The sequence below is a fragment of the Bacillus sp. FSL K6-1218 genome, from assembly GCF_038006445.1.
Lineage (GTDB): Bacteria > Bacillota > Bacilli > Bacillales > Bacillaceae_G > Bacillus_A > Bacillus_A thuringiensis_S.
Genome location: NZ_JBBOVE010000001.1, coordinates 902,801 through 1,364,173, shown reverse-complemented (window position 1 = coordinate 1,364,173; position 461,373 = coordinate 902,801). Strand labels below are relative to the sequence as shown.

Here is a 461,373-nt window from a genome sequence, read left to right as displayed (position 1 = left end):
GCGAAAACAGGAATATGCAATGCGAATTCCGTTAGAAAAAGAACTATGCACAATTCTCACTCAATCACTACAAGAAATCGAAGTTCCACAATATCACCTAATTTATAAAAATGAATCTGAGGAGGTTCCTCTTTGTAGTTACTATACTCTCATTCATGGTGAACCATTAAAAACAGAAACAGTTGCCAATCTGGAGGATACAGAGCTAAAAGCAATTATTACACAATTAGCTACTTTCCTTACGGTACTACATAGTATTCCTTTAAACCAAGTTACACCGCTATGTTTCCCTATTGAAAAAACATGTACCTACTGGAAAGAGCTACAAACAAAATTAAATCAATATCTCACTACTAACCTTACTTCATTACAGAAACTAGCCTTAAATCGCTTATTTGAAAATTTCTTTGCATGTTTAGCTACATCCACTTTTCAAAACACAATCATTCACGCTGATTTTACACATCATCACATTTTATTTAACAAGCAGAACAAAAGCATTTCAGGTGTTATCGATTTTGGTGATGCGCAAATTGGCGATCCTGCTTTTGATTTTGCAGGACTATATTATGATTTCGGACATGAGTTTACTACTTCTGTATATGAACAGTACAGTACACTTATTTCTCATCATGATCCATTACTCATTCACCGCATTACTACCTTTTATCAATACAGTCCTTTATTACATAATATTATTTATAACTTTGAGTCAGAGAATGAACTCGAATTCATTACAGGTACAGAACAGCTAAAAATGATATTACAGGGATGAGATTACATTCTCTCCCTATATACTCTCTCCTCATACATCATTAACTTTTTATCCATTTCAACAATAACTTTATACAATTGAAATGCCTGTAAGATTTGCAGTTGAATTTCAAAAGGAGCATTTTGTTCTTTTAACCATTGAAATACTTTCGTTTCATCTTTCATTAATTATTCCTCCCTTTATCCCGCTATTTGCGGGCAGTAAGACCCCCACCTCATAATTCAGCGGAAGCAAAGAAGTTAGGTGGGGGGCGGGCTGCCCGTTAAAGCCCGATTGGTTAAGGCTAATAATCAGTGGGGGATGAACAACCCCCCACTGATTAAAGTTTCACTTTATTAAAATCTGCTACAAATATACCGTAAATGATGAAAAGCTTTTCATGTCAATAACAAAAAAGGATGCAAAATTGCATCCTTTAATGTACGATATTTTTCTTCTGCTTCGCTTCTTTCTTTACTTCTTCCCTTTGGCATTCGCTACGAAACGCGCAACTCATACACTCAGAACGAAAATGACGCTCTGTATAATGCTCAGGTTGCTGTAACATTTCTTTCATTCTAGATAAATCAGCCATTCCGGTTATAATATCTTCCTGTTTCGGAATGTACTCATACTTAGTTCCTTCTATTAAATTAATAACTTCAATTTTTCCTGGAAGAACGCCGAAAGCTTTATAACTGAATACTGTTATTAGCTTCTGACAAAGAGCAAGCATTTCCTCATCTGCATCGACAACATACTTTTTAATTACAAACGACTCAGCACTCCACTCACCAACTTCAAATGTCAATGACATGTGGACACCTAACTCTTCCATATATGTTTGAAACTTCTCGTATAAAAACAATGGTGGTGTCTGACTATCATCCCTTTCAACAAACTGTAATAAGTGATCCGTTAGCTTCGCTAATACAATATAGTACTCTGTCTTCGAAGCAAACATATTAATCCTTACTTTTTTCCAACACTTTTCTATTAATATTAAAAGTACAATTTTCGTTTGTTGACCCGCAGGTAGCGTGTAATACTCGTTAATAATTTGATTCACAATCATTTGTGCTATTTGTTGCCATTCAAATGAAGAAGGTTCTCTTCTTTTTATATGACGAAAATAAAATTTATGCGGACACCGCATAAAATCATACAAATGATAATCTGTCATCGTTTTAATTGAGATTTTCTCATGCACTTGCTCTTCATCTCCCTTCTGCCATTAAGAAAGGTGTTTTACAAATTCAGCTCCAAACTGTAAACATTTCTCTACATCTTCATCTTCTGGCGTTAATTCTACTTTTAGTCCTTCTAACACAACTGCTGCACCGCGCTCTTGTAGCTTTTCTATTAAAATGTCAACCGCCACTCCGTATTTCGGATAAGCCGAATCACATGATCCGAATACTGCCGCTTTTTTCCCAGTTAAATCAATAGAATCCATTGCATCATAAAAATCTAAGAAATCATCAGGAAGATCACCATCTCCCCAAGTGTATGCACCTAAAATAATTCCATCATACTGTTCTAATATAGAAGCTTCTGGTGAATCCATAATATCAATAACTTCAATTTCATTTTCTGTTTCACGAATTACGCCGGCAATATGGTCAGCCATTTCCTCTGTATTTCCACTCATACTTGCAAAAATCATTACTAACTTACTCAACTGAACCTCTCCCTTTACTTTGTATCTCTTTTTCTGTTTGAATACTCTTCTTCTCATCTACATATTCAGACCGAATTATATTTCGTTGCCATTCCATATGCTGATCAACATCTTTATTTTTATCTTTTAATCCCCTCCGTAGAAGGTGAAATTTTTTTCTCATTAACATGTCGCATCCATCCTATTGATAATAATTATCAATTTCAACTACATTTAGATTAATTGACATTGATTATCAATGTCAACAACTATTTTTAAAAAAATGATTAAAATGTACAAGCTTGTCCGTTAGCTATTCATATACTATGAATGAGCATAGTTCTTTCTCAGCCCTCTCTGACGGAAAGAAATAAAAGCAACTGCAATAGAGCGCAGTTGCCTTTTTTTGTTTTTCTATGATTTTATTAACCTTATAGTCGTCTCTAAAAATAGCTCCACTCCACAAATTAATGCTGATTCATCCACATCAAATTTCGGATGATGGTGTGGATAACAAGTATCTATATTTTCATTACCTGTTCCTAATTTAATGAAACAACCCGGCGCTTTTCTTAAATATGCTGAAAAATCTTCTCCTCCCATAGAAGGTTCAAGCTTCACAACACGCTCATTCCCAAACAAATGTAGTGCACTTTCTTCTACTACTTTCGTAATATATTCATCATTAATAACAGGATCATATCCGTAACGATACGTATATGTATAATCTCCTCCATGTGCTTTTGTAATTCCTTTCACGATTTTCTCAATTTTTTCTTCCGCTTCTATTCTTAATGTTTGATTAAAAGAACGTACAGTTCCCATTAAAGTTGCTGTACTTGGAATAATATTATCAGCCATTCCCCCATGAAACTGCGTAACTGAAACGACTCTTTGCATGAAAGCACTTGTATTTCTTGATACGATATGTTGTAAATTTGTAATAATCTGTGCTCCGATAACAATAGGATCAATCGTTTCTTCTGGACGTGCTGCATGTCCTCCTTTGCCTTGAATCTCAACTGTAAATACGTCTGGAGCTGCCATCATTGGCCCATACGCAATGCCTATCTTTCCGCTCTCCAATCCAGACATAACATGTAAACCTATTACATAATCAACACCGTCCATAACGCCCGCCTCGACCATTTCTTGTCCACCACCAGGGTATACTTCTTCTGCATGCTGAAAGAATAGACGAATTTCCCCTACAAACTCTTCCTTCATATTTGATAACACCTCTGCTGTACTTAATAAAATAGCTGCATGAGCATCGTGCCCACATGCATGCATCACTCCTTTATTTACAGACGTATAAGATTTCCTTGTCTCCTCTTGGATTGGTAAAGCATCTATATCAGCTCGAATCGCAATCACTTTCCCTTGCTTCACGCCTCTTTTAATTGCTAGTACACTATACTTCGTCGGTCTCGTTACTTCAAAAGAAGAAAACGAGCATAATGTATCATATATAAATTTCGAAGTTTCTTTTTCATGAAATGATAATTCCGGATACTTGTGGAAATGTCGTCTCCATTTTATAATGTTTTCTTCTGAAATAAGATCCTTCCAAACCCTCTTCATTAGAGATTCCTCCTTTTAAGAAACTTTAGGAATTCATACATTAACTATGAAAAAATGCAAACAAATATTGCATTTCTATACATTCTCTCAGGGCAATTTTATACATTCACACAATCCACTTCCTATTTACATATCAAACCCATTACAAATTCATGCTGAATGTAATATAATTGCTAAGTTAGGGATTTTCTTTTTTAGTATTTAGTGCTAATATCAGAAAAGAGCCTTTTGACTTATTTTTACCTAAAATGTGGGATTTTGTTTTTTTCACAATAATGTAGGACATGATACCTACAAAGAGCTATTATTTCATTAAGAGAGGGAAAGACATGGAAAGATTAAAAGAGATATGGTCTCGACCACTCACACAATGGATTGCAAAGACGGTTTATTACCTTGCAATTTTATTTGCATTACTTTGGTTGTATGGATTCCATGATACAAACACAAGTACATTTATTTACAATGAATTCTAGGGTGGGAACGTTATGAAGTTATTAGAACTAATTGAAAAGTGGGCTATTGAAACGCCTGATCAAACTGCTTTTGTTTGGCGAGATGCGAAAATTACGTACAAACAATTAAAGGAAGATTCTGATGCGTTAGCACATTGGATTTCTTCTGCGTATCCAGATGATCGTTCACCAATTATGGTGTATGGCCATATGCAACCTGAAATGATTATTAACTTTTTAGGATGTGTAAAAGCTGGACATGCTTATATTCCTGTAGATTTATCTATCCCAGCTGATCGTGTACAACGTATCGCTGAAAATTCTGGTGCGAAATTACTTTTATCGGCAGCAGCAGTAACTGTAACTGATTTACCAGTTCGCATCGTAAGTGAAGACAACTTAAAAGATATTTTCTTTACTCATAAAGGGAACACTCCAAATCCTGAACATGCGGTAAAAGGTGATGAGAACTTCTACATTATTTACACATCAGGAAGCACAGGTAATCCGAAAGGGGTTCAGATTACTTATAACTGCCTTGTTAGCTTTACAAAATGGGCTGTAGAAGATTTCAACTTACAAACAGGGCAAGTATTCTTAAACCAAGCACCTTTCTCATTCGATTTATCTGTCATGGATATTTACCCATCATTAGTAACAGGTGGTACACTTTGGGCAATCGATAAAGATATGATTGCGCGTCCAAAAGACTTGTTTGCTTCTTTAGAGCAATCGGATATACAAGTATGGACTTCCACACCTTCTTTCGCTGAAATGTGTTTAATGGAAGCATCCTTCTCTGAGAGTATGCTACCGAACATGAAAACATTCTTATTCTGCGGTGAAGTATTACCAAATGAAGTAGCTAGAAAATTAATTGAGCGTTTCCCAAATGCAACAATTATGAATACGTACGGTCCAACAGAAGCTACTGTCGCTGTAACAGGTATTCACGTTACAGAAGAAGTACTTGATCAATACAAATCACTTCCAGTTGGCTATTGTAAATCAGACTGTCGCCTTCTTATTATGAAAGAAGATGGCACGATTGCACCTGATGGTGAAAAAGGTGAAATCGTAATTGTCGGTCCAAGCGTAAGCGTTGGATATTTAGGAAGCCCTGAATTAACAGAAAAAGCATTTACTATGATTGACGGTGAGCGCGCCTATAAAACAGGCGATGCTGGCTATGTAGAAAATGGTCTTCTATTCTATAATGGTCGTCTTGATTTCCAAATTAAGCTGCATGGTTATCGAATGGAATTAGAAGAAATTGAGCATCACCTTCGTGCGTGTTCTTACGTAGAGGGAGCAGTTATCGTTCCAATTAAAAAAGGTGAGAAATACGATTATTTATTAGCGGTTGTTGTTCCTGGAGAGCATTCGTTTGAAAAAGAATTCAAATTAACATCTGCAATCAAAAAAGAACTCAATGAGCGATTACCAAACTACATGATTCCACGTAAATTCATGTATCAATCTTCTATTCCAATGACACCAAATGGAAAGGTAGATCGCAAAAAATTATTGAGTGAGGTTACAGCATGACCGCATATGGATCATTTTATTTTTTCGCTATAGTGGGCATTTTATTAATACCTACTATCATAGCTGGATTAAAAGGTAAAATGTTGCGTAAATATAATGCCGTTTTAACATTAGTCATGCTTGCTATTATCTTCTCAGATAAACCAAAGCAAGCAATGATGTTAGCTGCATTTATTATTTGGCAATATGCCCTTATTAAAGGCTATTTAATTTTAAGAAAGCAAAATAATAGTACATTCACATTTTGCATAGCTGTTATTTTATCGATTTTGCCTCTTATTTTGGCAAAAATCGCACCCTTTGCATCGTTATTACCTGAGTTAAAACTTGTTGTTTTTCTAGGTATATCTTACGTAACATTCAGAGCAGTTCAAATGGTATTTGAAGTTCGTGATGGTTTAATTAAAGAGCTTTCTTTCTTTAACTTCTGGGAATTCGTTTTATTCTTCCCTGCAATTTCAACAGGACCTATCGATCGTTACAGAAGATTCCAAAAAGATATTCAAAAGCCACCTAGCGCTGAAGAATATCAAAATTTACTATATACAGGACTAAATCGTATTTTCCAAGGTTTCTTGTATAAATTTATTATTGCTTACTTAATAAAGCAATATTGTATGGATCCAGCATTCGCTCAACACGATACAATCTTTTCAAATATGATTTACATGTATAGCTATAGCTTATATCTATTCTTTGATTTTGCTGGTTATAGCTCTTTTGTAATTGGTGTAAGTTATATGATGGGAATTAAAACGCCAGAAAACTTTAATAAGCCATTCCTTAGTCGTAATATTAAAGACTTCTGGAACCGCTGGCACATGAGTTTATCATTCTGGTTCCGTGATTTTATTTACATGCGTTTCGTCTTTTTTGCAACGAAGAAAAAGTTAATTAAGAACCGTTACACAATTTCATATATCGGTGCATTTTTAAACTTTTTCATTATGGGAATTTGGCATATCCAAGGAAGCGCTGTTGCGCAGTATATTATTTATGGTCTATATCATGCCGCACTGTTTATTTTATTCGATATTTTCGAACGAAAAAACAAAAAGCATAAGTTTTGGCCAAACAATAAATTCACACGCATCCTTGCGATTGTAATTACGTTCCACGTTGTATGTTTCGGTTTCCTAATCTTCTCTGGACACCTTAACAGATACTTTTAATGCACCCTTCTTATTCCATTAAGAAGTTGCACATATAATAATTTCGGATATAAAGGAGATTTTAAAAATGGCAGAATTCAAAGAGCAAGTATTAGATATTTTAGAAGAAGTATGTGAAAACGATATTGTGAAAGAAAACTTAGATGTTCAATTATTTGAAGAAGGTATCCTTGATTCTTTCGCTGTAGTATCTTTATTAGTTGAATTCCAAGAGCGTTTAGATATTGAAGTTTCTATTTCTGATTTTGACCGTGACGAGTGGGCTACACCAAACATGGTTATTAAGAAGTTGGAAGAAATCCGATGAACAAAGCAAAATTTGGTCCGATGCTTTTAGCATTGGCCCTTTTTGCTGTATTCTTACTTATTCCAACGCGCTTCCTACTTCCACTTTTAAGTGATGAAAAAGTAGAACAAGCTGCTACTTCTTTAAAAGAAGAAAAAATTCAAAGTATGATTTTACAGCAAAAGATGTTAGCAAATCCAAAATATCTTCCGATGTACGGTTCATCGGAATTCGCACGTATGGATGCTTTCCATCCATCTAATTATTTTAAAGTAAAGCCTGAAGGATTTACGCCATTCCTTCTTGGACGCGGCGGAACACAAGACCTTGTACATGTGTTAAACTTCGCATCTACAATGGATCAATTGAAAGATAAGAAAATGGTATTCGTTCTTTCTCCGCAATGGTTTGTACCACAAGGTATTGATGAAACGCACTTTGCACCTAACTTTTCAAAACAACAAGGTTACCACTTCATTTTCAACAATGATTTACAACCTGAAATGAAAAAACAAATTGCAAAGCGTTTATTAAACTTTGAGATTGTAAAAAAAGAAACTTTATTAAAAATTTCGCTTGAAGGTATCGCTTATGATGATACGAAGTATAAAGTAAAAGCACTTGCAGCTAAACCTTTCGCTTATATTTACCGTAACATTTTAGATCGTAAAGATTTATTTACAGCCATGTTTAATATTAAACCCCACAAAGAGAAGCTCGATCCTTCATTAAAACAAATGAACTGGGAAGAAGCTCGTAAACATGCGGATCAAACAGGTGCAACAGAATCTGGATCTAATGAATATGGTATCGAAGATGGTTACTTCAATAGCAAAATTAAGAAAAAATTAAAGCAACGTGAAGGTTACTTAAAAAATGATGCTTACGACCAATCGCCAGAATATGAAGATTTACAAATTGTACTTGATTTATTAAAACAATCTGGTGCAAAACCACTCTTCATTTCTGTTCCTGTAAAAGGTCCTTGGTACGACTACGCTGGCTTCCCGAAAGAACGCCGCGAAGCATACTATAAGAAAGTTCATGAGCAAATTGAAAAAGCTGGTTATCCAATTGCCGACTTCTCAAATCATGAATACGATAAATACTTCTTAAAAGATCATATGCACTTAGGTTGGAAGGGCTGGGTTTACATCGACGAAGCCATCCAACAATTTTATAAAGCAAATTAATGAAAAGACCGCTTGAATTACTCAAGTGGTCTTTTTGTATATATTTTGTAATTGTTCGATTGCATTCTCCGCTTCTTTCATAACTCGCTCCACTACATGCTGAGCTGATTCGATTCGTGCCAACGATGCTGCCTGTCCTGCCCAAAGTGACATATATTCTTCCTTATTTTGCTTCGCTGCCTCTTGGCGTATTTTAGAAGTTAATACGTTTTGCACTGGATACATCGGAAGCCCTTCTTCTTTTCCTTCATGTCTCTCTATAAATTCATTACGGATACCCCGTGCATATTTCCCGGAAAACGCACGAGTTACAGTTGTGCTCGTATCTGTACTATGTAAAATCGCTTCTTTATACACATCGTGCGTAATACTCTCTTCACTTATTAAAAAGGCGGATCCCATTTGAACACCTTCTGCTCCTAGTGCCAATGCCGCAACAAGCCCTTGCCCGTTCATTACACCACCTGCTGCAACAATCGGGATATCCGGAACTGCTCCTACTAACTGAGGTATTAACGCAAAGGTACCGATCATAGCATCTCGTTCTTTCCCAATAAACGTTCCTCTATGCCCTCCGGCTTCGCTACCTTGCCCGACAATAATATCTACTCCTAGCTCGGCAAGTACTTTCGCTTCCTTCACATGGGTAGCTGTTCCGATAACTTTTATTCCACTTCTTTTCAAATCATTTATTTCTTCTTTTTCTAACGTTTGAAATGCAAAACTAACGACCGGTACTTTTTCATCTAATAGCACTTGTAATTGTTCCTTATAGCTTTTTGGAAGCTTTAACGTCCCTTCTACTTCTATACCTAATTCTCTATTCACTCCACTTAGTAATACTTTCGCCTCATTTACCTTCTCTTCTTCTATTTGTATCTCTTTCGTTACAAGTAAATTAACACCGAAAGGCTTATCTGTTAGTTCTCTTATTCTATAAATTGCTTCACGAATTTGTTCTGGGCTCATATAGCCCGCTCCAAGCATCCCTAACCCTCCGCTATTACTTACTGCTGCAACAAGTTCTGGCGACGTAATCGCGCCTGCCATACCGGCTTGAACGACGGGATACTCAATTTTTAATATGTCTGTTACTCGACTTGTAAACATCATTTTCCCTCCTATTTCCCTTATATCTTCTTTATTTGATAAGCTTTCCCCTGCTTTTGCAAGGGTTGAACTTCATATGAAGCGAATATATTGAAAGAGAAGGAGGCTGAGCTTAATGATTTATCCAAATGCATTAAAACAAGGTGATACAGTAATGATTATTGCACCATCTGGTCCACCTACAATCGAAAATGTATTAAAAGGTGTGAATATATTACAAAAGATGGGGTTATCTGTAATAATCGGGAAGAGTGTTTACGAGAAATATGGATTTTTAGCCGGAAGTGATCAGGTTCGGCTTGACGATATACATGAAGCATTTACAAATAATGAAGTAAAGGCAATTTTTTGTGCACGAGGTGGTTATGGAAGTGCTCGTCTTCTTCCTCACATTCAATATGAAGTTATTAGGCAGAATCCAAAAATCTTTTGGGGATATAGCGATATTACAGCTTTGCATACTGCTGTTTCACGTTATGCAAAGCTTATAACATTTCATGGTCCGATGATTGAAGAACTAGGAAAAGGTATTGATTCCCTATCTTTCTCCTCTTTCAATCAGCTATTCCATCCGTATTCAACCATTTTATCTGCATCAGAATGTATCGTGCCTAGCTCTCACAGTAAAGTTACAGGTACGTTAGTTGGAGGAAATTTAGCTGTGTTAACGAGTATAATTGGCTCGCCCTACGAGATAAATACGGACAATACACTTTTATTACTTGAAGACATTGGTGAAGAACCGTACCGCATTGACCGTATGTTAAATCAGCTACTTTTATCTGGAAAGTTTAATGAATGCATGGGCGTTATTTTCACAAGTTGTCACGACTGCACCCCTTCAAAGCCATCTCAATCATTGCAAACAATATTATATGAATATTTCACGCCATATCATATACCTGTCCTATTCGGTTTACCAATTGGACATATAAGTCCAAACATCGGTATTCCACTTGGAGCTACAGCAACCATAAACACAAATAATAAAACAGTCTCTATTTCTTCCGGTATAGCCACTCCATGTTCAAATTAAAAAGGAAAAGCGATTACGCTTTTCCTTTTACTTATAATAATTAAAAATTCGTCCAGATGCGATATCTGCAATTTCTTCTGGAACAAATGTTTTACTTATATCAGTGCCAACATTTAATACAGCTGTAGCATCTTTCTCAATGCTACCAAATAACTCTTTCCCACGTATCGTAATAAGGGGCGTTCCTTCTGGCAACACATCTTTTACAAATTTCATTTGTGTAAAGAACGGAACGATCCATCTACCCTCTCCTTGGAAATGACGCAAACGAAGTATTCCTTCTGCTGCCCCGTCCTCTGCTTCTAGTGAACCAGCAACATAAAACTCAGTAGATAAGAGCAGTTCATAAAATTCCTTTTGCTTCTGTTTATCATCCCCTGCTACAACAAGTACTTCTTCTATTCTCTTTACCGGAATTTGCTCCATATGATGCCACCCCTATTTCAAAATGATTGTACTTAGATTATACGAAATATTCTTATTTTTTTCTATATAATTCGCAATTATTTTTTTAAAATAATTTTAATGCTTCTTTTGTCGTCACAATCGTAGCAAACTCTTCATGTAAATTTACAAACGTCATATTGTGAATATCTTCTGCACTATACTCTTTACCATCTAAACCTTTACGGTTAAAAGTAGCCGTTGCATCACTCACTAAATACGTTGTAAATCCTAAATTCCCTGCCATTCGTGTCGTAGTTTCCACGCAATGATTTGTCGTTAATCCCACAACTACTACTGCATTACATTTCTTCTCTCTTAATTGCTCTTCTAAATTTGTCCCAATGAACGCGCTATTAACGAACTTCTGAATAACCACTTCACCAGGTAGTGGTTGCACTTCTTCTTTAAAGTTTACCGTTTCCGCTCTCTCATAAAACATTGACTGAGCATTTTCTTTATTTACATGTTGAATATGAAAAACTGATTGTTTCCTTTTTCTCCATTCTTCTAACAAAATTCTCATATTTTCTTCAGCAAAAATATTATTTCTCTCGCCCCAATCTGGTAATTGAAATGCCTTTTGTACATCGATTATGATAAGTGCTATTTGATTTGTCATCATTTCCCCCTTAATTTGGCTGTAATTGAAATAGAAAACCAAGTTGTTGTGACGCAGTAATAAAGCAAACATAGGCGCAAAGCTCTACAATTTCTTTTTCTGTCCAATATTGTTTTAATACGTGAAACATAGTATCATCTATCGCTTTTCGGTCATGAACAAATGTATGCGCAAAAGTAACGGCTACACCTATCTCCTCTGCCTTTTGCACACCTTCAGGTCTTCCCTTTGCCATACAGTATGGACATTCATTCCCATACGCTAATGTTCTTCTCACTTGCTCCTTCAACTCTGCTGAAAGAGTTCCTTTATTGTACAGTGTATCCTCTAACGTACTCCACGAATGTAATATATCCGAATTATGCCCTAATAACTTTTGAAACTTTGTATCTCCTACATTTGATAATGAAATTCTCTCCATCATTTCCCCTCCTATTTCCTTCTGTTTTATTGTAAAATAAATAACGTTCACTTTACATTTCATATGAATCTTAATTTATATTTTCCCTTTACAAAAATCATTATTTTACTGGAGGTATATTTACAAATGCAACTAGACCGTGTTGATCGAAAAATTTTAAATGAATTATATAATGATAGTCGCCTTTCTATGCGTGAATTGGCGAAACGAGTAAACTTATCTGCTCCGTCTACTGCAGAACGTGTTCGTAAACTTGAAAGTGAAGGCGTTATTCAAAAATATACAATCGATATCGACTATAAAAAAGCAGGGCTAGTTTTAGATTGTATTTTAGAAATCACTTTAAAAAATGGTGATACAACACGTATGCAACAGTTTATTCAGTCTTATCCATCTGCAAGTTTTTGTTACCGAGTAACAGGAAGCTTATGCTACATTGTAAAAATTTCTGTTCCTTCACTCGTTGAACTTGAAGAATTTATCAATGATGTTTCTTCATATGCAACGACAGTTTCTCATATCGTATTATCAGAAGTATCTCTTACTCCTGATATTGAACATATCTTCCCAGAAAATTAATTTATTTTTATTCATAAAATATAAAAAAACCCCTTACATTAAGAATAAAAATAATATATCATGTATTAAAATACATAAAGTTCGAGAAAGGGGCCTTACATTGAAAATCTGGTTTTATGAAAAAACGGCACAATTAGATGACTTACTTGGTATTTGGGACAATGTTCCAACCATCCCGCGAATTGGTGAAAAAGTGGAGATTTTAAAGACGGTCCGCACTGTTACAGATATTAAATATGTAAAGAACGGTAATAATTTTCGTGTGGAAATTATTACAAATTAAAAAGCAGCTCCTAAGGAGCTACTTTTTAATTATCTATTATGTGCTTTCTTTATAATGATTTTATCTTCTTCCACAGATACTGTTACATAATCATTTTCTTCTAACCGAAGCTTATTTACAACCTCATCTGGTAACTCTATAGCCATCAATCTATCGGTTATGATCACTTGACTATACACTTCATTTTCTTGTGATGCACTCACTACTTTTAGCTCATTTATAAACCGTACTGGTGGCACGCCAACTTCTTTTACTGTACGCCATTGTTTCCAAATGTAAGGAATTAACCAAAGTAATCCGACAATCGTAAGACCGATACCAATCCATAAATTACTTTGCGCTTGTAATTCAGTAATTGAGATTGTACCACTTTCTTCTCCACCGAAAAATTGCATACTTGTTGCAATCAAATTATTTAGAGCGTGCACAGCTATATTCGTCCATATATTTTTTGTGTTTATGTATAAAAGACACATAACGACACCAAACATGAACGCACCAATAACATCAAAATGTCCTAGGCCAAAAATAATTGAAGATATAATTACAGCTTTTTTAATTCCCCATTTATAAGCCATTCGCTGTAAGAAAAATCCCCTAAAAATAACCTCTTCCATAATAGGCGCTAACACACATGCTGAAATGAAAGTAAATATCGTCATATATATGTTACTCGTATTAATAACATTTCCGTCTTCTAACATAGTAACTAAGAAATTCGGTAACGTATGTGCTAATATGTAAAATTGAATCTGAGATATGCCAACCGAAAAAATCATTCCCATTATCGTTGCTAATACAATTAATCCCCAAGGTAAACGTCCTGGCTTATCAAAAAAACTGTTAAATACAACATTATTTTTATTTGTTTTTACGTATAGCCAAAGTAACGGAAATACAAAAAATACAGTTATTTGTGAAATAACCTCCATCGTATTCTCAGAAACATTTGCTAGACCTAATGGAATCATTGTAAGGAACACCCCTATAATCATCCATCCAAAAAAACTACGTAGTCTTATACGTGAAAATGCATAGTGCACATGAAACACCCCCAAAGATAGTAAAAAATAAAGTAAAACTTGAATCAATATTTTATAGGCGTCCTTTCCTTATAAATAATTGGATAACTAAATTACAATATGAATCTAGTTGAAATTCTTCCTATTTTTCTCAAATCATTTCAAACAGCATATCTCTTAAAATACCATATCTCTGTTCTTCAAGTTGCAATCTAAGAGAAATTTATGTAATAAAAATCCCCGTTTTTACAAGCGGGGATTTCTTTTATTATAATACGTCACGTTTTTGGAATAATGCACTTGAAGCTACAAGTAATACAACAAAGTATGCAACTACAAGTAATAATGAAGTTGTAAACGTAAATTCTGTAAATGTAGGTTCTACTCCACCACTAATTAATTTATTACTGTCGTAAGCTCTTAAATCCAAATGGAAGAATACTACAAACTTCGCTACACCTTTTGCAAACATCATTAGTGCCATATTAATTGCTCCTTGTAAGAATAATAGGAACATCGTAATAATTAATGGTAATACAGACTTTCTAAATACGTTTGCTAAGAAAAATGCAAGTGTTGCAAAGAAAAATGGCGATAGCAACTGATATAATATTGTTTTCAAAACAATTCCTAACGTTAATTCAGTTTTACTACCGTCCATTACAATTAATCCAATAATCATGGCAATTAACATACTAGCAAATACAATAAATAACATCGTTAATAACACTGTAATATATTTAGAAAATAAAACTGTCATTCGTTTTCTTGGACGAATTAATAATTGTTTAATCGTTCCTTTTTGGAATTCATCTGTAATTGTACGAGAAGCTGTTGTAATTCCAAAAATCGTTGTGAATATCATAATTAAGCCGATATCTGAACTTACAAAATCTAAGTAAGATCCACTTAAACTACCAGCTTCACCCCATTTCGCCAGTACTACAGCTCCTAAAATCTCCAATAAAGCAATGACACTAATTAAAATATACATACCTTTTTTCGCATGTAATTTTAAAAATTCATTTTGAATTAATTTAAACATTACGCTTTCACTCCCCCAGTAATCGCTAAGAACTCATCCTCTAACGTTTTATTTTGAACAGTAACTCCGTATACAAGCACCTCAGCATGAACAAGTTTTTTGACAAGTTGCGGAATGTTTTCTTTTGTTACAGATGCTACAATCACATTCCCTTTTGCTTTACCTTTAATAATTTCATTCGCTTTCTGAACTTCATCTACTTCAAACGCTACAACGACTGCCTCATCATGTTTCACTTTTTCATGTAAGTTGTACTCTTGTACAAACTCACCTTGTTTAATAATAACAACGCGATCACACATTAATTCAATTTCACTCAATAAGTGACTTGATACGATTACAGCAATATTCTCTTCTTTCGCTAAACGTTGTAAATAATCACGAATTTGGCGAATACCAGCTGGATCTAATCCATTTGTCGGCTCATCTAAAATTAAGATTTTTGGCTGATGAAGTAATGCCTGTGCAATTCCTAAACGTTGTTTCATACCAAGTGAATATGTTTTCACCTTTTTATGAATTGCATGCTCTAATTCAACAAGCTTTACAATCTCAGCAATACGCTCTTTACTAATCGGTGTAATGGCCATGTTCGCAAAATGCTTTAAGTTTTGCATTCCTGTCATATAATCATATAGTTCAGGATTTTCTACAATCGCTCCAATTTGCTCTAGTGCCTTTTCACGCTCCGAGCGAATACTATGTCCACAAATTGTAATATCGCCTTCTGTCATTGAAATAAGACCTGTCATCATACGGATCGTCGTCGTCTTACCGCTACCGTTCGGTCCAAGGAATCCGTATACTTCTCCTTCACGAACCTCAAATGATAAACCACGAATAATTTCCGTTCCACCAATCTTTTTTCGAACATTCTCTAATTTTACTACTACGTTTCCCAATGCTGATTCCTCCTTTAGACTTCTAGTTTTTTATCGATAATATAAGCAATTACATATATTATTAGAGCACTAACCATTACCATGAAACTTATATTAAAAATATTAAATCCATTTTCTTGAAACATATTAATAAACAGACTCTTGCTTTCACTATGATATTCTACTCTTCGCAATACTTGGAAAGCTGGAGCTAATTTTCCTAGCAAAGTTGTCGCTAAAGTAATTGCGATATTTATTACTAGAAAAATAATAACGATTAGTATATTTTGCGCTTTTTTCTTTTTAACAAGTAACTTAACTAAAGTAATCACTAATATAATTTGTAACACACTAAACAAAAATTCAAATAAATCGCTTATTGTATATATTAAATTGTTCATTATGCCCATTTGCATAATCTCTTTTGCCTCTATATATACAGAAGTCGTAGGAAAAGCTAATACATAACTTACGTAGAAAAGAATTCCACATATCCCATACCATATAGCCATTGCGATAAATGAGAAAATAAGCATAGAAATTACATATTGTTTCCCAGATATTGCTGTAAGTCGTAACATTGGATTAGTTAGTAAGCGTGAATATGATTTCATTGTTTGTATAAACATATAAACAACATAAAAGAAAAATATAATCATAATGATTCCAAATATGCCCTCTTGTCTACTGATAGCCGCATCACTTTTTCTTACAATCATTTGTGAAAATAACACAGCTTCAATTAGCACAAAGAGTAAAAAAGTAACAATATATCTTTTCTTATTTACATTCCATAAATAGGAAAGTACTGACTTCACTTACTAAACACCTCCTTAAACAATTCATGAACCGCTTTTCCTCTCTGAAAACGAATTTCTTCTACATTTTCATATAGAACCATTTCTCCATCTTTTAAAAAGATCACTTCATCAAAAATATTTTCAATTTCATTTATTAAGTGAGTGGAAATTAATATCGTACAATCTTCTCTATAGAACTGTAGAATTAGATTCAATACATGTTCTCTAGAAAGAGGATCTATCCCGCCCAATGGCTCATCCAGTACGTATAGTTTCGCTTTTCGAGAAAACGTTAAAATAATCTGCAGCTTCTCAACCATACCTTTTGACAATGCTGTAATTTTTTCTTCTAACGGTATTTTAAATTCTGCAATCGTATCTACCGCTTTTTGAATATCGAAGTCTTTATAAAAATCTCGGTAGAAAAATAAAGCGTCTTTTATAGTCATCCAATCATCAAAGACTGGCTTATCGGACATAAATGAAACGATTTCTTTCGTCTGTAATCCTACCTTTTTACCGTCTATTGTAATACTACCTTCAGAAGGGTGTTGCAAACCTGCAATTATTTTCAATAACGTCGTTTTCCCGCTCCCGTTATCTCCAACAAGCCCAACGATTTTCCCTTCCGTAATCTCTATGTTTAATTCACGGATCACTGCTTTTAATCCGTATCTCTTCCATAAGTTTTCTATTTTTAATAGCTCTGTCATTGGCTCTCCTCCCTCTTATCATGTAATGAAGAACGAAGAATTGTAAGAATTTCTTCTTCTGAAAAACCTAAATTGTCCATTCCATCTATAAAAGAATGAAGTAATTCTTTCGCCATCTCTTTTCGCAGCTCCATAATTTTCTCCCCTTCATTCGTTACATACCGGCCCATTCCTCTACGTGTTACAACAACTCCATCCCGTTCTAGCTCTTGAAATGTACGCTGAATCGTATTTGGATTCACTTGTAATTCACTGGCTAATTCACGGACAGAGGGAATTTTATCGCCAGGCAATAAATGTCCTGTTACGATCTCTTTTTTTATGTATTCCATTACCTGAATGTAAATTGGTGTATTTGGAGAAAACTCTATTTTCATTTCTTCCCTCCTTTTGTATCGGTGTACTAGTTAAATAATACACCGATACAAAAAGTTTGTAAATACCCATTTAATTACAAAAAAGTTCTATCCGTTAACTGAATAGAACTTCCAAAATATTAATCACTATACAAAAATAATAGTGTTATGTAAACAAAATTATAAAGAAAAGCTGTCTTATCAATCAATAAGACAGCTTTTCTTTATAATCCTATATTAAAAGTTAAACACGAAGTCATCGTCAGCTAACTTTTCAACGTTCGTTGCTTTTACGTAACCATTTCCTTTTACAGAGAAGAAATCATGGTTTTTCGTATCTGTACGTAAACCATTTAAAACGATTGGGTTAATTTCTTCTTCTTCAAACTTCGGCTCAAGTCCTAAGTTCATAAGCCCTTTATTCGCATTGTAACGAACGAAACGATTTACATCTTCTACAAGACCGATAGAAGTGTAAATTTCTTCTGTATAGGCCATTTCAATTTCATATAGTTCCATTAATAACTCTTGTGTTTCCTTCTGCACTTCTTGTTGCTCTTCTGCAGAAAGTTCTGCGAAGATTTGTTGTGCTAAAATACCGACGAATACGCCGTGAATTGACTCATCACGAATTATCAAGTTGATAATCTCACCACTTGCTGTTAGTTTTCCTTGACCAGCTAAGTAAAGCGGATAGAAGAATCCACTATAGAATAAGTAACTTTCTAAGAACACACTTGCTACCATTGCCATATATAGCTCTTTTTTCGTCACTTCAGGCTTTAACAAACGACGATAATAACCAGTAATAATACCGGCCTTTTTCTCAAGTAATGGATGATTGTCTACCCAGTCAAAAATATCATCAATTTCTTCTTCTGTAGCTAATGTTGTGAAAATGTGACTATAACTTTTCGCATGTACTTCTTCCATAGCTCCCATGAAAGCTAATACACTTTTCGCTTGTAAATTTTCAAGATGAACAAGTACAAGAGGCATACCTTCGCCGCCTTGTTTCGTATCTAAAAGTGTTAAACCACCTAATACACGCTTATAAGCAATCTGCTCTTCTTTTGATAATTGTGCCCAAGTATTTTTGTCAGAAGATACCGCGATTTCTTCTTCTGTCCAAAACTGAGCGATATTTTGCTTCCAAAACATTAAACTAAAATCATCTTCTTTTTTGTTCCAGTTTACCGCACGCATTAAATCGCCCCTTCTCTAAATATGATAACTAAGCATGAGCAGGGTTCAGAAAACCCTGCTCATCATGTCTCACTTTTTATATTAAACGGTACAAGCCACACACTCTTCCACACTTAATTTACGTGTTCTCGTATAATACAGACTCTTTAAGCCTTTTTTATGTGCATAGATGTAGTAACGTGCTAATTCACGTGTTGAAATATCACTATTAACGTAAAGAATTGTACTAATTCCTTGGTCAATATGTTCTTGAATTTCTGCGATTAAATCAATTAATTTAAACTGATTCATATCGTAAGAAGATTTATAGTACCAGAACGTATCTTTTGATAAATACGGCATTGGATAATATGTTGTCGCATTCGCATATGTTCTTGATTCGATTTGACTTACGATCGGCATTACGCTTGAAGTTGCATTTTGAACGTAACTGATTGATTGTGTTGGAGCAATGGCAAGACGATATGAGTTATATAAACCATTCTTCTGCACTTGCTCTTTTAAACTTGTCCAATCTTCTTTTGTTGGAATATGAATTCCTTCAAATAGTTGCTGAACTTTTTCAGTTACTGGGCTGTAATCTGTCGTTTCATACTTTTCAAAGTATGTGCCATTCGCATAATCAGATTTATCGAAGTCTTTAAATGTCTCGCCTTTTTCTGTAGCGATTTCCATACTTTTCTCAATAGAGTAGTAATTTAACATCATAAAGAATGTACGAGCAAACTCTTTCGCTTCTGCACTTTCATAAGCGATTTTATTTTTTGCTAAATATCCGTGTAAGTTCATTGCTCCAAGTCCAACTGAATGAAGCTCATCATTTGCTTTTTTCACAGTTGGTGCATTCGGAATGATCGTCATATCAGAAACAGCTGTTAAAGCTTCCATTCCTGCATGAACCGCTTCACGAATTTCTTTATTTTCCATTACGTTTACAATATTTAACGATCCTAAGTTACAGTTAATATCACGACGGATAATGTCATCTGTACCGTAATCATTTATTTCTGAAGTTTCTTGAAGCTGGAAGATTTCTGTACATAAGTTCGACATCTTCACAGTTCCAATATCCTTCAATGGATGTTGATTATTTGCATTTGATTTAAACATTAAGTATGGGTAACCAGACTCAAGCTGAATCATAGCGATTTTAATAAGCATATCACGTGCACTAATATCTAGTGGCTTCTTCTTCACTTTCGGATTGCTCATTAATTCATCGTACATTTCATCAATGTCAATATCATCTAAATGCTTGCCATATTCTTTATAAACCGTATAAGGCGCGAAAACATGGAAAGGTTCGTTTTTCTCAGCAAGCTCAAAGAACTTACTTGGAACGATAATTCCGATTGATAGAGACTGAATACGGCTCTTCTCATCGGCATTTATTTTTTTTGTATCAAGGAATTCAATAATATCCCAATGGAAAATGTTTAAATATACTGCGCCGGCACCTTTTCGTTGGCCAAGCTGATTCGCATATGAAAACGAATCTTCAAGCAATTTCATAACAGGCACTACACCACTTGCAGCGTTATCAATACCTTTAATTTGCTCACCACGTGCGCGTAGTTTAGATAAGTTTAAAGCTACTCCCCCGCCGATTTTCGATAATTGCATCGCAGTATTAATGTTAAAGCCGATTGAATTTAAGCTATCGTCCATCTCTAACAAGAAACAAGACACCATTTCTCCTCTTCTGCTTCTTCCCGCATTTAAAAAGGTTGGTGTCGCTGGTTGGTAGTTTTGTTTTACAATCATGCTTGCGAATTGTCTTGCCTTCGAAACATCACCGCGTCCTAAGTATAATGAAACAATTGCTACACGATCTTCATAGCTTTCTAAGTATTGTTTTTGATCATTCGTTTTTAACGCATAATCTTTGTAGAACTTAGATGCTGCCATATAAGATTGGAACTCGAAGTTTTCACCATAAGCGATGTTATATACTTCCTCTACTTCCTCCAAGCTATACTCGTCCAGAACGTTGTAATAGTAATCATGTTCTTTCATATACTCCATTCGCTCTGCCACGCTATTAAAAGGAACGGTATTCTCTCTAGCTTCTTCCATAAAGACTTCTAATGCCTCTTTATCTTTATGAAGCTGATAAAAACCGTCCTGCATTTGCGTGATTTCATTATTCAGTTCAATGTGTCGCAATCTCCCGCACCCTTTCCTTAAAATATTCTACATCGTTATTTGTTCCAGATAACTCAAATTTTGATACAATAGGCACTTCATATTTAGTAGAAATCTTGTCAGCACTTGCACCGAACATGTCTCCCCAGTTACGATTTCCGCTTGCAGATACGCCTTTTAATTTTTCATTATTGCGCTCTAAAAAGTCTAAAACACGTTCTGGTACATTGCCAAAACCTGTTGTATACGTAATAAGAATAAAGTCTTCATCTATTACTAGATCTTCATCAATTTGAACGGCCGGCATATTTAATTTGTGAATGAAACGCTTCACGTTTCCTGTCATAGAATCATATGCAACTAACATTTCCGACCCTCCCTCTCAAATCTATATTCTCTATATGTTGTTCTTGATTTCTCTATATATTGTATTACGTTTCAAAATAAGACACAAGATATATGTATAAATTCTTTCTTTTTTTAACTTTTACTTTTCGACATGATAGCCGTTTTTTTTCAATACAATGACTATGAAACAACATTCTAAAACTCATGTCAATAAAGTGCTTTTCAAAAAAGTTGTCAACGAATTTAACCTTATTTTTTAAAAAGTTAACAATATATTTTGTCATAAAACGTTAGATACTGAAGAAATATATTTCTCCAGCATCACGCAAAAAAGAACAGATATGAAACTATAATCTGCTCTAAAAAACGATTACATTTATCAAATTTACCTTATTAAATATATTATACATATACTTTCGTTTTTCGTTACATACTAAAAGATAACTATTATAGAAAAAGATTATTATTATGGAACTTCAATTTATTTATGAAAAGTTTATTCAGAGTGCTCAATACGCAAAATATCTTTTACAAATATGTGATGTGGATTTTCATCTTTATCAAGCATTGTACATACAGGAGCCTCTTCATCAAAGTATACAATCATTCCTTCTACGTACTGATATGTATGTTGAACTTGTACAGTTACTTTAATTTCTATCGCTTCTTCATATGCTCTTTTTATTTTCTGAAGCATTTTTGCTGAACATTTTCGTTTCTCTGGATACATAACCATTCCCATAAATCTATTGCCGGCTCTATCTTTCCACATATAATCCCAATGTGGTAAAATGCCTTGTTTAAAATCGCCCATAATTCCCCTCTCCTTTATCTTTTATTTATCCCGCATTAAACGTTCGATTGGTGTTGGCTACTAATCAGTGAGGGATGCCCTGCTGATCAAAATTCCCCTTTATGAACGTGGCGTTTCTGAATATGTATAAATCACTTGCCCGCCTCGCTGTGCGTTACCAATGAAATGCTTAAAGTCTTCTCTATTTACAACAACTTCTCTGAACGTATAAAATACATCTTTCGTAACAACATACTCCGTTATTTCACCATTTTTCAGCTGATCTAAAATTGTATTTGCTAATTCTTTATCCATGTATTTCACCTCTCTGCAATATTTTATTTTATCGTATATTCTATAGGTCAACAACTGTAAAATTATCCCGCTATTTGCAGGCGGTCCGATTGGTGTTGGCTACTAATCAGTCGTGGAATGAACAAAAAGTCTTACTGATTAACGTTTCATTTTATCTCGTTGTTATGCCATGATTTTATTTTCGTTATTTCGCAAACAATATCGTTTTACTATATGTCCACTAAATATCATATACTAACATAGCTACTTCTCTATATCAAACATTTCGGCATTCAATTATGCAAAGTTCAATACCACTATGCTACAATATACAAATAGAACTAGGAGGGATACTATGATTCGGAAAGCAAAAAAGACAGATGCAATGGCAATAGCTCCTTTATTGTATAATGCTCTGCATGAAATTGCTGAAAAAATCACAGGTAGCACAGTTAAAGCAGAAGTATTACTAGGACTTGAGACATGGTTCTCAAAAGAAAATAACCGTCTGAGCTACGAAAACTGTTTTGTCTATGAACAAGACGAGAGTGCAGTTGGAATTATTGTCGCTTATCACGGTAGTGAAGCAACACAGCTTGACGCACCAATCGTACATCACTTAAGAGAATTACATAAAGATGAATCAATTACGTTAGAAAAAGAAGCTGAGCTTGATGAGTATTACATTGATACATTATCAGTTTCAAGTGCACACGGCGGAAAAGGTATCGGTTCTAAATTAATTGAAGCTGCCGAAATCTATGCAACTGAAAAAGGGTATGAAAAAATCGCTTTACTTGTTAATTTAGAAAACACACGCGCCTATTCACTATACGAAAAGTTAGGTTATAAAAAAGATGAAATTGTTATGCTAGTAGGCGAACCTTATGCTCATCTCGTAAAAACATTAAACGTCAAAATTTCTATATCTTAAAAAGAAAGCACACGATTTATATAAATCGTGTGCTTTTATGTTAAATTCGTATTTAATATATTTCCATCCATCGCCTCGTGAAACGTATATGTTGTACATCCCCATGGCTTTCTATGCAAAACAGGAGAACCAGACCATCCCATTGCCCTCAGCTCCGTTCCAATCATCGAATTAAAATACTTATGACCTACAAGAGCAATACTTCCATGTACGAGAGCATAACGATGTAACAGGTAAGCCGCTTGCCTTGCCCTCTCTCTTATTTCCTTATAAGACTCAACATCTTTATGGTAGCCAAGTATCCATAATGTTCGTCCAATGAACATCCATACCTTAATTGTGCATTTCAACCACTTCGGAGCAAAAAAGCATGAAGGAACTTCAGCTTCTCTAAAAAGAGAATTTTGCATAAAAGATAAAGAATCCGTCAATTCAGCTGCTGATTGTACAGCACGCCTTTGATCACTTGTTAAGACAAATTTCGCTGCTTCAATTGCCTCTATTGTTTCTATCGGCATTTTAGCTTTTTGTATCATTGACTCGGAATCATACTGTTTCATCCATTCGTGAAATGAATTAATTGTCATCGGTTCTCTTATACGACCTAAACAACCATGACGAATAAAAGAAATCTTCATTCTTTTCACTCTCCATTCATCACTTACGAACTCTATTATGCACTAGTTCTAAATATCATACCACGCAAGAAAAGAAAGTTATATACCTTTACATCTCCCCACCACTATCATGTGTTATCGAAGCATGGATACCATCCATCCCATCAAAATATGTACTCGTATCATATTGACGAATCTTTTTTAAATGCATATAAGAAAATAAAAATAAAATTAAAGCTATAACACTCCCCACAAATTCAAACATCATTTTACCGCCTCTAATTTCTCCCACTTCAGCAGGTTATTCTACTTTTTCATTATACCTCGATATAAAGATTCCCGCATTTTTGCTATTTTTTTCAAATAACATGGATTTTCTACATATTTTCTTACAAAAAGTGAATATTTTTCGAATTTTTACTTTGGAAACATTTACAAAGTAGGAAATATGGTTCAAAATAGGAGGAAATAAAAAAACCCAAATTTATTCTTTTTTTGGGAAAACTGTAACAAGGAGAGTTGCTTATGCAGATCGCAGAAACTGGAGATATCATCGAATTTAAAGGTGGAATGCAAGGCCGTGTTCAAAAAGTAAATCAAAACTCTGTTATTGTTGATATAACAATTATGAAGAATTTTAGAGAACTAGATATGGAACCTCTTACAGTTGTAAGTCATAAAAACTATACTGTCATTAATCAAAATGCATAATATAATAAAAAGAAAGGGCCTGTATAGTATACAGGCCCTTTCTTTTTATTAACGATTATCAATTGTTTCCGGATATAGATCGTGGTTCATCATGCGGTAGTCAGCCATTTGTTCATACTTCGTCCCCGGGCGACCGTAGTTGCAGTATGGATCAATTGAAATGCCACCACGTGGTGTAAATTTCCCCCATACCTCAATGTAACGTGGATCCATTAATTTAATTAAATCGTTCATAATAACGTTCATGCAATCTTCGTGGAAATCACCATGATTGCGGAAACTAAATAAATACAACTTTAAAGATTTACTCTCTACCATTTTTTGCTCTGGAATATAGCTAATATAAATTGTTGCAAAATCTGGTTGTCCTGTTTTCGGACATAAACTTGTAAATTCAGGACAATTGAATTTTACAAAATAATCACGGTTTGGATGATTATTATCAAATACCTCTAATATTTCTGGGCTATATTCAAATAAATATTTTGTATTTTGATTTCCTAGTAATGTTACATCTTTTAAATCTTCATCTAATCTTCCTGTCATTTTAAACATCCCTTCTCGTTATACGCCGCGTTTATTTCCCCATACTAACGCATGAAGCTGGGGCAATACTTTTGCATCATTCATCTCTTTACAATTTACAGCTTTATCAATCAGCCACTCATACTTATCTAATAATTTTTTAATAAGCATCGCATCATCCACTGTTTTTGTATCATCGTTTCCTACTTGTAAGAAAAATGGTACATCTGGATAACGTTCGTGCATCTTAACTGCATATTCAAAATCATGATCATCGAATACTACTACTTTTAAACTAATATCTTTTCCTGCTAGTTTCTGAATAATAGCATCTAACTTCTGAAAATCTGTTTTCATCGTCGAACTTGGTGGTTTTGGAGAAATTGTTACTTCATCAATTTGAAGTAACCAATTTTGCCATTTACTCCCTTGTGTTTCAATTGCCGTCCGCATTCCATTTTCTTTTAATATAGAAAGAAGAAACTCAATATTTTTCAGCAATGCCGGATTTCCGCCTGAAATCGTAACATGAGAAAAATTTTCTCCTCCAATTGTAACAAGCTCATCCCAAATATCTTCTGCTGTCATCTGTCTAATTTGATTTTTAGCTGATCCATCCCATGTAAAAGCAGAATCACACCAAGCGCAGCTATAATCACAACCAGCCGTACGGATAAACATTGTCTTTTGCCCTACAACCATTCCTTCACCTTGAATAGTCGGACCAAATATTTCTAAGACAGGGATTTTACTCATCGAGCATCCACTCCCGTCTTACTTCCGCATAACTAGTCGGCGTCTCAAATAGACGAACAAATTCTACGCGAGCTCCTTTATATTCGTTCACTCGATTCTCTTTAGTTAGTGCCTCTGCCATCTTTTCATAAATCCAAACGACCATATTTTCAGCAGTCGTATTCATTGCAGGTAACGTTTCGTTTAAATAACGATGATCTAAATAAATTTCGATTTCATTCTTCCAAATCTCTTTTATATCACCAAAGTCAATTGCAAGTCCTATTTCATTTACATATCCACTAATTCCAAATACAACTTTATATGTGTGACCATGTAAGTTTTTACATTTCCCTTCATAACAGTGTAAATGGTGTGCTGCATCAAATGTAAATTCCTTGCTGACCATTACTCTTTTATTATGGTATTTGAGCTGTTTACGCTGAATATCCTTGTCCATTTTTTGCAAATTTTCTACGATGCGAAATCCAAAGAAATTATCCATTAGTTGTTCGCTCCTTCGCGTTCTTGTAGGTACGTATCTAATCCTGCTTTACGAAGTTGGCACGCTGGACATTCACCGCAACCATCACCAATGATTCCGTTATAACATGTTAATGTTTTTTCTCGAACAAACTCAAATGCTCCAAGTTCATCTGATAATTTCCATGTTTCAGCTTTATCAATCCACATAAGTGGCGTGTGAATGACAAACGGGTAATCCATGGATAAATTTAAAGTAACGTTTAACGATTTCACAAACACGTCACGGCAATCTGGATAACCACTGAAATCAGTTTCACATACACCCGTTACAATATGACGTGCTCCAACTTGTTTTGCTAATACAGCAGCAAATGATAAGAAGAGTAAATTTCGTCCATCTACAAATGTCGATGGCAATTCACCTTCTTCATGTGTAATCTCCATATCCGTTCTCGTTAACGCATTTGGAGCAAGTTGATTTAATAGACTCATATCTAGTACCGTATGCTTTATTCCTAGCTCTTTTGCAATTTTCGCTGCACAATCAATTTCTAGCTTATGACGTTGATTGTAATTAAACGTTACAGCTTCTACCTCTGCAAACTGCTCTATTGCCCAAAATAAACATGTTGTACTATCTTGTCCTCCACTAAAAACAACAACTGCTTTTTCTTTTTTCATTTCACTCATTCTCCTTCTCTACTATAAATAAGAAGAAAGAACGTTCTTGAACTGTCACAATAAAAAAACAAAACAATACCTAAGGATATTGTTGTTTCCATAGTTTTTTATAGAGGGAGTTCGCGAACCTCTCCCGCGCGGTGCACGGAATTTCTTCTTTCATTGACACAGCTTATTGTAACATATTGTATACTAGCGTAAAAATTTCTGATTTTTCCGCTATTTATTATTTCATTTCTTTCATTTTATAGTATGATTAATTTAATATAAGAAGAGAGGAGGCATCCCACTGAAATCCTTTATTATTTATCTCTTTTTAAATATATTATTCATCCTTATTACAATGCTCGTATATCATTTATTTTGGAATCAAAAAGGGAAACGCTCTCCTAAATTAAATTCAGCTATATTTATTGTATTGTGTTGCCTCGCTACCGTACTCTGTATTACATTTGCAGCAAAAACAAATAATGGTTTTCAATTTGATATGCGCCATATTGTATTAATTGTCGGTACATTAACGGGAGGGCCTATTGCTGGTGGTTCTATCTTAGTTGTATTAAACATATATCGCTTATTATTAGGTGGGGTAGGTGTTTTGCCATCTCTTATCGGTTCTGTTCTTCTATTTATTGTTCTACTATTAACATATAAATTTTTCAATCGAACTTCTAATCGTATAAAAATAACACTTGCTATTATCTACAGTCTCACATACGGATTTAGTTGGATACCTTTCTTCCTTTCAAAGGTTACAAATAAGACTGATTATATACCGCATATTATTGTATATGAGTTATGTTCAATGCTTGGTACGATCCTAATTTTATATTTACTACACATATTACAAACTCAAGTTCGTCTCCAAAACGAACTTATAAATGCTGAAAAGTTTCATTTAATTGGTGAAATGGCAGCGTCTATCTCTCATGAAATTCGCAATCCATTAACTTCAACGAAAGGGTTTTTACAACTGTTACAATCAGATACATGCACTGCGCAGGAACGAAAATTATATATCGACATTGCCATTAACGGCATCGAACAAGCAAATCATGTTCTTACAGATTATTTAACTTTTGCCAAACCAAGCATTGAAAAAGAACAAACATTACAGTTAGAAGAAGAATTACTACATGCATTGTCGTTAATTACACCGCTTGCTAATTTAACAAATGTACGTACTCATTATATAAAGCAAAGCACTTCTTTTTTTATCGCTGGAGAAAAACAAAAACTAAATCAATGTTTATTAAATATTTTAAAAAATTGCATTGAGGCTATGCCAAAAGGCGGTGATCTTTATTTCACATTAGTTCCTGATCATAAGCATATTCAGTTATATATAAAAGATACAGGAATCGGTATGGAGTCAGAACAAGTAAAACGGCTTGGTTCGCCTTTCTATTCAACGAAAGAAAAAGGCACTGGACTTGGAATGATGGTCGTATTCAGTGTTGTTCAAGCTATGAACGGAAAAATTGATATTATAAGTGAAAAAGGAATCGGTACAACCTTTTTATTAACTTTTCCACTCATACAAAAAACGTGATGAAATAATCATCACGTTTTTTCTATTCCTTCAACTAATTCAGCAAAAGCTTTCACTTTTCCGTGCGGTTGTTGATTTTCTTTACGCGCTTTCCAGGCGCGCTCCTCTTCTCGCTTCTTCTTAGACATATTTTTTCAACTCCTTCTTTTCTTTCTCCATGTAGTATTCCAAAATAAGAAAGAAAACTATGCACATATCAAAAAAGAAGTGGTTTCCCACTTCTTCCACTTTAGCGTTGCAAAATTGCATGTTTCGCCTCTTTTAACTGCGTAAGATGTCTTTGTTCATGCAAATCAAGAAATTGAACCCATTGATACAAATTCAGATCATTAAAAACAGGATGCTTTAATCCATTTTCAAATAGATCTTTTTCATCTATAACACTATGAAGCGCGTGTAATAGTTCTTGTCGTGAATGTTCTAGTAATTGAATTCCTTGCTGTTTTTTCATTAAAGTTTCTGTTGGTTGCATTTGCTGAGGAGCTTCTCGTTTATGTGTGCGATCAAGCGTAAGTTGGAGGTCTTTAAATGGAGTCATGTTTCTTTCGTTTTTTTGTAAAGCATATACAAGGGCAGACGTGACAGATTGTTCAACTAAATGCAAGTGGTGTAAAATTTGAGTAATACTCCATTTATCACGGCGTGGCTTTACATTCACTTCTGTATCATTTAACATTTCAATTTCTGATAATAGCGTGCTTCGGGTAGACTGTAATGAGTTTACTAAACTTTCTAAACTCACATCCATATTAGATTGAAGCATACTTGTTCCCCCCTTTTGTTGGTGAAAAGAGGTGCTCCTTATTAGAAACACCCTTCAGTATTCTGAATTTTCTTTTATTATCTCATCATTTCCCCATTATGTCGATGTTAAACATGTGAAAAAAAGCGCATGTTTTTTACAATTTTGTGTCGTCAATCGCATGTAACCATGCTTCAATTTCTGTAATAACACTTTTCACACAGCCTTCAACAAATGGTGATGTTAAATTTGCAACTTCTACTAATTCTAAGAACGATTTACTTCCACCTTGTTGGCACAGATTCACATAATCTTCCCATGCCTCTTGTCTATTATCTCTTGCACGTTTCCAAAATTGTAGCGCACAAATTTGAGCAAGCGTGTAATCAATATAATAGAAAGGTGAGCTATAAATATGCCCTTGACGTTGCCAAAAACCACCGCGCTCTAAATAATCATTATCCTCATAATCACGATGCGGTAAGTATTTCTTCTCTATGTTACGCCATGCTGTCTTACGCTCTTCAGGTGATGCTTCTGGATTTTCATATACATAATGTTGATATTCATCAACTGATACGCCATAAGGTAAAAACAGAAGTGCTGAACTTAAGTGAGAGAAGTAATATTTATCTGCATCTTCTTCAAAGAATAGCTTCATCCATGGCCATGTAAAAAATTCCATACTCATAGAGTGGATTTCACACGCTTCATATGTTGGCCAATTATATTCTGGAATTTCAAATTTACGACTTTCATATACTTGGAAAGCATGACCTGCTTCATGTGTTAATACATCAATGTCACCAGATGTTCCATTGAAGTTTGAGAAAATAAATGGCGCTTTATAATTCTCAATATATGTACAATATCCGCCACCAGCTTTTCCTTTTTTCGCAACTAAATCTAATAAATCATTATCTAGCATGAAATTGAAAAATTCATCTGTTTCAGCCGATAACTCTTTATACATCGTCTTTCCATGATCAACAATCCAATCCGCATCTCCTTTTGGAGTTGGGTTCCCTGTAGCAAACTCAAAGTTTTCGTCGTAATAAGCTAACTTCTCTACACCGATACGTGCTTGTTGTCGCTTTCTTAATTCCGTTGTAACGGGAACGATATAATCCAGCACTTGCTGACGGTAATTAGCCACCATCTCCGCATTATAATCTGTACGGTACATTCTTGCATATCCAAGTTCAACAAAGTTTTTGAAACCTAAAGATTTTGCGATTTTCGTTCTCACTTTAACAAGTTCATCATAAATACGATCTAGTTCTTCCTCATTTCCAGCTAAAAATCCGTAGTATGCTTCACTTGCTGCTTTACGTTCGCTTCTTTCTTTTCCTTGCATAAACGGAATCAGTTGCGATAACGTTCTTTCTTCTCCAGCAAAGTCAATTTTTGCCGATGCTAATAACTGTGTATATTGCGACGATAATTTATTTTCTAATTGTAAATCTTTCACGACTTCATCTGAATATGTTTTTAAATCACATTCTGCTAGAGCAAATAATTGTTTTCCATAATACGCCTCTAATTCTTCACGAAATGGAGAATTAATGAGTGCCTTATAATATTTTGTACCATATCCTTGTACAACTGGAGAGAATTCATCAAAGAAATCCTGCTCCTCCTTATAAAAAGTATCCGTCGTATCAACAGAATGGCGAATGTAACAAAGGTTTCCCATTGTACCAAAATCGTTGCGAATTTCATTAATTGAATTAATGACTTGTTTTTGTTCTTCTACAGTTTTTGCTTTATCAAACTTCTCTAAAGCAACAGTAAATTTCTCTTTTAACTCTTCAATATTTGGGCGTTTATATTCATAGTCTTTAAATGACATGAACGAGCCTCCTCTCCATTACATACCTTTACTATAATTCAATACGTATTCCCGAATTCCCTCTTAATTTTCAACAAAATTCGGCAGTTACTACCCTGAGTTCATTGCAAATAAAAAAGCCTTGGATTTATTTATCCAAAGCTCCTTTGGAACATATTATTATTTTTCATACTTCCCAATTTTTTTTAATAGATCAAGTAATTCATCTTTTTCATCTTTCGTTAACATTTCAAAAGACTGATGTATAACTTTCTCATGCCCCGGAAAAATAGAAGCAATAAAGTTCTCGCCAGACTCAGTTAATTGCGCGTAAATAACACGTCTGTCATTCGGACATGGGATTCTCTTTACTAATCCCTTTTTCTCCAGCTTATCTACAACATATGTAATGCTGCCACTGGCTATTAAAATGCGCTCACCAATTTGCTGGAGTGGTTGACCGCCTTTATGATATAGCAGTTCTAATACAGCAAATTCAGTTGGATTTAACCCGTTACTTTGTATAGATCTATTTGTAGTATCCATAACAGAACGATGTACACGAGATAATGCAATAAATACTTTTAAAGATTGAGAAATATCTTCTCGTTCATTATTTGATGTCATACAACTTTCAACCCTTCACTTAAATTCTCAGCAATAAAAAGAAAATGCCACTTCATACTTCATGTGAATTCCGAATGAGCATTCACTCATCCATTTCCTCTCCCCTAATATATTAAGAATCATTCTTGAATAAAAACATGACAATTTTAACATAGTTTATATATAATGATAATAAAAAAAGAAGGAGTACCACATTTGAAAGTCAAATTCCAAAGCATAATTATATATATATTGCTTGTTATCCTACCGACGATAGGGATTGGTGCTACATTTTATTCGTATCATACATATAAAATGAAACAGGAAAACAAATTATCCGCTCATACAGTTCTCTTTTTATATAGAGACTATTTAGATCATCATCTTGGTGAAGCAATTTCTGCTTTAGACATGCTTGCAAAAGTTGTAGGCACCGAGACTGGTAATATAAATGGCATTAAACAAATTGTACATGATACAGATGGAAACGATGCACGCTTTTCTGGTCTATATTACGCTACACCAAAAGGGGTCATTACAATCGCATCTGAAGATGAATCAAAGCCTATAGATGTTTCAGACCGTAAATATATTCAAGACGTGCTACAAACTAAAAAAACCACTGTATCATCAGTCATTACTGATCGCGTTCTTGGACATAAAGCTATTATGATTGCTGCCCCCATATTCAATAAACAGAAGGAGCTCTCAGGATTATTATTAGCTAGTTTACGCTTTGATTACATTTCATCTTCTTTAAATGCCATTAAACCACAATACCATTTTGAGGTAACTGATAAACATGATGTAGTTTTTCTAACCGATGATAATAATGACACAAGTGATACGCATTCTAATATGCTTACTACCCCACTCCAAAGATTAAATTGGAAGGTCTCTGTTTCACCATTACCTATTCATCAAAAAACCTTATACCAGTGGGTTGCAATAGAGTGTATCGCTACTTTATTTTTAATGTCTATTTTATTTTTACTTGCTCAATATATGTTGTTAAAACGTCAAACAAAGCTTGAAAGACAACAAAATGAACTACAGAAAATTGAATTAGTTGGAACTTTTGCAGCAAGTACAGCACACGAAATCCGTAATCCTCTTACTGGAATTAAAGGACTCGTCGCTCTATTAAAAGAGAAATATAAAGATGAACAAGATCAGTTCTACTTTTCCGTAATTGAACAAGAAATAGAGCGAATCAATGAAATTGTAAGTGAATTTCTTATTCTCGGCAAGCCAACCGCCATCATCGAACAAACATATGACGTAAGAACAATTCTAAATGAGGTAGCATTAATTATTCAATCTGAGGCGAATTTACATAACATTGTATTCCATTTACATTTGCCAGACCATCCTGTTCATATCCGTTGTTCGAAAGACCATATGAAACAAGTGGTTTTAAACATTACAAAAAATGCAATTGAGGCCATGACTTCTAGTGATACACTAACCATTGTAGTAAAAAACAATGAAACACACGCACAATTGCAGATTATAGATACTGGAAAAGGGATTCCACAACATATTCAAAAACACCTCTTTCATCCGTTCTTTACTAATAAAGATACTGGAACAGGTCTTGGACTTGTCATATGTAAACGAATTGTAGAGATGTATAATGGGCATATTTTTATTGACAGTACAGAAAACAAAGGAACGACAGTTCATATCGAAATTCCGTTACACATAGTATAATTATCCTTATCCTATAAGGGTAATTATACTTATTTCATAAAACCAGCGACAAGCATTCGCCAAAAATTATTCGATTTTCCTTCATACCCGATTTGGAAAATTGGTATTTTTATAATTGAAAACCATTTCGGTGTTTGTTTTTCTTTATAACACTGATATTGTAAAATAAGCTTGTCCAATTCTTGACTAACTTGAATTGTCTCCCTACTATTTAGCCCACTTGTTAATCCTAGTTGAATCATTTCTTCACGTTTCATATGAATATCACGTGAAAGCTTTTCTAATGTGTACTTCCTTTTTACAGTAAACATCCATATCCCCCTTATTATACTTCCATGCTCTCAACTTCACTTCTCCATTGACTTTTTTAACTACTTAATCATATGCAAATTTGAAGAATCAGAAATTTTAACATTTTCTCCCTGTAATTTACAAATCTTTACCCTCACTTTGAGAATTATTACAAATTATTCTATCTTTGTAAATACATTCGCAATAATAGACATTTTTTTCATCTTCTTTTTTTACAAATTCTACGTAAACCGGGGATTCTTAATTTTCCACCTACTTTTCTTCGACATTTTTTGTTTAATTTATATAAAAAAGCAAAACATAATGATGATTGATAAAGTGAAACTTTAATCAGTGTTTTTTGTTCAGCCCCACTGATTATTAGCATTCACCAATCGGGCGTTTATCGGCAGTGACTCTCCCACCTATCCAGCCCAATGTTGAGGTGGGAGTCTTACTACCCACAAATAGCGAGATAACAATAGAAAGGAAATATTTATATGCGAAAATATACGATTGCATTGTTCATCATTGTTTTGTTTTTACCGTCCTTCTTATTTCCTATTCAAGCAAATGCTCATACGAATAAAGTTGCTATTGTCATTGATGATTTCGGCAATAATATGAAGGGGACTAATCAAATGTTATCACTTCCCATTCCACTCACTGTTGCTGTTATGCCTTTTCTTCCTTCCACAAAAGAAGATGCAATAGCTGCCCATAAGAAAGGCCATGAAGTTATTATACATATGCCAATGGAACCTATTAAAGGTAAAAAAGAATGGCTTGGACCGAAAGCAATTACAACCGATTTAAGCGATGAAGAAATAAACAACCGACTTGAACAAGCGATTCAAGAAGTTCCGCATGCAATAGGAATGAACAATCATATGGGGTCAAAAGTAACAGCGGATGAAAGAATTGTTCGCCTTATACTTGCTGCTTGTAAAAAACACGGTTTATTTTACTTAGATAGTAAAACTAATCCTAATAGTGTCGTCCCAAAAATCGGAAAAGAATTAGGAGTTCCTATTATTGAAAACCAACTATTTTTTGATGATGTGTATACAGCAGGACATATTTCAAAACAAGCCCAATTACTCATCAAAAAAATTCAAGAAAAACCTATTATGGTAGCTATCGGGCATGTGGGCCCCCCAGGTGAAATTACATCACGCGTTATTGAAACTTCTATCCCTAAAATTCGTGAGCATGCAGACTTTATTTTTTTATCTGATCTAGCATTATCCCCGCCTCCTGTTTCAAAATAAAGTTTATTACTCACATAGAAAAGTACCTATCTATATAACAGATAGGTACTTTTCTTTTTAACTTAAATATAATCTACATGACTCACTCTGAATCCTTTTTTCTCTATTTTTCCGATTAATTGCTTTAATCTTGTTTCATCTAACTCATCTGATATATTTACAATAACGCGGCGGATATATTGATCACCGTTATCGAGTGTAAACAACCCACCGATATTATATGCTTTTAACAATGTCCCAAGCTCTTTAATCGTTCCCTTACAATCTTGTGTTGCAATTGTTAATATATAACCACCTGTTCGCATACCAAATGAATCTTCAATAACATCAAATATATTCGAATGCGTTAACATACCGACAAATTCATTATAATCATTTAGCACGGCTAAAAACGGAAGCCGACGAATTACATAAAAGGCTCTGAAGAAGGAATCCTTTTCAAAAATAAATGCATTGGAATTGTCAAGCATATCTCCTGCACTTACATGCTCTAATCCGCTATTGCATTTTTTTTCTAATAAATCTACTTTATAAATAATCCCCGTGAATTTCTTCTCATCTTCTGCTAATACCGGGATGGCTCGAAATCCCGTTTTGTTCATCGTTTGCAGTGCCTCTTCACCAGAATCATTTATTTTGCAAAATGTTACTTGCTGCTTTGGCAGAAAATGATATTTAACTCGCAAAATATGTTCCTCCTTACATGTCAACATGTAATCTATATATAATAAGGAGACCTATATTTTATGAGTGAAATTATTTTTAAAACGCTTTCATTTATTTATTAACTTGTAGCCATATCACATTCATTTTTATATAACAGAGCTTCTTGCGCCCTTAATCATTAATAACTTTACATGATAGTTCATTAAATATTCTATACCCTCTAGCCATTTTTTCGCTTCTTCTGGCGTTTTTCCCCACACAATCATGCCGTAATTATGAACAAGAACTACTCCTCCACCTTCAATGAAATTCGGAACATTTCTTTCTAATAAATCAGCGAATTTTTTTTCATCTTCTACAATTGGAATTGTCATTTCTGTTATACCTTCTTTTCCGAAAACACGTTCCACACTGCGTTTATCGAACGTTACTTCTCCTTCTTCTCCATATAACTCAGATATTAAATGACTATCTACAGTCTGCACTTGTAAAATACATCCTGCACTACTTTTTTTATAAATATCCGCATGCATAAATGACTCTGCAGCTGGTTTTTCTTCATTTTCAAATACTGACTCGCACATGCAATTTACGACAATAAAATCTTCTTCCGAAAATAGCCCTTTATCTCTTCCCTCAACATTTACTAAAAATGTTAACGGCTCTTTTGACGTACATAGCGACAAACTAATTTTGGTACCATAAAACCAATCACGAAGTGCCAATTCAGATTTCACATCTTTTAATTCATTCCATTTCTTCAGAAAAAATAACATTTCGTCACCCCCGGCATAATATTCATATAAGGTTCGAATCCTTTCTATGTAAAAGAAATATTTTTTGATTATTCTAAAAATTTAATTGAATTATCACATGAGAATGCTTTTTTGTCAATATAGTTTCGCGGTTCTTCTTTAAAATAGGCTATTCATATGTCTATACTCCTATCTATTGTTTGCACATAAAAAAATGCACTATTCTTTAATTAAAGAATAGTGCATTTTCCTCACTTTTTATCCCGCTATTTGCTGGGCAGTAAGACCCCCACCTCAAAATTCAGCGAAAGCAAAGAAGTTAGGTGGGAGGGCGGGCTGCCCGTAAAAGCCCGATTGGTGAGGGCTAATAGTCTGTGGGGGATAAACAAAACCCCCACAGATTAAAGTTTCACTTCATTTCTTTATTGCATTATATAAAAACTGTGCATATTGTTCACGTGTTACGAAATTATCTCCTAAAAAATTCCCTTCCCCGTCACCTTTTGATATTTTATTATCTACTAGAGCTTTCACATATCCTTTCGCCCAATGGCCATTTGGTATATCTTTGAAATTCTCTGCACTATTTTCATTTTCTTTTAACTGAAATACTCTTTGTAGTACTACTGACATTTCATATCGAGTTAATACTCCATCTGGACGGAATATATCATTTCCATACCCTGTCATAATACCAGCTTGAACCACTGCATCAATAGCCGTTTCATACATATTTCCTTTCGTATCTGTAAATGCCGTTTTTGGTTCTAGATTATTTTCTAATTTTAAATACCTTTGTATTAGAAGAGCTACTTGTCCACGAGTAATGTTATCACCAAATCCAAATTCACCATTTCCATAGCCTATAAATAACTTTTCTTTCGCTAAGTAATTAATTGCTTCTTCTGACCAATGTCCCTTTGGTACATCTTTAAATTCTACCACTTCTGTTTTCTCATCTTCTTTAGATGTATTACCGTCTTTACTTTCTACTACATTTTGAATAACAGACCCTGTAAAGAAGATTCCTGTATCCGCAAATGGATCTTTCACACCAAATTCATATACTTTCTCACCTGGTGTACTCCATTTCACTACACCATTACTATACGTACCGTTATCGCTCTTCAGACGGATTTTCGTAGAAACCTCACCATCTTTTTCATATATAGGTACTTTTACTTCTTTATTTACTTCTGTTTCCTCTAAAAATACTTTTTGGTTTTGGACATTGATATAAGCCGTCTTACTTAGTTCTATAACTGGTCGGACATCACGGATTTCATTTGCAACAAAACTTAGAAATACTAATTTTTGCAAATTGCTCACTGGTGATAAGTCTGAAATATAATTCGCTTCTAAATCAAGCTTTTGTAAGTTTACTAGACTTGATAATGGAGTAATATCTTTTAATTCATTATTAGGTAAATCTAATTCTGTAAGCTGAGTCATTTTAGCAAGTGGTATCACATCTTTAATTTGATTTTTCCCGACAAATAATTTATTTAATTGATTCATTTGATCAATACCCGATAAATCTTTAACATTATTACGCGTTAATACTAAGTCTTTTAAAGGTAATGAATATAACGGTTTAATATCTTCAATTTGATTACCTGCTAAAGTTAAGTATGTTACATTTTTTAAAGCACTTAATGGAGCAACGTTCTTAATTTTATTATTTGCTAAATTCAAGTAATCTAGTTGTTCCATTTTCGCTAATGCTGTTACATCTTCTATTTGGTTGCCTGATAGATATAAAGTTTTTACATTTTTCATTTCAGTTAGTGGTGCAACATTTGTAATTTTATTATTACTTAAATCAAGAGACTCTAAATTATTCATCTTAACAAGTGGCGTTACATCTGAAAATTCATTACCACGCAAAGCTAAATGATTTAATTGCTTTAGGTTCGCAAAGAACGACGGATCTTTTATCTTTGCATTCGCAACTGTTAAAGATTTTAAATTTGGCATATATTTTAATGCACTATAATCAAGTATCTCGTTTGTATTTAAAAACAAATCCTTTACTTGTAATAACTCTTCTTTCGTAATTGGTGTATTTAAATCTTTTCTATTAAATACTTTTTTATTAACAAGTTCTCTTAATTTGTTATCTGTTATCATGTTTTGATTATCAACTGGATTATCCGTTTCCGTATTGCCTGAATTAGAGTTATCATCTGGTTTCTCTGTTTCTTTGTTACCTACAGTTGGATCTTTAATTTCAAATTGAACTTGATATTTGTGATCATATCCAATAGCTGGAATAAGTATATGCATTTGCATATTGTGCTTCTTCTCAAACTCGCCAATTTCAAATTGAACTACTTTCGTTCCATTCTTCCTCTTATCTTCTGACAAAACTTTCACATCATGAAATACACCAGGCTGGTTTCTATCTTCTATTCTAAGATATTGAAAATAATCGCTATCTTGCATTGTTACAGTGACAATTTTTTTGCCAGCTGCAATTGTTACTTTAGGATCTTTTATATATTGAGAAACCATAGATGGCTCGTCTTTTTGATCCTTATATATTTTAATCTCAGTATCATACGTGCGATCACTCGCTGCTGCTACCGATTGATTTGCTTCAACTTTTAGTGCTGCTAATGCTGGAGTAGAGTACGTAGCAAATGGAATTGCTAATGTTGTCGCTACTACTAGCGCCTTCATATAATTTTTTTTCAAAATAATATCCCCTATCATATATAATTTTTATAATTGATAATACTTATCAATTATCCACAAATAAATGATAATGAATCTCATTATCAATGTCAATGAGAACATTACATTAAGTTTATATTTTTAAAGATAAATAATAAAAAGCCCTTTATTCAAAGGGCTTTTTTACCTATCGTATGAAGAATTTCACTTTTTTCCTTCTCATTAATGACACCGATTTTTTGCAAAATATTCGCGTACAATACAAGTTTATTATATATTCGTTCTGACATGTTCGCCCTTCTTTCCTTCGACCAACTTTTTTTGTATTGGTAAATTATATGAAAGAGATGAGAAAATGTGTCCACTTTTTGCATAAATGCAAATCTTTTATTTTACGATTTACAGACAATAAAACTCCCTCCTAAAAATTAGGCGGGAGTTTAGGTACTTTCACTGTATTTAACAAACTGTCCACTGAATATTATGCTTCATAAGTTCTTCTTCAAAACTATATGGCATTTTTTTATCACAAATTACATGTTGAATACGTGAAAATGCTGCTATACGATAATTCCCTTTCACGCCTACCTTCGTATGATCACATAAAATATATGTTTTCTCAGCTAATTTCATCATCGCCTCTGACAATTTCGCTTTCTCTAATTCAAAGCTGGAAACTCCAAAACTAGGTAATAGCCCATCAATCGAAACGAACGCTTTATGAAAATGGAATTGCTGTATTACTTGCTGAGAAATAGACCCTGATACACGCGAATGCTTTGGAGATACTTTTCCACCTATAAATAAAACTTCACCGTGAAACATCTTTTTATTAATAGAAGAAATTAATTGTGTTGCGACTGGAAATGAACTTGTTACAATCGTTAAGTTTTTACGATGAACAAGGTATGGAACCATTTGAAGCGGTGTACTTCCATCATCAATTGCAATAACATCACCATCTTCTACAAATGTCGCTGCTTTATAACCAATTCTTTTCTTCTCTTCTATATGTAGCATTTCTCTTTCTAACATTGGTGCCTCTACCCCAGCGCCTGGAAGTTGAACAGCTCCACCATACACTTTCTTCAGCTTCTTTTCACGATCTAATTCTTCTAAATATCGACGAATCGTTTCTGTTGATACAGCAAATTCTCTCGCTAATTCTGAAACCTTTACTTTCCCTTTAAACTCTACCTTTTCAAGAATGGTTCGCTTTCTTTCTTCTCCTACTACAGACATAGCTTCACCTCATTTATATCTCCCTCATAAACTTCCTTATTTATACAAGGTTGTAATTTTCTTTATAAGCAGAAACTTCTTCATGAATATGAATACCGCGCTTTGCTAGCTCATCAAAAATCAATTGTAGATTTTCAAAAGCTTCTTCAGGCGTAACAACACCCACCCTATTTACATTTCCATTTGCAATTAACTCTGCAGCAATCCCAAATGGAATACCGACGTTTCTCGTATACGCTCTTAATTTTTCCCATCCTACAACAGAACCATCAGATAACGGATGTGTATGATATAACACATGTCTTTGCTTCTCATTATTTTTCATACCTATTACTTCTACATGAAGTGCATAACCATAAACCTCTGTTTCTTGTCCTTCTTTCGATTGTAATAAATACTGCGAAATACAATCCATAATACCAATTTCTTTCCCATTTATTTCAATCTGATCATTACGCAATATGCCGTAATCATATAAAGCACGTACAAGTTGCATATTTTGCTTTGGCCAAGTTCCTCTCGTCTCTATCAGTTTGATACCTTTATTTTCTAGTGCCTTTGCTAACGTAATTGTTTCAGAATGCGGGATTATATACTGCGTTGTCTTACCATAAGGCGCTGGCAATTCTATTTCTCTCGGACGCGCAAACGGAAGTACTTGCTTAAATTCACCATCTTCATACACTGTACGCGATGGTAAATGTGGATCATATTCATATGTCGTTGTCTCTGTAATTGATGCAGAAAAAGCAATCGGACGATACGAACCGTGACTTACGCGGATCGACTCTACAGTATCCAGTTGATTTGCTGCATGCATTGCCATCATTTGTGTTACACCTGGCGTCATGCCAAATCCAGGTAAACATGTTTTTTCGTTTTGAACAAATATAGCATGCGATTCATTTTCTTCACCAAATCCATTTAAGTTCACACCGTGACAGCCTGCTTCTGCAATACAGCGGGTCGACAATCCGTTTAGCTTTATCGTCGTACCGTCCATTACAATGTCATAACCAATCATTTTTGCAACCGTATCCTCGTGATTCGTTACATCTACTTTTACAAAATCAACACGAGGATCGTTGAGCCATTCTACTACTTTACGGCCCTCTTCCTCGTTAAAATCAGCTACTGTAATCGTCTCAAAAGATGAAAATTGAACTAAATCCAAAATAGCTTCACGACAAATTTTACCTGCTCCACCTAAGCAAAATACTTTCATCCAATAACAGCTCCTTTAGCAATACTATCAACTAAGCGATTAATATCTTCTTCATGTACATCACCGATATTTCCAATGCGAAACGTATCTACTTTCGAAATTTTTCCAGGGTAAATAACAAATCCATAACGCTTTAATTCGTTATATAACTGTTGAAACTCGAACCCCTCTTTTGGATAAATGAAAGATGTAATAATAGGAGATTGATATTTCTCATCTACTAGTGGCTTAAATCCGATTTCTCCCATTCTATTCACTAGTAGTTTTTGATTGTTGTAATATCGATTGTAACGCGCTCTCACTCCACCCTCTTTTTCTAGTTCAAGTAGTGCTTGATAAAAAGCATGTACAACATGTGTAGGTGAAGTAAAACGCCATTTCCCATTTTGTTTTTCCATCGTTTCCCATTGATCATATAAATCAAGAGATAAAGAACGTCCTTTTCCTTTACACTTCAATAATTCATCACGTTTTGCGATTACAAATCCGAATCCAGGAACCCCTTGAATACACTTATTTGCACTACTAATTAAAAAATCAATTTGTAAATCAGCAATGTCTATTTCAATCCCGCCGAAACTACTCATCGCATCAACAATTGTAACCTTCCCATACTGCTTCCCTAATTTACATACATCTACAATTGGATTTATAATACCTGTCGTTGTTTCACAATGAACAACTGCAATATGCGTAATCTCTTTATCTTCTTGCAATAACTTTTCTACTTCTACAATATTAGTAGGTTCCCACTCTTCTGTTTGACTGACCACTACATCAATCTGTAACATCTCTGCCATTTGCACAATGCGCTTACCGTACGCACCATTTGTACAAACGAGAAGCTTCCCATTTGCCGGAATAACAGAACCAATTACTGCTTCAACTGAAAACGTACCGCTTCCTTGCATTAACACTGTTGTATATTTCTCTTCTTCCTTCGTCGCTAACGATACAAGTTTAGCTCTTACTTCTTGCACCATCGTATTATATTCAACATCCCACGTACACCAATCGTATAGCATAACTTCTTTTACTGATTTTGTTGTCGTTAATGGTCCTGGTGTTAATAATAAATAGTGATTTTCATTCATGATCCAGTGCCCCTTTTATGAAATAATTAGTTCTTGTTTCTCGATATGTTCTATTACGTTTTCGAGCTCCTGCATCGTTTCAATCGTAAAATGAGCCCCATTTTCAACAAACCGATTACGAACTACTTCTATTTTTTCACGAAGCTCTACCGAATCCATACTCTCCACTTCCTCTTCCGTTAAACCGAGCTCACTACTTCCAAGAATTACACCAACTGTCCACATTCCAGCATTTCTACCTTCTTTCATATCTGATACTGTATCCCCTACTTTTATCATATGGTTCATCGGATACACATCAAGTTCCATTGCATTTTTATAGCACATCCATGGATATGGACGGCCTGCTGGAACATCATCTGGCGTAACAAGAAAATCAGGTTTATATCCTTGTAACGCCGCTTCCTTTGCTACAATATCCATCATTTCTCTCGTATAACCAGTTGTTGAACCGATTTTAATGCCTCTCTCACGTAAAGAAGCGATTACTTCTTTTACCCCATCAATCGGCGTAGCATAACTTGGCAAAATAGAAAAGAGAATTTCTTCAAACTCTTCATACATCTCATGAATGTCTGCTTCTGTTGGTAATTGACCGAAGACACGCTTCCACTCATCCGCAATACGGGGCATTTCTGTTAGTGCCCTTACATGATCTATTTTTAATAATCCCATTGGCTTACGTGCTTCTTCTGCTGTAATTTCAACGCCGCGTTTATGAAAAATCTTCATGAATACTTCTAGTGGTGCAAAACATCCGTAATCAACTGTCGTACCTGCCCAATCAAAAATAACTGCTTCAATTTTCATTCTGTCCATCACCCTTCTTACTTATCTTTTTTGCCATTGTGAAGTTCGGTTACGAAGTGCTTTCGTTCCCCATTCATATACAACTCTCACTACAATATTTGTAACAACAATAAGTACACTCATTGCAGCTGCTGGCGCTACATTTCCTGCATCATCCATATTTACGATTGATACGGCAGCTAGTTTAAAATCAGCTGCATATAAGAATACAACTGCTGACACAGTTACCATCGAATTTACGAAGTAGTACATTACCATTTCTAAAATTGCTGGTAAACACATTGGTACTGTTACTCGGAAGAATGTTTTATAAAACGGAATACCCATCGACTGCGAAACAAGCTCAAACTCTCGGTCTAATTTCTTTAAGGCAGTCGTTGCCGTGACAAATGTTACAGAATAAAAATGAATGATATTTACTAGTACTAACACAGCGATTGTTCCGTATAAAGAATGAAACGGATTCGTTACTGATAGTCCCAGAATTTGAATCGTTGGTTGACTAAAGAAAAAGACATATCCTAATCCGAGTACTAAACCTGGTATCGCTAACGGCACTATAGAGAAAAAGTAACCTGTTTTTCTAAAAAATTGTAGCTGGTCTATTTTCTCAATTGCATATGCGAATACAAATGTTAAAATCGCCCCAATAACTGCTGTAACTGCTGAAACAATTACGCTATTTTTAAATGCTTCAAGTCCATCTCCTGTTAAACTCGAAAAATTAAAATGCTCAAATGTAAAACTCATATTATATGGCCATACTTTCACACTTGCAGCAATACCAACTGCAACAAATAATAGAATGATCATAAGTGTAATTACACTACAATATATGAATGAGATTACATCTCTTTTCTTATTAGCTATTATTCTGTATGGTACTGCTTTTGAAGATAAGAAATTCGCCTGCTTTCTTTGCGTAATACGATCAACTACAAATGCGAATATAGCTGGGATTAATAAAATCATTCCGACAGTTGCACCCATCGGCATATTTTGCTGCCCAATTACTTGTTTGTATACGTCAGTAGCAAGCACATTATATTGCCCACCAACAATTTTTGGTGCCCCAAAATCAGTAAAACTAAGTGTAAACACAACAAACATTGCACTAATTAATCCGTACTTTACACTAGGTAAAGTAACAGTGAAAAATTGCTTTGTTTTACTCGCCCCTAACATATTAGAAGCTTCATATAAACGATAATCAGATCCTTGAAAGGCAATTAGCAATATAAGAAATGCTTGCGGAAATGTATAAATAACTTCAGCTATTACAATTCCTACTGGTCCATATAAAGGGATTTGTATACCTTCAAATAACCCAAACATTCCTTTCGTTACTAGCCCTTGATTACCAAATAAATATGTAAGTGCTATACCGTGCATCATCGTTGGTGCGAACAATGGTAATAACGCTACATACTGAAATACACGCTTTCCAAAAACATTCGTACGGGCAATTGCATATGCGTAAACGAATGCGATTGCAACTGAAATAATTGTTGTTGCGCCCGAAATCCATACTGTATTTTGTAAAGACTGAACTAAAGTTGGTGTTGTGAAATATTTACTGAAATTCGCTAAACCAATGAAAACTCCATCTTTATTATAAAAAGCTTGTGTAAATAGTTGTAATAGCGGCAATACAAGTATGATAAGGAAGGAAAGAATCATACCGATAATTACGAGCCTTTGGATCCATTCCTCTTTCCCAATACTTCTCTTAATCTTTTTTTTCGTACTTTCTACCTTATAGTTTTCTAACATCTCCATCTATACAATGACCTTCTTTCCATATGACAACATATGATTTTCTGAGAAAGAGATTTGAATCGGCTTTCCTTTTCTAATAGCGGTTGCTTCTACTTCTGATGCTAATATATCCACTACAATTTTTTCATTATAAAGGTGTGTGTTTTCTTCTACGACTCGCACTTCCGTCCGATATACGGATCCGCGAAATTCCATACTTTCCACAACTGTTTTAATACCTTCCTTTTGTACAATTGTTACATGTTCGGGACGAATTGCATGTTCTTCGTTATTTTTCGAAAAGAAATTAATAGAACCAATAAAATCTGCCACAAACGGATTGGCTGGTCTTTGATAAATCTCCTCTGGTGTTCCAATCTGCATAATTTCCGCATGATTCATTACAACAATTTTATCAGCCATCGTTAATGCCTCTTCTTGATCATGCGTTACCATAATCGTCGTTACTCCTATTTCCTCTTGCAAATCACGCATTTCTCTACGTAATTTTTCACGCACTTTTGCATCTAAAGCTGATAACGGCTCATCGAGTAACAAAATATCTGGAGACAGAGCGAGCGCACGTGCAAGTGCTACTCGCTGCTGTTGTCCACCAGACATTTGAGCAGGATATTTATCTTTTACATTCAGCAAATCTACAAGTTTTAACGCATCTAGCGCTTTCTCTTTCACTTCTGCTTTCCCATATTTTTTTGTCCTTAAGCCGTATTCAATATTTTCAAGTGCTGTTAAATTCGGAAATAAAGCATACGATTGGAAAACCATTCCGAAGGTTCTCTTTCCAGGAGGCAATGCTGTAATATCTTTGCCATTCACAGCTATACTGCCAGTCGTTGGTTCCTCTAGTCCCGCTAAAATGCGAAGCAACGTCGTTTTCCCACAGCCACTTGGGCCTAATAAACAAACAAACTCATTTTTGTTCACAGTAAAAGAAATATCTTTTAACGCTGTAAATGCATCAAACTGTTTTTGAATGTGTTGAATTGATAAATATTCGCTCATTTTTCTCTCTCCCACTCACTTACTTTTTCGGTTCTGCTTTTTGGCCAAACTCTTTTTCCCATTTTTCTAAAATTTTGTCACGATTTTCTGCTGCCCATTTAAAGTCATTCTTTTTATATAATTTTTCAGTAACATCTTTCGGGAATCCCTCTGGAAGTTTATAGTCATTTTTAATTGTCGCAAATCCATTTTTCTCAAAGTATAACTTCATTACATCATCAGTAATTGCCCAATCTAAAAATGCTTGCGCTAATTTATCATTTTTCGCATTATCTTTCTTAATAAGTGCGTTCGCTTCTACTTCCCATCCTAATCCTTCTTTCGGCAGTACAACTTCAACTGGGGCACCTTTTTGTTTCTCTTTTAAAGCACTATAAACCATTGATACACCGACTGGATATTCACCTGCTCCTGCTAATTTTGCTGGTTTTGATCCTGAATGCGTATAACTTGCCATATTATCATGAAGTTTCTTCATGTAATCCCAGCCTTTATCTTCACCCATGATTTGTAGCCATGCAGAAACTGTTAAAAATCCTGTTCCAGATGATGCTGGATGTGGCATAACAAGTGTTCCTTTATACTCTGGTTTCGTTAAATCTTCATATGATTCTGGCATCGGTAAATTTTTCTTCTTTAACTCTTCTTTATTTACAGCAATCCCCGTCATAAATGCAGTATTTCCTACCCATTTTTCAGGTTGCTTATCATCTTTAAATTGCGGAAGAACACGATCTGCTCCTTTTGGAGAGTATCCTTTTAACATATCTTTTTTATCTAAAGCTAATAGACTTGATGCCGCAGTTCCCCATACAACATCTGCTTGTGTATTTTTCCCTTCAGCTAGCAATTTCGCAGTAATAACTCCTGTTGAATCACGTACAATGTTTAATTTCACATCAGGATATTTCTTTTTAAAGGAATCAAGATAAATTGGTACAAGCTCTTCTTCAATTGCTGTGTAAACAGTTAATGATCCAGATAATTTGTCATCTTTCACTTTCGCTCCAGCACTTTCTTCCTTCTTTGCACCACACCCCATTAATAACGAAAATACCATTCCAGTCGCTACAGCTTTAAAGATTGTTTTTTTCACTGTTTCTCTCTCCTTTTACAAATCTTATGTACAACTCAAATATAAACAACTAGTGTAAAAGCAGTATTAAACCAACATTAATCTTTTATTTGTTGTTTGTTTTTGTGTAATACGTTGCTACTTCTATGTTTTTTCGCATTTTTCTGCTAATAAAAAACACTAAATTTACAAATAATTAAAAAAACCTTTATAATCCCACAAAAAAATGAGGCGTTTGTAAAAAACGCCTCATTTTTGTTTCCCTTTTTTTGAATTACGATTAGCATACTTTGCGCTATTTTCTCCTTCATACTCTAATGCAAATTCTGCATCTGGTAAGCTTTCTTTCGGAGTTTTATTATTATTGATTGCCGCATTTTGTTTCACTTTTCTTTTTACCAATACATTCACCTGCTCTCAAGAAATCACTTTCTACTCTAGTTTGAAACAATTTAAAATAATTATTACTGGCAAGTGTTAACAAGTACATAAGAGGCATTCGATGGAAATACTACGTATGAAGAAATCATTATAAAAAGGAGCGATGATTTTGAAGAAAAAAGAAAAGATTCAATCACCAACTTTAGACGAAACGCTCCCGCATCAAATGCATTTTCCATCTTTTAAAGGAACAGGAAAAACGATGCAACAACCTTTTGTGAATCAATATGATGTTGTAATTGGAGACAGTAAATATAATTCCGAGAACAGTCCACTTAACAATTGGAGTGATGAAGTAGATCCTGCCATTATGGCTGGTGATGAGTGGATCCATCCTACAAATGATATTGGGTGGATTTCAGAAGAAAATCAAGAGTTGCTAAAAAACGAATCAGATAATAAAAATGAAACTTTTATGCATCCACAATTTGGCATTAACGACTAAAAAACCATTCTACCTAACGTAGGTAGAATGGTTTTTTACTATCCAATAATAATCCGTTCTTTCGGGTATTTATAGCGAGGTGGTTGTTCCCTTCCACCACTAGCTAAAATAAATGTTAAAATACCAACGCGTCCGATAAACATAAGCACAATGAGTACAAGTTTCCCAACAGTTGTTAAATCAGGCGTAACACCTGTTGATAGTCCCGTCGTTCCGAAAGCAGAACAAACTTCAACAATTAAGCTCATAAGCGGTACATTTTCCGTAATAGATAAAATGAATAGCGCAGTAGCACATAACAAAATCCCCATCGTCATAACGACAGATGCTTTCAGTACATCCTCTTCATGTAACTGACGTTTGAAGACTCTAACTGTTCTACCGCCCCTTGCAAAGGTGTATAGTGACAATATACTAACAGCAAATGTTGTTGTACGTATTCCGCCCCCAACCGAACTTGGAGATGCCCCTATAAACATTAATATACTCATAAATAAAAGCGTCGGTTGTGACAATTCACGTATATCCATCGTAGCAAGTCCACCACTTCGCGTCGTCACAGATTGGAATAATGTATAAAATACAGTTTCATGCCATGACTTTCCTACTAAAAAATGATTTCTCTCCAGTAAAAAAATCATAATTGTACCAACAACAACGAGTGCAAAAAATGTTGTTGTCGTCAATTTTGTAAATAATGAAAAACGAAATAATTGTTGTCCCCTTTTACTAAAGAATTGTTTCACTTCCATTAGCACTGGGAAACCAATCGCTCCTAAAATAATTAGTAACATATGAATCATTTGAACAATATAATCTTTTTTATACGGAATTAATGATTGTCCTGTTAAATCAAATCCGCCGTTCGTAGTCGCACTAACCGCTGCAAAGAAACCGTGAAAATAAGCTTCTTGCCAAGTCGGAAAATAAAGTAAAAATCTTGTACCTAATAGGATTGCTCCAATAAGTTCTATCGAAATAATTACAATTAAAATAGAACGCATCAATTCTACAAGCCCCGATAAATTTCCTTGATTATGGTCTGCCATAATTAATCTTCTTCTTTGCAAACCAATCTTTTTCCCCGTAATGATCCAAACAAATGTACCAAGCGCCATAATTCCTAAGCCGCCTAATTGTAAAATAAGGGCTAAAACAATAATTCCTGCTGTAGTAAACGTATCTGAAATCGTAATAACAGACAGTCCCGTAACACTTACCGCACTAACCGATGTAAAAAGGGCATCTATAAATGTCCATTTCACACTAGGCTTCGTAACAAACGGTAAACTAAGCAATATTACCGATACAACTACCGCTAATAAATAAAACAAAACAATGAGTTGTACAGGACGTAATTTTTGTAAAAACTTTTTTATATCTCTCATTCCATCACTTCGCTACCTTTTTTCTATCGATTAAATAAAGAAAAATCTTTACTTTCTTTATTTGTAAATAACTGCTCAAATAATTTGGCAAAGACCATTCCATATACAGTTCCATTACCTCCATACGGCAATGCGTAAAACAAATTATGTATCTTTTCGTCTTCTTTTAAAATGGGGAGACCATCATGAGTACCACCAAATGCGGCTGCCCAATAGTAGTCTGCCTGTATATTTTTATACTGCGGGAACAGTTCTTTTACAATATTAATAAGGATATCACGCTTATGCAATAATTTCGTATCACCGATTGTTTGAATTTGCATCGCTTCATCTAATCCGCCTACAATAATGCGGTTTCGATACGTTCGAAAATATAAGTAGGGCCGTGCCGTTTCCCAAATTAACGATCGCTCATGCCAGCCTTCAAACTGATCTATTTCATTTGTTACAATTGCATAAGAAGTTTCTACTGTTGTATTCTTTTCTTTCTTTCCAAAAAGCGCTTCATAACCTGTCGCCATAATAATATTCTTTGCTACAATTTGATTTCCTGTTTTCGTGTAACAAATTAAATCATTTTGGTGTTTTTTTATATGTATTGCCTCTGTATGTTCATATATATTGGCTCCCATTTGATTTGCTTTATGCAAAAAACTATGCGCTAGTAAATACGGATTCACCTCAGCATCACCTTGCGTATATAACGCTGCTTGTTTTGCAAAAGAATAACGTTTCTTAATATCAGCTTCTGTAAAATATTCAACTGGAAATCCATAATTCTGTAACGTATTATATTCCTCTTGTAAAAATGAGACATCCTCACTTTTACTTGCATAATATAAACTATTTCGCAGAATAAAATGGGGATCAATATCAAGAGTCGGTATAACCTCTTCCATTGTTCTTAGCGCTTCATAACAAAGCTTATATGCTCGTAGCCCTTTTTCTTTACCAAATGTATGAATAAGAGAGGTTAACGATTTATCATGAAGAAATTGTAGTAAACCTGTATTAGCAGCTGTGCTACCACACGCAATTGCTCTTTTTTCAATAAGTGTAACACTCATGCCAATTTTCGCTAACGAATGCGCTATATGAGCACCTGCTTCGCCACTTCCGACTACAAGTACATCACATATCATATCACATTCTAACGGTGGATAACAAGGTACAGAAACTCCTGTATTCCAAAACAACTTACCGGTCATAAGTTTCATAATCATACTCCTAAAATATAAATTTCTCCTTTCTATGTTTTGTTATTTTCCATAAAAAAATCCAACTAACATAGGCTAGTTGGATTTTTTATTTTTAATTAGAACGCTCTTCAAGCCAATTTCCAATCGTCGGATATGTTTGTTTTACAGCTGTTCCACCGTAAACAATAGACATATGCCCTGTCGGTAAACATACATATTGTTTATCTGTGCTAGAAATATGGTCTAGTAATGCTTCTACTTGACATGGCAAAGCGATATGATCACGTTTCCCGGAAATATTTAAGACATTCGCCTTAATATTTGCAAGGTCTACCTTTTGTCCGCGAATAACAAGTTCACCCTTAACCAGTTTATTATTTTGATAAAAATCACGAATCCACTGTCTGTATGATTCACCTGGGAACGGAATACCATCACCAACCCACTTTTGAACCAATCTCCAGCTTTCGACGAAGCGCTCATTCTCTGAACGATCTACTAAAGCAACATATGGACCAACAAAGTTCGTAATTGGTTTTAACATTTTGTTTCCGAAATCAATCATTTCTGGCGGGATATTTCCAAATGTATCAACCGCTTTATCTAAATTGAAGTATTTCTCATCTAATAAAGGACCATACAATCCTGTTTCAGAGAAATCAAAAGGACTTGTCATGAAAATTAAATTACGAATTGGCATGTGCGGATGAAGTGCTGCATAAATGGAAGTTAGCGTTCCACCCATGCAATAACCAAGTAAAGAAATCTCGTCCGCTTTTGCAGTTCGCATTACTTTTTTTACTGCTCTTGCAATATAATCAAACACGAAATCATCAAATTTCAAATGACTATCTTCTAAACCAAATGTGCCCCAATCAAGCATATACACATCAAAACCACGATCCACTAGATATTCCACTAAACTATTTCCAGGAGTTAAATCCATAATATATGGTTTATTAATAAGAGCATATATTAACAGAATTGGCACTCTTTGTGTTTTTTCTTGTTTTGGAATGTAGCGATAAAGCTTCGTCTTATTCTTCGTCCAAATAACCTCTTTCGGCGTTAATCCTACTTGCGGCTCTGGTTCACGTAATAAAATTTCACTCGCCCTTTTCACTCGGCGGTATGCTTTTCGGTACTCTTCTGGGTATAGCTCTAATTGCTTTTCCCATTCTGTTGCGAATGTAGTCATTTTCCTATCTCCTTTTTGGTCGATTTCCTTCTAAAAAAAAGAAGTGCATTCCTGCTATGGATATGCACTTTTTTCTTACTTCATTACATATATAATCCGCCGTTAATGTTTAATTGCTGACCTGTGATATACGCACCGTCACGGCATAGGTATACTACACCTTTTGCAATTTCATCAGCTTGACCAAAACGTTTTTTCGGGATTTTTGCAACGATTTTTTGACGTACTTCTTCTGGTACTTCTGCTACCATTTCAGTATCAATAAATCCAGGACAAATTGCATTTACAGTGACATTTGTTTTTGCAAGTTCTAATGCTAATGATTTTGTAAATCCTAACATACCCGCTTTTGCTGCTGAGTAGTTTGTTTGGCCAAATCCACCTGCTTGGCCAATAATAGAAGAAATGCTAATAATTCTTCCTTCTTCCGCTTCCGTTATGTATGGAAGAACCGCGCTTGTCGTATTAAATACGCTACTTAAATTCACGTCAATTACGCGCTCCCAATCTTCACGATTTAACTTTTTGAATGTACGATCTCTTGTAATACCAGCATTATTAACAAGAATATCAACTTTACCAAAATGATTCACAGCTTCTTCTACAAGTCGGTTTGCATCTTCTACTTTAGAAACATCCGCTTGCACTGCATAAACGTCATGTCCGTCTTTTCCTAGTTCATTTACTAAATTTTCAGCTGCTTCTTTACTGCTATTATAGTTAATAACTACTTTCGCTCCCTCTTGTGCTAATGCTACTGTAATTGCTTTTCCAATCCCTTTTGCTCCACCTGTTACGATTGCTACTTTGCCATTTAATTGAACCATTTCTTTTCCCCCTTAAATGAATTTGTGAACGATTGTTATGAATCATTTTGGTACTCATACTGTAGAGTCCCTATATAATTATGTTTCGCTGTTTACACGTGAAAGAGATTCTCCCTCTCTCTTTTACCTGTTATAAACAAGCGCTTTTATCATTTTTTATTTTCCGGCTTATTCGCAGGCTTTATCTCTTCTTTTACAGGTACTTGTAGTTTAGCTAGTACTGCATTTTGCTTTTCTAGCAATTCTAAAATTTGATCTACTTTTGTTTCAAGCGTACGAATATCTTGTTTCACTTTCGTCACATCACGCTTTAATGTAGGAGCTTGTCCTAAAGAATCTACTTTCTCCTCTAGAAACTCCTCAATGTTATCTACTTTATTTTCTAAGTTAATAACAAGCGTAGCCACTCTTGCGATATCCTCTTTCGTCGGCACATTTACTTGTTCTAAATAGTTTTTTGTCGTATCATTTAATGCTTTTTGATAAAACAAATTCAAATCTAGAACGCTGCCCATCCAAGCAGAATATTCTTCTGTTTTAATTGTTTCATTGAGCGCTTTTCCCCAAAATGTTTCGGTTTGTTCATAAGCATTTTTCCATGCTTGTAGTGGATCGAATTTTTGATCAATCACTTTACCTACACTCCCTTTTTCGTTTTTGAAACAATTCAACCTATTCACTATTTTCTAATATTCTGAATAAAACTTCAAGTCTATATTTTATTTTTTCTATTTTCTAACAAATGTGTTGACTTTAAAAACAGATAGGTGTAAATTGCACTTATAAGCAAAAAATTCCATCTAACTGATTCATGAGGTGATGCACAATCATGCTACAAAATGAACCAGAACAACGCGAAAGTTTGGAGAACAACCAAGCGAAACAACCAAACTCCATGCCAAAAAACTTCTTAGTTCCCTTCTTACTTCTCTGTCTAAAAGACTGGAGTCTTCATGGTTACAAACTTATTCAAATGCTAATGGATATCGGCTTTTCTTCTGTTGACCAAGGTAATGTTTATAGAACACTACGCAAATTAGAAAAAGAAAACCTTATTTCTTCTACTTGGGATACAAGCGATGGAGGGCCGGCAAAAAGAATTTATTCTTTAACTGAATATGGAGAGCAATATTTAACAACATGTGCGACTTCTTTTGAACATTATCAAAATATGTTGCGAACGTTTTTCACGTTATACACCAATGCATTCTTTCCATTTTCTACTTCTCCAGAAAAGGATGAAAAGGATTCTTCATCTTCACCTGGTGGTACAGCAGAGTAATCTGCGTTCACAATATGCAAAAAAACATTTGGGGGTCAAACAATGGAAACTAAACCATACGAATTAGTCGATGCATTTTGGAAAAACTGGTCTCAATCACTTTCCCTTTTCTCTTCAGCTGGGAAACAATTAGAGCAACTTACTTTAGAAACATTAAAACAACAACAAGACGCTTTGCATAAATTAACATCAGGAGTAGATGAACTAGAAAAAGAACTACAACAACTCACTGCTCAGTTCAATAACCAATATACAGATTACGTGAAACAATTAACTGGAAACTCCTTAAATGATCAAATTAACGAGTGGCAAGACAAGTGGAAGGAACTTTCTGCTCATATGCAGCAACTTACTGTTTCTCCTACAAAAACATCTTTGTCAATCCTTACACAAACAAGCGGTCAATTTGAAGAAACAACAAAACAATTTATTGAGCAACAACAATTACAACGTGAAGAGGCTCAAAAACAGTTAGAGGGTTTTTTGGAAGAGTTCAAGTCAAAACAGTTGGAACTCGCAAAAAAGTTCGAGGAAAATTCAAAAAATCTATTTACTTCCATCAAGTAAGAAAAATGTGGGAGCTAACTGCAGCACAAACAAAACTCTTTCTTCCTCCTACTACATCAAGATGGCTAGCATTTTTCGATATGGAAAAGAAGGAGGACAAAATGAATCCATTTCAAGAAGCACAAACTGTTCCAGAGCTTCGTTATGATGAGATTCAAGTCGGTGATCAAGCATCCCTTACAAAAACAATTACGGATGAAGATGTTATCAATTTTGCAAAATTGACTGGAGATGTGAATCCTATTCATATTTTAGATTCTTTTGCAAAAACAACAATGTTTAAAGAACGTATTGCTCACGGTATGCTCGTTTCGAGTTTTATTTCTACCATCCTTGGAACGAAACTCCCGGGCAAAAATACGATTTATTTATCCCAAAATGTTTCATTCCGTGCCCCTGTCAAAATCGGTGATACACTTCGTGTTGTGGCAGAGGTTATTAAGAAGCGTGACGATAAAAAAATCATTACGTTGCAAACAAACATATATAATCAATCAGATGATATTGTCGTGGAAGGAACGGCGACAATACTAAAAAAAGAGTAGCAAATTTGCTACTCTTTTTTCTATCCAAGAACTTCTAATCGCACCGATTACTTCCGCGTATGACTACGTCATTTCCACATAAAATAACGTTACCAGTTTAGATAAGAACTTAGCTGAACTGGACTACTCATAAGGATGTGTATCAACATGGTAAAAACAAACAAATTATTAGTTCCAGGTGCAGAGCAAGCGCTTGAACAATTTAAATATGAGATTGCACAAGAATTTGGTGTAAGCTTAGGATCTAATACAGCATCTCGTTCTAACGGTTCAGTTGGCGGCGAAGTAACAAAACGTCTTGTTGCTTTAGCTCAACAACAATTACGTGGATAATAATATAACATATGGCTTAGAGGCAGATATTCTCTGCCTCTTTCTATTTTCAACATACATAATAGTGCTTTTTCACATACTAATCAAAGCAAAATGAAAGGAGCGATATGTGAAATGAAACGGATTAATATTAGCATGAGCCCTCCCCGCGTTCTTACTTTATCTTTTCTTCTATTATCAGTTGGCGGCACATGCTTATTAAAACTGCCCATTGCTACGACAACGTCCATTTCATGGCTCGATGCCTTATTTACAACCGTTTCCGCTTGTACTGTTACTGGGCTTGGTGTTGTAGATACCGGAAAAATGTTTACTTTATTTGGACAATGTGTCATTTTAACGCTTATACAAGTTGGCGGGCTTGGCATTATGAGCTTTGCTGTCTTAATTGCGATTATGCTCGGAAGAAAAATCGGTCTTCAAAACCGTATTTTATTACAACAAGCATTAAATCAAACGAATATCGGCGGCGTCATCCGTCTTGCCAAATCGTTATTTTTATTCTCTTTTACAGTCGAATGTATCGCTACCTTAATTCTTTCTTTTGAGTGGGTACCAAAATATGGGGTTACCAAAGGGATCTATTATAGTTTTTTCCATTCAATCTCAGCCTTTAACAATGCTGGTTTTTCTGTGTGGAGCGATAATTTAATGTCCCATTCTCATAGCATTCTTGTCAATTTCGTCATTTCCTCTCTCATCATTTTAGGTGGAATTGGTTTTACAGTAATCGTAGACATAAAAAGAAAGAAAAACTTTAAAAACCTTACACTACATTCAAAACTTATGCTTTCTTCTACTCTAATCGTCAACATTATTGCTACCCTTTTTATTTTTATATTCGAGTTCCATAACTCCCTTTCTATGAGAGGTTTTACCCCATTTGAAGAAGGAATGGCCTCTTATTTTCAAGTAATTTCAACGCGAACTGCCGGATTTAATACAGTTGATATTTCTACATTGTCAAAACCTTCCCTCCTATTAATGATGCTCCTTATGTTTATTGGTGCTGGTAGCGCTTCAACGGGTGGTGGGATTAAGTTAACAACATTTTTAATCATATTTTTTGGCGTATTTAAATTTTTACAAGAACAAGAGGATATTGTCGTATTTAAAAAATCCATTAAAGATACTCTCATTGTCAAATCATTAACCATTACTATTATTTCCATTTCATTTATCTTTTTTGCTATTTTAATTTTGAGTATTACTGAGCGAGTTCCTCTATTGATGAGTGCTTTCGAAGTATTTTCAGCATTTGGGACTGTTGGCCTCAGTATGAACTTAACACCCCACTTAACTATAATCGGAAAAGCTATTATTATCTTTATGATGTTTTTTGGGAAAATGGGTCCTTTAACATTGGCTTTTTCATTTGCTCGTAAAAAGAACCGGAAAATAAAATATCCGAATGAAGATATTTTAACAGGTTGACAACCGTAGAAATTATCCATATAATGAGAATACAATAGCATATCTCCAAAGGGGAGTAGCGTCCAAGAAAATTTCTTGGAAACAAAGTCGTCATTACGTAGAACTTAGTTCTTCCGGCTTTGTTGGCATTTTCATTACATATGTCTAGCAAGACCTTTGCCTATTAACGGCAGAGGTCTTTTTTGTATTCATTTCCAGATTCTCCCAAAGTTAATAGGCAGGAGTATGGGGAAACTAAATAGTGGGGAAATTCTTCACTTATTTAGAACTTATAGAAATGAGAGGAGAATGTACATGGATGTATCATTATTATTGGAGTATGGTTGGGTATTACTCATCCTAATTGCACTTGAAGGGATTTTAGCGGCTGATAACGCTCTTGTTCTTGCAATTATGGTAAAACATTTACCAGAAGAAAAACGAAAGAAAGCACTATTTTATGGATTAGCAGGGGCATTTGTTTTCCGATTCGGATCGTTATTTATGATTTCGTTCTTAGTCGATGTATGGCAAGTGCAAGCAATTGGTGCCATCTACCTTATGTTTATCGCTGGTAATCACTTATTTAAAACGTATGTTAAAAAGAATACGGATGAAGAAACAGAAGAAAAAGAAGCAAAGAAAAAACAAGAGAACTTTTGGTGGACTGTATTTAAAGTTGAGGTTGCTGATATCGCCTTCGCAGTTGATTCAATTTTAGCTGCTGTTGCACTAGCAATGACTTTACCAAAAACAGGATTAGGTACAATTGGTAGTCTTGATACTGGGCAATTCGTTGTTATCTTTGTGGGTGGACTTATCGGATTAATCATTATGCGATTTGCAGCAACTGCTTTCGTACAAATCTTAAAACGTAAACCAGGACTTGAAACTGCAGCATTCTTAATTGTAGGTTGGGTTGGTGTAAAGCTAGCAGTTTATACATTAGCACACCCTGCATTAAATGTAATTCCACATTCATTCCCAGAATCCACTCCGTGGAAGCTTACATTCTGGATTGTATTAGTCGGAATCGCAGTTGGTGGTTGGTTCTTCTCAAAAGAAGTAGAAGTAAAAGTAGAAAAGAATTTAGACGAAAAAGCGCTGTAATTACAGTGCTTTTTCTTTTTGCTTTCTTCCTCTCAATATCCAGAAAAATTCCATTATACTATTTTTTGTAAACGTTTTCTTAATATATGTATGTCCTTTTTGTGAAACATTGCACAAACTTATTGAAAGTGAGAACAATTCCATGTACTTTATTCATATAAGGAGTATTTATAGAAGATTTACTAAAGGAGCGTATTACTCATGCTAGAACAAGGACTAGATTATGTTGTCAAACTGGCTAAAAGCAAAAAGAAAATGCTAGATACAAACCCAATGCAATATTTCATTCGTGCTGCACTTGCGGGTATTTATATCGGTTTTATTATTGTACTATGTTTTAAATTAGGTAACTTTTTTCACATTGCAGATTCACCAGCAACTTACTTAGCTGCTTCTATGTTTTTCGGGATTGCTCTCGTACTTATTATATATGGCGGTGCTGAATTGTTTACTGGAAACACAATGTACTTTACTGTAGCAACTTTAAGAAAGGAAACAACGATTTCTGATACACTTCGTAACTGGGTTGCTTGTTACGCAGGTAACTTAGGTGGCGCGTTATTCTTTGCCTTACTATTTTACGCAACTGGAATTTTTGAAGCAATTGATCACGGTCACTTAATGAGTAAAGTCGTTGAAGGAAAGATGAACACACCTACAATGCAGTTATTCTTTAAAGCCATTTTATGTAACTGGCTCGTATGTCTTGCTTGCTTCTTACCTTCTCAGGTTAAAGGTGACACAGCAAAAATAATGGTCATGATGCTACTTGTTTTCACATTCTTCTTATCTGGTTACGAACATAGCATTGCAAACTTATCACTCTTTGCTTTATCTTTAGTTTCACCGCATCCTGAGACAATTTCTTTTTCAGGTGCTATTCATAACTTAATTCCTGTTACAATCGGTAACATTATTGGTGGATCAGTATTTGTCGGTATGGTATACCACTACTTAACTAAGAAAACACCTGACGTTCAACAGGAAGAAACTGAAATCGCAGCAGCTCAGCAAGAAGAGATTATTCCTTTACAAGCACATATGAAACATTAAAAACTCCAAAGTTTTACTTTGGAGTTTTTAGCTTCCCACATATTTAACAACAAGGTGAGGATTAATTTCTCCTTCTTCCTTTCCCTTATCCATTCTTTGTTTCATCTTATGCATACCGCATGATATCATTCGTATGAAGGTGAATTTCATTTACATATAACCCCTCTGTACGAAAGGCTTCTACAAAATCTAGTCCACTTTTTTCTCCCCATCCCATATTAAAATCAAGGGAAAGAATATTCACACCATAATCCCGAACCATTTGTAAGGCACATTCTACTGTAGTTGCCGGCACATACCCGAACGGACAACTTCTTTGATCATCCATATATACGTTCATTTTCTATTCCCTCTCTACTTTGAATATGCGACCAATACATAACATATTGCCCCAAGGCTAATAAAAGGACCAAATGGAATGGGCTTTCGTACTTCTATACGTTTTAATACGATCCCAATCCCGAAAAAACAAAGACTAAAACAAGAGGCTAAAAATAAAATGATAAAAACTCCCTTCACTCCTACTATAAACCCAAGCAACGAAAGTAGTTTTATATCTCCACCGCCAAGCCCTTCTGGATATATCTTTTGCATGCAATATAACAAAATGAATATAACACCACTACCAACTATACTATCTGTCCAAGTAACTAATTGTACAAAAACACTTTCGAGAATGAGTAAAACGGCAAACGAAATTAAAATACAATCAGGAATTAACATATATAAGTAATCTGTAAGTGAAATAATAAGAAGTAGCGAAAAAAGGGATAAAATGATAATAAGCTCTCGTTCTATTCCAATCATATACACGGTAAGAAGAAATATACTTCCTGTTATACATTCAAATGCTACATACATAATCGGAATTTTCCTCTTACAATTCGTACAACAGCCTCTTTGTATATAAAATGAAATGATGGGGATTAGTTCTTTTGGCCTTAGCACATATTTACAATAATGACAATGTGAACGCGGGTTAATGATAGACTCCCCTAATGGAACCCTCATCGCAACTAACATAAAAAAAGAACCAAACACCATCCCTGCTAACAGTGCATATAAATAAGTGAACATCCCTTCCTCTCCTTTCCAAAAGAACATAGCAAAAAAAGGAGAGAACTTCTACTTCATATTATCCTTTATTCTACTAAAAAAGCAGGCCATTTTCTGGCCTGCTTTCCCCTCTTTTATACGATGAAATATACTGCTTTTAATGGTCCGTGTACTCCGACAACAAGATTCATTTCAATGTCAGCCGAATTACTTGGTCCTGTAATAAAGTTAATACAAGATGCCGCTGTCTCTCCATTTTCTACACGTGAGTTCATATCTTTAACTGCTTGTGTAATACGAGGCACAAGTGTTTCACGTGGAATAATAGCAAAATATACAGTCGGTAAAAAGTGTAAAGAACGTCCTTGTCCTTTATGACTTTGTACGACAATTGTTCCGGATTCAGCTAATGTATAATCACTAAATGCAATACCAATATTCGCTTTTTCAGCTAAACGCATATTTTCATCTTTTCTCTCTGGATCCCATACGTTTACTTCAACGTCTCGCTTTGGAAGTTCTTCTTTAAATAAAGATGTTAAACCATATGCATCAAAACGCTCATCTGCTGATAATAAAATAGGTCCCCCGCCGTTTTCCATGATTACTTTTTGAAGGTCTTCACCTAAACGGTCATTTGTCGTTTCTACTACAGTTGTATGAATGTTTGTACATTGATTTTTAAACACTTCTAGTAATTCTTCTTGTGAATAATCTTTTAACGTTTCTACATTCACATTACTTTTCCATACTGGGCGTTCTACACCTTCCGTTTTACGCGCACGCCCAAGTTCTTTTGCAATATTATCTAGAAAGGCATCACGGTTTTGAATTAATCCTGCCATTATTTATCCCCGCCTTTCTTATGATCTTTATACCAATCACGGAATCGTTCTTTACTTGGAGCTGGGAATTCACGAATATCCGTCCAGTTTTTAAGTGGTCCAACACCTTTTGATACACGATTACCAGATGTAAATGGACTCATTGCTGCTGGTGCCATTTTTGAACCCATTTTATATAAAGCAGCTGAAGAAGCACCCATACTAAACATTTTCATCGCTAGTTTTTCTGCAAGTGGTGCACGCCCTTCTTGCTCAACGATGACTTGACGATGTTTTAATAATAAATCATGCAATGGAATTTTTACTGGACAAGCTTCTGTACATGCTCCGCATAAACTAGATGCATAAGGAAGCTCTTTGTAATCATCATATCCACCTAGAAGCGGTGTTAATACCGCGCCGATTGGTCCTGAATAAATCGATCCATATGAATGTCCACCAACGTGACGATATACAGGACATACATTTACACAAGCAGCGCAACGAATACATTGTAATACTGAACGGAATTCAGATCCAAGAATTTGAGAGCGACCATTATCAACAACAACTAAATGGAATTCTTCAGGTCCATCAACTTCCTCTTCTTGAATTGGTCCTGCTACTGTTACATAACTTGTTAATTTTTGACCTACTGCACTACGACATAATAAACCAACTAAAACATCTAATTCTTCCATTGTCGGAACCATACGTTCCATACCCATTACTGCAATTTGTGTTTTCGGAATTGACATAACAAGATCTGCATTACCTTCATTCGTTACTAAACAAAGAGAGCCCGTATTTGCAACAGCAAAGTTACAACCAGTTACACCAATTTCTGCATCCATAAATTTCTCACGAAGTTGTTTACGAACAAACTTTGTCATTTCATACGGGTCATCAGAATTTTCATAGCCTAGCTTTTCTTTAAATACATCGCGAATTTGCGTTCTATTTTTATGAAGTGCAGGTGCAATAATATGTGAAGGTGGATCGTTATCTACTTGCAAGATATACTCTCCTAAATCACTCTCTAACACTTCACAGCCAATCTCTTCAAGCGCATGGTTCATACTGATTTCTTCTGTTACCATCGACTTTGATTTTACTACTTTTTTCGCTTGTTTCTTTTTGGCGACGTCTTGAATATACTTTGCTGCTTCCTCTTTCGTCTTCGCAAAGTACACGTGTCCGCCTCTTTTTGATACATTTTCACTTAACTGCATTAAATAATAATCAAGATTTTCTAACGTATGTTGACGGATTTGTTCACCTAGTTCACGCCACTCTTCCCAGTTTCCTAATTCATCTGCGGCTTTTAAGCGATTCGTATATAAACGCGTTTGTGCAGAAGATACTGCTCCGCGCATAAACGAATCTTGAATTCCATCACCAACGCGATCATTAAATTTTTTCTCACTGATTTTCATAGACATAGCTTATGTTCCCCCTTCATGAGCGACTATTCAGTACCTCAGCAATATGCATTACTTTTACTTCTTTTCCTAAACGCTCAATACGTCCGCCAATGTTTAACAAACACCCACAATCTGCACCGATTAAATAATCTGCACCTGTTTCCATTACACTATCTACTTTTTCATCTACCATTTGCTCAGAGATTGGAGTCATCTTAACTGAAAACGTTCCCCCAAACCCACAACAATTTTGCACGTTTGGCAAATCTCTCACAGTTAATCCTTTTACATTTGATAATAAAATCCCTGGTGCTTCTTTTACTCCAAGCAGGCGTGTCATATGACATGATTTATGAATAGTAGCTATCCCTGATAAACTTGCACCAACATCTGTAACTTTTAAAACATCTACAATAAACTGTGTAAATTCATAAGTTTTATCAGCAACTTTTTGTGCACGTTTAGCCCACTTTGGATCATCTTTGAAAACATGCGGATACTCATGAAACATTGTCGCACACGAGCCAGATGGTGTAACAATATATTCTGCATCTTCAAAAGTTTCAATCATATGTTTCATCGCTTCTTTTGCTGCTTCTACATGGCCGCTATTATAAGCAGGCTGACCACAACAAACTTGTGCTTCTGGAAATTCAATTTCACAACCTAAACGCTCCAACACTTCAACTGTTGCTTTGCCGACATTTGTTTCAAACATATCGACTAAACAAGTAACAAATAAAGTAACTTTCATAACTATTACTCCCCCTTTTTACAACTTCACCAACAAACATATGGTCATCAGATGACTGAGTAGAGAAGAAATAGGCTCAACCATAGCCTATCCTCTCCCTCCTCTAAAGAAAACGCTTACTTAATCTTTCTCTATTTTATCAGAAAATTAAATTTTTAAAAGATTAAATTACGAATTTATATCGTTTTTACCTGTGACAATATGTTCTACATTTGTTAAATGATCTAGCATTGCTTGCTGCGCTAATTCTACATCTTGTTTTAACACCGCATCATATATAACTTGATGCTCTTCTATAAGTCGTTCTGATGTCGTTTGTTCACCATATAAAATAATGCGTCTTGATTCACCAATCGTTTCAGCAATCATCTCTGAAACATGATTCATGAGTTCAAGCAAAATGTTATTATGCGAAGACTCTGCAATTCCCATATGAAATTGAAAATCGGCTTTTTCGCCAGCCTTTTCATCTCCAATGCTCTTTGCCATTTCATCTAACCAATGTTTCATATTTTGTAAATTATCTTCCGTACGTTTTGCCGCCGCTACTCGAACTGCCCCCACTTCAAGCACCTTTCGTACTTCTAATAAATTCAAAATATCCTCTTTCTTCATTAATAATCTATTGTTTAATGATTTTGTTAATGAAGAAGAATCGAAGTTCTTCACATATGTACCTTCTCCTTGTTTCATCTCAATTAAGCCCATCGCTCTTAGCGCACTTAGCGCTTCACGAACAGCAGATCTGCCAACTTGAAACTGCTCAGCTAATTGATGCACAGGGAGTAGTTTGTCACCAGGTTTTAACGTACCATTTTTAATCATTGTTAAAATAGCTTCAGATACTTCTTCGTAAATTTTTTTCGGTTTAATAGATTTGTACTCCAGTTAAATCACCTCAGTATCTTCCAAACAACAATTGAAACGATTTATAAGAACTTTGCATCATAACTATTTTAGACCGAATTGATAAGAAGTACAAATGTTTTGTTCATAAAATAGTCAAATTTTCGATATTTATTACATATTAATTTATATTTTTACGTATAAAGTGAAACTTTAATCAGTAGGGGTTTTGTTCATTCCCCACTGATTATTAGCCCTCACCAATCGGGTGTTTACGGGCAGCAGGGCCCCCACCTAACTTCTTTGCTTCCGCTGAATTTTGAGGTGGGGGCCCTGCTGCCCGGCAAATAGCGGGATAAATATTTTCTTCAATATAAAGAACATGTCCTAAAAATTAGAACATGCCCACATCATCCTGTACATTCAGTTTAATAATAACCGTTGTTCCCGTATCTTTTTCACTTTCAATTTGCCACTGTCCACCATGTATATGGACAATTTGTCTCACAATAGCAAGGCCTAAACCTGTTCCACCATGTTGACGACTTCTCGCTTTATCAACTCGGTAAAAGCGCTCGCCAAGATTTTCTAAATGCTCTATATCAATGCCAATTCCTGTATCTTTTATTTTTAATTCACAGTAATCATCGATTTGCTCTAAAGTTATAACGATATTTCCGTTTTGATTTGTATACCGTATCGCATTATCTAACACATTATGAAGCACCTGTTGCATACGATCCTCATCAATCATGACAATGACCTCTGGATTTAAATTGGTTGAAATATGAATTTCCTTTTCTATAAACTTAATCTCATACGTATCTAATACGTCTTCAATCAGCTGTGAAAAAACGATAGGTTGCTTCTTTAACGGAAAGTGCTCACCTTCTAATTGTGCTAAGTCTAACAAGTCATGAACGAGACGCTGCATACGACCTGCTTCTTTATGAATTAGCTGCGTTACTTTTTCCTGCTGTGGTCCCTTTGCAACGCCATCTAAAATAGCCTCGCTATACCCTTTTATATAACTAAGTGGTGTTCTAAGTTCATGCGAAACATTTGCTAAAAATTCCTTACGCTTTACATCTTCTGTTTCCAATGAATTTGCCATTTTATTAAATGCTTTTCCTAGTCGTCCAATTTCATCCTCTGAAGAAACGGTAATCCGCTCCGAGAAATCTCCCGTAGCCAAATGGTTTGCAACCCGCTCCATTTGCGAAAGCGGCTTCGTTATTGCAATTATAATTTTTCTTCCAACCCATATCGTAATTAAAATCATCGCAATTGCTAGTGGTGCTAAAATAAGACCCATATCATATATTAAGTCTTTTATACTTTTTAAAGGAATATAAGAATATACAATTCCGACTAATTTTTTATTTTCCAATACAGGGATGACAACCCCCATAATATTACGTTCAAAATGTTCTTCATATCCTATCTTTGTCACAGTTTTCCCATCTAATAGCGTTTGCCTATCTCCTTCGCTTATAAGAGAATGATGATGCACATCAAAAGGTAAACATGCACTTAAATCACGCGGATTAGACACGAAAAGAACGTCTGAACTAGATATTTGATCAAATGATCTTACTTTCTCTTCAAAAATTGATATTCCTTCGCGCTTATCATACTGAGCAGCAAGATTTTTCCCTTCCATTACTAATGAACCTTTTAAATTATCAACGTATAGTTTTTCATATGAGTATAAAGATACGAAATAAAGAAAGGACACTGTTACACATACTGCACATACTACTGTAAGCCAAAGTTTTTGTACCATCGTAAACATACGTTACACCTCGAATTTATAGCCTACACCCCAAACAGTTTGAATGTAGTTTCCACTTTCTCCAAGCTTCAAGCGCATCGTTTTCACGTGCGTATCTACTGTTCTTGTACTTCCCGCATAATCATATCCCCATACCTTTTCAAGTAATTGCTCCCGGCTAAATACTTGTCCTGTATGCTGACAAAGAAAATATAGTAAATCAAACTCTTTTACAGTAAGAGAAATCGGCTCACCATCCGCCTCTATTCGTCTACTTTTTTCATTGATAAGAATTGGTCCAAATTGAATCTCTTCTTGCTGTTCTTGCTTTGTATATCTTCTTAACACAGCTTCCATACGGGCAACCAATTCACCAGGACTAAACGGTTTTACAATATAATCATCCGCTCCCATACGTAAGCCGTTCACCCTATTCCACTCTTCACCTTTTGCGGTTAAAAATATAATCGGCACATCTGACGTTTTTCTAATTTCTTTACAAACTGAAAGTCCATCCATTTCTGGCATCATAATATCTAATACAACGAAATCATAATGATCTGTTTCTAGTTTTTTAAGAGCCTCTTTTCCATCTTCAGCTTCTCCCCACTCATATCCGAAGTTGTCCAAATACATTCCAACAAGCTGCCTCATATCACTTTCATCATCTACAACTAGCACTCTATATTTATTCATTGTCCTTCCCTTCCCTCTCTATGAGTTGAAACGGTCCTTTTCCGACTTTAATTGTTTGTTTTATTTTCAAATTCCTCATATCCATAACGCACACTTCATCACTATCATAACTTGCTACATATCCTTCTGCTCCGCTCTCCAAAAATGCAAATGGATTCGATCCTACTTCTACAGAAGCTATTTCTTTATATGTGCTAATATCAAACTTTCTAAGTGTGTTCGAACCATGACTTAGTGCATATACGTACTTACTATCCTTCGTTATATTCACAGGCATAAATGGAGCGTGTAAAGAGCGCACCATTTCTCCCCCCTGTAAAGAATACACTAACACTTTCTCATTTACTTGATTTCCATCACCATGTCCGCCAATCCATATTTCTTTCCCATCAGGACTAATCGTTGCTCCGGTTGATGCTGGCGGAATCATAAAGGATTGAACAACTTCTTTTTTCTTCGTATCAATTGTCGTTAGTTTCGTATCATAAAAGTTTAGTACAGATAACCGATTATGATACTCTACCATCGTTATAGGACCTTTTCCTGTTGAAACATTTCCGGTCTCTTTCCCATTTATCGTAAAGAACCTTACCTTTTGAACATTTTGATCGGCAGCAAATAATTGTTTTTTATCTTCTGATACGACCACATTTACAATGCCCTTTCCAGTTTTATATTTTTCCACTTGCCTTCCTTCCGCCAGTGAATATACATACATATATTCTAATTGCTTACCGTATACAAGGATTTCCTCACCGTTTGGAAGCAGTGTGATTCCGGCCATTGGCTCATTTAGTTCCCATGTCGTGATTAACTTTTTATTTTTTTTATCAATAAAACTAATGCTGCCTTCTTTTATATTCGTTGTTATAATAACATTTTTATCTTTAGCAATTGGTGTATATGAACTTCCTTGACACCCTACTAATAGAAATAAAAAACAGAGAAGAAAAACATACTTTCTCAAAAGATTCCCTCCATCTTCGGATGATTTCGTTATAATTGTAAAATAACAAATAAATGTGTGGAAAGTGTGAAATTTTCCTTTCTTACTCAATTTACATATATAATGTACAACAAATAGAATTTGAGGTGTGTCAATTATGCTATTTCCTGATTTAGCGAATAAAATTGTACGAGAAGTACGCAGACTAATTACAGAAAATATTATTATTATTAATATACAAGGCGTTATTATTGCAAGTACAGATACAGAAAGAATTGGTCAATTTCATGAAGGTGCACTCCGCTGCGCCAACCAAAAGAAAACTGTCATCATTACAACAGAAGATGAAAGGCAGTTGCAAGGTGTAAAGGCTGGGATGAATCTTCCTTTATTATTTCATGACGAAGTAATTGGTGTTATTGGAATTACAGGAGAACCTGAAAATATTTCACGCTATGGAGAAATATTGCGTAAGATGACCGAGTTATTAATTCATGAAAACTACTTTTTAGAGCAACTAGAACTTGAGCATCGTTCTTATGAAGCTTTCGTCTTTGATTGGCTTCAAAATACAGAATGGTCTCCAAGTTTTCTCGATCGCGCCAAAACACTTGGCATTGATTTATATAAGAAGAAACAACTTATTTTGTTTTCTATTGGCCAAAATGACACGATGCTCCAGCGTAAAATATGGCAACATATACGTAATATATTAACAAAAGAGCATCTATTTGTTCGGTGGGGAAATGATCGTTTTATTTTATTTACAGCGATGAGCTCCAACGAGCAAACATACCAATTTTTAAAACGATTAAAACAAGACTGCGAAGCTTTATTTTCTATTCCTTTATATATCGGGATTGGACAAACAGTTACCCCAAACAATATGAACATATCTTACGAACAAGCATTACGTGCTCTTTCTGTATCATTGGAAACGAAACAAATTGTATTTAATGAAGATTTACGTTTAGAAATGTGTTTACAAGATATTTCTGCCGAAACGCGTGAACAATTTCTAGAGCGTACCATCGAAAACTTACTATCATCTTCTGAGCTTATGCACACCTTACGCTTATTTATCGATTATAACCAATCTTATAAACAGACAGCTAAACAATTACATATACACATTAACACATTACATTACAGGCTAAAAAAGATTGAAGAACATACAGGACTTGATCCAAAACAATTCAAAGACTTAAACGTTTTATACTTCGCACTCCTCCTATTAGATAATCATACAAAAAAGAACGATAAAACAGATTAATCTTTAGATGATTATACATAGAAAGAATCCCTCGACTTTTTTATCATTATAACGAAAGCACTGTTACCACGTTGTTTATTATAACTAAACACGTTAACAGTTTGAGGGGGATTTCCAATGTTAGAAAAACAAATTATTCATTCATTCGTATCTATTGTTGGCGAAGATAATGTAGATACATCCAATATGGGGCGTTTAACTTATAGTTATGATGCCACTCCAAACTTCCAAGCAATGCCTGATGCAGTCATTGCTCCTCGTAATACAAATGAAGTAGCTGAAGTGTTAAAAGTATGTAACACTCACAAAATTCCTGTGTATGTGCGCGGGTCTGGAACAAACCTTTGCGCAGGAACATGTCCACTTGAAAGCGGTATCGTCCTTATTTTCCGCCATATGAACAATATTTTAGAAATTGATGAAGAAAACTTAACAATTACTGTACAAGCTGGTGTCATTACACTTGATATTATTAAAGCGGTAGAAGAAAAAGGTTTATTTTATCCACCAGATCCAAGCTCGATGAAAATTTCTACAATCGGCGGTAATATTAATGAAAACTCAGGTGGATTACGCGGTTTGAAATATGGCGTAACACGTGATTATGTAATGGGGCTTGAACTTGTCTTACCAAATGGTGATATTATTCGTACTGGCGGCAAATTAGCAAAAGATGTAGCTGGTTACGATTTAACTCGTTTATTTATCGGCTCTGAAGGAACACTTGGCGTGGTAACAGAAGCCATATTAAAACTTGTTCCTATGCCTGAAACAAAGAAAACAATGCTTGCATTATATGAAGATATTAATGAAGCTGCACGTGCTGTTTCTTCTATTATTGCAAATAAAATCATTCCAGCAACACTGGAGTTTTTAGACCAACCGACAATTGAAGTAGTAGAAGAGTTTGCACAAATCGGTTTACCTACAGATGTAAAAGCAATTTTATTAATCGAACAAGACGGCCCGCCCGAAGTAGTCAATCGAGATATTGAAAACATGGCTAACGTTTGCCGCTCTATGAATGCAGTTGATGTTCGCATTGCAAAAGATGAAACAGAAGCAGATGCGCTTCGTACTGCTCGCCGTAGTGCTCTATCAGCGCTCGCACGATTAAAACCTACTACAATATTAGAAGATGCGACTGTACCACGTTCACAAATCGCTCCGATGGTTGAAGCTATTAATGCCATTGCAAAAAAATATAATATTCCTATTTGTACGTTTGGACACGCTGGTGATGGTAACTTACATCCAACTTGTATGACAGATGCTCGTAATGCAGAAGAGATGCACCGAGCTGAACAAGCTTTTGCTGAAATATTTGCGAAAGCAATTGAACTTGGTGGCACAATTACTGGTGAACACGGTGTTGGTGCGATGAAAGCTCCATATTTAGAAATGAAATTAGGTAAAGAAGGTATTACAGCTATGCAAGGAATAAAGCAAGCTTTCGATCCAAATAACATTATGAATCCTGGAAAAATGTTCGCGAAAGACACTCGAAAAAGAGTGGTGGTTGAGCGATGACCACATTAAATAAAGAAAATATTCAAAAAGAATTTAAAGAACGATTAAGTGAAGATGAATTACTAAACTGTATGCGATGCGGTTTTTGTTTACCTACTTGTCCTACCTACATTCAATCCGGATATAAAGAGTCACATTCACCGCGCGGACGTATCGCATTAATGAAAGCAGTCGTTGATGGTTTAATCGAACCAGATGAAGATGTTGAAAATACATTAAACGTTTGTCTTGGTTGCCGTGCTTGTGAGCCTGTTTGTCCATCTGGTGTAAATTATGGACATTTATTAGAAGAAGCTCGAGATATTATTAATCAAAATAAAAAATTCTCAATGCCAGTGAAAGCTGTTCGAAAAGTCGTTTTTGAAGGATTATTCCCCCATCAAAATCGAATGCGAACATTAACCGGACTAATCGGATTTTATCAACGTTCTGGTTTACAAACGCTAACACATAAAACAGGTATTATGAAGTTATTCCCTGAAACACTTGCAACAATGGATCTCGTTTTACCAAAAGTCCCTAAAATGAAAGCAATGAAAGATCGTCCTTCATTTTTACCTGCAGAAAGTACAAAGAAAAAACAAGTTGCATTCTTCACAGGCTGCTTAATGGATACGATGTTTTTAGAAACAAATAACGCAACGATGAAACTTCTCCAATTAGCTGGTTGTGATATTGTTATTCCGAAAACACAAAGTTGCTGCGGTGCATTGCATGGACATGCTGGTGAAAAGAGTGGAGCAAAAGAATTAGCAAAGCGAAATATAAAGGCATTCGAAGATTTAAACATCGACTATATTATTACGAATGCAGGTGGTTGCGGAGCTTACCTCGTAGACTATGATTATCTTTTAAAGGATGATTCGGAGTGGGCTGAACGTGCTAAGCAGTTTGTTTCTAAGATTAAAGATATTACTGCTATACTAGTAGAACTAGACTTCCATAAGCGAACTGATTTACGACTCACGCAGCAAATTATTACATATCAAGACTCTTGTCATTTACGCAATGTTATGCGCACAGCTTCTGAACCTCGTATGTTACTAGAGGCTATCCAAGGTGCAACATATCGTGAAATGAAAGATGCGGACCGCTGCTGTGGCTCTGCTGGTATTTACAATATTGTTCATTCAGAGTTATCAATGGAATTTCTAGATTACAAAATGGACCGTGTGCATGAAACAGAAGCAGCAACCATTGTTACTGCAAATCCAGGTTGTTTATTACAAATGAAATTAGGAATTGAGCGAGAAGGGCTTTCTCATAAAATGAGAGGAATTCACATTGTAGATTTATTATTAGAAGCAATTGAAACTAACTCGTAATAACTCGTAACATACGTAATAATAGGAAAACGGCTATCTCCTTCGTCTATGTAAAGAGCTAGCCGCTTTTTTGTCTGCTACAACATTAAAAATATGTTACTTTATTATAAAAAAGAACAACAGAAACATTACAGTTTTGTAAAAATCAATCCATTATATTCCTCAAAAAATCGCTCAAACCATTGATACAATAGGATTCTTCATTTTCTATTTAGGTAAATTCATCCAAAAACCCCCTCTTAAAATCAAGTATAAAAACACTATAAATTCCTTTTATACTCTATATTTCTCTTATTTTTGCTCACTTCTTCTCTTAGGATAAATTAGGTAATTTTAAAGTCTATGAATTTTTTTCCATCTTTTTTCTCGCAAATTGTATGCTACGATAAATTTGTCAGTCAGACAGGCTGTCAAAAACAAATCGTGTGAAAACAAATTAAAACTTTATATAGGGGGACACACATCATGAAAAAGCGTGTTTTATTATCTGTAGCTGCTGCAACAGCTCTTACTTTAGGAGTATCTTCTCTAGATGCACAAGCTGCAACAGTACAACCATCTAACATTAAGGTTCAAAATATTCAGCATTCAAAAGTAATGATGAAACAAATGAACCAACAAGAATTACAAGCATTCTTACAATCTATGGGCGTTGAGTCATTAGCGCAATGGCAACAAGGAAACTTCCAACCAAATTGCATTATTCCTGGTCAACAACCTACTGAAAATGTTGTAACTGAGCAACCAACAGCTAAGCCAGAAACTCAAAAACCAGTTGAGCAAAAACCAGTTGAGCAAAAGCCTGCTGAAGAAGTTCAAAAACCAGAAGCTCAAAAGCCTGCTGAAAACAACAATACTCAAAAACCTGCTGAACAAAAACCTGCTGAGCAAAAGCCTGCTGAAGAAGCAAAATCTTTAAGCGAGTTCGAACAACGTGTTGTTGAATTAACAAACGCTGAGCGTGCAAAACAAGGCTTACCAGCACTAAAAATCGATACTGAATTAAGCAAAGTAGCACGTATTAAGTCTGAAGACATGCAAAAAAACAACTACTTTGATCATAACAGCCCTACATACGGGTCTCCGTTTGACATGATGAAGAAATTTGGTATTTCTTATACATCTGCAGGTGAAAACATCGCTCAAGGCCAACGTACACCTGAAGAAGTAGTACAAGCTTGGATGAACAGCGCTGGACACCGTGCAAACATCTTAAATAACGGCTTCACTCACATCGGTGTTGGTTATGTAGAAAGCGGCAACTACTGGACACAACAATTTATTACAAAGTAAATAGATTAAAAGAGTCTTCTCATAATGAGAAGACTCTTTTTCAAGTTTCATAGCTTTCTATTATGTATGAATAGAAAATATAGAACATAAACAACATAGATCCACAGCTTATTACACTAAGCAATATATAAAATCCCCACTCTAAGTTCAAAAACAATGAAAACAATATGCCACATGCCATCACTTGAAAAATCCGTCTACTTACTAAACGAATTTTTTGTAATTTAATTGGATCTTTTTCTTTGCCTTTTATTTTCTTAAATTCTTTACTCAGCATAAAAAGAAACATGCTAATCCCAATCGTTAATCCTGTTTGAAAGAATATAAAATCTCCAAAATTAATCAAGAGAATAAGCATATGAATAAACAACATAAATAATGTAATTTTCTTTATAAATCCGCCTATAATACAATGCTCTCTTTCATTAAACTTAAATATATTATGTGAAATAATATACAAAAATCCATATGAAAAAATAATAAAACAAGGAATAAATGCTACAACAACTTGTTTACTCATAAACTCGTTTGGCTCACCATTTACATTCCAATGTACTGCCATACGATTTGGTAAATAGGGGTAAAGACATAGAGTAACTAAAAGACAAGCGAAAAATATTCCAAGTACATACTTATATTTGATCAAGTAATTCTCACCTCTCTTTTCTCTTAACGGCTTCGCTTCTTTTAGAGAAATCCCTGCAAAAATCTACTTTTTTCAAATTAAAACTTATACTTTACGCATTTTCTTTTTGAAATTCTTTTATTTTATTATTTAATTTTGTAGGAAACGGCACATCAACTTCAATTGCTTCTTTCGTAATTGGATGCAAGAAATTTATCTTCATCGCATGTAATGCTTGACTGGACATATATTTTGTTTGTCCACCATATAATACATCCCCAACTAGTGGATTACCATTATGGCTCATATGAACACGAATTTGATGCGTTCTACCCGTTTCTAATTGTAACGTTACGAAAGTCGTGTTTTGCTTCTTAAAATACTTTTCTACTTTATAATATGTGATAGCTTGGTCACCTTTTGGAGAAATACGACGCCTTGTAGCATGATGGCGATCCCTTCCGATAGCAGCATCAATCGTTCCTTGTTTCTTATTTACTTTCCCTTCAACGAGCGCTGCGTACGTTCTTTTAATTTTTCGTTCCATTAATAAACGATCCATAATTGCACCAGCAATTCTATGCTTAGCAAACACGACACCACCTGTCGTATCTTTATCTAAACGATGAATATGACGAACCTTCGTCTCTAAACCTTGCATTTGAAAATGAAAAGCAACAAGATTTGCAAGTGTCCCGTTTCCACCTTTTTCAGCAGGATGTGTGTCCATTTGCTCTGGTTTATTTACGATGAGTACGTGATCATCTTCGTATACTACATGTAATTCACCATATTCTGGATTTACACCGTACTCTTCCTCCGCAAACATATGAACTTGTAACTTATCGTTCTCTTTTAAAAGCTCATTCCATCTTCTTTGTTCCCCGTTAACCGTAACACCTTTTTCCATACGAAGCTGATGTAATAGCTTTTTCGGTATTTCCCATTCTACTTTTAATACTGATTCAATACTTATACCATTCCATTTAGCTGGAACGGTAATTTCACACCATTCGCCCTTTTTCTTTGTTTCCATACTGTTTATCACCTTATTTCTATTGATTCTCTCATTGTAACGGAAAACACACTTTGATGCACCGTCAAAAATAGAGGACAGTCTTATAATAGACTGCCCCTCAAGCTCTAAGCCTTTTCATTTCTAACAATACTTCTTCAGCTTTTTGTTCATACGATAAATCTTTAAAGAAATCTGCCAACCTTTTATAATCATTGTAAGCATCTAATAAATCGTCCATCCTTTCTATTTTCATCACTTGTTGTTTTTGTTTCATTTTTACTGGATAACGATAACCTGATACTTCTTGTATTTTGTAATACTCATCCTCTACTTGAACGACCTTTACAAGTTCTTCCTCCTCTGCATCCATCGTATACCCGTCAAATTCTCTAAGTAGTTCATAAATGATATGAGTCCATTCATCTTTTGGATAAAATCCCTTTTCTAACCGATAACCGACAATGCGATACATATGCCCATCGTTTTCTGCAAACTGTACTGTATCATTTAACTTAAACTTAAAATAACGAAACATTGCCTTCACCTACTTGTATGTAATGTTCTTATCACATACTATTTGCAAAATGTAGGTCTTGCTATTCATAAAAAAATGCTCATCAATATGATGAGCATTTTTTTATGATGATTTTTCTCGTTTTTTTCGAAATGGCAACCACCAGTTCCAGTCTCCAAATAACTTCATTAAGCTTGGTACGAGCATAAGACGAATAATTGTTGCATCAAGAAATATTGCTAATGCAACGCCAAGCCCCATCTGCTTTACTGGTAAAATATCAGTAAATGCGAATGCACCAGTTACAACAATCATTATTAAAGCAGCTGATGTAATGATTCTACTTGTTGAAACGAGCCCTTCTAACGTTGCTTGATCGTTATCTCCTGTTTCTTCATAGAGCTCATGAATGCGTGAAATAAGAAATACTTCATAATCCATACTAAGCCCAAATACGAGGCCAAAAATGAAGATTGGTAAGACAAACAGAACCGGACTCGCTTCTAAACCGAAATGACCACCTTCAAATAACCAAACAACAATTCCAATGGTTGCACTTAAACTAAGTATATTCATAATAATTGCCTTAATTGGAATGAGTATAGATCGGAATGCAAATAATAATATAACAAAGGTCGATCCAAATATAACAGACATACCAATTACAACTTTATCTTTAATTTCATCTTCTAATTCTTGTTGAAACGTCGTCATTCCGCCTAGATAATACGTAACATCCGTTTCTTTATAGTTCTTTTTAAAGTCACGCACCCACTGTTTTGCAGTCTCTGTACGTGGTTTTGTTTTCAAAAAGACTTCTATCGTCGTCTTATTCCCTTTCGTGTATGCTTCAAATACAGGAGTTAGTTTCGCTGACTCTGGCGACTGCAATATTCCAACAACTTGATTTGCTTTCATTCCAGTTAACCCGTCGTATAAACTTCTTACTTCATGTACTTTCTTATCATCTTTTAACTTTTGAACGACTTCTTCTATCTTTTGTAGACTTTCTTTTTCTTTCATATCTTCTTTCGTCTCTACCACTAACGTAACATCAGTGTGTGTTTTGACAGTTTCATTAAATGCTTCTTCATACTTTTCATATGCAATCCTTGTATCACTCTTTTCAGGTAAAGCTTCAACACCAGGGAACTGCAAATTAGCTGTACGTAACGGCAATAAGCAAATAACAATAAATGTTGTAACAACAATAATCATTGCGATTGGATGTTTCATTACAAATTGTGCAAATTTACGCCATGCTTTTGCCGGCGTATGTGCTACTTGATTCTTTTTTAATATTCTTTTACCTATTAACGATAATAGCGCTGGAAGAAGTGTGAGTGAGAATAAAATACTCATAATCACAACAATCATTCCGCTAATCGCGACAGATTGAATATAATCTATCTTAAAGAAAAACAAACCTGACAACCCAACAAATACGCATAATCCTGAAAATACAATTGCACGTCCTGCCGTCTGGTATGTAATTGCTATCGCTTCTTTTACCGTTCGTTTAGCAACTTCCTCTCGAAAACGGTTCACAAATAATAGCGCAAAATCAATAGATAGTGCAAGTCCAATCATCGGTGCAACGTTTAACACGAAAATAGAAAGTTCTTTATCCACACCGATAAAATACAATATACCCATCGTGCTAATAACACTAAGCGCCCCATTCAAAATCGGTAAAATTGATGCCAAAAGGCTACCAAACGAAAATAATAATACAAGAAACGCAATTGGTAATCCAATCATTTCTGCTACTTTTAAATCATTTTGCGTTCTTTCATTAATCTCTTGATTAATTTTCGGAAATCCTGTAGGTGTTACTTTTAATGCTACATTACTTTCTTTCTCAATCTCATCAGCAAATTGTAATGTCTTTTCCATTCTTTCTTTATTTGTTTTCCCAGAAAATAAAATTGTCGCATAACCGATATCACCTTGTAGCATTTCTTTATTTTGGATTGGGTGATGGAAAGATTCATAGTTCTCTTTCTCTTGAACATTCTTTACAATTTCATCTATTCGTTTTTTAAATTCCTCATGCGAAGCATCTTTATTTTTCTCAAAAACGAGCAGAAGCGTATCTTGAGACCTCTTAAAATCTTTATCTAAAATTTCTTTTGTTTTTTGATAGTCGCCTTCCGTTTGGAAACCGTCACCACCTAATACTCCCGGTAGCTTTGGAGCAAAAATCCCAAGTGCGATTGCCAGCAACAGTAACGCTACAATTACTGTATAACGAAATTGATACAAAAAAGCTCCTAACTTCCCCCACTTATCAACTTTATGAACATTTGTCTTCACACATTTTCACCTACTTTAAATAATTCAATTGTCACTTATACTGTATCATATCTTTATACAAACAAAAAACGCCTAGGAACACTATAATGATAGTTTTTCCAGGCGTTTTTTCTATCTCTCTTTATTAAGCCCCAATCTCTCAGTAAGTAAACGATGATAGTAAATCGCGATAATTAACAAAATACCACCTACGCAGTAACCAGCTAAAATATCAGTTGGGTAATGTACATTTAAAATGACTCTACTTAATCCAATCGATAGAATTACTATCCCCATCAAAATCGTTGTGACACATTTCCCAGCTACGCTTTTCAAATTAGCAGCAATGATATAAGCAAGAAATCCAAATGTCATAATTGATAGCATCGCATGTCCACTAGGAAAACTATATCCAAGTGCATCTAGCGCTTCATTTAATGACGGACGTTCTCTCTTTACAATCTCTTTTATCCCTTTATTCACAAGATGTGTTATTAAAATTCCCATTGGATATACAATCATCGTAGCATAATAACGCTTCTTCCAAAAAACAAGCAAACTTATAACGAGCGTAGCGACTATCCCAATTGCTGATCCCAATTTTGTAAAGTACGAGAAAAATGTAAGGGAACTCTCCGTTTGTAGCCCTTTTACTAATCCACGGACATATGTATCCATCACGGTAACGCCACCTGCATGTACGCGCCAAGCAACAATACCAAATACAGCAAATAATAAAGCAATACACATTACCTCATATTGATGTAACTTCTTCAAACGATTTCCTCCTACTATGAAAAAATGCGATTTCTACTTTAGAAACCGCATTTCCTTACTTATTTACCTTTTGTTTTTAGCTCTGTCCAGTAACGATCATAGTCTTTTAACTTATCATCTACATCAACAAGCCATTCTGTACGATCTAACTCTTCTTTCGTTAAGAAAATCATGTGATTATCACGGTATTCTTTACTATGAAGAGGATGAGCTTTTTCATTTGGATTACTGTAACCAATTGACTCGTAGTTTTTCACACTTACTTTTTCATCTAGTAAGTAGTTCATAAATTTCTCAGCAAGCTCTTTATGTTTTGCACCTTTTGGAATTGCTAACGTATCAGCCCAAATCGTGCCGCCTTCTTTTGGTACAACGTATTCTACATCTTTATTATCTTTTGCGATAAATGCTGCATCTCCAGACCAAACTGTTCCGATCCAAGCATCTTCTGTAATGAATTTTTGTTTAATGTTGTCTGTATCAAATGCTAATAAGTTTGGAAGCAGCTTCTTTAAATCATCTGCTGCTGTCTTTAACTCTGCATCTTCTTTCGTACTGTTTGAGAAACCGTGCTTCTTAAGACCCATTCCTAATACTTCACGAGAATCGTTTAGTAACGTTACATGTCCTTTATATTTCTCATTCCATAAGTCAGCCCAGCTTGTAGGTGCTTCTTTCACATACTTTTTATTGTATGCAATCCCTGTTACACCCCAAGTGTAAACTAAAGAATATTTATTCTCTGGATCAAACGCCGGTGTTTTGAAATTGGAAACCATGTTTTCGATATTTGGGATATTCTTTTTATCTAACGGCGCTAATAAATCCATTTTTGCCATTGTTTTAACCATGTAATCAGATGGCTGAATTAAATCATACTTTGCGCCACCAGCTTGTAATTTCGCAAGCATTTCTTCGTTACTTGCGTACTTATCATAGTTAATTTTCACATTATATTTCTTTTCAAAATCTCTTAGCACTTGCTCATCAAAATTGTCAGCCCAGCTATAAATATTTAATTCTTCTTTCTTTTCACCACAACCAGCAAGTACACCAACAACAAGGCTAAAGCTAATTGCTGCGCCAGCTATTCTTTTCATTAATTTCATCGGTTTATTACCCCCTCGTACTTTCTATATCGTTCGTATTATAAAGGAAGGTGTCCTCCAGAGTTTTCTTCACCATCTGCACCTTTGTTACGGAAGATTTCAGATAGAACCATTAATCCTACGATAGCAACAATTAAAATTGTAGAAAGAGCATTAATTTCTGGTGATACTCCGCGCTTAACCATACTGTAAATGTATAATGGCAATGTTGTTGATCCTGGTCCTGATACGAAGAAACTAATTACAAAATCATCAATTGATAATGTGAATGTTAATAATGCTGCCGAAATAACTCCCGGTGCAATTGCTGGGAACGTTACATAACGAAACGTTTGCCAAGGCGTTGCTCCTAAATCATTTGCAGCTTCTTCTAAGTCACGTCCCATACTTGAAAGACGCGCAGCTAAAATAACAACAACAAACGAAATACTAAATGTAATATGTGCAATAATAATCGTTGTTTGTCCAAGTTCCATTCCTAACTGACTGAAAAGAATTAGTAAAGATAATCCCATTAAAATATCAGGAATTAAAATTGGTAAATATACAAGGCCATTAATAGCCCCTTCGAAACGATATTTATAACGATGTAAAGCAATCGCAAAGAATACACCAAGTATCGTTGTCACAATCGTTGTTATAACTGCAATCGTAATACTATTTACAAATGCATCAATAACATCTTGTTTTTGAAATAAATCTGTATACCAATGGAATGTAAAACCTTCCCACTCCGCATTAATGCGAGAGTCGTTGAAAGAATAGACCATTAAAACCATCATTGGAAAATACAAGAATAACAAAATTAACCAAGAATAAGAAACTAAAAACTTCTTCATCTTTGCCTATTCCCCTCCGTTCTCATTATATTTATATACTTTCGTTGCACGATAATATAAGTAAATTAACAGAACAGAGAATAGAACAACGATAATCGATAACGCAGATCCAAACGGCCAGTCACGTGCACCTAAGAATTGGTTTTGAATAACGTTTCCGATTAATGCTACTTTCGATCCGCCCATCACGTCTGATACAACAAACATTCCGATAGAAGAAACGAATACTAAAATAGAACCAGTCGCAATTCCTGACATTGTCATCGGCACTGTTATATTCCAAAATGCCTTTATTGGTGTTGCTCCTAAATCATAAGCCGCTTCTAGCTTACGCTTATCTAGCTGCTCGATTGCTGCATACACTGGTAAGATCATAAAAGGTAATAAAGAATAGACCATTCCGAGTATTACAGAAGGAGTATTATATAATAAATTTAACGGTTCACTAATAATACCAAGCTTTAATAACAACGTATTCACAAGGCCTTGTGAACGTAAAATAACAATCCATGCGTATGAACGAACAAGAAAGTTAATCCAAAACGGGATCGTTGCCAATAATAAAAGAATAGAACGATATTTGCGGTCAACAATTGTAATTGTATACGCAAATGGATAACCAATTAATAAACATATTACTGTAGTAATAACTGCGATTTTAACAGTTTCCCATAACGTCCCTAAGTACAATGGATCAAACACACGGGATATATTCTCTAACGTAAATTGCATTTCTACTGTCCCGTAAGCTCCGCGCTGCATGAAGGCGAATCCTAATACGAATACGAGCGGGATTAGGAAGAAAATTAATAGCCACGCGACTGTAGGTAGTGCGAGTAATTTCCCTTTTTTCAATTTAAGGTCACCTCGTCCTCTTGCTCCCAGCCTACATATACATTATCTCCAATGCTCCACTGCGCTGCCTCTTCAGCAGTTTGATATGCCATTAGTAATTCTGATGTTTTCTCATCACGTACATAAAGCTTCTCCATATTTCCGACAAACTCTATATCTTCAATATGTCCAAGATGGTATTCTTTTAAAATTGGTTCTTCAACCGAACGTACTTTTACATTTTCAGGGCGAATTGCTACATAGCCTTCCCCGTTTTTCACAATATTATTTTCACCGATGAATGTCGCAACGAACAATGTTTTCGGCTTATTATAAATTTCTTTCGGCGTTCCGATTTGTTCGATATGTCCTTTATTCATAACCACGATACGATCGCTCATGCTCATTGCTTCTTCTTGATCATGCGTTACGTATATGAACGTAATTCCTAAATTACGTTGTAAGTTTTTCAATTCACGTTGCAAGTCTTTTCGTAACTTAAAGTCAAGCGCTCCAAGTGGCTCATCTAATAGTAATACACGCGGATTATTTACAATTGCTCTTGCAATTGCAACACGCTGCTGTTGTCCACCAGAAAGCTTCGCAGGTTTACGATTACGGAACTCAAGTAACTGCGTTAAACGCATTGCCTCTTCAGCACGCTCTTTCTGCTCTGCTGCTGATACTTTCTGCATTTTCATACCAAAACAAATATTCTTCTCCACTGTCATATGTGGGAATAGTGCGTAATGTTGGAACACTAGGTTCATATGACGCTTATATGGCGGCAAATCGTTAATTCTTTCATCATCTAATAAAAGATTCCCTTTAGTTGGAGTTTCAAATCCTGCGATCATACGAAGTAAAGTCGTTTTCCCGCAGCCACTCGGCCCTAAAATTGTTAAAAACTCTCCCTCTTTAATATCTAAAGAAAGAGGTGGGATAATCACTTGATTTCCAAAATGTTTTTCAACTGCTTCAACTTTAATAATCTTTTTCATTTTCCCGTCCTATCTACCTTAAATTTTAAATTTTAAATTTTTATATTCATGAATAAATATTTATGTTCTATAGACTATTTTTTGTTTCGATCCAAACAAAAATGGTTATTTAGCAAGCGTTCGTTTCTATTCTTTATGTAGTATGTTTGATTCATTTTCGCATGATACATAACGTCGAACAGAAAAACCCCTTCCATTGCGAAGGGGCTATTATCATACGGCTGCGCCTACTGATAAACACCATCATCATTTTAACAACTTTCGTATGAATTTTAAAGCACTTTTTGTAGAAGAGTAACGAATTTTCATGTCGAATGCTGTAGATTGGGCTAAAATGCTTTTATAATGTGAAAAAGTCCGAAAACTTTCTTTCCCATGATAACCCCCTAATCCACTACTTCCAACACCCCCAAAAGGTAAATATGGCGTGGCAAGATGATAGACAACATCATTAATACAGCCTCCACCATATGAAATATTACTCGTCACTTTCTTTTGTACTTCTTTATCTTCAGAAAATACATATAACGCTAACGGCTTCGGATGTTGCTGAATTGTGCCAATTACATCTTCTATGTTGTCGTACTCTATGATTGGTAAAATCGGACCGAAAATTTCATCTTCCATAACAGCATCTTGCCATGTAATATCCGCTAGTACTGTCGGTTCAATATGTAATGTATCTTTCTTATAGTTTCCACCAATTACGACTTGACCATCTTGTAAAAATCGACATAATCGTTCAAAATGACGTTCACTTACAATACGCACGTAATTTTCATTTTGCAAAGGTTCTTTACTATACTGCTCTGTAATTTCATGTCGCATTGCCTCAATTAGCTTTTCTTTCACAGAAGAATGCACGTACATATAATCAGGCGCTACACACGTCTGCCCTGCATTTAAAAACTTACCCCAAACAATTCGTCTGGCTGTCATCTCTATCTTTGCATCTTTATGTACAATACAAGGACTTTTCCCGCCAAGTTCTAACGTAAGCGGCGTCAACTGTTTCGCTGCTGCTTCCATTACAACTTTTCCAACGCCAACACTACCAGTAAAGAAAATATAATCAATTGGTTCCCTCAACAAAGATGTACTCTCTTCAACGCCACCTTCTACTACCGCTACAAGCTCTTCTGGGAATAACTCACCTAACATTCTCTTAAGCACTTTTGAAACGCTTGGCGTTAACTCTGACGGCTTTAAAACGATTGTATTTCCAGCTGCCAGTGCTCCTACAAGTGGTGCAATTGCTAATTGGAACGGATAGTTCCACGGTGCAATAATAAGCGTAACACCATACGGTTCTGGCACTACTCTTCCTTTTGATCCAAAATGAGTCAGTGCTGTTCGAACTCGCTTCGGTTTACTCCAAGATGACATATGTTTCAATTGAAAAGAAATTTCTTTTAATACATACCCAACTTCAGTTGTAAACGACTCGTGAACTGACTTATTTAAATCTAATTTCAATGCCTGAAATATTTCTTCTTCAAAACGCTGAATGCCTTCATAAAGTTTCTTCAAATTATTCTTTCTCATTTTCATGCTTCTCGTATGCCCTTTTAAAAAATATTCCTTTTGCCTACTTACAATAGAGGAAATACTCATTCACTCACCTTCTCCCACTATTTTTATCCAATTCTTTCATTATTTATATAGACTTCATATATAATAAATTTCTATTCTTAAAGTTACATTATATATGACTTTTTTAGCTATATAAAATTCATTGCTCAAAAAAAACTACCGAAAGAAAATCTCTCGGTAGTTTTACTGTATTAACGATATAAACGAACAGCACCTGCAGAATTATCATCAGCTTGTCCTACTACTTCAAACTTCAGACCAAGCTTCGGTAAAATACGTCCTGCATCTGGAATCTGTTGATTAATATACGTTTTAGAATCATCAAACTTTGGTACACCTGCTAAGCCATCATACGTAAATGTTCCACGCGTTGGAGATACAACTTTCCAAGCTGGCGTTTTGTCGAATGAGAACGCTGCATCAGCGATTTGGAATCGTGTACTACTCTTAACTGTTGGTTTACCATTTAAAGTACCAACAATTGCTTCTGGGTGAGAATCAACTACACCAAGGAAACCGTGTCCTGGATGTACACCAACCCAGTTATCTGTGTAAGCTGAATCTGCATACCATACAACCATACCAGTGTTATATTCAGGACCGCGAGCAAATTTCAACGCGTTATCTGAACCAGCATAGTTTCTCCACTCAACATAATAGTTATGTTTTTTCTTCTCTGTTCCGTTAGATACAACGAAACCGTCTAATTTTAATTGTGGTGTACCTTCTGCGTCATCAGAGAATACTACTTTCCCATCTACTGTTAATGAAGCATTATCAAGAGCGAATCCATTTAATGCTAAACCGCCATCAGTAATGTAATCAAATGTTAATTTTACTTTCTTACCTTTGAATTGGCTTAAATCATATGATTTGTCAATCCATTTTCCATTTGTCGAAGCTGCATTTCCGCTATTCGCTTTCTCACCAAGTCTTTCAATTAACGTTTGTTGACCGTCTTCTGTTACAGCATGTACCTCAAGGAAATCGTACTCTGCTTCAATTTCATATAATGATTTGAAATCAAATTTCGCAGTCGTTGCATTCGTTAAATCGAACAGCGGTGTTTCCATCTTCGTATGAAGATCATCACCTTTTGTACTGTAGTAATACTGTTTTCCAAATGCCGGCTCAATTGTTTTTATATCTTTGTCTGGTAAGTTAACACGAATCATACCTGGACGGTTAGATTTCGTAACACTTTGGTCTAAATATGTTGCTAGACCGATACCTTTATTTAATTTCTCGTAATCTACTTCTACGATATTTGCCCAATTACCACCGATTGTTTTTTGGAAATACTCTTTATTTTGTGGTGATAAACTCGTTGGTGTTGTTCCAGCAATTTTACCAGCCCAGCTTCCGCCACTCATAATAGACCAAGCTTCAATCGGCTCACCTTGACCGCTATATTGTGTATCATACTCATCTGGTAAACCTAAATCATGACCATATTCATGTGCGAATACACCAACTGCGCCATCTTCTGGTTCAATTGTGTAGTCGAATGCTGCCATCTTTCCGCCCCAATATGGAACTTTCGCTTGTGTACCTTCAATTGCGAATGGTTTTGGTCCAACTGTCCAGCGGTGTGACCAAATTGCATCATCACCTAATTTACCACCGCCAGCTTCTTGTCCAACACCCGCATGAATAATCATTAAGTGGTCAATTAAACCGTCTGGTTGATTTTTATTTCCATCACCGTTTACATCATATTGATCGAATTGATCAAACTGTGATAAATCAAGACCGCTATCTACAGCTGCTTTTAATGCGTCTTTTACTAGATCACGTGGCCCTTTTGGTCCTTTATTATCATGACCGCCGCTAGCAGCATCTGCACCGTAATCAGCAGCCTTACCAGGAACTGTCAACCATTTTGTAACTGTTCCATCTACAGTGTAACTACCACCAGATTGCTCTTCGTAATATTGTTTAAACGTTTCAATTTTACTTCCATCATCTAACGTGAATGGCTCGTCACCGAATAACATTTTTTCATAGTGTTCTTTATTAAAGTCTTCCGAATACATATAACCAGGTTCTTTATCAATATTGTTATGTTTGAAATCAGCGTACTCTACAAGTAAAACGAGTACTTTATCTTTACGAACTTCGCCGTTATACTCTTTTTGCTTTGCCGGAGAAGTTGGCACTTTACCGTTTAGACCACCTTTAACTGGGCCTGTCGCTGCGGGTGTCCCTGTTGCTGGTTGATTTAATTTTTCTTTCGTTTCTGCTTTCGCATCTTTCACTTTCTTTAAAAAGTCGGATGCATCTTTCGTAAGTTGGTCCCCATTCGCTGCTTCTTTCCCAGGATTTTCACCCTTTTTGTTCTCTACATACTTTTCGACTGCTTTCTTTGTTTCTGTCTCTGAAGCCTTCGAATCAATTACCCCACGTTTTTTTAATGCATCTGCTAAACGTTCTTCCGGAATTAAATGATCATCAACTGGGCTCGTAGCTGTTTTATTCACAGGCGTTTCAGCATATGCAGATTGAGTGCCAGCTCCGAATGAAAGGCCTAATACAGCTGTCAATGCGATTGATGACAAAACTTTGAACGGTTTCTTGTTCATCCCTTATTTCCTCCCCTAATAAATAATATGTATTACAAATTGAATTTTATTAAAAATTCAATATTTTTTCAATATTTAGTCATATTATGTAATGTTTTTAATATATTTGTAAAAATTTCATAGTTAGCATACGAATATATCACAATTCAACAATGTTTTCTGAAAATATTGAAAGTTTTTATCGAACAATTTATAATTTCCATAGAGGGAGTTTAATGGGGATTTTATCTTTGTTTCATCTACACAATATTTGATAATTCACTATATAAAACACAAAATCGGATTTCATTATCATGTATTCTGTAGCAGCAATTATGACCGATAATTAGGGAGGAATTACATTTGTACAAAGATAAGACAGACGCACTGGATCAAGAATGGATTGATTTAATACTTGAAGCTCTAGATGCTGGTATCGCCATGCAAGACATCGAGCAATTTTTCCAACGTATGAAGCCATCCAGTCAGGCTCAATAGGTTTGTTCTTTTTAACGAAGTTTATGTTATAATAATGACATCATAAGACAACTACATATTGATAGAAAGGTGCGCAAATATGATTGGAGAACGTATAAAACGCCTTCGTTTACAAAAAGGGATTTCATTAACTGAACTTGCCGAAAAAGCTGGCGTTGCTAAATCTTACATTAGTTCTATAGAACGAAATTTACAAAAAAACCCTTCCATTCAGTTTCTTGAAAAGATCGCAGCAGTTCTACAAATTCCAGTTGATACTTTACTTCATGATGAAACAACAAAGGAAACTAACCTAGACTCCGAATGGACACAACTCGTTAAAGATGCAATGAACTCTGGTGTCTCCAAAGAACAATTTCGTGAATTTCTTGAATTTACAAAGTGGAAGCAAAATCAAAAATAATAATAGAAAGAAGTGCTTACAACCAGCACTTCTTTTTCTTTATAAAAAAAAGCGGGAATACCCGCTTTTTTTATTATTTTTCTTCCCCAGCTTCTTGGTTAGCATTGAATGTCCATTCTAAATTCAATGTATCACCTTGGAAGATATTTTGGTCTTTTCCATCATCTACAAATTCAAATTGTACCCATAGATAATCCTCTGTACCAGCTGCTAATCCACCCTTTTCTCCCCACTCAGGAGCAAAGATATCTTTAGCTAAAAGATCTGGATCAACTTTTTGTAAGTCTGCTAAAGTTGTTTCGTATACAGGCTCACTTTGTTTATCCCAGTTCCAAAGGAATTTTACTTTAACGTGCTTACCAAAGTCTTCACCAGCATTATCACCTTTTGCATCTTTAACAGTATACTTTGTTGCTAATTTAACGTCTTTAATAGTTAACGAACCGCTGTTTTGTAATAAGAACTCTTTCTTAACAGAATCCCCTGGTTTTAAATCTTTAATATCTACAAGCGTCTTAGGGTTTAATGTAAGGTCTAACGTCCCAGCTGCAAATGTATTATTTGATACTTCTTTATCGCTAAAGAATGCAAATGTTCCTCCACCAATTAAAGCTAACCCCAATGCTGCTGATGCAACTCCCATACCTAATTTCTTTTTCAGACTCACAATCAATTCCCCCTAGCTTTTTTTTATATTTTTATCACTTATTTTTCAATAAGAGATGTAAAGAAAACTATATTAGCTTAGCTAATATGCGTTCTTTTTTAAAAACCTTATGTTCATTATAACGAACAACCCTATATAAACACAACACATATTTATTAATATTTTCAGTTATTTTTATTTCTCAATATTATTTAGACTTTTCAGAAAAAATAATGATAATTTATAACTTTTTTCACACTCAAATCATTTAATACTATAAGAAAAAAGAAAAACAAAGAGGTGAGGGCTAACGTTCCCTCACACTCGTATAAATATTACTAGCTTTGCTTATTCGTTCATAATCTCTTGCACCACATTCTTGTTTTCCAGCTGTTTCACTAAAGCAGTTACTCCGCTTTCTTCTGTTCTTCTATTTTCTTCTGTTCCTCTGCTTTCTTCTGTTCTTCTATTTTCTTCTGTTCCTCTGCTTTCTTCTGTTCTTCTATTTTCTTCTGTTCTTCTACTTTCTTCTGTTCTTCTACTTTCTTTTGTTCTTCTACTTTCTTTTGTTCTTCTACTTTCTTTTGTTCTTCTACTTTCTTTTGTTCTTCCGCTTTCTTTTGTTCTTCCGCTTTCTTTTGTTCTTCCGCTTTCTTTTGTTCTTCCGCTTTCTTTTGTCCTTCCGCTTCAATTGCAACGTTTAATTGTTGCTGAAGAGCCTGAATTTGCTCATCAATAGCTTTCAAGCTAATTTCTTTCTCAATATAGTCACGCTTCTCTTTGATACTGCGGAAGCCTTCATTTACATATATGGACACTTGCTGCATCGACTCATCTTTATTTACCTTTAATTCTTCTTGTATTTGATTGTAAGGAGCTTCTATTTCAGTATATACATTTTGCAGGGCTTCCTTCTCAGCAACAATTTTCTCACGCCCATGTTGCCATACAGAAATCGCCTGTTTTATTTCTTCAATAGAAGTTGCTTTCGATTTCCCCTTCATCGTTCCATACTCACGCTCAATAAACTGTTTATGTTTCTCAGATTGCTCTTTTAACGTATTAACTGTTTTCGGAAATATAATTGCTGTAGAAAGCGTCGCTTCTACTTTCATTTCATGAATGAACGCCGCTTCTGTATGTGTCATAATTTGAGATCCTAAATAAAACGTAATAGAACACATACACGGCAATATAAGCATCTTTTTAAAATTACGCGGTCTTTTCAGCATCTTAATCTCTCCCATCGAACATTACGTTCTTTATACAGAACATTATCTATATTATAGTAAAGAACTATTAAAATTGATAGACAAATACTAGAAAAATAGAAAAAGGGCTATCCATGTGATAGCCCTTTTTCTTATTATCTTTCTTCACCTGCTGTTTGTTGTGCATCAAACGTCCAATTTAATTGTAACTTATCGCCTTGGAATTGATTTTGATCTTTTCCATTATCAACGAACTCAAATTTCACTTTGAATTTATCAGATTTACCTGCTGAAATACCTTTTTCATCCCAGAACCAAGCCGATAAATCATTATCTACAGCTGTAAGTGTGTCACCTTTTAATTTATCTAAAGTAGTTTGTTTCACAATTGTCTCATGCTTATCTACATTTTTTAAGAATGTTACTTTAATATGTTTACCAAAATCATCTTTATTATCTTTCTTTACATCTTCTACATTATAATCTGTTTTCAGTAGAACCTTTTTAATATCTAAAGAGCCTTTATTTTCTAGTTTAAATTCTTTTTCAATTGTATCCCCAGGTTTTAAATTCGATACGTTAACAACTGTTGATGGATTTAATGCTAAATCCAGTGTTCCAGCCGCAAATGTATTGTTTGACACTTCTTTATCACTGAAAAATGCAAATGTTCCTCCACCAACTAACGCTGCTCCTAGTACTGCTGATGTAATACCCATTCCTAATTTTTTCTTTAAAGTCATGTCCATATCCCCTTAATATATATTTGTTAACTTCCTAAATGGAAAGTATAACCAAACAAACTAGACGGATTGTTCTACTTTTTTATCTTTCTTTTCTCCGTCAATGCTACGAATAGCACCAAAAATAGAAATCGCGGAATAACCAAGTAAAAAGACTCCTGGAATAATAAGAAGTAATGCTGCTCCCGCTTTTGAATTCGCATAATTCAGTAAATAACCAACATACGGAACTGTAATATCTGCATACTTTCCAACTACATTTTCTGCAAGTACTGGCTCTAAATCTGGTCCGTTGTTGTTATCCCCTTTTGTTTCATACATTACTTTTCCATTTGTATCTTTCACACCGATAATACGGTGAGTGATAATTTTTTGATCTTTCTCTTTAAAGGTAATAACATCACCTTTTTGATATTTAGAACCATCTTTGTTTGGTTCTATTGCAATGATTGATCCTGTTAAAAACGTCGGCTCCATTGATCCTGAAAGAACGCTCTTAAATTGATATCCCATAACTGTCGGATCACCACCACTCGCTTTTGAAGAAATAACTACAAAAGCTAAAAAAACCATCAATGCAAATAAAACAAATGAGATTGCGTTGCTAATTACCTTCCAAATTAATTTCATCGTCTCTCTCCCTCTCCGTTGTTTTATATTATTTGAAGTATGCAATATCCATTTTGTTCTTTAACAAGAACACAAGTAAATGATATAACGAACTTCAGGTTATTGCAATAAGAAAATTTACAATTATTAGTTAAATGTATTTTTAGCATAGAAAAAGACTGTGATAAAATCTCCACAGCCCTTTTTACTAATACGTTATTTTTCTTCTGTTTTCATTCCTTTTGTATTTCGGCGTAGCACTACATATAAAATGGCTCCAAATAATACAATCGCACCTATCCCAACACTTATCACTTTCACATTTGAACCTTTTACTTCAGGCGCAGTTGTATCTTTTTTAGGCATCACAAAAGTGACATCTTCTGTTGAAAGAACATTTACCGTCGCAATTGTTTGATTATTTTTCGTAATATCAACTGCACCAACTACCTCACCACGATGGATTCCTTTATGATACAAAGATTCTTTATCTAATGAAGCTGCCCGGAAAATAGTTTTCACATTTTTCCCTTCATCTTTCTTAAGCATAAGTTCTGCACTTTTTTCAAGTTCACTATTAATATCTTTATTTAAATATGTTGTTTTTTGATGCCAACTATGTTTATCTAGTACAGTTTGCTTCACAAATTGACCAAAAGAATAGTCCGCCATCTGCTTCAAATCTTCATAAATTTCAGGTCTTTGAGAAGCCATTACTACATTTATAATACGATTTCCATCTTTCTCATTTAATAAAACAAGTGTATTACGCGCTTCATTCGTAAACCCTGTCTTACCGCCAATGCTATATGGATTTTCAAAAAAATTAGATTTATTAAAAATAGACACCGTCTGCCTAGACGTCGTAACTGTCGTTCTTTTCGTATTCATCGCTTGTAAAATTTCAGGATACTTTTGCACACCTTTCGTAATCATAGCCATATCATATGGCGTCGTATAATGATTCGGATCATGCAATCCATTCGGTGTTACAAAGTGACTATCTCTCGCCCCTAATTGCTTGGCTTTCTCATTCATCATATTGGCGAAATTTTCAACACTCCCGCCAATCCGCTCCGCAATCGCATACGATACATCATTCGCACTCAGCACCATTAAAATCATAAGCGCAGTATTTCTATTAATTGTCTCCCCAGGTTGGAACTCAATTTGATAATTACTCTTCTCTTGATCTAATGCTAATTGTGAAAATGCAAATTGATCCTCTGGCTTCGTATGCTCCATGAGTAAAATCGCTGTTAATACTTTCGTCATACTAGCAGGAAATGCGCGGTGATGTGCGTTTTTGTCATATAAAACATCTCCTGTTTTCGCATCAATCGTCGTTGCAAACTGACTAAAAACATTCGGCCCTTCCGCAGGTGGTGGTGCAACTTGTTCTGGATTTACTCCAATATTCGTCTCAGCACGCAATGTTATAGGCGTCAAAAAAAACAAACAAATAACTGTAATAAAAACCAAAATTTTCTTAAAATTTACCATATGACTCTCCCTTTTCCATTTACTCCTTAACAAAATAATAAATCTACCAATCACATGTAATTTGTATTAAACTGGAAGAATTTTCACTATTTTTTACTATATCATATTTTTACGATAAAGAACATAAATATACAATAAAAATAAGAAGGAATTACTCTTTCTTATCCTTCTCATCAATCAACGAATCTATTAACTTTTGACTAGCTTCCTCGGGCGTAATCTCATCTGTTATCCCCATAAACGACCAACCTTTAGAATCGACCCACTCAACAAACTCTTGTAAAAATTCATCATGTGTAACATCCACATCAAGAATCGATCCATTAATCGAAATCGTTCTATTTCTAGACACGCGCATCTTGAACGTTTTTCTTACCATTACAACTTTTCTCCCTCTACTTCTGAATATTTATAAAGTGAAACTTTAATCAGCCCTCACCAATCAGGCTTTTACGAGCAGCCCGCCCCCCAACCTAACTTCTTTGCTTTTGCTGAATTTTGAGGTAAGGGATCTTACTGCCCGCAAATAGCGGAATAAAATAATCTTGTATCTCTGTTATACATGATTTTCAGTAAATTGTAAAAAGGATATATTGGCCAATTGGCATATTGAAACTGAAAATCTATCATTCTGCAAAAATATTAAATGATATGTAATTGATCATAAATGACTAAATAGATTCACATAAAAATAAAACAACTTACATTTCACCACACCAAATACAACTGACTTTCGTACAATGCAATGGAGTATACTAGAAGAAAACTTAAAATGAGGAGGAACCTCATGGCGCGTTGTACGTATTGTAAAACGAAGTGGACAATAAAAGATGTATGGTCAATACTCGTGACATTTGAAAAAGATTGTCCGTATTGTTTTGTGAGACAATATCTATCAAAGAAAACAGTGAACGCTATGCCAGAACTTATAAGCTTACCTTTACATTTCTTACTCCCTTTTCTTGTTGATTTGAGTGCTGAAGGTCCTTTGGATTGGTATCGTAAATAATATAACCTCTACATCCAAAGACTACTTTCTACTGAATTCGCTTCTCATCATTATTCCTTCATACATTACTAGCATAATCGCTTATACTTTCCCTTTTGAAGATCCTGTATCTCAGCAGAAAGGGTGTCCCCTGGACAAGGTTTATCAATTATGACTTTAATAAACGATGATATATGTATACTGTTAAACATAAAAAATTAGCATTAGATTCCACTCAAATATTAATTGAAACCCAACACTGCTTGTATTCTGTAATTCAGAATACAAGCAGTGGTTTTTATTATGCATTTTTGCATACAGTATGATTTTCTCTTGTAAATAGATAATAATGGTATATAATAAAATCAACGTTTTACCAATAAAAGGTAATAAAAAGCAGTGTGATAAGTAAATAACCAAAACGTATTAACAGATTTGCTCTATGTAAATCATGATACATATATGGAATCAAAACTATGAAATTATATGTAGAGGTTAGATTACTACAAGATGAAAGATTCATAGCGAATACACTCGAGGAAAAAAGCGTTCGATTAGATTAATGTTATAAAAATACTTAATGTGATATCTATGGAACGAATTGAGAATATACTTAGGGGGAATTTCAAGTGAAAACATTTGGTAAAGTATTATTAACAGGAGCTTTAGCTTTAGGTGGTTTAACAGCTATGAACATTGATACACCGAAGGCACATGCTGACGGAGCAAGCGAGTTCTGTCGTTATATTTGTGGTCCTAGCGAAACGTTGAATGGTGTTACAGTTCAAGTACACGCTACAGAATATAGCTTTGGTCAAAACGTAATTGCAAGAATTACAAATGAACGAGCTGAAGATATTCATTACAATGTCAGCATCGAGAAAAAATATGGCGATAACTGGGGAGAATATGATACTTTCTTCCATTGGCAAAATCAATGGGTTCCAGCTGGAAGTAATGATGAAATTTCTACTTTCACAGGATATGGCGAAAACATTTCAGACAATGGAACATATCGCTATAAAGTTGAAGTTGTAAGTGCTGACGGTTCTGTAGATACAATTTACACAGCAGGAATGACAGTTACAGGACGATAGCTCATGAACGAGCTCCATTATTTATGATTGTATTTTTGAAAATATCATTGATAATCGCGGTGATATTATTATTAAAATAAGCTCTTCGGGGCTTATTTTTTATATAAAAATTGGAATGATAATATCCACAAAATTAAATCTTTACACCATTAAAGTTTATTGCTATTATAGGAATACATCAAATGTTACAATATTCAACAAATTATACAAATCCTCCGATTACACGAATGAAATGAAAGCACATTGCTGGTGGTAATATTTATAGTTGGGATCCCGTAGCTCAGCAGGGAGAGCGCCACCTTGACAGGGTGGAGGTCGTGAGTTCGAGCCTCTCCGGGGTCATAAAAAAAGAGACACCATATCAACCTTCTACGTGATATGGCGTCTCTTTTTTATCTAATTCAATTACTTCCCACCAAACATCTTCTCCAAAGACTTCGCATTTGCAAACAATACTTCTTTCAAGTTATCGTCAGCAACGATTTTATAGTCGCCATCTTTGTCTTTTTTTAAGTTCAATGTAACTTCGCGAGTTGCCATTGTTGCATCTTTATCCGTTAAGTTTTTGATGATAGTTGAGGTCATTGTTTTTTCGATCGCTTTTTCAGATTGTTCTTTGTCTTCGCTAAATGCGCTAGCGAAGGCCATTGGCATAACTTCTCCCACTGCTTTTGTTACAGCAACGGATAGATCAGCAGATGTAATTTTCACTTTCACTTCTGCTTTGTCATCCTTTTTTGATACTTCTTCTAGCTTTTCAAATTTAAAGTTTTTTGTAATTGCACTTAGCATTGCTTTTGCCTCAGCATCATCTGTTTTTTCATTTAGTTTATTAAATTCCTTGTCACTCTCAACAAATGTACGAGCCTTTTCTACATCACCTTTTTGTATCGCTGTTAAAAATTCTTCTGTAGTATCTTTCGGATTTGTACACCCTGCTAAAACACCTGCTGTTAATCCTACTACCATCATTAATAGCAATAATCTCTTTATCTTTTGCACGCTCATTCTCCTCTTATCTTTTCTAGTAAGTCAGCATCATACAATATTATGAAACTGACATTACAAACATTTTTTAGTATAGCATTTATATGATTCGTTTTCTATTAATTCCCAAAAAATAAAGGGCCTTGCAGCATTCCTACAAGGCTCTTTATCTATCAATCCGTATCCGTAGCACAAATGAACCACATTTTACGCTCCCTACTATCTAACACCACCCAAGTAACATCCCATGCAACATCGTAAAACCAATCTGTCCAAGGGCAATAGCTTTCGAACACTTTAATATCTTCATAGCGATCTTGGAACATATATTGACATACATTCACTGCTAATTGTTTTGCGATAACTGGTCGTTCCTTAAATCCTTCATATGCTCCGCCCGACAAAATTTGAGCGGCAATGCTACCATCAAGCATGACTGCCCATTGCTCTTTAAAATGCAACTTATATTTTTCTGACGTATGTATTTTTAACTCTTCTAAGCTATTGATTATATCTAAAGAGTTAAAGATTCTTCTAAAGAAGTGCTCGTGTCCATCTTTCCAATATGGTATTTCTTTGAAAAAATTTTCGTTATGTACTTTAAAACAGCTTATAACCGCTCCGCCATTTACGTTTTGTTCCTTAAATGTATGTATGAGTTTCTCAATAGATGAGTCATTCGTTTCTATTTTTTCAAACGTTCCTGCTTTCCATCTCATAACGCCCACTACTCTCTATTCAAAATTTGTTTCTTCATTATAAATATCAAAATAAAACCCAGCAACTTTAAGATTGCTGGATTATCTCTTATTTATATTTGAAAAAACAATAACAATTGCTCCAATTATATAATGCCCTGCTACAATCCACATACTCCGATCAAAAATCATAAGCAACAACCAAAGTAATATATTAATAGCAGCAAATAATACATATAAAATGAAGTCTCTCTTTTGTAGTGCCCCTCTATTCATTACAATGTAAATTGCACCGATAGGAGGCAAAATAAAGCAAAGGAAAAAGTTTTTCTTAACAACCATGGGTACGCAGTTGCTTTCTGCATATGAATCTCCTTTTCATCATAATACTTGCTTCAACATCGGCCTCACTACCCTATATTCATCACTATAAGTGTCCTTTATGATTAAAGGCGGGTATTCACTTTTTTCTTCCTCAATCATTGTGAATACTTCTGTTTTCTCTTGTAATGTATTAGATTCTCTATTTTTAGTAGGTTTTTTACTTGTTTTAATTTTCTTCGTTACTTCGCCAAGTTTTTGCCCAACTTCTTCAGCTTTGGCAGGTTCATTCGTAACATAGTATTCTTGTTCGTCCCATACTAATATAGGTGGCACTTGTTCTCGTTTGTTACATATTATATAAGTAGTACTAGCTACAAGTAGTAGACAAGTTAATAAATAGAAGATAGTTTTTTTATTCATATACTACACTCCTTATCTATCATTTCATTGGATTATATAATACAAATCATTTACAGTAAATGGATTTAGCCGTAATTTTCAGGTTAAAACATAAGAAAAAACCTTACCAAAGTAAGGTTCCGTTTTACCTTCTATAGTGACTGACTTATTAAAACAATCATTACAATAATCGCTATAAGCATAACAACTAAACAGCCGATTAATTTATAAAATCCTCGCTTCGTTAATGTCCCACCTTGAACATCTTTACGAATAAATAAGAATACGGCTAAAAATAATACAAGCCCAATGCCAAAAGCATACATCATTTGCATATGTTAATCTTCCTTTCTCTCTTCCATCTTAATATCTTTTTGCCAAAACAACAAATGAGATAAAGACGGTACTCATCGTAAGTGCCATAAGTATATTCAATAATTCAGTAGCAGATAGTGTAAGTATTTTTAAGTTTAAGCCGATAGAGAAAAGAAGATAATATGCTGTTAATGCAAAAAAGGTTACAAACATTCCTTTATAACGAATGAGTTTCATTCGCTCATCTTTTTCTTTAAATTGTGGGTGTAAGTAGCTTAGGCAGAAACTCATAATCATCATCCCAAGCAATGGATACGTTATAGCCGGCGGTGCAGAATGCGTCATTATACCTGTTAATATCATAAATCCACTCATAAATAGAAAGATAATTCCCATGATTACAAAGTACTTTTGTGAATAGTTCATTCTTACTCCTCCCCTTCTTTTCCTTCATAAATAAATACATGTTCTATCGTTGTCTGAAATGTTTTTGCTATTTCAAATGCTAGCGGAAGTGATGGATCGTATTTCCCTTTTTCAATTGAGATAATGGTTTGTCTGGAAACCCCGAGTTTCTCGGCCAGTTTTTCTTGAGATAGTCCAAATTTCTTTCGGTATTCGACCATTTTATTTTCCAAGGAAATTTCTCCCTCCTCCCATATATCGAGTATATATGTAAAGTAAACTTTACGTCAAGGTTCCTTTACATTTATTTCAATCAGTTTTCGTTCTATTTATATAGAAGAAACTTGTTCGATTTCAGCACGTCTATTTTTTAATAAAACATGGAACACTGTATGTAATCGTTACTATATTTCCTCCTCACCTTTTTTAAAATTTAATATCTCCATATTTGTTTTATCCTTTTAAAATATTTCATTTATTTCTTTATTTCACAAAATGCGTTATTTGTTTTACGGTGTTTTTCGTCATATTTATAGAAACTAACTGTTTATGGAGCATTTTTTATGTTTAGCAACTTTTTTTGTAGAAATCCTTCATTTTCCTTTCGATATTTAACACTATCGAAATAAAGTTTATGGTAAATTCATAATTTTTTATTTTTTATACTATATTCCGTTATATTGTTGTATAATATCTATGAAAGCGCTTATTATTTCAATATACATAATTCGAATCAACTTTTATCAAAACATTCCAATGATTATACTTATATTTACATGTAACAATTCTAGTTTTCAATGTAGGTATACCAAATATATCCACCCCATTTTTCTGTAAAATTACTTTATAAAGTGAAAGATTAACTTGGGTGATAAGTTATTGTGAATGTTTTTTTACAAAACAGATAAGTAATAGTGTTTGGTATTATGTAAATTATTGTAATAACATAAGAGTAAAGAAAACATTTACATTGATTATTGATTCATTACTTATTGAAAAAGAGCAAAATGCACCTTTGTATGGAAAAGGATTATATGCATTGGGAGGTTTAAACAAATGACGAGGAAGAATACAACGACAAACCCTTGGGCCAAGTTCCACGGTCCGAACCTTGGTTATGTGATTGAACAGTATGATCTTTACGTAACTGGAGCAGGTTCTGTTGATCCGGAATTACAAGAGCTTTTTGAAATTTTTGGAGCTCCTTCGTTTCAAGATGATGTCGTAACAGGGGACAACACAGCAACACATTTTTCTCCTCAAAACACAGGTAACATTGAAAAAATTCTTAAAGTCGTTCAACTTGTTGAGCAGATTCGTTCTTTCGGGCACACGTTGGCTCACATCAACCCGATGGAAGATGCTGCAAATGGACAATCTCTTCTTGAGAAAGCAATGAACGAACTGAGCGATGCTGACTTGAAAGCGATTCCAGCGAAAACAGTATGGCAAGATGCACCAGAAGGTATTCACACTGCACTTGATGTAATTCATAGATTAAAAGACGTTTATACAAAATCTTTAGCTTATGAATTTTCTCATATACAAGATAGTGAAGAACGCACGTGGTTGCATCAAATGGTGGAATCAAATTCATTGCGTCAACCACTATCAAATAAAAAACGAACTGCTCTTTTAAAACGTTTAACAGCTGTTGAAGGTTTCGAGCAATTCTTGCATAAAACATTCGTTGGGCAAAAACGTTTCTCTATCGAGGGCGTTGATATGCTTGTGCCTGTTTTAGATGAAATTGTTCTAGAAGGTGCTAAGAACGGCGTAGAGGATGTCATGATTGGTATGGCTCACCGCGGTCGTCTAAGCGTACTTGCTCACGTATTAGAAAAACCATATAGTCACATGTTTGCTGAGTTCAAACATGCAAAAATAGAAGGCGCAGTAGCCAATTCTGGCTGGACTGGCGACGTAAAATACCACCTAGGTAGAGAACAAGTCGTTAGTAACGAAGAAGTTAGCACTCGCGTGACATTAGCAAATAACCCGAGTCATCTTGAGTTCGTGAATCCTGTAGTAGAAGGTTTCGCACGTGCTGCTCAAGAGAATCGTAAAAAATCTGGTCTTCCAGATCAAGATATTTCAAAATCATTCGTAATTTTAGTTCATGGTGATGCTGCATTCCCTGGTCAAGGTATTGTATCTGAAACGCTCAACTTAAGCAGATTGAACGCGTATCAAACAGGCGGAACGATTCATGTTATCGCAAACAATGCAGTTGGTTTTACAACTGATAGCTATGATTCTCGTTCTACGAAATATTCAAGTGACCTTGCAAAAGGTTTCGATATTCCGATTGTTCACGTGAACGCTGATGATCCAGAAGCTTGTCTTGCAGCTGCTAACCTTGCGATTCAATATCGCATGCTGTTCAAAAAAGACTTCTTAATCGATTTAATCGGTTACCGCCGCTACGGTCATAACGAAATGGATGACCCAGCGGTTACGCAACCACAAGTGTACAAAAAAATTAAAAATCACCCAACTGTAAGAGCAATTTATGCAGATCAATTACAAGCTGCTGGTGTTCTAAATGCAGATGAGATTGAAACAATTACTCAGTTTACGCAAGAACAATTAAAATCCGATTATGCACAAGTACCGCCAGCTGATACGAGCGATGCAACAATTCACGTTAAAGTGCCAGATGTTGTTGCAAAAGGCATTCAACCAATTGATACTGGTGTTGAGATTGATTCACTTCGTGCAATTAATGAAGGTCTACTATCTTGGCCAGAAGGCTTTAACGTATATCCGAAAGTGAAGAAAATTCTTGAGCGCCGTAAAGATGCTTTAGAAGAGAACGGTAAAATTGAATGGGCACTTGCTGAGTCATTAGCATTCGCTTCTATTTTACAAGAAGGTACGCCAATTCGTTTAACTGGTCAAGATTCACAGCGTGGTACATTTGCGCACCGTCATATCGTATTACACGATACTGATACAAATGAAACATATTCACCATTACATCGCTTACCAAACATTAATGCATCATTCTCTGTTCATAACAGTCCGTTATCAGAGGCTGCTGTTGTTGGTTACGAATATGGTTATAACGTATTCGCTCCAGAAACTCTTGTTATGTGGGAAGCGCAATATGGTGACTTCTCAAATACTGCGCAAGCATTATTTGATCAATATGTTTCAGCTGGAAGAGCAAAATGGGGTCAAAAATCTGGTTTAGTTCTTCTATTACCACACGGTTATGAAGGTCAAGGACCAGAGCACTCTAGTGCACGTCCAGAGCGTTTCTTACAGTTAGCTGCTGAAAATAACTGGACAGTTGCAAACTTAACGAGCGCGGCACAGTACTTCCATATCCTGCGTCGTCAAGCATCTATCTTAGGAACAGAAGCTGTTCGACCATTAGTACTTATGACGCCGAAGAGTTTATTACGTCACCCACTTACGCTTTCAACTGCTAGTCAGTTAAGCGAAGGACGTTTCCAACCTGCTTTAGAACAAGAAAACCTTGGCATGAAACCAAATAAAGTAAAACGTCTTGTTTTAAGCACAGGTAAAATGGCGATTGACTTAGCAGCAGAAATCGAGTCTGGTAAACATGAGTACAACTTAGACGAAGTTCATGTCGTTCGTATCGAGCAATTGTACCCATTCCCTGCTGAGAAAGTTCAATCTATTATTAAACGCTTTAAAAACTTAGAAGAAATCATTTGGGTTCAAGAAGAACCTCGTAATATGGGCGCATGGCATTACATGGCTCCAATTCTGTTCGAACTTGCTGGAGATAAAGTAAAAACAGGTTACATTGGACGTCCTGATCGCTCTAGTCCATCTGGCGGCGATCCATTCGCTCACAAAGCTGAGCAAGAACTAATTGTTGCACACGCTTTAGATGTGAAGTATAACTTCCGTCAAGATAAACAAGAAATTGAAGTTTTCAGCAACTAAAAAGTAATAATGAAGGTTTCTAGCTTGTTCCCTGGGCAGATATTCTGCCCAAGGCCAGGCTAACAAATGGAGATTACCGAAGACAAAAGAAGAAAAAACACACCGTTAGGCAAATAAGGGGAGGACATTTAAAATGATCGAAATTAAAGTACCTGAGCTTGCAGAATCTATTACCGAAGGAACTATTTCACAATGGCTTATCAACGTAGGCGACAAAGTTGAGAAAGGCGGCAGCGTTGTTGAGCTTGAAACTGATAAAGTCAATGTAGAAATCATTGCAGAAGATTCAGGTATTGTATCGAAGTTACTAGGCGAACCTGGGGATACAGTTGAAGTTGGCGCAACTATCGCAATTTTAGATGCTAATGGAGCACCGGTTGCAGTAAGTACACCTGCACCACCTGCTGAGCAAGCAAAACAAGAAACAGCTGAAGCACCGAAAGCTGCGGCTCCAAATGCTGAACAAACTACGGGTCTACAAGGCTTACCAAATACGAACCGTCCTATCGCATCACCAGCTGCTAGAAAAATGGCTCGTGAATTAGGAATCGACTTAAACGACGTACGTAGTACAGATCCACTTGGACGCGTGAGACCACATGATGTACAAGCTCATGCTGCCGCACCAAAAGAAGCACCAGCTGCTCCAAAAAGTCCAGCTCCTGCTCCAGTTGCAAAAACAGAATTCGAAAAACCAGTTGAGCGCGTGAAAATGTCCCGCCGCCGTCAAACAATTGCAAAACGTCTTGTAGAAGTTCAACAAACATCTGCAATGTTAACAACATTTAACGAAGTTGATATGAGTGCGATCATGGAATTACGTAAAGAGCGTAAAGACGCTTTCGAGAAAAAACATGATGTACGTCTTGGCTTCATGTCATTCTTCACAAAAGCAGTTGTTGCAGCATTAAAACAATTCCCATTATTAAATGCTGAAATTCAAGGTGACGAGCTTATCATCAAAAAATTCTATGATATCGGTATTGCAGTAGCAGCTCCAGATGGATTAGTTGTTCCAGTTGTACGCGATGCTAACCAATTAAACTTCGCTGAAATCGAAAGTGAAATTCGTAATTTAGGTATGAAAGCACGCGATAACAAACTTTCATTAAAAGAACTACAAGGTGGTACATTTACAATTACAAACGGTGGTGTATTCGGTTCTCTAATGTCAACACCAATCCTAAATAGCCCTCAAGTTGGTATTTTAGGAATGCATAAAATCCAAGTACGCCCAGTTGCAATTGATAACGAGCGTATGGAAAACCGCCCAATGATGTACATTGCTTTATCTTACGATCACCGTATTGTTGATGGTAAAGAAGCAGTTAGCTTCCTTGTTGCTGTTAAAGATATGCTTGAAGATCCAAAATCATTATTATTAGAAGGTTGATAGATTAATAATCTAATATATAAAGGCTGTAGAATACATCATTCTACAGCCTTTTTTTGCGTTCATACGGGACAAATTTCATGACATAAGATAATAATGTATGCCTAAACGTAAGGAGGATTAAAATGAATAACCTTCCAATTCATGCAAAACTTAAAGTAAATAAGGATACTTTCTTCCTGCCCGATTCAAACGGGGGTGTCTATTTTCGAAATAACGCCAGTTCATTTCGCATGGACGGTGATGGAATTTATGACTGGATTGAAAAATTAATGCCAATGTTTAACGGTAATTATTCTTTAGCAGAAATAACTGATGGTCTCCCTCTCCCCTATCAAAATCGTGTATTTGAAATTGGAGAGGTTTTATATGAAAATGGTTTCGTTCGCGATGCAAATCAAGATGCACCTCATGAATTAAACAGTACATTACTCGACAGATATGCTTCACAAATTGAATTTTTAGAAGCTGATTCTCATTCAGGTGCTTTAAAATTTGAAACGTACCGCGGAGCAAATGTCCTTGTACTTGGCTCCGGAGATATGCTTACTTCTTTAGTTTCTTCTTTATTAGAATCTGGTTTACCTACATTTCATTACCTCGTTACAGATCGAGATGAAACAAACTATGACAGAATACATGAGCTAATAGAACGTGCATATGAAGTTGATAACGGTGTACTCATTCAAGAAATCGATACTACAATTGACCGTCCCTTGCATGAAGTATTCGAACCTTTTGATTGGATTTTATATGTTTCTCAAAATGGAGACATTGACGGTTTAAAAACAGTTCACACTATTTGTAGAGAAACGAAAAAGAATTTTATACCAGCTATTTGTTTATCAACACTCGGTATAGCTGGACCTGTCGTAACGGAAAATCGTGATGAATGCTGGGAATCCGCATGGCATCGGCTACATGAAACGACTTTGCAAAATGAAAATTCATCAGATTCCTTCTCACCAATTACATCTGCAATGTTAGCAAATGTAATCGTTTTTGAATTGTTTAAACATGTCGCGGATGATTTATATCGTGAAAAAGAATTACAATTCTTTTTATTAAACTATGAAACACTTGAAGGAACGTGGCATCCTTTTATAAAACACCCTCTTGCAACTGATGAAAGTTTTACAATTGATACGATAGAAAATCTTTCTGAAAAACTTGAGCATCGGTCCAACCAACATACTTCAACTGATGTATTCCGCTTTTTCGACTCATTAACTTCTAAAGAAGCCGGTATATTCCATGTATGGGATGAACAAGATTCATATCAATTACCGTTATCACAATGCTATATTCAAGTAGCCAATCCATTATCAGATGGCCCAGCTCCCCTTCTGCCTCTTATGACTCGCAGTGGATTGACTCATAATGAAGCGCGCCGAGAAGCTGGTTTAACAGGAATTGAAACATATGTAGCAGAAATCATTCACCGCCTTATTCCTGAACATAACGATATCGGTATTGGCGCTGGAGAAACGATGACAGAAGGATTTTACCGGGCACTACAACAACATTTAAATAATAAATTGTATGAACGGCAGTCACATATGCTAGAAGAACTTACAACGATTGATTTAACTGATATTCACGATAAACATTGTAGATTTTATTACGATGCCCTTGCTACAATTCATGAAACACCTAAAATCGCAATGAGTGAAGAGATTCTCAGTTTTCCAGTCGTTTGGGTTGGTATAAATGATAAATGGTACGGTGCATCTAATATTAATATGACGTTAGCGTTACGGAGCGCACTACAACTATCACTGCTCCACATTCAAAGTGAAGAGACTCCTTACAGAGCTAATATCTTGCCTGAATCATCTATTATTTTATATGACACGGATTCTTTTAGGGTGGAAATACAAGCGGAAGAAGAAATTCCAAGTGTGCAATCTTTACAGCTTGCCTTACAGCATTTAGAAGAACATAATTTTTATCCCTTCGTGTTTGATTTAGCAATCGAACCATTTTTGAAAGAAAACTTAGACGGTGTGTATGGGGTATTAATTGCAAAGGAGGACGGTCTATGACTCAAAATATATTGCTTATAGGGGATGGCCTTCTTGCAGACTATGTACATGATCAATTATGCAAACAATATTCCATCATTCGTCAGCATACCCTTACAGAAGAACTTCCTGAAAATATTTATCTCGCTCTCGTATTACATGATGGATCTCCTTCTACTATTCATCATGATGCTGAGCTAATTTTTCGCTCAAATCATATTCCGTGGCTTCGTGGTTTCACTTCATTTGGCGAAGGTATTATCGGTCCTTACATTCATCCTCTTACGCCCGGATGTTCCCATTGTTCTGATGGACGCCGTTTTATCGCTGGCTTTGATCAAAAAGAAATGTGGGAACTACAGCGGAAATATGCCTTTAAAGCCGAAAATGGAACGAGGCGTGATGTACGTGCCACCCAAAATGGCATGTTACAAATGTGCCATCTTATTTGCGCAGAAACAGAAAAAATATTAACTCATAACCATTCTTCTTTAGAAAATGAACTTATTTTACTAAACTTACAAACATTACAATGTACGCGGCATTCTTTTCTTCCAGATCCTCTCTGTCCTGTATGTAGTAGTTTACCTGATGATACTGCGGATGCGGCGGAAGTTTCTTTACAACCGAGTTTAAAAGTAAGCACCGAAACGTATCGCTGCCGTTCCATTCATGAATTAAACACATTTTTAACGAAAGACTATTTAGATTATCGGATCGGTATGTTGAACGGCAAAATGCAGCATTCTTTATTGCCATTCGCTGACGTTATTATAAACATGCCATTAATGTTTGGAAATGAAGGTGTTGCAGGCCGAACTCATTCATTTGCAGTGAGTGAAGCAACTGCTATTTTAGAAGGTTTAGAACGATATTGCGGTATGTCGCCTCGCGGGAAAAAGACAAATGTGCATGGTAGTTTTCATGATTTAGAGGAACATGCACTAAATCCCCTTACACTCGGTGTGCATACAAATGAACATTACAATCGTGATAATTTTCCATTTAAGCCGTTTGATCCTGATTATGAGCAAAACTGGGTATGGGGATATTCTTTATCACAAAACAGACCGCTTTTAGTTCCTGAATCAATTGCTTATTATAGCCTCGGTCATCGAGATGCTTTCGTGTATGAAACATCAAATGGATGTGCAATTGGCGGTAGTTTAGAAGAAGCGATTTTTCACGGCATTTTAGAAATTGTAGAGCGTGATGCCTTCTTACTCACTTGGTATGCCGAATTACCTCTTCCCCGCCTTGATCTTAGTTCAGCAAATGATACAGAATTACAATTAATGATCCAGCGGTTACGTACGATTACCGGATATGAATTACACGCTTTTAATGCGACAATGGAACACGGCATCCCGAGCTTATGGGTAATTGCAAAGAATACACGTGAAAATGGAATGAACGTTGTTTGTGCGGGAGGCGCTCATTTAGATCCTATTCGAGCTTTAAAAAGTGCCATTCAAGAAATAGCAGGCATGTTACTTATAACGGACGATGAGCTCGAGCACAAAAGAGAATACTACGAAAAATGCTTACAAGATCCTTATTTCGTTAATAAAATGGAAGACCATAGTATGCTGTACGGATTGAAAGAAACGGAAGAACGTCTTCACTTCCTTTTACGAGAAGATGCACCGGTGCAAACGCTCCAAGAAATGAATGTATCACAATCATTTGATATGGATTTAACATCTGATCTCCACCAACTTTTAAATCGTTTGCATCAATCTGATCTTGAAATAATCGTTGTAGATCAAACCGTTCCCCTTATAGAAAAGAACGGACTACACTGTGTAAAAGTCATTATTCCAGGCATGTTACCAATGACTTTCGGACACCATCTTACTCGGGTTACAGGACTGGACCGGGTATATACCGTACCGATGACACTTGGATATACAGACGAACCTTTAACAAATGAAAGATTAAATCCACATCCACATCCGTTTCCATAGTAAAGGAGGGATTTCATGCAGCTAGATACTTTTTTACATCATCTCCATTTCTCTATCGATGAAATTATGCCGAATCATGAGGTGGATTGGAAAGACGCACCGCTTCCTTATAAATTATATCGAAATGTACCTACCATCCCGCTCTCCTTAGAAATCCCATTATCTTTACCGAACTCTTCTACCACACCTACTTTAGATGAGATTGGTCACTACCTTTGGTATTCATTTGGTGTAACACAATTATGTCAGCTAAATAGCGAGAGAAATGTATTACGTAGATCTATTCCTTCAGGCGGCGCTTTATATCCGAATGAATTGTATATCTATTTAAAGATTGACGATTATCCAGACGGCATTTACCATTATGACGCCGCGCATCACCGACTTATTTTACTTCGCGAAGGAAATTTCGATTCTTATTTAGCAGACGCACTTGGTAATCGCTGTAATATACATGATTGTTTCGGTGCTGCATTCGTATCCACTATGTTTTGGAAAAACTTCTTTAAATACAATAACTTTTCATATCGACTTCAAGGATTAGATAGCGGGGTTCTCATTGGACAATTACTAGAATGTGCAAAACAGTTTGGCTACACAAATGGAGTATATTTTCAATTTCTAGACCGGGCAATAAATCACTTACTCGGATTGTCAGAAGGTGAAGAAAGTGTGTATGCTGTTGTTCCTTTAAGTACAGAACCGCAAACGAAATGGTTTCACAATGATTACCGTGAAAATAAAACAGTTACTTCTCATGAGTTGTTACAGCAAATTCCGCCGTTAGCACATGAACATTTCGTTCGCTCAAAATATGTAAATGAATATCCAATGATAGCAAAAATAAATGAAGCTTCTATGATTGAATCGACAGCACACTTCAAAACGCTACATGATGAAGAGCACTATCAACATAATACGTACGCTGTACAACTGCCGAAAGTAGAGCGTTTATCTTATGATTTCTTGCAACTTTGCAGAAAACGGTATTCCCCTGATGCTGACTTTACTTTAACGAAATGGGATGCAGCCGAGCTCGCTACTTTACTACAAGAAGCGAGCCTCTCCTTCCCCTATTACAACGACCTTGACGGTAAGTATACAAATAAAAATACACGCGTCTCCTTATATGGATGTTTTTATAACGTGAAAAATATTGAAAACGGAGCTTACGCTTATAACAGTAAAACACATTCCATACAACCAATTCGATATGGAGACCTTCGCTACCCACTTCAGTCTAGTATGACGATGGATAACGTAAACCTTTTTCAAGTACCACTTTGCTTACATGTAGTCGGAAAGAAAGATTACTATACACGTGCATTAGGCTATAGAGGATATCGTATTCACCAAATGGAAGCTGGTATCCTCGTTCATAAACTCGTTTTTGCAGCGACCGCGATGGGGATGGGCGGGCATCCTTTACTTAGTTTTGATACAAATTCATGTGATCAATTGTACGGAATAGATGCTGGAAATGAAACATCTCTTATTCAAGTTCCAGTTGGGGCATATCGGGCGCGGAATTGGTTAAAAGGGGCTTTGCATTGTTAGAAGCACGCCGTCTATCGGCGTGCTTTTTTTAAAGGATTTAATTTATAAAAAGCGAAATGAGTATATATTCTTACATAAAAGGAGAATTTAACTTGAGCATTTTACAACGGTTAATTCAGCAAGCAAAAAATCCTAGCGGAACAATTGGTTCCTCCATGCTTTGTATTATGAACGCTGCACATACGAGATTAATAAATTGGGCATTGCAGAAAGTACATATAAAGACAGATGCAATCGTATTAGACATCGGCTGTGGTGGAGGTAAAACCATACACATTCTTTCAAAACGAACTTCACTTGGGGAAATATATGGGATTGATTACTCCGATCAAGCTGTGAAAAATTCTATACAGACGAATGCAAAAGATGTTCAAAAACAAAAAGTAATTGTTCAACAAGCAAGCGTTTCTTCTATTCCACATCATACGAACTTCTTCGATCTCATTACCGCCTTTCAAACTCATTATTTTTGGCCTGATGTTGAACAAGATATAAAAGAAGTATTTCGCGTCTTAAAACCGGACGGCTCCTTTTTATTAGTGGCTGAAACTTTCAAAATTCAATATCATATGAAGAAGTTTAACACGACCGAAGAACTAATAAATCTCTTTTATAAAACAGGATTTACAAGTGTACAATGTTACGAAGAAAGAGATTGTCTTTGTGTAATAGGAATTAAATAAAAAGCAGACCTCAAAGGGTCTACTTTTTTACTAGATTAATTTAAAGATACTCTTAATTTGTCTAGCAAATAACCAATTTTTCGTACCGTAGTTATCATTTAAACTATCTAAATTAATAGATTGTCCGTTAGCAAACTTTAATTCTAACGTAGTATTTTTGTCATTTGTTTTTAAGTTACTATTTGTAATGTCATCATACTTTAATTTTTCAATCTCAACATATTCGTCTTTTTCTTGTCCAATCACGACATGGTCTTGGAAGAAGAAAAATACTTCTACTTTTTTACCGAAACAAAATACATTTTTCGTATAAATTAATGTCGCGTTATCAAGTCCGACACATACTTCTTTCATTTCTTCCACAACGTGTCCAAAGTCTTCTTCATGTCTTGCATTTGATTCAGCAATCCATTCTTCGATTGTTTTCATGTTAATTGCCATACTGCGCCCCCTGGTTCGTTCATTGCTTCGTTTAAAAAATAAATACTATATGAAAATATAAGCGATAAATACTATGTTTTCAAGGGTGAACGGTATATTCGAAATAAAGTTAAATTTCAAAGTAATATACTAGGAGCATCGATTTCATTATATTTTAAACGTTTGAACGAGACATTCTTCATCATCAATTAACTGTGTTTTCTCATCAAATTCGATGTTTAGCTCCCTATATACTTTCTTCCAAAAAGAAACTGCTGGTATATTTTTCACAAGTTCGATAACGAAATACTGCCCTCGTTTCTCTTTTAGTACATTCGCAATAACTTGTTTACCGATTCCTTTCCCTTTGTACTGATTCAATATGAAAATGTCATTTATACCAAAGTCGTTTTCCTTCTTCAAAAAAGGACGTTCCAGTAGTAATAAAAATCCTACAATATCATTATCACTTTTAATAAAATACGGAGTGATTCCGTCATTTTCCCAAAACATGTGCAAATCTTCGTATTCGAAAAATCCATTTGCCTCAATCGTTATATTAGGAGTAAATGTAGAGAGGTCATGAAGATATAGTGCATACAAATTACGCAATATTTCTTTTTCTGATTCTTGAACTATTTGAAGTGTTAAAAACATTTTTAAAGATCCCCTTCCCTATATGTAACTGTTTCTCCCTCTTTATTATTCGCTAAAAAAGTTTACCTACCTTTGCAAAAAAAATAGCACTTAAAAAGTGCTATTCTGCTCTCCTTGCCGCTTGTTGAATTGGGTCCCACACGCTGTTATATGGTGGTGCATAACTTAAGTCGACATCTTCTAAATCGTGAACACTCATTTTATTGAAAAGCGCCATTGCGATCACATCAATTCGTTTATCTACGCCTTCTTCTCCAATTACTTGCCCGCCCAGTAATTGTTTCGTATCGGATCGATATAGTAATTTCAAGTAAAGTGGTTTTGCATTTGGATAATAGCCCGCCATATTTGTAGAATCTACTTTGACTGTTTTATACGGGATGTTTAGTCCTTTCGCGTCTTTTTCATTTAATCCTGTTCTTGCGAGTGTCAAATCCATAAATTTAATAATGCCTGTACCTAACGTACCTTTAAATGCTCTTCGTTTATCAAGCATATTCAGTCCTGCAAGTCGGCCTTGTTTATTAGCAGTCGTTCCGAGCGGGATATGATCATGAATTTCCTTTATAACGTGGTAATGTGTTGCGCAATCACCAGCTGCATATACGTCCTGCACATTCGTTTGCATGTATGCATTTACTTCAATTGCCCCTTTATGATTTGTACGTATATTTGTTCCTTCAAGAAAATCAGTATTTGGCTTTACTCCAACCGACACTAAAACAAGATCTGCTTTATACGTCCCTTTATCCGTTTCAATTTGTTCCACTCTTTCGTTCCCTTTAAATGCTTTTACATTTTCATTCGTTAAAATTTCAATATGATGTTTATCTGCTTCTTTATGTATATATTCAGCCATATCTGCATCATAAATCGTACCGATATGATCGTTTCTCTCAATCATTCTTACTTTCTTACCAAGTTCGACGAATGTTTCTGCCATCTCCAGTCCAATCGCACCGCCGCCGATAATAGTTACATCCTCAACTTTATTCGTTTCTAACGTTTTTAATATGCGCTCAGCATCAGGAATTGTTTTTAAAAGATGAACGCCTTGTAATTCCCGTCCTTCCCATTCTGGCATAACAGGACGCACTCCAGTCGCAATTAATAATCGATCATATGGAAATTCAAAGACATCTTTCGTCTTCGTATGCTCTGCATACACCATTTTCTTTTCCGTATCTACTTTCGTTACTTCATGACGCACTTTCGCATCAATTCCATATTTCTCACGAAACGTCTTCACGTTGCGCGCGATTAACTTTTCAGTTGAAGCGATAGCACCACTAATGACATACGGTAATCCACACTGAGCGTATGAATAAATTTCACCTTTTTCTAAAGTTACAACATTTGCATTTTCATCGTTTCTAACAATTTGCATAGCTGCACTCATACCAGCTGCATCTCCGCCAATAATGACATAGTTCACTTTACCACTCCTTCTTTTTTACATACTCTTTACGTTTTCCATATTTTATAGAAATAACACCTACTTCCATTGTAAAGAAAGAGAATTTCATCTTCAAATTTGGTGCACAAACTTATGTATGAATAGGTAACTGTCGTGTCTTATAAACAACATGTTTAATATGCTATAACAGTAACCAATTGAAAGTAGGTGAAACATACATGTGCGCCGGCCTTCTCGCTCAAACTCCAGAGGAACCGAAAGAACCAAAACCCGCCTTGTCGCTCGATCAAGAATTTTCTATTAACGCAACCATTTATAGTGCTCGTGCTTGGTTATCTAATGATGAAACTTTCCCACAAACAATTTGGAAAGGCTCTCGCTTCGCTTCAGCATCACACGCTGGCAAGTCCATCTTACCAATCGGTACTGTAAAAATTTTGAACTTATCTGATGATACAATAACAGTTACTGCATCATCAGAATCAGATGATACTCTCAAAATAGTCGTACCCCCTCATTCTGAAGGTGTTTTAACATCTAACGCATTATCTGATGTGCAAGCAAGTACATCAGGAGGAGCAAGTAAAGTCACATTTCTCTTTCATATCTTTTTCTCAAGGGATCCTGGTTCAGATAAAAAACCATAAAAAAGGTACAGTTATGCACTGTACCTTTTTTCATGTGCTCTATTCTCTTGATTTAATTAGTTCAACATTATAAGATTCAATATCCGTTAGCTTTCCTGTAAAATATGGATTTTCTCTATACCAAGACTGTTTCGCAAAATATGCTTGCATATCTTTCGTTTGAAAAATATGTCCATGCCTTGCATATATTTCATTTCTAGCAATTTTCAACTGTTCTTTCGATAAATATGTTAAATCTGTGCTCGTTAATTTTCGAATATCACTATCAGGAAAGATGAAACCATTATATACATACCCAGTCGTAGGTGGCGGGGTAACATTATAAACAACTGTTTTTTCTGTACTTTTCGTTTGGAATGGAAGATTATAAGACGAAAGTGCCGTTACCTTCTCTACTTTTGTCGTTTCCCGTCCGCTTTCTCCATTTCGTTCTAAATAAATCGTCGCACTTCCATCAGTCGCTACAGGCCCCCATGTAATTTCTTCTCCTGCGAGCGCTGTAACTGGTTTTTGATTTACGTACAATGTTGCACCAGGCGCGTTCGTTTGAACTGTAATATATTGACCTTGCAACGTTAAATCTATCGTTACGTTATTTTGGCTTTGTTTCATAAGTACAACCTTTTCCTCACGAGATAGTTTTACATAGTCATTTTTATATTCTGATTGAAACACTTGATTTCCCGGAAGAAATGGCCCATATTGCTTCTCAAACTTTTTGTCATCTGTCTTATCAATTTCTTTTCCGTTCATTTTTAACGATACGCCTTTTTCATTTGTAAGCAAAGTTGTATAGTACGTCTTCGCTTTCAATTTATATCGATCAAATATAAAGAAATACTTTCCGTCTTTCGTTAATGAAAAATCGGCTCTTTCTATTCCGTCCCGTTGTTTTTCACCTTGTCTCAAATATTCTTTTAATTCATTTACGTAAGATGGATTTTCTTTTATATATGAAAATAGCGGCTTTACACTCTCTCTCGTTATCGTAACCGATGGATCATCTGTCGTAACGACCTGAGCTAATTTCTCTCCGTCCCTCTCTTGTAAAATCGTAATCATCCGGTCTACTTGTGCCACCTGCGTATAATACGATGATCCGTACAAATACATTGCAACAATCGCTATAACAAATAGTGCTAACAGTGTAATGCCAACCTTTGCACCACCGCTCATGTTCTTCTTTACTACAGGACTTCCCCTCTTCGTCCCGCAGTTTTGACAAAATTGCACACCATCTTCAAACTGAATTCCGCACTTTGTACATACATTCATCCAGTCAACCACCTTTTCATTAGAAGCCAGTTATTCCCTGTGTTAAGGCTTGAATTATCGTGCTAATGTAAGACCAAAGTACAATAAATGTTGCAATTCCAATTAAAACATTTGCAATAATAAGTGTGTACACGAGATCTAATCCGCCATTGTCTAGCTTTAATATGGCTACAGTTATACTAATCCCTAAATAAGTTGCAGCTACCGATAATAATATCGGTAAGAAAAAGATTAATAAGAAACTAAAAAGAAAAGAAAGGACTAATATAGCAATAGCCGGCGTCGCTAGCGTTCCCCATATACCGAATACTTCAAGAAACGAAAAAGATGATTTCATCATCTTACCACTTACAAAAATAATAAATCCGACAAATAAAGTTAAAATTAATAAAAAGAAAAAGACCGTTATAGATTCTACAAAAAATGTGGGAGTAGATATATCTGGTGCAAATGTTCTCGTAACTGCTGATGCTGCACTCATCATTCTATAAAAAATACATGCTCCTAAAAAACAAATAAGAACAAGACTTACAATTCCATTTCTTACTTCAATCGTGCCGCTTTTCATAATCGCTGTCGGTGCTTGTAATGCATGTTTAAAAAATTGAAAATAGCCGCTCGCAAACCGCTTCGCTTGCTCTACCGTTTCATTTGGCCGAGTTTCCTTTACTTGTGCCGCGCGTGCTTGTTCCGGCCCTTCTTCTTGACCACTACTTGCCACTACTTCTTCCGTTAACGAATGTCCACAATTCCCGCAAAACTTTGCCTCTGCTGCATTTTCTGTATGACATGACGGACATTTCATTCTCTCATCCCTCCTTAAGCATATACCATATAGGGTGTTACAAATTCAATATATGACTTTGTACATAAAACATGACTACAAGAAAAAGATTCTGAAATCCTTCTTTCGAAAGAAATATATGTGCTAGCAATCTTGAAAAAAAATGCTATTATGAAACAGAATAAATAATATTTTTAACAGATTGGATGAAAGACAATGGAATTGGTAAACTCAATTTTTCAAATACTCCTTACAAGCGTAATCCAATTATTATCTTTAATTGGCGTTATCATTGTAATTGGATTTCTATTAGGCTATTTAGAATCTCTCACACGGATGTATTGGTCGAGAGCTTTCGGAAGAAAAGGATTCCTTTTAACTGCGTGGATTGGTGTTCCTATTCATGAACTTGGACATGCCATTATGTGCGTACTATTTCGTCATAAAATTGTTGCAACGCAGTTCTTCCCAACAGACATAAGTCAAGGTGCTTTAGGCTACGTACAACATCAATACAATCAAAAAAGTGTATATCAACGAATTGGGAATTTCTTCATCGGTATCGGGCCTATTATTTCTGGTATTACTGCACTAATCCTTTTAATGCGCTATTTCGTACCAGAATCATATTTTTTATTTAATACAACTCTCGAAAAAACGATCGCTTCTACTTCTATTAATATAGAAATGATCCAAAACATGCTCTTGTCGACGTTTGTATTATTGAAAAGCTTATTTACAATCGGCAATTTATTGAACCCTTCCTTTTGGTTATTTTTATTTATCGCCATTTGCATTTCTGCACATATCGCTTTAAGTAAACCAGACATTAAAGGATCAATAGACGGAGTTATCGTCATGTTTATCGTTTTATTTTTATTCAACATCATAGCGGGACTGTTTCAATACGACAGTAACCAGCTAATTGGACAGGTTATGAAATATAATATGTATCTCATTTCGTTTTCTAGTGTAGCACTGCTTTTCTCTTGTATTTCTACACTTGTTAGTTTTGGGTTTTATAAAATAAGAGGAGGGCGTTCGTTTTGAACGCCCTCTTCTCATTAATTATTCCCTTTATAATCACAATGCTCAACCGGCACACGAGCATGTCCTTCTTCATCCGTACACCATGACTGCGACTGGAAGGCAAGGAAGATACCCATCCATTCTTCTTCCTTTTCGAAGTGAATGAGTATACCTCCGTCTTGCCATATACCATTATCACCTTTCCATTTCTCTACATTCCCTTGATTCATATGAATATCGTGTATCCCGTTTCCTGGTTCAAAATGAAAGTAAGAATCTGGTGTATTTTCTTCTGGTCCCCATCTTTCACCGAACGCGTAAATAATTGCTTTTTCTTCTATCGCTCGTTTTATATAACGTTCTATTTTTTCATTTAAGTCATTATCAACTCCTGCTTTTTCAGCAGGTAAAGGAATCATTTGTTTCGAATCAAATAACTTACCTCTTACGTAGTCTAAAGCTACTTTTGGCTCGTTATTTTTTACTTCTGTAAAACCGAATGGTAATGTTGGTAAAATATGAATTGCTTCTGACCGAATATCGTTACTCGCAAAATATAAAACTTCTGACGGATAACTTTGCGATTTCACGTTAATTGCAATACGGTAATCTACTCCTGCTTCATCTTGTAAATGAACTTGATAATGAGGTGATTTCCCTTTTCCAATCTTAGATTGTATAACTGTACCTTTTAACACGCCGTAGTTTTTTAGGGGCATACATTTCATCTCCTATTCATTTAGTAGAAGCTATTCATATTTAAATCATTATCCACTCATAAAAAAAATCCTCCTATGTTAGGAGGATTTTTAATTTCTCAACATATACCAAACAATAACTTCTACCATTACAAGCAAAACCGCACCAAAGATTATTAACGTCGTCTTCTTTAACAGTTCATTTTCACGGTAAGGGATATTACATAAGTAAGCACCTAGTGTAATCCGTGACGGACAAGCGATTGTCGCTACTGATGATGCGGTGTTTTGCAGTGTTGTGACGTATTGCCACGGGAGTGCTACGTTTTGTGCGGTTTGCATTTGTAGTTTTATAAACATTGCATTTGATCCTGCGTTACTACCTGTTAAAAATCCACCAATAGCGCCAATAAACGGAGCAACAAAAACGAAAAAGGTTCCAAATGTTTCACCAGCTGTCTTTGCGAGTAATAAATGCATGCCTGATGCACCCATTAGTTCTGAAATGGCGATAAACATTGTCGTAGTAATAGCAAAAGGAATCCATTGTTTGATCGTTTGCGAGAGTGATTGTTTAATAATATTAGACGGGATGCGGAAGAAAATAATAGTAAATAAGCAAGTCATACCGAGCCAAAATCCTGGTGAATATAGTAACTCTAGTTTGTAAGAGTATGATTTCAAATCAAGAACCGCATATGATCTGAACAAATCATGTAATGCTGGAACGAGGCGAGAAAGTAAAATACAAACTGTTAGAAATATATAAGGGCTAATAATTTTTATAATGGATACTTCTCTCTCCGTTGCAGCCGCATGTTCTGTTATAAGATTCTGCCCACTTTTTCCTTTTAATTTAATGATAAGAAAGCCAAATGTAATCGTAACGATAGAACTTAATATCCCGGCTAGTTCAACACTTACGTACGCATTAGAAAGATAGATTCCGAGAGAAAATAATAGAAAGAATCCTACTCCTTCTTTCCACTTTTCTATAACCGCTTGCCAGCCGCCAACAACGTGTAAAGAAAGAATAACAAAGTAAGCAAACATCGGAATACTTAATAGCGCTGTATTTGTACCAAGTGTTGTAAGAGGCATATTTATTAGCTGCGAACCGATAATCGTACCAGTTGCCATTGCGCCCCATGAACTAGCTAGTAAGCCGATAAATGAGAGCAGTACAGCTTGAAATGGTTTATATCCTAGTGAAAGAAAAATAGGTGCTGCAACCATGAAGCCAATACCGAATCCACTTACTGATTCAATAAGCGGGCAAATGCCAAAACACATAAGCAGCATTTGTAATAAACGATCCTGAGTAACTGCTTCTAGAAAACGCGCTACTTGATCGATGTAACCCATTTTGTTCATGAGGTGAAATAAAAAAATACCGAAAAATAAAACGTACCCGACAATAAAACAAATTAACCATCCTTTAATCGTTGCGTGCACAGTTTCACTTATCCCTAATCGAAACGTTGGTGAGAGTAAAACGATTCCGACAGACACTGCATAAGAAATTAACGAGGACCTTAATGACGTTTGTTTAAATAAAAATAAACAAATGAAAATCATCATAATTGGGATAAGTGCCAACAATATGGCCATGTTATCATCTCATTTCGTTTAAAATACAATTTTTAACTATTATATAACAGATGACATAATTTTCAATTGTTTTTACAACAGATTCGAAAAAAGAGCCAAACGGCTCCTTTTCATTCACTCCCATTTTCTATTATCCTGAAAAATTGTCTGCTGTCCGACTATTTTATCTAACACAACAAACACAATATAAGCACATATTACTTGCAATACAATATTTCCAAATTTCATTAATTCAAATGAATGAATCCACCTGAATAATTCGTTTAATAATACAATCGAAACAATACTAAATAATTCTACACTAATCGAAAATATACATATTTCTAAAATAGACTGTTCTTGAATGCGATTTAAGTTTGAAAAGATGAATACATATCCTAAAAATAGAGCCATCAACTCTATTTTCGTCATGCTAATGAGCCAAGCGTATAGTGGTACAGTTAAAAGAAGATATAGTAATTTCCATCTTAGCATGCCTTCTCACCCTCTAAATTATATGTATTTTCTGTATATTTTAACATTTATTGAGCAAAACAAAAAGAAGGGACTTACGCCTCTTCTTTTTGTTTTGTCGCCTGTATTAATTCACATATCCCTTCTCTTTCTCCATTTTCTAACAGCTCAATAACTTTACTTCCAACAACAACGCCGTCACATATTGTAATCATTTCTTCTACATGTTCCTTTGTTGAAATACCGAATCCTGCGACGACTGGTAAGTTGACGTGTGATTTTACTTTTTCTAAGTAACTATGAATCTCTTCTTTAAAGTTTTGACGTACTCCCGTTACGCCCGCTACTGTAACAGCATAAACGAACCCTTCTGATTCACTCGTAATTTTTTCAATTCTTTCAATAGGACTCGTTACGGTAACGAGTGGAATGAGCGCAATGTTTGCCTCTCGAAGTAACGGCGCAATAATATTTTGTTCTTCACACGGTAAGTCTGGGACGATAATACCGTCTACACCTGCTTCTATACAGTTTTCGATGAATCGTTCTTTTCCGAATGCGAGTACTGGATTTAAATATGTCATGAGTACAAACGGAATTTGTACTTCTTTCCTTACCTCTATTAATGCTTGAAAAATGCCTTTTAATGTTACGCCGCTATCTAGCGCTCGCTTTCCTGCTCTTTGAATCGTTGGGCCGTCCGCGACTGGATCTGAAAACGGAATACCAATTTCAACGATGCTTGCTCCAGCCTCATCTAGAAAACGAATTCTTTCTTTTAATTTTTCAAGGCCACCATCTCCGCCCATTACGTACGGAATAAATGCTTTCTTACCATTTTCAAACGCTGCTTTAATTTTTTCTACTCCCATTTTTTACACCTCTTCCATATAACGTTTTATACTCTCTACATCTTTATCACCGCGGCCTGATAAGCAAATAACAAGTCCTTCATCTTCCTTCATTTTCGGAGCTAATTTTAATGCGTATGCGACAGCATGTGAACTTTCTAGCGCCGGGATAATGCCTTCTTTTTTCGTTAATAATTGAAATGCTTCTAACGCTTCTTCATCTGTTATCGAATGATAAGAAACGCGGACAATATCTTTTAGCAAGCTATGTTCTGGACCAACACCTGGATAATCGAGTCCTGCTGAAATAGAGTGTGCTTCTTGAATTTGCCCTTCTTCGTTTTGCAGAAGATACATCATTGATCCGTGTAAAACACCGACGCTTCCTTTCGTTAAAGTTGCTGCATGCTTTTCTGTATGAACGCCTTTTCCAGCTGCTTCTACGCCGTAAAGAGCAACTTCTTCATCGTGTACAAACGGATAAAACATTCCCATTGCGTTACTACCACCACCAATACAAGCAACGACTGCTTCTGGTAATTTTCCTTCTAACTCTTCATATTGTTTCTTCGTTTCATTCCCAATTACACTTTGGAAATCACGGACAATTTGTGGGAACGGATGTGGTCCGAGAACTGATCCCATAATGTAGTGTGTATCATGCACGTGTGAAACCCAGTAGCGAAGCGCCTCGTTCACCGCATCTTTTAATGTGCCGCTACCTGCCGCTACACTTTCTACTTTCGCTCCGAGTAATTCCATTCGGAACACATTTAATTTTTGACGTCTCACATCTTCTTCTCCCATAAAAATGACGCATTCTAACCCGAGAAGAGCACATACAGTAGCTGTTGCAACTCCGTGTTGTCCAGCTCCTGTTTCAGCGACAACTTTTTTCTTGCCCATTCGCACTGCAAGTAGTGCCTGACCGATTGTATTGTTAATTTTATGAGCTCCTGTATGGTTCAAATCTTCACGTTTTAAATAAATCTTTGCACCACCGCAATACTTCGTCATATTTTCAGCATAATATAGCGGTGTTTCTCTTCCGACGTACGTTTTTAAATAATGATTTAATTCCTTTTGAAATGCTTCATCTTGCATCGCTTCTTTATATGCTTCTTCTAGTTCTAGTACAGATTGCATTAACGTTTCTGGAACGTATCGTCCTCCGTATATACCGTAATGTCCTTTTTCATCTGGATATGCGTAGTTCATTTGGAACACTCCTTCGCTTTTATAATAAATTGTTTTATTTTCTCTACATCTTTCTTTCCTTCTGTCTCTACTCCGCTGCTCACATCGACCATATATGGCCGAACAGTTCGAATTGCTTCTTCTATATTAAGAGCGTTTAATCCACCAGCTAATATCGTTTTCTTTCGCAATTCTTTTGGCATATGCCCAAGTAGTTCCCATGAAAATGTCTTTCCATTTCCTCCATGAAACTTTTCTTTCGGGCTATCAAACAATATATAATCCGTTTCATATGCTTGAGCGCTTTTCATATCACTCTCTGAAGTTACTCCTAGTGATTTTATAGATGGAATATTCAATCTTCTGATTCGATGATTCTCTTCATCCCCATGTAGTTGCACATGCGTTAACCCGCACTCATCTGCAATCTTCTGAATCACTTCAACTGATTCATTTACGAAAACCCCGATTTTTAACACGTGTGCTGGAAGCTCCCCAATAATTTCTTTCGCTAGCCCCGGAGTAATTTCCCGCTTACTTTCTGCAAAAACAAATCCGATTGCATCTGCTCCGTATTCGCAAGCACATTTTGCTGTTTCAACATCAGTAATACCGCAAATTTTCACTTTCATATATTCACCTTACAATCTTCAAAAAAGCTACTAATAGAAGATGATGTCATAAGTGCCTCTCCAACTAATACCCCTTTTGCCCCAGCTCTTTTAACGCGGGTAATATCTTCTTTTGAATGAATGCCACTTTCACTAATCCAAAGTAATTTCTCCTCATTCAATCGTTTTCCTAACTTTTCAGTTTGGCTTAAATCTACTTCGAACGTTTTTAAATTACGATTATTAATGCCAATAACATGTGGATTTAGTTGGATCGCAGTTTCTAATTCCTGTTCATCATGAACTTCAACAATCGCTTCCAATCCTTTTTCTAACACGTAGCCATACAACTCTTTTAATTTCTCTTTCGTTAACGCTGCTACGATTAGTAAAATAATATCTGCTCCCGCTTCATACGCTCTATCGATTTGAATCTTATCGATTATGAAATCTTTACATAAAAGCGGAATGTTACTTTCTTCTCTTGCCGTTTGCAAATCGTGAAACGATCCTTTAAAAAATTGACCATCTGTTAAAACAGATACTGCTCCTGCACCACATTTCTCATATGTTCCCACTTGTTTTCGTACGTCAACGTGTAAATTGATATCTCCTTTTGATGGTGATGCTCGCTTTACTTCTGCAATGACAGTAAACTGCTGTAACGCTTCTACAAGTGAATGTGCCTTTCTTTTTGTTTTTACTGGTGTATACGTTTCATATAACTCCGCAACTTCCTTTTTCTTCTGTTCTACAATTTTATCTAAAATCGTCCCCACTTTAGTTCACCCTTTCTAATTTTTCGTTGCTTGCTGCAATTAATAAGTTTAATTTGGTTAATGCTTTTCCAGAGTCAATGCTATGTGTTGCTAGTTTAATTCCTTCTTCAATCGTTTCTGTTTTTCCATTTGCAAAAAGGGCTAGACCTGCATTTAATAACACAGTATCGCGGTAAACACTCTTTTCTCCACTCAATACGCCGACTGTAATCTTTGCATTTTCTTTTGAATTCCCTCCTCTAATTTCTTCATTTTTCACTCTTGAAAAACCATACTTTTCTGGATCAATATTCATTTCTACTATTTCATTATCTTTTAAAAGGACTACGTGATTTTCCCCTTGTAATGACGCTTCATCTAAAAAACCACTTCCATTTACGACAAGCGCTTGTTTCCGGCCTAACTTTTGTAATACTTGTGCAACTGGTAATAACATATCTCGTTTATAAATACCGACAAATTGTGTTTCTAAATTCACTGGATTTGTTAAAGGACCAATTAAATTAAAGATTGTCGGCACATTTAATTCTTTTCTTATTTTCATAATACGTCTTAATGCTGGATGCATCGCTGGTGCGAATAAAAATGCGATGCCGACATGCTCTAATAAATAATCAATTTCGTTTGGTGTACTGCTAATATTTACACCGAGTTCTTCTAATAAATCTGCACTTCCTGTTTTACTAGATACAGCACGGTTACCATGTTTTGCAACCTTTACGCCAGCTCCTGCGAGTACAAATGCCGATGTTGTACTAATATTAAACGTTTGGGCACCGTCACCACCCGTTCCGCAATTGTCCATTGCTCCTTGTATATGGTTCAAAAACGGTAATGCCTTTTCGCGAAGAGCTCGAACAAGGCCGTATATTTCTTCTGCTGTTTCACCTTTCGCTTTCAGTAAGACTAAGAAAGCTGCAATTTCACTTTCCAATATGTTTTCATTTAATAAAAGAAGCCCTGCTCTATACATTTCCTCTTCTGTTAAATGTTGTCCCTCCACTAATTTACGAAGATAGTTATTCATACTCTTTCCTCCTCCTTCACTTCTGTTAAAAAGGCACGTATTAACTTTCCGCCTTCTTCTGTCGCGATTGATTCTGGATGAAACTGTAATCCGAATAGCGGATAATAATTGTGACGAACTGCCATAATTTCTCCGTCGTCCATCGCTGTCGCTAATATGTCAAAACACTCTGGCAAACTCGTTTGCGCTGCAACAAGGGAATGGTAGCGCATCGCTGTTAGCGGCTGTGTCACGTATGAAAAGATTGATGTTCCGTTATGTTTTACGCGTGATGTTTTTCCGTGTTTAATGCGCTCCGCTCTAACAATTTCTCCTCCAAATGCTGATATAATCGCCTGGTGTCCGAGGCAAATACCTAATATGGGAACGTTCTTATAAAAGTGACGAATCACTTCGATACAAATGCCAGCATCCTCTGGTTTTCCTGGTCCTGGCGAAAGCACAATTCCTGTTGGATTCATCCCTTCTAGCTGTTCTATCGTTATTTGGTCATTTCTTACGACTACAATATCTTCTTCGTATTCACCTAACAGTTGATACAAGTTATAAGTGAATGAATCATAATTATCAATCAGTACAATCATTTCATTACCTCCAAGAGCGCTCTCGCTTTATTTAACGTTTCTTCATATTCAGCTACTGGGTCTGAATCATAAACAATTCCCGCTCCTGCCTGAACGTATGCTTTTTCATCCTTTATGACCATCGTTCGAATGGCGAGCGCCATATCAAGATTCCCTGAAAAACTAACGTATCCAACTGCACCTGCGTATACATTTCTTTTTTCATTCTCTAGCTCATTTATAATTTCCATCGCTCTAATTTTCGGAGCGCCTGACACTGTTCCTGCTGGTAGGCAATACGCTAATGCATCAAATCCACTCATTCGTTTTCGTAATGTTCCGTAAACTTCAGATACAATGTGCATAACGTGAGAGTATTTTTCTACTTTCATATATTTATCTATCGTCACGGATCCAATTTCACTTACTCTGCCAATATCATTCCGACCAAGATCTACAAGCATCATGTGCTCCGCTCGTTCTTTCTCATCTTCTAACAGTTCTTTTTCAATTTCCGCATCTTGCTCCTTCGTTTTCCCTCTCGGCCTCGTACCCGCAATTGGATTCGTCATCACCTTATCTTCTCTAACTGATAACAAGCTTTCCGGCGAAGAACCGAGTACAACATAATCTTGAAAATCGATATAGAACATATATGGTGATGGATTGGTAATTCGAAGCTTTCGGTATAACGCGAAAGGATCACCAATACATTCACTTTGCAAACGCTGAGATAATACGACTTGGAATATGTCCCCGGCCCGAATGTATTCTTTCGCCGTTTCTACCATCTCACAAAACTTTTTTTCCGTTATAGAAGAAGTGAATGATAATGTGGATTGTATTGCATTTACTTCAGTTTCTTCTCCTTGTAGCACTTCCTCTTTGTATACTCGTAGCCTTTCGTATACTTCCTCATAATCTGCTGAATCATCTTCCCTGCATACATATACAAACGACAACTTTTGGCGTAAATGATCGTAAACGATAAACTCACGATATAGTAAAAGGTGTACTTCCGGAACATTTAATGGGTCGTGTAAATCCGCTCCAATGTTTTCATACTGCCGAATGACATCATATCCAATATAACCAACTGCTCCTCCGCAAAATGGAAATGGGCTATCTACTTGTGAGGATGCGATTACTTCTTCTAACACTTGTAGTACGTTACCTTGTAACTTTTCTGTTTGCCCATATATCATTCGTTCTACTTCCGTACCAACGCTTTTCACCTCTCCATAAGGATTACATCCTAAGTAAGAATAACGCCCTTTATCTTGATGAAGCTGTGAACTTTCTAATAAAAATTTCTTCTTCCCTTTCATACGTCTATATAAAGAAATTGGCGTAATGCTATCTCCTTCTTCTTCAGTGATTACTAAAAATGTCTTTCTCTCTCTTTTTTGTTTTATAAATTCTTCTTTCGTCATCATGTCCTTCACCTCACTCTGAAAAATAAAAAAGTCCCCTACATATCGAAAATATGTAGAGGACGATAAATATACCGCGGTACCACCTCGTGTTGGATGCAAAAGCATCCCGCTTTGTTCAGGTACAAAATTTATACCTTATCCTTGTAACGGCGGAACCCGGGTTGCCTACTGAAAATAATTGTTCAGCATACCTCTCGTAAGCCCATTCCGTATATGGCACCGTACCGGGCTCCCACCTATTCCCAGCTCTCTGTAACGTCTCCAATATACGTACTCTTCTTACTTAAACGATTTCATTTATTTAATTTTTTATACACAAAAAGGGAGTACTCATCCTATAGAAAGGACGGGTACTCCCGTGGTGCCACCTTAATTCGTTACAAATGTAACGCACTTTACCGTATCAAAAACAATACGTGTCTCTTGTATCGATGAGATCATGTCGCCAAAGCCTACTTCTTTCGTTTCGGTTTGGAAGCTCCGAAGCCCATTCCACATCAATTCCATACTGATTCGCACCAACCATCAGCTCTCTGACATGTTCATCATGTGTACTCTTCTTCATCAACGCTTGCATTTTTTTAAGTTGCACTCATTATAGACCTGACTTTTTTCACAAGTCAATACTTTTCAAAAAAAAATATTTTTCTTTCCTTTCAATATTATATTGACAAAACAACCTCTTTTTATGTAAATATAATAAATACTCTATTAAAAATAAGGTTTTTTGTATGAATATTATATATTAAAAAAATAAAATGATGTCAAAAAACGCTTACATTTCTGAAAATTCGTATTTCTATATGGATTTTTCAGAATAATCATGATAGATTATAAAGTGAAACTTTAATCAGTGGGGGTTTTGTTCATCACCCCACTGATTATTAGTTGAACCAATCGGGCATTTACGGGCAGTTGATCTCCCACCTAACTTCCTTGCCCAGCCAATTTTAAGGTGGGAGTTTTACTACCCGTTAATGCGGGATAAATATGCATAACGCATCAAAAGACATGACAAAAGGAAGGGGAACTACATGAGTACGCAGATGTTAACTTTAACTTCTATCTCTATTTACATGCTCGGGATGTTAGTAATTGGCTATTTCGCCTATAAACGAACGTCCAACTTAACAGATTATATGCTTGGCGGGCGTACACTAGGCCCCGCAGTAACAGCATTAAGTGCTGGAGCAGCTGATATGAGTGGTTGGCTTTTAATGGGCTTACCCGGTGCAATGTTTAGCGTTGGATTAAGTAGTAGTTGGATTGCGATCGGCCTAACATTAGGCGCATACGCAAACTGGATCTATGTCGCTCCTCGCTTACGTACCTACTCTGAAATTGCAAACAACTCTATTACTATCCCAGAATTTTTGGAACACCGTTTCCACGACAAATCCCATATGCTACGCCTAGTATCTGGACTTGTTATTATGATATTTTTCACGTTTTATGTAGCTTCAGGATTTGTCTCTGGCGCTGTATTATTTGAAAATTCATTTGGACTCAATTACCATGTTGGTCTTCTTATCGTTGGTGGAGTTGTCGTAGCTTACACATTATTTGGTGGATTTTTAGCTGTAAGTTGGACAGACTTCGTGCAAGGAATCATTATGGTAGTCGCTCTTATTCTTGTTCCAGTCGTAACAATTATGCACGTAAATGGACTTGGTCCAGCATTTGAAACAATTAAATCTATCGATCCGGCATTATTAGATATTTTTAAAGGTACTTCTGTATTAGGAATTATTTCATTATTCGCATGGGGCCTTGGTTATGTTGGACAACCACATATTATCGTACGCTTTATGGCAATTTCTTCTGTAAAAGAAATTAAAAGCGCACGACGTATTGGTATGAGCTGGATGATTTTTTCTGTTGTCGGAGCTATGTTTACTGGCCTTATCGGTATTGCGTACTATTCAAAAGCAGGTTTAAAACTTTCTGATCCAGAAACGATTTTCGTTGAACTTGGCACTATTTTATTCCATCCACTTATTACTGGATTTTTATTAGCAGCTATTTTAGCAGCTGTTATGAGTACAATTTCATCTCAGTTACTCGTTACTTCGAGTGCTGTAACTGAAGATTTATATCGTACATTCTTTAAACGTTCTGCTTCTGATAAAGAACTTGTATTTGTCGGTCGTATGGCTGTTCTTGTTATCGCTTTAATTGGATGTGCATTAGCACTTAAACAAGATGATACGATTTTAGCTCTTGTTGGATACGCTTGGGCTGGATTTGGTTCTTCATTCGGACCTGCTATTTTATTAAGCTTATATTGGAAACGTATGACGAAGTGGGGCGCACTTGCTGGTATGATTTCTGGTGCCGCTACAGTAATTATTTGGACTCAATTCAAATTCTTAAAAGAATTCTTATATGAAATGATTCCTGGTTTCACTATTAGTTTACTAGTAATCGTAATTGTTAGTTTACTAACACAACCTTCAAAAGAAGTTGAAGAGCAATTTGAGGATTTCGAAAAACAACATAGTCATAATCTATAAAAAGAAATCTCTGCTGTTATCGTAACAGCAGAGATTTTTTACAGTTCGACAATCTTCTTATCAAATTTAACAAATTCTTTATGTTTCGTTAAATTTAACATAACACTACTCCTTTATAGTATGAGTATCAGCACTTATACAGAAAGGGGACTCCAACATGTTAGCAGCTTTCCAGCAACAACAAACACGAAAATTTTCACCTATCACAAATACTTCTGCGTCTTGTTTAAACATGCAACCTAACCCGCCTAAAATTTCAATTGCTCCTTCTGTTATTTCAGTCATCGGTGTTCATATGGAAAAACATAAATTAAAAATAAAAACGGGACAAAACATTGTGTTATCAGCTTCCATTTTGCCAATACAAGCAACGAATAAAGAGCTTATTTGGTCAAATATGAATTCTGATATCATCACCATATATCCAAAAGGTGACACCGTGACGATTACTGGAAAAAGTGCAGGTAAAGCAGTCGTAATCGTCACAACTGCTGAAGGCAAATTTCGTGACCTATGTGTCATTCATGTACAACCTTATATGACAAATCCAAAGTAAAAGAGTGGCTTCGTAGCCACTCTTTTACTCGATTTCAATATTTGAGTTTTTACTTTTTACAAGATTAATAAAAAAGATTGGATATAACCATACATCTTTTTTGATGGAAATTCCACTAAACTTTCCCCATCTTGATTTAAGTCAATGATTCTCTTCCTTTTCCCTATTACAATGAAAACAATATTAGAAAAGGAGGACGTATTATGACTGAACGAAAGTACGCCTTATTCGCTAGCACATCTCTTCTTGTTATGGCATTCATTGCCTTTTTTTCTTACGGTTTTGTTCATGGAAATCTCGTTGTACAAGGAGATGCGAGTACAACATTCCATAATATCCAAACTTCAAATTCACTTTTCAAAGCAGAAATTTCCGGGTGGATTATCATTTTTATTACTGATATTGTCGCCGCGTGAGCTCTTTATTTCTTTCTAAAACCAATTCATACTAGCCTCTCATTACTAGCTTCCTGGCTTCGTCTTATGTATACAGCTATACTTGGGATTGCTATATTCAATTACTTCTTTAATATCTCTTCCATTTCCCTCCCCCTTCTACGCCCGTATTTCTATAAAACAAAAAGAGAAGTATCACAACTTCTCTTTTCTCCCCTAACACTATAATTCCTGTGTATACACCGGCTCATTTACGACATTTTTTGTTGTTCGTTTTTGTTGCTGTAGTAAGAAAACAGATACACCAAACAATACGAGCATGCTACCGATAATTTGCATTGCATTTAATTTTTCTCCAAGTAAGAAGAACGCAAGTATAGATGCTCCAACAGGTTCTCCTAAAATACTCATTGAAATTGTCGTTGCATTTACATAATTTAATAGCCAGTTATTAATTACATGTGACACTGTCGGCACAACCGCAAGTAAAAGAAAAACGGTCCAATCCCACTTCGTATAACCTGTAAAGGGTACTTGTAATATGACATTATAAACCCCCATAAAAAGACCTGCGAACGCAAAAACTGTAAAGCTATAAATCCAGTGTGATACTTTCTTTACTGTCGTTTGCCCGATAAATAAATAACCGACAACTGCTATTACACTTAGAAAGGATAATATGTCTCCATAAATTGCTTGCTTACTTAAACCTAAATCTCCCCAACCAATGCACATTACCCCTAGAATAGCGATTCCCATCGTTGCAATGGCTGAATATGTTGTTCTTTCTTTAAACAGAAAAAAACCTCCAACTAAAGATACGATCGGTTGAAGTGCCAAAATAATTGTTGAACTAGCAACTGTTGTATGCTTTAAAGATTCAAACCATAAAAGAAAATGTAGCGCTAAAAAGAATCCAGATCCAATTAAAAATCCCCAATCTTTTATTTGAATCTTACTAAACTCTTCCCGTTTTTTCCAAACGATAGGCAGCATAATAAGCACGATAATCCATAATCGATACATACTTAATATTGAAGATGGTGCTGAGGACATCTTTACAAAAACTGCTGCGAATGAAATGGCTATAATAGAAATTGCTAATGGTAGTGCGATTGATCTTTCTTGTTTCAAATTCCGTCTCCCCTCTCACCTGTCAAAAATCCCACTTCATTATATCTGTTTTCTTTCGTAACTTAAATACTAATTTTTTAGATTCTTCGTACCATTATGGTAAAATAGAAATTAAGGCACCAATTAGTGAATATTTATTTCCTTTTTCACTATAAGCGTCGCTCTTACAATCGTTACAGTAAATTTTTATTTAGGGGGATCTACATGAGTCAAACAATAGGGAGAATTGAAGAAATTTCATTTTATAGCGCATCACTTCAAGAAGACGTTACACTTCTCGTTTATTTACCAGTAAATTACACACCACTGCACAAACATACAGTTGTAATTGCACAAGATGGTAGAGATTATTTTCAGCTTGGTAAAGCGCATCGTGTAATTGAGCGCCTTCGTGAAACTGAAGAAATTGACCGTACAATTATTGTCGGTATTCCATATAAAAATGTACATGATCGTAAAGAAAAATATTTCCCAAATGAAGTAAAAAATGCTGCATATATTCGTTTCCTTGCTCATGAACTTGCACCATATATTGATGAAAATTATCCAACGTACCAAATGGGAAAAGGTCGTGTTTTAATTGGTGATTCTCTTGGCGGAACAGTTTCCTTTATGACTGCACTTATGTATCCGCATACATTCGGTAAAGTCGTTATGCAATCACCATTTGTGGATGAGACAGTAATGAACTTAGCAAAAGACTTCAAAGATCCACAAGCATTAGAACTGTATCACGTCATCGGTACAGAAGAAACGGCTGTAAAGCGTACTGATGGACAAGTATCTGATTTCGTAGAACCGAACCGTGAGTTAAATACACTTCTTACAGATAGAAATTTCATTACGCATTACGAGGAGTTTGAAGGTAACCATACTTGGAAATATTGGCAAACTGATTTACCAAAAGCCTTCTCTCATATTCTATCAATGAAATAATAGAGAGCAGTATTCAGAATAATTTGATATAATAGATAAAGAGATTTATTTATCTCAAAATCTAACTAGACTTACAAAGGGAGGAATTGGAACATGAAATTAGGCATTGTAATTTTTCCATCTAAAATGATTCAAGATAAAGCGAACGGATTGCGTAAACGTTATGACCCGCACTACGCATTAGTTCCGCCACATATTACATTGAAAACACCCTTTGAGACGCAAGATGAACAATTAGAATCGATTGTAAACGAGCTACATACAATCGCAGGTAAAACGAACCCTTTCACCCTTCATGTTGGGAAAGTCGGTTCATTCGCACCTGTTAATAACGTCCTTTATTTTAAAGTAGAAAAAACACCTGAACTTACTTTTTTAAATGAAGAAATGCATGGCGGGTTATTCACGCAAGAACGCGAATATGCTTTCGTACCTCACTTAACAATCGGACAAGGCTTATCAGATGCAGAGCATGCTGATGTATTGGGTCGATTACGTATGAAAGATTTCTATTATGAACAACCAATCGATCGTTTCCATCTTCTATATCAATTAGAAAATGGAACATGGACTGTACACGAAACATTTCACCTTGGAAAGGGGAACAACTAATTTGCACGCACAGATTGTACAAACGGACGAACAACTAAGAGATGCATTCTCTGTACGTAAACAAGTGTTTGTAAATGAACAACGTGTCTCTGCTGAAGAAGAGTACGATGAGTTTGAAGAAACTTCAACACACGTTGTTATATATGACAATGATGTTCCAGTTGGTGCTGGACGTTTTCGCATCCTTGATGGTATAGGAAAAATGGAACGCATTTGCGTGCTAGGTTCCCATCGTAAAAAAGGCATCGGAAAAATTGTTATGGATGCGCTTGAAGCGTATGCAAAAGAAAATTCGCTACCAAAATTGAAACTTCATGCTCAAACACATGCTGAAGATTTCTATAAAAAACTTGGATATGTAACGAGTTCTGATGTATTTATGGAAGCAAATATCCCGCACGTCGTAATGATAAAAGAATTGTAATTTGAAAGCAGGAGGTGCCCCCTCCTGTTTTTTACATTGCTATTTTCTTTTTCTTCCGCTAAAGTTAAATGTTGATGCTATAGTTTTGAAGGTGAACATATGACACAAGAAAAATTTTCACAAAAATCGTTAACACACGCTGATATTCCGCGTGCGACATATCATATTCCGAAAACATCTACCCATTTAATTATGGAAGAAGATGTAGATGCGGCTTATTTCCGCGCTCTCGAACAACAAAATGTTTTTTTAAACGAAAAACAATTAGAAGCCGTGCGCACAACAGAAGGTCCGGTTCTTACACTAGCTGGTGCTGGAAGCGGGAAAACATCTGTTTTAACAACTCGCGTTGGTTATTTAGTAAATGTAAAACAAGTTCATCCACGAAATATTTTATTACTTACATTTACACAAAAAGCAGCTGAAGAAATCCGAAGTCGTGTTGCGAAGTTACCAGGTATGAATCATGCAGCAAGTAGCTACGTTGTTGCTGGTACATTCCACTCTGTTTTCTTAAAATTGCTTCGTAGTCAAGGGTATAATCAGCAAATTTTAGCAAATGAAAAACATAAACAAATTATGATAAAGAAAATCTTAAAAGAATTGCGTTTAAAAGACGATTATGATGCGGAAACGATCCTCGCGATGATTTCACTTGAGAAAAACAAATTAAATCGTCCGAAAGATGTAAAGGCGAAAACGCCAGTCGAACAAGAATTTAAAGAAGTATATGAACGTTTTGAAGAGGTAAAACAACGATACAATTATATTGATTTCGATGACATCTTATTGGAAACATATTATATGTTAGAAAATAATGCTCCTTTACTAACTCAATTACAACAACGTTTTCACTACATTGAAGTAGATGAGTTTCAAGATACATCCTATGCACAATATGAAATTGTAAAATTGTTAGCCACGCCAAGAAATAATTTGTTCATCGCAGGTGATGATGATCAAGCAATTTATGGCTGGCGAGGAGCAAGTCACCAAATTATTTTATCTTTTCCAAAAGAATTTGATAACACAACAATCATTGCACTAAATACGAATTATCGATCCAATCCATTTATCGTCGGGCTTGGAAATGAAGTTATAAAATTAAATCAAGAACGCTTTGATAAAGAGCTATACTCCGTTCGTGAGGAAGGTGTACAACCTTTTTATGCAAGACCTGCTACGACTCTTGATGAAGCAAATCAAATTTTACAGCTCATTCAAGAAAAAGTAGATAGCGGTGAACGAAACTATAAAGATTTTTGTTTACTGTATCGCACACATTCTGTAAGTCGTTCGTTACTTGATCAGCTTACCATTCATAAAATCCCGTTTATTAAACACGGGGCAAGCCAATCATTTTATGAGCATTCTTTAATTAAGCCTGTATTAGATCATTTAAGACTCGTGATTGAGCCGTTTCGACTAGAATCACTTTCAAACATATTGCCGACGATGTATATCGGACGTGATGATTGTATTTCATTTATTGAACGTGAACAATGGAAATATGGTGAGGGGCGCTTCCCTTCTCTTCTTCATTTCTTACTATTAAATCCAAGCTTAAAACCTTTTCAAGTAAAAAAGGTAAATAAGCGTATTGATTTTATTAAATTTATAAAAGAATTAGAACCCAAAAAAGCATTAAAAGAAATCATTCATGGTAAAGGAAAATATTTAGAGTACTTACAAAGTAACGATCGTTCTTCCTTTACGATGCATAAAGACATACAAGAAGAAATGTTAGAAGAATTAATGGAGTCTGCAACTCGTTTCACCGATATTCCGGCTTATTTACAATTTATTGACGCGGCGATTCAAGGTCAAAAAGAAATGGAAGCATTAAAAACAATGCCGCAAAAAGATGCCGTTTCACTTATGTCAATTCATAACGCAAAAGGCCTTGAATTTCCATGTGTCTTTTTACTTGGAGCGAGCGATGGGATCCTGCCCCATACTTCCTCTTTAAAAGATGCAAATGATCGCGTTACGGAAACTTCTGAAGCATTAGAAGAAGAACGCCGATTACTTTATGTCGCCATTACACGTGCGAAAGAAGAACTTTACATTTCTTCTCCGCAATTTTTCAGAGGAAAGAAATTAGATATATCTCGCTTTCTATATACTGTCCGAAAAGATTTACCTGAAAAGACATCCACTAAATAAGGATGTCTTTTTTTATAATGCATTATGTACATCCCTCCTATATAAATTCCTTGTTCTTATCATAAGAATTAACGTAATATCAACCATATCCCACTCATATTGTAATAGTGTATGTCAGAACTCACGAGAAGGAGTGAACATAATGAGCTGCAATTGTAATGAAGATCATCAACATGAGTGTGATTTCAACTGTGTATCGAATGTTGTTCGTTTTATACATGAACTACAAGAATGTGCAACGACAACATGTGGATCTGGTTGCGAAGTTCCATTTTTAGGTGCACATAACAATGCATCAGTAGCTAATACACGTCCTTTTATTTTATACACAAAAACTGGAGAACCTTTTGAAGCATTCGCACCATCTTCAAGCCTTACTAGCTGCCGATCTCCAATTTTCCGCGTAGAAAGTATAGATGATGATGACTGTGCTGTATTGCGTGTATTAACTGTAGTTTTAGGTGATGGTACCGCTGTACCACCTGGTGACGACCCAATCTGTACGTTTTTAGCTGTACCAAATGCAAGACTAATATCAACCTCGACTTGTATTACTGTTGATTTAAGTTGCTTCTGCGCTATTCAATGCTTACGCGATGTTTCTATATAAAACTAAATACTGATTTAAGCATGGATTGGGTGGCAGAATTATCTGCCACCCAATCCATGCTTAAAGAGTATTATTATGTAAATTTCTTAAAATTGGGAACTTGTCTAGAACATAGAACCTGTCCTTTTCATTAACTGAAAGTAGAAACAGATAAAGGAGTGAAAAACATGTTCTCTTCTGATTGCGAATTTACTAAAATCGATTGCGAGGCAAAGCCAGCTAGTACACTACCTGCCTTTGGTTTTGCTTTCAATGCTTCTGCACCTCAGTTCGCTTCACTATTTACACCACTACTATTACCTAGCGTAAGTCCAAATCCAAATATTACTGTTCCTGTAATCAACGATACAGTAAGTGTCGGAGATGGTATTCGAATTTTACGAGCTGGTATTTATCAAATTAGTTATACATTAACAATTAGTCTTGATAACGTACCTACTGCACCAGAAGCTGGTCGTTTCTTCTTATCATTAAACACGCCAGCTAACATTATTCCTGGATCAGGTACAGCAGTTCGTTCTAACGTTATTGGTACTGGTGAAGTAGACGTATCTAGCGGTGTTATTCTTATTAACTTAAATCCTGGTGACTTAATTCAAATTGTACCAGTTGAGTTGATTGGAACTGTAGACATCCGTGCAGCAGCATTAACAGTTGCTCAAATTAGCTAGTAAAAAGCGGTATTTCTAATACAGAAATACCGCTTTTTATATGTATAATAAAAAACACTCACAGTAGCATGAGTGTTTCATTCTTCATAGTGTTTTATTTTGTTCTTCTTTTTCCCACAATTACATCCCTTTTTCTTCACAAATCCTTGTTGTTGTAATTGTTCTTGATATGCCTGTTGTTGTGCATGGTGCTGTTGCTGTATTTGATACCACTGCTGCAGGTCATATGAATTTTGCCTTAGATTACTGCTCACAGCAAACATCTCCTCTACTGTCAATTCTGTCTATTTACTATATGACCAACTCTTTATTTCCGTTCCCTCATTCTTTTAAACTCCGCTTTTTCTCTTATTATGAAAATATATTATTCTCCCATAAAATATCCTGTAATCGTTTCAATGATTGCTGCTGCACCTGCAATAGCTAATAATGCAAGTAACGGCTCCGCAACGATAGGAATACAATTATATAAAACTAATAAAAAAGCACTAACCCATACACCTGTACACCAATAACAGCTTAATAATTCGCCAATCCACTTTCTTAATCCTTTACCTTTTACTTTTGTAAACGTTGATACACTTCCATCCGGCTCGGTAATCTCTAATTCATCAATAAATGGTCTTCGCAAAAAGGCTGTAATTTTATCATAAACAATTAAACGAGTGAGCCTAAAAGCAGCTAACGCAAAAATAAAAAATAAAAGCCAGCTTGTAAACAGCATAATTCCACCTTCCCTTATCCTCTTTCGCCTATTTAAAAAAAAAGGTCTTGAGATTGTGACCAAATCTCCTCGACTCCAATATCTTATTAATGTAAATACAAACAAGAAGATAAGGAGTGACATTAATGAGTTGTAACGAAAATAAACACCATGGCTCTTCTCATTGTGTAGTTGACGTTGTAAAATTCATCAATGAATTACAAGATTGTTCTACAACAACGTGTGGATCTGGTTGTGAAATCCCATTCTTAGGTGCACACAATACTGCATCAGTAGCAAATACACGCCCTTTTATTTTATACACAAAAACTGGAGAACCTTTTGAAGCATTCGCACCATCTTCAAGCCTTACTAGCTGCCGATCTCCAATTTTCCGTGTGGAAAGTGTAGATGATGATAGCTGTGCTGTACTACGTGTATTAACTGTAGTTTTAGGTGACGGTTCTCCGGTACCACCTGGTGACGATCCAATTTGTACGTTTTTAGCTGTACCAAATGCAAGATTAATATCGACAACTACTTGCATTACTGTTGATTTAAGTTGTTTCTGTGCGATTCAATGCTTACGCGACGTTTCTATCGTTAAGTAAACTAAAAAACTATTGGGGTGGTAGAAGCTTTCTACCACCTTTACATATTTAAAAGCCGGCCATACTAATCGATTGGATATCATCTATAGACAACCTAATATCTCTCATACTATTTTGCGGCATAATAGATACAATGCCATTACGATACGATATGATCGATCCCACATAAGAAACTGTAGCTGTTTTTATTCTGCACCTTACTTTTGGAATGTAATGAGGGCGGTTTAATAAAAAATGAATTTTTTCTTCATTATTCATATCCTTAAATGATTTATTATACGGGACAGTTCTTACTGGCTCTTGCTGTTCTTTCTCTTCTTGTTCTGCGTGTTCTTCTTGTTCTGCGTGTTCTTCTTGTTCTGCGTGTTCTTCTTTTTCCTCTTCTTCTATTTTTTCTTCCACTTGCTGCTCTTCTTGTTGTTCTTGTTCTATTACCTCTTCCACAGCACTGCTTACAATATTTTCTTGTCTATTACTTTGCTCTTTTTGATCTTCATTTTCAAAGTTTGTCAGGATAATCCTTTTTATTTTCGGTGCAGCAAGTTCTAAACTTACTTGAGCAATATATAACAACGGTTTTCCAACTGTTGAACTTTTATTTTTATTCTTCACACTCGTCCCTCCCACTTCCATACGTAGCTGAATAAATTGTGTACTATTATAGTTATATTCATCATGTGGTAAGAACTTTCGTTAAAAATCGTGCTTTCTAAGAACAAATAAAAAGGACAATCTCAGCATTTAGAGATTGTCCTTTAAAAATTAATATTATATTTATCCTAGGATATGATACCCTGAATCAACGTGAATGTTTTCTCCTGTTACACCACGTGCTAAATCACTGAATAGGAATACTGCTGTATCGCCAACTTCTTCTGGAGTTGTTGTACGACGAAGTGGTGCGCGCTCCTCAATTTCTCTTAAGATTGAGTTGAAATCGCCTACACCTTTTGCAGATAACGTACGAATTGGTCCTGCAGAAATAGCGTTGACGCGAATACCATGTTGACCTAAATCGTTCGCTAAATATTTCACGCTCGCTTCTAATGAAGCTTTCGCAACACCCATAACGTTATAATTTTTCACAACGCGCTCGCCGCCAAGGTATGTTAACGTTAAAATATTTCCGCCTTCTGTCATTACTTTCTTCGCTTCTCTTGCTACAGCTGTTAAAGAGAATGCACTAATATTTTGTGCAAGTAAAAATCCATCGCGAGAAGTATCTACAAATTCACCTTTTAAGTCATCGCGATTTGCAAAAGCAATACAATGTGCTACACCGTGAATAGTACCTACTTCTTGTTTAATTGTTTCAAAGCAAGCTGTAAGTTCCTCATCATTTGTTACATCACAAGGTAATACAAGTGATTCTTGTCCTTCTAATGTATCCGCTAATTCACGAACGTTTCTTTCTAAACGTTCTCCTGCATATGTGAAGATTAATTTTGCACCTGCATTATGCAAAGAGCGAGCAATTCCCCACGCAATACTTCTTTGGTTCGCAACGCCCATAACAACAAATGTTTTCCCTTGTAATAGTTCCATGATATATCCTCCCAGAAATACTTATACTTGTTATTAGTACCTGATACTATAATTATAGTACCATAAAACCGCTTAAAGGCAAACAAAAAAGTCATTAACAGAAATTTGTTAATGACTTTTGGTTTCTATAAAAAAGCGCTCTAACCCTTCTTCCCAAGACGGCATTTGTAAAAAACCATTTAATCGTAGCATGTTATGTTGAAAGATAGAATATTTGGGCCTCGCAGCCGCAGCCCCGAATTCTTCCGTTGAAACAGGTAATACATTCACTTTCATATTTGTATACGAAAATATCTTTTGTGCAAATTCAAACCAAGAGCATGAGCCTCTGTTTGATACGTGGTATGTACCGTATAAAGAAGTATGAATGAGCTTATTAATAACTATATTTAAATCCGCCACATACGTAGGAGAGCCAACTTGATCCGCTACAACAGATATTTCATCTCTTTCTTTTCCTAATCGCATCATCGTTTTCACAAAATTATTTCCATATTTACCATATAGCCACGATGTGCGAACGATAAAATATTTATTATGTAACTCTTTGACGAACTGCTCCCCCGCATACTTAGAGGCTCCATATATATTTATCGGCGCTGGACTATGAAATTCATCGTATCCCTCTGGTCTGGCGCCTTGAAATACATAATCAGTACTAATATAAACTAGTTTCGCTCCTACTAATTGTGAAGCGACCGCTACATTTCGAGCTCCGATTGCATTTATTCTATATGCAAGATCCTGTTCTTTCTCCGCATGATCTACTTTCGTATAGGCAGCACAATGAATAATTATATGTGGTTTTATTTCTTGTACCACTTGTTGTATTCGGGATATATTTGTCACATCTAATAGCTTTTTATCAAATGGATATATATCATATTCTTCAGAGTTTAACTCTTCAAATAGTTGCTTTCCTAATTGGCCGTTTGCTCCTGTTATGATAACCCTCTCTTTCATTTAACATGCCCCTTACTGGTCTTTTAGTAGTTTCCACCATTCCTTATTCTTTTCATACCATTTCACCGTCTCTTGTAATCCTTGTTCAAACGTATATTTCGGTTCCCAATCAAATTCATTCTTCATTTTCTCCGCATCAATCGCATAACGACGATCGTGCCCTAAACGATCTGTAACATATTCGATGTCTTTTTTTGTTTTTCCTAAAAGAGTAATAATTTGTTCCACAACTTCTACATTTGTTTTTTCATTATTTCCACCTATATTATATACTTCTCCTACACGTCCCTTATGCAGAACAACGTCAATCGCACTACAATGATCCGTTACATGTAACCAATCTCTTACATTTAAACCATCACCATATAACGGTAGTTTTTTTCCTTCCAGTGCATTCGTAACCATTAACGGAATTAATTTCTCGGGATACTGGTACGGCCCATAATTGTTAGAACAACGCGTTACTATAACCGGTAATTGATATGTTTTATAGTAAGATAGAGCTATCAGGTCCGCGCTCGCCTTACTTGAAGAATATGGACTATTTGGAGCTAACGGCGTTTTCTCTGTGAATTTCCCTGTTTTCCCTAAAGAGCCATACACTTCATCCGTTGATACTTGCACAAGTTTTATATGCGAATATTTTTTAACTAGTTCTAATAAAGTGACCGTCCCAATTACATTTGTATCATAAAAAGGAATCGGATTTTCAATACTACGGTCCACATGTGATTCAGCTGCAAAATTTACAATCACTTGTACGTCTCGCTCTTTTATAACGTGTTCTAATAGCTCTCCATTTTGAATTTCCCCTTTTACAAAAGAGTAATTCGGGTGATTCTGAAGAGATTTTACGTTATTTAAATTCCCGCTATATGTTAATGCATCGTAATTAATAATTTTATATGTTTCATAACTTTGTAGCATGTAATGAACGAAATTACTTCCAATAAATCCAGCCCCACCTGTTACTAATATATTCATAAACAACGCTCCTACTTAAAAACTATCTTCATATTCCTCTAGTAATGGTAATATCTGATCCTTATCGGACAATATAGGATCGGTTACTGGCCAAGGAATTGCTAAATCTTTATCTTCCCAAAGTAATCCTGAGTCATGCTCTGCGCTATAATATTCATCTACTTTATACATAACGATAGTATGCGGAACAAGCGTGCAAAATCCATGCGCAAACCCTTTTGGCACTAGTAATTGCCGATGGTTATCTGCACTTAAAATATATCCTTTCCATTGTTTAAATGTTGGTGATTTTTTTCGTAAATCAACGATAACATCATAAATTGCCCCTTGCATAACTTGAATGAGTTTCGTTTGTGCTTTCGGTTTTTTTTGAAAGTGTAGTCCCCGAATCGTTCCTGCCTTAGCCGAATAAGATACGTTATCCTGTACAAATGTATACGTTATCCCTAATGTTTCTAGCACCTGCTTATTATAGCTCTCTGAAAAAAAGCCACGCTCGTCTCCAAACAACCTCGGTTCTAACAATTTTGCATCGGTAAAATTTGTTTCTACAACTTTCATATTCTCACCTATTCTCCGTTAAACTGTTTCCCAAAATTAATATCCCGTGCTAACGTATTCGCCTTTTGAAGCGAAGCGTGAGTTCCCGCATCAGTCCACCAGCCGCTCATTTCATTATAAGTAAGTACCCCTCGTTTTAAATACCAATTATTTATATCTGTAATTTCAAGTTCTCCCCGTGCAGAAGGTTTTAATTCTTTAATATAAGAAAAGACTTTCGAATCATACAAATAAATTCCCGTAACAGCATAAGAGCTTTTCGGCTCTTTCGGCTTTTCTTCAATTTCAACTATTTTTCGGTTTTGAATATGTGCTACGCCAAATCTTTCGGGATCTTCTACAGATTGCAATAGTACTTTCGCACCTTCTTTTTGATTTGTAAACTCTTCAACATACGGAAGAATATCATCTGAAAAAATATTATCCCCTAATATAACTACCATACGATCATTCCCGACGAAATCTTCACAAAGCCCTAACGCCTGTGCGATCCCGCCCGCTTTATCTTGTACTCGATACGTAAAAGACACGCCAAATTCATGACCACTCCCTAAAAAGCTAACAACATTCCCCATATGCTCTTTACCTGTAATAATCATAATATCTGTAATATCGCATTGTTTTAGCTTATATACCGCATGATAAATCATCGGATACCGACCAACAGGAAGTAAATGTTTATTCGTTACTTTCGTTATTGGATATAATCTCGATCCAGTACCACCTGCTAAAATAATTCCTTTCACCCTGCATCTCTCCTTTATGATGGAGATAATATATCTTTGTAATGTTCTATAAACACTTTCCGGTACTTCTCATATGTATCCGCATCAAACTCATCCCCGTTGTAATGAATACACCATAAATTTGCTTGATTTGGGATACCGATTAAATAACCAGCCCTTTGAAACTCTAAAGACTGTGACACATCATAAAAGTGAAACCCTTGAAACAAATCTTCTCGCCACGGAATATCATACTGCGTTGCCATGAATAAACCATCAATTGCCTGAACTGACAAAAATGGTTGATTACCATAAAAAACCTGATCTAAATTTAATAATTGATAATTCTGTCTTCTGTATTCAATCACTTTCCCTACTAAATTTTTTCCTTCCCACCATATCCCGTTATTCGGTAAAAACTGAGCCCCAGCGACTCCTATTAAACCAAGCTTTTCATTTTCTTTAAAAAGAGATATAAGTGTAGAAAACATGTCTCGATTAATAAGATATGTATCTTGATGTATATACACTTTGTATTTCGCTGGATATGAAAGGGCTCGGTTGTATGCACTTGCCATACTTTGTGCATCTCGTATCGGAAAAATTTGTACGACATAGCCAGGGGGAACAAAAATGTTTCTTATTTGACTCTCACATTGTTTGAAAAGCTCTTCATTATTTACACAAACAACAACTAATATTGTATGATCTTTCATTTTTGTCCCCCCTTTTATTCTTCCTTATTTACCTCTGACATATAGTGTTCCACAAATATTTCCCGATACTTTTCATAGTTCGTCATATTCACATCAAAATGATAATGGATACACCAAGCATCGCGCTGTACAGGTACACCGACTGTATATCCTGCTTTTTTAAATTCAAATGATTGAGATACATCATAAAAGTCAAATCCGTCAAATAAGTCTTCTCGCCACGGAACATCATATTGTGTCGCCATTAATAAACCGTCAATACATTCTACAGGAATAAATGTTTTTGATTCATGATACGGTTGTTCTAAACTTGCCATATAAAACAAATCATTCATATAACCAATGACCTTTCCTACAATTCCACGCCCTTCGTTCCATACACCAGTCGGAGGAACATATTGCGCTCCAACCATCCCAATCATCCCAAGGTGTTCATGTTCCTCAAATAATTGAAGTAATCCGTATAAAAAAGCCCTATTTATAATAAAAACATCTTGATGTAAATAAACTTTATACTTCGCTGGATGCGAAATGGCTTGATTGTATCCACTCGTCATACTTTTCGCATTTCGAATCGGCATAAATTGGACAATATACCCTGGCGGTACTAACAATTGCAATATATGTCGCACGCAGTTTGCATACAATTTCCGATCATTTATACATGTAACAAATAATATTGTTTTGTCTGCAGCACTCATAATTGTGATTTTTCAGCTTCAATAATATACTGAAATACAACTGTCTCAGCCATGAAGCCACTTCCAAGACGATATTTTTTACAAATTCCATATAACTCCTCAATAAGTGGCTCATACATTTTATGATCAACATATACACGATCTACTTTACTAATAACATATCCTGCTTTTAAAAACATTCTTAGCATTTCATTAAATGTAAAGAAACGAATATGTGTTTTATCTAATAAACCATATTCTGTATACGTCCAATTTCCGGCAAGTAAGGGAGCTAATACTGAAATATGAGCAACGTTTGGTATACTTGCTAAAATCACACCATTTTGCTTTATATATGGCTTAACCTTTTCAATCACAGCCCACGGATCAAATAAATGCTCTAATACATCTCCAAATAGGATGCAATCAAATTGCCCCTCCTCATAAGGAAGATCTATTTTTTCTATATCCCCTAAAATAACATGATCTAGTCTTTCTTTCGCTTTTTCTGCAGCCTCTGGAAATGCCTCGATTCCTGATACACGTGTACCATTTTCTTTAATAGCTGCTCCCAATGCACCGCTCGAGCAACCAATATCAAGAACTTCTTTCCATTCCTTTTTTATATGCTTTAATAAATTCGGATTCGCTGCATTATAATAATGCTCGGATTTTTCTTCATATAAAGAACTTTTTTCGCGATTCATTTCACACACTCCTTATGCAAATTGAATTAGAAATATAAATCTCATATGAATTCTATAAAGTGCAGATTTTGTTCATCCCCCACTGATTATTAGCCCGCAAATAGCTTTATAAAATTTTTTATCTATATTGGTTACGTTACTGATACTCTAATATATAACCAATCTATTAGAGTTAGAATAACGATAAATCATTTCTAAAAAACGAAACCTATTACGCTTTATATGGTTTATCAAAAACTCCCCGAAAATATTTACGGTTATATTCAATTGCAGCATTATTCGGAACATAAGAAGCTGCTAATTCATTGTAATAATACGCTTTATCCTGCTCCCCTAACCTGCTATAACAAATACACATTTGTAAATAGGGTAGCCATGTGTAGCTAGCTGGACTATGAAAAGGACTTTCCGTTGCCATTGGTACTTCCGTTGCAAGTTTAAACCAAAATATCGCTTCATTATATTTTTCTTGTTCCATATATATATATCCTATTCTTGTACAATTCTCTCCTCTAGGGACGTCATACCGAAACGACTTCACACAAGATTCGATTGCCTTCTCCCACATTCCGAGCTTCGCATAGCAATCTCCTAACTTACCACATGCATAAATTTTCTCTTCATACCATCCTTCGTCTTGATTAAGAAATGTTTCATAAAGAAGAACTGCATCATCATATTTTTGGTTATCCATAGATTCATTTGCGTAATAAAACAAATCCCTCGAACTCAATTCTTCCCCTGCAGCTACAGTATTTTGAAAAATTTTCAAATTACGATTTGTTACTTTTTTTTCTTTTTTATGTGTAATAGCAACTTTACTACTAAAAGTCTCACCGGCAATAGCTAAATACTCATGAACCTTTCCAAACCATTGAAATTGTTTTTCACGCTTTACAAGTCGATTTCTTTTTGTACAATATAAAGGTTTCCCATTAGAATCCATCGCAAGATGATAAGGCATCGAAACAGCATCAAATTTAGGATCTAATTCTATTTTTAAGAGTTTCAATGCTTCTTGAGCATCTTCTAATAATACGTCATCTGCATCTAGCCACAATATATACTCTTGCGTCGCTTTTGAAAAAGAAAAATTTCTTGCTGCCGCAAAATCATCAATCCACTGGAAATCATATATGTTAGAAGTGTATTTCTCTACGATTTCTTTCGTTCGATCGACGGAACCTGTATCAACTACTATAATTTCATCCACAATTTTCTCAACTGTCTCTAAACAACGGGCTATTGTCTCCTCCTCATCTCGAACAATCATACATAAACTAATTGTAATTCCTTGCTTGTTCAACATAATCACCCTCTTCCAAATCAATCATATGTTATACATATACTAAACTTTCCATTTTTTTAAATTGTTCAAGTAGTTTAAGATTTCTTTTCAATAATTCAAATGTCCGTGTCATTTTCTTTCGGTTTTGCATCTACTATATAATGAACGCTTTATGGAGGTGAATTTATGTCAAATAATAATTATTCAAATGGATTAAATCCCGATGAATCTTTATCAGCTAGTGCATTTGACCCTAATCTTGTAGGACCAACATTACCACCGATACCACCGTTTACCCTTCCGACTGGACCGACCGGGCCTACGGGGCCGACCGGACCGACTGGGCCTACTGTACCTACGGGGCCTACTGGACCTACTGGACCGACCGGGCCTACTGGACCTACTGGACCTACTGGACCGACTGGCGGAGGAACTGGAATAACTGGGCCTACTGGGCCGACTGGTGACACGGGGGCTACTGGACCGACTGGGCCTACTGGTAACACGGGGGCTACTGGACTTACGGGGCCTACTGGTGACACTGGGGCTACTGGGGCTACTGGGGCTACTGGACCGACTGGGCCTACTGGTGACACTGGAGCTACTGGACCGACTGGGCCTACTGGGCCGACTGGTGACACGGGGGCTACTGGACCGACTGGGCCTACTGGGCCGACTGGTGACACGGGGGCTACCGGACCGACTGGAGCTACTGGACCTACGGGGGCTACTGGACCGACTGGACCATCCGGATTAGGACTTCCAGCAGGATTATATGCATTTAACTCTGGCGGGATTTCTTTAGATCTAGGAATTAATGATCCAGTACCATTTAATACTGTTGGATCTCAGTTTGGTACAGCAATTTCTCAATTAGATGCTGATACTTTCGTAATTAGTGAAACTGGATTCTATAAAATTACTGTTATCGTATACACTGCAGCAGTAAGTCTATTAGGTGGCCTTACAATTCAAGTGAACGGAGTACCTGTACCAGGTACTGGAACGAGTTTAATTTCAATTGGAGCACCTATCGTTATTCAAGCAATTACGCAAATTACGACAACTCCATCATTGGTTGAAGTAATTGTTACAGGGCTTGGGCTATCATTAGCTCTTGGTACGAGTGCATCCATTATTATTGAAAAAGTTGCTTAATTTTTTACTTAGCAGTAAAACTGATATCAGTTTTACTGCTTTTTCAATTTTAAATTCAATCATGAAACATTCGCTATCTACATAATCATATTGTTGTATGACATTTTGCAGGAGGCACAAATATGGAAAGTAAATCTGCTGTTCAGCTTTATCTCGAATTGCTAAAGAAAACAATTTTATTTGAAATATGGTTGGAATATGAGGCATACTTACCCGCATCTCTACATATTTCGAAAGAACTAGAATTCGAACCCGTTACAGTCCCCCTCCCTTTATTCATTAAGCAATATGCCGAAAACCATAACTTAAAAATTGTAAAACCAAATGTTTCAAAAAGTGAACGTCATGATGGAATGGATTGGCCAAGAGCAGCACATAGCATGATTGGTCGAGAACGTATGAACCAATTACAAGAGGCAATGGAAACCGTTGTTCGTGAAAATATAGAGGGAGATTTTATTGAAACAGGTGTATGGCGCGGAGGATCATGCATTTTTATGAATGGTTTTTTACAAGCGAACAACATTACGAATCGTAATGTGTGGGTCGCAGATTCATTTGAAGGTTTGCCAGCACCGAATCTAGAACAATATCCAAAAGATTACGGTGATTATTTACACACATTCGATTACTTACGCGTCTCTTTAGAACAAGTACAAGAGAATTTTAAAAAATATGATTTACTAAATGATCAAGTAAAATTTTTAAAAGGTTGGTTTAAAGATACTTTACCAACAGCACCAATTGAAAAAATAGCAATTGCACGGCTTGATGGTGATATGTACGAATCCACCATGGATGGTCTCATAAACTTATATGATAAAGTTTCTAAAGGTGGCTATATAATTATCGATGACTACGGGCTACCGCCATGCGCTGAGGCTGTGACAGACTTTAGAAAGCAACGAAATTTAAAAGCCCCTATTACTAAAATTGATGTATTTGGCGTTTATTGGAGAAAAGAATAAACAAGATTTAATCTATAGGAGATTCCATTTTCACTCATCCTTCTCTCACTTCTAATCCAATTAAGTATTTCTTTTGTGGAATCTCCTTACATATAACAATTGTTTTCCTTTGTTCTCTCACTACAAATTGAAAATTTTATTAATAGAGTTACTGCATATTCTCACACAAGAAAGGGGTATACTCATGAGCGAACTTAACAAAGAAATGACTTTACTCCCCCCTCCTGAACTCGTCCAATATGTAGGTGGCGACTTCAAAAAGGTTGGAAAAGAGTTCCTAAAGCATTTTATTCAAATTGGCGCTTTAAAATCAAATGAAAAAGTATTAGATGTAGGCTGCGGCGTCGGCCGAATGGCTGTACCATTAATGAATTACTTAAATGATGATGGAGCGTATTATGGATTTGATTTGTTTAAAGATGGAATTACTTGGTGTCAAAATAACATTTCAACTATGCGTAATAATTTTCACTTTGAACATGTTGACATATACAATCAATTCTATAATCCAGAAGGAAAAGAAGATGCCTCTCAATATCGTTTTCCCTATGAAGACGGGACATTCGATTTTATCTTTTTAACTTCTGTATTTACACACCTTCTCCCAAAAGAATTAGAACATTACGTATCTGAAATTGTACGTGTATTAAAAAAAGACGGGAGATGTTTCATTACATTCTTTCTAATAAATCCTGAATCGTCCTATTATTTAAATGCAGGACAAAGTACATTAGGTTTTTATCATCGAATTGAAAATTGCTACGTTGTAAATAAAGATATTCCCAATTTTGCAGTTGCTTATCCTGAGACAGATATTTGCAATCTATTGAATAAGTATGGTCTAGAAATAATCAATAAGCCACATTATGGTTTATGGTGCGGCAGACCAGAATATACAAGTTACCAAGATATTGTTCTTACAAAAAAAAGCTTCTGAAAGGAAGTTATGTATGGCGAGTGAAAAGAATCTACCTCTCGTTTCTATCCTTATTCCCACTTATAATCGACCCCATTATTTCAAAATCGCTCTAGAAAGTGCATTGGCACAAACTTATTCAAATATTGAAATCATCATTGGAGATGATAGTACAAATGATGAAACAGCAACTCTAATACATGAACAATACTTACCAAATTATAAAAATATAACATACATTCGAAATATCTCTACTCTAGGACAATTTCAGAATGACCTTATGCTCATAGAAAAATCAAATGGTGAGTATATAAATTTTTTAATGGACGATGACGTGTTTTATAAGCATAAAATACAAAAAATGATGGCCTATTTTGAGCAAGATTCCAATAAAGATCTTGCTCTTGTTACTTCTTATCGAGTACGTATTGATGATTATGGAAATCTAATCGGCGATGCCCATCCAACACAAAAGTTATATAGCGAAGATACCCCATTAAACGGAATATTTTTAGGCGACTGGATGCTAAAGGCCGGCCACAACATTATCGGCGAACCTACAACTACTTTGTTTCGAAAGAACTTGCTCACTGAACCTTTTGGCACCCTTAAAGAGCGACAATATTCTTGTAGTGTTGATATGGCCTCATGGATTTCTTTACTTTCTAAAGGAAATGCAATATACATTTCTGAGCCTTTAAGTCAATTTCGCTACCATGCTGGACAACAAATACACAATAAACTACTTCAAGGTTGCGAAGATTTCACACACCTCGTTATAACAGCAAAAGAATATGGATTTTTACAAAATACTACAGACTATAGAACAGCTCTACTTAGTGCTTACAAATGGTGTAAAAGTTCCTTAAAATACTACCTTCATCAACTAGATATTTTTCCTGACGCACATGTACGTCTTGCCCATTGTTTGGATATAATTATTAAAGAGTTAAACAATTAAACTACTCTGCAAAATCAAAAGTGTATGGACTATATGTGAATCATTCGTATAGTTCATACATTCTTTCTCATACTATAAAGTGAAACTTTAATCAGTGGGGGTTTTCTTCATCCCCCACTGATTATTAGTTGAACCAATCGGGCTTTTACGGGCAGTTGATCCCCCTCCTAACTTCTTCGCTTTCGCTGAATTTTGAGGTGGAGGTCTTACTGCCCATTAATGCGGGATAAAATCCATTACTATAAAGAGCAGTAGAAAGGAATACCTACATTGAAAGATTCAAATTCTCAATATCAAATAGACTACGTATTACTATTTATTTTATTTGCCATTGGGATTGTTAGTTGTTGTGCTATTGCAAGTGCGCAAGCCTCCTTACCGCCATTTTTACAAAACGTCAATTTTGTACTCAAGCAAATCCAATGGTACTTCATTGGATTTATAGCCATTGGTGTTATTATGATTATCGATTTCGATCGTTATCAAAAAATTGCTTGGTATTTGTATAGCTTTGCAATGGTACTACTTATTGGACTAGAACTTCAAGTACCAGGTGCCGTTACAATTAAAGGCGCTACCGCTTGGTACAGGCTCCCAGGCATCGGAAATTTTCAGCCTTCTGAAATTATGAAATTGTTTTTAATTATCGTCATTGGACGAATTATAGCAAATCATAATGAGAAATATTTTTCCCGAACAATGCGTGACGATTTTTTATTACTTGGAAAAATATTTGCGACAAGCTTGCCACCACTACTACTTATTGCAAAAGAACCAGATTTAGGAAACACAATGGTCATTTCAGCGATGCTTGCAGCAATGATACTAGTTTCTGGCATACGATGGCGTTTTATTTTCGGATTAGTTTCAGGTACTTTCGTGGCTGGATCTACATTAATATATATTTTTTTTACTCACACAGATTTCTTTAAAGCACACATTTTAAAAGAATATCAATTAAATCGCTTCTACGGATGGTTGGCACCTTACAAATATGATGCGCAAGGCTATCAATTAAGACAAGCATTCTTAGCGACTGGATCCGGAGAAATGCAAGGAAAGGGGTGGGAAAATGGACAAGTATATTTTCCAGAACCACATACAGATTTTATTTTCACTAATGTCGCTGAACAATTTGGATTTCTAGGCGCAAGTGTCATTATTTCACTTTTTTTCTTACTCATTTTTCGAATGATTCATATCGCTTTAGAAAGTAATGACCCTTTCGGTAGTTACATTTGCGCTGGTACAATCGGAATGTTTACTTTCCAAGTATTCCAAAATATCGGGATGACAATCGGATTACTTCCCATTACAGGGATAACATTACCTCTTATGAGCTACGGAGGAAGTTCACTGCTTACATACATGATTGCGATTGGATTCATTTTAAATATTCGCTCAAGAACGAAAAGCTTTATGTTTAAATGAACAACACAAAAACGCTATATTTTTATCTCTATCCTTTTTTAGATATACTAATGAAAAATACGATGGAGGTTTAAATATGAAATATGACATTATAGGAGATATTCATGGATGCTTCCAAGAGTTTCAAAATTTAACAGAGAAGCTAGGATATAACTGGAGTAGCGGTCTACCGATCCACCCTGAACAACGTAAACTTGCATTCGTTGGTGATATTACAGACCGTGGTCCTCATTCATTACGTATGATCGAAATTGTATGGGAACTTGTCATACATAAAAAAGAAGCTTATTACGCTCCTGGAAATCACTGTAATAAACTATATCGATTTTTCCTTGGACGTAATGTAACAATCGCTCACGGACTTGAAACAACTGTCGCTGAATATGAGGCACTTCCCTCTCATAAGCAAAACATTATAAAAGAAAAGTTTATCACTCTTTATGAACAATCACCACTCTACCACATACTAGATGAAAAAAAAGTAATCGTATGTCACGCTGGGATTCGGCAAGATTACATAGGAAGACGAGATAAAAAAGTACAAACCTTTGTATTATATGGCGATATTACAGGAGAAAAGCATGCCGATGGCTCACCTGTCCGTCGCGATTGGGCACAAGAATACAAGGGGCAAGCTTGGATTGTATATGGACATACACCAGTAAAAGAACCTCGATTCGTCAATCAGACAGTCAATATTGATACTGGTGCTGTATTTGGTGGCAAATTAACCGGATTACGTTATCCTGAAATGGAGACTATCTCTGTCCCGTCTTCTTTACCTTTTGTCGCTGAAAAGTTCCGTCCAATTTCATAACTACCTTACTTAGCGAGAGATTACCGTATTATTTAGGCAGATCTCATATAAAACTAGGTAAAGTAATTAAAAAAAGATGCAATAAAGTGCATCTTTTTTTAATTACTTTACATATAATGTCGCAGGAGGTGACAGAATGAAGAAAAAATCTTCTAAACAAAAAAGAAAAATTCCCCCTTTATATCTGCCCATGTACGGAATTAACAACTGGTGTAGTATTCGGGCTGCAGCCATAGAAGAACTAGAAGAACAAGAGTCATCAAAAAAAAGCAAAGTAAAACCAACATATGTCTCTTTAGAAAATGCTGTGATGAACCACATAATCGATCGCAGAAAAATAAAGATGCAACAAAAAAATAAACAGCTCTCAAATCAAGATGAACAGGTACTACGTTCTAACCAAACAGAAGAAAAGGCGGAAGAAAATAATTCTGTAGCAATAAATAAAAAAGTGGAACCAGAAATTCCAGCTGCTATTATAAACAAAGTAAAAAAAATAAAAGAAGCATTAGCTTCATCGAATGATATACAAACTGAAAAACCGCTCATAATTGAGACACCTACACCTGAAAATACAAAAGTTAAAAGGGGCGGCCGATATGCATATGCGGAGGGGCTTCACTCTCATGCGGAGGGCATGGCAGCACATGCGGAAGGCTTATTAACACACGCAAAAGGTTCTTTCTCTCATGCAGAAGGATCCAACTCAAAAGCAACTGGACATAGTTCGCATAGTGAGGGAAGTGAAACGACAGCAGGCGGTGCTTATTCTCATGCGGAGGGTAAACAGACGACTGCTTTAGGCGAAGCAGCACACGCAGAAGGAACCGCAACTATCGCTAACGGCTCCTCTTCTCATGCGGAAGGTCATCATACATCAACAGCTCATTTTGCAGGTAGCCATATTATGGGGCGCTTCGGCACTGCAGAAGAAGCTTATTCCTGGTTTATTGCAAATGGTGCAAACGACACCGACCATAATATCGGTGCTAAATGGCTTGCCCATAATGGAGAAATGTATATTGAGGGCGCGTCTTACAATGCAAGCGGAACGGATTTTGCACAAATGTTTGAAACAGAAGGTCATAAACCTATTGATGTCGGTTATTTCGTTACATTTAGTAGCGAAGAAAAAATTCGGATAGCTACTTCACACGATTCGTTCATTTTAGGAATATCTAGTGCAACCCCTGCACTTATAGGAAATAGCGGGGCTTTAAGTTGGCAAAAACGCTATAAAACAGACAACTTTGGAAAACGCCAATATGTATGGACGGAATCAGAAGAAATACAACCTCTTTTAAATACAGAATGGGATCCAGCTTGCAAATATGTAGCAAGAAAAGATCGCGCCGAGTGGCTTCCTGTCGGATTAATTGGGCAAATGTTAGTACGTGATGACGGCACTTGCGAAACGCATGGATATTGTCGTCCAAATGACAATGGCATTGCTACAAAAGCCGAAAATGGATTTTTCGTTATAAAGCGTACGGGTGAAAACCAAATTTTAATATTATTCCGCTAAGAAAAAAGGGAACAAAATTCTTTATAATATAAGAATTTTGTTCCCTTTTTAAGCATTCCTAAGTAACTCTTGCATATCGCTTGGAATCTTTATAGTGAAAGACATTTCTTTCTCTAAAATAGGATGATAAAACGTCAAAGATTTACTATGAAGTGCTTGCCGTTTCATTTCATCCCTTCTTCCTCCATATAAGTTATCACCAAGTAATGGATGTCCTATATGAGCCATATGCACACGAATTTGATGCGTTCTTCCTGTCTCAAGCTCCAGCGCTACATGTGTCTTATGATATGTACTACCAATTACTTTAAAATGAGTAACTGCCCTTTGTCCATCCTCACAAACTGTTCGCTCAATAATGCTATCAGATTTCCGACCAATTGGTGCATCAATCATTCCTTCTCGTTCTACCATCTCACCGTGAACAATTGCTTCATACGTTCGTTTCACAGCTTTTTGTTGATGCTGCTTCGATAAAAGATGATGCACGAAACGATTTTTTGCAATAAGCATAAGCCCTGAAGTATCACGATCTAACCGTGTTACAATGTGCACTGTACTTGCAAGATACTGCTTATCATAATGAGATAAAAGCGCATTGGCAACACTCCCTGTCGGATGTTCTCTAGACGGAATCGTTGACATGTTCGCCTCTTTATCAATGATAAGAACCGCATCATCTTCATATACAATACATAAAGGGATATCTTCTGCAATCATCCCTTCACTTCTTTCCTCCACTGGAAAAAAAATACGTAATTCTTCACTAGCGCGCAACCGATGACGAACACTCTCATGTTGACCATTTACTTCAATTGCCCCGCCGTGAAACTTTATATCCGTTAAAGCGGCTTTAGAAATACCTTTCGTTTTCAAGAATTCCCTAACTAAAATCCCCTCTTCAGCCAGCCCTATATCCCATTTCAATGTAAATCTGTTCAAATATATAACCCTTTCTATTTATCTGCAACAAACGAGTCACGAACTCGTTTCCAGAACGGGAACGGGCGGAAACGAACAAATCGTACTTTCTCGTTTGCGACACGATACTGGATTGATTTCACATCTTGATGGACCATCGTTAAATGATCCACTGTAATTTGTAAGTTCATTCCTGCAGCTGGCTTTAACACACATGTATGGTGCTTCGGCAATACGAGTGGCGATCCCACAGTACGAAACACACGATTGTTAATGGACGCCATTTCTGCAATTTGAATCGCTTCAATAGAAGGGTGAATAATTGCTCCGCCAAGCGCTTTATTATACGCAGTACTTCCTGAAGGAGTAGAAATACAAAGACCGTCCCCTCGGAATGTTTCAAAATATTCTCCGCGTATTTCTACTTCTGTTACTAATGTACCTTCTGCACTTTTTACAGTCGCCTCATTCATCGCCAAATACTGTGACTCTTTACTTCCATTCACATAGCGAATAATCACTTCTAAAAGCGGATATTCCACCACTTGGAATGGTGTTTTCGCAATCGCAATTACTAATTTCTCTACTTCTGTCGGTAACCAATCTGCATAGAAACCTAAATGTCCTGTATGTACACCAACAAATGCTGTTTCATCCAATCGATTATAATAACGATGAAACGCATATAAAAGCGTTCCATCTCCCCCAACAGAAATTACAATATCGGGTTCCTTTTCATCCATTGTAAATCCAAAATCTAACAAGTACTCTTTCATCGTGCTTGCCAGTGTATCTGATGATTGATCTCCCTTTGACATAATCGTAAATTTCATCGCCCAACACCCTTTAGTTTATGATTCGGAATCTTTCGTTTCTTGCTTTCTTGAAAAAGCCTTCTGCGCTTCTTGAATCTCAAGACGAATAGAAGACATCTCTTCATCTAATAAAAACGCCGCTTCCGCTGCACGTTGCAAGCGTATTTTAATATCTTCAGGAAAACGTCCACTATATTTATAATTTAAAGAATGCTCAATTGTTGCCCAAAAGTTCATTGCTAGCGTGCGTATTTGGATTTCTACCAATACTTTTTTTTCCCCCTGAATCGTTTGAACAGGGTAACTAATGACAACGTGATAAGAGCGGTAGCCGCTATCTTTCTTTTGCGTGACATAATCACGTTCTTCCACGATTTCAAAGTCATTTCGTTTTCGAAGATACTCTACAACAGGCTTAATCTCATCAACAAATTGACACATCATTCGAAGGCCCGCAATGTCTTGCATATCTTCTCTAAGCCGGTCTAGCGGTACATTTCTCTTCTCCGCTTTATCAATAATACTCGCAACTGATTTCACTCGTCCAGTTACAAACTCAATTGGGGAATGCTCCGTCAACATTGCAAACTGCGTACGCATTCCTTTTAATTTCACTTTCAGCTCTGCCACCGCTTGGTGGTAAGGTGCTAAAAATTCTTCCCAATTTCGATTCATTTCAACCACCACCAAAATCAATCCATTTGCTTATAGAAATACTTTTTCTACAGCAGTTACTAGTTCTTCTCCGTAATTTGCATTACCTTCAATATTTTCAACTAAATATTCTACTTCTTCTTTTAATCCTTCTAATTCCATTTCAATGTCATTCACGCGAATGAACATTACCATATCTTTATTCATCGCTTCATGCATTGCTTCCCAGCATGTGTGCGGAATACTTACATAAATGAAAGATGATTCGTTTTCTAAAATATATAAAAATGATAAATTGTCTGAGTCTACAAGTACGTGATTACGCGCACTTAGCTCCTTTACCTCTATTTCACTATTTTCCGCACAAAAAATAAGCGCATTCTCTCTCGTTTCTACGCTCTTAACTTGAATTTTATTTTGCATGCTCGAACTCCTCCATCTCAACTTCCTGTCTTACTTAACAGTATTATTGTATCATAACATGGACGCAAACAAATAAAACATTGAACCAAATTTATGAAAAAGCGATAATGTGTAAAGAATTATTTTTCAAAAGGAGATTATACAATGACACAAGAAATTGAAATTGAATTCAAAAATATCGTTACAAAAGAAGAATTCGATATATTATGTAAATCGTTTTCCATTGAAGCATTTACGAAACAAGTGAATCACTACTTTGAAACACCTGACTTCTCGTTAAAAGAAACTGGCTCTGCACTTCGTATTCGTCATAAAGGAGAAACTTATACGTTAACGCTGAAACAACCTGCAGAAATCGGCTTATTAGAAACGCATCAAGTCGTAACAGAAGACGAAGCAAAAATGATGATGGAAACAAACACAATCATTCAAGGAGCAGTAGTAAATCAACTACACAAATTACAAATTCCTGTTTCCGCTTTAACATATATGGGTAGTTTAACAACAGAAAGAGCCGAAGCATTATTTAAAGGCGGAACGCTTGTCTTTGATCATAGTTTCTATTACAATCACGATGATTATGAAATTGAATTTGAAGTGCAAGATGAAGAAACAGGAAAAGCTGCATTTATTCATTTATTAACGCAACATAACATACCTGTTCGTCATACAAATAACAAAGTAAAACGCTTTTTCCTTGCCAAACAAAACAAAGCACGCTAAAGTGAAAATTCCACTAGTGAATATGTTTCACTAGTGGATACATCTTACTAAAAAAGTTTACACCCGTAGAATAAGCAAAGAATGTTTGAGAAGGCTGTTTATTTGCCCTCTCGAACATTCCATTGCTACAATAGATATACATTTCATGGAAAAAGGAGTTTATAAAGGATGAGCAAGCAACCGATGACACCATTTGAAGCAATTGGCGGTGAACAATGCATTGCAATATTAGTAGATACATTTTATTCCTATGTCAGTAAACACCCTGACTTATCTCCCATCTTCCCGGAAGATTTAACAGAAACTGCTAGGAAGCAGAAGCAATTTTTAACACAATATTTAGGTGGTCCTAATTTGTACACTGAAGAACATGGTCATCCTATGTTAAGAGCACGCCATCTTCCGTTTGAGATTACTCCAAAACGAGCAGAGGCTTGGCTATCATGTATGGAGCAAGCAATGGATGATACTGGAGTGCATGGTCATATAAGAGAGTTTGTTTTTGAACGTTTAGCATTAACCGCTCAGCATATGGTTAATACTCCAAACGAAACAGGTGAAGTGTAATGGATAAGCAGGAAGCAAAGCATATAAATATGCCATCTCCTTCCGCATGCGAGCATAAGTCTGTAGAAGCATATTTATTTATTGATCCACTTTGTAAAGATTGCTGGGAAATTGAGCCTTTTATTATTAAACTATGGCTTGAATACGGGAAATACTTCTCTATTCGTCATATCGTAACAGGAAAAGTGGATGGAACGAACGCTTCCTCACACAAATGGAATAAACCTGCTAATATTCGATTTGTGTGGGAAAAGACAACAAGTTTACAAGGTTTTTCATGTGATGGAAAGGTACATATGCAAGAAGCATCGTCAACACCATATTTAGTTTCGATGGCAATTAAGGCGGCGGAGTTGCAAGGCCGAAAAGCAGGTTCGAAGTTTTTGCGAAAACTCCAAGAATACATTTTCCTTGAAAATGTATCAAACCCTGACTGCGAACTATTACTTGCATGTGCGAAAGACAGCAATATTGATGTAGAAGAATTTAAAAAAGATCTACATTCTGCTAGTGCAAAAAAAGCTTTCCAATGTGACTTGAAATTCACGAATGAGATGCATATTACAGAAATACCCTCCCTCGTCTTTTTTCATGCGAACTCAGATGAAGAAGGTATTAAAATCTCTGGAAATTATTCCTACGATGTATACGTACAATTATTGAAAGAACTTGTAAAATGTGAAATTGAGCCGGAACCATTACCACCTTTAGAAGCATTACTAGAAGCAACACAATTTATATCTTCAAAAGAAGTAGCATTTATTTATGACTGTCCGCAGCAAGAAATTGAGCGCGAACTTAAAAAATTACAACTGAAACGAAAAGTACAAATGATTGAAGTAAAATGCGAACGTTATTGGAAATGGATAGTAAAAGAAAAAGACCTGGTGTAAACACCAGGTCTTTTTCTTTACGGCTTATAAAAATATTAAAGGGGATGGGAGAAATTTTCACGTTCAAACAAAGGGGTATATGTTTGTATGTGAATTCGTTCACGCTTATTATATTACAAGATTCGACGCCAGATGACAACCCCTTTTGTCGAAATTCACACTTTTGTCACATTCTAAACGTTTTCATTTTTGAATAAGCTATAAAAAAGGGCATTTAGGGGGGTTATTTATGAAAAAATCTTATATTGCTCTTCTCTTTCTAGCTGTCATCGTTTCTTTTTTCTTGTACATACTCTCTCTACTACAAGCTTTTCCTAAAATTATTGCCTTACCTCTTTTATTCGGAATCATCGTTATCACTCTCTCTTATTTCAATCATAAAAAAAGATTCAAAGGGTTTTAATTTCAAAAATCAGCTGTAAAACTATCCTTTCAGTTAGAAAAAACAAAGAAATTCACCTTATTTTTTCGACAAATATCGACATTGAATTTATTCAACAAAAAAGACGAGGATACAATCCCTCGTCTTTTTTCATTACTTTTCTTCAAATAATAATGCTTCTAATTCATTTAATTTCTCTTCAAATACTTGTAGTGCCTCTTTTACTGGTTCAGGAGATGCCATATCTACTCCTGCTTTTTTCAGCACTTCAATTGGATAATCAGAGCTTCCTGCTTTTAAGAACTCGTTAATATAACGTTCTACTGCTGGTTGTCCTTCTTCTAAAATCTGTTTAGATAGAGCTGTCGCTGCACTAAATCCTGTTGCGTATTGATATACGTAATAGTTGTAGTAGAAGTGCGGAATACGAGACCATTCTAAACCAATCTCTTCGTCGATTACTAAAGCGTCACCGAAATATTTCTTATTTAAATCGTAGTAGATTTCCGTTAGCATGTCTGGCGTAACAGCATGTCCTTCTTGTACTTTCTTATGAATAATATGTTCAAACTCTGCAAACATCGTTTGACGGAATACAGTACCACGGAATCCTTCTAAATAATGATTTAATAAATATAGACGCTCTTTCTTATCTTCTGTCGTTTTTAATAAATAATCATTTAGAAGCGCTTCATTACAAGTTGATGCCACTTCTGCTACGAAGATGGAATAATCACCATATACGTGCGGTTGTGTTTTTCTTGTATAGTAACTATGCACCGAATGACCAAACTCATGAGCAAGTGTAAATAAATTATTTACATTATCATGCCAGTTCATTAAAATATACGGATTTGTTCCATATGCACCAGATGAATATGCCCCGCTTCGTTTTCCTTTATTCTCATACACATCTACCCAGCGATTTTCATATGCTTCTTTCAAAATATCAACATATTCATCACCAAGTACGTTTAAAGATTTTAATAAAAGGTCTTGCGCTTCTTCGTATTTCACATTCATTTTCACTTCTGGTACAAGTGGTGTATATAAATCATACATATGAAGCTCATCAAGTCCTAATGCACGCTTACGAATATCGATGTAACGGTGTAATAAATGTAAGTTGTCATTTACCGTTTCAACAAGTTGATCGTATACTGCTTCCGGAATATTATTATTGCTTAGTGCAGCTTGGCGAGCAGAATCATATTTACGAACACGCGCATTGAAATTATTACGTTTTACTGCTCCGCTTAACGTACTTGCGAATGTATTTTTAAATTTCCCGTACGTTTCATATACAGCTTTAAATGCATCTTCGCGAACACGGCCATCATCACTTTCTAAAAACTGAATGTAACGACCATGTGTAATTTCTATTTCTTCTCCGTCTTCACCTTTAATAGATGGGAATTTTAAATCCGCGTTATTCAACATACCAAATGTATTGCTTGATGAACTCATTACTTCAGATGCTTCCGCTAATAAAGCCTCCTCAGCTTCTGATAATACGTGCGGGCGTTGACGTGTAATTTCTTCTAATGCATGTTCATATACACTTAAATCTCTATTTTCCTTCAAGAATGTTTGCAGTGTATCTTCTGAAACCGACAAAATTTCAGGTACAATATACGCTGTGCTACTAGATACTTGTGAATATAAATTTGTTGCGCGATCATTTAATGCTTGATATACAGAGTTTGTTGTATCTTGATCGTAACGCATATGAGCATATGTATATAGCTTACCTAATCGCATTGAAATTTCATCTTCATATTGCAATGCCTCAAGTAAATTGTCCGCAGAGTCACCAAGTTTCCCTTTAAATTCAATTAACTTCGGTAATAGCTCTTTAATAGCTTGGAATTCTTTTTCCCATTCTGCATCTGTTTGGAAAATATCTTCTAATCGCCACGTACTTGCTTCTTCAATCTCATTGCGATCTGGTAATGTTTTCGCTTTGTTTTGTTCAGACATTCTTTAAGCCCTCCTTTAATTATCTCTCCTTAAGTACAATTCGTTTTTTTCTTATGTAATTCCTTCACAATCAGTCTTTATTATATCCCCTTTTCCTTCTCTCATGTTGTACTTTGCCTCAAATAAAGATAAGGCATACGCTAAACAAGTTTCATCATATTTCATAACTTCCTCCTCTGTTTTTAACATAACGATCCCCCTTATTTTCCGGTACTTATAAGTCTCCACTTTACGTAATACACCTGTATAACATAAGAATGTCATATATTCAGTAACTGCTACTTTCCATATATGCTTTGAAAAGTACGGGAGCATACGCCTTTTCGTATACTTTTTTACATAACTACACACATATTGAAGAGAAATACACTCTCCTACTGCAAGCTCCCCTATACACTTCATATATAGAAAAGCTTGCCATATAAATGGGTTTGTTTGAAAAGCAAATCCAGAAGGGAGTGGAACACCAACTTCAGAAGGAAAACTCGCTGGGGTACATTTAAATTGATATAAGAGGCGTAATAGTGACTTATAATTATAATTCCAAATAGGCAAAGCATTTTTTCGAAAATAGTCCTTTCGTTGCTTCCATTCTCGGTCTAATATTTCTTTTTGGAAAGGAACAGGGGAAAAGAGTAGTTCAAAAGTAGTAGTTTCAGTTGGTAAATATATAGTATGTGAGAAAGAGACGCTTGTAGAAAATGAAGTGAGAAACGCGCATTTCATAAATGATTTTTGTTTGGAACAGAAGAAAATAAGAAATGGTTGAGGATAAGATTGTAAGGAGAAAGCCATAAGTGAGGAGAATTTCATCCAATATGCAGATTGCTTTTTCAATTGATTTCCACCAATGATCCAAATGACCTGTATACCCGCTCGCCAATACAAATAGGTTCGTTTGTACAGCTGCTCTATAGAAAGGTTTGCGCATTGGTATTCAATCGCAATTTTTCTCCCTGCTCTCTCTATAAAAATATCTGGTCGTTGCTGAATCTGGGGCAGATAATGCTCTATATCTACATGAAAGTTTTGACGTTTAAACCATCTATATAACAATTCTTTACCGTGCCTATGATACATAGATTCCGCTTCATAAAAGGCAAGACATGAATCCACTTTTTTATGAGCAAAATGCCAACTTTTTTGTTTCCCTAATTTCATTTGTACTTCCTTTCCACAAGCTACACAAAAGAATCGTTCCTGTTGACGCATACGGCGCAAAAGCTCTTCATTACAATTGTAGAGTAAATGAATTTTTTCTCCGTTTTCTCTTTTAGCTATAAATATCGTAATCACACCCTTTCAGCTCTTTATATTCTACAATTTTCAACAAATTCCTTTTAAAAAAGAGATGTCCCAATTTCGGACATCTCTTTTTATAATAAAGGCGATAATAACCGATATGTCGATTCAACAATTCGTCTATGAAGACGCCTTTTATGAAAATGATCGACGTGAATTTCACTGGATTCTTCTAAATCGTCTTTAAAATCTTGAACAAGCTTTCGAATGCTATCTGTATCATATAAAAAGGCATTTACTTCAAAATTCAAATGGAAACTTCTCATATCCATATTAGCTGTCCCAATTGAAGCTAAATCAGAATCGACAATGACAACTTTACTATGGAGAAAACCTTTTTCATACTCATATATCTTTACCCCTGCATCTAAAAGCTCTGGGAAGTACGATCTCGATGCGTAAAAGACAGTACGCTTATCAGGCTTACTCGGCATTAACAAACGAACATCAATACCAGCAAGCGCAGCTACCTTTAATGCGGATAAAATATCATCATCCGGAATGAAATACGGCGTTGCAATCCAAATAGATTTCCGAGCAGAAGCGATCATTGCGAAATATAAATGCTTAATCGTTTCCCACTTATTATCGGGGCCGCCTGCAACGAGCTGCACGCCTCCCCAATGATCACCCTCAACTGCTTTTGCTTGTAAATATTCAGGAGCTAGCACAGCCTCTCCAGTCATATAAAACCAATCTTGAAGGAAAATAAGCTGTAAACTTTGAACCGCTTCACCACGTAAATACAAATGCGTGTCTCGCCAAAAGCCAAAATATTTACTTTTCCCTAAATACTCATCACCGATATTTAATCCACCTACAAACCCTTCGTTCCCATCAATCACAACAATTTTCCTATGATTTCGATAATTAATCTTATCGTTTAAAATTGGAAAGCGCACAGGAAAGAACGGAATCATTTCGACACCTGCATCGTTTAATTCCTCAATATACGATTTTGATAACTTAAAACTTCCAACCGCATCATATAAAAAACGAACAACAACGCCTTCTTTTGATTTTTGTATTAAAATATCTTTAATTTCTGTTCCTAATTTATCATCACGCACAATGTAATATTCCATATGAATATGATGTTTCGCTCGTTTTAATCCATCTAAAATGGCCTGAAACGTTTCATCTCCATTTGTTAATGTCCTCGTTTCAGTTTGAAATGAAATATTTAAAGCGCCTAAGCGATCCGCTAAACGAAATAACAGCTCTTGATGCTTATGATTGCGTAAAATTCTTTCTTCGTAATCTTCATGCCCTTTATATTGTAAAAACGCCTGTTCATCAAGTAACGCCTTCTTTTGAAACATTCTTTTTCTCCGAAAATTTTGTCCAAATAATAAATAAGCAAAGAAGCCAAATACCGGAAAAATTCCTAACACAATTAACCATGTAAGTGTTTTAGATGGATGGCGATTTTCTAAGAAAATAACGCAACCAATTAAAAACGCAGATACTGTAAATAAAATACTAATAATACCTAAAATCGAAACATCTTTTATCCCAATCACATCTGAATAAAATGCTACATCAATAAACATACGTAACGAAACAAATAATGCGAACAATAGCAGGATAAAGAAAATCAGCTTTAACGTATTTTTCATCTCTTACCTCCTAACTAAGAAAGCTTTCCTATTCTTCATATAAAAAGCCGATTTCATACTACAGAAATCGGCCTACGTTTTAGCAGGAAAATTATTGCGAATCGTTTCAAGCGCATGCTCTTTCACAATTTGTTTTCCATACTCACTTACACGATGAATTGTTAAAGTTGATTCTTCCCCATATTCTAAAATAATACTTAAAATACGATCGATTTCTTCTTCATCATGTAGCACTTCATCGAATTCCACATATACATAATAGCGGTTCTCAAATGAATACAGCTCATCTTTTATATCTTCAAAGATAAGACGATGACTTAATGAAATGACATCTTCAAAATCATTAAATTTAATTAAAAAGCCAAACGTACCATCTTCATTAAAGTTTGTTCCTGTTTGTTCTTCTACCTCTTCGACTAACTCTTGTTGGAATAATGATTCGATGCCTTCATCTAGAGGAATATCTATAATTTTGTCTACTCCTATCGGTAGTTCTAGCTTTTGTCCGTCCTTTGAAAGCTCTGCTTTCGTGACAAGTACTTCAATCCCTTTATCGACTGCTTGCACTTGAATCCATAACGGCCCATCAATAAAGAAGTCGTCATGATCACGAGCTTCGTCCATCATCTCCCAAAAGAGCTCTTCACTTCGTTCGCGATCATACCAAATTTCTTCACGATTAAATCCTCTATCCTCTATATCAATGTACGTAATAAAAAATTTCATCGTATGATCATTAATTCTTTCAATATCCAAAATACAACTCTCCCTTCCTGCTTAGAATTGTTATGAAGGGATTCCCCACTCATATGACAAATCAATAGATTCTTGTACTCTCATTTTATGATAAGATTCTCCAGAATGGAAATAAAATCGATTTATTTTACAAAAATAGTTATATGCCTATCTTTACTCGATCAACTACATAAATATATTATTATAGCGATTTCTTACTTACAAAAAATTTGGACATACATTTCCACATTCCCCCGTACACTTTAATAAAGTGAAACTTCTATTGGAAGAGATTATTTAACAACAACTTTCTTCATCACATACATACAGTTCGCTTATTAAAACATTATAAATGGAGGCAGACGAATGGACTTAGAGTTTTTAACATCCGTACTAATGATTGTCGGTATCGATGTTGTATTAGGTGGTGACAATGCAATCGTCATCGCACTAGCTAGCCGAAATTTACCTGAATCGAAACGAAATAAAGCTATTTTGATTGGTACTCTTTTAGCAATCGTACTAAGAATTGCCCTTACTATATTAGCTGTCTATTTACTCGACATTCCATTTCTACAACTGATTGGCGGGGTTTTACTTACATTAATTGCAGTCAATTTATTAACTGATAATAACAACGATCTTTCTGCTATTCAAGGAAAAACAACTTTATTCCAAGCTGTGCGGACAATTGTTTTCGCGGATCTCGTTATGGGGTTTGATAATGTTATTGCCATTGCAGGTGCAGCTCACGGGAGATTTTTACTCGTCATAATTGGCTTACTCATTTCTATCCCTATTATTATTTGGGGTAGCAAACTTATTTTAATACTTATGGAACGATTTCCATTCCTCATTTATTGCGGTGCAGCGATTCTTGCTTATACTGCAGGAAAAATGGTTACACATGAAGACAGACTTGCAACCTTTTTTCATAACAACCCAAGTTTCACTGCAAGCATTCCTTATTTGTTCATTTTCACTATTTTATGCATTGGCTTTATTGTACAACAAGTTCGATTACGCAATGTGAAACATTAAAAAAAACCTTCTACTATATAATAGGTAGAAGGTTTTCATATTATTATAATTAATTTACAAGACGTTGTGCTTCACGTAATTGGAACGTTCTTACTGTACGTGGTAAGAAACGGCGAATTTCGTCTTCGTTGTAACCAACTTGAAGGCGTTTCTCGTCAATCATAATTGGACGACGTAAAATCCCTGGATAGTCACGAATCATCTTATATAAATCTTGAAGTGGTAAAGATTCTAAGTTTACATTCAATTCTTGGAAAACTTTCGAACGAGTAGAAATAATCTCATCCGTTCCGCTTTCTGTCATACGTAAAATCTCTTTAATTTCCTCAATTGTTAATGGATCTGAGAAAATATTACGTTCTGTATAGGGAATATGATTTTCCTCTAGCCATAATTTCGCCTTTCTACAAGACGTACAGCTTGGAGAACTATATAATGTTACCATACAAAGCTCACTCTCCTTAAAGAGTACAAATTCTGTACTAAATACAGTTTTAATTTCTAACTTCAGCAATTTTTCGCGATAACTTGTCTTATTGAAAAGTACAAAAATCGCATTTCATGTAAGCAACAACTTATAATAAACAACAATTACTTTTAATAAGTAACTTCTATAATCATTATACAATAGATTTTGCAAGAAATATACAGTAAATTTCCTGCTAGTTGAGAAAACTCTTCCGTGTATTCCACTGCTATGTAACATGATTACGCTCAATTTAGCTGTACTTGAACAATAACTTTCAACCCTTTCAATACTCACTTCCTCTAGATTTTTCATATAATATATAGTTATTTATCTATAATCTTCCCTATGAAAAAGAGAACGTTTTCTTACTTTTTCCTGATAAATCAATTAAGAAATGTAAGACTATACAAATGAGAACGAAAAGGAACGTTTGTTCTTATTTTAACAAACATTCTCCCTCCTGTCCACACGATTTCTAAAGTAAATTAATTTTTTCTGACATTTCTTTCTTTTTTATTTTTTATCTCATACAATAAACATACAGACAGGCAAAGGGGGAGTTTGCAAATGATTGCTTTTTTTATTGATTTTATTACGGTTGCTGCCCTCATCATCGGAATAACAGCATTGATTGGTGTCATTACAAATAGCATCGGGGAAAAGCTCTTTGGCGGAAAAGAAAAAATGAAGTTTGTTAACAAAAGTTTGGATGTACAATCCGGCTGGAATCAAGTTGGCGGAAAAGGCATTTATAAGAAACGCACGTATTAAAAAAAAGCAGGTGGTTAGCCTGCTTTTTTTATTTCCCTACGGATGCCCATTTAAAGCTTAATTCACCGCCATATTTGTGGATATACACATCTTTAATCGTTTCTCTTTCTAATATAGATCTGCCACGTTGGAATACCGGCGCAATTGCTGCATCCTCAAATAAAATTTTCTCTGCTTTTAACAGTTCATCCCAACGTCCTTTTACATCTGAGCCTTCTTGCTTTGCCTTTTTAATAATGTCATCATACTGAGCATTAGAATAAGCCATTTTATTTTGTGAACCATCTGTTATAAACATATCAAGGAATGTGATTGCATCAGGGAAATCAGGTCCCCATCCAGTAAATGAAATATCAAACTGTCCACTATCTTCAAGTTTTAATTTTTGTGCAAATGGTTGCATCTTAATTGTTACTGTTAGACCTGGTAAATTCTTTTCTAATTCTCCCTTTACATACTCACCAATTTTCTTAGATTCTTCATTATCAAAGTTTAAAAATTCTAGTTCTATTTTATCCTTACCTAATTCTTTCTTGCCTGCTTCCCAGAATTTTTTCGCTTCTTTCACATCGACTTTCGAAAGCTTTCCATTTTCTTTTCTGAAATCTTGCTTATCTGGCCCTTTAACAAAATCAGATGGTACTAAACCATAAGCTCCCTTAGAACCGTTGTTTAAAATAACCTCTCCAATACCATCTCGATCGTATGCACTAGAAATAGCCTTACGAATATTTTTGTTAGCTAAAGCCGGATTTTTTTGATTAAAACGCAAGAAGAATACAGTTGGATCATTAATTGTTTTAAAGTCTTTTTGTCCTTTATACTTATCAACTAATTCCGCTGATAAACCAACTCTGTCAATCGCATTCGTATTATACAAATTAACAGCTGCTCCTGTATCTTTTACAACATTAAAGTTAACTTCTTCTAATTTCACTTCTTTTTGATCCCAATAATTTGGATTTTTCTTTAATTGGAAACTTTGTTCATGTTTCCATTCATTTAATACAAATGGACCGTTATACAAAGTTGTATTTGCTTCCAAACCAAATTTTTCTCCCTGTTCTTTCATATACTTCTCATTTAATGGGAAAAATAGTGGATATACCGTTAAATTGAGAAAATATGGAACTGGATTATCCAATTCAACTTCTAATGTATAATCATCTATCGCTTTTACACCTAATTGATCCGGTGATAGCTCTCTTTTATTAATTTTCTCTGCATTTTTCACATCTAGCATAATATATCCTGATTTTGCTGCCGTATCAGGGTTAACAGCTCTTTGCCATGCATATACAAAATCTTTTGCTGTTACAGAATCACCATTCGACCATTTAGCGTCTTCACGCAATTTAAATGTATATTTTTTGCCATCTTCAGATTTCGTATGGGATTTCGCTACCCCTGGAACTAACTTATCTCCTTTCCCAAGTCGATATAGCCCTTCCATTGTATTATTCATAACTTTTGAAGAAGCAGCATCCGAGGCAAGTGTTGTATCCATTGTCGGAATTTCAGACACTTCTGTTAGATTAATAACTTGCTTCGCACCGCTTTTCCCGCTATCCCCTTTTGCGTTTGCTTGCGGTTCATCTTTTTGGTAGCTACATGCCCCTAACATCATGCTCATCGCTACTGTTGATGCTACAAAAACTGGTATCTTTTTTTTCATACTTCCACCCTCCAAAAAAATGTTAGCCCTTTTATTTTCAAACAGAAAGAAATGTATATATGTTCTAATAATTCATATTATACACACAAATATTTTTTTTGTATATTTATATTTCTATTTCATTAAAATTTTCTGTTAAAAAATATATCTTTGTAAACGTTTTATATTGTCTATTTTCCTTACTAAAGTGCCAAAAATAATTATTTTTTTATTTTTCTAAATTATCAGATAAAAATAAATTTTATATTTTATAATACTTTATGTATAATTATCCCACTCTTTTCAACATAAAATAGCAGGCCCTTCATATTAAAAATATGTAGGCTAAAATGAGTGCAAAGGATAAGAAAGTATGTTACGATACATTTTGCTAAAAATAGATATCGGTAAAGAGGGGACGGACATGACAGCAATTCAAGCAAAAAATGGGCCGACAGAGAAATTAAGTTTATTCTTATTAACATGGCCTATTTTTCTAGAAGTTTTTCTTTTTATGTTGATGGGGATCGCTGATACTTTCATGTTAAGTGCATTATCAGACGATGCTGTATCTGGGGTTGGTGCAGCGAATCAATATCTTCATATTGCGATTTTAGTATTAGAAGTCATCGGGAACGGCGCTGCTATCGTTGTATCTCAATACCTCGGTTCCAAACGCTTTATGGAAGCATCTAAAATATCAGCATTAGCCGTCACATTAAATTTAATAGTTGGGCTCGTTATAAGCGCTGGTTTTCTTTTATTTTCGAAACATATGATGCTCGCAATGAACTTACAAGGCGATGTACTAACGTATGCACAAAACTACTTATCTATCGTCGGAGGGGCTATCTTCCTGCAAGCTATTATTAACTCATTAGCCGCAATTATCCGTGTACACGGTTTTACAAAGCAAGCAATGTTTATTTCACTCGGAATGAATATTATTCATATCGCTGGAAACTACGTACTCATTTTCGGGAAATTTGGTTTTCCTGAGCTCGGTGTACAAGGGGCTGCAATTTCTTCCGCTATCAGTCGATTGATCGCACTTATTGTTTTCTTCTGGTTACTATACCGCGTTATGGAATATCGTGTGAAATTACAATATTACTTCACTTTATCCAAAGAATACATTGGAAAAATTTTAAAAATCGGCATTCCATCTGCATTTGAACAAGTGATGTATCAAGCTTGTCAAATCGTCTTCCTTTATTACGCAACGTACTTAGGAACGGAATCATTAGCTGCTAGACAATACGCTACTAACATTTCCATGTTCACTTATTTATTTGCAATTGCGATTGGTATGGGAACAGCCATTATTATTGGCCGCCTTGTTGGTGGCGGCGAAAAGGATGAAGCATACGAACGTTTGTGGAAAAGTGTAAAATGGGCGATTGGTGTAACTTTATGTATGGTCGCTCTCGTTATTACATTCCGTACACAATTAATGGGACTGTTTACAGATAATCCACACATTATCGGGTTAGGCGCAAGTGTTCTTTTACTAAGTGTACTACTTGAAACGGGACGTACGATGAATATCGTCATCATTAATTCGCTTCGTGCAGCTGGTGATGCAAAATATCCTGTTTTAATCGGTGCATTCTCTATGGTCTTAATGAGTTTACCACTAGGCTACTTTTTCGCCTTTCATTTAGATATGGGGCTCGTTGGTATTTGGCTAGCGATTGCCATCGACGAATGGACGCGTGCGATTATTATGTTCTTCCGCTGGAAAAGTAGGGCGTGGGAACGTTACGCACTAGTTAAACCTGAAGAACAAGAAGAGAGTATTTCTGTTCAAGTTCAGTAATTTTATATAGTAGAAAAAGAGCCCTCCTTCCGCAATGGAAGAATGGCTCTTTTTTTATTGATAGATTTCTTTATATTTCTTATACTCTGCTTCAGAACATAGTACGAAATGTCCTGGACGAATTTCACGCATTGTTGGCACTTCGCTACCGTAATCATGCTGCGATGGATCGTATACGATACGTTTACGATTACGCTCATAATCTGGATCTGGTAGCGGAATTGCTGATAATAGTGATTTCGTATATGGATGAACTGGATTCGCATATAACTCTTCACTTGTTGTCAGTTCTACAATTTGACCACGGTACATTACGCCGATGCGGTCACTAATGTATTTTACCATCGATAAATCATGGGCAATGAATAAGTATGTTAAGCCTTTTTCTTTTTGTAACTTTTTCAGTAAGTTTACAACTTGCGCCTGAATCGATACGTCAAGTGCTGAGATCGGCTCATCGGCAATGATAAATTCTGGTTCTACAGCAAGCGCTCGAGCTATACCGATACGCTGACGTTGTCCACCTGAGAATTCGTGTGGGAAACGGTTTGCGTGCTCTTTATTTAAACCAACTGTGTTTAATAGTTCATGAACACGGTCCATGCGCTCTTTTTTACTTTTCGCTAATCCGTGAATATCAATACCTTCTGCGATAATATCCCCTACTGTCATACGAGGATTTAATGATGCGTATGGATCTTGGAAAATCATTTGCATTTTACGGTTGAATTTCTTCAATTCTGTGCGTGATTTCTTACCATGTACGTTTTCACCATCGAACAATACTTCACCAGCAGTTGCATCATATAAACGAATAATCGTTCTTCCAGTTGTTGATTTACCACAACCTGATTCTCCTACAAGACCAAATGTTTCTCCGCGGTAAATATCAAATGAAATATCATTAACCGCTTTGACAACACCACCACTCACGTCGAAGTGCTGCTTTACATTTTTTACTTCAATTAATTTCTCACGTTGTTTAGTCATGTTGTTCACCTGCTTTCATTTGAAGAATACGTTTTTCAACAACTGCCGGCGGTTTTACTTCTGGAGCTTGCTCGTGAAGTAACCAAGTTGCCGCATAGTGTGTATCACTTACTTTAAATAAAGGTGGGTCCATTTCAAAATCAATTTTCAGTGCCTGTGGGTTACGTGGTGCAAAAGCATCCCCCTTTGGCGGCTTCAATAAATCCGGAGGCGTTCCAGGAATTGCGTATAACTCTTCCTCTGAACCATCTAAACTTGGCATAGATGCGATTAAGCCCCAAGTATATGGATGTTTCGGATTATAGAAAATTTCATCTACAGTTCCAATTTCAACAACTTTACCAGCGTACATAACTGCCACTCGGTCAGCAACGTTTGCTACTACACCTAAGTCATGCGTAATGAAAATAATTGCCGCTTCTGTTTTTTGCTGAATGTCTTTCATAAGTTCTAAAATTTGTGCCTGAATCGTAACGTCTAGCGCTGTTGTCGGCTCATCGGCAATTAATAATTTCGGGTTACAAGCTAACGCCATCGCAATAACTACACGCTGTCTCATACCACCTGAGAATTGGTGAGGATATTGTTTTAAACGAGCTTCTGGATTTGGAATACCTACAAGGTCGATTAATTCTAAAGCAACTTTACGTGCGTCTGCTTTACTCATTCCTTGGTGTTTAATAAGGCCTTCCATAATTTGATTCCCAATTGTCATCGTTGGGTTTAATGATGTCATTGGGTCTTGGAAAATCATTGCGATATCTTTACCACGTACTTGTTGCATTTCTTTTTCTGTTAATTTCGTTAAGTCACGACCTTCAAATACGATTTCACCATTTTTAATGCGTCCAGGAGGATTCGGAATTAATCCCATTAACGCTTTAGAAGTAACTGATTTCCCTGAACCAGATTCTCCTACAATCGCCAATGTTTCTCCTTTTTTCAAATCAAAAGTAACGCCGCGTACAGCTTGTACTTCACCTGCATGTGTATCAAAGGAGACTTGTAAATCTTTTACCTCTAACAATGTTTTCATCTTTGCCTCTCCCCTCTTTTACTTACGCATTTTTGGATCTAACGCATCGCGTAATCCGTCTGCCATTAAGTTAAACGCTAAAATTAATATACTGATGACAACCGCAGGGATGAACATCATATGCGGATACGTTTGAATAGATTTATAACCGTCATTAACAAGAGAACCAAGTGATGCGAATGGTGGCTGAATACCTAAACCGATAAAGCTTAAGAACGCCTCACCAAACACCGCTGTTGGGATTGTAAACATTGTCATTACGATAATTGGTCCCATTACGTTCGGGATTAAGTGTTTTACAATTAATTGTGTATTCGTTGCACCTAATGTACGAGATGCTAATACGTATTCTTGGTTTTTCAATTTCAAGATTTGTCCACGAACGATACGGGACATCCCTATCCAACCTGTAATCGCCATTGCTAATGTAATTGACCATATACCAGATCCCATAATGATTACCATTAAGATAACAATGATTAAGTATGGAATACCATTAATAATCTCCATAATACGTTGCATAATATTATCTACTCTGCCGCCATAAAATGCTGAAATCCCTCCGTATGCAACCCCAATTACTAAGTCAATTGCTGCTGCTAAAAGAGCGATATATAAGGATACACGTGTACCTTCCCATGTTCTTGTCCATAAATCACGACCAAGATCATCTGTACCAAACCAGAAATACTCTTTAATATCACGTTTTTCATATTGATCAACACCATATTGATCTGTACCGTCAAATGGTAACCAATGAACATTTTCAATAACAGGAATTTTCGGCGGCATTTTCGCACGGCCTAAATCTTGCTCTTTATATGAGTGTTTACTTACCATCGGTCCAAAAATTGCTAGTAATATAATAAGGCTTAATAATACGAAACCAAACATCGCACCTTTATGTTGGAACAAACGTCTTCTTACATCTTGCCAAAACGTTAAGCTTGGACGGGCAATGACTTCATTATCCACATTATTTTGATTGGCTTGTTGAAATAAATCTGGAGATAATTTTTGTACATCTTTCATCATTTTTTCCCTCCCGCTAAACGAATTCGAGGATCAATAATTCCATATAAAATATCGACAATGAAAATAACTAAAATGAAGATTGCACTATAGAAAATCGTAGTTCCCATAATAACTGTATAGTCATTCACTGTAATAGATTTAACGAACTGTTCCCCTAGTCCTGGTACAGCATAAATTTGCTCAATAACTAGTGTACCTGTGATTAAACCTGCAACCATTGGTCCTAAAATTGTTACTACTGGAATTAACGCGTTACGAAGTGCGTGTTTGATAATGATAACGCCTTGGCTAATCCCTTTCGCTTTCGCTGTTAAAATGTAATCGGCTTGCATAACTTCAATTAACTCTGCACGAGCGAAACGTGCGATTGTCGCGATAACTGCCATCGATAAAGCAATTGTAGGCATTACTGTAAACTCTGGTCCTTTCCAGAACGCTACTGGGAACCAACCAAGTTTTACCCCTACGAAATATTGTAGTAAAGCGGCGAATACGAATGATGGTACCGACATCCCGAGTACGGAAATAATTGTCGCTCCATAATCGACCCACGTATTGTTACGGAGTGCCGCAACGATTCCTAAAATTAAACCGATAAATGTTCCTAATATAATCGCTTGTAAACCAAGTTGTGCTGATGGTCCAATGCGATCCACAATCATATCTGTTACTGGACGGTTATCATATTGGAATGATACCCCTAAATCACCTTTTGCTAAGTTACCTAAGTAACGTGCATATTGAACTGGTACTGGATCATTTAAACCATATTTTTCAAGAATGATTTCTTTCTGTGCCGGTGATAACTTCTCCTGATTTTTAAGCGGAGAACCCGGAAGTAATTTCATCAAAAAGAAAGTCAGCGTAGTAATTAAAAATAATGTCAAAGCCATGTACACGAAACGTTTTAATACATAACGTCCCATAGTCAAGCACCTCCCCGTTTTTCTCAAAAGCAATAAGATAGTTTAAAATATTCTTACTTTTATTTTTTTAAAATAAGAGCATATGCCCATCATAGGCATATACCCTTGTAAACGATGGAAAAAAAGATTATTTTTGTTCAACAGATGCCCATTTGTAAGTTAATCTACCACCATAGTTGATTGGTATAATATCTTTTACAGCATCTTTTACTATATATGCTGAACCTTTTTGGAAGATTGGAGTGATAACTGCATCCTCTTTAATTAACATCTTCTCTACTTCTAAAAGGTTGTTCCAGCGTGCTTGTAAATCTTTTGTATCTGTTTTAGCTTTTAGAATTAACTCATCATATTTCTGATTAGAATACCCTGTTTTATTTTGAGAACCATTTGTAACAAACATATCTAAATATGAGATTGGATCTGGGAAATCTGGGCCCCAAATACCAAACGCAATATCATATTGCTGAGAATCTTCTAATTTATTTTTTTGTGCAAATGGCTGCTGTTTAATTTTAATTGATAAACCAGGTAAGTTTTTTTCTATCTCACCTTTTAAGAATTCACCAACCTTTTTTGCATCTTCATTATCAAAGTTTAAGAATTCTAGTTCGATTTTATCAGTGCCAAGCTCTTTCTTCGCTGTTTCCCAAAGCTTTTTCGCTTCTTTTGGATTCGTTTCAACTAGCTTTCCATTTTCAGCTCGGAAATCTTTTTTATTCGGACCTTCAACGAAATCTTTTCCAACAAATCCATAAGCTCCAATCGCACCATTATTTAAAATAACTTTCGCAATGTTATCACGATCAAAGGACATTGAAATTGCTTTTCTTAAGTTTTTATTACTTAAGTATTGATTACTTTGATTAAATCGTAGGTAAGCAACCCCTGCTTCTTTTCTTGTGTGGAATTCTGAGCTTTGTCTAAACTTATCAACAAATTCTGAAGTTAGAGCCGCACGATCAATCGAGTTTGTCTCATATAAATTTACATCAGTTGACGTATTTTTTACAATATTAAAGTTAATTTCTTCGATTTTAACCGTTTTATTATCCCAATATGATGGGTTCTTCTTAAACTGGAAGCTTTGCTCATGTTTCCAATCACTCATAACAAATGGCCCATTATATAATGTTGTATTTGCCTCTAACCCAAACTTATCACCTTGTGCTTTTACAAAGTTTTCATTTAGTGGGTAAAATACCGGATAAACTGTTAAATCAACAAAGTAAGGAACGGGATTGTCTAATTCCACTTCTAATGTATAATCATCAATTGCTTTTACACCTAATTGGTCAGCAGGTAATTCTTTTTTATGAATTTTCTCTGCATTTTTAATATCAAACATAATGTACGAATACGTCGCTTTTGTATCTGGATTTACTGCTCTTTTCCATGAATACACAAAGTCTTTTGCTGTTACAGGCTCCCCATTCGACCATTTCGCATCTTTTCTTAATTTAAATATGTATTTCTTCCCATCATCTAACTTTTGAAAATCTTCAGCAACTCCTGGCATTCTCTTTTGATCTTTGCCGGTACGATATAAACCTTCCATCGTATTATTTAATGCTGTAGAAGATGCAGAATCAGATGCTAATGATGCATCCATTGACGGAATTTCAGATAACTCTGTTAAATTAAGAATCTGCTTTCCATTACTACTACTCGTAGCATCTTCTTTCCCTTTTGCTTTTGCGTCATCTTTTTGGTAGCTACACGCGCCAAGCAACATACTTGCAGTTAAAGTCGATGCAAGTAATAACGGTATCTTTTTCTTCATGTTGTGTTGCCCCCCCTAATTGCACTTCCTGTACCCTCACCTGTTAAAAAGTAGAATTGAAAGAATAATCTCCAAGTTTCTACAATTTTCATTATACATATAATATAACAATTGTGAATATAGTTTTTTGTTTTTTTGTTAAAATTTTTAATAAAATGTTTATATTTTTATTTTTTTGTAAAGGGATACGTTAACATTGCTACCATCATCTTGAAATCAGACCTTTAATTGCGTATAATTTTCAAAAAATTAATTCTGGTACATATTATAGCTTTTATAGTATAATAATTCTAGTAATATTTTGACGGAGGGGAACATTTTGAATAAAGTTTTTTTTCATACTTGTATACTAATTTTCATAGCGATCATCGCTTCTAGTATTAGCGCATTCCTCATTTCATCGCAATTTTTGTTGAATTTTGTCAACATCTTGTTTTATATTGCACTGTTTTTTATTCTTACCGGCGGTTTTTTATACATATTTCAAAATGGTTTTTTCAATGTAACCATTTACGCATTCCAAAGAGTATTTGGTACGAACAAAAAGATTGACTCTTTAATTGAAGAAGTCGAGGAACCTACAGATAAGAAAGAACGTATTTATAAAACATATTCATTCAAATGGACATATCCAATTTGTATTACAGGTATCGTTCTTGGGTTGTTCTCGACCCTCATTAGCTTTACTATTTTGATGTAGTTTGCAAACACTATCCCATATGATATAATAATCAGCAAAACATTTTGTTATAAAACTTTAGTTCTTTCATATTAAAAGAGCTCAAGTAACAATAAATAAATTTATATGTATGCGATGATAAAGAAGAGTACATATTGAGGCAATTTCAGAGAGCTTGTGGTCGGTGTGAACAAGTAATTGTACAGTATGGAATGGGCTTTTGAGCACCAAACCGAACCGAAAGTAGTAGGCTTTGGCGTTATATCCAAACGTTATTATGGATTAGAGAGATTTCACAGTAGTGAAATAATTAGGGTGGTACCGCGGTCCATTCGTCCCTATAGTTTTTGGGATGAATGGGCTTTTTTGTTTGCCTTCTCTTCCCCCATCACGCATTCAATTTTAGGAGGAATTACTTATGTCAGTTATCTTTTCTGGTATTCAGCCAAGTGGAACGATTACACTTGGAAACTATTTAGGAGCAATGAAGCAGTTTACAGAGCTTCAAAATGAACACGACTGTTATTTCTGTATTGTAAACCAACATGCGATTACAGTACCTCAAGATCCCGTACAACTTCGTAAAAACATCCGCAGTCTTGCTGCACTTTATGTGGCATGTGGCATTGACCCTGAAAAAGCTACTTTATTTGTACAATCAGAAGTACCAGCACACGCTCAACTAGGTTGGATCATGCAATCTGTTGCTTACGTTGGAGAATTAGAGCGTATGACGCAATATAAAGATAAAGCTTCTGGTAGAGATTCAGTTCCAGCTGGATTACTTACATATCCACCACTAATGGCTGCTGACATTTTACTTTACAACACTGAAATCGTACCGGTTGGTGATGACCAAAAGCAACATATGGAATTAACACGCGACCTAGCAGAGCGTTTCAACAAACGCTTCCGTGAAGTGTTCACAATTCCTGAAATTCGTATTCCAAAAGTAGGAGCTCGCGTTATGTCACTAACAGAACCTACGAAAAAAATGAGTAAATCTGATCCAAATCCAAAATCAATGATCAGTATGCTTGATGAACCAAAAACAATTGAAAAGAAAATTAAGAGTGCCGTAACTGATTCTGAAGGTATCGTGAAATTTGATAAAGAAAACAAACCTGGAATCTCTAACTTATTAACAATCTACTCTTCATTCTCTAGAAAAACAGTTGAAGAAATTGAAGCAATGTACGAAGGAAAAGGATACGGAGACTTCAAAGGCGACCTGGCTCAAGTAGTCGTAGAAGCAATTCGTCCAATCCAAGACAAATATAACGAACTAATCAACTCACCAGAACTAGACGAAATTCTAGACAAAGGTGCAGAAAAAGCAAACCGCGTTGCATTCAAACAACTACGCAAAGTAGAAAACGCAATGGGACTAAGCAGAAAACGTAGGTAACATAAAAAGCGGAGGCGACTGCTTAGCCCTGACGGCTAAAGTTCTTTCCCACAGAAGGTGCTTTTTACCTTCTCGTGGGGAAGGTTCTTAGACGCGAAGGGCTAGGAGCCGGAGCTAGATTACATATAAAGCGGAAGCGGCTCGTTTAGAATGTGAGGGGGATGGAGCTCCTTCCTACGAGGCGTTTTTTGCCTCGTAGGAAGGCGCGAAGCCACCGAACATTCTTGCCGCTGGAGCTGGATTTCTACAAAATTAAAAAACCGCCAATTGGCGGTTTTTTAATTTACCTTTTGCTCATTTTCCATTTCCCATAACTTTTCAAAAAATGGCTGTCCTTTTACGAGACGCTCGCATAATTGTTCATGTTTCTCAGACCAGCCAGCTTTCGCTTCATCATACAGTCTAGCCCAAATATCCTCGAACTCCATATGTTGAACCGTTCCATATGCTGATGGATCCCACTCTGTGTACCAATAGCGAATCTCTGCTGTATTTTTCGTTGTATGTAATTGATCTAACGCCATAAATAATAATTGTTTTAGCTGTCTTTCTTTACGAGTCAAGCCATTCATAATGAAAGGCGATGGTGATAAAATGTGGTGTTCTTTTTCTGTTTCTTCTACTTGGAACTCATATTTTTCTGCTTGTACGTTTTCTACCATCTCATATACCATCTGCTCTTGGCGTGGTATAAGTCTGCTTTTACGAATAGGTACATTGTAACCAATTGTATCAATCGCAATAATTCCTTTTCCATCTGTAACAACAAAGCAATACTCTTGCTGCAAACGTTCATGATTTTTACGAATATAAGCCTTATGATGTACGTCTTCCAACAATTTTTGCGGAAGCTCTAACAATTCGTCCTCGATGTAATGATATAATGTGGCATCTACTTTTAATAATGGCACTTGATCTAATAGCTCAATCGTATCATCTTTCCGCCATTCGTAAAAATGACAAACGTTATACCCATTCTCTTCACCTTCAAACCAATTTACCCATACATCATGTAGATATAACATTCACTACCCCTCACTTCACTACTGTTTGTATCAATCATTATGTTCAATTTTTCTTAACTTTATTCCACCTAAGGAAATATATTCTAATTATTATTTTTCTTCTATTAATACTAAAAAAAAACAGGAAATAGAGCTCCTGTTTTTTATATATGAAATGTATTTGCTTTATTCAATATTTCTTTTGCATCTATAGATAATAAAGAAAGTGTATCTTCTCCTTCCAATGTTACACAATCTTTGACAATATGAAATCCAAGCGCATAGCCAAGCATCTTTGGATAAGAGTGAAATCCATTTAATAAGATGTCGTGCTCCCTTGTTCCTCGTTTTATACTTATTCTTTCATGTACAACATTTTTCCAATAATAAATAGCCTCTTCTTTTGAAAGATACATCGTCCACGGTGCATTGTTTTTTTCTGAATATCTTTCCGTTACCGCTTGCTCAGCTAATCCTTCCATAATCATCGTATCAAGTAATGTATATTCTGTTTCTTTCGTCTCAATTTGATGTAACCTGCATATGTGATGATATTCATGCGCCAATAACACCTTTAATTCTTCCACCGAATTCCGTCCACATACGAATAAGAAAATAACATGACGCATAGATAATCCAGCCCTACCGTTATACTCTTCTTGTACAGTTCGATTATAGGAATCTGATAATAAAATAAAGACAGGGACATCCGGACCTTTCAACCAATTTTTCAATTTATCATACTCCAAGCTCAACTCTTTCCAAATTTCCTTTTCCTCTAATTCTTTAATTTCCTTTTCCCCATGCATGACCGGACGATACATCCCTTTTGAAATTAAAAAGCGATACAACCTTTCTTTTGGCAACGGAATATACTTCGTAAATTTCTCACAAAGTTTTTCTGGCCGTCCATAATATAAATGTAGCCATTCAGCTGTTTCAATAACCCCCATCTTTATCCCTCCTTTTTTCTTATGTATATGCTACAGGAGAAAAAGACGTAAAAATAAATAAGGAGTTTTTTCGTAATATGCTACGAAAAAACTCCTTATTTCATCTATTATTTATACGATTTAAATACTAATACTGCGTTATGACCACCGAATCCTAGTGAGTTACTTAATACTGCATTTACTTCTTGTTGTCTCGCTTGATTCGGTACGTAATCTAAGTCACATTCTGGATCTGGTGTTTCATAGTTAATTGTTGGAGGGATTACTCCGTCTGTAATTGATTTAATTGAGAAGATCGCTTCAACAGCACCAGCTGCTCCTAATAAGTGACCTGTCATTGATTTCGTTGAGCTAATTGCTACTTTGTACGCGTGCTCACCGAACGTTTCTTTAATTGCCATCGTTTCATACTTTTCATTCGCATCCGTACTTGTACCGTGCGCATTAATGTAATCAATATCTTCTGGTTGTAGACCTGCATCTGCTAAAGCTTGACGCATTGCACGCACGCCGCCTTCACCACCAGGAGCCGGCATTGTAATATGGAATGCATCACCAGTTGCACCGTAACCAGCGATTTCCGCATAAATGTGAGCACCACGAGCTAATGCGTGCTCTAATTCTTCAAGAATTAAAATACCTGAACCTTCACCCATTACGAAACCGCTACGGTTTTTATCAAATGGACGGCAAGCCGTTGCTGGGTCTTCATTAAATGTTAATGCTTTCGCTGAGCTAAATCCTGCGAATGCCATACTTGTTAACGGCGCTTCAGCTCCGCCTGTTATCATTGCATCAGCATCACCACGCTGAATTGCTTTAAATGCATCACCAATTGAGTTTGCACCAGATGCACAAGCCGTTACAGAACAAGTGTTAATTCCTTTCGCTCCTGTTGCGATTGATACTTGACCTGCTGCCATATCTGGAATCATCATCGGCACGAAGAATGGACTCACACGGCGCGGACCTTTCTCAGTAAAAATCTTAAATTGTTCTTCGTATGTCTCCATACCGCCAATACCAGATCCAATCCATACACCAATTCGAGGTCCGTTTTCTTCTGTAATTTCAAGCTTTGCATCTGCAACTGCCATTTTCGCTGCTGCTACTGCATATTGTGTAAAGCGATCCATACGGCGCGCTTCTTTTTTATCAATATATTTCTCGACTTCAAAGTCGTTAATTTCTGCTGCTACTTTTGCTGGAAATAGTTCCGGATCAATTCTTGTAAGTCGTCCGATTCCAGATACACCTTTTTTAATGTTTTCCCACGCTGTTTCAACATCTGTACCGATCGGTGTAACAGCTCCTAGTCCTGTAATTACGACCCTCTTTTTTTCCATACAAAATACACTCCTTTTTTTCTCTCAGTCCTTATTTACCCCAACGAAGAGCAACTGCTCCCCATGTTAATCCGCCGCCAAAACCAACAAGTATAATTAAATCACCATCTTGAATACGTCCATTTTGCAATTCCTCTACCATTGCAATTGGAATTGAAGAAGCTGATGTATTACCAAACTTTTCAATTGTCATACTCATTTTTTCTTGTGGTAAATTTAATCTCTCTCTTGCAGATTCCATAATACGAATGTTCGCTTGATGCGGTACTAAGAAATCCACATCCTCTTTCGTAAGACCAGCTTTATCCAGCACGCGAAGACAAGATTCACCAAGTTGACGAACGGCAAATTTAAACACTTCTCTGCCATTCATCATAACATACTCGTCTTGATAAAGATGCTTACCGCCACTTCCGTCTGCTCCTAATTCGAAAGATAGAACGCCTCTTCCTTCTGAAACAGCTCCCATTACGATAGCACCGGCTCCGTCTCCAAATAGTACCGCTGTATTTCGATCATTCCAGTCTACAATTTTAGATAGTTTATCACTACCAACTACTAATACATTTTTATAAGTTCCCGTTTGAATAAATTGCTGCGCTGTAATCATTCCGTACATAAAACCAGCACATGCTGCACCTAAATCCATTGCAGCTGCATGTTTCGCTCCAATCGCTTCTTGAATGACACAAGCTACTGCTGGAAACGCACGATCTGGTGTTACTGTCGCCACCAAAATAAGATCGATATCTTCTCCGCTAACCCCTGCATCTTCAAGTGCTTTTTTAGCAGCCTCTACGGCCATATACGAAGTATCTATTGTATCATCGGCAATGCGTCTTTCGGCAATTCCCGTTCTCGTACGAATCCATTCATCGGATGTATCCATTATCTTCTCTAAATCGTGATTTGTGACTACTTTTTCCGGCACATATCTTCCGATCCCTAAAATGCCCACGTTCACATCGCAGCCCTCCGTTTTATATCAATTATTATGACTTGGTACTAATTTTAAAACATAAATGTATTTTTGTCTAGAATATATTTCAGCTAAAACATAAAGCTAGGCATTATTCACTTTATTGTTTATTAAAAGAAACAGAAACATACCTTTCCTGTTTCTTTTGAAATATAAAAAGGCTCGAACCGCTTCTCTCGACGGTTCGAGCCTCTTTCTCCTCAAAAAGAAAGGGTTTTATTGTTGATCTGCTTTCCCAAGCTCATATGCTTCGTTCATAACTTTCATCAATAACTCTAATACTGGTTGTGCTTTCTCCATATCAAGCGCAATTCCATTATCATCTAAAATGGCCTTTGCTTCTGGTAAATGCTTCATTGCGATTTGTAAAAACTGCATGCTTTTTTCGTTCATATTATACTCTTCCTCTCCATTAAAACTTTCACATACAATAGTGTAACACGCGTGCTACCCTTCGTATAACTCTTTATATTTTTTCATGTGTGCCAGTTGCTTATTTAAACCGTATTCTAACGGAGTATTTCTTTTTATCGAAATTACCTCGATAGCCTCATCTCTTACTTCGTTATTATCTTTATTTACTTTATCATCCGCGCGTAAAAGGTTCATACCTTTTTTCCATAATGATTTTTTACCACTAAGCAAATTGTATATACCGAGATGCTGCTCGTTCATTCCATTTTCCCATAAGTATTCACATACATCTTCCACGTACAGTAGATCACTTCCGTTTTCCTCACTCGCATAATAGCACTCTTTCTCATCCAGTTCTGATAAAATGAGCTGATGATACATCATAAAAGACGGTTGCCACGGTCCATATAATGTAGGAACTCGAAATACACTATATTGTAAATCCCCTTTTTTCAATCCTTCTTCTACTTTCAAAAATATGCGCTTATTTTCCGATTCATCTGTACTACCTACTTCAATAGAAGAAATTAAATTTAACTTCAATTTTTGTTCTTCACACATTCTTATAATTCGCTTTAAATATTGTAATATGACTCTTTCATTCCGAAACCCACATTGCTGATTTGGCTCATATAAGCAAAAGTAAACAGTATCGAATCTCTCTTCCTCTACTAATCTCCATCCATCTTCATCTCTTATCGAATAATACGTAAATAACGCATTTCGCCCAATTAACAATAACTTCTCTTCATTAATTTTGGTCATACTATTGAATTCATCAAAATCAAGACCATACACTTCTACTTCTTCTGCGATCATTTTATTCACAAGGTGATAACCTACAAACGTAAGTGCACCTATTATCAGCACGCGTTCCATACCACCAACCCTTTCTCCTTGAAACAAATAGCTCCTCATTTATGTATATGGGAGCTTCACAATTCTTCTTCATATTTTTTAAAGAAATCAGTCGTTTGCCTAACCATTTTATATTTCACATCTTGCAGATGGAACAAGACAGAAGTATCGCATTGATTTAATTGCCTCATTTTCTCATATTTACGCAACTGTTGTTTTCTTCCTCTTTTTTCTTGTGTTGATACGAAAACTTTGACAGGTACACAAGATGGAAGAAGCGTAAATGATTTCTTATTTATTTTTAAATCTAACTCTTCCTCTTTGGCATCATACGCCAAACTTAATTCCTTCACTAATCTTTTGTAAAAAAACTTATGCTCTTTCTCAAATTCCACATATTCTGGTAAATCTAAACACGGATTCAACATAATGACAGAACGAATACATTCAGGGTATTTGTTCATCATTTCAAGTGCTACAAGCGCACCCATACCATCTGCCATTATGTGCATTTTCGCATTTAACGTCTCTTTTCTCAAAACAACATCATATAAACGTTTTGCTAGACGAACAGATTGGTCGTTTCCCCAGTGCCTTCCGTATAAATTAGAAGAAAAGACCGTGTAGCCTTCCTCAATAAGGCCATGTAAAAAATAAGATCTTCCCGCATGCTGTGTCCATAAACTTGTACCATTCTCAATAAAGTAGTTGTAATCACCGAGGAGCATAACCGAAAATCCATTTGGCTTCTCCGGTAAATAAATGACACATGGTTCTTTTTCTAAGTAAAAAAAACGTTCCGTAATACTCATTTTTCCCCCGCCTTATTTTCTAAACATATAAAACCACTCTTTTATAATGTATGAACGGAATGCAAATTTGCGTTGAAAAATCTACAAATATTTTTCTATATTCTTTTTTCAATTGTGTTACAATAAGGACAGATTGAACGAATAGAGGTGTAAAATATGCGTTTCATTTGGGCATTAATTTGGTCGTTCTTACTTGTACATATGATGAGCTATGTAATCGGCTCTATGACTGGCGGTACATACGACTTTAACCAAGCGTCTATTTTCTCAGTTGTTCTTGCTGTATTAGTACTAGCGATTTCAGCTGCAATTCCAAACGAGCCAGTAGAACAACACTAAAAAAAGAGTCCGGATTTTATCCGAACTCTTTTTTATTTTTATTTCACATGAACAACTAATTCGTTATTTTCTACATCGACAACTACGTGACTATTGTCAGTAATTGTTCCTGCAATTAATTCTCGCGCTAATTTCGTTTCCACTTGACGTTGTACGTATCGTTTTAATGGACGAGCTCCATACATCGGATCAAAGCCAGCTTCTACAACGAATTCTTTTGCTGCGTCTGTTAATTCTACTGTAATGTGACGGTCAGCTAAACGCCCTTGTAATTCTTTTACAATTTTATCAACAATACCTTTAATTTCATTCGTTGTAAGAGGTTTAAATAAAATAATTTCATCAACACGGTTTAAAAATTCAGGGCGGAAATGTCCTCTTAATTGCCCCATTACAAGGTCTCTTGATTCCTCTTTAATCGAGCCATCTTCTTCTAATCCATCTAGTAAATGAGCAGATCCAATATTTGAAGTCATAATAATAACTGTGTTTTTAAAGTCCACTGTACGTCCTTGCGAATCTGTAATGCGTCCATCATCTAACATTTGTAATAAAATGTTGAATACTTCTGGATGTGCTTTTTCAATTTCATCTAATAAAATAACGGAATATGGTTTACGTCTTACCGCTTCTGTTAATTGACCGCCTTCTTCATATCCTACATATCCAGGAGGTGCACCAATTAAGCGTGACACTGCGTGTTTCTCCATATACTCAGACATATCAATACGAATCATTTGCTCTTCACTATCGAATAAAGACTGCGCTAACGTTTTTGCAAGTTCTGTTTTACCAACACCCGTAGGGCCTAAGAAAATAAAGGAACCAATCGGGCGGTTCGGATCTTTAATACCAGCGCGAGCACGAAGAACCGCGTCTGATACTAAGCTTACTGCTTCCTCTTGTCCGATGACACGCTCTGATAAGATTTGCTCTAAGCGTAGTAATTTCTCGCGTTCACCTTCAACGAGTTTAGCAACAGGAATACCAGTCCAGCGTGAAACAATATCTGCAATTTCTTCTTCACTTACTTCCTCACGTAATAAACGATTTTCTTGTTTATTATGCGCGCCCATTTCTTCCGCTTCTTTTAACTCTTTTTCAATTGCTGGAATTTTCCCGTGACGAAGTTCGGCCGCTTTATTTAAATCGTAATTACCTTCTGCTTCTTCTAATTCACGGCGCAGACGTTCTAAATGTTCACGTAAGTCACGAACTTTGTGAATGTCTTCTTTTTCTTTCTCCCATTTCGCTCTCATACCACTTGCAACTTCTTTTAAATCTGATAGTTCACGTTGCAACGTTTTAAGACGTTCTTGGCTACCACGATCTGTTTCTTTTCCAAGAGCTGCTTCCTCAATTTCTAACTGCATAATACGACGCGTTACTTCATCTAATTCTGTTGGCATAGAATCAATTTCTGTACGAATTGTTGCGCACGCCTCATCAACAAGGTCAATTGCTTTATCTGGTAAGAATCGATCTGAAATATATCGATCTGATAAAACTGACGCTGCAACAATCGCACGGTCATGAATATTTACACCGTGATAAATTTCAAAACGCTCTTTTAATCCACGTAATATGGAAATCGTATCTTCAACAGTTGGTTCTTCTGCTAATACTTGTTGGAAACGTCTTTCTAGCGCTGGATCTTTCTCAATATATTTACGATATTCATCTAATGTCGTCGCCCCGATACAATGCAGTTCACCACGCGCAAGCATTGGTTTTAGCATATTCCCTGCATCCATCGCACCTTCTGTTTTACCGGCGCCAACGATTGTATGAAGTTCATCAATAAATAATAAAATACGCCCTTCACTCTTTTTAATTTCATTTAATACAGCTTGCAGACGCTCTTCGAACTCACCACGGAATTTCGCACCAGCTACGAGCGCACTCATATCTAACGCGAAGATCGTTCTATCTTTTAGCCCTTCAGGTACATCTTTTTTCACAATACGCTGCGCTAACCCTTCAACGATTGCTGTTTTACCAACACCTGGCTCACCAATTAAAACAGGGTTGTTTTTCGTTTTACGTGAAAGAATGCGAATGACACGTCGAATTTCACTATCCCGGCCAATAACAGGATCAATTTTCCCTGCTCTCACTTCTGCCACTAAATCACGGCCATATTTTTCTAACGCTTCATAAGTTGCTTCTGGATTTTGACTAGTCACTCTTTGATTCCCCCGAACTGTCATTAAAGACTGTAATAAGTTATCTTTCGTAATATGAAATCTTGTAAATAATTGATTGATATCGCCTTTTTCTTCAGAAAAAGCAAGCAATACATGTTCCACTGAAATGTAGTCATCTTGCAATTTCTCTGCTTCTTTTCCTGCTCTTACAAATAGTTGTTGCAGAGCACCTGTTATATATAATTTGCCTACTTCTGCACCGCTTCCCGTTACAGAAGGCTTTTTCTTAATTAAACTTTCGGCGCCTTGCTTTAACGCTTCTATATCGACATTCATTTTTTGAAAAATACGCACTGCTAACCCATCTTGCTCTTCTAATAATGTAAACAAGAGATGAACAGTATCTACTTCTTGATGATGATGAGATACCGCTAAAGATTGGGCACTCATAATCGCCTCTTGTGTTTTTGTTGTCATTTGATTTAAGTCCATCTTTACAGCCCTCCAAACGTTTGACTTTCTTTGACCTTTGATTTAATTATACGCCAACTGACTTTTTTATACAATAAATTCGCCTATGCATTTTCAAACTTATTATTGGAAAAAGAAAAAAGGAGCATTCATTATGCTATTTAAAAAAGTACGATAAATGAAACTACATTATGTAACAACAAAAAAGCCGCAATAAAGATTGCGGCTTCTGTTACGGTTTTCTTTTATATGTCCACTGGCGGTTATGATTCGTGTTATCTGGAAACTTTTCACCGGCAGTTAATTGTACCATTTGCGGATTTTTTACCATACTTCCCGTTTCACCAATTTCTACGTAAATGCCATCATTTGGCGCTTTTTGTCCAGAACGAAACCTGCGATTTTGTCCCATCTTCATTCTCCTTCCATGACGTCTTGCCTCATTAGTATATCCATTTTAAAAGAAAGGTTTTCTGTCATGTTTAGGAAACAAGTACTACATCTCATTCTTGTACATATACATGAATGACACAAGCTTAGGAAGGAATTCCTTTCCTATCTGTAGAAAAAAAGAAACCAACCTACTCTAGGCTAGTTTCAAAGGAGAGTCAAACATATACGAGAAGATTACATGTTCATTATATGCCTCATCATACGAGCAATGTAACCCTTTTCACATTTTGTACATAATGAAAGAAACATTATTTGAACTTTCTAAAAAGATGTTGACTTTTCTTAATTTCCAACGAGAAATAGTAGACACCGTAGTACTTCGCGACGTAAGATGGATATATAGTGAAATCTCCATCTATGGTGGTCTCACCCAGTCTAACCTCTTATTTCTGCATATTAAAAACGGAAATACAGATAGAAACAAAAAAATTATTATAAGAGGTGAAATTATGAACAAACAACATTTAATCGCATTAGACTTAGACGGCACTTTATTAACAGACAACAAAATAATTTCCACTCGAACGAAACATACAATTGCAAAAGCAAAGGAACAAGGACACGTTGTCGTTATTTCAACAGGACGTCCATTCCGCGCTAGTTATGATTACTATAAAGAACTAGGTCTGAATACACCTATCGTAAACTTTAACGGTGCGTACGTGCACCATCCTCTTGATTCAAACTGGGGTATACATCACTCTCCTCTTGAGCTAGCAACAGCGCAAGAAATTGTACGAGCTTGTTTTGATTTCGGCGTAAAAAATATATACGCTGAAGTTATGGATGATGTGTATGTTCGTGAAATTGATGAAGATAAAAAACACATTTTCGAATTCGGTTCTCCTAAGATTTTTACAGGAGACTTATTAAATATTTTAAATGACCATCCAACTTGCTTATTAATTGACGCACATGACGAGCATTCTACTGCAATTCGTCAACATTTAACTGATATGCATGCGGAAGTAATCGACCATAGAAAATGGGGTGCACCTTGGCCGATTATTGAAATTGTAAAAAGCGGATTAAATAAAGCGGTCGGATTACAAAAAATTTCCAGTCATTACAACATTCCACAAGAGCGAATTATCGCTTTCGGTGACGAAGATAATGATTTTGAAATGATTGAATTTGCTGGTCACGGCATCGCAATGGGAAATGCCATCCCTGAATTAAAATCACTCGCAAACCATACTACGTTAACGAACGAAGAAGATGGTATTGCTTTATATTTAGAAGAGGTTCTTGGGTTGTAATCTAAAAATTCCCTACTTATAGTTTCCTGCCAAATGCCCATACTATAAATAGACGCATAAGACATCGCGTCGATTGTTTTCAGCTAAATAAAGGGGGTTTTTCGAATGGGTAAAAAGAACAAATCAAAACGTTTTATCCAACAAGGAGCCGATGCTGTTATGAAGCATGATGCAAGATTCCCGTACAGAGGTACATTAGCTGAGGCAGAAAAGGCAAGAAGTAACTCTTCTTTTGGAGGGGTTTAAATGGGGAACTTACTATTCCAACAAGCTAGAGATGCTGTTGAAAATGCCGTATCTTGTTCAAGCGGTACTGAGCAACAAGATCTCGTATATAGAGCAAAAAATGCTTTGCAATCCGCTTACGCAAACTCTTCAACTGCTGAAAAAGTTCAGCTCCGTGAAATGCAAGAGCAATTGCAAAACATTACGAATGTACATTAAAAAAGAGGACCAACTTTGGTCCTCTTTAATCTTTCCGAAACAATCCGAACACCCCAACTGTTTGCAGTATATTTGTAAATGCACCTGGGTCCACTTGTTTAATAATCCTCTCCAATTCGTATAACTCGTAACGGGTAATAACCATCATTAACATTTCTTTATTTTCATTCGTATAAGCACCTGTTGCTGGTATCGTTGTAATTCCTCTTACTAATCGCGAGTGAATCGCCTTTCTTACGTCCGCCCCATTCTTCGTAACAATTAATGCTGTAATCTTTACATGACGAGTATGAATTGCATCAATAATTCTCGTTGATACATATAAAGTCACTAACGTATATAACGCTTTTTCCCATCCATATACATAGCCAGCAGCGATAATGATAATTGCATTAAAAAAGAAAAAGTATGTACCGACAGGCTTATCTTTTATTTTTGATAAAATCATGGCGATAATATCTAATCCACCTGTAGAAGCACCCCACTTTAAAGCAATCCCTACTCCAATTGCCGAAATAATCCCGCCAAAAATCGCATTTAATATGATATCATTCGAAACCGCTCTAACAGGGATGATTTCTAGAAACAAAGTCATAAATATAACACAAAGAAAACTAAAAAAGGTGAAGGCCTTTCCAACCTTTTTCCACGCTAAAATAACGACAGGAATATTAAATAAGCTAAACAATACTCCCGTAGATATGTGAATCGATAAAAAATCACCTAATATTTGTGATAATAATTGAGACAATCCAGCAAAGCCGCTCGCATACACTTTCGCTGGCGTTAAAAATAAATTCATCCCAATCGCGTTTAATAAACCTGCGATGATTACAACGATTAACTTCTTTATAAGTTCAGTATAATTCAACTTCAAATCCATTTGGAGTCCACCTTTACCCTTCATAAATGCACCGCTATACATAGTCTTTACGAAAAAGGAAATGATAAACGTACAACGTTTAGAAATGGAGTTGATACATATGCCACATACGAGTGATAACGACAAAAAAGCACGCGATAATAATGCAAAACGCACACAAAAAAATGAGCAAGAGCAAAAAAATATTCAGCAAGGTAAACGTGCATACTCTAAAAAGACCGATCACCTTTGATTCCATCGTACATCAACAATTATGTTGATGTACTTTTTTACATTTTAAAGGAAAAAAACATTAAAAATTCACTTCATGTTCACTTCTATATTCTACAATAGCGATAACATATTCGGATGAGGTGTTGGCATGAGAGGGAAACATATTTTCATTATTACTGCACTAATAAGTATATTGATGCTATCTGCTTGCGGACAAAAAAACGGCTCAGCTACAGTCGCCACAGCAACAGACTCGACCATTACAAAGGATAACTTCGAAAAACAATTGAAAGATCGTTACGGAAAAGACATGCTATACGAAATGATGGCACAAGACGTCATCACAAAAAAATATAAAGTATCTGATGAAGAGGTAAATAAAGAAGTAGAAAAAGTAAAAAAACAATATGGAGATCAATTCAAAAAAGTATTAGAAAATAATGGTTTAAAAGATGAAGAGGATTTTAAAAATCAAATTAAGTTCAAACTTGCTATGAATGAAGCAATTAAGAAAAGCATTACAGAGAAAGACGTAAAAGACCACTATAAGCCAGAAATTAAAGCGAGTCACATTTTAGTAAGTGACGAAAATGAAGCGAAAGAAATAAAGAGTAAACTAGATGCTGGTGCTTCATTTGAAGAATTAGCAAAACAAGAATCACAAGATCTACTATCAAAAGATAAAGGCGGAGACCTTGGATACTTCAATTCAGGTACAATGGCTCCTGAATTCGAAACGGCTGCCTACAAACTAAATGTTGGACAAATTAGCAACCCCGTAAAATCATCAAACGGTTATCACGTTATTAAATTAACTGATAAAAAAGATTTAAAACCTTACGATGAGGTAAAAAACTCTATTCGCAAAAACTTAGAGGAAGAACGTACTGCTGATCCTGTATTCAGCAAAAAATTGTTACAAGAGGAATTAAAAAAGGCAAATATTAAAATAAATGATAGTGATTTGAAAGATACATTTACTCTTGTTTCTCCGCAAGGAAATTAAAAAAGCACAACCTTATTTTTTTAGATAAGGTTGTGCTTTTTAATCTTTTATCTTATTTCTTAAAGTAAGTCCAACCTTCTTCTTGGTAAACCTTTTCTTCTTTCATCAACTTACCAAGTGCACGCTTAAATGCAGCTTTACTCATGTTAAAGCGTTCTTTAATATCTTCTGGATGGCTCTTATCCCAAAACGGCATTGCTCCGCCTCGTTCTTCCATATATGCATAAATTACTGCAGCATCATCTTCCATTCCTTCTTCTTTACGAGGAAGAAGTGAAATGTTAATTGTACCGTCATCTTTTACGTCAATAATACGGCCCGTTACACGCTCACCGATGCGGACTTGTTCTTTTCTTTCTGTATGGTGTAGGAAAGCACGGAAATGCTCATCCGTTAGTATGAATGAACCAACTTGAAGTGAACGATATACACGTCCGTTTACGTTTTTATTACGCATAGATGGCGTTGCATCTACGATAATTTCTTGCATATCACTGTCTCTCGCTGGAAGAGCAATTAAACGATCACGATTCGTTAATTTTAACGTACAATATAATTCGTCGCCTACTTCTGGCCATACTGGCATATAAATCGGGAACTCATCAGCTGGAATTAATATATCTTTTGATACACCAATATCAACAAACACACCTAAACTAGGAATGACTTCTACAACCTTTACCCAGTTCCAATCATAAGTTGTAATAATTGGCTCCTTCATTGTTGCTGAAATACGATTTTGGTGATCAAGGTATAAGAATACATCAATCGTATCGCCTTCTGCAATTTCTCCAGCTACTTCGTTTTTATGTAGGAAGATTTCTTCTTCTTCATTCCCAACCATATATCCGATTTCCGTTTCGCGTAAAACAGTTACCTGTTCAATCGATCCTATTTGCAAATACATATTTTTAATTCCCTTCTATATATATAAAATTATCTTTTTTATCATTCCAAACAAAAGTTAATTATAACATGATTTTCCCTGTATTTGTCCAACTGCCCAAAATTCACTATAATAAAATGTGGTTCCATGAATATAAGTACGAAAACACTTAAGTCTAGACTCGTTTTCAGCTATACTTTAGTATGTACAGTACATAACAAGATTAGAAATTTATTTGGAGGTGCTAACTATGGCAAAAGATAGTTCTTTTGACATCGTTTCGAAAGTAGAATTACCTGAAGTAACAAACGCAATTAATATCGCATTAAAGGAAATCCAAAACCGATATGACTTTAAAGGAAGTAAAAGTGATATTAAATTAGAAAAAGAAGTACTAGTTTTAACTTCTGATGACGAGTTCAAATTAGACCAAGTAAAAGATGTTTTAATTTCTAAACTTGTAAAACGTAACGTTCCAATTAAGAACTTAGATTACGGAAAAGTTGAAGCTGCAACTGGCAACACTGTTCGTCAACGCGCAACACTTCAACAAGGTATCGATAAAGATAACGCTAAAAAAATTAACAACATCATTAAAGAAATGAAATTAAAAGTAAAAACACAGGTACAAGATGATCAAGTACGTGTTACGGCGAAAAGCCGCGATGACTTACAAGCAGTAATTGCAGCTGTTCGTAGCGCTGATTTACCAATCGACGTACAGTTCATTAACTACCGCTAAAAAGAAAACTCCTCTTAATTAGAGGAGTTTTCTTTTTAGTTTTGTAGAGACAATATTACAAGAACAAACCATAGAAAAAAGGCATCTGCGATGAAAATTGCTAAGTGAACAGAGTCTAACCATACGAATACTTCACAAGTGAATGCATGATTAAACTAGGCCTTATTGTAGAATTTGTTTCATACATGCATTTAGCAGACCTTATTGAAAATAAGAAAAAGACAACTTAAGACGTTTTCCCTTCGATTTGAATTACTTTTCTTAGTAATTACATCCTAGGCCAAAGTCATCTTAAAAATCGCTGTAACTCATAATTCCTCTCCCCGCCAAAACGTAACAATTTATGAGTATAAGAATATTTCCCAACCTTTAATGTAATGTAAAATTAATAAGGATCTTAAAAAATGTTAATTAAAAAAGAGTTAGAAGTGGTTTTTTGAAGAAATTAATATTATGGTTTTTATTGGCCACATTCTCCCTAAATACTGTAGGATGTTCTAATAATACGAATACACTAACGGATAAGTCTAACTGTATCAACAAAGCTTGGTACAAAAAAACTATGTCATGTAATCATTTAAAAAACATTAAATAGTTAATGATAAAAGTCATAAGAAAAGACACATCAAAGCGCCTTCCTCCGACTTGAACCATCTTAATTTTAATCATATTTGGATGGAGTTAAAAAGAAGCATAAATTGTTAATAAAGATGCAGACTTCAAAATAAAAAAGTACGTTAAGGAAACTCTTATATTAAACACTAATATTCTAGAAGCAAGTTTATAAGTGTAAAACCTACAGGGATTTCCCCTGTAGGTTTTATTATATTTCAAGTGATTTCCAAATGAATTATGAGTGGCTTTTTTCAGTTTGGTTTTCAAAATATTTTTCTTTAACCATTTTTATCAGATTTTCTTTTTCTGTTAGTTCAAATATAAATAATGCTTTTTTCATGTTATTTGCAATATCTTCTTCATTCTGTTGTTTAAATCTTAATAAATTCCATCCTTTTAAATAGTACAGTTCACCTAATAAGTATAAAGTATTTAGATTAATAGCTAATTTGATGCCCTTATCAATGTATTTTACCGCTTCTTCATATTGATAGGTCATACCTAAACATTTCGCTAAATTAAAAATGATTTTTAATTTAATCGCTTTATCTCTCGGAAAATCTAACTTATTAAAATTAGTTAAACATCTTCCTAATATAGTAATACTTTTATCATATTCTTTATTTTCCGCATAAAATATAGACATTGTCTGCATAATATCTATTTCTCTTTCTGATAAAAAATCAACATTGGTTAAAGTTAGTTTTAATGCATTATTTAAAAGTTTTAAAGCAGTTTTTATGGATCTGTTCACCTCAAATACAGCAATTGCTTCATGCCATAGGAGAAATTGTTTATCTTCTTTTGCCTGGAAATTTTTTTCATCTTTCTCTTTTTTCACTATTTCATAAAGTTCTTTATATTGTTTTTGCTTTAAGCAATCTTTTATTACACATTTTACATTTTCTACATATTTAAATTTCTTGTTTTGAGTTAATGCAAATATATTATTCGGGTCAATACCAAGTCTTTCTGATAATTGATATAACAATATACTAGATGGATAAATCATACCTTTTTCTATTTTGCTAATTTGACTTTGCGAACATATTCCATGACATAATTCGGATTGTGATATATTTTTTTTAATTCTAAGCTCTTTAATGGTAATACCCAAATCGTAAAATTCCATTTTCCCACCTACTATTTAGCACTATATTAGTATAAGAGTATTCTCTAACTTTTAATGTAATGTAAAATTAATATAGTTGCAATTATCGTTCGTTTCAAAGATCTTTCTCTATCCGTATTGACACAAAAACAGGCTAGGAAGAAGACTTTCTCCCTAACCTAGAACCCCCTCTCATTAGAGAAGTTTTCATTTTCGTATCGTTTCTCTTAAGAAATTTCATATCAACAGAATAAACACTATTGCCCCACCGAACAAACTTACAAATACAATAAGAAGACATGAACATAGAACGAGCACCTTCTCATCTACGTTTCCTTTTAACTGCAATTAAAAACGCAATAAATAATACATTCACACCAATGATTAAGGAGATAAATAACCAATTCACACCTGTTTCTCCGTTAACTTTATACACGTTTGATTCTTCACGCTTTAAAACGAGATAAAATCCCCCATTTTCCTCTCTTATAATTTCATCCTCTAACAATCCTCTTAACTCTTGTTTTTCACCAATCGCACTTGCAGGTAAGGAGACTTTTTGTGTTTCTTTCGTATTATTAATTGCTACTAAAGTTACTTCATTTTTATATTTTCGTTTTAGTATGCTCATCCCGCTCTTATCATACAATAGCTCAAACGTACCGCGTCGTAAAGACGGTCTCGCCTGTCTAAGTTCACCTAGTTTTGTTATGTGCTGCATAAATTTTTCGTCTGACTTAAAATCCATTAATCGTCTATTATCGGGTACACTTCCTCCATCTAATGCAATTTCAGTTCCGTAATAAAAATTCGGAATTCCAGGTGATGTTAACAAATATGTAAGCGCCAGTTTTAAACGTGATGGCGGATAATACATATTTTCTTTTGCAATACGCGCATATCTTTTTGTTTCTTGATTATCTAAGAACGTAACAAATTCTCCTTCTTTTTTACTCACATCGTATAACGATTTCACCGATACATCTGCTTTAGAAAACGATTCTACTATTTTTTCGTTGTATTCGCTATCCTCCTTTGTCATAATACGAAAATCTTTCTTTATCACTTGCATATCTTTTTGCGCGTTATCCCAAAAGGAACGCGGCTTTTTTTCACTATGTATAACATAGCTTCCGTCTAAATCAACTTCTTTTATCCACCATTTCATTGCATCAATTACCTGTTGTTCGTTTTCTCCAAGCGGAAATTGAAATACAACTTTCATTCCTTTTGCCTGAGCTTCTTTTACAAGTTCTTTCACATCATTTTCTGTCCCGAAATGTTCATTTACCTTTTTAAAATTTCGCACGTCTAATCCATCGTACTTTCCACTTTCAAAAAGTGGCGAAAGCATAACGGTAGTAAAACCCATTTCTTTTATGTAATCCAACCTTTTTATAATTCCTCTTATATCCCCGCCTTGATACCCTTCTAAATTACCAACTTCTAATTGTTTGTCATTTTTCGGTTCTCCATTATTGAAGCGATCAATCATAATGGAGTATATAACTTCATCTCGCCACTCTCTTTTTTCGTCTGCAAAAGTATGTATTGGTACAAACAAAACAAAAGCTAAGCAAAAACAAATGAATAGTTTCCTAGTCCGTATTTTTCCCACACGCATCCCCCAAGTTTTTTAATTGTAAGAATATTATACCAATTATCCGAACGAAACGCATATGTCGATTTTAATCCTCACAAAATAATTCATGTTAGATTTCCTGACATCATGTATGTAATTTTCTGAATTTTCAGTTGATTTTTAGTTTAATTTCGAATATGATATGAAACATAACAAATAGATGTTATTTTTTCTAACATTATAGGAGGAGAGCTCATGAATATGGGAGATACAGTTTTTATGTTTGTGACGACAGTAATGGTCATGTTGATGACACCAGGATTGGCACTTTTTTATGGAGGTATGGTTCGCAGCAAAAATGTACTCAGTACAACGATGCATAGTTATAGCGCAATGGCTATCGTTTCGATTCAATGGATTGTTATCGGCTATTCTTTATCATTCGGACCAGATTGGCACGGGATTATCGGTACACTTGATTGGTTCGGTCTAAACGGAGTTACCTACGCACCAAATCCAGACTACTCATCTACTATTCCTCACAATTTATTCATGATGTTTCAACTCATGTTCGCCATTTTAACTCCAGCTTTAATTTCAGGTGCATTCGCTGAAAGAATGCGATTTTCTGCCTTTCTTATTTTTATCCTTCTATGGACAACGATCGTTTACAATCCTGTCGCTCATTGGGTATGGGGCGTCGGCGGGTGGCTAAGGGAACTTGGCGCACTAGACTTCGCTGGCGGAAACGTCGTTCACATCACTTCCGGAGTTGCTGGTCTTGTATTAGCTATTTTCCTTGGAAAACGAAAAAACATAAATGGTTCTTCTCCTCACCATTTGCCATTTACAATGTTAGGCGCAGGCTTATTATGGTTTGGCTGGTTCGGTTTTAACGTCGGCAGCGCATTATCCTTAAACGACGTAGCTTTAACTGCATTTATTAATACAAATATAGCCGCTGCTGCCTCCGCTCTAACTTGGATGCTTTCTGAATGGTTCTTCCAATCAAAACCGACCGCGATGGGAGCTGCTTGCGGAGTTATTTCTGGTCTAGTCGCTATTACACCAGCTTGCGGGTTCGTTACACCTTTCTCCGCTCTTCTTATCGGAGCAATTGGTGGTATATTATGCTTTGGCGCCGTTTTCTTCTTAAAAACAAAATTCGGGTATGACGATACACTTGATGCCTTTGGATGCCACGGTATCGGAGGAACTTGGGGCGGTATTGCAACAGGACTATTTGCAACTACTACCGTAAACGGGGATGGTGCGAACGGATTGTTTTACGGAAATGCGGCTTTACTGTTTAAACAACTTATAGCGATTGGCGCAACATATGCATTCACGATCATCATGACGTATGCCATTATTAAAGCGATTAACTTCTTCCTCCCTGTTCGCGTCGATGAACATGAAGAACACATGGGTCTTGATATTTCAATGCACGGCGAGAAGGCTTATGAACATGCAGAGCGAGCAAACTAAAAAAGAGATGCAATCTATTGATAGTAGATTGCATCTCTTTTTTGCGTACTAGGCAACATACCCCACCTAGTATAAATGTAAATATATCAACGATTTTTCAAATATATCGATTGTTTCTTTCAATATATCAACGGTTTGACACAACATATCGATTTACAAACAAATTCCGACATAATTTACAAGTAAAATACCCCACATAACGTTATACAAAAAAGACGACCGAAACCCGGTCGTCTTTTCCTATTTATTTCGGAGCATTTCCTACATATTGCGTAATATCAACATTTAACGCCTGCGCTAAACGCATACCGTATTCTTGATCTGCACGGAAGAAGTTACAAACAGCTAATAATTTTGTGCGTTCATTTACGTCTTTTAGATCATTTGTTAAGTTCGCAATTAAGTTATCTTGCTCTTCTTTAGAGAATGAACGGTAACGCTCACCTGCTTGTTTAAAGTCATTTGGTTTCTCGATTTTTTCACGAGATACATAGCCTTCTACTTTCATAGTTGAATCGCGGTAAGCTTTGTCTTCAACCGGATTCTCTGCATGACGGCTCGGTTCGTAGTTGATTGTAGATGGGTTTTGATTTACTTGCATCGCACCATCACGTTGTTGATTATGAACAGCTGCGTATGGGCAGTTTACAGGAATTTGTAAGTAATTTGCACCAAGACGATAACGCTGTGTATCTGGGTAAGAGAATAAACGACCTTGTAATAATTTATCTTCCGATGGCTCAATACCATTTACAGTTGCACTTGGAGAGAACGCTACTTGTTCTACTTCTGCAAAGAAGTTTTTCGGATTACGATTTAACGTCATTGTCCCTACTTCCATTAATGGGAAGCGATCTTCTGGCCATACTTTCGTTGGATCTAATGGATCAAAGTCTAAAGAGTCCATTTCATCTAATTGCATAACTTGTACGTGTAAATCCCATTTCGGGTGATTTCCTTTTTCGATTGCATCGAACAAGTCACGAGTTGCATGATTGAAGTCTTTCCCTTGTACTTCTTGCACTTCTTTCGCATTTAAGTTACGTACACCTTGCTGTGGTTTCCAGTGGTATTTAATATAAACAATTTTACCTTCTTCATTAATCCATTTAAATGAATGGACACCGAAACCTTCCATTTCACGATAGCTTGCTGGTGTACCGTAATCAGAAAATACCCATGTCATCATATGTGTAGATTCTGGACTTAACGTCATGAAATCCCAGTAACGATCTGGCGTTTGAATATTCGTATCAGGTGCTGGTTTTAAAGAATGTACCATATCAGGGAATTTAATTGCATCACGAATGAAGAAAACAGGTAAATGATTACCTACGATATCGTAGTTTCCTTCTTCTGTATAAAATTTAACAGCGAACCCACGCGGATCACGCGCTGTTTCAGGAGAACCTTGACCATGAATAACCGTTGAAAAACGAACAAATACAGGTGTTTCAGTTCCTTCATTTTGTAAAAATGCCGCTTTCGTATATGGCTTCATGCTATTTTTCGTTACGAATACACCGTGAGCACCTGCACCACGCGCATGCACAACACGCTCCGGAATACGTTCACGATCAAAGTGTGCAAGTTTTTCTACTAAATGATAGTCTTCTAATAATACTGGTCCACGACGACCAGCTGTACGAGAATTTTGGTTGTCTCCAACTGGAGCACCTTGGTTTGTTGTTAAGCGATTATTTGGATTCATCTAGGGGGATCCTCCTCTTTCTTTCATAGTAATTATTATTTGTTTAAAATTATTATAAACTAATTATTATTCAAAACTAAACCTTTGTCAACTATTTCCTTCACTTTTTTTGAAACAATTTCAGCCAAACAGTCGATAAATGCAGATTGTGCATTCGGCATATTTGGTCTAAAATATTTGGCATTTAATTCATCAGTTACAACTTTACATTCATAATCGTTGTCATATAAAACTTCTAAATGCTCCGCTACAAAACCAACTGGGCAATATATGAAAGATTCGTACCCATGCTCTTCATATAAATCTTTCGTTAAATCTTGCACATCTGGACCAATCCATGGATCAAGAGTATTCCCAGCACTTTGCCAACCAATTGTATAGTTTTGAATATTTGCAGCTTCTGCAATTAAATCTGCCGTATACTTTAGTTGTTCTACATATGGGTCTCCTGCTGCAATAATTTTTTCTGGCAAACTATGCGCCGAAAAAATTACGACTGTTTTCTCTTTATCTTCAATCTTTGTAAATGTTTCTTTTATTTGCTCTGCCCAATACGAAATAAACTTCGGTTCATCGTACCATTGTTCAATTGGTTCAATAACAGGACCACCGATTTCTTTTGAAAGACGAATAGCACGGTCATTATACGCTTTAATGCTAAATGTAGAATAGTGCGGTGCTAATACGATACTAATCGCCTGCTCAATTCCATCTCGCTTCATTTCCTCTACAGCCTCTTCTATAAATGGCGCAGTATGTTTTAAACCTAAGTAACAAGTAAATTCATACTCTGTAAATATGTTATTCATTGAATCTGTTAATTTATGCGCCTGCTCTTTCGTAATTTTTGCAAGCGGCGAAATTCCACCAATCGCTTTATAGCGCCCAATTAAATCTTCAAGCGCTTCTTCTGACGGCTTACGCCCGTGACGGATATGTGTATAATATGCCTCTACATCGTCTAATGATTCTGGTGTTCCATACGCCATTACGAGTAAACCTATTTTTTTCTTTGTCATCTATATAACACCTCAATTTTATAAATGAGAATCCTTTTCAGAACGTTTGTTTCCAATTATAACAAGCAATAATAAGTACGTCAAAATAATAATTCTAATTAAGTATTATTTATAAGGTGATTTTGAATTTTATATGACAATTTCTTTAATAAAAAGCGACTTACATAATTGCAAGCCGCTTTTCCCTTATTCCTTAATATTTACCCCATATTCTTTAAACCAAACGTGAATTTGTGCTAAATGAGCTAAAAGCTGTGGCCCAGTCATCAATTGACCAAACCATGGTGTTTGAAATGCACTGCCACCAGACTGAATTAATCCGTTCAACTGCTCTTTATCAAACAATTCGTGTAAAATTGAACCTTTATCCGTTAATAGATTTTGAAGCCATACTGTTACTGCTTTTGTATAGTGTGGATTGTGCGTTTTCGGATAAGGACTCTTCTTTCTATATAAGATGTCATGTGGAAGTACATCTTCTAACGCTTTACGTAATAGACCTTTTTCGCGGTTTTTATACATTTTCATTTCCCAAGGAATATTCCACGCATATTCGACAAGGCGATGATCTGCAAATGGAACACGTACTTCTAAACTTGCCCCCATACTCATGCGGTCTTTTCTGTCTAATAATGTTGTCATAAACCATACCATATTTAAATAAAATAATTGGCGTCTTTTTGCTTCTAGCGGACTTTCTCCCTCTAAAATAGGAACTTCTTGAATGGATTCTTCATAACGCTGCTGTACATATTGTTGTAAATTTAATTTATTTCTCCATTCTTTCTTTAGCAATTGTTCACGCGCTTCTGTAGAGCGCATCCACGGAAACGCACTCGATTGTAAATCATCTTCTCTATAAAACCACGGATAACCACCAAATATTTCGTCTGCACATTCCCCAGATAAACCAACGACAAAATCTTGTTTAATTTCACGGCAAAACCATAGTAATGACGAATCGATATCTGCCATACCAGGCAAATCACGAACGAGTACGGCTTCTGTTAAATACTGCGCTAATTGTTCATTTGAAATGACGCAACGATGGTGGATTGTTTGAAACGTCTCCGTCATCAAATGAATAAATGGTGCATCTGAATTTGGCTGGAACGCATTCGCTTTAAAGTATTTGTCATTATCTTCATAATCAACAGAGTATGTGTGTAATTGTCCTTTTCCTGACCTTACATATTCTTTTGCAGCAATTGCTGTTATAGCGCTCGAATCTACACCCCCTGATAGAAAAGTACATAGTGGTACATCAGAAACGAGCTGCCTTGTAATCGCATCTTGTAATAAAAAGCGTGTTTTTTCTACTGTTTCTTCAAAGGAGTCTTCATGTTTTTTGCTTTCCACATTCCAATATCTCCATATACATAAACCGTTCTTTGAAAATGTCATCGCATGACCTGGACGTAATTCTTTTATACCAGCATAAATACCATGACCAGGTGTTCTCGATGGTCCAAGACCGAATATTTCGGATAACCCTTCTAACGTTACTTCTGCCTTCACATCTGGATGAGCCAGTATCGCTTTTAACTCTGAACCAAATAGTAATCGCCCACTATCGTATTTATAAAATAGCGGTTTTACACCTAATCGATCTCGCGCAATAAATACTTGTTCTTTCTGTTCATCCCATACAGCAAACGCATATATACCGTTTAAATGATCGACACATTCTTCTTTCCATTCAATATACGACGCTAATAGCACCTCCGTATCCGAATGACCTTTGAACGTATATCCTCTTCTTAATAATTCCTTTCGAATATCCTCTGTGTTATACAGTTCACCGTTATAGCAAATTGCATAATTCGTTTCATCTTTTAAACAAGTCATCGGTTGTTTCCCGCCCTCAGGGTCCACAACGATTAACCGTTTATGCCCAAATGCGACATTGCCTTTAATCCAAACTTTATTATCATCCGGACCACGTTTCGCTAACGTCTCAGCCATCTTCGTAACGACATCTCTTTCTCCTTCTAATGAGCGTTTATAATCCACCCATCCTGTAATCCCGCACATATAAATCATCCTTCCATCCTATTTCTTTTCCTAAACGAGCAGTAATCCCCACCCTACAAGGTGCGGATCAAAAAAACGAAAAACTTGACGATAACCTACTATCCACATATGGAATAGCATTTTCACTCAGTAAAACGTGTTTTATTGTATGCCCACCTATGTCTAGATGTGTCTAGTTATAAAGAATGCACGAACTGTCTATAACAGAAATAACTACTTTTCATAAAGGAGAAATCGTGTATGATACAACGTAACCATATTTTATATAACCAGCCTCGCGCTCATACAGTCGGTAATGTAGAATATATAAACAATGAATGGGTATTCTTTGATGATGAAAATGATGAAGCATTTTTATTAGAAGATATTGCCGAAGATGGTTTTGAGATTTTATATAACAACAACTGGCTACCAGCCCGTTTCTATGAACAAGATGTATTACAAATCGCAAACGAACAGCACCACCTGCAAAACGGGGAAATGATACGTATTCGAAAAAAATTACTTCTTAGCTATAATGAATGGCTCGAGGAATTACCTGACTCTGTGTTCACATTATTAACCGAATCATTGCAATCACTTCACTACTCTTTATATGATTGCATGTATTGTCATAATTATTTATCTTTCTTACCGAAAGAGGAGTCACGCGAAGGAGTAAATATTCTTTTGTTTGATAACGAAGAGATAATCTGTACACTACAGCATCATTTCGTCCGTCACACTACATCCAATAAAAATATGTTCCGTTTTACGAAAGTAAATGGAGAAGAGTTGCATATCGATGCGACATAAAAAAATAAAACCACCTTATCTCCCAAGTCTTTGAGGATTATAAGGTGGTTTTATTTTTATTTGAATACGTACCAGCCAAGTGGCAATTTCAGTCCTAAGTATAATACTGCTACTAGCGCAACAATAAATAAGCCCCAAACCGCCCCTGTTGGTTTGTTTTTGCTCATTTTCACAAGAACCATTTCCATTCCACCGATAACTAAAATACCAGCTAACATTTTTAAGCCATACCACATGTGCATGCTACCTGTTGCGGTCTTCACAATACTCATGTACAACATGAAGCCTGTCACAATAATGATGATATACATTAGGCGAAGCCCCATATGTACACCTTTACCTTTTCTTCCTGCTGAATAAAGTGAATACGCAACGAAGAATAAAATTAAACCTAACGCCCATGCTGTAATATGCATATGTACCATCGTATCCCTTACCTCCTCTTTTCACACTTTTTCACTCTATATGATAACATGTTCATTTATTTTCAGGAAATGTTTCGCTTTTTTACATTTAAATGATATAATATTTAGAGTATTTACAAACTTCTTGTAATAACAAAAGGGGGAACAATCATGATTCAAACTAAGGATATTATCGAACTTACAGACACATACGGAGCAAATAACTATCACCCACTTCCAATCGTTATTTCTAAAGCAGAAGGTGTTTGGGTAGAAGATCCTGAAGGAAACCGCTATATGGACTTATTAAGTGCATATTCTGCAGTAAACCAAGGTCATCGTCACCCGAAAATTATTAACGCTTTAATTGACCAAGCTAATCGTGTTACGTTAACTTCTCGTGCTTTCCATAGCGATCAATTAGGTCCTTGGTACGAAAAAGTTGCGAAACTAACTAATAAAGAAATGGTACTTCCAATGAATACAGGTGCTGAAGCTGTTGAAACTGCAATTAAAACAGTTCGTCGCTGGGCTTATGATGTGAAGAAAGTAGAAGCAAACCGTGCTGAAATCATCGTTTGTGAAGATAACTTCCACGGACGTACAATGGGTTCTGTTTCTATGTCTTCAAATGAAGAGTACAAGCGTGGATTCGGCCCAATGCTTCCTGGCATCGTTGTGATTCCTTACGGTGATTTAGAAGCATTAAAAGCCGCAATTACACCAAACACAGCTGCATTCATTTTAGAGCCAATTCAAGGTGAAGCAGGAATTAATATCCCACCAGCTGGTTACTTAAAAGAAGCTCTTGAAGTATGTAAAAAAGAAAACGTTTTATTCGTAGCAGATGAAATCCAAACAGGCTTAGGCCGTACTGGTAAAGTATTCGCTTGTGACTGGGACGATGTAACTCCTGACATGTACATACTTGGTAAAGCACTTGGTGGCGGTGTGTTCCCGATCTCTTGCGTTGCAGCAAATCGCGACATTTTAGGCGTATTTGAGCCAGGTTCTCACGGTTCTACATTCGGTGGTAATCCACTTGCATGCGCTGTGTCTATCGCAGCTCTTGAAGTGTTAGAAGAAGAAAAATTAACAGAGCGCTCTCTTCAATTAGGAGAAAAATTAGTTGGGCAATTAAAAGAAATTGATAACCCAATGATCACTGAAGTTCGCGGTAAAGGTTTATTCATCGGTATCGAATTAAACGAACCAGCTCGCCCTTACTGTGAACAACTAAAAGCAGCTGGTCTACTATGTAAAGAAACACACGAAAACGTAATTCGTATCGCACCACCTCTAGTAATCTCTGAAGAAGATTTAGAGTGGGCATTCCAAAAAATTAAAGCTGTATTATCGTAATAATAGAGAGGTTGTCCGACATCTTGGGACAACCTCTTTCTTTTTATATTCAATTATATTAAGATGAAATTGTAATTTTCTGTATTTTAAAATCGTAAAGGAGGTGCAATATGCTATTAAGATATGGTAAACAGATTAACTATTTAGCTACATCTTTTATTTTAGTTACATTCTTTGGCTTCCTACTTTCCACAACATGGCTTACTCACTACTCAACTCCTATTACATTCACACTACTGAAAGCATCATTTTGGATTGCTGTTATTCTTACTATCATTGGTTTTGGACGAGAAAAAAGTGCACTTACGGTTATACTATTTGGCATTTGTACACTTGCATTCATTGGCCTTTACACTTTTTCCGTTATCGATTACCTCTATAATCCAAGGCCATAAAAAAAAGCTATCTTTTAACAAGATAGCTCTTTTCTTTATTTCACTACATTTCGCAAAGCACCAATTCCTTCTACTGTAATGACCACTTCATCACCAGCATGTAAAAACTTCGGTGGTGTAAAACCTTTTCCGACACCAGCCGGGGTTCCTGTTGCGATAATATCACCTGGTTCTAAAGTCATTCCTTTGCTTATCGTTGAAATAATTTCTTCTATCGAAAAAATCATTTTATTTGTGTTGGAAGTTTGCCTTACTTCTCCATTTACTACCGTTTCAATGTGTAATGCATTCGGCGCATTAACCACCGATTTATGAATTAAATACGGTCCCATCGGGCAAAATGTATCGAAGCTTTTCCCAAGGAAAAACTGTTTATGTTTTCTTTGAATGTCTCGAGCTGTTACATCATTTATAATCGTATAACCAAAAACATGCTCAAGCGCTTTTTCTTTTTTAATTTGCTTTCCTCGCTTACCTATAATGACAGCTAGTTCTCCTTCGTAATCTAGTTCGTCCGTTGCATGAGGGTGACCATTAATTTGCTCATTTATGCCAATAACTGTTGTTGGTGCTTTCGTAAAGATCATTATATTTTCTGGAATAGACTCTACTCCGCCCATTTCTACCGCATGCTCACGATAGTTTTTTCCAACGCACAAAATATTCTTTCTTGGCCTTGGAATCGGTGCTAATATTTTCACCTCTGTTAACGGATAATACGCCGCTTCCCCGTTTTCTTTTGCCCAATTTACAATTTCACATACTTTCTCAAAGCACTCAGTCCCTCTTTCAATACACTCTAACATTGTAATAGGGATTGTAACCTTTTCCCCTTTTTGTCTTTGCGCTTCTCTTAAGTGTAATACCTTTTCTTCTTCTTCATCCACAATACCTACAAATACCTTTTCTTCTTTCTTCGCCGTTACAAAACGCAATATTTCCACTCTCCATCCTAAAACTCATACCCTTTAATTGTATTCGCATCCGCAAGAAAAAAACCTTCTCATGCACGCTAATTTTTACAATATTCTTCTCACATCCTATTCGTTCCCCCTTTACATTTGGCATAAAATGTAGAATTTTTACTTTTTTTAGCGAAGGTATTTCTTTTTTATGGAGTTTTTGTATAATATGTACTACATATATACTAAAAATTTCATTTAGAGATGGAGCCGATTTCAATGTTTGAGCAAGCGATTGAAAAAAAACGTGAAAAAATGATTTATTTTGCTGAACGCTATGGAATGACTTCTCAAAAAACAGTGGATTGTAGCCAAGAACTGGACAGGCTCTTAAATGTAATTTGGCATGTACATACGGATTTTCACCCAAATCAAACACTCAACACACACACGCAATAATGTGTGTGTTTCTTTTATTTCAAAAAAACACACATTTTATCGGAAACGCCCATACAATAGTAGAAAAGAAAATTTTACAAACGAAGGGTGTTTTGTATGCCAGCTATGGTCGGACATATTCGTATCGTCAATATTGGATCAAGTGGTATTTTTCATATTGGAGATGTATTTGCGATTAGGCCTATTAGTTACTCACGTGCTTTCGCCGGGGCCGGCTCTTTTAATGTTGGAGATAATGTTTCTGTCTACAATTATCAAAGTGCAACGACTGTTAATGATTCAGATGTCGTTGATCAAGCGATAATTGGTTCAACTTAAAGGGGGCGATTGTATTGAATTTTTACGTAAACCAAAGCATCATCATTAACAGCATTAAAATTGATAGCATTACAACCTCTTCTGTATTCCAAATTGGCACTGCCGGAAGTATTAAAGCCCTATCTAAATTTTCAAATACGGGCGGATTTACGGAGCCGCTTCGCCCATTACAGGCAAGCGGACAAATTATTTCTATCAAACCATCAACTAGTTCTTCTTAAGACATCCTTGTCATAAATATATAGCAGGAATATTTTTACCCTCCCTATTGAAAAGGAGGTTTCACAAATGAATCAAGATATATATACTTACTTACACCAACTTCAACAAGCTCTTCAAACACAACAAGCAGCCATCCTCAATTTAGAAGATCAAGTGCGCCAACTCCAAGAAGAGCTTAACGAATTAAAAAATCGCCCCTCCTCTTCTGTAGGAAAAGTGGAATACAAATTCGATCAATTAAAAGTCGAAAATTTAAATGGCACTTTAAATATTGGCTTAAACCCATTTTCAGCAAAAGGACAACAAATTGAAGATTTTCAAGTGGATACAGAAACATTGAAGGTAAATCCTGAAACCGAAACAAACCCAGACTTTTATCAAGGTATCCTCCAAGAAATGCATCGATACTTAGATGAAGAAGCATATAATCGTATTCTCCATTTTGAACAAGAAGAGAGAACACCGCTTGATGAAATGTATCGACAAATGATGGTGGATGACATAAAAAAACAGATGGAGCATCGACTCCCTTATTATTTATCACAAGTTCAATCATATGAAGGTATTTCAACAGATCCAGATTATTTACGAGATATCATTATTCAGGCAATGAAACAAGATATTGACAAAGCCTTTCTCTCATTTATTCAGCACATACCGGGAAATTTCCGAAAGGAGTAAGTATGTATGAACCTTAACGTTGTAAACCGTGAGTTAAAAGTCGGACAGATTAAAATGAACGGTGTATCGTCGTCCGCACTCTTTTTAATTGGAGATGCAAATCTCCTCATTCTATCTTCTATTCTCGATACACCATTTGAAACAGTTACAGAGGGGCCATTTGTACCATTAGTAACAGATGTCCCTCCTACTCCAGGTTAAGGAGACTGAAAAATTATGTTACATCATGTGTCTATTGTCCAAAATGTTTCTATTATTTCTTTAGGGATTGCTGCCGTATTTCAAGTTGGAGATGCCAATCAAATGGAATTAAAAAGTAGAGCTCTTGCCGTCCACCGTGAAATTCCTTGTTATATAAAGGGAGAAGGTCGCTTCGATGCTTTTGAAATCTTTACAGATGAACACATTACAATTCCAAAACGAACGACAGATGTAAAATTAAATATTATAAATGAATGCCCTTTTATTCAAGTTAATAACGTTGAATTGCGGACACTTTTAAATTCTGGTTGCTTTCAAATTGGAAATGTTGATTATGGTTTTAATAACTCTCGTATTATGCAAATCCGCCAATATATTACGGATGAACCTTCCGCACAATAATTCATATAGTAAGTAAAAAGCTTAGTAAAGTAGGTGGATGGTATGCCTTCGGTTGTAGGAAATCTCGTCGTTCAAAATAGTAACGGCTCTTTCAACTTAGGAGATTTTTATAACGTATCTCCGAAAGAAAACACGAAAGCTTATAACGGATCTGGAGCTTCCAATGTTGGATTTGTCGTAAATACGTTTAACGGTGTTAGTGCAACAAATACGTTTGATTCTGATGTGGCGGATCAAGATCAGATTGGAACAGCGTAAAAAAAGTAGGAGATATTCTCCTACTTTTTTCTTTTATCTAATTCAAAATTATTAAAATGAAATTTTAATAATTAAGAGCTTTACTGTCCACAAATAGCAGTATAAACAGGTAAGTAGTAAAGAGGCACTATTTCATTTTATTTAAATGATAACCCTCTCTCCTCCAAAGCCTTTCTAAGCTTCGGCAAAGACGCAGGTCCCATACCATGCAGTTTTAAAATTTCTTTTTCACTATATTTTGAGAGTTCTTCTACAGTTTGAATTCCATGGTGTTCTAATGCCCTTCTTGCTGGCGCTGAAAGAAGAGAGAGAAAACCTTCTTTTGGCTTTTTCTCTTTCTCACATGTTGGGCAAGTTGGACAATCACTACTTTTATAGTACTCGTGTCCCTGTTCACAAGTTCTTAACGTTTTTTCCGTTACCATTTTCAAGCCCCTCTATTCCTCAATATTTACAACGTGATTCCCATCAAAGAAGTATAAACACTTCTCTTTCACAGGATGTTGTAAGCTTTTCTCCAGTGCTTTTGCATATAACGAAAGCTGTACTTTATATCGATCTTCTAAAATTGGTTTTGCTTGTTCGAATCCGCCTGGGAATTTCCCTTCAATCGTATCTGTTTTGAAGTCGATTAACGTAATGCCGTCTTCCTCTTCAATCATGCAGTCGATAACCCCTTGGACAAGAATCGTTTCTTCACTCTTCCCTTGCCAATCTTGATATGCTTCTTCTGCTGCAAGCATCATCGTAAATGGCACTTCACGCTCAACACTTTTCGCCGCTAGTACCCTTTTACCTAAATCACTGTCAAAGAATGAAATTACTTTTTCAATCGCTATTTCTTCCGCCTGCTCGAATGTTAATAATTCCTTATTTACCATTCCAGCAATTTGCTCTTGAAGAACTTCAACCGTAATCGGCTTCTTCAAATCAACATGCTGCATAACGGCATGGACTGCTGTTCCACGCTCTGCGTACGTTAACCCTTTTTTCTCCATAAAACGCGGACGTGTTTTAATTGGCGCACGTAGTTTTTTAATAAAGGCATTATCGCTACCTTCTTCAGATTGATAATTTCTCTTTATTTCTGTAACAGATTGCTTCGCACGATAAGATGTTGCATCCTCATATCCGTACTTCCACATTAATCTGTCGTACACTTCTTCTTTCCGTTCACTTTGCAGGGGAACAGCCTTTTTCTCACGAATCGCTTCTAACAATTCTTGTTTCTCTTCTTGAACTGGCTCTGGTGCAAGTAGCGTGTTACCTTCCACAACTTCTACTTTCCAGCTCGTGTCATACCCGTAAATTTCATCTGGAATACTTCCTTGTCCTAATTCAAGAAGCATTTCACTATCACGGTGTCTATATAATGAAGGTGCAATCCAGTCTAAATAACAAGACGCTCCGGCACGTATGTGATCTGGTAATAACCATTCACTATGTTCCCTCGCATCAAGCCATTTTTCCATTTCCTTATTTGCATCCTTAACTGTTCCGATTAAAATTAACTTCTCTTTCGCACGCGTCAACGCTACGTATAGTACGCGCATTTCTTCCGCAATTAATTCCATTTTCATTTTACGCTTAATTGCAAGCTGTGATAATGTCGTGTATTTAATTCGTTTACGCGGATCGATAAATTGCGAACCGAAACCGAAATCTTTATGGAGTAAGAAACGTTTCATTAAGTCTTGTGTATTAAAACGACGGCCGAGTCCAGCTACAAATACAACTGGGAACTCTAGCCCTTTACTTTTATGGATCGTCATGATGCGAACAACGTCTTCTTGTTCACCGAGAGCCCTCGCCGTACCCATATCATCACCGCGTTCTAAAATACGTTCAATAAAACGTAAGAACCGGAATAACCCTCTAAATGATGTTGCTTCATATTGTCTTGCACGGTCATATAGTACGCGTAAGTTTGCCTGCCTTTGCTTTCCAGCTGGTAAACCGCCAACGAAGTCGTAATAGCCTGTCTCGCCGTACACTTTCCAAATTAAATCAGAAAGTGATTGTTGACGTGCAAATTCACGCCATCCTTGCAGTAAGTTATAAAACCACTCTAGTTTTTCATGAAGTTCTTGTTCCTCTTCAAGCGGTGCACCTTTTAAGAATGAGCTCATTACTTCATAAAACAAACCTTTCTTTCCGTGAGCACGAAGCGTCGCAAGGTCTTCATCGTTTAATCCAACGATTGGGGAACGAAGTACAGCTGCAAGCGGGATATCTTGCATCGGATTATCAATAACGCGGAATACGTTCATCATAATATTTACTTCCGTTGCTTCAAAATAACCAGTCGCAAGGTCAGCATATACCGGAATTCCTTGCAATTTTAACTCTTCCATAATTTGCGGCGCCCACGGCATGGAGCGAAGTAAAATAACAAAGTCGCGGTATTGTACAGGACGCATACTATCCGTTTTACGGTCATACACTTCATAACCGGAATCAACCATCGCTTTAATGCGCTGCGCCATAAGGCGAGCTTCAAGCTGTGCTTTTTCGACTTCTGCACCTTCTTCACCGTCTATTACTTCTTCTTCCGTTTGCTCAATACATAGTAATTCTGCCGCTACATCTTCACCTTCTGGATAGGTAGCGCCTAGTTTTAATTCAGCGTCAGCATCGTAGTCAATCTCTCCAACTTCTTCGCCCATAATTTGTTTGAAAATGAAGTTCGTACCTGCTAGCACTTCATGACGACTACGGAAGTTTTTCGCCAAATCAATCTTCATTCCGCCGCCCAATCCTTCTTGTGTGAAGCGTTTATACTTTCCTAGAAACAGGCCTGGTTCTGCTAATCGGAAACGATAAATTGACTGCTTTACGTCACCAACCATGAACAAGTTTCCTTCACTCTCAGAATCTTTCGTTACGAATTTAATAATGGATTCCTGTACAAAGTTCGTATCTTGATATTCATCGACTAACACTTCAGCAAATTTATTACGATATTGAAGCGCTACTGCTGACGGATTCATTTCACCATTTTCACTTTGTTCACTTAAAATTTGTAAACAGAAATGCTCTAAATCTGTGAAATCGACCATTCCTTTATCTCGCTTCATCGCTTGGAAACGCTCTGTAAATACTTTTACAAGTTGAACAAGCTTTTCTAATACTGGGTGCATATCTTGAAAATCTCGTAAGAAACTTTCAGGTTTGCGGCTAAATAACTCTTCTTGTAATTTCTTTACTTCATCTTTCGCTTTATTACGAAGAGAGTCTACTTGTTTTACAACATCTTCATTGTAATCACTTTTCTTAATACGCTTTAACGTTTGCCACGATACGTTTTGCATCGCTTCATACACGCTTGTCCACGACTCACGAGCAGCTGATGATAACGTTCCAAGTAAAGCTACATCTGCTTGCAGGGTTTCAACGCGAGGCGCTGGACCGTCAGGAAGCATTGCGAGTTCAGTTGCCTTACGAATATGCTGTTCCGCTGTTTCAAGCTGGAATTTCACATCTTCTAATAAATAAGAAGCATATACTAAATCTTCAATTGTCTTTCCTTCTACGTCATATGCTTCTACTAATTTATCAAGCCATTTTTCCGGATTTGGATGCGCTCTTGACTCTGTATGAAGCGCTAAAATCATACGTTGTAAGTCATCATCACTACGGTCACTCGTATAACGATCAACAAGTTCAAAGAAGATTGTATTATCTTCGATTCCGTACTCTTCTTCTAATATGTCATCTAGCACTTCTTCTTTTAACAATTCATTTTCTGTTTGATTCGCAATACGGAAACGAGGATCAACATCCAGCATGTAGTAATATCCTCTAATTACTTGTAAACAGAATGAGTGAATTGTTGAAATGGAAGCTTTATTTAATAGGCTCAGTTGCTTTCTTACATGCTGAGAGCCTGGTTCATCAATTAATACCTTTTCTAACGCTTCCCCGATTCGATTTTTCATCTCTTGCGCTGCTGCATTCGTAAATGTTACAACGAGCAGGCGGTCGACATCGACTGGATTCTCTTCATTAATAATCTTTTTAATAATACGTTCAACTAATACTGCTGTTTTACCTGATCCAGCTGCAGCCGCAACTAAAATATCACGTCCGTTCGCTACAACAGCTTTCCACTGGTCATCTGTCCATTGACTACCTTCTGGTTTTTTAGGCCAATTTTCTATCATTCTCCGCCAACCTCCTCTCTTATTTTCTCCATCGCTTCACTATCTTTCATATCTTTTAACGTACGGAATTGATTATCTTCAAGTGACTCATCAAATTGACAAACAGATTTGAAGTTACAGAACGTACATGCTGCTTTATTTCCCATTTTATAAGGAGCAATATCGATAACACCTTCTGTAATATCTTTTCCGATATTTTCAAACGTATGGTGTACATATTTTTGCAGTACGTTAAACTCTTGCTCACTTGCAATACTTGAACGCGCACTAAAGCTACCGTCTTTTTTCAGGCCAGCAGAAATAATATCCGAGCTTCCTGTTGAAAGTTTGTTATCCATTAAACGAACAACGTCAGCATCTCCTAATACGAGTCCTTTCATTTTAAATTTCTTTAAAATTTCTTTTTCAATTTCAGCTTCAGATGCGTCACCTTTCATCTCAACGATTGGGTTATGAATATGGAAATACAATACACCAGCTGGTGATGCTGCGTGGCCTTTTTTCATCCACGTCTGTGCATTCGAAGTAACAACATCTAAATACGTTAACATTTGAAGTGCTAATCCGTAATACACTTCCGTTAAATCTAACGCTTTTGAACTTGATTTATAATCAATAATACGTAAGAACGTCCCGTTCTCATCTTCTGCCTTATCAACACGGTCAATACGGCCGACTACTTCCATCTTTACACCATTTGGTAATGAAAATTCCATCGGCGGAAGCGATCCTGTACCACCCATACCGAACGGCACTTCTAAATCAACTGGTACGAATCCGCTTGACTTCGCATGTTCACGAAGAATGATTGACGTACGGAAAATGATTTGTTGTAGTTTTTGTTTTAAATAGAAATGACGGTTTGAACTTAATAAAATTTGTCGTTGTAATAACGGTGCGATTTCTTCTATTACTAAAACAGAAAGATGCTCACACTCTTTTATGGATAAATCCGCCCAAGTACGGTTTTCACGCAATAACTTGTCCGCAATTTTCTTTAATGCCGCATGGAATAATTCGCCGATGTCTGGCGCATCAAGCTTGAAAATATCACGCTCTCTAAGCGATAAACCGTGCTGCGCAAAATGAGCGTATGCACAACGATTAAATAGTTCCATACGAGAGACGCTTCCTTTAATTATATCTCCGTATAAATCTCTACTTACTGCTGTACTTAGTTTCTTCGCACGATTTCGATAGAATAAACTTGATAAGACGCGGCTACTTTTTTGTTTCCATTCATCTGAAGTTACGTAGAAATTATATACGTCCCACCAAAAGTCTAAATTCCCTTCAAATCCGTATCGCTTCCACGTTTGTAGTTGCTGCATAACGTAAGATAACGTTACTTCTGGCGTTGCTACGTATGAAATTTGTTCTGAACGTGATAAATCATTTACGTCATTCGTAATAAATGAATCTTTCACATTAGGGAACATTCTTTTTATTTTCTTAATAAAGCTAGACGCAAGTAACGTCTTTCCTTCTTCATCCGCAAGCGGGCATGAAATGTATAACTTCTCAGATGCTCTCGTTACCATTTGATACATAACGAACTGTTCTTCTAACAAAGTTTGTCTCGTCGTTGGCGCTAATTCAATCCCTGCCGCACCAAGAACTTCTCTTTCCTCATCAGAAAGCATCCCTTCATCCATAGGTGCTGCTGGAATGACACCCTCATTTACACCTATAATAAACGTTGCTTTCACGTCAGATAACCTGGAGTGATCAATATTAGCAATTAACACTTGGTCTAATGACGGCGGAATGTTAGCAAATTGAAGTGCCTCAAGACCTGTCGACATAACGTCCGTAAACATAGAAAGAGACATTTTCTCTTCACCAAGCATCTCTACAAACGTATCAAGAAGGCTCATTACTTCTTCCCATACTTGTTCATGATCTGTCGCAAATAAGAAGTCTCCACTTTCTTCTGCACGTATACGTAATTCTTCTAGTTTCTTCGGAACATCCAGCTCTTCTAAAAATAAGTAAACTGCTTCACACATTTGCATAACTGTTCCTGCACGCTTTAACCTTTTTTGCATGCGAATAACAGGTGTTCTTACAACGTCACGTAGCCTATTTATTTTCTCTTCCATTTCACGTTCACTGTCTGTAATCATCCCGTTCGTATCATCAAGAGAACGATAACGCCGATACATCCATGGATCTTCAGCAGTCCATCTCTTTCCTTGTACACCGTACGCTAAACAGTAATTTTCAAATTCATCCATTTCTTCACGCATCGCTTCTTTTCTTACGTCTAATGGATATAAAAGCTCTGTTTTCACGCAACGGAACACCGCATCATAACGCCAATTCCCACTAATAATCTCGAGTGCAGAACGAATACATTCTACTAATGGGTGGTGTGACATCGGGCGCTTTTCATCGATGAAGTGCGGGATATTATAATCTGTAAATAACGTTCGCATCACATCGTAATAACTTTCCCCATTACGAAGAAGCACTGCAATATCTCGGTAACGATATTTTTCATCCGCAACAAGTTTACGAATTTCACGAGCAACACCTTCTACCTCCGCTCGTAAATTCGCAGCTGTACTAATCGTTACACTCGCTTCACCGTTAAATTTTTCATTCGGACGCGCTTCATAATGAGCTTCTAAATGCGCTAATGCTGGAGAATGAAAACGCGGCTGTTCCATAAGTGGGATTGTTTTTTCAATTTCTATTTTCTCTTCACGTGCTACTTGCTTTATTTTTTCATACGTTAACGTCGTTTCATAAAATAAATCGAGTTCATTTACTGGCTGCGCTAACGTTTTTTCATCTATCGTTAACGTGATCGTAACTTTCGCTCCGCAAATCATAAGCTGTCTTACGATCTCTAACTCTTGCGGGGAGAATGAATGAAATCCATCTATATAAATTTCCGCACCATTTACATATTCAGACTGCGGAAGCTTTTCCACTAGCAATTGCAGGTAGTCTTCTGAATCTAAGTATCTTCCAATTAAAGCACGTTCAAAATCATCGTATAATAGCTGTAAATCATACACTTTATTCGCTAGTAACTTTTGTTCGGCACTGCTACTATGCGCATCTAATTGTTGCCACATTTCATATACGTTAGATGGCGTTACATTGTAACGTTTAAACTCCGCGATCATACTGCCAAGATGTTCAAAGAAACCGTTTTGCTCCGCTGCTTTTTGGAACACCGATAATCCATCTTTACGAGACTCTACAATTTTACGGAGTAACATATGTACACCAGCTTCATCAATATGAAGACGACTCGCTCCGCCAACTTCTTGCAGTACCTTCCACGCTAATCGTGAAAAGCTAAAAACTTGTGCCCGAATAGACCCCCTTACATCCTCACTTCCAATTAACGCCTGCTGCGTCTGGAATGTCATCTGTTCTGGCACAAGATATAATATTGTTTTCCCTCTCGGGCGCTGTTTTAACTCTTCTTGCACTTCGCGTAAACAAAGTGTACTTTTTCCACTTCCCGCTCTACCAATCACAAATCGAAGTGACATGTAACCCCACCTTTCACTTACATAACGAACGTTAGTTTGCTACTATAATTGTATTATAGTACACGAAAAAAGACAAACTGAGTTGTTTGTCTTTTCTATACTTCTATCTATTATATCAACCTTTTGAAAAATTCGTTTGCACCTCTTGAATTGGCCAATATCGCAAATCAACTTTACCGACGACTGTATCAGCTTTTACAAAGCCAAAGTGTCTACTATCCCAGCTCCCGAGCCGGTTATCACCTACTACAAAAATAAACCCGGGTGGCACCAGCTTTTCTTTCGTTAACTCTTCTAATTTAAAGTCGCCTGTTAGTTGCCTTCCATTTATCTCTTTCTTATACTTCTCTAGATACGGCTCATCAATAAATTGTCCATTTATATATAACTTATCATGCTTATATTCAATATGATCTCCAGGTAAACCGATAATTCGCTTTACATAGTCCTCTTTTTTATTCGCATGAAACACCACAACGTCAAATCTGTTCAAGTCCCCAACTTGATAACTCACCTTATTTACAACGAGCATATTACCATCTTGCAATGTCGGCATCATTGACTTCCCCTCTACAACATACGTTGAGAAGAAAAACGTTCGAAAAAATACAGCTAATAATACACCAATTAAAATTGTTCGTATCCACTCTATGCCTTCTTTTTTCAAAGTTTTCTTCATCTGCTTCTCCCCTTATCCTTTAATACTGAAGCTTTCCTTTACAAAGAAGACTATTCTTAATGTAGTTCTAACTTTACTTCAATTTTCTTACCGACATACCATAAAATAAAAATACCAATCGCTACAATGACTGATTTCACCGGATTATGAATAAATGACATTAAATCATGACCGATATACGTTAAAATAAAAATCATCACAAGTTTTCCGAATGCTAGCGCTAGCCCAAACTGTTTTACACTAATTCGTGATAAACCAGCGACAACATTTATTAGCGCTGACGGTGTAAACGGAAAACAAAATATAACAAAAATCGGTGCGAATCCTTTCCTTTCAATCCACCCCATTGCTTTTCTTACTCTCTCATGCTTATTTACAAACGAAAAGAAACGACTGCGACCAAAATGGCGGATGATGAAAAAGACAAGTAATGCACCCATTACTGATCCAAGCCATGAATAAAGAAAACCGAGCCAAAAGCCAAATGCAACAGCATTCGCCAGTACAAATACGATAAGCGGTAATGCTGGAATCAACGCCTCTATCATCGGTAAACCAATACCAAGAAGTGGTCCGAACGCTTTATAACTCTCAACAATATGATCCATATTTTCTGGTGAAAAATACTCTTTGATTGTCTGAAAATCCATTCTACACTTTACCCCTTTACTCTAAATACTATCCCTACTGTATCATTGCTTATATGAAAGAGGAAATGGTAGATACGACATATGGAGATGTATTTATTAAAGTTTCCATATCTTTCATAAGAATTCCTTCATTATTTAGCTATGATAATCTATCAATATTCGACAGAAAATGTCGTTCGTTTTGTTATTTAGGTGGTTTTCCGATATTTTTATCGGTAAATGAAATTACAACTCGGTTTTTCTAGTACATCTATTTATCTATAAATACTGATAAAGAGAAATTTTAATCACCCCTCACCAATCCGGCTTTTACAGGCTGCAGGGCCCCACCTAACTTCTTTGCTTTCGCTGAATTTTGATGTGTGCGTCTTACGGCCCGGTAAATAGCGGGATAAACAAAAAAAGAATGGGGATTCCCCCATCCTTTCACACTTCGCCTTCCTTCACAAAATACACTCTCTCATAAGCAGGTCTTAATGTTGATTCCTCTTTTTTATCAATCTCTTTAAAACAAGGGCTCCCTTGTTTTTTCCTACGATCTTCATATTCAGTACGCAATTTCGCTGTACGATTTTGTTGATTTTCAAAACTAGTTTTTGATATTTCTAATTTCACAGCAAAGCCATTTATAAACCTAATAATAAGATTTCCATCTTTTAATTCTTTATTACCTTCAATATAAAAGTGAGACAACCAAGCGCACTCTTTTCTAGAGTAAGAATAGGTAGGGAAAAAATAAAGTTGATCTGTAGGACTAATCGCAATCGGTGCTTTATGTGTAATATGAGTTAATTCTTTCGTTCCTTCTTTTCTGCCTAAGAAACTAGAACCATGCTTTCGGCAACTTCTTTCTATAATATCTAGTGGTTTTTGAAATACGAAAAAAGAATCATTCATTTCAACGACTCGCGTAACAATTTTCTTTTCACTTAGAATAACAGGAAGTAAGGCCATCGTATTTTTCGTTACAACATAATTTTCGACATAGCGTTCCACTTTACTTTCCATACTCTATTATCTCCTTTTTTCCATTTATATTAGCAGCTGCATATATAATTTTAGCACCTATGAAAAGAAAACGGATTGCACATTCCACTATTTTACATTAATTTATTATTTATCAAACATTCTTCAAATTTCGAAATAAACATATAACAATAATAAGATGGCATTGTGCACAAAAAAGCATTTATACTACTATAAATATTTGAAATCACTTCCTCATTTCACATCATTACAACAATTAACTTTGTTATAATTAAAATGTAAATCCAATATATGGAGGGCCACTATGGAAGAAAAAGAGATCCAACCATCGATTCAAATGAAAAATAGCAGCGTCATTATCGTGAAAAACTCAGCTAGTATTATATTCGGTTTATTTTTCATTCTGCTATTCTTTGCCAAACCGTTTCGTAAATCAAAATGTCCAGAATGTAAAAAACGTGAGAAGAAAAAATCAGGACAAGAACAATAAAAGGCCTTCCTTTTTGGAAAGCCTTTTTACATTTGTAGTATCATTTTATTTATTCTTCTTCACCCTTAAAAAAACAACTATATTTTCTTCCAAGGTTCTCTACATCTTTTTTGATTTGTAATATGATCCTTATATAAAACATGAGAAAGAGTATTTGTACTTGTTACCCGCTTTTAATTTTTACTAAAAAATTAAAATTTGTACATCTTTTTCCATCACTAACAATTCGTTAATTAATTAACTTTGTAATATAAGTTTTGTGTATAATTTCATTCAAAAACACAATATATATAAGTAGCCATTTATAATTACATTTCTTTTTATCAAATTCCAAAAAGGAGCTGTATACTATGGATAAAGAAAATCTATTAAGTCAGCAGGTTAATAGCATCCCCTCAGATGCTCTGAATACCCCTAGTAAGGAACAAGAACAACTGTTAGAAACATCATCTCAAAACGTACAAACTTCCAACAACAATGCTAACAAAAAAGATGTTACTAAAGGTCTATCTGGAAAAGATTTCCCTATCTCAATAGAGAATACAAATTTATAGTTATTTACTATCATACGCAGCAAATGCTCTTGCTGAACTAATTCTTCTACAGAAACTAATACGCATTCCCGGTGATTTTTCACCAGTTTTAACATAAAAAAAGAGATTTAGATATAAAAACAGGCTCTGGAAAAAATTTCTCCACAACCTAAAAAAAAGGATGGCATTAGCCATCCTTTTTTCCATCATCAACTATAAAATTATAGTTTGATTACGTTTTTAGCTTGAGGTCCACGGTTACCTTCTTCGATTTCGAAGCTAACTTTTTGGCCTTCTTCTAGAGATTTGAAACCTTCAGTTTCGATTGCAGAGAAATGTACGAATACGTCGTTTTCGCCTGGAACTTCGATGAAACCGAAGCCTTTTTCGTTGTTAAACCATTTTACTTGTCCTGTTACTGCCATGATTATTTCCTCCTAAGAAAATACAAATTTTAATTTTTTTAGTCTTCCTGTCCAAAAAAAGAATCCACACATTATCAAATACGAAACATAAACTAGTTCTCACATACTTTTTCTCGTTCGTTTTCAGCACTTGATAACATATGGATTGCTTAATTTAACTATTCAACTGACATCATCATAGCACATTAAAATAAAATGTACAATCTTTTTCTAAAATGGAATTTCTAATTTTTAGTATTTCTTATAAAATATAATTATCTCTATTCCAAATAAGGAGGAATTTATGAACAACAAAATTCCTAGAAAAACATTAGCAAGAATCGAAGAGGATATTGAAAATAATAATCTTGGAAAAGCAAGAGACAGATTGCACGGCCTCATCTTTACATACCCAAATGAATTACATCTTCGAAAACAACTCGGAGATATTTATTATACATTACAATATCCAGAAATGGCTGGACGTTACTGGTATCTAGAGGAGCATAAAACAGATATTATGCATGAATCATGTTTATTATTCGAAAAATCAATGGGAAATAATCCGCATCATATTGCACGTGCTTTAAAGTTTAAAGGCGATTCTAACCATATAAAAGGTTTGTATAAAGATCAACCTTTATCTTCAGTGCAGAAGAAAGTAGCAGAGGAGTTAATTTATGAGTATAAAGAAACATGGCAAGATAAGCTAGTTCCTTTTGGCTGTCTAGCATTCCTTGCTTGCCTTCTCTTTTCTGCCATTGTTGGTCTATTCACTATTTGGAATTGGATTTTTTAATTATAGGGGGAATTTTCACATGGCAAACTACGATAACGAAGAAAAGCTAAAAGGCGGAAACGTTTCGAACGTATATCGTTCTGAAAATACTGTTCGTCGAGAGTTAAAGCCAGATAGCGCAAAGATCCATAAGCTATTACAACACTTAGAAAACAAAGGATTTCATTATGCTCCAAAGTTTTTAGGTGTAGATGAAAAAGATAGAGAGATTTTATCCTTTATTGAAGGAGAAGCTGGGAATTATCCTTTAAAAGAATATATGCGATCTAATGATGTATTAAAAGAAATCGCAAAGATGCTCCGCCTTTACCATGATGCTGTAAGTGATTTTCCGTTATTAGATGATTGGAAACCGATGGATCACACGCCAAATAACATTGAGGTTTTATGCCACAATGATTTTGCCATATATAACATTATTTTTAATAATGAGAAGCCAGTAGGGATTATTGATTTCGATGTTGCTGCTCCTGGTCCAAGACTATGGGATATCGCTTATACACTTTATACTTGTGTGCCTTTAAGTAGAGTGTATTATACAGAATCTGGTGAAGCCATTCATTATGAATCATCGCAACATGCAGATCGTATTAAAGAGAGAGTGAAATTATTCGTTCAGTCCTATGGTAAAAATATGGATGAAGATTACTTAGGAATAGTGTTGCTTCGATTAGAAGGGTTATGTACATATATGAAACGAAAAGCGCAAGAAGGCGACTTGAATTTCCAAAGAATGATTGATGAAGGACATCTAGAGCATTATGAGAAAGATATGAAATTTATTCGTAATCATAGGGCTGAGTGGAGTTGATTTAGTAATAAAGAAAAGTTAGTATCGTTTTTTGCCGATAAATCGATATCTCTTTTCGAATCGTTCACAAAATAACAAGGGGCACCCTTCAAACAGGTGCCCCTTCCTTTTATTTCGTAAACTGTGCTTCTTCTGTAGATCCTTTTAACGCTGTCGTTGATGAAGTTCCGCCTGTAATCACTTGTGCAACTTCATCAAAGTAACCTGTTCCTACTTCGCGTTGATGACGTGTTGCAGAGTAGCCGTGTTTTTCAGCTGCAAATTCAGCTTGTTGTAGTTCAGAGTATGCTGCCATGCCGCGCTCTTTATAGCCACGTGCTAGTTCAAACATACCGTAATTTAATGAATGGAATCCAGCAAGTGTTACGAATTGGAACTTATAACCGTAAGATGCGATTTCCTTTTGGAAGCTCGCAATTGTTTTTTCATCTAGTTTTTGTTTCCAGTTGAATGAAGGTGAACAGTTATATGCAAGTAACTTTCCTGGATGCTCCTTATGAATTGCGTCCGCAAATCGTTTTGCATCTTCTAAATTTGGTTCCGACGTTTCACACCAAACGAGGTCTGCATACGGTGCATACGCTAAACCGCGCGCAATTGCTTGATCAAGACCTGCATTCGTACGGTAAAATCCTTCTGGTGTTCTTTCTCCTGTAATAAATGCTTTATCAACAGGATCGATATCGCTCGTAATTAAATCAGCTGCATCTGCATCTGTTCTTGCAACGATAATTGTCGGCACTCCCATTACATCTGCTGCAAGACGTGCAGAAATTAAATTACGTACCGCTGTTTGCGTTGGTAGTAGTACTTTTCCACCTAAATGGCCACATTTTTTCTCTGAAGATAATTGATCTTCAAAATGCACACCTGATGCACCTGCTTCAATCATACTTTTCATCAGTTCGAATACGTTTAATTGTCCACCAAATCCAGCTTCTGCATCTGCTACAATCGGTACGAAATAGTCTGTATCATCGCTTCCTTCCATATGTTGAATTTGATCCGCACGTTGAAGTGTTTGATTAATTCGTTTCACTACAGCAGGTACGCTGTTCGCTGGATATAAACTTTGGTCTGGATACATATGTCCAGAAAGGTTTGCATCAGCTGCCACTTGCCAACCACTTAAGTAAATCGCTTTTAACCCAGCTTTTACTTGTTGCATCGCTTGGTTTCCTGTTAATGCGCCAAGTGCGTTAATATAGTCTTCTGTATGAAGCGATGTCCAAAGCTTCTCAGCACCGCGGCGCGCTAATGTATGTTCAATATCAATTGATCCGCGCAGGCGAATTACATCTTCTGCCGAATATGGACGTGTGATCCCTTTCCAACGCTCATCTAATTCCCAGCTTTCTTGTAATTTCTCGATTCTTTCGTTTTTCATTTGTTCCATCCCCTTTTCATTTTTTATAAAATTTCATAACCCGGTAATGTTAAAAATGGTACGAATTCATCATTTCGAACGAGATTTGTAAACAACGTTGTCGCCTCTTGGAATCTCCCTTTCTTAAAGGCTTCCTTACCAATCTCTCTTTCTATTTTTGCTAATTCTTCTTCTTTTAGCTCTTCCATTAATTCAAGCGTAATATTACGACCATCATTTAGTTTTCCACCTTCATGACGAATCCATTGCCATACTTGTGCTCTTGAAATTTCAGCAGTTGCCGCATCTTCCATTAAGTTATAAATGGGTGCTGCTCCCCGTCCGCTTAACCAAGATGCAATATATTGAATACCTACGCTAATATTCATGCGAAGGCCCTCTTCTGTAATCGTTCCCACCGGTACATCTAGTAAATCGTTTTCTGTTACGCATATTTCTTCACGTTTTCTAAAAATTTGATTCGGTGTTTTCATAATGTGATTAAATACTTCCATTGCAACCGGTACAAGTCCAGGGTGGGCAACCCAAGTCCCGTCATGACCGTCTAAAGCTTCGCGCTCCTTATCAGCACGCACTTTTTCAAAAGCTGCTTCATTTGCTTCTGGATTATTTTTAATCGGAATTTGTGCCGCCATTCCTCCAATTGCTGGTGCATTACGGCGGTGACACGTTTGAATTACTTTCAAAGAATACGAACGCATAAATGGCGCTGTCATCGTGACTTGTGCTCTATCTGGTAGTAAGAATTTATTATGATTACGGAAACTCTTTAAAAAGCTAAAAATATAATCCCATCTTCCACAGTTTAAGCCAGCAGAATGATCTTTTAGCTCATACAAAATTTCATCCATTTCAAACGAAGCGTGAATCGTTTCCAGTAACACAGTTGCTTTAATCGTTCCATTTGGAATGCCGATATATTTTTGAGCAAATACGAATACATCATTCCATAATCTCGCTTCTAAATAACTTTCCATTTTCGGTAAGTAAAAGTATGGGCCGCTCCCTTTTGCTAAAAGAGCTTTCGCATTATGGAAAAAGTACAAGCCGAAATCTACTAAGCTACCTGACATATTTTCCCCATCAACTTGCATATGCTTTTCCTCTAAATGCCATCCTCTTGGACGTACAATGAGTACAGCTGTTTTCTCATTTAATCTATATTCTTTCCCTTTATCATTTTCATGTGAAATCGTTCCCTTTACTGCATCTCGTAAGTTGATTTGACCTTCCACTGCATTTTCCCAAGTTGGTGAATTCGAATCTTCAAAATCCGCCATAAAAAGATGCGCTCCTGAATTTAAAGCGTTAATGACCATCTTTCTATCTACCGGTCCAGTAATCTCTACGCGGCGATCCTCTAAGTCTTTTGGCAGCTTGGCAATTGTCCAATCCGCTTCACGTATGTGTTTTGTTTCTTCTAGAAACTTCGGAAACTCCCCTGCATCAATTCTCTTTTGTTTTTCTACACGTTTTTGTAAAAGTTCTATGCGGCGCTCATTAAAATTCTCATGTAGTTCCTTCAAAAAACTAAGCACCTCAGGTGTCAATATTTCGTTGTACGCTGGTAACATTTCTCCCACGAGTGTAACCCGTGAAGTTTGCGTCGACATATTAGCATCCCCTTCTTAAACTGTTTTATAACAGATTTGATTTCATGTTTTATATTATATAACAAATCTTCGGAAAAGGAAGTTTTTTTTGAAAATTCATTTCACTTTTTTCAAAACGCCATGCTTTCGCGCTTTATTTCATACAAAAAAGGTCGCTGTTATACAACAACGACCTTTTTTGTATTATTTTTTAATTTCACTTTGACTAGTTAAACTTTATTACTGCCCTTGTTCCATATCATGCAATATTGCTCTATGTAAAAACTGTGCGTATTGTTCTCTCGTTACCTTCATAGTCGGACCGAATTTACCTTCTCCGATTCCCATTGTAATACCATTTGTTTGTACTGCACTAATTGCATTCGTTGCCCATGAATTTGCTGAAACATCATTAAAGTTATGAGATCCCTTTGCCTGTAAGTCAAAAGCATTCGTAAGAACTTGTGCCATTTCCGCACGCGTTAACGTCGCCTTCGGTCTAAAGTTTCCATTCTCGTCTCCCTGGAAAATTCCCATTTCCGTTAAAGCCAATATCTCCTCGATAAAGCTTGTTGAATTTTCATCGATATCTCCATATGGGTTTTCATATTCATCTTGTTCTTCCATATCAAACACACGGTAAATTAAAGCTGCAACTTGCTCACGTGTTACATTATCCCCAAAACCGAATATTCCATCGCCATATCCCAAAATAATTTCTTGTTCCGCTAATTCATGAATCGCCTCATATGCCCAATGTCCTTTTGGTACATCTTTAAATACAATTGTATTTGTTTTTTGCAACGGTGCACTTTCCGCTTTTACATTGTTACTCTCTGCTGAGAATAACACCCCACCCATAATTGTTAATGCTGTAGCTGTTTTTAATAATTTTTTGCTCATTACATTTCCTCCCCAATATGTATATGTTTTTTCAAATATACATAACAAATAGTATAGTAACAATATATTTTCCGACACATTTCGTGACGGTTTTGTGAATCATATTACACATCATGTCTTTTTTATGGGGTTGATTATAAAGCTTATGTATAACATTAAAAATACACAAAAACGAATAATAATTCTTTGTTAAACAAATAAAAAAAGCACAAATATTTCTATTTGTGCTTTCATATTTCACTCTATCTCCAATCCTCTTTCAAATGATAATTAATAATCGCATTATTAATAAATTGAGCATATTGTTCTCTAGGTACAGGGCGATTTAATTCATACATGCCATTCCCAGTTCCTCTTACAACATTATTAGATTGTAGCGCACTAATTGCATCTTCTGCCCAGTGGCCTTTTGGAATATCTTTAAATGTATGTTTTTGTTTCGTTTCAAAAGTAAATGCTCGTTTTAAAATGACAGCCATTTCCGCTCTAGAGACTGGTGCTTTCGGCCTAAAGTTCCCTTGCCCATCCCCTGTAAAAACACCACGTTTTGTTAACGCCAAAATTTCCTTTTTAAAAGTTGTTGTACTATCAGAAATATCTTTATACGGATTCGCTACTGATCCTTCTTCTTTCATTTCAAGTGTTCTGTAAATAATACCAGCTACTTGTTCACGTGTTGTAAGATCACCAACACCATACTTCCCGTTTCCATACCCTAATATAATTTTATGATATGCTAAATCCATAATAGCGTCATATGCCCAAAACCCGTATGGAACATCTTCAAACACAATCATTTGTGGATACTCTTCCGCTTTTACAGACGTCACATTTGTCCCTGCAAATATACCTCCTGCCATTGTCGCAATCATCATTACACCCAATATTTTTTTCTTCATCGTCCTCTCTCCCTATTTCATTCAAATAAAATGAACCTCATTGTTTCAGGAGTACTATTTTTTGGTGAATGTAAGATAAAATGCAAATCTTCTAGAAGAAATATTTCCACTACCTTTCTGCTTTATGCCTCCTTCTTTCTTTTTCAAAAAGGAAGTTGTCACATCTAAGGTGTTATATACTAAAACATTCTACAATCTCTTTATAAACTCCTTTTCACTTTACAACTTCCCTTTATTGGCGCGTAAAGGAGATGCCTAATGGAGGTTACTATATTCATGATTTATATTTCAGAGGTAGCATTCCTCTCCACTGATAACTCACCTTCTCTTCCCTTGCGAAAAGTTAGCGCCATCCCTACAAATATAAGGATAATCCCTACTACTTGCATACTAGTCAGTCTAAATCCGGTAAAGACAGTATCTAATAATATTGCAACAACAGGATCTAAAAACACTAATACAGAAATAATTCTCGTCGATAAATCTCTTAAACTGTCAAAAAATAAGTAATATACAAATCTAGTATGTATAGATCATCACCTTGAAAATGCCCGAAATCTAAGAATAGTAGTAATAAAAAAAGCATCCTTTTTTCTTAAAAGAGGATGCTTTTTTATATTTATTAACACTCAAATATGCTACTACTTTTGAAGAGTAAATTGGGCAACTATTTGTTTTAATTTTCCTGCTGCGTTATGCATATGTTCAATTGAAACCGAAATCTCTTGAACAGATTTTTCTTGCTGTTGAATAGACTCTTTTACCCTATCAGTTCGATCAGATGATCTTTGGGAAATTTGAGCCATGTCTTCTGCAGAAGCCGAGATTTCCTCACTACTCGCTGCAATTTCATCTGTAGACATAGATACCGTTTGAATTTGCTCAGATACTTGCTGTACTTTTTCTGTAATTGTTCCAAATACTTTTTCTGTATGCATTACTACTTGTGTACCTGCCTGTACCTCATTATCTACTTTCCCCATCATATGTACCGTATGGTTCGTTGTTCCCATAACTTGAGTAATAAGATTCTCAATTTGTTTTGCAGAATCACTAGATTGTTCTGCTAATTTCCGCACTTCATCTGCCACAATTGCAAATCCTCTACCACTTTCTCCAGCACGTGCAGCCTCAATTGCGGCGTTTAATGCTAATAAGTTAATCTGAGAGGTAATACCTTGCATAACATCAATAATTTTAACAATTTCTTCTGATTGTTCTTTCATATTCTCTACTTGTTTCACACCGCTATGTACCGAATTTTGGATTGTATCCATCTGTTGAATCATTTGTTTCATTAATTTATTACCATTCTCTGCATCTAATGCTGATTGAGCAGACAATTCATTTACAGAGGACGATGTATTGACTATACTCTGCATTCCTTGTGTCAACTCTTCCATCGCACCCGCAGTTTGTTCCATTGCTTGCATTTGACTCTCTGCACCATTTGCAACTTCTTCAATATCCATAGTGATTTTCTTCGCTGCACTACTAGATACTTCTGATGCAGATGCTACTCCGTCTGCATGTTGGAATAAAAGCTGAATATTATTCTCTACTTCTTGCATATTTGTTCTTAGCCCTGCAATCATCTCGTTAAAATTACTTACCAATACACCTAATTCATCCTTAGCATTATAATCACCATGTACAGTTAAATCTCCTTCTTTCGCTCTTTCCATCATACGACTAACCGTTTGTAACGGAGCAACTATAAGCCTACTAATAATATAACTTACTATACATATAACGATTGTAGTAACTACTACAAGAATGATAAAGGTAATAACGGATCGATCAATCATTTTTTGAGAATCTTTAAACACTTGATCAGCTAAGTTTGAAACATACGATTCTAGATCCACTGCATAACCAGCTAACTCTATTCCCTTCGGTTTTAATTCCTTCTGAAATTCATTTACCATTTGTGGCTCATTTGTTGCCTTCGCCTTTTCAAATAATTTTTTATATGTATCTTTATAACTTGGCAAAGATTTCTTCATCTTCTGGAACAGTTCATCCTCTTGCTTACTTAAATTAAAACCATCATCATATTCTTTTAATAAAGAATCATATTTTTTAAGATCCTTTTCAATATTATCAATTATTCCCTCTTTATTTGCCACTTCATTTTGTGATACCGTAATTAATTCTAATAAATTATATTCTAGTGAATTTTGTGTGCGAAGCATTCCTTCTAATAAAATTGCAGAATATTGATAATCATCTACTACAACCTCTGTATCGTGCTTAATCTTATTAATGGAATTAATTGCTACACCGCTCATAATTATCATACCTAAAACTGCTAATGAAATAAGCGCTAATAATTTATATTTCACTTTTAAATTTTGTAAAAAATACATTTTTCCACCTTTATTCCTTTATATATAGATTTTTAGAATTTTATAGCTTATTATTTACAAAATCTCAATAAAAAGCAATGATAAATATTCCCAATATCAAACTTATATCTCTATAAAAAAAGAAGTAGCTATCATGCTACTCCTTTTTGCTTTGTTTCTCATATTGTTCAAACGTATGAATTCTTTCAAAAATTGGTGGGTGCGTGTATAAGAAAAACTTCACTAACGCAGGCGGATTTACTTGGCTTAGACTTGTTTTTGATAAATATTGAAAAGTTTTCACACCAGATTTCCCGTCCTTCGTCATATTTAAAGCATATTGATCTGCCGCTCTTTCTTCTATACGTGAAACATAGTTTGTTGCTGGTTGTGCTGCAAAAGAGAGTACAGAAGAAATTAAGAAAAATAAAGGTAAAATGGAGGAACATGCCACTTTTGAAATTTGCAATGTATCTCCCCATTTGCGAATACACATATTTATAATACGACTAATTAAAAACATACCTATAAACGATAGCAACACATAACTTGCAACGCCAAAGTATATATGCTTCATAACATAATGTCCCATTTCATGAGCCATGATAAATAATATCTCTTTATCTTTTAACTGCTTAAGCGTTGTATCCCACATTACAATACGGGCGTTAGGACCAATTCCTGTTACGTAAGCATTTAATGCATTCGTTTTTTCTGACATATTTACTTCATATACGTGTTTAGCAGGAATGTCAGCTTTGTCTGCTATCGCTAAAATTTTCGTTTCTAATTCTTTATTTTTCAGCGTTGAGAAGTCGTTATAAAGCGGATCAATAACGACAGGCTGTATGAATGTTAAAAAGATTGTAAATGGAACAGAGAGCGCCCACCCTGCTAGCCACCACCTCTTCGGAAATTTACGGATAAGCCATAATAGAACGGTAACTACGATTAACATAGTCGCATAACTTTCCCAAAAACCGATAACATGATCTTTTATCCAGCTTTGTGTACTTTGTGTTGAAATGCCGTAATCAACGGATACTTTCCGGCCAATCCATTGCATCGGTAAGGCAAGCACTGTTGTCAGTAATGATAAATAAAAGAAATAAATCGCAACTTGCAAGACACTTATTTTAGTCGTTTCCTTCGACCATTTCTCAAACTTTCTTGAAATACCTAGCACAAGTACAAATAATAAAATAATCCATTCAAGAGGCGTCGCTAAAAAGTATAGTAAATTTTTCACACGCGAATAATCTTGGCTTAGCGTAAGCTCTCTAGCACTCATAAACGTTTCTGGATCTGCACTTGTTCCTTTATACATGTCCGGAATAAGTTCATGATTCCATCCAAATAAATACCAATATATAAGTAACGCAAATCCAACGTACAAAAAAAGCGACCAACCAATAACCTTCCTCACGCTATTCCCTCCTCTATGCTGCCTGTCTATTATTATTGTAAGTTCGTACACGCTAAATTAGAACAAGCTTATTATGTGAATTGCTCTGGATCTTTTTATTTACATAAAAAAACTCTTCTACATAAGAAGAGTTTTACCTATCTTTAAACACTTTCTTCGGTTCATAATCCGGAAGCACTTACAAACCAACGCCTTTTACATATCATATATACTCATAGTCTTGAAAAAATAGCGTCGTTATAATAAAGTGAAACTTTAATCAGTGGGGGTCTTACTGCCCGGCAAATAGCGGGATAATCGTAAAAAAATCCGATTAAAACTAGTACGTACCCTACTTGCTTTTTAGATAACATAAAGAGCCTCTTTAAGGAAGTACATCTATTAATAAACTAAAATCTTGTAAAGAGAAAGAACTATATTTCATAATACCCTGTACAGCTAAAAGTAAAATAAGACCGATCACACACATATAGTTAACGCTTTCTTCACTCTTTTTTTCAGTAACGACTCCACCACTTATACATAAAATCCCCAACAAATGAAGCGCTAAATACATGAAAAAGTAAACTTCCTCCCAGCGCAAAATAACATTCACTGTCGTTATTAACACTAGACTAAGTAAAATCAAATAAAAAAACTTATTTGATGATATCGTTTCATTCATATAATTTTATACATCCCTTTCAAATTTAGAATTAATGATGGTTCAAAGCTATAAAGTAAATGATTGTTTTCATACTATAAAACAAAAGGAAAGCCACTATTACTTTCTCAAATACTTTATGAACCCACATATACTTCTCTTCATTTTTTCTGAAGATGCGCTTCATCATTTCTTCTACAATTAGACCAAATATTAGTAAAACCCCTAACACAATAAGAAGAGAAATAATATTTTCTTTTAAATGAGTACTAGAAAATAAGTAATACTCTGGAAACACAAACGTATCTACTACAGGTTGAATCCAATTACAAAAGCTTCTATCACACATATCTGTAATAGACGTAGCATCTATAATGTCTTTTAATATTTTTTCAACCGTCTTCTTCATCTTATTTACTCCCGACTACATCTGAAAAGCTCTTTTCCTGCTCTGCATATATAGCTGGCACTTCTTTACTCCAATACTTGCGATTAACAAATAAAAAGATAAGTACTAAGTTTAATCCCGTTATAAAAATAATAAGTCCAGGAAAAAATGTCGTATAATTTGAGAAGTCTGCAAAACTCATAATTTTTTCTCTACTTATTAAAAAAGATGCGCCCATTACAAATACATTGTTTAACATATGTATTGCAATTGGCATGAGTAAACTTTCCGTACGAATATATACGATTGATAATACGATGCTGAATATGGCTGCACCGAGGAAATCAACATGTAACAACGCAAACAATATCGCTACAACGATGGTCGCTATGCTCGTTCCCCATTTTGTTGCAAAGCGTTGAAGTAAAAATCCGCGAAAAACAAACTCCCCGATAATTGGTGCGATGAATACAACCCTAATGACTTGATATACATATCCCCCAGTACTATCTATAATCGGTTCATGCAATGCATTCATAATAAAGTCCGGTGTGATCCATGCAAAACTATACATATACAAAATAAGATACCCGTAACTAAACATGCATAACATAACGGTAATGTATAAAACTTGTACCAAGTTAAATGTTTCATTTTTATTAACAAATAATGAAAATGAAATGTGGTGCTTTTTATACTCATAAGAAATCCATACCATCGGAAGGATATAGAATATAAGGATATTTATAAAAGAAGAATTTTGTATATGAAATATACTTGTTAGCAAATCGCCACTACTTCTCGCTATTAAAATTAATAGTGCAAATACAATTAAAAAATATCTAGCTCGCATCACTTGAAACGGGTTCACACTCATCTCCTCCCCTATGTTACTTTTATCATATCATTTGATTCTTAATTTTTTGCGAAAGAAAACCTTAAAATTTCCTTAAAAATTCCATAAGTTACAAAATGATGATATGATATTCGAGAAAATTAGGAGGGATATTTATGTACCAAGCAAATATTTTACTCGTTGATGATGAAACAGCAATTTTACAATTACTAACTACCATTCTTGAAAAAGAAGGCTTTTCTCATATTACAACTGCAACATCAGCTGAAATAGCTTTATCTCTAACTAAGCAAAACCATTACCATTTAATTATTTTAGATGTAATGCTTCCTGGACAATCTGGTTTTGATATTTGTCCAATCATTCGCCAACAAACAGATTGTCCAATTTTCTTCCTCTCAGCAAAAGCATCTGATTTAGATAAAATATCCGGATTTTCATACGGTGCAGATGATTATATTACGAAACCATTTAATCCATTAGAAGTAGTAGCACGTATGAAAGCACAGCTTCGGAGACATATGAAACAAACCGTACCACACGAACAAAAATCACACTCAATTTCATTTGGAAGATTTGAAATTGATCAGCACTCTGCAGAACTAACAGTAGATGGGCACATTGTCGAATGTTCTGCTCAACTCTTTCAACTACTACTCTTCTTTTGCGAGAATCCGAACTACGTATTTTCGAAAGAGGAAATATACGAAAAAGTTTGGGGAGCACCTGCCTATAATGGCGATGATAACACTGTTATGGTCCACATTCGAAAACTACGTGAAAAAATTGAACACGATCCAAGTAAACCAGAATATATAAAAACTGTTCGCGGCCTTGGTTATAAGTTCGTTACAAAGTAGGGTGACGATATGAATTTTAATAAACGACTTATTATTCAATTTATCATGCAACACGTTTTTGTTTTAGTTACATTACTTATCGCTGTAGTTGCTGCTTTTACTTATTTAATTTTTCTTCTTACTAGTACTTTATACGAACCTAATATTCCAGATTCTGATAGTTTTACAATTTCAAGATACATCTCTTCAGAAAATGGGCATATTTCATTACAATCTGAAGTGCAAGATTTAATAAAGGAGAAAAATGATTGGCTCCAAGTTGTAGATGAAAACGGAAAAATCCTCTACCACTTTAATACACCAAATGATGTTCCGAATGCTTATACGAAGACATCTTTAGTCGCATATATACAACATCATATCGAAAGTAATTATAAATTTACATATTGGGAAATTGAATTAGAAGAAAAGAAAGTACTTGTTATTTATGGTGGTATGTTAAAAAGCAATGCTTTACTGACAGCAATTCAAAAGGAGCATTCCTCTTTAACGATGGATTCGTTCACATTAACAGATCAAGAAAAACAGTTACTGTCTAAAGAAAAAGCAGCAATTCAAATATTTAATCAAAATGGCGAAGAGGTTTTTTCCTATACAACCGGAAAGAAAAAAATATTTTCAGCAATACAAATCGCACTTAATGAAAAAGAACCTTGGAATCATAAAGAAAACACGTCTAGCTTTTACGATGCAAATAGTGGCAACCTTCTCGTTGTAACTGCAAAAAATGAGCACTACTATCCAGATGACGAAATTGAAGATGTATTTACTAAGAAGTTTCTCATCGGATGCGGATTAATCCTTCTTATCGTATTTGTTTATTTAGTCATTCTTTCTATTTGGTATGGTAATAAATTCGGGAAACCGCTATTACATGCGATGCGCTGGCTTAAAAATATCGCTGGTGGAAAGTATGAAGAACCTATTAGTAAAAAAGGAAAGCCTGTCAGGTTCCGGCGATCTGGTAAAGAAAAATGGTCATTCCGTTTGTTTAGAGATGTGACAAGTTCACTAGAACACCTTTCTACTACACTCAAGAAAAATGATGCGATGAGGCAAGTACTTCAGCAAACACGAGAAGAATGGATTACCGGTCTAACGCATGATTTAAAAACACCACTTAGCTCTATATATGGCTACGCATTATTACTAGAATCGAATCAATACAACTGGACCGATCGTGATATTCAACAATTTGGTAGTGTTATGAAAGAGAAATCTCAATATATGACTACATTAATTGATGATTTAAGCTTAACGTATCAATTAAAAAATAATAGCCTTCCTGCACAGCACGTAAACGTTGAAATCAATCAGTTCGTCCAAAAAGTATTATTGCAATTTATTAATAATCCAACACTTCAAAATCAAAATATTGAATTCGTACCAAGCTCAAATAAAATTCAATATTTCATTGAAGAAAAATGGTTCCAGCGTATTATCGAAAACTTACTCGTAAATGCTGTAAAACATAATAACGAAACAACTACTGTCATCGTAAAACTATCACAAAACGCTAATTCCTTTACACTCTCTATTTCGGATGACGGAAATGGAATGGATGAAAAAACGAAAGAACTTCTATTTGAACGATATTACCGCGGAACAAACACAGAAGAAAGCAACATCGGAACTGGACTTGGCCTAGCCATTACAAAACAGCTCGTTCATGCTCATAACGGGACAATTTCCGTTGATAGTGCACTCGGAAAAGGAACGACGATTATTCTTGTATTTCCGTTTCGTTCGTAAGAAAGACGCTATGTGGCGTCTTTTTTTCTTTTCTGGGAGAGTTTTACGGTAATTGAAATTATGCGGATCGTTTTTTTGAGGTGTTTTAGCGGTATATGAAATTATATCGGCGATTTTCTAGATATATCGACTTACCGACAAAAACCGACAATACTAACCTACTTCCTCTACTACTATACAAAGTAAAAATAACCCTTCATAACTCACTATGAAAGGTCACTCCATATTTCAGCTATTTCCCTACTAACACAAACACATTCTCATCAGGTGCTTCCATTACTGCAACATGTCCTGATTCTGTTGGAAATGGTTCGCGGATCCACTTTACATCTTTATTATCTTTTAAACTCTCATACGTTTGTTGTACATCTTCTACTAATACTTCGACTTCCGTAAAATTAATATCCGGATGATTGCTTATTACTAACTCCGAACTTTTCTCATCTGGAAACTTCAATCCTATTAATGTCCAAATACCCCCTTCTTCTAGTTCTCTTTCTATCATCCAGTTTTGCTTCATTCCCATTTCTTTATAAAAAGAAACTGACCTTTCTATATTCTTCGTATGTATAGATACACATTCTAGTTTTTTGAACATTTTCCTATTTCCCCCTTTATAAAAAAGCGAACCATCTCCCAATGATTCGCTCTTACCCTATTATTTTTTCTTCACCGGTATCCAAAGCTCTACTTGTGCGAACTCACTCTTATCTTCGTGGCAACGCTCATCGTACAGTTCAAACTCTGTAACTCCGCAATGTTCATATCCTGAATGCGGGAACCATTCTGAGAATACTGCATTCCAAGTTTGGTGAATAGACGATACCATTTCTTCATGAGGAACTTTCGGCGTTGTAAATACTGCATATGTTGCTGCCGGGAAAGTACGCTTTGCAATTTCATTTGGTACATTTTCAAAATCTGTAACTTCCATTCCGATAATATAAGTGAAGTCTCCTGTTTCTAAATTAAAATCAGTACATAATCCAAGCTCTACCCATTGGCTCGTATCTTTACGATTCGGAATCGTTGTTCCAAGATCTTTTTGTAAATATTCTTGCCAAAATACTGGAATGTCTTGATGGTTTTTCCCTTCTTTACTTGTCGTCTTCAATTCATAACCCGCCACTAAAAATTCTGGTTTATTTACAATACGATATTCCATTTGTATGCCCCCTAAATACGGATTTAATTTTCTTTGCTTTACATTCACTCTGTAATACATCGGTGTTTCGATTTCTTGTTTTCGATATTCACTCGGTGTCATTTGAAATAATTTTTTAAAGGCTCTCGTGAACGTTTCGTGAGATTGAAAGCCATGCTCAAATGCGATATCAATAACTTTTTCATCCGTATGAGAAAGTTGATAAGCTGCCCGGGCTAACCTCCTCTTCCGAACATACTCCATTACTGTATCACCTACTAACGCCTGGAATACACGATGAAAATGCGACTCAGAAAAACCTGCAACCCGCGCTAAATTACGCAGCGTTTGTTTTTCCATTACATCTTCCTCAATATAATCAATGGACCTTTGAATTTGTGTTTCATAGCTTTCCATCTCTGTTCACCCGCCTTATATGTATTATGATAAAAGAGAACGCAATCCAATTCTTGACGTTTTTTACTATAATTTTAAAAACAAATGTAACTTTTTTATATGTATTTCGTTGTTATGTATGAAGGGAGGGAAATTAGTGAAACGCAAACAACCATTAGAAGACATTTATTCAGATCATATGCATGATTTATCCCACTTTAATGTGCAGTAAGACCCCCACCTCAAAATGCAGCGAAAGCAAAGAATTTAGGTGGGGGATCAACTGCCCATAAAAGTCCGATTGGTTCAACTAATAATCAGTGGGGGATGAAGAAAACCCCCACTGATTAAAGTTTCACTTTATTTCGCTATCTTCTCTCCCTAACCGGAGATTCCCACTATGCGGAAGATCTCATGCAAGAAACATTTTATCGAATGCTCGTCCATATTGATTATTATAAAGGCGAAGAAATTAGGCCGTGGTTATTTACGATTGCCTACAACGCCTTTATCGATTGGTATCGAAAAGAAAAAAGATATAAAACAACGACAGTTGAAGAATTCCATTTACCAAACGTGCCAAGTACAGAGCACTCTTATTTCGTAAAACATGAAATTGCTAGTTGGTTAGACAGTTTATCTTCTCTTCCCCTTGAAAGACGAAATGTGTTACTACTACGAGATTACTACGGATTCTCCTATAAGGAAATAGCAGAAATGACTGGTCTCTCATTAGCGAAAGTAAAAATTGAATTACACAAGGGACGAAAAGAAACGAAAAGCATAAAGGAGTGATAGGGATGGGTTGTACAGAGTTTAAAAAACTATGGGAGAAGTACGAAAACGGAACGCTCACGCATGATGAACAGGAAGAGTTAGAAAGTCATATTGAGACATGTGAAGAATGTGAAGCTTACTTAGATGAGTTGCTTTCGAAGAGTGAACCAATAAAGAAAAGGTTACCGCCACAAAATTTGAAAGTCCCGTTTCGGAGAATAAAGTGGAAACATCGCTTACAGACGCTTGGTTTCATCCTATCCATTTGTATCGTTATATATATAATCGGTGGAATATTATCTGCCTTTTATTTTCAATCTAATAACGATAAAAGGTTAGAAGAAATACGAAGTGTTCCCTCTCTTGCACTTGAAGCAACTATCCCAAATAGCCGCGTTATGGGGGACGGAACGAATGTAGAAGCCTTTTTCCGTACGAATAGCCACTTTAATGTAGTAAAAACGGTCGGTAAAAAAGAAATACCACTCGGTACATTAAAAACGAGTAGCTTCTTATCATCTGTAAATGTCCTAAATAACTCTTGGATGAATACATTCTATCAGCCAAAGCTCTTCTTTGTTCACCCAAAAACAGAACAGGGTGATTATTTAAAGGAATCTTCAAAAAAGGTATGGGATACACTTGCAAAAGTACATGAAGGGACCGTTGCAGAAATCGCAATTTCTTTTGACAAAGCTTACACTTTAAAGGAGCTAGAACCACTTTTATATAACGTATTTGAGGCACAAGAACCCCCTCCAACTCCTGTATGGTACGCTTTAGATACAGGACAAGAAAGAAAAAATGTAGATGACTATATCCTACATGGCGGAGAAGCTATAGGGTTTCCAGAACATGTAAGATTCCTCAATAATGAAACTGACGGGCAGAAAACGCAAGAAGACAAAGTAACCGAAATGATGCGCGTCCTTTCTATCCATAAAAAAACGGTAAGCAAAATAGCAGCGCTTTCTGAGAAAGAACTAAACTTAGATAAACGTTATCAATATGTAAAGGATAACGGTGTAAAAGTATACGGAATTGTTATTACCGGCCCATCGAAAGAGTTATTAAAATTACAAAACTCCCCGCACGTACGTTATGCGACTCTTGGAGATATTGAGATTTGGAATTGGTTTGATCATTAATAAAAAAGAAGTAGCGCTCTAAAAACGATGCGCTACTTCTTTTTTAATTCGAAATCAATTTCACATACATCCCTCTCACCGCTTTTTCATAAGCAATATCACTCATCTGTCTTATGTTTTCTGACACAACAGATGCTGGAATAACTTCATCTTCACGAAGTAACGGCGGATCAATAAGACGCACTTTATTTTTCTGATGTAAATCATAATCGTTTCTATCTTCTTTTACTTTTACATTTGGATGAACTTTGCTTAATAAAGCTTCTACTTCGGGGTCATTACATTGCTGCAATTTTGAAATAAGCTCATCATCTTCAAGAAGAAAATCATCTGCATGAATAATCCTTTTATGAAGAGCTACCTTTATCGTTTTCGCTAACATATCATTTCCGTAAATATTCATTGGTTCCATAAAGAAATCGATTACTTCTTTGTAATACGTTTCTGTAAACCATTCAACTATTTCGATACTTTGAAGAACCATTTTCCCCTCTACTTCGATGACATCCTCTAAAAAACTATGAACTTCTTCTAAAGAAATATACCCATATGTATACATATCTCGTAACGTATAATCCACTCGATCTGCGCATAATTCGGGCGCTGACCTTTCCAGTAACGTCCACTTCGAATCATCTAATAAAATATCTTCATAGTTATAACCATGCTTCACAAGGATCGCTGGAATTTCTGAATTTTTCACAACAGAGCTAATATCTCTTCATGGTAACTTTCATCTTCATTATCAAAAACGTAATCAATTACGTGTGAAAAAGCAGTATGCGATACGTCATGCAGTAAACCAGCGATCTGTTCTTCTACTGAACCACCTAGTTTTTTAACTAATAACATAACACCAACTGAATGATCAAAGCGCGTTACATTCCATTTCTCGTTCATTAAGTAACTTGCGCCTGCTTGATGAATTCCCTTTAGTCTTTGCATAGGCTTACTTAAAATTAATTCTTCTAGCACTACATCCACTTCAAATTCTCCGTATAGTACATCTGATATGATCACTTACAATCCCCCTTTATTTTAATCGAGTCTTATAATCGTATCTCTTTTATGAAATTAGCACCAACATAAATATTTATTGTTATTTGTTTTTATTGAAAAAAATAGAGAGCCATCAGCTCTCTATTTCATAACCCCTATTCAAACGTAACTTCTACCTGCACAATCTCCGACCTACTACCAAGTCTAAGCGGGGGTCCCCAAAATCCAAATCCAGAAGAAACAATCGCGTGGAACGCGCCTTTTTGTGCGTATCCCCAGTCTAGCTCGTACATTCTTCTCGTTACAATATGATTGGGCGCCATTTGTCCACGGTGCGTATGACCGGATAATAATAAATCTACACCTGCCGCTGCTGCTTGTTTCAACTCAAATGGCTGGTGATCCATTGCGATAACAGGCATCGTTTTATCTACCGTACTCATTAATTGTTCAAAGCTTTGGCGATCTCGCTCTGTTTTATCTCTTCTTCCAACGAGATAAAAGTCATCTTCAATTGTAATCACTTCATCTAAAAGAATACGAATATCAATCTTATCCATCTCTTGTAAAAACTCTGGAACCGCTCTGCCGTAGTATTCATGGTTTCCTAAAACGCCATATACGCCTAATGGTGCTTTCATTTGTTTCATGATTGGTCCCATATTCTTTTGAATGAACACACCTGGATGATCATCGATAATATCACCTGGCAGTAAAATAATATCAGGTTCCATCTCATTTACATGACGAACAAGTCTTTTTAAATGCGAAACGCCAGACAGTTTACCGAAATGCATATCAGAAGCCATCGCAATGCGTAAACTTTTACGCCCCTCTACCTTTTTCGGTATGTGCACCTCGTACTTTCTTACTACTGGGCTATATGCATTAAATACTCCGTACGCAAAGATAAAGATAAATGCAGCTATCACAGCCGCTCCTGTCCAAATAATTGCCGCTTCTTTCTCCACTGAAAACTGTAAAAGAAAGACCATAATATCAGCTAATGGCAACAACATAAGCGCATATTGTATGACCGCAAACCAAATCGAACCTATCGTTCGCAGAAATGGTAAAAACTTAAACACTTGCACGAGAATGTACGCATATGAAATAAATGCAACTATAAAAGCATAATATCCCCAAGATTCCCAGCCAAATACCGCATGAAGCCAAACCCATCCGTTCCAGCCGATGTAAAACATAAGTAGTGTGTATATAATTAATATGGTAAATATATTGAGATAACGAAGATTCTTCACAGCCAGCCTCCTTATTGCTTTCTTCTATTATAACTTGTTATGCACTTATAGCGTAAATATTAAGCACTTCGCTCATCATAGTAAAAACCTATAGTTGTTAGACTTGTATCTAACAACTATAGGCACCATTTATATCAACATTGTTTTTACAAATGCTCTTTATAAAAACTTGTTAATTTTTCAACTGCAATTCTTACTGGTTCTGGTTGGTCGTATAAATCGTAATGACTCGCACCTTCCACAACAAGTAAATCCTTTTTCTCTGAAGCTGCTTTCTCATAAAGCTCATGACCATCTTTATAAGAACCAAATGCACCTTGCTTACTGCCGACAATAATTTGCAGCGGCTGCGTTAATAACGTATCTGCTAAATGGAACGCATCAAAACCGATTACCGATCCCATACTCGTAAAGTTTAACTTATTTGGCGAGTTCAAACTTTGACCTCGCGGCGTTGTGTAATACTCAACTGCTTCTACAATATCTATATCGGTCATACCCGCTGCTACTAACTCTTCCTGATTTTTAGGAATCCAATTTGTAATCATTTCCTCTGCTCCGCGTGCTTCAGCAGTACGTTGTTTACCAATTGCCTCTAACACACCAATCGGGTTAGACTCACGATTTAAACGACCGATATTTGCACCAACAACTGTACCAACCGCTTTAATGCGGCGCTCTGTCATCGCAGCATTTACCGCATAACCACCACCTGCACAAACACCTAACACACCGATACGTTCTTCATCTATATAAGGAAGAGTAGTTAAATAATCTACTGCTGAGCGAATATCCTCAACTCGCGCAGCTGGCTCTTCAATATATCTCGGTGTACCTGCACTTTCACCTTGATATGACGCATCAAACGCAAGCGTGACATATCCTTGTTCCGCTAACTTCTCGGCATACAATCCTGCTGTTTGATCTTTACAGCTACTACCTGGATGCACACAAACAATCGCTGGATTTTGTTTCTTTTCCTCAGCACCTTCAGGAATGTTCAAAATACCTGCAACTTGTAAACCTCTTGCATAAAATCTTATATTTTCCTTCGTAACTGCCATATATAAAACCACCCTTATCTTATTATTATTTTTACACTTGTGAGAGTTATTACTCGCGTGTATATTTATAATAAAATGAGTAGAACCTTGTTTCAATGACCACATTTACGCATTTGGGTGATAATACACACATAAAGAAATATGTGTATCAACAACGGAGGAACACGATATGGAGAAAATCGATAGAAGAATTATAAAATCACAAAACGCCATTCAATCGGCATTTATAGAAATGTTAATTACAGATGGATTTGATGAAATTACAGTTAAAAACATTACCGAAAAAGCAAACATCGGAAGAAAAACGTTTTACTTACACTATCTAGATAAGTACAATTTATTAGATAAAATTGTGGACGATCATTTAGACCAATTAAAAGAAATATGCTACGAGAAGCAAAACAAAGAATTTATAGAAGGAACAATCATATGGTTTGAATACTTCAAAGAACACAAACCATTTTTCGCGGCACTATTTAGAAGTAACAGCACCTTATCATTTCAAAAAAAATTACTAACTTTCATCATGGGTGAAATAGAGAAAAAATTAAATACAGACACATCAGTAAATAAAAACATCGATAAACATATCGTCTTAAAATTTTTAGGAACAGCTGTAATGGGCATTTTAGAGTCTTACGTGTTGGATGAAATTGATAGTGATGTTGCGTTTGTTGCGACGCAAGTTGGAGAATTGATTAGGAGGAATATATAAAATGAAACTTTAATCAGTGGGGATTTATTCATCCCCCACCTAACTTCTTTGCTTTCGATGCATTTTGAGGTGGGGGTCTTACTGCCCAGCAAATAGCGGGATAAAATAAAACCGCATCAATTTTCTTAATAAGGATTGATAAAATGCTATTATCTTTATCCTTCAAAACTCATCTATGCAATTATGCATAACCATCCATTCCGTTTTATTTTCATGTTACGATATAAATGTAATACGACATATATCGACAAAGATAAAAGGAAGTGATTGTATGAAACGTTCTAAAACATACTTAAAATATTTAGCATTATCCGCTGTTTTTGCTAGTAGTGCTATAACTCTTTCAACACCTGCTGCTTACGCTCAAACGACGTCACAAGTTGTAACAGATATCGGGCAAAATGCAAAAACACATACGAGCTATAATACATTTAATAATGATCAAGCTGATAATATGACAATGTCTTTAAAGGTAACTTTTATCGATGACCCAAGCGCTGATAAACAGATTGCCGTTATTAATACAACTGGTAGTTTTCTAAAAGCAAATCCTACTATAAGTGATGCACCTATTGATAACTACCCAATCCCTGGCGCTAGTGCAACATTACGTTATCCTTCACAATATGATGTTGCATTTAACCTTCAAGATAACAGCGCTCGTTTCTTTAACGTAGCACCTACAAATGCTGTAGAAGAAACGACTGTAACATCTAGCGTATCTTATCAACTTGGTGGCTCTGTTAAAGCTTCTGCAACGCCAAATGGACCTAGCGGTGAAGCAGGTGCAACTGGCCAAGTAACTTGGTCTGACTCTGTAAGCTATAAACAAACTAGTTATAAAACAAATTTAATTGACCAAACAAATAAAAACGTAAAATGGAACGTATTCTTTAACGGATATAACAATCAAAACTGGGGTATTTACACACGTGATTCCTACCATTCTTTATACGGAAACCAACTGTTTATGTACTCTCGCACATACCTATATGAATCTGATGCAAAAGGTAATTTAATACCGATGGATCAACTTCCCGCATTAACAAATAGTGGATTCTCTCCTGGTATGATTGCTGTTGTTATCTCTGAAAAAAATACAGATCAATCTAACTTACAGGTCGCTTATACAAAACACGCCGACGACTACCAACTTCGTCCAGGCTACACATTCGGAACTGCAAACTGGGTTGGAAACAACGTAAAAGACGTTGATCAAAAAACATTTAATAAATTGTTCACACTAGATTGGAAGAATAAGAAATTAGTAGAGAAAAAAATAAAGAAAACCGAACCGCCACTTAGATGACGGTTCGGTTTTTATTTAAATTACAAAATCCTCTGGAATAAACACTTTCACTTCTTTCGGCTGTACGTATACGAAATCACCCGCTTGAATGTTCAGCTGCTTGAACTGTTCTTTCGTAATTTCTGCTTCTAAATATTCATCTGTTCCGTCTCGTTTTAATTCTACATATACGATAGGTCCGACTGCGTGAGAATAAGATACTTTTGCCGGGATTGCATCTATGCTTTGTTTCGTACGAGAGATTGATAAGTCATGTGGCCTTACGTAGGCTATTCCGTCTACGTTGGAAACGTGCTTATGCTCTGGTGCTTCTAGTTCGATAGATCCTACATTTAGCTTTCCTTTATGAACGCGGCCGTGAAATAAATTTACATTTCCTAAAAAGTCATATACAAACGGACTTGCTGGGTTTTCATATACTTCTTCCGGTGTTCCCATTTGTTCAATGCAGCCCTCATTCATTACAACGATGCGGTCTGCAACGTCTAACGCTTCTTCTTGATCATGCGTTACGAATACGCTCGTAATTTGAAATTCGTCATGTAATTTTCGGAGCCATCTGCGTAATTCTTTTCTCACCTTTGCATCAAGTGCACCGAACGGTTCATCGAGTAATAAAATTTTCGGTTCGACTGCAAGTGCCCGTGCTAGTGCAATACGTTGACGTTGTCCACCAGATAATTGCGCTGGATAACGTTTAGCAAAGCCATCCATTTTTACGAGCTTTAATAATTCTGTTACCTTTTCTTCTATCGCTTCTGCTGACGGTCTTAAGCTTTTCTTTCTTACTTTTAAACCGAAAGCGACATTCTCAAATACATTCATATGCTTAAAGAGCGCATAGTGCTGGAAGACGAAACCGACTTGCCTGTTTTTCACGTGAATGTCTGTTAAATCTTCTCCATCAAATGAAACAGAGCCTCCATCCGCTTCTTCTAATCCTGCAATAATGCGTAATAACGTCGTTTTCCCAGAACCAGACGGGCCTAATAAGGCAACAAGTTCACCTTTTGGAATATCCAAATGAATGTCTGTTAGTGCTTGAAATGTACCATATTGCTTTGATACACCTTGAATTTGAATACTCACCGTAATCCCCCTTATTGTCGTTTTTCCATTCGCCATTCAATCCAGTTTTTTATAATGAGTGTAAACACTGCAATTAATGACATTAACGTCGCTACTGCAAATGCTGCTGAAAATTGATATTCATTGTACAAAATTTCAATATGGAGTGGCATCGTATTCGTAATACCGCGCACGTGACCTGATACGACAGAAACGGCTCCAAATTCACCGATAGCACGGGCATTACATAGAATCATGCCGTATAAAAGACCCCATTTTATATTTGGAAGCGTAACGCGCCAAAACATTTTCCAGCCACTTGCGCCAAGTGATAAAGCTGCCTCTTCTTCACTTTTCCCTTGCGCCTGCATAATGGGAATTAATTCACGTGCAACGAACGGGAAGGTTACAAAGATTGTTGCGATAATAATGCCTGGTACAGAGAAAATGAGTTTCACTCCATGTTCAAGTAACCATTCGCCAAGAGCACCCCTCGGTGTGAAAAGTAAAACGAATACTAATCCTGCGATAACTGGTGACACAGCAAACGGCAGTTCAATAAGAGAGAGTAATACTTGTTTTCCTTTAAACTGAAACTTTGTAATAAGCCACGCGGCCGCTACCCCAAATATCGTATTAAGCGGCACAACGATTAACGCAACGAGAAGCGTTAATCTAATTGCTGAAAATGCTTCTTGATCTGTAATAGCGGCAATGTATACATCCATTCCTCTTTCAAAGGCTTTTAGAAAAATAGTTATGAGTGGCAGTAATAGAAAGAGAGATAAAAATAAAACTGTAATCGTAATTAATACGCCTGGTACAAGCTTAGATTCTTTTTTAGCTGATACGCTTTTTACTATGTTCTTTTCTAATAATGTTGGTTCCATTTTCTCTCCTCCTATTCACTTTTTAGTTCATGCCTTCTACTCCAGCTTTGAATCATATTAATAAGAAGAAGGAAAAGGAGAGAAATAATAAGCATCACGGTCGCTACAGCTGTTGCCCCCGCATAGTCATATTGTTCTAGTTTCGTCATAATCATCAGTGGTGCAATTTCTGTTTTCATCGGCATATTACCTGCGATGAAAACGACAGATCCGTATTCTCCTAATGCTCTTGCAAATGCAAGTGAAAAACCGGCAAGAAGAGCGGGAAAGATTTCTGGTAAAATGATTTTCACAAATATTTGCAAGCGGGATGCACCTAAACTCGAAGCCGCCTCTTCTACTTCTTTATCAATATTTTGCAGCACTGGTTGCACCATTCGAACGACAAATGGTAAACCGATAAAAGTAAGCGCAACGATAATTCCGAGTGGTGTAAAAGCTACTTTTATATGAAACAGACTAAATATTTTCCCAATCCATCCATTTTCCGCATAAAGCGTTGTAAGTGTAATACCAGCTACAGCTGTCGGAAGTGCAAACGGTAAATCAATGAGTCCATCTAATAGTCGTTTCCCTGGAAATTTGTAGCGTACGAGCACCCAAGCTATTAATAAACCGAAAATGGCATTTACAATAGCAGCTGCAAATGAAGTTGTAAAACTAACTTGATAGGAATGCAACACACGCTCGTTCGTTATAACCCCAGCGAACTTCTTCCAACCTAACTGTGAAGTTTGAATAAATACGATAGAAAGTGGTATAAGTACGAATAAACTCATGTACAACATTGTAAATCCAAGAGATAATCCAAACCCTGGTAAAACACGTTTCTTCCTCATCCTCTTTCACCTCATCCCCCTTTAGCAGCGTTCATTATTTTTGATAAATTTTATCGAATACGCCGCCGTCATTAAAGTGTTTCTCTTGTGCTTTTTTCCAACCACCAAATAGTTCATCTACTGTAAATAATTGAACTTTCGGAAATTGGGATGCATATTTTTCGGCTACTTTTTCATTACGCGGACGATAAAAGTTTTTCGCCGCAATTTCCTGTCCTTTTTCTGAGTACAAATATTCAAGATACCCTTCTGCTACTTTTTTCGTTCCTTTTTTATCAACGACTTTATCTACAACCGCTACTGGTGGTTCTGCAAGTACACTAATAGAAGGGGTTACAATTTCAAATTTATCTTTTCCAAGCTCTTTTTGAGATAATAACGCTTCATTTTCCCACGCGATTAATACGTCTCCAATTCCTTTTTCAACAAATGTTGTCGTTGCTCCGCGCGCTCCTGAATCTAATACTTCTACGTTTTTATAAATTTGGCTAACAAACTCTTTCGCCTTATCTTCACTATTATTATATTTTTTCAGTGCGTATCCCCACGCCGCTAAATAGTTCCAACGTGCCCCGCCTGATGTTTTCGGGTTTGGTGTAATGACAGACACACCTTTTTTCGTTAAATCATCCCAGTCTTTAATGCCTTTCGGGTTTCCTTTTCGAACAAGAAATACAATTGTTGACGTGTATGGAGTGGAATTATTCGCAAGTCGCTTCTGCCAATCTTCTGCTAGTTGTTTTTTCTTGCTAATGGCATCAATATCATAAGCAAGTGCTAGTGTAACAACGTCTGCTTCTAAACCATCAATAACAGATCGCGCCTGGCTTCCAGATCCCCCGTGTGATTGTTTTACATTTACTGTTTGCCCGTGCTTCTCTTTCCAATACTTCGCAAAATCTTTATTGAAATCTTGATATAACTCCCTCGTTGGATCATAAGAAACATTTAAAAGCTCAACTGTTTTTTTATCTCCACTTCCTTCAGAATTACTAGTGGATGTTGCCGAACCACACCCTGATAAAAGTACAACTGCTGATAATAAAACACCTGTACTTTTCATAAACGCTGTCTTGCCCCACTTTTTCATCGTTAAGCCCCCTTAGTTTATACAATAGAAAAAGGCACACAATATATTCACAAATGTGAACATTGTGCGCCTTCAGTTTATCTGATTAGCTTCTAATGTATTGTATTCGATTTCTTTTCATTTTAATTCTGTAATTCATATGTGTCAACTTGGAATTTGAATTTTCTTACTAAACTAAAATATTGGCATACTTTGAGCCCAATGATTTTTCAAATCAGCAAATTCTTTTGGTAACTTACTATTTTCATTCCATTCTAATTTATATGCATTTACTAACACCGTAGCCATTGATTCACGGTTCATTACTCCATTTGGATTAAACTTACCGTTCTTATCACTTTCAGAGTTCATTTCATCCATAATGTCATAAATAAAATATTGCACCCGCCGTAAGCGTTAATTCCTTCTGTTCTACGTATATCTCCTCCTTGTTGGTCATATGAAGGTTTAAATATATGGCACCACCACTTAATCAATACACAAAAAATGAGGCAACCACCTTCAAAGATGGTTGCCTCATTTTTACACTTGCATCGCTTTCTCTCTCAATGCTCTTCTTAACAACTTACCAGTCGTATTCTTCGGTAATTCTATTAAAAACTCAATGCTTTTCGGCACTTTATATTTCGCTAAATGTAACGCACAGTAATGCATTAGTTCTTCTTCTGTTACGTTTGCTTGCTTCAAAACGACGTACGCTCGCACAGCTTCTCCTAAGTTTTCATCAGGAACACCGATTACAACAACTTCCGCTACTGATTCGTGCGTATATAATACTTCTTCTACTTCACGAGGGTATACGTTATAACCGCCAACTAAGACGATATCTTTTTTACGATCAACGATATAGAAGTAACCTTCTTCATCCATTTTCGCCAAGTCACCTGTATATAGCCAGCCGTCTTTCAATGTCGCAGCTGTATCTTCTGGTGCATTATAGTATCCTTTCATAACGTTAGGTCCGCGAACGATTAATTCGCCGACTGCGCCGACAGGTACTTCTTCCCCAAGTTCATTTACAATTTTATTTTCTACATGCCAAATATTTGTGCCAATTGATCCTGGTTTCCGAGGACGATCTAGCGGATTGAAACAAGTAACTGGTGATGCTTCTGATAAACCGTATCCTTCTGAAACAATAACGTTAAAACGTTTTTCAAAGTTTTGCAGAAGAGCAACAGGCATCGATGCACCACCGGAAATACAAAGACGAAGCGTCTTCACATCTTCTGCGCTTGCTTCTTCAAATAAATATAAATAATTGTACATCGTCGGTACGCCAGCAAAGATCGTTGGTTCGTACGTACGACAAATACGGAATACTTCTTTCGGACTAAATTTCGGTAACATTAAAATCGTTGCCCCGTTCACAATCGGTGCATTTACCGCAACTGTTAAACAGAATACATGGAACATTGGCAGTGCCGCAACGACGCGATCGTCAGCAGTAAATTGTAAATAAGACGCAACATCATTCGCATTACTATATAAATTTTTATGTGTGAGCATAGCGCCTTTCGGTTTTCCAGTTGTACCTGAAGTGTATAGGATAACCGCTACATCCTCTTCATCTAGTTCAGGGCCTTCGTATTGTAAATCTCCAGCCCCCACAAAACTAGTAAACGTTTTCATTTTTTCGGTTTCTGTATGGTTAAAATCTGATGAGGTTTCGCATATGATGATGTTTTCTAATGAAGGAAGTCTTGTTGTAAGAGATTGTATAACAGGTAGAAGGACGTCGAGTACGATGATTGTTTTTACATCTCCATTTTGTAAAATATAATGCATTTCATCTGCTGTATAAATTGGATTAACTGGAATAACAGTTGCTCCGGCTTTCATTGTTCCGTATAAACCGACCAAAAAATGTGGTGAGTTCCCAACAACTAATGCGACATTGTCCCCTTTTCCAATGCCCATTTCTGCTAAATTGCTAGAAAACCTTGTGACCATTTTGTTTAATTGGTCATATGAGACCGACTGATCCATAAATATATAAGCCGGTTTATCCCCCTTCTTTTTTGCCGTTTCAGCTAAAGATTGAACGAGATTCACAAAAACCCCACCTTTATAAAATTTAGAATATTTAAAAATTCTAAATTAATTATATTAAAAGAAAATTAAAGTGGCAAGTGATATTCTATTAACTGCATATAGACAGATCACCTACTCTTAGTTTACTTTGGAAGAATAAGGGGATTTTGTTTGCAAGTAATTTATGGCATTAGACCAAAAATCATTTTAGGATAATATGCACTCATCTTTTCTTTAAGTTTATCAAGTTCTTCTTTATTTAACGTCGTATACTCTCCAAACAAGTTAAGAGCATCCGCTCCATCTTCATGAAAATACACCGTAACATATAATGTCGGTAACCCTGTATTGTCTTCATCTATTGATAAGACGACATCTGGTGTTTTATTAACAGTGCTGAATGTTTCATTTCTTTTCCACTTCTTATTTTGAAACATGTCTTGTATATCATGTATCTTTCGTTTGTTATCTGTATGCGTAAAATATATAACATTATCCTCAGCCGGTTTTCCGATAGACAAAATTGTACGACTTGAGGGCGATCCACTGTTACACGCTGTCATTCCGATGACAAAGCTGAGTAATAATACAACGTACATTACCCTTTTCATATCAATCCGCCTCCTTTTGAATATATATATTCCTTTATAAGAGGCAGATGTCCTGTGATTTTATGTTTTTTGGTAAATGAAATTATATGAGCGATTTTTCAATTATATCAGCGCAACTCGGTTTATATCAGCGATTCTCCAAATATATCAGCGCAACTCAATTTATATCGGCGATTTTTCAGTTATATCGACTTACCGACAAAACCTGACAATCTACGCAAAAAGAAAGAGGCTGCCCATTATGGCAACCTCCCTTATTTTTAGAAGAATAAATGTAAGAAATCTTCTGTTGTAATGTTACCGAAGTAGCGTGCGATATCTACGCCTTCTAAAGCTGCAGTGAATGCATCTTTATCGAACTGAACGCCTGTTAGACGCTCTTCGATATCATGAACATCTAGTGAACCGAAGAAGTCGCCGTAAACTTTACATTCTGTTACTGTTCCTTTTTTCACTTCAAGACGAACGTCAACTTGTCCAACTGGGAAGCGGTGTGAATGTTGTAAGTTGAACTTCGGTGATTTTCCGTAGTTCCAGTCCCAATTTTGGTAGCGCTCTTCAGAAAGTTTGTGGATTTCTTTCCAATCTTCTTCTGTTAATTCGTACGTTGGAATTTCTGTTTCCCCTTCGAAAATTGTTTCTAGAAGAAGTTGTCTAAACTCTTCTGTCGTCATTTCTTCGTTTAGGAACTCTGTAATGTTCGCAACGCGGCTACGGATTGATTTAATACCTTTTGATTGAATCTTATCCATTTTTACTTTTAACGCTGATACGACGTGATCGATTTCAGAGTCAAATAGTAACGTACCGTGGCTGAACATACGACCTTTCGTTGAGAACTGCGCGTTACCTGAAATTTTTCTACCTTCAGCTAAAATGTCGTTACGACCACTTAGTTCTGCATTTACACCTAATTTACCAAGCGCTTTCGTTACAGGCTCTGTGAATTTTTTGAAGTTGCTGAAACTGTCTCCATCATCTTTCGTAATAAAACTGAAGTTTAAGTTTCCTAAATCATGATATACTGCGCCTCCACCTGATAGACGACGAACGACATGAATACCTTTTTCTTTTACGTAATCTGCATTAATTTCTTCTACTGTGTTTTGGTTTTTACCAATGATAATCGAAGGCTCATTAATGTAAAACAGTAAATATGTTTCGTTAATATCTAAATTCTTCACACAATATTCTTCGATTGCTAAGTTTATTCTAGGATCTGTAATTCCTTTATTATCAATAAATAACATCGTATCACCTCATGAGTTCCATACGTAACCACTATGCGCTAGCGTAATATGGCCACTGAAAATTTGTTTTGCTTCTGTTACTAAATCAGATGGGTTGCCTGTATGTGGTAAGTGCGTTAATAAAAGTTCTTTTACATTCGCATCTTTCGCAATACTTGCTACTTCTGTACTATTCATATGCCCTGCTTTTGCAGCCTCTTGATGTGCATACATATTACACTCACAAATGAAAAGATCAGCATCTTTCGTGAATGGAATGAATTCAGGAATATAACTGGTATCAGCGCTGTATACTACAGCATCATCGCCAGCTGTAATACGCATCGCAAAGCATGTAACAGGATGAACAGTTTTTAAGAACGAAATCGAGAATGGTCCAACTTGAAGTGTTTCTTCTGGGTTGTACGCGATTCCTTTCGTATGTGGTTCATGTGTTAAAGAATGGAATCCATTCTCGTCAAACGTATGACCGTATATTGGTAATTCCGGTAGTTGCCTTGTTGTCGCACTCGTAATTAATCTCGCATATTGCAATACCCCAATGTCCGCAACATGATCGTGATGATAGTGTGACAGTACAACTGCATCTATATCAGATGGTGTTATATATTTTTGAAGCTGTGCTAGTACACCACTACCACAGTCTACAAGTAAACGAAAACCATCGTGTTCAAACAAATACCCCGACGTTGCTTCTCCCGCTTCTGGAAAGCCGCCCCAAAAGCCGACAACAGTCATTTTCATATGTATCCATCCTTTCTAAAACCGAGTAGGAATGCAGTTTTTCTCCGTACTTGAGAAAGTTTTTTACTTACATCCTACATTGTTAACTATAATCCATTTCCTAAACTTTTTCATTAATTTTCAATTTTGTTATAAAACAGTTGTTGACTTTTATTTTTTGTACTAATACAATGATAGTAAGAAATGGAAATGGAGGGATTGACATGATTGATCAACCAATGGAGTTTTTCAGAAATTTACCGACGAAAACTTGTGCGCACTGCGGGAAAGAAATTGATGAGCAACACGAAGCATACCATAACAAATGTGACGATTGCGTTCACGAAGAATAGTAGTTTGTGAACATAAAAAAACCTAGCAGACATAGTCTACTAGGCTAATAACATCTTATCCTTCATCGTTGAACCTTTCACCAAGAGCTCCAGTTCAAACTCATACAATTCTTTTTTTCGATAATTTTTCGTATGGATTTTATCCATCATCAGGTCGACAACTTTTCGGGCCATTTCATCAATTGGCTGTTCAATTGTCGTAATACCTGGTTCTGTAATCTGCGATAATATTTGATTATCAAAACCGATAACAGCGAGATCATCTGGAATGCTCCAGTTATGGTGCTTCGCCTCTGAGATAATTCCAGCTGCTACCTCATCGCCTCCTGCCAAAATCGCGGTAGGATTTTTTTTGTCCTTTAATACTTCATGGAATATTCGTTTTCCATCCTCCCAAGAGAAAGCGTTTTCAAGAAAATCAATCGCTTCTACTTGGCGGCTCTTCTCAGTTATTGCACGTAAAAAGCCCATTTTTCGCTGCTGGCTAACTAATTTGGTTTCGTTACCACGACAAAAAATAAGATTACGATACCCTTGATCTAACACATGCTTCGCAGCTATGTATGCTCCTTGCGCATGATCAAACTTCACTGTTGGAATATTTGCTTCCTCAATATATTCATTACATAACACGATTGGACCGTGCTGTAAGTATGGCTCTACATCTTCCCACGGATTTTCTAGTGAACATAGAATAATCCCATCTACTTGTTTCGTAGATAATAATTGTAAATACTCCATCTCTTTTTCCGGTAAATATCTTGTTTGACAAATAATCAGTTTATATTTATGTTCAGAAGCAGCAATCTCGATTGCTTCAATAAATCTACTGAAGAAAGGATTTGTAATCCTTGGAACTAGCACCGCAATTGTTTCCGTTTTTTGTTTACGAAGCCTTCTCGCCGCAGAATTAGGAACGAAGCCTAAATGCTTCATTGCTAATTGAACCCTTTTTTTCTTCTCATCTGAAACATATGGATGATTATTAATCACCCTAGAAACCGTTGTCCTTGATAACCCCGCTAATTTCGCCACGTCCTCTATAGTCGACACGAAATTCTCCCCCTTTGCATGAAAACGTTTTCTTAAATTGATTATATAGTATATTATTGGAAACTGCAATATCGGTTGTTATGATTTTACTATATTAATATTATACATAGGAAAAAGTCTGTTAATGCAGGGGCAATATACTACTTTTAGAAATTTACGTTATGTACATTCCTTTTCTTAATACCATATATCCTTTATTCAATATAAAACCCCATCAATACGTCATCTCCATATGATCCATCTTCATACTTTATTTGCTTTCGTTGTCTCCCTTCTTCTACAAAACCCATACGTTTGTACACTTTAATTGCCCGATCATTAACAGAAACTACACCTAAGCAAATTTTCTCTAAACCTTTCTGCCCTTTAGCCCAACTAATAAGAAATTCAATTAATTTCGTGCCGATGCCTTGATTACAATACGCCTCTTTAATCCCCATTCCCATTGTGCCTGCGTGTTGTAACCGTTCTAGTTCATATCGGTTGAAAAGTAAAAAGCCAACTACCTTCCTATCTACTTCATACACGATATAGAGATTACCTTTCTCATTGCTTTTCCGTATCTTTTCTCTTTCTGCATTACTATCATTCGGTAACTTCTTTGGGGATACTATGAAAAATTTTGTAGTAGTTTCCGATAATATAATTTCTTTTCTAATATTCATAATTGCTTCTGCATCAGTCTCTTTTACTAACCGTATCATTGAATCACCTCGTACTTTTTCTTTTTAAAAATAATATTAAAACTATAAAACGTCCAATATGCAATATTACATATTGAGAATCTTTTTACTCTTGATACAATATTCATAAATCAAAATAAAAGGAATGTATGGAATGAACCCAATCTTAACAGCTGCAAAACAACTATTACATAAAGAAGAAAAAATTTTATCTACTTTAAAATGTTCACTTACTGGCTATATGATTACGCATAAAGTCCCGTATCCTGGCATGTTACTTGCTACTAATAGAAGACTTCTCTTTTTTAGCCAATATAAAAACACATTCATTGCCGAATTTGATTATGAAAAAATTCTATCCATAGAAACGAAGAGAAGAATCTTTGACAAAAAAATAATATTTTATTATGAAGATGAATATATAACGCTTGGATACATTACAAGTTCGAATGTTGAAGCGTTCATAGACTTACTACAAAGAAACAGCAAGACTAGCACAGGCTTATAATCAGCGGGGATCCCCTCGCTGATTCATTATTTTAACTCCTCCCACTTCGTCCAAACTTCTCTCCCGTTTATACGGTACATATTATCCTCTCTATCCATAAACCTATGTACAATAAATTCACGTCTAATTGTACAAAAATCATCATGATATTGTTTTATAAATGTATTAATTTCTTTTTCTGTATATTGATTTTCAGCATTTAACTTGCTAACTAAATGCTCTATTAATACTAGTTTTTTCTTCTTTTGACCTGGAATCGATTTTAAACGATCCTCTTTATCGAAAAAGTTACGAATGGTCGTATCACGGAATTTCATTTCACTTTCAGTCATTTTGTTGTCCTCCATCGGTTTTTATGCTATAAAACTTTATTATTTGTCCTTACTATTCTTCTTCATTCTTTTACTTATAACATCCATAAAATAATATCCGCTAATTAGCACATAGTAAACTAAAAGTATTCCTAGTGCATCTTTCATATTTATATATTTTTCTTTATGAAACAAGATAGGTGAAAGGGCGTAAACAAGAAAGATGATTAGCGGATTTAAGATAAAATAAAAAGTAAGATTTCCTTTCATCATATCAACTCCTCTATTCTAGTTTTCTCTGTAAATTGTTGTAATTCCTTTTCTTTCGTCTCTATAGCTTTTAAAAAGGTTCATATATAAACTACAGAAAAGACCCCCTACATTAAAATAAAAAAGCACCGAAAAGGTGCTTTTTTCTACGCTTCAATCGATTGATTTTCCGCAATATTTCTAAATTGTCGTTTGTGCATCCAAGTTAAGGCTGCAATTGTTCCAAGCGATAATACAACGATGAAAATCATGAGTACTCCTACGTTTTGCCACATGAAATTAAAGTCTCCACTTGATACGACTGCTTTCAATCCTGATACAGAGTACGTCATCGGTAACCAAGCATTGAATGGTTGTAAAAACTTCGGAATCAATTCTAGCGGGAATGTTCCAGCACTTGTTGTAAGCTGAATAATTAATGTGATGATGGCGATGAAACGCCCTGCATCACCAAATGCTGTTACTAAACATTGAATTAATGCGATAAACGCTAAACTTGTAACGATGCTAAAGAGTATGAAATACGGAATACTTTGTACTTCCACACCTAATCCGAATAGTAATATCACATCTGCTACTATCGCTTGAATAATACCGACTGATAGTAACACGCCAAACTTACTAATAAACCAACTAAATCCTGATTTCGGAACGCCAACTGTATCACGTAATGGATAAACAATTGATAATAATAATGCCCCAACAAATAAACCGAGTGATAAGAAGTACGGTGTAAACCCAGTTCCGTAGTTAGGAACTTCCGCCATTTTCTCCGTCTTCACTTTTACAGGACTTGCAAACATATCATACGTTTTATCTGTTCCTTTTACTTCACCAGTTTTTTCTGCTCCCTCGCCAAGTTTCTCAGCAAGTTCACCTGAACCATCGTTTACTTTTACAAGACCATCTGTTACTTTTCCAGATCCATCTGCTAGTTTATTTACGCCGTCGATTAGCTGGGTTGAGCCTGTTGACATTTTATTTAGACCACCATTTAGAGTACCTAAGCCAGTTGTTACTTGATTAGATCCATCTGCTAATTGATTTACTCCACCTGCCATTTGGTTTGCTCCTACAGATAATGTTCCTAAACCGCCTGTTACTTGGCTTGAGCCATCTGCTAATTGATTTACTCCACCTGCCATTTGGTTTGCTCCTGCAGATAATGTTCCTAAACCGCCTGTTACTTGGCTTGAGCCATTTGCTAATTGATTTACACCACCTGCCATTTGATTTGCTCCTGCAGATAATTGACCTAATCCAGCTGTCACTTTTCCAGAGCCGCTTTGTAATTGCGCTACTCCATCAATTAATTGAACTGATCCATCTTTTAATTTATCAGCACCTATTTTTGCATTATCTAATCCCTCACCAAATCCATGAAACTTACTAACAAATTCATTTTGTGCGTTCGTTAGTTTCGCAATACCACCCGCTAGTATTTTCACCCCTGCTGGATTTGGTAATTCGTTTTGCAATCCATTTGTTTTTTGATTTATTTCACCTTTTAATTGTTTAACTTCTTCATTTAATTTATTTGTTCCACCTGCTACTCCGGTAGCCTTCTGCTGAACTGTCGCTGTACTTTTTACGGCACTTGTTATGAATGGTTGTAACTGCTCTTGATATTCTTTTGGTAAACTTTCAATTTGCTTTTGTAAATTCGCTACATCTTGCGTTGCAGTTTTGGCATCTCCTGCTGTTGATTGCGTGAGTTCATTTAACTGATTTACATTCGCCCCAGCTCCATCTATTTTTTCATTTACTGTATTCAATATAGAAGGAACTTTCGACTGCATTTCCTCTAAGTCCGCAGCAGACTTTTGTACGTTACTATTTAAATCTTGCAATCCCTTTTGGATCGCTTGAGAACCTTCCTCTAATTGACTTTGCCCTTCAACAAGTTTTCCCATACCATTTGATAGATCAGTTGTTCCTGTTTTTAATTCACCGGATTTACTTACTAATTTGTTCAAACCACCGGTCACTTTCTCAGATCCATCATGTAATTCACCAATTCCTTTTTGCATTTCACCCGTTTTGCTATTTAACGTATTTAAACCGTCTGTTACTTTTCCAGATCCATCTATTAATTTTCCGATACCTGTCTGCATCTCACCTGTTTTACTATTTAACGTATTTAAACCGTTCGTTACTTTTCCAGATCCGTCTACTAATTTCCCTATACCTATCTGCATTTCACCTGTTTTGCTATTTAGCGTATTTAAACCATTTGTTACTTTGCCTGACCCATCTACTAATTTATTAGATCCATCTGCTAATTTCTGAGCTCCATCCTTCATCTCTCCAGACTTCCCTTGAAGTGTATGAAGGCCATCCGTCACTTTACTTGAACCATCATGCAGCTCACTTGATCCGTCGTGTAGTTTATTTGCTCCTTCCGCCCCATCTGCTAATCCTTTTGAGACGTCTTGAATGGAATCAAACATTTTCTCTGCATATGTTTTCGTTAACGTACTTGCTACTTCACCTTTAATTTTTTCAATGGCTGTTCCTCCAATTTGTGAAGATAAGAAGTTTAAACTTTCGTTTGGAATGTACTCTAAGTTTAATGGCTTTGGATTGTCTTTTAGTAACGTTGTAGCGTTACTTGAGAAGTCATCTGGAATGCGCACTAACATGTAATACTTTCTACCTTCCATTCCTTTCTTTGCTTCTTTTTCACTTACGAACTCCCATTTAAAACTTTTATTATCTTTTAAATTATCAACGAGCCCTTTTCCGACCTCAATTGGTTTCCCATCAAATACTGCGCCTTTATCTAAATTGACTACTGCAACTGGTAAGTCATCTAACTGCTTATACGGATCCCAAAAGGCCCACAAAAACATCCCTGCATATAAAATCGGTACGAATAAGACCGCAATAATTGGAATTAATATTTTTTTATTTTTTATAATTTCCGTGAACTCTTTCCGAAGTAACTGATTCCCTTTCATAATTTCTCCCCCTTTTATAAAATGACCAAAATGTTCATATAGTCATTTTTACCCAAACAAAAAGGCTATACTTGTTCATACATATGCCTTATCCCCGAATTTATTACTATGCAACTTTTTCTCATTATGATTATAATTTTTCTATACCCCTCCTTAACTTAAATATATGACCATATTGTTCATTCGGTCATTTTTTTATAAAATTAAAAGGATTATCTTAGTTTGACAATCCTTTTAGTAAATAAAGTTCAAATAACTCTGCAATTTTTTCTTTTTCTAGCGGTTCGTGATTTTTTTCCCAATCAAAAATAAGCGATACATATAGACGAAGCATAATAAATGCTGTAATTTCTGGATCACATTTGCTAATTTCACCTTTTTCAATCGCAATCTTTAAATACGATTGAATAACAGAAACGATTTCCACATCAACTTGTTGCATAACTTCTTGTACTTCTTTCGTTCCCATATCGCGCTCTTCTTGAATTAATTTAATCATGAGCTGATGTTCTTTTCTAAATTCCAAGATGCTATATAATGCTCTATGTACATTTTCAAAAAATGAAACATCTGAACGAATTGCACCTTCTGCAACTTGCTTCATTTCTGTAATTAAATTAGAAATAATTTCACCAAATAGCTCTTCTTTATTTTTGAAAAAAGTATAAATCGTTCCTTTTCCTACATTCGCTAACTTCGCTACTTGATCCATCGTTGTTGCTTTATAACCGAACGCTGAAAAAGACTTTGTTGCAGCTTCAATAATAGAACGTTTTCGATCTATCGCCACATTGTCACCTCCAAAAATGACCAATTGGATAATATAGTCAATCAGTACATCTTTGATATTACCACACGCTTACATTCTATACAAGTTCTCTTTTTATTATTTCCAGTATAAAAGATTTCAGTCAAGTTATATCATACTGTCCATAGTGTATCAAAAAGTATACTTGTATGGAAAGCTAGAATATATTCATAATAATTGCTGGCTAGATCCCACTAGAAATTTAATAAAATAGACAGTGTTCTTAAAACTAAAAGTTTAAGAACACTGTCTATTATTTTGACATAGAAAGTAATATTTTCTCCATTTCTTTCTTAGTTAGCTCATCATCGATTATCTCTTCGTATATCTTTGTATCTCTTGTAAAAATATCATTTACTATGACAATCTGATACTCACTATTCTTTCCTTGTTCTGGTACAAACATTTTGAGCCCTTTTAACTTACCCTCTCCATGAGAAGATTTATTATAGACCATTCCTTTCCCGTCTAAATTATAACTTTCTAGATTCTCTTCTCCAGGCATCATGTAGTGAAGTGGATCCTTATTACCACCTGCATAAATCCTTGATTGGTAAATTGTAAAACCATATTTTCCATTTGTATATTCTGATTTAATAACTAACTCTACATCTCTTCCAAAATATGAATCAGCCCATTCTCTTTTCAACTCATAACCTTCAAGCATATAAGACGGGTGCTTAATTTGAAATGGTACATGTTCGTTTGCTTCTTCTATAGTATATGTTAAAGACTTCTCCACCCTTTCCGAAAGTGGAACTAATTTCTTCTCAATACTAGCTAATCTTTCTTGATCAGCTTTATTCAAACGTTCACGTTTAAATTCCTTTGTATCTCTATCATAATTCTCAGGTACTTTTTTATTAACCATTGCTTTTTTATGAATTTCTTTAGCTTCTTTAAATAATTGAACATACTGCTCAAATTCTTCTTTTGTAAAATTCTTTTCTGCCAAATACAAAAAATCTGTATCCCTTTTATATGACTTTATTGACATACCCCATTCTCTACTTGCATTCTCTGGTGTACCTAATACTGTTTCTATCGCTTTTTCAAAAGCTGCTTTAGATTGCTTTTTTTCTATAACCTTTTCTTCCTGTCTTTCATCTCCCTCAGTTATCTTTGCATTTAATAAAAATCCGCCTGCTATAGCTGCTATAGCAATAATCCCAAGTAAAGAAAGACGATACGATTTCTTTTGAAACTTTTTAATCATAACGATTCTCCTTTTTAGTGTTCGTTTATTTCTACTTAAATTTGCTAGGCTTGGTACTTGATAGGAATAGTGTTCTAAAAGGGTAATAATTGTATGACCGTATGCAATTTGTTCCTCTTTATCTATAAAAGTAAGTGCATATGCATCACAGGCTAATTCTTGATCTTCTCGCATACAAAAATAGGCATACCGAAGAATCGGATTGAACCAATTTAATAGGATTAAACTGTACATAATCCAATTTACAGCTACGTCGTTTCTTTTAATATGAGCTAACTCATGGTAAAAGACATATTGTAATTGTTGCTCATTTAATACTTTCATATGTTTTTTTGATAGTAATACTTTTGGGCGGAAGAAACTAAACACAGTTGGGCTCGCAATCTTTCCCGCTAGACGTAACGAAACTGCCTTCTTCATTTTCATAGATTGCTTACAGCGATTAAACACTGTAGCGACCTGTTCATCCGTAATATCCGGTTGTTTCTTTATGTACGAATATAAACGTCTATTTGTAAGAAACGTTATGACTGCTAATACGATTACCCCAGCTAGCCAAACATACAAAGCAATTTTGTATAAAGAAAATGTAGTCTGTTTTTCCGAACTGACTTTTACTTCCGGTTCGCTAGTTTTTGTCACCATTTTAGAATTTGATTCCAATTCCACTTTTCGGTCGCTTTCTATGTTCACTATATTCTCAGTAGCCGGCATATTTTTTGGAATAACTTCCGATACGCTAGAACGATAGGAAAATAATGAATAAATACTATAAGAGCTATCCGGTGACCATGGTAAAAGGAGTCTTATCATTAATACAATCCACAGCATATATTGCCACCGGGGTGTTAATTTATTTCTAAATAGAACTTTTATACATAAAATAAATCCAACTAATATGCTAGCCATAAGTGACGTTTCTATAAGCCAATCAAAAAAATGAGGAAGGTATACATTTATAAGCGTGTTTATCATTTTTATCGATCCTTCCTCTTATTCTCCTCTGTCTTCTCATCTAAAATGCGTTTTAATTCATTAATATCTTCTGAAGTTAATTTCTCCTCTTTTAAGAAATTAACAAGTAATGGTTTAAAAGCTGCACCGCAAAAACGCTTTAGTAAAGATTTCGTTTCCACTTGCAAATAATTATCTTGTGATACTAACGGATAATAAGCATACATCCGCCCTTTATCTTGATGGTAAGAAACGGCTTCCTTTTGCACTAATCGATTAATTAATGTGCGGATTGTTTTCGGTTTCCAGTCCATTGCATCTTCCAGTTCTTCTATAATTTCATTCGCTGTTTGCGGAGAACTCGACCAAAGTACTTTCATAATTTCTAATTCCGCTTCAGATATTTTAGGTAATTGATTTGTCATCGTATGTTTCACTCCTAAGTATTACATTTGTAATCTATAATTAAGATTACAAATGTAATACTTAATTGTCAACCATATTTTAGAAAAATTAATTTCAGCTAAACCTTACTTCACAACAACAAAATTCCTCTTTTTCAAATAATCAAATAAAAAAACAAGAAAATCTTTACAATTAATAGTAATATAGAAAATAGACAAGTTTATCAAAACAGTGGAGGCTTTTTCAGTCATGATGCGTGCACTTCGTTTAAATATAAAGCAAGCTTTTTGTAATCGTGTTTCTTTAATTATTATGTTTAGTGGACTAGCTCTTATTTTTATTTACCATTATTATTATGTAATTCGTTACATTGGGGATGGAACGGATGCCTTTGTAACAACAGCTTTTAAATGGATTGGATTTCGCGACAATGAAATGGATGTTTATTTATTATTAATGCCCGTTATTGCTAGTTTCCCCTTTAGTACAAGTTACAATTCGGATAAATCAGATGGTTTTAAACCGTTTGTAAGTAAAGGGATTTCTTTGTTCCCTTATTCAGTAACGAAATATATCGTTACATTCTTTTGTGGCGGATTTCTTTATACATTTCCATTCATCTTATCGTTATTATTTTGCAAATTAACCATTCCAGATGGAGAACCGACGGCTGGTTCAGGCATTATAAATGATAATGGGATGTTTGCAAACTTATATTACGAATCTCCCCTCACTTACATTACTGTATATATCGGAATTAATTTTTTATTTGCAGGTTTAATGGCCCTTTTAGGACTTGCAGCATCTGCGTGGTCACAAAAGGACTATATGGCGATTCTTTTCCCATTTGCAGTTGCCTCCATTCCATACGTCCTGCTAAATACGATATTCCCTACAATAGGCGGAGCGCCTTTTCATTTATATGACCCAAAACAACCGTTACATGGCATGTCGCCGTATATTTTAACGATGCAATGCACTTTCTTCCTTCTCGTTAGCTTAATTATGTATATACAAGGAGTAAAACGTGATAGAAAAAAATATAGAAGAAGGTTGCAAAAAAGGGAGCGCTGTAGAAAAGCGTTTCAAACAATTTCAGACTAAATGATTAAACGAATAAGAGCGTAATTCCCTAAGTTAGCATAGAGAATTACGCTCTTATTATCATTACATATAATCATCCTCCACTTTACGGTGTACCTGCCAATCCCCATAAGATAACGAACACCGCAAAATAAATCGCTTTAATACCTATCACTGAACATAATAAAATAATTGCATATTTACTTAATTCTCTTCTTGCACCTATTAAAGTAAAAATAACCGCCAAGCTAAAAGTTATATAAGAAGCTGTTGTATTAATTAAGTTATACGTAATATCTAGATTACTTGTAAGTCCTGTTATATCAGCTACAAACTGAAGCATGACGATTGTACTAAAGAAAATTGCAAGCTGATTCATTAACTTTCCATTTATTCGTGCTTGCATCACTGCCCTCCCGACGACTGAATATTCTATTAATTTTATCATCAGATTACAAAAAAAGGAATCATCTCTTTATACTATTGATTCAGAAACAAAAAAGAACGCTTAGTCACCTAAGCGTTCCCCACTTTAAGAAGCCTTCTTCAAATCAATTTGAGCAAGTACTGGGTCGTGGTCACTTACACGTCCGTGCTCTTTCATTATGTTTGAGTTTAAGTGCACTGGATCTACAATTGTGTGCGGTGCGATGTTGTTTGTTACTAAAATATGATCTAACACTTGTGCATTTCCTTCGTGAATGTACGTGTAACGATTCTCTTTCGGCACTGTGTTTAACATATCTTTTAAGATTGTTCCCTCTAGTGTTTTTAATGGTTTAGAGAATTCGAAATCGTTCATATCACCTAACACAACAACTGGTGCATTCGTATTCTTTTTCTGAATTCCTTGCACAAAATGATTTACTTCTTGTGCTAACTGAATTCGTTTGTCTTCACTTTTTAATACGAGCGGTTGCACTTTTCCAAATGGCGTTGCATCTCCTAGTTTTGAGTTTAAGTGATTTGCAACGACAACAATGTTTTGTCCTTGGAACGTAAATTCTGCCGCTAACGGTTTACGTGTACTTTCAAATAATGGATTTTCGTCTCCAATACGAACAACATTTTTATCAAGTAACTTCGGTACCGTCGCTAATTTCACGCGTGATGGATTATAGAAGAAGCCGACGCGAATATTCGCTCCTGGTGCTCCTCCGTCTTGATTATTGTTTGGAGCGATTTCGACATACTCATACTTCGGTCCACGAATTTCTAGAACTGCATCAATGATACGTTTTGCGCTTAATGACGCATCTGTTGTACCGTCATTAATTGATCCGTTATTATCTTGCATTTCCTCTACACCGATAATATCTGGCATTTTTAAGTTGTATTTAATAGAATACGCTAACGCTTTTACCTTTTCATCTGTTGTTTCTTTTTTATTCGCTGAGAAGTTTTCAATGTTATATGTAGCAACCGTTAACTTATCAAGACGTGGCTGAATATTTGCCCCTACTTGCTTAAATACACCATCCAATACAGCTGGCAATTCTGTTATTGGCGAAATACGGAAAGAACCGTAATCATATCCTACTACCCCTATTATATCTCCAGTAAAAGTATCTCCTACTTTTGCTACATAATCGCGAGGTACTTTTACAGAAAGACGCTCTGGGTTTAATTGATTTTCATCTAATAGAGGTGTGCCATATTGTGTTACTATTTTATCTCCACCATTTTTTACTGTTACATATAAATTTCCGTTTTTCTGAGGTGCAATAATTTTTGGTGTTGGCATCGTAACACGCATACCTTCTATACTTTCATAGAAGTCGATTGCATCTTCATTTGGATCAAATAAACCAAATGCATCATTATCAATAATCTGGTCCGGGATTTTCACACCGTTTTCCCCAAGTACAATCGGTGCCGGCAAAGATTGATCTTTTACGATTACAGCAACGCGACTCGCCTTAATTTCTGTCGTCGTTAAGTCTGTTTCAAATCGCTCTGCATATCCTGGTCCAACATATTCTTCTACTACTCCATCAACTTGAATAAGATCTCCTACTGCTACATTCGCATCTTTTTTATATACGTACATACCTTCTGAAGTAGCTGGATCATTATCCGGCTGATTATCTTCTATATAAAAGCCGTTTTTATCAAGCGCTGTGACAACGCCTTCCACATTGTTTACTTTCTTCCCGTTGTAAGAAGACATATGTGATTTCCCTTGAATGTCATGAATACGAACCTGTTCATTATTTACGATAATAAATGAAAATGTCGAAATTGCTGAAGAAGTAAGCCCTTCTTTTTCCGCGATTGCTTTCACTACACTATTTTCATTCACTACAATTTGTCCATTATAACGAACACTCTTATTAGTAGGATTAGAGCCATCTAACGTATAGTAGATTGTTGCGCCTTCTGTATTCGTCGTTAATGTTACCGCTGTTCCTCTAGCAACTTCTCCGCCGTTCGGTGAAGCTAATACATCGCTAACACGGTCTTGTCCTTCACCTTGAAACTTATAAGCTGTTACTGATTTTAGACCTGGGTTACTAAAATATAATTCAAGAGTCCCTGTTAAATTAACTTTCTTCCCGATATTTTCAGGATGATCTTTTACATTCACTGCCGTTCTCACATCACCTTTTGGCAACTGAACGGGCATGATTTTGTCTGGATTCGTTTCGTTTGGCGAATCTGCAATTGCTACGTTTGTATCATCAAACTTAGCTGGATCCTTCGTATATTTAGAAGAACTTTGCGTATATCCAACAATATATCCTTCTACTATCCCCTTCGTTTTCCCTTGCTGCTTAAATACTTGAATTGCTTTTTCTACTGACATAGAAGCAGTTTCTTCTGCTTGCGCTAAAGTTCCAGTAAATGAAAGCAATAGCAAGAATGATAAAAAGACACTTAACAATTTCTTCACAGCCATTTTCCTCTCTCTATTTCATATTTTCTCAGCATTTCTATCATAACAAATGATTCGTTATATAGAACTATATTTCGACAAATTTTACAAAAGATTTATTTAATTTACAAGCTTTCAAACTATAATACAAAATAATAATTTTACACCTTCTACAAATGCACTCTATAATGTTAGAGAGAGAAAACAGAAAATATCGACATTTAATTGGCATGTAAAATGGATTCATTTGAATAGGAGTGATTGGATGGAAGTACAAACAGAAACATACCGCGCAGCTATGAATGGAACATTAGAACGTCATTTTTCAGATATGATTGCCGTTATACCAACTAGAATTACAATTGAGCAGTTAAAACAGCGACTAGAAACTATCGCTACTAAAGTTGATGATTTAAAAATTGTTTATAGTGATAAGACAAGCCTTATTGTTGAATTACATATGGGTGAAACAGTCATACCGTATGAACTGCATATTGATGAACCGAACGATCCAGAAGGATATAAAATGTACAATAGACAAGATTCTACAATTGTAGATCGTAATTTTGAAGATGCGGCTTTCGGCACTGAAATTTTCACTCGTACGCTATTTGTAGGCGATGTACTGGACTGCTTTTTCCAGCAGTTACAGTTTTTATGGAATCTCGCCCCAGATTTGTTATTTGTAATCGATTCAAGTGCAGCAATGAAAGTGATATCTAGAAGCTATATTGAATATCACGTTGAAAATGAATTATTACCTGACATTCCTGACTTATACGTTATTCATTCCGTTTATGAAGACGATAAAGACGGTGAGCCTACGCAATATTGGTTTCATACACATGGTCTTTTAAGAGCAGGCGTAACTGAAATAGAGTTAATTATTCCAAATCGCATTTCTTCCTACTACGGCATTAGCGATCTCTTTCAAACATTTGCTAATAATGCCGTTGAGAATGGACAAGTCCCTATGAATGAGCCTATCGTTATCGCACATAGTCAGCAAGGTTCTATACATACAGTCGCTGTTCCGTGGGAAAAAGGATTATCTTATATAGGGCATAAAACGAGTATGGACCAATTATCTTCAATCGAGGATGAAGAAGTGAAACTACAACCAATAGATACACAAAATACATTCTTAGGCGGAATGGATGCCCGAGATGAATACCATCAATCTCCATCCGTTCTCTTATTCAAATTTAATACTTCAGAAAAATATATTGAAAGTTTTTTCAAAGAACACGAGGAAGCTACAGGGCTCATGTTCTATAAAACAAATAGTGAAACCAATCGTATGGCTTACAATGCGAAAAATACTTTCGGGTATTTCAGCAACATTTTTCACATTGAACAATCAAATGAAGATTTTCGTTTCCTTGCTAAGTTTGGTGTCTCCTACGAAGAAGGAAAAAGTGAACATATGTGGTTTGAAATGCAAAACATTACGGAAGATTTCATTCAAGGAATACTCATTAATGAACCATATTTTATAGAAGATATGAGTGAAGGAAATCGTTATCATTTAGATTTTGATAACTTAACAGAGTGGGTTATTTATGCAGGAGATGCCGTTATAAAGCCAAATAGCTTATATATGTTTATTGGCGAATAAGTATTTTATATAACAAACGAAATGCCTTCAATATGATTGAAGGCGTTTCTTATAGTTTATTGTGCGATTAATTCAGCATCTATTACTTTCTCCAAATGAGATAATACACGCTTTGCAGCTTCCTCACCTTGATTAATACAATCTGGAAGTCCAGCACCAGCATAGGAGCTACCTGCCAAGTATATACCAGGCAACTCTTTCTGCATAAATGTTGTGAGCTTTTTCATTCGCTCGTTATGGCCTACTGTATATTGAGGCATCGCTTCTTTCCAGCGGCTTACAATTGTAAACTCTGGATCCTCTGTAATATCCATCGTCTTTCTTAAATCTTCTAGTACGAGCTGAACGAGTTCTTCTTCAGTTTGTTCTACAACCGCTTCATCACCAGCACGTCCAACGTAACAGCGAAGGAGTGTTTTTCCTTCTGGCGTTGTATGTGGCCATTTTTTATGCGTCCACGTACATGCTGTAATCGTGTAATCGCTATTTCGTGATACGACAAATCCTGTACCATTAATATCGCGCTTGATTGCGGACTTTTGGAAAGCAAGTGCGACATTCGCAACGGATGTGGATGGAATATTACGGAAGAAACGAAACTGCTTGTACTGAGCAAACATGGACGGCAATACTTTATGCGAAGTTGCCACTACGATGGCGTCCGCTTCTATTTCTTTTCCGTTACTAAGAGTAATCGTATAACCATCACCCTGTTTTGCAACTTTTTCAATGCGAGTTCCCTTTATTATCGTACCTTCATGCATCTTTGCTTCGAGAGATTCTACGATAGATTCTAAACCTGTTTTCACTGTTTGGAAGATTCCTTTTTTCGGTTCAGCTTTCTCTTCTTTCGGAACGAGCGTACGCATACCGAGTGAAATACTGCGATGTTTCTGCTCAATCTGATACATTTGCGGGAATGTTGACATTAAGCTCATTTCATCAATATCCCCTGCATAAATACCCGATAGTAATGGTTCTATTAAGTTTTCAACCACTTCGTTTCCGAGACGGTGTCTGAAAAATTGACCGAGTGATTGATCAGATACTGGCTTTGACCTCGGCATTAATAGATCAAAACCAGCTCTTAGTTTACCAATTGGGGAGAACAGCCCGGAAAATAGAAACGGCGTAATTTGCGTTGGAATTCCCATCATTGATCCATTCGGCATTTTATGTAACCGATTGTTTACGAGGATAAATGATTGACCGGCCTGATTATTTACAAGTTCATCGCCAAGACCTAATTCTTTCACTAATCTAGCTGCACTTTCTTTTCGTGCTAAGAAAGAATCTGGCCCACGTTCAATTGTAAATCCATCTTTTCGAACGGTTTGAATTTTCCCGCCAAGTTTACCCGATGCTTCTATAAGTAATGTATCGATCGGCAAGTTTTTTTCATGAATATTTTTTTGTAAGTTATACATTGCTGTTAATCCAGTGATGCCTCCGCCGACGATCACAACTTTTTTCCTCAAGCAGGCTCCCCCTTTCTTCTTACAGTACAGATTCTTTTTTCTTTAATACAACATCTGTTAAGCAATCAATAAATGCGTCTGATGCATTTGGCATTTCTGGACGATAATATTTCGCGCCAATTTCATCCGTTACAACTTTACACTCAAAGTCATTGTCATATAAAACTTCTAAATGTTCAGCAACAAATCCAACTGGTGCATATACGAATGAAGTATAACCGTGCTTTTCATTTAGTTCCCTCGTTAAATCTTGTACATCTGGACCAATCCAAGGATCTGGTGTGTTTCCTGCACTTTGCCAGCCTACTGCATAGTTTGCTACTTCAGCTCCGCGCGCGATATAATCAGCTGTTTCACTTAATTGATCTGGATATGGATCGCCCATTGCAATAATTTTCTCTGGTAAGCTATGTGCAGATACGATTAATACTGCTTTTTCACGCTCTGCATCTGACATACCGTTATATATACCTTTCACTGCATCAACCCAGTACTGGATGAATTTCGGCTCTTTATACCAGCTATCAATGCCGTGAATTGTTAAGTTTCCAAGTTTCTCAGCTTCTTCTTGTGCTCGTCCAACGTATGATTTCACGCTAAACGTAGAATAGTGAGGTGCAAGAACAAGTGCGATTGCATCTTGTATTCCGTCGTTATGCATATCTTTCACCGCATCTTCAATAAACGGTTCAATATGTTTTAAACCAAGATACATATGGTACTCTACTTCATCTTGTACTTCATTTAAACGCTGTTCTAACTTCTTAGCTTGCTCTAATGTAATAGTAGCTAAAGGAGAAATACCACCAATTGCACGGTAACGCTCTGTTAAATCTTCCAGCATTTCAGGACTTGGCTTTCTTCCTCTACGAATATGTGTATAGTAACGTTCAATATCTTCTTCTTTATATGGCGTTCCGTATGCCATTACAAGCAAACCAATTTTCTTTTTCATACAGCAATTCTCCTTTACTTCGCTAACTGCCCTTTAGAGTATTCATGAATAAATGTAGTTAAACGTTTTAATGTATCCGGATTTACTTCTGGGAATACACCGTGACCTAAGTTAAAGATATAACCCGGCTGTTTCATCCCTTGATCTAAAATACCTTTTACATGTTCTTCAATAACAGACCATGGTGCAAGTAAGAACGAAGGGTCCATATTTCCTTGTACCGCCTTATGAACGCCGCGTGCACGTGCTTCTTCGATCGGTAAGCGCCAATCTAAGCCAACTACATCAAGCGGTAAGTCGTGCCATTCATTTACTAAGTGTGCAGCTCCTACGCCATGCATAATCATCGGTACACCCATCGTGCGAACTTCTGCAAAAATACGCTCCATTGCTGGTTTAATAAATACGCGGTAATCTGCTACGTTTACTGTTCCAACCCAAGAATCGAAAATTTGAACTGCTTTTGCTCCTGCGTTAATTTGCGCTTTTAAATATGTAATAACCATATCTGCTAGCTTATCCATTAATGCGAACCAAGCTTTCGGCTCTGCATACATAAACGCTTTCGTATTATGGTAGTTACGAGATGGACCACCTTCAATCATATAGCTCGCTAATGTAAATGGAGCTCCTGAAAAACCGATTAACGGTACGTCTAACATTTCTGTCGTTAATAAACGAATTGTATCTAGTATGTACGGTACGTCATCTTCTGGATTGATTTCCCCTAGTTTTTCTACGTCTTGTAAAGAACGGATTGGGTTATCGATAACTGGGCCAATACCAGATTTAATTTCTACATCCACACCAATTGCAGGTAGTGGTGACATAATATCTTTATAAAGAATTGCTGCGTCTACGTTATATTGATCAACCGGCAATTTTGTAACGTAAGCACATAACTCTGGATTGTGTGTAATTTCAAATAAAGAATACTTTTCTTTAATCTTTCTATATTCCGGCTGTGAACGACCTGCTTGACGCATATACCATGCTGGTACATAATCGGTACGTTCCCCCCTACATGCTTTTAAAAATGTCTCATTTATAGTTCTTACCAAGACCCTTGCTCCCTTCCTTACCAATGCTTCGAATACGTTCGATATTTATCTTTTTTTACTATACAGCTTGTAAAAACAAAATGCATAATATTATGTACGTTGTTCATTAAATTGACACAAACATTCGTAAAAACGCTTACTATTTTCACAACATTCTTATTATAACACAGAGAAAAACTATGGTTTAGCTACTTTTGACTTTTCTCCTTCACGATTCGTTTGTGTATTATATGGTACAACGTAAAAGCTCGGTTTTGAAAATATGTTAACGAACTTTTCCTCATATTCCCCAGCGCCATTTACAGTGCTAACATGCGTATGAATTCCGTTCTCCACTCTATAGATTCGGTACATAATTCTGTTATCTGGAAGTGGCGTCCAGCTTAATTTTGCTTTAAATAAACCGAAAGGGCTAAATGATAGTTTCATTTTTACATCTTCAATTTTGCGCAGCCGAATCGGAGCACCGATTGTTTCCACACCTTCAGGCTTCATAAACTTCTCTTTATGTTCTACATTAGCCTTCGTTAAAATTTTCTTAAACAATTTTGTTGCAGACGCACTTTCTCCTTGCAACTGATGCTCCTTATCCGTGCGGTCATAACCAATCCAAACAGCGCCTACTAATTTCGGTGTATAGCCGACGAACCACATATCTCTTGCTCCCTTATCGTCATTTGGCAATGAAGTTGTACCCGTTTTTCCAGCTAACGCACCGTTATATACACCAACTCTCGCTGTTCCTTCCTTCACAACTCCTTCTAACATTTTTGTCATATACCATGCTGTCTGCTTCGAGAAGATTTTCGTCTCTACTTTTGGAGATTCCCCAATGACTGCACCGTGTCTATTTAATACTTTATCAATAACGTGCGGCTCGATAATATTTCCATTTGCTAAAAACGAACGATACATTTTTACAAGATCAAATGTTGAAACACCATTTTTCAATCCGCCAAGCGCTGTACTTAAACCAGCATCTGCAATATGGACATTTCCTTTTTCTAAATATTGCTTTCCTTCTTCTACCCCTAACTCATTTAATAAAGAAACTGCCGGTACGTTTGCCGACTCTAAAATCGCATCATACATCGTCATTTCTTTTGAATACTCATGATTATAATTTCGAGGTTCATACCCTTCAAAAGAATTTCTTTCATTCGTTAATAAAGAATACGGATTATACTTTTTCGTTTCTAGTGCTGGTGCATAAACGATAAGTGGTTTTAAAACAGATCCAGGCTGCCTTTTGGCAAAAACACGATTAAATCCTCTCGGGACGTACTTTCTTCCCCCAATCGCCGCTTTAATCCCTCCCGTACGATTATCCATTAATAAAAATGCACCTTGCGCCCCTTCTTCTTTCCCAGGAAAATTCCTTGCATCTTGAAACTGGTTATACGCTACCTTTTGAATTTTTTCATCCATAGGTACGACAAACGTATATCCTCCGCGAAGTACTTCTTGATGAGACAACCCGTATAAACGAGCGGCTTCATCTATGACCATATCAATATACGGCATATATGCAAGCTCATTCTCATCTAAGTTTTTATATAGAGCAATTATCTTCCCTTGATAACGAACGCTTTCTTCTGCAGTCAAATAGCCTTGTTTATGCATAAGTGACAACACGAGATCGCGGCGTTCCTTACTCTTCTCTGCAGAGTAGTACGGTGAATATCCGTTTGGTGACTTCGGAAGACCTGCAAGCATTGCCCCTTCCTCTACTGTTAAATCCTCAACATTTTTATTAAAATACAGCTTTGCTGCTGCTTGAATACCGTAAGCCCCATGACCAAAATAAATATGATTCATATACATTTCAAGAATTTGTTGCTTCGTATATTTTTGCTCTAATTGAAGAGAGATTGCGACTTCCTTCAATTTGCGCGTAAATGTTTTTTCACGAGTTAAAAAGACATTTTTAGCGAGTTGCTGCGTAATGGTACTACCGCCCTCTACCTTTTCTCCAGCTAACGTATCTTTATAAAGAGCACGGAATATAGACGGATAATCAATTCCTTGATGCTCATAAAAACGAGAATCTTCCACCGCAACAAACGCCTGCTGCACATACTTCGGAATTTGCTCGATCGGTACGAGCTCCCTATTTTCTACGTATAATTTCGTAATTTCTTTCCCTTTCTGGTCAACGATACGTGATGAAGAGTGGAAAACGAGCTGCTTTTCATCCATCATATAGCCACCAGCTAACACGATAAGTTTATAGAGTACAATCGCTACTACGAACGTTGCGACGCCACCTAATAAAGTCCACTTTACTTTCTTCATACATCGTCCTTCTTTCCAAATGATGGTACATTTATTATTTGAAAAAGAAGTATCTTTATGTATATAATCTTCGAAGTTTTTTAAGAGAGTTGATATAATAGAAACAAACTATTAAGGGGGCACTAAAATGAAGGCTATTATTTCATACGAAACACCTCTAGAACAAGCACATTTCACTGCAAAAAATGATGAGAAAAATATGTTTTATAAAGAAAATACAGAAGAATCTGTAGAAGGCTCACTTAAGTATGACGTACTAGATGCTGTCGGTGAATTTAAAGGACAACCTGGCTATATCGTTTGTAACAACATTTCTGTAACAGACGAAGGTCGCCCTGTATTTGAAAACCGCTTTAAAAACCGCGCAGGCCTTATTGAAAACGAACCAGGATTCCAAGCAATCCGTGTTCTACGCCCATTAAGTAACGATACATATGTCATCTTAACGATGTGGGAAACAGAGCAAAACTTTAAAGATTGGACAGAATCACGTTCATTCGAAAACGCTCATAAAAAACGCCCCACGCAAGCAGAAGGACAACCTCAGGCTCAAGCGCATCCACATGCAGAACAGCAAAAGAGTATTTTCTCTCGTCCTTCTTTTGTGACTACTTTTGATGTGTTAGTTTAATTAAAAAGTGATACACCACTGACAGTACGTGAAATTATATTAACGATTTTTCGAATATATCTATCATATCTTTGAATATATCAACGATTTTTTCAATTTATCTATCACATCTTGAAATATATCAACGATTCGACTAAAGATATCGATTTAATGACAAAAAGGAAACACCATTACACACCGGTGTTTCCTTTTTCTTTGTACCAATTATATATACGAAGTGAATCTTTTTTTCTCATATGCTTTACTTCATAACCGCGCCCGGCTACCGCTACAAGAGTTGTACATAATTCATCTTTTCTTTGAAAATACGATTGATCATAACCTACTACTTGAACATGTCTTCTTCGCATTATTCCTGTATATTTCGAAAAATTACGATATACAACCGTTAGTTGATTTTCTCTTAATTCATAACCGCCACTTTTATATCTAGCATACGCAAGTAACGAAAACACGATAAATAACGGTAAAATAACAAACAACGCAATATATTGTTTAAAATATATACTCACGCTGGCAATTAGAACTGTGAGTATGATACTTATTAACCAGCCCATAATGAAATAACGACGCAACGCTGTTTTTGGTAAGTGAACGATCTCCGCTTCGATTTCATAAGGTAACTCTAAATATGTGAGCAGATGCTGTACATCTTTTTTCTTCATAAATGGATGCAACATTACTTCGTTACTTGCTGCTCCAATACTTTGAATTGCTTCCACTTCAACAGCACAATAGCCAAACGGCTGGCGAAGCATACCTTCTTTTACAGTAATCGCTTGAATGCGGTGCAATTTTAAGACAAACTCTTTCTTTTCAAATAATCCTTGAACGATACGAATCTCTTCCCCTTTTCGCTCAATTTTAAAGTTTGCATATTTCAACACATATCCAGCCGTGGAAATAATCCACGAAATTGCCATTAAAATTAATGCAATTACAATTAGTTTATAAACACCGTTTCCCATCACATACGCTTCTACTTTACTTGTGAATCCTTCAGGAAGAACAAAATCAAACTTTGTGTAAAGAAGTACTAGTCCAGAGAACACTAGTCCGAACCGACCAGATGTAATCGCTGCGGCTAAAACCTCTTTCGCTGTTAACTGATAAACCGTCTTGCTTTCTTCCTCTTCTATTTCTTCTTTTACAGTAGTTTCTTTCTTATGTAATAAAGAGATTAAATGTTTTGCCTCGTCTTCTTTAATACCAGCCAACATCACTTCTGGTTCATTACCACCACCGGCTACTTCTATATTTAACTTCATAAGTCCGAGCATTTGATAAATGATGTTAGAAGACGTACTAATATTTTGTACACGCTCTTTATTTAAATAGCTTTCCTTCTTTACAAAAACACCGTGCTTTATATGTAAAATATTATTCTCAATCCAGTACACTTTAAAATACCATTTAATTGCTGAAAAAATAGCCATGATGAATAAAACAACCAGAAGGAAAAGATAAAATAAATACCAAGGTTCCACTTGTTCATCAGGTTTAAATAAAACAAGAATAATAAGTGGCAACAAACTCGCAACCCTAATACCTAACAATATCGTGATCGGATGTTGCCTCTTATACATCCTCATCACTCACTTTCGCAAGTTCTCCAATTTGTCTTTTCAGCTGTTCTGCTTCTTCTTTCGTTAAACCTGGGATACTATGAGAAGTTGCGGCTGTTGAAATGTGTAATTCTGCTAAATTATACTTTCTCATAATTGGCCCTTGCTCAATCGTTACGTGCTGCACACGGATCATCGGAATAAGTACGCGTTTTACAACGAACATTCCCTTTTGAATCTCAATCTCTTCTTCATTTAATCTGTAACTATAATAGCGCTGACGTAAATTTGGAAACACAAAATAATCAAGTGGAATAAACATAATGGCTCCTGTTACTAATAGTCCAAACAACCAGCCCCACCAGTTAAAGTTAATCATAAAAAAGAAATACGCAATTACGACTGTTAGTATAACTGCCGCCCCAATTAAAGCGTGAATCCTCCACACTTTCAGCATATTAGAATGAATCTCCCTTTCTAACGGCTGCATCTCATCACTCCAATTCTATGAATTTATTACTTATATATTATCAAAAAATAAGGTTTTATATACATTTTTGTAAATTTATAGTCAAATAAAAATAGTTGAATCAAAAGCATATTAAAGAAAAACATACCCAGTTTTGAAAATTATATATTATAAATATGAATTATATTGAACTAAAATAAACCTTACATGATTCATGCAAGGTTTATCGTTTTATACACAATATATTTCATCATTGTTGAGATATACTAGCATCGCTTTCAATTCGCTTTTCTTTTTGGCTCAGTTTTTTATCTTTAGATTTTTTTAATGTTAAAGTCATGCCAATAAAAATAAAAAGAATTCCTGTTATTTGCATTAAAGTTGGACGGAATCCAGTAAGTACAGTATCTAATAATATTGCCACTGCCGGATCTAAAAAAACTAATATTGAGATTGTTTTTGTAGATAAATGGCGTAAACTATCAAAAAACAGATAATACACTATCCCTGTGTGAATAAAACCAGTAGCTATAATATATGTCCAATTACTTTGAGTGAGGCCACTAAAAGCATCTAAATCTATAAATGGTATTAAAAGAAATATCCCCAAGAATGTTTGTAAAAATGTCATTGCATACGCACTCATTTTATTAATCCCTTTACCAAATAAAGTTGTAAATGCATAAAAGAGAGCTGCAAGAAATCCCCATATCATACCTGAAGACATTAATGAACCGAAAGAGAAGCTTCCATCGATACCAGCAATTAATAAAGCTCCTGCAAAACACACAATTATTGAAATAATAGATATTAATGTTAATTTTTCTTTAAAGACGATACTTCCAATTAACAGTACAATTACTGGTGCAAGATGATAAACTGAGATAGCAATTGTAACTGACATATTTTCAAAGGCTTTAAATAAGAAAACCCAATTAAATACTAAGAAAAAGCCACATATTAAAACTTGAATAACTTCTTTTCGTTCCCATTTATCTTGTTTATATTGCCCTGTAAGCAACCAGCATACACTTAAAAATATTGTCGCAAAAATACACCTTACAAACACTAATTCAAACGAAGGTAAGTTTGTTTGAACTGAAAAAAATCCAACTGATCCAAAGATAACCATTGATGCTATCATCTTTAAAGCCGGTACCGTTTTCTCTTGCTTAAAACTTTTTTGAAGCAAATTAATCCCCCTCCAATAAAAAATCGGTTTATAGTGAGAAAAACACCAGCCTTAAAAAAGGACAGGTGCTTTTCCTCAAAAACACTCAATTACAAGTTTTTCCCAGCGGTCCAACCACCATCAATTACAAAATTAGAACCAGTAATAAAGCGGGCCTGATCAGAAATCAAGTACTCAATACATGAAACAATATCCTGCGGCAACCCCCAAGTATCTAAAGATTGATTACTTTTTATCATAGACATCAAGGCTGTATTACTAAAGTATTCTTCTGTAAGTTCAGTTCTAATAACACCGGGAGAAATACTATTTACTCTTATATTTTGCTTCCCAAATTCCATAGCCATCTGTTTAGTCAATCCGATTAAGGCATGCTTTGATGCCACATAAGCAGCTCGCTCTGGTTCAGCCATTAATCCAGAAACCGATGCTATATTCACAATACAACCTTTTATTTTTGATTCACACCATCGCTTCGCTACTTCCCTAGAAAGGATAAATGGGGCTACTAAATTTACATCAATTACTTTTTTAAACATATCATCGGATAAATTTAAAACGGGTGTTATCTCTCGAATACCAGCAGCATTTATTAATATATCAGGAGAAAGGTTTTCTAAATCTAATTGAGTAAAAAGATTATGAATCGCTTCGCTATTACTTAAATCAATTTGCACTACTTTCAAAGGCATGTCTGTTTTCATATAATCTATTAAATTATTATTATTAATATCAAGCGCTATTACATGAAAGGATTTTTCTAAAAAGTATTTTATACAAGCATGACCTATACCACTATTGGCTCCAGAAATCATAATTATTTTATTCTCTCTCATTTTGTCTCCTTATAAGAAAATGTTACTAATAAAATATCACGAAAAGCCTCAGTACTACATTCTGTTCCAAGTGGCGTTACGGCATGGAAAACCTTTTGTCCAAATACTAAAGTTTCTAAAGGCTCCTTCAAACTTATAAACTGATTAATTTCCCTTGGAGAATTGGCTATTAAATTATCTCCGCCAATAGCTGTATTACTTAAATTCATAAGGTGTAAAAACACTACTGGTTCATCATCTTTATGTAACCAAATAGGTGAACTAAAAGATGGTCTTTCTTTAGTAGCTTTATATCTTACTTGATGTAAACCTATAATTAAATCTTTACTTGTATCTATTATATTTGTTTTAAATGCAAATTCAGTATCGAAACGCACGATATTTTGAATTAAAGGATTATATAAAAAACTATCATTTATGCTATGGAACTGTCTAACTTTACCGCCATCATCATAGTTATATTCTTTAGATTGGAAGTAATCATTACTATTATCTAAAATATAATCTGGTGAATCAACATACTTTATATACCTTGAATAAGATCTAGCACGGCATTCACCGTACGCATCATCTTCCAAATTATAATAATCTAACTGTGCTTGTGTTAATAAACGATGATTCTCTTCCTCTTGTAAAAAGATTTCATTTGAGATTTCAAGGAATCCTTTAGATTCAAATTCATGTACCTTTTCTTCTATGCTAAAGCCACTCATTTTACTAAGAACAAACGTCATTATAAAAACCTCCACACTATTGTATTTTTCTTTCTCACCCTATGTTAGAAATGCAATACGTAACCGAGATTCTTGCTTAATAAAATTAAAAATTATGATATTCAATTAATACACCAAATGAACTATATGTAATCCATTAAAACTATTTCTTAAGCAATATTATATATCCTTTTGATTATTTTTTCTAATTATCTGAAGATTTATCAATATTAGTCTTAATATTCTAAATTAAAGAAATGTATTTTTTGGAAAGAGAAAACTGCGAGTATTGCAATTATTTATGTATATAACTTTTTTTAAAATTATATTTTAAATATAGCTAGTTTTTTATAAATTTTTTGATATAATTACATACGGGAAACGGGAAGAATTTTGTCTTCCCATGTGTTTTTATTTGCATCTAGTTCTTTTGCTAGATGCTTTTTTTATGCTAAAAAAGGTATCCTCAAATACTTTGAGGATACCTTTTCACTTTTATTATCTCTGCTGTTTTCTACCTAATACGAATAATCCAAAACTCATCATTACAAGAAGTGCTCCCATATATGGTTCCACAGGCATTTTCTGCCCTGTCTTCGGTAATTCTTTTTCCGGTTTTTCTGAATTCGGTGTTCCAGGTTTCTCTGGATTTGGTGTTCCAGGTTTTTCTGGATTCGGTGTTCCAGGTTTCTCTGGATTTGGTGTTCCAGGTTTTTCTGGATTCGGTGTTCCAGGTTTTTCTAGATTCGGTGTTCCAGGCTTTTCTGGATTCGGTGTTCCAGGCTTTTCTGGATTCGGTGTTCCAGGCTTTTCTGGATTCGGTGTTCCAGGCTTTTCTGGATCTGGTGTTCCAGGTTTTTCTGGATCTGGTGTTCCAGGTTTTTCTGGATCTGGTTTTTCTGGACCTGGTGGTGCTAAATGATTCAATTTGTTTAATACTTCTAATTGAACTGCATTTATCATTCCATTTGTAATTTCAAATGGAATTGGATTAGTTAATTTTTCATATCCTTTTGGTGCTTCTACTTCTACTAGTGTGTAGTTACCTACAGATAGATCTGCGATTTTTGCCTTTCCATCTTTATCTGTTGTTACTTTCACTACTACTTTGCCCGCTTCATCATGAACTTCAAACACAGCTCCTGATAAGACTTCCTTGCTTTCAGCAGCCATTTTTGTAATCTCCACTGAACCTTTGTCTAACTGTTCATTCTCTACTTTCAATGATAAAACTTTCGTCATACCTTTTTTAATTTCGAATGATACTGGTTCCGTTAACTTTTTGTAACCTGGTAAGCTCTTCGTCTCTACTAATTTGTATTTTCCTACTGATAGATCTGAAATGTTTGCTTTTCCATCTTTATCTGTCGTTACTTCTGTTACTACTTTGCCTTGCTCATCTTGTACTTCGAAGACTACGCCTTCTAATACTTTTTGGCTATCTTTATCTACTTTTGTAATTTCTACATTTCCTACATCCACTAATTCATTTTCTACAGTCAATTGTAATGCTGTAACTCTACCTTTTTCAATTTCGAATGAAACTGGCTTTTCTAGTGGCTTGTATCCTGTCGGTGTTTCTACTTCTACTAACTCATACTTTCCAATAGATAAATCTGAAACGTTTGCTTTTCCTTCTTTATCCGTTGTTACTTTTGCAACTACTTTTCCTTTTGAGTCACGTACTTCAAATACAACATTTTCTAATGGAGCTTTACTGTCTTTATCTATTTTTGTGATTTCTACATTCCCCGTATCTACCATTTCATTTTCTACAGTGAACGTTAAAGATTTTGTCATACCTTTTGTAATTTCAAATGGTACAGGCTTTTCTAATTTTTTGTAGCCTGGTAAACTCTCTACTTCTACTAGCTTGTACTTTCCTACTGATAAATCTGAAACTGTTGCTTTTCCAGCTTTATCTGTCGTTACTTTCGTTACTACCTTGCCTTTGTCGTCTTGAACTTCAAAGACTACACCTGCTAACGGTGCCTTATTATCTTTATCTATTTTTGTAATTTCTACATTTCCCTTATCTACCATTTCATTTTCTATTTTTAATGATAGAACTTCTGTCATTCCTTTTTTGATTTCAAACGATACTGGTTCTGTTAATTGTTTGTAACCTGGTAAGCTTTCTTTCTCTACTAATTTGTACTTTCCTACAGATAAGTCTGAGATTTTTGCTTTACCATTTTTATCTGTTTTTACTTCCGTTACTACTTTGCCTTGCTCATCTTGTACTTCGAAGACTACGCCTTCTAATACTTTTTGACTATCTTTATCTACTTTTGTGATTTCTACTGAACCTTTGTCTAACTGTTCATTCTCTACTTTTAATGATAAGACTTCTGTCATACCCTTTTTAATTTCGAATGATACTGGCTCTGTTAATTTTTTGTAGCCTGGTAAATTCTCTACTTCTACTAGTTTGTAATTCCCTACAGATAGACCTGAAATTGTTGCTTTTCCTTCTTTATCTGTTTTTACTTTTGTTACTACTTTGCCTTTTGAATCTTGCACTTCGAATGTTACGCCTTCTAATGCCTTCTGGCTGTCTTTGTCCACTTTTGTAATATCTACTGAACCTTTATCTAACTGTTCATTCTCTACTTTTAATGATAAAACTTCTGTCATACCTTTTTTAATTTCAAACGATACTGGTTTTGCTAATTTTTTATATCCTGGTAAGCTTTCTACCTCTACTAGCTTATATTTTCCTACTGATAACTCTGAAACGTTTGCTTTTCCATCTTTATCTGTCGTTACTTTTGTTACTACTTTATCTTTTTCATCTTGCACTTCGAATGTTACGCCCGCTAATACTGCGCCACTTTCTTTGTCTACTTTTGTAATCTCTACTGAACCTTTATCTAACAGTTCGTTCTCTACTTTCAGTGATAAGACTTTCGTCATACCTTTTTTGATTTCGAATGATACTGGTTCCGTTAATTTTTTGTAACCTGGTAAGCTCTTCGTCTCTACTAATTTGTATTTTCCTACTGATAGATCTGAAACGTTTGCTTTTCCATCTTTATCTGTCGTTACTTCTGTTACTACTTTGCCTTTGTCGTCTTGAACTTCGAAGACTACGCCTTCTAATACTTTTTGACTATCTTTATCTACTTTTGTTACTTCCACATTTCCCTTGTCTAACATTTCGTTTTCTACTGTTAAAGCAAGAGATTTTGTCATGCCTTTTTCAATTTGGAAAGTAATCGGATCTACTAATTGTTTATACCCTTTTGGTGCCTTTACTTCTACTAACTTGTATGTGCCGACTGATAAATTAGTAACTTGTGCTTGTCCTTTTTTATCTGTCGTTATTTTAGCGACTACTTGTCCTGCTGCATCTTGAATCTCAAATACTGCATCAGCTAAAGCATCTTTATTTTCTTTATCTACTTTTGTAATTTCTACATTTCCTGTATCCACTAATTCATTTTCTACTGTTAGCTTTAGCGCTGTTACTCTACCCTTTTCAATTTCGAATGAAATTGGCTTTTCTAGTGGTTTGTATCCTGCCGGTGTTTCTACTTCCACCAACTCATACTTCCCAATAGGTAAATCTGAAACGTTTGCTTTTCCTTCTTTATCCGTCGTTACTTTCGCAACTACTTTTCCTTTTGAATCACGTACTTCAAATACAACATTTTCTAATGGAGCTTTACTATCTTTATCTATTTTTGTTATCTCTACATTCCCTGTATCCACCATTTCATTTTCTACTTTTAATGATAGAACCTCGGTCATGCCTTTTTTGATTTCAAATGATACTGGTTTTTCTAGCTTTTTATAACCAGGTAAACTTTCTACCTCTACTAATTCATACTTTCCTACAGGTAAATCTGAAACATTTGCTTTTCCATCTTTATCTGTCGTTACTTTTGTAACTTCATTACCCTTTTCATCTTGGACGATGAATGTTACTCCCGCTAACGGTGCTTTATTATCTTTATCTATCTTTGTTATCTCTACATTTCCCGTATCTAACATTTCATTTTCTATTTTTAATGATAGAACTTCAGTCATGCCTTTTTTGATTTCAAATAATACTGGATCTGTTAGTTTCTTATAGCCTGGTAAACTTTCTTTCTCTACTAATTTGTACTTTCCTACTGATAGATCTGAGATTTTTACTTTACCATCTTTATCTGTTTTTACTTCCTTTACTACTGTTCCAGCTTCATCTTGCACTTCAAAGACTACGCCTTTTAATGCTTTTTTGTTGTCTTTATCTACTTTTGTAATTTCTACTGAACCTTTATCTAACTGTTCATTTTCTACTTTCAATGATAGGACTGTTGTCATACCTTTTGTAATTTCGAATGATACTGGTTCTGTTAGATTTTTGTAGCCAGGTAAGCTTTTCGTCTCTACTAATTTGTACTTTCCTACTGATAAATCTGAGATTTTTGCTTTACCATATTTATCTGTTTTTACTTCTGTTACTACTTTTCCTTGCTCATCTTGCACTTCGAAGACTACGCCTTCTAATACTTTTTGACTATCTTTATCTATTTTTGTAATTTCTACTGAGCCTTTGTCTAACTGCTCATTTTCTACTTTTATTGATAAAGCTTTTGTCATACCTTTTGTAATTTCAAATAATACTGGTTCTGTTAGATTTTTGTAACCTGGTAAGCTTTTCGTCTCTACTAATTTGTACTTTCCTACTGATAGATCTGAAACGTTTGCTTTTCCATCTTTATCTGTTACTACTTTTCTTACTACGCCATCTTTCTCATCTTGGACTTCAAATTCGACACCGGCTAATACTGCCCCGTTTTCTTTGTCCACTTTTGTAATTTCTATATTACCTTTGTCTACCATTGCATTTTCCACTTGTATTGGGAATATGCCGTCCCCTGTTACATTTACTTCGAACTCTGTTTCTTTTAATTGGTAGCCTTCAGGTGCTTTTGTTTCTTTTAAAATATATTTTCCTGGTGCTAATGGTTTAGAGATTGCCTTACCATCTTTATCTGTAACAATATGTTCGACTACTACACCGTCTTTTACTATATCAAACTCTGCATTTGCTAATGGTTTTTCACCATTTTCCGAATCAATTTTCTTTACTTCAATTTGACCCTTTTGCATAGTGTTTTTAATTTCAATTGTTTTTGTTTCTCCAGCTTGAAGTGTAACCTCTACTGGGCTTGTTAATTTTTGATATCCTTCTGGCGCCACTGTTTCATAAACTTTATACGTCCCAGGAGCTAAAGTTTGAGGTACTGAAAAACCTTTTTCGTCCGTTTTCAGTGTTGCAACAACTTCATTTGCACTATTTCGAACTTCAAATTCTGCACCTTTTAACCCTTTATTCGGATTCTCAGAATCTGTTTTATGAATCAATACTGTACCATCTTTTGGAGCTTCAGGCGGTGTAATAGTTACTTCTTTTGATGTTAATGTTTTATCATCAAAATGCAATTCCGCTTTATTAGGAATCTTCTTATCTACGTAAGAAGATAAGTCTGCATTATTTTTAATTTTCGCCTTGATACTAAGATTAATTATCTGGTCTTCATATGACTTATAGTCAAAACTCTCACCAAACGTAAATGTTACTTCACTTCTTTGTTTATCTATATTTAACGTTCCTTTAGAAGTAATATCTTGGCCATTTTGATCATACACTTTTGCCTCTAATACTTCTAAAACATCTTCTAAATCATCACTAATTACCATAGATGTGTATTTAGGAGGATCGTTCGGTATATGTGTACCAACTTGGTATTGAATAACTTGATCCATTTGTGTTAACTGCTCATTCTCTACAAGCTTGCCATTCTCATCAACTATATTTTTTTCAATGCTAGGTGGATTATTGTCACCTGAACCGGATCCTCCCCCACCACTTACAAATACTTGTCCTACTTTTTCTTCAGTTTTAATATTTTTACCTTCTAATTTCACAGTATTTTTATGAGGCTTTGCAGCAGGATTAGTAATCTTTGTTTTATATCTTAAAATATAACCTTTTGAACTGTCTGGAAACTCAATTGTAAATCCAGTCTTCGTTGCATTTATTTTAATGTTAGATAAATCTGCTGGCTTAATATTTGTTGGTGCATAACCATCTTCAAATACAGCCTCTTCTAATACTACGCTGTCTGTAATTAACTCATGCCCAGGTCCTAATGTATCTGTTAATTTAAGATCTTGCATTTCTGTTCCAGTTGCATTTACATATACAAGCCAATCAGCAATCGAAGGATCTTCTTGATTATAAGAACCCCATTTCAATAGATTATCTGTATTGGGCTGTGGCTTCGGTCTCTCTGTCGTATTACTTACATTTACTTCTTTATTGACGATTTGACCATCAACGTTAAATTCTAATGGAATTTCTTTAACACCATCATATGCTTCTAGACCAAAGTAGAATTCTACGAATAAAGAACCTTTAATGTTATTCTTTCCTTCTACGTAATCACCCATAGTACACGTTAATAGACCCTTTTTCATCTCACATGTACCAACTGTTTTTCCTTCAGCATCTTTTAAAGGAAAACTCATATTCATAAGGTCTTTTCGAAACTCTTTTGGCATATCAATTGTGAATTGATCTCCACTTTTTATTTTTTCTTTAGCTGACCACTTCACTTCTACTTTCATACCATCTGAGGCTTGATACGGTTCAGATGTCGTGCCGTCAGTACGGGAAATATTAATTTCGTCCACTGGACTTTTCATCACAGCAGCTTGAATAACTGGAGCCCACACATTCAGCACTGAAAATAATACTAGAAAAACTAATGAAACCATTGAAATATGCCTTTTAGTACTTTTCATTTGCATAGTTCCCTCCTATTTTTTTATATTTATATAACAAAAAAAGACCGTCCGGTTGCATCAAAAATGTGCAACCAGACGATCTTAGTAACCAATATGTATTACCGTAGACTCTAAGCTTTGCGGCCTATCCTTTCGAATAGTGTGCTAAAAATATCTTTTATTCTTTTTTTGTTTCATTTTCCTCTTAAACCAAATATTACTATACCGTCTGGACGGTTATAATTCAATACTCTATAAAATTGTTCTATTTTTCTAATAAAAAAAACAATTCACCACTACATTAAATAAGTAATGGTGAATTGTTTTCACATTATATAGTTCGTATATTCTATTTATATGAATTACCAATAAGAGCTTGAATCACTTTTTCTCTTAACTCGGGGCTTAGTCTGCCAACCCCTAAATATTCCGAATACCATAATCCATCTGCTGCTAATCTAATAATTGTTGCACAAACTGAATCTATCTCATCGTTTTCTATATTCTTTTGCAGTTGCTGAAATGATTGTTGTAATGGCTCAAGTAATTCAGGTTTTAACATGAATGCTGCCATCATACTACTAGACAACTCTTCTGTTCTTCTCTCATTACTTAATCTTTCCTCTACAAAAGAGCGAACCCATCTCCCTTTCTTCTCTGAGTCTTCCGCTACTTTATTGTAAATGGCCCCCTCATAATCCTCTACCCCTCTGACTATCATACCTTCTATTAAAGCTTCTTTATTTGAAAAGTGATACAATAATCCACCTTTACTTACACCCGCCTCTTTTGCCACTGCTTCTAAGGTTAATTTAGCAACCCCTTTACATTGCACAATTTGAGAAGCGGCCGCCAAAATCTTTTGCCGCGTTATGCTTATACTCATTCCTTTTTAAAACCCCATTTCTACTAAATTTATATAAATACGAATCTTATTTTTAATATTGTTGATTACTACTAAGTATTTTCTTTATACAACAAAAGCTTCATTACCTTTGAATTTTTAGTTACTTATTCTATTTAAAATTTCCATATCATTCAATATGATAACATTAAATACACAAAGTTGACTATACATCTATACTTTTGTATTTATTCCTAATATATCCATTAGTGAAATTTACTTTATCCCGCAACATGGATAAGTATATTTCATTTATGTTACTCCTTTTATTTTTCCTAAAAATAATTTTACCTATTTTTTAGACAGAGTCCTCAAAAAAGAAAACCACCTACCCCTAAAGAATATAGGGAACAGATGGTTTATATGTTTTATTAGAAGGTAGTGCCTTCTTTTTTATAATATTCTTTTGAAATCTCTTCATAAAATGCGGCTGATGTCGCGTAGAAATAAGGTGCTAACCATAAGAAACCGATTCCTACAGTAAGAATACTTAAAATGAACCAACCTAAGAAACTTAAGCATAGTAAAAAGTAATCCATTTTATGCCCGTTCATCATACGACGACTTTCAGTAATCGCTTGATTCGCTGTATATTCTGGATGATCATTCAAAATAAAATATGTCATAGAATAAGAAAATGATTTAATAATACCTGGAATAATAAGAAGTAATGTCCATAGAGTCAAGTATACATACATTAATAAATATGTTAAAAACGACTTCATCAACTTACTTCCATCGCTAAACCATCTAAATATATGACCAATGCGAGCATCAGTCCCACGAATTGCATTTAAAACAAGATAATAGGCACCTATTGTTAATGGACCTATAACAAGCATTACAATAATACTTACTGTAAGTGAATCACTTGCTTCTTCCCAACCCCAAAATATCGAGAAAATACCTGTTGTTAGCATTTCAACAGCTCCAATAAGGATTCCAATTAATAAGGTTGCCCCTACCGCTAATCCCCATCTTCCTTTTAATGCATCAAGTGCTTCTCTTTTCAACTGACTTATCATATATAACCTCCTAATATTATTTCCATTTTATTATACCATTTATATCAAAAATCCCACATATTTTCCTAAAACAGAAGCATATTACCTTTTTTCATGCGTATTGATACATGTGTGCTGTAGTTGTACTAATAAATGGATTAAACCACTCTTTTCCCTATAACAAAAAAGCTTGCCCTTCATAATAGGCAAGCTTTCTCTGGTTATTTCTCATTTATTTTCTTCTTATACCAATCCTGCATTCTCTCCGCATCTTCTACTCTCGTATGCTCTATTTTATAACTAGATGATGCACTAGAAAACTTATACGTACATAAACCTGCCTGGCGCTGGAAATAGGATTGCGTTTTCTCCATTGATTGGACGTGTCTTCTTCTAATAAGTCCTGTATATTTTCCGACGCTACGATAGACAAGTGTAATTTGTTCTCCGTTAACACTGTAACCATTTGTTTTAAATGTTGCGTAGCCAAGTGTAAAGATAAAGATTGCAAGCGGTAGTAATGCCCACATGATGTAATACTTTTCAAAATATATGCTTATTCCAGTAAGCGGGATTGCGAACATAGCGAAAAAGATGAAACTATCAATAAGATAGCGGCGTAATGCTGCTTTTGGTAACGAAGTAATATTTGCATTCAGTTCGTATGGTAATTGTAAATGCGCGAGTAACTGTTGCACTCGATCTTTTCGAATGATAGGATGCAGTGTAACTTTTTCTTCTTTTCCCTCACTTTGAATGACTTCTACTTGCACAGCACAATAACCGAACGGTTGGCGTAAAATGCCTTCTTTTATCGTAATCCCTTGAATACGGTGTAGCTTTAGTACGAGTTCTTTTCTTTCCAGTAGCCCTTGGCAAATACGGACTTCATCATTTTTTCGATTTACTGTGAAGTTACCGTGTTTTAACGCGTAGCCAATTGTAGATATCATCCAAGAAACAACAAGTAAAACAGCTACCATATAAATCCAGCCATATATATCGTGGTCCATTACATATGACGTCACACTATTTTTTATCCATTTCGGAATATACTCATCTACTTGGTGATAAACGAAAAAGATTAAAGAGAATAATACTCCAAATTGACCAGATGTAACAGACGCTATTAAAATCTCTTTCCACGTTAACTTGTACTCTGTCGTTTGCTTTTCCTCTGTAACGATTGCTTTTTCTACTGTATTTTCTGCTGCTTCGTCTAACGTTTTTTCTGCTTTCACTTCTGGAGTTGGCTCATTTAGCAAAGTAATAAGCTCCGTCGCTTCTTCTACCGTAATTCCAGCTAAGCTAACTTCTGCTTCATCGCCTCCGCCAGCTGTTTCAATCTGAATTTTTTTCAAACCGAGTATTTGATATAGTACGTTAGAACTTGTATTAATCGTTTGAACACGTTCTTTATTTAAGTAGCTCTCCTTTTTCACGAAGAGACCTTTTTTCACATGTAATACGTTATTTTCAACCCAATATGTTGTGTAATACCATTTTTCAAACGCTGAAAAGACGGTGAGTAAACCGAATCCTGCGGGAATTAAATACCAAAACGGGAATTTTCCGTTTAAGCTAAACATAAAAATAATGAGTGGTATAAAATCTGTTATTTTTAATTCTAATAACATCGTGATTGGATGCTGCCTCTTATACATCCTCATCACTCACTTTCGCTAATTCTGCGATTTTCGTTTTCAACATTTCAGCTTCATACATCGTTAAACCTGGGATGCTATGAGAAGTTGCTGCTGTTGAAATGTGTAATTCTGCTAATCCGTATTTTCTCATAATTGGTCCTTGTTCAATCGTAACGTGCTGCACACGAATCATCGGTACTAATACACGCTTTACGACGAAAAGACCGTGCTGAATTTCAAGCTCTTCTTCATTTAGTTGGTAGCTGTAATAACGTTGACGTAGTTTCGGGAATAAGAAGTACGAAAATGGCGCGAACACAACTGTTAGCCCAATCATCACATACAAAATCCACGCCCACCAATCAAACTTTATCATGAGAAAAAGGTAAGCTAAAATGACGAGTATACCGATCCCTTCTTCAATTACAGCACGAACTTTCCACACCTTGACCATGTCAGGGTTAATTTCATTTTTCAATGGATCCATGTAACCACTCCAAATCTAGTAATCTAATATACGAATACTCTCAATCTATATTTTACATAACTTTACAGAAAATTAAAATTCAATCTTCTTTCCTCTCTGGAATAAAATATCCAAACCAAAGTAGCCAAATGAAACCGATTAACTTCATCCAACTTCCATCTGCTTGAAAAGCCTCTATCATACCTGGAATTTTATAAACTCCAATGAATCCAAGAAAACCGAGCCACCAGTTTTTTTGCATTTTCATTTTTACTCCTCCTTCATGACGCTTTTCACATTTCGAATCCAAATTTCTTTATATTTTAACTGAAATCCCATGAGCATATAATTGCTCATATTATCGATCACGAGCGCTAGCGTATGAGCATTTTCTTCCGTTGCATGTTGTGACACAACGCCCAGTCTCGCGCCTTTCTTCAATAAATCGTGGAAACCATGTAAGAAATCCTCTTGTATTTCAAATAATCGTTTCTGATACTTTTCATTTCGCGATGCAGTTACGATAAATTCATTGATAACGCGTAGTATTCCTTCTTGCCCTTCATACTCAGAAAGCATATGTAAACCATCTGCGATTAGCTTTTCTGCAAAGTTTTCTTTCGTATACTGCTCTTTATCGAAGTAATTTGCAAAATGATAATCAGAAAAAATCTCTTCAAATAAAAAATCAACTAACGCTTCTTTAGAAGAAAAATGATAATAAATAGCCGGTTTTGAAATACCTACCTCTTTCGCAATCATGGAAAGGCTCATCTTCTCAATGCCGTGCTCTGCCATGAGTTTAAATGATGCCTCTACAATGTTTTGTGATGTTTGTAAATTCTTTGTCATACTGTACCTCACTTATTTTTACTTACCGGTCGGTAAGCAAATTATAAAATGAAACTGAATAATTTGCAAGTTAATAAGAGTTTACACAGGAAGTTCTTGATAAAGTGAAACTTTAATCACCCTCCATAAACAGCGGGATAAAGGCGGCGATGAGGCTGGTCACGATAATAAAAGCGGAGTTCCATCCATTATTGTACTCTTTATCATATTGATTGTAGTCGGAGTTGGCTATAGCGGAATTAACTTCTAAAAAAAGCATCCTAAATCACACATTTAGGATGCTTTTTTTACTTTCTATTTAGCAATCGCATACGATAACAATTCATCGTCACTTCTCCAAGCCTTTGCAGCAATTGATAGTTCGCATATGCGCCTACCGGGGCACCAATTACTGGTACGAGCTGAAGCATTTTCGCTAAATCGATATAGTCTCGGTATTCTGTTTGGAACTTTTCCCAGTCCATATGATTTTCTTTTTCTGTATCCCACGTTTCAATTGCTTTCCATATTTCTTTTCGGTGATCGTCACTTGAAAAGGCAAGCTGGAAAACGTGAAGGATAAAAAGACGCTCTTCTTGTTTACTCGTATCAAATCCGTACAATGTCGCTGCATCGAATAAAAATTTAATTTTAATGCCGAGTAAAAGCGGAAAGTCAGCAAGGCCAAGGAGAATACCGCCAGCTCCCGTCCCCGCTCCTTCTGCCGCAGCTATTTTTTTGTACTCATCCATTTTTTTACGCACTTCGTCATCACGTCTTTGCAGTGACCATGTCGTCTCTTTTAGCTTCGGCTTTATAAAGTTTGATCCGGCGCTGATTGTTTGCACCATCATCCGAATCGTCTCTGTTAGCACCTTTTGTACTTTCGCCGGAATGAGCTGTTGTACTTTCGTCTGCACTTTCTTTGAGAACCGTGTCATCATAGAAGAATCTTTCATGAATGTAGCTTTCCACTGCTCCAGCTCTTTTATAACCTTTTCTTCATATGTAATCATAGGTTCATTCCTTTCAATTTAAACGATCAATGCGCTTCGCACCGTATTGGTAAACGAAACCGATACTAAATACTATGCTTACGACAAGTAAAATTCCTGTCATTATGAAATCTTTCGTTGCTAGTGCAAATATAACTGTAAAGATTACGCTCCCGATGATTAGAATCGCATTTAATAAAGTAAGAAAATCTTTCTTCTTTTCATCTACCTTTACTGGATACAAATCAAGCCAAATTTTCATGCGGTGATGTTTCCATAAAGTTAATAGCTGATAGCCAATTAAGTATAGGAAAATAAAACTTACGATAAATCGCCCGTATAAAAACGGAATGAAGTAAAGAATAACTCCGCCAAGAGCGAGCAGGCGCACATATAATCCAAAATAGTTACCGGATCTTAAAAACGTTCTCGTATATAAGTATAAATATGTACGCTTTTCGCCGATTATCGACAGAATGAAATCCAGCCATTTTCGGCGAGATACTCTTTCTTTTAATGCTGGTACATCAACGAACATATTCGCAATTCGGTACAGCAGCATCATTTTCTTACCTTCTTCAGAAATTAAATACTCCCAGTTTAGCGGCTTTCCTTTTACCATTTGATGCATGATAGCAAGATATAACACCATGAGCAGAACGATTCCGCCAATGAAAAGAACTGAAGTACGTTCTACAAGGAAATATACAAATAAACCGTTTAGGATAAAACGAATAAACCAATCAGCCCTTTGTATATTTTGATCTGTTAAAAATGACTTTTCCCACGCTACAAATAAATTCCACGCTTTTACAATGACAAATGCGAGGACGATCCAAATGTATCCAGCACCTGTTTGCTTCATTTGTTGGAAGTATAACGGAGCAAGCGCAGCTGCTACGATTGCGATCATGTATAACTGAATCATAAATGTAAAAAGAAATGCCTTGGTGAAGTAAGGTTTTAACTTTTCTTCAACTGGCAGTAAGTAAACGAGATCCGCTTCTTTTAATAACGTTTGAATGGATCCAGCTGTTAACACGAGTCCAATTAATACTGCCATTACGAGCGCAGTTGGAAAGGAAGATGTTAACGTTTGTAACCATTGCTGGTAATAATACGCTCCCGCACCGATGATGAACACGAAAATAAATTTCAAATGATCATTAAATACGTATTTACTATATGTACGAACTTCTTTTAGAAAGTGACGAAATCGTTCTTTCCATAACGCTGTGCTATTCATAATCTTCTTCCTTTGTTAGCGCGATGTAAATATCATCTAACGTTGCACCTGGCATATTAAACTGTGATTGCAGTTCAGCTAATGTTCCCTTCGCTCTTACTTCACCTTGATGCAGAATAATGAACGAATCACAATAACGCTCTGCCGTCGCTAAAATATGTGTGCTCATTAAAATACCGGCTCCACTCTTTTTCATTTGATCCATCATTTGAAGAAGAGATTGAATTGCTAACGGATCTAATCCAACGAAAGGTTCGTCTACTATGTAAAGAGATGGCTCAACTAAAAACGCGCTCATAATCATTACTTTTTGTTTCATCCCTTTTGAGAAATGAGATGGAAACCATTTTAAACGATTTTTCATGCGAAATTCATGTAATAGTTGTCCTACACGTTCTTCATATTGTTTTTCATCGACGCCGTACGCCATCGCTGTTAATTTCAAATGCTCTTCTAACGTTAATTCATCATATAATACCGGCGTTTCTGGAATGAATGAAAAGCTAGAACGGTACGCTGTCATATCATCACGAATTGTTTTCCCATTAATTGTGACAGTTCCTTTTTTCGGTTCCATTAAACCGATAATATGTTTAATCGTCGTACTTTTACCAGCTCCATTTAAACCGATTAAGCCGACAAGTTCGCCTTTATTAACAGAGAACGAAACGTCTTTTAATACAGGTCGTTTCGTATATCCTCCTGTAACATTTTCTACACGCAATAACTCGCTCATACGACACCACTTTCTTCATTAGTATTCATTCTATATTCATCTTACCAAAAATTATGCTGTACTACATAGTATCCATGTACTCAAAAAAAAAATTTAAATTTATTAGCATATATTTTCCCGAAAGCGGACATCATAATTATTGAAGAAGGAACACATTGAAAAAGCAACCACCAATTGATGAGTACAACAACATAGTGAAGTCATCATGAAATGGGGTGTCCATGTTGGACAATGAAATTTACACATAACCAGATTATTTGTTTCATTTTCGAAACGGGGTGTCTCCGAAAGAGCATATACTGTTTTAAAAAATAAACAATTTCATTTTAAAAAAAGATTGCAATTCATTTCACTTGAAAATGGGGTGTCTACGGCAGAAACTTTAGCCGATTTACCGTGCATTTCTTAAATAAATGAGGTGTCTGCGAAACGTAAATTACGATAATGCTTTTTCAATCCCTCTTCAGAAAACAGGAAGCTGAGTCAGCTTCCTGTTTTTCGTGTTTGTTCTCTTATGTAATTATGGTAAAATACGGCTAAGGATATTTGAAAGGATGAGATCAATGAATCATACAGCAGACAATTGTATTTTTTGTAAAATCATTGACGGGCAAATCCCTTGCTCAAAAGTATACGAAGATGAACATGTGCTTGCATTTTTAGATATTAGTCAAGTAACAAAAGGACATACTCTTGTTATTCCGAAAGTTCACAAACAAGACATTTTTGCGTTAACGCCAGAAATCGCATCACACATTTTTTCTGTCGTTCCAAAAATCTCAAATGCGATTAAAGCAGAGTTTAATCCAGTTGGCTTTAACCTACTTAACAATAACGGTGAAAAAGCTGGACAAACTGTGTTCCACTTCCACCTTCATTTAATTCCACGCTACGGTGAAAAAGATGGTTTCGGTGCTGTTTGGAAATCACACCAAAATGAATACACTATGGAAAATTTACAAAACATCGCAAGTACAATTGCAAATAGTGTGAAATAATGACACTATAAGAAGGCGTAATACATAACAAGCCACTTCCCTGAAGTCATCAAATTCCGCATGGCTTGTTTCTTCACCTAAAATGCTCAGGGATGATTGTTTGTGCCTAGCACATATAAGAAAGATATGCATATTTTTTCACATCATGAATACGAACAAAAAATAAGGAGGTCTCCTTTTATGTCAAAAGCTAAATCCTTTATTACAGGTGTTATTTGCGGGGGAGCAGTTGCTGGACTAGCCGTTCTTTTCTCAACTCCTTCTTCTGGTAAAGACATGCGCGGCAAGTTAAAAGAAAAAGGAAATGATATTAAAAAGACTTTAGCTGATATTACAGCTGATACGAAATTATTAAAGCGTCAAATTGTTGAAACTGCTTCAGAAGGTAAAGAAGTGTTTCAAGAACTAAAAGATGACATGCAAGACACGCTTTCTAACTGGAAACAAGATATTTCTCAAAACAAGCGCCATATTGAGAAAGAAATTTTGGACATCCAAAAGTCAATTGAGAAACTACAAGAAGCTGTTCCAGAAAAAGCGTAAACAAATTCCTGCTTAGTTTTTTGCATATAACAAATATTTTTTATATAAATTGACCTTGACACGGCATATCGTATAGATATGCCGTGTTTTTATGCATTTACAATATATGTTATCAATTAACATGTAAGGACAACGCATGTATTCACGACTCATAAAACGCTTCCATAGTTATGCATGATTTGTATAGAATGTCATTTTGTTAAAAAATTTTCACAATTCTTACAAAAAGACTTTATTAATTTTTATTTTACTGGCATAATAGATAGTAATGAAAAAGAATGTTAAAGTGGGTGAGTAAATGAAAAGTGGAGAAAAAGATTACTCGGTAAAAGAAGCGATGATTTTCAGCCAACGCATTGCTCAATTATCGAAAGCGTTATGGAAATGTGTAGAGAAAGATTGGCAGCAGTGGATTAAACCTTACGATTTAAATATTAATGAACATCATATTTTAACAATCGCTTATCATTTAAAAGGGGCTTCTATTTCTGAGATTGCTAAGTTTGGAGTTATGCACGTATCAACAGCGTTTAACTTCTCGAAAAAGCTGGAAGAACGCGGCTATCTTGTATTCTCAAAAAAGGAAGATGATAAACGAAATACGTACATTGAAATTACAGACAAAGGGGAAGAATTACTACTTCGCTTAATGGAAGAGTATGATCCTGAAAATAATTCAGTGTTTAATGGGGCTCTTGCACTTCGTAATTTTTATGGGAAGTTCCCAGAAAATATCGAACTGATTGCAATCCTGCGTAATATTTACGGACAAGACTTTATCGATATTTTTGAGAAATCATTAGAAGATATTGAAGAGAACTTTACAGAATCCGATCAAAAGTTAGTTAAGAAATAATCTATTTATTTTTTCGCAATCATGCTTAAGAATTCATTCATAAGCGGCTTAAATAAACCTTGTTTTGCTAGCGCTTCCGCAGTTTCGTGTACTTCGAGCTGATGTGGAAGCGCTTTTTCAAATTGATTTAACAGCGCATCGAACAAAAGAAGCCCTTCTGCTTTCTCCACTACATATTGCTCGTTCAGTTTTTCGCAAAGATTTAGTATACGTTCAATATCTTTTTTACGAGCTTTTTTCTTTATGATCAAAGAATAAAATGGACACTTCTCTTCATCAATCATTTTAAATAGTAGGTCTACGTAGTATTCAGCTTGTTCTAATCTTCTAACAACGTCCATTTTCTCCCTCACTTTCTAACACAAAGTCTTCTATTTCTGAATTTTGTAACACGAACAAAATATCGTGTGATACAATATATGTATATGTATTTTAGCCAAAAGGAGGTCTCGCCTCATGACACTTATAACAGTTGTTTTTGTCGCATTCGCACTTCTTGTTATATTTTACACGAATTTCATGACACATACACTGTGTGAACGAAAACAAATAGCTGCGAGCCGCCAGCCCAGTGTCTTTCGGGTTATTAATGTATGTATAACAATTTTATTAATTTCTAGTTATATAGAAATTATATTTCATGGAAAGTGAGGAAGGAAAGCCCCTTCCTCATTTTTTTCCTCTATAAGCAAATTATACCTACTATAACCAATAAAATAAACAGTACAAGTAATAAAATAAGTTGAGAATTCATCCCCATCCCCTCCTCTATTCTGTATATGCGGCATACGCCCAATATGGCACACTTTCAAAATCTGACACGTACTGGTTAATTTTTCTTTATCAATATGAAAACGCGTCGAAATATGATATATTAAATTTTGTACATATTGCTTATACTATAGAACAAAACATTCATCAAAACTTTATCCTCAGCCACGGTAAGCCCTGTTAAGCGCGCTTTACCAATACAAAAAAGCAAAAGTATCAGTGAGACTTAATCGGGCTCTTATGAATTTAAAATTCATCGGTGTAGGATAAATTAAAAATACATAATAGTAGGAGTGTTTATCGAATGAAGAAAGCTATGCTTGCCTTAGCCGCAACAAGTGTAATCGCATTATCAGCATGTGGAACATCATCAGACAAAATCGTTACATCTAAAGCTGGTGACATTACAAAAGAAGAATTCTACGATCAAATGAAGACACAAGCTGGTAAACAAGTACTAAACAACATGGTTATGGAAAAAGTACTTATTAAAAACTACAAAGTTGAAGACAAAGATGTAGACAAAAAGTTCGATGAAATGAAAAAACAATACGGTGATCAATTCGATACACTAATGAAACAACAAGGTATTAAAGAAGAAACTATCAAAAATAGTGTGCGTGCTCAATTAGCTCAAGAAAAAGCGGTTGAACAATCGATTACTGATAAAGATGTAAAAGCAAAATTCGAGGATTATAAAAAAGAAATTAAAGCAAGTCATATCCTTGTAAAAGATGAAGAAACTGCTAAAAAAGTGAAAGATGAACTTGCTCAAGGTAAATCTTTCGAAGAATTAGCAAAACAATACTCTGAAGATACAGGTTCAAAAGAAAAAGGTGGCGACTTAGGATTCTTCGGACCAGGGAAAATGGTAAAAGAATTTGAAGAAGCAGCTCAAAAGTTGAAAAAAGATGAAGTAAGCGAACCTGTAAAAACACAATTCGGTTACCATATTATCAAAGTAACTGATAATCACGCAGATGCAACTTTCGATAAATCAAAAGCTGATATTAAAAAATCACTAGCTCAAGAAAAAACGCAAGATGCTCAATTTATGAATGACTTAATGATGAAAGAAATCAAAAAAGCTGACGTAAAAGTTGACGATAAAGATTTAAAAGATCTTTTCAAAGAGCAAAAAGCTGACGATAAAAAAGAAGAAAAGAAATAATGAAAAGCTCGGGCTTAGCCCGAGCTTTTTTTATGTCCCCTCTTCTCAGGGTAAATTGTGTACAGATTGGGTAAACGAAATTACATGATTGGCTCTTCGATGCTATAGAAAGGATAACGTTTTTTTATTTTATGGATAGTGTAAAATCTTAGTTAGTTTTACACTATCTTCGTTACCGAAAGTTTATTTTGTCATTCATTTAACTAAAACCATCTTTTATGCATTTCACTTAAAAACATTTCTGTGATTCTAACTCCTGAACTTCCCCCTATAATAGAGTCAATCCCACAATGCGGACAAACTGCTGTGTTATCATCATCCCACCACTCTGTAATTTTTTCTGGATTAAAAATTTCCAAACAATAAAAACAACCACATATAACATCCTTTTCTAAGCGCTTTCTATTACGAGAAGAAAAACGATGTGCTTCCTCAAAATATTTTTCCATCAGTATCCCCCTATTCCTAATTTTCTTCTATGCTCTACCTAGATCCCCCCCTGGCAAAATTGCAATTGTTTCTTAAAGAAAAACAAAAAACCCTCGATTCACGAAGCGTGGAACCGAGGGTTTATCTCATCATTATTGATTAAATTAAAAAACTATGTTAAATTAGTACAGAAACACGTTTTCATAAATGATAACAACGTATTTATCCGTATCTTAATTGTACAACAAAATCTTTCTTCAGTCAACCTCTATTTTTCACTTTTAAAGGAGTGCTTACGTATGAATAAAAAACTTGATTTAGAGCAAAAACGATTGGATACCGTAATCGAAACGATTACGCAGCAAATTGATAAGCTAGAAAACGAAACTGGCAGACGCCGGGCAGAAGTAATCAACATCCGTAAACACTTCTGGGATGACGTTAAAGTGAATACAGATACTTTTGACGATTACCTTGAAACAGTTATCAACTTAAGACAACAAGCTCAGTCACTAGCTGTCACACAAATTACCCATAAACACACCTTTAATCGACTTGCCGCATTAAGACGCATGCATAAAGCACCTTATTTTGGACGAATTGATTTCAAAGAAGAAGGAGAATCTGCTGCGGATCAAATTTATATCGGTGTTGCTACACTTACGGATGCTAGCGGAGAAAACTTTCTTATATATGACTGGCGCGCACCTATTTCGAGTGTATACTACGATTATCCACCAGGGCCAGCTGAATACAGTACACCAGGAGGCGTAATCCACGGTAATGTGGAGAAAAAATTACAATACATTATTCAAAATGGCGAGATTGATTCTATGTTCGATACGAGCCTTACAATTGGCGATGAAATCTTGCAACAAGCACTCGGAAAAGGTACGAACAAACATATGCAGAGCATCGTCGCTACGATTCAGCGTGAGCAAAATGAAATTATCCGTCACGATGAAGGCCGCCTCCTTATCGTTCAAGGAGCTGCTGGTAGTGGTAAAACATCTGCTGCCCTTCAGCGAATCGCCTACTTACTATATAAATATCGCGAATGGCTAAAAGCGGATCAAATTATTCTCTTCTCCCCTAACTCTATGTTCAATAGCTACGTATCTAACGTACTACCTGAACTCGGTGAAGAAAATATGCAGCAAGTAACATTCCAAGAATATTTAAACCATAGACTAAGTAAGTCATTTGATGTGGAAGATCCTTACGAACAATTAGAATATATGCTAACTGAAACAAATAGCGCAAATTACAAAATTAGAAATACGAGCATCCGATTTAAAGCATCCACTCAATTTTTCGAAATGATTAGAACGTACAGACAATCTCTTGAAACTTCAGGCATGCTATTTAGAGGAATGAAATTTAGAGGAAAACTGATTGCCTCTGCTAAAGAAATTACAGAGCAATTTTACAATACCGACTCCTCCCTCCGCTTCCATAGTCGAATTGAGAAGTTAACGGATTGGCTAAATAAGCAAATAGATGCACTTGAAAAAGCAGAACTGAAAAAGCCTTGGGTAGAAGAAGAAATTGAATTACTTAGTAAAGATGAATATCAAAAGGCTTATAAATACTTGCAGAAAAAAGGCGAGTTTGACGACAACTCCTTTAATGATTATGAGAAAGAAACGAAAGTACTCGGACGTATGATTGTCCGTAAAAAATTGAAGCCTCTTCGTAAAGGCGTTCAAACATTGCGCTTTATCAATTTTACAGGCATATATAAACAACTTTTCATAGATGCATCATGGGTTACTGGAGAAAAACCGAAAGAATGGGATGACATTTGTTCATTAACAGTAAACATGCTTGATGAAGGAAAGTTATATTACGAGGATGCGACTCCATTTTTACTTTTAAAAGAATTAATTGAAGGCTTCCAAACGAATAGATCGATTAAACACGTACTCGTAGACGAAGCACAAGATTACTCGCCGTTTCAATTTGAGTTTTTAAAACGTCTCTTCCCTGCTGCAAGAATGACTGTACTCGGAGACTTTAACCAAGCGATATTTGCCCATGCGAGTGAAGCAGTGAATTTCAATACACTTACTAGCTTATACGGTCCAGATGAAACGAACGGTATCAACTTAACTCGTAGCTATCGTTCAACAAAACCGATTATTGAATTTACACGTGCTCTCGTACCGGAAGGCAACAAAATTCTCGCCTTTGAACGCGACGGCGAGAAACCTACAGTGACGAAAGTAGCTGATTACAGCGAACTGCACGAGCATATTACTGCCAAAGTTACCGAACTACAAAAACAAAATCACAATACGATTGCAATTATATGTAAATCTGCAGCTGAAAGCGCCGCTGCTTACGAAGGACTTAATCATATCGAGAATATTAAACTCGTGAAGAGTAACTCAGCCGAGTATGAGCAAGGCATCGTCGTGATTCCTGCTTATTTAGCGAAAGGTATCGAATTTGATGCTGTTATTATTTACGATGCTTCTGAAGCTGTGTACAGTGATGAAAGCGTACGTAGATTGTTCTACACTGCTTGTACGCGGGCGATGCATGAGTTGCAACTTTATAGCGTTGGCGAGGTTAGCCCTTTTATACTTGGGGCTGATTCGGATAGTTTTGAGCTTATAACGAAAACACCTTGATGATTCAAGGTGTTTTTCTCATTCTAAACGACATATCTTTACGACGATATACACTTAGCACGATTCCCATTATAAATGCGTGAAATAGAGTTGGTACTAATCCATAACTAATAAAAGGTAATGATATAGAAACGCGTGGTAATAATCCTAAAATCATGCCCACGTTATAAATGAAATGGAATACAAAAAGAGTTACTCCACCAACGAGTAGCAATTTACCATATCGATCGTTTATTTTATAAGATATGGTCATTATTCTTACTGCAAAAAGAGAAAGAATCAAGACAAGAACTAGCGCAAGCACATATCCATAATAGTAAGTCAAACTTGCAAATACAAAATCAGTATGAGTAGCAGGGATAGACTTTATATTTCCATATGTACCAAACCAACCTGCCGATGCCATTGCCTCTTTTAAACGTAAATACCATTGATCATGCTCTGGGTTTAAAAACCCTAAAATTCTAGCTATCCGGTATTCTTTTACGGCAGACCAGGAAAATAAATCCCTAATAATAAAGAAACAAATCGGTAACATTGTAATGAGCCATGCCGTTTTCTTTCCTAGCCTACTCCACCAAAGCATAACAAATACCATCGTGATATAGATGAACAGTGGTAAAAGAATTGATGTAGTTAGAAATAAATATAAAGAAAATAAATACAACATGAGAAGATGTATAAACTTTAATCTACTGTTATTGAAAAAAGAAGCCCAGGCTAGAAGGAAGAATGGTATTGTCATTAGACAGTCAATTATGATGGAACCAACTTTCATTAATGGCTCACCATTCAAAAAAGCAGTAGGAAAACACTTTATCATTAACAAGATAAGTACACCAATTGTATAAAACAGCCACCCGAGTCTCTCTAACTTCCGATAATCAAATAGCATCATCCCAATCGCTGTTGTAACACCGAGAATTACAAATATCACCTTATTCATTAATAAGTCAGCATGTCCAAGCGCTATAACTGGCAAAAACCCTAGCCCCATCACAGCCACTAATAAACCAATTAAGAACCAATCAACCTTTGGCTTATGTAGTTTATTAAGTTCCTGGCCAAGCTTGATTGGACTTCCCATTTGTTCAACGGCCTTATCTTCAGCAACTTCCTCACTTAAGCCTTTCTCTATCCACATATTCTTCGTCTGTTTCAAGTGAAAGTCTAGTTCTGTTGCCACCAAGTCCTTTGCTTCTTTTGATTTAATATGGTTCGTAACTTCTTTTAAAAAACGCTCCCCTTTTTTGCTCAATTTTTTCTCACTCCTGTACTAATCCTTTTAATATAAATCGTGCCTTCGTAGCATTCTTCTCTGCCTTTCGCAGCATTTTATTTCCTTTATCATTTAATTGATAATATTTAGCTCCCGCGTGATCCCAGCTAGATTGGATAAAGCGATTTTGTTCTAGACGATGTAATAAAGTGTATAGAGACCCTTCACCACCTTCGAATTTTTGAATCCCTCTCCCTCTTAGCAACTGCATCAATTCATAACCCGTTTTTTCATTCATAAGAAGTTGTAACACCGCTAAAAGGATATCTTCTTCCTTTTCGGACGATTGCTTGATTTTTTCGCGCACCTGCTTCTGGTGCTGATCAGAAAAACTCAAATGTTTAAACGTTGTGTTCTCCATTGATTTTCGCAAGCCTTTTAATCGATCTTCCATTTGATTATCCCTCCAATCCTTTCTTCAAAAGTTCCTTCGCTTTTTTCAGTCTCGTTTTTATCGTATTTTCCTTTACGTCTATTACCATAGCAATCTCTTTAATTGATAATTCTTCATAATAAAATAGATAAATGACTTCTCGATATTTTATCGGTAAATTCATTACTGCAGAAGCCAACCTACTATCCTCAACATTTTGAATAACTGTTTGTTCGACACTTTCTTTTTGACTCTCCATATACGTAAAGTCATCCTCTGTAACGATAACTTTTTTGTTATACCAACTTTTTATATAGTCCTTACATTGATTGATCGCAATTCTCCATAACCACGTTTTCACATTCGATTTCCCTTTATATGTATGAAGAGATTTATAACATTTCACAAATATATCTTGCGTTACATCCTCCGCAACCTCTTTATTATTCACATATGAATACACAAGCTGCAGGACTTCTTGTCCATACTTGTTCATTATTTCATCGATAAGTTCCTCCTTATCTTCTATTTCAAACGCTTCTATCGTTAATTCATCCACATCATTTCCTCCTTCCCATATATTAGACGACGCACTGTATGGAAAAGTTTTATAAATACATAAAAAAATACGGATGGTAATGTCCATACCGTTTTTTTATGAATATTTATTTACTTCTTGTCCCCTGACACTAATGCTCTGCTTAAAAACAGGAATTTTCATCCATATGTCTTGTTCCCTATTTTAAAACATAATACAATTAAAATGTAACTTAATAAGCTATAACTAGTAGGTGTGGCAATCATCTCTTCCATTTTGAAAAAAGGGGGAGGTGATAATATGATCGCGATGTTTGTAATTAAATTAGTGTATGGTATCCTAACCGGAGCTGGCGTTGTCATCGGTAGAAGATACGTCGGTCCGTGGCTAATTTCTGTATACAAAAAAGCGAGAACCACCCTGCTTCGTGGAAAAGGTAAGGGCGGTTCTCGGCTAAAACGTTAATGTAATTGTCTTATAACCGCACCTACTACCACCACAATAGCAAGTTAGGTTACACAAGGCAGAAGTTTCTCAGGCTTCTGTCTTTTTTATTTTATGCAAAATTCACACTAAATACTCTATCATCATTGTAACACATTTTATTTATTTTTAGTCAAGAGAAAAACCACCTAAAGGCTCTCCTTCAGGTGGTTCTCTATTTTATGCTAACGCAGCTGCTTGCTCTTGTTGATCTAGACTTTTTCTAGTTCAGCTGTGCCGCTCTCATCATTTATAGCACCAATAAAGACCGATTATGTACCCGCTTCATAACAGTAGGATTAAACAAGGAACAACACCTATTACGAATATAAAAAATCCTCTCACTATATAGTACCTATGTTTTCAGCGATACTCTATTACCATCAAATTAAGTTTGTATAATTTAAACTACAGAATAGCGAGCTAATTTTCAAATATCTTCTTTCGCATAACCCTAAATTTATTATCCATTTGCATTATGATTATAAATAAAAGATATCCTACCGACGCACCGAGCATATTTATAGCAATCCGCCACACATCAAAAACATCAGACAAAGTTAGTAAATGTAATATCTCCCAAACAAGAAAGGTCATAACATACCACTTACGAGCTTTCTTATAGTTAGTCACTTTATTAATCAACACTGGAACGAAAAATCCGAATGGAACTACTAATATTATATGTTGTAAAACGCTTAACCAATAAGTTGAGTTTCCCCAAGGACCTGGATGTGCAATAAAACCTTTAACTTGCCAAAGTGTTATTCCAAAAAGTTGTAATAACGTTTCTAAATCAGATATATGTAAAAATTGCTGCCAAAATTCAATGGGATGATAGACAGTCCCACCACCTGTCAAACTGCGAACAGAGTCAAATGTAGAAGTTGAAATAAACGTTCCTAAAAAGACAATAAAACAAATGATTATATAAGGAATACATAAAACTTTTGATAACACCTTTAATGGCCTAGGAACTTCGTATACCGATTTATTAATCTCTACGCCAATAACTTTTGATTCTCCAAAACTTTGAATCGCTTTATAAATCGCTTCTTTTTCATTCATACCTTGTTCCATATATTCTTCTTTCAAGCTGTTCAAGTGATCATACATTTCTAGAAATAACTCATCCTGTTCAATATCACTAAGTTCTGAATAGGCTAAAATAGACTTAATATACTCATCAAATTCACTCATAAATAACTCCTTTCTGACAAGCTTGAATTAATGCTGTTACACTTTCCCAAGAGTTCACTTTCTTCTGCAATTCTTTTTTCCCTTTATCTGTAATAGTATAGAATTTCCTTTTCATCCCATTCTCAGATTCATTCCAATAAGATTCAAGAAACTCCTTTTTCTCTAATCTCTTTAAAGCAGGATACAAAGTTCCCTGTCCCATACTATACAAATCTTCACTTGCATCCTTTAAACTTTGAGCTATTTCGTATCCATATGTATCACGTTTTGCAATGATAGAAAGCAATAAAATATCTATACTTCCCTTCAAGATTTCTTTATCCAACAATACCACCACCTTATATACATCGTATAACAACATATGTCGTTACGCAATATAGTTAGAAGAATATTCCATAAAAAAAAGAAAAAACCACCTAAAAGCTTCCCTTCAGGTGGTTCTCTATTTTATGCTAACGCAGCTGCCTGTTCTTGTTGATCTACAGGAATTACAGCGTCTGTTAATGCTTTTTCTAGTTCAGCTGTATATTTCATTTGTTCTTCTTTGCTCCAGCCTAGTTTCGCAGCCATGTAGTTGATTACTGCTTCTTTCCACTCATATACCCAGTGGATGTTGAAGAATACAGCGCCTCTGCGGCGTACGAAGAAGTCAACTGGTTTTGCTGTCATTTCGTAATCCATTGCGTATACAAGTGGGATTAGAACGTCAAGCGGCATGTTGTATTCTTTCGCTTCGTCTTTATGTTTTTTCGCTAAGCCAAATAGTACATCAACGTTAGAACCATAGAATTTTGCGAATTCTTCTGCTTGTGCTTTCGTTAAACCAGATTTCGTACCTTCGTCTGCTTTTTTCGCAACGAATGCCGGGAATCCGTGTGAACCATCTACATGTCCACCAGAGATCGGCATATGTTTCGTATCACTCTTCGGATATGCACTATGACCTTCTTTTTGTAGTAAGTTCGTTACGTAATCTACTACCATTTCAGCCATTTTGCGGTATCCTGTTAATTTACCACCTGCGATTGTAATTAAACCAGATTCAGAAGTCCAAATTTCATCTTTACGAGAAATTTCAGATGCATTCTTACCTTCTTCATAAATTAACGGACGTACACCAGCCCAGCTTGATTCAATGTCTTTCTCTGTAATTTTCACACTTGGGAACATGTAGTTAATCGCATTAATGATATATGTGCGATCTTCTGTTGTCATTTGTGGTACAGCTGCATCTTTATCATAGAACGTATCCGTTGTACCTACGTATGTTTTTCCGCCGCGAGGAATCGCGAACACCATACGTTTATCTGGTGTATCGAAGTAAATCGCTTGCCCTAGTGGGAAACGTTTTTGATCAATTACTAAGTGAACACCTTTTGATAACTGAAGTACTTTTCCTTTTTTCGAGTTATCTTTTTCACGAAGTGTATCTACCCAAGGACCAGCTGCGTTTACAATTTTCTTACCGTAAACTTCATATACTTCACCGTCTAGTAAATCGATTACACGTACACCGCATACTTTTCCATCTTTATATAAGAAACTGTCTACTTTTGCGTAGTTAACAGCTTTCGCACCATGCTCAATCGCTTCTTTCATTACTTCAATTGTAAGACGCGCATCATCTGTACGATATTCTACGTAGTAACCGCCGCCTTTTAATCCTTCTTTTTTCACAAGAGGCTCTTTATTTAATGTTTCTTCACGGTTAAACATCTTTCTGCGCTCGCTTCGTTTTACACCTGCTAAGAAGTCGTATACACGAAGACCAATTGATGTACTAAATGATCCGAACGTACCGCCTGTATGGAACGGAAGTAACATCCACTCTGGTGTTGTTACATGGGGACCGTTCTCATATACGATCGCACGCTCTTTACCCACCTCTGCTACCATTTTCACTTCAAGTTGTTTTAAATAACGTAGACCACCGTGTACAAGCTTCGTTGAACGACTTGATGTACCTGCTGCAAAGTCCTGCATTTCAAACACAATTGTTGATAACCCGCGTGTTGCTCCATCTAATGCAATACCAGAACCAGTAATACCTCCACCAATTACGATCACATCTAACTCTTGTTTATTTACTCCGTTTAATACGTCTTTACGTTGTTTACTTGAAAATTTCATGGTAATTCCTCCCTTTGATAACGAAAAAAGAGACCACAAACTCCGCTATAGATTTCGCCTCTATAGCGCGTTGTGGTCTCTCCAAATCTCCTACCGAATTATTAACTTGTCACCATTATAACACTGTTTATGATTATTTGAAAGCTTTTGTTGCTTCAATTGCTTTTTTCCATCCAGCATATAGCTCTTCGCTTGTTTTCGCTTCCATCGTTGGTTCAAAGCGTTTGTCCATATGCCACTGTGATTTAATTTCATCTTGGTTTTTCCAATATCCAACCGCAAGGCCAGCTAAGTATGCTGCACCTAGAGCCGTTGTTTCGTTAATCACTGGACGCTCTACAGGAACATCTAAAATATCACTTTGGAACTTCATTAAGAAGTTATTTTTAACTGCTCCGCCATCAACGCGTAATGTTTTCAGTTCAATACCTGAATCTGCTTCCATTGCGCATAATACATCTTTCGTTTGGTAAGCTAAAGATTCTAGCGTTGCACGAATGAAGTGCTCTTTCGTCGTACCGCGTGTTACACCAAACATAGCGCCGCGTACTTCACTATCCCAATAAGGTGTTCCTAGTCCAACGAATGCTGGTACAACGTATACACCATCAGTTGATTCAACGCGACTCGCATACACTTCACTCTCACTTGCATCTTTAAACATGCGCATTCCGTCACGTAACCACTGAATTGCAGAACCTGCTACGAAAATACTTCCTTCTAATGCGTAGTTTACTTTACCATCTATTCCCCATGCAATTGTTGTTAATAGACCGTGCTCAGAAGCTACTGCTTTTTCACCTGTGTTCATTAACATGAAGCAACCAGTTCCGTAAGTATTTTTCGCCATACCTTCACCGAAACAAGCTTGTCCAAATAATGCTGCTTGTTGGTCACCAGCTACACCTGCAATCGGTACATTTTGGCCAAAGAAGTGGTAATCAATTGTTTCTCCGTAAATTTCAGATGATGGACGTACTTCTGGAAGCATGCTCTTTGGTACTGTTAACATTTCTAGAAGCTCATCATCCCACTGTAAGTCGTGAATATTAAACATTAACGTACGTGATGCGTTTGAATAATCTGTTACGTGTGCTTTACCACCAGATAGTTTCCATACAAGCCACGAATCAATTGTTCCGAATAATAGATCACCGTTTTCTGCTTTCTCTCTTGCACCTTCAACGTTATCTAAAATCCATTTTACTTTCGTACCAGAGAAGTATGCATCAATTAAAAGACCTGTTTTTTCGCGAACCATTTCGCTATAACCTTTTTCTTTTAACTCATCACAAATTTCAGCTGTTTGGCGAGATTGCCATACAATTGCGTTGTAAATTGGTTTACTAGTTGTTTTATCCCAGACAACCGTTGTTTCACGTTGGTTCGTAATACCGATACCTGCGATTTGTTCTGGTTTTACATCTGCTTCGCTTAAGCAAGTTGCGATAACTGCTAAAATAGATCCCCAAATTTCTTGTGCATTATGCTCTACCCAGCCCGGCTTTGGAAAATGTTGTGTAAACTCTTTTTGAGCTGAATGAACAATTTCACCTTTTTTATTGAAAAGAATTGCGCGTGAGCTTGTTGTTCCTTGGTCTAATGAAAGAATATATTTTTTCATATCGGTTTCCCCCTTATGCTACTTTTCTACTATTTGTATTGCTTCCGCTTTTTTTACTTGTCATATAAGAGATTGCTAGTACAATCACAGTTGCGATAATCACATAAATAAGTGCTGAATTTTGCTTTCCTTCAAATACAACTTGATGGAATAAACCTGCAAGTGATCCACCTAAAATTGGACCTACTACTGGAATCCATGCATACTTCCAGTTTGAACCGCCTTTTCCTGCAATCGGAAGGAAGAAGTGTGCGATACGCGGACCTAAATCACGTGCTGGGTTAATTGCGTATCCTGTTGTCCCACCTAATGATAAACCAATACTTACAATTAAGAAACCTACGATAAATGGATTTAATCCATCTGCAAATTTATTTGCACCAATTGCTAATATACCAAATACTAAAACGAATGTTCCAATCATTTCACTTAAAAGGTTTGCAAATGTGTTCGGAATTGCTGGACCTGTTGCAAATACACCTAACTTTGTTCCTGGATCTTCTGTTTCTTTCCAGTGTGGTAAGTAATGTAAATATACGATAACTGCCCCGATAATTGCCCCAATCATTTGTGCTACGATATAACCTGGTACGTCACTCCATGGGAACGCTCCCTTAAATGCTAGTCCTATCGTTAAAGCTGGATTCAAATGTGCCCCACTAATTGATCCAACCGCATACGCTGCAACCGCTACTGCTAAGCCCCAGCCCATTGTAATAACAATCCAACCTGAATCTTTCGCAAACGATTTCTTTAAACTTACACCAGCACAAACGCCGCCACCAAGTACGATTAACAACGCAGTCCCTATTAACTCTCCTAAAAATGCTGACATAGTATCCCTCCACAATCAATTTAAACGCTTCCAAATGTGATAGAGGTAAAATGAATGGCCATTCGTTTTTGTCAAAAGAAAAAGACCCACAGCTTTGCACGCTTCTATATAAATTTATATAGAAACAATGAAATGTGGATCTCTTCTTTTCTCCGTCACGTTTATTAACTTGTCTATAATGTTAACCTCTTATGAAAGCGGTGTCAACAGAATTTTTTCACATTTTCGTCACTTTTTTTGGTAATGTTTCCATAGTTCGCGTTTTGACGTCGTAATCGCTGTCGCACCAGCGTTTAAAGCTCTTTCCACATCTTCTACAGTACGAATAAAACCACCTGCTAAAATCGGTACACCAGTACGCTCTTTCACTTCAGCGATAATATCCGTCATTGCTCCTGGAAGCACCTCAATATAATCCGGTTTCGTCTTATCTAAAAGATTGCAGCTCTTCTCCATCGCACTCGAATCGATTAAAAAGATGCGTTGTATTGCCACAACACCTTTTTGCTTCGCCTTCATAATAACGCTCGCCTTTGTCGAAAGTAACCCGTACGGTCTAAACTCCTGACATAAATATTCCGTCGCATGCCCATCACTCTGCAAGCCATGAATTAAATCCACATGTAAAAACACCTTTTTACAATATTGCTTCGCAAGTGATATAACACTCTTCAATTGGCCGACATGAATATCTAAAATAACGATATATTCATACGAACTATGTAATAGCTTTTCCAAATCTTTAATTTGCCTCACTGCCGGCAAAATCTTCTGTTCATGAAATTCCATTCTATATGTCCCGATACGATAAACTTAACTAAATCTATACAATTCAATCAAATTTACACGAGGCAGTATCGTTACCTCCTATTATCAAGCATTTATTTTACCCATCTTGATAAATTTATCGCAGCATTTACATCCCTATCGTGATAGCTATTGCATGAAGCACAACGCCATTCACGAATCTTTAAACTCCACTGTCCTTCTGGTTGAACTGAATGGTCGTATTTAACGCCGCAACATGAGCAAATCTTGCTTGAAGCGAACCATTTATCAGCTTTTACATACTGAATGCCGTACTTCTCGCACTTGTATGACAAACATTGAAAGAAGAAGTTTAATTTTTGAAATGAAAATGCTTTCGATAGTTTTTTGTTTTTTAACAGGTTTGAGATAGATAAGTCTTCCACAACAATCCTCATTGGTTTGGTTTTCACCAATCTAGCTGTTGCTTGACGGATATGGTTATTTCGGATATTCATAATTTTCCTAGATAACCGCAGGTGCTCAGCTTTCGCTTTTTCATATCCAGCAGATTGAATTTTCACACCTTTTTTAAATCTCCTAGACATATCTCTTTGCGCTGACTTTTTCTTTTTCAAAAGTTTTTTAACCTTGGCGTCTTTGTTTATATTTCGTTCTTTCGTACCATTAGAAGCTACAAACAGCTCTTTTAAACCAACATCCACACCGATTGACTCATTGGTTAGTTCTTGTGATTCAAAGTCTTCTTGGAACCCCACACTAATCCACCAGTGACGACCATCAAAGGTAACTCTTGGATTGGATGGTTTTTTATTTCTTGGTAGTTGTTGGCTTGTTTTCACTTCTCCAATAGACTGAATATGAACGACTTTTTTTCCTATAATCAGTCTTTCATAATTGGCATAAAATCCTTGGATCAAATCTTTTTTGGATTTATAAGAAGTGTGAGAACCATTTTTGTACTTTTTGAACGAATTTTTTCTCGCCGTATCAAAATCTTTTGAAGCCTGTTTAGGAACTTGTGCATTAATGTCTTTTAACCACTCATATCTCTTTCGCTTCTTGATCTTTGTAAATCGTTTCTGTAAAGCTAACTGTGAAACAGATTTTCCAAATAGCTTATAGTATCTATCACTCATTCTTTTACAATAGTTATAAGCGAATCTTGCAGCACCGGCATGTTTTTTTAGCACTTGTTCTTGTTCAGGCGTTGGAATCAGTCTAACTTTCTTCGCCAATATCATCAGAATGTAACTCCTTTAATGAAAGATTTGTTCTTCTGAATCGTAGCGTGTTCCACCAGCATTCTCCTGAGACTACTCGGATGCAAACCTGTTAATTCTGATACTTGACTAACTCGTAAAAATTTCATTATTATTCTTACCTCATTGAATCCGCCATAGCACATACGTTCGATATATTCAATGAGGTTTGATAGATTTAATTAAATGTATCTCGTTCAACTAAGGGCGCAATTCCTTAGCCAGTTCTCTTATGAACTTCTCATGTTTTCACATGAGCGCAGACTATATGTTTATCTAATTAAAGATAGAGGATTTTTCCACCACCATAGGCTTGTGATGTACTCTCGTCAGTTATACGAGATAGTCGTTGAACGTTCATCTTATCACTTTTGACTTAGATGATTCGAGGCGGAAGACCCATTGTTCTAGTGTTTAGGATTTAACCTTGCACCATCTGATTGATTTTTTCTGCTTTCGCGACATTCACGCTCACTATTTCTAGCCACGTTGTAGTTCAATCAGCTTTAGGGATTGCCCGCAGTTAACCCTCACTACTAGCCAATCACTTGACTAGCAGGGCTTACTGATATATTTAATTAACTTTGGTTATAAATGGTTAAATAAATCGTAACAGTTAGTTACCCTTCCTATCTATCCTTTATAGTACACAATTTGAGTAGAAAGAACAGCTAGTGCAGAGAAATTATTTCCTCTATCTATATATTTTCTTCAACTTATCGGAACCTATACCACCTATAATCATGAATGCAAGGGGTAAAAGATTCATTACATATGGCGCATCTGCTACAATTGCAATGCTTGCTCCAGCAAATTTATTTAGCATCCATACAACGATTTTTGCAATAAGTAAAAATACCCCTATCATAAATAGACTATCAAAAAATACCTTCCATTTTGGATACGCCAATTGCTTACTATCTTCAATTACTTTCTGCGTCAATTCCTCATCACTCCTTAGCAGTTCATCAATCGTAATATCGAACAAATCACTTAAATGAATAATAATTTCAATGCTCGGATAGTTCTTTCCCGTCTCCCATTTCGAAACAGATTGCCTACTTACATGAATTTTTTCAGCCAAATCATTTTGCGACCAATTTCTTTTTTCCCTTTCTTCTTTTAAACGCTCACTAAAAATCATACTGTGTTTATCACCTCTCTATGCCCATTATGCTCAAATAAATGATGAAGAGTAAAGCTAGTTATCGTTGCATCGCCTGTGCAACTTATGCGTTACAGCTTATAATAGTGCTATTTTATATGTATCTTCCCTATACTATGCTCCGATAATAATTTCCCGAACAATAATACAAAGAGCGGATACTAATAAAGTGAAACTTTAATCAGCCCTCACCAATCGTGCTTTTACGGACAGCCCGCCCCCCACCTAACTTCTTTGCTTCCGCTGAATTTTGAGGTGGGGTCTTACTGCCCAGCAAATAGCGGGATAAAGACTAGATTAGGCATAAAAAATACGCCACCCCTTCTTATCAGTCTCCAGAAAGAATAACGCAAATTTTCATTTTTACTCATCATTTTTCGGACTATATGAAAACCCCGGATATTTCACAACAGGCCACTTCTCCTTACGCAGGGAATCCATTACTTGCGGGCCAACATGTATATTACTCTCCACTATTTCTTTAGGAGTCAGTGCCATCCATTGATTTAACGATACATCTTCAAAACGATTGCTTCTGAACATCTCTAAAAACCATAATGTTTCGGTACCTGTATTTTGAATATAATGCCCCGTTGCAAACGGTACATATCCGACATCACCAGCTCTATAATCAAATGTACGAGCGGTACCATTTCCAAGAAACACAGTCATTCTCGCTTCCCCTGTCAAATAATATTGCCATTCATCATTATTCGGGTGCCAATGAAATTCTCTCATTCCACCAGGCTCAACCTCAACGAGCGCTGCTGCGATTGTTTTGGAAATAGGGAAATTTGTAGAATCTACAATTCGAACGCTACCACCAGGCGTCTTAATCGGCTTTTGTTTTAACAATTCATGTTTAAATGTTAAAGGAACTTCTCCTTTCGGTGATTGAACTTCCTGACTTTCAAGCGAACCTGGCACCTCTCCTTGATAAATATAAACTTGACCTGAAGGGATAGAATGAAAAGCACTCTCAGGTACGCCAAAATTAGCCGACAACACTTCTTTTGGCGTATGCGCAAACCAATCAGAAATAGCTAAAGTAGATAAATCAGAAAAATGTCCATCATCGAAAACGAGTAGGAATTCACAATGTTCCAATCCTTGAATGGAATGCGGAATACCAGGAGGAAAATACCAAAGATCACCTGGTCCAACATCAGCAATAAAATTCCGTCCATTTTGATCAACAGCCGTTATGCGTGCCCGTCCTAAAAGCATATACGCCCATTCTGCTTCTTTATGCCAATGTAGTTCTCGTACTCCACCGGCCGTTAAACTCATATTTACTCCCGCAATCGACGTCGAAACCGGTAGTTCCCGAGCAGTAATCTCCCGAGACCACCCGCCTTGTTTCAAAATCATAGAAGTGTCCGAGAATGAAAACTTCAAGTTAGGAACTAACCCTGCATCCGTTATAGGCGGAACGAGCATATTCGGATTTTGAATATCCCGCATAACATTACGAGGTCCAGAATCAATCGCACCTGCTCCGTCGCTACGGATTGGTTGTGGCACATTCCCTCCCGCTTCATTAACAGTACGTTTCTTCATGATTACACTCCTTTTTCATCCAATTAGTAAGTAAAAAGCCTCCATCATAGTGTATGAATTGGGCTTTGGATGGTTACAGTTACTATGGTTTAAACCGTGAAAAAAACGCGTCTACTATTGTTATTTTTTATCGGAAATTCAATATTCCCCATCAAATCTTCTTGTTCATTTCTCAACTTATACTAGTATGCTTAGCGCTTAGGAAGACAAAAAAAATAAACTAGAACTAACAAAAAAACCCTGTAAAATTTATTACAGAGTTTTTCACCAATTATTTATTGTTTTACATATCGAATACGAACATTATCGTCCATTTGATAAATTTGTAATGTGTTTCCATAACTAATTCCTAACTCTTCACTTGCACCAACTGCACCCACAAGTACCCCTTAAAATAATTTATTCTTAGTTGGTTTTACTACCGATACTCTTCGCTGCCTCTTCAAACAGTTTCGAACCTTCTTGTGCTTTACTTAATGATTGATGCATTTTACTTTCGTCTTCTTGGTCCAATGCATCAAATAGAAGTTGAAAACAATCCGCATATAGTTCCATCGACTGCTTTATCTTCGCCTGTTCTCCCTGTAACTCAGGAGGCGCTTGTAGATTCTTCAGTTTCGTTGCAGTTGCCTTTGCTCCACCTAAACTCAGTTGCACTTCACTTTTCTTTTGTTTGTATGATTTTACGTCTGAATCTGCTATTCCTTCAATTAATTTCATTGTATCTTCAATTTGAGTAGCATTGTTTATAATATCTGCCTTGTACCTTTCAACATCTGAACCCGTTACCTTACCAGTTGAAGAAGTTGAATTATTTGAAGAAGAACTTGGTTGACTACTTGATGAGCTACTATTTGTACCTTCACCTTTCGCTACTGATAAGCTATCCTCTTTCTTGCTATCAGTTGACTTACTCTCTTTTTCAGAAGTCTTATTCTCTTTCTCTACCTTTTGCGTTTCTTCTTTCTTTGGTTCAGCTTTCTTACCATCAGTTTCAATTGTAATACAACCACTCAATAACATAACTGGTAACGCTAAACTTACTAATTTCTTTGCTTTCATGATTACTAATACCCCTTTATATGTAAAATTCAGTGCAAACAAGTTAATATACTTAACTAATAAATCCCCCGAATAATTTATTAGAATCTACTATCCATAGATTTCCTGTATATTCATAATCTTTCCATATATATTATTTTACAGATAATTACATATTTGGTCAAAGGGATTTATGTAGTCTTCACAGGGAAATTTACTAAACGAAAAGAAATTTTAATCACAAAGAAAAGAAGCTAACAATAAATTGTTAACTTCTCAGCTTAAAGCAAAATAGTATCTTTCCTTATCTTCTAATATCTAGGTTGTGATTGAATATTTGTAAGATGAACATCAAACATATCAATGATTTCAAGAAATCTATCAGCTTCACGGAAAACATGGTCTGCTAATAATGGATGAATGATACTCTTTATTTTACATTGCTCAATTAAATCACGTGCTGTTTTCTTAAAATCCCGAAGAGATGCAACCGACACACGATTTTGATCTAAAAATTGATCTAAAAGAGGGGCTGTTTGGGATTGTGGTTTCATAGATTCTAAGTCAATTGCTTGATACATCAATTCATCAAAATCATTGCTAAAATTCCGTGCTGTATCTACAAGCTTTCTTTCCGATGGATCAAGAAGATGGCCAATAAATTTAGCATGGTCTGCCATAATCCTTAAAAAGAAAACATTTTCTTTAATAATAGCATCAGGAAGGGCATCTAATTTCCCTTCATTTAATTGTATTAAACGTTTTCTAAAATAGTCAGCTTCCCTACTTGTATGGTCAACTAACAGTGGAAAGTTATTTTGTCCTGGCAATTTACATGTGAGAATTAATCCTAAAATTTTTCTTTTAAATCCCCAAATATTAGTTGCGGCTTGTTGTACTTCTGCATTAAATCTTTTTATTTGCTCAGGATCTGTTTCATTTGTATAGGAATGCGCTATTTGTTCGATATGTTCAAACAATCGATAAAATTGATTAGCCTCTTCAATTAGTTGAGTATCCTCGCATCTAAACCCTAAGCGAAGAAAAAAAGAATGCTCCTTCATGATTCTAGACCAAAAACGAATTTCATTTAATGAACGCTCAACAAACATTACAGATGTAACACCTGTATCAGGATGTAATGATGTTTCATCCCTATGCATTGTTAATCCCCCCCAGTAAAATCCCCCGCTAGTTCCATTCTTATGAGTAAAAAAATATATAAATACCATCAATAAAAGTTCTGATGAATCTCGTATACATGTAATATTAAATTTATATAACCTGATCCCCAAGAAGAAAAAGGCTACCACCTAGTTGTAAAGTTCTACTAGGTGGTAGCCTTTCAAAATTTTTATTAAAGCAATACCGAATCTTTATCACTATCCTGATTACGTTTCTCGCGCTCTTCTTCTAAGCGCTTCATATACACTTCGCCTTCTTTTTCGATAAACTCATTATCCATATCTTGCTCTTTTTTTGAAGTATATAAAACCATGTAGCCACTTAGTACAATCCCGACAATTACAAGATAAACCCACCATGGTAAAGTTTCCACTCTACTTCATTCCTTTCCTTAGACAAGCCTTATTAGTTTCACTCTATGAGCAAAGAAGTGGATTTATGCTTAAAATTTTTATTGTGGATGCTTCGCGAAAAATGCTTGTACATATTCCATAAACTCAATTGGTTCCTGACGAAACGGTGCGTGGTATCCTTTTTCAATAATATGAAACGTACTATTTGCAAATAGCCCATGATACAGTTCACCATTTTTCCAAGAAACACTCTTATCATGTCGTCCCCATATAATTAGAGTTGGTACCTTAATTTTATCAGCTTCCATCGCAATGCGGCGCTCTTTCATTTTCGTAAGCTGATCATAATGCTCTTTATCATCACGACTATTTTTCACTTCATTTTTATTATACTTCGCAATCTCAGTGACAGTTTGTAAGTCCGTCGATAGCGGTGGTACTTCATAACTTTCTTTTTGCTGGAAAGACTCTATCCCTGTAGCATCCGCCAAGATGAGATGCGTTACTGTATCCGGATATAAATACGCTAAATTAAGGGACATCTCTCCGCCCATCGAATGACCGAGCACCGCAAACTGATCGTATCCGAGCTTCTTCATTAACTTATAATATAAATTCACTTGCGCAGGAAACGAATACTGAAAATCAACTGGCTTAGAAGAGCGCCCAAATCCTAAAATATCAACTGCAATAATCGTATGATCTCGCGCTAGTTCCGGATAAATATCACTAAATCCATCAGAAGAACCACCAAACCCATGCAACATAAGTAAAGGAGGTTTTCCCTCACCAATTTGTTTAAAATAAATCGTCTGCCCATCAATTTGCGCTATACTCTCTTTCGTATTCAGCTTCATCATAACAGTATCTTTCACTTCTCCAACCTTCGCAATCGGCTTCTCAACGAAATTACAAACAATTAACAAAACGAGCACAATACCGCTAATTAAATAAAACTTAAACCGTTTCAAAGTTCCCGTCTCCTTTCTTGAGTTGCTATTTAAAGTTTTTACATTTTTTGGTTATTTTATGTTCTCTTTTTAATTGTAACTGTAACAGTTACAATTATACTAAAAAAATATAACTCATTTCTATTACTAATGGTTATTATGTAACTATTATAGTTACATATTTAAAGTAAGTCAATTCTTTTCTCTACATGACCTGAAAATAGAAAAAGGGACTTCATGTTGAAGTCCCTTTCTTTGTTATTATAGTTGGCTTACTCCGCCGCCGTCGCCTCTATTATCTGCTGGTGCTCCGCCTGTGTCGCCTCTAGTATAGTCCGATTTTACTGGCGCTCCTCCGTCGCCTTTATTGAAGCTAACATAGTCTGGTCTTGCTGGTGCTCCACCCGTATCTCCTCTATTGAAACCAGCATAATCTGGTTTTTCTGGCGCTCCGCCTGTATCTCCCTTATTAAAACTAACATAGTCTGGTCTTGCTGGCGCTCCACCTGTGTCTCCTCTATTTGAATATTGATTTTGGGATCCAGCAAAGAAATTCAATCCAATTGACAATGTCAATACTAAACCCGTAATGAACAAACTAGTCTTTTTCATTTATTTTAACGCTCCCCTTTTTAAAATTCTCTTTTGAGCTTGACTACTAATAAAAAAGTACTTACTAGCTTTTTCATGATTTTCTTCCTGATAAAACTTATTAGCTAATATTTCCATATATTCTTTAACACATTCTAAAAGAGAATGTTCTTCAAAATACAAAATCCCTTCTAAAGTTACTTTCTCTAATTGACTTGCACTGGATTTAATATTCAACTCTTTTAAAATTATAAATCGATATTGGAATTCTTTATTTTGTAATTCGTTGCAAATTCTTAAGCCTAATTCTATTAATTCATTAGCAGTTTCTACCCTACCTAATTTATAATTTTCTTCCGCTTCAGTAAAAATTGCTTTAAAATTTTTAGGCATTTTTTGAGTAACTTCACTTAAATGTCTAATCGCTAAATCAGATAAATCTTGACTGCCATATAGCCATCCTAAATTATTTCTAACCATTAAAATATACTTCTCATGCTTAGCTTGTTGGAAAACATTTAATGCATCATTAAAATTTTCCTCCGCTAATTCAAATTGTCTTAAGTCTATACAACATAAACCCAATATATTCTCACATAAAGCCAAATTAATCTCATATCCTGGTTGCTTCGTAAAATCTTCTTTTGCCTTTTTCAAATAATCAATCGCATTGATTTGTTGATAAGAATGATAATAGAAATTCCCCATCCGATAATTAAACTCCGCATGTTCTATCGGATCTGCAATATATTTCAATAACTTCTCAGCTTCCTCATACTGTTCTTTCGCTTCGTTATAATTTGAAATTAATGTGCAATGAAACCCTTTAAAAAAGTGATAATAATAAGCTAAAAAGCCCTCTGTTGGAATTTCGAAAGATTCCACTTTATCAAAACTATCTTCTCTAACTGAAATCCAATCAACTAATGCATCATATCTAAAATTCAACAACGCATGATAAAGTAATACATCCTGATCCACGTCCAACCCACTAATCTTACTTTCAATCTCCTCTTTCATTTCCGTAGCCTTCTCTATATTTTGCTGTAACATTACACGATACCAATCATCTAAAGAATGTTTCATTTGCTCCCGCGTTACTACATCTGCTCCCATACACTCGCATCCCCTTTTCTCCAAAATTACAAAATTAGGATTTTTATACAATTATCAAAATTGTATATTACCACTCCTTTTCTATGTATTGAAAAATAATTATTAGAAAATTCTATATTTTAATTAATTATACCAAAGTTTTCCTTTTTAATAACTTGAGAAACAATTGTCAGAAAACTTACTAGAATAAATAAAAAAGCAAGCAGTTCCAGCACTCCGCTAAAACTACTTGCTCTATTTTTACTCTTTAATAAATTCCTTCGTACTTCTCACTGTATCAATTGGACGAACTAATTTTTCAATTTCTTCACGTTTTGGCTCTAGGAATGGAGGTAAAGATAATTTTTCGCCAAGCGTTTCGTATGGCTCATCTCCCATAAATCCTGGTCCATCTGTTGCGAATTCAAATAAAATTTGTGGTGCAACTCTTGCATATAATGATTCGAAGAAGTGACGGTTTACATATCCAGATGAAGGAAGTCCTACGCTACTGATTCTCTCAATCCATTCTTCTAATACAGCGCGATCTTCTACGCGGAATGCCGCATGGTGCACTGTACCAAAACCTTGTTGTGCTTCAGGAAGAACTGTATTATGTTCTACAATAACAGATGCACCGTTTCCGCCTTTGTTCACTTCAAATAAATAGAATTCCCCTTCTTGCGCAACCTCTTTAAATAATAGAACTTTTTCTAACACTTCTTTGAAGAAGCTAAAGTTTGCAATACGGATAAATACAGGTCCTAAACCAGTGATTGCATATTCTAATGGTACTGGCCCGTTTTGCCACGGTGTACCTGATTCGATTCCTTTATCAAGTTCATCTGAGATTAATTGATATTGTTGGTCATCAAAGTCAACGAAAGAAAGAGTTTTCTTACCAAATTGCTCTTTAATTCCTGTATGTTCTACTTCAAGACGGTCAAAGCGTTTCACCCAATACTCTAATGCTGCATCAGTCGGAACACGGAATGAAGTTTTTGAAATTTCATTTGTACCGTGTACGCCTTTCGGAACACCTGGGAAATCAAAGAATGTCATATCTGTTCCTGCACTCCCTTTATCATCTGCAAAGAATAAATGATACGTTTGAATATCATCTTGGTTTACTGTTTTCTTAACTAAACGCATTCCTAAAACGTGAGTGAAAAACTCATAGTTCTTTTCTGCACTACTTGTAATCGCTGTAACGTGGTGAATTCCTTTTAATTGGTTCATTTTATATTCCTCCAATGTTTTTTAATTTATATTTTCTCTCCTATTACTTCTCTTCAATAGGTGCTAAATTCGCTTCAATCTCTGCACGCTGATCTTCTAAGAACGGTGGTAAATCAAGTTTTTCTCCTAAATGTTCCACATCTCCATCAACTGTAAATCCTGGTCCATCTGTCGCAATTTCAAAAAGGATTCCGTTTGATTCACGGAAATATAAGCTTTTAAAGTAGAAACGGTCGATGATTCCTGAAGACTGGAAGCCTCTTTGTTTCACCTGTTCTTCCCAATAGGCAAGCTCTGCATCGTTTTTCACGCGAATTGCTAAATGGTGAATGCTCCCTCGGCCCGGCTTTTCAGTAGGTCCATCTAAATATTTCACAACGATTTCTCCAAAAGCCTCTCCTTTAATGGATTGAAAAATTGCTTCCTCTTCGCTACGGCTAACCGCTGTATAACCGAACATCTCTGTAAGTGTACTCGACATTTTATCAAGTCTACGAACTGTCATTTCCACAGAAGCCATTCCTTGAATTTGATGCTTTGCAGGAACTTCTGATTTCTCCCAAGTTTCCCAGTGCTCTACTTTTTCTCCGTTTGAAACGAGTAGTACTAAGCGAAGACCTTCAGCATCCTCAAATTGTAAAGCAGGACGATTTGCATATGTTGTCATTTCACTATGTTTCACATCAAAATTCTCAAATCGTTCTTTCCAGTAATGTAAGCTTTCCTCTGAAGGAACGAGTAATCCAATTCGAGTAATCGCATTCGTACCGCGATATGTTCTTCCTACTAATGGAATTTCAAAAAATGATAATTCCGTACCTGGACTTCCTGTTTTATCTCCATAAAATAAGTGGTACATTGACGGATCATCTTGATTTACTGTCATTTTCACACGACGTAAGCCAAGCACGTTTTTATAAAAGTGATTATTTTCATTTGCATTTTTCGTAACCATTGAAATGTGATGATGCCCTTTAATTTTATACATTGGTTATTCCTCCGTTTCGTTTTACTAGTCAAGTGATAACTAAAAAAATAATATTTCCCACAACTAATATGGTTTTTAGCTTTTCAATTTATTCTTAATTATGTTTTTGTAAATTCATCTTAGTTTTTACTGTATAAGTTACTTTGTTTTTTAATCGAAAACAACTGAGTGTATGTTTTTCATATGACTCAATCGCTTTCGCTACTATCACTTTACACCTCAAGTGATAGAAAAGCAAGTGAAAAATCTCGAATTCAAGATTTTTTCGTTAAATAACATTTAGGGTGTAAAATCTGATTATTTATGTAATTGACATTCTATTAAAACGCTCATTTACAGAAGAACATTATTCAAGTGAAGCCCTCTATAATTCAATTACAACTCCTTGAAAGTTTATGATACTATCCTGATCACACTTTTTATATTTAATGTTTTAAGGAAAAAAGCTATACTATAAGCGAAACTAAAAATCAGAAAGGAAATACCAGAACATGGAAAATTATATGCTATTTATCCTTACAGCACTCCTTATTATAATGATGCCTGGTCCCGGTTTTGCTTTAGTTACAAAAAACACTATCTCTCATGGTAGAAATGGTGGGATAAAGACCGTCTTAGGAACGGTATCTGGAATGATGATTCATACAATAATGGCTACACTAGGACTCTCTGCTATCTTAATGAAATTTGCTATGCTATTTACATTAATAAAATATGCTGGGGCATTTTATTTAATTTATTTAGCTGTAAAGTCAATTAAAAGTGCCTTTTCTAAAAAAGAAGATATGTCAGGTTCAGTGGAAATAAACTCTAAGGATATTGGAACGGTTAAAAGTTTTAGACAAGGATTTACCACGGCAATCTTAAACCCAAAAACGGCTGTATTTTTCCTTAGTTTTCTACCCCAATTTATTGTGAGTAATCAAAGTCATTTCTTCCAATTTCTTTTGTTGGGATTCACATTTACGACTTTGACAGCAATATGGTATTTACTTTATATCTCTCTAATACGTCAATTAAGAACTTTTTTAAGAAAAGAAAAGGTGAACCGTACAATAGAGGGTATTACTGGCACAGTATTATTAGTATTTGGAGTTAGGCTATTTTTCCAAAAATAAATATGTAATAGAGAGAGTTTAAAACTTTCGGTTTTTCCAATAAATGAATCAATATAAAAAGTATGGCTTTCAAACAGTAAAAAAGTGAACAAACGGGTGTGTTTGTGGAATAAGCTTCAATAAAATAACCAAACTTTTTATAAAGAAGTGAATCGATTATATTAAAATTGATATAAAGGCGTTATCCTTTCCTATGATTTCTCAGAAAGAATAACGCCTTTTTCTTTTTAGAGGGTATTTTGTCTAGTTAGCTTGATAGCGATGTGGTTCTATCCCTTATAAAGTGAAACTTTAATCAGTGGGGGTTTTGTTCATCCCCCACTGATTATTAGTTGAACCAATCGGGCTTTTACGGACAGTTGATCCCCCACCTAACTTCTTTGCTTCCGCTGAATTTTGAGGTGGGGGTCTTACTGCCCGTTAATGCGGGATAAATGTTACAAAAACATTTATAATAGCTCTAACTTGCACAATGCTTCCCGTTAATATAATACGCTGATTCTGTGAAAACCGTAAATACAACCTCTACTTCTGGAAGTCCAAAATCCATTACATATGTAGTAATGGCCTTGGCAAATCGATCACGAATTTCCTGTCCACGCTCGAACCATTTCACTTCAATAAGAGGAAACGCTTCTATTTCTTCTCCATTGAATATAAACGTAGAACTTGGTAGTTCCAACGTAAAATTATCCGTACCACACTCACAAATCTCTGCGAGCTCTTCTACTAATGGCTTGCTTATGTGTTTTAATTGTTCAGTAGTAATTCCACGAAACACAACATGCGGCATGTGAATCCCTCCTTTAGATAGTTTTATATTTGCCCACATCATAGCACAATTCTCCCACCTTTTAACAAAAATAGATGCTAAACAAGTTTCAACTCTTATTTTTAGGCCTGTTATACAGGCTGAAGCGATTCTAAGTATCTGCCATATTAAAGTTGATATGCTCCCATTCTAGTGGTGAGATATGTTTTAATCGTTCTTCGTTAACCCCATGCGTACTTCTTAACTATTTCATTTAATTTTTAATAAAGAAAACAGCCTCACTAAGCTTTTAAAACTTAATGAGGCCACTTTATTCACACTTTTAATTATGGAACGTCGGTTTATAAAACGAACGATTATCAAGAGCAAAGACACGCTCTGTGTATTCACCTGGTTTTGTGCGTCCTAATGCACGGTCCATCATGTTCATTTTTGCATCTAAGTTATCGATGTAGTGCAGAATTTCTGCTTCTTTTACTAACGGTGGTTTTGGGCTACCCCATTCTGCTTTTCCGTGGTGAGAAAGGACGATGTGTTGAAGAATTAATACTTCTTCTGCATCGATGTTCAGCTCATCTGCTGCTTTACCAATTTCGTTCACCATGATAGAAATGTGGCCTAGTAAATTTCCTTCTAACGTATACGTTGTAGAAATTGGACCAGATAGTTCAATTACTTTACCAAGGTCATGTAAAATAACGCCTGCATATAGTAAGTCTTTATCTAATGATGGGTATAGATTTGAAATAGCTTTCGCTAAATCTAGCATCGATACGACGTGATAAGCTAGTCCAGATACGAACTCATGATGATTCTTTGTTGCTGCTGGATATTCTAAAAATTCGTTTTGATGCTTATTTAACAAATGTCTTGTTAGACGCTGAATGTTCGGATTTCTCATTTCAAATATGTATTGTGTAATTTTTTCAACCATATCTTCTTTTTTCACTGGTGCTTTTTCTACGAAATCCGAGATGTCTGTTACTTCATTTTCATTCGCAACACGGATTTGTTTCACACGTAATTGAATACGTCCTTTGTAGTTTAAAATATCACCAGCTACTTTAACGATTGTTTCTGCTACATATTGTTTCTCAACTTCTGGTGATACGTCCCATAGCTTCGCTTCAATATCTCCACTTGGATCTTGTAAGATTACTGTTAAAAATGGCTTTCCATTACTTGCTAGACCTTTTGTCGCTGTTTTAATTAACAAGAAAACATCGACTTGTTCACCAACTTCATATTCTGCAATTTTCTTTTTCATTCGAATTCCTCCACCAAATCAGTTACTTTTAGTATAGCATATTACAACTCATTTTCTTTACGCTTATGTGTTAATTTTATAATCTGTTTTTCTGTAAAATACGCGAGTAAATGCGCATGACATGTAAAGAAGATTACTTGTCTATCTTTCGCGACTTCCTTTATTAGTTCAATCGTTCGATCCGTCCTTACCGCATCAAAGTGCACGAAACTATCATCAATAATAAATGGATAATCGTGTTCAAATGTTTTCGCAAGTGCAAATCTCAGCGATAAATATAACTGCTCCGCTGTCGCTTGGCTTAGTTCATGACTGTAAAAACGCATACCGTCGTTACGCTCAACAATGAACGGTTCCGCCTCTGACGGTGAAAAGATTTTACTATATCGTCCGCCTGTTAAATAGACGAAATACTCTTCTGATTTTTGTAAAATACGAGGAAGATGTACTTCATGATAATATTGCTTCGTTTTCGTTAATACTGTCTTTGCGGCCGCATAAGCAGCCCACTTCTTCACTTGTTCACGCACTTGCGCTTTTTTCATTTCCCATTCATGCATTAAATCACCGTACGTACTACCTTCTTCTAAATTCGCAATTTCCATACGATGTTTCGCAATACGCTCTGTCAGTTCTTTCTCTTTCGTAAGACAATTTTGCGCAGCTGTCATTTCTTGCTTTAATTTTTCCTCATAACCGTCAGCCTCATAATGTTCAGCTAATGATAAGCTCGTTAAACGCTGTTCCAACAAATCAATTTGCGGTAATAAACGCCCTACTTGTTTCTCAGCATCTTCACGTTTTTCCGCCAGTTTACCTTCTTCTAAAAACATCTCTTCATCTGTAGCCTCTGCAATACTCCATAATGCATTTCGTTCTACTAACAGTTGTTTCAATTGCTCTTGCATGAACTCATATTCTTCTTGCCATTCCGCCAGTTTCTCTTTCAGCTGCTTACAAGTTTGTCTCTTCTCTTTCTCATTTTGCATAAGCCTTTGCGCCTCATACAACTTACTATACTCCGCACTACCGATAACAGTTTCTAGTTTCTGTTCAAAATGCGAAATTATTTCATATAATGAAGATTTTCGCGTGCCTTGCTTATCTAATTCACGATATAATTGCTGCATTTTTTCAATACGCTCAAACGCTGGCAATATGTGTGCATACGTATAAAATTCTGGGAACATATAGCGCGTTTTATATGCATCTACTTGTTCTCCCGCTTGGAACGTTTCTCTCTCCCATTCCTCATACGATGAAACGACTTTATCATAAGCTCGCTCCATTTGCTGTAATTTATAAGACTCACGCTCAAATAGCTTCCGAATCTCTTCATCTTTTTCTAACTGATAGCGCACAGACAGCGCTTCTTCACTTTGTCTCCCGCCAGCACTTTGCTGAAGAGTAAGAAGCTCTTCTTGTAATCCACTTGACGGATCTTTATATAAAACAAGGGCAAGAACAATCCCTACAAAAACAATAACACTAATAAATAAGAGCGGGCGGTTATCTATAAATAAGCTTGTGAATAAAACAAGCGTGTTAATAAGAAGTAACAGAAGACAAACTCTTTGCCACTTCTTTTTCTTTTGCATAGCCGCTCCTGCTTTTTCCTCATACTTACGCTTCATTCTCTCTGCACCCATACCGATAAACGCCGCGTCTTGGAACGATTTCTCTTTCTCAACTAACGTATCTCGCTCTTCAGCAACTAACATTTGTTTCTGAATCTGTCTTATATTTTCTTCTTGTTCTTCTAATTGCTCTTGCGCTACTTTAAAACGATCATCAAGCTGTGCTTTTTGCGTTTCTAATTCACGCGCTTTTTGTACGGTTTGCGTAATTAATTCCTTCGTCGCCAAACTCATGTCAAACGCAAGAACCGCTTCCTTTTCAAAAGTAGCACCAATTTGCTGTTCTAGTTCTGCAATTTCTTCTTTTATATTCGTAATACTCCCTGTCATATCACGCATTTCTTGGCACGCATTTTCATAAGACAAATGCTGCATACGAAGTTCTTCTACATAACTTTCTTTTTGTAAAAACTCTTCATCTATTTGAATCGAGGCAATTTCCGATTGCACCGTCTCTATTTTTTTGTGAAGCGAGTCAACTTGTAATTGGAGCGGCTCCATCTTCGCCTTAATTGCTTCATAGCGCGCCGTTCCGTTTACAGGAAACTGTCCGCTCTCATTTTCTAACACTTTCTCATGCGCACGCTTTTCAATAACGAGTGGCTCTAGCGCTGCTAATATTTCATAATCTTGCTTTCGTTTTTCTGCACTCTCTTTTTCCGCACGAACAGAAGCAAGTTTCTCTTCACTTTCTTTTAATTGCTCGACTTGTTTTTCATACGTGCCAATTTTCCCTTGCCACTCTTTCATCTTCTCTTCAAGTTTCTTCATCTCTTGCAGTGACACATTAATTTCCGGTTTACGCCCGCTCGGCTTAAAACGCTGATCCATTTCTTTTTCTAGCTTTTTATCTAGCTGCAATAACGCATCACTTCCGACTGCGCTTGCCGAAAACAAATAATTGCCAATATCCGCTTCGCCGAGCTGATGAATATTTTGAAGGCCATGCATATCAAATGAAAAGATGGATTCAAATAAACTTTCATTCATCCCGCTTAATATATCGTTTAAAATTTCTTCTCCGCCCATTTTCCCGTCTTCAAAATAAACGGTCACCTCGCCAGCTGCCGTCTTTGGCAATCGCTCAATTTTCAAACGACCGTACTGCTCTGTTTGCACAGCCATCGCACCGCCATACTTCCCGCCTTCTTTCGGCTCATAACGGCGCTGTCCTCTCGTCGGAAAACCGAATAAAATACTTTTCATAAACGAGCGAATTGTCGATTTTCCCGCTTCATTTTCACCGTATAACACCGTCAGCAAGGAAAGATCCATTTCCACATTTTCTAATTTTCCGTACCCATAAATATGGAGTTTTTCAATTCTCATTTTTTATCCCTCTCTTGCTGGAATAATTGTTCTAAAATAATATTTTCTGCTTCCTTCTGAATCTCTTTCTTCTCTTCTTCTGTAAAAAATTCAATACTATTACGCGCTACAGGAGATGTCCAAATAGTTCGCAATACTCCGTCCATATTGCTGAAAGCTTCTAACTCCTTTAGCACACTACCGACGAAATGATTTTCCGCTTTCAAACGTTCGATTTCCGCAAAAGAAACCGTCTCATTTTTCCACTTCATCGCATATACGAAATCTTTTCGCTCTTCTCCAGATGCTAAAATGTGAAAAATCTCTTCCACACGCTTTTCGTCACGTAAATAAGGAGAAAGTGAGCCCTGCCCTGTGAATACGACAGTTAAAAGCGTCCCTTCCTCTTCTTTTCGGCAATCATTCATCGTAGTTGACATGCTCGTCATAAGTTCATCAACAGTTTCAAGTCCATCAATACAAACTTCTATCTCATCCCATACAACATCTGCCGTATGGAAAAATGAACACTGCGTTCCTTGTTTCGTAAGTTCAATAAGGTACGCACCCTTCTCGCCTGTTTCCTTACGATGACGACCTTGTATATTACCTGGATAAATAATATACGGCTCTTCTAATAAAATTTCACGTTTATGTATATGACCAAGAGCCCAATAATCAAATTGCTTTTCTTTCAGCTCACGAATTTGAAACGGTGCATAGCGATTATGCTCTGCATCTCCTTCCACACTTCCGTGAAGCATGCCAATATGAAAAGGCGCATCACTCATTTTCGTATACTGCGCTGTCATATTATCCGTTACCGCTTGCTGCAAATAACTAAACCCGTAAATAGAAGCTAATAGCTCACCATTTTTATAAAATGATTTCTCTTCTACATAAGGCTCAGTAAATACATGAACATTTTCCGGAAACTCAATTGCTGCCCAGCTTCCCCCTAAATGATCATGGTTACCGTGAATAATAAAAACAGGGATATCGTACTGCGAAAGTCTCTTCATTTGCTCACGCACAAACACTTGCGCCCTCAAACTTCTCGTCTCCGCATCATACAAATCCCCAGCTAGTAATACGAAATCAACGCGCTCTTGAATCGCTTTATCAACAATACGCTCAAATGATTCAAACGTACTTTGCTTCATTCTCTCCCAAACAGACTGCGCAACATTCATCTCCATCCCTTTAAACGGACTATCCAAATGCAAATCAGCCGCATGTATAAACTTTACTTGTTTCACAAATAACGATCCTTTCTATCTTTCAAAAGTTTCATTTTATTAAAATTAACATCGCTGAAAACTAATAATCATCGAGAATAAAAATATTCTCGATGATTAAAGTTTCATTCTATTTTACCACGCAATGTCATATATTTCTTTGCATATTGTAGCATTTTATGTCAAAATAATTATAAGATTCTGATTTTAATTATTGGAGGGAATTTTCATGGGAGTATACGTTCTAACAGTCTTTGAAAAAGATGGTTCAAAAGCATTAGACGAATCATTCGAGGCGGCAACTGAAAAAGAAGCAAAAGCAAAAGGTGAATCTATCTTACAAGAAAAAGGATTGTATGAAAAAACACATCGCTGTACATCTACTGCAGGTAAGCTCGTTTTATTCCAGCGCTAAAAAAAAGAAGCGTCATCCGCTTCTTTTTCACTCTACTATATCTTCGTCACACCATGTAAACACCACATCTAGAATGCGATTACCGATACGTACGCGTTTATTCCATTTACCTGTTTGGATCTGATGTTGCAATTCAGCTTTCATCTTTTCCGTCCAGTCGTGAATCGTTTCACTACCGTCGTACGGATATACGCCTGGAAACTCTTCCTGCAGTAGATGCAAGCTCTCTGCATCAAAATGAAAATGGAAGAAGTAGTTTGCTGTAAGCGATGGTTCTTGCAATCGTAAAAAATGATCATCAATTTGCTTTCTATTTCTATAGAAAGTAAAGATATTCACTTTACCGCTCGTAATTTGGTCAATTTGAATTTCGTGCTTCTCTATAATCACGTCTTGCCCACCTCGTTGTATACTATCTTTAGTATATATGTCTTTTGCAACAAAGTTAACCATTTTCGCGCGAAATTCATTTCCTTCATTATAATTCCTGTGCCTCCAAGTATAATCAGGACAAATAAAAACAAAGTTGAAGGGGAGCGATCACATGTATTTCGGAAGCAAAGGTTGGTATGTAAAAGAACTTAAAAAATTAGGTATTCGTACTTACGAAGGTAAAAAACTAGAATCTTATCGTACGCATGTGTTATCTAGTTTACTTGAGAGAATGAAGAAGGCTTCGGCTTAATAGAAAAACACCTCCCGAATTCGCATGCTAAGTATGCAAATTCAATGGAGGTGTTTTTATCAGTTTTCATAAAATATTTTTTGTTTCCGCTGAAACGGATACGTTTTAATCTCAGCTGTATCTAAATTTTCATGGAATAAATGAATGGCTATAATTTGTCTACAATCGTAAGTATGGTAATAATATGTTCCAGACTCCATACACATTGCACTTGTATAGATAGTATTATCTAATATACCGTCTTCTGTTATTACTGCCCCCTTAGGAACCTCACAATTTGATAAGATATGAAAAATAGCCGATATCCCCTCTTCTTCGTTCTCTATACCTTGAATGTTTTGTTTGCCATATGCTGCCCGCACGAATCTTGATGGCGGGGTGAAATCTCCAGGAAGTCCCATCGATCCGGAACCTTGGCCAAAAGCACTTAATGGTACGTCTCCCCACTCGGTTGGTGCAAATGGCTGCGATTTAAGTCCAATATATTGTCTTAAATTTTGTAAATGCCAATTAAACTCCGGGCTATTAGTCATCACTCCTAGTGGATTGTCATACATTTTTAGTCCATCAGTTGTCGGCTCAAGTACAATACACTCTCCCCATTTATCTGCTAAAATCCAATGTAGTGGCGGAGTAATCCCTAAAACTGGTAATGGTACATCTATAAGGGAAATGTTATCAACAGATTTTTTTAACTCTTCAACAGAATTAAACTGCGTCAAGCTCCAAGCCACAAAATCAAATGGTGCTAAATTCGTTTTATGGTCATCTATGCTGTTACTATAAGTAGCGAATCCCGGGAAATAGAGAGTGGCACATGTCATACCAGCTTCATTTACTCCGTCCGCCATAATGACCCTTCCTTCATGATTAATTCCCATTCCGACAACAGCCTTTTTCGCTCGGATCGTTTCACCAGTTATATTGTTCCACTGATAACGCCGAGGAATGATTATTACTTCCTGATTCATATCTAATGTGAAATCCATTGTTCTCGCAAAAAGATGCTGGAAATTTTTTGTTTGTAACGTCAAACTAGTACACATGAAGAAATCCCCCCATTTTATAGTTATATACACATTTTATAAAATTCTGATAAATACGTAAATTAAAAACCCTATTTATCACTAACAAAATAACCACCCAAACCAAAAATGCTATAATAAACCCAATCAAACTAAGGGGGCAAATTACTTTGCTTGGAACATGCATTCAATTTCATAAGTTTGGCAATCCAAAAGACGTATTACAAGTTGAATATAAAAATATAGAACCACTGAAAGATAATGAAGTTTTCGTCCGTATGCTAGTTAGACCGATTAATCCATCTGACTTAATTCCCATCACAGGAGCGTACGCTCATAGAATTCCTTTACCTAACATACCTGGCTATGAAGGTATTGGTATTGTAGAAAATGTTGGCGCTTTTGTTTCTCGAGAGCTTATCGGTAAACGAGTGTTACCTTTACGCGGGGAAGGTACTTGGCAAGAATATGTGAAGACATCAGCTGATTTTGTAGTCCCTATTCCTGATTCCATTGATGATTTCACAGCGGCACAAATGTATATTAATCCCCTTACGGCGTGGGTTACTTGTACAGAAACGTTAAACTTACAGCGTAATGACGTTTTATTAGTGAATGCTTGTGGGTCCGCAATTGGTCATCTTTTTGCGCAGTTATCGCAAATTTTAAATTTCCAACTCATTGCCGTGACAAGAAATAGTAAACATACAGAGGAATTACTTCAGCTTGGCGCTCATCATGTAATTGATACTTCGACTGCCCCGCTTTATGAAACAGTTATGACATTAACAAACGGCAGAGGTGCAGACGCTGCGATTGATTCTATTGGGGGACCGGATGGAAATGAATTAGCTTTCTCCTTACGTCCCAATGGGCACTTTTTAACTATAGGACTTCTGTCAGGAATACAAGTAAACTGGGCAGAGATTGTCACGAAAGCAAAAGTGCACGCGAACATATTTCATTTACGACATTGGAATAAAAATGTGTCAGCATATAAATGGCAGGAGACGTTTCGTCACTTAATTCGTCTAGTAGAAAATGAGCAATTACGTTTTATGAAAGTCCATTCTACATATGACTTAGCGGATGTGAAAGCGGCAGTTGATGTTGTGCAGTCCGCTGAGAAAACGAAAGGGTAACTAACTGTTACGATTTATTTAACCATTTATAACCAAAGTTAATTAAATATATCAGTAAGCCCTGCTAGTCAAGTGATTGGCTAGTAGTGAGGGTTAACTGCGGGCAATCCCTAAAGCTGATTGAACTACAACGTGGCTAGAAATAGTGAGCGTGAATGTCGCGAAAGCAGAAAAAATCAATCAGATGGTGCAAGGTTAAATCCTAAACACTAGAACAATGGGTCTTCCGCCTCGAATCATCTAAGTCAAAAGTGATAAGATGAACGTTCAACGACTATCTCGTATAACTGACGAGAGTACATCACAAGCCTATGGTGGTGGAAAAATCCTCTATCTTTAATTAGATAAACATATAGTCTGCGCTCATGTGAAAACATGAGAAGTTCATAAGAGAACTGGCTAAGGAATTGCGCCCTTAGTTGAACGAGATACATTTAATTAAATCTATCAAACCTCATTGAATATATCGAACGTATGTGCTATGGCGGATTCAATGAGGTAAGAATAATAATGAAATTTTTACGAGTTAGTCAAGTATCAGAATTAACAGGTTTGCATCCGAGTAGTCTCAGGAGAATGCTGGTGGAACACGCTACGATTCAGAAGAACAAATCTTTCATTAAAGGAGTTACATTCTGATGATATTGGCGAAGAAAGTTAGACTGATTCCAACGCCTGAACAAGAACAAGTGCTAAAAAAACATGCCGGTGCTGCAAGATTCGCTTATAACTATTGTAAAAGAATGAGTGATAGATACTATAAGCTATTTGGAAAATCTGTTTCACAGTTAGCTTTACAGAAACGATTTACAAAGATCAAGAAGCGAAAGAGATATGAGTGGTTAAAAGACATTAATGCACAAGTTCCTAAACAGGCTTCAAAAGATTTTGATACGGCGAGAAAAAATTCGTTCAAAAAGTACAAAAATGGTTCTCACACTTCTTATAAATCCAAAAAAGATTTGATCCAAGGATTTTATGCCAATTATGAAAGACTGATTATAGGAAAAAAAGTCGTTCATATTCAGTCTATTGGAGAAGTGAAAACAAGCCAACAACTACCAAGAAATAAAAAACCATCCAATCCAAGAGTTACCTTTGATGGTCGTCACTGGTGGATTAGTGTGGGGTTCCAAGAAGACTTTGAATCACAAGAACTAACCAATGAGTCAATCGGTGTGGATGTTGGTTTAAAAGAGCTGTTTGTAGCTTCTAATGGTACGAAAGAACGAAATATAAACAAAGACGCCAAGGTTAAAAAACTTTTGAAAAAGAAAAAGTCAGCGCAAAGAGATATGTCTAGGAGATTTAAAAAAGGTGTGAAAATTCAATCTGCTGGATATGAAAAAGCGAAAGCTGAGCACCTGCGGTTATCTAGGAAAATTATGAATATCCGAAATAACCATATCCATCAAGCAACAGCTAGATTGGTGAAAACCAAACCAATGAGGATTGTTGTGGAAGACTTATCTATCTCAAACCTGTTAAAAAACAAAAAACTATCGAAAGCATTTTCATTTCAAAAATTAAACTTCTTCTTTCAATGTTTGTCATACAAGTGCGAGAAGTACGGCATTCAGTATGTAAAAGCTGATAAATGGTTCGCTTCAAGCAAGATTTGCTCATGTTGCGGCGTTAAATACGACCATTCAGTTCAACCAGAAGGACAGTGGAGTTTAAAGATTCGTGAATGGCGTTGTGCTTCATGCAATAGCTATCACGATAGGGATGTAAATGCTGCGATAAATTTATCAAGATGGGTAAAATAAATGCTTGATAATAGGAGGTAACGATACTGCCTCGTGTGGAGTGTTATACCCCTCGTCCCTTCGGGGTTGCGAGAACACGATGAAGCACTAACTTGTGTAAATTTGATTGAATTGTATAGATTTAGTTAAGTTTATCGTATCGGAAAGTGTTTTTGACGAGTTATTAAATGCAAAAGAAGAAGTCTTTTGCATTTACCTTTTAAATAGACTAGATAGTACGTTTAGCAGTCTATAATTGTAATTTTTTGGTACAATTATATTGAAAGGTGAAAGGAGCTTCTAACATGTGGTTAATTTCGGAAATTTGGCCTGTTATACTAGTCGGGGGGATTGTAGTATTTGTAATAAAAAGATTGGAACATAAATATAAGCATGGCAAATTGGGTAAGAAAAAATCAAAAGAGGCTCAACTGTTATTAGATAGTTTAATACCTATAGGAATGCTTTTGGGCTGTATAATCGGTTTGATTTTCGGCATATTTTCCCCAGATTTCTCACTGCTTTCAATTAGTTTAGGATCCGGAATAGGCTATTTATTTGGTTTTTTTGCCTATGAATTTTATAGCAAGACAGGAAACAATTTTTGTTAATCCAAAAGGAATAAGCGGGACAGTACATAGTAATCATATAAAATATGTAACTGTCCTTTATTTTTGCATCAATGTTATCAATTTTTCTTCCACATCCTATACACCTTTTTTATTGATGTTTCTCTCCTCTTTCTTTCGCATATCCGCTTTTTTGTTCTTTTCGGCTCTATACCCAAAGTAAAGTATCGCACATGTAGTAATAGAACCTACAATGTATCCTAAAAAACCTCCTAACCAAAACATAAAAATTGCCCCCAATCCATTATAAATTTTATGTAGTAGACATCTGTAAAACGTTCTCGGTACCTCCGTTTTTTTATTACAGATTGGAAAATTCCCTTAACCATTCCATCTATGAACACTCTGTCTTCTCTATTTTGATTATTATCTATAAAGTTATTTATACCACTAATTCTTCCATTATCTCAAATAACAATTTTATTATAAAATTCGCACTTACGTTACATATATGTAGCATTACTGTTTCTTTTTCATTTAGCCCTTGAAACTGTTCTATAATTTGAACGAGTCCGCTCTTTTGTACGAAATACCATTTATGCTACTGGCACTTCTATTTTTCTAAGAAATACAATCCCATTCTTTTTACTTTTACAACTTAAAAACAAAAACCCCCCTCAAAGCATGAACTTCAAGGGGTGAGCCTGTTTTTTATTTACTTATATACGTACAGCTGTACCACTTACAGCAACCATTAACATTCCATCACGAACAACTTCGTAATCTACGTCAATACCAACGATAGCATTCGCACCTTTTTGTTTTGCAAGTTCTTTCATTTCATCCATTGCGATATCACGAGCTTCTTTAAGCTTACTTTCATAAGAACCAGCACGACCACCGACAACATCACGAACAGAAGCGAATAAATCGCGGACAATGTTTGCACCCATAATAGCTTCACCATTTACAATATCAATATACTCAATAATTTCTTTACCTTGAATTCCAGAAGTTGTTGTTACAATCATGACTGACACTCTCCTAATAAGTTGTAGTTTTGATAAGCTTTCTTATGACTTTATTATGACATGGAAAAAGTATCTAATCTATTGAATTACCTTACAGGAATGTGACAGTTTTGTAATAATAAAACGCGTATTATGTTCCATTTTAATAAAGCGCTTTAATATTGGGATACATAAACGATTCTCTATTTTCTTTCCAATCCTTTTCTACTTCTTTAAAAGTTGGTCGCCCTAATTCTTCCTTGTTTCCCTGTTTATGAAACCATTTCTTTACATACTTCTCTCCATTTTTACTTTGAACTGTACAAAGGAAACTATTACTACTATCCTTTAATATTTTTACAATCACGAAAAGGCACCTCTTCCCTTCTCAATATCATAATAGGACTTGATCTTTTACTATAAGCCCTTCCTCTCTTATAGTCATACGACTCCTCGGCCGCGCCAAAGTTGTAAGATCAAAAAAACGATATTCACTATGTTTAATATGTGACGTACATATTATTTAAAGAAATCAGAGTTATACGCATTGTGCTTATCAAATATTTTATAAATTTCTAACTTATCATCTAATGTTGCATCTACTAAAATTAATATATTTCCATCGTAAATATATTCTTCATACTTTTTAGCATGTTCTTCTGGAATTCCTAATCCTATAAATGCTCCTATTAAACTTCCAGCTCCTCCGCCAATACCAGCTCCACCAATAGCTGCTGCGATTGGTCCTGCTGCTACAATTGGACCCATTCCAGAAATGGCAAGTATACCAAGGCCAGTTAATAAACCACCTAGTCCCCCTGCTACTCCTCCTGCTACAAGCCCTGTCGCTGAAAAGATATCTGCTTTATGTGCAGTTTCATTCTTAACTTTTTCACCCGATTTTTCTTCCAGGTGTTCAATTTCCTTTTGATCCTTCGCAATAGCTGAAATGTTATCTGCTGGGTATCCTTTATCATTTAATTCATTAATAACGAGTGCCGCATCATCAATTGTTCTAAAAACACCTACTATTTTTCTATCTACATTCATAACTATTAACCTCCTAAAGTTTTATATAATGTATCTTTATTTTTCTTCATTTCTGTATACACTAACCTTCTTATTAACATAACCATTTACGAAAAAAGCGAATAGTAAAAGCACTACAAGTGAACTACTTAACAAGTAAATTAAATCAAATGTAATATCAATCATCATTTCATTCATGTATACCAGGCTCCTTTTTATTTAAAGTAAAAGTATATTTTGATAGACTAATCTACTAAACATAGACATCTTACAATTCATCTTCAGTCAATCTCTTTATAGTATATGTATACCCTTCCTAACTCTTTCTAAACGTAAAAAACTTTAATTATATTTTTCTTATTTATACGTTTAACATCTTCTAAAACGGGTATGTTTATATTGTTATGCTTACTATATGGAAAGGAATATTACGATGAACGCCATTCACTCTACTACTATTTCTTATAATGAAACACCTACAATAACTCAGATTCATCATTTTTATGCTTTAATGACAACATTTCAAGCTAATTTGTTTATAAGTAAACATGGAACAATGACATCAATCAAAAATTTAAGCACTCTAGTATCCTTTTTCCTTACTGTAAAAAAGAGAGATCTTGTATTATTTATTTTTGAAGGAATAGATGCAAAAAGAGCTTTAAGAACACTCTTCCCTTCTTAGAATGTTTGTTATCCTCTATTCCCTCGTTTACTACCTTTCATATATGTTTTTATATTTCAAAATGATTTCCTCTATTAAAAAAGCCCCCCCTAATACAATAGGGGGATTTCTAGTTTGGCCTTATGAAAACTGATATAATATATATTACGTTTTTTATTCTTTAAAATAGAAAACTTTTAATAATCTTGAAGGTAGGAATTTTTGATGAAATCGAAAGCAAAATTTAGTATTCGTTACAAAATTATGGCTGGTTATTTAGTTATCATTTTGTTCTTACTTGTTTCTTTCATTATGTTAAACAATGAGATTTCCAACTTACAAAAATCTCGTAATTTTATTATTGATCACGATTTTAAAGTTCTCAATTTAACGAATCAAGTGGAGAAAGAGTTACTAACAATTGAAAATAAAGCGAAAGGGTTTATCATTTCTAATAACCCTAATTACGTGCAATCCCTTAACTCTGCGGAAAAGGATTACGAAAAACATTATCAAGATCTTTTTTCTTTATTAGAGGATAACCCCTCTCAGCAAGAAAAATTAAAACAGATTAACGAAAACATTACTAGTTGGATTAATAAAGAGATTCACCCACTCATTACAAATAATAATAGTAATAATGTACAAACAATTGACACGACTCAAATTCAGTCATTACAGTCGCAGCTAACTAACTTCCGGAGCACTGAGGAGCAACTAACGAAAAAAAGAGCTGCACAATTAGATATTGAAAATAATAAATTAGAGATTTGGTTATACAGTTTATTGTTCTTACTTTCTTTTATTTCCATTATCGTTTCACTCTATATTTCGAATTCCATTACAAAAACGATTAAAAATGTAATTCAAGCTATTAAATCAATTTCTTCTAAAGAAAAAATTACGGAAAGAATTCATGTAAATACACATGATGAAATAAAAGATCTTGCTCATACAACCAATCACCTACTAGATGAAATATCGAAAAGAGAGTGGTTACAAACTGAGCTTGCAGAATTAATTTTAATGTATCAAGGTGTATCTTCTATTGAGATGTTAGGTAAAAAAATTCTTAGTGGAATTATACAAAAAACGCAAACTTCTTGCGGTGCATTTTATGTACGTGAAGAATATGAAGAAACTGTCTACTATGTGAAAAAAGCTTCTTTCGCCGATCAAGGTGCTGATATTGGAAAACAATCTATTAAAATGGGTGAAGGTTTCATTGGACAGTCTGCCTTAGAAAAGAAAAGTTTTATTCTCAGGGATATACCCGAAGAGTTTCGTTATGTCACTAGCGGAGTATTAGAAATACGTCCTAAAAATCTACTAGTCATCCCTATCTTATTTGAGGATGAAGTGATCGCAGTAATGGAGTTAGTAAGTGTAACTGAGATTTCAGATTTACATCAAGATTTAATTCAACAAACTATTGATAATCTAGGTTTAACAATCCATAGCATTATAGGACGTATGCGAATTCAAACTCTTTTACATGAATCACAAGCAATGACAGAAGAGTTACAAGTTCAATCAGAAGAATTACAAACGCAAGCTGAAGAACTACAAATGCAAGCTGAAGAATTACGAACAACGAATGAACAATTAGAGTCTAGAACTGAAGAAGCTGAACAAAAGACAGCTGACTTACAAATTACAAAATCAGAATTAGAAGAAAAAGCAAGCGAGTTGTTACGCAGCTCAAAATACAAATCTGAGTTCCTAGCAAATATGTCACATGAATTACGCACACCGCTAAATAGTATTTTACTATTATCTGAAATGTTAAGAGAAAATCATGATAATCATTTATCGGATGATGAAATTGAACTAGCAACTGTCATTCATTCATCAGGGAAAGACTTACTTACTTTAATTAATGACATACTAGATTTATCTAAAGTAGAAGCAGGCAAACTAGACATCATTTTTGAAGCAACGAACATAAGTGACATGGCAGCCAATATGCATCAAAACTTTTTACATATAGCTGCACAAAAAAATGTTGAATTTACCATTGAAGACAGTGATACGATTCCAGATCTGTTTTATACAGATGCAAAACGAATTGAACAAATTATTAAGAACTTATTATCCAATGCATTTAAATTCACAGAAAAAGGATCCGTCTCTTTACATTTCAATCCGATAGAAACAAACAATTTGAGTCATGATATGCAATCTATAAGTAAAGAGTGGATTACAATTTCAGTAAAAGATACTGGTATTGGTATCGCTAAAGAACAGCATCAACTCATTTTCGAAGCCTTTCAACAGGCAGATGGAGCAACAATTCGGAAATATGGTGGTACAGGCTTAGGGTTATCTATTTGTAAAGAGTTTGCTAGATTATTAGGTGGTTGGATTACGTTAGAGAGTAATTTAGGAGAAGGTAGTACTTTCACGGTATATATTCCTAACCTTCCAAATGGATTACATGATATACAGTTATCCAATTTAGAAGTCGCAGCAACGGTAGATGACGTTATTCCTGCTGAAGTTGTTGAGGAAACGATAGTTACTCCCGAAACAAATAACGTCTTCCAAAAGAAAACCATTTTAATTGTCGATGATGATCATCGAAATATATTTGCATTACAAAACGCATTAGAAAAACAACATGCTACCATTATTACTGCACAAAACGGTATAGAATGTTTAGAAATACTAAAAAGCAATACAAATATTGACCTTATTTTAATGGATATTATGATGCCTAATATGGACGGGTATGAAACGATGGAAAATATCCGAATGAACTTAGGGTTACATGAAATACCTATTATCGCATTAACTGCTAAAGCAATGCCAAATGATAAGGAAAAATGTTTATCTGCTGGCGCTTCAGATTATATAAGTAAACCATTAAATTTACATCAACTCTATTCGGTAATGAGTGTATGGTTAATAAAATAAGTGAGGTTTAGTTGGAGTGGAAAATAAGTATTATAATTTTGATCCATCAGTAGATACGGATAAGCGTACGAACTTAGAAATTGAATTACTATTAGAAGCGGTATTTAAACTATCAGGATTTGATTTTCGCCAATATGCTCGCACATCTATTTATAGAAGGATTTGCAATAGAATGCAGCTCTCTAATATCCCTACCATTTCAAAATTAATTGAAAAAGTAATTCATGAAGAAGGGGTTTTAGAACAGTTATTAAATGATTTCTCCATTAATGTAACTGAGATGTTCCGTAATCCTACTTTTTTTAAAGCGCTAAGAGAGCATGTTATTCCTGAATTGAAAAAACATCCTGAAATTAGAATTTGGCATGCTGGATGCGCAACTGGTGAAGAAGTATTATCAATGTCCATCTTACTTCACGAAGAAGGATTAAGTGAAAAAGCTGTTATTTACGCAACAGATATGAATACAAATGTGTTAGAAAAAGCAAAACAAGGCATACTTCCATTAAATAAAATGCAAACTTACACGAAAAACTATTTACAAGCTGGCGGTACACAAGCATTTTCTAACTATTATTCGACGGATAGTCGTTTTGCTTATTTCAATCCATCACTTTTACAAAACATTATTTTTGCACAGCATAATTTAGTAACCGATCAATCTTTTAACGAGTTTCATATTATACTTTGTCGTAACGTTTTAATTTACTTTACAAGTAAACTTCAAAACCAAGTGCAGCAACTATTTTATGAAAGTTTAAGTCACAATGGATTTCTATGTTTAGGAAATAAAGAAACTCTTCGTTTTTCAAATATAATGCCGCATTATACGCAATTTAATCCTAGTGAACAAATCTATCAAAAAATACAATAAAAAGCGTATGAAATCCAAATAGAGGATTTCATACGCTTTTTATTTCGCATCCGTTTGTATCATAATGAGACACATATCATCTGATTGCGCTTTCTTTTGTTCTTCCTTGTAAAACCCTTCTATCTCGCCTTCTAAATCTCCCCATTTTCTTTCTGTAAAAGCACGTAATTTCTCTTCAGACTCAAATTCATCATTTGCAATTGCTTCAAGAACACCATCTGTAAATAATACTATTTGAGCGTTCTTCCCAAAAGGTATAACTTTCTTTTCAACTTTTATTTCATCAAAAAATCCTACTGCACAACTCCCGCGATCTAGTTCCACTACATTCGCTTCATCAACTAAAACGTATCCAGAAGGATGTCCTGCATTTACATATTCAATCGTTCTCTTTTCTGTATCCACTACTAAGTATATCGCTGTAAAATAATATGGAATATTATCATTCTCATTATGTAAAAGGGTCATATATTTATTTAATTCTTTAATGACGAGTTCTGGATCAATTAAACATTTAATTGTTTCACGTAATACAGAAGAAATAAACATACAAACTAACGAAGCAGATATACCATGTCCCATCACATCTAATAATATAATACCGTAACGATTTTCATCGATTTTGTACCAATAATACATATCTCCAGCTAGTTTGAATGACGGTAAGTAACTTGCTTCAATTTTTATACGATCTTCTCTTAATGGGCTACTTAATAAGTTTCTTTGTACTTGTGTAGCTAAATCTAATTCATTACGAAGATTTTCTTCTTGTTCTTTATGCCAATTTAATTCTGATTTTAAGCGTAATGCTACACGCATACGTGCTAATAGTTCAACTTTATTTATAGGTTTCGTAATATAATCCATTGCCCCCATATCAAGAGCTTCGGCCAATTTATTTGCATCCTCTAAAGCTGTAACAAAAATAATAGGGATATCTTTAAACTTCTCCTCTTTTTGTAATCGCCTACAAACTTCAAGTCCATCAATTTCAGGCATCATAATATCTAATAGTATTAAGTCAATTTCATTATGCCTGGAAGAATCTTTTCCAAACTGTATGTATTCGAAGAGCTCTTGTGCAGAATTGAGTGATACAAGATCATGATATCCGGCTTGTTTTAAAATCTTCTCAATTACAAATATGTTAACCGGATTATCATCAACAATTAAAATGGACACAAGTTATTTCCCCTTTTCTTATTTAAAATGTAAATCTATTATCATTTTCTATTTTTCTAGTATTACATAATCAGTTACAAAATGAAAATTTCTTACTCAAACATATTTATACAACAAAAGAACAAACCCCCTAGAAATGAGGGTTTGTTCTTTCACTCTATAAAGTGAAACTTTAATCAGTGGGGGTTTTCTTCATCCCCCACTGATTATTAGTTGAACCAATCGGACTTTAATGGGCAGCCCGACCCCCACCTAAATTCTTTGCTTTCGCTGCATTTTGAGGTGGGGGTCTTACTGCCCATTAAAGTGGGGTAAATTTCTACTTTTAATTTAACACCATTGCTTTATCATTTAAAAGACGATCTAATTCTTCCATATGATTTGTTTCATCTGCAATCATATCTTCTAGTTTTACAACTAACTCTGTCATATTTAATTTCGCTGCCTGTTCTTTTCTCATTTCATAACGCTTAATTGTTTCATATTCTGATTGTCTAGCGGATTCTAACATTTCTCTAACATCTTCTACTTGTTTCACTGGTAAAGGGATCGTAGTAGGTGTACCACCTAACGTCTTAATTTTCTCCGCTAAATATAGAGCATGTCCTTGTTCATCACTAATTTCAGATTCAAAGAAAGGTTTTAACACTTGTCTATATATACCAGAAACTGTAGCTGCATTATGGTTATACATAATAATTGCTGAGTATTCTCCTGCTAAATCTTCATTCAATCCTTCGATTAGTTCTTTCACATCGTGTGACATTTTCATATCTCCTCCTATACTTAATAAGTACCCCTTTTCTCATGTTTTAAACATAATTATTTTAAATTTTTATGTATCTAAAAATGCTGCTTGCTTCAATTTACTTATCGCTTGTCTTTTAATACGAGAAACGTGCATTTGCGAAATACCTAACCGTTCCCCTGTATCTTTTTGATTTAAATTTTCTCCAAATATATAATGGATAACACTCTTTTCCGTATCATTTAATACGTTAAAAATATCCTCTAAAACGAGACGCCTTTCTGTCTCTTCATATCCTTGCTCTACTTCACCTACAGATTCAATCCTCGCTACCGAACTGCCATCAGATGAATTTTCAACTACATCATCTAAGGAAGATACGCGATAATTATTTTTCGCATCCATAATTTCTAGCACTTCCTCTTCGGATAGTCCTAAATGATCTGCAATCTCTATAATCTTCGGTGAACGCTGCAAACGATCTGTTAGCTCCTCTATCGCAAGTTTAATCTTCCCGCCTAAATCTTTAATTCGCCTTGGAACGTGAATACCCCAAGTTTTATCACGTAAATATTTCTTTATTTCGCCTACTATCGTAGGTATTGCAAACGGCTCAAAAGCATTCCCTATCGAATAATCATACCTTCTTATTGCACCTAAGAGCCCTAACATTCCTACTTGTATAATATCTTCATGCATCGGCCCACCTTTTGAATAGCGATATGCAATGGAGTATACAAGATTTTTATAGTGATTAACCAATCTTTCCTGTGCTTCATCACATTGGTTTTGTTGGAAGTCTACAATTAGTTTAATAACGTCTTCTTTAGTAAGATTTGTAGGTTGAGATTGGATTTCCATCATTCTCCACCTGCTCTCTTTGTATATATTTTGTCATTAAAACTGTCATGCCCTCATCATGCATAATTTGTATATCATCCATTAACGTATTGATTAAATATAAACCTAAACCATTTTCTGGCAAATGCTCTACTGGTTTATTAATATCATACGGACCAACTTTACTTTTTAAGCTATTAAAATCAAAGCTAACTCCATTATCCGCAGCCATAATTTCTAATCGATCTTCATATAAGCCAAAGACAATTGTAATTTCTCCAACGTCTTCTTTATATGCATGTTGTACAATGTTTGTACATGCTTCACTAATAGCAATTTTCATATCTTCTATATCGTCATAAGCAAAGCCCATTCGATTCGCAACACCAGCCATTGTTAAACGAATAATAGCCACATATTCTGCTTTTGCAGGAATTTTCATTTCTATCTTTTCAAATCTCTCCATCATCCCTAGTCACCTTCTTTCTACTTTTTCAAAATCGGAATTCAAATTTAATATTTCTGTTAGCCCTGTAATATCAAATAATCTTTTTAGCCTTTTAGACACACCAGTAAACTCTAGCTTCCCATCATTTTTCTTAACTGCTTTTAATAAAGCTATAAAAACTCCTAAGCCTGTACTATCCATATAATCTACATTATGAAAATCTACTACAATATGAACCTCTTTTTCACTTGCAATAGGCATAATCTTATTTTTCAAATCTGATGCCGTATAGGCATCAATTTCACCATTAAGTTGTACCGTATAACCTAAATCATTTTGCAAAATATTTATTGCCAAATTCATCATTTCCGCCCCCTTATCTCAAACTACTACTATTTAATTACCCTTAAAAATTAGTTTTAAACATATTTTTTCATTTTAATTATAAAGTGAAACTTTAATCAGTGGGGGTTTTCTTCATCCCCCACTGATTATTAGTTGAACCAATCGGACTTTTATGGGCAGTTGATTCCCCACCTAAATTCTTTGCTTTCGCTGAATTTTGAGGTGGGGGTCTTACTGCCCATTAAAGCGGGATAAATAAATTTTCTACACCTTTCTCAGCTTAATACTAAAAAAATACTACCAAATGTTTAAACTTTATAAATTTGTGTATGTATAATGTATAAACATTATTTTTAGGGGGATCTATCTATGGAAGAGCACAGCTTTAAAAAGGGAGATTTCGTTCAATTTTCTTATCGACACGATCATGCTACAACGTTAGTTGGTTCCATTATTAACATACTAACAAATACAATTGTAGTTGATATAGGTAATAGCGAGAACTTATCTCATATAGAACCAAGGCAAGTCGTAAGGATAAATAATTGTGAAAAAGTAACGACGGTTTAATACATAATAGAAAGTGTAATTTCAATGAGTGGGGGTTCTTCATCCCCACTCTTTCCTATGCAGATTACATTAAAAAAGCATCCAAATTATTTTAATTGGATGCTTTTTTATGTATATTTATCACTCTTTTAACTTTATAGCTATATATAATAAACTTAAGATTACTATTCATTATCATACTTACGCTTTCCGTAGCATTCTAGAGAAGAATGTAACGATTAAAATAAAGACGATTGCACCTAATAACGCTGGAAGAACAAAAATGCCTCCCCATTCAGGACCCCAGTGACCAAATAACGCACTACCTACCCAAGATCCGATTAATCCAGCAATTACATTACCAACTATACCTAAAGGAAAGTCTTTTCCTGTAATCATTCCAGCTAACGCACCAATAAGTCCACCTACAATACACGTAATAATAAGTCCCACAATTAAACCTCCTATATTCGTTTTATATTGGATTCATCAAGCTTTGGTATGTAACCAAAGCTTGATGAAAATGTATTATTCTTTATTATCCAACTCATCGCTTATCTTTTGTTTCACTTTTCCGACTTTTTCTTTTATAGTTCCCTTCGTCTTCTCCCACTTCCCTTCATTTTTCAACTCTCTATCTTCTGTAACTTCACCAATTCCTTCTTTTATTTGTCCTTTTTTCTTTTCAACTTTACCCGTAATTTGTTCTTTTAGCCCGCTCTCACTCATATTTCCCATCTCCTTTTCGTAATAGATTTATAGATTTAAAGGATACAAATTTAAATAGAGTACATGCATCTTCTTTCTTGTAACCATTCACCGACTCTTTCTAAATCCTTAACGAATAACAAGATTTTCCCTTCATCCAGCTTTTCTTCATAAAAGTTCGCTTCTTCCTCATTAAGCCCTAACTCCTGCATCTTATTTCTTAACTGATCTCCTGTTTTTTGAAAGACGTTAATAATGCTTGTCCCAAGTCCCTCCTCTTTTATCCCAATTGTATTCACGTCTGCATTGTCTGCAATTCTATCTGTCCTATCTTTCTCGTGTGTTAATACGTAAATATCTTTTTGTTCTATTCCTTTCTTCACGAGATCATTCGCTGCATTCATGACCTCTTTCTCCGTAATAAATTCATATACAAAAGGTTTACTATACTTCGTTTCCATCTTTAACTTCCTCCTTTAAAATGAATTATTTGTTATATTATATGTAGTACACCTATTTTCGAAATGTTAAACATAAAATTCAAAAAAAGTTATGTGAATTTTGATTTTAATAGAAAATAAACAACATCATTTACCACTTTAAAACATCTTCTACTTACAATAACCTCCTAAATTAACGGAAAATTGTTATAATTGAACGTAAGGAGGGATAATATGAAAAAAATCATATCTATATGCGCTCTAACCGCTCTATCTTTCACTTTAATAGGTTGTACAAGTACCTCGGTTACAGATAAATCTTCACAAGTTAAGCAAGAACATACACAAAATACCTTTCAATTAAACTCCGCAAATATTACAGACATTGAAATACTGAAAACAACAAATCATACTACTTCCAAATCTCAAACAGATAATGAAGAAATGATAAAATCTATCGTTTCAGCAGTTCAAAATGGAACACCTAAAACTATCACTTTAGATCAAAAAAAGAAACAATCTGTGCATTCTACTATAACCGTTACATATAAAGATGACGAAAAAGAAGAGTTTCTTGTTTGGGTTGATAATAAGGAACAAATTACAATTGCCAAAGATGAGAAGAAAGATAAAGTTGAAGGCGTGATCGTGAACATCAAAGACGCTAAAATGATGAAGGATTTCTTTTAAAATTCTAGTTAACGTAAAAAAAGAGTAGGATTACATCCTACTCTTTTTTTAATCATGCCCAATAAATAGACTTTTATAAGATCTACTTAAGGTCTAATTTTGCTAAATCATGTTGTAAAACATTATTTCCTTCTTGTGGGTTAAATACGATTGCACTAAGACCAAAAACATTCGTAACAACATCTCTATCTTTCGGACGAATGATTCTTACTTCATAAGCAAACAGTGCTGGAGGAAGAGCTGCTGAACGAAAAGTAACATATCGATTAGGTGGCAATGTTTGTGTTGAAGGGTCTATTAATGGTAACAATACCGGAGAACCAGATGACCAATCAAACATTTCAACAGTTACTCTACGAGTATCATCTGGATCAACATTCATAGCCTCAACAGTAAGAAACAACGTAGCGGAATGTCTACGTAATACACCCGTTGATAAAGTCTCATTGTGATGTTCACAACATTTTTTCGGAGGGTGACCATAGCCATAACTCATACCAATGCCCCCCTTTCATTTACAATTAAGGACAAGTATTCCTTATAATATATAATGTTAGTATTCTTTTAGTGAAAGGTATAAAAGCGGATTTCCATCTATATTTTTGGATATTTCATTTTTCATTTATTCGCTTTTAAAGAATAAAGTGAAACTTTAATCAGCCCTCACCAATCGGGGTCTGACTACCCAGCAAATAGCGGGATAAATCTATTTTGAAAAGGACCTGCTCCATTTATTCGTAAAAGCATAAAGTAAATGGAATCCGTTAAAAAACATGAGTGACCCCTTGGTTTTCCCTTCCTATTAAAAGGAGGAACTGTTATGGGCTTTGGTGGTAGTTGTGGCGGCTGTGGCTTCGCTGGAGGATTTGCTTTATTAGTTGTATTGTTTATTTTATTAATCATCGTTGGAGCTGCTTGCTTCTGCTAAAAAACTATCGGAAAAGACACTCATGTGAGTGTCTTTTCTTTATATGTAAAAAAAGCCCGCCTATTTCCGTAGGCGGGCTTTATCTTTATTACACAATACGAAAGTATACTCTCTTTTTCACTAAAATTTTATGTAATTATACATATTCATGAAAATAGAAGACTTAAAATATGCCAAAATAAAGTGAAACTTTAATCAGTGGGGGTGTGTTCATCCCCCACTGATTATTAGCCCCCACCAATCGGGCTTTTACGGGCAGCCCGCCACCTAACTTCTTTGCTTACGCTGAATTTTGAGGTGGGGGTCTTACTGCCCGTTAATGCGGGATAAAAAATATAAAAAAATATCCAGAAAAACTGTCACAAAATCCGTTTTTCTGGTTTCTCTATAATACAGGTATCAAATTGAAAGTGAGGTTTAAACGAACATGTTAACCATAGAAAATGAAGAAAGTCATGCTTCTGATATGACCTTCGAAGATTTATTTAATCAGTACTATGCTTACGCTGTGAAACAAATCATCTGGATTGTTAAAAATCAATCTATCGCTGAAGAGTTAGCACAAGAAGTATTTTTACAATTATATCGTAGCGATTGGAAAGGAATTGAAAACATACCTGGATGGTTGATTAAATCTTCTACTTATGTAGCTTATAACCATTTTCGATCTGAAAAACGACAGCAAGCGAAGATTGATAAAGAAATACAATACCATGAAGTACAAAATGTTTCATCACTAGACGATGATTGGATAAGAAAAGAAGAAATTACAAAGGTCCAAACGATACTAAATAAAATGAATGATCGAGAACGAACCCTTTTACTAATGAAATTCTCTGGTTTTCAATATAAAGAAATTGCAGAAATACTTCAAATTGAAATATCTTCTATTGGAACATTATTGGTCCGAGCCAAAATGAAATTTCGCAAGGTTTATAAACAAATGGAGGAGGCATAACAAATGAAATGTTATGATATCGGATTTATTCAAACATATATTGATGGAGAACTTTCTCATGATATAAGAAAGGAATTCACAAAGCACCTAGATACATGTGAAGCATGCCAAGATTTATTAGTAGAAATCAATAGATTAAATCAATGGGAAAACGTAATGCTAGATGAAGAATCTGCAAATTCACCACAAGAAATCAAAATTGATATAGAACAAGCATGGAAAACATTTGAAAATCGTTCCAAGTTAGACAATGTTTCTAATATAAATCACAAAAAACAACAAAAGAAGGGACTCTTTACAAACATGAGTAAAAAATCAAAACGTTTCATTTATACAGCAGTAGCTGCTACAGCACTTTTCACAACAGCAATGATTCCACAAGTACAAGTGGCGGCTACAAATGTTGCTTCATATTTTTCTGATGCAATTACAAATGATAAAGTTGTAAATGAAGGAATAGGAGATGAAAATGGTGTCATACAAGATATGATGAAGAATGGTAAATATATTCCTATTGATGAAAAAATTACAGATCAAGGTATTACTGTACATCTCAAAGAAGTATTTATCGCAGATGCACGTATATCAGTTCATTATAGAATGGAAAAAGCTGATGGTAATTTGGTACCATTTGAATTTGATACATCAGGATTAGATCTTGAAAGTGATGGTAAAATTAATGGGCAACAAGAGGAAAACCCTGAGATTAAAAATGACGGGAGACTATCATTTATCCATGATTCAGATGATCGTCTTCCTTTTGAACTTATGGCAGCAGGTAAAAAGTTAGATAAAATAGGCATTCGTGATAATGATAGACCTGAAGGTGTTTCTACATTTGTTATAACTACTGAAGAAAAAGACGTTTTTAAACAGCCTCTTACTTTAGACGTAAATATAACTAGAATTGGAAAAGTAATTGGTTCTTGGAAAGCTCAAATTCCAATTGATACTTCACATTTGAAAAATAATACGAATTAACATGAAAAGAAGAATAGAACAATATGTATCTAATTCTCAGTTTATATGTTTTCTTGTTTTCGTTACATTTATTTCTTATATAGTTTTTACTCTATCTTTTATTTATGATTTAAGTGTATAACCTTAAATCAATCATTTAAAACCATTACAAGAAAAAGTCCTCTAAAAAAGTAGGCAAATAAATAACCGGTTTCTTAACATATAAGGAATCGGTTATTTTGTGTTTAAAATGCGTCTAGACGTACAATTTGCTTTTTTTATAAAAAAGAAAAGATACCCTAAGGTGCCTTCCTCCGACTTGAGCTATGTTTAGTTGTTTTGTTTATTGAGAAATACAATGTTTTATTTATGCTGGTCTTCTATATTAGGTCCTTTTGCAATCCATGCAGCAATTAACAAAAGAACAATAGCGGTGAAAAAGTTGATGAGCATTTTTACTAAACTACGCATAGGTAGAAAAGCATATATACTTCTCTACCTATCTTAATGTTACTTGATAAGTACTTGTTTTAATTATATATACAAGGAAATTAAACCAGATATAACAATCAATGGAAGGATTACTGCAAGTTTATTTTGTAGAGGAACACGTTTGTCTGGGACTCCTGGATGGATAACAAAAGCAAGTAAAACAATCGCTCCAATAATACCTAAAAGTATATTAATGGTAATCATCCTCCTAAGAAATATTATCAAAATTATATCACATTTAAACACAAACAAAAGGAATTAATGTTAATAATTACTAAATTACCTATTTATACATTTTAAAAAAAACCCTCAAAGCGTTAGCTTTAAGGGGATCCATCCTATCATCTTCTCTCTTCATACAACCGATTTGCTTTATACGAGCAAACGAAAAACATACATGTCGAAACGGGGATAAATGTCAAAAAAAGTCCTCTCATTAATGCAAATGGCGTTTCAAATAAGAATGACCATAGAAATGATACACCTTGCTTATCCCATAACCCTGGCGTCAAGTATAGTTCTTTCGGATTTACAAATGCTCCTAAATTCATTGTATTACTATACATAAATAAAAATAATATCGGCAAATAACAGATTGCTAATTCTAAAAATGTTTTAGATAGACGTTTATACTTCCCTGCTCGTGACATTGGATCTGAAAAAATGTCATCTTCACTTTCTTCATCTACCTTTTTAAAATATTGCGTACCTGACCACCTATTACCGGCTATATGCTCCCACCCACTATCTTCAAATAGTGTGCAGTAATTAATAAAATCACTTTTTCTGCTAAATACTCTATGGTCTATTTTAATCGTCGCATCTTCGGGTTCTGTATATCTAAATGTATAACCAAATGTATTGCTTTCTAGTTGATAACCTTTCCAAGCCATCTCTTCTAACCATTTTTGCTCTTTCTCAAAGTCTAAAAAGAATTTCAATCTCCACATCATCGTTTCCCCCTAACTATACATGTAATAAGCTTTTTGTAACCTCAATAATGTGCTGCATTCTCATAAAATCTAAGTGCAATACTTCTTTCCCTCGTTCCGTAATGACATACACTTTTCTGCGTTTATCTTCACTTTTTACCGATTCTATTAATCCTTGTTTTAATAAATTTTCAATCGCACCATACAGTGTACCCGCTGCAATTTTCACTTGATGATTACTAAGTTCCTCTACCTTTTGCATAATTAAATAACCATGGGCTGGTTCTAATAAAGCTAAAAGTACGTAATACGTTGTTTCCGTTAATGGTAAATTTTTATCTCTATTCATAAAGACCTCCAATGTAACGATAAATATATAGCCAAACTATATAGTTCGACTGTATAGTTTCATTTTATACAGTCAGACTGTATATGTCAAATGTAGGAATAACTTTATAATCCATAAAAAAAACGCTACCTTTTTAAAAGATAGCGTTTTTGTATTACCCTTGCTTATTCTTCGCCTTCATTTGCTCTTCATAAACAAACTTCGTGGTCATAAAGTCGTTAGAAAAATCTTTCAATGCATTCTTCATTACATTTAATTCTTCTTGTGATTTAATTTCAATACTGTTTAAGAAATCAAATGCTTTTGATTGTTCCTCCGCAACAAAGTTTTGTGTCATATAGTCATCTTGGAAGTCTTGCTTCGCCTTTTCCTTTACTTTATTCATTGCCTCTGTTTTGTTTATGCTTTTCATAGGGTTTTCGAATGATCCAGTAGGTTGTTCCGGTTTTGGCTCTTCTTTCTTTTCCGGCTGTTGCGCTGGTGCTGGTTGTTGTGGCTCTTGCTTTGGTTGTTCTTGTTGAACCGGCTGCTGCGCTACTTGTTGCTCTTTTTTCGCTAACTCATCTTTTAACTTCTTCACTTGCGCATCAAGAGATTTTTTTTCAGTTTCTAATACACTCATATCAATTTTCAACTTTTGTGTTTCTTCAAAATGTTCATCCACTAATTTATTATATTCTTTCTCAGAGTACATTTTTTCACTGGTTGATGTCTTTTTCTCTTTCGTAACAACTACATTAATAATTACAAATAAGGCTACAATTCCTATTAACGCAGCAATAATCTTCTTTTTATTCATGATTAATCCTCCAAAATGTAAAATTCCAAAAATTATCATAACAGACCAATTCGCTTTCATTTGTCATATTTTGTCGAATTAATATAATAAAAAAAAGCATCTGAAACAGATGCTTTTTCTCAGGCTGTGGAGAAAGTCTGTTTTTGTGTCTGAACCTCTTTTTATGTGTCAACACTGATAAAAAGAGGTAAAGGAGAGATTTTTTATGATGGGTGCTTTAAAAAATCATCGTGATGAACGTGTATCTGTTTCTGTAGAAGAGTTGGTTCCACAAGATCATTTCCTTCGTGCGATCGAAGCGACAATTAGTTTTGATTTTATTGAAGAGAAGTTACGCCCTTATTACTGTGAAAACAATGGACGTCCGTCAATCCATCCTATCGTTTTATTTAAAATGATGTTTATTGGATATTTTTACGGTATTCGTTCGGAGCGTCAATTGGAAAAAGAGATTAAAACGAATATCGCCTACCGTTGGTTTTTAGGGTTTTCTCTATCAGATACTATTCCGGATCATTCTACAATCAGTTGGAATCGTCGTACTCGCTTTATTCATACAAATATTTTCGAAGAAATTTTTGATGAGATCGTGAGGCAAGCGACAGAGCACCGGATGGTGGGAGGACGTGCGCTGATGACAGATTCTACGCACATTAAGGCCAATGCTAATAAAAATAAGTTTGTACATAAATATAAAAAAGAAAAGGCAAAGTTTTATATAGATGAATTAGAAGTTGCGGTAATTGAAGATCGTGAGGTACACGAAAAAAAGAATTAAAACCCAGAAAGGAAAGTGATACTCCCACTAAAAAAACTCGTATAAGTACTACGGATCCAGATAGTGGATTTTTAATGAGAGATGGAAAACCGAACGGTTTTCATTTCTTAGACCATCGTACGACTGATGCGAAGTACAATATTATTACAGATACTTATGTAACGGCTGGAAATATGGCAGATTCCGAGCCATATTTAGCGCGTCTACAAGCTCAAATTGATAAATTCGGATTTAAAGTGGAAGCTGTAGCTCTTGATGCAGGCTATTTTACAGGGTATATCTGTAAGAAATTATCGGAGAGAAATATATTTATGGTGATGGGGTATCGCCGATTTGGAAAACGAAATAAAGAAGTACCAAAAAGCCAATTTAAATATGTAGAAGAAATGAATGCATTTGCTTGTCCGATGGGGTGTATTTTAGAGTATGCGACAACGGATCGTGAAGGATATCGTCACTATAAATCCAACCCAGAAGACTGCGCTGTTTGTCCGCTACGTGAGGTATGTTTTTCAAAGAAACAAAAACAAAAAGTTATCACTCATCATATATGGGAGAAATATAAGGATATCGCTAGAAAAAACAAACTAACAGTTACAGGGAAAAAGTTGTACAAAGTACGCTGTTCAACTATAGAGCGAAGCTTTGCGGATGCCAAAGAACTACATGGCTATCGATATGCTCGATTTCGGGGGCTGAAGTCTGTCCAAATGCAGGCTTATCTCACCGCAACTTGTCAAAACATGAAAAAAATAGCCCTCCATCTGACCAAAAAAGGTCTGGTGGAGGGCTATTTTTTTGAAACTCTATTATTTTATGTTGTTTTTATTCGCTAAAATCAAAATGATTCCAGAGTGTGGGGAACCCTAAAGGGTTTCCCAACACTCTGAAAAAAAGCATCTGAAACAGATGCTTTTTCTTCATTCTTAATACATAAACGTAATTGTCACTAAAGAATACCCTTCTTTCGCATTATAAGGCTCCGCTTTATAAGAAACACGATTTGCCCCTTGCGGATAATCAATTTCGCCAATTACCTTTTTCACATCTTGCAGTGCACCATTCATTGATTGCTTGTACAGCACTTCAATTTTCTCTGGTTTTGCACTATAACGCTGCTGCATTTTATTTTTTAATTCGGTATAGTTATTTGCAATATATTCATTTCCTAAATAGTTTAGCTTTGTATCTTTTAATATTTGCTGATATGCAGGCGTTTTCTTACTACCTGCCGCAATTTTGTTTGTCAGTGTACTATAATAATTTGTTGTAGCTTGCGGATAGTCTCCGCGGTTCCACTCATGATTTCTTGAGATTTGTTCATCTGATAAATTGAAATACGAATACGTTACGCGGCCCTGCTCATCTGGAACCGGATCATCGAATGTTGTATCAAGGTGATACCATTTGTTTTCGATTTTCACTAAATTCCAAGCATGAGGTTGTCCGTCCCCAGTTCCTGTCACGAAATGATTTTCAATTCCTGCTTCTTTTAATAATTGATAAGTTAATAGTGCGTAACCTTGGCAAACCGCAGAACGATTTACAAGTGCTTCATATGCTGTGTAAGCTTTATAAGACGTATCATAAGAAACATGCTTTACTACGTAATCATGAATCGCCTTCACTTTTTCGTGATCATCCATTCCAACTTGAGTGATAGAAGAAACGATTGCTTTCGCTTGTTTCATGACATATTCCGTCTGTTCTTTCGTTTCACGATATGTAATCTTAAGCGTAAATGTATAATTTCCAGGTGATCCAGAAAGTCCATATGAAACATTCGATCTATTATAATTTGTATACTCATTTTTACTTGCAACTTCTTTATATGCGTTAAAAAGTGTATTCATCACTTCGTCTGTATTATTATTTTTCGTTTTATATGGAAGTGTAATAGTCGTTTCATACGTATTAATACGCTTTTGTACTTCCTCTTTAAACGCTGTTAATAATGCCGCATCTCCTGTATCTTTCACATCAACATTTTTATATTTCAAAGTTTTATATAAAAACTGCGCATACTGTTCACGTGTTACTGTGCCATACGGTTCAAAATTCCCGTTCCCTGTGCCATCTGCGATTCCATTTGACTGCACCGCACTAATTGCATTTTCTGCCCAAAATGGATTTGGAACATCCTTAAATGTATGTTTTTGTTTAGCCGCAAGATGGAAAGCATTCGTAAGAATTTGTGCCATTTCCGCACGACTCACAGAAGCTTTCGGTCTAAACTGGCCGTTTTCATCACCTTTAAAAACTCCTAAATTCGTTAAAGTTAATACCTCTTCTGGGAACATTGTAGAACTTTGATTAATATCACCGTAAGGATTTTTAAACTTAGATCCATCCTTTAATACGTAACGAGTTCCATCATTACTAAACGAACCACCTTGTTTATTCGGTACTAACACTCGATAAATTAAAGCCGCAACTTGCTCCCTTGTCGCAACATCTCCAAAACCAAATATCCCATTTCCATAACCTGAAATAATATTTTTACTCGCTAAATCTTTAATCGCAGGATATGACCAATGTGATGTCGGCACATCAGAAAAAACACCCACTTCAGCAGCTTTTACATCGCTGCCATTTGTATATAACAACGCACCACCAATAAGTGATAATGATGTAATTGATTTTAATAGTTTTGTATACATAATGTCTTCTCCCAATACGCTCTCTATTTTTGTTGGTTTATGTCGAAAAATCTAAAAATATGACAAAATATATTATACAATTAAAAGTTTTTAAGGGATATATTAAATTTTAAAATATGCAAAAATTCATATTGTTATAAGGATTCATAGTGATATTATGTTGTTTTACTTGCAAATATACAAATAAAAAAACGCTCATCTGAGCGTTTCATCTATATACCTAATAATTACTGTTTCTACACTTCGAACTCTTCTTCGGTAATAATCCTTTGATCTAACAACTCTTTATACTTCAATACTTCGTCAGCCCCACGGCTCTCCATGCGTATATTGTATAACACTTGTTGTATTAACCTTTGATTGGTCTGTTGAAACATTTCATCCATTTAGAAATAGTTCTATTGAATTTTTCACCACTAGCCATAAAAATATCTTATAATCTTTATATAATAAATTATTGTATTAGGAGTAGATAAAATGCCAGTTACACTCGAACTTATTCTTTTCATTCTTATAGCAATTAGTGCTGTTGGCTATTTAATAAAAGAATTTCAAAAAACTAGGAAACGAACACTGGGAATTTCACTAGAATTTTTAGTTCTTTTCTGGTCAATATGGAGAATATCAACTATCATAATCTAATTTATAAAACATGAATTCCTTCGAATGAAGTGAAACTTTAATCAGTGGGGTTTTATTCATCCTCTACTGATTATTAGTTAAACCAATCGGGCTTTTACGGGATAAATTTACCAGTATTTTTACCACAACATCCATGTTAAAATCCCTTGTGAGTACGACATAACTCGACCTTATGAAGCTCCGCAGCTCTTATCGCGGAGCTTTTTTTATTTAAATTAACGCTTTTGTTCACTTTTTTGATACATTTACGAAACATTCATATGTTACGTTATATAAGTCCTTTTTTAAATCATATTCATTCTAGAAAAAAGTCCTAGTCCCCCTAGGGCTTTTTGCATTCAAATAAAGAGTTTTATTGTTTCTCAATAACCGCAACTACTTAACGTGGTAAAATAATAATTGGATTGGCATCCAATACCATATTACGATGGATCAAATCGCAAGAAGGCACCTTAGGGTGCCTTTTTTATAGAGAATCAGTTTAAAAACTAAAAATAAAAGAACCTCAATAAATGAGGTTCAAAAAATCTACTATTTTAAATTACCTTCGTAAAAAGCAACTCCATTTTGAACCTGTTTTAAATACCACGTAATCGTCCCGCCACAAACATTTTCATTAAAACTATTAGCATATACTCCATTTGAGTAATAAAGAGTTCTTTTGAACTTACCGTTAGAATACTCATAAGGAATTGAGCATGTTGCTTGTTTCGGAGAGCTCACAGCTTTTTGCGTATCAGCTGAAGCTGCCCCAATTCCTCCTGTTAATGCAATACCTGTTGCTAACGCTCCTACTACTAATTTCTTGAACATAATAAATCCCCCTTTAATAGTTTTTATAACTTACAACTTAAATGTATCACTTTTGTAATTTATGTAAATATCTTGAATATGTAGAAATATTTATTTAATTATTGGTAATATTAGGATTTCATTTTATCAAATGGAAAATAGAGGAATTGGAAAAGCATGTGAAAATACAGATAGGTTTATATTAAATGAACGTGGTTCAAGTCGACGAAAGGCACCTTAGGGTGTCTTTTTTGTACATAAAAAAATCTCACCATCTTATAGAAACGATAAGCCCTTTAAAACAATAATTGCAACTATATTAATTTTACATTACATTAAGGTTAGAGAATGTTCTTATATTAATAAAGTGCTAAATAGTAGGTGGAAAAATGGAATTTAACGATTTGGGTATTACCATTAAAGAACTTAGAATTAAAAAAAATATATCACAATCCGAATTATGTCATGGAATATGTTCACAAAGTCAAATTAGCAAGATTGAAAAAGGTATGATTTATCCATCTAGTATATTGTTATATCAATTATCAGAAAGACTTGGTATTGATCCGAATAACATATTTGCACTAACTCAAAACAAAAGATTAAAATATGTAGAAAATGTAAAATACGTAATAAAAGATTGCTTAAAACAAAAACAATATAAAGAACTTTATGAAATAGTAAAAAAAGAGAAAAACTTAAATAATTTTCAAACAAAAGATGAGAAACAATTTCTAATATGGCATGAAGCAATTGCTATATTTGTGGTGGATAAATCAATAAAAACTGCTTTAGATTTTTTAAATAATGCATTAAAACTGACTTTAACTAATTCTGATTTTTTATCAGAAAGAGAAATAGATATTATGCAAACAATGGCTATATTTTATGCGGAAAATAAAGAATATGAAAAAAGTATTAATATATTCAAAAGATGTTTAACTAATTTTAATAAGTTAGATTTTCCTAAAGATAAAGAAATTAAATTAAAACTCATGTTAAATTTAGCAAAATGTTTCGACTTCACATATCAATATGAAGAGGCAATAAAGTACATTGATAAGGGTATCAAATTAGCAATTAATCTAAATACTTTATACCTACTAGGTGAACTATTCTATTTAAAAGGTCAGTGTTTATTAAAAATGAAACAACATAATGTAGAAGATGTTATTTATAACTGGAAAAAAGCATTATTTATATTTGAACTAACAGAAAAAGAATATTATACAAAAATGCTACCAGATGAACTTATTGAAATACAAAATAAAAAACACTCATAATTTCGTAAAAACTACTTACAAAACCCACAGAAAAAATCCCTACAGCTTTTAAACTTAGATCGATAATATTAAAATTAATTTAAGTCGGCGGAAGGCACCTTTAGGTGTCTTTTCTTTATTTTTACAAGGAGCTGCTCAATTAATTTTTAAAAACATAATAGGGAATATTGTTTTATTTATCTCATTTTCATTCATGCTATATATAAAATTCGTTAATAAACCCACCTCAAATACTAGTTCCTTTTATAAGCCGTTTTTTTGATGTAGATGACATTATTCTCAATACAATAGAATGAATTATTGGAACATATTTAGCAATATATATCAAAAAACAATATTAAGAAACCCCCTCCACCTTAAGGTAGAAGGGATCTTTTAATTTCTATTTCAAACTACCTAAAATTTCCGTAAAGATAACCCCAAGCGTATGTGCACCTGCATCTGGATATCCTAAACTTCTTTCACCAACTACCGCTCCTCTGCCGAATGATCTTTCAACGATAGATTATATGCCTTGAAGTGCTGTTTGCAACATTTCAATTCAGATATACGACAGTAAAGAATATATCATCACTGTGTCAGCAAGCAAAAGTGTATTCTGCATTTCTGAAAACAGTAGATGGCAGATTGTGACCTACTGAATCTGCTAAGAAAGAATATACAAGAACATCCTTAACATCCTCTTTATTTCCACTAATGATGACATCAAGAAAATCTTCTATTTGAAATTCTGGAGTAAATAACACAATCTTAGTTGTTCTGTTTGGTTCTAAAGAAACAAAAGTACGAGAGATTTCAACTAATTCATTTTGAGTTGGGAAAAAAGTGTTTCGACTTCTCTTAACAGTTACCGTTACATTACTAGTATGGCAACGTGAATCATTGTTTAGCATAATGTTGAGAGCAGTTGGAATAATCCCATTTTCAGAGACTGGAACTCGAAACACTCCAGTAGATTTATGGGCCATATAATCACATCCTTTCAAAATAAAATCTATTTACAATATATTAGATGCAAAAAACGTTCATTTTGATATGGACAAATTACATGATTAATATATCTATAATAACCCTCGGTATTACTAAGCCAATGTTTTAAAAGATTAACAAATATCGCGAGAACCAATCGAATGTATATTAAAAGTAAAAAGAATAAGTTGTTTAAAAGACCACCTATTTTGAGCCAATAATGAGACATTATGTTAATCTTATATGTATAGTTGCACAAAATTGAGAAACTTAAGGAGACAGATAAATTTTATGAGAAAATTATCTATATTACTTACTTTCATTCTAGTATTAGTCAGTGTTACGGCTGCTTGCACACAAGATAAAACAGATAGTGCCGTTGAAAATGTTCCAATAGAAGAACCAAGCGCAAAAAATGTAAATGAAGAATTAATAAACTTTGAAGAAAAGGAAGATATGAGCCGCTTGGAACAAGGTATTTTATTAGTTGGTGAGAGTGTTAAGGGAGGCTATTACTTGACCGCCGTTCAAAGTGCATATTTAAATGATAGCAACGATTCCATCATTGTTAATGTCTCTGTAAAAAATGTACGAGGTCAAACGATTGGACTATCAGAATTAAAATATAACTTAAAAGATGAAAAAGACGGAAAGGCCTATAAAGGAAAGGTACTTGATCAAAACCCTTCTGATATACAAGTTAAACCAAATGAAACGGTAGAATTGAAAATAGCTTTTGAAGTACCACGTACCGTAGATGAATATATGTTTTATATTGAAAGCTCTTTAGACCCTCTACAAACATACTGGAAAATTGATAAGCTGCAATCACAAAAAAACTAAGTCTAAAATACAATTTGATTGAAGAAATCTCTCAAATAAGCAAAAAGTACCGGAAAATTTGATATAGATACAAATGAATAATATATAAAGTGAAACTTTAATCAGTGGGGGTTTTGTTCATCCCCCACTGATTATTAGTTGAACCAATCGGGCGTTTACGGGCAGTTGATCCTCCACCTAACTTCTTTGCTTCCGCTGAATTTTGAGGTGTGGGTCTTACTGCCCGTTAATGCGGGATAAACATAAGACCATCGATTTAATGAATCGTTGGTCTTTTTCAAAAAATGCCCCATTAAAAACTAAGAGATAAAAAAAGAACTAATCTCTAGAAGAGATTAGCTCAATATATCCAAAGCTATTATGGTACATAGTTTTATGAGCAAACGTTATATAATGTTGTATGGGATACATAACCTGTCATCCCTTTATATGTAACTTTTAACCACTGTTTAGAATTACTGTAATGACCTTGAACATATTCACCAGTTACCCATGTTCCAGTAATTTTCGTACCATCATTAAATGTATGTAAGACAGGTGAATCGACAGTATAACCACTGCGCATCTTTGCACCATATACACCTACCGTACCTCCCTTTGCACAAGCTGCTACTACATTTTCATTTTCAGTAGCATTCGTAGCCGCGAAAGCAGAGCCGTTAAATGTAAATAAAGTAAATATAAAAGCTGTTAGTACTGTACAAATAGATAAGCGACGTAACAAAATAAATTCCCCCTTTTTTTATAATATATTTCTTCATAAATGATTATCTTAAATTTTCTAACTATTTTCAATATATGCATGTTGAGAAATATTAAGTGTCGCTTTGAAATAATGTTTTATCAAAAATAGTAACAAACTCATATTTTACAGAGAAAGAACCGAAAGAAGTCTTCTACATATCAACTATATAAAAATCCCTCCGCCTTAAAGCAGAGGGACTTTCCAATTTCTATCTCAAACTACCCGCAATCTCCGTAAAGATAACCCCAAGCGCATGTGCACCTGCATCTGGATATCCTAAACTTCTTTCGCCAACTGTACCAGCGCGGCCCATGCGAGCTACGATTTCTTTCGTATACTCTGCTCCTTTAACTGCTGCTTCTGCACCTTTTTCAAAGGCAGTTTTTACGTCTTCTTCGTTTGAAGCGCTAGCTAACCAAGAGTCTACACATGGAGCAAGTGCGTCAACAAGTGTTTTGTCACCAACTACTGCTCCTCTACCGAATGATCTTTCACCGATAGATTGTATACCGTGAAGTGCTGCCTGCAACACTTCAGCGAACTCTTTCACTGTTAACTCACGTTTTTCGCCCGCTGCTTTACTAGCTGCGCGGAATGCACCACCCCAAATTGGACCAGATGCGCCGCCGCAATGTTCCATAATAATCATCGAACAACCGTCAAGGAATGATCCGATCGTTACGTTTTCTTGTTCTACAATAGAATGCCACTCACGTTTTAATTGCTTAAATCCTTTTGCAACACTCATTCCGAAGTCGCCGTCGCCAGCATGCGTATCTAGCTCACAGAACGGTACTTCATTTTTAATAATAACGTCGCTCATTTTATCAACGAGATAAATCATGTTGTTTAATGTAATGACATTATCTTTTATAACAGCGTGCTCTTCCGCTGTTTCTATTTCAAAGGAAACTTCCTTCTCTTCTGTCTCTTCAAGCACATTTACGTACTCAACACTTTCAACTGGTCCATCTACTTTAAACGCTGGTGTATTACATTCTTTCGATAGTAATGTTTTTAGCTCATCATCTAATTTCATTACTGTTAAAGACATACCAGCCATATCGATACTCGTCATATAGTTACCGACAAATACTCTATTAATTTTAATGTTTCTAGCAGCTAGTTCTCGCGTCACTGCGTTGTTAAATAAGTAAAGTTCTTGCAGTGGTGTTCCGCCAAAACCGTTAACTAGAAGTGCGATTTCCTCGCCATCTTTTACTCCTAAATCTTTTACAAGATCATTTGTCATACGGTTAGCTAGTTCATCTGCTGACAGCATTTTTTCACGCTTAATTCCTGGTTCGCCGTGAATACCTACGCCGTATTCCATTTCATCTTCCGCAAGTGTGAAAGTAGGTGATCCGCTCGCTGGAACTGTACAAGAAGTTAACGCTAAACCGATTGTGCGCACGTTAGCCGCTGCTTTTTCCGCTACAGCTTTCACCGCTCCTAAATCCATACCTTCTTCCGCTGCTGCGCCGGCAATTTTATGAACTAAAATAACTCCCGCAACGCCGCGGCGTCCTACTGTATATAGGCTATCTTCTACCGCAATATCATCATCCACTTTTACGTAGTCGACTTCAATTCCATCTTCCGTCGCTAAATGAGCTCCGTTTTTGAAATTCATAATATCGCCGCTGTAATTTTTAATAATTAATAACGTTCCTTTTTTACTAGCTGTCTCTTTAATCGCTTGATACACCTGAATTTGTGAAGGTGACGCAAACACATCTCCGCACACCGCCGCATCTAACATTCCTTTTCCGACTAATCCTGCATGTGCCGGCTCATGGCCACTACCGCCGCCACTAATTAACGTTACTTTGTTTTCGTTCATTTCTTTCTTCTTAATAACTTTATATTTTTTCAAAAGTTCAAGCTCTGGGTGAGCCATAACCATTCCGTTACACATTTCCATTACTAATGTTTCTGGTTTGTTTATAATCTTTTTCATTGTGATTATCCCTCAATTCCTTTAATATATTGTGATATATTTGAAATCTTCTTCTTACTACTCATGTTAAAATGAAAGCGTTTTATAGTAAACGGACAAAATGGACAATCTGTCTAAAGACACCGCTCTCATTTATAGATAGGATTTTTATATTAATAACATTCTAGGGATGATTCAGATGACCTCTTCTATAATTTCTAAAAAAATAATCGCGAACTCATTGAAATATTTAATGGAAACAGAGTCGTTTCATAAAATATCAGTGAGCGATATTATGTTACACTGTCAAATGCGTAGGCAAACTTTTTATTATCATTTTAAAGATAAATTTGAACTATTAAGCTGGATTTATAGAGAAGAAACGAAAGAAAACATTATCGACTTTCTCGATTATGAAACATGGGAAAACATTTTCGATTTATTATTTGATTACTTTTATGAAAATCAAAAATTTTACCGAAATGCTTTTAAAGTCATTGAACAAAACTCGTTTAATCACTATTTATTTGAGCATACGAAAAACTTATATATGAAGATTATTGATGAATTATCTGCGAACTGTGGATTCAGCCTTTCTGATGAGACAAAAAATACGATTGCCTCCTTTTATAGTCACGGCTTCGTTGGAACGATAAAAGATTGGATTGAAAGCAAGTGCGAAGTAAATCCATCCATTATGTCTTCTCTCATGAAAAATATGATAAACAATCAATTACTACTATTACTGGAGCAGTCAGCAAAGTAATTAAAGGGTGGCAAAAGCAATGAAAAAGATTATGAATGATGTACAAAATATTGTTCAAGATATGATGCATGGCTTTTATTTTGAACATAACGACAAAGTAAATTACGACGAAACAAATAACATCATTTATGTAAAAGATATTGAAAAACTGAAGCAAAACGTTGCTATAATAAGCGGCGGTGGTAGCGGACATGAACCCGCTGATATTGGCTATGTAGGAAAAGGAATGCTTACGGCAGCAGTAAACGGAAGCATCTTCACTCCGCCTACAGTGGAACAAATTGTGGCGGCAACTCGCCTCATGCCGAAAGATAAAAATATTTTATTCATCATTAAAAACTTTAAAGATGACGTTGAAAACTTTCTAGCGGCAAAGCAAATTGCTAAAGAAGAAGGAAGAAAAATTGACCACATCATCGTAAATGACGACGTTTCAATTGAAGATGATGCTTCTTTTAATAAAAGAAGACGCGGCGTAGCTGGCACTGTTTTCGTTCAAAAAATACTTGGTGCGGCCGCTCTTGAAGGACATTCTTTAGAAGAACTAACAGCACTCGGCCGTTCTATTACTGAAAACTTACACACATTAGGAGTTGCCCTTTCCCCTGCCAACGATCCAGTAAAAGGAAAAGTTTCATTCACATTAAACAATGATGAAGTGTTTTACGGCGTCGGCATCCATGGCGAAAAAGGTTACCGTAAAGAAGCGCTATCCTCTTCTGAAATATTAGCGATCGAACTGATGAACAAACTAAAAAGCATTTATCGCTGGCGAAAAGGAGACAATTTCGCTATCCTCATTAATGGACTCGGCGCGACACCATTAATGGAACAATATATTTTCGCGAATGACATTCGCCGTTTGTGTGAGCTGGAAGGATTACATGTGGAGTTCGTAAAGGTTGGTACGCTGTTGACTTCTTTAGATATGAAGGGTGTTTCGCTCAGTTTGCTTAAGGTAGAGGATTTGGATTGGGTGAAGTGGTTGAAGGCGGATGTTAGAGTGGGTAATTGGTAAGTAAAAATTATGATGATAAAAGCCTTTAACTATAACAAGTTAAAGGCTTTTTACAAATTGAAATATCGCTCGAGCGTTCAAAAGAAATTCATAATCACCTCACTGAATGATTACAGGTCTTCCAAATAAAGCTGGATAATAAATGAACATCGCACCTACAAATGAACACACTAAACAAAAAACAGCCTCGTATTTTATGACTAGAGACGAGTTTGTAGCAAGCTTTTTTTCCTCTCTTTTCAATATCAATTTAAATAACGCTGTATATAATACTTTATATAAGACATACCCAATAATTGCCCCAAGGGTATTCGTAAATAAATCATCAATATCTGTAATTCTATTATTTAGTAATTGATTTAACTCAATTGCCAATGAAAAAAAGAATCCCGCGCATACGGTGTTTTTTATCTTTCTAAACTGCGGCCAAATAGTCGGTAATAAAAAACCTAACGGCATAAACAGTACAATGTTCAAAAGATACGTAGTACTACCTACCGTATCAAATAGAGTCAAGTTGATTTGACTTACACGAATCCACGTTTCATATCTACTTATATCCCATACAGTCGCGATTTGCGTCACCTTATACACTAGCGAAAGGTAGAATAGAAAAACATACACCCATAAAAAATGCCGAATAGATATATTGTTTTTCGCTTTAAAATAAAATCCAATTTGAAACACAATACAAAAAATTATAGTAAAAAAATACGTATACAAATAACTAATCAAAACTCCTGTATGCATGTAGAATCCCCTAACTTTACATTTTCATCTATGACTTTGTCTTTTTTAGTCTCCTTCATGATGTAAGTCATTTATAGGATAGGAAAAACTTTTAAAATAAAGAGTGGGATAAACATAAAATTTTTCTTAAATCTTCAGTTGGGTTTTATTATTACTCTTCTTAGGAATCCGCCATTGATAGCTAGGCAACAACATGCTTAAACCTAACAATACTATCATTTTTGCCCGTAATACTTTAACCGATGCAGCATATATAAACTCATGTGAATCGTTTGTTCAGTTAACACATGAAATTAAGAAATATATGACGTACTATAATCACTCTTGCTATCAATAGAATTTAAAGAAAATGACTCCTGTTTGCATACAGAAATCATCTTTTTTAGGTTGCCTAACTTTTTTTAGAATGTCCTTTACAAAAGGTACAGATCAAGAGCACCCTGTTCCTATTCGAGGGGATCAACTATACCTTCTTCCCTTAAAATCACACAAATCCATTTACAAATCTATAAAAGTAGATATAATATCCTTATGGAACCTTTATTAATTTATAAAGCATTGTCAAATGAAACAAGATGTCAAATTTTATCATGGTTGAAAAATCCAGAAAACCATTTCGATGAAAAAGCTTATCTAGAGCAAGGCCTTAGTTTTCAAGTTGGAGTGTGCGTAGGAGATATCCAGCTTAAAACTGGCTTAGCCCAATCGGTTATTTCTAGTTATTTATTAACTATGAAAAAAGCAGGTTTACTACAATCTGACCGAATTGGAAAATGGACCTACTATCGCCGAAATGAAAAAACAATACGAGAGTTTTCTGAATACGTTCAAAACGAATTATAAAATGAAGGCAAATAATCAACCTACCAATTGATTATTTGCTTTCACACATTCTACTTTTATATAGCTGTCCAATACATTCTTTTTAAAACTTCGCTACCTATAAAAGTAAGAAACATAGAAAGGAGCATTTTTTTAACATATCATATCTAGTTATTTAGATATCTGTCTTTGTATTTAACATTACATAATTCTAATACTATTGACATCCAATCATGCTCATTTCTTTGTTAATAAATCGATTTTACTTTCAAAATAATAATAAGAATGGAGAGTTTTACAAATGAAAAAAGTAAGTCCTTTACTTATTCTTACACTAGCAATAGGGGTGTTTGGAATTATTACTACCGAGATGGGTATTGTCGGCGTATTACCACAAATCACTCAGAAATTTGGCATTTCAACTGCACAAGCAGGATTTTTAGTAAGTATATTCGCACTAGTCGTTGCTATTTCTGGTCCGTTTTTAATTCTGCTCATTTCTAGTATTAATCGCAAAATAATTTTATTAACAGTCATCTTTGTTTTTGTTATTTCAAATATAATCTACGCTTATACAACACAATTTGAAATCATGCTTGTTTTTCGTATTTTACCAGCAGCACTTCACCCACTCTTCTTTTCAATCGCTCTTGTAACAGCTGCTAAACTTGCCCCTCCTGAAAAGAGTGGTCAAGCGGTTACAAAAGTTTTCATGGGAATTACGGTTGGCTTTGCACTAGGTGTACCATTAACCTCTTACCTTGCAGATCAATTTTCATTAGAAATTGCTTTCTTATTCGGAGCGCTTATTAACGCCCTTGCATTCATTGGAATGCTAATCTCACTTCCTTCTATGCCCGTTAAAGAAAAAATGTCTTTCGGCAAACAAATTCGTATACTCGGCAAACCAGGATTATGGTTAAATATTTTAACCATAACATTCCTTTTTGCAGCTATGTTTTCCGTATACAGCTACTTCGCCGAGTACCTTGCAAAAGTAACTTCCATGAATGGATCTCTCATCAGTATCATGCTATTCATATTTGGTATAGTTATGATTTTAGGCAATCATTTATTTGGTAGTCTCTTGCAAAGAAGCATAGTAAATACAGTAATATCGTTCCCTATTTTATATTCTATTGTTTACATATTGGTTTATTATTTAGGTTCTTATCTTGTTCCAATGATTTTTATGGTATTCATTTGGGGAATCGTGCATGCTGGTGGATTAATTGTTGGTCAAACATGGTTAATAAGTGAAGCAAGAGAAGCACCCGAATTTGGTAATAGCCTATTCGTTTCATTCTCAAATCTCGGAATTACTCTAGGAACAACTATTGGAGGCTGGTTCATTTCAAACTTAGGTATTCATCAACTTATTTGGAGTGGATTTATATTTACACTACTTTCATTTCTATTAATTATAATAAAACTAAAATTTTTCACTTCTAATAACCTAGCTTCATTATCAAGCTAGTACATTTTCAATTCCAAATTGGATAAAAAACATTATAAAGTGAAACTTTAATCAGCTCTCACCACTTGGGCGTTTACAGGCAGCCCGGCAAATAGCGGGATAAATTCTATATAAAATACTGGTTATTCTTCTTATAAGATTTTATAAACTATAAAGTATGACACTTAGAGCCTTTAGCTATAATTACAAGTTAAAGGCTTTTTATATAAAAACAGCTTTAAAAGGTGCTAATCTTATGGAACATCATCAAAATAGAATACTAAAAAAAGGCTCCATTGCTGGAGCACTCAAAAAATAGTATAACTAAACGAATTAAAACAAGGAACAGACAATTAAAATATACAAATAAAATATAAATAAATCTATATATATGTAATATTACATATAAAAACCCTATTTATCGCTGCTATAATAAACTTACTCGATGATTGTTATATTATTCATAGGTTATACCTTCTTAACACCAATTTTACAAAGAAAAAAGGACATCTTAATTGATGTCTTTTTTCTTATATGATAACGACGCAATACAATTAAGATGATTCCAATCGAAAGAAGGCACCTTAAAGTGTTTTTTCTTCATTACACAATACGAAAGCATACTCTCTTTCGCCTTCAACTTTATGTAATTATACATATTAACAAAAAATACACTTAATGAATATTAAATATAGTAAAATATAAACTGTGGACACGTTCTATAAAGCAGATTCTTTTGATAGGCGTAACATATCAATCATTTTAGGGGATGTGGCGTTACTCCGATGCTAATCTCAAATTTCTTGTATTTTATGAACTAACAATCTGGTGTATATAGATGATTCTGTTTTATAGGGTGTGTTTACATTTATAACAAAGGGGTAATACGGATAGATTCGTATTAAATGAAAATGGTTCAAGTCGAAGGAAGGCACCTTAGGGTGTCTTTTCTTTACTCCTCCGCATCCCTCATACTGTAATACCCCAAATTAATAATAACCAAGAAATATCCCCCCATGATTCCAGCAGCAAATGTCCACATGAATTCATGGTGTTCTATTTCATACATAATAATCGCACCTAGTATTGCGGCTGCGAACCGATTTATCATTCCGAGCATCGGTGCTTTTTCTTTTTTTACAATACTATCTCCAAACTTTTCAATACGCCTTCCTAAAATCCAGGCGCAGTACATACTCACCAAAAGGCCAATGCTTATCCCGACAAACTGGGCTGAAAAAGGCGTCATCAACCATCCCAATAACATTACGCCTAGCAAACAATACATTTGTATGTTGAACGATCTTAATGCCGTACGAATCATGCTATTCTCCTTTATCTTTCTCATTGTAGTTCCGTATCATCAATCCAAGCTTTCAGGATCCAAGCTTTCAGCTATATGTTTTTTAAAATGGGGAAATTTGATTTTGCTCACCATTAAATAAGCGAGTACGCATGTACCAAACGCCACGGAAACTGGATTATTTAAAAAGCATAAAATAAGGAGACACATTGCCGCGAATGGAATCGGCATTCCGATAAATGTCGGAAGTTTGCTTTGCTGTATGTTAAATCTTGCAAGCCGAAGCATTCCGCAAATACTATAAGCAAGCGCACATATTATCCCGATAGACTGCAAATCTTTTAACGAGGCACTATATGCAAGAATAGACGGTGCCACCCCAAAAGTAACTAAATCCGCAAATGAATCTAACTCTCCGCCTATTTCCGAAACAGAATCCAATTTCCGAGCGACCATGCCATCAAACAGATCAAAGACCATACCTGTAATAATGAACATAACTGCACCATACATATCGTGAACGAAAACAGCGTGAATAGCCAAAAGTCCACACACAAAATTTGCTATCGTAATCATATTTGGTATGTAACTCATAACACGCTTCCCCTCCTTTCTACTAATTGTTTCATCTTGCTTCTTACTCATTACAATCAAGATCCTTCTGCTTTTCTTCCAATATCACTTTATTTATTTTCGTTAATGTATCGGTCATTTGCTCTAGGGCATTTATATCGATTTTAGAAAAGTATTTCTCAATTAATACATCATCTAACTCAGACAACCGCTCTATATACTTACTACCGTTTGGACCAAGTGTAAGGAAATACTCACGTTTATTATTAGGGTTTACTTGTTTTGAAATCATCTTCTGTTTCTCCAATTTCGATAAAACTTGGCTAACGGCACTTTTTGATATATTAAAAGTAGTCGCAATGTGATTTGCTGTCGTGTTTTCATTTAAATTAATATGAAATAGCATGCTCTCTTGCTGCCCAGTAAGACCGAACTCATCCTTTAAATCTTGAAATAGTAAAATATAGAGTTCCGTATAGGCTCGATTCATTTCATTAATTACTTCTTTATACGTTCTAGTCATAGCATCCTCCATGCTTTTATTTCATTTCACTTAATAGTTAAGTTTACTTAACTATATTATACCGTTATGTTCGTGTAAAGGGAAATATAACTCTACACTTTATCAGCTGTGCTTTAAATGTATGTAAAACTTTCTTTCTCTCTTCATAATCTTCTACATCAGCTTCTTCCCAAAGCCCACGATTTGCCCCTCGCTCGATTAATGCAAACCTCCCCTTTCTCCAGTTGTATTGCCGCAAGACCAATGTATAAGACATAGCATCTATATCAAGCTCATCTAAATACTTAACAAATAGTTATGAATCATCAAAATTAAAATCAACTAAATTCCATATAGACCCATTACTGGTTAAAATGTTATAATGGAGTTACCCTACATAGTTACTCATAGCCAGACTGAGGAACTAGCGTCTTATTAAGTAATGCGCATAACTAAAATAAAAAAGACACTTTTTAAAGTGTCTTTTTTATTTATATTCTATTCCTAGGAATTATCTCTTTTATAAACAGAATCTATCAAACAATAAAGGAGACTAACAGATGGAACATCCTGTTGCAAGAGAATTACGTTTTATACGTGTATGTCTTATCATTTTGATTGTTGTCATTGCATTCTGGGATCGTGAGAAAACTGTGGAAATCACTGATCACGGTAGTGAACCTATCGTAAACACGAGCAATATGACCCAAGTTGGCGATAATACATTTGCATACAAAGACGAATCTAATCAAATTAAAATATTTAAATTTAACCCAGATACAAATGAAATAAAGCTAATAAAAGAATTTTATGCTAACGAATATTAATGAAATGACATTGGACAAAAGGCACCTCAAGGTGTCTTTTTTATTTTCAAAAGGACCCGCTCATGTTTATACTTCAAAACATAAAGTAAATGGAATCCGTTAAAAAACACGAGTGACCCTTTGTTTTCCCCTCTTATTAAAGGAGGAACTATTATGGGATTTGGTGGTAGTTGCGGCGAAGGCTGCGGTTTTGCTGGAGGATTTGCACTATTAGTTGTATTGTTTATTTTATTAATCATCGTTGGAGCTTCTTGCTTCTGCTAAAAAACTATTGGAAAAGACACTCTTATATGGGTGTCTTTTCTTTGTAAACTAAAATGTATGTGAAATGAAAACATAGTAAGAATAGAATACTCACTTAAATTATTTTTCACTTCACAAACTACACCCAAAAAGTTGGATAATTTCTTTTACTACTCATATTATTAATGAATAAAGCAATAACTACAATAACAACGGAGCCAATTAAAACTGGTGTTACTAAATAACTCCAACTATTTGCCCCTAAAATAACGATAATCGGATCGGCGCCTGCTGGAGGGTGCGTCGTTCTCGTTAACATCATAACGGCTATTGCCATCCCCACCGCTAAAGCAATTGTCCAATATTCATTCCCAAACAAATGATATATTGATAGACCGATGAAAGTTGAAATCAAATGTCCTCCAATAATATTACGCGGCTGAGATAATGGCGCATTCCAAACTCCAAACGCCAATACACAACTCGCCCCAAATGGAGCCATTAATAATTCTGTAGAGGTTATGCTCGTTAAATATGTTAAGGTAAGAATTGTTAAAAATCCCCCTAGTAGTCCCGTTAAAGAGTCCTTTACATTTATTTGTAATGGGCTTCTTCCTTTCCCTTTCATTTTCGTAAAATATCGTACACTTATTGGTTGAGGATCTTTCTGCTTAGTTGCTGTTATATTATCCATCGTTCTCCTCCTTTATTTACCAACAATTATAACCTGACATAACTAACCTGTAAACATTAATTTTAAGGGTTAGTTCAAGAATACAAAAAAAAGAATCAACTGTTATAAGTTGATTCCCTAAACTTCTTCACATTTTCGATTCTGGAATTTTGCTACCTTTTTCCGGTTCCCACATATTTTCATAGAACACCATTTTCGTTTTCCACTCTTATCTATAAATAATAAAACACAGTCAGGGTTTGAACACCTTTTAAGGAAAATAAGCTTATTTTCTACTATTAAAGTTAAAGCATCAAATGCAATTAACGATGTGAGTACATCCTCGATTTCTCCAACCGGGATAGGTACTAGCTGCTGTTCAATGATTTTATATGTAAACGGTGCTTTCTCAATTTGTTTTTCTAAATACGTAATAAAATCATTGGAAATTTCGTGCTGATCAGCAATTGCCTCAAACTGCTTTCTCATTATATTTCTTATTTCTAATATACTAGATGTAACCAGCTTCATTCGCTCTTGAATCCCTATAAATGTTTTTCCATTCAAAAAAGGAAGATTAACCTTTATTACATGTAACCATTCTAATACATCTTCATCTGTTATTAATAAATCATAACGTTGTCCACGCCTAACTAACTCTGTATTTACTAAATCTAATGAGAGATTTCCCGATATAAGCGGGAATTGTTTTGTTTCATGCATGTACTCATCACCTTCTCTTTAAATAATCATATTCCAAATTAATACAGAAGTACAACTTTTTTATAAAGTACAAAGTATGAAGATTAAAGCCTTTAGCCATAATTACGACTAGAGGCTTTTGTATATAAGTAAATGAAAAAGGAGCTAATTTTATGGAACATAATAAAAATGGAGTACTTGCTTTAATTGTTTTATTTTTAGGATTAGTGTTTTTTGTTAGTGGAATGGTTTATCATTTATGGGGCTCATTTTAATTTCAACTTTTAGACAGATAAATAATTCGAATCAGAGAAATGTACAACGTTTTCCCTTTTCCTTCCAAAATCAATATAATAAGATATAAAATGTAATACATATAAAGACAAATATATATAGCACTCATTAAACGTGCTTCTATTTTGGAAGGAAGAAACAAACGATGAACAAAAAGTTATTAACATCATTATTATGTAGCACATTCTTGTTTGGAGTATCAGCTTGCAGTTCACATGATACATCTGCGAAAAACGAGCAAAAGACTTCAAAAAAAACAGAGAATAACGAACTTAATCGCAAGAATCCGCAAAAAGAACTTCCTACCAATGTAGATTCCTCTGATGTATACATGTCAATGGGATCTGCCGAGTCATTAGATGTTCTAGGGACTGGAGAAGTTAAAGCACAAGGTGTCTTTAAAGTATTAGATATCGCAGTTTATAATCGCAAAGAAGGACCCATTACACTAGATATCAACAACTTTAAATTAATTGATGAATTTGGAAAAGAATATCACATTTCTAATGAACATCAATCCGTACTTAAAGCTGCAAATACCTCTACATTTAAATTTGGCATTGTTAACCCTGATGAACATTCGGAAGGAAACATTGTATTTGATGTACCGAAAAACACGCAAGGATTAACTTTAAAAATTAATAATGATAAGTTAGATAAAGAACTCCAATTAAAAGTGGAATAGGCCAAATAAATACGTCTCCCTTAACATTCTCTACTGACATAAAAAAGTACAGTCTTTTCTACAGCAGACTGTACTTTTTTACTTATCATTTCACATAACATTCCCTAATTTTTTTGACTAGATGCTCTCCAATCACGAAAAGATGTTGGGCGTCCAGAAAAAGCCCTTTGCTTTGTAACAGATGGTTTTTCTTCAGGAGTCATTGTTTTTTCTTTAAGAGTCGCTGGTTTTTCTTTAAGCGTCACTGATTTTTCTTCAAGAATAGTCACAGCTGTTTGCATTTTCTCTAACTGTTCTTTCAACAATTGTTGTTCAATCTTTAAATCCGTAAGTAAACGTAAAATCATCTCAGAATTAGCCATAAGATCCTCCTTCCCCCAATACACAGAATAAAATACAATATGTAGAAGACGAAATACCGGTGACAAAAATAAGGTCGTCAACTCTTTTTAACTTCCAAAATCCTTTTATTTTTTAAGGACCTGCTCCATTCATCCTTAAAAACATAAATTAAATTAAATCCATTAATAAATGGTCTTTATGGAAGGAGGAGTTAATATGGGATATGGCGGTAGTTGTGGTGGAGGCTGTGGTTTCGGCGGCGGATTTGCCTTACTTGTTGTGCTCTTCATCTTATTAATCATCGTTGGCGCTAGCTGTTGGGGCGGCGGATTCGGCTGCTAAGGAGAGGCACTCTTGAGAGTGTCTTTTTTTTGATATGCGGCTCGTATACATATTGTTCAAATCTATATATTTTTTAAAAATATAGATTTAAAACATATTTCTCAATGAATAAAACAACTTAACATGGTAAAATAATATTTGGATGGGAGTCCAATATATTATTAAAATTAAGATGGTTCAAGTCGAAGGAAGGCACCTTAGGGTGTCTTTTCTTTTTTATAAATAATTATAAATTAAAATCGAAAAAGATGCTTACTACTTACAAGGAACATTTTGTTCAGTCCAACTATCCCCATATTTATTTGAAACTAATTACTATCATAAATATAAAGAAGTTATAGATAAAATAGTGAGGTAAATAAAGCAAAAAAATAATAAGCTGCCCATATGGACAGCTTATTTACATCATTACATTTCTATTATTTATCTTACCACCTGAACAGATGCTGGTTTCCACCCCTGATTTTCTACCCAATCAATATTAACCTTATATTTTTTATTATTTTGCTTATCTCGTACATTACCGTAGGCTTTATTATTACCATTATTCCCAATAAAATCGAAAATCAATTGGCTCTCTGGAACATCAACAGCATAAGAAATTGCTTTTTTCATCTCACTCCAATCTACTGTTCCTTCTTTAAATTTCATTTCAGGTTTTGCTCCTTGCTCGGTACCAATTGGCTTCCAAGAAGGATTAGTTTGAGAACCCTTTTCTTGAGATGCCGCTTTTTCTTCCTCATTATTTTCATTTCCGTTTGTTTTTACCGATTTTTCTGCTTTTGATTTCTCTTCTAGCTGTGCTGCTTCTTTATCTTCAGTTTTCTTCTCTTCTATCTTTGCTACCTCTTTATCTTCAGTTTTCTTCTCTTCTAGCTGTGCTGTTTCTTTATCTTCAGTTTTCTTCTCTTCTATCTTTGCTACCTCTTTATCTTCAGTTTTCTTCTCTTCTATCTTTGCTGTTTCTTTATCTTCAGTTTTCTTCTCTTCTATCTTTGTTGCTTTCTTTTCTTGAGCAATTGCTTTCTTTGATGTATTAGAAGCAGTAAATAACTGGTATGTCACTATACCAACTGTCACTAATATTAAAGTAAATGCAATATTAAAAATTGCCTTTTGACGACGATTCTGTTGTTTTTCTTGAAATCTACTTACTTGTCCCATTCTTCAAACCTCCGCGTTTACTTTCTCCTCTACTCTTTATGTATTATCTCTATAATTTTCTTAATATTTTATTAAATAATAGAAATAAACTACACTTTCCTACAGGATCTCAGATCATAATAAAATTTATTTTTTTCAAGCATCTGACATATGTCATTCAAAATAGTTTAATACATTAAAAATTGATAAGCTTCCGCACTTAAGAAACCTTCAATTTTATTCAAAGGTGATTCCAATTATGTCCACATTAGATCTCCTGTAGAAAGCTTTTTAACAATTAAACCTCTTCTTCCCTTATTTATAATTTTTAAATTAAATTTCCCTCTATAGTATAATAAAGATGTTTCGTTTTCTAATGGGGTATGTCGTAAAATCAAAAGAGATTTTATCTCTTTTACCTTCTTTTCAGAGTAAATTTCACCACTAGGAAATTCTATTATTCCTAATGTAATCTTTAATTCGCTCTCATCGAAAGGCCACACCTTATTAAGTTCCCTTATCTTTTGTATAAAACTTCTTTTGGTTTGTCCTATATATAGCAATGTTACATTCTTAGCACATACTCTAGAGATTGCAAATATCCCCTTCTTAGAAGCTTCTTCCCTATTATAAAAATCATTTATACTATACATTCCATACCATTTAATATTTACTGTTTCTATGAATCTCACCTCATTTTTAGACAATATTATAATTTCTGAATGTTCAAATTATAATAGACGCATAGTCCTGATTACTTGAATTATAAATTGTGCTTTTCAATAATACATTTTATTATTACTAATTTCAATAATACAAAAAAAATACAATATTATAGTTTAATTACAAAACTTTATAAAAAAACAAAGTGATGTCGTACCAAATATTATATTTTTTTCAATATCAGACTATCGTGAACAAAAGTTAGGGAGTTATGGAATAAAATATAATTTGTATGTACATACATTTCTTTAAAAAGAAGTTTTGTAGTTTGCAACTGAATTAAAAAAACATAGATTTTTATGACTCTTTTTGAGGATATAGCAAAGTGGGATCTTTTATATGCACGTTACTATACCGAACTAAATTTCGGTATAGTATTTTTTGGCAGCTCCTTGATTTTTCACCAAATACTTATAAAAATCAATAGTATGAAAATAAACTACTGGCTAAAAGTTTACTTTCGATAAAATAAAAAAGAACCTGCTCCATTCATTCTTAAAAACATAAGGTAAAGCGAGCCTGTTAAAATACATGAATGAACCTTAGTTTTATCCTCTTACCTAAAGGAGGAACTATTATGGGCTATGGTGGTAATTGCGGAGAAGGCTGTGGTTTTGCTGGCGGATTTGCTTTACTCGTTGTACTCTTTATACTATTAATCATTATCGGATGCAGTTGCTTCTGCTAAAAAACTATTAGAAAGGACACTCTTATATAAGTGTCTTTTCTTTATGAAAAATATCTAACTATCAACCTTTTCCTTATGATTTCTAACATCAACAAAGGGTGATACAAACTATTACATATGTTTGTACCACCCTTTATTGATGCGTTTAAACTTCACAGGTGTTGAAGCTTTAGACTTCTCCCTTTGTGCACCCATATTATTAGAACATCCTGTAATCTGTAGACAAAATGTAGCTAATAAAAACAATATTAATAATTTCTTCAATAAATCCTCCTACATACATAAAACACCATATGTTACAAAACAAACATAACATCAACTCTTTATAAAAACAACATAATCCTTGGTACTTAAGCTATCTCTTAACATAGGAGTACCACCACATATCCATCAAGCTAAGATTTTAAAATATCCCCTGCTTAAGGAATTTGTAAGTATCAAGTAAGAAAAACGAGAGCTTTGTTTCCTATAATCAAAATAGAAAGTGAAGGAAGGAAGATTATTTCTGGGATTAATATGCATGTGACAAGAGAAAAAATCTACGTTTTTTAGAATAATAATATTAGTATGTCCAAGTTTTGGAGATTACTTGCAAATATTTTGAAGTTTTCGCACTAAAATTCTAATTACTATACCTGTTTTTTACCATCACATATTGGAGGTTAAAACATGAATAAAAAAAAGAAAATAGAAAGATCTGCACTTACCTTTACCCTACTCTTTTCTTTAGGCGTTTCATCTTTCCCGCTTACAACAACTATTCACGCAGATACACACGAGGAACAATCTGCTGAAAAGAAACTAGTCTCTTTAACGGAGCGTACATCATTATTTTTTGAATATCTCCAGCAAGGTAAGTATGCAGAGGCACTACAGTTGACGTCTGCTGCTTTTCAATCCAAGTTTACAGCAACCACATTACAAAACTGGTGGACACAAAGTGGTTGGAGCGGGATAAAAAGCATGGGAATCCCCGTGATAAAAAAACGAAACTTGGTCCATCAGACGGTGGAAATTCCAGCAGCTACCGAAGGAACTACCATACCGCTACTCCTTAAATTCACACCTGGCGGGAAAGTAGATGAAATTGGCGAAAGGCCACCCGAGGAATCTTATACCATCCCGCATCCTAGCTATGATCAACCTGACTCCTATCAAGAACGTGAAATCGTCATTGGAAATTCTACCTATCCGTTACCAGCGACATTAACAGTTCCGAAACATAAGCGTGGTGAAAAGCTGCCCGTAGTTGTTCTTGTTCATGGTGCTGGCATCCATGATCGCGATAGCACATATATGGGAACAAAAATCTTACGAGACATTGCGGTGGGCCTTTCATCCAACGGAATTGCAGTGTTGCGCTATGAAAAACGCACCTTAGAACACGCATTAAAGATGAGTACAGAACCTGGTACGTTAGACCGTGATACTACAGATGATGCTATATTTGCAGCAAAATCAGCAGCGCAGCAGGAAGGCATTGATCCAAATAATATTTTCATTCTTGGACATAGTCTAGGAGCTGGTACAATGCCACGTATACTGAGCAAAGCGCCTTCCTCACTTGTCCGAGGAAGTATCTTACTCGCACCACCTGCACGCCCTTTGACTGACATTGCCATTGATCAGTATGAATACCTTGGGGCGTCAAAGGAAGAAATCACTGAACTAAAAAGACAGGTTGCTTTTATTCAGGATCCTACTTTCAATCCTGACCGTCCTCCAGCTGACTACAATTTTGGGTCACCTCATTTTATGTATGATGTTTCTAGGTGGCGTCCAGTTGAAGAGGCAAAATTACGAAAAGAGCCTTTACTCATTCTGCAAGGAGCACGCGATTACCAAGTAACAGTAAAAGATGAATATACAAAATGGCAAGAAGGACTTTCAAACCGCGGAAATGTTCAGTTCAAAAAATACCCGAAATTGAATCATTTCTTCATGGAAGGTGGCGGTGAATTAAGTCTTCCTAGTGAATACGAAATCCCTGCTAATGTTCCCGAGTACGTCATCCAGGACATTATTACATGGATCAACGAGACAAAAAAATAAGAAAACATCAAAATCCTTCATGCAATCATCATTGCGTGAAGGATTTTTGAAACTAGTGATTCAGACATATCTATTATAATTATATTTTTCTACGCACTAAATAAAAAGCTAAGGACCCCATAATGACAGGTGCAGCGAAGTCAAAGAAATGTGAAAAAGTAAAAGTAAAAAGAAAAAGAAATGGTATAAGTGTATAGATAAATGCTAGTCCTATAAATAAAGGAATTCCAAATTGAAACTCTCGACATCGTTTAATTTTCCTATATAAAACTTCCCCAAGTAAACAAGCTATGAGAGCTGGTATACTACCATAAGTGACGATAGTTTTTATGAATCCATGTAAAACGTCCGGGTAAATAAAGCTAGGATTAAAAATATATGAAATTAAGAACCATCCAAAAATAAAAGCAAACAGACTTGCAGCATAACTAACTACAAATTTTATCAAAGTAAGCAACGTAATCATCCCCATAATTTCCTAATATTATCTTCATTGTATCATTTTCTCTTAAAAAGATTCCAAAAGGGTATACTTGCCCTTCAGCTTTCTTTTTTAATGCTTGTTCAAGACGTATTTTTTGATGTTATTCTGTATAAAAAACTTCTGGGAGCACCCTGTTCTGTTGGCTTGATGAGCATGATATGCCGCTAATATTTCGAAAAAAATCACGCTAAACAAAAAACTATAACAAACTTTCCATATGGGCAACTAAATTACATCAAAAAAGACACCCTTAAGGTGCCTTTCTCCGACTGGATAACCACTTTAATTTTACTAATGTGTATTGGACTTCCATCCTCAACGAATGGAAAGTAGAGATGCTTCAATTATGTACCGATCTGGAGCGTCTCCTATATAGTCAAAAGGATAACAAGTTGTTAATGTTAATGTTGACTCACTTTTTTCTACAATAACTGTTCGATCTTCTGAATCTGTTATCCAATGCTTTTTAATTTCATATGTATATGTTTTATTTTCATATTCCACGATAAGTTGGTCATTTTCCTTTAATTGACCAAGCTCGGTAAAAACAGTATCTCTATGTCCACTTAAAACTGTATGACCATTTCCAGATGGTGTAGTAGTTAAGTCACTAACAAACATACCTACACCCTTTTTTAGTACTTTATCATCAGCTCCCCAATATACAGAGTATTTCTTTTGTATTTTAGGGATAATTAAATATGCTACTTTATCTCCTAACTGATGGTTTACCTTTGAAGCAGGAATTTGTACAGGTTCTTCAGATTGTAATGAAGTGTCAATCTTTGTCTCTGACTCTATCTCTGTTTGATTGATTTTTTGCGTTTCATTTTCTTTAGAAGGTGTGGAGGTCTCATATTGTTTAGCCTCGTTAGTTGTTAACGACTCTGCTGATTGTCTAGCACTATACCATTCTAGAAAATAATAGGAAAAGATAGTAAGTCCAATAACAGTTAAACATAAGCCTATCCATTGTTTTTTATTCACTTTTATCACTCCATTTGAAAACGACAGGATTTCTCCTGCCGTTTTAAGGAACTATTTTATGCGTTTGTCTTTTTACGACGGAACATTAATACAGAACCAGCTAATGCTAATCCTAAGCTTGCTAACATCATTGTAACACCGTTTGATGCTGTATTAGGTAATTTTTCACCTTGTTTTTTCGTTTCTTTTTTCACAACTGTATTAGTATTTTTCTTTGTTTCTTTTGCAGTTGTTTGAGGCTTAGTTTGTTCTTGTTTATTATTTGTTGTTTGGTTGTTTTGTTTTGAATTCTCTTGCTTAGTGTTTTCCTGTTTAGTGTTTTCCTGTTTAGTGTTTTCCTGTTTAGTGTTTTCTTGTTTAGTGTTTTCTTGTTTAGTGTTTTCTTGTTTAGTGTTTTCTTGTTTAGTGTTTTCTTGTTTAGTGTTTTCTTGTTTAGTGTTTTCTTGTTTAGTGTTTTCTTGTTTAGTGTTTTCTTGTTTAGGTTGTTCTTGAGGTTTAGTAGTTTCTTTATTTTCTGTTGTAGTATTTGTGCTCTTTGGATATTTATAATCTTCACATGGAATGCCGTCTTTATCATTATCTAAACGGTGTGGATCATTTCCAACACCATATCCATTTTGATCCCAGAATGCTTGAGCATCTTGTTGACTTTTAAAATGGCCACAGTTTTTTGTATCATTAGGACTCTTAGCTGCAAATGCAGAAGAACTGTACCCCACTGTTAATAGTGTTACCGCTGTTGCTGAAGCTAATAATTTTTTCATAAATTTCTTTATCCCCCTAAATGGTATGTATTTACATTGAAATATTTTACATTTAAAAAATTAAAAATACAATAATAATTTGTAGATAAATGTAAGATTTCTAGATAATAATACCAAACTATTAATTCGTATATTGTCATATTATGTCGAAAGAAAATAAAAAAAGAGCCAAAGCCCTCTTTAATAACTACTAATAACCATAGTCACTATTCTCACAGTACTATGAATTTGATTTATCACAACAAATATATGTTGTTTGTTGGATAAATAATGGAATCAGTAAAGCGTTAGCTGTAGTAGCATTTGAGACAGTAATACTTTGAACATCCTCAAATAAGAAAGTTTTTGTATCTCTTGGTTTTAATGTAATTGTTACATTTTTATATGTCTAATGAGGAAAAAATATACCGTATACTATATACAGTTGGATATTATCAGGAATCATTTTGCACAAAAGAAAAGACACTCCATATGAGTGTCTTTTCCAATAGTTTTTAGCAGAAGCAAGAAGCTCCAACGATGATTAATAAAATGAATAACACAACTAATAAAGCAAAGCCTCCAGAAAAGCCACAACCGCCACAACTACCACCGTAACCCATAATAGTTCCTCCTTTAGATAAGAGGGGAAAACTAAGGTTCACTCATGTATTTTAATGGATTCGTTTCATCTTATGTTTTTTCGTATTGATTGAGCAGGTCCTTTCGAAAACTATTTACATATTAACTATATTTTTAAAAATAAATAATTTAACTATAACAATAAATAGATAAATTAATATAATGTATTAATTCTAAAAGAAGGGAGGAATAGCCATGCAATTAGTTTGTTTTAAAATAGTAAGTGGTCAGTATTTCTTGTTTGTAGAAGGTATTCAAATTCCTGTACCAATTCCAGCAGTTGCTGCAGCTTTATTAATTGGTTTAGGAGTAATTCCACTTTGTTCTTAATGTAAGGAATTCGGATCATTCCTATCTTTCCATTGGAAAAGCCTCAAGTATATGAATACTTGAGGCTTTCTTTATATCAAAGAAAAAACACCTTACAGCGCTTGAAGATCTCCTGATTTAAATAATGCGGCCGTTACATCATCACCGAAAGTATTGAGACAGAATACTTGCTCGTCTACCTTATCCATTACTGTAGCTTCACCTATCTCGCCACCTTGAAGTTTAATAAAATAGTTATGTTCTTCTAAAATTTTACTAAAATCTCTATTTGCCCATCTTTCAGTAATTGCTAATAGCTCTTCTTTATTCTTGAAATTGTTTCCGTTTAGAATGTTTCTTACTTTCTCTGCATTCTTTTTGGACATAGGGGTTGCTCCCTTTCCTTCACACGCTTTTACTTTTTGATGAGTCATGCTATGCATAGCTGAAATCACTTCTTCTTCAGTAGAAGTTACTGTAATGTGAAGTTGTGCATTTGAGCCTTTCACTTCTGCTTCATTCGATAGTATGTCTTCTTTATTAACCTCTGCAAAAACATGGTCCTCACTCTCAAGCGGGACTTCAGCAAACTGTAACATTCCATAAGTCATACCAGTTGCAAGTACTACTCCCCCTATAATAGATGCTAGCCAATACGTTAGCTTCTTGTCCATCTTCATTTCCCCTGTCTTCGTTTAAATATCTTAAATACAGAATACCATATTTAATTCCTTTTTATTGAAGAGTCTCTAATTTCTACTATTTAAAAATATTCTCATCGTTTAATGTAATACGATATAATCATTTTATAATACAAAAAACCCCATATTCTCATTCCCTATTTTTTTTGGAGGTGATTGTCTTGAATAAAAACATCAATCTACTTCTTCAAATAATAATTGGAATTATAATCATGATTGCACCTATTCTCATAACAGGATCTATATACGATGTCACTAAATCATTTGGTGAACTATTAGTGGCAGAACTTATTATAAGAACACTTTCTCTCATTATTGGACTCTTAGTTATTAGTACGGCTTTGCATCGTTATTCTCAATAATTATTCATGCTCAAAAAGGATAAATATTGTACATACCAATTCTTATGTATTAAGACATCAAAAAAAGTGTTACGAAAAAAATATGAAAAAGACATCTTTCCCTAGAAAAGATGTCTTTTTTATATAAACCTTAATTTTCGTTCTGTAAAACGCCCTTTACTTCTACTCCCTTTTTCTCTTCTTTTAAGAATAGCGATACGATAAAAGCAACAACAATAAAGACTAACCCTAGTGTAAATGCACCTTGGAATCCTGAAGTTAAACCGTTTAACTTCTCTACTGAGTCCAGTGGGTTTGCGGAGCTTTCCATATACTTAGTTGTTCCTGAAGACATTTTCGAAATAAAGATAGCCGTACCAATTGCGCCAGCTACTTGTTGTAACGTATTAAACAGTGCCGTTCCGTGCGGATATAAATCTGGTGTTAATTGATTTAAACCGTATGTTTGTACTGTCATGACAAACATGAGTCCAACCATTAATACGCTATGCATGACAATAATTTGTACCATTGATGTATCAGGAGTAATGCCTTTAAATAAGAACATTGCAATTCCTACTAACACAATGCCGGGAACGATAATAACTTTCGGACTAAATTTATCAAATAGTTTACCTGCGATTGGTCCCATTATGGCGCTAATGATACTTCCTGGAAGCATGATGATTCCTGATTTAAAAGCTGTAACGAGTAAAACTGTTTGCAGGAACATCGGTAATAAAGTCATCGTTGAAAATAACGACATCATCACAATGACGATCAATCCAACTGATATTGTAAACATCGGAACTTTAAATGCTCGTAATTCTAAAATTGGATTCTCAATTTTCAATTGTCGAACGACAAAAATACATAATGAGATAAGCCCAACAATTAAAGTGCCATACACTTTCGCATCGGACCATCCTAAATCACCTGATGCACTAAAGCTATACACAAACCCGCCAAATCCTAACGTCGATAAAAGGATAGATGGATAATCTACTTTTGGCCTTGTTAACTCTGAAACATTTTGAATGTACTTCATCCCAATCATAATGGAAATGATCACGATCGGAATAACAATATAGAATAACCAGCGCCAATTGAGTGAGTCTACGATTACTCCAGATAATGTAGGACCAATTGCTGGAGCTGCCATCATGACAAGTGCGATTAATCCCATTGTGGCACCACGTTTTTCAGGCGGACAAATAAGTAAAATCGTATTCATTAATAACGGTGAGATTAACCCCGTCGCTACAGCTTGGACGATACGGCCGATTAATAAAACGGAAAATGTCGGTGCAAATCCCGCAATTAATGTACCGACTAAAAACGTTACCATAGCGATCAAAAACATTTGTCTCGTTGTGATCCATTGCTGAAGTAACGCTGTAATCGGGACTAAAACACCAACTACTAACATGTAAGCTGTAGACAGCCATTGAATCGTTGAAGCCGTTACGCCAAATTCTTTCATTAATACGGTTAACGCATTACCAAGTAACGTTTCGTTTAATAATGCAACCATTGCCCCTAAAAGTAATGCAATTAAAATCGGGGTATGTTTCATATTAGAAGTATCAACTTTGCCACTTGCAGGGCTCTTAGTTGTCATATTCATTTACAGATTCTCCTCCTGTTTCTTACTTAAAAAACTTTAAATACACCAGAACACATGTAATATAATATACATATGTAGATTAAAAAGGGAGAATCAATTTTCAGCCACTGTATATTTAATCTACAAAAAAGGAGAATTGTAGATGAATGATAATGAAAAACAACTTGATTTACGTATTAGACGTACACATAAATTACTATGGGATTCTTTATTCGAATTAATGACGCAATCAAAACAAAAATATAGTACGATCACGATTAACCAAATTTGTGACCGCGCGATGGTACACCGAACAACCTTTTATAAACACTTTGAAGATAAAGATGCTTTATTAGCCTTTGGATTTAAACGATACAGCAAGATGATTGCGGGAATACCGGTTTCAGATCGATTAAGCAAACCATTTCAAGTAATGGAGCAATTTCTACACCATGAAGAAATCGGTAAAATATTAGAGACGCAAATGTCTGATGAACAATTTATTAACCGGACACAGCAGTTAAGTCACGAAACGAGAAAACAAGAAATAGAAGCGTTACATCAACTGCGCAAAAATCATACGATGCCAAACGATTTAATCATTGAGTTTTATTCAGGGGCAATCACCTCATTAAGCGCATGGTGGTTTAAAAATGAAAGAAGCGTTTCTGCGGCTGAAATGGATAGGTATCTCCACCAACTTATTAATCGGGATATTTTTCAGTTTGAAGAGGAATAAGACTACACCTTTTCAATCATGCAATAAAGTGAAACTTTAATCAGTGGGGGGTTTTGTTCATCCCCCACTGATTATTAGTTGAACCAATCGGACTTTTACGGACAGTTGATCCCCCACCTAACTTCTTTGCTTCCACTGAATTTTGAGGTGGGGGTCTTACTGCCCGTTAAAGCGGGATCAAATTGACCACAAAATAGGAATATGATATATTTTCCGTAGAATACTATATAAGTGTGACATCAAATAAAATGGCATATAATAAAAAGAAGAGATGCGCTAACATCTCTTCCCTAACTGCTACCGTATGGGTGGTAGTTATTATAAGCTATTTCTTTTTACGAAACCCACCCTTTTGCTTCCTACGGCGCGGAGTGGGTTTTTTGCTGTCCTTATCCAGAAGTTGCTTCCGCAAAAAATACGCTGAAACTTCACGCACAGTCGCTTTGACAAACTCTTTTACAAGGTCAAACAAAAAGTCCATATTATCACCTCCTTTCCTTCCAAATAGAAAGAAGGGATAACTACCCACCCTCACAATATGCAGTTGATTTTATTTTATCAAATGATTGTAAAGATATTATGTAAACAAAACAAATGAAATTTTACATAAAAAAAAGCCCCTCCAAACTGGGCTTTTTTTATACATACTATTACTTCCCAATTGTTCTGAAAAAACCGTCGATAAATTTAAGTTACAAATATTCAGAATTAATATTAAAATAAACAATGGGGATAGGGGTATGGGATTATAAAGTGAAACTTTAATCAGTGGGGGTTTTGTTCATCCCCCACTGATTATTAGTTGAACCAATCGGGCATTTACGGGCAGTTGATCTCCCACCTAACTTCTTTGCTCCAGCCGAATTTTGAGGTGAGAATCTTACTGCCCACAAATAGCAGGATTAAATTTATACATAACGAGGGAATAGAAATGAAACTACAATTAAAAGCGGATTTAATGTTACTACTAGTTACATTTTTTTGGGGTGCATCCATCCTACTTACAAAACTTGGACTTGATGGCATAGAAGAATATAATTTAATCGCATTACGATTTATTATCGCTTTTCTTTTATCAGGTTTAATATTTTACAAACATTTATTTAAGATCGATTTTAAAACTGTAAAATATGCATTTATACTCGCTTCTGTCTTATTTATCGTTTACATTTTCGCGACTTTCGGTACAAAGTATACGAGTGTTTCTAATGCTGGTTTCCTACTATGTCTCACAGTCATTTTCATTCCAATATTATCAGCTATATTTTTAAAACACATTCCGGAAAAGAAAGTTATAGTAGGAATCATTTTAACGATAATAGGAATCGGCTTATTAACATTAACTAGCGAATTCAAGATCGGTAACGGCGATATATTTTGCATACTGTCTGCCCTATTTTATGCGATCCACGTCATCATTACTGGAAGCGTAACGAAACATGTGAATTCCATTGCACTTGGAGTCATACAACTAGGTTTCGTCGGCCTATTTAGTCTTATTTTCTCATTCATTATAGAAACACCAAAACTTCCTAGCACGATCGACTCATGGCTAATCATATTAGCTTTAAGCATATTTTGCACCGCAGTCGCATTCATCGTGCAAGTAATTGCCCAGCAATACACTACACCTACCCATACAGGTCTTATTTTTTCATTAGAACCTGTCTTTTCCGCAGGCTTTGCTTTTGTTTTCACAGGTGAAACGCTGACAGGAAAAGGATACTTAGGGGCTACCCTTATATTGTTGAGTGTGTTAATTGCTGAGTTAGATTTTAAGAGTTTGTTGAGGCCTAATTATAAGAAGAATATAGAGTAAACATTTCACTATGATCAATAAACATACCCCAGAAAAATATGAGTTTATATTATTTTCATTCTCTTCACTTAGATTTTCTTTTTAGATGCTATCTTCAAACAAGGTAGCATCTAAAAAATGTTAAAAGGAATCTCTCCTTAGTATCTTCTTATACTTGATGTAGTTTGCATACTTGACCTTTTCTACGTTCTTTAATTACTTACTGAATATAGTCATACAGATTTTTCGCTAACAATAAACAAGTTACTGTAATGAAAAGGGCACGAACATAACCACTTCCTTTTTTTATAGCGAATTTGGAGCCAACAATCCCTCCAGCAATTTGAGCAATCCCCATTATAAAACCATACGCATAGTTTACTTGCCCTACATACATAAACATCAATAATGCACCAACATTACTTCCTAAATTAAGAAGCTTCGCATTACCTGCTGCTTTTAAAAAGTCATACCCAATAAATAAAAGAGAAAACATTAAAAACGAACCTGTTCCAGGACCTAGAAATCCATCATAAAAACCAATAGCAAAAACAAAGAAAGTAAAAATAATGACGTGTCGACCAGACAATTTCTTATGAGTGGAAATACTACCCCAATCCTTTTTGAATATCGTATAAATAGCGACCGCACCAAGCATAATCAGCATCAATGGCTTCAGTATTTCTGGGTTCATTAAATGAACGGTCCATGCCCCTATTATGGAACCTATGAAAGTGAGTGGAACTAATTTAAACGCCGATTTCAAATCAAGATTACCAGAACGGTAAAACACAATATTACTAGTTGCACTTCCCATTGTCGATGCTAGTTTATTCGTAGCTACTGCACTTGCTGGATTCAGTCCTGTAAATAATAAAGCTGGTAAAGCAATGAGTCCACCACCACCTACAACTGAATCAATAAATGCAGCTACAAATCCAAAAACAATCAAAATCATCAATACAGATGGGTCTAAATAAAAATCCATACTATTAACCTCCCCTTTAGTCACTATTCGAATAGTAACTAATAATTTGCTAAATGTAAACAGTTATTGTAACGTTAAAATATAAAAGCAAACATCGGAGGACGAAAAAAGTGGACTACATAGTGCAACAGCTTAAAAAAATTGGTTTCAATGAATATGAAGCTAAATCTTATGTATCTCTTGTTAAACAAGGGCCTGTCACAGCCTACCAAGTGAGTAAAGATTCGGGTGTCCCAAGAGCGCGAATTTACGAGATTTTAGGTAACCTTGTAGAAAAAGGAATTGTCATGAAGGAAGAAATAAATGACACCACTCGCTATTCACCTCTACCTGTTGAAATCTTTTTACAGAAGGCGCAATCAGAATGGCAGTCTACTTACGAAGGAATTAGTGATTCATTAAAAACACTAGAAACTTCCGAGGAAAAAACGGATAATCGAGTGATTACTTTAAAAGACAATAAAACAATCATTAGCTATTGTCAGGCATTAATAAAAAAAGCAGAACGACGTATTGTCATTTCAATGTGGGATGAGATGTATGAAGCGTTAAAAGAAGATCTATCTGAAGTAGCTGATAAAGTTACAATACAAGGTATTACCCTGCATGTTGAAAATCCCATTAAAAATCTAGAAGCCCATCGCATAACACCTTATACAGAAACCTTGTCTACAGAACATTGGTTTATTGTATCGATAGATTCTAAAGAGATGATTTATGGACCATCACTTGAAGAGCGTAATATTGCTTTTTATACAGATGACCCCGTTCATATATACTTACTAGAGGATTATGTATGGCACGATGTTTTAGTAAATCGACTTGTCCGACGTAGCCAAGATGATTTGCAGCAATGGATCACTGCAGAGAGAAAATCCTTCTTTATGGGGAAATAAGAAACATATTCAAGAGCAAATCAAAAAATTTGCGTATTAAACCTAACAACTTCTCCTTATAAAAATAGCCGACTATTACATAATGAAGTGCACCCCAATTGTTAGACACAGCCTAACAATTGGAGGTGCATTTTTTATGGCTAAATTTTCTTCAAAAGAAAAAATCCAAGCGGTGAAACGATATTTAGATGGTACAGAAAGTGGAAAAACAATTGCTAAATCTATAGGAGTTAACCCTAGCGTACTTCGTGAGTGGATTAGACGATATGAGTCTTCAGGTGAAAAGGCCTTTGAAAAGTGCTATACATTCTACCCAGCCCAGTATAAACTAGATGTACTTTATTATATGAATGAACACGGGACATCTATCAGAGAAACAGCGGCACTTTTCAATATACCGTCTTATGAAACACTTCGGAAATGGAAAATAGCTTATGAAACAGGAGGATTGGATGCCCTACAATCAAAGAAAAAGGGGCGTCCAACCATGAAAGATAAAAAAATAAAACCAGTAGATGAAGGATCAATCGAAGCCTTACAAGCGGAAAATGAGCGTTTACGTATGGAAAATGCATATTTAAAAAAGTTGAATGCCTTAGTTCAAAACAAAGAAAAATCACCAAACAAGACAAAGCGCAAGTAATCTACGAGTTAAGGCATGAATTTCCTATCAAGGAGTTACTTCAACTCGCAAACATTCCACGTAGTACGTACTATTACTGGATGAAACGTTTTAATCGTCCTGATCCAAATGCGGAGGTAAAAGAACGGATTCAAGCTATTTATAATGAACACGATGGGTGTTATGGTTATCGTCGTATTCGTGATGAACTTATGAATCGTGGACACAAAGTAAATCATAAAAAAGTGTATCGCCTTATGAAAGAATTAGGGTTAAAATGTCTGGTTCGTATGAAAAAATATCGCTCTTACAAAGGGACAGTTGGGAAAATTGCGCCAAATATTTTAAATCGCAACTTCCAAGCTGAAAAACCAAATGAAAAGTGGGTTACAGATATTACGGAGTTTAAGTTATTTGGGGAGAAGTTATACCTATCACCAATGTTGGATTTATTTAATGGTGAAATTATCACGTATACAATTGGTTCAAGACCGACCTATTCCCTTGTTTCAACGATGTTGGAACAAGCTCTTTATTGTGTAACCGATCCGGATAAACTCCTCATTCACTCTGATCAAGGTTGGCACTATCAAATGAAACAATACCGTCATTCTCTTAAGAATTGTGGCATAACTCAAAGTATGTCTCGCAAAGGAAACTGTTATGACAATGCCGTTATTGAAAATTTCTTCGGTATCATGAAATCGGAATTTCTGTATCGAAAAGAATTTGAAAGTATAACACATTTCAAACAAGAATTAGCAAAGTATATAGAATACTATAATCATAAAAGAATTAAGGCAAAATTAAAGGGTATGAGCCCAGTACAATACCGGGCTCATACCCTAGAGGCTGCCTAATGAAACGACCTGTCTAACTTTCGGGGGTCACTTCATAATAGTCGGCTATTTTTATATAAATTTATACAGACACTGCCATTTTCCCTTTGCGAAATATTCCCATTAAAATCCAGCGATTAATGAGATAAACGCTTCTCCCACTCTTTCACCTTTTCAATTGTTACATCTAATTTCTTAGCCACTTCCTCTATACTCATTCCTTTAAAGAGCATTCCAGCTGCCGAAAGTGCTTTATCAATTTCTTCTTGCTTCTCCTGTTCATATAAACGACCCACTTTTGTCATCCGTAACCACTCCTTTACTTTTTTCGCGTAGTCTTCATCAATAAATTTATCTGTAGCTACAAGAATTCCGGCAATAACTTGAATTTGTTCTTGCTCATCGGAGATACATTTTGCTACTTCTATCGTCTTCTCAATTAAAATTTGTCTTTTTTCCCTACTATGCATAAGTGGTACAAGTATTAATTTCATGGTTTCTTCATCCGTCAAAGATTTTCCTTCTTCCATTTTTTTAATAACCTTTTGAAGGATAGCATCACCATTATATTCGCTTAGTAAAACCGCTTTGGAATTTAAACGTATACTACATACATCTATTTCTTCTATTGGATTCATTACCTCACTTGTATAAATAACCACGATTCGAATATCCGGTAACTCTTTATTCTTATTATAATAACGATACATAATTTGATTTGCATAATCCATATACTTCAAATGGTTTTCAAGGAAACGGGTATTACTTTCATACTCTAACATTAAAATTGAACCATCTTCCATTTCAAATAAAGTATCTGAGCGCCTTTGATCTGCACGAACTCTCGAGAATTCATTTAATAACAGCTCTTTTATTTTTGGAAAGCCTTTTAATCCATATGCTTCAAGCCCTTTATCCCTATAACATTCACTTAAAAACTTCATAAGAATATCTTTATTATGATAAAAAATATCATTCCCTGCCAATAGCTAATCCCCCTTAACTATTAGTTACCATTTTCTTTATTATATAACTTATGAAATTAGCGTTACAACTTTGGTTCACATGTAGATACTATTTTCAAAACAACTTGCCCTTTCACTACTTTACCCCCTCCACAAACCGCCCAAATCCCTTCAAAAACCGCAGCTTAAAACTCCCCACAGGCCCATTCCGATGCTTCGCCACATGAATCTCCGTCATCTCTTTCTGCGCTGTTTCCTTATCGTAATAATCTTCGCGATACATAAGCATAATGACATCTGCATCTTGCTCAATTTGTCCTGTCTCTCTTAAATCAGATAAAAGAGGGCGCTTATCTTGACGTGCTTCTACCGAACGAGACAATTGCGACAACGCTACTACACAAACATTTAATTCACGTGCTAATACTTTAAGCTTACGAGAGATTTCACTAATCTCTTGAAATCGATTGCCCTTATGCTTCGGATCGCCCATAATAAGCTGCAAGTAATCTACAATAACTAAAATCTTTTTATCACCATGCTTCCTCTTTAACTTACGAGTTTGCATCCAAATATCTTGCACCGTAACACCTGCATTGTCGTAAATCTCAAATGGCAGTTCACCAATCTCCGCAAACGCCTTACTCACCTTTTCCCAGTCCTCTATCGCAAAACGATGCTTCGGATTTTTCAGCCTACCTCCTGACACTTCGCCCACGCAAGACGCCATCCTTTTTAACAATTGCTTACTACTCATCTCTAACGAAAATAGTCCAACCGCCGCTCCAGACTTCGCCGCATGCAGTCCAACATTTAACGCAAACGCAGTCTTCCCCATAGAAGGACGCGCACCAAGAACGACAAAATCACCTTCCTGCAATCCGCACGTCATTTTATTTAGTGATGTATAACCAGTCTCAATACCAGTAATCTCTTTCGCATCTTGATGAAGCTCTTCATATAAATCAACTAACGCATCCTTCAAATCAAACTCACATACACAGTCCTTTTCCTCTAACTCACAAAGTGCCGTAATCGTCTCACCAATAATTTTCTCATTCTTCTCCGCAATAAGACGCTCTCCCATCTTGTGCCCAAGAACACCCGCCTGATACATTTTCCAGGCACCTCGAACAAGCCCCTCATAATAAGAGAAGTTGGCAATTGTCGGCACACCATCCATTAACCCTATAAAATACTCCATTCCCCCGATCCCCTCTAAAAACTTCGGATCTACCCGAGAAATGAACGTCACAAGATCAATCGGTTGCCCCTCTCCTTCCATCTTTCGCATTAACTGAAATATAGACTTATGTACTGGCATAGAAAAATACTGCTCCGTCAAACGGCACTCCTTAATAAGCTCTCCATCAATTAATAGAGAACCTAACACCGTCTTCTCCGCCTCCACATTTTGAATACTCATGGCCGCCACCCGCGCTCCGCTAAAAAGCGCTGCAACTCTTCCTCAGACGGCGCATTCTTCTCCCACTCCTCACACCTCGCCAAAAACTCCTCCGTCTCCCCGGTACTAACAGACGACTCCTTCTTCCTAAACTTAGCCGTATCCGCCTCAACCTCACACAATTTCGTAAACCCTTTCCCGTGCCACCCACGCAGAATCCCCTTCACATAAGCAACCGTCCGCTTATTATTCTCAAACGCAATTTGAAGAGCCTTCAGCACAAGCTCCTCTGACAAATCTTCCATCCACGCACTCAATTCTTCCACCGCAAAAGGAGACAAACTACCGAAATGTTGCTCATAAAACGTGAACACCTTACTTCCCGTTTCTTCCTCTACAACCTCTTCTTCCTCTGTCTCCTCACAAATCGGATCAACATCATCCACAGCCAATTCACCAGGCATACCGAAATGCGCTAAAAGCATCGGAACATTCAGCTCCTCCTCTACGCACTTTTGAAGAAACATATGTACAAACTCCTTATTCTTCACACCCTTAAGCTCACGAAGTACACACTTCTCCACATTCGTATTCGTCACAGGATTATAACGAAGCCAATTTAAAACGAATAACTCCCGTGTCTCCGCATCATAAAGAATCTTCCCATAATCAATGAAGCGCTGCACAAGCTTATCAACAGTCTCCCGATTATAACCCGTCTCCATCTCAGCTAACCGCTTCGGAAAAGGAAAAATCCCACACTGCGTCGTCTTCGAACAAGTTAACAAATACACATAAAAATACCGCTCCTCCGGCGTCAAATCCAAAACAAAATCATCCTGCCAAAAATTCACCTGCACATTACGATACACCGCCATCCTAATTCCTCCCGTCTCCGTTCAAAAGTAAAAGCCCCTTCATAATATATATGGGAGACTGGCCGAGTTTTTGGCGTGTTATTTCAAAAATTTTTTCGACTCCTACTACGGTGTTTGTTGTTGTTTTTGTTTTGTTATGTTTTTTCTTAGTGATTTATTACTTGGTAGGGGCTTGTAAGGGGCTTAGGAGGGGTTGTAGAAAACTATAAATACTTTTTTATTCTTGTAAACGTCCTGCAACTAAGTAATAATTCATTTTCCTTGTTATTAATTACTATTAATCTTATCTACTAGTACTGTTGGGGTACTCATTTCGTCACGTGATCATACATGTCGGAACACTACATTACTGTATTTGAAATTTCATCTACAGGATCACACCATCCTCCACAAAATAAATAAGCTTTAAGAAACTTACATAATAAAAAGCGGGAGCATCTATACTCCCAATTCCTTAAGCGCCTTACGCTGCCTCGCTGTGTTCTGCTTTTCGCTAATTACCCGAATATATACAATTCCCTTATATTATCGTCTTATATTACTTTTATTTTATTCCAAAAATAAAAGTATTTTCAATAACGATTAAAAGGTAATAAAACGACTAGTCTCAAACCCTTTCCTTTACTGCATTTGTAATTTACTGTAAAACATTATTGTATAAGTGCAATCTAACAATGATACCAATATCTTTACAATTATATTTACAAGATGAATATTGACTTTGATACACTCATCTTTATAATTTGTTAACATATTATTCTATTTGCAATGGGAATCTTTTCTACACAAACATTTGGCATAGTGTTTCTCTTAACATTTTAGTAATTTCAAACTTTATAGATATTTGTAGAAATATTCTGTTTTTTGTAAGATAATATAGTAAAAACTTCCTATAACAGGGAATGGAGGACACTATGTTTACACTCACAAACCAAATCAGGTTTACTGAAGCTCAGCGAGATGTAATAAATTCACAGGATGAAAATCTACTTGTTTTAGCAGGAGCAGGCAGTGGAAAATCTACAGTAGTTGCCACACGAACAGCAGAAATCATAAAAAGAAAAAAACTAAAACCTGAAAATGTACTAACATTTACATTTACAGAAGCTGCCGCTGAGGATATAAAAATAAAAACAATAAGAGCTATTAAGGAAGTTCTAGGTGACGACGTTAAAGGTCTTGCTGAATTAAACATTGGTACAATTCATGGATTCTGCTTAAATTTAATAAAAGAATTTAGACCTATCTATAATAACTACCAAGTATTAAGTGATGTACAAACAAAATTGTTCGTGGAACGTGCATATGTAAAAGCAGGCATGAAGGATTTAAGTCTTAGAAATTTTGTGGATACAAAGTTATTCTTAAGCGTAATGAGTTCCATAAGGGAGAATGAAGTACAGGATTCTCAATTACCTCCTAAGGTATTAGTTGCCAAAGAAAAATATCTTCAATATCTTGAAGATAATCTTTTCATGGACTTTACTATGATAATGGAGTTAGCGCTTAATTTATTAAAAAATGATCCCTTTGTTAGATTAAAAATTGCTGAAAAAATCAAATATGTAACTATTGATGAATATCAGGACGTAAATCCCCTCCAAGAAAAAATACTACAACAACTTCATGATTTAGGAGCAAGTATATGTGCAGTTGGTGATCCTAATCAAACTATTTACCAATGGCGTGGTTCAGATATAGAACAAATTAGAACATTTAAAGAACGGTATACCCCATGTGAAACTTTACTTTTAGGAGATAATTTCCGAAGTTCTACAGGTATTGTTGAAATGTCTAAAGAACTTATTTCGCAAAATCAGGACGACCTGATTAATTTAAAAAATATTACAGCAAAATCAAATATTACATATGAAGATGGAGATATTGTTTACCAGAACTTTTATGACCCCTACGAAGAAAATCAGTTTGTTGTAAATAACATAAAAATTCTCAACGAAAAAGGAATTCGTAAAAAGGACATTGCCATTCTGGTTAGAACAAAAACATATGCTAAGAGCTTAATTAATTATTTACAGGACAACGGAATTCATGTAGCAGTGGAAGGCTTTAATGGTCTATTTGAAACTCATGAAGTAGAGGCATCTGTAGCAATTTTCAACTATCTAAATGGGAGTATACAACGAAATGAGCTTAAAGAATTATGGCTAAGGGTTCATCCAATATTGACCCCAAGTAATATAGATTTTGGACTAAATTATTTAGATAATAACCCTGTATCTAAGTACAAATTCTTCAGTGCTTTTCTACTCCAAAAGATCTTCCAAAATTTCTTAGATGCTATAAATTTAAAAGAAGAAGAGAATGTTACCAATGAAACTTTAGAAGTTATAATGTATAACTTAGGAAAGTTTAGTCAAGTAATACACGATTTCGAATATATTAATTACTATACAGAACCTAAGAGAAAATTAAGCTCCTTTTGCCAACATATATACTATTCTGCAAAGGATTATTATCAAGAAGGACACTTAGAAAATGAGCATTATTCTCCCGAAGAGGGAGTTAGGGTAATGACAATTCATCAATCAAAAGGTCTTGAATTTGAAGCTGTTTTTATTCCCTTTATGAGAAAGAATTTATTCCCCATAAAAAAAAGGGGCGGAAGGAATATCTCACACGTAATAGGGAAAAATGTCATACCAAATCAAGAAAGACTTCTGCATTCAAACGAAGAAGACGAACGTCGACTATTCTACGTTGCTCTTACTCGTAGCAAAAAATATTGCTTTTTAAGTGGCGCAAATTATGGGCAAGACACAAATCGTTTATATCAACGTGAATCACAGTTTGTATCAGAATGTAGAAGTTCCCATTTCTTACTAGACTATAATAGCGCTGTTCAGAAAATGCTCTTAGAGAGAACACCTAAGTACGTAAATAAAGAAGACAAAAAGACTATAGTTCTTAACTTCACTAAGCTTGATGACTACCATTATTGTCCTTATAGATACAAAATGACTCACAATTATGGTTTTGTGCAACCAATTGAGCCCTTTATGGGCTATGGTCATTCAATGCACGCTAGTGTAATGGATATTCACAACAAACTCCTTAATAAGGTAATATTACAATCAGATGACATTAAAGCCATTGTCAAAGATTTATTTCATATGCCATTTACAAAGAATACACCTGAAATATATGAACAAATGTTAATACAAGCCCAAGAAGCCATAGTTACTTACCATAAAAAACTTATTAGCGAAGAAAGCCAAATTGAGTTTGTTGAGAAGCAAATAGAAGTACAATTAAGCGAAAACGTAATCGTTAACGGTCGTATGGACTTAACTAAGAAAAAAACAAGGGATGGTATCGAAAAAACTTCTATTGTTGATTTCAAAACAGAATCAGGAGTACTGTCTACCTCAGTAACAGAAGAACAGCTAAGAATCTATGCCATGGGTTACTACGAGGATACAGGGGAGCATTCCGATTATACCGAAATTTACAATATTGATGATAATGTATTAGAAAAGAAAATGGTAGTAGATAAAAATGAATATAAAGAAACCAAGGGTACAATTGAACGTGCTGCTAATAATATTAGAGATAATCTACTGGAAAAGAGTTGCGACGTTAGAAAATGCAAAAAATGTTACATTAATTATTTATGTTTACCTCAAAAATTAAAAAAAGAATACGAAATAAAAAGGTAGAAAAGAAAAAAGTTCAGTTTCATACTGAACTTTTTTCTTTAAATCTACTTACAGTACTAAAGACCTCATTCATTAAAACGAAATTATTATAATAACTTTATCAAATAATACTTAATCCATTCTCTATTATGTGGACACTTTACACCTTTTATAAACGAAAAGTTAGCAATGTTAGAATCTTAAAAAGTTGGACTAGCCTCAATAAGACAGTCTAATTTTTCAACTAAATTATCCACTCCCTATTCTACATAAGTACTTCTTTCCAAACACAAACACCCATCGGAATATTATTAATAATATTTCACATAATTTTTCACCTTGGACTATAAATAAACTCATCCCAATATTCTCCATATTATAATGACTTTTATGATATAATTTTCAAAAAGCAACTACTAAATAATAATAGGGGGCACAAGATAGTGAAAGGCAACAAAGGTGAATGGAGCGAAATATACACATTCTTAAAACTTTTAGGAGAGGGCGCTCTCTATGCTGGGGATGAGAATTTAGAAAAAATTGAAGATGTTTATTATCCGCTGGTTTCGATTGTTCGAGAAGAGAATGATCAAAAATATTTTTATGAACATGATTCATCAATTAAAGTAATTGATGAGCATAATAATATATTGCTGGAATTAGAGAAAGAAGACTTTATCCAAAAGTCCTATGAATTATTAGAAAGCTTAAAATCAGTCAAAGGGAGATCCTTCGAATTCCATACTATCGAAAGTTTTTTAAACTCTATTCATATAACAAAATTAAAGTCTGATTCTAGTAATAAAAGAGATATTACACTTAAAGTACACGATTTAACCACAAATACAAAACCTATATTAGGGTTTAGTATCAAATCCAGAATAGGCGGAAGTCCTACATTACTTAATTCTGGAGAATCCACAAACTTTATCTATAAAATTTGTACAAATCATAACAGTACCCCCTTTAACGATATTATGGAGAACGTAAATAGAATAAACACTCGGTCTAAGATTAAAGATAGAGTAAAATATTTAATTCAAAATGGATACGGACTAGAATTTAGCCGTATTGAAAGTGAGAATTTCCAGTTAAATTTACAGCTGATAGACTCCAGCTTACCTTATATTATCTCTAAAGCAATCATGTACTATTATAATGGGCAAGGGGTATTATTAAGAGATTTAATTAACCTACTGGAAATTGAAAATCCAATGCTTTTCAATCAAGAAAGAAATCATAGATTTTATGAATATAAAATAAAGAATTTTTTAACAGATGTTGCTTTAGGAATGACTCCACAAAAAGAATGGAATGGGCATTACGATGCCACTGGAGGATATATTATTGTAAAAGAAGATGGCGAAATTGTTTGTTACCATATTTATAATAGACTACAGTTCCAAGAGTATTTAATTAACCATACATTATTAGACACTCCTTCAAGTTCTAGATATAAATTCGGTGAAGTATATCTAGATAACAACGAGCTCTATTTGAAACTTAACCTTCAAATACGCTTTAAATAAATGAAAAAAGAAGATAGTGAATTGATTATTTTCTCATCCACTATCTTCTTTCTTTATTATTTCCATAAATACAATAATTAAATGCAACCTTTTTAGGTCATCTAATTCAAAGAAAAAAATTTTATAACTAAATTTCCAAGCATTCGTTTGTTTTTATGATATCTTAATCAAGGTCTCTCTAAAATATCTAATGCTTCAACTATTTTATATGCAATCTCCTCAATTACAGGAATTGTAACTGAATTTCCAAACTGCTTATATCTTTGAGCATCACTCATTTTTTCAGGAAAACTAAAAGTATCTTCACCTGAAGCACTTTTAAATGCGTAACCAACAAATCCTTGCAGTTTCCCCCACTCATTTGGTGTCATAATTCGAACCCCTTCAGAATTAAGAGGTGATTTTTTAGACTTAACTAATTTCCCTACTATATCTGGGTTATAATCATAAATTAGATTCCGTTCCTTTCCTGCCCCCCCCGTAGCTAAGAGTGCATTAGAAACTGGATTTTCAATTTCTGGTAAATTAACTATAGAATAGCCAAATCCATTTCCCTTTTTACCTTGAGCTTCTTTATGCTTTTTTAACGTTTCTAAATACCCTTCTGACAAATAGTATTTTTCTCCAACATTGTCTTCTAATACATCTCTTACACTATCATAGATCTTTGTTCTAGATCTACTTTTCGGAAGTGTAAATAAAGGCACAGATTCAATTTTGTCTCTGTAAAGCCTTTGATTAAAACCTACTATATATATACGTGGTCTATTTTGGGGAACCCCAAAATTTCTAGAATTAAGTAAAAAACTTCGAGGGTCATATATTAATTCCCCATTCTCTCCTTTTTCAACACCAATAACTTTGTAGTCTAATTCTATTACCAATGTTTCAAGAATAGTTTTAAAAGTTTCGCCTTTTTTATGTCGAATTAATCCTTCCACATTTTCAAGTAGAAAAGCTTTTGGGCGTGTCCTTTCAATTATATCCGCTACATCAAAAAATAGAGTACCTCTTGTTTTATCTCGAAAACCTTCTTTTTTTCCAGCTGTACTAAACGCCTGACAAGGAAACCCTCCTAATAATACATCATATGTTAATTTCTCTACTTTTTCTTTAAATTCAGCACTTGTCACATCATTTTTAGGGTTTTCTGAATAAAGGTGTTCATATGTTTGACAAGCATACTGATCAATTTCAGCTGACAATACGTTTTCAAATCTCCCTGTTAGTTCAAAACCCCTTCTAATACCACCAATACCAGCAAAAAGGTCTAATGTTTTATATTTCATCCGTAATACCTCCGGAAGTTATTATTAATTTTATTATTGATCATTTATGATAATATTAATTCATCAACTCTAAAACGATTAATTATCCAAATTAGTATTCTAACATAAATTAAGTAAAAGGAGTGTAAAAATGTCTCAGTATAAATATACCAGCATTGATTTATTTTCAGGCCCAGGTGGACTTACTACAGGATTAAAGCTAGCAGGAATTAAACCGCTTATAGCTGTAGAAATTAATAATGAAACTGCAGAAACATATGCAGCAAATCATCACGTGGATCTTCTCAAATTAGAAGAATATTTACAACATAAAGATACATATGAACATATCTTTAGACCTAGCGACAAATCTGTATTAATTCTTGGAGATGTTCGAGAAGTTACAGATAATTTAATTAGAGAAATTTTATTAAAACGTTTTTCAAAAGAAAGTGTAGATGTAATAACAGGAGGGCCGCCTTGCGAAAGCTATTCCATGGCTGGTAAACGTCAAAAAAATGATGAACGTGATCATCTTTATAAACACCTTGCTCGAATTGCTAAAACAGTAGATGCATCAATACTTTTATTTGAAAATGTAAAAGGTATCCTATCTAAAAAAACAGAAAACCAACAAACTTTTTTCTCTCAAGTTTGTGAGGAATTTGAAAAAACACAAAATGATGTTTCATTCAGAGTAACATCCTCCCATAAAAAAGATGTACTCCTTAATTGTGCAAATTATGGTGTACCTCAAAATAGAGAGCGCGTATTCATTGTCGGAGTAAACAACAAATACGAAAACACTTATTTTTCCTATCCTCAACAAACACACGGCAGTGATTATTTGATGCCTGTAGTTACTGTTGGACAAGCAATTCTAGACTTACCTGAAGTTAATGTTCTAGAAGAAAACGAGATCTATGAAAAAGATAATAATTACATTGAAAATATAGATGATCCTTCACGTAAAAACTTTTTAAAGTTTGTTCGAGGCATATCTCCTTTTTCTTTAACAGAGAACCCTTACGATGGAAAAATTTTAGATTCACATAAAGCTAGTAAACATCTCGATAAAATAATTAAAAGAATGTCCTTGATTCATCAAGGTGAAGGTATGAAAAAAGCAGGCGAAAGACTTATTAAAGAGGGAAAACAAGAACTAAGAGATCAATATTTCCCAAAAAAATTATACGCAGCTAGATACAGACGACTAAAAGAGAATAAACCATCCTTTACTGTAACATCACATTGTTTTGACGAAATTATTCATCCTATAAAAAACAGAGCATTAACTCCGCGTGAAGCTGCTAGGTTACAGTCATTTCCAGACTGGTATGTTTTTAAAGGTCCTTATGTAATCTTCCATTCAGATCCGAAACAAGATAGATATGAGCAAATTGGAGATGCTGTTCCACCTTTAGTTGGCTATCATTTAGGATTAGAAATAGTGAATACATTGAATGAAATAGAGAAAAATTCAATTTCTCTTACCTTCAACTAAAAATAAGAGCAATATCATATAAACTGTATTTAAAATTACAATGCAGTTTATATGACTTTGCCAAACTTTTATGACGTAATATTAACTATTCATTTACATAAAAGGAGATTATAACCACTATTTTTTTAGAATTAATTAGCGTTTATTCACTCGTTATTCCCCCATACCACCCACTACTCTCCTCCAAAAACCCCCTACTCTCCCCACTCCCCTTATAAAAACTCTCCCAACCCCGCTCCCTCAAAATCCCCTTCCAACTATCACTCTCCACCATCCTCTTAATAACACCATCCCAATAAGCAACCTCTTCCTCCGTCATATCTTTTGGGCCCATAATTCCTTTCCAGTGCTGGAAGATGACGTTGATGCCTTGTTCTTTCCAGGTTGGGATTTCTGGCAGTCGGTCTAGTCGTTTTGGTGCGGATACGGCTAGTATTTTTATTTTGCCGGCTTTGTATTGTTTTTCGGCTTCGGATAGGGTCATGGTTGCGGTGCTGATTTGTTTGTTCGTTAGGGCGTTTATGATTTTTTCTTTGTTTTCGTAGACGAAGAATTGTAGTTCGGCAGGGTTTATGCCGAATGCTTTGCTTACTTGTACGAATGATAGGTGATCGTCGTTTCCTAGGCCTGGTGCAACGCCGATTTTGAAGTTTTTCTTGTTTTGTTTTAGTTGTTCCATTAGTTGTTTTGCAGTTTCTATGTTTGATTCTTTTGATACGACAACGACTTCCCAGTCCGATGCTAGTGTCGCGAGTGGTGTGAAGTCTTTATATGTTAGTTTACTGTGACCTAGTAGGTTGTTCGTTATGAGTAAGCTTGAGTTAATCGCCAGTACGTGACCGCCTTTTTGTTTCGTATATTTCCATCCGACATCACCGCTGCCACCTACTTTGTTTGTGACTGTGATTGGTTTGGTGAAGATTTTTTCTTCTGTCAGTGTTTTTTGCATCGCTCGTGCTGTTAAGTCCCATCCTGCTCCTTGAACGTTTGGCGCAACGATTTCTACTTTGTCGATGTTCACTTTATTCGTATGGGATTTTTCCGAGGAACAACCAGCTATTACTCCTATCATGATCCATATACATAGTAATAATCGTTTTTTCATAGCCCTCGTCCTATTCGGTATTTTCGTTCTGGTCGTCCGATAATGCCGTATGTGTACTCTACTGTGCATTCATTTGTCACTACTAAGTATTCTAAATATCTTCTTGCGGTTGTTCTGGAGGCCCCCATTTGTTCTCCCATTTCTTCTATTGTAATTCCCTCTTCGAATCCTTTTATAATCCCTTTCACTTTTTGCAGTGTTAACGGATCTACACCTGTCGGTAAGTTTTTTATGTCTTGTGTTTGCGAAATGCCGAAGAAGTTATCGATGAGTGCTTGATTTACTTCATTGTTACTATGTAATAGTTGCTTCTTTCTTTTATAGTCTTCAATTGTACGAACAAATTTTTCTAACGTGACCGGTTTTATAAGATAGTTGCTTACGCCGTTTCGAATTGCTTTTTCTAGCATATGGTTTTCATTTGTCGCAGTAACCATAATGACGTCAACGTTTGGAAAGTCAGCATGGATTTTCGGTAATAGTTCCGTTCCGATTCCATCTGGTAAGTAATTATCTAATAGAAGCAAATCGATTTCTTCTCTTTGTAGTAGTTCCATCGTTTCTTTCGCGTTCAATGCTTTTCCAATCACTTTTACGTCCTTTATTTTTAATAAAAACTCTTCCTGAATTTGCGCGACGCGGAAATCATCTTCTGCAATTGCAACCTTCAACATATGTCCATCCCCCTGTTTGTCATGTACTTTCTCTCAATGTTTTCGGAAGGTAAATTGTAAAAATCGCTCCCCCATTTTTCTCGTTTTGAATTTCAATTGTTCCTCCTAGTAGATCTACCATTTCTTTTACGTTTGCTAGTCCGTAACCACGATTATTTCCTTTCGTTGAAAATCCTTTTTGAAAAATGGTCGTAATTTTTTCTGCCGGTATCCCTGCTCCACTATCTATCACTTCAAACACAATATCGTGCCCAATATCCGTAACGAAGAAGGAAACATTCTTTTCCTCTTGCTCACTCACCGCATCAAACGCATTGTCAATTATATTTCCAAGGATCGTAATAAGGTGCGAAACTTTTATATGGTCTGGTAACGGATGAAGCACACTATCTCCTTCAATATGAAAATTAATTTTCTTCTCAGACGCCGTTCCGATTTTTCCTAATAAAATTGCTTGTACTTTTGCATCATGAATTTGATGGAATAAAATATGATTTTGGCTTTGATGAATATTAGATTCTTGCTGAATAAATTCAATCGCTTCTTTGTAATGTCCTAACTGAAGTAATCCTGATAAGACGAAAAGTTTATTTGTAAATTCATGCGTTTGAGCACGTAAATCCTCGGAATACTTTCTTACCTCAGATATCGTATTCACTAAGTTTTGCAGTTCTGTTTTATCTCTAAAACTACATACAACTCCTACCGTACTGTTATTTTCGAGTATCGGTGTCATGTTTAAAATAAACACTTTATCTTGAAACGCGATTTCTTGATCCGTTTCTAACACTCTCTCCATATTAAATTCCGGTAAAACTTTTGAAATGTGTTGCTGCATATAATCACCATTTACATGAAGCATCTCTTCTGCCGACGTATTCATCATCGTAATAAAACCATTTTGATCAATAGCGATAATTCCTTCTTTTATAGATAGTAGTATTGCGCTTCGTTCCCTGTATAGCGCTGCGATTTCATTCGGCTCTAAACCGAGTGTATCTTTCCGAATGCTACGTGCTAAAAGAATGCCGCCAACAATGCCGGCTACTAATACCGCTAAGGAAAAGAGTATAATTTCTTTCGTTCTGCTCAGTATGTTAGATTCAATACCTTTTATTAAAAACTCTACTGTCACAACGCCTACTACTTGATCGTAGTCTCCGTTATGAACAATAATCGGCGCCTTCGCCATTAAAGCAGGACCACTTTCTCCATTTCCTTCGAGCGTATAATATCCACCAAAAGTGAGTGCTTCATAGTTATATGGATTGTTACTCTTTGTGCCAATCAACTCCGAATTAGAATGGGAATACATAACCCCAAAGCGATCTTCTATAATTACATAATCTGCGCCAGCTTGCTCACGAACTTGTTCCGCAATGGATTGAATCGTATTTTTATGCTCGTTATTTTGAAAAGCATCTTTTATAGCTGGCATAAAAGAAAGCGACTTCGCTGTTTGCAGTGCTAGCTGCTCCACTTGATGCTTCGTATCAACGGACTGAATGTACACAAATATTCCCGCTAATAGGAGAACGACAAATAAAATTAACGCGATAATTAAGCTTACTATTTTCGTTTGTAATGACACTTTGCGTGATTTCTTCATACTTCATATCCTTTGATAAAATATTCAAAACTATCAATCTCCTTTTTCTATTATTATGACAAAACGAATAATGAAGCAACTTTTAAAACTCTCCATGTACATAAAGTACAAAAAGAATAAAATTGTCGTAATATTGAGATTTTATTCTACAGACAGTACAATTCAACTATAATGAACACGCTTTCATAATTATCGTTTTATTTATAAGCAAGAGGAGGAATGATTATGGCTCAAGCAAAATCTAATCGAGTCGCGGGCAATATTTTCAAAGGTTCTGTCGGCAATTTAATTGAATGGTATGACTGGTACGTTTACTCTGCTTTCGCTGTTTACTTCTCAGCAGAGTTCTTTCCTAAAGGAGATCCAACGAGTCAGTTACTCAACACAGCAGCTATTTTCGCAGTTGGGTTTTTAATGCGCCCTATCGGAAGTTTATTAATGGGACGCTATGCGGATCGGCACGGACGCCGGGCAGCATTAACGCTTTCGATTACGGTTATGGCCGGTGGTTCTTTAATTATCGCCTGTACCCCTAGTTACGAAAGCATCGGTATTATGGCGCCAATTATTTTAGTTCTTGCCCGTTTACTACAAGGATTATCACTCGGCGGAGAGTACGGAACTTCTGCCACATATTTATCTGAAATGGCTAGTAGTGGGCGCCGCGGCTTTTATTCAAGCTTCCAATATGTAACGCTCGTTGCCGGGCAAATGGTTGCGTTAGGCGTTCAAATTGTTCTTCAGCAATTGCTAAGCGAACCCGATATGAAAGCTTGGGGCTGGCGCATTCCGTTCATTATTGGAGCGATGGGCGCAGTAGCTGTATTATGGCTTCGCCGCACGATGGATGAATCGGAGCAGTTCGCAAACATAAAATCACAAAAACGCGAAAGTGCAGGAACTGTTCGCGCTCTTATGAAACACCCAAAAGCAGTATTAACAGTAGTCGGCCTAACATTAGGAGGCACTGTCGCATTTTATACGTACACAACATATTTACAAAAGTTCATGGTAAACACAGTCGGTCTTCCGAAAGAAGTTGTAAGCTGGATTAACTTTGTCGCACTACTTATTTTCGTCGTACTTCAACCAATTGCAGGACTACTATCCGATAAAATTGGAAGACGCCCACTATTAATGGCATTCGGTATTCTCGGAACATTACTAACAGCACCAATCTTCTTCTTTATGGAAAAAACGACAGAACCAATCGTAGCATTTTTACTCATGATGGTCGGTCTCATCATCGTTACTGGTTACACTTCTATTAACGCAATTGTAAAAGCAGAACTCTTCCCGACCGAAATTCGCGCACTAGGCGTAGGTTTACCATATGCACTAACCGTTGCGATATTTGGTGGAACAGCTGAGTTCATCGCATTATGGCTAAAGAGTATCGGAATGGAATCACTATTCTATTTCTACGTAGCTGGATGTATCGCGATCAGCTTTATTACGTATTGGCGTATGGATGAGTCATCGAAGACTTCGCAGATTGAGGCGGAGCTTGGTGGTGGGGATAAACTAGCTAATAATAAATCTAGTTAAAATGATGTATTCTGTGTTCTTCGTTTATCTGAACTCGATGAATCTCTTTCTTGGCAGGGTAAAGATGTTGTTGGTGCTTTAGAGGTAAGATTAGGATTTACCATTGATGTAAAGGTAACTGTGAATGGAGCGCCACAATACAAAGTACATAATAGCAAGGATAAAAGATACTATGTATCAGCAATTGACGCCTATTTGTATGTAAAGTAAGAGGTATAAAAGGGCATCCACTTAAATGATACTTTTTAATTTAAATCAACAAAAGAGACCGCAAATGTTAGGTCTCTTTTGTTGATCATTCTCCATATGTAACTTTCTCTTCACTTACTCCAAGCTAGATAACATGGTTCATTGAAATATTCAATCTTAAAGAAGGCTTGTTCTTCAAAAAATTCATTTCTTGCCCTCAGAATCTAGCAAAGTAGCTATTCAATAAATTTTTTCTCTGAATCCAAAAATTTATAAAACCTATTTAACAAATCTTCCTTCGTAGTTGGGGTATCTTGGGGCATATAAGTAATAAAACTTGTCATATCTTCAGGATAATCATGTCTATCATAAAACTCTGCAATTCTATTTAATAGTTCATCCTCATCAGTAATCTTTTCTTTTAACTTAGATAAGTAAACGAATCTGAGTTTACTTATCTCATTCTGTAATTCTTTACTATTTTCTTCTAGATTAGGAAAGTGGAAATCTTTAATTTCAAACAAAATTTTATCTAAATCACTAGAATCTATTCCCCAAGCTAGTTCATTAACAAAAGCTTCATCATCACCGGCTTCCATTAGTTCCACCGCATAATCAGAAATGACATTCGGTTCGAAATATTTTTTATTTACACCGGTATAAATAGTTTTCCAATCATACTTAAGACCTTTGTTCTTAAAATCTATTAAATCCATATAATTCTCCTTTTACTTTTTGGGAACTTGATTTGGTTTCCCTGTAACAGTACCATTTTCAATAAATCTTCTATGACTTACATTTCCATTTGGTTCAACAATCCACTCAAAGACACCTTTTTTACCACCGTTGCTTCCTTCTATTTGGAAGAATATTCCACTAATACGATCTCCTCCTACTAATGGAAATTCATCAGCAAATCTTGAGTAATTATCAACAATATCAGAAAAGCCATGTTCCTTAGGGACATGAGGAAACTCTTTTACTATGATAGGCTTTCCTTTTTCATCTCTTCCCCAAATAAGTTTTACTTTATCAATCTTTTCTCCACTTCCAACTCGCTTTCCATCAATAACAGGTTCCTCTAATTCCTCAATTACTTTTGGATTATCTCCGCTGGTTTTATTGCTGGTATTATCCATCCCTTTAGTAGCATTTTCCTCTTTATTAAGTTTACCATTCTCTTTAACTTTATTAATACGCTCACCAGAAGATGGAGAAGACTCGAATTTTTGAAGAGTATCCTTAGCATTTTGAATCGATTTATCCCAAACCAATCCACCATGTACAACAACACCAACACCAGCCGCTGTAGCAACTGCATCTAATGGAAGAACAATTGGTGATGCTAACCCACCACTTCCTACTTCTGCGACAAGTGTTAAGAAATTAGCCCCACCTACTAAAGATGTAGCCATGTTGCAAGAAATTTCAAATCACAGCACAACACAAATCACACTAAAATACATTGGTATCAACAAAGAAAAAAAAGATAATATTCTTGATACATTTCAAATTTAATTTATTTAGAATTACTATTTTTTAATTATATTTTCGAAAAAACGTTAGATTATACATTTTTTCTTTGTTATATTTAAAGAATAATTGGAGTATTAAAATCAACTGATAGAGGTGTTTGCGTGGAATTATTTGAGTATTATAAAAAAAAGGGGAAGTTTAAGTGTTTAATTGGAACTGGGCTTTTTCTTTATGGATTAATTGGTATGTATAATACTTGGGGTAACATTAATTGGGGACCAGTAATCTTAATTATTATAGCTTCTCTTGTATTTTTTAGTATTGGATTTTGGCAATTAAGCAAAGGAAATTTACTAGAAAAAAATATAGTTAAAAATGATTTAACATTTTGGGATATTGATACTTATGTTTTGTTAGAATTACCCAGCAATAATAAACATTTAGGTTTATATACTCCTGATGGAAGATATGTAGCAGGAACAAAGATGATTTCTTCAACATTACCTATTTTAAAAAATAAAGAAGTTTTTGGATTAGAAGCAAGTGATGGAGAAATTCTTGCATACTTTCATAGTGAAATTGAAAATTATGATTGGGCTATTTATGATTCAAATTATAATTGTGTAGGTATGTTTAAAGAAAATATGATACAAGGATTTGGAATGGTACGTGGTTCTTTAATAAATGAAAAAGAGATAAAACTTTCTGAGATAGAAGTTGAATTTGATTTTTTTGAAACATCTTTTCGTACAATAGATGATCGTATATTAATAAACTGTAAAAAAGGATATATGCCTTTAGAATGGAGTGAAAAATTCGGATTAAATGTACCTATTATTAAATTAGGTAATAATATTTCTAATGCTGAAAAGATATTTGGTTTAGGTATTCTTATTTATATTTTAGAAACTATTAAAGTAAGAAAAAGTAGGATTTTTAATGATTAGAATTAAATTATTATAAAATTTATTAAATGTTTTATTAAGAATCACCAAAAGTGAAAGTAGCTCTAAAATCAATTTTTATTGTATATTTTGGAGCTACTTTACGTTTACTTCTTAAAATTAATAAGCATGTATTACCAAAACCAACTAGAAATAGAATTGGCAAACAGGTAAAAATCAATTGCCATTTTTTATAGCTTTGTATGTATTTGAATTCCTTTTGCTTTCTCTTCTTTACCCTTCACACGTACAATTAAATCATATGATCCGGGTTTTGGCGCTTCAAAAGAAAGCAAACCTTCTTTTTGAGAAGTGACTTCTTCTTCATAAATGACCTTATCATCTTTTGTGACTTGCAATAAAATCGTACCTTCTTCAACTGCTGCCTCATAAGGAATTTCCACATTTCCTTTTTCAGCTTTAAGCGTTTGTAAATCGTAATACCCCTGCAAAGAACCAATTGTTAAAGTCGTTTCGCCATTTTTTTGAACCTTTGTGACTTTTGTTGCTGTATTACATGCGCTTAACAATACAACAAGAGTCAAAATGAGAAATGAACGAAGTAATTTCATAGAGAGTCCCCTTCCTTTAAATATATATGTCTTAACATTCATTCATTAACTATTTCAAAAACACTAACAGCTTAAAAAATCACCGTGTTTCTTCAACTTCTTTTTTAAATAATTTTTGAAACTCTAATTCTGTTTCATTAATAAAACCAAGATGTAAAACACTAGAAATATCTTCATGATTCAAAAAGAAATTATACTCCGAAGAAATATTACCATGAGGAAAATAACAACATACATAATCCCATGTTCTTTTTGTTTCAGAATCCATCTGTTTTCTTCCATAAATCATTAATGGATGTTCCCAATCTTTAAACATTACAACAGAACCTATTGGAAGTAATTCTAACTCTAAATTTTGTACCATCTTAGTTTCCCCTTCTTAAAATAGCCTTTTTTATAATGAAATAAGTAATAGAAAACAACAAACAAGTACCAATTGTACCAAAAACTGCAACCGAAATGTTACCTGCTAATGTTTCATTTGGATCCAATGCATTAGGTAAAATTGTACCAAAAATTGCAATACAAGCTAATATAATCATAAGATATTTAAAATTTTTCACTTTTTTATTCATACTAATTATCTCCTTTATTCCTTAACACTAACTTCTAAACCAAATCCCCATAAACCTACACCAGGACCAAATGGTGCATGGAATTTGAATCCGCTTTTTCCAGCTTCAAAAGATCCCCCGAGTGTTCCAAGCGATGCTGATCCCCCAATTTGTAACTTTTTATCCATAAATGGAATAGGAATTTTTATAGCACTCTCATATTTTACTAGAGTAGCTTCAGCTCCTATATGTAAGTTTCCATTTTCCACATGAGCACCTAACTCTGCAGTAGCAATCGCTACTTTAGCCTCAGCTCCTATTCCAAATCCTTTAATATTCTCTTGTTCTATTCCAGCTTGGGCTACTGTAAAACCAACCATAGGTCCATAGGTTTGTTCTCTCTTTTCTTTATCTTTTACATCAAATCTATCATAAGTACGAGAACTTACAAATGGCTCTGCTTCAAGTGTAAGACCTTTAATAAATATACCACCATATCCCTTTTCCTCAGTAAATGATTTTTCATACTTTTTACCATTTATTATACTACCAATTCCTTTTACAACTACTCCAGTAATTGTTGCTACTCCATTAGCTGTTTCCTCAGCTTTTTCCTTTACCTCTTTTGAATCCATCAAAAACCAATCATTTTTAACAGCTTCTTTTTCAATTTGAACAGCATGAACTTTATCTTCTGATTTTTTTTGAATAGCCACCGTCCATTCCATATTTAATTCTTTCACACTAAATATCCCTGTTAAAGCATTAAAACCTTTTCCACTTTGGACTTCCGCAAGACCTGCAGCAATACTCGCTGCTAATTGAATTGCTGTACTATAATTATTACTAGAGGTCTGATTGAATTGATACAAATGATCCAGCTTTTCTTGCAGTTTTTTCCTCATAACAATAAAAAGATTTACCATAGCATCCATACCCGGAATTGGCATAGCTTGATTGACAGCTTCCATACTTGTTTTCATTCGATCAATTTCTCGAATTTGTTCTAACACTTCTTGTTCAATAACATCAGTTGAAGCTACCTGTGATTGAAATTGACTTGGAAAGGCATTATTCTGACGGATTAGTTCTTCACATAAGTAAATAATTCCTTGTGCTAGAGGACGAAAAGTTTGTACAAAAAATGATTTTGCACTGCTATACGTTTGCCCTTGTAACACAGTATCAATTGCAAAAGCATCAATCGACTGAATCGCTTGTTCCATACCTTGAATGGTGGCCGTACATACAGCATTCATACTTTGAGTTTGGTTCTGTACTTCTCCCAAATACATATTTAAACTCATGAATTAGCCTCCTTTACTAATTGTTGTTGCTGATATGAAAGGGCGTTTTCTAAATTACTAAGATCTCGTTTCTCTTTAAACAATGTTTCTTTTTTGTTTTCCAATTCAAATGTTACTTTTCGTTCAATATGTTGTGCATCTTGATACGTATTCAAAAAAAACTGGGACATTTCTCTATCACCATGCCAAGTTCCTAAAATTCGTTCAAACAAACGACGATTTCGACTCCTACATTCATAAAAATCTGCTTCCGCTTGTTCCTGAGCTTGAATCGCGAATTGATTTCGGTCCTGTTCTTCAAATACATTTCGTAACTTTAGATTTAACTCTTTAATTTTATTTTCAATGTCTCGACCCATCTTTTTCCTCCTACTATTTTACTTTACGTAGGTTGTCACATCAGCGAAAAGTATTGTGAAGTTCGTTATCCATTCTCTCAAATTCTTTAGCTACCGAATGAATATTATCAACCGCTTGCTGGAAGGCAGCGGAAAATTGTTTCGTCAAGTCTAAAACTTGCTGATTCGCTTCTTGTGATTTGAAATTAACAGACAACGTTGTACGCGCCGCCTTTGTTATAGAACGACTGGTTGCACTTTGAATCCTATCAGAGGCTGATCCCATTTTCGTAGCAATTTGCGTTGCTGTTTGTAAATTACTTTGAAATTGTCCCATTCTTTCAAACCCTTTCTATAAGTTTTCCAAACGCATCAAAGAAATCTCATTAAATATATATCCCTATCAATCGCTCGCTAGGCATGCAATCAAATGAGCCATACAATATAAGCTGTATGGCTCATTTGAAATGCTTGTTATATAGAATAAAGCGTTTTTAATTCAAACCGAAATTACGTGATAATTCTTCATCATGAGAAGCAACAGCCTCTGCAGTTTTATTAAGCTGCATATTAATTTCTTGTAATAGCTGTGCAAAGTTTTGTACTTTTGGCTTTAATTGATTGAACTGTTGGTCAAAACCTTCGAAAGCACGACCTTCCCATTCTCCTCTTAATTCATTTTGTAAGTTTTGTAGTTGACTTAAAATGTCCTCAATTTGATTTGCACCTTGTCCATATCGAGCCGCTTTCGATTTAAGCTCCTCTGGTGACATACGAATTTGTCCAGCCATTTTCATTTCCCCTTTAATACATAATGAGCAAAATATATATTGGTTAATTTTACTAAACATATTATAATCTATTATTCTGAACTTTTAAACGTTTTATCTTTCTACTGAATATTAGAATATGAATATTCAATTCTAATCATTAAATATCCTACTTTTTCTTGCTTTACAAGATTTCATGAAAAAAAGACCACCAAAAGGCAGTCTCTCAAAATTCAACCCTATTCCTAATCCCGCACTCCACCGCATTCCCATACAAATACTTCGCAACGATAATATCTACTACAGCCAAACCAACTGATTTGAAAATAATAATCTCTTCATCATTTTCGCGTCCAGCTTTTCCCCTTATAATTTAACCAATTTCGGCGTGGAGATTGCTAGTTTTATCAAAATTTGAAGGTTACCTGTTTCTAGATCCTATTCAATTAAGCAATCCTACAAATGCCTCTTTTTCCTCATCTATAAAACCTTCAAATACAATTTCTTCAATAGCATCATGATTAAATAGAAATGTATAATCAGGATCAATATATTCTTCTGGATAAAAACAGCCAATATAGTCATACATTACAGGTTCTTCAACCATAAGTAGTTGTTTTCTCTCGTAAATTACAACCTTTTTTGTCCCTCCTATTTTTTCTATCCTTTAACCAACTATAAGAAGAATGCGATTATATACTTGAAATGCAACAAATTCTCTTTAAAAGCCTATACGTATTTTCCTTCCATCTTCTATATGCTTCCGTAAATAATAATACTTATGGAGTTCTATAATCATATAAAACAAACCAAACGAAAACACTGTGCATGCACACATAAATACAATTGCCCCCATCTGTTGTGTTGCAATGCTAAGAATTATATTAGCAATTAACTGCCCCGATCCCGCTGCAATAGCTGCTACTTTTACACCACCAGTTCCTTTCGATGATTTTGATTTTTTTCTTGGTTCCTGAAGTTTTTCAATATGATTTTTATAAAAATGATACAAAGCAAAACTATACAAACCAAATGAAAGAATACAATAGATAGGAGTTTGTAATTGTAACACTTCATAAGCATATTTTTGAGTTATAACTAATAATCCGACTGAACATATGGTGCCATATACTCCTCGAAATAGAGTGTATTGTAATTGTCGTTTCCGAGGATTGATAGCAATCCATATCGCCCACAAATTTAAAAAAACAACTGGAGGAGTTACTATATATACATAGAGTAATCGAAAAGGATTCGCAAACGCAGGCAAAAGAACAAACACGTCTGCCCCCAAAAGGACAAGAACAATTACGTGGACTCTTATTTCATTTACAGGATAAAGAGCCATATAATGTGCAAAAGCTTTCTTATTAAAATCTATACTTTTTTTCATGTTAATTAAACCACCCCGCTACTGTTCCAATCAGTAAAAGTTTCATAACTATTCATTCTCTCCCCCTAAATTTATCCATAATATTATGAGCAACTATATTCCATAGTAAAGAAAGTACGGTAACAAAAAGTACAGCTAAAGAAAAATAAATCCTATCCTTCCATGTATCATATACAATCATGCCTAGTACAATCATTATTAACGCACCAACACATATAACTATTTTTGAAAATTTTCGCATTCTATTATCTCGCTTCCTTCTCAAACTTAAATGAAACTCCTGCGGAATCTATAACCATACCCACCTATTACAATCTCACCTTTGGAACTTATATCATAATCACCTAATACAGGTATATAATTAGGTATCTTAATTTTAGTAATTTCCGCTTCATATGTTTGCAACACTATCAACGTTTCAAATGTCCTTTATACATTCCTTATTTAACCCCAAAACATTAAAATATGAATATTATAAAAATTAACTATCTACTTCCCATCAAAATTACGGTAATCCTATTAAGCCTGGGATTACTCCTTCTACCTTCGCCCATTCAAACGAGCACTCAACTAACATTTGATTCTTACACTTAATTTTTAATAAACCTTCTTCTTCTATCGTATTTATTTCAAAATAATCAATTATATTTTCTGTCCCTAAACCTTTTATTGTTAAATTATGAATAGCAAAGAAAGATATCTCTACATAAATTACATCCCACTTATCCCATCTTTTTGGCTTGTTTTCAACATTTTCCTTTGTCATCAATTGAATAACTAAAGTAGGACCATCTCTTTTAAGACGCACATCTAATAACTCTGATTCTTCAAACTTTGGTATTTTCCCAAAAATACTAATTAACGCTTGTGGATTTAAAAATTTAAATTGATCAATCATTTTTATACTTCCTATTTTTATTTCTCTTCTCAAAATAATAATGATCCTCCATACCATCTACCTGTCCTGTTCGTGTATTGTATTCAGGTCTTACATTATGATGCGGTGACTGATCTCCAATTCCACCTTCTCCAAACTTATGACCCTCTGAATGATCTTGAATTATAATTTTTTGACCTTTTACTTCATATGTTAATTCTCGAGTTATAATAGGCTGTTTATTATCATTTAATATCCTTTTACCATTACTATCTGTTAATGGTACCATTTTTTGACTAATCGGGTGTTGAAATCTAGGTATATTTAATTGTCTTTTAATTTCTTTTAAACTAGCTCCCCTAGATTCATGAGAATTTTCCCCCTCAATCTTCTTAACTTTGAGATAATATTAAAAAGACTTATGCGTAATTCACATAAGTCTTACTTTTGTTACTCATAATTAATTATTATTTGTCTTTGCAATCACATAAGCTAGAAAACACTTCTCAAAAGGACGAACCAATAATGCACACTCTACAAAATAGAATTGATATCCATTAAATATAATAGTCAGGATTTTCATCCATTTTAATTAAAAATTCTTCTAAAGAATCCGCTATTTTCTCATCTTCAGAGTAAATAGGACATTGACCTAATTCATTTTCCTCTTTAAATTTAATTGTTAAAAAGTTAAGTTCTGTTACTTCAAAAAACACTAATGAATCATCATCTACATCATCTAGGTTTGGATTATATTCATAAATATCTTGCCTTAAACGGAAATCTACAACTGAAATCGGGTCCATAAATCTGTTGAAAAACGTTCTTTTATCAGACTTTAAAAAACCATAACCTATTTCTTGATAAAAGCGTTTTAGTTCTTTTGGGAGTTCCATTTGTAATAAACTTTCTGCCTCATCTATCTCATCTTGATATATAGGATAGAAAATAGGTTTCTGTTTAGAACGGACACTTCTGTCTGCTACAACATATTCTTTCAAAAAATTAAACATAATTTTTACTACCTCCTATTAAAGAAGGGCTGTTTTCAATGCTTCCTCAAGCATTGTGTTGCAATCATTATATGTATTCATCACTGTACCAGATGGTTTATCAAGTTCTAAATAAGTACCATCAGATAAGTTTTTACAGAACCATGCTATATTTGAATCTCCAAGGAAAAGATACTCTTTTTGAAATTCATTTTCATACCAAATCTCATTGGTTTCTATAAGCCCGCAAATTGATTCGTCCCTTTCTGTATCCAACAAATAAGAGTCAACTCCATAAAGTACTAGCCCGTTAAAATCTAATCCATTTACAGTTTTAAGAAACTCCTCATATTCACTCGGGAGGTCAACATTAAAACTCTTTTTCATGCGTTCTCTTAATTTCTTAACTTCACTATCTGTTGCTGGTGTATTCAGTTTATCATTAAAACTTTTCTCTATTTTTTCAATTTCTAAAACCAGATTTTTCCACATATAAATTTCACCATTGCTTCAGCTTGAATCAGTTCAAAAATTTCTTTTTCATTTCCCTCATAATTGTTTAACATTCTTAGAATTTTTAAATCCTTTACATCCATGTCACTAACTCCTATCAATTATTTTAGGACTTTCTTTTACATGTTTGCTTCTGAATCCCATACCTCGATAAATTCAAAACCTTTTAAATCACTTTCTAACAATGTATTTCTAAATTCATCTGATACAAAAACGGAAGGAATATGTAATATTTCATTTAAGTAAACTTTAAATATTGTTTGGTTCTTAACCATATTAGGTAAGAATGCGTATTTTTTGAAATCTATTACTAAGCCAGAACGTAGTTTCTTTAGTATAGCTTTCTCATAGTCAATAGCATCTATTGCATTTAAAACGTTAATTATATAATACACTTCTCCCGTCACATCATGAATTAGGGGAAGAAATTCTACATTATCACCAAGTATAGACTCTAAAAATTTTTTAGCTTTCCCACTAACCATTGGTGTACCAACTTCTCCCCAAAAATGAGGCAAATCACTTTGATTTCCTTCTTCTACACATTTAATACGTATTTCTCCCCATGAATCAGATGCTTTTACTGCCGAGTCAATTTTTCCTTCAAAATACTTTTTAGAATCTTCTTCTAAGTTCAATAGTTGAAAGGATTCATAGTCATCAAATGAACTCTTTAATTCCCAAATTTTCATTTTTACTCTCCTTTGTTATTTTTCTATTATAAGATTACTCTTTCTTCGGTTTATTTAATTTTAATTCACCATTCAATAAACGTTCTCTTATATCATGTAAGGCGTCAACAGCATCTTCTTGAGTACCGCCCCGTTTCTTAACAAGACTTAATACTCTCTCTACTTCAAGTATATACTCTGAACTATGCTTCCCTATGTGTAAGACTTCAGTAGTCACGTATTTATTAACTTTATAAGGTAAAAATACTCCATTAGCCGCCGAATCATGGTCTATCCCAAATTCCTTTAATAATTTTTGTGCCTTTTCTGCCCTACTATCATTCCAAGGTGTTAGATGATGTGCTGCATTAGAATATGGGGGTGGTTCAATCCCTGCATCTTTTCCCCCATGCTCCAATCGTTTTTTCTGCGTTATGAATCCCTCCAAAACCAGGATGTAGTGGCAGCGGAACACCAACAGCTTGACCACCACCAATATGGTGATGGACTAATTTAGTTCCACGTAATCCGGTAAAATCATATTGTAGAAATTCCCCTCTAAATCATTAAGGATTTAGAGGGGAATTTCCTTATCACATAAGTAATATCATTTCTTATTAAATTTACTGTGTATCAGTTCAAAGAATTTATTTGCACCAAGTGAAATTGCGCCAATAATAAGAACACCAATAATAAAATAAATCTTTTTAAATAAGTTGTAAGGAGATAAAATAGCAACTACAAGAAGTATTATAATTGCAACGAATGTGACTAATTTCCCAACTTTAAATACTTGCATATCAGCTTTCCTCCTTCTGGATAAAAACAGCCAATATAGTCATACATCACAGGTTCTTTAACCATAAGTTTTTGTTTCCTTCCATAAATCACAATACTTAAAATTCAATAAACCCCTTTAAAAGGTTTCATGTGTTCTACCCCCATCTTCTATATGCTTCCTTAAATAATAGTACCTATGGAGTTCCATAATGAAATGAAACAAAATAAACGAAAGCATGGAGTATACACACATTAATACAATTGCTACCATCTTTTGTGTTGCAAAACCAAGACTGATATTAGCAATGAGTTGACCCAATCCTACAAAAGCCACTACTCCGAAACTAGAGTTTTTTTTTCGATGATTTTGATTTTTTGATTGATTCCTGAAGTTTTTTAATATGATTTTTATAATAATAATACAAAGCAAAAATATACAAACCAACCGAAAAAATAAAATAGATAGGAGTTTGTAATCCTAACATTCCATATGCAAACTTTTGGGTTATAACTAATAATCCTACTGAACATACGATGCCAAATACCCCACGAAATAGAGTGTATTGTAATTGCCGCTTCCTAGGATTTATAACAATCCATATTGCCCATACATTTAAAAAAGCAACTGGTGGAACTATTATGTACATATATATCGGTTGAACAGGATTCGCAAAAGCAGGCAAAAGCACAAATATATCTGCTATCCCAATCACAAGAGTAATTATAGTCGATCTTATATCATTTACAGCATAAAGAGCCATATAATATTCAAAAGCTTTTTTATTAAAATCTGTATTTTTTTTCATGTTAATTAAACCACCCCGCTACTGTTGACCAAGCTTTTTTCGAACCCGTTTTCACCCTATCCTTAATACTATTATCTTCACCATCACCATCTAAATCAACATCCCATTTTACACCTTCTGTGAAATATTATTCCCTTCTCGAAAAGAAGATCAACCCATTAATAAAATCTAGGCTTATCAAAAATTTCAAAAAGCCAAAGATTTTGCTGGGATCGAATCTATTGGGACTCACACCATGTGCAAAACCTTCGGCTATTGGTTCTATAAACAAACAAAAGATTTCGCTATGTTGTAAGAAATACTCAATCATAGCACCTCATAAATTACACTTAAAATATATTGGTATCAATAAGGAAGAAAAAGATAATATCTGAGCTACATTTCAAATTTAAAAAATAAAAAGGGCATATCCCTTTTAGAATTGCCCTTTACCTTAAAAGTATATGTCAGCTTATTATTTATTTCTTTTCACAAAATGATGAATCCCTTCAAAGATTACTTCTTTTAAAGCTTCTGGATAATCCGAATAGCCTTCTTTTTCCATAATTATCTCCAACACTTCCCTTAAATTCCCATCAAGTATTATAGTAACTCCTGGCGTTAGTTCACCAGTTTCTTCATTTTTAAATGTTTCTTTTATCATAACTACTTTATTTTCTTCCATGACCTAATCCTCTCTAACTAAATAGTTTTTATTCTCATCTTCCCAATATCTATATTCATAGGGTACTTGTTCATCAAATCGCTGTAAATAACCTCTCCAGTTATTCGGAATATATTCTTCAAAAGATATTGATTCCGGATAATTAGAATAAAAAATTAAACGCTCAAAGTCTATTAGGAAACATGGATTATAATCATAATAGGCTTCTTCTCTATTAGTTCTTAGTTCCCTTAAAAATTCTAACCTAATATCTTCTGTAAATCTTTTATATTTTTCTATTCTTTCTAAAAAGTTAGCTATTGTAGTCTCATTTAAAATACTAATGCCTTTTCTTTCCTCTGGATATTCACTAGGAGAATATCCAGCTTGATTATAATCTAAATACCATAAATCCGATTCAGTTATATACCAATTGAGCTTATTTTTATATTTTACACCTACTATAATATTTTCGGCGTATAAAGGCTTAATCATTTAACACGCTCTCCTCTCTTACTTAATAAGTTTAGCATTCCGTCCGTATTCTACCAACCACCGACTAATGGGGTCAGGTAATTCGTATGCAACACCTTCAAATCCATATTTATCAAAAATACCCTTGTCAACAATCTTAGGAGCTGTTCTACCTTGGTTAAGTGGATTAGTTTTATAACCCTTCTGAGAAATCGCATTTTCTCTAATTAAACCATCTAAATACTGTGGTACATCAAATTCTACAATATATGAGTCTGCTCGTTTATTTTTGAAATATGTAGAGTGATCTTTTCCAGTAGATACATTTAAATTATGATCTGCCCTCCATTTACTATTTAAAGAGAGTGTACCATCATCATTAACTAAAATTAACTCTTTACTATCACCACCTTGAACCCTACGATAAGTAACGTTTTCTTCTCCTACACTAGTTCCGCTGACTTTCTTATTAACTTCACTTGTACCTTTAGCTGCATTTACTTTCTCAACAGGTACTTTTTTAGTTTTATTTACAACCTTAGTAGCGTCAGCAGTCATCTTTACACCCTTACCAACTTTCGAAATTTTTCCAATTGGGGTAAGACCAGCTACTACCATCCCACCAGCTAAAAATCGGTCCAAAGTAGACAGTTTTTCTCCAGATGATGGATCAACACCATCCCAAGCCCGACGAATATCATATTCACCACTTATTTCACCAGCTATATCCCTTGCTAGTTTTTTACCATCAAAACCTTTTTCTTCTGATTCCGATGAAAATCTACCATCAATTGCTCCTTCTTCAATTGTACCACTATTTAGAAGGTTATCAGACTGACGTGCCCTCTCTTCTCCAATCGATTGGATAGAAGTTGTCCAATCCATATTCAACCCTTGTGTACTAAATGTGCCACTTGCGGGACTAAATCCTTTTCCACTTTGAACTTCCGCCAAACCCGTCGCAATGCTAGACGCTAGTTGGAGTGCAGTATCATAATTACTACTAGAAGTAAAATTAAATTCATATAGATGTTCTAATTTTTCTTGCAGTTTTTTCCTCATGACAGTAAAAAGATTCGCCATAGCGTCCATACCCGGGATTGGCATAGCTTGACTAATGGCTTCCATACTTGCTTTCATTCGGTCAATGTCCCGAATCTGTTCTAATATTTCTTGTTCAATAACATCAGCCTGAGCTACCTGTGATTGAAATTGACTTGGAAAAGCATCATTCTGACGGATTAATTCTTCACACAAATAAATGATTCCTTGTGCCAAAGGTCGAAAGGTTTGTACAAAAAATGCTTTTGCACTACTATATGTTTGCCCTTGTAAAACAGTATCAACTGCAAAAGCGTCAATCGACTGAATGGCTTGTTCCATACCTTGAATAGTAGCGGTACATACAGCATTCATGCTTTGAGTTTGGCTTTGTACTTCTCCGAAATACATATTTAAACTCATGCATTGACCTCCCTTGCTAATTTTTGTTGTTGATAGGAAAGGTCGTTTTCTAAATCACTAAGGTCTCGTCTTTCTTTAAGCAACGTTTCTTTTTTGTTTTCCAATTCAAATGTGACTTTTCTTTCAACATGTTGTGCATCTTGATATGTATTCATAAGAAACTGAGACATTTCTCTATCACCATGCCAAGTTCCTAAAATTCGATCAAACAAACGATGGCTTCGACCTCTCCATTCATAAAAATCCGCTTCCGCTTGCTCCTGAATGTGAATCGCGGATTGATTTCGGTCTTGTTCTTCAAATACACTTCTTAACTTTTGATTTACTTCATTAATTTGTTTTTCAATATCTTGACTCATCTTTTTCCTCCTACTATTTTACTTTACGTAGGTTGTCACATTAGCGAAAAGTATTGTGGAGTTCGTTATCCATTCTCTCAAATTCATTAGATACCGAATGAATATTATCAACCGCTTGTTGAAAGGCAGCGGAAAATTGTTTCGTCAAGTCTAACATTTGTTGATTCGCTTCTTATGCTTTGAAGTTAACAGATAATGTTGTACGCGTCGCCTTTGTTATAGAACGATTTGTTGCACTTTGGATTATATTCGAAGCTGTTCTCATCTGCGTAGCAATTTGTTGTGCCGTTTGAAAATTACTTTGAAATTGTCCCATCACTCAAATCCTTTCTCTAATTTTCAGAACCTGCCAAAGAAATCCCAATAAATATATGAAAATTCCCTATCAATATCACTCTTTTTAAACGTGTGTCCAGCTAAGTTGGGCACGCAATCAAATGAGCCATACAATATAAGCTGTATGGCTCATTTGAAATACTTGTTATATAGAGTAAAACAATTTTTATTTCAAACCGAAATTACGTGATAATTCTTCATCATGAGAAGCAACAGCTTCTGCAGTTTTATTAAGCTGCATATTAATTTCTTGTAATAGCTGTGCAAAGTTTTGTACTTTTGGCTTTAATTGATTGAACTGTTGATCAAAACCTTCGAAAGCACGACCTTCCCATTCTCCTCTTAATTGATTTTGTAAGTTTTGTAGTTGACTTAAAATGTCCTCAATTTGATTTGCACCTTGTCCATATCGAGCCGCTTTCGATTTAAGCTCCTCTGGTGACATACGAATTTGTCCAGCCATTTTCATTTCCCCTTTAATACATAATGAGCAAAATATAAATTGGTTAATTTTACTAAATATATTATAATGTATTATTTTGAACTTTAAAACATTTTATCTTTCTATTGAATATTAGAATATTAATATTCAACTTTTTCTTACTTTACAAGATTTTATGCAAAAAAGACCACCAAAAGGCAGTCCCTCAAAACTCAATCCCATCCCGCGCTCCACTACTTTCTCATACAAATAATTCGCAACGATAATATCTACTACAGCCAAACCAACTGATTTAAAAATAGTAATCTCTTCATCATTTTCGCGTCCGTTTTCCCCCGCTTAGGATTTGTCCAAGTTCGGCGTGGAGATTGCTAGTTTTATCGGAATTTGAAGATCACCTGTTTCTAGATTCTATTCAATTAAGCAATCCTACAAATGCCTCTTCTTCCTCATCTATAAAACCTACAAATATAATTTCTTCGATATCCTCATGATTAAATACAAATGTATACTCAGGATTAATATATCCTTCTGAATAAAAACAGCCAATATAGTCACACATCACAAGTTCTTTAATCCCAAGTTTTTGTTTTCTTCCATAGTTATTTATGTGAATTCAGCTCGTTTTTTTGTTTTGGGTGAAAAATTTTTTTAACTTGATAGCAATGTGGTGCTGCACCATCGCTATCAAGCTAAAATTTTATAGTACCCCCAGAACGAAATTTTGTATTAACTTGTAACAAAAAATCTCATTTTTTCGTTTTGGGGTGATTCTGAATTCTTAAGTTGATAGGCATGTGATGCTATCCCAATCAAGAAAGTTTTTGAAAGTAAACTAATGAATAATAATTTACATTAGATCTCTTTAAAAAGTGTAAAAAACGACCTTTAATCAATCGTTTTTTTTACATTTCTTTGTTCTAACACTACAGAAAATATAAGTACTATAGTTAACACCATTATAAACCTTACTTCACTTCCATCACTTACAAAAAATGAATACAAAGTATAAATTAAAATTAATATTCCATAAATAATTTTGTGCAATGAACTCCCCCCTTTTTTCGTAAATTTTTTAGTATAAAAGTTTAATTCAAGTTCTATATCAAAATGAAAAGCACCTGTGATATACACAAAGTGCTTTTCTCTTGTCAATTTATCTAGTTTCTTTTTATAAACTCAAACTTCTTCGAATTGTACTTTTCTAGAGTTTGCTGCAATTCATTTTGTTCATATGGAATATGTTTATCTGTCTGTACATCTTCAACATTTGCTCCATCTAATAATCTCTTGTACTTAAAAGAGTGCCTTGTTAATATTGTAATCAATTTTGTATTGCCCTCCTTTTGTTTGATTACTTGTATCATAAAACAAGTATCTGAAGTTGATATGTAGTCTATCTAGAGTGTATGTAAATTTAAAAAATCTCAAACAAAATGTTTATCTTGTAACGTTACCACCAAAACTATTGCTCCAAACAACATGATTTGAAGAGACAGTTCCCCATGTTCTAGCCTCAATTCCACCTACAGTTCTATATTAAGTAAAACTAGTTAATCCCTATAATATAAAAAGAGCACCACCTTTTGGATGCTCTTCGTTATAACTATATATTATTTAATTTCCTTCTTTTGTTTGTACCATTTTTCCTTCTTGAGAATCTGTACCTTCTGTTCTTTCAACAGTTTTTGCATGTTCTCCAGGTTGTGATTCTGTACCTTCTTTTGTTTCTAACATTTTTCCTTCTTGAGAATCTGTACCTTCTGTTCTTTCAACAGTTTTTGCATGTTCTCCAGGTTGTGATTCTGTACCTTCTTTTGTTTCTAACATTTTTCCTTCTTGAGAACCTGTACCTTCTGTTCTTTCAACAGTTTTTACATCTCCTTTAGGAGTTGCTGGCACTGCATCTTTAGGTACATCAAAGTTTTTTGAGAAAGACGTTGTTCCATCTGCACTCATTGTAACCCATTGATTCGAACTATTTTCATTTGACTTTAAATTGTCCATTTTCGCATCATCTGCACCTCCCGCTACTAATCCTGTACTTAAAAGTGCTCCTGCTAATAATGTTTTAATCATTTTTCATTACCTCCTGTTTATTTGTAATATTCATCAAAAAAGTATCTAGAGTTAATGTTTTAGTCATTATCTTTATCTACTTGCTTTTTGATTACATTTAGCATAAGACAAGAATCTATAGTTGATATGGACTGTATCTGGAGATTACGTAAAGAAAAATAGATGATCAGTTGTATATCTTAATGGGTGTTTAGATAAGATTGAAACTTTATATGAGTTTGAACAATTGAGTTACCCTTTGTTTTTGGTTGTGAGGTTTTTGGCTGGGGTGAAGCGTATCGAGGAGCTAACCCTTTCTAATTTGAAAGTAAACTTTTAAATAAAAGTTTACTTTGGGAAATAGATTAAAAATTTTTTATTCATATCATTAGCAAACATAAATGTTCAATAAAGATACTTAATTACAAATACAATTATTTGATTTATAATTATATTTAGAAAACAGAATGGAAAGGTCTTGGTAATATGTTGGGTATTGATGTTATAAAAACAACAGAGGAATTAATTATTAAATGGCAATTAGCAAAAGTTAATATTCCATTAAATGAAATTATTGAAGTTACTGAAGATGATACTTATGCTGGCGTTGAAAAAAATGATGCAATTCGAATTGGGACACCTTATGCTACAACTGATCGCATCTTAATTAAAACTAAAAAGCAAGATTATGTATTATTTACTACTAATAAAGTTTCAATTTTAAATAAAATAAATGTTTAATAACTTGATTGGTGTATAATGATAATAAAGTTATTGAATTTTGATTAATAAAAGCTAAGAGCCTTACTACATTCGACGTAGCAAGGCTCTTTAAAGTTGTTTCAAATTACATCCACCTGTTTATATAATACTTAAAAAATGAATAATAAAGTTGTTTTACTTCTTATTGAACTAACGCATCTGTTCGTTTAAATGTAACTCTTCACAATTCCTTGATATTATATAGGTGAATAGAAAGATAAATTAAAATTTAGTTTAGTAGTTGTAAAAGTAGGTTATTTATATTATTCTCTTAAAATTTTTCAAAAAGGAGAATTTATGAAAAAGATTATTGTTTTTGTATTAACGATATTTATATTATTCTCAGGATTCGCAACACAAAGTTATGCGTTGTCAGATTCGAAATCTGCGGCAATACAAGCGTTGCTAGATGATGCCTGTCGTATATCAGGTGTGCCGGGAATGTCAATCTCAATACTTGCTGATGATGAAGTGTTCTACTTTTCTTCAGGGTATGCAGACCGTGAAAAGGGGTTGTCTGCAAGTGAAAATACACTCTATGAGTTAGCCTCGGTCAGTAAAGCTTTTACCGGTATGGGTATTATGCTGTTGGAGGAGAAAGGGCTGCTCTCAATGACTGACCCTGTCCAAAAATATTTACCTTGGTTTACGTTAAAGTATCAAGGGAAACCTGTTGATATGCAAAGCCTTACACTAAATAACTTTCTTCACCATACCAGTGGTCTAACAAATATTAGGCATACTCAAAATATTCCACAAGGCAATACACCAGATATGTTGCAAAAGACTGTGGAAATGCTCGTGGATGCTGAATTGGCGTTCCCTCCCGGTGAACAGTATAACTATGGAACCGTTAATTATGACGTATTGGGTTTGGTTATTGAGATTGTGTCGCGACAAAGCTATGAAGACTTTATGAGGGAACAGGTATTTCAGCCGTTAGGTCTTCACCAGACGTATGTTTATAAAGAAGATGCTCAAGCCACTGGACAGTTGGCACAGGGCTATCGTTCTTCCTTTTTTATGACAACTCCATTTAAAGCTCCGGATTATGCTGGGAATAAACCCGCAGGCTACATCATTTCTAATACAAAAGATATGGCGCGTTGGATGGGCATACAGATGGGTATCGTGCAGGACATACCCGAAATATTTCACACGGTTATCGAAAAATCACATAGGGGTGATATGTCTGTTTCGGCTGTCAACGATATGTATTATGCGGCAGGCTGGTCGGTAAACGCCGACCAAACGATTATAGAACACACTGGGGGCAATCCAAATTTCAGAACCGAAGTAGCCATACTGCTAAATGAACGAACAGCCGTCTGCTTGCTGAGCAACGGCGCAAATACCAATATAAACCTGGTACTAAAAGTTAAAGATATATTAGACGGCAATCTAACTCAGTCATATGAAATAAGCGGCACACAGCTTTTGGATATTATTTTGTCGTCTATCACAATTATTCTTTGCCTATTGGCCGTTTTGCTATTTCTCTTAGGATTACGCAGAAGGAAAACGAATGAGCGGCAGCCAATGACAAAAAAGAGAATAATCGTAACAGTTATTTTCCTGATCGCTACAATTGCCTTGGGTATACTGTGCTGTGCTTTCGATTGGTCAACGATACTTATTTGGCAAACATATAGTGTTCTTACAGCTTTGATTTCGTCAGCATTATTAACAGCAAGCATTACATGGTTTGTATACACTCACCGATAAAATACCTCGCTCCCAAGATAAGCATAATGTTAAGTAATTAAATTTCAATTTATCGGTATGCTTAATTTGAAAAACATAAGACACTTCGGTGTCTTTTTTAATATCATCGATAATTTTCCCAGTCAAACCTAATTCCTATTGCTTCCACTAACCTGCTCCGTTCGTGGAATAAGGATTTTTAAACAACTATATTATTTTTTAAATGACTTTATTAAAAATTAAACAACTTTATGATTTCTGCACAATTGGGGTGCCATACCCAACATAATATGAAAAATCTCAATCTCATTTTTATAGGATGAAATGAGATTGAGACTCTTTTTTTGTTTATTTGCTGGATAATGGAATGGTAACTAAAAATTCTACGCCTTGTTTGGTATTATTTATAGAATACCTGATAAAAAGGGATTCAAAAATTTGTTTTACAATATATAACCCTAATCCACTCCCTCCCGTATTTCGATTTCTTGACTTTTCGATTCGATAAAATGGTTTGAAAATATGTTGTAAATCTTCCTCTTTTATTTTGGCACCTGTATTGATAACTCGCATTTGGATGTTGTTTTGTTTAGAATCCTTTGTTAACTTTATATAGACTTTTTCGTTATACGGTGAATACATAATCGCATTATGAATGATGTTTTTACAAGCTTTTTCTAAAAGAACACAATCCGTATAAATAAAAATGTCAGAATCGATTTCTTTTATTATTTGAATGCCTTTTTGAGAAGCAAAAAATTCGAGGTTTTTTGTGATTGTATCTATTGATTTCGAAAGGTTTACTTCTTCCACTTGAAGTTTAAAGGTATGTTGTTCTAATTTTGACATGCTTAAAATTTCGCGAACTAGTTGTTCCAGACTTTCAATTATTTGATAATTTTTCTTTAAATATTGGTCACGATTTTTATAAGGGCCGATATTATATATCATCCCTTCTAAGTATCCTTTCATAACAGTAAGAGGAGTTTTTAATTCATGTGCTACAATAGCAAAGAATTCCCTTCGCTTTGTTTCTAATTCTCTTTCTTTTTCAATATCACTTTTTAATTGCTGATTCGCTTTTTGTAAATCAAAAATTGCTTGTTGTAAATTTATGGACATATCATTCAAGCTATTGGACAATTCCCCTAGTTCATCCATAGAACGAACCTCAATTTTTTCGGAGAAATCCAAGTTAGCCATCTTTTGTGCGCCTTTATTAATATAAATAAGTGGTTTAGTAATAAACCTTGAATAGAGATAAGCACTTCCTAAACCAATAACCAGTACAATGATACTAATATAGGGTAGAAAACGTACCAAGACCTGTGAAGCTTCATCGATTGGTTGAAATGTTGCGAACACCACAAGCGTTAAGTTAACATCTTGGAATTGTATTGGCTTGGTAGCCTCATATGAATTACGAGATTGAGCCAAACGCTTTATTGGTACTGTTGTAACAAAACCTTTTGCTGGAGTACCCCCCTGAACAGTACTCCCCCGAACAGTACCCTCTTGAATAGTACTCCCTTGAATAGTACTTTGAAGAAAAGGATAATAAATAAGCCTTCCCTCATTATCTTGAAGATATATCACTGCATTATTTTTTTGTGCGTATTCATCAACAAGTGATGTTGCATTTTGAAGCGTAAGATCTTTAGATTTATCAATTATTTCTTCGATTCCCGTTTGAAGCTGATCTGTTTTGTATTTCTCATAAAATTTAGGGAGAAAGAAGTATAAAGTTACATAAATTAAGGTTGCAAAGGCTAATAAAATGAGGGATGTAGTCATAAAGAGTTTATAGGTAATTCTCTTCATCTTCACGATTTTTACAATCCTATTCATCGATTTTATAACCAATGCCCTTTACTGTTTTAATATAGGGTATATTTAATTTTTTTCGTATGTTTTTCATATGTGTATCAATCATGCGTGTGTCTCCGGCATACTCATATCCCCAAATTTTTTCTACGATATTTTCTCTTGTAAGTACCTTTTTTTCATTTTGAAGTAGTAATTGCAAAATTTCAAATTCTTTTGTCGTTAGGGGAACTTCAACTTTATTTACATATACTTTATATGCATCGCCATCGACATGTAGTTCTCTAAATACAAAATGATTATCCGTACTTTGATTATTACTTCTTCTCAGTACTGCTTCGACTCGTCTCATCAAAACATGAAAAGAAAAAGGTTTCGTAATATAATCATCGATTCCAAGATCAAATCCTTTCATTTGATCTTGTTCTTCTTCTAGCGCAGTTAGCATAATAATTGGTATATTTGACTGACTTCGAATCATTTTGGCAACTTCAAATCCATTCAGGTTTGGCATCATCACATCTAGAAGAATTAAATCGAAGGACTGCTTATTAAATTGTTTCATGCCCTCTAATCCATCTGATGCAACTATAACTTTATACTGTTGTGTCATTAAAAATTGTTTAATTAATTCTTGTATTTCTTGATCATCTTCTACCACCAGAATGTGATAGTTCTTCATAATATCACCTCTTGTAGTCATTATAACCTTCCAATCTGGAGTTGATGTGGAGACGTATTAGAAACACTATAAAAACTTCACAAGAAAACTACATGTATTTCAAATCGGCTCCAGATGCATGAGATAGGTTATATACATAACAAGACAGAGGGAGGTAATTAAGATGTCACTAGAAGCAAACATCATTCTTTTTTTATTAGATGTACAACTGTTGATAGCCCCTCATTCGAATAATAGACGCATAAAAGAGAAAAAACAAAAATTGAAACTAGCACCGTGCTTAAACAAACACACAAGTGTAAATAAAAGAAAACTATATAAGTCTAGTGAACAAAAATAGGGAGGGTCAAATTGATTCTCTCTATTTTTGTATTCAATAATTAGGTACTGAAAATCTTTACTATAACTCTAGATTAACTCCATATAGAATACAGATTAAGTTTGTATGATACATGTACCAAATAGAAAGGGATGATACATGATGTTGACGATTTACACAATCTATCCAAATTTATCTCTTCCTTCTTATTTACACACAAACCTATTACCATCCATTCTCACGAGAACCAGGCTCTAAGTTTATAACAAAAGAGTAAATAAGCTAATGGATGGTTATTTTCCCTTGTTGCCAATTTTGCAAAGCACCTGTATAACATGCATGCTACTATGTACATTGAATACTTTATTTGATGAGAGCCGAATAGGCTCTTTTTTTAGAAATCAGCTCGAGGTGGGTTTGGATATCGTTATATATACATTCATAGAAAAATCCAAATATAATATTATCCCTACGAAAAAACAGTTGATTTATGTCTAAACCATACCTAAGGGTAAAATTTCCTTTTTTGAAATGATGATTCCTAAATATCACATTCATACATCGTAATTCAAATATCAAGATGAAAATATTCAATTGTAAATTAAAGGAGAAAGGGATGTTCACAATGGGACACTATGATACAAATCAAACAGAAAGCAATAGGAATAAGGTCTATAAAAAAACAGGGTATTTTTTCACTGGAATAATTAGTGCAGTGATTGGTGCAATTACCATTGGATTGACCACCCCTTATATAAATGAAATCAAAGGAAGTGCAGGTCAATCTCCTAAGCATAACGAAGTGAATCAGGCTACGCCGATCTCTTACAAACCAGAAGATGTGAGTAATCCTCAAAATATGATTGAATCTGCAAAAGAAGTTGTCGTAGGTGTTATTAACTATAAACAAAATGCAGATTCATTTAATACGCAAGATCAATCAAAAGAAGCTGGTTCGGGATCAGGGGTCATATATAAAAAAAACGGCAATAAGGCTTTCATTGTTACAAATAATCATGTGATAGACGGTGCGAATAAAGTAGAAGTGAAATTGAATAATGGTAAAAAGGTTCCCGCTAAAGTAGTAGGGACAGATCCATTATTAGATTTAGCAGTATTAGAAATTGACGGGGCAGATGTAAAAAGAGTCGCAACACTTGGAGACTCAGAAAAAATTCGTACAGGGGAAACGGTAATAGCTATTGGGAATCCATTGGGGTTAGAAGGTAGTGTAACAAAGGGGATTATTAGTAGTAAGGAACGAGAAATACCTGTTAGTACCCTTGGAGATCAGCAAGTTGATTGGCAAGCACAGGTAATTCAAACAGATGCAGCTATTAATCCTGGGAATAGTGGAGGAGCTTTGTTTAATGAACAGGGTGAAGTCATTGGAATTAATTCGAGTAAAATTGCACAACAAGCTGTTGAAGGAATTGGATTTGCAATTCCGATTCATATAGCCAAAACGATCCTAGAGTCTCTTGAGAAAGATGGAACAGTTAAACGTCCGATGATGGGTGTACAGTTATTAGATGTGGAGAAAATGACAGATTCTGCACGCAATCAATTAAAATTACCAAAAGAGATATCAAATGGTGCAGTATTGAGGAATATCTCACACCGATCACCAGCAGAAAAAGGTGGATTGCAACAATATGATGTTGTGATTGCATTAGATGGACAAAAAATAGAAAATGTCGTTCAATTCCGTAAATATTTATACAAAAAGAAAAAATTGGGGGATACAATTAAAGTAACAGTTTATCGAAATGGTGAAAAAATAACAAAAACCGTGAAATTAGCGGATTAAACAAGTGCCGCTTAAAAATATAGCCACCTTTTGGTGGCTTTTTTTTATGTGCTTTTTGTATGAGTACTAGATATATCAGAGGTGGTAAATGTGATGAAGCAAAAAGAATGCCCACATTGTTATTCCATGCAGGAGGCTAATTTTCTAGCTATAGTATCTCATCCTGTACTGTATGGGTCATAAATAAAGGGAGTTATCCCTTGTTTGTATTCCTTCCTCTAGTTAATCAAATGGTGACTGTATTTATTTTATATTTATTATTACTCCGTTTGTCCTCATTCCACAATAAATGGACTGACTCCTTACTAATATTCAAAATTGATTACGTATTTTAATTTGTGTTCCAGTTTCTCTTGACTATATTAATGAATCACTACATATACACTCCAGATAAGCCCTAATATCTTTAGATAATCTACTGAATATCTTCATATAAACTCCAGATAGTGTATATAGAATAACAACTATCAAGGAGGTTAGGAAAAATGAATTTTATAAAACGTGCAATTCTCAGTATGAAAAAAAGAATAGGAACATCATTAATTTTGATGGCGGTCTTTCTGATTGTTACAAACTTAGTGCTGGCAGGATTCACAATCCAAAATGCATCAAAAAAAGCTGCTGATTCAGCAAGAAAAAAACTCGGTGCTGATGTTACTTTAAGTCTTGATTTTGATAAATTAGGAAAACAAGCAAGGGAAACTGGAGAAAGGCCTAATCCGCCGCAGCTCAATACAAAAGAAACAGATCAAATAGCGAAGTCCAAGCATGTAAAAGACTATAATTATATAACCCATAATTTCGGAATTGCAGATGGATTTAAATTAGTAGGAGTTTCAGAAGGAAAAGGAGAAGGAGAAGGAAAAGGTAGAGTGGCAATGGCGGGAGGATCAGGTTCAGGTTCAGAAATAGATATGAATTCTTCTCTTATGATAGAAGGAGTTCGCAAGACTTTATTACAAGAAAGCTTTAAAAATGGAAAAAGTAAAATCGTTGATGGAAAACCAATTACAGAACAGATGCAAGATCAGAATGTAGCTTTAATGGAAAAACGATTAGCGGAACAAAACAATTTGAAAGTAGGGGATAAAGTTAAAGTTCAATCAGGGGATAAGAAGGAAACTCTTGAAATTGAAATTATCGGTATTTATGAAACGAATGAGCAACCAATGGGTCAAAATCCCCCTCCTATGATGAATCCAGCTAATAAACTATATATGCCTTACTCTACTTTAAAAAAATTAGAAGTAGATGAAGGTATGAGTAGTATTCAAGTTGTGTACTTATTGAACGACCCACAATACATTGATGCATTTAAAGAAGAAGCAAAAAAATCTGATATTGATTTTAATTATTTTAAGTTAGATGCACATGATTCATTGTACAAACAAATGATTGGTCCTATCGAAAATATTGCTTCTACTTCTCAAATGATTATCTATATGGTATCTATTGCAGGTGCGATTATCTTAGGATTAATCATTATGTTATCGATTAAAGCACGTCGTAAGGAAATGGGGATTTTATTATCTATTGGAGAGAAAAAATGGAAACTGATGGCGCAGTTCGTAGTAGAAGTAGGATGTATTGCTATTTTAGCATTTGGATTATCCCTAACAACAGGAGCTAAAGTTTCTCAATTCGTAGGGGATAACTTACTTTCGAATGAAATTGCAACAGCAAGCGAAGAAAAAGATAATTCACAAAATGGTAGTGTAATGATGGTTGGAGCTGGTGGTACTCCACAAAACCAAAACGAAGATCCAATTGATAAAATTGATGTAAGTGTAACAGGAGAGGATGTAGGGAAAATGGGGGGAATTGGACTAGCTATTGCTATATTAGCAACTATTTTGCCAGCACTATCTATTCTACGCTTAAACCCAAAACAAATCCTTTTAAAAGATGAATAAGGAGGCTCGATATGGAGACGATTTTACAATTTAAAAACTTAGATTATTATTATGAAAGTAACGGAAAAAAAGTAACGATACTAGATAATGTTAATTTTTCTTTTCAAAAAGGGCATTTCTACACGATTCTAGGGTCATCTGGATCTGGTAAAACTACAACTCTTAGCTTAGGCTGTGGGCTGGATATACCTAAAAATGGTTATGTACTGTATAATGGCAAAGATATTAGAAAAATTGGCTTGGATCGATACCGTAATCAAAATGTATCTGTAATTTTCCAATCTTATAATTTGATTACCTATATGACTGCTCTTCAGAATGTATTAACGGCAATGGAAATTACAGGTGTTCAAGTTCAAAATAAGAAGGCAAGAGCATTAGAATTATTGGAGAAGGTAGGACTTACAGAAGTAGAAGCGAAACGAAATGTTTTGCAACTTAGTGGTGGGCAACAACAACGTGTAGCAATTGCTCGAGCACTATCCTGCAATGTTGATTTGCTTATTGCTGATGAACCAACAGGAAACCTTGATGGAGAAACTGCAAAAGAGATTATTGAGTTGTTTCAAGAGCTCGCTCATCAAGAGAATAAATGTGTAATTGTTGTTACGCATTCACAAGAAGTTGCAAAAAAATCGGATCGAGCAGTTTATTTAAGTAAGAAGAAGTTGGTAGTAAACGAAAGTAATATCTAAATAATAAACAAACTCCCCTACTGATAGGGGAGTTTGTTTATTATTTAGATATTAGAATGCTAACAAAAAATTGTACACTCCTATAGACCTGTGCCCCCTGTATTTCGTTTTTTTGATTTCTCTACTAGGGGACACCATATCAAAAAAAGAAAATTGTACGTTTAGACACATTTTAGACACAAATTAACCGATCCTCTGTACGTTAAGGAATCGGTTTTTATTTTTTAAAGGTTAGTTTCATTTTGTATTCTTTCATATTGAATTAGTTTCTTCTATTATAAATATTTGTTTATGACTTTAATGTTAAAAGGCTTAATTAGGAGAGAGTAACCGTGTCGTGTCAGGAAGTGTAAGGTGTTTTTTAATAAATGCATCAAAAGAAGAAATACAGAGTTTTTTATTTCTGTATTTCTTCAAGTTTTCGTTGATTAATTGCTCGATAAAGAGAACCTTGTGATATTCCAGTTCCTTCTACAATTTCTTTTATGGAATATTCTTTACTATCATACATACGTAATGCAATTGAGAGCTTTTCTTTTTCTAATTTTGGCCTACCTAACTTTTTACCACGCTTCTTACTTGCTTCTAATCCTTCTTTTACTCGTTCTGCAATCAAATTCCTTTCTAATTCAGCGATAACACACATCATTTGCAACATAGCCTTACTTGTAGGCGTTCTTGTGTCCATATTCTCTTTCAATGATACAAATTGAATTCCAGTTTCTTCAAACTGTTGAATAATGCTTAAGATATCTAATGTTCTTCGTCCTAAACGTGAAATACTTTCAACTACAACAGTATCCCCTTTTCTTATCACATCAAACAATTTTACAAGGCCTTGTCTTTCTCGAATTGTTCCAGTAAATTTTTCTTTGATGATTTTTTCGCATCCGAATTCAGTAAGAGAATGAATTTGACGATCTAAATTTTGCTCAAAAGTAGATACACGTGCATAACCAATAATCTTTTGTTTCCTCCTGTACAATCATATATTTTCATTGTACCGAAGGTTCATTTATTGTAAAGGTATTTGGTAATAATTTTGGTAACTATTTTTTGTAATCTAAAAAACCTTATAAATATAGAAATATAAGTAGGATAAGAAATGTTACAAAAATATTGGTTTTTGGTAATAGTCCTTTCAATAGATTTTTTATACATTATCTATGAGAGTAACCATGATTATTAGTAAATTAACTATTGATAAAATCTGTTTTAGATTTTCATAAAAAGTTTAAAAGCTTAGTAATTTATTATTTTATAGTATGTACAAGCCGTACAGTGAATAAATTTTTTAGAGAGAAGGGAGGTGTATGCATGTCAAACGAAAGTGAAAATGCTCCAGCAGGATTAAATCTAGATGGGTTTATATCTGCTGGAGCACTCGATCCTAATCTTGTAGGTCCTACCTTGTCAACAATTCCATCATTCACATTACCGCCCGGGCCTACTGGAATTACGGGTCCTACTGGTGTTACAGGTCCTACTGGTGTTACGGGTCCTACTGGAATTACAGGTCCTACTGGAATTACAGGTCCTACTGGTGTTACGGGTCCTACTGGAATTACAGGTCCTACTGGAATTACAGGTCCTACTGGTGTTACGGGTCCTACTGGAATTACAGGTCCTACTGGAATTACAGGTCCTACTGGTGTTACGGGTCCTACTGGAATTACAGGTCCTACTGGAATTACAGGTCCTACTGGTGTTACGGGTCCTACTGGAATTACAGGTCCTACTGGAATTACAGGTCCTACTGGTGTTACGGGTCCTACTGGAATTACAGGTCCTACTGGAATTACAGGTCCTACTGGTGTTACGGGTCCTACTGGAGAGACTGAAGGTTGTCTTTGTGATTGCTGTGTTTTACCTATGCAGAATGTTTTACAACAACTTATTGGGGAAACTGTGCTTCTTGGCACTATTGCAGACGCGCCAAATGTCCCCCCTCTTTTCTTTTTATTTACTATTACTTCCGTAAATGATTTTTTAGTTACAGTTACGGATGGTACCACATCCTTTGTGGTCAATATTTCTGATGTAACAGGGGTAGGGTTTTTACCGCCAGGACCATCTATAACATTACTTCCACCTGTAGATTTAGGCTGCGAATGTGATTGCCGTGAACGACCAATTAGGGAATTACTAGATACGCTTATTGGTTCTACAGTGAATCTTTTAGCAAGTACTGGTTCTACTGCAGCAGATTTTAATGTGGAACAAACAGGTCTTGGTATAGTGCTAGGTACTTTACCTATAAGTCCAACTACAATCGTTAGGTTTGCTATTTCAACTTGCAAAATTACAGCTGTGAATATTCTCTAAAATTTAGGTTTCTTAGGAGAATATAAGTTTGAGGGAGTGCATGCAACAAGTTTACATTCCTTACGTCCTTTAAAGATTAAAGAGCCAATTTACCCTTAACGGGGAACGTCCGGCTCTTTTCTTATTCAAATTTGCTTAGCGTAGGGTTTTTCAAAATGCTGGCAGTCCCCCATGCCCATCAACCTAAAGGATCAAAATCCCCCATACCCATCAAGTTAACATAAATATTCACTAGGAAATTCGAAAAACACCATTTATTTTGGAATATGACATAGCGTGTTTTATAAGTCTTAAAAATATTAATTGTGTCTTTGAGTAACTCATGTTTCTAATACTTGAGACGATAGTATAGCAAAAAAATGCTCTTGTAGGAGGATTTTTAGTTTAATGCAGGTCCATACCGATGCACACCACTTTAAGGTTTTCTAAATCCCAATGTGATTACTTGATTGCAATTCCAAAGGGCTGAGAAAAACCTGATATAGAACCAGTGATTACTCCAGCATTTAAATCAACAATAGACACAGTACTATTTTGAAAATTTGTAACATAAGCAGTGGAATCATCTGAAGTAATTGCAATTGCAGATGGGAAAGAAAAACCTGATATAGAACCAATTAACTCCTTTGTATTTAAATCGATAATGAATACTTTACCAGCAGTTGAAGCTGCTACATAAGCAATTGAATCATTTGAAGTAATTGCAATGCCATTCATAATTGCTTCTGGAAGACCTGAAATGATGTCAGAAATGGTATTTGTATTTAGATTTAAAATAGTTATAAAAGTACCATCTTGTAATGAATACTGTGGTATATAAGCTTTAGAGTTATCTGAAGTAACTGCTATTGAGCTTGGAAATTCATATACATTAATATTAGCAGTAATGGTATTTGTATTTAAATCAACAATGGATATAGTATCAGCATTGGGCACATAAGCATTGGCGCCATCCGAACTTAGTACTATTCCTTCCGGTAAAACAAAACCAGAAATAGTATTAATAATGTCACTAGTAGTTAAGTCGAGAATAACTATTCTATCATTAAGTGAATCTGCAATGTAAGCTTTAGAATTATCTGAAGAAATTGCTATTTCGTTCGGATCATTAAATCCACTCACAGAATCTATAATGGTATTCTTATTTAAATCAAAGATTTTAACAGTATTGTCACCCCTATTTGAAATATAAAGAAGTGATTCAGTTGGTCCTAGTTCGCAAGTAATGCAAATCAAATATTGAGTAATAATCCCTTGTAATTGTTGCAATAAAATTTGTAATTTATATTTGTTTCTGCTGCCACCTAAAGGTTGATTTATAATTTTTATTAATACGAGCTCAAGTACTTGAAATGCTTTGATGGTTGCACAACAAGAAAAATGCTCTGATTGTAATTGATTTTTCAAAGAACTCAAAGCGGCTTGTAGATCTGCTTTTAAACTAAAACTGATAGGAGCAAGGATACTCCATGATAATATTGCATTCAGTGCATTTTTCAGCCTTCTAATAGTTTGTTGAGATGGTGCACAGAAACAATCTATTGGTAAAACGGATATAAGATTTTCTAACAAATCATCTAAATTATTTTGCTTATATGGAGATAATTTAATGCATTGTAAATTTTTCAGGCGAATTAAAAGGCTTTTTAGATATTCTTGTATTGAGCTTTTTACTTTCAAAAATATTCCTCCTCTAAAAGAATAAGTGATAATATGGAATCTACCAAACAAAGTTCATAAAACAATATATTCAAAATGTAAGTTTATAGTTCCTTATAATGACAAAATGGGGAATTTGTTTTGGTGGCGAAGCATGTATAGAATATTAAAGTTTTACATCTAGAGGTAGCACCACATCGTTATCCAGCTAAAAAAAGAAATACCCCACATCCATCAAGCTAAGCTTATACAACGTCAATTATAGTAGAGGTTATTTCTTTTTTTTATAGAGCAAGTGTAGGTGATTGAAAGATTTGCATACGAAATAAACCCTAACGGGTTTCATTTTCATCGCTATCAAGCTAACAAATGCAACAGATCCAGTGTATTTTAGCATACTTGTAACTATAGTAGTATTAATAAAATGTGGATTAGATTACAAATTGCGGATATGAATATTGCATGTCTTTTTTTCAATTAAATATCGACAGTGAAAATATTCGCAACCATCTGCTGTATTGTTTAGAAAAAATAAAAAAGAGATCCGATAGGTTCTTTTGTCATAATTGATTCCACAATGCATATATTTAGTATGATAAGTGTTTTTTGGAGGTGACGTATGTCAGAAGAAAAAGATTTACAAGGTGCGGCAATAGACCCAAGCTTACTCGGTCCGACACTTCCACCTATTCCACCATTTACTTTGCCTACAGGCCCAACGGGACCTACAGGAGTAGCCGGAATAACAGGCCCAACGGGACCTACAGGAGTAACCGGAATAACAGGCCTCACAGGACCAACGGGTCCTACAGGAGTAGCCGGAATAACAGGCCCAACGGGACCTACAGGAGTAACCGGAATAACAGGCCTCACAGGACCAACGGGTCCAACTGGATTAAACGTAATTGAATCTGCATTTAGAGCCTCTAAACAAGGACCACTAGAGGCACAAGCATATACTGCAGGGGATGATTTAGTTCTTACATTTAATAATGAACAATTTGATTTTGGAAATGAATTTGACGGTGTTTCAACATTCCAACCAAATCAAGACGGAGTATATTCATTAGCAGCAGGTGCAAGATTTAGCCCTAGTAGTACATTAGTTAGGTATGGGTTTTCATTCAATATTTTACTTAACAATGTTGAAGTTATAGTTGCAACTAATAATGTGGATTTTTTTGCCGACTTACTTGTGAATATTTCCACTATATATGGATTAAAAGCAGGAGACAGTGTGCAAGTTATATTTCGTGCTACTACAAATGGAAGTATTGTGGGCGATCAATTTAATCCAACATTCTTTGCGGCATCAAGATTTCCTTTTACAAGCCCGATTCCATAAACTTATTATTGTGTATGAAACAAGAGAGCCAAATTGCTCTCTTGTCATATTTGGGGTATCACCACATCGCTATCAAGCTAACAAATAAAAATCCCCCCAAAATAAAAAAAACGATATTCTTTCTATCTAAAGTGTAGAAGGATTATCGTTTTTTTACTTTTACAAATGTAAAAAACTTTTGACATTTAGGGTTGATTTATATAAAATGAAAATGTAAAAAGTTTTTGACAAAATTAGAGGTGATGTTCATAAAAATGGAGAACATAATTCGTATTTTACGTAAAGAGCAAAAGCTTTCCCAAGAAGATTTAGCTAAATTATGTCATGTTTCAAGACAAACGATTAATGCGATTGAGAATAACAAATATGATCCTACATTGGAACTTGCTTTTAATTTAGCTGAATCCCTTGGTGTAACAGTTGATCAATTATTTATTAAATCTAGATAAGGAGAAGAAACAAATGAAAAATGGAATTAATATCTTATTTACTTGTTTATACATTGTGATTATGGGTTTACTTGCTTTTGAATGGTATGAGAAGCAACAGCTCTCTATAACTTCGTTATTTGTAGCAACAATCATTTTGCAATCATTATTTATGAAGAGAATTTTAAAAGGTAAAAAAGAGAGTGAGAATTTTATTGATGAAATGTTTTTACATATCAGACAGAAAAGCTTATCAATTTGTTGTTTTGTAATGTATGTATTAACTTTAGGTACTTTATTTTTATCAGAAGGAACATGGAATTTTAACCATATGCATAATAAACCGTTAATCTTTCTGGTTTTCTTATATCCTATCGTTTACCAAATAAGTCATATATTCGTTTCAAGAAACAACTCTTAGTAGACTATTTAAAAGTGGAAAAAAACGCTATTCTTTCTATAGAATCATAGGAAAGGATGGCGTTTTTTATGTCTGTTTCTGTGTCTAACGAATTACAACTATTTGCTCAAGAGATTCAAAGTTTTTTATCTCCAAATACCTTACGGGATCTTGCTAGAGATGTTGGTTTTGTACAACGGACCAGTAAGTACCAAGCAAAAAATTTAGTCGCTTTATGTGTGTGGCTGAGCCAAAATGTAGCTATGACTTCTTTAACTCAGTTATCTAGCTGTTTAGAAGCATCAACAGGAGTAATCATCAGTCCTGAGGGACTGAATCAACGATTTAATAAGGCAGCCGTCCAACTTTTACAACATCTACTAGCCGAACTACTAAGCAAAAAATTGGCCGCATCTATGCCGATTTCTTCTCCATACACTTCTGTTTTTAAGCGTGTTCGTATTTTAGATTCAACTGCATTTCAACTCCCGGATGTATTTTCATCGGTTTATCCAGGTGCAGGAGGATGCAGCCATACAGCTGGGATAAAAATTCAACTTGATTATGATTTGTTAAGTGGACAGTTCCTACATATTCATACAGGTCCAGGTAAACAACATGATCGCACTTACGGCTCTCTGTGTGTCCCAACTGTGACAGCGAATGATTTATGTATCCGAGATTTAGGTTATTTTCATTTAAAAGACCTTCAATATATACAAGATAAAGAGGCCTACTATATCTCTCGTATCAAGTCGAATACACGTATTTATCAAAAAAATCCTAACCCTGATTATTTTCAAGACGGAAGAATTAAGAAAGGTACAGAGTATATACAGATAGATATGGAGACGTTAATGAACTCCCTTCAACCAGGACGAACATGTGAAATAGCTGATGCTTATGTAGGAATGATTGATAAAGTGCCAGCTCGTGTAATTGTTCATCGATTAACAAAACAACAGCAACAAAAACGATTACAAGATCAAGCTGTAAGAGAAAAAAAGAAAGGAATGAAGTATTCTCCTCGTAGTAAACGACTCAGTGGTATCAATGTATATATGACAAACACCCCTACAGACATTGTCCCGATGGGACAGGTACATGACTGGTATTCTTTGCGTTGGCAAATCGAAATTTTATTTAAAACGTGGAAGTCATTCTTTCAAATCCATCATTGTAAAAAGATAAAACCAGAACGATTGGAGTGCCATTTATATGGTCAATTAATTGCCATTCTACTCTGTTCTTCTATCATGTTTCAAATGCGCCAATTGCTCCTCATGAAGAAAAAACGAGAGCTTAGTGAGTATAAAGCCATATATATGATTAAAGACTATTTTCTTCTTCTATTCCAAACTATACAAAAAAACACCCAAGAGCTATCAAAGGTGTTACTTCGCCTGTTCAATCTCCTACAGCAAAACGGGCGGAAATTTCATCGATATGAGAAAAAAACGGTCTTTGATATATTAGGTGTCGTTTACAATTGTACCATGTCTAATAATCAAGCGGCTTAATTCAAAAAAATGAAACCCGTTAGGGTTTATTTCGTATGCAAATCTTTAAATTCCCTACATGTATCCTCTAGAATAAAAGAAATAACCTCTACTATAAGTGACGTTGTATGGGCTTAGCTTGATAGCGATGTGGTGCTGCCCCTATTAGGCAAATTCGACAAAGAAAAGACACCCAAAGGTGCCTTCCTCCGACTTGAACCATCTTAATTTTATTGTGTTGTTATTATATAAGAAAAGAAGACATCGCTTAAGATGTCTTCTTTTACTTGTACACTTGGTGTTAAGAAGGTATTTATTGCTTAAAAACCATAAAAAAATATAACAATCATCGAGTAAACCTATTATAGCATCAATAAATAGAATTTTTATATGTATTTTTACATATATATAGATTTATTTATGTTTTATCTATATAGTTAAATTGTCTGTTTCTTGTTTTAATTCGTTTGTTTATTTTGAGTGCTCCAGCAATGGAGCCTTTTTTTATGCAATAAAATATTTTCTTAGCATTACTTAGTTGATCTATATTAACTTTACCCTCTTAAATTATATCTATATTTTACCAAATAATTATATAGATAACCAGTTTTTTCTAATAATTTAGTGGGTTGATAATTTTAATGTTAGTTGTTAATACTTATAGGAAAATTCATCATGCAATGAAAATTGAGAAATCAAGAATTATAAAAAACTTATAGTATCTTTTGGAAGATTATATTTATAATTTGCATATTAATATGTTATAATTTAATTTCTAAAACTACCAAAAAAGGACTGCAAGTAATGGTGGTCTTTTTTATATTGGTGAGATTGTACTAGTATAATAAAATAGGATTAACTGTTTATTGTGAGTTTGATTGGTTATCCCTTCTTTCCATTTGGAAGGAAAGGGGGTAATATACCTATGGAGTTTTTGTTTGAGCTTCTAAAAGAATTTGTGAAAGCCATTGTACGTGAAGTATCTGCGTATGTTTTTAGGAAACAAATTTTAGAAAAAGATAACAAAAAACCCACCCTTTTGCTTCCTCGTCGCCGTCGGAAGCAAAAGGGTGGGTTTCGTAAAAAATAAATGATCACGTTATATCCCTAATTGATTGTAAATTGATTTGAATACGTGAATTCACCACGATATTTAATTGCAGCGACATAAGTACCGCTTGTATAGCTATCTGTGATAGGGGTTTGCCAAATTTCTGTTCCAGGAATAAATTCTGGTTCTATTGTTTGGAATCGTTCTAGGGTACCATTTGTGTGGATTTTAAAAATTTTCATTTGCGCACCAAAATGTTCTCTACCAAAGTGCTGTGTTAAGTAAAATGTATCACCAGTTATTAAATTCCCAATCTTCCAATCTGGTTGATATGTACTTTCCTCTGAATTTTGTAAATCCACAATGGTTTTAAATCCCCAATCATCATTAAGTGGATCTGAGTAAGCTGCAGCTGCTTGTGAGGTAGGTTTACTCATTTCTATTGCAGTAAAACCGCTAAAAGTTAACGCCCCAATTAATGCTAATTTTCCTAACTTCATTATTGTTTCCCCCTATTAATTTTTATAATTTTCAAAACCGGAAATCATACACACATAATAATATAATCAACTGTATAATATTTCAAATAATTTCTAAAAAAAGTTATAAATACAAAAGAAAGACACCCTAAGGTGCCTTTTACGCTGTAACAAATTTAAATACATAGTACATAAAAAATAACAAAGATAGACTTGCTAATCTGCCAGCAGTTGATTCTTTCATAAATTTCATAAGTATCACTTTGACAATCAATGCTAAAAATAACGGTATAAACAGTACCATAGCAAGTTTGATAGCTAAGTCGTTTATAGTTGGATTAAACGCTTCAAAGTTAATAATGATATTCACTTATCCCTCTTTTTATCTATTTATATTTATAATTAGATTTATATTGTTTTGACTAATATAGAGACGTTAATTTGAGAACCATTTATTTTTGGATTATAAGAGTACTCTCACATTTACGACAAGCGATCTTCTCTTCTTCAAAAATGAATAGATTCTCAGCATCACATTCTGGGCATACAACTGCAAATGGTGTTTTTATATTTTTATAGCATAGGAAAGAAAAGAATGCCATGATTAGAGCAGGTATAATAAGCATCATAATTAAGAATAGGCCCGCAAAAACGCCTGCAACTATGGAAAGTGGTTTCATTAGTTTTCTACCCACGGAGTTTACTTGATTATCCTTCTTACGAAAAGCAGTAACAATGTAAGTTTTGGTTTCTCTTAACAGCTCAAATGCATTTACCGTATTGTAATCTTGTTCATTCATAGTGGGATAGGAAGTGTTTGGTCCTTGATACCCTCGTTGTATATAATAGTTGTTTGACTCAGCTATTCGTGGTTTATACGAGATTCCAGTTCCAGGTATATAAGTTGTCGTTCTTGATTCAGGTGGAATGGAGTTCCCTCCCGTACCTGTGTATGTAAAGTTAATTTTCATACCCGGAGAAAACTGGATAATTCTACGAAATTTATAACCCATAATATTGTATCCTCTCTATCTAATTAATAGAATTCTTTGCTAATTACAACAAATTTACAGTTTCAAAATTAATATATTTAGTTATAATATATTAATTTAATATAAATATTTAAATTTAATAATTCAAGGCGTTTTATGAGTCCTTTTCTATAAAGAAAAGCCACCCACAGGTGCCTTCCTCCGACTTAAACCCTCTTAATTTTAATAATATGTATTGGACGCCAATCCAAATAGTATTTTACTACGTTAAGTTGTTTTGTTACTTGCTACACATATTTACTTTTTCTTGATACTTAATAATATGCTCTTTTGTTGCTGGATTCTGTTCGCCATTTTTTAATTGTTCAAGAACATTTTCCGCTTCATCACAACTCATTTTTTCTCGTTCTTTATCCTCAAATGATTGAGCTCTCCTTTTTGCATACTCTAAACTTTCTTGTTTCTCACGTGCTTCTTTCTCTGTCTTCTTTTGATTTACTTCTCTTTGTTTTTGCACTTGCGCTTCTTGCTGTTTATGGACTTGTTCCCGCTTTTGACGTTGTTGTTCTTGCTTCGCTTTTTCTTCAGCCTGTCGTTGTGCTTCAGCTTCTTGACGTTGCTGCTCTTCTTGCTTTGCTTTTTCTTCAGCCTGTCGTTGGGCCTCAGCTTCTTGACGTTGCTGCTCTTCTTGCTTTGCTTTTTCTTCTTCAGCCTGTCGTTGGGCCTCAGCTTCTTGACGTTGCTGCTCTTCTTGTTTTTCTTTTTCTTCGGCTTTCTGATCCTTATCAGCTTCTTTTTGTGATTTTTCTTCAACTTTAGAGTCATTAGAAGTACTTACTACTTTGTTAGTTGAGCATGCTGCTAATCCCATAATTAAAACGCAACTTGTGAGTGCGGTTAATAGTTTATTGTTCATAATATGTATCCCCCAGTATCTAAAATATAAGATTGCCTGAACTATCATAACAAACTATTAATCTGTATATTGTCATATTATGTCGAACACCAATAGAAAAGACACCAAAAGGTGCCTTTCTCCGACTTGAACCACTTTATTTTTAATAATATGTATTGGACTCCCATCCGAATATTGTTTTAACGTATTTATCCATATTTTGTTTGCGAAAAAATGAAAAGCATAATATCTTATTACTGCTTGTTCATAGCTTTTATCTGTTCTTCATAAACATATTTAGTAGTCATGAAGTCATTAGGGAAGTCATTGATCACTTTCTTCATAACATTTAGTTCTTCCTGAGATTTGAGTTCAATACCATTTATATAATCAAACGCCTTAGATTGTTCATCTGCTACGTAATTCTGTGTCATGTAATCATCTGGGAAGTCTTTCTTTGCTTTTTCTTTGACGGCATTCATAGCAGCTGTTTTATGGTAGCGATACATACAGCATTCATGCTTTGAGTTTTGTTTTGTACTTCTCCCAAATACATATTTAAACTCATGAATTGCCCTTCCTTCTTTATACAGTATTTTATAAGGAATTTATACCATGTTAAATTCCCAACTGTGCCAAATATTTGAATTTACTAAACACAATGAATTAATGAATTTCTTCTTTTAAAATAAAATTGTTAAACAAATGTTGAGAAATATCAAAATTTAATTTCCATTATATTCTATTCTTGCTATTATTTAATGTAAGACTATTCAGAAAAAGAAGGGATTATATGCGTGTTCCAGTGAAGGGGAATGAACAGATTTCAAAATTATTTAATGACTGGTATCAAGCTATACTACAACATCAAAATGTACAAGCAACAAACTTAAAACAAGAAGTTGAAGATAAGCTTTCCAGTATAAAAGAAGATAAAAATTTATTATTATACTATTCATTATTAGACTTTAGATATAAAGTACTAACCGATGGACTTAACATTACAAAAGATAGCTTTAATGAAATTAACTCCTTTGATATACCTGATAGTAGTTTTTTATCCTATTATTATCACTTCTTCCAAGCTATTCACAGCACAATTCTTGCAGATTATAATGAAGCAAAAGAATATTTTGAGAAGGCGAAAAAACTTTTAATGTACGCAATGAATGAAGTAGAAGAAGCTGAATTTAATTACCGTTTAGCTTCATTTTATTATCAAATCTATAAACCGCTTTTAGCTATTGATTACATACGAATAGCTAAAGATATTTTCTCTAAACACACAGACTATAAAATTAATGTAGCATTATGTGACAATGTTTTTGGATTAGCTTGTATAGATTTAAGGCAATTTGAACAAGCCGAAGAAAGTTTTAACACTGCCATAGATATTCTAAAAAGTAAAAATGAAAGAACATTGTTACTACGTGTTAGAAATAACATCGGACTATTATATGCAAATCAAAATCTATCCTCTTTAGCAATTCGTCACTTATCAGAGGTTACAGAAAATATACCAAATCACTTTAAAGCCCTATATTTACAAGCAGATGAAAATTTAAAATTAGGCGAAACCGCAGTAGCATCTCAACTCATCGAAAAAGGCTTAAACATTTGCAATGAATTAGCAAATAAAGAATATCAATATCGCTTTAAGATCTTAGAAAAATTGAACAACACATCTAACACTACAGAATTAGAAGCTGTTGTATTAGCAGGAGTTTCATACTTTAAAAAAGAAGAGTTATGGGATTGCATTGAAGAATATGCAGAACGATTGGCGAATAAATTTTATGCAGAGGAACATCATGCGAAGGCTAGTAAATATTTTTATATGAGTAATGAAGCAAAGAAAAAACTATTAGCTAAAGGGGCGTTAAAGTAATGAAAAAGTTTGGATTAACAATAGCAGGTTTAACGTTAGCTGGAATTATGACTTTTGGTATAAGTAACAACTTAGAATTTTCGGCATTAAACAAAGGTGACACACCTGCACCACAAAGACCTGATTTAGCATTTAGTGATGGGCATATTGGTACTTCTCCAGAATATACACATGGAGAAGGGTGGTCTTCATCTTACACACACGGGGAGCCTTGGGGTATAGCTGATGGTAATACTGGTGCACCTGCTTACGACCACGGAAGACCACCTGCGCCAAAAGCTTAATTGTTTCATAAAGAAAGTCATACTACTTGTATGGCTTTTTCTTTATTTTAGTTACTTAAGCCCTACATTTTTATCTGATTTGCTTTTGCTGGTGTAGAAGAGGGAAAAGATATAGAAGCATAAAGTGAAACTTTAATCAGCCCTCACCAATTGGGCTTTTACGGGCAGCCCGCCCCCCACCTAATTTCTTTGCTTTCGCTGAATTTTGAGATGGGGATCTTACTGCCCGTTAATGCGGGATAAAAGAAAACCGCCTAAAATGATATGTACTTGAATAGTAGTACATAAAAAAATACAAATAACAATAAATTAAATATCGTTACAACAAAAAGGAGATGTCCCAGGCATGGTACTGGGACATCTCCTTTACTTATCTAAATTTCTAAATTCTACAAAGCACTATCAATTAAACAATTATTAAATATATCTTCTATCTAAAACATCGTATTATCATTAACTGCTTCACTTGGAATCTCTTGAATTACATCCCAGTGTTCGACAATCTTTCCATCCTTGATACGAAATATATCCACTATAGCAACTCCCTTATCTTGAGAATTAGTACGAGAATGTACATGAAGAGCAACTGTATCCCCTTCAGCTACTACACGTTTAATCTCTGCAGAGGAATTAGAATTTTTAACAAAATCCTCCTTAAAGAAATCCATGAAGGCTTTTCGTCCATCAGCAACAAAAGGATTATGTTGCTTATAATCTTCGCTAACATATTTAGGGATAATATCGATATTATGTTTGTTAAAAACTTCATTATAGAAATCAACTACCATCTTTTTATTCTTTTCATTTTCTTTTACTTCTTTTGATACAGAAGCGACATTCTCGCTCTTAATTGAGTTACCTTTGTTATTACCGGTGGAAGCTTGATATACCAAAGTCGAAACTACTCCTAAAATAAATACAGAAATAATTGTTATGATTAAATTTTTCTCTAATTTCATATATCTCTACCTCTTCTACTTAAATAAGTTTTCTTCTATAAAAAGCTTGAAGAAGGAGAAACCTTCCCCAAAATGTAATGTCAGGGGTAATGTTAGGAATTTCATTTATCCTAACCTCCCCCTATACAAGGCATATCAGAAACGATTAACTCTAACTCAATACCTCATTAACAGTTGCACTGTCCACAATTTGAATAAACTTCTTAACCTTATCGTTCTCATCAAACTCATAAAGGTGACAAAAATCTGCTATGAAAGATTTCCCTGTAGCTTTATATGTTCCACTATATTTTCCATAAACGATAACAGTATTGTTATTAAAAGTATAAACTTCATCTTTAGCGCTATAGTCATCCCATTCCGTGCCAAGACGTTCATGTACGTTTTTCACTACTTCATCTGGACCTATATAAGTACCTGCATATGGAAACCCAGCAGCTTCTGTCCAAGATACATTTTCACTTAAATACGTTTTGAACGCATCCAATTTCCCTTCGCCAGTTAACACATACGTTTCATGTAATAGTTTTTGATATTTATTCATATCATTAACCCCAAGGCATTTCTTTTGTTACAACTTTTGCGCTTAATTCTAATACACCTTTATTTGCATAGCCTGGATATGCTTCTTCAAGTTTTGCCACAAAATCTTTTGAAGTTCCACTTTCCTCAGAAGCTTGAATCGCAGTTCTTAGATAATCCATTGTCACAGTAAGTGCTTGATTATTTAGGGATTTTTCGATTGATCCATGGCTAGGTACAATTATGTCAGCATGTAATGCTTGTAACACTTTCAAGTTCTCAATCCACGCCTCCATCGCCGCTTTTGAGCTAGTATCCGCTAAGAATACATGTATTTCGTTAAATACATCAATACCACCAATTAATACTTTCAGCTCTTTATTAAATAAGCTAGTTCTGTAATGATCTAAGCCTACTAGTTCAAATGTTAACCCCTGAAAATCAATTGTTTTTTCTTTAAACACTTGAGGTAATACCACGTTACTTGGTGCATTTTCTCCAAGGGCGTCTTTCCAAACTTTTAATTTCCCTAAGACAGAATGAACGATATGTTCAACAGTAGACTCTGTAGCATACGCTATAGCTTCTGGGTAAACGGCTTTAATGCTCTCTAATCCAAAGTAGTAGTCTGGATCCCCATGAATAATAAAGATTTTATCTAGAGATAAGTTGTTTTTTTTCAGATACTCAACAATTTCTTTCGAATCAGACTGCGTAAATTTTGAGTTTATTAAAAATGCATGTCCTGCTTTCTCAACTAATGTTGCTGTGACCATAAAGCTTTTTTCGTCCGAACTAAACACCGTTAATTTCACATCTTTTTGATTTGTATCGATTGTTTTAAACATAGTATGTTATTCTCCTTTTGTTAAAGTTATTAACTAATTATCATATTTTTATCTTGTTCCGATAAAATCTCCCACTCCCATTCATCTGAAAGTGTAATAGTACTGGCGAATATTCCGGAGATGAATGTTAGGTGCCCTAAGATAACATGTTTGCTACTATATCCTAAATTTTCTTAATATAAATTTTTAAAACGCGCTTCAATTTTATCCGGCGTCATTACGCCACCACCAATAGGAATAATTTGATTATCCTTTTGTAAAAGTAAGGAAGGATAGCTATTAACACCAAGCTGTCGAACTTTATTGAAATCATTTTGGACATCTATTATTGTTTCTTGAGCGTTTAAACGTTCTAATACTTGTTCAGGGTCCAAACCATGCTCGATTGCAATCTTGCGATATGTTTCAGGATCACTCAGACTTTGGCCCTCATAATAAAACGCTTTTTGCATAGCCGAAGTGAATTCTAATAAACGGTCTGGCGCTAATGAGCGTAAAGCTGAAAAACCAATTGCAGCATCTTTCGAATTCATTTTAAAAGTCCCTTCCTCCACCAATTTTTGATAGGAAGGACCAAATTCAGCACCTGTAAGTTGATTAATTCTTTTATTTCCCTCTTCTATATATGAGAAGTTTTTCATTGGTAAATTATCTAAAAATAACCCTCCACATAAAATCGTTAATGGCACTTCAGTGTGGTTTTTGTAAAATCCTTTAATACTTTCTGAAAAACCATAGCACCATCCACAATATGCATCCCATACGTAAATAAGATTATCTTGTTTCGTCTCCATTTAAATCTCCTACCTTTTTTTTATTATCCAGCTCAACTAAATTTTTGGTTTATATAAGTACATATTTTTATACCTTGTTCTTTTTTAGATACCTTACTATATTTCCCCAAAACTAATATTTCCAAAGAAAGATCCACCAAGGTTTTTAACAAAAGATAACATTGCACCTTATTGCCCCGTAACAGAAAATACTAAAGCTTGGAATATGCATTGATTTGAATGTGTTAGTAACTTTCTACACCGGGTGGCAACGTATGGACCACCATCCTTAATTAAATATATAAATCATATTTTTAGCAGATATTAGTTGTAACTAAATCGATTACATCTTTATGTAACTATTTTAGTTACAACTAATATAGAAGTCAATTCTTTTTTTCGAAAACATTAAATTTCTACATTAATCTACAACCAATCCCACTCTTTAAAAAAATATATCAACGATTATTCGATTATATCGATCGTAACTCCGAATATATCAACGTTTCGACACAACATATCGATTTACCGACAAATTTCGAGCGCGTTATCTCCTAAACTAACAACCAATCCCACATCACGTTCACCTACAAAGAAAAAAAGCACCAGGTCCCCCCAGTGCTTTTCCCAATCTAAAACAAATGACAAGCCACCTCATGCCCCTTCGCAATTTCCACCATCTTCGGTACTTCCTGTGTGCATTTTTCAGTGGCGAATTTGCAGCGCGTTCTGAATTTACAGCCGGATGGTGAGTTGAGTGGGCTTGGTACTTCTCCCTCTAGGATGATTCGTTCTTTGCCAGTGTTTGTTGGATCTGGTTCTGGCATAGATGAGAGTAGTGCTTGTGTGTATGGATGTGCCGGTTTTGTGTATAGGTCTTCACTATCGGCAATTTCTACTATGTTTCCTAAGTACATGACTCCGATTCGGTCTGATATGTGTCTTACCATGGATAGGTCATGTGCGATGAATAAGTATGTGACTCCTGTTTCTTCTTGGATGTCTTGCAGCATGTTTACGACTTGTGCTTGGACTGAGACATCGAGTGCTGAGATTGGTTCGTCACATAAGATAAAGTCTGGTTTTACAGATAGTGCACGCGCGATGCTAATGCGCTGGCGCTGGCCTCCGCTAAATTCGTGCGGGTAGCGATATAAGTGTTCTTCTTTTAATCCTACCTTTTTCAGAAGGTCTAAAATGATTTCTTTTTGTTCTTCTTTTTCGTAGGAACCGTGAATGTTCATCGGTTCGCTAATAATTTGGAATACGTTCATTGCCGGGTTTAATGATGCGTATGGATCTTGGAAAATGATTTGCATTCTTTTTCGATATTCTTTTAGTTCACTTTCCTTCAAACTTGCGATATCTTTTCCGTCGAATAAAACGTTACCTGAAGTGACGTCGTGTAAACGAATGATGCTTCTTCCTGTCGTTGATTTTCCGCAGCCAGATTCTCCTACTAATCCGAATGTTTCACCTTTTTTAATTGTGAAGCTTAAGTCATCAACTGCTTTTAACTGCTCTGTTTTTCTGCCGAATAGTCCTTTTTTAATAGGAAAATACTTTTTTAAGTTCCGAACTTCAATTAAGTTTTCTTCATGCATGGAAATCACCTACCGCCCTATCGTTTAACCAGCACATAGAACGTCTTTCGTTTCCGATTTCAAAATATGGCGGACGTTCTTTTTCACAAATGTCCATCGTATGCGGGCAACGCTCTGCGAATGGGCAACCTTGTGGCGGGTTTAATAAGTTTGGCGTTACACCTTGAATGGGAGCGAGTCTTTCTTTTACGCCGTTCGCTATTTTTGGCAGAGAGTTTAATAACCCTTTCGTATATGGATGATTCGGCGATTGAAAAATATCAAATACAGGCCCTTCTTCCATAATAAGTCCGCCGTACATAACGATGACGCGCGTACAGTTTTGCGCAACAATTCCTAAGTCATGCGTAATAAGAAGTAACGCCATGTTCGTTTCGTTCTTTAAGTTTTTCATTAAATCTAGTATTTGCGCCTGTATTGTTACATCAAGTGCAGTCGTCGGTTCGTCAGCAATGAGAAGGTCTGGATTACAAGACATCGCCATTGCGATCATAACCCGCTGCTTCATACCACCGCTTAGTTCATGCGGATATTGTTTTACCCTTTCTTCTGGTGACGAAAGGCCGACTTGTTTTAACAAGTTGATCGCGATCTGCTCTGCTTCTTTCTTTTTCACTTTTTGATGACGTATTATTACTTCCGTCATTTGTTTCCCAATTTTTACGACTGGATTTAGCGCTGACATTGGGTCTTGAGAGATAAGTGAAATTTGATTTCCTCTAATAGAACGTAATTCTTTTTCAGATTTAGAAAGTATGTTTTCATTATGAAAAAGGATTTCCCCTTCTTTCACTTTTCCTGGTGACGTAACGAGAGACATAACGGACTTCGCCATTACACTCTTTCCGCTTCCAGATTCCCCAACGATACCGACTACTTCTCCTTTATTTAAGCGAAATGTAACGCCGCGAACCGCTTCAACTTCGCCACTTTCTATGAAAAAAGAAGTCTTTAAATTTTTCACTTCTAGTAGTTTTTCAGACACACTTCTCACTCCTTTCACTTAACACTTTAGTTTTCATGTCCGGCTCCTTTTGGTGCGAAAGCTTTCTTCAATGCTTCACCAATTACGTTAAAACTAAGTACCGTTAAAAGGATAAGGAATCCTGGGAAGAGTGTTAAATACCAAGCTTCACCTATATATCCTTGCGCATTGTTTAGCATGCTGCCCCAAGAAGAATCTGGTTCTCTAATACCTAAGCCTAGGAAACTAAGTGATGATTCCATTAAAATCGATGTCGCAATTGTTAATGTCGCGGCGATAATAATGGTTGATAAAATGTTCGGAATGATATGTCTTACAATAATCATAAGTGATTTTTGTCCTGATACTTTTGCATATAAAACGTACTCACGCTCTTTTACAGATAACGTTTCTGCCCTTACAATGCGGGCGGTGTCCATCCATGTTAGTAATCCGATAATAAGAACTAACGTCGTAATTCCTGGTTTTAAATAAGCATTTAATAGTAGCATTAAAAAGAATGATGGAATTGACATAAGCACTTCAACAACTCTCATTAAAAAGTTGTCTAGCTTTCCGCCAAAATATCCGCTAATTGTTCCAACTGCAGTACCGATTGTAATGGAAACAACCATCGCAAGGAAACCGACCGCAAGTGAAACTCGTCCGCCATATAACGCTCTCGTTAAGTAATCCCTTCCGTAATCATCCGTTCCGAAAGGATGACTCATACTTGGTTCTTGTAAGCGATCTGGAATTGACATTTTGCTAGGATCGTACGGCGATACAAATGCGAAAATTGATGCGACCGTTAAAACCGCAAGTATAATCACTCCCATTAGTACAAACTTATTTTTCGTAAAACTACTTTTTATCGTTTGAAATCTCCTATTATTCATTCCAAATCACCCCCTCATTCGAATGCGCGGATCTACTACGCCATATAAAATATCAGCAATTAAGTTACCGAGAATTAACATGAATGATGATAATAATGTAATTGCCATGATAATGGGATAATCAAATCTAAAAATAGCATTTACCCCAAGTGAACCAAGACCCGGCCATGAAAATACTGTTTCCGTAATAAATGCTCCGCCTACTAAACTTGGAATCGATAATCCGAAAATTGTAATGATTGGTATTAGTACATTTCGAAGTACGTGATTAAATAAAACCGTTTTCTTTGAAGCTCCGTACGCATATTGAATTTGTACATATTCTTCTTCTAATTGCTGAATCGTACTTGAACGAATATATCTCATATAAACAGATACGTTTTGGAACGCTAGCACCATGCAAGGTAAAATGCCGTGCTGGACAATATCCCAAACAGAATCTTGACCGACTGTACGCATACCCATACTCGGAAGAAGGTTCAATTTTAAAGAGAATAAGTAGACTAATAGTAGTGCAAACCAGAAAACCGGCATAGAAATACCAACGTATGAAATAAAGTTTACAATGCGGTCAAAGAATGAATTCTTTTTCACACCTGTAAATAGTCCAAGTGGTATTGCGATTACGAATGAGACGAGTAAAGATGATCCCATTAACCCAATTGTTGCGGGTAATCTTTCTGCGATAAGATCTAAAACAGGACGATGATTTTGAAGTGAGTAACCAAAGTTCCCTGTTAAAATGTTTTTTAACCATAAAAAATACTGCACGTAAATTGGTTGATCTAGTCCTAAACTTTTGCGAATACGCTCCACATCAATTGGACTCATATTTGGCGTTACAAAGTTTCGAACAGGATCGCCCGGCGCTAGCTTTATTAATAAAAAAGAAATAATAGAAATAACAAATAAAAGCGGAATTGCATTTAAAAGCCTCTTCGCAATTACTTTATACACAAACTTCCCCCCTCAAGCTAAAGTGAAACTTTAATAAGTGGGGGGTGTCCATCCCCCACTTATTATTAGTTGAACCAATCGGGCTTTTACGGGCAGTTGATCTCCCATCTACTTCCTCGCATTCGTCAAATTTTGAGGTTGGAGCCTTACTGCCCGTTAAAGCGGGATAAAGAAGCTGATTTCCACCAGCTTCTTTATTGTTTCTTATTTCACTTCATAAATTTTAGATAGATCTTCAAACATTGTGACAGGAATTGCTTTCGCTTCTTTTAATCCATCAAACTTTTTATCTACTGCAATAACTGCTTTCGGATATGCAATTGGTAGATAAGGTACGTCTTCTCTAGCTGTCTCTTGAATTTTATGGTATAGCTCTGCACGTTTTGTTTTATCTGTTTCAACTGCAGCCTCTTCCCATAACTTATCGAAATCAGCGTTTTTATATCGTGCATAATTGTATTCAGCATTACTTAAGAATAAGCTCTTATATGAATCTGGCTCAGGTCCCATTATGTAACCACCAAACGTAATGTCATATTCTTTATTTTCTTTATCTAAGCCTTTTTCGCTTGCCGCACTAGCATCTAATGCATTTAGTTCAACTTCTAAGCCAACTTCTTTTAATTTTTGTTGTGTATATAACGCTAAGCTTTCCATAATTTTATTATTCGTTACATACATCACACGTACTTTTTCTTTATCTTTTACGCCAGCTTTTGCTAATAAATCTTTCGCTTCTTTTTTATCATACTTATAGTCTTTAATATCTTTCGCATAATACATAGCGTCTGGCGTTAAGATTGAATTTGCTGGTTCTGCAAATTCACCTGAAACGAATGCTGAGTTAATCATTTCTTTCTTATCTAACGCATGCGCAATTGCTTGGCGCACTTCTTTTTTCTTCATCAAATCTGTATTCATGTTATAAGATAAGTAGAATAGTCTACCTTCAGGGAATGTCACCATTGAGAAGTTCCCAGTGCTATCCAATTTCTTAAAGTCTTGCGGCTCAATCATCTTCATGTTGATTTGACCATTTTGCAGTGAAACATTTGCTGTATTACGGTCTTTTACAACGCGGTATACGATAGAGTCTAATTTAGCTTTCCCACCTACATAATCATCAAATCGATCTAATGCAACGTACTCATCTGATTTATACTCTTTAAATTTAAACGGCCCTGATCCTACAGGCTGTAAGTTTTTCTTACTCTTCGCTAAATCTGCTTCCCCTTCAAATACATGTTTCGGAATTGGGAAGAAATCATTCATCACACCTTCAAAAGATGCGCTTACTTGTGGTAAAACGAATTGAGTTGTTAACTCATCTACCTTTTTCACCTCAAGTGGCTTTCCTTTAAAAATAAAGTTTTCACGACTTGAGCTATTTTGCTTCTCATCCAAAATAGATTGGAATGTAAATGCTATATCGTCTGATGTAATTTTCTTACCATCATGCCATTTTAAATTATCTTTTAGTTTCAATGTCCACGTTAATTGATCTTCTGAAGGCGTAAAGTTCTCAGCAAGAACAAACTTTTTCTTACCGTCTTCCATATGATATAGCGGCGCATATAAAGCTTGCTGCACAGTTAATGACACACGATCATTCGCATAAAGCGGATTCATCGTATCTGGATTATCGCTAACACCAATCGTTAACGTTCCTCCATCTTTCGGAGTCCCTGATTTACTAGTACCCGCTTGCTTCGAAGAATCTTTTTCCCCAGAACAAGCCGCTAATGCAATAAGTAGTATTAGAACAAATGGTAATGCAAATAATTTCCGTTTCATCTTTCGGCCCCCTCGAACTGTTTATACCCATAAGAAAACTCGGAATTAATCCCGAGTTTTCTTATAAGTTTTAAATTACCACTACCTGTATGTAAAGTCAAACTTTTTCGTAAATGTGGAAAGTTTGAAATTTATTAATTCATTCTTGCCATAAAATATATTTATAAGGATGATAAAATAAAAAGACCACCAAAAGGTAGTCTCAAAACTCAATCTTATTCCCTACTCCTTGCTCCACCGCTTTCTCATACAAATACTTCGCAACGATAATATCCACTACCGCCAAACCAACTGATTTGAAAATAGTAATCTCTTCATTATTTTCGCGTCCAGCTTTTTCTTTGCTTATAATTTGACCAAGTTCAGCGTGAATGGCGTTTGCTTTGAATAGACCTTCTTTTATCGGAACTTGAAGGTCTCCTGTTTCGTCTAGTGCTGCTTCTTTTGATTCAACTACTACTTTGTTTGCTTTAGCTATGGCATGTGAGGGTAGTTCTTGCATGCTCGGTCTGAATGAGCCGACGGCGTTTACGTGGACGCCTTTTTGTAGTGTTTCTGAGAAGACTGGTGTGGATGCATTCGTAGTTGTGACGATGATGTCTGCTTCGCTTATTGCTTCATTCGCATTGGTGTGAACATATGCAGGTTTGTTGAATCTCTCTTGTATATACTCCGCAAATGCATACGCTTTTTCTTCTGTGCGATTGTATAAGATGACTTTTTCGATATCTCTAACCGCAAATATTGCTTCGGCAATTCCTTTCGCTTGTTCACCCGTGCCGATAATGCATAAAGTTTTTGCGTTATGACGAGCTAAATATTTTGTCGCTACTCCTGATAAGGCGCCTGTTCGGATCATCGTTAAGTACGATCCTTCTAGAAGTGCGAGCGGTTCTCCCGTTTGAAAGTCTGATAGCATCACAATCCCGTTGATCGTTTTCTTTCCTACCTGTTTGTTTTGCGGGACTACCGTTACTATTTTCACTCCAAGTGCCTCAAGCCCTTCCGCTACTGAAGGCATAATTAATGCCGTATTTCGCTCGTTCGCAAATGGTAATGAGCCCCTTATTGGTGTAATCGTTCTTTCTGCGGAAAATTCTTTTAAAGCAAGCGCCGCGTATTCAATAACTTCATTCATATTTACTAAGTTTCTTTGTTCGTTCGCGCTTATGACTAGCATATCTTTCCACCCCCTCCTCCTATCCTAACAAAAATCCTCGATTCAAATCATCTCTCGGGTCTACAACGAACTGATGAAATCCTGTAATAAAGGCATTCCCCGTTACTTTTGGAACGACAGCTTCATATGTATCTACTGCGGTTACCGACAATACTTCCCCCTCGAATTTCCCGTCAGTAATGCATTCATGGACGAAAATTTCTCCCTTTTGTAAAGCATCTTTTTCAAAAAGAGTTGCGATTCTTGCGGAAGTTCCTGTACCGCAAGGAGAACGATCTACTTGCCCATCAGCAAAGATTGTTACATTTCGTAAAGTTGCGTCTTCCCCTTTCGGTTCATCTGAGAAAATAACGCCGTATATCCCTTTTAATCCTTCTTCAAGTGGATGCTTCACTTCCATTTTGCTCTCGATGTAGTGCTTAATTTTACCGCCCCACGCTTGAATAGCAGATAAGTCTTTGAAATCGACTTTCAAGCCAAATTCTTTACAGCCTACTACCGCATAAAAAGCTCCGCCAAACGCGATATCTACTTGAAATTCATAGTCATCTATTTTAATAGGAACGTCTTTTTTGTATACAAATGAAGGAACATTTTCAAATGATACGGACTCTACTTCGCTCCCATTATATTTTGCATACGCAATCACTTCTCCGGCAGGGCTGTCGATAATGAACTTTTGTTTCTCACCTGTCACTTCAAACATACCTGTTTCAATTCCAACTGTAATAACAGCGATAATGCCGTGACCACACATCGTACTCCAGCCTTCATTGTGCATAAATAAAACACCAAAATCAGCGTGAGTACTTGCTGGCGGTGTAATGATACAACCATACATTCCGTGATGCCCTCTCGGTTCATACATCAGAACTTCACGAAGGTAATCCAAATGTTCCATACAGTATGCGCGTCTTTCCAGCTGCGTTTCCCCTTTTATTTCTGGCACTCCGCCCGTAATAATTCGAAGCGGCTCCCCAGCTACGTGTGCATCAATGGTTGTATATATTTTAGTAACCTTCATTTCTATCTCTCCCCTATACGTTGATACTATTTCCAACGCAAGTACCATGCCAAATCGTATAGCATTACTTTTTTCAAATCCCCTCAGCAATGTGTATTCTTTTTTCAACAAATTCATATACAACTGTCTACTTTTTTATACATGGTGTGGATGTTACGTTATAAAACACCTCGATAACTTTGCAATTCCGCTCGTACACACATGCAGAATTCCTTTTATCATTATTATTTTCAATGTAAAGTTACTTCGCCCCCCAACATATACTGTTCAAAAGCAAAAGGAAGTGATCCCATGTATTACGGAACAAAGGGCTGGTACGTAGCTGAACTAAAAAAATTAGGCGTACGCTATCACGAAGGACGAAAACTAGAAAGTTACCGCGGACACATATTACGCAATTTATTAATCGCACAACAAGAAAAATTAAAAGAACAGTAATAGACTCCTACCACAATATCAACTTATCTCCGCCTACAAACTGCCAATCAATCACACATCAAACTACACTAAAAAGGTCACCCAAACGGGTGACCTTCCTTTCTTATTCACAAACAAGAATTTGTCTAGTAAATGATCCTTTTCTTGTAATACAGCGATCTGTAATTTCAAATCCTGCTTCATGGATCATGTCGTCCATTGTCTCCATCGTTACAACGACTACCTTTTTAGCAATGCGGCGCGCACTTGAAAGAATGGAGAGCTGGTCTTCTGGTGTGGCATGCGTAAATAGGTCGTACGGCATATCGATAATGGCAACGTCGTAGTTCTCAGTAATTTCCTCGATTGGACCTTTTGTTACTGTTCCTTCAAATCCGAAATGTGCGATATTTTTTCTCGTTCCAAGAACTACAAGTGGATTTATATCTCTACCAACGATGTTAATCCCCATAGAAAGTGCTTCTACTACTACTGTTCCAATACCGCAGCACGGGTCAATTGCTCGTACTCCCTCTGGATTTGGTACAGCGATATTTGCAACTGATCTCGCAACACGTGTGCTAAGAGATGTCGAATAACTATGCGGTTTTTTTATGTGATGATACCAAACTGGTTCGCTTTCTACATAGTGCCCGAAGTACCAGCGTCCTCCTAGAGGAACAATCCCGAATACACGCTCTGGATTACGAACATCCGCTTCTCCTTCAATATGCATGCCGAGGTCTCGTTCAATAAGACGTCTTGCTCCATATTCAATTTTATTCTCTCCAACAAGGTCATTAATTTTAACGAAGATGACTTTGAACGTCGCTCCTGCCAAGTCAATTTGTTCCACTTGTTTCAAGATGCTTTCTAAGTCGTCCCCTTCATACATAACTTCAATTCGCTCTTTCATAAACGCACTTCTACTCGGGTCAATTTTGACATCACTTTTTAAAATATTAACGTGGGACTCCATTCCAAAGAACGAGCGCATTTCCAAGTAACATAAAGCACGCTCCTCCTCACGAAATGCATACGTATATATACAGGCAGGTGTTTTACTATGATTACTCAATCTATTATCATCCTCTATCGTTTTAAATTATTATGATTACAATTACTCAAATACTTTTTTATATATAAAATTAAATGATATCATATGCCGGAAATAAAGAGAAACGTTAATAAATAAAAGAGACTGCCAATGGCAATCTCTTTTTATTTATTAACGGAAAGAAGACACGTTGTTACCCATTTCTTCATAGTAATCTAAAATACCTTGATAAATAGCTTCCGCTGCACTTTGTCTCTGCGCTGGTGTAGCTATTTTATCTGCATCACTTTTATTATCTACAAATGCTAATTCTGCTAATACAGCTGGCATTGTATTTTCTCTAATTACGTATAAATCGCCTTTTTTCACACCACGATCTTTTGTTCCCAGTGCATCTACAAGACGCTCTTGAATTTTTTCTGCTAGTAAACGACTTTCTGATACGTTAGGATTTGTTCCTCTTGCTGTCGCTGATTCATAGTAGAACGTTTCTGTACCTTGTCCATTTTTACTTTCCGTACCATTACCATGGATACTTACAAAGATATCCCCATTATTTTTTTGAGCAAATTCTACACGTTTCTTTAAAGAATCAGAAGCACTTGTTCCTGGACGTGTATCATCTGTACGAGTGAATAACACAGTAAATGGTGTCTTTTTCTCAAATATTTTCTGTAATCGTAGTGATACATCTAATACAGTTTCACTTTCTTTCTCATAATAACCTGGATTACCTGAATCAACTCCGCCATGACCTGGATCAATGATAATCGCTTTTCCTTCTAAGAAGTTACCTTGCTTCACTGGATTTAATTGATTTTTATTAACCCATTGGAAACCAGCGCCCATGCGGATACGAATCCAGCTGCCGTTCTCTTCAATAACAGTTACTTGCTGTGCGTTATGTGTTCCCATTACTTTTGAAGAAGAAGAAGCCTCTGCATAAGTAGTGAATCCTTCATTAATAACTTCTGTTTTCTCTACTAGAGGTGTCCATTTATCACCGTTACTTGTTCCAATTTTGATCCATCCATCTCGTTCTTCTTTAATTTCAACCATTTGTGGATTATGCTGATTTGCACTAATCCCAGAACTTAATGATGGTGCGTGATATGTAATGAATTTTCTATCTATGTACATTTTCTTTGTTTCTACTGGACGATCACTATTCTTGCTAAATTTATCTGTTTGCGCAGTAAGCTGAGCTGCTTGTTCACGCGTAATAGAATCATTCGGTTTCCAGCCATTCTCTGTACCTAAAGAAAGTTTTAATTCTACTAAAATATTAACTTCTTCTTTACCCCAATGATTCTCTAAATCAGCGAATTTTGTAGGAACTGGTCCTGTTACTTTGCTCTTCAAATTATACGCTCTTACAAGCATAGCTGCCATTTCAGCACGAGTTACTTTTCCTTCAGGATCAAATACTCCTGGTTCTCGCCCTTTAATAATATTCTCTTTTTCCATGGCTGCAATAAATGAAGCTGCCCAACTATTTTTTGCATCATTATAAGACGGCTTTGCATTTGGATCTACTTTAGCACCAATTGCTGTTGCGATAATCTTTGCTGCCTGGGCACGTGTTAAATTTCCGTATGGCATAAAGTTACCATCTGGCATACCGTTAATTACATTTCTCTCTACTAAATAATAAATTGCGTCTTTCGACCACGCACTATCTGAAACATCAGGAAATTTCTTCGTTTCTGCTAAACTACTAATTGGATGTGCTAGTAAATTTGCTGCTAATAAACCTGCGGCTATTGCTTTGTACTTCATGAAAAATAAATCTCCTCTCAAAACTTCATATTCATGCAACTTTTTCAATCAAGCTAACTAAAAAATATTAACTATTAATTAATTCCTTTCATAGTGTATAACATTATATATCTATAGTAAATACGTTTCCGGCCGTATAACAAAAATCGCATATATATAACTTATAATGAATGTATATAAAATAAAACTTTAATCAGCCCTCACCAATCGGGCTTTTACGGGATAAAAAAGCGATTAGGACATGTCTCCTAATCGCTTTGCCAAATAAAAAACTGATTAAAAATATTATTTTTAATTAGCTCTCTATTATCTATGAAATTATTCTTCAATTAAATTAGACATTACATATGCATACACTAATGCTTCTGTATGCGCAATAGAACTTTCATGTGTACGTTCAAATGCGTGAGAAGAATCAATACCCGCTCCAATTAACGCATGTTTCACGTCAAATCCCGCGTGAATCGCAGCTGATGCATCAGATCCGTAGTACGGATAAATATCTACTTTATATTCAATATGATTCTTTTTCGCAAGCTCTACTAAATGTTTACGTAAAGCGTAATGGTACGGGCCGCTAGAGTCTTTTGCACAAATAGATACTGTATATTCATCAGATGTTTGTCCATCACCTAACGCTCCCATATCAACTGCTAAGTATTCAACAGTTTCTTCTGGAATGTTAGAATTACCACCGTATCCAATCTCTTCATTATTAGAAATTAAGAAATGCGTCGTATATGGTAATGTTACGTTTTCATCTTGT

479 protein-coding genes, 1 tRNA gene, 22 pseudogenes, 3 riboswitches and 3 other annotated features (2 of these 508 only partly in view) are annotated in these 461,373 nt (G+C 35.2%); of the genes and pseudogenes, 163 read left to right on the top strand and 339 right to left on the bottom strand.

Annotation, left to right across the window (positions count from 1 at the left end; genetic code table 11):
- Positions 1 to 775: the 3' portion of an aminoglycoside phosphotransferase family protein gene (locus tag MHI26_RS07135; protein WP_000378989.1), read on the top strand. The gene continues 128 nt to the left of window position 1, outside the view; only the last 775 of its 903 coding nucleotides appear in the window; its start codon lies beyond the left edge, outside the window; its stop codon occupies positions 773 to 775.
- Positions 776 to 777: 2 nt separating this feature from the next.
- Here the strand turns inward: MHI26_RS07135 and MHI26_RS07130 are convergent, their stop codons facing one another.
- The 5 genes from MHI26_RS07130 to MHI26_RS07110 form a co-directional block, all read right to left on the bottom strand.
- Positions 778 to 939, bottom strand: coding sequence for a hypothetical protein (locus MHI26_RS07130; protein WP_000651086.1), 162 nt, complete (start codon positions 937 to 939; stop codon positions 778 to 780).
- Between the two features lie 251 nt (positions 940 to 1,190).
- Positions 1,191 to 1,964 (bottom strand): hypothetical protein, encoded by a 774-nt coding sequence (locus MHI26_RS07125; RefSeq protein WP_000544568.1) that lies wholly within the window; start codon positions 1,962 to 1,964, stop codon positions 1,191 to 1,193.
- A 24-nt stretch (positions 1,965 to 1,988) separates the two neighbouring features.
- Positions 1,989 to 2,435 (bottom strand): flavodoxin, encoded by a 447-nt coding sequence (locus tag MHI26_RS07120; RefSeq protein ID WP_000041153.1) that lies wholly within the window; start codon positions 2,433 to 2,435, stop codon positions 1,989 to 1,991.
- Positions 2,428 to 2,604: a hypothetical protein gene (locus MHI26_RS07115; RefSeq protein WP_000929008.1), complete on the bottom strand. Its 177-nt coding sequence runs from the start codon at positions 2,602 to 2,604 to the stop codon at positions 2,428 to 2,430. Before MHI26_RS07115 ends, MHI26_RS07120 begins: the two co-directional genes overlap by 8 nt.
- A 224-nt stretch (positions 2,605 to 2,828) precedes the next feature.
- Positions 2,829 to 3,998, bottom strand: coding sequence for an amidohydrolase (locus MHI26_RS07110; protein ID WP_061667998.1), 1,170 nt, complete (start codon positions 3,996 to 3,998; stop codon positions 2,829 to 2,831).
- A 329-nt stretch (positions 3,999 to 4,327) separates the two neighbouring features.
- On the opposite strand from MHI26_RS07110, the gene MHI26_RS07105 reads away from it, so the two are divergent.
- From MHI26_RS07105 to dltD, 5 genes are all read left to right on the top strand, one after another.
- Positions 4,328 to 4,474, top strand: coding sequence for a teichoic acid D-Ala incorporation-associated protein DltX (locus MHI26_RS07105; protein ID WP_000440291.1), 147 nt, complete (start codon positions 4,328 to 4,330; stop codon positions 4,472 to 4,474).
- A gap of 12 nt (positions 4,475 to 4,486) precedes the next feature.
- Entirely contained in the window at positions 4,487 to 6,001 is a 1,515-nt protein-coding gene (dltA, locus tag MHI26_RS07100; RefSeq protein WP_000770497.1) for a D-alanine--poly(phosphoribitol) ligase subunit DltA, read from the top strand.
- A complete protein-coding gene (dltB, locus tag MHI26_RS07095) occupies positions 5,998 to 7,173 on the top strand; it encodes a D-alanyl-lipoteichoic acid biosynthesis protein DltB (RefSeq protein ID WP_000127954.1) in 1,176 nt (391 codons plus the stop codon). Before dltA ends, dltB begins: the two co-directional genes overlap by 4 nt.
- Positions 7,174 to 7,240: 67 nt before the next feature.
- Complete coding sequence (dltC, locus tag MHI26_RS07090; RefSeq protein WP_000807310.1) at positions 7,241 to 7,480, top strand: D-alanine--poly(phosphoribitol) ligase subunit DltC; 240 nt, start codon at positions 7,241 to 7,243, stop codon at positions 7,478 to 7,480.
- Positions 7,477 to 8,652, top strand: a complete 1,176-nt coding sequence (dltD, locus tag MHI26_RS07085; protein ID WP_001030288.1) for a D-alanyl-lipoteichoic acid biosynthesis protein DltD — start codon at positions 7,477 to 7,479, stop codon at positions 8,650 to 8,652. Before dltC ends, dltD begins: the two co-directional genes overlap by 4 nt.
- 21 nt (positions 8,653 to 8,673) lie before the next feature.
- Here dltD and MHI26_RS07080 read toward each other — a convergent pair whose 3' ends face one another.
- Positions 8,674 to 9,762, bottom strand: a complete 1,089-nt coding sequence (locus MHI26_RS07080; protein ID WP_061667999.1) for an NAD(P)H-dependent flavin oxidoreductase — start codon at positions 9,760 to 9,762, stop codon at positions 8,674 to 8,676.
- 115 nt (positions 9,763 to 9,877) lie between these two features.
- On the opposite strand from MHI26_RS07080, the gene MHI26_RS07075 reads away from it, so the two are divergent.
- Entirely contained in the window at positions 9,878 to 10,798 is a 921-nt protein-coding gene (locus tag MHI26_RS07075; protein ID WP_061668000.1) for a S66 peptidase family protein, read from the top strand.
- 27 nt (positions 10,799 to 10,825) lie between these two features.
- Here the strand turns inward: MHI26_RS07075 and MHI26_RS07070 are convergent, their stop codons facing one another.
- The 3 genes from MHI26_RS07070 to MHI26_RS07060 form a co-directional block, all read right to left on the bottom strand.
- The gene (locus tag MHI26_RS07070; protein WP_000435200.1) at positions 10,826 to 11,224 is read right to left on the bottom strand and encodes an SseB family protein; all 399 of its coding nucleotides are present in this window, start codon (positions 11,222 to 11,224) and stop codon (positions 10,826 to 10,828) included.
- Positions 11,225 to 11,309: 85 nt separating this feature from the next.
- The gene (locus tag MHI26_RS07065) at positions 11,310 to 11,864 is read right to left on the bottom strand and encodes a cysteine hydrolase family protein (RefSeq protein ID WP_061668001.1); all 555 of its coding nucleotides are present in this window, start codon (positions 11,862 to 11,864) and stop codon (positions 11,310 to 11,312) included.
- 10 nt (positions 11,865 to 11,874) lie between these two features.
- Positions 11,875 to 12,288, bottom strand: coding sequence for a carboxymuconolactone decarboxylase family protein (locus MHI26_RS07060; RefSeq protein ID WP_103945161.1), 414 nt, complete (start codon positions 12,286 to 12,288; stop codon positions 11,875 to 11,877).
- 123 nt (positions 12,289 to 12,411) lie between these two features.
- Here MHI26_RS07060 and MHI26_RS07055 point away from each other — a divergent pair, with 123 nt between their 5' ends.
- Both MHI26_RS07055 and MHI26_RS07050 read left to right on the top strand, forming a co-directional pair.
- Entirely contained in the window at positions 12,412 to 12,864 is a 453-nt protein-coding gene (locus MHI26_RS07055) for an Lrp/AsnC family transcriptional regulator (RefSeq protein WP_001175499.1), read from the top strand.
- 100 nt (positions 12,865 to 12,964) lie between these two features.
- Positions 12,965 to 13,147: a DUF3913 family protein gene (locus tag MHI26_RS07050; RefSeq protein WP_000707107.1), complete on the top strand. Its 183-nt coding sequence runs from the start codon at positions 12,965 to 12,967 to the stop codon at positions 13,145 to 13,147.
- 29 nt (positions 13,148 to 13,176) lie between these two features.
- On the opposite strand, the gene MHI26_RS07045 is transcribed toward MHI26_RS07050, so the two are convergent.
- The 11 genes from MHI26_RS07045 to MHI26_RS06995 form a co-directional block, all read right to left on the bottom strand.
- Positions 13,177 to 14,190 carry a CPBP family intramembrane glutamic endopeptidase gene (locus MHI26_RS07045; protein WP_000558814.1) on the bottom strand — a complete coding sequence of 338 codons (1,014 nt, stop codon included), beginning with the start codon at positions 14,188 to 14,190 and terminating at the stop codon, positions 13,177 to 13,179.
- Positions 14,191 to 14,437: 247 nt separating this feature from the next.
- Positions 14,438 to 15,214 carry an ABC transporter permease gene (locus MHI26_RS07040; RefSeq protein ID WP_061668002.1) on the bottom strand — a complete coding sequence of 259 codons (777 nt, stop codon included), beginning with the start codon at positions 15,212 to 15,214 and terminating at the stop codon, positions 14,438 to 14,440.
- On the bottom strand, positions 15,214 to 16,116 hold the full coding sequence (locus MHI26_RS07035; RefSeq protein WP_000528789.1) for an ABC transporter ATP-binding protein: 903 nt from the start codon (positions 16,114 to 16,116) through the stop codon (positions 15,214 to 15,216). Before MHI26_RS07035 ends, MHI26_RS07040 begins: the two co-directional genes overlap by 1 nt.
- A 14-nt stretch (positions 16,117 to 16,130) precedes the next feature.
- Positions 16,131 to 16,913, bottom strand: a complete 783-nt coding sequence (locus tag MHI26_RS07030; protein WP_061668003.1) for a hypothetical protein — start codon at positions 16,911 to 16,913, stop codon at positions 16,131 to 16,133.
- Complete coding sequence (locus MHI26_RS07025; RefSeq protein WP_061668004.1) at positions 16,910 to 17,608, bottom strand: ABC transporter ATP-binding protein; 699 nt, start codon at positions 17,606 to 17,608, stop codon at positions 16,910 to 16,912. The genes MHI26_RS07030 and MHI26_RS07025 overlap by 4 nt, the downstream gene beginning before the upstream one ends.
- The gene (locus tag MHI26_RS07020) at positions 17,605 to 17,985 is read right to left on the bottom strand and encodes a GntR family transcriptional regulator (RefSeq protein WP_000687512.1); all 381 of its coding nucleotides are present in this window, start codon (positions 17,983 to 17,985) and stop codon (positions 17,605 to 17,607) included. Before MHI26_RS07020 ends, MHI26_RS07025 begins: the two co-directional genes overlap by 4 nt.
- A gap of 216 nt (positions 17,986 to 18,201) precedes the next feature.
- A complete protein-coding gene (nrdF, locus tag MHI26_RS07015; RefSeq protein ID WP_001203008.1) occupies positions 18,202 to 19,170 on the bottom strand; it encodes a class 1b ribonucleoside-diphosphate reductase subunit beta in 969 nt (322 codons plus the stop codon).
- An 81-nt stretch (positions 19,171 to 19,251) separates the two neighbouring features.
- Positions 19,252 to 21,336 (bottom strand): class 1b ribonucleoside-diphosphate reductase subunit alpha, encoded by a 2,085-nt coding sequence (nrdE, locus tag MHI26_RS07010; protein ID WP_001215839.1) that lies wholly within the window; start codon positions 21,334 to 21,336, stop codon positions 19,252 to 19,254.
- Positions 21,323 to 21,682 carry a class Ib ribonucleoside-diphosphate reductase assembly flavoprotein NrdI gene (nrdI, locus tag MHI26_RS07005; RefSeq protein ID WP_000959447.1) on the bottom strand — a complete coding sequence of 120 codons (360 nt, stop codon included), beginning with the start codon at positions 21,680 to 21,682 and terminating at the stop codon, positions 21,323 to 21,325. Before nrdI ends, nrdE begins: the two co-directional genes overlap by 14 nt.
- Before the next feature lie 477 nt (positions 21,683 to 22,159).
- Positions 22,160 to 22,477, bottom strand: a complete 318-nt coding sequence (locus MHI26_RS07000) for a hypothetical protein (RefSeq protein WP_000502199.1) — start codon at positions 22,475 to 22,477, stop codon at positions 22,160 to 22,162.
- Positions 22,478 to 22,576: 99 nt separating this feature from the next.
- Positions 22,577 to 22,771 (bottom strand): hypothetical protein, encoded by a 195-nt coding sequence (locus tag MHI26_RS06995; RefSeq protein ID WP_000356686.1) that lies wholly within the window; start codon positions 22,769 to 22,771, stop codon positions 22,577 to 22,579.
- Between the two features lie 334 nt (positions 22,772 to 23,105).
- Between MHI26_RS06995 and MHI26_RS06990 the strand changes: the two genes are divergently transcribed.
- Complete coding sequence (locus tag MHI26_RS06990; protein WP_000619551.1) at positions 23,106 to 23,684, top strand: GNAT family N-acetyltransferase; 579 nt, start codon at positions 23,106 to 23,108, stop codon at positions 23,682 to 23,684.
- A gap of 35 nt (positions 23,685 to 23,719) precedes the next feature.
- Here MHI26_RS06990 and MHI26_RS06985 read toward each other — a convergent pair whose 3' ends face one another.
- Both MHI26_RS06985 and MHI26_RS06980 read right to left on the bottom strand, forming a co-directional pair.
- Positions 23,720 to 24,322: a hypothetical protein gene (locus tag MHI26_RS06985; RefSeq protein WP_000703090.1), complete on the bottom strand. Its 603-nt coding sequence runs from the start codon at positions 24,320 to 24,322 to the stop codon at positions 23,720 to 23,722.
- An 88-nt stretch (positions 24,323 to 24,410) separates the two neighbouring features.
- A complete protein-coding gene (locus tag MHI26_RS06980) occupies positions 24,411 to 24,593 on the bottom strand; it encodes a hypothetical protein (RefSeq protein ID WP_002004691.1) in 183 nt (60 codons plus the stop codon).
- A 233-nt stretch (positions 24,594 to 24,826) separates the two neighbouring features.
- Here MHI26_RS06980 and MHI26_RS06975 point away from each other — a divergent pair, with 233 nt between their 5' ends.
- The gene (locus MHI26_RS06975) at positions 24,827 to 25,012 is read left to right on the top strand and encodes a YkvS family protein (RefSeq protein WP_001165082.1); all 186 of its coding nucleotides are present in this window, start codon (positions 24,827 to 24,829) and stop codon (positions 25,010 to 25,012) included.
- Positions 25,013 to 25,060: 48 nt separating this feature from the next.
- Here MHI26_RS06975 and queF read toward each other — a convergent pair whose 3' ends face one another.
- The 4 genes from queF to queC are packed head-to-tail and all read right to left on the bottom strand — an operon-like array spanning position 25,061 to position 27,439.
- A complete protein-coding gene (gene queF / locus MHI26_RS06970; RefSeq protein ID WP_001986050.1) occupies positions 25,061 to 25,558 on the bottom strand; it encodes a preQ(1) synthase in 498 nt (165 codons plus the stop codon).
- Positions 25,559 to 25,576: 18 nt separating this feature from the next.
- On the bottom strand, positions 25,577 to 26,293 hold the full coding sequence (gene queE, locus MHI26_RS06965; protein ID WP_000036304.1) for a 7-carboxy-7-deazaguanine synthase QueE: 717 nt from the start codon (positions 26,291 to 26,293) through the stop codon (positions 25,577 to 25,579).
- Entirely contained in the window at positions 26,286 to 26,777 is a 492-nt protein-coding gene (queD, locus tag MHI26_RS06960; protein WP_000368414.1) for a 6-carboxytetrahydropterin synthase QueD, read from the bottom strand. The genes queE and queD overlap by 8 nt, the downstream gene beginning before the upstream one ends.
- Entirely contained in the window at positions 26,777 to 27,439 is a 663-nt protein-coding gene (queC, locus tag MHI26_RS06955) for a 7-cyano-7-deazaguanine synthase QueC (protein ID WP_000711598.1), read from the bottom strand. The genes queD and queC overlap by 1 nt, the downstream gene beginning before the upstream one ends.
- Positions 27,440 to 27,532: 93 nt before the next feature.
- A riboswitch (PreQ1 riboswitch) is annotated at positions 27,533 to 27,576 on the bottom strand.
- 206 nt (positions 27,577 to 27,782) lie between these two features.
- Here queC and kinB point away from each other — a divergent pair.
- The gene (kinB, locus tag MHI26_RS06950) at positions 27,783 to 28,991 is read left to right on the top strand and encodes a sporulation sensor histidine kinase KinB (protein ID WP_061668005.1); all 1,209 of its coding nucleotides are present in this window, start codon (positions 27,783 to 27,785) and stop codon (positions 28,989 to 28,991) included.
- A gap of 11 nt (positions 28,992 to 29,002) precedes the next feature.
- Here the strand turns inward: kinB and MHI26_RS06945 are convergent, their stop codons facing one another.
- From MHI26_RS06945 to MHI26_RS06930, 4 genes are all read right to left on the bottom strand, one after another.
- Positions 29,003 to 29,119 carry a DUF6254 family protein gene (locus MHI26_RS06945; RefSeq protein ID WP_086406004.1) on the bottom strand — a complete coding sequence of 39 codons (117 nt, stop codon included), beginning with the start codon at positions 29,117 to 29,119 and terminating at the stop codon, positions 29,003 to 29,005.
- Positions 29,120 to 29,220: 101 nt separating this feature from the next.
- Positions 29,221 to 29,754: a DinB family protein gene (locus MHI26_RS06940; protein WP_000941975.1), complete on the bottom strand. Its 534-nt coding sequence runs from the start codon at positions 29,752 to 29,754 to the stop codon at positions 29,221 to 29,223.
- 136 nt (positions 29,755 to 29,890) lie between these two features.
- Positions 29,891 to 31,585 (bottom strand): M3 family oligoendopeptidase, encoded by a 1,695-nt coding sequence (locus tag MHI26_RS06935; RefSeq protein ID WP_000008566.1) that lies wholly within the window; start codon positions 31,583 to 31,585, stop codon positions 29,891 to 29,893.
- A gap of 159 nt (positions 31,586 to 31,744) precedes the next feature.
- Positions 31,745 to 32,191 carry a MarR family winged helix-turn-helix transcriptional regulator gene (locus MHI26_RS06930; protein WP_000203350.1) on the bottom strand — a complete coding sequence of 149 codons (447 nt, stop codon included), beginning with the start codon at positions 32,189 to 32,191 and terminating at the stop codon, positions 31,745 to 31,747.
- 195 nt (positions 32,192 to 32,386) lie between these two features.
- Between MHI26_RS06930 and MHI26_RS06925 the strand changes: the two genes are divergently transcribed.
- Positions 32,387 to 33,883, top strand: a complete 1,497-nt coding sequence (locus tag MHI26_RS06925; RefSeq protein ID WP_061668006.1) for a DUF3149 domain-containing protein — start codon at positions 32,387 to 32,389, stop codon at positions 33,881 to 33,883.
- Positions 33,884 to 33,912: 29 nt separating this feature from the next.
- On the opposite strand, the gene MHI26_RS06920 is transcribed toward MHI26_RS06925, so the two are convergent.
- A complete protein-coding gene (locus tag MHI26_RS06920) occupies positions 33,913 to 34,194 on the bottom strand; it encodes an aspartyl-phosphate phosphatase Spo0E family protein (protein WP_000495536.1) in 282 nt (93 codons plus the stop codon).
- A 480-nt stretch (positions 34,195 to 34,674) separates the two neighbouring features.
- Here MHI26_RS06920 and MHI26_RS06915 point away from each other — a divergent pair, with 480 nt between their 5' ends.
- The gene (locus MHI26_RS06915) at positions 34,675 to 35,445 is read left to right on the top strand and encodes a divergent polysaccharide deacetylase family protein (RefSeq protein ID WP_001234107.1); all 771 of its coding nucleotides are present in this window, start codon (positions 34,675 to 34,677) and stop codon (positions 35,443 to 35,445) included.
- Between the two features lie 62 nt (positions 35,446 to 35,507).
- On the opposite strand, the gene cbpA is transcribed toward MHI26_RS06915, so the two are convergent.
- The 11 genes from cbpA to MHI26_RS06860 form a co-directional block, all read right to left on the bottom strand.
- The gene (gene cbpA / locus MHI26_RS06910) at positions 35,508 to 36,131 is read right to left on the bottom strand and encodes a cyclic di-AMP binding protein CbpA (protein WP_001264214.1); all 624 of its coding nucleotides are present in this window, start codon (positions 36,129 to 36,131) and stop codon (positions 35,508 to 35,510) included.
- Between the two features lie 126 nt (positions 36,132 to 36,257).
- Positions 36,258 to 36,887, bottom strand: a complete 630-nt coding sequence (locus MHI26_RS06905) for a class II aldolase/adducin family protein (protein ID WP_000896005.1) — start codon at positions 36,885 to 36,887, stop codon at positions 36,258 to 36,260.
- A gap of 393 nt (positions 36,888 to 37,280) precedes the next feature.
- On the bottom strand, positions 37,281 to 39,563 hold the full coding sequence (locus tag MHI26_RS06900; protein WP_061668007.1) for an NEAT domain-containing leucine-rich repeat protein: 2,283 nt from the start codon (positions 39,561 to 39,563) through the stop codon (positions 37,281 to 37,283).
- A 438-nt stretch (positions 39,564 to 40,001) separates the two neighbouring features.
- The gene (locus MHI26_RS06895; protein ID WP_000117666.1) at positions 40,002 to 40,784 is read right to left on the bottom strand and encodes a DeoR/GlpR family DNA-binding transcription regulator; all 783 of its coding nucleotides are present in this window, start codon (positions 40,782 to 40,784) and stop codon (positions 40,002 to 40,004) included.
- A gap of 40 nt (positions 40,785 to 40,824) precedes the next feature.
- Positions 40,825 to 42,009 (bottom strand): saccharopine dehydrogenase family protein, encoded by a 1,185-nt coding sequence (locus tag MHI26_RS06890; RefSeq protein ID WP_061668008.1) that lies wholly within the window; start codon positions 42,007 to 42,009, stop codon positions 40,825 to 40,827.
- A complete protein-coding gene (gene phnW, locus MHI26_RS06885) occupies positions 42,006 to 43,103 on the bottom strand; it encodes a 2-aminoethylphosphonate--pyruvate transaminase (RefSeq protein ID WP_001004779.1) in 1,098 nt (365 codons plus the stop codon). The genes MHI26_RS06890 and phnW overlap by 4 nt, the downstream gene beginning before the upstream one ends.
- A gap of 15 nt (positions 43,104 to 43,118) precedes the next feature.
- Positions 43,119 to 43,913 (bottom strand): phosphonoacetaldehyde hydrolase, encoded by a 795-nt coding sequence (gene phnX / locus MHI26_RS06880; protein ID WP_000687384.1) that lies wholly within the window; start codon positions 43,911 to 43,913, stop codon positions 43,119 to 43,121.
- Between the two features lie 21 nt (positions 43,914 to 43,934).
- The gene (locus MHI26_RS06875) at positions 43,935 to 45,692 is read right to left on the bottom strand and encodes a putative 2-aminoethylphosphonate ABC transporter permease subunit (protein WP_061668009.1); all 1,758 of its coding nucleotides are present in this window, start codon (positions 45,690 to 45,692) and stop codon (positions 43,935 to 43,937) included.
- Complete coding sequence (locus MHI26_RS06870; RefSeq protein ID WP_061668010.1) at positions 45,693 to 46,694, bottom strand: ABC transporter ATP-binding protein; 1,002 nt, start codon at positions 46,692 to 46,694, stop codon at positions 45,693 to 45,695.
- Between the two features lie 19 nt (positions 46,695 to 46,713).
- Positions 46,714 to 47,790 carry a putative 2-aminoethylphosphonate ABC transporter substrate-binding protein gene (locus tag MHI26_RS06865; protein WP_000750893.1) on the bottom strand — a complete coding sequence of 359 codons (1,077 nt, stop codon included), beginning with the start codon at positions 47,788 to 47,790 and terminating at the stop codon, positions 46,714 to 46,716.
- A gap of 228 nt (positions 47,791 to 48,018) precedes the next feature.
- A complete protein-coding gene (locus MHI26_RS06860) occupies positions 48,019 to 48,171 on the bottom strand; it encodes a hypothetical protein (RefSeq protein WP_000240799.1) in 153 nt (50 codons plus the stop codon).
- 148 nt (positions 48,172 to 48,319) lie between these two features.
- Between MHI26_RS06860 and MHI26_RS06855 the strand changes: the two genes are divergently transcribed.
- Positions 48,320 to 48,655, top strand: coding sequence for a DUF3905 domain-containing protein (locus tag MHI26_RS06855; RefSeq protein ID WP_000726029.1), 336 nt, complete (start codon positions 48,320 to 48,322; stop codon positions 48,653 to 48,655).
- A 38-nt stretch (positions 48,656 to 48,693) separates the two neighbouring features.
- On the opposite strand, the gene MHI26_RS06850 is transcribed toward MHI26_RS06855, so the two are convergent.
- The 5 genes from MHI26_RS06850 to phaR all read right to left on the bottom strand — a co-directional run bounded on the left by MHI26_RS06850 (position 48,694) and on the right by phaR (position 53,899).
- Positions 48,694 to 50,043 (bottom strand): TrkH family potassium uptake protein, encoded by a 1,350-nt coding sequence (locus MHI26_RS06850; RefSeq protein WP_061668011.1) that lies wholly within the window; start codon positions 50,041 to 50,043, stop codon positions 48,694 to 48,696.
- Positions 50,044 to 50,066: 23 nt separating this feature from the next.
- Entirely contained in the window at positions 50,067 to 51,260 is a 1,194-nt protein-coding gene (locus MHI26_RS06845) for an NAD(P)/FAD-dependent oxidoreductase (RefSeq protein ID WP_061668012.1), read from the bottom strand.
- Between the two features lie 94 nt (positions 51,261 to 51,354).
- Complete coding sequence (phaC, locus tag MHI26_RS06840) at positions 51,355 to 52,440, bottom strand: class III poly(R)-hydroxyalkanoic acid synthase subunit PhaC (RefSeq protein ID WP_061668013.1); 1,086 nt, start codon at positions 52,438 to 52,440, stop codon at positions 51,355 to 51,357.
- Between the two features lie 83 nt (positions 52,441 to 52,523).
- Positions 52,524 to 53,267, bottom strand: coding sequence for an acetoacetyl-CoA reductase (locus tag MHI26_RS06835; protein WP_000250407.1), 744 nt, complete (start codon positions 53,265 to 53,267; stop codon positions 52,524 to 52,526).
- A gap of 149 nt (positions 53,268 to 53,416) precedes the next feature.
- Positions 53,417 to 53,899 carry a polyhydroxyalkanoic acid synthase subunit PhaR gene (gene phaR, locus MHI26_RS06830; protein ID WP_000566941.1) on the bottom strand — a complete coding sequence of 161 codons (483 nt, stop codon included), beginning with the start codon at positions 53,897 to 53,899 and terminating at the stop codon, positions 53,417 to 53,419.
- Positions 53,900 to 54,096: 197 nt separating this feature from the next.
- Between phaR and phaQ the strand changes: the two genes are divergently transcribed.
- The 7 genes from phaQ (at position 54,097) to MHI26_RS06795 (ending at position 59,570) form a co-directional block, all read left to right on the top strand.
- The gene (phaQ, locus tag MHI26_RS06825) at positions 54,097 to 54,549 is read left to right on the top strand and encodes a poly-beta-hydroxybutyrate-responsive repressor (protein ID WP_000939954.1); all 453 of its coding nucleotides are present in this window, start codon (positions 54,097 to 54,099) and stop codon (positions 54,547 to 54,549) included.
- A gap of 42 nt (positions 54,550 to 54,591) precedes the next feature.
- On the top strand, positions 54,592 to 55,116 hold the full coding sequence (gene phaP, locus MHI26_RS06820; protein WP_000448596.1) for a polyhydroxyalkanoic acid inclusion protein PhaP: 525 nt from the start codon (positions 54,592 to 54,594) through the stop codon (positions 55,114 to 55,116).
- 101 nt (positions 55,117 to 55,217) lie between these two features.
- Entirely contained in the window at positions 55,218 to 55,661 is a 444-nt protein-coding gene (locus MHI26_RS06815) for a MaoC family dehydratase (protein ID WP_001067916.1), read from the top strand.
- Between the two features lie 147 nt (positions 55,662 to 55,808).
- A complete protein-coding gene (locus tag MHI26_RS06810; RefSeq protein ID WP_000241212.1) occupies positions 55,809 to 55,994 on the top strand; it encodes an alpha/beta-type small acid-soluble spore protein in 186 nt (61 codons plus the stop codon).
- 114 nt (positions 55,995 to 56,108) lie between these two features.
- Positions 56,109 to 57,428: a TrkH family potassium uptake protein gene (locus MHI26_RS06805; protein WP_000822357.1), complete on the top strand. Its 1,320-nt coding sequence runs from the start codon at positions 56,109 to 56,111 to the stop codon at positions 57,426 to 57,428.
- Positions 57,429 to 57,466: 38 nt separating this feature from the next.
- Positions 57,467 to 57,640, top strand: a riboswitch (yybP-ykoY riboswitch).
- 82 nt (positions 57,641 to 57,722) lie between these two features.
- Complete coding sequence (locus MHI26_RS06800) at positions 57,723 to 58,517, top strand: TerC family protein (RefSeq protein ID WP_000383326.1); 795 nt, start codon at positions 57,723 to 57,725, stop codon at positions 58,515 to 58,517.
- Positions 58,518 to 58,718: 201 nt separating this feature from the next.
- Entirely contained in the window at positions 58,719 to 59,570 is an 852-nt protein-coding gene (locus MHI26_RS06795) for a formate/nitrite transporter family protein (RefSeq protein WP_000893035.1), read from the top strand.
- A 27-nt stretch (positions 59,571 to 59,597) separates the two neighbouring features.
- Here MHI26_RS06795 and MHI26_RS06790 read toward each other — a convergent pair.
- The 9 genes and pseudogenes from MHI26_RS06790 to MHI26_RS06750 form a co-directional block, all read right to left on the bottom strand.
- A pseudogene (locus MHI26_RS06790) lies at positions 59,598 to 59,910 on the bottom strand (cyclic-phosphate processing receiver domain-containing protein).
- 14 nt (positions 59,911 to 59,924) lie between these two features.
- Positions 59,925 to 60,647 (bottom strand): prepilin peptidase, encoded by a 723-nt coding sequence (locus MHI26_RS06785; protein ID WP_061668014.1) that lies wholly within the window; start codon positions 60,645 to 60,647, stop codon positions 59,925 to 59,927.
- A gap of 113 nt (positions 60,648 to 60,760) precedes the next feature.
- Entirely contained in the window at positions 60,761 to 61,471 is a 711-nt protein-coding gene (locus MHI26_RS06780) for a LutC/YkgG family protein (RefSeq protein ID WP_000907753.1), read from the bottom strand.
- Entirely contained in the window at positions 61,471 to 62,892 is a 1,422-nt protein-coding gene (locus MHI26_RS06775) for a LutB/LldF family L-lactate oxidation iron-sulfur protein (protein ID WP_000061930.1), read from the bottom strand. Before MHI26_RS06775 ends, MHI26_RS06780 begins: the two co-directional genes overlap by 1 nt.
- A gap of 16 nt (positions 62,893 to 62,908) precedes the next feature.
- Entirely contained in the window at positions 62,909 to 63,628 is a 720-nt protein-coding gene (locus tag MHI26_RS06770) for a (Fe-S)-binding protein (protein WP_000869151.1), read from the bottom strand.
- A 168-nt stretch (positions 63,629 to 63,796) separates the two neighbouring features.
- The gene (locus tag MHI26_RS06765; RefSeq protein ID WP_254904515.1) at positions 63,797 to 64,486 is read right to left on the bottom strand and encodes a FadR/GntR family transcriptional regulator; all 690 of its coding nucleotides are present in this window, start codon (positions 64,484 to 64,486) and stop codon (positions 63,797 to 63,799) included.
- 382 nt (positions 64,487 to 64,868) lie between these two features.
- Positions 64,869 to 66,269 (bottom strand): sensor histidine kinase, encoded by a 1,401-nt coding sequence (locus MHI26_RS06760; RefSeq protein WP_000494815.1) that lies wholly within the window; start codon positions 66,267 to 66,269, stop codon positions 64,869 to 64,871.
- 3 nt (positions 66,270 to 66,272) lie between these two features.
- Entirely contained in the window at positions 66,273 to 66,944 is a 672-nt protein-coding gene (locus tag MHI26_RS06755) for a response regulator transcription factor (protein ID WP_001046394.1), read from the bottom strand.
- Positions 66,937 to 67,911 (bottom strand): YncE family protein, encoded by a 975-nt coding sequence (locus MHI26_RS06750; RefSeq protein ID WP_001234159.1) that lies wholly within the window; start codon positions 67,909 to 67,911, stop codon positions 66,937 to 66,939. The genes MHI26_RS06755 and MHI26_RS06750 overlap by 8 nt, the downstream gene beginning before the upstream one ends.
- 127 nt (positions 67,912 to 68,038) lie before the next feature.
- Between MHI26_RS06750 and MHI26_RS06745 the strand changes: the two genes are divergently transcribed.
- The 4 genes from MHI26_RS06745 (at position 68,039) to MHI26_RS06730 (ending at position 73,311) form a co-directional block, all read left to right on the top strand.
- Positions 68,039 to 69,163, top strand: a complete 1,125-nt coding sequence (locus tag MHI26_RS06745; RefSeq protein ID WP_003306564.1) for a CdaR family transcriptional regulator — start codon at positions 68,039 to 68,041, stop codon at positions 69,161 to 69,163.
- 117 nt (positions 69,164 to 69,280) lie between these two features.
- On the top strand, positions 69,281 to 70,693 hold the full coding sequence (glcD, locus tag MHI26_RS06740; protein WP_061668015.1) for a glycolate oxidase subunit GlcD: 1,413 nt from the start codon (positions 69,281 to 69,283) through the stop codon (positions 70,691 to 70,693).
- Positions 70,690 to 72,018 carry a (Fe-S)-binding protein gene (locus MHI26_RS06735; RefSeq protein ID WP_000209626.1) on the top strand — a complete coding sequence of 443 codons (1,329 nt, stop codon included), beginning with the start codon at positions 70,690 to 70,692 and terminating at the stop codon, positions 72,016 to 72,018. Before glcD ends, MHI26_RS06735 begins: the two co-directional genes overlap by 4 nt.
- A gap of 465 nt (positions 72,019 to 72,483) precedes the next feature.
- Complete coding sequence (locus MHI26_RS06730; RefSeq protein WP_061668016.1) at positions 72,484 to 73,311, top strand: CAP domain-containing protein; 828 nt, start codon at positions 72,484 to 72,486, stop codon at positions 73,309 to 73,311.
- A 40-nt stretch (positions 73,312 to 73,351) separates the two neighbouring features.
- Here MHI26_RS06730 and MHI26_RS06725 read toward each other — a convergent pair whose 3' ends face one another.
- The 11 genes from MHI26_RS06725 to inhA1 form a co-directional block, all read right to left on the bottom strand.
- A complete protein-coding gene (locus tag MHI26_RS06725; protein WP_000599007.1) occupies positions 73,352 to 73,957 on the bottom strand; it encodes a DUF1648 domain-containing protein in 606 nt (201 codons plus the stop codon).
- Positions 73,958 to 74,048: 91 nt separating this feature from the next.
- Complete coding sequence (locus tag MHI26_RS06720) at positions 74,049 to 74,972, bottom strand: RluA family pseudouridine synthase (RefSeq protein ID WP_000448354.1); 924 nt, start codon at positions 74,970 to 74,972, stop codon at positions 74,049 to 74,051.
- A 100-nt stretch (positions 74,973 to 75,072) separates the two neighbouring features.
- Complete coding sequence (locus tag MHI26_RS06715) at positions 75,073 to 75,489, bottom strand: hypothetical protein (protein ID WP_000490302.1); 417 nt, start codon at positions 75,487 to 75,489, stop codon at positions 75,073 to 75,075.
- A 102-nt stretch (positions 75,490 to 75,591) separates the two neighbouring features.
- A complete protein-coding gene (locus tag MHI26_RS06710; protein WP_061668017.1) occupies positions 75,592 to 77,784 on the bottom strand; it encodes an MMPL family transporter in 2,193 nt (730 codons plus the stop codon).
- Between the two features lie 111 nt (positions 77,785 to 77,895).
- Entirely contained in the window at positions 77,896 to 78,513 is a 618-nt protein-coding gene (locus MHI26_RS06705) for a phosphatase PAP2 family protein (protein ID WP_003306560.1), read from the bottom strand.
- Between the two features lie 86 nt (positions 78,514 to 78,599).
- Positions 78,600 to 79,649: a spermidine/putrescine ABC transporter substrate-binding protein PotD gene (potD, locus tag MHI26_RS06700; RefSeq protein ID WP_000772492.1), complete on the bottom strand. Its 1,050-nt coding sequence runs from the start codon at positions 79,647 to 79,649 to the stop codon at positions 78,600 to 78,602.
- Between the two features lie 38 nt (positions 79,650 to 79,687).
- A complete protein-coding gene (gene potC, locus MHI26_RS06695) occupies positions 79,688 to 80,488 on the bottom strand; it encodes a spermidine/putrescine ABC transporter permease PotC (protein ID WP_000714189.1) in 801 nt (266 codons plus the stop codon).
- 6 nt (positions 80,489 to 80,494) lie between these two features.
- The gene (gene potB, locus MHI26_RS06690) at positions 80,495 to 81,343 is read right to left on the bottom strand and encodes a spermidine/putrescine ABC transporter permease PotB (protein WP_000715500.1); all 849 of its coding nucleotides are present in this window, start codon (positions 81,341 to 81,343) and stop codon (positions 80,495 to 80,497) included.
- Positions 81,340 to 82,323: a spermidine/putrescine ABC transporter ATP-binding protein PotA gene (gene potA / locus MHI26_RS06685; RefSeq protein ID WP_000720333.1), complete on the bottom strand. Its 984-nt coding sequence runs from the start codon at positions 82,321 to 82,323 to the stop codon at positions 81,340 to 81,342. The genes potB and potA overlap by 4 nt, the downstream gene beginning before the upstream one ends.
- A 246-nt stretch (positions 82,324 to 82,569) precedes the next feature.
- The gene (locus tag MHI26_RS06680; protein ID WP_061668018.1) at positions 82,570 to 83,937 is read right to left on the bottom strand and encodes an aldehyde dehydrogenase; all 1,368 of its coding nucleotides are present in this window, start codon (positions 83,935 to 83,937) and stop codon (positions 82,570 to 82,572) included.
- 170 nt (positions 83,938 to 84,107) lie between these two features.
- Positions 84,108 to 86,498, bottom strand: coding sequence for a M6 family metalloprotease immune inhibitor InhA1 (inhA1, locus tag MHI26_RS06675; protein ID WP_061668019.1), 2,391 nt, complete (start codon positions 86,496 to 86,498; stop codon positions 84,108 to 84,110).
- A 342-nt stretch (positions 86,499 to 86,840) separates the two neighbouring features.
- Here inhA1 and MHI26_RS06670 point away from each other — a divergent pair, with 342 nt between their 5' ends.
- Together MHI26_RS06670 and MHI26_RS06665 are read left to right on the top strand one after the other, a co-directional pair.
- Complete coding sequence (locus MHI26_RS06670; RefSeq protein ID WP_000276219.1) at positions 86,841 to 86,975, top strand: anti-repressor SinI family protein; 135 nt, start codon at positions 86,841 to 86,843, stop codon at positions 86,973 to 86,975.
- A gap of 79 nt (positions 86,976 to 87,054) precedes the next feature.
- Positions 87,055 to 87,378 (top strand): helix-turn-helix domain-containing protein, encoded by a 324-nt coding sequence (locus MHI26_RS06665; RefSeq protein ID WP_000578885.1) that lies wholly within the window; start codon positions 87,055 to 87,057, stop codon positions 87,376 to 87,378.
- A gap of 73 nt (positions 87,379 to 87,451) precedes the next feature.
- Here MHI26_RS06665 and calY read toward each other — a convergent pair whose 3' ends face one another.
- From calY to MHI26_RS06635, 6 genes are all read right to left on the bottom strand, one after another.
- On the bottom strand, positions 87,452 to 88,045 hold the full coding sequence (calY, locus tag MHI26_RS06660) for a biofilm matrix protein CalY (RefSeq protein ID WP_000053713.1): 594 nt from the start codon (positions 88,043 to 88,045) through the stop codon (positions 87,452 to 87,454).
- A 386-nt stretch (positions 88,046 to 88,431) separates the two neighbouring features.
- A complete protein-coding gene (locus MHI26_RS06655; protein WP_061668020.1) occupies positions 88,432 to 89,256 on the bottom strand; it encodes a DUF4047 domain-containing protein in 825 nt (274 codons plus the stop codon).
- A 134-nt stretch (positions 89,257 to 89,390) separates the two neighbouring features.
- Complete coding sequence (locus MHI26_RS06650; protein ID WP_000172852.1) at positions 89,391 to 89,978, bottom strand: CalY family protein; 588 nt, start codon at positions 89,976 to 89,978, stop codon at positions 89,391 to 89,393.
- 60 nt (positions 89,979 to 90,038) lie between these two features.
- The gene (gene sipW / locus MHI26_RS06645; RefSeq protein WP_000767802.1) at positions 90,039 to 90,608 is read right to left on the bottom strand and encodes a signal peptidase I SipW; all 570 of its coding nucleotides are present in this window, start codon (positions 90,606 to 90,608) and stop codon (positions 90,039 to 90,041) included.
- 195 nt (positions 90,609 to 90,803) lie between these two features.
- Positions 90,804 to 92,090, bottom strand: a complete 1,287-nt coding sequence (locus tag MHI26_RS06640) for a D-alanyl-D-alanine carboxypeptidase family protein (RefSeq protein ID WP_000247019.1) — start codon at positions 92,088 to 92,090, stop codon at positions 90,804 to 90,806.
- Positions 92,091 to 92,241: 151 nt separating this feature from the next.
- Entirely contained in the window at positions 92,242 to 92,469 is a 228-nt protein-coding gene (locus tag MHI26_RS06635; protein ID WP_000251862.1) for a hypothetical protein, read from the bottom strand.
- 408 nt (positions 92,470 to 92,877) lie between these two features.
- Between MHI26_RS06635 and MHI26_RS06630 the strand changes: the two genes are divergently transcribed.
- The 3 genes from MHI26_RS06630 (at position 92,878) to MHI26_RS06620 (ending at position 94,517) form a co-directional block, all read left to right on the top strand.
- Positions 92,878 to 93,099 (top strand): hypothetical protein, encoded by a 222-nt coding sequence (locus MHI26_RS06630; protein WP_000090230.1) that lies wholly within the window; start codon positions 92,878 to 92,880, stop codon positions 93,097 to 93,099.
- Between the two features lie 608 nt (positions 93,100 to 93,707).
- Positions 93,708 to 94,175 carry a hypothetical protein gene (locus tag MHI26_RS06625; RefSeq protein WP_016082408.1) on the top strand — a complete coding sequence of 156 codons (468 nt, stop codon included), beginning with the start codon at positions 93,708 to 93,710 and terminating at the stop codon, positions 94,173 to 94,175.
- Between the two features lie 269 nt (positions 94,176 to 94,444).
- Positions 94,445 to 94,517: transfer RNA gene (locus tag MHI26_RS06620), tRNA-Val, on the top strand.
- Between the two features lie 63 nt (positions 94,518 to 94,580).
- On the opposite strand, the gene MHI26_RS06615 is transcribed toward MHI26_RS06620, so the two are convergent.
- The 7 genes from MHI26_RS06615 to MHI26_RS06585 form a co-directional block, all read right to left on the bottom strand.
- Entirely contained in the window at positions 94,581 to 95,177 is a 597-nt protein-coding gene (locus tag MHI26_RS06615) for a hypothetical protein (protein ID WP_001169501.1), read from the bottom strand.
- A gap of 158 nt (positions 95,178 to 95,335) precedes the next feature.
- A complete protein-coding gene (locus tag MHI26_RS06610; protein ID WP_061668021.1) occupies positions 95,336 to 95,881 on the bottom strand; it encodes a hypothetical protein in 546 nt (181 codons plus the stop codon).
- Between the two features lie 81 nt (positions 95,882 to 95,962).
- Positions 95,963 to 96,202: a hypothetical protein gene (locus MHI26_RS06605; protein WP_098472131.1), complete on the bottom strand. Its 240-nt coding sequence runs from the start codon at positions 96,200 to 96,202 to the stop codon at positions 95,963 to 95,965.
- Between the two features lie 39 nt (positions 96,203 to 96,241).
- Entirely contained in the window at positions 96,242 to 96,604 is a 363-nt protein-coding gene (locus MHI26_RS06600; RefSeq protein ID WP_001036581.1) for a hypothetical protein, read from the bottom strand.
- Positions 96,605 to 96,735: 131 nt separating this feature from the next.
- Complete coding sequence (locus tag MHI26_RS06595; protein ID WP_001178295.1) at positions 96,736 to 96,918, bottom strand: DUF3976 domain-containing protein; 183 nt, start codon at positions 96,916 to 96,918, stop codon at positions 96,736 to 96,738.
- A gap of 28 nt (positions 96,919 to 96,946) precedes the next feature.
- The gene (locus tag MHI26_RS06590) at positions 96,947 to 97,324 is read right to left on the bottom strand and encodes a hypothetical protein (protein WP_001109901.1); all 378 of its coding nucleotides are present in this window, start codon (positions 97,322 to 97,324) and stop codon (positions 96,947 to 96,949) included.
- A 2-nt stretch (positions 97,325 to 97,326) separates the two neighbouring features.
- Positions 97,327 to 97,536, bottom strand: coding sequence for a helix-turn-helix transcriptional regulator (locus MHI26_RS06585; protein WP_000428510.1), 210 nt, complete (start codon positions 97,534 to 97,536; stop codon positions 97,327 to 97,329).
- A gap of 823 nt (positions 97,537 to 98,359) precedes the next feature.
- Between MHI26_RS06585 and odhA the strand changes: the two genes are divergently transcribed.
- From odhA to MHI26_RS06555, 6 genes are all read left to right on the top strand, one after another.
- Positions 98,360 to 101,227: a 2-oxoglutarate dehydrogenase E1 component gene (odhA, locus tag MHI26_RS06580; RefSeq protein ID WP_000197140.1), complete on the top strand. Its 2,868-nt coding sequence runs from the start codon at positions 98,360 to 98,362 to the stop codon at positions 101,225 to 101,227.
- 133 nt (positions 101,228 to 101,360) lie between these two features.
- Entirely contained in the window at positions 101,361 to 102,620 is a 1,260-nt protein-coding gene (odhB, locus tag MHI26_RS06575) for a 2-oxoglutarate dehydrogenase complex dihydrolipoyllysine-residue succinyltransferase (protein WP_061668022.1), read from the top strand.
- 125 nt (positions 102,621 to 102,745) lie between these two features.
- Positions 102,746 to 104,665: a putative thiazole-containing bacteriocin maturation protein gene (locus MHI26_RS06570; RefSeq protein ID WP_061668023.1), complete on the top strand. Its 1,920-nt coding sequence runs from the start codon at positions 102,746 to 102,748 to the stop codon at positions 104,663 to 104,665.
- On the top strand, positions 104,662 to 106,611 hold the full coding sequence (locus MHI26_RS06565; RefSeq protein WP_061668024.1) for a TOMM precursor leader peptide-binding protein: 1,950 nt from the start codon (positions 104,662 to 104,664) through the stop codon (positions 106,609 to 106,611). The genes MHI26_RS06570 and MHI26_RS06565 overlap by 4 nt, the downstream gene beginning before the upstream one ends.
- Positions 106,612 to 106,626: 15 nt before the next feature.
- Positions 106,627 to 108,168, top strand: coding sequence for a SagB family peptide dehydrogenase (locus tag MHI26_RS06560; protein WP_061668025.1), 1,542 nt, complete (start codon positions 106,627 to 106,629; stop codon positions 108,166 to 108,168).
- Between the two features lie 92 nt (positions 108,169 to 108,260).
- A complete protein-coding gene (locus tag MHI26_RS06555; protein WP_061668026.1) occupies positions 108,261 to 108,851 on the top strand; it encodes a class I SAM-dependent methyltransferase in 591 nt (196 codons plus the stop codon).
- A 30-nt stretch (positions 108,852 to 108,881) separates the two neighbouring features.
- On the opposite strand, the gene MHI26_RS06550 is transcribed toward MHI26_RS06555, so the two are convergent.
- The 3 genes from MHI26_RS06550 to MHI26_RS06540 form a co-directional block, all read right to left on the bottom strand.
- Complete coding sequence (locus MHI26_RS06550) at positions 108,882 to 109,292, bottom strand: DUF3908 family protein (RefSeq protein WP_000996783.1); 411 nt, start codon at positions 109,290 to 109,292, stop codon at positions 108,882 to 108,884.
- Positions 109,293 to 109,439: 147 nt separating this feature from the next.
- On the bottom strand, positions 109,440 to 109,928 hold the full coding sequence (locus MHI26_RS06545) for a GNAT family N-acetyltransferase (protein ID WP_061668027.1): 489 nt from the start codon (positions 109,926 to 109,928) through the stop codon (positions 109,440 to 109,442).
- Between the two features lie 100 nt (positions 109,929 to 110,028).
- Positions 110,029 to 111,363 (bottom strand): CoA-disulfide reductase, encoded by a 1,335-nt coding sequence (locus MHI26_RS06540; RefSeq protein WP_061668028.1) that lies wholly within the window; start codon positions 111,361 to 111,363, stop codon positions 110,029 to 110,031.
- 200 nt (positions 111,364 to 111,563) lie between these two features.
- Between MHI26_RS06540 and MHI26_RS06535 the strand changes: the two genes are divergently transcribed.
- Positions 111,564 to 111,992, top strand: coding sequence for a hypothetical protein (locus MHI26_RS06535; protein ID WP_000332416.1), 429 nt, complete (start codon positions 111,564 to 111,566; stop codon positions 111,990 to 111,992).
- Positions 111,993 to 112,031: 39 nt separating this feature from the next.
- Here MHI26_RS06535 and MHI26_RS06530 read toward each other — a convergent pair whose 3' ends face one another.
- Complete coding sequence (locus MHI26_RS06530) at positions 112,032 to 113,267, bottom strand: TcaA 3rd/4th domain-containing protein (protein WP_061668029.1); 1,236 nt, start codon at positions 113,265 to 113,267, stop codon at positions 112,032 to 112,034.
- Positions 113,268 to 113,286: 19 nt separating this feature from the next.
- Positions 113,287 to 114,072 carry a zinc ribbon domain-containing protein gene (locus tag MHI26_RS06525; RefSeq protein WP_061668030.1) on the bottom strand — a complete coding sequence of 262 codons (786 nt, stop codon included), beginning with the start codon at positions 114,070 to 114,072 and terminating at the stop codon, positions 113,287 to 113,289.
- 195 nt (positions 114,073 to 114,267) lie between these two features.
- Here MHI26_RS06525 and MHI26_RS06520 point away from each other — a divergent pair, with 195 nt between their 5' ends.
- Entirely contained in the window at positions 114,268 to 115,101 is an 834-nt protein-coding gene (locus MHI26_RS06520) for a hypothetical protein (RefSeq protein ID WP_061668031.1), read from the top strand.
- Positions 115,102 to 115,115: 14 nt separating this feature from the next.
- Here MHI26_RS06520 and MHI26_RS06515 read toward each other — a convergent pair whose 3' ends face one another.
- The 10 genes from MHI26_RS06515 to trpE all read right to left on the bottom strand — a co-directional run bounded on the left by MHI26_RS06515 (position 115,116) and on the right by trpE (position 124,306).
- Complete coding sequence (locus MHI26_RS06515) at positions 115,116 to 115,799, bottom strand: DUF2278 family protein (RefSeq protein ID WP_061668032.1); 684 nt, start codon at positions 115,797 to 115,799, stop codon at positions 115,116 to 115,118.
- Between the two features lie 90 nt (positions 115,800 to 115,889).
- Positions 115,890 to 117,389, bottom strand: a complete 1,500-nt coding sequence (locus MHI26_RS06510) for an L-lactate permease (RefSeq protein ID WP_000996270.1) — start codon at positions 117,387 to 117,389, stop codon at positions 115,890 to 115,892.
- A 114-nt stretch (positions 117,390 to 117,503) separates the two neighbouring features.
- A complete protein-coding gene (locus MHI26_RS06505) occupies positions 117,504 to 117,863 on the bottom strand; it encodes a DUF4029 domain-containing protein (protein ID WP_000946977.1) in 360 nt (119 codons plus the stop codon).
- Between the two features lie 74 nt (positions 117,864 to 117,937).
- A complete protein-coding gene (gene trpA / locus MHI26_RS06500; protein WP_061668033.1) occupies positions 117,938 to 118,714 on the bottom strand; it encodes a tryptophan synthase subunit alpha in 777 nt (258 codons plus the stop codon).
- Between the two features lie 3 nt (positions 118,715 to 118,717).
- Positions 118,718 to 119,911: a tryptophan synthase subunit beta gene (gene trpB / locus MHI26_RS06495; RefSeq protein ID WP_061668034.1), complete on the bottom strand. Its 1,194-nt coding sequence runs from the start codon at positions 119,909 to 119,911 to the stop codon at positions 118,718 to 118,720.
- The gene (locus MHI26_RS06490) at positions 119,908 to 120,522 is read right to left on the bottom strand and encodes a phosphoribosylanthranilate isomerase (RefSeq protein WP_000865126.1); all 615 of its coding nucleotides are present in this window, start codon (positions 120,520 to 120,522) and stop codon (positions 119,908 to 119,910) included. The genes trpB and MHI26_RS06490 overlap by 4 nt, the downstream gene beginning before the upstream one ends.
- Positions 120,519 to 121,280 (bottom strand): indole-3-glycerol phosphate synthase TrpC, encoded by a 762-nt coding sequence (gene trpC, locus MHI26_RS06485; protein ID WP_000536710.1) that lies wholly within the window; start codon positions 121,278 to 121,280, stop codon positions 120,519 to 120,521. Before trpC ends, MHI26_RS06490 begins: the two co-directional genes overlap by 4 nt.
- 1 nt (position 121,281) lies before the next feature.
- Positions 121,282 to 122,307: an anthranilate phosphoribosyltransferase gene (gene trpD, locus MHI26_RS06480; protein ID WP_001067377.1), complete on the bottom strand. Its 1,026-nt coding sequence runs from the start codon at positions 122,305 to 122,307 to the stop codon at positions 121,282 to 121,284.
- Positions 122,304 to 122,891, bottom strand: a complete 588-nt coding sequence (locus MHI26_RS06475; protein WP_000636341.1) for an aminodeoxychorismate/anthranilate synthase component II — start codon at positions 122,889 to 122,891, stop codon at positions 122,304 to 122,306. Before MHI26_RS06475 ends, trpD begins: the two co-directional genes overlap by 4 nt.
- On the bottom strand, positions 122,888 to 124,306 hold the full coding sequence (gene trpE, locus MHI26_RS06470) for an anthranilate synthase component I (protein ID WP_061668035.1): 1,419 nt from the start codon (positions 124,304 to 124,306) through the stop codon (positions 122,888 to 122,890). Before trpE ends, MHI26_RS06475 begins: the two co-directional genes overlap by 4 nt.
- Positions 124,307 to 124,358: 52 nt before the next feature.
- Positions 124,359 to 124,603, bottom strand: a binding site (T-box leader).
- Positions 124,604 to 124,645: 42 nt separating this feature from the next.
- Positions 124,646 to 124,883: a binding site (T-box leader), on the bottom strand.
- A 457-nt stretch (positions 124,884 to 125,340) separates the two neighbouring features.
- Here trpE and putP point away from each other — a divergent pair.
- The 3 genes and pseudogenes from putP to MHI26_RS06455 all read left to right on the top strand — a co-directional run.
- A complete protein-coding gene (gene putP / locus MHI26_RS06465; protein ID WP_000107195.1) occupies positions 125,341 to 126,819 on the top strand; it encodes a sodium/proline symporter PutP in 1,479 nt (492 codons plus the stop codon).
- Positions 126,820 to 126,976: 157 nt separating this feature from the next.
- Positions 126,977 to 127,375, top strand: a complete 399-nt coding sequence (locus MHI26_RS06460; protein ID WP_000878734.1) for an Ig-like domain-containing protein — start codon at positions 126,977 to 126,979, stop codon at positions 127,373 to 127,375.
- A gap of 203 nt (positions 127,376 to 127,578) precedes the next feature.
- Positions 127,579 to 127,902: pseudogene (locus tag MHI26_RS06455) on the top strand (DUF4386 domain-containing protein); the annotation flags it as partial.
- Positions 127,903 to 127,992: 90 nt separating this feature from the next.
- Here the strand turns inward: MHI26_RS06455 and MHI26_RS06450 are convergent.
- Complete coding sequence (locus tag MHI26_RS06450) at positions 127,993 to 128,904, bottom strand: DMT family transporter (protein WP_000808246.1); 912 nt, start codon at positions 128,902 to 128,904, stop codon at positions 127,993 to 127,995.
- A gap of 204 nt (positions 128,905 to 129,108) precedes the next feature.
- On the opposite strand from MHI26_RS06450, the gene MHI26_RS06445 reads away from it, so the two are divergent.
- From MHI26_RS06445 to exsF, 6 genes are all read left to right on the top strand, one after another.
- On the top strand, positions 129,109 to 129,840 hold the full coding sequence (locus MHI26_RS06445) for an alpha/beta hydrolase (RefSeq protein WP_000084010.1): 732 nt from the start codon (positions 129,109 to 129,111) through the stop codon (positions 129,838 to 129,840).
- Between the two features lie 93 nt (positions 129,841 to 129,933).
- Complete coding sequence (locus MHI26_RS06440) at positions 129,934 to 130,452, top strand: YjcG family protein (protein WP_000765871.1); 519 nt, start codon at positions 129,934 to 129,936, stop codon at positions 130,450 to 130,452.
- Between the two features lies 1 nt (position 130,453).
- Positions 130,454 to 130,876, top strand: a complete 423-nt coding sequence (locus tag MHI26_RS06435) for a GNAT family N-acetyltransferase (RefSeq protein WP_000543294.1) — start codon at positions 130,454 to 130,456, stop codon at positions 130,874 to 130,876.
- 99 nt (positions 130,877 to 130,975) lie between these two features.
- Positions 130,976 to 133,042: an ATP-dependent helicase gene (locus MHI26_RS06430; RefSeq protein ID WP_061668036.1), complete on the top strand. Its 2,067-nt coding sequence runs from the start codon at positions 130,976 to 130,978 to the stop codon at positions 133,040 to 133,042.
- Positions 133,043 to 133,184: 142 nt separating this feature from the next.
- A complete protein-coding gene (cotY, locus tag MHI26_RS06425; RefSeq protein WP_001277719.1) occupies positions 133,185 to 133,652 on the top strand; it encodes a spore coat protein CotY in 468 nt (155 codons plus the stop codon).
- Between the two features lie 167 nt (positions 133,653 to 133,819).
- On the top strand, positions 133,820 to 134,323 hold the full coding sequence (gene exsF / locus MHI26_RS06420) for an exosporium protein ExsF (RefSeq protein ID WP_000492942.1): 504 nt from the start codon (positions 133,820 to 133,822) through the stop codon (positions 134,321 to 134,323).
- Positions 134,324 to 134,400: 77 nt separating this feature from the next.
- Here exsF and MHI26_RS06415 read toward each other — a convergent pair whose 3' ends face one another.
- Positions 134,401 to 134,586, bottom strand: a complete 186-nt coding sequence (locus MHI26_RS06415; RefSeq protein ID WP_003306531.1) for a hypothetical protein — start codon at positions 134,584 to 134,586, stop codon at positions 134,401 to 134,403.
- A 101-nt stretch (positions 134,587 to 134,687) separates the two neighbouring features.
- Positions 134,688 to 135,047 carry a DUF1360 domain-containing protein gene (locus tag MHI26_RS06410; RefSeq protein WP_000899659.1) on the bottom strand — a complete coding sequence of 120 codons (360 nt, stop codon included), beginning with the start codon at positions 135,045 to 135,047 and terminating at the stop codon, positions 134,688 to 134,690.
- A 125-nt stretch (positions 135,048 to 135,172) separates the two neighbouring features.
- On the opposite strand from MHI26_RS06410, the gene exsY reads away from it, so the two are divergent.
- Positions 135,173 to 135,637: an exosporium assembly protein ExsY gene (gene exsY / locus MHI26_RS06405; RefSeq protein WP_001277742.1), complete on the top strand. Its 465-nt coding sequence runs from the start codon at positions 135,173 to 135,175 to the stop codon at positions 135,635 to 135,637.
- A gap of 48 nt (positions 135,638 to 135,685) precedes the next feature.
- Here the strand turns inward: exsY and MHI26_RS06400 are convergent, their stop codons facing one another.
- From MHI26_RS06400 to MHI26_RS06355, 10 genes are all read right to left on the bottom strand, one after another.
- On the bottom strand, positions 135,686 to 136,270 hold the full coding sequence (locus MHI26_RS06400; protein WP_151547450.1) for a spore coat CotO family protein: 585 nt from the start codon (positions 136,268 to 136,270) through the stop codon (positions 135,686 to 135,688).
- A 141-nt stretch (positions 136,271 to 136,411) separates the two neighbouring features.
- Complete coding sequence (gene fabI / locus MHI26_RS06395; RefSeq protein WP_000421885.1) at positions 136,412 to 137,182, bottom strand: enoyl-ACP reductase FabI; 771 nt, start codon at positions 137,180 to 137,182, stop codon at positions 136,412 to 136,414.
- A 108-nt stretch (positions 137,183 to 137,290) separates the two neighbouring features.
- Positions 137,291 to 138,145 carry a dTDP-4-dehydrorhamnose reductase gene (gene rfbD / locus MHI26_RS06390; protein WP_000664662.1) on the bottom strand — a complete coding sequence of 285 codons (855 nt, stop codon included), beginning with the start codon at positions 138,143 to 138,145 and terminating at the stop codon, positions 137,291 to 137,293.
- Positions 138,146 to 138,157: 12 nt separating this feature from the next.
- The gene (gene rfbB, locus MHI26_RS06385; protein WP_001024180.1) at positions 138,158 to 139,129 is read right to left on the bottom strand and encodes a dTDP-glucose 4,6-dehydratase; all 972 of its coding nucleotides are present in this window, start codon (positions 139,127 to 139,129) and stop codon (positions 138,158 to 138,160) included.
- 15 nt (positions 139,130 to 139,144) lie between these two features.
- Complete coding sequence (gene rfbC, locus MHI26_RS06380; RefSeq protein WP_000869419.1) at positions 139,145 to 139,690, bottom strand: dTDP-4-dehydrorhamnose 3,5-epimerase; 546 nt, start codon at positions 139,688 to 139,690, stop codon at positions 139,145 to 139,147.
- A gap of 8 nt (positions 139,691 to 139,698) precedes the next feature.
- Entirely contained in the window at positions 139,699 to 140,436 is a 738-nt protein-coding gene (locus tag MHI26_RS06375) for a sugar phosphate nucleotidyltransferase (RefSeq protein ID WP_000676169.1), read from the bottom strand.
- A gap of 14 nt (positions 140,437 to 140,450) precedes the next feature.
- Positions 140,451 to 141,131 carry a glycosyltransferase family protein gene (locus tag MHI26_RS06370; RefSeq protein WP_000651523.1) on the bottom strand — a complete coding sequence of 227 codons (681 nt, stop codon included), beginning with the start codon at positions 141,129 to 141,131 and terminating at the stop codon, positions 140,451 to 140,453.
- Positions 141,132 to 141,145: 14 nt separating this feature from the next.
- Positions 141,146 to 141,832 (bottom strand): glycosyltransferase family protein, encoded by a 687-nt coding sequence (locus MHI26_RS06365; RefSeq protein WP_001271181.1) that lies wholly within the window; start codon positions 141,830 to 141,832, stop codon positions 141,146 to 141,148.
- Complete coding sequence (locus MHI26_RS06360; RefSeq protein WP_061666490.1) at positions 141,829 to 142,518, bottom strand: class I SAM-dependent methyltransferase; 690 nt, start codon at positions 142,516 to 142,518, stop codon at positions 141,829 to 141,831. The genes MHI26_RS06365 and MHI26_RS06360 overlap by 4 nt, the downstream gene beginning before the upstream one ends.
- A 211-nt stretch (positions 142,519 to 142,729) precedes the next feature.
- Positions 142,730 to 143,827, bottom strand: coding sequence for a glycosyltransferase (locus MHI26_RS06355; protein ID WP_000932911.1), 1,098 nt, complete (start codon positions 143,825 to 143,827; stop codon positions 142,730 to 142,732).
- Between the two features lie 165 nt (positions 143,828 to 143,992).
- Here MHI26_RS06355 and MHI26_RS06350 point away from each other — a divergent pair, with 165 nt between their 5' ends.
- From MHI26_RS06350 to MHI26_RS06320, 7 genes are all read left to right on the top strand, one after another.
- On the top strand, positions 143,993 to 144,964 hold the full coding sequence (locus tag MHI26_RS06350) for a BclA C-terminal domain-containing protein (RefSeq protein ID WP_061666488.1): 972 nt from the start codon (positions 143,993 to 143,995) through the stop codon (positions 144,962 to 144,964).
- A gap of 122 nt (positions 144,965 to 145,086) precedes the next feature.
- Positions 145,087 to 145,932, top strand: a complete 846-nt coding sequence (locus MHI26_RS06345) for a TylF/MycF family methyltransferase (RefSeq protein WP_000444384.1) — start codon at positions 145,087 to 145,089, stop codon at positions 145,930 to 145,932.
- A 184-nt stretch (positions 145,933 to 146,116) separates the two neighbouring features.
- Positions 146,117 to 146,869, top strand: a complete 753-nt coding sequence (locus MHI26_RS06340; RefSeq protein ID WP_001292844.1) for a class I SAM-dependent methyltransferase — start codon at positions 146,117 to 146,119, stop codon at positions 146,867 to 146,869.
- Positions 146,870 to 146,882: 13 nt separating this feature from the next.
- Positions 146,883 to 147,809 carry a glycosyltransferase family 2 protein gene (locus MHI26_RS06335; RefSeq protein WP_000135608.1) on the top strand — a complete coding sequence of 309 codons (927 nt, stop codon included), beginning with the start codon at positions 146,883 to 146,885 and terminating at the stop codon, positions 147,807 to 147,809.
- Positions 147,810 to 148,079: 270 nt separating this feature from the next.
- Complete coding sequence (locus MHI26_RS06330) at positions 148,080 to 149,240, top strand: FtsW/RodA/SpoVE family cell cycle protein (RefSeq protein WP_000655326.1); 1,161 nt, start codon at positions 148,080 to 148,082, stop codon at positions 149,238 to 149,240.
- Positions 149,241 to 149,316: 76 nt separating this feature from the next.
- Positions 149,317 to 150,057 carry a bis(5'-nucleosyl)-tetraphosphatase PrpE gene (gene prpE, locus MHI26_RS06325; RefSeq protein WP_000872690.1) on the top strand — a complete coding sequence of 247 codons (741 nt, stop codon included), beginning with the start codon at positions 149,317 to 149,319 and terminating at the stop codon, positions 150,055 to 150,057.
- A gap of 136 nt (positions 150,058 to 150,193) precedes the next feature.
- Positions 150,194 to 151,582, top strand: coding sequence for a peptidase G2 autoproteolytic cleavage domain-containing protein (locus MHI26_RS06320; RefSeq protein WP_061666487.1), 1,389 nt, complete (start codon positions 150,194 to 150,196; stop codon positions 151,580 to 151,582).
- A 48-nt stretch (positions 151,583 to 151,630) separates the two neighbouring features.
- Here the strand turns inward: MHI26_RS06320 and MHI26_RS06315 are convergent, their stop codons facing one another.
- The 4 genes from MHI26_RS06315 to MHI26_RS06300 are packed head-to-tail and all read right to left on the bottom strand — an operon-like array spanning position 151,631 to position 154,395.
- On the bottom strand, positions 151,631 to 152,524 hold the full coding sequence (locus MHI26_RS06315) for an RluA family pseudouridine synthase (RefSeq protein ID WP_061666485.1): 894 nt from the start codon (positions 152,522 to 152,524) through the stop codon (positions 151,631 to 151,633).
- 14 nt (positions 152,525 to 152,538) lie between these two features.
- A complete protein-coding gene (locus tag MHI26_RS06310) occupies positions 152,539 to 153,336 on the bottom strand; it encodes an NAD kinase (protein WP_000673196.1) in 798 nt (265 codons plus the stop codon).
- 18 nt (positions 153,337 to 153,354) lie between these two features.
- Complete coding sequence (locus MHI26_RS06305; protein ID WP_001081480.1) at positions 153,355 to 153,993, bottom strand: GTP pyrophosphokinase; 639 nt, start codon at positions 153,991 to 153,993, stop codon at positions 153,355 to 153,357.
- A 30-nt stretch (positions 153,994 to 154,023) separates the two neighbouring features.
- Positions 154,024 to 154,395, bottom strand: a complete 372-nt coding sequence (locus MHI26_RS06300; protein ID WP_001180015.1) for a UPF0738 family protein — start codon at positions 154,393 to 154,395, stop codon at positions 154,024 to 154,026.
- Between the two features lie 144 nt (positions 154,396 to 154,539).
- Between MHI26_RS06300 and MHI26_RS06295 the strand changes: the two genes are divergently transcribed.
- The 4 genes from MHI26_RS06295 (at position 154,540) to MHI26_RS06280 (ending at position 156,981) form a co-directional block, all read left to right on the top strand.
- On the top strand, positions 154,540 to 155,118 hold the full coding sequence (locus MHI26_RS06295; protein ID WP_000191113.1) for a CYTH domain-containing protein: 579 nt from the start codon (positions 154,540 to 154,542) through the stop codon (positions 155,116 to 155,118).
- 168 nt (positions 155,119 to 155,286) lie between these two features.
- Positions 155,287 to 155,685, top strand: coding sequence for a globin domain-containing protein (locus MHI26_RS06290; protein WP_000043386.1), 399 nt, complete (start codon positions 155,287 to 155,289; stop codon positions 155,683 to 155,685).
- A complete protein-coding gene (locus MHI26_RS06285; protein ID WP_000360649.1) occupies positions 155,685 to 156,578 on the top strand; it encodes a ClpXP adapter SpxH family protein in 894 nt (297 codons plus the stop codon). Before MHI26_RS06290 ends, MHI26_RS06285 begins: the two co-directional genes overlap by 1 nt.
- A gap of 229 nt (positions 156,579 to 156,807) precedes the next feature.
- On the top strand, positions 156,808 to 156,981 hold the full coding sequence (locus MHI26_RS06280; RefSeq protein ID WP_000750354.1) for a hypothetical protein: 174 nt from the start codon (positions 156,808 to 156,810) through the stop codon (positions 156,979 to 156,981).
- Between the two features lie 132 nt (positions 156,982 to 157,113).
- Here the strand turns inward: MHI26_RS06280 and pepF are convergent, their stop codons facing one another.
- The 4 genes from pepF to mecA all read right to left on the bottom strand — a co-directional run bounded on the left by pepF (position 157,114) and on the right by mecA (position 162,617).
- Entirely contained in the window at positions 157,114 to 158,940 is a 1,827-nt protein-coding gene (pepF, locus tag MHI26_RS06275; protein WP_000003355.1) for an oligoendopeptidase F, read from the bottom strand.
- A gap of 51 nt (positions 158,941 to 158,991) precedes the next feature.
- Positions 158,992 to 160,236, bottom strand: coding sequence for a competence protein CoiA (locus MHI26_RS06270; RefSeq protein ID WP_000628325.1), 1,245 nt, complete (start codon positions 160,234 to 160,236; stop codon positions 158,992 to 158,994).
- An 80-nt stretch (positions 160,237 to 160,316) separates the two neighbouring features.
- A complete protein-coding gene (locus MHI26_RS06265) occupies positions 160,317 to 161,861 on the bottom strand; it encodes a cardiolipin synthase (protein ID WP_000799190.1) in 1,545 nt (514 codons plus the stop codon).
- A gap of 72 nt (positions 161,862 to 161,933) precedes the next feature.
- Positions 161,934 to 162,617, bottom strand: a complete 684-nt coding sequence (gene mecA / locus MHI26_RS06260; RefSeq protein ID WP_000350716.1) for an adaptor protein MecA — start codon at positions 162,615 to 162,617, stop codon at positions 161,934 to 161,936.
- A 345-nt stretch (positions 162,618 to 162,962) separates the two neighbouring features.
- On the opposite strand from mecA, the gene MHI26_RS06255 reads away from it, so the two are divergent.
- Positions 162,963 to 163,637, top strand: coding sequence for a TerC family protein (locus tag MHI26_RS06255; protein WP_000362600.1), 675 nt, complete (start codon positions 162,963 to 162,965; stop codon positions 163,635 to 163,637).
- A 49-nt stretch (positions 163,638 to 163,686) separates the two neighbouring features.
- On the opposite strand, the gene spx is transcribed toward MHI26_RS06255, so the two are convergent.
- On the bottom strand, positions 163,687 to 164,082 hold the full coding sequence (gene spx, locus MHI26_RS06250) for a transcriptional regulator Spx (protein WP_000258267.1): 396 nt from the start codon (positions 164,080 to 164,082) through the stop codon (positions 163,687 to 163,689).
- Positions 164,083 to 164,673: 591 nt separating this feature from the next.
- On the opposite strand from spx, the gene MHI26_RS06245 reads away from it, so the two are divergent.
- The gene (locus tag MHI26_RS06245) at positions 164,674 to 164,877 is read left to right on the top strand and encodes a hypothetical protein (RefSeq protein WP_000559971.1); all 204 of its coding nucleotides are present in this window, start codon (positions 164,674 to 164,676) and stop codon (positions 164,875 to 164,877) included.
- Between the two features lie 28 nt (positions 164,878 to 164,905).
- Here MHI26_RS06245 and MHI26_RS06240 read toward each other — a convergent pair whose 3' ends face one another.
- On the bottom strand, positions 164,906 to 166,552 hold the full coding sequence (locus MHI26_RS06240) for a peptide ABC transporter substrate-binding protein (RefSeq protein WP_000727247.1): 1,647 nt from the start codon (positions 166,550 to 166,552) through the stop codon (positions 164,906 to 164,908).
- A 352-nt stretch (positions 166,553 to 166,904) separates the two neighbouring features.
- On the opposite strand from MHI26_RS06240, the gene MHI26_RS06235 reads away from it, so the two are divergent.
- Positions 166,905 to 168,350: an MATE family efflux transporter gene (locus MHI26_RS06235; RefSeq protein ID WP_003306543.1), complete on the top strand. Its 1,446-nt coding sequence runs from the start codon at positions 166,905 to 166,907 to the stop codon at positions 168,348 to 168,350.
- Positions 168,351 to 168,404: 54 nt separating this feature from the next.
- Here MHI26_RS06235 and MHI26_RS06230 read toward each other — a convergent pair whose 3' ends face one another.
- From MHI26_RS06230 to MHI26_RS06210, 5 genes are all read right to left on the bottom strand, one after another.
- Complete coding sequence (locus MHI26_RS06230) at positions 168,405 to 169,340, bottom strand: ABC transporter ATP-binding protein (protein WP_000166354.1); 936 nt, start codon at positions 169,338 to 169,340, stop codon at positions 168,405 to 168,407.
- Positions 169,333 to 170,376 (bottom strand): ABC transporter ATP-binding protein, encoded by a 1,044-nt coding sequence (locus MHI26_RS06225; protein WP_000854346.1) that lies wholly within the window; start codon positions 170,374 to 170,376, stop codon positions 169,333 to 169,335. The genes MHI26_RS06230 and MHI26_RS06225 overlap by 8 nt, the downstream gene beginning before the upstream one ends.
- Positions 170,377 to 170,394: 18 nt before the next feature.
- Positions 170,395 to 171,411 carry an oligopeptide ABC transporter permease gene (opp3C, locus tag MHI26_RS06220; protein ID WP_000974098.1) on the bottom strand — a complete coding sequence of 339 codons (1,017 nt, stop codon included), beginning with the start codon at positions 171,409 to 171,411 and terminating at the stop codon, positions 170,395 to 170,397.
- Positions 171,408 to 172,337, bottom strand: coding sequence for an oligopeptide ABC transporter permease (gene opp3b / locus MHI26_RS06215; RefSeq protein ID WP_000534165.1), 930 nt, complete (start codon positions 172,335 to 172,337; stop codon positions 171,408 to 171,410). Before opp3b ends, opp3C begins: the two co-directional genes overlap by 4 nt.
- 127 nt (positions 172,338 to 172,464) lie before the next feature.
- Positions 172,465 to 174,120, bottom strand: a complete 1,656-nt coding sequence (locus tag MHI26_RS06210; protein WP_000727204.1) for a peptide ABC transporter substrate-binding protein — start codon at positions 174,118 to 174,120, stop codon at positions 172,465 to 172,467.
- 319 nt (positions 174,121 to 174,439) lie between these two features.
- Here MHI26_RS06210 and MHI26_RS06205 point away from each other — a divergent pair, with 319 nt between their 5' ends.
- On the top strand, positions 174,440 to 174,820 hold the full coding sequence (locus MHI26_RS06205) for a DUF3899 domain-containing protein (protein WP_061666482.1): 381 nt from the start codon (positions 174,440 to 174,442) through the stop codon (positions 174,818 to 174,820).
- A gap of 105 nt (positions 174,821 to 174,925) precedes the next feature.
- Positions 174,926 to 175,142: a binding site (T-box leader), on the top strand.
- A 75-nt stretch (positions 175,143 to 175,217) separates the two neighbouring features.
- Positions 175,218 to 176,207 carry a tryptophan--tRNA ligase gene (gene trpS, locus MHI26_RS06200; RefSeq protein WP_000110995.1) on the top strand — a complete coding sequence of 330 codons (990 nt, stop codon included), beginning with the start codon at positions 175,218 to 175,220 and terminating at the stop codon, positions 176,205 to 176,207.
- Between the two features lie 278 nt (positions 176,208 to 176,485).
- On the opposite strand, the gene MHI26_RS06195 is transcribed toward trpS, so the two are convergent.
- The 7 genes from MHI26_RS06195 to MHI26_RS06165 all read right to left on the bottom strand — a co-directional run bounded on the left by MHI26_RS06195 (position 176,486) and on the right by MHI26_RS06165 (position 182,573).
- The gene (locus MHI26_RS06195; protein ID WP_000966118.1) at positions 176,486 to 177,232 is read right to left on the bottom strand and encodes a YjbA family protein; all 747 of its coding nucleotides are present in this window, start codon (positions 177,230 to 177,232) and stop codon (positions 176,486 to 176,488) included.
- Positions 177,233 to 177,375: 143 nt separating this feature from the next.
- Positions 177,376 to 178,164 carry a DUF2268 domain-containing protein gene (locus MHI26_RS06190; protein ID WP_000538198.1) on the bottom strand — a complete coding sequence of 263 codons (789 nt, stop codon included), beginning with the start codon at positions 178,162 to 178,164 and terminating at the stop codon, positions 177,376 to 177,378.
- 107 nt (positions 178,165 to 178,271) lie between these two features.
- Positions 178,272 to 179,510 (bottom strand): beta-ketoacyl-ACP synthase II, encoded by a 1,239-nt coding sequence (gene fabF, locus MHI26_RS06185; RefSeq protein ID WP_000412645.1) that lies wholly within the window; start codon positions 179,508 to 179,510, stop codon positions 178,272 to 178,274.
- 31 nt (positions 179,511 to 179,541) lie between these two features.
- Positions 179,542 to 180,474, bottom strand: coding sequence for a beta-ketoacyl-ACP synthase III (fabH, locus tag MHI26_RS06180; protein WP_001100531.1), 933 nt, complete (start codon positions 180,472 to 180,474; stop codon positions 179,542 to 179,544).
- 231 nt (positions 180,475 to 180,705) lie between these two features.
- The gene (locus MHI26_RS06175) at positions 180,706 to 180,882 is read right to left on the bottom strand and encodes a ComZ family protein (protein ID WP_001003335.1); all 177 of its coding nucleotides are present in this window, start codon (positions 180,880 to 180,882) and stop codon (positions 180,706 to 180,708) included.
- A gap of 54 nt (positions 180,883 to 180,936) precedes the next feature.
- Complete coding sequence (locus tag MHI26_RS06170; RefSeq protein ID WP_061666480.1) at positions 180,937 to 181,809, bottom strand: NAD-dependent epimerase/dehydratase family protein; 873 nt, start codon at positions 181,807 to 181,809, stop codon at positions 180,937 to 180,939.
- A gap of 29 nt (positions 181,810 to 181,838) precedes the next feature.
- Positions 181,839 to 182,573, bottom strand: coding sequence for a hypothetical protein (locus MHI26_RS06165; protein ID WP_000028706.1), 735 nt, complete (start codon positions 182,571 to 182,573; stop codon positions 181,839 to 181,841).
- Positions 182,574 to 182,729: 156 nt separating this feature from the next.
- Here MHI26_RS06165 and MHI26_RS06160 point away from each other — a divergent pair, with 156 nt between their 5' ends.
- A complete protein-coding gene (locus MHI26_RS06160; protein ID WP_001211116.1) occupies positions 182,730 to 182,912 on the top strand; it encodes a YjzD family protein in 183 nt (60 codons plus the stop codon).
- Positions 182,913 to 182,950: 38 nt separating this feature from the next.
- Here the strand turns inward: MHI26_RS06160 and clpB are convergent, their stop codons facing one another.
- Both clpB and MHI26_RS06150 read right to left on the bottom strand, forming a co-directional pair.
- Complete coding sequence (gene clpB, locus MHI26_RS06155; RefSeq protein WP_000365378.1) at positions 182,951 to 185,551, bottom strand: ATP-dependent chaperone ClpB; 2,601 nt, start codon at positions 185,549 to 185,551, stop codon at positions 182,951 to 182,953.
- A 211-nt stretch (positions 185,552 to 185,762) separates the two neighbouring features.
- The gene (locus tag MHI26_RS06150) at positions 185,763 to 185,942 is read right to left on the bottom strand and encodes a YjzC family protein (RefSeq protein WP_000531422.1); all 180 of its coding nucleotides are present in this window, start codon (positions 185,940 to 185,942) and stop codon (positions 185,763 to 185,765) included.
- 490 nt (positions 185,943 to 186,432) lie between these two features.
- Between MHI26_RS06150 and MHI26_RS06145 the strand changes: the two genes are divergently transcribed.
- The 3 genes from MHI26_RS06145 (at position 186,433) to MHI26_RS06135 (ending at position 187,686) form a co-directional block, all read left to right on the top strand.
- Positions 186,433 to 187,242 carry a Cof-type HAD-IIB family hydrolase gene (locus MHI26_RS06145; RefSeq protein WP_001041241.1) on the top strand — a complete coding sequence of 270 codons (810 nt, stop codon included), beginning with the start codon at positions 186,433 to 186,435 and terminating at the stop codon, positions 187,240 to 187,242.
- 105 nt (positions 187,243 to 187,347) lie between these two features.
- Positions 187,348 to 187,488: a hypothetical protein gene (locus MHI26_RS06140; RefSeq protein WP_000516816.1), complete on the top strand. Its 141-nt coding sequence runs from the start codon at positions 187,348 to 187,350 to the stop codon at positions 187,486 to 187,488.
- Positions 187,489 to 187,686, top strand: a complete 198-nt coding sequence (locus MHI26_RS06135; RefSeq protein WP_000527408.1) for a DUF3813 domain-containing protein — start codon at positions 187,489 to 187,491, stop codon at positions 187,684 to 187,686.
- Between the two features lie 25 nt (positions 187,687 to 187,711).
- Here the strand turns inward: MHI26_RS06135 and MHI26_RS06130 are convergent, their stop codons facing one another.
- Positions 187,712 to 188,569 (bottom strand): YitT family protein, encoded by an 858-nt coding sequence (locus MHI26_RS06130; RefSeq protein WP_000364431.1) that lies wholly within the window; start codon positions 188,567 to 188,569, stop codon positions 187,712 to 187,714.
- A gap of 100 nt (positions 188,570 to 188,669) precedes the next feature.
- On the opposite strand from MHI26_RS06130, the gene MHI26_RS06125 reads away from it, so the two are divergent.
- Complete coding sequence (locus tag MHI26_RS06125) at positions 188,670 to 188,801, top strand: DUF3941 domain-containing protein (RefSeq protein ID WP_001120851.1); 132 nt, start codon at positions 188,670 to 188,672, stop codon at positions 188,799 to 188,801.
- A 129-nt stretch (positions 188,802 to 188,930) separates the two neighbouring features.
- Positions 188,931 to 189,788 carry a peptidylprolyl isomerase PrsA gene (gene prsA / locus MHI26_RS06120; protein WP_001214216.1) on the top strand — a complete coding sequence of 286 codons (858 nt, stop codon included), beginning with the start codon at positions 188,931 to 188,933 and terminating at the stop codon, positions 189,786 to 189,788.
- Positions 189,789 to 189,840: 52 nt separating this feature from the next.
- On the opposite strand, the gene MHI26_RS06115 is transcribed toward prsA (MHI26_RS06120), so the two are convergent.
- A complete protein-coding gene (locus MHI26_RS06115) occupies positions 189,841 to 190,695 on the bottom strand; it encodes a CvfB family protein (RefSeq protein ID WP_000281256.1) in 855 nt (284 codons plus the stop codon).
- Positions 190,696 to 190,924: 229 nt separating this feature from the next.
- Between MHI26_RS06115 and MHI26_RS06110 the strand changes: the two genes are divergently transcribed.
- A complete protein-coding gene (locus MHI26_RS06110) occupies positions 190,925 to 191,416 on the top strand; it encodes a YajQ family cyclic di-GMP-binding protein (RefSeq protein WP_001040146.1) in 492 nt (163 codons plus the stop codon).
- An 850-nt stretch (positions 191,417 to 192,266) separates the two neighbouring features.
- Here the strand turns inward: MHI26_RS06110 and MHI26_RS06105 are convergent.
- A complete protein-coding gene (locus MHI26_RS06105) occupies positions 192,267 to 193,163 on the bottom strand; it encodes a helix-turn-helix domain-containing protein (RefSeq protein WP_061666478.1) in 897 nt (298 codons plus the stop codon).
- A 301-nt stretch (positions 193,164 to 193,464) separates the two neighbouring features.
- On the bottom strand, positions 193,465 to 194,766 hold the full coding sequence (locus MHI26_RS06100) for an alpha-amylase family glycosyl hydrolase (protein WP_061666476.1): 1,302 nt from the start codon (positions 194,764 to 194,766) through the stop codon (positions 193,465 to 193,467).
- Positions 194,767 to 194,979: 213 nt separating this feature from the next.
- Here MHI26_RS06100 and MHI26_RS06095 point away from each other — a divergent pair, with 213 nt between their 5' ends.
- Complete coding sequence (locus MHI26_RS06095) at positions 194,980 to 196,212, top strand: ammonium transporter (RefSeq protein ID WP_061666474.1); 1,233 nt, start codon at positions 194,980 to 194,982, stop codon at positions 196,210 to 196,212.
- A 244-nt stretch (positions 196,213 to 196,456) separates the two neighbouring features.
- Here MHI26_RS06095 and katB read toward each other — a convergent pair whose 3' ends face one another.
- The 3 genes from katB to asnB all read right to left on the bottom strand — a co-directional run bounded on the left by katB (position 196,457) and on the right by asnB (position 200,976).
- A complete protein-coding gene (gene katB, locus MHI26_RS06090) occupies positions 196,457 to 197,923 on the bottom strand; it encodes a catalase KatB (RefSeq protein WP_061666472.1) in 1,467 nt (488 codons plus the stop codon).
- A 59-nt stretch (positions 197,924 to 197,982) separates the two neighbouring features.
- On the bottom strand, positions 197,983 to 198,942 hold the full coding sequence (hemH, locus tag MHI26_RS06085) for a ferrochelatase (RefSeq protein WP_061666470.1): 960 nt from the start codon (positions 198,940 to 198,942) through the stop codon (positions 197,983 to 197,985).
- Positions 198,943 to 199,128: 186 nt separating this feature from the next.
- On the bottom strand, positions 199,129 to 200,976 hold the full coding sequence (gene asnB / locus MHI26_RS06080; RefSeq protein ID WP_061666469.1) for an asparagine synthase (glutamine-hydrolyzing): 1,848 nt from the start codon (positions 200,974 to 200,976) through the stop codon (positions 199,129 to 199,131).
- A gap of 240 nt (positions 200,977 to 201,216) precedes the next feature.
- Here asnB and MHI26_RS06075 point away from each other — a divergent pair, with 240 nt between their 5' ends.
- Complete coding sequence (locus tag MHI26_RS06075) at positions 201,217 to 201,771, top strand: DUF2777 domain-containing protein (RefSeq protein ID WP_061666467.1); 555 nt, start codon at positions 201,217 to 201,219, stop codon at positions 201,769 to 201,771.
- A gap of 56 nt (positions 201,772 to 201,827) precedes the next feature.
- Here the strand turns inward: MHI26_RS06075 and MHI26_RS06070 are convergent, their stop codons facing one another.
- A complete protein-coding gene (locus MHI26_RS06070; protein ID WP_000233495.1) occupies positions 201,828 to 202,196 on the bottom strand; it encodes a YisL family protein in 369 nt (122 codons plus the stop codon).
- Between the two features lie 150 nt (positions 202,197 to 202,346).
- Here MHI26_RS06070 and rocD point away from each other — a divergent pair, with 150 nt between their 5' ends.
- Both rocD and MHI26_RS06060 read left to right on the top strand, forming a co-directional pair.
- Positions 202,347 to 203,537, top strand: a complete 1,191-nt coding sequence (rocD, locus tag MHI26_RS06065) for an ornithine aminotransferase (protein ID WP_000616660.1) — start codon at positions 202,347 to 202,349, stop codon at positions 203,535 to 203,537.
- Between the two features lie 110 nt (positions 203,538 to 203,647).
- Entirely contained in the window at positions 203,648 to 203,932 is a 285-nt protein-coding gene (locus MHI26_RS06060) for a hypothetical protein (RefSeq protein ID WP_000926871.1), read from the top strand.
- Between the two features lie 35 nt (positions 203,933 to 203,967).
- Here the strand turns inward: MHI26_RS06060 and MHI26_RS06055 are convergent, their stop codons facing one another.
- The gene (locus MHI26_RS06055) at positions 203,968 to 204,867 is read right to left on the bottom strand and encodes a fumarylacetoacetate hydrolase family protein (protein ID WP_001213077.1); all 900 of its coding nucleotides are present in this window, start codon (positions 204,865 to 204,867) and stop codon (positions 203,968 to 203,970) included.
- Positions 204,868 to 205,113: 246 nt separating this feature from the next.
- Between MHI26_RS06055 and MHI26_RS06050 the strand changes: the two genes are divergently transcribed.
- The 7 genes from MHI26_RS06050 to gerPF all read left to right on the top strand — a co-directional run bounded on the left by MHI26_RS06050 (position 205,114) and on the right by gerPF (position 207,375).
- Positions 205,114 to 205,293 carry an aspartyl-phosphate phosphatase Spo0E family protein gene (locus tag MHI26_RS06050; RefSeq protein WP_000462847.1) on the top strand — a complete coding sequence of 60 codons (180 nt, stop codon included), beginning with the start codon at positions 205,114 to 205,116 and terminating at the stop codon, positions 205,291 to 205,293.
- Between the two features lie 96 nt (positions 205,294 to 205,389).
- Positions 205,390 to 205,611 (top strand): spore germination protein GerPA, encoded by a 222-nt coding sequence (gerPA, locus tag MHI26_RS06045; protein WP_001111188.1) that lies wholly within the window; start codon positions 205,390 to 205,392, stop codon positions 205,609 to 205,611.
- A gap of 14 nt (positions 205,612 to 205,625) precedes the next feature.
- Complete coding sequence (gene gerPB / locus MHI26_RS06040) at positions 205,626 to 205,832, top strand: spore germination protein GerPB (RefSeq protein WP_001012510.1); 207 nt, start codon at positions 205,626 to 205,628, stop codon at positions 205,830 to 205,832.
- A gap of 67 nt (positions 205,833 to 205,899) precedes the next feature.
- Complete coding sequence (gene gerPC / locus MHI26_RS06035; RefSeq protein WP_001070761.1) at positions 205,900 to 206,514, top strand: spore germination protein GerPC; 615 nt, start codon at positions 205,900 to 205,902, stop codon at positions 206,512 to 206,514.
- A 6-nt stretch (positions 206,515 to 206,520) separates the two neighbouring features.
- Positions 206,521 to 206,715 (top strand): spore germination protein GerPD, encoded by a 195-nt coding sequence (gene gerPD / locus MHI26_RS06030; protein WP_001052807.1) that lies wholly within the window; start codon positions 206,521 to 206,523, stop codon positions 206,713 to 206,715.
- A gap of 15 nt (positions 206,716 to 206,730) precedes the next feature.
- Positions 206,731 to 207,117: a spore germination protein GerPE gene (locus MHI26_RS06025; protein ID WP_000902320.1), complete on the top strand. Its 387-nt coding sequence runs from the start codon at positions 206,731 to 206,733 to the stop codon at positions 207,115 to 207,117.
- A 42-nt stretch (positions 207,118 to 207,159) separates the two neighbouring features.
- Entirely contained in the window at positions 207,160 to 207,375 is a 216-nt protein-coding gene (gerPF, locus tag MHI26_RS06020) for a spore germination protein GerPF (RefSeq protein ID WP_001141566.1), read from the top strand.
- 137 nt (positions 207,376 to 207,512) lie between these two features.
- On the opposite strand, the gene MHI26_RS06015 is transcribed toward gerPF, so the two are convergent.
- The 6 genes from MHI26_RS06015 to MHI26_RS05990 form a co-directional block, all read right to left on the bottom strand.
- Positions 207,513 to 207,800: an RNA polymerase alpha subunit C-terminal domain-containing protein gene (locus MHI26_RS06015; protein WP_000255722.1), complete on the bottom strand. Its 288-nt coding sequence runs from the start codon at positions 207,798 to 207,800 to the stop codon at positions 207,513 to 207,515.
- Between the two features lie 12 nt (positions 207,801 to 207,812).
- Positions 207,813 to 211,538, bottom strand: coding sequence for a helicase-exonuclease AddAB subunit AddA (gene addA / locus MHI26_RS06010; protein ID WP_061666465.1), 3,726 nt, complete (start codon positions 211,536 to 211,538; stop codon positions 207,813 to 207,815).
- Positions 211,535 to 215,050, bottom strand: a complete 3,516-nt coding sequence (gene addB, locus MHI26_RS06005) for a helicase-exonuclease AddAB subunit AddB (RefSeq protein WP_061666463.1) — start codon at positions 215,048 to 215,050, stop codon at positions 211,535 to 211,537. The genes addA and addB overlap by 4 nt, the downstream gene beginning before the upstream one ends.
- Positions 215,051 to 215,165: 115 nt before the next feature.
- A complete protein-coding gene (gene lepB, locus MHI26_RS06000; protein WP_000751896.1) occupies positions 215,166 to 215,729 on the bottom strand; it encodes a signal peptidase I in 564 nt (187 codons plus the stop codon).
- A 56-nt stretch (positions 215,730 to 215,785) separates the two neighbouring features.
- Positions 215,786 to 216,379, bottom strand: a complete 594-nt coding sequence (locus MHI26_RS05995; RefSeq protein ID WP_000347517.1) for a TVP38/TMEM64 family protein — start codon at positions 216,377 to 216,379, stop codon at positions 215,786 to 215,788.
- 426 nt (positions 216,380 to 216,805) lie between these two features.
- Positions 216,806 to 217,387, bottom strand: a complete 582-nt coding sequence (locus MHI26_RS05990) for a competence protein ComK (RefSeq protein ID WP_000444446.1) — start codon at positions 217,385 to 217,387, stop codon at positions 216,806 to 216,808.
- Positions 217,388 to 217,670: 283 nt separating this feature from the next.
- On the opposite strand from MHI26_RS05990, the gene MHI26_RS05985 reads away from it, so the two are divergent.
- The gene (locus MHI26_RS05985) at positions 217,671 to 217,856 is read left to right on the top strand and encodes a hypothetical protein (RefSeq protein ID WP_000391373.1); all 186 of its coding nucleotides are present in this window, start codon (positions 217,671 to 217,673) and stop codon (positions 217,854 to 217,856) included.
- Between the two features lie 350 nt (positions 217,857 to 218,206).
- Positions 218,207 to 218,410, top strand: coding sequence for a hypothetical protein (locus tag MHI26_RS05980; RefSeq protein ID WP_061666462.1), 204 nt, complete (start codon positions 218,207 to 218,209; stop codon positions 218,408 to 218,410).
- Positions 218,411 to 218,610: 200 nt separating this feature from the next.
- Here MHI26_RS05980 and cspA read toward each other — a convergent pair whose 3' ends face one another.
- Positions 218,611 to 218,814 carry an RNA chaperone/antiterminator CspA gene (gene cspA, locus MHI26_RS05975; protein WP_000301522.1) on the bottom strand — a complete coding sequence of 68 codons (204 nt, stop codon included), beginning with the start codon at positions 218,812 to 218,814 and terminating at the stop codon, positions 218,611 to 218,613.
- 283 nt (positions 218,815 to 219,097) lie between these two features.
- Between cspA and MHI26_RS05970 the strand changes: the two genes are divergently transcribed.
- Positions 219,098 to 219,592 carry a DUF6584 family protein gene (locus MHI26_RS05970; RefSeq protein ID WP_061666461.1) on the top strand — a complete coding sequence of 165 codons (495 nt, stop codon included), beginning with the start codon at positions 219,098 to 219,100 and terminating at the stop codon, positions 219,590 to 219,592.
- Between the two features lie 19 nt (positions 219,593 to 219,611).
- Positions 219,612 to 220,403, top strand: coding sequence for a phosphotransferase (locus MHI26_RS05965; RefSeq protein WP_061666457.1), 792 nt, complete (start codon positions 219,612 to 219,614; stop codon positions 220,401 to 220,403).
- 109 nt (positions 220,404 to 220,512) lie between these two features.
- On the opposite strand, the gene aceA is transcribed toward MHI26_RS05965, so the two are convergent.
- The 11 genes and pseudogenes from aceA to MHI26_RS05915 form a co-directional block, all read right to left on the bottom strand.
- On the bottom strand, positions 220,513 to 221,790 hold the full coding sequence (gene aceA, locus MHI26_RS05960) for an isocitrate lyase (RefSeq protein WP_098867436.1): 1,278 nt from the start codon (positions 221,788 to 221,790) through the stop codon (positions 220,513 to 220,515).
- 23 nt (positions 221,791 to 221,813) lie between these two features.
- Positions 221,814 to 223,403 (bottom strand): malate synthase A, encoded by a 1,590-nt coding sequence (gene aceB, locus MHI26_RS05955; RefSeq protein WP_061666453.1) that lies wholly within the window; start codon positions 223,401 to 223,403, stop codon positions 221,814 to 221,816.
- A gap of 219 nt (positions 223,404 to 223,622) precedes the next feature.
- Entirely contained in the window at positions 223,623 to 224,285 is a 663-nt protein-coding gene (locus tag MHI26_RS05950) for an S-layer homology domain-containing protein (RefSeq protein WP_061666451.1), read from the bottom strand.
- Between the two features lie 242 nt (positions 224,286 to 224,527).
- Entirely contained in the window at positions 224,528 to 225,184 is a 657-nt protein-coding gene (locus tag MHI26_RS05945; RefSeq protein WP_061666450.1) for an S-layer homology domain-containing protein, read from the bottom strand.
- A 281-nt stretch (positions 225,185 to 225,465) separates the two neighbouring features.
- Positions 225,466 to 225,767, bottom strand: a pseudogene (locus MHI26_RS05940) (EamA family transporter); the annotation flags it as partial.
- Between the two features lie 58 nt (positions 225,768 to 225,825).
- A complete protein-coding gene (locus MHI26_RS31560; RefSeq protein ID WP_445290633.1) occupies positions 225,826 to 226,617 on the bottom strand; it encodes a methyl-accepting chemotaxis protein in 792 nt (263 codons plus the stop codon).
- A 156-nt stretch (positions 226,618 to 226,773) separates the two neighbouring features.
- Positions 226,774 to 227,553: pseudogene (locus MHI26_RS31555) on the bottom strand (MCP four helix bundle domain-containing protein); the annotation flags it as partial.
- Between the two features lie 136 nt (positions 227,554 to 227,689).
- The gene (locus MHI26_RS05930) at positions 227,690 to 228,958 is read right to left on the bottom strand and encodes a M48 family metallopeptidase (RefSeq protein WP_061666446.1); all 1,269 of its coding nucleotides are present in this window, start codon (positions 228,956 to 228,958) and stop codon (positions 227,690 to 227,692) included.
- A gap of 364 nt (positions 228,959 to 229,322) precedes the next feature.
- A complete protein-coding gene (locus MHI26_RS05925; protein ID WP_061666444.1) occupies positions 229,323 to 229,622 on the bottom strand; it encodes a DUF2101 family protein in 300 nt (99 codons plus the stop codon).
- Between the two features lie 31 nt (positions 229,623 to 229,653).
- Positions 229,654 to 230,010 (bottom strand): hypothetical protein, encoded by a 357-nt coding sequence (locus tag MHI26_RS05920; protein WP_000754330.1) that lies wholly within the window; start codon positions 230,008 to 230,010, stop codon positions 229,654 to 229,656.
- Between the two features lies 1 nt (position 230,011).
- The gene (locus MHI26_RS05915) at positions 230,012 to 230,860 is read right to left on the bottom strand and encodes a CPBP family intramembrane glutamic endopeptidase (protein ID WP_061666442.1); all 849 of its coding nucleotides are present in this window, start codon (positions 230,858 to 230,860) and stop codon (positions 230,012 to 230,014) included.
- A 140-nt stretch (positions 230,861 to 231,000) separates the two neighbouring features.
- On the opposite strand from MHI26_RS05915, the gene MHI26_RS05910 reads away from it, so the two are divergent.
- A complete protein-coding gene (locus MHI26_RS05910) occupies positions 231,001 to 231,705 on the top strand; it encodes a response regulator transcription factor (RefSeq protein ID WP_061666441.1) in 705 nt (234 codons plus the stop codon).
- A 9-nt stretch (positions 231,706 to 231,714) separates the two neighbouring features.
- Positions 231,715 to 233,457 carry a sensor histidine kinase gene (locus MHI26_RS05905; protein WP_061666439.1) on the top strand — a complete coding sequence of 581 codons (1,743 nt, stop codon included), beginning with the start codon at positions 231,715 to 231,717 and terminating at the stop codon, positions 233,455 to 233,457.
- A 232-nt stretch (positions 233,458 to 233,689) separates the two neighbouring features.
- Here MHI26_RS05905 and MHI26_RS05900 read toward each other — a convergent pair whose 3' ends face one another.
- A complete protein-coding gene (locus MHI26_RS05900) occupies positions 233,690 to 234,055 on the bottom strand; it encodes a VOC family protein (protein ID WP_061666438.1) in 366 nt (121 codons plus the stop codon).
- Between the two features lie 60 nt (positions 234,056 to 234,115).
- The gene (locus MHI26_RS05895; protein ID WP_000446857.1) at positions 234,116 to 235,018 is read right to left on the bottom strand and encodes an AraC family transcriptional regulator; all 903 of its coding nucleotides are present in this window, start codon (positions 235,016 to 235,018) and stop codon (positions 234,116 to 234,118) included.
- Between the two features lie 339 nt (positions 235,019 to 235,357).
- Here MHI26_RS05895 and MHI26_RS05885 point away from each other — a divergent pair.
- Positions 235,358 to 235,792: pseudogene (locus tag MHI26_RS05885) on the top strand (RNA polymerase sigma factor); the annotation flags it as partial.
- Positions 235,793 to 235,797: 5 nt separating this feature from the next.
- Positions 235,798 to 236,922 carry an anti-sigma factor gene (locus MHI26_RS05880; protein ID WP_061666662.1) on the top strand — a complete coding sequence of 375 codons (1,125 nt, stop codon included), beginning with the start codon at positions 235,798 to 235,800 and terminating at the stop codon, positions 236,920 to 236,922.
- Positions 236,923 to 236,965: 43 nt separating this feature from the next.
- Here MHI26_RS05880 and MHI26_RS05875 read toward each other — a convergent pair.
- From MHI26_RS05875 to MHI26_RS05865, 3 genes and pseudogenes are all read right to left on the bottom strand, one after another.
- A pseudogene (locus MHI26_RS05875) lies at positions 236,966 to 237,942 on the bottom strand (HD domain-containing protein).
- Positions 237,943 to 238,076: 134 nt separating this feature from the next.
- A complete protein-coding gene (locus MHI26_RS05870; RefSeq protein WP_061666661.1) occupies positions 238,077 to 239,183 on the bottom strand; it encodes a metallophosphoesterase in 1,107 nt (368 codons plus the stop codon).
- A 146-nt stretch (positions 239,184 to 239,329) separates the two neighbouring features.
- A complete protein-coding gene (locus MHI26_RS05865) occupies positions 239,330 to 240,247 on the bottom strand; it encodes an alpha/beta hydrolase (protein ID WP_061666660.1) in 918 nt (305 codons plus the stop codon).
- Between the two features lie 169 nt (positions 240,248 to 240,416).
- Here MHI26_RS05865 and MHI26_RS05860 point away from each other — a divergent pair, with 169 nt between their 5' ends.
- Both MHI26_RS05860 and cytK2 read left to right on the top strand, forming a co-directional pair.
- Complete coding sequence (locus MHI26_RS05860) at positions 240,417 to 240,962, top strand: TetR/AcrR family transcriptional regulator (protein WP_000410998.1); 546 nt, start codon at positions 240,417 to 240,419, stop codon at positions 240,960 to 240,962.
- Between the two features lie 271 nt (positions 240,963 to 241,233).
- Positions 241,234 to 242,271, top strand: coding sequence for a beta-channel forming cytolysin CytK2 (cytK2, locus tag MHI26_RS05855; protein WP_000830635.1), 1,038 nt, complete (start codon positions 241,234 to 241,236; stop codon positions 242,269 to 242,271).
- 15 nt (positions 242,272 to 242,286) lie between these two features.
- On the opposite strand, the gene MHI26_RS05850 is transcribed toward cytK2, so the two are convergent.
- From MHI26_RS05850 to MHI26_RS05810, 9 genes are all read right to left on the bottom strand, one after another.
- The gene (locus MHI26_RS05850; protein ID WP_061666659.1) at positions 242,287 to 243,360 is read right to left on the bottom strand and encodes a sulfate/molybdate ABC transporter ATP-binding protein; all 1,074 of its coding nucleotides are present in this window, start codon (positions 243,358 to 243,360) and stop codon (positions 242,287 to 242,289) included.
- 11 nt (positions 243,361 to 243,371) lie between these two features.
- The gene (cysW, locus tag MHI26_RS05845; RefSeq protein WP_000433838.1) at positions 243,372 to 244,229 is read right to left on the bottom strand and encodes a sulfate ABC transporter permease subunit CysW; all 858 of its coding nucleotides are present in this window, start codon (positions 244,227 to 244,229) and stop codon (positions 243,372 to 243,374) included.
- An 11-nt stretch (positions 244,230 to 244,240) separates the two neighbouring features.
- Entirely contained in the window at positions 244,241 to 245,068 is an 828-nt protein-coding gene (gene cysT / locus MHI26_RS05840; protein ID WP_001227879.1) for a sulfate ABC transporter permease subunit CysT, read from the bottom strand.
- 34 nt (positions 245,069 to 245,102) lie between these two features.
- Entirely contained in the window at positions 245,103 to 246,158 is a 1,056-nt protein-coding gene (locus MHI26_RS05835; protein WP_000758702.1) for a sulfate ABC transporter substrate-binding protein, read from the bottom strand.
- Positions 246,159 to 246,332: 174 nt separating this feature from the next.
- Positions 246,333 to 246,509, bottom strand: a complete 177-nt coding sequence (locus MHI26_RS05830; protein WP_042973218.1) for a hypothetical protein — start codon at positions 246,507 to 246,509, stop codon at positions 246,333 to 246,335.
- A gap of 171 nt (positions 246,510 to 246,680) precedes the next feature.
- Entirely contained in the window at positions 246,681 to 248,213 is a 1,533-nt protein-coding gene (locus MHI26_RS05825) for a fatty acid--CoA ligase family protein (protein ID WP_001055170.1), read from the bottom strand.
- 161 nt (positions 248,214 to 248,374) lie between these two features.
- Positions 248,375 to 248,803, bottom strand: a complete 429-nt coding sequence (locus MHI26_RS05820) for a hypothetical protein (RefSeq protein ID WP_061666658.1) — start codon at positions 248,801 to 248,803, stop codon at positions 248,375 to 248,377.
- A gap of 260 nt (positions 248,804 to 249,063) precedes the next feature.
- Positions 249,064 to 250,053, bottom strand: a complete 990-nt coding sequence (locus tag MHI26_RS05815) for a lipoate--protein ligase (protein WP_061666657.1) — start codon at positions 250,051 to 250,053, stop codon at positions 249,064 to 249,066.
- A gap of 9 nt (positions 250,054 to 250,062) precedes the next feature.
- Entirely contained in the window at positions 250,063 to 250,797 is a 735-nt protein-coding gene (locus MHI26_RS05810) for an MBL fold metallo-hydrolase (RefSeq protein ID WP_061666656.1), read from the bottom strand.
- Between the two features lie 203 nt (positions 250,798 to 251,000).
- Between MHI26_RS05810 and yhfH the strand changes: the two genes are divergently transcribed.
- Complete coding sequence (yhfH, locus tag MHI26_RS05805; protein WP_000567010.1) at positions 251,001 to 251,129, top strand: protein YhfH; 129 nt, start codon at positions 251,001 to 251,003, stop codon at positions 251,127 to 251,129.
- A gap of 39 nt (positions 251,130 to 251,168) precedes the next feature.
- On the opposite strand, the gene MHI26_RS05800 is transcribed toward yhfH, so the two are convergent.
- Together MHI26_RS05800 and MHI26_RS05795 are read right to left on the bottom strand one after the other, a co-directional pair.
- Positions 251,169 to 252,182 (bottom strand): LacI family DNA-binding transcriptional regulator, encoded by a 1,014-nt coding sequence (locus MHI26_RS05800; protein ID WP_000103709.1) that lies wholly within the window; start codon positions 252,180 to 252,182, stop codon positions 251,169 to 251,171.
- A 194-nt stretch (positions 252,183 to 252,376) separates the two neighbouring features.
- Entirely contained in the window at positions 252,377 to 252,886 is a 510-nt protein-coding gene (locus tag MHI26_RS05795; RefSeq protein ID WP_000620472.1) for a GNAT family N-acetyltransferase, read from the bottom strand.
- A 133-nt stretch (positions 252,887 to 253,019) separates the two neighbouring features.
- On the opposite strand from MHI26_RS05795, the gene MHI26_RS05790 reads away from it, so the two are divergent.
- Positions 253,020 to 253,373 carry a PH domain-containing protein gene (locus MHI26_RS05790; protein ID WP_001068221.1) on the top strand — a complete coding sequence of 118 codons (354 nt, stop codon included), beginning with the start codon at positions 253,020 to 253,022 and terminating at the stop codon, positions 253,371 to 253,373.
- A gap of 26 nt (positions 253,374 to 253,399) precedes the next feature.
- Here MHI26_RS05790 and MHI26_RS05785 read toward each other — a convergent pair whose 3' ends face one another.
- From MHI26_RS05785 to MHI26_RS05760, 6 genes are all read right to left on the bottom strand, one after another.
- Positions 253,400 to 253,705, bottom strand: a complete 306-nt coding sequence (locus MHI26_RS05785) for a DUF2087 domain-containing protein (protein WP_000140285.1) — start codon at positions 253,703 to 253,705, stop codon at positions 253,400 to 253,402.
- 39 nt (positions 253,706 to 253,744) lie between these two features.
- Positions 253,745 to 253,957: a hypothetical protein gene (locus tag MHI26_RS05780; RefSeq protein WP_042972352.1), complete on the bottom strand. Its 213-nt coding sequence runs from the start codon at positions 253,955 to 253,957 to the stop codon at positions 253,745 to 253,747.
- A gap of 143 nt (positions 253,958 to 254,100) precedes the next feature.
- Positions 254,101 to 256,914: a YhgE/Pip domain-containing protein gene (locus MHI26_RS05775; protein ID WP_000678066.1), complete on the bottom strand. Its 2,814-nt coding sequence runs from the start codon at positions 256,912 to 256,914 to the stop codon at positions 254,101 to 254,103.
- Between the two features lie 217 nt (positions 256,915 to 257,131).
- Complete coding sequence (locus MHI26_RS05770; RefSeq protein ID WP_061666655.1) at positions 257,132 to 257,704, bottom strand: TetR/AcrR family transcriptional regulator; 573 nt, start codon at positions 257,702 to 257,704, stop codon at positions 257,132 to 257,134.
- A gap of 271 nt (positions 257,705 to 257,975) precedes the next feature.
- Entirely contained in the window at positions 257,976 to 259,913 is a 1,938-nt protein-coding gene (locus MHI26_RS05765; RefSeq protein WP_061666654.1) for a M56 family metallopeptidase, read from the bottom strand.
- Positions 259,914 to 259,915: 2 nt separating this feature from the next.
- On the bottom strand, positions 259,916 to 260,317 hold the full coding sequence (locus MHI26_RS05760) for a BlaI/MecI/CopY family transcriptional regulator (RefSeq protein WP_061666653.1): 402 nt from the start codon (positions 260,315 to 260,317) through the stop codon (positions 259,916 to 259,918).
- 229 nt (positions 260,318 to 260,546) lie between these two features.
- Between MHI26_RS05760 and MHI26_RS05755 the strand changes: the two genes are divergently transcribed.
- On the top strand, positions 260,547 to 261,401 hold the full coding sequence (locus MHI26_RS05755) for a hypothetical protein (RefSeq protein WP_000984161.1): 855 nt from the start codon (positions 260,547 to 260,549) through the stop codon (positions 261,399 to 261,401).
- An 85-nt stretch (positions 261,402 to 261,486) separates the two neighbouring features.
- Here the strand turns inward: MHI26_RS05755 and MHI26_RS05750 are convergent, their stop codons facing one another.
- Entirely contained in the window at positions 261,487 to 261,786 is a 300-nt protein-coding gene (locus MHI26_RS05750) for a hypothetical protein (RefSeq protein WP_001148895.1), read from the bottom strand.
- Positions 261,787 to 261,912: 126 nt separating this feature from the next.
- Positions 261,913 to 264,279, bottom strand: a complete 2,367-nt coding sequence (locus MHI26_RS05745; protein WP_061666652.1) for a DUF6359 domain-containing protein — start codon at positions 264,277 to 264,279, stop codon at positions 261,913 to 261,915.
- Between the two features lie 241 nt (positions 264,280 to 264,520).
- Between MHI26_RS05745 and MHI26_RS05740 the strand changes: the two genes are divergently transcribed.
- Positions 264,521 to 265,873 carry a DUF4026 domain-containing protein gene (locus MHI26_RS05740; RefSeq protein ID WP_000453724.1) on the top strand — a complete coding sequence of 451 codons (1,353 nt, stop codon included), beginning with the start codon at positions 264,521 to 264,523 and terminating at the stop codon, positions 265,871 to 265,873.
- A 56-nt stretch (positions 265,874 to 265,929) separates the two neighbouring features.
- Here MHI26_RS05740 and hemY read toward each other — a convergent pair whose 3' ends face one another.
- The 4 genes from hemY to MHI26_RS05720 all read right to left on the bottom strand — a co-directional run bounded on the left by hemY (position 265,930) and on the right by MHI26_RS05720 (position 271,662).
- Positions 265,930 to 267,351, bottom strand: a complete 1,422-nt coding sequence (gene hemY / locus MHI26_RS05735) for a protoporphyrinogen oxidase (RefSeq protein ID WP_001228105.1) — start codon at positions 267,349 to 267,351, stop codon at positions 265,930 to 265,932.
- Between the two features lie 19 nt (positions 267,352 to 267,370).
- Positions 267,371 to 268,306 (bottom strand): ferrochelatase, encoded by a 936-nt coding sequence (gene hemH / locus MHI26_RS05730; RefSeq protein ID WP_061666651.1) that lies wholly within the window; start codon positions 268,304 to 268,306, stop codon positions 267,371 to 267,373.
- Positions 268,307 to 268,320: 14 nt separating this feature from the next.
- A complete protein-coding gene (hemE, locus tag MHI26_RS05725; RefSeq protein WP_000252614.1) occupies positions 268,321 to 269,367 on the bottom strand; it encodes a uroporphyrinogen decarboxylase in 1,047 nt (348 codons plus the stop codon).
- Positions 269,368 to 269,544: 177 nt separating this feature from the next.
- Positions 269,545 to 271,662, bottom strand: coding sequence for a transglycosylase domain-containing protein (locus tag MHI26_RS05720; RefSeq protein WP_061666650.1), 2,118 nt, complete (start codon positions 271,660 to 271,662; stop codon positions 269,545 to 269,547).
- 127 nt (positions 271,663 to 271,789) lie between these two features.
- Between MHI26_RS05720 and hmoB the strand changes: the two genes are divergently transcribed.
- Positions 271,790 to 272,293: a heme-degrading monooxygenase HmoB gene (hmoB, locus tag MHI26_RS05715; RefSeq protein WP_061666649.1), complete on the top strand. Its 504-nt coding sequence runs from the start codon at positions 271,790 to 271,792 to the stop codon at positions 272,291 to 272,293.
- 170 nt (positions 272,294 to 272,463) lie between these two features.
- On the opposite strand, the gene MHI26_RS05710 is transcribed toward hmoB, so the two are convergent.
- The 12 genes from MHI26_RS05710 to MHI26_RS05655 form a co-directional block, all read right to left on the bottom strand.
- Complete coding sequence (locus MHI26_RS05710; protein ID WP_061666648.1) at positions 272,464 to 273,879, bottom strand: PH domain-containing protein; 1,416 nt, start codon at positions 273,877 to 273,879, stop codon at positions 272,464 to 272,466.
- Positions 273,872 to 274,348, bottom strand: a complete 477-nt coding sequence (locus tag MHI26_RS05705; protein WP_061666647.1) for a PH domain-containing protein — start codon at positions 274,346 to 274,348, stop codon at positions 273,872 to 273,874. Before MHI26_RS05705 ends, MHI26_RS05710 begins: the two co-directional genes overlap by 8 nt.
- 229 nt (positions 274,349 to 274,577) lie before the next feature.
- The gene (locus MHI26_RS05700; protein WP_000939628.1) at positions 274,578 to 275,519 is read right to left on the bottom strand and encodes a DMT family transporter; all 942 of its coding nucleotides are present in this window, start codon (positions 275,517 to 275,519) and stop codon (positions 274,578 to 274,580) included.
- A gap of 89 nt (positions 275,520 to 275,608) precedes the next feature.
- The gene (locus MHI26_RS05695; protein ID WP_001208944.1) at positions 275,609 to 276,355 is read right to left on the bottom strand and encodes an SDR family NAD(P)-dependent oxidoreductase; all 747 of its coding nucleotides are present in this window, start codon (positions 276,353 to 276,355) and stop codon (positions 275,609 to 275,611) included.
- On the bottom strand, positions 276,352 to 277,089 hold the full coding sequence (locus MHI26_RS05690) for a 2OG-Fe dioxygenase family protein (protein ID WP_000144818.1): 738 nt from the start codon (positions 277,087 to 277,089) through the stop codon (positions 276,352 to 276,354). Before MHI26_RS05690 ends, MHI26_RS05695 begins: the two co-directional genes overlap by 4 nt.
- A 477-nt stretch (positions 277,090 to 277,566) precedes the next feature.
- Complete coding sequence (locus MHI26_RS05685) at positions 277,567 to 283,875, bottom strand: SpaA isopeptide-forming pilin-related protein (protein ID WP_061666646.1); 6,309 nt, start codon at positions 283,873 to 283,875, stop codon at positions 277,567 to 277,569.
- A 60-nt stretch (positions 283,876 to 283,935) separates the two neighbouring features.
- Positions 283,936 to 284,028, bottom strand: a riboswitch (cyclic di-GMP riboswitch).
- A 172-nt stretch (positions 284,029 to 284,200) separates the two neighbouring features.
- Positions 284,201 to 284,737, bottom strand: coding sequence for a TetR/AcrR family transcriptional regulator (locus tag MHI26_RS05680; protein WP_000028019.1), 537 nt, complete (start codon positions 284,735 to 284,737; stop codon positions 284,201 to 284,203).
- 389 nt (positions 284,738 to 285,126) lie between these two features.
- A complete protein-coding gene (locus MHI26_RS05675) occupies positions 285,127 to 285,780 on the bottom strand; it encodes a DUF975 family protein (protein ID WP_000625402.1) in 654 nt (217 codons plus the stop codon).
- A gap of 200 nt (positions 285,781 to 285,980) precedes the next feature.
- On the bottom strand, positions 285,981 to 287,423 hold the full coding sequence (locus MHI26_RS05670; protein WP_061666645.1) for a PH domain-containing protein: 1,443 nt from the start codon (positions 287,421 to 287,423) through the stop codon (positions 285,981 to 285,983).
- Positions 287,416 to 287,892 carry a PH domain-containing protein gene (locus MHI26_RS05665; protein ID WP_000371370.1) on the bottom strand — a complete coding sequence of 159 codons (477 nt, stop codon included), beginning with the start codon at positions 287,890 to 287,892 and terminating at the stop codon, positions 287,416 to 287,418. The genes MHI26_RS05670 and MHI26_RS05665 overlap by 8 nt, the downstream gene beginning before the upstream one ends.
- Before the next feature lie 79 nt (positions 287,893 to 287,971).
- Positions 287,972 to 288,139, bottom strand: coding sequence for a hypothetical protein (locus tag MHI26_RS05660; protein WP_000783816.1), 168 nt, complete (start codon positions 288,137 to 288,139; stop codon positions 287,972 to 287,974).
- Positions 288,140 to 288,141: 2 nt separating this feature from the next.
- Complete coding sequence (locus MHI26_RS05655; RefSeq protein WP_000164835.1) at positions 288,142 to 288,723, bottom strand: TetR/AcrR family transcriptional regulator; 582 nt, start codon at positions 288,721 to 288,723, stop codon at positions 288,142 to 288,144.
- Between the two features lie 115 nt (positions 288,724 to 288,838).
- Here MHI26_RS05655 and MHI26_RS05650 point away from each other — a divergent pair, with 115 nt between their 5' ends.
- Positions 288,839 to 288,973 carry a sporulation protein YjcZ gene (locus MHI26_RS05650; protein ID WP_116366711.1) on the top strand — a complete coding sequence of 45 codons (135 nt, stop codon included), beginning with the start codon at positions 288,839 to 288,841 and terminating at the stop codon, positions 288,971 to 288,973.
- Between the two features lie 37 nt (positions 288,974 to 289,010).
- Here MHI26_RS05650 and ecsC read toward each other — a convergent pair whose 3' ends face one another.
- Genes ecsC through ecsA form a run of 3 tightly spaced genes read right to left on the bottom strand, consistent with a single transcriptional unit; the run spans position 289,011 to position 291,679 of the window.
- Positions 289,011 to 289,718 (bottom strand): ecs operon protein EcsC, encoded by a 708-nt coding sequence (ecsC, locus tag MHI26_RS05645; protein ID WP_000634137.1) that lies wholly within the window; start codon positions 289,716 to 289,718, stop codon positions 289,011 to 289,013.
- Positions 289,719 to 289,731: 13 nt separating this feature from the next.
- On the bottom strand, positions 289,732 to 290,943 hold the full coding sequence (gene ecsB / locus MHI26_RS05640) for an ABC transporter permease EcsB (protein ID WP_061666644.1): 1,212 nt from the start codon (positions 290,941 to 290,943) through the stop codon (positions 289,732 to 289,734).
- On the bottom strand, positions 290,936 to 291,679 hold the full coding sequence (gene ecsA / locus MHI26_RS05635; RefSeq protein ID WP_001292597.1) for an ABC transporter ATP-binding protein EcsA: 744 nt from the start codon (positions 291,677 to 291,679) through the stop codon (positions 290,936 to 290,938). Before ecsA ends, ecsB begins: the two co-directional genes overlap by 8 nt.
- Positions 291,680 to 292,242: 563 nt before the next feature.
- On the opposite strand from ecsA, the gene MHI26_RS05630 reads away from it, so the two are divergent.
- The 3 genes from MHI26_RS05630 to MHI26_RS05620 all read left to right on the top strand — a co-directional run bounded on the left by MHI26_RS05630 (position 292,243) and on the right by MHI26_RS05620 (position 294,076).
- On the top strand, positions 292,243 to 292,677 hold the full coding sequence (locus tag MHI26_RS05630) for an HIT family protein (RefSeq protein ID WP_016082593.1): 435 nt from the start codon (positions 292,243 to 292,245) through the stop codon (positions 292,675 to 292,677).
- A gap of 180 nt (positions 292,678 to 292,857) precedes the next feature.
- Complete coding sequence (locus tag MHI26_RS05625) at positions 292,858 to 293,220, top strand: YtxH domain-containing protein (protein WP_000030302.1); 363 nt, start codon at positions 292,858 to 292,860, stop codon at positions 293,218 to 293,220.
- Between the two features lie 298 nt (positions 293,221 to 293,518).
- Entirely contained in the window at positions 293,519 to 294,076 is a 558-nt protein-coding gene (locus tag MHI26_RS05620; RefSeq protein WP_000834924.1) for an HTH-type transcriptional regulator Hpr, read from the top strand.
- A 5-nt stretch (positions 294,077 to 294,081) separates the two neighbouring features.
- Here MHI26_RS05620 and MHI26_RS05615 read toward each other — a convergent pair whose 3' ends face one another.
- Positions 294,082 to 294,417 carry a DUF1878 family protein gene (locus MHI26_RS05615; protein WP_000383657.1) on the bottom strand — a complete coding sequence of 112 codons (336 nt, stop codon included), beginning with the start codon at positions 294,415 to 294,417 and terminating at the stop codon, positions 294,082 to 294,084.
- A gap of 115 nt (positions 294,418 to 294,532) precedes the next feature.
- Between MHI26_RS05615 and MHI26_RS05610 the strand changes: the two genes are divergently transcribed.
- Positions 294,533 to 294,727: a hypothetical protein gene (locus tag MHI26_RS05610; RefSeq protein ID WP_000172691.1), complete on the top strand. Its 195-nt coding sequence runs from the start codon at positions 294,533 to 294,535 to the stop codon at positions 294,725 to 294,727.
- A gap of 424 nt (positions 294,728 to 295,151) precedes the next feature.
- On the top strand, positions 295,152 to 296,018 hold the full coding sequence (gene prsA / locus MHI26_RS05600; RefSeq protein ID WP_061666643.1) for a peptidylprolyl isomerase PrsA: 867 nt from the start codon (positions 295,152 to 295,154) through the stop codon (positions 296,016 to 296,018).
- Between the two features lie 203 nt (positions 296,019 to 296,221).
- Here prsA (MHI26_RS05600) and MHI26_RS05595 read toward each other — a convergent pair whose 3' ends face one another.
- Positions 296,222 to 296,467, bottom strand: a complete 246-nt coding sequence (locus MHI26_RS05595) for a hypothetical protein (protein ID WP_000417116.1) — start codon at positions 296,465 to 296,467, stop codon at positions 296,222 to 296,224.
- A gap of 279 nt (positions 296,468 to 296,746) precedes the next feature.
- Between MHI26_RS05595 and helD the strand changes: the two genes are divergently transcribed.
- On the top strand, positions 296,747 to 299,083 hold the full coding sequence (gene helD / locus MHI26_RS05590) for an RNA polymerase recycling motor HelD (RefSeq protein ID WP_061666642.1): 2,337 nt from the start codon (positions 296,747 to 296,749) through the stop codon (positions 299,081 to 299,083).
- A gap of 4 nt (positions 299,084 to 299,087) precedes the next feature.
- Here helD and MHI26_RS05585 read toward each other — a convergent pair whose 3' ends face one another.
- Genes MHI26_RS05585 through MHI26_RS05575 form a run of 3 tightly spaced genes read right to left on the bottom strand, consistent with a single transcriptional unit; the run spans position 299,088 to position 301,294 of the window.
- On the bottom strand, positions 299,088 to 300,341 hold the full coding sequence (locus tag MHI26_RS05585; RefSeq protein WP_061666641.1) for an FtsW/RodA/SpoVE family cell cycle protein: 1,254 nt from the start codon (positions 300,339 to 300,341) through the stop codon (positions 299,088 to 299,090).
- A 7-nt stretch (positions 300,342 to 300,348) separates the two neighbouring features.
- Positions 300,349 to 300,756: a PadR family transcriptional regulator gene (locus MHI26_RS05580; RefSeq protein WP_000390151.1), complete on the bottom strand. Its 408-nt coding sequence runs from the start codon at positions 300,754 to 300,756 to the stop codon at positions 300,349 to 300,351.
- Between the two features lie 4 nt (positions 300,757 to 300,760).
- Positions 300,761 to 301,294, bottom strand: a complete 534-nt coding sequence (locus tag MHI26_RS05575) for a sigma-70 family RNA polymerase sigma factor (protein WP_000344009.1) — start codon at positions 301,292 to 301,294, stop codon at positions 300,761 to 300,763.
- Positions 301,295 to 301,573: 279 nt separating this feature from the next.
- On the opposite strand from MHI26_RS05575, the gene MHI26_RS05570 reads away from it, so the two are divergent.
- On the top strand, positions 301,574 to 301,738 hold the full coding sequence (locus MHI26_RS05570) for a hypothetical protein (protein ID WP_000561154.1): 165 nt from the start codon (positions 301,574 to 301,576) through the stop codon (positions 301,736 to 301,738).
- Positions 301,739 to 302,179: 441 nt separating this feature from the next.
- On the opposite strand, the gene MHI26_RS05565 is transcribed toward MHI26_RS05570, so the two are convergent.
- The 17 genes from MHI26_RS05565 to MHI26_RS05485 form a co-directional block, all read right to left on the bottom strand.
- The gene (locus MHI26_RS05565) at positions 302,180 to 302,956 is read right to left on the bottom strand and encodes a VanZ family protein (protein WP_061666640.1); all 777 of its coding nucleotides are present in this window, start codon (positions 302,954 to 302,956) and stop codon (positions 302,180 to 302,182) included.
- Positions 302,949 to 303,281 (bottom strand): PadR family transcriptional regulator, encoded by a 333-nt coding sequence (locus MHI26_RS05560; protein WP_000356630.1) that lies wholly within the window; start codon positions 303,279 to 303,281, stop codon positions 302,949 to 302,951. The genes MHI26_RS05565 and MHI26_RS05560 overlap by 8 nt, the downstream gene beginning before the upstream one ends.
- A 122-nt stretch (positions 303,282 to 303,403) precedes the next feature.
- Entirely contained in the window at positions 303,404 to 305,086 is a 1,683-nt protein-coding gene (gene glpD, locus MHI26_RS05555) for an aerobic glycerol-3-phosphate dehydrogenase (protein WP_000672828.1), read from the bottom strand.
- 133 nt (positions 305,087 to 305,219) lie between these two features.
- Positions 305,220 to 306,710, bottom strand: coding sequence for a glycerol kinase GlpK (gene glpK / locus MHI26_RS05550; RefSeq protein WP_000760014.1), 1,491 nt, complete (start codon positions 306,708 to 306,710; stop codon positions 305,220 to 305,222).
- 13 nt (positions 306,711 to 306,723) lie between these two features.
- Positions 306,724 to 307,545 carry a glycerol uptake facilitator protein GlpF gene (gene glpF / locus MHI26_RS05545; RefSeq protein ID WP_001272200.1) on the bottom strand — a complete coding sequence of 274 codons (822 nt, stop codon included), beginning with the start codon at positions 307,543 to 307,545 and terminating at the stop codon, positions 306,724 to 306,726.
- Positions 307,546 to 307,773: 228 nt separating this feature from the next.
- Entirely contained in the window at positions 307,774 to 308,334 is a 561-nt protein-coding gene (gene glpP / locus MHI26_RS05540) for a glycerol uptake operon antiterminator GlpP (protein ID WP_000394286.1), read from the bottom strand.
- Positions 308,335 to 308,426: 92 nt separating this feature from the next.
- Entirely contained in the window at positions 308,427 to 309,557 is a 1,131-nt protein-coding gene (locus tag MHI26_RS05535) for an RNA-guided endonuclease InsQ/TnpB family protein (RefSeq protein ID WP_340993822.1), read from the bottom strand.
- Between the two features lie 712 nt (positions 309,558 to 310,269).
- Entirely contained in the window at positions 310,270 to 310,719 is a 450-nt protein-coding gene (locus tag MHI26_RS05530) for a helix-turn-helix domain-containing protein (RefSeq protein WP_061667684.1), read from the bottom strand.
- 384 nt (positions 310,720 to 311,103) lie between these two features.
- The gene (locus tag MHI26_RS05525) at positions 311,104 to 312,300 is read right to left on the bottom strand and encodes an oxalate decarboxylase family bicupin (RefSeq protein WP_061667685.1); all 1,197 of its coding nucleotides are present in this window, start codon (positions 312,298 to 312,300) and stop codon (positions 311,104 to 311,106) included.
- A gap of 405 nt (positions 312,301 to 312,705) precedes the next feature.
- Positions 312,706 to 313,362: a DUF7018 domain-containing (lipo)protein gene (locus tag MHI26_RS05520; RefSeq protein WP_061667686.1), complete on the bottom strand. Its 657-nt coding sequence runs from the start codon at positions 313,360 to 313,362 to the stop codon at positions 312,706 to 312,708.
- 290 nt (positions 313,363 to 313,652) lie between these two features.
- Positions 313,653 to 314,504 carry a DUF2935 domain-containing protein gene (locus MHI26_RS05515; RefSeq protein ID WP_000554478.1) on the bottom strand — a complete coding sequence of 284 codons (852 nt, stop codon included), beginning with the start codon at positions 314,502 to 314,504 and terminating at the stop codon, positions 313,653 to 313,655.
- Between the two features lie 194 nt (positions 314,505 to 314,698).
- Positions 314,699 to 314,899 (bottom strand): sporulation YhaL family protein, encoded by a 201-nt coding sequence (locus MHI26_RS05510; RefSeq protein WP_000449223.1) that lies wholly within the window; start codon positions 314,897 to 314,899, stop codon positions 314,699 to 314,701.
- 78 nt (positions 314,900 to 314,977) lie between these two features.
- Positions 314,978 to 315,850 carry an alpha/beta fold hydrolase gene (locus MHI26_RS05505; RefSeq protein ID WP_061667687.1) on the bottom strand — a complete coding sequence of 291 codons (873 nt, stop codon included), beginning with the start codon at positions 315,848 to 315,850 and terminating at the stop codon, positions 314,978 to 314,980.
- 240 nt (positions 315,851 to 316,090) lie between these two features.
- Entirely contained in the window at positions 316,091 to 316,441 is a 351-nt protein-coding gene (locus MHI26_RS05500) for a hypothetical protein (RefSeq protein ID WP_000753757.1), read from the bottom strand.
- Positions 316,442 to 317,536: a response regulator aspartate phosphatase gene (locus MHI26_RS05495; protein WP_061667688.1), complete on the bottom strand. Its 1,095-nt coding sequence runs from the start codon at positions 317,534 to 317,536 to the stop codon at positions 316,442 to 316,444.
- A 240-nt stretch (positions 317,537 to 317,776) separates the two neighbouring features.
- Positions 317,777 to 318,754 carry a ring-cleaving dioxygenase gene (locus MHI26_RS05490; protein WP_001072581.1) on the bottom strand — a complete coding sequence of 326 codons (978 nt, stop codon included), beginning with the start codon at positions 318,752 to 318,754 and terminating at the stop codon, positions 317,777 to 317,779.
- A 43-nt stretch (positions 318,755 to 318,797) separates the two neighbouring features.
- Complete coding sequence (locus tag MHI26_RS05485) at positions 318,798 to 319,742, bottom strand: ring-cleaving dioxygenase (protein WP_000276685.1); 945 nt, start codon at positions 319,740 to 319,742, stop codon at positions 318,798 to 318,800.
- Between the two features lie 491 nt (positions 319,743 to 320,233).
- Here MHI26_RS05485 and MHI26_RS05480 point away from each other — a divergent pair, with 491 nt between their 5' ends.
- Entirely contained in the window at positions 320,234 to 320,860 is a 627-nt protein-coding gene (locus tag MHI26_RS05480) for a LysE family translocator (RefSeq protein WP_000433006.1), read from the top strand.
- Between the two features lie 460 nt (positions 320,861 to 321,320).
- On the opposite strand, the gene MHI26_RS05475 is transcribed toward MHI26_RS05480, so the two are convergent.
- The 4 genes from MHI26_RS05475 to MHI26_RS05460 form a co-directional block, all read right to left on the bottom strand.
- Positions 321,321 to 321,653 (bottom strand): DUF1904 family protein, encoded by a 333-nt coding sequence (locus MHI26_RS05475; RefSeq protein ID WP_061667689.1) that lies wholly within the window; start codon positions 321,651 to 321,653, stop codon positions 321,321 to 321,323.
- Between the two features lie 301 nt (positions 321,654 to 321,954).
- Positions 321,955 to 322,899, bottom strand: coding sequence for a 3'-5' exoribonuclease YhaM (gene yhaM, locus MHI26_RS05470; protein ID WP_000726650.1), 945 nt, complete (start codon positions 322,897 to 322,899; stop codon positions 321,955 to 321,957).
- A 41-nt stretch (positions 322,900 to 322,940) separates the two neighbouring features.
- A complete protein-coding gene (locus MHI26_RS05465; protein ID WP_061667690.1) occupies positions 322,941 to 325,865 on the bottom strand; it encodes an ATP-binding protein in 2,925 nt (974 codons plus the stop codon).
- Positions 325,862 to 327,103 carry a metallophosphoesterase family protein gene (locus MHI26_RS05460; protein ID WP_061667691.1) on the bottom strand — a complete coding sequence of 414 codons (1,242 nt, stop codon included), beginning with the start codon at positions 327,101 to 327,103 and terminating at the stop codon, positions 325,862 to 325,864. The genes MHI26_RS05465 and MHI26_RS05460 overlap by 4 nt, the downstream gene beginning before the upstream one ends.
- Before the next feature lie 208 nt (positions 327,104 to 327,311).
- Between MHI26_RS05460 and MHI26_RS05455 the strand changes: the two genes are divergently transcribed.
- Positions 327,312 to 327,497 carry a YhzD family protein gene (locus tag MHI26_RS05455; RefSeq protein ID WP_000539552.1) on the top strand — a complete coding sequence of 62 codons (186 nt, stop codon included), beginning with the start codon at positions 327,312 to 327,314 and terminating at the stop codon, positions 327,495 to 327,497.
- 27 nt (positions 327,498 to 327,524) lie between these two features.
- Here MHI26_RS05455 and MHI26_RS05450 read toward each other — a convergent pair whose 3' ends face one another.
- Positions 327,525 to 327,887: a hypothetical protein gene (locus MHI26_RS05450; RefSeq protein WP_000582776.1), complete on the bottom strand. Its 363-nt coding sequence runs from the start codon at positions 327,885 to 327,887 to the stop codon at positions 327,525 to 327,527.
- Positions 327,888 to 328,041: 154 nt separating this feature from the next.
- On the opposite strand from MHI26_RS05450, the gene MHI26_RS05445 reads away from it, so the two are divergent.
- Positions 328,042 to 328,182, top strand: a complete 141-nt coding sequence (locus MHI26_RS05445) for a YflJ family protein (RefSeq protein ID WP_000273536.1) — start codon at positions 328,042 to 328,044, stop codon at positions 328,180 to 328,182.
- Positions 328,183 to 328,241: 59 nt separating this feature from the next.
- On the opposite strand, the gene MHI26_RS05440 is transcribed toward MHI26_RS05445, so the two are convergent.
- A complete protein-coding gene (locus MHI26_RS05440) occupies positions 328,242 to 329,228 on the bottom strand; it encodes a choloylglycine hydrolase family protein (protein ID WP_061667692.1) in 987 nt (328 codons plus the stop codon).
- A gap of 149 nt (positions 329,229 to 329,377) precedes the next feature.
- Between MHI26_RS05440 and MHI26_RS05435 the strand changes: the two genes are divergently transcribed.
- The 3 genes from MHI26_RS05435 (at position 329,378) to MHI26_RS05425 (ending at position 332,708) form a co-directional block, all read left to right on the top strand.
- A complete protein-coding gene (locus MHI26_RS05435; RefSeq protein ID WP_061667693.1) occupies positions 329,378 to 330,349 on the top strand; it encodes a zinc-dependent alcohol dehydrogenase family protein in 972 nt (323 codons plus the stop codon).
- A gap of 638 nt (positions 330,350 to 330,987) precedes the next feature.
- Complete coding sequence (locus tag MHI26_RS05430) at positions 330,988 to 332,118, top strand: RNA-guided endonuclease InsQ/TnpB family protein (protein ID WP_340808701.1); 1,131 nt, start codon at positions 330,988 to 330,990, stop codon at positions 332,116 to 332,118.
- A 284-nt stretch (positions 332,119 to 332,402) separates the two neighbouring features.
- On the top strand, positions 332,403 to 332,708 hold the full coding sequence (locus tag MHI26_RS05425; RefSeq protein ID WP_061665948.1) for a hypothetical protein: 306 nt from the start codon (positions 332,403 to 332,405) through the stop codon (positions 332,706 to 332,708).
- 96 nt (positions 332,709 to 332,804) lie between these two features.
- Here MHI26_RS05425 and MHI26_RS05420 read toward each other — a convergent pair whose 3' ends face one another.
- The 5 genes from MHI26_RS05420 to MHI26_RS05400 all read right to left on the bottom strand — a co-directional run bounded on the left by MHI26_RS05420 (position 332,805) and on the right by MHI26_RS05400 (position 334,903).
- Positions 332,805 to 332,951: a hypothetical protein gene (locus MHI26_RS05420; protein WP_000498640.1), complete on the bottom strand. Its 147-nt coding sequence runs from the start codon at positions 332,949 to 332,951 to the stop codon at positions 332,805 to 332,807.
- 434 nt (positions 332,952 to 333,385) lie between these two features.
- Positions 333,386 to 333,697 carry a YbjQ family protein gene (locus MHI26_RS05415; RefSeq protein ID WP_000637510.1) on the bottom strand — a complete coding sequence of 104 codons (312 nt, stop codon included), beginning with the start codon at positions 333,695 to 333,697 and terminating at the stop codon, positions 333,386 to 333,388.
- A gap of 142 nt (positions 333,698 to 333,839) precedes the next feature.
- Positions 333,840 to 334,043, bottom strand: coding sequence for a DUF4028 family protein (locus tag MHI26_RS05410; RefSeq protein WP_061667992.1), 204 nt, complete (start codon positions 334,041 to 334,043; stop codon positions 333,840 to 333,842).
- 152 nt (positions 334,044 to 334,195) lie between these two features.
- The gene (locus tag MHI26_RS05405; RefSeq protein ID WP_001100085.1) at positions 334,196 to 334,726 is read right to left on the bottom strand and encodes a general stress protein; all 531 of its coding nucleotides are present in this window, start codon (positions 334,724 to 334,726) and stop codon (positions 334,196 to 334,198) included.
- Positions 334,727 to 334,762: 36 nt separating this feature from the next.
- Complete coding sequence (locus MHI26_RS05400) at positions 334,763 to 334,903, bottom strand: hypothetical protein (protein WP_001004568.1); 141 nt, start codon at positions 334,901 to 334,903, stop codon at positions 334,763 to 334,765.
- 235 nt (positions 334,904 to 335,138) lie between these two features.
- Here MHI26_RS05400 and MHI26_RS05395 point away from each other — a divergent pair, with 235 nt between their 5' ends.
- The 3 genes from MHI26_RS05395 to MHI26_RS05385 all read left to right on the top strand — a co-directional run bounded on the left by MHI26_RS05395 (position 335,139) and on the right by MHI26_RS05385 (position 339,159).
- On the top strand, positions 335,139 to 335,390 hold the full coding sequence (locus MHI26_RS05395; protein ID WP_000991352.1) for a hypothetical protein: 252 nt from the start codon (positions 335,139 to 335,141) through the stop codon (positions 335,388 to 335,390).
- A gap of 204 nt (positions 335,391 to 335,594) precedes the next feature.
- Positions 335,595 to 338,285, top strand: a complete 2,691-nt coding sequence (locus MHI26_RS05390; protein WP_000836727.1) for a response regulator — start codon at positions 335,595 to 335,597, stop codon at positions 338,283 to 338,285.
- Positions 338,286 to 338,301: 16 nt separating this feature from the next.
- The gene (locus MHI26_RS05385) at positions 338,302 to 339,159 is read left to right on the top strand and encodes a CheR family methyltransferase (protein ID WP_061667993.1); all 858 of its coding nucleotides are present in this window, start codon (positions 338,302 to 338,304) and stop codon (positions 339,157 to 339,159) included.
- Between the two features lie 39 nt (positions 339,160 to 339,198).
- Here MHI26_RS05385 and MHI26_RS05380 read toward each other — a convergent pair whose 3' ends face one another.
- The 5 genes from MHI26_RS05380 to rsbV all read right to left on the bottom strand — a co-directional run bounded on the left by MHI26_RS05380 (position 339,199) and on the right by rsbV (position 342,743).
- Complete coding sequence (locus MHI26_RS05380; RefSeq protein WP_061667994.1) at positions 339,199 to 340,341, bottom strand: fused response regulator/phosphatase; 1,143 nt, start codon at positions 340,339 to 340,341, stop codon at positions 339,199 to 339,201.
- A gap of 325 nt (positions 340,342 to 340,666) precedes the next feature.
- On the bottom strand, positions 340,667 to 341,107 hold the full coding sequence (locus tag MHI26_RS05375; RefSeq protein ID WP_000017753.1) for a ferritin-like domain-containing protein: 441 nt from the start codon (positions 341,105 to 341,107) through the stop codon (positions 340,667 to 340,669).
- Between the two features lie 69 nt (positions 341,108 to 341,176).
- Positions 341,177 to 341,953 (bottom strand): RNA polymerase sigma factor SigB, encoded by a 777-nt coding sequence (gene sigB / locus MHI26_RS05370; protein WP_061667995.1) that lies wholly within the window; start codon positions 341,951 to 341,953, stop codon positions 341,177 to 341,179.
- Positions 341,916 to 342,398 (bottom strand): anti-sigma B factor RsbW, encoded by a 483-nt coding sequence (gene rsbW / locus MHI26_RS05365; protein ID WP_000970580.1) that lies wholly within the window; start codon positions 342,396 to 342,398, stop codon positions 341,916 to 341,918. The genes sigB and rsbW overlap by 38 nt, the downstream gene beginning before the upstream one ends.
- 6 nt (positions 342,399 to 342,404) lie before the next feature.
- A complete protein-coding gene (rsbV, locus tag MHI26_RS05360; protein ID WP_003306453.1) occupies positions 342,405 to 342,743 on the bottom strand; it encodes an anti sigma b factor antagonist RsbV in 339 nt (112 codons plus the stop codon).
- 348 nt (positions 342,744 to 343,091) lie between these two features.
- Here rsbV and MHI26_RS05355 point away from each other — a divergent pair, with 348 nt between their 5' ends.
- On the top strand, positions 343,092 to 343,292 hold the full coding sequence (locus MHI26_RS05355) for a hypothetical protein (RefSeq protein WP_061668081.1): 201 nt from the start codon (positions 343,092 to 343,094) through the stop codon (positions 343,290 to 343,292).
- Between the two features lie 180 nt (positions 343,293 to 343,472).
- Here MHI26_RS05355 and MHI26_RS05350 read toward each other — a convergent pair whose 3' ends face one another.
- The 3 genes from MHI26_RS05350 to MHI26_RS05340 form a co-directional block, all read right to left on the bottom strand.
- Complete coding sequence (locus MHI26_RS05350) at positions 343,473 to 343,724, bottom strand: GlsB/YeaQ/YmgE family stress response membrane protein (RefSeq protein ID WP_000522903.1); 252 nt, start codon at positions 343,722 to 343,724, stop codon at positions 343,473 to 343,475.
- A gap of 75 nt (positions 343,725 to 343,799) precedes the next feature.
- A complete protein-coding gene (locus MHI26_RS05345) occupies positions 343,800 to 344,000 on the bottom strand; it encodes a CsbD family protein (protein ID WP_000004259.1) in 201 nt (66 codons plus the stop codon).
- 50 nt (positions 344,001 to 344,050) lie between these two features.
- On the bottom strand, positions 344,051 to 344,440 hold the full coding sequence (locus tag MHI26_RS05340; protein ID WP_000448818.1) for a general stress protein: 390 nt from the start codon (positions 344,438 to 344,440) through the stop codon (positions 344,051 to 344,053).
- 213 nt (positions 344,441 to 344,653) lie between these two features.
- Here MHI26_RS05340 and MHI26_RS05335 point away from each other — a divergent pair, with 213 nt between their 5' ends.
- Positions 344,654 to 345,109: a hypothetical protein gene (locus tag MHI26_RS05335; RefSeq protein WP_061668080.1), complete on the top strand. Its 456-nt coding sequence runs from the start codon at positions 344,654 to 344,656 to the stop codon at positions 345,107 to 345,109.
- Positions 345,110 to 345,191: 82 nt separating this feature from the next.
- Here MHI26_RS05335 and MHI26_RS05330 read toward each other — a convergent pair whose 3' ends face one another.
- Positions 345,192 to 345,605: a hypothetical protein gene (locus MHI26_RS05330; RefSeq protein WP_000120211.1), complete on the bottom strand. Its 414-nt coding sequence runs from the start codon at positions 345,603 to 345,605 to the stop codon at positions 345,192 to 345,194.
- A 324-nt stretch (positions 345,606 to 345,929) separates the two neighbouring features.
- Between MHI26_RS05330 and MHI26_RS05325 the strand changes: the two genes are divergently transcribed.
- The 3 genes from MHI26_RS05325 to MHI26_RS05315 all read left to right on the top strand — a co-directional run bounded on the left by MHI26_RS05325 (position 345,930) and on the right by MHI26_RS05315 (position 347,976).
- Positions 345,930 to 346,037 carry a YjcZ family sporulation protein gene (locus tag MHI26_RS05325; protein ID WP_000505670.1) on the top strand — a complete coding sequence of 36 codons (108 nt, stop codon included), beginning with the start codon at positions 345,930 to 345,932 and terminating at the stop codon, positions 346,035 to 346,037.
- 427 nt (positions 346,038 to 346,464) lie between these two features.
- Positions 346,465 to 346,995, top strand: a complete 531-nt coding sequence (locus MHI26_RS05320; RefSeq protein WP_000955508.1) for an RNA polymerase sigma factor SigX — start codon at positions 346,465 to 346,467, stop codon at positions 346,993 to 346,995.
- A 3-nt stretch (positions 346,996 to 346,998) separates the two neighbouring features.
- Positions 346,999 to 347,976 (top strand): DUF4179 domain-containing protein, encoded by a 978-nt coding sequence (locus tag MHI26_RS05315; RefSeq protein ID WP_000650413.1) that lies wholly within the window; start codon positions 346,999 to 347,001, stop codon positions 347,974 to 347,976.
- Positions 347,977 to 348,489: 513 nt separating this feature from the next.
- On the opposite strand, the gene MHI26_RS05310 is transcribed toward MHI26_RS05315, so the two are convergent.
- From MHI26_RS05310 to MHI26_RS05295, 4 genes are all read right to left on the bottom strand, one after another.
- Complete coding sequence (locus MHI26_RS05310) at positions 348,490 to 348,651, bottom strand: hypothetical protein (protein ID WP_000628514.1); 162 nt, start codon at positions 348,649 to 348,651, stop codon at positions 348,490 to 348,492.
- A 137-nt stretch (positions 348,652 to 348,788) separates the two neighbouring features.
- Positions 348,789 to 349,400: a DUF2812 domain-containing protein gene (locus tag MHI26_RS05305; RefSeq protein ID WP_003306448.1), complete on the bottom strand. Its 612-nt coding sequence runs from the start codon at positions 349,398 to 349,400 to the stop codon at positions 348,789 to 348,791.
- A gap of 13 nt (positions 349,401 to 349,413) precedes the next feature.
- Positions 349,414 to 349,728, bottom strand: a complete 315-nt coding sequence (locus MHI26_RS05300) for a PadR family transcriptional regulator (RefSeq protein ID WP_001078058.1) — start codon at positions 349,726 to 349,728, stop codon at positions 349,414 to 349,416.
- Positions 349,729 to 349,882: 154 nt separating this feature from the next.
- Positions 349,883 to 350,527, bottom strand: coding sequence for a hypothetical protein (locus MHI26_RS05295; protein WP_061668079.1), 645 nt, complete (start codon positions 350,525 to 350,527; stop codon positions 349,883 to 349,885).
- 205 nt (positions 350,528 to 350,732) lie between these two features.
- Here MHI26_RS05295 and MHI26_RS05290 point away from each other — a divergent pair.
- Positions 350,733 to 352,141 (top strand): IS1182 family transposase gene (locus MHI26_RS05290; protein ID WP_340808698.1). Its coding sequence is split into 2 segments (ribosomal slippage): positions 350,733 to 351,291 and positions 351,291 to 352,141, totalling 1,410 coding nucleotides; the frame shifts between segments, so codons are not numbered across the junction.
- A 90-nt stretch (positions 352,142 to 352,231) separates the two neighbouring features.
- On the opposite strand, the gene MHI26_RS05285 is transcribed toward MHI26_RS05290, so the two are convergent.
- From MHI26_RS05285 to MHI26_RS05275, 3 genes are all read right to left on the bottom strand, one after another.
- Positions 352,232 to 353,965 (bottom strand): S-layer homology domain-containing protein, encoded by a 1,734-nt coding sequence (locus tag MHI26_RS05285; RefSeq protein ID WP_061665823.1) that lies wholly within the window; start codon positions 353,963 to 353,965, stop codon positions 352,232 to 352,234.
- A gap of 236 nt (positions 353,966 to 354,201) precedes the next feature.
- Entirely contained in the window at positions 354,202 to 354,342 is a 141-nt protein-coding gene (locus tag MHI26_RS05280; RefSeq protein WP_176520906.1) for a hypothetical protein, read from the bottom strand.
- Positions 354,343 to 355,138: 796 nt separating this feature from the next.
- Positions 355,139 to 355,420 carry an LCI fold-containing protein gene (locus tag MHI26_RS05275; protein ID WP_061665822.1) on the bottom strand — a complete coding sequence of 94 codons (282 nt, stop codon included), beginning with the start codon at positions 355,418 to 355,420 and terminating at the stop codon, positions 355,139 to 355,141.
- 368 nt (positions 355,421 to 355,788) lie between these two features.
- Between MHI26_RS05275 and MHI26_RS05270 the strand changes: the two genes are divergently transcribed.
- The gene (locus tag MHI26_RS05270) at positions 355,789 to 356,682 is read left to right on the top strand and encodes a helix-turn-helix domain-containing protein (RefSeq protein WP_086406493.1); all 894 of its coding nucleotides are present in this window, start codon (positions 355,789 to 355,791) and stop codon (positions 356,680 to 356,682) included.
- Positions 356,683 to 357,064: 382 nt separating this feature from the next.
- On the opposite strand, the gene MHI26_RS05265 is transcribed toward MHI26_RS05270, so the two are convergent.
- Positions 357,065 to 357,184: a DAK2 domain-containing protein gene (locus MHI26_RS05265; protein WP_071713771.1), complete on the bottom strand. Its 120-nt coding sequence runs from the start codon at positions 357,182 to 357,184 to the stop codon at positions 357,065 to 357,067.
- Positions 357,185 to 357,260: 76 nt separating this feature from the next.
- Positions 357,261 to 357,650 carry a hypothetical protein gene (locus tag MHI26_RS05260; protein ID WP_000940659.1) on the bottom strand — a complete coding sequence of 130 codons (390 nt, stop codon included), beginning with the start codon at positions 357,648 to 357,650 and terminating at the stop codon, positions 357,261 to 357,263.
- 292 nt (positions 357,651 to 357,942) lie between these two features.
- On the opposite strand from MHI26_RS05260, the gene MHI26_RS05255 reads away from it, so the two are divergent.
- A complete protein-coding gene (locus MHI26_RS05255) occupies positions 357,943 to 358,494 on the top strand; it encodes a DUF4352 domain-containing protein (protein ID WP_001228906.1) in 552 nt (183 codons plus the stop codon).
- 373 nt (positions 358,495 to 358,867) lie between these two features.
- On the opposite strand, the gene MHI26_RS05250 is transcribed toward MHI26_RS05255, so the two are convergent.
- Both MHI26_RS05250 and dhaK read right to left on the bottom strand, forming a co-directional pair.
- Positions 358,868 to 359,218: an SH3 domain-containing protein gene (locus MHI26_RS05250; RefSeq protein ID WP_000946191.1), complete on the bottom strand. Its 351-nt coding sequence runs from the start codon at positions 359,216 to 359,218 to the stop codon at positions 358,868 to 358,870.
- 229 nt (positions 359,219 to 359,447) lie between these two features.
- A complete protein-coding gene (gene dhaK / locus MHI26_RS05245) occupies positions 359,448 to 361,199 on the bottom strand; it encodes a dihydroxyacetone kinase subunit DhaK (RefSeq protein WP_000720765.1) in 1,752 nt (583 codons plus the stop codon).
- A 178-nt stretch (positions 361,200 to 361,377) separates the two neighbouring features.
- On the opposite strand from dhaK, the gene dhaS reads away from it, so the two are divergent.
- Complete coding sequence (gene dhaS, locus MHI26_RS05240; RefSeq protein ID WP_000204215.1) at positions 361,378 to 361,944, top strand: dihydroxyacetone kinase transcriptional activator DhaS; 567 nt, start codon at positions 361,378 to 361,380, stop codon at positions 361,942 to 361,944.
- Between the two features lie 19 nt (positions 361,945 to 361,963).
- Positions 361,964 to 362,962 carry a DhaKLM operon coactivator DhaQ gene (gene dhaQ / locus MHI26_RS05235; protein WP_061667539.1) on the top strand — a complete coding sequence of 333 codons (999 nt, stop codon included), beginning with the start codon at positions 361,964 to 361,966 and terminating at the stop codon, positions 362,960 to 362,962.
- 99 nt (positions 362,963 to 363,061) lie between these two features.
- Here the strand turns inward: dhaQ and MHI26_RS05230 are convergent, their stop codons facing one another.
- Positions 363,062 to 363,712 (bottom strand): VanZ family protein, encoded by a 651-nt coding sequence (locus MHI26_RS05230; protein ID WP_000556848.1) that lies wholly within the window; start codon positions 363,710 to 363,712, stop codon positions 363,062 to 363,064.
- A gap of 235 nt (positions 363,713 to 363,947) precedes the next feature.
- Between MHI26_RS05230 and MHI26_RS05225 the strand changes: the two are divergent.
- From MHI26_RS05225 to MHI26_RS05215, 3 genes and pseudogenes are all read left to right on the top strand, one after another.
- Positions 363,948 to 364,049, top strand: a pseudogene (locus MHI26_RS05225) (TetR family transcriptional regulator); the annotation flags it as partial.
- Positions 364,050 to 364,243: 194 nt separating this feature from the next.
- Complete coding sequence (locus MHI26_RS05220; protein WP_000433538.1) at positions 364,244 to 364,555, top strand: ArsR/SmtB family transcription factor; 312 nt, start codon at positions 364,244 to 364,246, stop codon at positions 364,553 to 364,555.
- Positions 364,556 to 364,835: 280 nt separating this feature from the next.
- Positions 364,836 to 366,011 carry an MFS transporter gene (locus MHI26_RS05215; RefSeq protein WP_000757911.1) on the top strand — a complete coding sequence of 392 codons (1,176 nt, stop codon included), beginning with the start codon at positions 364,836 to 364,838 and terminating at the stop codon, positions 366,009 to 366,011.
- 931 nt (positions 366,012 to 366,942) lie between these two features.
- Here MHI26_RS05215 and MHI26_RS05210 read toward each other — a convergent pair.
- The 4 genes and pseudogenes from MHI26_RS05210 to MHI26_RS05195 form a co-directional block, all read right to left on the bottom strand.
- Entirely contained in the window at positions 366,943 to 367,314 is a 372-nt protein-coding gene (locus MHI26_RS05210; protein ID WP_000621424.1) for an ATP synthase subunit I, read from the bottom strand.
- A 39-nt stretch (positions 367,315 to 367,353) separates the two neighbouring features.
- Complete coding sequence (pssA, locus tag MHI26_RS05205; RefSeq protein ID WP_000038936.1) at positions 367,354 to 367,938, bottom strand: CDP-diacylglycerol--serine O-phosphatidyltransferase; 585 nt, start codon at positions 367,936 to 367,938, stop codon at positions 367,354 to 367,356.
- Positions 367,931 to 368,389, bottom strand: a complete 459-nt coding sequence (locus tag MHI26_RS05200) for a MarR family winged helix-turn-helix transcriptional regulator (RefSeq protein ID WP_000198953.1) — start codon at positions 368,387 to 368,389, stop codon at positions 367,931 to 367,933. The genes pssA and MHI26_RS05200 overlap by 8 nt, the downstream gene beginning before the upstream one ends.
- A 64-nt stretch (positions 368,390 to 368,453) precedes the next feature.
- A pseudogene (locus MHI26_RS05195) lies at positions 368,454 to 368,643 on the bottom strand (hypothetical protein); the annotation flags it as partial.
- Between the two features lie 285 nt (positions 368,644 to 368,928).
- Here MHI26_RS05195 and MHI26_RS05190 point away from each other — a divergent pair.
- A complete protein-coding gene (locus MHI26_RS05190; RefSeq protein WP_000400972.1) occupies positions 368,929 to 369,195 on the top strand; it encodes a YmzC family protein in 267 nt (88 codons plus the stop codon).
- Between the two features lie 153 nt (positions 369,196 to 369,348).
- A complete protein-coding gene (locus tag MHI26_RS05185; RefSeq protein WP_000505669.1) occupies positions 369,349 to 369,459 on the top strand; it encodes a YjcZ family sporulation protein in 111 nt (36 codons plus the stop codon).
- Between the two features lie 118 nt (positions 369,460 to 369,577).
- Here MHI26_RS05185 and MHI26_RS05180 read toward each other — a convergent pair whose 3' ends face one another.
- A complete protein-coding gene (locus MHI26_RS05180; protein ID WP_061667538.1) occupies positions 369,578 to 370,132 on the bottom strand; it encodes an HPP family protein in 555 nt (184 codons plus the stop codon).
- Positions 370,133 to 370,249: 117 nt separating this feature from the next.
- Positions 370,250 to 370,834 carry a CGNR zinc finger domain-containing protein gene (locus MHI26_RS05175; protein WP_061667537.1) on the bottom strand — a complete coding sequence of 195 codons (585 nt, stop codon included), beginning with the start codon at positions 370,832 to 370,834 and terminating at the stop codon, positions 370,250 to 370,252.
- A 418-nt stretch (positions 370,835 to 371,252) separates the two neighbouring features.
- On the opposite strand from MHI26_RS05175, the gene MHI26_RS05170 reads away from it, so the two are divergent.
- The gene (locus MHI26_RS05170) at positions 371,253 to 371,792 is read left to right on the top strand and encodes a DUF4352 domain-containing protein (protein WP_061667536.1); all 540 of its coding nucleotides are present in this window, start codon (positions 371,253 to 371,255) and stop codon (positions 371,790 to 371,792) included.
- A gap of 104 nt (positions 371,793 to 371,896) precedes the next feature.
- On the opposite strand, the gene MHI26_RS05165 is transcribed toward MHI26_RS05170, so the two are convergent.
- Positions 371,897 to 372,154 (bottom strand): hypothetical protein, encoded by a 258-nt coding sequence (locus MHI26_RS05165; RefSeq protein ID WP_000013694.1) that lies wholly within the window; start codon positions 372,152 to 372,154, stop codon positions 371,897 to 371,899.
- 196 nt (positions 372,155 to 372,350) lie between these two features.
- Here MHI26_RS05165 and MHI26_RS05160 point away from each other — a divergent pair, with 196 nt between their 5' ends.
- A complete protein-coding gene (locus MHI26_RS05160; RefSeq protein WP_000540377.1) occupies positions 372,351 to 372,476 on the top strand; it encodes a YjcZ family sporulation protein in 126 nt (41 codons plus the stop codon).
- A 423-nt stretch (positions 372,477 to 372,899) separates the two neighbouring features.
- Here the strand turns inward: MHI26_RS05160 and MHI26_RS05155 are convergent, their stop codons facing one another.
- Positions 372,900 to 373,640, bottom strand: coding sequence for a YrrS family protein (locus MHI26_RS05155; protein WP_061667535.1), 741 nt, complete (start codon positions 373,638 to 373,640; stop codon positions 372,900 to 372,902).
- 236 nt (positions 373,641 to 373,876) lie between these two features.
- A complete protein-coding gene (locus MHI26_RS05150; protein ID WP_042973216.1) occupies positions 373,877 to 374,311 on the bottom strand; it encodes a hypothetical protein in 435 nt (144 codons plus the stop codon).
- Between the two features lie 608 nt (positions 374,312 to 374,919).
- On the opposite strand from MHI26_RS05150, the gene MHI26_RS05145 reads away from it, so the two are divergent.
- On the top strand, positions 374,920 to 375,030 hold the full coding sequence (locus MHI26_RS05145; protein ID WP_000540370.1) for a YjcZ family sporulation protein: 111 nt from the start codon (positions 374,920 to 374,922) through the stop codon (positions 375,028 to 375,030).
- A gap of 111 nt (positions 375,031 to 375,141) precedes the next feature.
- Here the strand turns inward: MHI26_RS05145 and MHI26_RS05140 are convergent, their stop codons facing one another.
- Entirely contained in the window at positions 375,142 to 375,294 is a 153-nt protein-coding gene (locus MHI26_RS05140; RefSeq protein ID WP_000734748.1) for a hypothetical protein, read from the bottom strand.
- Between the two features lie 405 nt (positions 375,295 to 375,699).
- On the opposite strand from MHI26_RS05140, the gene MHI26_RS05135 reads away from it, so the two are divergent.
- Positions 375,700 to 377,082, top strand: a complete 1,383-nt coding sequence (locus tag MHI26_RS05135; RefSeq protein WP_061667534.1) for an alpha/beta hydrolase family protein — start codon at positions 375,700 to 375,702, stop codon at positions 377,080 to 377,082.
- 79 nt (positions 377,083 to 377,161) lie between these two features.
- On the opposite strand, the gene MHI26_RS05130 is transcribed toward MHI26_RS05135, so the two are convergent.
- From MHI26_RS05130 to MHI26_RS05110, 5 genes and pseudogenes are all read right to left on the bottom strand, one after another.
- Complete coding sequence (locus tag MHI26_RS05130; protein WP_255259158.1) at positions 377,162 to 377,554, bottom strand: hypothetical protein; 393 nt, start codon at positions 377,552 to 377,554, stop codon at positions 377,162 to 377,164.
- Between the two features lie 19 nt (positions 377,555 to 377,573).
- Positions 377,574 to 377,696: pseudogene (locus MHI26_RS05125) on the bottom strand (GNAT family N-acetyltransferase); the annotation flags it as partial.
- A 185-nt stretch (positions 377,697 to 377,881) separates the two neighbouring features.
- Entirely contained in the window at positions 377,882 to 378,553 is a 672-nt protein-coding gene (locus MHI26_RS05120) for a class D sortase (RefSeq protein ID WP_061667532.1), read from the bottom strand.
- Between the two features lie 56 nt (positions 378,554 to 378,609).
- Positions 378,610 to 379,317 (bottom strand): excalibur calcium-binding domain-containing protein, encoded by a 708-nt coding sequence (locus tag MHI26_RS05115; RefSeq protein ID WP_340808695.1) that lies wholly within the window; start codon positions 379,315 to 379,317, stop codon positions 378,610 to 378,612.
- Between the two features lie 494 nt (positions 379,318 to 379,811).
- Complete coding sequence (locus MHI26_RS05110; RefSeq protein ID WP_000540375.1) at positions 379,812 to 379,919, bottom strand: YjcZ family sporulation protein; 108 nt, start codon at positions 379,917 to 379,919, stop codon at positions 379,812 to 379,814.
- Positions 379,920 to 380,133: 214 nt separating this feature from the next.
- Here MHI26_RS05110 and MHI26_RS05105 point away from each other — a divergent pair, with 214 nt between their 5' ends.
- A complete protein-coding gene (locus MHI26_RS05105) occupies positions 380,134 to 380,268 on the top strand; it encodes a hypothetical protein (protein WP_001177693.1) in 135 nt (44 codons plus the stop codon).
- Positions 380,269 to 380,360: 92 nt separating this feature from the next.
- Here MHI26_RS05105 and MHI26_RS05100 read toward each other — a convergent pair whose 3' ends face one another.
- Positions 380,361 to 380,921, bottom strand: a complete 561-nt coding sequence (locus MHI26_RS05100) for a PRK06770 family protein (protein ID WP_061667530.1) — start codon at positions 380,919 to 380,921, stop codon at positions 380,361 to 380,363.
- Positions 380,922 to 381,109: 188 nt separating this feature from the next.
- Here MHI26_RS05100 and MHI26_RS05095 point away from each other — a divergent pair, with 188 nt between their 5' ends.
- Positions 381,110 to 381,310 (top strand): hypothetical protein, encoded by a 201-nt coding sequence (locus MHI26_RS05095; RefSeq protein ID WP_001038824.1) that lies wholly within the window; start codon positions 381,110 to 381,112, stop codon positions 381,308 to 381,310.
- A gap of 130 nt (positions 381,311 to 381,440) precedes the next feature.
- On the opposite strand, the gene MHI26_RS05090 is transcribed toward MHI26_RS05095, so the two are convergent.
- Entirely contained in the window at positions 381,441 to 382,916 is a 1,476-nt protein-coding gene (locus tag MHI26_RS05090) for an MDR family MFS transporter (protein ID WP_061667529.1), read from the bottom strand.
- 142 nt (positions 382,917 to 383,058) lie between these two features.
- On the opposite strand from MHI26_RS05090, the gene MHI26_RS05085 reads away from it, so the two are divergent.
- The gene (locus tag MHI26_RS05085; RefSeq protein WP_000999308.1) at positions 383,059 to 383,634 is read left to right on the top strand and encodes a TetR/AcrR family transcriptional regulator; all 576 of its coding nucleotides are present in this window, start codon (positions 383,059 to 383,061) and stop codon (positions 383,632 to 383,634) included.
- 325 nt (positions 383,635 to 383,959) lie between these two features.
- On the opposite strand, the gene MHI26_RS05080 is transcribed toward MHI26_RS05085, so the two are convergent.
- Positions 383,960 to 384,115, bottom strand: coding sequence for a hypothetical protein (locus MHI26_RS05080; RefSeq protein WP_017762861.1), 156 nt, complete (start codon positions 384,113 to 384,115; stop codon positions 383,960 to 383,962).
- 450 nt (positions 384,116 to 384,565) lie between these two features.
- On the opposite strand from MHI26_RS05080, the gene MHI26_RS05075 reads away from it, so the two are divergent.
- Positions 384,566 to 385,453 (top strand): DMT family transporter, encoded by an 888-nt coding sequence (locus MHI26_RS05075; protein ID WP_000776055.1) that lies wholly within the window; start codon positions 384,566 to 384,568, stop codon positions 385,451 to 385,453.
- A gap of 199 nt (positions 385,454 to 385,652) precedes the next feature.
- On the opposite strand, the gene MHI26_RS05070 is transcribed toward MHI26_RS05075, so the two are convergent.
- The gene (locus MHI26_RS05070; RefSeq protein WP_000348454.1) at positions 385,653 to 386,420 is read right to left on the bottom strand and encodes a TSUP family transporter; all 768 of its coding nucleotides are present in this window, start codon (positions 386,418 to 386,420) and stop codon (positions 385,653 to 385,655) included.
- A gap of 110 nt (positions 386,421 to 386,530) precedes the next feature.
- Between MHI26_RS05070 and MHI26_RS05065 the strand changes: the two genes are divergently transcribed.
- Together MHI26_RS05065 and MHI26_RS05060 are read left to right on the top strand one after the other, a co-directional pair.
- On the top strand, positions 386,531 to 387,316 hold the full coding sequence (locus tag MHI26_RS05065; RefSeq protein WP_000384612.1) for a TrmB family transcriptional regulator: 786 nt from the start codon (positions 386,531 to 386,533) through the stop codon (positions 387,314 to 387,316).
- Between the two features lie 136 nt (positions 387,317 to 387,452).
- A protein-coding gene (locus MHI26_RS05060; protein ID WP_098316879.1) for an IS3-like element ISBth10 family transposase occupies positions 387,453 to 388,798 on the top strand; the annotation gives its coding sequence in 2 pieces (ribosomal slippage) (positions 387,453 to 387,894 and positions 387,894 to 388,798; 1,347 coding nt in all).
- Positions 388,799 to 388,914: 116 nt separating this feature from the next.
- Here MHI26_RS05060 and MHI26_RS05055 read toward each other — a convergent pair.
- The 3 genes from MHI26_RS05055 to MHI26_RS05045 form a co-directional block, all read right to left on the bottom strand.
- On the bottom strand, positions 388,915 to 389,763 hold the full coding sequence (locus MHI26_RS05055) for a hypothetical protein (RefSeq protein WP_061667759.1): 849 nt from the start codon (positions 389,761 to 389,763) through the stop codon (positions 388,915 to 388,917).
- Positions 389,764 to 389,878: 115 nt separating this feature from the next.
- A complete protein-coding gene (dnaB, locus tag MHI26_RS05050; RefSeq protein WP_061667760.1) occupies positions 389,879 to 391,168 on the bottom strand; it encodes a replicative DNA helicase in 1,290 nt (429 codons plus the stop codon).
- On the bottom strand, positions 391,165 to 392,025 hold the full coding sequence (locus MHI26_RS05045; protein ID WP_061667761.1) for a DnaD domain-containing protein: 861 nt from the start codon (positions 392,023 to 392,025) through the stop codon (positions 391,165 to 391,167). The genes dnaB and MHI26_RS05045 overlap by 4 nt, the downstream gene beginning before the upstream one ends.
- 914 nt (positions 392,026 to 392,939) lie before the next feature.
- Here MHI26_RS05045 and MHI26_RS05040 point away from each other — a divergent pair.
- On the top strand, positions 392,940 to 395,702 hold the full coding sequence (locus tag MHI26_RS05040) for an ATP-dependent DNA helicase (RefSeq protein ID WP_061667762.1): 2,763 nt from the start codon (positions 392,940 to 392,942) through the stop codon (positions 395,700 to 395,702).
- A gap of 422 nt (positions 395,703 to 396,124) precedes the next feature.
- Positions 396,125 to 397,210, top strand: a complete 1,086-nt coding sequence (locus tag MHI26_RS05035) for an HpaII family restriction endonuclease (RefSeq protein ID WP_061667763.1) — start codon at positions 396,125 to 396,127, stop codon at positions 397,208 to 397,210.
- Between the two features lie 167 nt (positions 397,211 to 397,377).
- Here the strand turns inward: MHI26_RS05035 and MHI26_RS05030 are convergent, their stop codons facing one another.
- The gene (locus MHI26_RS05030) at positions 397,378 to 398,499 is read right to left on the bottom strand and encodes a DNA cytosine methyltransferase (RefSeq protein WP_061667764.1); all 1,122 of its coding nucleotides are present in this window, start codon (positions 398,497 to 398,499) and stop codon (positions 397,378 to 397,380) included.
- 130 nt (positions 398,500 to 398,629) lie between these two features.
- Here MHI26_RS05030 and MHI26_RS05025 point away from each other — a divergent pair, with 130 nt between their 5' ends.
- A complete protein-coding gene (locus MHI26_RS05025; RefSeq protein ID WP_061667765.1) occupies positions 398,630 to 399,982 on the top strand; it encodes a DNA cytosine methyltransferase in 1,353 nt (450 codons plus the stop codon).
- Positions 399,983 to 400,124: 142 nt separating this feature from the next.
- On the opposite strand, the gene MHI26_RS05020 is transcribed toward MHI26_RS05025, so the two are convergent.
- Genes MHI26_RS05020 through MHI26_RS05010 form a run of 3 tightly spaced genes read right to left on the bottom strand, consistent with a single transcriptional unit; the run spans position 400,125 to position 403,370 of the window.
- On the bottom strand, positions 400,125 to 401,087 hold the full coding sequence (locus MHI26_RS05020; protein ID WP_061667766.1) for a tripartite tricarboxylate transporter substrate binding protein: 963 nt from the start codon (positions 401,085 to 401,087) through the stop codon (positions 400,125 to 400,127).
- Complete coding sequence (locus MHI26_RS05015) at positions 401,084 to 401,761, bottom strand: response regulator (RefSeq protein ID WP_061667767.1); 678 nt, start codon at positions 401,759 to 401,761, stop codon at positions 401,084 to 401,086. The genes MHI26_RS05020 and MHI26_RS05015 overlap by 4 nt, the downstream gene beginning before the upstream one ends.
- A 19-nt stretch (positions 401,762 to 401,780) precedes the next feature.
- Positions 401,781 to 403,370 carry an ATP-binding protein gene (locus tag MHI26_RS05010; RefSeq protein WP_061667768.1) on the bottom strand — a complete coding sequence of 530 codons (1,590 nt, stop codon included), beginning with the start codon at positions 403,368 to 403,370 and terminating at the stop codon, positions 401,781 to 401,783.
- A gap of 225 nt (positions 403,371 to 403,595) precedes the next feature.
- Here MHI26_RS05010 and MHI26_RS05005 point away from each other — a divergent pair, with 225 nt between their 5' ends.
- Both MHI26_RS05005 and MHI26_RS05000 read left to right on the top strand, forming a co-directional pair.
- Positions 403,596 to 404,918, top strand: a complete 1,323-nt coding sequence (locus MHI26_RS05005; RefSeq protein WP_061667769.1) for an MFS transporter — start codon at positions 403,596 to 403,598, stop codon at positions 404,916 to 404,918.
- A gap of 39 nt (positions 404,919 to 404,957) precedes the next feature.
- Positions 404,958 to 405,128 (top strand): annotated as a pseudogene (locus MHI26_RS05000) (N-acetylmuramoyl-L-alanine amidase); the annotation flags it as partial.
- A gap of 215 nt (positions 405,129 to 405,343) precedes the next feature.
- Here the strand turns inward: MHI26_RS05000 and MHI26_RS04995 are convergent.
- Positions 405,344 to 405,823 carry a DUF2247 family protein gene (locus MHI26_RS04995; RefSeq protein ID WP_000364135.1) on the bottom strand — a complete coding sequence of 160 codons (480 nt, stop codon included), beginning with the start codon at positions 405,821 to 405,823 and terminating at the stop codon, positions 405,344 to 405,346.
- Positions 405,824 to 405,835: 12 nt separating this feature from the next.
- Positions 405,836 to 406,513, bottom strand: a pseudogene (locus MHI26_RS04990) (hypothetical protein); the annotation flags it as partial.
- Here MHI26_RS04990 and MHI26_RS04985 point away from each other — a divergent pair.
- Positions 406,506 to 406,625, top strand: a pseudogene (locus MHI26_RS04985) (tyrosine-type recombinase/integrase); the annotation flags it as partial. The pseudogenes MHI26_RS04990 and MHI26_RS04985 overlap by 8 nt on opposite strands.
- A gap of 119 nt (positions 406,626 to 406,744) precedes the next feature.
- Positions 406,745 to 407,530 (top strand): hypothetical protein, encoded by a 786-nt coding sequence (locus tag MHI26_RS04980; protein WP_000418486.1) that lies wholly within the window; start codon positions 406,745 to 406,747, stop codon positions 407,528 to 407,530.
- Between the two features lie 188 nt (positions 407,531 to 407,718).
- Here the strand turns inward: MHI26_RS04980 and MHI26_RS04975 are convergent, their stop codons facing one another.
- The 21 genes and pseudogenes from MHI26_RS04975 to MHI26_RS04875 form a co-directional block, all read right to left on the bottom strand.
- Entirely contained in the window at positions 407,719 to 408,099 is a 381-nt protein-coding gene (locus tag MHI26_RS04975; protein WP_000771855.1) for a BA_1872 family lipoprotein, read from the bottom strand.
- 79 nt (positions 408,100 to 408,178) lie between these two features.
- A complete protein-coding gene (locus MHI26_RS04970) occupies positions 408,179 to 408,463 on the bottom strand; it encodes a DUF4176 domain-containing protein (protein WP_061665890.1) in 285 nt (94 codons plus the stop codon).
- Between the two features lies 1 nt (position 408,464).
- On the bottom strand, positions 408,465 to 408,674 hold the full coding sequence (locus MHI26_RS04965) for a hypothetical protein (protein WP_001036917.1): 210 nt from the start codon (positions 408,672 to 408,674) through the stop codon (positions 408,465 to 408,467).
- A 14-nt stretch (positions 408,675 to 408,688) separates the two neighbouring features.
- A complete protein-coding gene (locus MHI26_RS04960) occupies positions 408,689 to 409,960 on the bottom strand; it encodes a T7SS effector LXG polymorphic toxin (RefSeq protein ID WP_061665891.1) in 1,272 nt (423 codons plus the stop codon).
- Positions 409,957 to 410,319: a DUF3958 family protein gene (locus MHI26_RS04955; RefSeq protein ID WP_061665892.1), complete on the bottom strand. Its 363-nt coding sequence runs from the start codon at positions 410,317 to 410,319 to the stop codon at positions 409,957 to 409,959. Before MHI26_RS04955 ends, MHI26_RS04960 begins: the two co-directional genes overlap by 4 nt.
- A gap of 40 nt (positions 410,320 to 410,359) precedes the next feature.
- Positions 410,360 to 410,635 carry a TIGR04197 family type VII secretion effector gene (locus MHI26_RS04950; RefSeq protein WP_000529664.1) on the bottom strand — a complete coding sequence of 92 codons (276 nt, stop codon included), beginning with the start codon at positions 410,633 to 410,635 and terminating at the stop codon, positions 410,360 to 410,362.
- A gap of 157 nt (positions 410,636 to 410,792) precedes the next feature.
- On the bottom strand, positions 410,793 to 411,089 hold the full coding sequence (locus MHI26_RS04945; protein ID WP_000918592.1) for a WXG100 family type VII secretion target: 297 nt from the start codon (positions 411,087 to 411,089) through the stop codon (positions 410,793 to 410,795).
- A gap of 205 nt (positions 411,090 to 411,294) precedes the next feature.
- A pseudogene (locus MHI26_RS04940) lies at positions 411,295 to 411,474 on the bottom strand (ornithine cyclodeaminase family protein); the annotation flags it as partial.
- 36 nt (positions 411,475 to 411,510) lie between these two features.
- Positions 411,511 to 411,732 (bottom strand): DUF4176 domain-containing protein, encoded by a 222-nt coding sequence (locus MHI26_RS04935; protein WP_061667979.1) that lies wholly within the window; start codon positions 411,730 to 411,732, stop codon positions 411,511 to 411,513.
- Positions 411,733 to 411,789: 57 nt separating this feature from the next.
- Positions 411,790 to 412,461, bottom strand: coding sequence for a hypothetical protein (locus MHI26_RS04930; protein WP_061667978.1), 672 nt, complete (start codon positions 412,459 to 412,461; stop codon positions 411,790 to 411,792).
- 505 nt (positions 412,462 to 412,966) lie between these two features.
- On the bottom strand, positions 412,967 to 413,359 hold the full coding sequence (locus tag MHI26_RS04925) for an immunity 50 family protein (RefSeq protein ID WP_061667976.1): 393 nt from the start codon (positions 413,357 to 413,359) through the stop codon (positions 412,967 to 412,969).
- Positions 413,352 to 413,627: an HNH/endonuclease VII fold putative polymorphic toxin gene (locus tag MHI26_RS04920; RefSeq protein ID WP_000249010.1), complete on the bottom strand. Its 276-nt coding sequence runs from the start codon at positions 413,625 to 413,627 to the stop codon at positions 413,352 to 413,354. Before MHI26_RS04920 ends, MHI26_RS04925 begins: the two co-directional genes overlap by 8 nt.
- 268 nt (positions 413,628 to 413,895) lie before the next feature.
- The gene (locus MHI26_RS04915) at positions 413,896 to 414,351 is read right to left on the bottom strand and encodes an SMI1/KNR4 family protein (protein ID WP_000481686.1); all 456 of its coding nucleotides are present in this window, start codon (positions 414,349 to 414,351) and stop codon (positions 413,896 to 413,898) included.
- 18 nt (positions 414,352 to 414,369) lie between these two features.
- Positions 414,370 to 414,822 carry a YrhA family protein gene (locus MHI26_RS04910; protein WP_061667975.1) on the bottom strand — a complete coding sequence of 151 codons (453 nt, stop codon included), beginning with the start codon at positions 414,820 to 414,822 and terminating at the stop codon, positions 414,370 to 414,372.
- Positions 414,801 to 414,926, bottom strand: coding sequence for a hypothetical protein (locus MHI26_RS04905; protein WP_000382634.1), 126 nt, complete (start codon positions 414,924 to 414,926; stop codon positions 414,801 to 414,803). Before MHI26_RS04905 ends, MHI26_RS04910 begins: the two co-directional genes overlap by 22 nt.
- Before the next feature lie 36 nt (positions 414,927 to 414,962).
- Positions 414,963 to 415,535, bottom strand: a complete 573-nt coding sequence (locus MHI26_RS04900; protein WP_000707082.1) for an imm11 family protein — start codon at positions 415,533 to 415,535, stop codon at positions 414,963 to 414,965.
- A gap of 34 nt (positions 415,536 to 415,569) precedes the next feature.
- Positions 415,570 to 415,932 carry an AHH domain-containing protein gene (locus MHI26_RS04895; protein ID WP_000399811.1) on the bottom strand — a complete coding sequence of 121 codons (363 nt, stop codon included), beginning with the start codon at positions 415,930 to 415,932 and terminating at the stop codon, positions 415,570 to 415,572.
- Positions 415,901 to 416,014: pseudogene (locus MHI26_RS04890) on the bottom strand (hypothetical protein); the annotation flags it as partial. The gene MHI26_RS04895 and the pseudogene MHI26_RS04890, both read right to left, overlap by 32 nt.
- 107 nt (positions 416,015 to 416,121) lie before the next feature.
- Entirely contained in the window at positions 416,122 to 416,313 is a 192-nt protein-coding gene (locus MHI26_RS04885) for a hypothetical protein (protein WP_061667974.1), read from the bottom strand.
- An 11-nt stretch (positions 416,314 to 416,324) separates the two neighbouring features.
- A pseudogene (locus tag MHI26_RS04880) lies at positions 416,325 to 416,417 on the bottom strand (DUF4176 domain-containing protein); the annotation flags it as partial.
- A 13-nt stretch (positions 416,418 to 416,430) separates the two neighbouring features.
- Positions 416,431 to 417,100, bottom strand: a pseudogene (locus tag MHI26_RS04875) (hypothetical protein).
- A gap of 127 nt (positions 417,101 to 417,227) precedes the next feature.
- On the opposite strand from MHI26_RS04875, the pseudogene MHI26_RS04870 reads away from it, so the two are divergent.
- Positions 417,228 to 417,474 (top strand): annotated as a pseudogene (locus tag MHI26_RS04870) (tyrosine-type recombinase/integrase); the annotation flags it as partial.
- 80 nt (positions 417,475 to 417,554) lie between these two features.
- Here MHI26_RS04870 and MHI26_RS04865 read toward each other — a convergent pair.
- The 11 genes and pseudogenes from MHI26_RS04865 to MHI26_RS04815 form a co-directional block, all read right to left on the bottom strand.
- Positions 417,555 to 417,764 (bottom strand): hypothetical protein, encoded by a 210-nt coding sequence (locus MHI26_RS04865; RefSeq protein WP_000392187.1) that lies wholly within the window; start codon positions 417,762 to 417,764, stop codon positions 417,555 to 417,557.
- Positions 417,765 to 417,767: 3 nt separating this feature from the next.
- Positions 417,768 to 418,238, bottom strand: coding sequence for a hypothetical protein (locus tag MHI26_RS04860; protein WP_000595046.1), 471 nt, complete (start codon positions 418,236 to 418,238; stop codon positions 417,768 to 417,770).
- Between the two features lie 18 nt (positions 418,239 to 418,256).
- Positions 418,257 to 419,681 carry a pre-toxin TG domain-containing protein gene (locus MHI26_RS04855; protein WP_061667973.1) on the bottom strand — a complete coding sequence of 475 codons (1,425 nt, stop codon included), beginning with the start codon at positions 419,679 to 419,681 and terminating at the stop codon, positions 418,257 to 418,259.
- A complete protein-coding gene (locus MHI26_RS04850) occupies positions 419,678 to 420,040 on the bottom strand; it encodes a DUF3958 family protein (RefSeq protein WP_000076109.1) in 363 nt (120 codons plus the stop codon). The genes MHI26_RS04855 and MHI26_RS04850 overlap by 4 nt, the downstream gene beginning before the upstream one ends.
- Before the next feature lie 40 nt (positions 420,041 to 420,080).
- Positions 420,081 to 420,356: pseudogene (locus tag MHI26_RS04845) on the bottom strand (TIGR04197 family type VII secretion effector).
- 186 nt (positions 420,357 to 420,542) lie between these two features.
- A complete protein-coding gene (locus MHI26_RS04840; protein WP_098300689.1) occupies positions 420,543 to 420,839 on the bottom strand; it encodes a WXG100 family type VII secretion target in 297 nt (98 codons plus the stop codon).
- A 126-nt stretch (positions 420,840 to 420,965) separates the two neighbouring features.
- A pseudogene (locus MHI26_RS04835) lies at positions 420,966 to 421,136 on the bottom strand (hypothetical protein); the annotation flags it as partial.
- Between the two features lie 97 nt (positions 421,137 to 421,233).
- Positions 421,234 to 421,419, bottom strand: a pseudogene (locus MHI26_RS04830) (DUF4176 domain-containing protein); the annotation flags it as partial.
- Positions 421,420 to 421,706: 287 nt separating this feature from the next.
- Positions 421,707 to 421,973 carry a hypothetical protein gene (locus tag MHI26_RS04825; RefSeq protein ID WP_141528229.1) on the bottom strand — a complete coding sequence of 89 codons (267 nt, stop codon included), beginning with the start codon at positions 421,971 to 421,973 and terminating at the stop codon, positions 421,707 to 421,709.
- A 5-nt stretch (positions 421,974 to 421,978) separates the two neighbouring features.
- Complete coding sequence (locus tag MHI26_RS04820; protein WP_003306416.1) at positions 421,979 to 422,185, bottom strand: hypothetical protein; 207 nt, start codon at positions 422,183 to 422,185, stop codon at positions 421,979 to 421,981.
- Between the two features lie 250 nt (positions 422,186 to 422,435).
- Complete coding sequence (locus MHI26_RS04815) at positions 422,436 to 422,897, bottom strand: hypothetical protein (protein ID WP_000598094.1); 462 nt, start codon at positions 422,895 to 422,897, stop codon at positions 422,436 to 422,438.
- Positions 422,898 to 423,362: 465 nt separating this feature from the next.
- Between MHI26_RS04815 and MHI26_RS04810 the strand changes: the two genes are divergently transcribed.
- Positions 423,363 to 423,617 (top strand): SunI/YnzG family protein, encoded by a 255-nt coding sequence (locus MHI26_RS04810; protein WP_061667884.1) that lies wholly within the window; start codon positions 423,363 to 423,365, stop codon positions 423,615 to 423,617.
- A 318-nt stretch (positions 423,618 to 423,935) separates the two neighbouring features.
- Positions 423,936 to 425,363 carry a serine hydrolase domain-containing protein gene (locus tag MHI26_RS04805; protein ID WP_061667885.1) on the top strand — a complete coding sequence of 476 codons (1,428 nt, stop codon included), beginning with the start codon at positions 423,936 to 423,938 and terminating at the stop codon, positions 425,361 to 425,363.
- A 327-nt stretch (positions 425,364 to 425,690) separates the two neighbouring features.
- Here MHI26_RS04805 and MHI26_RS04800 read toward each other — a convergent pair whose 3' ends face one another.
- Both MHI26_RS04800 and MHI26_RS04795 read right to left on the bottom strand, forming a co-directional pair.
- A complete protein-coding gene (locus MHI26_RS04800; RefSeq protein ID WP_217994014.1) occupies positions 425,691 to 427,169 on the bottom strand; it encodes a HAMP domain-containing sensor histidine kinase in 1,479 nt (492 codons plus the stop codon).
- A 13-nt stretch (positions 427,170 to 427,182) separates the two neighbouring features.
- Positions 427,183 to 427,848: a response regulator transcription factor gene (locus MHI26_RS04795; RefSeq protein ID WP_061667886.1), complete on the bottom strand. Its 666-nt coding sequence runs from the start codon at positions 427,846 to 427,848 to the stop codon at positions 427,183 to 427,185.
- A 163-nt stretch (positions 427,849 to 428,011) separates the two neighbouring features.
- Here MHI26_RS04795 and MHI26_RS04790 point away from each other — a divergent pair, with 163 nt between their 5' ends.
- The 4 genes from MHI26_RS04790 to MHI26_RS04775 all read left to right on the top strand — a co-directional run bounded on the left by MHI26_RS04790 (position 428,012) and on the right by MHI26_RS04775 (position 432,585).
- Entirely contained in the window at positions 428,012 to 428,188 is a 177-nt protein-coding gene (locus tag MHI26_RS04790) for a hypothetical protein (RefSeq protein ID WP_176520685.1), read from the top strand.
- Between the two features lie 595 nt (positions 428,189 to 428,783).
- Positions 428,784 to 429,977: a S1C family serine protease gene (locus tag MHI26_RS04785; RefSeq protein WP_061667887.1), complete on the top strand. Its 1,194-nt coding sequence runs from the start codon at positions 428,784 to 428,786 to the stop codon at positions 429,975 to 429,977.
- 485 nt (positions 429,978 to 430,462) lie between these two features.
- On the top strand, positions 430,463 to 431,890 hold the full coding sequence (locus MHI26_RS04780; protein WP_061667888.1) for an ABC transporter permease: 1,428 nt from the start codon (positions 430,463 to 430,465) through the stop codon (positions 431,888 to 431,890).
- Between the two features lie 11 nt (positions 431,891 to 431,901).
- The gene (locus MHI26_RS04775; RefSeq protein ID WP_061667889.1) at positions 431,902 to 432,585 is read left to right on the top strand and encodes an ABC transporter ATP-binding protein; all 684 of its coding nucleotides are present in this window, start codon (positions 431,902 to 431,904) and stop codon (positions 432,583 to 432,585) included.
- Positions 432,586 to 432,982: 397 nt separating this feature from the next.
- Here MHI26_RS04775 and MHI26_RS04770 read toward each other — a convergent pair whose 3' ends face one another.
- Positions 432,983 to 433,570 carry a recombinase family protein gene (locus MHI26_RS04770; protein WP_225988099.1) on the bottom strand — a complete coding sequence of 196 codons (588 nt, stop codon included), beginning with the start codon at positions 433,568 to 433,570 and terminating at the stop codon, positions 432,983 to 432,985.
- A gap of 332 nt (positions 433,571 to 433,902) precedes the next feature.
- Between MHI26_RS04770 and MHI26_RS04765 the strand changes: the two genes are divergently transcribed.
- Entirely contained in the window at positions 433,903 to 434,910 is a 1,008-nt protein-coding gene (locus tag MHI26_RS04765; RefSeq protein ID WP_340993792.1) for an exosporium leader peptide-containing protein, read from the top strand.
- A gap of 441 nt (positions 434,911 to 435,351) precedes the next feature.
- On the opposite strand, the gene MHI26_RS04760 is transcribed toward MHI26_RS04765, so the two are convergent.
- Positions 435,352 to 436,590 carry a YncE family protein gene (locus MHI26_RS04760; protein ID WP_061665898.1) on the bottom strand — a complete coding sequence of 413 codons (1,239 nt, stop codon included), beginning with the start codon at positions 436,588 to 436,590 and terminating at the stop codon, positions 435,352 to 435,354.
- A gap of 598 nt (positions 436,591 to 437,188) precedes the next feature.
- Between MHI26_RS04760 and MHI26_RS04755 the strand changes: the two genes are divergently transcribed.
- The 5 genes from MHI26_RS04755 to MHI26_RS04735 all read left to right on the top strand — a co-directional run bounded on the left by MHI26_RS04755 (position 437,189) and on the right by MHI26_RS04735 (position 441,331).
- Entirely contained in the window at positions 437,189 to 437,914 is a 726-nt protein-coding gene (locus tag MHI26_RS04755; RefSeq protein WP_097889104.1) for an exosporium leader peptide-containing protein, read from the top strand.
- Between the two features lie 254 nt (positions 437,915 to 438,168).
- Entirely contained in the window at positions 438,169 to 438,363 is a 195-nt protein-coding gene (locus MHI26_RS04750; protein WP_016128585.1) for a helix-turn-helix transcriptional regulator, read from the top strand.
- Between the two features lie 13 nt (positions 438,364 to 438,376).
- Positions 438,377 to 438,763, top strand: a complete 387-nt coding sequence (locus MHI26_RS04745; protein WP_002165485.1) for a hypothetical protein — start codon at positions 438,377 to 438,379, stop codon at positions 438,761 to 438,763.
- Between the two features lie 68 nt (positions 438,764 to 438,831).
- Positions 438,832 to 440,262, top strand: a complete 1,431-nt coding sequence (locus tag MHI26_RS04740) for an IS4 family transposase (RefSeq protein ID WP_061665827.1) — start codon at positions 438,832 to 438,834, stop codon at positions 440,260 to 440,262.
- A 904-nt stretch (positions 440,263 to 441,166) separates the two neighbouring features.
- Positions 441,167 to 441,331, top strand: coding sequence for a hypothetical protein (locus MHI26_RS04735; RefSeq protein WP_000394761.1), 165 nt, complete (start codon positions 441,167 to 441,169; stop codon positions 441,329 to 441,331).
- 17 nt (positions 441,332 to 441,348) lie between these two features.
- Here MHI26_RS04735 and MHI26_RS04730 read toward each other — a convergent pair whose 3' ends face one another.
- From MHI26_RS04730 to MHI26_RS04710, 5 genes and pseudogenes are all read right to left on the bottom strand, one after another.
- Positions 441,349 to 441,792, bottom strand: a complete 444-nt coding sequence (locus MHI26_RS04730) for a DUF5065 family protein (RefSeq protein ID WP_000765890.1) — start codon at positions 441,790 to 441,792, stop codon at positions 441,349 to 441,351.
- Positions 441,793 to 441,931: 139 nt separating this feature from the next.
- Positions 441,932 to 442,141 carry a hypothetical protein gene (locus MHI26_RS04725; protein ID WP_001021327.1) on the bottom strand — a complete coding sequence of 70 codons (210 nt, stop codon included), beginning with the start codon at positions 442,139 to 442,141 and terminating at the stop codon, positions 441,932 to 441,934.
- Between the two features lie 82 nt (positions 442,142 to 442,223).
- Positions 442,224 to 442,784, bottom strand: a complete 561-nt coding sequence (locus MHI26_RS04720) for a DUF4236 domain-containing protein (protein WP_061667304.1) — start codon at positions 442,782 to 442,784, stop codon at positions 442,224 to 442,226.
- A gap of 259 nt (positions 442,785 to 443,043) precedes the next feature.
- The gene (locus MHI26_RS04715; protein ID WP_001060557.1) at positions 443,044 to 443,679 is read right to left on the bottom strand and encodes a hypothetical protein; all 636 of its coding nucleotides are present in this window, start codon (positions 443,677 to 443,679) and stop codon (positions 443,044 to 443,046) included.
- Between the two features lie 233 nt (positions 443,680 to 443,912).
- Positions 443,913 to 444,152 (bottom strand): annotated as a pseudogene (locus MHI26_RS04710) (hypothetical protein); the annotation flags it as partial.
- A gap of 299 nt (positions 444,153 to 444,451) precedes the next feature.
- Between MHI26_RS04710 and MHI26_RS04705 the strand changes: the two are divergent.
- Both MHI26_RS04705 and MHI26_RS04700 read left to right on the top strand, forming a co-directional pair.
- A complete protein-coding gene (locus MHI26_RS04705; protein WP_001265864.1) occupies positions 444,452 to 445,546 on the top strand; it encodes a response regulator aspartate phosphatase in 1,095 nt (364 codons plus the stop codon).
- Positions 445,546 to 445,830: a hypothetical protein gene (locus MHI26_RS04700; RefSeq protein ID WP_061665730.1), complete on the top strand. Its 285-nt coding sequence runs from the start codon at positions 445,546 to 445,548 to the stop codon at positions 445,828 to 445,830. Before MHI26_RS04705 ends, MHI26_RS04700 begins: the two co-directional genes overlap by 1 nt.
- A gap of 434 nt (positions 445,831 to 446,264) precedes the next feature.
- On the opposite strand, the gene MHI26_RS04695 is transcribed toward MHI26_RS04700, so the two are convergent.
- The 11 genes from MHI26_RS04695 to MHI26_RS04645 form a co-directional block, all read right to left on the bottom strand.
- Positions 446,265 to 446,789, bottom strand: a complete 525-nt coding sequence (locus MHI26_RS04695) for a nuclear transport factor 2 family protein (RefSeq protein WP_061665731.1) — start codon at positions 446,787 to 446,789, stop codon at positions 446,265 to 446,267.
- A gap of 151 nt (positions 446,790 to 446,940) precedes the next feature.
- Complete coding sequence (locus MHI26_RS04690; protein ID WP_001046368.1) at positions 446,941 to 447,333, bottom strand: nuclear transport factor 2 family protein; 393 nt, start codon at positions 447,331 to 447,333, stop codon at positions 446,941 to 446,943.
- A gap of 4 nt (positions 447,334 to 447,337) precedes the next feature.
- On the bottom strand, positions 447,338 to 448,159 hold the full coding sequence (locus MHI26_RS04685) for a cytoplasmic protein (protein ID WP_061665732.1): 822 nt from the start codon (positions 448,157 to 448,159) through the stop codon (positions 447,338 to 447,340).
- Positions 448,160 to 448,332: 173 nt separating this feature from the next.
- Entirely contained in the window at positions 448,333 to 448,953 is a 621-nt protein-coding gene (locus MHI26_RS04680; RefSeq protein WP_340808685.1) for a DsbA family protein, read from the bottom strand.
- Positions 448,954 to 449,564: 611 nt separating this feature from the next.
- Positions 449,565 to 450,536, bottom strand: coding sequence for an ABC transporter ATP-binding protein (locus MHI26_RS04675; RefSeq protein WP_061667399.1), 972 nt, complete (start codon positions 450,534 to 450,536; stop codon positions 449,565 to 449,567).
- The gene (locus MHI26_RS04670; protein WP_061667400.1) at positions 450,529 to 451,521 is read right to left on the bottom strand and encodes an ABC transporter ATP-binding protein; all 993 of its coding nucleotides are present in this window, start codon (positions 451,519 to 451,521) and stop codon (positions 450,529 to 450,531) included. Before MHI26_RS04670 ends, MHI26_RS04675 begins: the two co-directional genes overlap by 8 nt.
- A 26-nt stretch (positions 451,522 to 451,547) precedes the next feature.
- Positions 451,548 to 452,399, bottom strand: coding sequence for an ABC transporter permease (locus tag MHI26_RS04665; RefSeq protein ID WP_001065310.1), 852 nt, complete (start codon positions 452,397 to 452,399; stop codon positions 451,548 to 451,550).
- Positions 452,400 to 452,405: 6 nt separating this feature from the next.
- Positions 452,406 to 453,356: an ABC transporter permease gene (locus MHI26_RS04660; protein WP_061667401.1), complete on the bottom strand. Its 951-nt coding sequence runs from the start codon at positions 453,354 to 453,356 to the stop codon at positions 452,406 to 452,408.
- Positions 453,357 to 453,560: 204 nt separating this feature from the next.
- Positions 453,561 to 455,150 (bottom strand): ABC transporter substrate-binding protein, encoded by a 1,590-nt coding sequence (locus MHI26_RS04655; protein ID WP_061667402.1) that lies wholly within the window; start codon positions 455,148 to 455,150, stop codon positions 453,561 to 453,563.
- Positions 455,151 to 455,352: 202 nt separating this feature from the next.
- Entirely contained in the window at positions 455,353 to 456,330 is a 978-nt protein-coding gene (locus tag MHI26_RS04650) for an ornithine cyclodeaminase family protein (protein ID WP_061667403.1), read from the bottom strand.
- Positions 456,331 to 456,349: 19 nt separating this feature from the next.
- Positions 456,350 to 457,354, bottom strand: a complete 1,005-nt coding sequence (locus tag MHI26_RS04645) for a proline racemase family protein (protein ID WP_000869128.1) — start codon at positions 457,352 to 457,354, stop codon at positions 456,350 to 456,352.
- A gap of 208 nt (positions 457,355 to 457,562) precedes the next feature.
- On the opposite strand from MHI26_RS04645, the pseudogene MHI26_RS04640 reads away from it, so the two are divergent.
- A pseudogene (locus MHI26_RS04640) lies at positions 457,563 to 457,792 on the top strand (YflJ family protein).
- 103 nt (positions 457,793 to 457,895) lie between these two features.
- Here MHI26_RS04640 and MHI26_RS04635 read toward each other — a convergent pair.
- From MHI26_RS04635 to MHI26_RS04625, 3 genes are all read right to left on the bottom strand, one after another.
- Positions 457,896 to 458,849 carry a TRM11 family SAM-dependent methyltransferase gene (locus MHI26_RS04635; RefSeq protein WP_000064976.1) on the bottom strand — a complete coding sequence of 318 codons (954 nt, stop codon included), beginning with the start codon at positions 458,847 to 458,849 and terminating at the stop codon, positions 457,896 to 457,898.
- Positions 458,850 to 458,999: 150 nt separating this feature from the next.
- Positions 459,000 to 460,607 (bottom strand): N-acetylmuramoyl-L-alanine amidase, encoded by a 1,608-nt coding sequence (locus tag MHI26_RS04630; protein ID WP_000875339.1) that lies wholly within the window; start codon positions 460,605 to 460,607, stop codon positions 459,000 to 459,002.
- Positions 460,608 to 460,925: 318 nt separating this feature from the next.
- Positions 460,926 to 461,373 carry the final stretch of a M42 family metallopeptidase gene (locus MHI26_RS04625; RefSeq protein ID WP_000930045.1) on the bottom strand. Its footprint extends 602 nt past the window's final position, so 448 of the gene's 1,050 nt are visible here — the last part of the coding sequence; the start codon falls outside the window, past its right edge; it ends in the stop codon at positions 460,926 to 460,928.

Excerpts from the sequence above, each read along its gene's own strand:
- MHI26_RS07130 (WP_000651086.1), bottom strand. The coding sequence starts at position 939 with ATGAAAGATGAAACGAAAGTATTTCAATGGTTAAAAGAACAAAATGCT.
- MHI26_RS07115 (WP_000929008.1), bottom strand. The coding sequence starts at position 2,604 with ATGTTAATGAGAAAAAAATTTCACCTTCTACGGAGGGGATTAAAAGAT.
- MHI26_RS07110 (WP_061667998.1), bottom strand. The coding sequence starts at position 3,998 with ATGAAGAGGGTTTGGAAGGATCTTATTTCAGAAGAAAACATTATAAAA.
- MHI26_RS07105 (WP_000440291.1), top strand. The coding sequence starts at position 4,328 with ATGGAAAGATTAAAAGAGATATGGTCTCGACCACTCACACAATGGATT.
- dltA (WP_000770497.1), top strand. The coding sequence starts at position 4,487 with ATGAAGTTATTAGAACTAATTGAAAAGTGGGCTATTGAAACGCCTGAT.
- dltB (WP_000127954.1), top strand. The coding sequence starts at position 5,998 with ATGACCGCATATGGATCATTTTATTTTTTCGCTATAGTGGGCATTTTA.
- dltC (WP_000807310.1), top strand. The coding sequence starts at position 7,241 with ATGGCAGAATTCAAAGAGCAAGTATTAGATATTTTAGAAGAAGTATGT.
- dltD (WP_001030288.1), top strand. The coding sequence starts at position 7,477 with ATGAACAAAGCAAAATTTGGTCCGATGCTTTTAGCATTGGCCCTTTTT.
- MHI26_RS07080 (WP_061667999.1), bottom strand. The coding sequence starts at position 9,762 with ATGTTTACAAGTCGAGTAACAGACATATTAAAAATTGAGTATCCCGTC.
- MHI26_RS07075 (WP_061668000.1), top strand. The coding sequence starts at position 9,878 with ATGATTTATCCAAATGCATTAAAACAAGGTGATACAGTAATGATTATT.
- MHI26_RS07070 (WP_000435200.1), bottom strand. The coding sequence starts at position 11,224 with ATGGAGCAAATTCCGGTAAAGAGAATAGAAGAAGTACTTGTTGTAGCA.
- MHI26_RS07065 (WP_061668001.1), bottom strand. The coding sequence starts at position 11,864 with ATGACAAATCAAATAGCACTTATCATAATCGATGTACAAAAGGCATTT.
- MHI26_RS07060 (WP_103945161.1), bottom strand. The coding sequence starts at position 12,288 with ATGATGGAGAGAATTTCATTATCAAATGTAGGAGATACAAAGTTTCAA.
- MHI26_RS07055 (WP_001175499.1), top strand. The coding sequence starts at position 12,412 with ATGCAACTAGACCGTGTTGATCGAAAAATTTTAAATGAATTATATAAT.
- MHI26_RS07040 (WP_061668002.1), bottom strand. The coding sequence starts at position 15,214 with ATGTTTAAATTAATTCAAAATGAATTTTTAAAATTACATGCGAAAAAA.
- MHI26_RS07025 (WP_061668004.1), bottom strand. The coding sequence starts at position 17,608 with ATGACAGAGCTATTAAAAATAGAAAACTTATGGAAGAGATACGGATTA.
- MHI26_RS07020 (WP_000687512.1), bottom strand. The coding sequence starts at position 17,985 with ATGAAAATAGAGTTTTCTCCAAATACACCAATTTACATTCAGGTAATG.
- nrdF (WP_001203008.1), bottom strand. The coding sequence starts at position 19,170 with ATGCGTGCGGTAAACTGGAACAAAAAAGAAGATGATTTTAGTTTAATG.
- nrdI (WP_000959447.1), bottom strand. The coding sequence starts at position 21,682 with ATGTTAGTTGCATATGATTCTATGACAGGAAACGTGAAGCGTTTCATT.
- MHI26_RS07000 (WP_000502199.1), bottom strand. The coding sequence starts at position 22,477 with ATGGGCGATTTTAAACAAGGCATTTTACCACATTGGGATTATATGTGG.
- MHI26_RS06995 (WP_000356686.1), bottom strand. The coding sequence starts at position 22,771 with ATGGATAAAGAATTAGCAAATACAATTTTAGATCAGCTGAAAAATGGT.
- MHI26_RS06990 (WP_000619551.1), top strand. The coding sequence starts at position 23,106 with ATGATTCGGAAAGCAAAAAAGACAGATGCAATGGCAATAGCTCCTTTA.
- MHI26_RS06985 (WP_000703090.1), bottom strand. The coding sequence starts at position 24,322 with ATGAAGATTTCTTTTATTCGTCATGGTTGTTTAGGTCGTATAAGAGAA.
- MHI26_RS06975 (WP_001165082.1), top strand. The coding sequence starts at position 24,827 with ATGCAGATCGCAGAAACTGGAGATATCATCGAATTTAAAGGTGGAATG.
- queF (WP_001986050.1), bottom strand. The coding sequence starts at position 25,558 with ATGACAGGAAGATTAGATGAAGATTTAAAAGATGTAACATTACTAGGA.
- queE (WP_000036304.1), bottom strand. The coding sequence starts at position 26,293 with ATGAGTAAAATCCCTGTCTTAGAAATATTTGGTCCGACTATTCAAGGT.
- queD (WP_000368414.1), bottom strand. The coding sequence starts at position 26,777 with ATGGATAATTTCTTTGGATTTCGCATCGTAGAAAATTTGCAAAAAATG.
- queC (WP_000711598.1), bottom strand. The coding sequence starts at position 27,439 with ATGAAAAAAGAAAAAGCAGTTGTTGTTTTTAGTGGAGGACAAGATAGT.
- kinB (WP_061668005.1), top strand. The coding sequence starts at position 27,783 with ATGCTCGTATATCATTTATTTTGGAATCAAAAAGGGAAACGCTCTCCT.
- MHI26_RS06945 (WP_086406004.1), bottom strand. The coding sequence starts at position 29,119 with ATGTCTAAGAAGAAGCGAGAAGAGGAGCGCGCCTGGAAAGCGCGTAAA.
- MHI26_RS06940 (WP_000941975.1), bottom strand. The coding sequence starts at position 29,754 with ATGCTTCAATCTAATATGGATGTGAGTTTAGAAAGTTTAGTAAACTCA.
- MHI26_RS06935 (WP_000008566.1), bottom strand. The coding sequence starts at position 31,585 with ATGTCATTTAAAGACTATGAATATAAACGCCCAAATATTGAAGAGTTA.
- MHI26_RS06930 (WP_000203350.1), bottom strand. The coding sequence starts at position 32,191 with ATGACATCAAATAATGAACGAGAAGATATTTCTCAATCTTTAAAAGTA.
- MHI26_RS06920 (WP_000495536.1), bottom strand. The coding sequence starts at position 34,194 with ATGTTTACTGTAAAAAGGAAGTACACATTAGAAAAGCTTTCACGTGAT.
- MHI26_RS06915 (WP_001234107.1), top strand. The coding sequence starts at position 34,675 with ATGCGAAAATATACGATTGCATTGTTCATCATTGTTTTGTTTTTACCG.
- MHI26_RS06905 (WP_000896005.1), bottom strand. The coding sequence starts at position 36,887 with ATGTTATTTTTTCTGAAGAAATGGAATGAATTAAAAGATGTGAAATCT.
- MHI26_RS06895 (WP_000117666.1), bottom strand. The coding sequence starts at position 40,784 with ATGTCTGTAGTAGGAGAAGAAAGAAAGCGAACCATTCTTGAAAAGGTA.
- MHI26_RS06890 (WP_061668008.1), bottom strand. The coding sequence starts at position 42,009 with ATGAAAGTATTTTGCTTAGGTGGAGCAGGTAAAATTTGTCGTGAAGCT.
- phnW (WP_001004779.1), bottom strand. The coding sequence starts at position 43,103 with ATGAATGAAAATCACTATTTATTATTAACACCAGGACCATTAACGACA.
- phnX (WP_000687384.1), bottom strand. The coding sequence starts at position 43,913 with ATGAAAATTGAAGCAGTTATTTTTGATTGGGCAGGTACGACAGTTGAT.
- MHI26_RS06875 (WP_061668009.1), bottom strand. The coding sequence starts at position 45,692 with ATGGAGATGTTAGAAAACTATAAGGTAGAAAGTACGAAAAAAAAGATT.
- MHI26_RS06870 (WP_061668010.1), bottom strand. The coding sequence starts at position 46,694 with ATGAGCGAATATTTATCAATTCAACACATTCAAAAACAGTTTGATGCA.
- MHI26_RS06850 (WP_061668011.1), bottom strand. The coding sequence starts at position 50,043 with ATGAGAGATATAAAAAAGTTTTTACAAAAATTACGTCCTGTACAACTC.
- MHI26_RS06845 (WP_061668012.1), bottom strand. The coding sequence starts at position 51,260 with ATGAAACTTATGACCGGTAAGTTGTTTTGGAATACAGGAGTTTCTGTA.
- phaC (WP_061668013.1), bottom strand. The coding sequence starts at position 52,440 with ATGACTACATTCGCAACAGAATGGGAAAAGCAATTAGAGCTATACCCA.
- MHI26_RS06835 (WP_000250407.1), bottom strand. The coding sequence starts at position 53,267 with ATGGTTCAATTAAATGGCAAAGTAGCAATCGTAACAGGTGGAGCAAAA.
- phaQ (WP_000939954.1), top strand. The coding sequence starts at position 54,097 with ATGCTACAAAATGAACCAGAACAACGCGAAAGTTTGGAGAACAACCAA.
- phaP (WP_000448596.1), top strand. The coding sequence starts at position 54,592 with ATGGAAACTAAACCATACGAATTAGTCGATGCATTTTGGAAAAACTGG.
- MHI26_RS06815 (WP_001067916.1), top strand. The coding sequence starts at position 55,218 with ATGAATCCATTTCAAGAAGCACAAACTGTTCCAGAGCTTCGTTATGAT.
- MHI26_RS06810 (WP_000241212.1), top strand. The coding sequence starts at position 55,809 with ATGGTAAAAACAAACAAATTATTAGTTCCAGGTGCAGAGCAAGCGCTT.
- MHI26_RS06805 (WP_000822357.1), top strand. The coding sequence starts at position 56,109 with ATGAAACGGATTAATATTAGCATGAGCCCTCCCCGCGTTCTTACTTTA.
- MHI26_RS06800 (WP_000383326.1), top strand. The coding sequence starts at position 57,723 with ATGGATGTATCATTATTATTGGAGTATGGTTGGGTATTACTCATCCTA.
- MHI26_RS06795 (WP_000893035.1), top strand. The coding sequence starts at position 58,719 with ATGCTAGAACAAGGACTAGATTATGTTGTCAAACTGGCTAAAAGCAAA.
- MHI26_RS06785 (WP_061668014.1), bottom strand. The coding sequence starts at position 60,647 with ATGTTCACTTATTTATATGCACTGTTAGCAGGGATGGTGTTTGGTTCT.
- MHI26_RS06780 (WP_000907753.1), bottom strand. The coding sequence starts at position 61,471 with ATGGCAGGATTAATTCAAAACCGTGATGCCTTTCTAGATAATATTGCA.
- MHI26_RS06775 (WP_000061930.1), bottom strand. The coding sequence starts at position 62,892 with ATGTCTATGAAAATCAGTGAGAAAAAATTTAATGATCGCGTTGGTGAT.
- MHI26_RS06770 (WP_000869151.1), bottom strand. The coding sequence starts at position 63,628 with ATGAAAGTTACTTTATTTGTTACTTGTTTAGTCGATATGTTTGAAACA.
- MHI26_RS06760 (WP_000494815.1), bottom strand. The coding sequence starts at position 66,269 with ATGTTTACGATGGTACAAAAACTTTGGCTTACAGTAGTATGTGCAGTA.
- MHI26_RS06755 (WP_001046394.1), bottom strand. The coding sequence starts at position 66,944 with ATGAATAAATATAGAGTGCTAGTTGTAGATGATGAAAGTGATATGAGG.
- glcD (WP_061668015.1), top strand. The coding sequence starts at position 69,281 with ATGTTAGAAAAACAAATTATTCATTCATTCGTATCTATTGTTGGCGAA.
- MHI26_RS06735 (WP_000209626.1), top strand. The coding sequence starts at position 70,690 with ATGACCACATTAAATAAAGAAAATATTCAAAAAGAATTTAAAGAACGA.
- MHI26_RS06730 (WP_061668016.1), top strand. The coding sequence starts at position 72,484 with ATGAAAAAGCGTGTTTTATTATCTGTAGCTGCTGCAACAGCTCTTACT.
- MHI26_RS06720 (WP_000448354.1), bottom strand. The coding sequence starts at position 74,972 with ATGGAAACAAAGAAAAAGGGCGAATGGTGTGAAATTACCGTTCCAGCT.
- MHI26_RS06715 (WP_000490302.1), bottom strand. The coding sequence starts at position 75,489 with ATGTTTCGTTATTTTAAGTTTAAGTTAAATGATACAGTACAGTTTGCA.
- MHI26_RS06705 (WP_003306560.1), bottom strand. The coding sequence starts at position 78,513 with ATGTGTATTGCTTTATTATTTGCTGTATTTGGTATTGTTGCTTGGCGC.
- potD (WP_000772492.1), bottom strand. The coding sequence starts at position 79,649 with ATGAAATTAATGAAAAGAATAGCTGGCGCAGCAATTAGCTTTAGCCTT.
- potC (WP_000714189.1), bottom strand. The coding sequence starts at position 80,488 with ATGAAGAAGTTTTTAGTTTCTTATTCTTGGTTAATTTTGTTATTCTTG.
- potA (WP_000720333.1), bottom strand. The coding sequence starts at position 82,323 with ATGAAAAAGATTATTAAAGTTGAAGCAGTTGAAAAACATTTTGGAAAT.
- MHI26_RS06680 (WP_061668018.1), bottom strand. The coding sequence starts at position 83,937 with ATGAGTATTTCCTCTATTGTAAGTAGGCAAAAGGAATATTTTTTAAAA.
- inhA1 (WP_061668019.1), bottom strand. The coding sequence starts at position 86,498 with ATGAACAAGAAACCGTTCAAAGTTTTGTCATCAATCGCATTGACAGCT.
- MHI26_RS06665 (WP_000578885.1), top strand. The coding sequence starts at position 87,055 with ATGATTGGAGAACGTATAAAACGCCTTCGTTTACAAAAAGGGATTTCA.
- MHI26_RS06655 (WP_061668020.1), bottom strand. The coding sequence starts at position 89,256 with ATGCTGAAAAGACCGCGTAATTTTAAAAAGATGCTTATATTGCCGTGT.
- MHI26_RS06650 (WP_000172852.1), bottom strand. The coding sequence starts at position 89,978 with ATGACTTTAAAGAAAAAATTAGGAATGGGTATTACATCAGCAGTACTA.
- sipW (WP_000767802.1), bottom strand. The coding sequence starts at position 90,608 with ATGAAATTAATTTGGAAGGTAATTAGCAACGCAATCTCATTTGTTTTA.
- MHI26_RS06640 (WP_000247019.1), bottom strand. The coding sequence starts at position 92,090 with ATGGTAAATTTTAAGAAAATTTTGGTTTTTATTACAGTTATTTGTTTG.
- MHI26_RS06635 (WP_000251862.1), bottom strand. The coding sequence starts at position 92,469 with ATGGTAAGAAAAACGTTCAAGATGCGCGTGTCTAGAAATAGAACGATT.
- MHI26_RS06630 (WP_000090230.1), top strand. The coding sequence starts at position 92,878 with ATGGCGCGTTGTACGTATTGTAAAACGAAGTGGACAATAAAAGATGTA.
- MHI26_RS06610 (WP_061668021.1), bottom strand. The coding sequence starts at position 95,881 with ATGAGATGGAAAGCAGGAACGTTTGAAAAAATAGAAACGAATGACTCA.
- MHI26_RS06605 (WP_098472131.1), bottom strand. The coding sequence starts at position 96,202 with ATGGTTGTTAAGAAAAACTTTTTCCTTTGCTTTATTTTGCCTCCTATC.
- MHI26_RS06600 (WP_001036581.1), bottom strand. The coding sequence starts at position 96,604 with ATGAATAAAAAAACTATCTTCTATTTATTAACTTGTCTACTACTTGTA.
- MHI26_RS06595 (WP_001178295.1), bottom strand. The coding sequence starts at position 96,918 with ATGCAAATGATGTATGCTTTTGGCATTGGGCTTGTATTATTTTTAGCC.
- MHI26_RS06590 (WP_001109901.1), bottom strand. The coding sequence starts at position 97,324 with ATGAACTATTCACAAAAGTACTTTGTAATCATGGGAATTATCTTTCTA.
- odhA (WP_000197140.1), top strand. The coding sequence starts at position 98,360 with ATGACGAGGAAGAATACAACGACAAACCCTTGGGCCAAGTTCCACGGT.
- odhB (WP_061668022.1), top strand. The coding sequence starts at position 101,361 with ATGATCGAAATTAAAGTACCTGAGCTTGCAGAATCTATTACCGAAGGA.
- MHI26_RS06570 (WP_061668023.1), top strand. The coding sequence starts at position 102,746 with ATGAATAACCTTCCAATTCATGCAAAACTTAAAGTAAATAAGGATACT.
- MHI26_RS06565 (WP_061668024.1), top strand. The coding sequence starts at position 104,662 with ATGACTCAAAATATATTGCTTATAGGGGATGGCCTTCTTGCAGACTAT.
- MHI26_RS06560 (WP_061668025.1), top strand. The coding sequence starts at position 106,627 with ATGCAGCTAGATACTTTTTTACATCATCTCCATTTCTCTATCGATGAA.
- MHI26_RS06550 (WP_000996783.1), bottom strand. The coding sequence starts at position 109,292 with ATGGCAATTAACATGAAAACAATCGAAGAATGGATTGCTGAATCAAAT.
- MHI26_RS06545 (WP_061668027.1), bottom strand. The coding sequence starts at position 109,928 with ATGTTTTTAACACTTCAAATAGTTCAAGAATCAGAAAAAGAAATATTG.
- MHI26_RS06535 (WP_000332416.1), top strand. The coding sequence starts at position 111,564 with ATGTGCGCCGGCCTTCTCGCTCAAACTCCAGAGGAACCGAAAGAACCA.
- MHI26_RS06530 (WP_061668029.1), bottom strand. The coding sequence starts at position 113,267 with ATGAATGTATGTACAAAGTGCGGAATTCAGTTTGAAGATGGTGTGCAA.
- MHI26_RS06525 (WP_061668030.1), bottom strand. The coding sequence starts at position 114,072 with ATGAAATGTCCGTCATGTCATACAGAAAATGCAGCAGAGGCAAAGTTT.
- MHI26_RS06520 (WP_061668031.1), top strand. The coding sequence starts at position 114,268 with ATGGAATTGGTAAACTCAATTTTTCAAATACTCCTTACAAGCGTAATC.
- MHI26_RS06515 (WP_061668032.1), bottom strand. The coding sequence starts at position 115,799 with ATGCCCCTAAAAAACTACGGCGTGTTAAAAGGTACAGTTATACAATCT.
- MHI26_RS06510 (WP_000996270.1), bottom strand. The coding sequence starts at position 117,389 with ATGGCCATATTGTTGGCACTTATCCCAATTATGATGATTTTCATTTGT.
- MHI26_RS06505 (WP_000946977.1), bottom strand. The coding sequence starts at position 117,863 with ATGCTAAGATGGAAATTACTATATCTTCTTTTAACTGTACCACTATAC.
- trpA (WP_061668033.1), bottom strand. The coding sequence starts at position 118,714 with ATGGGAGTAGAAAAAATTAAAGCAGCGTTTGAAAATGGTAAGAAAGCA.
- trpB (WP_061668034.1), bottom strand. The coding sequence starts at position 119,911 with ATGAACTACGCATATCCAGATGAAAAAGGACATTACGGTATATACGGA.
- MHI26_RS06490 (WP_000865126.1), bottom strand. The coding sequence starts at position 120,522 with ATGAAAGTGAAAATTTGCGGTATTACTGATGTTGAAACAGCAAAATGT.
- trpD (WP_001067377.1), bottom strand. The coding sequence starts at position 122,307 with ATGAATAACTATCTTCGTAAATTAGTGGAGGGACAACATTTAACAGAA.
- MHI26_RS06475 (WP_000636341.1), bottom strand. The coding sequence starts at position 122,891 with ATGATTGTACTGATTGATAATTATGATTCATTCACTTATAACTTGTAT.
- trpE (WP_061668035.1), bottom strand. The coding sequence starts at position 124,306 with ATGATGACGAAAGAAGAATTTATAAAACAAAAAAGAGAGAGAAAGACA.
- putP (WP_000107195.1), top strand. The coding sequence starts at position 125,341 with ATGAGTACGCAGATGTTAACTTTAACTTCTATCTCTATTTACATGCTC.
- MHI26_RS06460 (WP_000878734.1), top strand. The coding sequence starts at position 126,977 with ATGTTAGCAGCTTTCCAGCAACAACAAACACGAAAATTTTCACCTATC.
- MHI26_RS06445 (WP_000084010.1), top strand. The coding sequence starts at position 129,109 with ATGAGTCAAACAATAGGGAGAATTGAAGAAATTTCATTTTATAGCGCA.
- MHI26_RS06440 (WP_000765871.1), top strand. The coding sequence starts at position 129,934 with ATGAAATTAGGCATTGTAATTTTTCCATCTAAAATGATTCAAGATAAA.
- MHI26_RS06430 (WP_061668036.1), top strand. The coding sequence starts at position 130,976 with ATGACACAAGAAAAATTTTCACAAAAATCGTTAACACACGCTGATATT.
- cotY (WP_001277719.1), top strand. The coding sequence starts at position 133,185 with ATGAGCTGCAATTGTAATGAAGATCATCAACATGAGTGTGATTTCAAC.
- exsF (WP_000492942.1), top strand. The coding sequence starts at position 133,820 with ATGTTCTCTTCTGATTGCGAATTTACTAAAATCGATTGCGAGGCAAAG.
- MHI26_RS06415 (WP_003306531.1), bottom strand. The coding sequence starts at position 134,586 with ATGTTTGCTGTGAGCAGTAATCTAAGGCAAAATTCATATGACCTGCAG.
- MHI26_RS06410 (WP_000899659.1), bottom strand. The coding sequence starts at position 135,047 with ATGCTGTTTACAAGCTGGCTTTTATTTTTTATTTTTGCGTTAGCTGCT.
- exsY (WP_001277742.1), top strand. The coding sequence starts at position 135,173 with ATGAGTTGTAACGAAAATAAACACCATGGCTCTTCTCATTGTGTAGTT.
- MHI26_RS06400 (WP_151547450.1), bottom strand. The coding sequence starts at position 136,270 with ATGGAAGTGGGAGGGACGAGTGTGAAGAATAAAAATAAAAGTTCAACA.
- fabI (WP_000421885.1), bottom strand. The coding sequence starts at position 137,182 with ATGGAACTATTACAAGGGAAAACATTTGTTGTTATGGGCGTTGCGAAC.
- rfbD (WP_000664662.1), bottom strand. The coding sequence starts at position 138,145 with ATGAAAGAGAGGGTTATCATAACAGGAGCAAACGGCCAATTAGGAAAG.
- rfbB (WP_001024180.1), bottom strand. The coding sequence starts at position 139,129 with ATGAATATATTAGTAACAGGTGGGGCTGGATTTATTGGAAGTAATTTC.
- rfbC (WP_000869419.1), bottom strand. The coding sequence starts at position 139,690 with ATGAAAGTTGTAGAAACAAATTTTACCGATGCAAAATTGTTAGAACCG.
- MHI26_RS06370 (WP_000651523.1), bottom strand. The coding sequence starts at position 141,131 with ATGAAAGATCATACAATATTAGTTGTTGTTTGTGTAAATAATGAAGAG.
- MHI26_RS06365 (WP_001271181.1), bottom strand. The coding sequence starts at position 141,832 with ATGAGTGCTGCAGACAAAACAATATTATTTGTTACATGTATAAATGAT.
- MHI26_RS06360 (WP_061666490.1), bottom strand. The coding sequence starts at position 142,518 with ATGAATCGCGAAAAAAGTTCTTTATATGAAGAAAAATCCGAGCATTAT.
- MHI26_RS06355 (WP_000932911.1), bottom strand. The coding sequence starts at position 143,827 with ATGTTGAACAAGCAAGGAATTACAATTAGTTTATGTATGATTGTTCGA.
- MHI26_RS06350 (WP_061666488.1), top strand. The coding sequence starts at position 143,993 with ATGTCAAATAATAATTATTCAAATGGATTAAATCCCGATGAATCTTTA.
- MHI26_RS06345 (WP_000444384.1), top strand. The coding sequence starts at position 145,087 with ATGGAAAGTAAATCTGCTGTTCAGCTTTATCTCGAATTGCTAAAGAAA.
- MHI26_RS06340 (WP_001292844.1), top strand. The coding sequence starts at position 146,117 with ATGAGCGAACTTAACAAAGAAATGACTTTACTCCCCCCTCCTGAACTC.
- MHI26_RS06335 (WP_000135608.1), top strand. The coding sequence starts at position 146,883 with ATGGCGAGTGAAAAGAATCTACCTCTCGTTTCTATCCTTATTCCCACT.
- prpE (WP_000872690.1), top strand. The coding sequence starts at position 149,317 with ATGAAATATGACATTATAGGAGATATTCATGGATGCTTCCAAGAGTTT.
- MHI26_RS06320 (WP_061666487.1), top strand. The coding sequence starts at position 150,194 with ATGAAGAAAAAATCTTCTAAACAAAAAAGAAAAATTCCCCCTTTATAT.
- MHI26_RS06310 (WP_000673196.1), bottom strand. The coding sequence starts at position 153,336 with ATGAAATTTACGATTATGTCAAAGGGAGATCAATCATCAGATACACTG.
- MHI26_RS06305 (WP_001081480.1), bottom strand. The coding sequence starts at position 153,993 with ATGAATCGAAATTGGGAAGAATTTTTAGCACCTTACCACCAAGCGGTG.
- MHI26_RS06300 (WP_001180015.1), bottom strand. The coding sequence starts at position 154,395 with ATGCAAAATAAAATTCAAGTTAAGAGCGTAGAAACGAGAGAGAATGCG.
- MHI26_RS06295 (WP_000191113.1), top strand. The coding sequence starts at position 154,540 with ATGACACAAGAAATTGAAATTGAATTCAAAAATATCGTTACAAAAGAA.
- MHI26_RS06290 (WP_000043386.1), top strand. The coding sequence starts at position 155,287 with ATGAGCAAGCAACCGATGACACCATTTGAAGCAATTGGCGGTGAACAA.
- MHI26_RS06285 (WP_000360649.1), top strand. The coding sequence starts at position 155,685 with ATGGATAAGCAGGAAGCAAAGCATATAAATATGCCATCTCCTTCCGCA.
- MHI26_RS06280 (WP_000750354.1), top strand. The coding sequence starts at position 156,808 with ATGAAAAAATCTTATATTGCTCTTCTCTTTCTAGCTGTCATCGTTTCT.
- pepF (WP_000003355.1), bottom strand. The coding sequence starts at position 158,940 with ATGTCTGAACAAAACAAAGCGAAAACATTACCAGATCGCAATGAGATT.
- MHI26_RS06265 (WP_000799190.1), bottom strand. The coding sequence starts at position 161,861 with ATGAAAAATACGTTAAAGCTGATTTTCTTTATCCTGCTATTGTTCGCA.
- MHI26_RS06255 (WP_000362600.1), top strand. The coding sequence starts at position 162,963 with ATGGACTTAGAGTTTTTAACATCCGTACTAATGATTGTCGGTATCGAT.
- spx (WP_000258267.1), bottom strand. The coding sequence starts at position 164,082 with ATGGTAACATTATATAGTTCTCCAAGCTGTACGTCTTGTAGAAAGGCG.
- MHI26_RS06245 (WP_000559971.1), top strand. The coding sequence starts at position 164,674 with ATGATTGCTTTTTTTATTGATTTTATTACGGTTGCTGCCCTCATCATC.
- MHI26_RS06240 (WP_000727247.1), bottom strand. The coding sequence starts at position 166,552 with ATGAAAAAAAAGATACCAGTTTTTGTAGCATCAACAGTAGCGATGAGC.
- MHI26_RS06235 (WP_003306543.1), top strand. The coding sequence starts at position 166,905 with ATGTTACGATACATTTTGCTAAAAATAGATATCGGTAAAGAGGGGACG.
- MHI26_RS06230 (WP_000166354.1), bottom strand. The coding sequence starts at position 169,340 with ATGACTAAACAACGTGAGAAATTAATTGAAGTAAAAAATGTAAAGCAG.
- MHI26_RS06225 (WP_000854346.1), bottom strand. The coding sequence starts at position 170,376 with ATGAAAACATTGTTAGAGGTAAAAGATTTACAAGTCTCCTTTGATACA.
- opp3C (WP_000974098.1), bottom strand. The coding sequence starts at position 171,411 with ATGATGAAAGATGTACAAAAATTATCTCCAGATTTATTTCAACAAGCC.
- opp3b (WP_000534165.1), bottom strand. The coding sequence starts at position 172,337 with ATGGGACGTTATGTATTAAAACGTTTCGTGTACATGGCTTTGACATTA.
- MHI26_RS06210 (WP_000727204.1), bottom strand. The coding sequence starts at position 174,120 with ATGAAGAAAAAGATACCGTTATTACTTGCATCGACTTTAACTGCAAGT.
- trpS (WP_000110995.1), top strand. The coding sequence starts at position 175,218 with ATGTCAGTTATCTTTTCTGGTATTCAGCCAAGTGGAACGATTACACTT.
- MHI26_RS06195 (WP_000966118.1), bottom strand. The coding sequence starts at position 177,232 with ATGTTATATCTACATGATGTATGGGTAAATTGGTTTGAAGGTGAAGAG.
- MHI26_RS06190 (WP_000538198.1), bottom strand. The coding sequence starts at position 178,164 with ATGGGGGTTATTGAAACAGCTGAATGGCTACATTTATATTATGGACGG.
- fabF (WP_000412645.1), bottom strand. The coding sequence starts at position 179,510 with ATGGAAAAAAAGAGGGTCGTAATTACAGGACTAGGAGCTGTTACACCG.
- MHI26_RS06175 (WP_001003335.1), bottom strand. The coding sequence starts at position 180,882 with ATGAACGAAAAAAGCATGCAGTTTTTACAAATCGCAATGAAGCATTTA.
- MHI26_RS06165 (WP_000028706.1), bottom strand. The coding sequence starts at position 182,573 with ATGAGTATTACGGAACGTTTTTTTTACTTAGAAAAAGAACCATGTGTC.
- MHI26_RS06160 (WP_001211116.1), top strand. The coding sequence starts at position 182,730 with ATGCGTTTCATTTGGGCATTAATTTGGTCGTTCTTACTTGTACATATG.
- clpB (WP_000365378.1), bottom strand. The coding sequence starts at position 185,551 with ATGGACTTAAATCAAATGACAACAAAAACACAAGAGGCGATTATGAGT.
- MHI26_RS06150 (WP_000531422.1), bottom strand. The coding sequence starts at position 185,942 with ATGGGACAAAATCGCAGGTTTCGTTCTGGACAAAAAGCGCCAAATGAT.
- MHI26_RS06145 (WP_001041241.1), top strand. The coding sequence starts at position 186,433 with ATGAACAAACAACATTTAATCGCATTAGACTTAGACGGCACTTTATTA.
- MHI26_RS06140 (WP_000516816.1), top strand. The coding sequence starts at position 187,348 with ATGGGTAAAAAGAACAAATCAAAACGTTTTATCCAACAAGGAGCCGAT.
- MHI26_RS06135 (WP_000527408.1), top strand. The coding sequence starts at position 187,489 with ATGGGGAACTTACTATTCCAACAAGCTAGAGATGCTGTTGAAAATGCC.
- MHI26_RS06130 (WP_000364431.1), bottom strand. The coding sequence starts at position 188,569 with ATGGATTTGAAGTTGAATTATACTGAACTTATAAAGAAGTTAATCGTT.
- MHI26_RS06125 (WP_001120851.1), top strand. The coding sequence starts at position 188,670 with ATGCCACATACGAGTGATAACGACAAAAAAGCACGCGATAATAATGCA.
- prsA (WP_001214216.1), top strand. The coding sequence starts at position 188,931 with ATGAGAGGGAAACATATTTTCATTATTACTGCACTAATAAGTATATTG.
- MHI26_RS06115 (WP_000281256.1), bottom strand. The coding sequence starts at position 190,695 with ATGTATTTGCAAATAGGATCGATTGAACAGGTAACTGTTTTACGCGAA.
- MHI26_RS06110 (WP_001040146.1), top strand. The coding sequence starts at position 190,925 with ATGGCAAAAGATAGTTCTTTTGACATCGTTTCGAAAGTAGAATTACCT.
- MHI26_RS06105 (WP_061666478.1), bottom strand. The coding sequence starts at position 193,163 with ATGGAATTTTACGATTTGGGTATTACCATTAAAGAGCTTAGAATTAAA.
- MHI26_RS06100 (WP_061666476.1), bottom strand. The coding sequence starts at position 194,766 with ATGCGTGTGGGAAAAATACGGACTAGGAAACTATTCATTTGTTTTTGC.
- MHI26_RS06095 (WP_061666474.1), top strand. The coding sequence starts at position 194,980 with ATGAATATGGGAGATACAGTTTTTATGTTTGTGACGACAGTAATGGTC.
- katB (WP_061666472.1), bottom strand. The coding sequence starts at position 197,923 with ATGAATCCAAATAATCGCTTAACAACAAACCAAGGTGCTCCAGTTGGA.
- hemH (WP_061666470.1), bottom strand. The coding sequence starts at position 198,942 with ATGACAAAGAAAAAAATAGGTTTACTCGTAATGGCGTATGGAACACCA.
- asnB (WP_061666469.1), bottom strand. The coding sequence starts at position 200,976 with ATGTGCGGGATTACAGGATGGGTGGATTATAAACGCTCATTAGAAGGA.
- MHI26_RS06075 (WP_061666467.1), top strand. The coding sequence starts at position 201,217 with ATGATACAACGTAACCATATTTTATATAACCAGCCTCGCGCTCATACA.
- MHI26_RS06070 (WP_000233495.1), bottom strand. The coding sequence starts at position 202,196 with ATGGTACATATGCATATTACAGCATGGGCGTTAGGTTTAATTTTATTC.
- rocD (WP_000616660.1), top strand. The coding sequence starts at position 202,347 with ATGATTCAAACTAAGGATATTATCGAACTTACAGACACATACGGAGCA.
- MHI26_RS06060 (WP_000926871.1), top strand. The coding sequence starts at position 203,648 with ATGCTATTAAGATATGGTAAACAGATTAACTATTTAGCTACATCTTTT.
- MHI26_RS06050 (WP_000462847.1), top strand. The coding sequence starts at position 205,114 with ATGTTTGAGCAAGCGATTGAAAAAAAACGTGAAAAAATGATTTATTTT.
- gerPA (WP_001111188.1), top strand. The coding sequence starts at position 205,390 with ATGCCAGCTATGGTCGGACATATTCGTATCGTCAATATTGGATCAAGT.
- gerPC (WP_001070761.1), top strand. The coding sequence starts at position 205,900 with ATGAATCAAGATATATATACTTACTTACACCAACTTCAACAAGCTCTT.
- gerPD (WP_001052807.1), top strand. The coding sequence starts at position 206,521 with ATGAACCTTAACGTTGTAAACCGTGAGTTAAAAGTCGGACAGATTAAA.
- MHI26_RS06025 (WP_000902320.1), top strand. The coding sequence starts at position 206,731 with ATGTTACATCATGTGTCTATTGTCCAAAATGTTTCTATTATTTCTTTA.
- gerPF (WP_001141566.1), top strand. The coding sequence starts at position 207,160 with ATGCCTTCGGTTGTAGGAAATCTCGTCGTTCAAAATAGTAACGGCTCT.
- MHI26_RS06015 (WP_000255722.1), bottom strand. The coding sequence starts at position 207,800 with ATGGTAACGGAAAAAACGTTAAGAACTTGTGAACAGGGACACGAGTAC.
- addA (WP_061666465.1), bottom strand. The coding sequence starts at position 211,538 with ATGATAGAAAATTGGCCTAAAAAACCAGAAGGTAGTCAATGGACAGAT.
- addB (WP_061666463.1), bottom strand. The coding sequence starts at position 215,050 with ATGTCACTTCGATTTGTGATTGGTAGAGCGGGAAGTGGAAAAAGTACA.
- lepB (WP_000751896.1), bottom strand. The coding sequence starts at position 215,729 with ATGAAGAAAACTTTGAAAAAAGAAGGCATAGAGTGGATACGAACAATT.
- MHI26_RS05995 (WP_000347517.1), bottom strand. The coding sequence starts at position 216,379 with ATGGATTTTCAGACAATCAAAGAGTATTTTTCACCAGAAAATATGGAT.
- MHI26_RS05990 (WP_000444446.1), bottom strand. The coding sequence starts at position 217,387 with ATGGAAAGTAAAGTGGAACGCTATGTCGAAAATTATGTTGTAACGAAA.
- MHI26_RS05985 (WP_000391373.1), top strand. The coding sequence starts at position 217,671 with ATGGAAGAAAAAGAGATCCAACCATCGATTCAAATGAAAAATAGCAGC.
- MHI26_RS05980 (WP_061666462.1), top strand. The coding sequence starts at position 218,207 with ATGGATAAAGAAAATCTATTAAGTCAGCAGGTTAATAGCATCCCCTCA.
- cspA (WP_000301522.1), bottom strand. The coding sequence starts at position 218,814 with ATGGCAGTAACAGGACAAGTAAAATGGTTTAACAACGAAAAAGGCTTC.
- MHI26_RS05970 (WP_061666461.1), top strand. The coding sequence starts at position 219,098 with ATGAACAACAAAATTCCTAGAAAAACATTAGCAAGAATCGAAGAGGAT.
- MHI26_RS05965 (WP_061666457.1), top strand. The coding sequence starts at position 219,612 with ATGGCAAACTACGATAACGAAGAAAAGCTAAAAGGCGGAAACGTTTCG.
- aceA (WP_098867436.1), bottom strand. The coding sequence starts at position 221,790 with ATGAAAAACGAAAGAATCGAGAAATTACAAGAAAGCTGGGAATTAGAT.
- aceB (WP_061666453.1), bottom strand. The coding sequence starts at position 223,403 with ATGTCGACGCAAACTTCACGGGTTACACTCGTGGGAGAAATGTTACCA.
- MHI26_RS05950 (WP_061666451.1), bottom strand. The coding sequence starts at position 224,285 with ATGAGCAAAAAATTATTAAAAACAGCTACAGCATTAACAATTATGGGT.
- MHI26_RS05945 (WP_061666450.1), bottom strand. The coding sequence starts at position 225,184 with ATGAAGAAAAAAATATTGGGTGTAATGATGATTGCGACAATGGCAGGA.
- MHI26_RS31560 (WP_445290633.1), bottom strand. The coding sequence starts at position 226,617 with ATGCAAGCAATGGAACAAACTGCGGGTGCGATGGAAGAGTTGACACAA.
- MHI26_RS05925 (WP_061666444.1), bottom strand. The coding sequence starts at position 229,622 with ATGAATGAAACGATATCATCAAATAAGTTTTTTTATTTGATTTTACTT.
- MHI26_RS05920 (WP_000754330.1), bottom strand. The coding sequence starts at position 230,010 with ATGAAGAAGACGGTTGAAAAAATATTAAAAGACATTATAGATGCTACG.
- MHI26_RS05910 (WP_061666441.1), top strand. The coding sequence starts at position 231,001 with ATGTACCAAGCAAATATTTTACTCGTTGATGATGAAACAGCAATTTTA.
- MHI26_RS05905 (WP_061666439.1), top strand. The coding sequence starts at position 231,715 with ATGAATTTTAATAAACGACTTATTATTCAATTTATCATGCAACACGTT.
- MHI26_RS05900 (WP_061666438.1), bottom strand. The coding sequence starts at position 234,055 with ATGTTCAAAAAACTAGAATGTGTATCTATACATACGAAGAATATAGAA.
- MHI26_RS05895 (WP_000446857.1), bottom strand. The coding sequence starts at position 235,018 with ATGGAAAGCTATGAAACACAAATTCAAAGGTCCATTGATTATATTGAG.
- MHI26_RS05880 (WP_061666662.1), top strand. The coding sequence starts at position 235,798 with ATGGGTTGTACAGAGTTTAAAAAACTATGGGAGAAGTACGAAAACGGA.
- MHI26_RS05865 (WP_061666660.1), bottom strand. The coding sequence starts at position 240,247 with ATGGCAGTTACGAAGGAAAATATAAGATTTTATGCAAGAGGTTTACAA.
- MHI26_RS05860 (WP_000410998.1), top strand. The coding sequence starts at position 240,417 with ATGGAGAAAATCGATAGAAGAATTATAAAATCACAAAACGCCATTCAA.
- cytK2 (WP_000830635.1), top strand. The coding sequence starts at position 241,234 with ATGAAACGTTCTAAAACATACTTAAAATATTTAGCATTATCCGCTGTT.
- cysW (WP_000433838.1), bottom strand. The coding sequence starts at position 244,229 with ATGGAACCAACATTATTAGAAAAGAACATAGTAAAAAGCGTATCAGCT.
- cysT (WP_001227879.1), bottom strand. The coding sequence starts at position 245,068 with ATGAGGAAGAAACGTGTTTTACCAGGGTTTGGATTATCTCTTGGATTT.
- MHI26_RS05835 (WP_000758702.1), bottom strand. The coding sequence starts at position 246,158 with ATGAAAAAGTGGGGCAAGACAGCGTTTATGAAAAGTACAGGTGTTTTA.
- MHI26_RS05830 (WP_042973218.1), bottom strand. The coding sequence starts at position 246,509 with ATGAACTCTGAAAGTGATAAGAACGGTAAGTTTAATCCAAATGGAGTA.
- MHI26_RS05820 (WP_061666658.1), bottom strand. The coding sequence starts at position 248,803 with ATGAAAAGGGTAATGTACGTTGTATTATTACTCAGCTTTGTCATCGGA.
- MHI26_RS05815 (WP_061666657.1), bottom strand. The coding sequence starts at position 250,053 with ATGTTATTTATTGATAATAAAGGAATTACAGATCCTAGAATAAACTTA.
- MHI26_RS05810 (WP_061666656.1), bottom strand. The coding sequence starts at position 250,797 with ATGAAAATGACTGTTGTCGGCTTTTGGGGCGGCTTTCCAGAAGCGGGA.
- yhfH (WP_000567010.1), top strand. The coding sequence starts at position 251,001 with ATGATTGATCAACCAATGGAGTTTTTCAGAAATTTACCGACGAAAACT.
- MHI26_RS05795 (WP_000620472.1), bottom strand. The coding sequence starts at position 252,886 with ATGATACGGTTAGTAAAAGAGACTGATGCAGAAGCAATTATGAATATT.
- MHI26_RS05790 (WP_001068221.1), top strand. The coding sequence starts at position 253,020 with ATGAACCCAATCTTAACAGCTGCAAAACAACTATTACATAAAGAAGAA.
- MHI26_RS05785 (WP_000140285.1), bottom strand. The coding sequence starts at position 253,705 with ATGACTGAAAGTGAAATGAAATTCCGTGATACGACCATTCGTAACTTT.
- MHI26_RS05780 (WP_042972352.1), bottom strand. The coding sequence starts at position 253,957 with ATGATGAAAGGAAATCTTACTTTTTATTTTATCTTAAATCCGCTAATC.
- MHI26_RS05775 (WP_000678066.1), bottom strand. The coding sequence starts at position 256,914 with ATGAAAGGGAATCAGTTACTTCGGAAAGAGTTCACGGAAATTATAAAA.
- MHI26_RS05765 (WP_061666654.1), bottom strand. The coding sequence starts at position 259,913 with ATGATAAACACGCTTATAAATGTATACCTTCCTCATTTTTTTGATTGG.
- MHI26_RS05760 (WP_061666653.1), bottom strand. The coding sequence starts at position 260,317 with ATGACAAATCAATTACCTAAAATATCTGAAGCGGAATTAGAAATTATG.
- MHI26_RS05755 (WP_000984161.1), top strand. The coding sequence starts at position 260,547 with ATGATGCGTGCACTTCGTTTAAATATAAAGCAAGCTTTTTGTAATCGT.
- MHI26_RS05750 (WP_001148895.1), bottom strand. The coding sequence starts at position 261,786 with ATGCAAGCACGAATAAATGGAAAGTTAATGAATCAGCTTGCAATTTTC.
- MHI26_RS05745 (WP_061666652.1), bottom strand. The coding sequence starts at position 264,279 with ATGGCTGTGAAGAAATTGTTAAGTGTCTTTTTATCATTCTTGCTATTG.
- MHI26_RS05740 (WP_000453724.1), top strand. The coding sequence starts at position 264,521 with ATGGAAGTACAAACAGAAACATACCGCGCAGCTATGAATGGAACATTA.
- hemH (WP_061666651.1), bottom strand. The coding sequence starts at position 268,306 with ATGAAAAAGAAAATTGGTTTGCTTGTAATGGCATACGGAACGCCATAT.
- MHI26_RS05720 (WP_061666650.1), bottom strand. The coding sequence starts at position 271,662 with ATGAAGAAAGTAAAGTGGACTTTATTAGGTGGCGTCGCAACGTTCGTA.
- hmoB (WP_061666649.1), top strand. The coding sequence starts at position 271,790 with ATGAAGGCTATTATTTCATACGAAACACCTCTAGAACAAGCACATTTC.
- MHI26_RS05710 (WP_061666648.1), bottom strand. The coding sequence starts at position 273,879 with ATGTATAAGAGGCAACATCCGATCACGATATTGTTAGGTATTAGGGTT.
- MHI26_RS05705 (WP_061666647.1), bottom strand. The coding sequence starts at position 274,348 with ATGCAGCCGTTAGAAAGGGAGATTCATTCTAATATGCTGAAAGTGTGG.
- MHI26_RS05695 (WP_001208944.1), bottom strand. The coding sequence starts at position 276,355 with ATGAGAGAGAATAAAATAATTATGATTTCTGGAGCCAATAGTGGTATA.
- MHI26_RS05690 (WP_000144818.1), bottom strand. The coding sequence starts at position 277,089 with ATGACGTTTGTTCTTAGTAAAATGAGTGGCTTTAGCATAGAAGAAAAG.
- MHI26_RS05685 (WP_061666646.1), bottom strand. The coding sequence starts at position 283,875 with ATGCAAATGAAAAGTACTAAAAGGCATATTTCAATGGTTTCATTAGTT.
- MHI26_RS05680 (WP_000028019.1), bottom strand. The coding sequence starts at position 284,737 with ATGAGTATAAGCATAACGCGGCAAAAGATTTTGGCGGCCGCTTCTCAA.
- MHI26_RS05675 (WP_000625402.1), bottom strand. The coding sequence starts at position 285,780 with ATGATAAGTCAGTTGAAAAGAGAAGCACTTGATGCATTAAAAGGAAGA.
- MHI26_RS05670 (WP_061666645.1), bottom strand. The coding sequence starts at position 287,423 with ATGTATAAGAGGCAGCATCCAATCACGATGTTATTAGAATTAAAAATA.
- MHI26_RS05665 (WP_000371370.1), bottom strand. The coding sequence starts at position 287,892 with ATGGATCCATTGAAAAATGAAATTAACCCTGACATGGTCAAGGTGTGG.
- MHI26_RS05660 (WP_000783816.1), bottom strand. The coding sequence starts at position 288,139 with ATGAAAATGCAAAAAAACTGGTGGCTCGGTTTTCTTGGATTCATTGGA.
- MHI26_RS05655 (WP_000164835.1), bottom strand. The coding sequence starts at position 288,723 with ATGACAAAGAATTTACAAACATCACAAAACATTGTAGAGGCATCATTT.
- ecsC (WP_000634137.1), bottom strand. The coding sequence starts at position 289,718 with ATGATTACATATGAAGAAAAGGTTATAAAAGAGCTGGAGCAGTGGAAA.
- ecsB (WP_061666644.1), bottom strand. The coding sequence starts at position 290,943 with ATGAATAGCACAGCGTTATGGAAAGAACGATTTCGTCACTTTCTAAAA.
- ecsA (WP_001292597.1), bottom strand. The coding sequence starts at position 291,679 with ATGAGCGAGTTATTGCGTGTAGAAAATGTTACAGGAGGATATACGAAA.
- MHI26_RS05630 (WP_016082593.1), top strand. The coding sequence starts at position 292,243 with ATGAATCATACAGCAGACAATTGTATTTTTTGTAAAATCATTGACGGG.
- MHI26_RS05625 (WP_000030302.1), top strand. The coding sequence starts at position 292,858 with ATGTCAAAAGCTAAATCCTTTATTACAGGTGTTATTTGCGGGGGAGCA.
- MHI26_RS05620 (WP_000834924.1), top strand. The coding sequence starts at position 293,519 with ATGAAAAGTGGAGAAAAAGATTACTCGGTAAAAGAAGCGATGATTTTC.
- MHI26_RS05615 (WP_000383657.1), bottom strand. The coding sequence starts at position 294,417 with ATGGACGTTGTTAGAAGATTAGAACAAGCTGAATACTACGTAGACCTA.
- MHI26_RS05610 (WP_000172691.1), top strand. The coding sequence starts at position 294,533 with ATGACACTTATAACAGTTGTTTTTGTCGCATTCGCACTTCTTGTTATA.
- prsA (WP_061666643.1), top strand. The coding sequence starts at position 295,152 with ATGAAGAAAGCTATGCTTGCCTTAGCCGCAACAAGTGTAATCGCATTA.
- MHI26_RS05595 (WP_000417116.1), bottom strand. The coding sequence starts at position 296,467 with ATGGAAAAATATTTTGAGGAAGCACATCGTTTTTCTTCTCGTAATAGA.
- helD (WP_061666642.1), top strand. The coding sequence starts at position 296,747 with ATGAATAAAAAACTTGATTTAGAGCAAAAACGATTGGATACCGTAATC.
- MHI26_RS05580 (WP_000390151.1), bottom strand. The coding sequence starts at position 300,756 with ATGGAAGATCGATTAAAAGGCTTGCGAAAATCAATGGAGAACACAACG.
- MHI26_RS05570 (WP_000561154.1), top strand. The coding sequence starts at position 301,574 with ATGATCGCGATGTTTGTAATTAAATTAGTGTATGGTATCCTAACCGGA.
- MHI26_RS05565 (WP_061666640.1), bottom strand. The coding sequence starts at position 302,956 with ATGAGTGAATTTGATGAGTATATTAAGTCTATTTTAGCCTATTCAGAA.
- glpD (WP_000672828.1), bottom strand. The coding sequence starts at position 305,086 with ATGAAATTTTCAAGTAAACAACGTAAAGACGTATTAAACGGAGTAAAT.
- glpK (WP_000760014.1), bottom strand. The coding sequence starts at position 306,710 with ATGAAAAAATATATTCTTTCATTAGACCAAGGAACAACAAGCTCACGC.
- glpF (WP_001272200.1), bottom strand. The coding sequence starts at position 307,545 with ATGTCAGCATTTTTAGGAGAGTTAATAGGGACTGCGTTGTTAATCGTA.
- glpP (WP_000394286.1), bottom strand. The coding sequence starts at position 308,334 with ATGGAATTTCATGAACAGAAGATTTTGCCGGCAGTGAGGCAAATTAAA.
- MHI26_RS05535 (WP_340993822.1), bottom strand. The coding sequence starts at position 309,557 with ATGATATTGGCGAAGAAAGTTAGACTGATTCCAACGCCTGAACAAGAA.
- MHI26_RS05530 (WP_061667684.1), bottom strand. The coding sequence starts at position 310,719 with ATGATTTTTAGTGAGCGTTTAAAAGAAGAAAGGGAAAAAAGAAATTGG.
- MHI26_RS05525 (WP_061667685.1), bottom strand. The coding sequence starts at position 312,300 with ATGAAGAAACGTACTGTTAATGAAGCGGGAGGGAATGTGCCACAACCA.
- MHI26_RS05520 (WP_061667686.1), bottom strand. The coding sequence starts at position 313,362 with ATGAAAGCAAAGAAATTAGTAAGTTTAGCGTTACCAGTTATGTTATTG.
- MHI26_RS05515 (WP_000554478.1), bottom strand. The coding sequence starts at position 314,504 with ATGCATAGGGATGAAACATCATTACATCCTGATACAGGTGTTACATCT.
- MHI26_RS05500 (WP_000753757.1), bottom strand. The coding sequence starts at position 316,441 with ATGAAAAAGACTAGTTTGTTCATTACGGGTTTAGTATTGACATTGTCA.
- MHI26_RS05495 (WP_061667688.1), bottom strand. The coding sequence starts at position 317,536 with ATGGGAGCAGATGTAGTAACGCGGGAGCAAATGAAACATTCTTTAGAT.
- MHI26_RS05490 (WP_001072581.1), bottom strand. The coding sequence starts at position 318,754 with ATGAACCAATTAAAAGGAATTCACCACGTTACAGCGATTACAAGTAGT.
- MHI26_RS05485 (WP_000276685.1), bottom strand. The coding sequence starts at position 319,742 with ATGTATAAAATTAAAGGGCATCATCACATTTCAATGGTTACGAAAAAT.
- MHI26_RS05480 (WP_000433006.1), top strand. The coding sequence starts at position 320,234 with ATGGAAAATTATATGCTATTTATCCTTACAGCACTCCTTATTATAATG.
- MHI26_RS05475 (WP_061667689.1), bottom strand. The coding sequence starts at position 321,653 with ATGCCGCATGTTGTGTTTCGTGGAATTACTACTGAACAATTAAAACAC.
- yhaM (WP_000726650.1), bottom strand. The coding sequence starts at position 322,899 with ATGAAAAAGAAAATTGCAGAATATGAAGTTGGTGAACAAGTCGATGTT.
- MHI26_RS05465 (WP_061667690.1), bottom strand. The coding sequence starts at position 325,865 with ATGAGAATTGAAAAACTCCATATTTATGGGTACGGAAAATTAGAAAAT.
- MHI26_RS05455 (WP_000539552.1), top strand. The coding sequence starts at position 327,312 with ATGGGAGTATACGTTCTAACAGTCTTTGAAAAAGATGGTTCAAAAGCA.
- MHI26_RS05445 (WP_000273536.1), top strand. The coding sequence starts at position 328,042 with ATGTATTTCGGAAGCAAAGGTTGGTATGTAAAAGAACTTAAAAAATTA.
- MHI26_RS05440 (WP_061667692.1), bottom strand. The coding sequence starts at position 329,228 with ATGTGTACTAGTTTGACGTTACAAACAAAAAATTTCCAGCATCTTTTT.
- MHI26_RS05430 (WP_340808701.1), top strand. The coding sequence starts at position 330,988 with ATGATATTGGCGAAGAAAGTTAGACTGATTCCAACGCCTGAACAAGAA.
- MHI26_RS05425 (WP_061665948.1), top strand. The coding sequence starts at position 332,403 with ATGTGGTTAATTTCGGAAATTTGGCCTGTTATACTAGTCGGGGGGATT.
- MHI26_RS05420 (WP_000498640.1), bottom strand. The coding sequence starts at position 332,951 with ATGTTTTGGTTAGGAGGTTTTTTAGGATACATTGTAGGTTCTATTACT.
- MHI26_RS05415 (WP_000637510.1), bottom strand. The coding sequence starts at position 333,697 with ATGATTGTAACAACAACTTCTGGAATTCAAGGTAAAGAAATTATTGAG.
- MHI26_RS05405 (WP_001100085.1), bottom strand. The coding sequence starts at position 334,726 with ATGAATGTAGATAGAAAAATAGTAGGTGTTTTTAGAACAATTGATGAT.
- MHI26_RS05400 (WP_001004568.1), bottom strand. The coding sequence starts at position 334,903 with ATGAATGAAATGATGATTGATATTACATTTGATTTAATTTACTTGTTA.
- MHI26_RS05395 (WP_000991352.1), top strand. The coding sequence starts at position 335,139 with ATGAACGCCATTCACTCTACTACTATTTCTTATAATGAAACACCTACA.
- MHI26_RS05390 (WP_000836727.1), top strand. The coding sequence starts at position 335,595 with ATGAAATCGAAAGCAAAATTTAGTATTCGTTACAAAATTATGGCTGGT.
- MHI26_RS05375 (WP_000017753.1), bottom strand. The coding sequence starts at position 341,107 with ATGTCACACGATGTGAAAGAACTAATCGAAGGATTGAATGAAGATTTA.
- sigB (WP_061667995.1), bottom strand. The coding sequence starts at position 341,953 with ATGATGGAAATCCAATCTCAACCTACAAATCTTACTAAAGAAGACGTT.
- rsbW (WP_000970580.1), bottom strand. The coding sequence starts at position 342,398 with ATGATGGAGAGATTTGAAAAGATAGAAATGAAAATTCCTGCAAAAGCA.
- rsbV (WP_003306453.1), bottom strand. The coding sequence starts at position 342,743 with ATGATGAATTTGGCAATAAATATTTTGCAAAATGATTTAGGTTATACG.
- MHI26_RS05355 (WP_061668081.1), top strand. The coding sequence starts at position 343,092 with ATGGAAGAGCACAGCTTTAAAAAGGGAGATTTCGTTCAATTTTCTTAT.
- MHI26_RS05345 (WP_000004259.1), bottom strand. The coding sequence starts at position 344,000 with ATGAGTGAGAGCGGGCTAAAAGAACAAATTACGGGTAAAGTTGAAAAG.
- MHI26_RS05340 (WP_000448818.1), bottom strand. The coding sequence starts at position 344,440 with ATGGAAACGAAGTATAGTAAACCTTTTGTATATGAATTTATTACGGAG.
- MHI26_RS05335 (WP_061668080.1), top strand. The coding sequence starts at position 344,654 with ATGAAAAAAATCATATCTATATGCGCTCTAACCGCTCTATCTTTCACT.
- MHI26_RS05330 (WP_000120211.1), bottom strand. The coding sequence starts at position 345,605 with ATGAGTTATGGCTATGGTCACCCTCCGAAAAAATGTTGTGAACATCAC.
- MHI26_RS05325 (WP_000505670.1), top strand. The coding sequence starts at position 345,930 with ATGGGCTTTGGTGGTAGTTGTGGCGGCTGTGGCTTCGCTGGAGGATTT.
- MHI26_RS05320 (WP_000955508.1), top strand. The coding sequence starts at position 346,465 with ATGTTAACCATAGAAAATGAAGAAAGTCATGCTTCTGATATGACCTTC.
- MHI26_RS05315 (WP_000650413.1), top strand. The coding sequence starts at position 346,999 with ATGAAATGTTATGATATCGGATTTATTCAAACATATATTGATGGAGAA.
- MHI26_RS05310 (WP_000628514.1), bottom strand. The coding sequence starts at position 348,651 with ATGATTACCATTAATATACTTTTAGGTATTATTGGAGCGATTGTTTTA.
- MHI26_RS05305 (WP_003306448.1), bottom strand. The coding sequence starts at position 349,400 with ATGATGTGGAGATTGAAATTCTTTTTAGACTTTGAGAAAGAGCAAAAA.
- MHI26_RS05300 (WP_001078058.1), bottom strand. The coding sequence starts at position 349,728 with ATGAATAGAGATAAAAATTTACCATTAACGGAAACAACGTATTACGTA.
- MHI26_RS05295 (WP_061668079.1), bottom strand. The coding sequence starts at position 350,527 with ATGAATAAAAAGAAGATTATTGCTGCGTTAATAGGAATTGTAGCCTTA.
- MHI26_RS05285 (WP_061665823.1), bottom strand. The coding sequence starts at position 353,965 with ATGTATACAAAACTATTAAAATCAATTACATCATTATCACTTATTGGT.
- MHI26_RS05280 (WP_176520906.1), bottom strand. The coding sequence starts at position 354,342 with ATGTTTCAACAGACCAATCAAAGGTTAATACAACAAGTGTTATACAAT.
- MHI26_RS05275 (WP_061665822.1), bottom strand. The coding sequence starts at position 355,420 with ATGTTCAAGAAATTAGTAGTAGGAGCGTTAGCAACAGGTATTGCATTA.
- MHI26_RS05270 (WP_086406493.1), top strand. The coding sequence starts at position 355,789 with ATGGAATTTAACGATTTGGGTATTACCATTAAAGAACTTAGAATTAAA.
- MHI26_RS05260 (WP_000940659.1), bottom strand. The coding sequence starts at position 357,650 with ATGGCCCATAAATCTACTGGAGTGTTTCGAGTTCCAGTCTCTGAAAAT.
- MHI26_RS05255 (WP_001228906.1), top strand. The coding sequence starts at position 357,943 with ATGAGAAAATTATCTATATTACTTACTTTCATTCTAGTATTAGTCAGT.
- dhaK (WP_000720765.1), bottom strand. The coding sequence starts at position 361,199 with ATGAAAAAGATTATAAACAAACCAGAAACATTAGTAATGGAAATGTGT.
- dhaS (WP_000204215.1), top strand. The coding sequence starts at position 361,378 with ATGACCTCTTCTATAATTTCTAAAAAAATAATCGCGAACTCATTGAAA.
- dhaQ (WP_061667539.1), top strand. The coding sequence starts at position 361,964 with ATGAAAAAGATTATGAATGATGTACAAAATATTGTTCAAGATATGATG.
- MHI26_RS05230 (WP_000556848.1), bottom strand. The coding sequence starts at position 363,712 with ATGCATACAGGAGTTTTGATTAGTTATTTGTATACGTATTTTTTTACT.
- MHI26_RS05220 (WP_000433538.1), top strand. The coding sequence starts at position 364,244 with ATGGAACCTTTATTAATTTATAAAGCATTGTCAAATGAAACAAGATGT.
- MHI26_RS05215 (WP_000757911.1), top strand. The coding sequence starts at position 364,836 with ATGAAAAAAGTAAGTCCTTTACTTATTCTTACACTAGCAATAGGGGTG.
- MHI26_RS05210 (WP_000621424.1), bottom strand. The coding sequence starts at position 367,314 with ATGATTCGTACGGCATTAAGATCGTTCAACATACAAATGTATTGTTTG.
- pssA (WP_000038936.1), bottom strand. The coding sequence starts at position 367,938 with ATGAGTAAGAAGCAAGATGAAACAATTAGTAGAAAGGAGGGGAAGCGT.
- MHI26_RS05200 (WP_000198953.1), bottom strand. The coding sequence starts at position 368,389 with ATGACTAGAACGTATAAAGAAGTAATTAATGAAATGAATCGAGCCTAT.
- MHI26_RS05190 (WP_000400972.1), top strand. The coding sequence starts at position 368,929 with ATGGAACATCCTGTTGCAAGAGAATTACGTTTTATACGTGTATGTCTT.
- MHI26_RS05185 (WP_000505669.1), top strand. The coding sequence starts at position 369,349 with ATGGGATTTGGTGGTAGTTGCGGCGAAGGCTGCGGTTTTGCTGGAGGA.
- MHI26_RS05180 (WP_061667538.1), bottom strand. The coding sequence starts at position 370,132 with ATGGATAATATAACAGCAACTAAGCAGAAAGATCCTCAACCAATAAGT.
- MHI26_RS05175 (WP_061667537.1), bottom strand. The coding sequence starts at position 370,834 with ATGCATGAAACAAAACAATTCCCGCTTATATCGGGAAATCTCTCATTA.
- MHI26_RS05170 (WP_061667536.1), top strand. The coding sequence starts at position 371,253 with ATGAACAAAAAGTTATTAACATCATTATTATGTAGCACATTCTTGTTT.
- MHI26_RS05165 (WP_000013694.1), bottom strand. The coding sequence starts at position 372,154 with ATGGCTAATTCTGAGATGATTTTACGTTTACTTACGGATTTAAAGATT.
- MHI26_RS05160 (WP_000540377.1), top strand. The coding sequence starts at position 372,351 with ATGGGATATGGCGGTAGTTGTGGTGGAGGCTGTGGTTTCGGCGGCGGA.
- MHI26_RS05155 (WP_061667535.1), bottom strand. The coding sequence starts at position 373,640 with ATGGGACAAGTAAGTAGATTTCAAGAAAAACAACAGAATCGTCGTCAA.
- MHI26_RS05145 (WP_000540370.1), top strand. The coding sequence starts at position 374,920 with ATGGGCTATGGTGGTAATTGCGGAGAAGGCTGTGGTTTTGCTGGCGGA.
- MHI26_RS05135 (WP_061667534.1), top strand. The coding sequence starts at position 375,700 with ATGAATAAAAAAAAGAAAATAGAAAGATCTGCACTTACCTTTACCCTA.
- MHI26_RS05130 (WP_255259158.1), bottom strand. The coding sequence starts at position 377,554 with ATGGGGATGATTACGTTGCTTACTTTGATAAAATTTGTAGTTAGTTAT.
- MHI26_RS05115 (WP_340808695.1), bottom strand. The coding sequence starts at position 379,317 with ATGAAAAAATTATTAGCTTCAGCAACAGCGGTAACACTATTAACAGTG.
- MHI26_RS05110 (WP_000540375.1), bottom strand. The coding sequence starts at position 379,919 with ATGGGTTACGGTGGTAGTTGTGGCGGTTGTGGCTTTTCTGGAGGCTTT.
- MHI26_RS05105 (WP_001177693.1), top strand. The coding sequence starts at position 380,134 with ATGCAATTAGTTTGTTTTAAAATAGTAAGTGGTCAGTATTTCTTGTTT.
- MHI26_RS05100 (WP_061667530.1), bottom strand. The coding sequence starts at position 380,921 with ATGGACAAGAAGCTAACGTATTGGCTAGCATCTATTATAGGGGGAGTA.
- MHI26_RS05090 (WP_061667529.1), bottom strand. The coding sequence starts at position 382,916 with ATGAATATGACAACTAAGAGCCCTGCAAGTGGCAAAGTTGATACTTCT.
- MHI26_RS05085 (WP_000999308.1), top strand. The coding sequence starts at position 383,059 with ATGAATGATAATGAAAAACAACTTGATTTACGTATTAGACGTACACAT.
- MHI26_RS05080 (WP_017762861.1), bottom strand. The coding sequence starts at position 384,115 with ATGGACTTTTTGTTTGACCTTGTAAAAGAGTTTGTCAAAGCGACTGTG.
- MHI26_RS05075 (WP_000776055.1), top strand. The coding sequence starts at position 384,566 with ATGAAACTACAATTAAAAGCGGATTTAATGTTACTACTAGTTACATTT.
- MHI26_RS05070 (WP_000348454.1), bottom strand. The coding sequence starts at position 386,420 with ATGGATTTTTATTTAGACCCATCTGTATTGATGATTTTGATTGTTTTT.
- dnaB (WP_061667760.1), bottom strand. The coding sequence starts at position 391,168 with ATGAGTATTCAAAATGTGGAGGCGGAGAAGACGGTGTTAGGTTCTCTA.
- MHI26_RS05045 (WP_061667761.1), bottom strand. The coding sequence starts at position 392,025 with ATGGCGGTGTATCGTAATGTGCAGGTGAATTTTTGGCAGGATGATTTT.
- MHI26_RS05040 (WP_061667762.1), top strand. The coding sequence starts at position 392,940 with ATGTTTACACTCACAAACCAAATCAGGTTTACTGAAGCTCAGCGAGAT.
- MHI26_RS05030 (WP_061667764.1), bottom strand. The coding sequence starts at position 398,499 with ATGAAATATAAAACATTAGACCTTTTTGCTGGTATTGGTGGTATTAGA.
- MHI26_RS05025 (WP_061667765.1), top strand. The coding sequence starts at position 398,630 with ATGTCTCAGTATAAATATACCAGCATTGATTTATTTTCAGGCCCAGGT.
- MHI26_RS05020 (WP_061667766.1), bottom strand. The coding sequence starts at position 401,087 with ATGAAAAAACGATTATTACTATGTATATGGATCATGATAGGAGTAATA.
- MHI26_RS05015 (WP_061667767.1), bottom strand. The coding sequence starts at position 401,761 with ATGTTGAAGGTTGCAATTGCAGAAGATGATTTCCGCGTCGCGCAAATT.
- MHI26_RS05010 (WP_061667768.1), bottom strand. The coding sequence starts at position 403,370 with ATGAAGAAATCACGCAAAGTGTCATTACAAACGAAAATAGTAAGCTTA.
- MHI26_RS05005 (WP_061667769.1), top strand. The coding sequence starts at position 403,596 with ATGGCTCAAGCAAAATCTAATCGAGTCGCGGGCAATATTTTCAAAGGT.
- MHI26_RS04995 (WP_000364135.1), bottom strand. The coding sequence starts at position 405,823 with ATGGATTTAATAGATTTTAAGAACAAAGGTCTTAAGTATGATTGGAAA.
- MHI26_RS04975 (WP_000771855.1), bottom strand. The coding sequence starts at position 408,099 with ATGAAATTACTTCGTTCATTTCTCATTTTGACTCTTGTTGTATTGTTA.
- MHI26_RS04970 (WP_061665890.1), bottom strand. The coding sequence starts at position 408,463 with ATGGTACAAAATTTAGAGTTAGAATTACTTCCAATAGGTTCTGTTGTA.
- MHI26_RS04965 (WP_001036917.1), bottom strand. The coding sequence starts at position 408,674 with ATGAATAAAAAAGTGAAAAATTTTAAATATCTTATGATTATATTAGCT.
- MHI26_RS04960 (WP_061665891.1), bottom strand. The coding sequence starts at position 409,960 with ATGAGTTTAAATATGTATTTGGGAGAAGTACAGAACCAAACTCAAAGT.
- MHI26_RS04955 (WP_061665892.1), bottom strand. The coding sequence starts at position 410,319 with ATGGGTCGAGACATTGAAAATAAAATTAAAGAGTTAAATCTAAAGTTA.
- MHI26_RS04950 (WP_000529664.1), bottom strand. The coding sequence starts at position 410,635 with ATGGGACAATTTCAAAGTAATTTACAAACAGCAACGCAAATTGCTACG.
- MHI26_RS04945 (WP_000918592.1), bottom strand. The coding sequence starts at position 411,089 with ATGGCTGGACAAATTCGTATGTCACCAGAGGAGCTTAAATCGAAAGCG.
- MHI26_RS04930 (WP_061667978.1), bottom strand. The coding sequence starts at position 412,461 with ATGAAAAAAAGTATAGATTTTAATAAGAAAGCTTTTGCACATTATATG.
- MHI26_RS04925 (WP_061667976.1), bottom strand. The coding sequence starts at position 413,359 with ATGATTGATCAATTTAAATTTTTAAATCCACAAGCGTTAATTAGTATT.
- MHI26_RS04920 (WP_000249010.1), bottom strand. The coding sequence starts at position 413,627 with ATGGTACCATTAACAGATAGTAATGGTAAAAGGATATTAAATGATAAT.
- MHI26_RS04915 (WP_000481686.1), bottom strand. The coding sequence starts at position 414,351 with ATGTTTAATTTTTTGAAAGAATATGTTGTAGCAGACAGAAGTGTCCGT.
- MHI26_RS04910 (WP_061667975.1), bottom strand. The coding sequence starts at position 414,822 with ATGTGGAAAAATCTGGTTTTAGAAATTGAAAAAATAGAGAAAAGTTTT.
- MHI26_RS04905 (WP_000382634.1), bottom strand. The coding sequence starts at position 414,926 with ATGGATGTAAAGGATTTAAAAATTCTAAGAATGTTAAACAATTATGAG.
- MHI26_RS04900 (WP_000707082.1), bottom strand. The coding sequence starts at position 415,535 with ATGAAAATTTGGGAATTAAAGAGTTCATTTGATGACTATGAATCCTTT.
- MHI26_RS04885 (WP_061667974.1), bottom strand. The coding sequence starts at position 416,313 with ATGCAAGTATTTAAAGTTGGGAAATTAGTCACATTCGTTGCAATTATA.
- MHI26_RS04865 (WP_000392187.1), bottom strand. The coding sequence starts at position 417,764 with ATGGAAGAAAATAAAGTAGTTATGATAAAAGAAACATTTAAAAATGAA.
- MHI26_RS04860 (WP_000595046.1), bottom strand. The coding sequence starts at position 418,238 with ATGATTAAGCCTTTATACGCCGAAAATATTATAGTAGGTGTAAAATAT.
- MHI26_RS04855 (WP_061667973.1), bottom strand. The coding sequence starts at position 419,681 with ATGAGTTTAAATATGTATTTCGGAGAAGTACAAAGCCAAACTCAAAGC.
- MHI26_RS04850 (WP_000076109.1), bottom strand. The coding sequence starts at position 420,040 with ATGAGTCAAGATATTGAAAAACAAATTAATGAAGTAAATCAAAAGTTA.
- MHI26_RS04840 (WP_098300689.1), bottom strand. The coding sequence starts at position 420,839 with ATGGCTGGACAAATTCGTATGTCACCAGAGGAGCTTAAATCGAAAGCG.
- MHI26_RS04820 (WP_003306416.1), bottom strand. The coding sequence starts at position 422,185 with ATGATACAAGTAATCAAACAAAAGGAGGGCAATACAAAATTGATTACA.
- MHI26_RS04815 (WP_000598094.1), bottom strand. The coding sequence starts at position 422,897 with ATGATTAAAACATTATTAGCAGGAGCACTTTTAAGTACAGGATTAGTA.
- MHI26_RS04810 (WP_061667884.1), top strand. The coding sequence starts at position 423,363 with ATGTTGGGTATTGATGTTATAAAAACAACAGAGGAATTAATTATTAAA.
- MHI26_RS04805 (WP_061667885.1), top strand. The coding sequence starts at position 423,936 with ATGAAAAAGATTATTGTTTTTGTATTAACGATATTTATATTATTCTCA.
- MHI26_RS04795 (WP_061667886.1), bottom strand. The coding sequence starts at position 427,848 with ATGAAGAACTATCACATTCTGGTGGTAGAAGATGATCAAGAAATACAA.
- MHI26_RS04790 (WP_176520685.1), top strand. The coding sequence starts at position 428,012 with ATGTCACTAGAAGCAAACATCATTCTTTTTTTATTAGATGTACAACTG.
- MHI26_RS04785 (WP_061667887.1), top strand. The coding sequence starts at position 428,784 with ATGTTCACAATGGGACACTATGATACAAATCAAACAGAAAGCAATAGG.
- MHI26_RS04780 (WP_061667888.1), top strand. The coding sequence starts at position 430,463 with ATGAATTTTATAAAACGTGCAATTCTCAGTATGAAAAAAAGAATAGGA.
- MHI26_RS04775 (WP_061667889.1), top strand. The coding sequence starts at position 431,902 with ATGGAGACGATTTTACAATTTAAAAACTTAGATTATTATTATGAAAGT.
- MHI26_RS04765 (WP_340993792.1), top strand. The coding sequence starts at position 433,903 with ATGTCAAACGAAAGTGAAAATGCTCCAGCAGGATTAAATCTAGATGGG.
- MHI26_RS04755 (WP_097889104.1), top strand. The coding sequence starts at position 437,189 with ATGTCAGAAGAAAAAGATTTACAAGGTGCGGCAATAGACCCAAGCTTA.
- MHI26_RS04750 (WP_016128585.1), top strand. The coding sequence starts at position 438,169 with ATGGAGAACATAATTCGTATTTTACGTAAAGAGCAAAAGCTTTCCCAA.
- MHI26_RS04745 (WP_002165485.1), top strand. The coding sequence starts at position 438,377 with ATGAAAAATGGAATTAATATCTTATTTACTTGTTTATACATTGTGATT.
- MHI26_RS04740 (WP_061665827.1), top strand. The coding sequence starts at position 438,832 with ATGTCTGTTTCTGTGTCTAACGAATTACAACTATTTGCTCAAGAGATT.
- MHI26_RS04735 (WP_000394761.1), top strand. The coding sequence starts at position 441,167 with ATGGAGTTTTTGTTTGAGCTTCTAAAAGAATTTGTGAAAGCCATTGTA.
- MHI26_RS04730 (WP_000765890.1), bottom strand. The coding sequence starts at position 441,792 with ATGAAGTTAGGAAAATTAGCATTAATTGGGGCGTTAACTTTTAGCGGT.
- MHI26_RS04720 (WP_061667304.1), bottom strand. The coding sequence starts at position 442,784 with ATGGGTTATAAATTTCGTAGAATTATCCAGTTTTCTCCGGGTATGAAA.
- MHI26_RS04715 (WP_001060557.1), bottom strand. The coding sequence starts at position 443,679 with ATGAACAATAAACTATTAACCGCACTCACAAGTTGCGTTTTAATTATG.
- MHI26_RS04705 (WP_001265864.1), top strand. The coding sequence starts at position 444,452 with ATGCGTGTTCCAGTGAAGGGGAATGAACAGATTTCAAAATTATTTAAT.
- MHI26_RS04700 (WP_061665730.1), top strand. The coding sequence starts at position 445,546 with ATGAAAAAGTTTGGATTAACAATAGCAGGTTTAACGTTAGCTGGAATT.
- MHI26_RS04695 (WP_061665731.1), bottom strand. The coding sequence starts at position 446,789 with ATGAAATTAGAGAAAAATTTAATCATAACAATTATTTCTGTATTTATT.
- MHI26_RS04690 (WP_001046368.1), bottom strand. The coding sequence starts at position 447,333 with ATGAATAAATATCAAAAACTATTACATGAAACGTATGTGTTAACTGGC.
- MHI26_RS04685 (WP_061665732.1), bottom strand. The coding sequence starts at position 448,159 with ATGTTTAAAACAATCGATACAAATCAAAAAGATGTGAAATTAACGGTG.
- MHI26_RS04680 (WP_340808685.1), bottom strand. The coding sequence starts at position 448,953 with ATGGAGACGAAACAAGATAATCTTATTTACGTATGGGATGCATATTGT.
- MHI26_RS04675 (WP_061667399.1), bottom strand. The coding sequence starts at position 450,536 with ATGCATGAAGAAAACTTAATTGAAGTTCGGAACTTAAAAAAGTATTTT.
- MHI26_RS04665 (WP_001065310.1), bottom strand. The coding sequence starts at position 452,399 with ATGAATAATAGGAGATTTCAAACGATAAAAAGTAGTTTTACGAAAAAT.
- MHI26_RS04655 (WP_061667402.1), bottom strand. The coding sequence starts at position 455,150 with ATGAAACGGAAATTATTTGCATTACCATTTGTTCTAATACTACTTATT.
- MHI26_RS04650 (WP_061667403.1), bottom strand. The coding sequence starts at position 456,330 with ATGCTAGTCATAAGCGCGAACGAACAAAGAAACTTAGTAAATATGAAT.
- MHI26_RS04645 (WP_000869128.1), bottom strand. The coding sequence starts at position 457,354 with ATGAAGGTTACTAAAATATATACAACCATTGATGCACACGTAGCTGGG.
- MHI26_RS04630 (WP_000875339.1), bottom strand. The coding sequence starts at position 460,607 with ATGAAGTACAAAGCAATAGCCGCAGGTTTATTAGCAGCAAATTTACTA.